Consider the following 461,373-nt stretch of genomic DNA (forward strand, 5'->3'; position numbering starts at 1 on the left):
TCTACTAACAATTTTAAATTATAATATGGATGTAATAATATTGAAATTTTTTGTTGAAAACAGAGAAATCGGATTATACAGCTTGGCGGTTACTCTTGCTTCGATGTTATGGGTTATTCCTGATGCTTTTAAAGATGTACTATTCAATAAGACTGCCCAAAATGACTCAATTGATGCTCTTAAATTTAGTATAAAGATAAATTTATATTTTAGCTTTATCGTGATAATAATTTTTTCTGTTTTTGGTAATGGTTTTATAAGTTTTATATATGGTGAAGAATTCTCGGAAAGTTTTTTAGTGTCTTTAATTTTAATATCAGGAACTATTCCTATGATTTTCTTTAAATTAATAAGCACTTTATATCAAGCTGTAGGAAAGCAACATTATAGTTTCTACACTTTAGCTTTATCTGTGCTCATAAATTTCGTATTTAATGTAATAACAATACCTTTTATGGGGATAATAGGCGCAGCGATATCCTCTGTATTTTCATATTTAATATGTGGTCTGATTATGTTGAGTACATTTAAAAAACTGTATAATATTCGATTAAAAGATTTTTTCATAGTGAATTCAAATGAACTAAACATATTAAAGAAAAAGTTTAATAAATAATACCTAAATGGAACGGAGTGATTTTTTAATGAAAGGTATCATCTTAGCTGGTGGAAGTGGAACAAGGTTGTATCCCCTTACTAAATCGATTTCTAAGCAATTACTACCGGTTTATGATAAACCGATGATTTACTATCCGATGTCAACTTTAATGTTAGCTGGAATTAAAGAAATACTAATCATTTCGACACCAGAGGATACACCACGCTTTGAACAACTGCTTGGTAATGGAGAAGAACTTGGACTCTCATTGTCATATAAAGTTCAGGAATCCCCTGACGGTCTAGCTCAAGCATTTCTAATAGGAGAAGAGTTTATCGGAGAGGATTCTGTTGCTCTTGTGCTCGGCGATAACATCTATTATGGTCACGGGTTTACAGAGTTACTTCAAAGAGCAGCTTCTTTAAAAGAAGGCTCAACTGTTTTCGGTTATCAGGTTCACGATCCAGAACGTTTTGGCGTTGTTGAATTTGATGATCATCAAAATGTGATTTCAATCGAAGAAAAACCTGAAATCGCTAAAAGTAATTACGCTATTACTGGACTTTATTTTTATGATAATCGAGTCGTTGATTTTGCTAAATCGTTAAAACCTTCTCGAAGAGGAGAACTTGAAATTACAGATCTAAACAAATGCTACCTTGAAGACAATTCCTTGCGTGTCGAGTTACTCGGTCGTGGATTTGCATGGCTCGATACAGGAACACATGAATCGTTGCTTGAAGCATCGACGTTTATCGAAACGATTGAAAGACGTCAGAAACTAAAAATCGCTTGTCTTGAAGAAATCTCATATCGCATGGGGTACATTTCTAAAGGACAGTTGATTGAATTAGCGCAGCCACTACAAAAAAATGCTTATGGGCAGTACTTGCTTCATGTTGCGAAAACAGTGAAAGATACTTCTGAAAAGAAAGCAGGTCTTACTTTATGAAAGCAATAAAAAGTAAATTAGAAGGCGTTCTTTTACTAGAACCTAACGTTTTTGGAGATCATCGTGGTTTTTTCATGGAGAGCTACAATCGCCAAGTTTTTCATGATTTAGGCATTACACATGAGTTCATTCAAGATAATCATTCACTTTCTAAAGAAGCCGGTGTGCTACGCGGTATGCATTATCAGTTGGAACCAAAAGCGCAAACAAAGCTCGTTCGAGTGGGATCAGGAGCAATCTATGACGTAGTGGTTGATATGCGGATTGGTTCACCGACCTATGGAGAATGGGAGGGATTTATTTTAAGCGAACATAATAAACGTCAGTTGCTTGTTCCAAAAGGCTTTGCACATGGTTTTTGTACGCTGACTGAGGATGTTAATGTTCTTTATAAAGTGGATGAATTGTATTCGGCTGAACATGATCGTGGCATTCAGTGGAATGACCCTGAATTAGATATTAAGTGGCCAGTGACAAACCCGATTCTATCAGAAAAAGATACAAAACATCCAACGTTGAAAGATACAGAAAATAATTTTAAATGGAGTGAATGATTATGAATTTAATCGTTACTGGTGGTGCTGGTTTTATTGGAAGTAACTTTGTCCGTCATATGCTCAATACATATCCTGACTATACAATCATCAATCTTGACTTGCTAACCTACGCAGGAAACAAAGAGAGTTTGGCTGATTTAATCGATAATCCTAAACATGTTTTTGTGGAAGGAAACATCACAGATCGTGATTTGTTAGATCAACTGATTACAGATTATAAAATAGACGGCATCATTAACTTTGCTGCTGAGTCGCACGTGGATCGCAGTATCTTGAATCCTGAAGTCTTCGTCGAAACAAATATTCAAGGAACATTGGCATTGTTAGACGCTGCTCGTAAGCACAAGTTGAAGAAGTATGTTCAAGTCTCAACAGATGAAGTGTACGGTTCGCTTGGAGCTGAAGGATACTTCACGGAAGATACACCGCTTGCACCAAATAGTCCATATTCAGCCTCTAAAGCTGGTGCAGATATGTTAGTCCGTTCATATTTTGAAACATACGGTATGGATGTCAATATTACGCGCTGTTCAAATAACTATGGACCGTATCACTTCCCAGAAAAATTAATTCCTTTAATGATTACGAATGCAATGGATCAAAAGAATCTCCCGATTTATGGAGATGGTGAAAATATTCGTGACTGGCTTCATGTAACCGATCATTGTGCGGCAATTGATTTAGTTTTCCACAAAGGTAAATCCGGTGAAGTTTATAATGTTGGCGGACATAACGAAAGAACAAACAATCAAATCGTTGATTTAATTGTTGACCGCTTAGATGTTTCGAAAGACTTGGTAACATACGTTGAAGATCGTTTAGGGCACGACCGTCGATATGCGATTGATCCAATCAAGTTAGAGACAGAACTAGGATGGAAACCAAAATATACGTTTGATACAGGTATTATTGAAACAATTGACTGGTACTTAGCAAACGAAGCTTGGTGGCGTCCACTTAAAGAAAAAGCAGAACTCGTGAAATGAAAAAAACTATCTTGATTACAGGTGCCAACGGACAATTAGGTACGGATTTAGTTCATTTAGTCGACTCCTCATTGTATGAAGTCGTTGCTTTTACGAAGCAGGGTTTAGATATTACAGATTATCCAGTTGTTGAAGAAACAATTCAACGAATCAAACCGGACTGGATTCTGCATGCAGCTGCTTATACAAACGTCGAAGCAGCTGAAGATGAAGGGAAGGAAATGAATTGGCTCGTCAATGCGACAGGTACAGAAAATGTTGCAAATGCAGCCAAGCAAGTTGGAGCAAAAATGGTTTATGTCAGCACGGACTATGTATTCGATGGCACAGAATCAACAGAGTATGAAGTGACAGATCAAGTTAACCCGTTGAATGAGTACGGCAAAGCTAAGTTGGCTGGAGAACAGGCTGTACAAAGTATTTTAGGAAGCGACGGATATATTGTAAGAACTTCATGGGTATTCGGTGTTCATGGTAATAATTTTGTTTATACGATGATGAAATTAGCTCAGACACGTTCTGAACTCAATGTAGTTGCTGATCAATTTGGTCGGCCGACGTTTTCAGAAGACTTGGCACGATTTATGTTATATCTTGTGGGAGATTCTAAAATTCCAGGTGGAATCTATCATTTTTCTAATGACGAATCCTGTTCGTGGTATGAATTTGCAACAGAAATTTTGGCAGATACCACTACAACAGTAAATCCATGTAATTCAGATGCCTTTCCACAAAAAGCAAAACGTCCGCAAAATTCAATCCTCAGCTTACTTTCTATAAGCAAGTTGAATTATACAGTGCCAACATGGAAAAATTCTTTAACAAGATTTAAAGAAAAAACTCTAGAAAATAAGGTGTGAAAATAGTGAATGTCACTTCGAAAATTTTAGTTACAGGTGCCGCTGGTTTTATTGGTGTGCATTTATCAAATCAGTTAACGAATCATGGCTATAGTGTAATAGGTTTGGATAATATGAACACCTACTACGACTTAAATTTAAAAAAAGACCGACTAGTTCAGCTAAACGATAATAAAAATTTTACGTTTGTTGAATGTGATTTAACAGATCGAGAACGTATTAATAAAATTTTTGAAGAACATCGACCGGTAATTGTCATCAATTTAGCAGCCCAAGCAGGAGTGCGGTATTCCATTGAGAATCCTTATGCCTATTTAGATTCAAATCTAACGGGATTCCTTAATATCTTAGAGGCTTGTCGGAACTATCCAGTCGAGCATTTACTGTATGCCTCGTCTAGTTCTGTATACGGTGGGAACAAGATTGCACCGTTCTCTACCAATCATAATGTTGATCATCCAGTCAGCCTTTATGCTGCGACTAAAAAATCGAATGAATTGATGGCACATACATACAGTCATCTCTACAATATCCCAACGACAGGACTTCGATTCTTTACAGTATATGGTCCATGGGGACGTCCAGATATGGCCTACTTCTCCTTTACAAAAGATATCCTTGAGGGGAATCCAATTAAAGTGTTTAATCATGGAAAAATGGAGCGTGACTTCACCTACATCGATGACATTGTAGAAGGAATCGTCAAACTCATTCCACTTGCACCAGAAAAGAATCCGGATTGGGATGAAAGCATTGACGAACTGGGTGCGAGTTTTGCTCCTTACCGTGTTTATAACATTGGAAATAACAGCCCTGTCCCATTAATGAAGTTCATTAATGTGTTGGAAGAAAAAATCGGTAAAGAAGCGAACAAACAGTATATGGAGATGCAGCCAGGTGATGTTCTTCGCACTTACGCAGATGTCTCTGAACTCGAGCGTGATATCGACTTTAAACCAAGCACAAGTATTGAAGACGGTCTTGGAAAATTCGTTGAATGGTACAAAGAGTACTACAACGTCAAATTATAAGAAAGGAGAGACTTACCATGAAAATCACAGTAGCAGGAACAGGTTATGTCGGTCTATCTATGGCCGTCTTACTCGCACAGCATAATGAAGTCACATCGATTGATATCATTAAAGAACGTGTCGAGCTCGTCAATGATCGGAAATCACCAATCGTTGATGCGGAAATCGAAAACTTCTTACAAAACAAAGAATTGAATCTGCATGCGACAACTGATAATTTTGAAGCTTACAAAGATGCGGAATTTGTCATTATTGCGACTCCGACGGATTATGATCCAACACGGAACTACTTTAATACTCGTACCGTTGAGAGCGTCATCGCGACAGTCCTTGCCATCAATCCGGATGCGACGATGGTCATCAAATCGACGGTACCGGTTGGCTACACACAAGAGCTAAAGGAGAAGTTCGATACACCAAACATTATCTTCTCACCGGAGTTCTTGCGTGAAGGACAGGCACTGCATGACAATCTTTATCCATCACGTATCGTTGTTGGTGAACAATCAGAACGGGCACAACAGTTTGCTGATCTCTTACTTCAAGGAGCCATTAAAAAGGATGTGCCGATTCTTTTGACAGATTCAACAGAAGCTGAAGCCATCAAGTTGTTCTCCAATACGTATTTAGCGATGCGTGTCGCGTTTTTTAACGAACTCGATACGTATGCAGAAGTCCGTAATCTTGATACAAAACAAATCATTGAAGGTGTCGGGCTTGATAGCCGGATCGGCAATCATTACAACAATCCTTCTTTCGGATATGGTGGGTACTGCTTACCGAAAGATACAAAGCAACTCCTTGCGAACTATGATGAAGTGCCGAATAACATCATCGGGGCAATCGTTGAAGCAAACCGGACACGGAAAGATTATATTGCGGATACGATCATCAAGCAAAATCCGAAAGTCGTTGGAGTTTATCGTTTGACGATGAAAACAGACTCAGACAACTTCCGTGCCTCGTCGATTCAAGGCATCATGAAACGGATTAAGGCAAAAGGAATCGAAGTGACAGTCTTCGAACCGGTATTGACGGAAGATACATTTTACAATTCACGTGTCATTCGTGATCTTGAAGCATTCAAGCAAGAATCAGATGTCATTCTTTCGAATCGGATGCATCCTGAGTTGAGCGATGTTGAAGATAAAGTGTATACGCGTGATTTGTATAGCCGGGATTAAAAGAGATATCTTGTAGATTGTTCTAAACCATAAACAAACCCTTAATTCGGAGACGAATAAGGGTTTGTTTTACATCACCAGATTAAATAATACCAGCGTGAAGTATAAATTTTTTAAGTTGAGTTTTTTGCGTTCGATTGGATATGTTTTTTTATGGATTCAATGAATGAAGAACAGAATTTTTTTTGAAAATGCTTCGAGTCTAACGGGAAAAGTAGTTGTTTTTCTCAACTATGAGAAAAACAACTACTTTATTTTTAGTCTGAAGTCGAATTTCGGTTAAACTTTTTTATTTTATTCTGCTTCTGTTTTTGAATCATTTTAACGAGTGATAAAAATATCATCTGTCCGTCTGTCGTGATAGGGAAAAAGTTAAATACGTTTGCTAAACAAAGTATTTTCACCACTACCCACGCTCCGCCGTCCCCTTCGACCCATATACCAAAAGAGAAAAGAAGTAATGGTGCTGAAACTGAAATGATCAGATTTTGCCAGTCTACATGAGTATTATGATAACGGACCGTCGGAGTCAGAAAACGGTCGAATGTCACGCGTGGCTGACGTCGGAAGAGAAGCGCAAAACACCAATGGATACTTTCATGAATAGTCACGACTAAACCAATTAACAGTACATAACTGATCAGGAGCAGTAGTGTCTCAGCTGTCATGTCGAGCAGAAATCCGTCGTGTCTGCATGAATAATCCAAATAAAGTGAACAGTACGATAAAGGCGAGATACATGAGGAGCGCCTGTAATGTGAGTGAGAAATGCGTATTCAGTTCTTCTTTCGTCATCACAGTAGAAATTTTCAGACCGGTCATCGTTGTCACAACACTGGTTTCATTGATTTGGAAAAGCTCATAAATGTAATCAATCAAAAAGATGACCGCCCAGATTACAGTTCCTACACCGATCAATTTTGTGAGTTTCATTTTGCCACCTCGTATTCTTTCTTTAGTATGAGATACAATACACCGAGCAAGAACAATAATGCAGGGTATAGCGCACCGTCTATGCTGACAAGTACTGATAGGAGAATAATTAAGATAATCGTCAAGACGGAAGCAATCGTCTCATTGATATTGCTTTGTGATTTCGGAAACAAGAATCCTGCAATTGTTGCCGCAAAAAAGATATTGATACCGTACAGATAAGGGTTCAAACTATTTGTCTCGACAATCCCGACATATAAGGCAGGGGCCATTAGAATGATCGACACTCCGAGTAGGGAGCCAAGCTCCATCAGCGGATGGATGCGGTATAATCCATACAGTTTGCGTACCGCCAACGTCGCATCTGCGTATGTGATCGTCACGATTCCTAAAATCGGCAAAAGGAATAACCACAGTTGCATCGTCCCCCCCAGACCCACTTGATAGAGCGCCCCGGCTGACATGACAGCTAATAATGCCCAGAAATAAAGGAAGTTCTTACTTCGAATAATGGCCGGCATCGTTGTTGCCAGTCCAATATTAAAAGCGGGCAAGCCCAACTTAAAGTAACTCTGACGCACATAAAGATGGTTGCGGGAGAAGAATAGGGTTTGCAGGAGATACGCAGCTCCTCCAATCAAGATGCTTCCTGCTAGTACGAATAGGGTTAGTGTAAGAATAGAGTACGGCAGCGTGCTGACCCAAACATCGATTTGAAATCGTGTCTTGATTAAATGGAAGGTCACCAGGCCGATTAGACATAAATCGAGCACGAATCCCAGGATGATGCGCTTAAGTCCGGACATTTTTTGTAACAGAGCTGCGTACAAAAAATCAAGAATCCAAAAGCTTGCGATAAAAACAGTATGTAGCGTCAAGAGCACAAGCAACGCAACTCCCCATTGCATCGGAATCAGCTTTAGTGCAGGTGCCACGATGATCATCAACAACTCAAAAAAGACAAGTGCGACACTCAACTTAAACAAGCGTTGACTGACATTAACTTCCCGTTCAGAAAAAGGAAGTGTTTGGGCGAAGAATAAAGAGTTCCGATTTAATGAGACTGTTGCGTTCAACAGAATGAACATGAACGTTCCTAAAATGAAAACGACATTGAAGTAACTGCTCAACGTCATTTTTCCTGCTAACAAGAGTGTCGCCTGATCAGCTTCTTTCGCATTGGTCGTCAACGTCGAAAGTTGGACCATATTTAAATAAAAGTATCCGAGGTAGGCTGCCGTCAGCAGTAGTAATAATCCGTAACGGTTCAATCGGCTACGAAAGAACGGACGATTGAACAAACCATGAAATGTATCGTTATAGAAGAACTTCAGAAGACATAAAATGTTTTTGGACGATGGCGAACTTCTCACGCAAGACCTCCTCTTGTTTTATGACTTGTGTCAATTCTTCGGGAGACCCCTCAAAGTGTATAAGGGAACCATGACGCATGAGTCTGACGTCATTAGGAAAACGATCAATCGTGTTCCGTTCATGCGATACGATGATGATTTTCTTCGTCTCGCCAACCGCTGCGAACAGCTCCTGTACAAGAAGGGATGTATCGAAATCCAGTCCGCCGAAAATTTCATCCGCGATTATATACTCAGTATTGGCAGCAAGTGCTGCAACAATTTGAATTTTCTTCTTCATTCCAAAGGAGTACGATTCGATGGTTTTATGTTGTCCATCCGCTAAATCGAGTAGTTCGATTAAGATGGGTGCTTTCTCATACTCACTTGTCTCGTATCGACTTAAAACGAACTGGACATATTCTTTACCTGTCATGTATCCAGGTAAATAAAAATCTGAAGGCAGATAGAAGAACTTTGACTTATATGCTTTGCTACCTGGAGATAATGCATCAATCAAAATCTCACCACGATCTGCTTCGAGTAAGTTTGTCATCATGTTTAGTAATGTCGTTTTCCCACTACCATTTGTCCCGACGATCACAGAAACACCGGTTTTTGAGAACGTTGTTGATAATTGATCAATAATACAATTTTTTTTGAACGACTTCGTTAACTGTTTGATTTCAATCATTTTCTCGCCTCCTAAGAAAAACGGGAGCCCGAAGAGCCCCCGCTTATTAAGTACGTTACGAGGCTTTACAGCCAATACCCATTTGCCAAATCTTTGGCCAATTCAGCTTTACGTTTCCGTTAAAGCTGTAGCCGCGGCTTGTGCAATAAAAGGCATATGCAAAAATTCCAACTAAAAGGACTAACGCAAAAACCATCCAGAACCATTTGTTTTCGATCATGTTAAAGAACTTTTCTTCCAATGATAACTGATACGACACGAACATTGCAGACATCCGAATTCCTCCTTTCTCTTTTAAGATAGAAAGTTATTCATCCTCATGAAACATGGCATTAGTTTTTTGAAGAGAAAATTAAAACTTCCTTCCACTTGATTGTAACAAAAATTCCAATATTAGGAACGAGTCCTTTTGGAGCATCTTACTCAACGAATAATCATGACTTTTCTACCGAGGATTTCTTTAATACTAGTACTCTACTAACTAGTTTTATAAAAATCTGATTGAAAAGTCCTGAAAAAATTAAAGATTATTCTCATAGTCAAATTAGATATATTATGGGGAAAATGTTTGATATTACATAATAATTGAGAAAATGATCACATGATGGTCCTATTTCAAAAACAGATATTTTATATGAAAACGTAAAAATCTCAGAAACACTTCGTCAATTGCATGATAAAGGGATAAGTATCTCTTTGGATGATTTTGGAAAAGGATATTCCTCTATTTCTTATCTACAGGACTATCCGATTGATACGATTAAAATAGATCGTAAGTTTATAAAGGATATTGATTCAGAAATTCGTGCCCGTTCCATCGTAAGGTCCGCAATTTTTATTGGTCAAGAGTTTAGATTGAATATTGTAGCGGAAGGCGTAGAAACTGCTGCGCAATTACAAGTTCTTCGCGGATTAGATTGTCCTACTATTCAAGGCTATTTATTCAGTCAACCTTTACTAGAAGCGGATTTTGCTGAAGTATTATCACGTCAACTGTTACTACCGAAAGAAAAGATTACTAATAAAGAGATTGCTACGTTATCGTTGCAGGCAAAATTGACAATTGATCGTATTGACGACGTGCCTGTGAAAATTGGCTCCTCTGTCATCATGGTTTGCAGAACTAATTTGAAAAACTTAACTTTTTATTCTAACATTTGTTTTCCTGTTAAAGAAGAAGTGGAGTATAGATTAACTGTAGAATTAACAGATAGATTTCAGTAAGAAGTTAGTCTAAGTAACAATATTAAGAAAGAAACAATCAAATAGTACAAACTTTCCGATTTTTCTACATTTTAAAAAGTTCATGGGTAGAGTTATTATATGAATGGGATTGAATAAAAAGTGAATGGGGAATTGAGGGGGAAATACTTTCTAAAAGGAGGTTCTTCTCATGACACATTTTGAATATCTAGACCACTATTTGAAAACGCATCTTTTTTATAGTAAATCGACAATCAAAGCATATCGCAGTGATTTACGACAAATGAAAAATAATCAAATTGAATGGTCGACGAAATCCTTGCAACGTTACTTTAATGAGTTGATTAAACGATACAAACCAACGACCGCTATGCGGCGATATCATGCCTTGATGGCACTCGGAAATGAACTCATCCGAGCGAAACGTCTCAAAGTTAATCCGATGAAACAAGTCCGTCCGATTGTTCACCAGCATATCCAACAACGTGAGCATCATCCACTCGAAGAAACGATTCAAATGATTCGTCACATTACGGATCCGACCTATCGTCTCTTCTTTGAACTCATCAGTCAAACGGGCCTCCGCTTCATGGAGGCCCGTTTGTTGTCGATTGAAGATATTCAGTTCGAGAAGTTAGCGTTATTCGTGAGACACGGGAAAGGCCGACGCTTACGAACGGTTCCGCTTGGAGAAGGACTTGTGAGTAAGCTTCGAACGTTTTTAGAAGGACGGAAGACAGGACTCGTCTTTCAGTCTGTCCGAGGCAAAGCCATCAATGAGCAGTCGGCTCGTGATGCATTACGTAAGCAGTCGCTTGCTAAGCGTGGACGACCGTTACATCCGCACGACTTACGTGTGTCGTTTGCGACGTATCTCTATCAGACAGGCAACCGTAAATTGCTTGAGATTCAGCAGTTACTTGGTCACGGCAGCTCCCGAACGACAGAAGGCTACATCATCAGTCAGGAAACGAAGCTCCAGCAAGTCATCGATGCATTGTCGGCGTAAGGCGGTTGATCGAGGACCGGGCGGCTTCTGACGACGGTAAGATATACTGTTGCGTCGTCTTCGCGTCACTATGGCCGAGCAGGCGCATGACAGTCAGTAAATCAGCTCGATGTTCCCGGTAAATTGTCGTCGCGAACGTGACCCGTAAATCGTGTGGTCGGAGTGTCCGTTTTAAGACTTGCTCGCTGGCAAGCCGGAGTTGTTTTCGCGTCTGATTCGGATCCAGCAAACCACCAGCAGTGTTTTGAAATAAGGGACCGTCATTGGGTTGAACATCGAGATAGCGTATCAGGACAGTGACCAATTCGTCATGGAGCGGAACGTAACGTGTTTTCTGTCCCTTGCCATGACGGACAAACAGTTGCCGTTCGCTCAGGTCAAGATCGGTACGGTTGAGTTGTCGGGCTTCGTTGAAGCGAAGGCCCGTATGTAAGAGCAGGAAGTAGAACGTATACATCGTATCGTCTTGCAGGGTCTCAATGATACGTCGCGCTTCGGTGTAACTAAAGGCAGTCCGGTGTTTCGGTAACGGACGCGTCGGTTTCTTAATTCGGGATAAGGGGTTCGAGGGAATGGATTTTTCAGCGACTAAGGCGTCAAATAGTGTCGCGAGTGCGTTGATTCGCCGAGAGACAGTGGTCGGAGCGTAGGTTTGTTTTAACAACGTGATGTAGCGATGCAAGGAAGGAATGTCGATGGATGCAGCGTGGGTACAGAAATGACGGACGTCGGCACGATAGGCTTTCTTCGTCAGCAGGCTGTAGCTCGGTGACTGTTCAATGATCGTCAGTAACCGGTCCAAGTAAAACGTCATCATAGGAGGATGTCCTGGACTTTCTGTTTGAGTTCCGACTTGAGCGACCGGAGGCGGGCCGGAGAGTAGCCGAGGCTGTCCTCATTACCGTGAAGAAGAGCTTGCAGGATAGCGAATTCCTTCCGAGATAGTTCCTGTTTCAGTTGATCGAGTAGATAAGTGAACGAGACTTGCTGCTGACGGGGGAGTTCCGGTAACGTCTCGACGGCGACTTCGCCGGCAAGCGTCCGGTTGCGGGTTGCTAAGTAATCGAGCATTGCGCCTTTCGCGCGAATCCGGGCGAAGGTGACGGTCATGACTTTACCTTCTTCGATTGATTTCCAAAGTCGGAGCAGGGCAGCCTGGCGGCATTCATCCTGTTCATTCGGGTGAATCGAAAGGCGGGAGAGAAGAGAGTTGACGAGGGGAATCCATTGTTTTAAAGCTTCATTCATGACGAGAGCATCCAATCTGAGATATGCATATCTATGTATTCCGCGGTAGTTTCAGTATAAGTAGAGTTATCCGCTCTTTTCAAATCGTCTTTTTTGAATTATGCCAACGGTTTTCTCAGCTTTTCTAACACCTATCTTCTTCATTTTCTCCATTTAACCGCTGATTCTTCTTGAAAAACCGCCTTTTTCCGCCACTCGCTTCAGGATAACTCTACTTATCCAAGCGGATGTTCGGGAAAAAATAAAAAACCTGAATCCGAAAGGGAGACAGGTTGAAAAACTAAGAAATAAAGTGGGACTCAAATTAAAATCGGTTATCTTCAGCGGATACATCGTTGGATACTTTTCCGGTGAAGATGAAGTGATAGACTTCGATAATGAGGCAACAAACAACAATAATATACAGAAAGAATGAAATCCAACTATAGTTAAATGTTGCTGGGATTAAGTAACTTAAAAACGAAAACTGTTCATTAATTATGGTATAAGCGAACGCTAAAATCAGTGTAAAAATCATCAATCTTCGATTAAAGTTCAATGGTAAACGATTAATAAATTTCGTTACTCCAACAATAAGACAAATAAATGCTAAGAGGAAAAAGGCAGAATTGATTTGATTAACAATCAACAGCTCATTGAATCCAGTCATATTACTCGAAATGTGAATGATCCATCCAACGACTAAAGAAAATACACCTATCTTTAAGTTTAACGATCCCGCGCGGAGTTGAGGAATTAGTTCATGATGATGCTTGATTATCACAATAATGATAGCGATTAAAGAAACTCCCAGTAAAAATGACATAATTAATCTCCTTTGTTTTATCAATATAAGGATAGTATAAATTAAATTCCCTTAATTTTACTAATTTATTTGATGGATAAGGAAATGATTAAAATATAAAGGGTGATAGATTCAAATAAGATGAAAAAGTATAAATAAAGAATGTTTTAAGCGAAACAAGGGTAACTGTAACTGTTAGCTAAGGAAAGAAAAACTGACACTTACGGAGGTAGGGAAATGAAGCGACTGGATGGATTTCCAACATCGTACTGGCGGACTTCGATTGAACCTTCAACTTATCCACAGCTAGACGATAACCTGACGAGTGATGTCGTCGTCATTGGAGCCGGAATTGCAGGGCTCGTCACAGCCGTTCAACTGATTGAACAGGGCTATGACGTGACCTTAATTGAAGCAGACCGGATTGCGAGCGGGACGACCGGTTATACGACAGCGAAGGTCTCATCACAGCATGGCTTGATTTATGACGAACTGATTCAGACATTCGGCGAAGAGAAAGCGAAACTCTATCACGAAGCGAATGAAGAAGCGATTCGGTTCCTGCGGGATCAGACGACACGTCTTGCGATTGAGTGTGAGCTCGAGGAACAGGATGCCTATCTTTATGTCGCGTCAAGCGGACCAAAACACAAGCAACTGGCCAAGGAAGCGGATGCCTACAGCCGGCTTGGTATTAATGGAGGAGATGCGACGGATGAGGTCAAAAGCAAGTTACCGTATCCGGTCGAACAAGCACTCGTGATCCGTCAGCAAGCCCAGTTCCATCCGGTCAAATACTTACTTGGTCTTGCCCGTCATTTCACGGGACAAGGCGGAAAGTTGTATGAACAGACGCGGGCGACGTCTGTCGAGTCGAAACGGACGCCGACCGTGTTGCTTGAATCGGGTCATCAGATTGAAGCGAAAAAGGTCATCGTCGCGACACACTTTCCGTTCAACGACTTTAAGGGACTCTACTTCTCGAAACTCGAAGTGCACCGGTCGTATATCGTATCCGGACTGGTCCAGGAGGATTTTCCGGACGGTATGTTCATGAGCGCCGATAAACCAAGCCGGTCGCTCCGTCATTTGCACACGGCAGACGGGAAACGGCTTGGACTGTTCGGCGGGGAAAACCATCTGTCGGGCCATCAGATGGATACAAAAACAAACTATCAAGCGTTGGCCCATTTCGCAGCGAGTGAGTTTGGTGTAGCTGAAATTGACCAATTTTGGTCGGCGCAGGATTTGATTTCACTCGATAAAGTGCCGTATATCGGACAGATGACGAGTGACGATCCGAACATCCTGATTGCGACCGGATTTGCCAAGTGGGGGATGACGAACGGGATTGCGGCGGGACTGCTCTTGTCCGATTTATTAACGGGAACGCCGAACCGTTTCCGGGGATTGTTTGACCCGAACCGGTCGAAGTTGCATAAGCAGGATGCGAAACAATTCGCGAAGAACAATGCCGATGTTGCGATTGAATTACTGAAGGGAAAAGTAAGTCGCGCCAGTCAATCGGCGGACAACCTCGGAATCGATGAAGGCGGGCTCGTCCGGCATGCCGGAAAGACGGTCGGAGGATACCGTGATGAATCCGGTGAGTTGCACCTCGTCAAAACGACCTGTACGCATATGGGGTGTGACGTCAAATGGAACAACGGGGAACGGTCGTGGGATTGTCCGTGTCACGGCTCACGGTTTGATTACGAGGGGAATGTCTTAGAAGGACCGGCAGTGAAGCCGTTGAAAAAATTGAACTGATCCTAAATCGTCTCTATTGCTAGAGGCGGTTTTTTAATTGAGGTGGAAGAAATATCTTGAAACTTTCTTTTGCTGGAGAGTTAATAGTTTTGTGGCCGTCTGACCTTAAATATTTCGAATGATATCAGAATTTAATATTCATTCTGTTTTTCGATGTGCTATAATTACCAGGTATTAAAAATATTCAAGCGTTTAACTATATCGGTCGGGTCGATCTTCATGTGGATGTTACGAATTCACCGTCACGAACGCCGTTTACAGGTTTCATATCAAGTTCATTTCATTGTAGCGTCGTGAACGCTGTACGAATTCGAGGAGGAAGCAACACATGAGTAAAGAAAAAATCGCCCAGCTTCGCAAACACGTTTCACCTTTTGAGAAGGCAGACGTCAAATCCAGCGTCCGGCAGATGATTAACACGATTTTGCCGTTTCTCGTCGCCTGGTTCCTGGCTTATCAGGCCTTGCAGATTTCCGTTTGGCTCGCTGTCCCGCTTGCGATCGTCGCAGCCGGTTTCGTCGTGCGGATGTTCATCATCTTCCATGACTGTACACACGGGTCATTCTTCAAAAACAAAAAGGCCAACGCAATCGTCGGAACGATTACAGGCATTCTGACTTTATTCCCGTACGAGAAATGGAAACGGGAGCATTCGATCCACCACGCATCCAGCGGGAACTTGGACAAACGCGGTGTCGGTGACATTTGGGTCATGACGATCGAAGAATATGTCGAAGCTTCAAAATGGACGCGTCTGAAATACCGTCTGTACCGGAATCCGCTCGTCATGTTTGGTCTTGGACCACTCCTGTTGATTCTTGTCGTCAGCCGGTTCAACCGGAAAGATGCCCGCAAAAAAGAACGGATCAATACGCATGTCATCAATGCGTCACTGATCGTCTTATACGGGATCATGATTTACTTCATCGGATGGCAGGCGTTCCTGATCATTCAAGGAACAACGATGTTCACGGCAGGCGTCCTCGGAATCTGGTTATTCTACGTCCAACATACGTTCGAAGACTCGTATTTCGAGGATGAGAGCGAATGGGATTACGTCAAGGCCGCCATCGAAGGCAGCTCGTACTATGAATTGCCGAAAGTCTTGCAGTGGGTGACAGGGAACATCGGTTTCCACCACGTTCACCACCTAAGTCCGCGTGTCCCGAACTACAACTTAGAAAAAGCGCATACGGCAACACCACCGCTTCAAAAAGCAACGACAATCGGCTTGTTCTCAAGTCTGAAGTCGCTGCGTTACAAGCTGTATGACGCAAAAAATAAAACGTTCGTGACGTTCGGGGAAATCAAGCATCTCTTGCGTGAACCGAAAACGTCCATCTCATAAACGATAGGGTCTTACTTCTTTTTCAAAGGAGTAAGACCTTTTTGTGTTACGGCCTCCGACTTTTGCCGTATGTCTCGCCCTGGAATCCATGGTACGATGGCAAGTATTGAAAGGAGGGATGTTCGGATGCGTCGTCCATCGATCGGCTACATCATGGCAGGAGCTATTTTACTTTTATTATTCGGATTCAGTTCGATGAGTTATCAGCAGCAATCCTTGATTCCGTTTCTGACGAATCATATCCCACTCGGATGGGTCTACGCCTTTTCGTTCGTCTCGTTTCATTATGAGGTGCCGATCAGTGTCGCGGCACTTGGGCCCGCAGCATTCCTTGAGTTTTTCATCCGTAAAGGGATGCATGCCGGTTTGTTCTTCATCCTCGGGACAAGCCTCGTCCATGTCTTGCGTCTGCGCGGCTATCGTCCGGTTCCGGCTGCCTTCTTTGCCGCGACGACAGCGATGACCGTCGGAGTGGTTGATGAGTTTCATCAGCAATTGACCGGCGGACGGACTCCGCTCGTCGGAGATGTCATCATTGACGGAAGTGGTGCGGTCTTCGGGATTGTCCTCTATACGGCTCTGCGTCTGTTCCTAAAAGCCGACCGGCTCGTCAAGTCAGAATACCGGCAATCGAGTTGAACACAAAAATACCCGGTCGTCTCAATCTTGCTGAGGCGACCGGGTATTTGAACGATTAAAAACGTTGGACCCATTCAATTTTATATTGCGTCCGACCGAATTGTTTACGAAGCATCGTATCTGCTTTTTTCCGCGCTGCCGTGTGGTCACCGGCTTTAATGATCAGCCGATCTGTGTCCACGATTTCATCCTGTTCGATAACTTGATATTGAATCGTATATTCTTTATTAAACAATCCGAATACTCCCAAGAAATTCACTCCCATATTCTTCATTCTATTAGTTATTATATGGTATTAAATTGTGGAATGCAATTTAAATAAATGACTTTTGACTTACCTGGTAAGAAAACGTTTATGGTTCTAAAGAATCATGGTAATGATATTTCAAATGTTACAAAGAATGCTCGTATGACTGGGTAAATATCAGGAAAATTTAATTTTTCTAGAATCTAGATATATTCAATTTAGGTATTTAGTAATGCTTTAAAAAGATTTATTTTTATTTTTAAAATATATTTAAGGATAATGTTTTTTTTATTAACAAGAATTGCCTTGGAACTCTTATGGAATTATCGGTATGATAAGAGGAGTGAGAAAAAGAGGTGAACCAATGCATGAGGAAGTGAAACAAATCAGACAGAGACAACAGTCCGCGACCGTACGAGAGCGACTTTATTTTTGGTTACTCTTGCTGAGTACACTCGTAACGGGTTGTGGCTTAATCATCGGGATTCTGACACTTGAAACAATCGGGATCATAATCGTTGGAACGGTCCTTCTTTTACTCGGTATGTTCTGGGTTCGTCAGTGGATTCGTGTCATGACCATCCGGACGGACGGGATGGTGCTGAGTGAACAGCAGCAACCACTTGTTTATGAACAACTTCGGCAGGATGCGGAACGACTGGGATTCTGGAAGGTGCCGGAAATCATCGTAACAAACCATAAGACAATCAAACGTCCACGGACGATCGGCTTGTTTCAAAAGTATCTGCTTGTCTTACCAACCGGTTATCCGGTAAATGCGACGACGCGTTTCGAACTGTTGCGCGAGCTCGTCCATTTAAAACAGAACCACGAAGAGAAACGGATGCTGCTGTTGCTCGGGAGTTGGGTGCCGTTCCTGAGAAGTGCTTATCTCCGGGCATGCGAAGAGACGGCTGACCGGCAGGCACTGGCTTGTCTCGCAGAAGAGGAGCGTGTGCCGGCGCTTGTCCGGTCCGTTGTCGGTCCTGTCTCCTGGCAGACGTTGCACCTTGATGCCTATATCGGTCAAAAACGCCAACCGATGCCGTTTGCCGCAGCGCTCAGTGAATTGTTCCGAAATCAGTCGTCCATTTCCCGGCGGTTGACGTTTGCCGGACTCGACGCTCCGCGAAAACAGTCGGCCCGTATTGCGAGTGCCGCCGTCGTCAGTCTGAGCTGTCTGGCCCTGGCAGGACTGGTCTTCGCCGTGACAAAGCTTGAGTTGCCCACTTGGTTGCCGAACGGTGCCTCTTCCGTTGCCGAGCAGACGGCGAAAGAAGATCTCGGAGAATCGAAACTGATGGCGGCGATTCAAAAGGGGACGCTTGCAGAAATCGAAACGTTGATTCCGAAGAGTGATATGCAGGCAGTCGATGCCGACGGCGATACGGCCCTGCATTACCTCGGGTACCGGAAGTCGAGTGAGGGGCTGGAGACGGTCTTTAAAGCCTTGCTTGCTGCCGGCAGTGATGTTGACGCCGTCAATGAGTTCGGCGAACGGCCGTTCATCACAGCGGTCTACAGCAACAACAAGGAATTGGTGGAGCTGTACTTGGAACGGGGCGAGAAAATCAATCAACAGGACGACGAGAAATATACACCGCTCCATCACGCGGTTGAAGGTGAAGGAAAAGAGACCGTCCAACTGTTGCTTGAGCGGGGCGCCGACCCGGCAATCAAAAATGCCGATGGGTATACGCCGCTGATGATGGCACAGGAGTATGAACTGGATGACATCATCACCTTGCTGAAACAAAATCAGACCCAGACGTTATGAAGACAACAACAGGAGAGGATATGATCCGCCTCCTGAAAACACAAAAAAGACCGGCAGTTAAGCCCGGTCTTTTTTTGCGGAATTATTTTGTTTCTGCTTTTGTATCGACGATCCGGCCTTCGATTTTGTAATCGACTTGACCAAGTGATTTCGTGAAGTCGCGGAGGTTTTCCCAGTCCGAGAGACCAAGATCCGTCACACGACCGTCTTTATAAGCCACTTCGAACGGTGTAAGTCCGTCGCCGCCTTTAGCTGTGAAGGCATTCGTTGCGATGACGTACGTTTTCGTTAAATCAAGGGCTTCAAACGTGTCGCCGTTTTTGACTTCCATTTTCGTGACACGGTCGCCTTTTGCGAGTTTGCTGCTGTATTCGAATTTCATACCTGAAACGTGGAGGAAACCGCCGTTTTCGATTGGAGCGACGCCAACGCTGATTTCAAGCAAGTCTTTGATTTCCTGACCTGTCAATTGTGCTGTCGCGAGTGTGTTACCGAACGGAAGTGTCGTCAAGACTTCACCGACCGTGAGTGGACCGGCATTGATGGCAGCACGGATTCCACCACCGTTTTGCATCGCGATGACTGTATCTTTGTTGTATTCTTTCGCTTTTTGGAGCATCCCGTCTGTGATCAGGTTTCCGAGTGCCGTTTCGCTGTTCCGGACACTGACTTCTCCACGTGGATTCACGAGTTCGTTGACGATGTTCGCGCCGACTTCTTCGTTTTTCAGTTCTGTGATTTGATCAGCGTACGGTTTAAGGATAGACGCGGCAGTAGCATCTTCCGCTGCTTTTGAAACGTCGATCAATGATCCTTTATACTCTGTCAATTTCCCTTTGTAGTCGAACGTCAGGTTAAGATTTCCGAGGAAATCACCGTACTGGTAAGCTTGAGCGATGATGGTCGGCTCTGCTTTACCCGGTACGACCGTATCATCCACGACGACCGGTGTTTCAAGTTTCGTATGCGAGTGACCACCAACGATGACATCGATGCCGTCCACGTTACGTGCGAGCAACTGATCATTGTCGACGGCCGGATTGTCATCAAAACCGATGTGTGTCAAAGCAACGATTTTATTGACGCCACGGTCTTCGAGTTTTTTGACGGCTGCTTTCGCACTGTCGATGTAGTTCGCGAAGGCGACAGTTCCCGGACTCGAGATATCGGCCGTCTCTTCTGTCGTCAGACCGAAGAAACCGATTTTTTGTCCTTTGTATTCTTTAATGATGCCTTGATAGATTTTGCCTTTTTCAGGACCGGCTGTGATTGTTTTCGATTGCAGACCGCCGAGTAATTCGTTTTTGCTGAAATCGACGTTCGCTGTGATGAACGGGAATTTCGCTTTCTTGACGAATTCCTGTAACGCTAAGTGGTTGTCCGCATCCCCGAGATCGAACTCGTGGTTACCGAACGTCATCATGTCGTATTTCATATAGTTCATCAGCTCGAGATCGGCTTGTCCTTTGAACTTGTTGAAGTAAAGGGAACCGGAGAAGACATCGCCTGCATCGAGTAACAGTGACGGTGTACCGTCTGCTTTATAGGCAGCGCGGAGTTCTTTAATGACAGTCGCGCGTTTTGGTGCTTTATCGAGGTTGGCGTGCGTATCGTTCGTGTGCAGCAAACCGATTGAGAAATCATCTTTATTGATATCAAGGACGTTGATTTTTGCTTTGAGGGTGATTGTTTTGCCGAGACGTGTGTAACTCGCAACGGCATATTTCACGCCGGCTTCGCTCGTATCGACTTTCGACCAGCGGACCGGTTTGTCATAGACACGGCCTGTCGCATAGAGGACAGCCAACGTTTTCGGAAGTTCCGGTTTTTCACCGACATAGATTGTCTGTTCTTTGACACTTTCGACGAACTTCACGGCATAGTTTTGAATGAGGATTTTGACTTCGATCGGCGATTTCTTCTTGCCATACGTTCCTTTGACCGTCTGATAGCGGTTGAATATGTGACGGTCATAACTTTTCCACGTGATTTTCTCGCCCTTGTATGTAGCTGGTAACTTGACCGGGGCACCTTTTGTGAAGACGAGTGACTTGAGTTTGACCGTTTTGACTTTGACATGCGTTGCTGCCGATACAGTAGTCTGGGCAACCGGCACGATTGCCGATGTCGTCAGGGCGACAGCAACGGCTGCCGCGTAAAGCGGTTTTGATTTATACATACGTAGAAATCCTCCTTCAAAGTGGGTGTATGAATACAAGGTCGAAATGCGATCGTTGACCTCTTCTTCTACTATAAGTCGTTCTTGGTGGATGGTGCGATAAAACTTTTGTAAAATTCGTAAATTCTTAGGTCGGACGACATGACAACCAGGGATAGACGTCCGTTTTAGTCTGTTTTTCTGGTTAATTTGACCTAAACATGTAAAATGATAACGCTTTCATTATAATCTGTCCGAGTGAAAAAAGAAACGGAAATATACATCAATTCGTCAAACATTCCCATTAATTGATAATCTACTGGTGGAGTTCGGCGTATGAGTTCGGTATGATGAAGAAATGAGGAAACCGCGGGAGGAGAGCAATAAGACGATGAAAGAGACGATTCAAGGCACCATGGTTCTGGTCATCTTATGTGTGATGAGCATTTTATTGATCTGGGGATTGTCATCCCCGCCGACGACGATTGAATTTCCACTTCTATCCCATTCGAAACCAGTCAGCAACGATGTCTTGTCCATCGTTGCCGACTGGTTTTTTTGTCGGGGAGAAAGCTACAGTTTGGTGTCGGTTTGCCCAATACATTGACATGAATTTTAACGATGGCTAGAATTGATTAAGTGTATGGCACCCGGTGCCTGCTTTTTTAATAGGAAAAGAGTGCTTGAAAAGGAAGGGAGGAATGAATCAACGTGCAGGCGTCTGCCTGTCCGCGGTCGGTCGTTCGTTTGAAGAATCGCGAACGGAGCCCGTCTTTTTATTTTGAAGTGGATGCAACCGAACTAAAATACATGTACCTTTACAGATCGGAAGGAAATTAATTATGTGGAAAGAAATGAAAAGCATCATCCGCGAACAAGTGGAGAATTTTCCGCTGATTCGCCGTCTCGCCCGTTATGAGATTAAATCGGCGCACGCGGAGCAACGACTTGGACTTTTGTGGGAGCTGCTCAATCCCGGCTTACAGATCTTTATTTACTGGTTCGTCTTTGGTGTTGGTCTGAAAGGGAACAAAAACGTCGACGGTGATACACCGTTCATCGTCTGGCTCCTCTGCGGGATCGTCGTCTGGTTCTTCATCAATGATGCCTTGCTGCGCGGGTCGAACTCGATCAACAGCCGCCTGGCGATGGTGACGAAAATGCGTTTCCCGATGAGTGCGATTCCGTCGTATGTCATCTTATCCCGGATGTACCAGCATTTCGCGATGCTCCTGATCGTCTTCATCGTCATCATCCTGAACGGTATTCCGATCACCTGGAAGTTACTCCAACTCCCGTATTATATGGCGGCTACTTATATCTTCGTCTACGCGTTCTCCCTGTGTTTCTCGACATTGATTACGCTCGTCAAAGACATTCAATTGTTCCTGCAATCGATGATGCGGATGCTGTTTTATCTGACACCGATTCTGTGGAACATCGAACGGTTCCCGGATGTCTTACACGGTGTGCTTCGTCTGAATCCGGTCTTTTACCTCGTGGAAGGATACCGCGCGAGCCTGCTCGGCGGAGCCTGGGTTTGGCAGGAGTGGCCGACGGGACTTTATTTCTGGAGCGTGACACTGCTCTTGTTCACAGCCGGAACGTTTTTACACATCAAGTTCCGTAAATCATTCACCGAGCTCGTTTAAGGAAGGAAATCGCCATGTCTATGATAAAACTCGACCATGTCACGAAACGGTTCGATATGGTCACGACGACAAAAGAAAAATTCAAGTTACTGTTTAAGAATCAAAGTAAAAACGTCAAGACGTTTACGGCACTCCGCGATGTCTCCCTTGATATCGGGTCCGGTGAAGTCGTCGGTCTCGTCGGAATCAACGGTTCCGGGAAATCGACGCTGTCGAACCTGATTTCCGGTATCATCTATGCCAACGAAGGCGACGTCGAAATCAACGGGGAAGTGGCAATCATCGCCGTTTCCCAAGGGTTGAAAAACGTCTTGACCGGCCGTGAGAACATCCACCTGAAATGTTTGATGCTCGGGATGGACGATGCAGAAATCGAACGCCGGATGCCGGGGATCATTGATTTCGCGGACATCGGGGATTTCATCGATCAACCGATTAAAAAATATTCAAGCGGGATGAAATCACGGCTCGGATTTGCGATCGCCGTCAATGTCGATGCCGACATCCTGATCGTCGATGAAGCGTTGTCGGTCGGTGACCAGACGTTTTACAACCGGTGTATCGACAAGATGAACGAGTTCAAGAACGAAGGCAAGACGATCATCTTCGTCAGTCACTCGTTGAACCAGATCCGGAGTTTCTGTGAGCGGGTCATCTGGCTCGAATACGGACAGGTCAAGCTCGACGGGACGACGAAGGAAGTCGTACCGGAATACAAGAAGTTCCTGACCGAATACAAGAAGCTGACGAAAGAAGAACAGCACCAGTACCGGCGGGATCGTCTGAAGGAACAGAGTGCCCAGGCGAAACCGGGCAAGAAAAACATGGATGCCGAAGATACGGTCAAACATCCGGGATGGATCTTGTCAGGGATCAGCTTACTCGTACTTGCAGCCGGCAGTCTGATGGTCATCGATGAGACACCGTCATTCGCGACATTTACAGAAGCTTTCACTAAACTATTTTAAGAACGGATCAGAGACGTGTGTCTCTGGTCTTTTTTTGAGTAAAACAGGGAAAAAGGGACTGGAAAGCGAATGCTTACGAGTAACGGATCAAGTGCTGAGGAGGAATGTACGTGTCGAAAGTCAGAAAAGCCATCATCCCGGCAGCCGGTCTCGGGACCCGGTTTTTACCGGCGACGAAAGCGATGCCAAAAGAAATGTTACCGATTTTAACGAAACCGACCATTCAGTATATCGTCGAAGAGGCGGTGGCATCGGGGATCGAACAGATCATCATCGTCTCCGGACGGAACAAGCGGGCAATCGAAGATCATTTCGACCACGCACCGGAACTTGAGAACATCCTGCGTCAAAAAGGGAAACTCGACTTGCTGAAAGAGGTCGATGCCTCGACGACGATGGCGGAGATTCATTATATCCGTCAAAAGGAACCGAAAGGACTGGGACATGCAATCTGGAGTGCCCGGCATTTCATCGGCGATGAGCCGTTTGCCGTCTTGCTCGGGGATGATATCATCGTCTCGGAAGAACCGGGTCTAAAACAACTGATTGATCAATACGAAGAACTGGACGCCTCGGTCGTCGGTGTCCGGCACGTCCCGACGGAAGACACACATCGGTACGGCATCATTGATCCGTTGAATCAGACAGGACGCCGTTATCAGGTACGTCAGTTCGTCGAAAAACCGGTCCAGGGAACGGCACCGTCGAATATGGCGATCATCGGACGTTACATCCTGACGCCGGCGATTTTTGAATACCTGGCGACCCAAGGAGCGGGATCGGGTGGAGAGATTCAGCTGACGGATGCAATCGAACGGCTGAATGGACAGGAAGAGGTCTACGGATATGAGGTGGAAGGGAAACGGTTTGATGTCGGGGAGAAGATGGGGTACGTCGAGACGACGTTAGCCTTTGCGCTCGAAGACGCAGAGATTCAGGCAGACGTCCGGCAGTTACTCAAACGGTATGTCGAGAGCTGGCAAGATTAAAAAAACAGGGGTGACGGATGAGAGTTCCGTTACCCCTGTCGAAAGAGAGTGGTTGTCAGCTTGATGTGTCACGTTTGCTTCGTGTTCATGTACGTTTTCACTTGCGGTGCCCGGTAAGAGCGGAAGCGTTCGAGCAACCGTTCCGGATCCGATTCGACGAGCAGCATCGACGCGTGCTCGGCAATCAGGAAACCTTGTGTCTCCATTTGCTGAAATAACGCGACGAGCGGATCGTAATAGCCGTCAATGTTTAAGAGGCCGCACGGCTTTTCGTGAAGACCAAGCTGTGCCCAGGTAAAGACTTCGAAAAACTCTTCCATCGTTCCCGGACCACCGGGTAAGATGATGAAGCCGTCGGCCAGTTCTGCCATCTTCGCCTTGCGGTCATGCATCGATTCGACGAGGTGAAGTTCCGTCAGGTTCGGATGGGCAATCTCCTTTTCCTGCAAGAAATGAGGCAGGACACCGATTGCCTGTCCGTTGGCTGCGAGGACAGCATCCGCAACGGCGCCCATCGTCCCGACACGTGAACCGCCGTAGACAAGTCCGATTTGATGCGCTGCGAGCGTCGTCCCGAGTGTTGTTGCGGCTTGGCGGAAAACGGGTGTTGCTCCATCTTTAGAACCACAAAATACTGCTAACTTATTCATCCATAGGTCCCCCTTGTTAAAAATCGTCTTCTGTCAACATATCATAACAGGATGTTTCGAATAAGAGGGATTTTGTAAGTTTTTGACGAAGAAAAACAAATCAAGAAACGTCGAAGTGGAGGAGGAAGTAATGAGACCTAAAATCATCGTCTGGCTTGTCTTATTGATTGCGGCAATCAATCTTGCAATTGGTCTGTGGATTCCGGAATCACCTGCCCGAACGACGGTTAGCAGCATTTTGCTCGGACTGATCGTCTTACTTGGGGTAGGCTATTTCATTGCATTGCGCCGTTCGTCAAAATAAATTAAACCCGTTTCGTTTGCGTGCAGCAGACGAAGCGGGTTTTTGTATACGAAAGAATCATAAAGACGAGAGTGAGTGAATATTCTAAAAAATCTATTTTCATACACTTTATCGACACAAAGGTGGATAAAATGTAAATAATATGCACATTTCAGGACCTATGACCTAAGACGAAAGGTGTGGTAAGTGTAAATAATGTGCAAAATGTATCGAATATTCGTATTCGAATATCCGAGGGGGGTCTAAGGTTATATGATGTTGTTACAGAGCTAGACAAAAAAATTAGGAGGTTATTCATTATGAACTTAAAAAAGAAATTAGGCTTAGTTGTTGGAGCGCTTGCATTAACTGCATCATTAGGACTTGGAGCTATCGATTCTGCTAAAAGTATCGATATAGCAGGAAACGGCTTACCGCTCGAGTACTCGGTAAAACGTGATGTAGCAGGAAACGGCTTACCACTCGAGTACTCGGTAAAACGTGATGTAGCAGGAAACGGCTTACCGCTCGAGTATTCGGTAAAACGTGATGTAGCAGGAAACGGCTTACCACTTGAATATTCAGTAAAACGAGTATAATTTTATTTGTTTATATAATTTTTCTTGACCGTTTCGATAATCTTTTTATATTCGTCCATTCGTAACAAGTCAAATAGAAAATAAGCTTTTTCATATATATCAGAAATTTCTTGGCTATCGTAATTTAATTGTTCTAAACAAGCTCCTTTTTGAGAAAAGAGTTGTCCTAATAGTGACATATCTTTGAAATTTAAGCTTTGATCAATTGCATCATTTATGAGCTTTAATGCTTGTTCAGGTCTTTTAAAGTCGAGCAGTATTTTTGAAAAATTGTATGAAATTCTTATTTTGTTGATTAATAACTCATCGCTATCAAAATTCAATTGTAATATTTCTTCATAAACTTTAATACTGTGTTGGTAAATTTTATTTTCAGAATATAGGTTAGCGATGGCTGATTTAATTCGTATTAACATATTAGGAGAATAATGTATTGTTGAATACTTTTCCGATAATTGCTGTAACTCTACAATACAGGTTCTATAATCTATCTTGTTAAGCCGATAAGCACATAAGTAAAAATAATATTTATAAAGTAAAGTTGATTCTAGTTCTACTCCTTTACTTCTAGAAAGCAGGATAAATTTCGTTTCTTGATAAATACTAGAAAATTCTTGATTTCGAAATTTTGATACTAGAGACTCATCTATTAACTTTATTGAATTTTGTTGCTCAGTATGATCTAAAAAAACAGTAATCGGTACTTGTAATCGTCGTGATAATGCAAAAAGCAAATCAACCGTCGGAGAATGTGTCCCACTTTCAATTTTACTGATTTCCGCCTGGCTGCAAATTCCGTTCGCCAAATCCTTCTGCGTCAGATTATGTTTCTTGCGAAGGCGGCGAAGGGCCAGACCAATCTGCGGTGACGTGAATTGATCCATCGGGTTCTGTCCTTTCTGTCCAGTGGATTTGAGAAAACGATACCCTTTTCCATTATAAGAGGGAACGGGATCTGATACCAAACTTTTAGTTCAAAAAGTCGTCAACGTGTTGTCTGCCATTTTAAACGAAAGAAAGGGGTAACTCCTATGAATCTCACCTTTAAAGAATCGCGCCGGACGATGACATCTTACGGCTGGTGCTTAAATGCTGCTGCTGTCTCGGTCGCACCCTTGGCAAGTCGGGAAATGGACCGGATCAAACCGCCGGCGAAACGAGAACTCAAAACTTCATGATAACGTCTCTTGTTGACGTGGCTTCATTCCGTCACAGGTTTGAAGCCTTTTTTAATAGTCATTACTGAAAGGAGCATGGATATGATCGGACTAACGGTTCTTTCTGAAAGCGAAGGCTGGTTACACCAACTCGACCCGACCGATGCCCTCACGACTTTTTGTGAGCAGCACCGGTTCTCAATGGATCGTTATGATTACGATCAACATACGTTTTTGGATTTACTCGACTATATGGACTTTCAAGAATTCGAACATTATTTGTTTGTCCTGCGAGGACCGGGGGAGCGGACCTTGCGACTGGTCGCGTATTTACAACAGCGGATGTTACATGTTCAGTTTCATCTGATTAATGAGCGGGGCGACGTCTTGTTCGGAGACCCGTATTTCTTGGATAAGACGATTCCGTTAGAAGGGACGACAGGATATACACAACCGATTGAATTACAAGATGCCTTGATGTCGTTGTTCACCGGTGTCTATCCGGACACCGCGTTGCGTCAGCCGCAACCGTTGCGTCACGTCTACGTGGAAACGACGGATTTGCTCGACTCGATTACACCGACTTTGTTTGATCAAATGACAATCAACAGCTTGTTATACATCGATCAGTCGACCCGGCATGACTTGCCGGTCATCGAACTGATGAGCCGGACACCGGTCCTGCTGGCGTTTTCCGATACGTTATCCTTTAGTGTCAGAGACCGGTTGGCGACGTTTGAGCGCAGTGACCTGGATGCTGCCATCAAACAGTGGCATGAGACAAGTGTCGTCTCCAATCCGGAACAGCGGATCGGGATTCTTGATTATGCGACGCTTACCGGCATGCCGTCCTCCCATCGTCTGTTCATTCACAGAGACGGAATCTATGCAGATTATGGAAAGCAGCTATTGCTCAGCGAGGCGTTCGACTTAAATATCTGTCAGTTACGTCAAAATCAGTTAGCGACATGGGAAGCGCTCGCTCCGATTACTCAACTCGCCTTATATCCGATTCTGTTTCAACTGGCTTCAGCGTTTCAAGGAACAAGTCAGTTCGTGACGCCTTACAGCGTGTTCGAACTGCCGCGGACGGAAGGAAAGCTTGGTCCGTTGACGATGATCGGGATTCAAAATAACGAGGGATGTTTCGCCTTCGAACTGGGGACGAATCAGTTGTTTGAAACGGATGAGACGTTCCTCGCCATTCTCGAAGCTGATCAAAAGGAACGGTTCGATATCTTACCGGAGCGGCTTGGTACAGACTATGAATCGGCAATCCAGACGTATAAGGAGTTGATCTATCATGGATGACAGACCATTATTCGGTCCATTTGCACGAAAAGGGAGTTATTCACGTGTTCAGGTTTTTGATCATCTGTTTGCTGACGACCGGTTCACGGCACTGTATCAGGAAGTAGCCATCTTGCCGGAAGTCGATGAACTGATGTTGTATCGCCGTTATCTTCAAAAAGAAGACCGGGTCCTGGTGCACGGAAACTTTTCAGCAACGTTATTTAACACACTATGTGCAGAAGGATATGATCTGTACCTCGTCGAATCGGAATTAACCCGAATTGCCGGGATTGCCGATCTATACCTGCATCGTGTCTACGGGCTCAGCAATGAGGTGGTCGATGTGATGGGAAGCCATGCGTTCAATAAAATCATTTTACCCGGTACGACGATTGCACGGTATTCACGGGGGGAACTGTTGTTGTTCTTCCGGAATATCCGTCACTTACTGGCAACGGACGGTCAATTACTGATCAGTATCCATAACGCGGATTATCTAAGACAAAACGTCCAACCGATTGCCTCGCGACGTATGGAGGACTGTACCTTATTTTACGGTCAAAAGGTCGACCGCGACCGGTTGATTTTTAATACGTATCTGAAATCGGCTTCTGATGAGAAGGTTGGTTATGTAGTGGAACATCTGTATGAAACAGACACGTTGTTTGAGTTTGCTAAACTGTCCCGGTATCGGGGACGGACATTGTACGCCGGGAAAAGCATCAGTATTTTGGAGTTCGATAAAATCGGATGATTTCAGAATCCTTCTTATACCATCAAAAGGGACAGATTTTTTTATGATCTGTCCCTTTTTGCTATCATAAAAAAATTAAAGAAGGCAGCTTGTTTGAAGATAATTAATTCCTTAAATTGGATATAAATATTTTTAATACTAGTTTAACTAGGTCTAAAGGTGGGGTAATAAACAAAAGCAGTACTTATCAATCAGTTTGATGATGCCATGCTAAAATCGGAGGATAGGTAAACGTTATGGATGAGAAGGTAGTTAAACTGAAAGCCAGTTGTTTATCCTTTATTGAGACGTTATTTCCGGAAGAGCATTTTGAGTTTGTGGAGCATACCATTCTTCCAGATGCCTTTGGCAAGAGCGGTACACATCTGACGTTTAAATCAGATGAACGCGAGCTCAAACTCAGTTTTGTCGATCAAGCACATAGTCGCTTCGAACGTGTTTTCCTAGCCGAAAAGACGCCGGAGTCCCCGTTCTTCAGTCGGATGATGGAAGCGACATATGAAGACGGTCAATTGTACATTCACCATGTCTTAAAATCTGATTGAAACGGCAAGTAAAAACACGATGAGATGTGCACAGGAAACATCCTGTCCGCTTCTCATCGTGTTTTTAGGTCAAATCTCAATCGATTGTAAGCCTTGTTGAAGTGCTTGATTGATGGTTGTCGCCATGCGATCACGGACTTCTTGCGTCAGGAGACGGCCATTGAAGTAGACTTCCGGCGAAAGTGTCAAGTGGACGAGAATATCTTCCAGGACAAGTTTAAAGTCGAGCGGTTGTGTCGGTTCGAGGGATTGAGCCATAAACTCCTGCAGCGAAGGATGTTGGACATATTGGGGATCAATCAGATCGATCACAGTCGTATTCAAAGCAAGAGCAAGCCGTTCTAATGTTTGGGTATTCGGCATCCGTTGACCACGCTCATAAGCTGAAATCGAAGTGACCGTTTCGCCGCAGCGTTCAGCCAGGTGTTTTTGGGTGTACTGGTGTTGTTTACGCAGTTGCATGATTTTTTTTCCGAGCGCACGTTTCACAGGGCTCAACTCCTATTCTTGCATCCTTGCCTAATAGTACTAAATAACCACTTTCATTATATCGCAAACCTTTGAAATGTAAAAAAAAGTGTCTTTAAAAAAATAATTGCATGATTATGTATGTAATGGGTTGAAAATTCAGAATATCGTAGGTTATTTGAAAATCTTAGGAAGGATCAGAAAAGAGAACATGCTATTCTATTAGTTAGTGAGAAGAGGAGGTCCTATATGTTGAGAAAAATACCATGGTCGGGTTATGTGACCTTGTTGATTTTGGTCGTCTTGTTTATAGCGAGTTCGATGCCGTACGAAGAACAGTCCTTAAAACCGGGTTTGTCGCGGTACTTTGATTTAGGTTTCGTCGAGCAGCTCCGGTTCATTTCGTTCGATTATCACGGGGAAGTCAGCGTTGCAGCGCTTGGTGCTTCAGGCTTCGTCGAGTTTTTCATTCGAAAGGCAGCCCATCTGTCAATCTTCATCGTTCTCGGAATCGCTTTAGTGGATTTAACATATCGCTTAATCCGTCCGTATGCCTTGGCAGGTTTGTTTGCGTATACGGTCGCGATTACGGTTGCCGTCTTTGATGAGTTTCATCAAATAGTAACGGGAGGACGGACCGGGCTGATTCAGGATGTCTTGTTGGACGGGACGGGTGCTTTGATCGGGATTCTAGTGTATCGCTTGTTTTGGAAAAAAAGACCAAGTGAACAGTGGATGCGACAGTGAGTCTTCGGTCCTAGTTTTTTTAGAGAAAAAGCAGGGTTTTGAGGATGGAAGTCGAAAAAAAGATTAATCTCATTAACTAAGAGGAGTGAATCGGATGCAGAAACCTCATCTATTGATTACGAGCGCCGGTCGACGGGCGAAGCTCGTCGAGTATTTTGTCAAAGAGTTTAAATCGGGACGTGTCAGCACAGCGGATTGTAGTCCATTGGCATCTGCATTATACATGGCAGACCAGCATTACATCGTACCAAAGATAGATGAGGTCGATTACATCAATCATTTACTCAAGCTTTGTCAGGACGAGGGAGTGACGGCTCTGATGACGCTAATCGATCCGGAACTTAGTTTGCTGGCACAAGCGACGGAACGATTTCAAGCCGTCGGCGTGACGGTCATCGTCTCACCGTATGCCGCCTGTGAGCTGTGTTTCGATAAATACACGATGTATGAGTATTGTCTGAGTCAAGGGATTGCACATGCAAGAACGTATGCGTCGATGACGTCATTTGAAGAAGCACTCTCTCTAGGGGAAGTAAAGTTACCGGTTTTCGTCAAACCACGCAGCGGCAGTGCCAGCATCGAAGTACGACGGGTCGAGACGATCGAAGAGGTGGAACAATTATTTCTAAAGAACGCTGATTTGATTGTCCAGGAATTACTGGTTGGTCAGGAACTTGGGGTCGATGCGTATGTCGATTTAATTTCCGGAAAAGTGACTTCCATCTTTATCAAGGAGAAATTGACGATGCGGGCGGGCGAGACCGATAAAAGCCGTTCGGTCATCCGGGAAGATGTCTTCGAATTGATCGAACATGTGTTAGAGGGGTCTGGATTGGTGGGGCCTCTTGATTTTGATTTGTTTGATGTCGCGGGTACGTTGTATCTGTCGGAAATCAATCCGCGTTTTGGCGGAGGATATCCCCATGCCTATGAATGTGGTGTCAATTTTCCGGCGCAGCTGTTCCGGAATCTGATGCATGAGAGCAACGTTCCGCAAATCGGACAATACCGGGATGATATCTATATGTTGAAGCATGATACCGTCACCTTGATTTCGGCAGCTGAACTGCAAAAAATCAAGCGATGAGACAGATGAAGGAAACGAATAAGCCGAACTCCCTGTCGACAGACAGAGAGAGCGGCTTATTTGTCTTTTGGCAGAAAAATCCGTAGTAATTAAAAGCAAAGAGGCGAACTTTTGCAGTCCGCCCCGGTACCTGATCGATGAAGGGTACAAATCAAGAAATCGAAACCCGTGATCGTTTGAGGCACTGCACGGCAGACGTCCAGCTCCCGAATAAAGCGTTGATGGTCGACGTACTCGGAACGGAGCGTCCTTCCGCCCATTTCCGGTAATGGATGATGCTGAGCGATGGAAGCTCACGTTGCGCCTGGCTCAAGGCATCGAGAACATCTTCTTCGACCCATTTCCGGCGGGGCGGAGCGATATCAAGACAGGTGAGTGCATCGACCCACGAACCATACTTTCGGGCAATCGTCGCGACCGTCGGATGTCCGTTTTCCTGCGCCCAAATCGAGTAGGTCTGGGTCGTCAGGCGCGGAAGAACGTCCGATGCTTCGAGGAGCGCGTTGATGATGCGTTCTTCTGTCATACAGATGGAACGTGTCATCTCGATGTGTGCTTCCTCAAGGGCCCGTGACCATGACCCGAAACGAAGATTAATCAACGTCAAGGAAGGACCGTGTTTCGCTTTGGCCCATTCGCGGTAACTGTTGCTGTGAAACGGATGCAAACGTTCTGAAGCTTCTTTGATGAAAGCGAGGATTTCCTGATCGGAATAGTAGGGCCGAATCGATGATAACCCGGCTGCATGCAACGCTTCACGCCATGATCCGAACACGTTGATAATCGTTGTGATTGACGGGATTTCTTTTCCGGTCGACCAACGGGCATACGTTTTAGCATCTAAAGCAGGATAGGCAATGCTCGCCTCGATTAAGCTGTCGATGACTTGTTGTTCTGTCCATTTCTTCATGATGTCATACCCCTTTCGTGTAGGTGTTCGTCTAGGTGTGGGTACTTTCTTGTGAGGTCGTCTGACGCCGGGTCGCATAAATCAAAAGACTGAGCCAGATGAAATAAAATCCGCTCGGTCGAATCAAAACACTTTCCGTGAACTGAAGCAACAGTAACCAAAGACTAAGCAACAACAAGCTGATCGATAACGGATCGTCGTGGCGGTAATCCTGAATGAACCGGATGAGGATCAACAGAAAAGAGCCGGCATACAGCAACAGTCCGAAAAATCCGAGTTCATACAGATAGACAACAGGCGTACTGTGAAACGTATACAGTGTACTCGGTCCGAGTTGTTGTTCAAGGCCGATCACAGCGGAGCCGATTCCGTGTCCGAACCAAAACCGGTCGAGAGAAGCGGTCAGGCCGGCTTGCCATAACTCACTCCGTCCGTTGAGGCTGATCAACTTTACGAATAACGGCTGGTTGAGGGACAGTGAGCCGATGAGAATCGCGGCACCAATCAGATAAAGCCCAGTCACCTGATAACGCAACCGATGGGCCGGGATCAATAAGATCGTCGTCAACAGCGCAAGCAGACAAAATGAATAGAGACCGGTCTGTGAAGCACTGAGGACCAGACCGATGAAAATCACAAGCAGGATCATCCCGAACAGAACGAATGACCGGAGACTCCGGCGAGCAATCGACTGCAGGACAGACATCCAGGCGATGAGACCGCCGGGAACGAGCCATGCCGCCAATGTATTCGGATTGTTGGTCAGACTGGCTGACCGGAGAAAACTGCCTTGCTCACCGACATAAAGTTGGGATAAGGACACGGGACCAAGTTGCAACGTCTGAATGTTCTCGATCGGAACGTATTGTTTTCCGAATGAGACGATGAGTGCATAAACAGCGAGACAGAAGGCTTGATAGAGTAGGATGAGGTTCAACAGCTGAAACCAACGGATGAAAGGTTGAAGCGTCAGTGATAGAACGATGATGACGAAAAGCCATGTCGTAAACAGATGGAGTAGGGCAAGCGAAGAATCGACAGCTGGACGAAAAAAGAAAATGATAGCGTGAAACGTGAGATAAAGTAAAAACGAAGTGACAAGTCGTTGGGTCAAGGCGCGTGGCGGAAAATACAAGGGACGGGTAACAAGATAAAGACCAGCAAACAGGATCAGATAGATCAGAGCGATCCAGATGTTCCAGTGACTCGGCAGGACTTCGTCCGTGAAGGTGAGAGGACGTGTCCATAAATCGATCAGGACCCAGAGAGTCAGGAGGAATAAGCCAATCGATTCAGGTATATTGTCTGATTTTAACATCATTACTAGTATCTATCCACCCTTCATATAGGACTTATTACCGAATTTTCAGTATTTTAATCATCAAATTGGTATTTACCCTTCATTTACTAAAATTCATGCAGTTTTCACGGATGATTTTGAAACAACGGCGATCATTTTTTTGTGAATCGTCTTTTTTTTGTGAATCAATCTTTTTCGATGAACTAACGACACGCAAACATGATGACTCCTCAAAAAAATATAATCATTTCCACCAAGCTCTAATTGTTTTGGCAGTCGTTTGGAAATAAGGTGTAAGCATAACCAGTGTCCATCCAACATGTCAGGTAGCGAGAAAGAGGTGAACCATGTGAATTCCATCCATCAAAAAAAGACATTCGGTGACCATGTGATGACATTAAAGAAAGGGTGGTGGGTACTCTGCTTACTGACTCTTCTCTTAGCGGGTGCCGGATATGCCGTCAGCACCTATGTCATTCCACCGACGTATGAAGCGACTGCCTATATCCTGGTCGTCCCGCAACAGGATGCGGAAGCGACCTCGACGACGACGCTCGTCAGTACCTACCAGGATATTTTAAGAAGCCCCGAAGTCATTGATCAGGTTGCCCAAAAAATGGACGTCACGGATAAACGGATTTTTGATTTGACGGATCGCCTGACCGTTGCCAGTAACCTGGACTCCCAAGTCATCGCCTTATCGGTCACGGATCGATCGGCGGAACAGGCCGCGATCCAGGCGAATACGATGACGGAAGTCTTCCAGGATTATGTGCCGCAACTGATTAAAACAAGCAGCACGGAAGTCTTCTCGACAGCCCGGATTCCAACGAAACCGGTCTCACCGAACATTCTGATGAATACCGCAATCGGCGGAATCCTCGGACTCCTCTTCGGATTATTGATCGTCTATTCCCGGGCGCTCGGAAAAAAGTCAGTCGTTGAAGAAACAAAAGACACGTCTTACCCGCAAGCTGTCAGTCATCCCAGCCGTTCTTGATTGAAGAAAGGAGGAGCCGATCATGCAAGCCCCGCCATTTCAGCAATACCGTCGGCATATGAAGATCGGTCTACTGCGACTGATCGATGCCTCGATCATCATTGCTGCGACGGTCGTGACCTTTTACTTCTTTAACCCGTTGAATCTCACGGCCAACTTTGAACTGATGGATGCTGTTGAAATCGCCCTGATTCAATGGGTCGCCTTGATGCTGGTCGCCCACTGGATGCGTTTTTATCAAATTATCTGGCGGTATGCCAGTCTCCGAGATTTAGGTGTGTTGCTCGTCGTCGTCGTTGCGAGCAGCTTCGTCCTTCTCGGACTTGAGTACGCGCTGTTCGATTTTGCCGTCGAACGCGCCGTTTTCCTCCAAACCGGACTGGTTCTGAATGGAATCTTGTTCGTCCGTCTGCTGATCCGTGGACGGAGTCTCGAACTGAAGCGTGAAAATCGGACGCTCGGGAAACGGACGTTGATCATCGGTGCCGGTGCATCGGGGCAGATGATCACGAAAGAGCTGAAACAGAAAAAAGCCCACATCCTTAATGTCGTTGGATTACTCGACGATTTTACGGAGCTGAAAGGGATGATGATTCACGGTGTTCCGGTCATCGGAACGATTGACCAGCTCGAATGCATCATTGAAGAACATAAAATTGAAGCCGTCGTCCTGGCGATTCCGTCACTTGCCTATCCGGACCGGGTTGCCTTACTGAACCGGATCAAACAGACGAAAGTCGAAGCCCATACATTACCGATGCTTGTCGAACTGGCTTCCGGCAAGGTCTCTGTCAATCAGATGCGTGAAGTATCAATCGCTGACCTGCTCGGTCGGGAACCGGTGGAACTCGACATCACGGAGATTGAAAAAAGTGTCAGTCAAGCAACGGTCCTTGTAACCGGTGCCGGCGGATCGATCGGTTCAGAGATTTGCCGGCAACTGATTAAATTCAAACCGGCCCATCTGATTTTACTCGGTCATGGAGAAAACAGCATTTATCTGATTCGTCGTGAACTGGAAGCCGTAACGGAAGGAATCAAGCTCCACTCCGTCATCGCCGATGTCCAGGATGCGGACCGGATGATGGATGTCATGGCACGTTTTAAACCGGATCTCGTCTACCATGCGGCAGCGCATAAACATGTCCCGTTAATGGAAGATAATCCGAGTGAAGCGGTCAAAAATAACATTTACGGGACACGGAACGTCGCGCTCGCCGCGGAAGCGGCCGGAGTCAACCGCTTCGTCATGATTTCGACCGATAAGGCGGTCAATCCGACCAGTGTGATGGGAGCGACGAAACGGATCGCCGAGATGGCCATCCAGCAGATTGCCCGCAACAGTGAGACGACGTTCGCTGTCGTCCGGTTCGGCAACGTGTTAGGGAGCAGGGGTTCCGTCATCCCGCTCTTTAAGGACCAGATTGCGAAAGGCGGTCCGATTACGGTGACGGACCCGGCCATGACGCGGTATTTCATGACGATTCCGGAAGCGAGCCGGCTCGTCATTCAAGCGAGTGTCCTCGCGGAAGGTGGAGAAGTCTTCGTCCTCGACATGGGCGAACCCGTCAACATCACGACGCTCGCCCGGAACCTGATTCATTTAAGCGGCTTTACCGAACAACAGATTCCTATCGTCTACAGCGGCATCCGAAAAGGTGAGAAGTTATACGAAGAGTTGCTCGCGACGGAAGAAGTACATGAAGAACGGGTCTTTGACAAAATTCTTGTCGGGAAAACACGACCGTTCGGATCCATTGATCCTTATTTACGGAACATCGCCTTGACGCTGGATGATGAACAGGCGTTACGGACGTATTTACTTGAAGCGACGAACCGGACCGACATGATGCCGGAGACGATTCCACCGGCGATTCGGATCGCCCGGGAATGAGGGGGAGACGAGATGAAATCTGTTCGGCAACTGTCACGATTTAATCTGATTTTCATTGCAGATACGGCCTATTCTCTCCATCAGTGGATGATTTTGACGCTGCTGATCAAGTGGAGCACACCGCTCAACATCGGTTACTTCAATTACGCGCTCGCCTTAACGGCACCGATCGTCATGTTTTGCTGGTTAAACGCCAGCACGATCCTGACGGCAGAACGGTCAGGCTTAAAAAATTTCAATTTGTTCATTAAGACCCGCTTTTCCTTATTATCGGTCGGAGTCTTCGTCCTGCTCGGCGTCTATTATTTCTTTGGGGAAGCCGATATCCTCTGGCTGACGTTACTCGTTTACCTGAACAAGTATATGGAATCCTTCGCTGATCTTGCCTACGGATTTCTTCAAGGGCATATGGCGTTCAAGGAAGTCGCCTTATCCAAGATTTTCCGCAGTCTCGTCAACGTCTCCGGGGCAACCTTGATTCTTTTTACGACCCATTCGATTCACGGCTTCGTCTTAGCACTCGTCGCCGGAAACCTGATTATGTTGATCCTTTACGATTTACCGACCGTCCGCCGTGTCGGTCACGGATTTGATAACCAGCAGATGAGTGAACGGTATCAAACGGGACGGCAATTGTTCTTTAAAGCAGTCCCGCTCGGATTCGTCGCCTTATTGATCGCTCTCAATGCCAACATTCCCCGCCTGTTCGTCGGACAGGCGATCGGAACGGAAGAACTCGGTTATTATGCGAGCATCGCGTATCTCCTGGTTCTTGGCAGCCTGTTCATTCATTCCCTCGTCGCCGTGTTACTGCCGAACTTCTCTTCCGACAGCGGAGAGCGGCAAAGCTTACCGGAATTGCGGAAGCTGACCCGGTCGATGCTGCTCATGACGAATGCCGTCGGTATCCTGTTGATCATCGGGTCGATTTTCTTCGGCAAGTGGGGCTTGACGATTTTCTACAACGCCTCGTTTGTCCAGTACCATACGATTTTCGTCCTGATGATGGTCGCCTCGCTCTTCTTTTATAATTCGACCGTCATCCAAGCGTTGTTGACCGGATTTCAACAATTCCGGATTCAGACGATTGCCATCTTCGGCAGTGTCATCGTCAATATCGTCGCCTGCAGCATCCTGATTCCGATGTACGGTTTATACGGAGCGACGACAGCTTACGGATTATGTGCCGTCACCCAGATCGGGCTATTGATTCCGGCCCTTTATCGTTCGCTTTATCCACGAAAACTGACACTGGCAATTGAACAAAGCAGCTAAAGGAGGGAAAAGCATGCGGCCGATTCTGATTGTCGTCGTTCTCGAAGCATTGCTCAGCCAATTGGTCCGACCGCTCTTTTTGACTTCTGAAGGTTACGTCGCAACCGTTCTTGCCATCAACTCGGTCTTGCTGATGTTTTATCTTCTCCGGCAAGCCGAGACGACACCGTTGTTCCTGATTTTCGTGACGGCGTTCCTGATCCGGCTGACATTGATGCTGGTTGATTTGGAACTGTTTCGGCTCCCGCCGCACAGCGGTGACGATACGGAAGCGTTTCATCTCGAAGGACTGCTGATTTATACCGACCCGACGATGTTCAACGAAGTCGTCCGGGGGAGTTACTCCAAATTTTTAGGAATCTTTTATCTTGCGTTTGGTCCGGAGCGGATGCTCGCCCAGTACTTCAATGTCATTCTCGGCGTCGTCTCGATCGTCATCCTGTCGAAAACGTTGCTGCTTTTGAAACTGCCGATGCATTACGTCCTGATCGCAACCGGTGTGTTTGCCTTCTTTGCCCAGGGCCTGTTGTTATCACCGATTCTCTTACGCGACCAGCTCGTCGCACTCGGAATCGTCTATACGCTCTACTACATGGTGCGCTGGACGCTTGATAAATCGGTGGCGAGTCTGACTTTCGCCTATCTCGGTTATTTGATCAGTACGATGTTTCATTCGGGTCTCGCAATCGGGATTCTGGTCCTCCTCGTCTACTTCTCCTTTTATAATCACGAGACGCAACGGATGGATTTTGAAGCTTCGAAAGTACAGCGGTTGCTGGTCCAAGTTGTCATCGTCGGGTTCATCGTCTATAGCTTCCAGGACGTGCTGTTCGCGAAATTCACTCACGTCTCTGAAAACGGACAGCTGTTCAGCGGGATGAGTTATGACCGCGGCGGATCGGCCTATCTGAACGGATTGATGGTGACCGGACCGTCCGACATGGTCCTGTACGCACCACTGCGGATGATTTACTTCCTGTTCTCGCCGTTTCCATGGCAATGGTCGAGTGTGATGAACATCGCGATTTTCTTCGCCGATGCGGCTTTTTATCTCCTGTTATGCGGTCTGACACTGATGCATCTGAAATATTTGAAACAACACCCGCTCGGCAGTGTGCTGCTGTTCATGCTGATTCTGTTCATGGTTAACGCCGTCATTTTCGGTCTCGGGACAGGGAACGTCGGAACAGCGATTCGCCACCGGTATAAACTGTTTCCGATGCTGCTGATTGCTTATACATCGATTCATTACATCCGCTATCAAGTGCTCCACCACTTCGAGGAGGTTGAGAAACGTGCAGAATAAGACGATTTTAATTACCGGGATTGCAGGATTCATTGGATTTCATGCGGCACGTCGCTTTATGGCGGAAGGGTACCGGGTGATCGGACTGGATGAAGTCAATGATTATTATGATCCGTCACTGAAAGAAGCCCGCCTGATGGAACTGGATCCGAATCGGTATACGTTTTACCGGGTGTCACTCGAAGATGCGGCGACAATCAGTCGGATTTTCGAGACGGAACAGATTGACCTGGTGCTCCATTTAGCGGCTCAAGCCGGCGTCCGGTACAGCATCGATCGTCCCGACGTCTACATCACATCGAACATCGTCGGTTTCCTGTCCATCCTCGAAGCCTGCCGGCACTATCCGGTTGAACAATTGATTTATGCCTCTTCAAGTTCCGTCTACGGATCGAATACGAAGATGCCGTTCGCAACGACGGATGCCGTCGATCATCCGCTCAGCCTCTATGCGGCTTCGAAAAAAGCGAATGAGCTGATGGCGCATACGTACAGCAGTCTTTACGGCATCAAGACGACCGGGCTTCGGTTCTTCAGCGTCTACGGACCATGGGGACGGCCGGATATGGCCTTGTTCAAGTTCACGGAAGCGATTGCGAAAGGACAGCCGATTGATCTTTATAACTACGGGGAGATGGGACGGGATTTCACCTACGTCGATGACATCATCGAAAGCATCTACCGGTTGATGCAGACGGAACCAGTTGCCGATCCGGCATTTGATCAGGAAAATCCGTTGCCTGACCGCAGCAATGTTCCGTACCGTGTCTTTAATATCGGCAGTCACAGCCCGATCCGGCTGAACGAATTCGTCGCCTTGATTGAAGAGCGGCTTGGTAAAAAAGCCATCAAACACGAAATGCCGCTCCAGGCAGGAGATGTTCCTGAAAGTTTTGCTGATGTTGAATCGTTATTCGAGACGATAGGTTACCGGCCGCAAACGACGATTGAAGCAGGTGTCCATGCATTCATCGACTGGTACGAACAGCATTACCGGCTGAAGGAGGAAGTCCAGGATGGCGCTTAAAGAAGAGATTTACTATAACTCTCCGATATTTATTCAGAATATTTTGACATCCATGTACGGAAAAAAGCTGATGCAGGAACGTTACGGTCCGGGATATGAGAAAAAAATTCAAGAACTCCGGGTCAAAGACCGGACAGTCGATTACCGGATCGAACAGCTGGAACGGCTGAATACGTTTCTCCTGTTCATCCGGGAACATACGCCTTATTACCGGAAACTGTTTCGGGAGCACGATATCCGTCTTCCGTTCACGTCAATCGACCAGTTGCAGACGATTCCGATTCTTGAAAAAGAAACGTTACGGCAACAAAACGAATCCTTCATGTCGGAAGTGGACGCGCCGGTTCGCGGCCGGACCGGCGGGACGAGCGGGAAATCCCTCCAAGTCGCCTTCATGCGGGAAGACGTTCAGGAACGGATGGCGCATCTCGATTACTTCAAGGAATTGCACGGTTTTCATTCCGGGATGCGACGCGCGAGCTTCACCGGGCGGACGTTAACCGCGATCGATCAGAAAAAGCCGATCTTTTGGCGGAAGAACCGACCGCTTAATCAGTTGTTATTATCGATCTTTCATATGAAGGAAGAAAATTTTCCGGCTTATATCGAAGAGTTGAACCGGTTTCGGCCGGCGGCACTCGACGGCACACCAACCGCGATGCTTGAGATTGCCTTATATCTGCTGAAACATGAGTTACGGCTCGACTTTCCGCTGATCGCGATTTTCCCAACATCGGAAACAGTCACACCGGAGATGCGCCGGTTAATTGAAGAGGCGTTTCAAGCGCCGGTTTTTGACCAATATGGTTCATCGGAAGGGGCACCGATCATCTCGGAATGCCGGGAACGAAAACTCCATCTCCATCACGAAACCGGCATCATCGAACCGTATGGAGACAGGGGAGAAGTCGTCGTCACATGTTTTACGACCCGCGGGACACCGCTCGTCCGGTACCGGATCGGCGACCGGATGACACTCGGACAAGAGGCTTGCACCTGCGGACTGAACGGTCCGGTCATCGAGTCGATTGACGGTCGTGGAACGAGTTTCATCGTCAGTGAAAAGCGCGGCAAGGTTTTTGAAGGCGACATCACGACGATCGCCCGGGAACTGCCGAACTCGGTCTTACGCCTCCAGGTCGAACAACATGCGCTGAATCATGTGACGCTCCGTTACATTCCCGACGAGCAACGGTTCGTGCCGAAACATGAAAAAATCCTGTTGCGGGAGATGCAGAAACTCCTCGGATCGTCGATGCAAGTCACCCTCGAGCCGGTCCGGCAGATGAAGCAGGAACCGAATGGAAAAACACTGATCGTCAAACAGTCGATGAAATAGGAGGAATCCATCATGAACAAGGCAGTCAAACACATCGTAGATACGACAGCAGCCGAAACACGATCACTCCCCATCGCGAACCGTTCGATTGCCGTCGTCGGTCTCGGATATGTCGGTCTTCCCGTCGCCGTCGCCTTTGGCGAAAAAACGGAAGTCGTCGGTTTTGACATCAAAGAACAGCGGGTCGCTGAACTGAAAGAGGGCATCGACGCAACGCTCGAACTCAGTCCGTTCGTCCTCAAAAATGCCGACGTCGCATATGTGACGGACGCAACAGCCCTTGGTGCGAGCGATTTCATCATCATCGCCGTCCCAACACCGATCAACGCCCAAAATCAACCGGATTTAACGCCGCTTCTGCGCGCTTCACACCTCGTCGGACGCCAACTCAACAAAGGTGATATCGTCGTCTACGAGTCGACGGTCTATCCGGGGGCGACGGAGGAAGATTGTATTCCGGTCCTTGAAGAAGCATCCGGTCTGCGAGCCGGGATCGACTTCTTCGTCGGTTACTCGCCGGAGCGGATCAATCCCGGTGATCATGAGCATACATTTAAAACGATCAAAAAAATCGTCTCGGCCCAAAATCAAGAAACACTCGATATCGTCGCTGAAGTCTACGAAGCGGTCGTCGAAGCCGGCGTCCACCGGGCGTCCTCGATCAAAGTCGCCGAGGCGGCAAAAATCATCGAAAATACGCAACGTGACTTGAACATCGCTTTGATGAACGAACTGGCCATCATCTTTGACCGGATGAACATCGATACGCTTGAGGTCCTCGAGGCTGCCGGAACGAAGTGGAACTTCCTGCCTTTCCGTCCGGGACTCGTCGGAGGTCATTGCATCGGGGTTGATCCGTTCTACTTGACGATGAAGGCCGAGTCGCTCGGTTACCATCCGGAAGTCATCCTGGCCGGACGCCGGATCAACGATACGATGGGACGGTTCATCGCCACATCGCTCGTCAAAAATCTGATCAAACAAAACATGCCGGTTCTCGGTGCGCGGGTGACGGTCCTCGGTCTATCGTTCAAGGAAAACGTCAGCGATATCCGGAACTCGAAAGTCGCGAACCTCGTCAAGGAAATCGAAGAATTCGGGATCGAAGTTCAGGTGACGGACCGCCTTGTCGAAAAAGGGGATGCCAAACGCGAATACGGAATCGATTTAGTTGATATGGCAGACTTGAAACCCGCCGACGTCGTCATCTTCGCCGTCTCGCACGAAGAGTATGTCGAAGGCAACTGGCTGCTGGCGCAACATCTGCTCAAAGTCGGTCGCGGCATCGTCATCGATATCAAAGGGATGCTGGCACCGGCGGAAAAACCGGAAGGGGTGCATTTATGGCGACTTTAAAAATTCTTCAGGTCTGCGCCCTCGATACGACGGCCGAGACAATGTTACAACCGTTGCTGTTAGCCCTGCAAAATGCCGGACACGAAGTCGGCATTGCCTGTGCCGACACGGGGGCGGCATCGAAACTCGCGGCGCAAGGATTTACGATGCACGACATTCCGATTGAACGGAAAATCGACTGGACGAGTAACTGGAAGACGATTCGTTCGATCGTCCAGATTTTAAAGACTGAACAATATGATGCCGTGCATGTGCACACGCCGGTCGCGGCGGCCCTTGGCCGGGTCGCAGCGAAGCGGGCCGGTACGAAACATATCGTTTATACAGCGCACGGTTTTTACTTTCACGAAAAGATGGGACGTGTCACCTACCAGCTGACGTATTCCGTCGAGAAATGGCTGGCACGGTTTGCGACCGATTATCTGTTGCTCCAAAGTCAGGAAGACTACGAACTGGCGAACCGCAAACGGTTCAAAAATACGACCCGTCTGATGCACCTCGGGAACGGGATCGATTTAACCCGGTTTTATCCACGCACCCGCCAAACGACTGGACCGTTTACGTTTTTATTCATCGGCCGGATCGTCGAAGAAAAAGGAATTCTCGAACTGTTGAACGCTTTCGAACAGGTTGTTGCGGTCCAACCGGATGTCCGGCTGATGATTGCCGGTGAGATGATGGAAAGCGAACGCGATCAGACGACGAAACATACGTTCAGGAAACGGATCCGGGAAATCCCGAACATCGATTATCTCGGTTTCGTCGAAGATGTACCCGAACTGTTGCATCAAGTCGATGCGTTCGTGTTGCCGTCGCACCGCGAAGGTGTTCCCCGCTCGATCATCGAAGCGATGGCGACGGCGAAACCGGTCATTGCGACAAACATCCGCGGCTGTCGGGAAGAAGTAGTCGACGGCAAAACCGGTTATCTGGTCGAGGTACAGGATGAAACACAACTGGCCCGGCGGATGCTGAATCTGGTCGAACAGCCGGACGTCGCGTCTGAAATGGGACGTGCCGGATTCGAACGGGCGATGAAACACTTTAACGAAGCAGATGTCATCAAGCGGCAACTCAATCTCTTTTCGAATTTATGAGAAGGAGGACGTTATCATGAAACGGACATTCGATTTCACTGTCAGTCTACTCGCTATCCTCGTCCTGTTGCCGGTCTATGCCTTTGTCGCCGTATTCATCTATACGAAGCTCGGACGACCGATCTTCTTTAATCAAGTCCGTCCGGGGTACAAAGGCGAACTGTTCAAGATTTATAAGTTCCGGACGATGTCGAACGAAACCGATGCGGACGGCAAGCTGTTACCGGATGCCGACCGGATTCCAAAATCGGTCGAATGGATCCGGCGCCTGAGTCTCGACGAGATCCCACAGTTCTTTAACATTCTGCGGGGACAGATGAGTTTTGTCGGACCCCGTCCGCTGCTCGTCAGCTATTTGAATCATTACTCAAAAGAACAGATGACACGGCATGATGTCCTGCCGGGCTTGACCGGATGGGCACAAATCCACGGTCGAAACGCGACGACTTGGCAGGAACGGTTGGAACAGGATCAATGGTATGCAGCAAACCATACGTTCCGACTCGATTTATATATTCTTTGGAAGACCGTCAAGATTGTCATTTCTTCAGAAGGGAATTCGACCGACCACCAAACGGGGATGGGTGAGTTCAAGGGACTCGATGGGGGTGTCCATCATGATGTCGCTAAGCAATGAACGTCTGATTCATGATCCTTTGGAATGGGATGCTCTCGTCGCCCGGTACGGACTCGATTGTTATTATGAATACGCTTACTTTGAACTGGCGCAAGAACCGGAAGCGGTACCCGAGATGTACATTCATCCTTCCGAGTCGGGTGTCCTGATTTACCCGTACTTGAAACGCAAAATAACCGGCACACCGTTTCAAGACTTAACGACGCCGTACGGATACGGCGGACCGGTCTTCGTCGGACGCTGGTCGAATGATCAAGTCGAGGATATCCGCCGCCACTTTCTCGATTATTGTCATGCGGAACGGATTGTCAGCGAAACGATTCGTTTTCATCCGCTCCTTGAAAATCGGGAGCTCGGACAGGTTTGGTGTGAAACGACGACAGTTCTGCAACAGACGGTGACGGTCGATCTGACCGATTCGGTTGAGACGATTGAAAGTCGCTTCTCTTCGATGACACGGCGCAACATCAAAAAAGCCGTTCGGGAAGACGTGACGGTCCGGGTCGCGGGACCGGATGAATATGACTGTTTCATCCGGCTCTACCGGCTGACGATGGATAAACACCAGGCCGATGCCCGTTATTACTTCACTGACCAGTACTTTCACCAGTTTCAGGACGGGCGGTTGCCGGCCGAGTTATTGGTCGCTGAGCGGGAAGGAAAGATCATTGCCGGTTGTATCGTTCTCTACGGTCAACAGTTTGCGCATTATCATCTCGGTGCATCTGATCCGGCGGAACTAAGTGCCCGTCCGAACCATCTGCTGTTCGCTGAAATGATCCGTCGGGCCAAGGTGCTCGGAAAAACAGCCCTTCATCTCGGGGGCGGGACGACGCGGAACGCGGATGACAGCCTGCTCGCCTATAAACGTTCCTTCAGCCATCGTCAGACGCCGTTTACGCTTGGAACATCTGTGCTCCATCCTTTACTGTACCGTCAGTTATCCGAACAGCATCTCACACACCACGTCCCGTCGTCGCAGGACTGGTTTCCGGCCTACCGGACACCTGTCCGTCAACTGTCACCAAGGGGGGAGCAGTCATTATGAAACACATCCCGTTATCGATCCCACATCTCAGTGGTCAGGAAATACGTTATGTTACGGAAGCTTTGGAAACGAACTGGGTCGCGCCGCTCGGACCAAATGTCGAAGCCTTCGAGGCGGCAATGAAAACATACAGCGGTGCAGCGGCGACACTAGCAACAAGCAGCGGGACCGCAGCCATCCATTTAGCCCTGGCGACGCTCGGCGTCACGGCAGGGGATGATGTCTTTTGCCAGTCCCTGACCTTCATCGCCTCGACGAACCCGATCTGCTATGTCGGCGCCCGGCCGGTCCTGATCGATTCCGAAACGGAGACGTGGAACATGTCACCGGTGGCGTTGCGCCGGGCGATGATTCAAGCGGCAACACGGGGACGTCTGCCGAAAGCCGTCATTGTCGTTCATCTTTACGGGGTCGTCGCGAAAATTGAAGAGATTGCCGCCATCTGCGAGGAGTATGATGTGCCGTTGATCGAGGACGCGGCAGAATCTCTCGGATCAACGGTCAACGGCCGGATGACGGGCACGTTCGGAACGTTCGGCATCTATTCGTTTAACGGCAATAAAATCATCACGACGTCGGGTGGCGGCATGCTGGTCTCGAATGATACGAGCTTGATTGAACGGGCCTTTTATCTCGCGACGCAAGCCCGTCAGCCCGTCTTACATTATGAACATACGGAAGTCGGCTTTAACTACCGGATGAGTAACGTCTCTGCCGGCATCGGACGCGGACAGCTGGAAGTGATCGAAGAGCGGGTCGAGGCACGGCGGACGATTTTTAATCGATACGTCCGTGCGTTCGATACGGTCGACGCCTCACATTATCAACAGGAGATTGAGGGAAGCCGGGCAAACCGCTGGCTGACGGCACTGACGTTACCGGGCGGCATGGAACAACGCGATCTGTTGATTCAGCAGCTGCAGCAAAAAAACATCGAGGCCCGTCCGGCCTGGAAACCGATGCATCTGCAACCCGTCTACCGGGATGTGCCGTACATCACGGCGAATGAGGAGGATGTCAGCCGCCGTCTGTTCGAGGAAGGAATCTGTTTACCGTCCGCTTCGCAAATGAGCTTTACGGATCAGGCACTCGTCATTCGTTTTGTTCGCCAGGGACTCGTTGAAGATGTTCGACGAAATGTTCAGTTATGAATGTGTGGGAGGGAGACATCGTGATGAGCGATTTGGAGGAAGCGATTGAAGCACTCCGTCTCGCTGCGAACGGGAAAAATGAACTGACGGCAAATACCTACTTTCGCTGGCAACTGAATACCCAGTATCCAAGCGTCGCGGAAATCCTGATTTTATTCGGATCATGGCAAATCGCTCTCGAACGGGCCGGCATCGGCCATGTCCGGGTAGCTTTTACCAAGTCGGATATCATCGAGGCCTTACGAGCCGCGAAGCAAGAACTGGAACCCTTCACGAGTGCGACGTATCGTGAATGGGCTCAGCAACATCAGGCGCCGAGCTTGACCGATATCGTCCATCAATTCAACTCGTGGCAGCAGGCATTATCGGAAGCAGAAATTTTAAAAGAACGGGTGCAGGAGATGGAGCGCCGGATCATCGAATCGTTACTCGAAGCACAAGAGACGTTATCCGTCCTGACGAGCCAGACGTATACGAAATGGGCAGCCGGAAAAAACCGGCCGACGGTGGCGACGATTGCGAGACGGTACGGATCGTGGAGTAATGCTCTGGAAATCATCGGGATTGAACAGCCACGCAAACGCTGGACGGAAGAGGAAGTGTTACGCATCTTACGGGAGGCATCGGTTGAAATGGATGGTTTGACGATTGCACATTATCAACGATTCAGTGAGGGACGGGAGGCACCGAGCATTGGTGTCATCACGGCCTTGTTCGGCAGTTGGAGCAATGCGGTGATGATCGTCTCCGACCAGCAATCGTAAATCGACTTGATCCGAAGGAGAAGGGGATATCATGATGAAAAAATGGGCATGGCTGATCGTAACAATGGTTGGTATCGGGTTACTCGTTTTTTTCGGATCAGGTGGGTACATCCATCGGACGGATCAACAGACAATCAAGCAGGCGGAGATGCCGGATCAAACACATGTCGAGGCGACGACTCCGTCTCAACCGGGTAAAACCTCCAAAGTCAAATCAGTCAATCCACAACAGACATTGTCATTTTTATTGCTGGGTGTCGATCAACGGGGAAATGAAGCCGGACGGAGTGACACGATGATCGTCGTGACGGTCAATCCGACGACCGGCGAAAGTAAGATGCTGAGCATCCCCCGGGATTTAAAGACGGAAATCATCGGTGTCGGTTCGAACGACAAAATCAATCATGCCTATGCCTTCGGAGGTCCGGAAATGGCACGAGAAACGGTCGAGCATCTACTCGATCTGCGAATCGACTACTTCGCGGAAATCAATCTCGAAGGGTTCACCGATCTGGTCGATGCCGTTGATGGAGTGACCGTTGAAAATGATATTAATTTTTCCTACTATGAGATGCAGTTCCCGAAAGGTCCAGTGTCACTGAACGGGAAGGAAGCTCTTGCCTATGCCCGGATGCGTCACGATGATCCGCGGGGGGACTTTGGACGGCAAATCCGGCAACGGCAGGTCGTCCAGGCCGTCGCTGATAAACTGACGGCTGATTTTTCTTTGACACGCTTTAACGATGTGTTGACGGCACTCGGTAAAAATGTCAAAACGGATATCCCATTCCCGGTCGTCCGGAAGCTTGCGACCGATTACCGGGACAGTCTGAAACAGGTCGAGACGCTATCACTTGAAGGAAGCGGCGGCATCGAATCGGATCAGATCTATTACTGGCATCCGACAGCCGCTTCTTTGAAACAGGTCCGGGCCGCGTTGCAAAAGGAACTGAAGTGATATTTTAGCTACTGAAAAGAAGCTGACTCAAAAAGGAATCACTCTTTCTTTCACGCACTTTCCTCAGGCGAGACACAAGCCAGTTTTCCTGCCTCATTCAGGCAGGAAAGCGGGTCTTGTTTGTCTCTGACAGCGCAAAAATGCGCTTTTTCCTGTAGGAGTTGCGTGTAGCGAGTGATTCTTTTTTTACGAGATAAGGGCGGCAGATTAAAATCCGCCGCCCTTTTTCATATTCATGCCCGACGTTGAAGCCGGGAGGGATGGTTGTCTTTAGTTTTTTGAACGGACAATCGTCCGGACAGGCAGGAACTTCACCGCTGCATAGATGAAGTAGACAACCGTCATGATGGCGGCTGCACTCCAGATGAGCTGGTAGTTGGCACCATTCGTCCCGAACCGCAGTCCGACGAGAGCCGGAATGATCAGCGTCAGCCAGCTGAGGACGATCGCAACCCGTGCTGTCAGCGCATCGATGCTGATGTTTAATCCCATCCCGAGGAAGAATAAGCCCCACAAGATGACCCAGAATAACCACGTCGCACCTCCGATGAAGTCACCGGTACTGAAGCTGACCCCTGCATAAAACAGGGCAGAGATGGCGACAAACAACGAAAACCAGCCGACGCCGCTGCCATCGAGACCAAATAAAAAGGTGATGCCGACATACAGGTACGTAAACGCAAATAAATAGATGCTCGCATAGCCGAACGTCAACGCCGGATCTCCGGCTGCCCCGATGACGAGCCAGGTCGCGATGAACGTCTGCAGTAATCCAGTCAACAGACTGAAGAGACCGGCGCTCTTCAAATCGACTTTATCAAACAGCGACAGACTATTTAAAAAGAGAGCGACGCCTCCGAATAACAAACTTACATTTCCCACATGAATTCCTCCATTAAGACGTCAGACGTCTGATTGTTATCTCCACCATATGATGAATTCGCTTCCATTGCAAGGGAAATTTTCAAGGGGAAATCAACAAAAAAAGACCCGCGATTCCACTTTCCGAAGAAAGGGAATCCGAGAGTCTGTTCTTAGCGATTGAGGACCGAACGTAACGTCGTTTCCGTTTGCGGGAGTGTTCCTTTTAACGTGACGAGACCGTAACGTGTCGAGCCTTTTTTGATGAAGAAGACCCGTGTGTAGGCGGATTCCGGAGTGTAACCGGTCTTGCTCGCATAGACACGCGTATCACCTGGAAGTGACGTGTTCGTGTGATACCACGTCAATGTCCGGGCATAAGGTCCTTTCACGGTCGTCCGGAACGATTTACGTCCGCTGACCGTCATCAGATAACTGTACTTGGCATAGGTATTGGCAAGCTTCTGCATATCCGCCGCCGTCGTATAGTGGCTTGGATGATAGAAGCCGTGCGGATTCATGAAATGACTGGCCGACATGCCGATGCGACTCGCACGGCTGTTCATGAGAGAGACGAACTTTGCTTCCGAGCCGGCAGTCCGGACGGCAATTGCTTTCGCGGCATCGTTGCCCGAGCGGATCAGCATCCCGTTTAGCAGTTGACGCATCGTGACTTTATCGCCTGAACGGAAACCGGCCGTACTGCTGCCGGAAGGAACGGCTAACATCGAGTAGGTCAATGTGAACGTCTGATCCAGTGTTCCTTTTTGTGCAGCTGCGTCATAAGCGACGACTGCCGTCAGTAACTTCGTCGTACTGGCCGGATAACGACGGGCAAAACTTTCTTTCGTCAGTTCGTATCCGGATGAACCAAGTTTGAAGTAGCGCATCGAGGCGACCGGATAACTGCCGCTCGCTGGAGCAGGAGAACTCGTCGTCAGTTTTTTGGCGACTTGGTTCGAGACATAATAATAGTTCGTTTTCCCTTTGACCTTATACCAGCCATTCGAATAGGAAACGGCATTGAACTTTGATTTGTATGTAGCATGCCGTTTGATATTTTTAGAGGAAGCTGTACTTGGTGACGTCCGGACGTTTGCGCCTGCCGTCGAGTAAACGATGATTTTATATGTCTTGACGGAACTGGTTGTCACCTTTTTAGCGACTTGATTCGACAGATACCGATAGGCACTTCCATCTTTGATTTTGTACCAACCGTTCGAATAGGAGACCGCTGTGAATTTAGCTTTATACGGAGCACGACGGGTAATGGTTGCAGATGAGCTTGTACTCGGCTTCGACCGGATGTTCGCTCCGATCGTCGACGTGACGATGACCTGGTAGCTCGCTGCTTGAGCAGGAACGGCCGGGAGACATAACGTAATAAGTAGGACGAGCGTCAAACCAATCCTGAATAATGATTTCATAAAAAAACTCATTCCCTCCTTTTGCAAAATATGTTCTTATCATAAAACAAAAAAAGGAAATTATCTTCTTTTTTAAAAAAATACTTTAGTTACACGAAGTGTATGAAAACCGCTAACATAGGGTATGAGAGCAAAAGACGTGTCCAAGGAGGAATTTAGATGAAGATTGCAATAATTGGTTTAGGCGATATCGCTCAAAAGGCATATTTACCGGTCTATGCGGAGCGGACGGACTTAGAGGTCTATCTCGTTTCATCGAATCAGGAAAAAGCAGAACGGTTACGGAACGCTTATCGGTTTGCCGGAACATTGTCGTCACTCGAAGACGTCATCAATGAGGGAATTCAAGTCGCGATGATCCATTCCGCGACGAAAGTCCATGCTGAACAAGCGAAACAGCTGCTTGCGGCAGGTGTCCATCTCTACATTGATAAACCGGTCTCACTCGAAGTCGAGGAAGTCCGGGCCTTAACAGAACAGGCGGAAGAACAAGGACTGCATTTCATCACCGGCTTCAATCGCCGCTTTGCATCAGCACACCGGACGTTACTTGAAGTCGAAGAACCGAATCTGGTCGTCATGCAAAAAAACCGGACATCTTTCATCGAAGATGCGAAAACCTTTATTTTTGATGACTTCGTCCATGTCGCGGATACACTTCGATTCCTGACGGGACGAGGTGAAATCGAACAGTTGCAAGTCCGCGGTAAAACAGTCGATGGGTTGTTGCATCACGTGACGATTCAATTCGAATCGAACGGCATCACGGCAATCGGCATCATGAACCGGAACAACGGCGTGACGGAAGAACGCGTCGAAGTAATGGGACCAAATGAAAAACGGATTGCGACAGATGTGACGTCGGTGGAACGGCTGACAAAAGCCGGCACGTTGCGTCTTCCGCTCGATAACTGGGAGCCGACGCTTCAGCGTCGCGGATTCGTCGAGATGGTGGATGCGTTCATCGAAACCGTCCACGGAAATCCGTCGGCGTCTGTCACGGGGAAAGACAGCCTGGCAACGCACGAGCTGTGTGCGGAAATCGTCAGACGATTGGATGCCCTGTAATTCTTTTATGTCAGTAAAAACGAACGCTGCCTCTCGAATCATCAAGAGACAGCGTTCGTTTTTTTCGTTTACTGATCAGCTTTTTTTAATTGATAGATTCGTTTTCCGCCCGGACCTTCGAAGGTGACGGTAAGACCTGCCCGGCTGAAGACATAACTGACGAGCCCTTCGGATTGGGCGAGGCGGGCCGATAAATCCGGTTCGAAGCGGACTGTCTCTGTATCACTCCGGGTTGCATCAGTTGTTCCGAACTGTTCATACTGGATCGTTGCCAGCAACGTGTGCGGTTTACCGAATGATACTTTCACTTGACCTGTGGCAGGGAAGGATTGTTCTTGCAGCCCGTCATCGAGAATACTGCGCTCGATTTGATAAGTACCCGCTGCTTGTTTTAAGCGCTCGATCATCGCTTCGGCACTGAGTTGAATCGACTTTGCCCGCAAGCGAACCGAGTTATCTTGTGTTAACGGCAACTGTTCAATCTTTCGGGCAGTAGTGACGGCGTCATGAAAATGGTAACTCGCAAATTGCGTTTCCAGGCGAACCATCAACTGAGCTGCATCATCCATCGGGTCCTGACGGGTCGCTTGATCGACGGCTTTCGTATATTGTCCCATGTCCAGTTCGTCCTGGATACGTGACGGCTCCTCGGAACACCCCATCAGCAGACTGCATAAAAGAACTATAGCGAACATTCTCATGCGGGCACCTCCGTCCGGACGATGTGCGTGATCTGCAGGTGATCCGTATGTAACCGAACATTGTAACGGACATCGTACGTGACGAGCTGATGACCGGCAGGCAGTTGATACGTTTCAATCGTCCTTACCTGATAGGAATCTCCTTTTGAGACGAACCGCTTAAAGTCAACTGTCTGGAGGCGCGGTGGAATCGGACTGTCGGAAGCGACATGGATCGTCCGTAACGCCCCGACTTCTGACTGAAAGGCATCTAAGGTTGCGAACTGGATGGCGGAGAACGTTTCCAGTGTATCCGTCGCTTTTGAATAATTGGCCGTTTCCGGAACCGTTTGTGTATATTGACGGACGAACTTCAAAATATCGTAAGAGGCCGGAGGATTTTCCGACGAATAGGTTTGGTTATAGGCGGATGTTTCATCGGACCAATCCGACACAGGTAAGGCTTGAACGGGTGCTGCCAGCGTCGTGCGGGCTGAGTCGATTTGCGTCAAGGCATACCATGTCCCGATCGATCCAACCGCTAACGCGAAAATGATAATGAAAGATAAGACGTGACGGCGGGGGTTGACCGGCGGCGTGACCGGTAAATCCTCGTCGAAGCGTTGTTTTTTGAGGACAGGATGTTTGCAGTAGGAACATGCTGTCGCTTCTGTTTCTAATGGTGTTCCGCAAAGTGAACAACGTTCCATGAACCATCCCTCCTAAGTAAAATGACATACTATTTTTTGTGGCAGATAATATTTTTGAAATTCTAATTTAGAATAACATTAATTGGAAATCAAATCAAAAAGCGATTGGCTGGAGTCAGTGGTTGTTCGGCTGAACAGAAAAAAAGATTCTCTCCACGGGTGTGGAAAGAATCCTTGTTCATGTGAAACAAACACGTTTTTAGACGGAATAACTGCCGTCTGATTGCTCGGTTAACTCGAGTGTGTCTTTCGCAAAATAGCTGTCGACGACACGTGAAGCCGCCAAGCCATCTTCCATCGCACAATAGGCTTCCCGGAAGGCGTCGAGTCGTGACTGGTAGTCTTTCGTCAATTGCGGGATGTTCGCCAAGGCCGCGATAAAGGCATCTTCGGTCTCGAGAATCGGTCCCGGTAAGTCTTTGTAGTAATCAAGATAGAAACCGCGTAATGTATCACGGTATAAATCAAGATCATACGCATAAAAGAACATCGGACGGTTCATATTTGCGAAATCAAAGAAGACGGACGAATAGTCGGTAATCAATAAATCCGTGATCAAGTAGAGTTCCTGAATATCGGGATAACTCGTGACATCGATGAAACGTTCCCGGTGTTCGGCCGGAATTCGCGGTTTCTTCGTCACAAGGACATGTGTCCGGATCAAGAAGACATATTCATCACCGAGCGCTTCCGCGACACGGTCGAAATCAAACGGATAGTCAAAGAAGAACTTTCCGTTGCCGAGCGACTGATGATCGCGGAAAGTCGGCGCATACAAAATGACTTTCTTATCATCCGACAATTGGAGCTTCGTCCGGATCGACTCGATGGTTTTCGGTTGATTGTTCGAGAAGAACAAGTCATTCCGCGGATAACCGGATTCAAAAATCGGTCCATCATACCGGAAAGCACTCTTGAAGATCGTCGAGGCATAAGCACTCGGAGACAATAAGACGCTCCACTGATAGATCGAGTTCGTCACCCGGTTGACATACCCTTCATCCCGTCCGTGAATCTCGTCCAAATCGAACAACATCTTCTTGAGCGGTGTGCCGTGCCACGTCTGAATATAGGTCGTCTCTTTCCGGCGTGTGAAGTAATGCGGGAAGTTCTGGTTGTTGACCCAGAACTTCGCCGTCGCCAGGTAATAGAAGTACGCCGGTGACAGACGTTTAATGACTTTGGCATTCGGATCCCCGAGATACAGACGCTTATTGTAGACCCAGACGACTTTATAATCGAGATTACGTCGTTTTAATTCTTCATAGATATAACGCGGGCTATCGGAATACTGTTTACCGAGTCCACTTTCAAATACGACAAGTTTCGGGTCGACCGGCAATTTTTGCATGAACCGATAGGCTAGCTTCATTGACGGGAAGTAGAACCGGCTACGGCGATACAGACGGAAGAGAATATTGGCGGCTTCCGCCGTTTGGATTTGTTCGATCCAATTCCGTTGCTTCTTAAAATTGACGATTGTTTGAAGAATTTTCTCCGAATACGAAGACTCGACCGGTTGCAAGAAGGCTGCAGCACGTGCCTGATATTCCGGCGCCATCGCGAACGACCGGGCAGCCGTCGCGTCGAGCTCATTAAACAACTCATCGAGTGTCGATGAAATCGGTCCCGGTAATTCCTGTTCCAGATCCAGATAAGAACCCTTTGGTCCAATGAAGCGGACCGGGTCAAATTGGAAATAGTGAACCGGACGATTCAAGAAACTAAAGTCGAACGCGACACTCGAATAATCGGTCACAAGGAGCAGACTTTCCTTCATTAATCCTTGTACGTCCCGTTCACCTTGATGGATGACCGTAATCGGCAAGTCTTCGAAGTGACTCGTATATTGTTGCATGTTCGGATGCAGGCAAAAGACGATTTCGAGCTGATGTTCGTCCGCGAATCGGTGTAATCGTTCACTTGTCAGCAACGTCTGATATTGTTGATAATACTCAGATTCAAAGAATTGAAGCGGTGTCTGTAACCAAGAACGCCATGTCGGGATGATCAACATTTGTCGTTTGACTTCGACATCTTTTGCAAGCAAAGCATCGAAGCGGGACAGACCGGTAATCCGGACTTCCCGTTCCGGATACCCCATGTCCTGAGTCACAAGACGTTTTTCCCGTTCGGAACTGACAAGGAATAAATCCGTGTCGAACGCCGGTGCGAATTTGCCGTACTGGTCGTCCATGTTTTTCGTCCCAAGGACACCGTGCTGGATAAAGACACGATCCGCTTTCATCTTACGTTTGAAGGCTTCCGACCGGAGTGGATAAAGATATTCAGCATGATGCGTCCCGATGACTTTTTTCGCCATCAGTGAATGATAAATATGTTCCTTTGATTTAAACGGTAACGCATGTCCTAGCTGTTCGACTTGCGAATATTCATTGGACTCAGGATCAATCACGTAATAGACAGGACGATCGGGATACGTCTCGCGCATGTATTTAAAGAAATGATAACCGTTGTCTTGTGCTTTGTAAGGACGTTCGCCGACGAGCCATGTATTCTTTTCGGCAAACAGGCGATAGAGCGGAGCAAACTTCATCATATGATTCAAATAAGCATAGTTGTCATTCGTAAATTCCGTCATTTCAAATGACAGATTCCGATGTCCGACCGTAAAGTACGGGATGATATGCATTGTCGTCGCGTCTCCTTGACCCCGTGTTTCGGGTGTCAATTGACGGGTGATGTAACGTGCCCGACCAAGACGAAGCAACGTAGGAGCGGAACGATGGTAATAGTCCAGAGCGACGAAAGCATCATAAATGCCTTCTTGTAACAGTGCATGTTCCTGATGCAGACGTGTCCAATCGATGACTGTGCGGTACGTATACCGGTAGAGACCAAATTTTTCGGCACTCCGGGCATTATCGTATACCCAATCAATCGGGACCGGAATTTGCTCACCCGTCTCGCGGTGTACGAGTTGTAACGTTCCTTTTCGGATAAAAGCATGCCGGGTAAAGATTTTCCCTTTGATTTCCGTTTGATCGGTGACGGGAGAATCAATCGCATCAATTTGCATCTTCGGTTTAACCTTGGGTTCCTTATTTAACAAGAGGCGAAGATTGCCTTTTAAATCCGTGTACAGATGGGCAATATGTTGGAAATCAGGATCAAGCAGTGGTTTTAAAGGCACGGCAATCCGGGTTTCCGAGAACCGTCCGAGAATGATTTCCCGTGTAAAGCGATCCTCAGTCAGTGTGGCGCGACTAGGTAAGCCGTTTGCTTCCCATTTTTCGAGCGTCGCAGGTTGGAAATCAGTGACGCTTTTCGAGAACTTGAGCCAAAGTGAAAAACGTCCGGAAGGCAACGCTGTTTCCGCTTCCGTCGTGTCGTCTGAAGCATCGGTCTCTAAGCTTTCTAACGTGTCTTCAGCATCTTCCGAAAGCAACGGCTGTTCCTGCTCGGTCAGTTCCTGATTTTCGAGGACACGATTGACGAGGGCAGGAAGTATGTCATGCGTCAACGAAAAGGAAAACTGATGTCCTCCTGAGCTGTGCGTGTTAGGTAAGGTAATGACTTCGTTTAAAAGACGATCGCGAACGAGTAAGGCTTCGACCGTTACTGTAGTATCAGAAAGCTTTCCTGAAAGGGTCTGTTCTTGGAATGTGGAATCCAGTTGCAGGAATTGTTTGAACTTCGATCGTTTTGGATTGTTTTTTTTCGGTGCTGGCAAAATCGTTTTTCCGAATCGTGCCATCCGTAATAATGTCTTGGAAAGACTCACGGGGTAGAACCTCCTCATAAAAAATCGTCTGTTTTCGACGAGAAAACAAACAGAACGCGTCGTGTGCATGACAATTATCATATCATATTTTCTTTTTTTTGGATGATCAAAATAGAGACAAGTTAGGGGAGGCAATCAAGATGCATCATTTCATCTGTATCGACAGCTTCAAAGGCTGCATCAGCTCGTCGGATGCAGCACGTGCCATCGAACGGGGTATTTTACAGGCCGATCCTGACGCGACGATTGATTGGAGTCCTGTCGCGGACGGCGGAGAAGGGACGATTGACGTGTTATCCGCCAATGGATTTGAGAAAATCGTTGCTCCGACAATCGATTTAGCCGGTCGTCCGATTGAAGTATCCTATGCTCAAAAAGACCGGATTGCCGTGATTGAGGTGTCGACAATCTGTGGCTTGCACTTGAAACGTCTGGAGGATGATGCGTTTTCGTTACACACACGAGGAGTCGGGCGTCTCGTCCGGCAGATTTTGGCGACTGGTGTATCGGATGTCTTTCTTGCCTTGGGCGGTACGGCGACGACCGATGGCGGACTTGGTTTTTTGGCGGAACTGGGGACTGACTTGATGACACAAACCGGTGCGCCGATTCCGTGGCAAACGAATCCGTTGATGGAAACAAAACAAATCCGTTTGCCGGCAAGGTCCGGTTTCTTACACGTCTTGGCCGACGTTACGGCTTCGTATGCCGGCGAACAAGGAGCCGCTTACGTCTTCGGACCTCAAAAAGGACTGACCGCTTCCGACATCAATTTACTCGATGACCGGTTAAAAGAGATTGGAAACCAACTTCACATCGAACATATCAAAGGAGCAGGGGCTGCCGGAGGACTTGGTGGAGCGGCATATGCGCTCGGCGCTTCAATCGAATCCGGAGCATCGTTTGTCCTCCGGATGATCCATGCGCAGGGACGAATCGAACGAGCCAATTATGTCTGGACAGGGGAAGGACGGGTCGATCGCCAAACCGCGATGGGAAAGCTTCCTTCACAAGTCAGCGCATTAGCTGATCGTGCAGGTGTTCCTTGTATCATCCTGGCAGGAGAAGTCACGGAACGGCTGGAACAGGCGTGGATCTGCGAAGCGATTCATGATCCGGGTGAAGGAAAGACACTCGACCCGTTCGTCACGAAACAACGGTTGGCGCGCCGGGCAGAACAAATCGTCCAGCGTTTGAATCTGAAATGACTTTTCTAATTTAGGGAAATGGTTGACTGGAAAAGGAATGAAGCGCTAGCGCTTAGGGTAAAAGAAACTATACTACTCTATCAATTGGAAGGCAGGTCACCACCATGATCAATCAGTCGATTCAACTGTCATTTCGACAAGTCCGGGCACTCGTCGAACATACATTATTGTTATTCAAGGAGCTCGATCAACAGCTCGCCAATCGGGGGTACGAACCGATTTTGCCGGATGTCGTCCAAACGGAACATGGCATCAGCATTCATCAGACGAAAGACAGCGCCGAATCGCTTGTCCCGCATTTTTTGACCCGGTCTTACACACGTCAAAATGAAAAAGTCTCGAATCATGCGCTGATTGTGTCCGTTCAATACACGCATCCGCTCCATGAACGATTTGATCCGGTCGTCCTGGTCGGAGACGTCATGTTCAAAAATCCGAAACAGACGATAAAACTGTTGCTCGATAAACCATGGTTGCTAAAGTATGCCGCCTTCGAATCGACGGCTGCCGGATCGTTTGAAGCGACCGGAAAACGTTTCCGGACCCAGCCGATTGAAGAAATCGAATGGCTGGATGTGTGGGGACATCCGTTTACGGAAATGCGGGATGTCGAGGACGTGAAAGTATTGGCGGAAGAAATGATCAAAGGGCACTTGGAGCCGGGAACACCGTAAATTGTTTTGTATCAGCAAAAAGAAAACAGGGGGACGGATGTTAAATCTGCTTCTCAGGAAACGATTCGAAGCAAACAAAAAGTGGTTCTTCTCAATTAAGAGAAAAACCACTACTTTGTCTTCAGTCTGAGGAGTCGGGTTAAAATAAGGTGCCTTTCTGACGATAGGCAAGAGGCTGACTTGAAAAGGATTCACTCATTCTTTCACGCCCTTTCCTCAGGCGAGACACAAGCCAGTTTCCCTGCCTCCTTCAGGCAGGAAACCGGGTCTTGTTTGTCTCTGACAGCGCAAGCCAGCTTGCGCTTTTTCCTGTAGGAGTCGCGTGAAGGCGAGTGATTCTTTTATTAGACTGACTTTTGATTCGGAGAACCTCTTGTCTGATGGAAAGATGTGCTTCCTACGAAGCAATCTTAAACGGGAACGACGATCCGTTCGATGGCTGCGACAAGATCTGTCGGATTGGTTTTTGGTGCAAACCGTGTCACTTCCCCGTCGCGCGTCACTAAAAATTTCGTGAAGTTCCATTCGACATCCTGCTCGCCTGTCGTGTTTGGCGCAAGTGCCTTCAGTTCTGCGAACAACGGATGTGTACCTTCCCCGTTGACTTCGATTTTTGAGAAGACAGGGAACGTCACGCCGTAGTTCATTTGGCAAAAACTTTGGATTTCTTCGTCCGTTCCCGGATCCTGTCCGGCGAACTGATTACAGGGGAATCCGAGGACGACGAGTCCTTGTTTCCGATAGTCCTGATGAAGTTGTTCCAGTCCTTCGAATTGTGGCGTCAAACCGCATTTACTCGCTGTGTTGACAATCAGCCAAGCCTGTCCCGGATAATCTTTTAATGTTGCGTCCGTACCATCGATCCGTTGAAATGTCTGTTCCTGTAACATAAAAATTCCCCCTTATGGTCTTAAACCCAGTGTAGCAAATGCCTCCGGCTTTCGCCTGAAAAACGTTCATCAGATGACAATCCCTTCACAATCCGGTGTCAGTTGCCCTGAATCGTGTCGATTTTTGATAAAATACAAAAGACTTTGGAAAGAAAGGAGAGATGCCACATGAGAAAGATGTTGAAACAATCGCGTTTTGTCATGATCGCGACGCTTTGTCTCGTCTTGGTTGCAAGTATGATTACACTGCTGACACTCGGATTCGAGCGCGATATTGTGATTCTTGTTTCTGGAGTGGTTGCCCTGTGGGTGACGATGCTAGCTCCTTTGACGGTCCAGGCCAAACTGAATGAGCAATCATAACCGGTGTTGATTCAAAAAAACCGCAGTCCGATTTCCTGCTGAAGGAGTGTTTCCATTCAGATGAAGGAACCGGTTCCTGCGTTTTTTTTCCTTCTATAGCATAGGTCATAAAAACACTATTTTTATAAAATAAGTCATCAAAAAGTCTGACTATATTTTTTTTAGAAATTCTATTTACAAGCTTGAATAATCGGAGTAACATCCATCTCATCAACGAACACTAACATGTTAATGCTTCGATCTCAAAGTACGCCGAATTCATGATTGAAGCGGGGGACCCAACCGTCACGACACGTGACACGGGGTGAATCTTCTCAGGTAAGAGAAGTAGGGCGAAATCCTAGGTATGCCCGAATCCGACAGCTAACCTCGCAGGCGTTTTAGGAGGGAACGACTCTTATTCAGTGATGCCAATTTTTTTAGGCGATGCTGGGGCCGTTACTGCCTCACATCGTCTTTTTGTCGTGTTTAATTGTAAAAATATTGAATAATATGGAGGTATTTTCAACATGGGAGATCTTTGGAGTGTTTTGTTATTCGCATTGTTTTTCGGAAGCTCGTTTTTGATGATTGGTTTGATTGAACGGATTCAATGGCGGGCGGGTGACCGGAAATGACCTGGTTTTTGCTGGCTACCGGTTGTGTTGTCTTTTTGTATCTGAGTTATTGTTTGATCTATCCAGAAAAATTCTAATCGCATAGGAGAAACAAATCATGTGGACTCAATTTTTAATCCAATTTTGGATTTTACTCGTCATCGCACTCGGGGCAGCCGTTTTGCTCGGTCGTTACATCGGAACCTACTTTGCACCTGTCGGAGACCGGAAAATAGATTCATTCGGCAAAGTCGAACGACGATTTTTACTTGTTCTTGGTGTCGATGAACGAAAACAAGACCAGTCGTGGGTCGGGTATTCGAAAAGTCTGTTGCTCGTCAACTTGTTATTTTTTGTCGGAGGATACCTGCTACTGCGTTTCCAAGGAAGCTTGCCCTTGAATCCAAACGAAGCTGTCAATCTGGACTGGTCGACCGCCTTGCATACGACGATCAGCTTCATGACGAATACGGACCAGCAACATTATTCGGGTGAAGCATTATCGTATCTGTCACAGACGTTTGTGCTCGGGACGATGCTGTTCGTCGCACCAACGATGGCGTTCACCGTTTGTATGGCAGTCATTCGTGGACTCGCAAACAAACCACTCGGTAATTTCTATGCTGACTTCGTCCGTTTCATCGTCCGGATCCTGTTGCCGATTTCGTTCGTGTTTGGATTGGCAATGATTCTGTTTGGTGTGCCGCAGACGTTCGGTGGTGCTGTAAGCGTCACGACGCTCGAAGGGGCGAAGCAGTTGATTTACCGCGGACCGGTCGCTGCGTTTGAAGTCATCAAACAGCTCGGGAATAACGGGGGCGGATTCTTCGGAGCCAACGGAGCGCATCCGTTTGAGAATCCGAACCAATACGTTAACTTCATCCAAATGTTCTTAATGTTGCTGATTCCGATGTCGCTTCCAATCGCTTACGGAAAAATCATCGGCTCGGCCAAGCAAGGCCGCCTGTTCCTCGGCGTGATGACAATCTTGTTTGTCATGATGACGTTCGGGATGGCTGGCAGTCTCTTCGCAAATCCGACCGCACACGGTCAAGAGCTCCGGTTCGGACAGATTGGGACAGCATTGTACAGTTCGATTACGACGGCCGCCGAAACCGGTGCGGTCAATGCGATGCATGATTCGCTTCATCCGCTTGCCGGATTGATCCAGCTGGGGAACATGATGCTGAACGTCGTTTACGGCGGAACGGGTGCCGGTTTCTTGAATGTCCTGTTGTATGCTTTCGTTGCCGTTTTCTTGACGGGGCTGTTGATTGGTCGGACACCGACTTTCCTCGGCAAGAAACTGGAGACGTTTGAAGTCAAACTGATGGCCATCACCTTGCTCGTCCCACCGTTCCTCATTCTCGTCGGGACAGCGGTCTCGATGTACGTCGCACCGGGTGTCGGAGCGATTTCCAATCCCGGCTACCATGGTCTGTCCCAAGTCTTATATGAGTTCACTTCGGCGACGGCCAACAACGGTTCCGGCTTTGAAGGACTTGGTGATGCAAGCGTGTACTGGAATATCTCGACGTCGTTTGCTTTATTCTTCGGTCGCTACATTCCGCTGATCCTGATGCTGGCGATTGCCGGATCACTCAAGGCAAAACCGGCCGTTCCGCAAGATGAGTTTTCGTTTAAAACAGATACCCCACTTTTCGGCACAGTTTTCCTCGGTACGGTCGTACTCGTCGGTGCGCTGACATTCTTGCCAGTGCTCGTACTTGGACCGGTCGCGGATTGGCTGACGATGTGAACAGGAGCTAATGAGAAATGATGGAACAAGTAAAACACCAACCAACTGAACAGGAACCGAACATTCCTGAAAGAGAATCCAAATCTGCTGTCAATCCATCGATTGCGAAACAAGCGATACGCGATGCCTTTAAAAAGTTAAATCCGGTGCATATGGTGAAGCAACCGATCATGTTCGTCGTTTGGATCGGTTGCCTGATGGCAATCGGGTATACGATTTTCATCGATGAGATGCGTGGTTTCAATCTAGCGGTCAGCATCATCCTGTTCTTGACGGTGCTGTTCGCGAATTTCGCAGAGTCGATTGCGGAAGGACGCGGGAAAGCACAGGCGGATTCGTTGAAGGCATCAAAAGCCGATGTCATGGCGCGCAAACGGGTTGGTCAGATGATTGAGAAAGTCTCGTCTGCAACATTGCGTAAAGGGGACATCGTCTTCGTCCGGACCGGTGAATACGTGCCGGGGGACGGGGAAATCATCAAAGGGCTGGCATCGATTGATGAATCTGCCATTACCGGCGAGTCCGCACCGGTCATTAAAGAAGCGGGCGGTGATTTCTCGTCCGTCATCGGTGGAACACTCGTCGTCAGTGACGAAATCGAGGTCCGGATCACAAGCAATCCCGGGGAATCGTTCCTCGATCAGATGATTGCCTTGGTCGAAGGGGCGAGCCGTCAAAAAACGCCGAATGAGTTGGCGTTGTCGACGTTACTGACAAGCTTGACGCTGATTTTTTTACTGGTCGTCATGACGTTACCCGTCTTCACGAATTATCTGGGCTTTGAATTGTCCGGTCCGATTTTGATTGCCTTGCTCGTCTGTTTGATTCCGACGACGATCGGCGGATTATTATCCGCGATCGGGATTGCCGGGATGGACCGGGTGACCCGCTTCAACGTCATCGCGATGAGCGGGAAAGCCGTTGAAGCAGCGGGGGACATTCAAACGATCATTCTTGATAAGACCGGGACGATCACGTTCGGGAACCGGATGGCATCCGATATCACGCCGGTCGGTGATGTGACGCAGGAAGCGGCGTTTGAAGGCGCAATCCTCTCCTCGCTCGCAGACGAGACGCCGGAAGGACGTTCGGTCCTCGAACTGGCCGGACTGCGAAACATGCCGATTGATCAGGATAAGTTACAAGGAGCGGAAATCATTCCGTTCCGGGCTGAAACCCGGATGTCGGGACTCGATTTAACAGATGGACGACGCGTCCGCAAAGGAGCGGGGCAAGCGATTCAACAATGGGTCACGGAACAAGGTGGTGTGATTCCGGATAACCTTCAAACGACGGTCGATCAGATTGCCCGTCTCGGCGGCACACCGCTCGTCGTCGCCATCGATCAGACAATCTTAGGTGTCATTTATCTGAAGGATACGGTGAAACCGGGAATGCGGGAACGGTTCGACCGACTGCGTGAGATGGGCATCAAAACAGTCATGTGTACCGGTGATAATCCGTTGACGGCAGCGACGATTGCCCGGGAAGCCGGTGTTGATGACTTCGTCGCCGAATGTACACCGGAAGACAAAATCCGTGTCATCAAACAGGAGCAGTCGGCAGGACATCTGGTCGCAATGACCGGAGACGGTACGAATGACGCACCGGCATTGGCGCAAGCGGACGTGGGTCTTGCGATGAACAGCGGGACTCAAGCGGCAAAAGAAGCGGCGAACATGATTGATCTCGATTCCAATCCGACGAAGATCATCGAAGTCGTCGAAATCGGCAAGCAGTTACTGATGACGCGTGGTGCCTTGACGACATTCTCGATTGCCAATGATGTCGCGAAGTATTTTGCGATCATTCCGGCGATGTTCATGGTGGCGATTCCGGAGATGGAGTTACTCAATATCATGCGACTCGATTCACCGACGACCGCCATCCTGTCGGCCCTGATCTTTAACGCGATCATCATCCCGATGCTGATTCCGCTTGCGATGAAGGGTGTCTCGTATAAACCAATGACGGCAGATCAGCTGCTCGGACGGAACTTATTGATCTACGGTCTTGGCGGCGTCATCGTCCCGTTCATCGGCATTAAAATCATCGATGTCTTGCTCGCAAGCATCCTATAAGGAGAAAAAGGACAATGAAACAAGCCATACGTGTGACGGTCTTCATCACAGCGTTATGCGGGATCGTCTTTCCCGCGTTACTGACCCTGTTTGGTCAGTTGCTCGTACCCGATAAAGCAGCAGGTTCACTCTTGCAACAAAACGGAAAATTCATTGGATCGGAATTGATCGCCCAACCGTTCACGTCAGAGCAGTATTTCCACGGACGTCCATCGGCAGTCGATCAATTAGCGGGAGCATCTGCTGGGGATAACCTAGCAGCATCCAACCCGGAGTTCATTACGAAGATCAACGAGCAACAGGAACAGTTCAAAGAGGACGGACGTTCGCTTCCGGACGATGCCCGCGTGACATCCGGCTCTGGCTTCGATCCGCACATCTCGCTCGACTATGCACGGGCACAAGTGAATCGTATTGCAACCGAACGGGATCTCTCGCCTGACGCCGTTCGACGATTAATTGACAAGGAAGCAGGGAATAATCAATATGTGAACGTTCTGATGTTGAATCTGGCGCTTGATCGGAGTCAGTCATGACACGAGGGAAGCTGAAGTTGTACATCGGCTCAGCTCCTGGTGTCGGAAAGACGTATAAGATGCTCGCCGACGCCCGAATGCTCATCGAGGAAGGACGGGACGTCGTTCTTGGATTGATTGAAACACACGGTCGACGTGAAACGGCCGCGATGATCGGCTCCTTGGAGCAGGTCCCGTTACTGGAAGTGATGTACAAGGACAAGGTGTTTCTCGAAGTGAACGTCGACGCCATCATCGCCCGGCAACCGGATATCGTCCTGATTGATGAATTGGCGCATACGAATGCGCCAGGATCCATCCGCAAAAAACGGTATCAAGATGTTTCGGCGCTGCTTGACGCCGGTATCAATGTCTATTCGGCCGTCAACATCCAACATTTCGAAAGTCTGCTGTTTAAAGTCAAGGAAGTGACGGGGGTCGAAGTGCGGGAACGGATTCCGGATCCGTTCCTTGGTGAAGCGGACGAGATTCTACTCGTGGACGTGACGCCGCAAACCTTGCGCGAGCGGTTGGAGCACGGAAAAATTTATAAAAAAGAGAAGATTGAACAAAGCTTGAATTCTTTTTTCTCCTTACAAAACTTAGCGAGCTTACGGGAGTTATCGCTCCGGCAAGTCGCAGATGAAGTCGACGATCAAGTGTATCAAGCCCGTCTGCTGATTGAAAAAGATCCGACATTATTACAGGAACGAATTTTGGTTTGCGTCCAGTTGAACGAAAATGCACGAAAGTTGATCTATCGTGGATTTCGGATGGCGAGCCGGATGAAAGCGGATCTCTATATCTTGACGATTCTACCCAAACCGGAAAACCAGTTGCCGGCATTTCAAAAAGAAGTATTGGCGATGTTACGGGAAAGTGGTGCCCTGTTTGACGCAGAAGTCTTAATTCGGATTCAAGGAGAACGTTCGATTGCGGAGACCATCACGGCGGCCGCAAAACATCACCGCATCACACAAATCGTGCTCGGTCAATCCGCACGGACCCGGTGGCAGGAAATCCGGCGCGGTTCGATCGTCAATCAAATCATGCGCCAAAACCGGGGCATTGATTTGCAAATCGTCGCTGATGATCAAGTCTGACAGGGTGTCTCTTCCGCGTAAATGCAGGAGACGTCTTCCGTCAGATGGTGGCGGTCAAAGCACACAAAAAAATCCAGACCACGAATCGATAGATTCAGTGTCTGGATTTTTTTGTATTTCTTAACGCGTAAAGACTGGAATGTCAAAGACGGCCGTATAGCTGTCCATCTGTTCATACAGCTTGTAGATTTGGGTTGTTTGTTTGACCGCCCAGCCCATATCCGTCGCGTACTGGTGAACACCCGGACGCATCGGACTCCAACGCATTTTGTAGAGTGTGTTTTGATCGTAAGCATTGTGGATGTATGTCGTACTGATGAATTCAGCACCACCGACGATGGCGGCTTCCGGTGTGAACCATCCTTTGCTGTACGCATATGCAGCACCTGTATTGATGGCATCGTAGTCATACGCGCCGATTCCGTACATGTTGTAGACCGTGCGTCCGTTCCAAATGACGCCTGTCGCAAGTTTCGACGTCCCGTTCCCTGTCTCAAGTAATGCATGTGAGATCAGGTACGCTTCGTTGACCGAATATTTCGCACCGGCATCGATGAAAGCTTGGCCGCAGCTGCCTGTCGTACATTTCCCGAAGATTCCTTTTGTCGCGAGGATATTGTTCAGCGTCGCGGCTGAAGCACCTGTTGATTTGGATAGATCAAGGAATTGATAGTAAGCCGATGACTGGCGATCCACTTTCAGCGGATCCGCCGCATTACGGACATCTGCTTCCAGCGCATTTAACCAATAAATCGTCGAATAGCGTGTAGTCGATGTATAGACACGCGGATAGGTCGTGTAGAAGCCGCTGACGTTTTGATAGACCTTAATCATCACGTTCGGTTTGAACTGACCATAGACGTGACTGGCAGTCGTCGCGCCGGAGCGGATGTTCAGCGGTGTCGTTGCCGTGACAGTGGCAATCGTTCCGTTGACAGGATCAAGTGCACCGCCGAGGCGAACATAATCCGAACTGACATACATCAGTTTCGAAGCATATAAATCAGTTTGCGGTGGCGGATTCAGTTTCATTTGGGCACTGATGAAGCTGTCAAACGTATACGGAGTGGCGACCGAATTATAGACGTTCAGTTTGGCTGATGTCATGACCATCGTTCCGTTGTACGCATAAAGCGTCTTCCCTTCATAAGAAACTTCATACCAGCTACCGATTTTCCCGGTGACCGGTAAGACCGTGTTCACCGGAATGGAAACGACGAGCTGATAGGCATCCCCGACGTAAGACCGGAGCGAAGTCGTACCGGTTGCCCGGACGAATGATTTTTCAATCGGCTCATAAGCGATGGGTGAAGTCGGTTGACCGAGTTTGATGTAACCGGTTTTTCCGTTGACAGTGACTTGATGCCACTGTCCATTGGCAGATGTCGTGACAAGGGTTTTCGTCGAGTAGACATTGCCTTTGTTTAAGTTGGCGATTGTTGTTGCCGTATCTTTTGCATCACTTTTGACAGCGACCGGAGCGTCGAGTAAGAAGCGGACTTCTGCAATCGTCGTTGTGTCCGAGAACTCCGTCAAAGTGGAAGCAGCTGCATAACCGCTTTTACCGGCATAGGTGATTTTCATCCAGTTGCCGATTTTTCCTGTCACCGTGACGACTGTTCCGTTCGGAATGGTCGTGACCGGAGCGTAAGATGGTCCGGCATACGACCGGAGTGGTGTTGAAGCTGATGTTTTATACTTTGTAGCCGGTAATGCCTCGTAGTCAATCGATGTTCCCTGGTTGACGCGAACGTAACCGGTTTTTCCGTCGATTGTCATCCGGTGCCACTGTTCCGACCGGCCGTTCGTGACGAGTTGTGTCGTGTAGTAGACGTCATTTGCCGCCAGCGTCGTAAACGTATCGGCTGTCGAGTGATGCGATTTCTTCACATCGACCGACTTCGATAAAACGAACCGTGAAGCAGGCAGGGTCTTTTTCGTAATCAATTCGGTCATCGTATCCGCAGCGACATAACCGGTTTTCCCGTTCGCTGACACCTTGTACCACTCCTGGATTTTTCCGATGACTTGAACGTTCGTACCCGTTGAAATCGTTGCGACAGTTGCATATGAATTGCCTGCATATGTACGCAGTGAAGTTGTTTCTGTTGCTTTCATCGCCAGATTCTCGGAAGTATAGGCGACGGGTGTTCCCTGGTCGACCGGGACGTATCCTGTCTGACCGTCTTTGGTCACACGGTGCCATTTAGCTGAACCGTTCGTGACAAGTTGATTCGTTTGATAGATATCATTCGTCTTAAGCGTCGTGACTGTTGCAGCAGTTGCTTTCGGTGCGGCTTTCATCGCGACATCTGTTTGAAGCTTGATAGCTGTTTCTGGAATCGGTTGCGTCGTCACGTAGTCCGTAAACGTTGTACCTGATGCGTAACCTGATTTTCCATCGTACGAGACTTTATACCAGTTGCCGATTTGTCCCTGGATTTTGATGATCGTCCCGCCTGGAATCGTTTTGATGACACCGTAAGAAGGTCCGGCGTACGAGTGTAAAGCCGTTGCTGTCGTTGTCTTTAAAGAAAGATCATGGACCGTATAGTACTTGATCGTTTTTCCCTGATTGACTTTGACATAACCGGTTTTGCCGTCTTTTGAGACCTTATGCCATTGCTCGCCAAGCGGGTTCGTCACGAGTTGTGTCGTATAGTAGACGTTGCCCGTCTGTAAGCTGGCAAGTGTCGCAGCGGATGAAACTGGTGTGGCTTTGATCTCAACCGAGTTCGACAACAGGAAGCGTGACGATGCTAACTTGACCTTCGCTGTGTATTCATTTAAAGCAGCAGTCAAGACATAACCTGTTTTGCCGTCATACGTGATGCGATGATAGAGACCAGACCGGGCCGTCGATTTGACGATGGCTCCTTTTGGAATCGTGACAAGCGGACGTTTTGTTCCGTCCGTTGCGTCGTACAGGACAAGAGCCGATTTTGTTTGGAATGCGGTTTCCGGAATCGTCGTTACCTCTTGTTTAGAAGAGCCGGCAAACGCACCTTTGTGCATGTAACCTGATTTGCCTGCATACGTGACATTGTACCAGTCACCGATTCGTCCGGTTGTTTGCAGGGAAGTCCCTGTTGGAACGACAACCTGCCGCGGATAGGCTGTACCGGCATATTGACGGAGAATGTAGCCGTCTGTCGTCTTTAACGCGGTTTTTGACATTTTCGTATAGGCAATCGGGCTCGCGTTCAAGGCACGGGCATATCCCGTCTTGCCGTCATACTTGACGCGATAAAAGATTTCGCCAACCGAATTCGTGATTTTTTGTGAGCTGTAGTACGCATCCTGTTCATTTAATGTAGCGATGACAGGAGCTGTCGCCGACGCCGATTTGTAAAGAGGCGTATTTTTCGAAACGAGGAACCGTTGTCCTTTAATCGTTTCTTTTTGATCAAATGCTGCTAGATATTTTGACGCGACATATCCCGTTTTTCCACCGTATGAAACTCTTCTGAAATAGCCAGAAGCCGACTCGTACGTGGATGAAACGATAGTTCCGGTCTTGATCGTCAACAAGCGTTTCCGTGAAGATGTCGTCTTGTCATACAGATAAGTATCGGCAGACAGACGGTAGGTCGTTGCTTTGGTCGTTGCGGCCTCGAGCGAGGGACTGTAAGAAACAAATATGCCGAGGACCAGGATGAAGCTGACCAGCATCTTCAAGGTTTTCGTGAATAGTGTCGTGTTCAAAGATCGTATCCTCCTAGTTAGAATTTGTCCGAAGACGTATCGGGCTCTAGGATGTCAATTCTAAGATGTGAAATTAATTTGCCTATACTTACTATCGACAATAAAACATTTATCTACAGTATATTTAGAATTTTTTTGAAAAAAGGGGTTTAGTTTTTTAAAAAACCCTTCTGCTTTAGGAAACAGAAGGGAATTAAGTCATATTATGATTTTTTGAAGGAGTTCGGACAGGTTGGTCGTCGGTCGGTCGCACTGGAAATCATGGCACAGGTAGGCGGTCGGCTGTTGAGTGGGAGAATCATATGCAGCAATGAAAGGAGCGATTTCGAGAAGCTCCGTTTTTTCACCGACGAGAAGTGCAAGTTCAGGTAAGCGCCGTTGGTGGAGCTGAGTCAAAAAGGAGGCGACATCCCCGTAGGATTTCGTCAACACGATTAATTCTTTTGGTTCCATCAGGGTCCGGGTATAGACGCTTAGCAGACTGGCGAAACCGGTCGGTTGTGATTTGATTTCGGAAGCAAGTGTCGAGAAGTTGCGCTGTGCCTGCTCACGATAATCTGTCCGGCCTGTCAGCTGGGATAAACGAAGCAGATTCGAGACGACCGTACTGTTTCCGGCAGGTTTGACTCCGTCGTAGACATCTTTCGGTCGCACCAGTAACGTTTCGCCCTCGTTTGATGTAAAGAAAAAGCTGCCGTCCTTGTCAGAAAAGTCTTTCATCATCCGCTCCGTCAATCGGATGGCATGCTTGAGGTAGCTGATTTGCTGAGTCGTTTGGTGCAACTCCAGATAAGCTTCCGTCAAAAAACTGTAGTCATCGAGAAAACCATTTCCTTGGACATCCCCGTGACGGTAACGGACGTGTAGACGGTCGTCTTCCATCAGATGTGTTTCAAGGAACGTCAATGCCTGTTGTGCGCGTTGCGTATAGCGGACATCATCAAAAACACGTCCAGCTTTCGCATAGGCAGAAATCATCAGGGCATTCCAGGAGGTCAATACTTTATCATCACGGAACGGTCGCGTCCGTTGATTGCGGAACTGCAATAAGGTTTGCCGCTCCTGTTCGAGTTGAATCAGGATGCCTTCAATAGAAGAATTCCGATCAATTGCCAGCTGTTGAATCGATTGACCGGTCCGCCGGAAAACGATCCGTCCTTCGAAGTTGCCTCGAGGCGTCGCTTGATACAGCAACGGGAACACGGCCTCTGTGCCGAGTAAATCCGTGAGTTCATCAAAAGTGAACGTATAGAAAAGCCCTTCGTGCCCTTCACTGTCAGCATCTTCTGCCGAATAAAAGGCACCGTCCGCAGAGGACAAATCGCGTTCGATATAGGTGAAAACCTCTTCTGCGTATTGTTTGAACCGTTCTCTGCCGGATACTTGATATGTCTCGATGCATAAGGTGGCGAATAAGGCATTGTCATACAACATTTTCTCAAAATGCGGAATTTCCCAACGTTCGTCGACCGTATACCGGTAAAGACCGAAACCGACATGATCCGTAATGCCTCCGTCACGCATGGCGGTTACTGTCCGCATGACCATCTGTAAAGCCGTCTCATCTTCTGCGAACCGGTAATAATCGAGGAGGAAAGTCAGTAAAGAGGGCGACGGGAACTTCGGCGCTGTACCAAACCCGCCATTCTCGACATCAAACTGGCGCATCGCCTGATCAAACGTCTCGTGGACCAATGCTTCGTCCAATTGATCCTGTGAGTTGAAGTCCGTAATCGTCGTTAACGCCTGAATGATTTCCTGACCGACACGTTTAATTTTGTCCGGATCCGTCCGATAATGTTCGCTGAGCTGCAAAAGAACCTGTCGGAAGCTCGGCCTGTTGAACTGAGGCGTCTTCGGAAAATACGTTCCAATATAAAACGGTGTCTGATCCGGTGATAAAAAGACACTGAGCGGCCAACCGCCTTGTCCGTTCATCAGTTGTGCTGCCGTCATATAAATCTGATCGATATCCGGACGTTCTTCCCGGTCAACTTTGATCGAGATGAAACGATCATTGAGCAGACGGGCGGTTTCTTCATCTTCGAAGCTCTCGTGAGCCAGGACATGGCACCAATGACAGGTCGAATAGCCGATCGACAGAAAAATCGGTTTGTTCGCTTCACGGGCAGCAGAAAAGGCTTCTTCCCCCCACGGATACCAGTCGACAGGATTCTCGGCATGTTGCAATAAATAAGGACTCTTTTCATGGATCAATCGATTCGTAGCCATCTCTTTTGACCTCGTTTCTTCTATAGTAATGTCATCTCCCTAACGATACCGATTTTGAAAGGGGGAATCAACGGTTCGTTCAGTCCTTTAAAAATAGGAAGATGAAAAAAAGATTGACTTTATAAAATAAAACATGGTATATTAAATTTTGTCATGAATCGGGGATGATCACTCATGTGAGAATCCATCACTTAATACACAATTTAATAATCAGGTCAGGATTTTTAGACCTTACTGACAAATGAGTCAGACATAAGTCATCGCTTTTATTTTGTCCTTCTTCTGTTTAGCTAGAAGAAGTTGACCCAGCAAGATAAACCTTCCATTCGATACTTTTCAGCTCATTCCGAGCGAAATTCTAAAAATCCCAGTAAATACGCAACCCAACGCGTAACTTGATTCTTGCTAAAACGCTTGATTCAGCTGGCGCGGCCAAGGAGCCGTAACAACGAAAGAGAGGTAGGGCTTTCGTCGTTTCAGGTGTTTTGATCACCTGTATCCTCGATTCTCATGACACCTAAAAACAGACACGCTGAAAAGGCGTTTTTTTTATGCCATTTTTTCAGAACATGAATGAAGGAAGCTTAACATTTGATTCCTAAAGACGAATGATTATTTTTTGTAAGCGTTAACAATTAATTCTTTTACGAATATTAACATCTTTTTTTACATAAAACATACACTATTCATGAATTAATCTGATAATATAAAGAAGTGTCAGAAAATTCATAGGGGGTCAACATCATGAAGAACGTCAGTACGTTTGGGAAGTGGGCATTGGTCGGAGCATTAACAGCGGGAATTCTTCCACAAGCAGGCATTACGGTCGGGGCAGAAGGCGAAGGCGTCATCTTGTCCGAGTACATAGAGGGTTCAAGTAACAATAAAGCGATTGAAATTTATAATGGTTCGGGTCAAATCATCAATCTTTCAGATTACACGCTTGTTCAATACACGAATGGTGGACCGACGGAGTCGAAAATCACATTGTCGGGCACGATTGAACCGGGGAAAACATTTGTCATTGCCAATTCAAGTGCAAACGCAGACATCAAGGGGAAAGCTCAACAAACAACAGGTTCACTCAACTTCAACGGAAATGATCCCGTTGCGTTGAAAAAAGGTGATGTCGTTCTCGATATCATTGGACCGGTCGGCTCAAGTGCTGATTTTGCAAAAGATACGACACTCGTTCGAAACTCAAACGTAACGGCCGGTTCGAAAACATACGAACCGTCGCAATGGACAAGTTTCCCGGTTGATACGTTAACCAATCTCGGCACGCACGCTGCTGAAGCAGGAGACATTTTAGTCGCACCGACGGCTTCACCGGTCGGCGAGGTCGACCGCGGCGATCAAGTGACGTTGACAGCAGAAGGTACGATCCACTATACAGTTGACGGATCAACTCCGACTGCCGAAAGTCCGGTCTACTCTGGTCCGATTACAATTAATGAAGAAATGACGATTCAAGCGGTTGCCGTTAAAGACGGAAAAACATCGGCTGTTTCAACATTCAAATACTATATCGCACCTCCAATCACGAAAATCAGCAGCATTCAGGGAGTCGCCCACACGTCACCATATGCGGATCAACTCGTCCGGACGACGGGGGTCGTCACCTATGTCGTCGATGCGAATAACTTCTACATGCAGGATCCAAATCCGGATAACAACAGCAAGACCTCTGAAGGGGTGCTGGTCTATGCGAAAAATCACGGCGCAGCAGTCGGCCAGACCGTCGCAACGACAGGGTATGTCAAAGAATGGTTGCTTGGCGGATACAGTGACAAGTTCGACACGGATCTCGCGGTTACGGAAATCAGTACAGTCAATCTCGTTAAAGGGGCATTGAACACAGGATTGCCGGCAAGTATCGTCCTTGGCGAAAACGGTGTTTTGATTCCGACGCAAGTCATCGATAACGATTCATTTGCTGAATTTGATCCGGCTGAAGATGCAATCGATTTATACGAAAGTGTCGAAGGAATGCGTGTCGCGCTTCCAAATGCCATCGTCACGGGACCACAGGCCAACCGGACGATTCCGGTACGGACGCAAACAGCGGATAAAGTCTACACGAAACGCGGCACACCGATTCTGACAGCGGATAATGCCAATCCGGAGCGTCTGTTCGTCGAGATGGGCAGCAGCTCGTACCGCGCGAAATCAGGGGACCGTTTCGAAGGAACAATCGAAGGAGTCATGAGCTATAACTACTCGGCATATAAAGTGTTAGCGAAAGCAGCGGACTTACCGAAGCTGATTACAAGTGAAGTCGATCGTCAACCGACGAACATTGAAACAGGCGATTCACGTTTGACGGTTGCTTCGTATAACGTGGAAAACTTTGCTTCAACGGCGGATGCCGGAAAAGTCGACCGTGTCTCGGAAGGAATCGCGACATTCCTGAAAACACCGGATATCGTTGGTTTGACAGAGATGCAGGATAACGATGGGGCGACGGACAGCGGCACAGTCGATGCATCGAAATCATTTGAGACATTGATTACAGCAATCGAAGCGAAAACAGGTGTCCGTTATGCGTATACGGATATCGCACCAGAAGATAAAAAAGACGGCGGACAACCGGGCGGAAATATCCGTGTCGGTTTCTTATACAACCCGGCTCGTGTTTCACTTGCACCAGGTGAAAAAGGAACAGCGACAGAAGCTGTTGCCGTTGAAAACGGTAAGCTGACGAACAACCCGGGTCGCATTCAGCCGAACGATCCAAACTTTGACAGCTCACGGAAACCGCTCGTCGGCGAATTCATCTTCAAAGGCGAATCGTATCATGTCATCGTCAACCACTTTAACTCTAAAGGCGGCGATGGAGCAGACTTTGGTAAAAACCAGCCGGTCGTTCGTAAGAGTGAGGTTCAGCGTCACGCAATCGCTGGCATCGTCCAAAACTTCGTCAATGAACTGGAAACAGAAGTCAAAGATTCAAACGTCGTCGTACTCGGTGACTTGAATGACTTCCAGTTCTCGAAAACACTTGATATCTTAAAAGGGGACAACCTTTGGAATACGGTCGATGATCTCCCGAAATCGGAGCGTTACTCTTATGTCTATAACGGAAACGCTCAGGTGCTCGACCATGTCCTGATTTCGAAAAACCTGAAGCCGTATACATCGTCTGATATCGTCAACATCAACTCGGATTATATGGAAGCGGACGGCAGCGCGAGTGACCACGATCCAGCCATCATCTCGATTCAAGGGATGGAAAGTGCCGTTGCGGTCAACGGAAAAGCGGAAATCGGAAAATGGCGTGCTGTTCAAAAAGGAAAGCATATCTTCATCGAGCGTCAACTCGCTGGTAAATGGGACAAGGCAAGCGAAACACATGCCGATCAACAAGGAGATTTACTTGAACTGCGTGTTTCTCAAGGTCGTCCGTATATCCAAGTGAAAACGAAAAAAGGGAAAACGATTTGGCTTGAACTGTCGAATGGTTACAAATTAAAAGAAACAACGAAATACTAAGCGTTTGTATTAAAAAAAGCGGACTTAATTGTCCGCTTTTTTGTGTATTCGGATAAAGAGAGAGAAAAAGGACAGCAGACTAATCGTGAGGGTAAGCAGTAACGCGAGGTTTAACGGGATGACACGGAACATGTACGTAAAATGAATGATGATCAATAACAGGATAATGGCAAGACCGGGAAGAAATTGTTTGCGTAACAGATGACCGACACCCGGAACAAGGAGTTCGAAACCGAATCGTTGACTGATATGGACTTCTTCATGGGCATTAGCGAGACTGAATGAGACAGTCAACAAAACTAAAATGAGCCATCCGGAAAACAGATACTGTTGAATCGGTAAAAACGTAATCGATTCATAGATAAAATAAAGTAGAATCATGGCATACTCCTTTGGAAGTGAATATTATATAAAATTTCCTTATTTTTTCCTTACGAATTCTAATGATAGCGAGGGTTTTCAGGAACGGCAACAACATTTGAAGGGAATAAAAATAAAAGAATGTTCACACATTTTAACAACAGGGAAAGAATAGTTTATTTTATGTATGATAATGGTATGAGAATGCGATGAATAAAGACGTCAGACCTCTTTTACACAAAAAGTCTGAGATGTGTCAAAACTGTGAAGCGGAACGGGGAATCGTGTGATTTCACTTGAAACGACAGCTTAGACTGTTCGAACGGACGCATTTCTTTTAAAATTAGGGTAATGGAACACATGAGGAGGCGAAAGGTACATGAAAAAGTGGTTAGTACTCGGAGTAGCAGCGGTCGCTTTCTTCAGTTATGAAAATACCCCGATGGAACAAGCAGAAGCGGATTACCCGAAAAGCGGTGGAACGCTGATTGATCGATATACAAGTGAATACCCGGGTTATGACTGGGAAGTCAGGCGGACAGCAACAGAGGAGTTCGTGGCGTTGACGAAAGACGGAAAGGATTACGGAAAGTATCGTTCGAAAAACGGTGTGACGACGCAAGGGGCCGTCTTAAATAAAGACACGGAATCGACCCTTGCGAAAAAAGGCTGGAAAGCCGTCAAGTCGTACCGGAAAGGCAATACGAATTATTTGTTGAACCTCGATCATGCCGCCGTCTATGAAAAAAAGGACCGGTATGTGACCTACTTCTTTGACCAGCACGACGGCAACAAAGTGAAAGCGACACTCGCGATACCAAAAGAGGTCGAAGCGAAGAAAAGTGGATTTTATGGCAAGGCGTCCAGTGCATTGCGGACAACGGACGAGAAGTTGATGTTGCGTCTGATGAACTGGGACCGGGCCGATTATAAGCTCGGAGCGCTGACGCCGTACAGTACTTTAAAACCGGTCACGCGTGCACACAGTGAGAACATGGCAAAAAATAATTTCTTTTCCCATACTGATCCGGAAGGACGCGATCCGTTTGACCGGATGAAAGAGAACGGGATCCGCTTCTCGGTAGCCGGAGAAAACTTATCGATGGGCTATCCGAATGTCTTTGCGGCACACTGGGGTTTGATGAACTCGAAAGGGCACCGGGACAACATCATGAACAAGACCTTCAAACAGGCGGATACCGGTGTTGCTTTCCGTGACAATTCACCGTACTTTACGATTAATTTCCGGACACCTTGAAGCAACATTTAAAACGAAAGTATTCGTATCACCCCGATTTTGCGAAAGCAGGATTGGGGTTCTTTTGTGTGGATCAATCTGTAGATGGATGACGCACCATCTAGATTTGAATCCTATCTTTAAAAATGAGAGCGGGCTTTTGATTGACGAAGCCTTGTCTTCTCCAAGCGTCATCATTCAATGGAAAACCCCTGAAACCGTTCCACCTCCTTTTTGTAAGGGGAGGCAGCTGTTTCAGGGGTTTTATATCATCTTTAGATGAACTAATAGACAAAAAGAGTTATGTCAGTTTGCCCACTCGGGTTTACTGAAGCCTTTAAAGGACTTTTCGATGACAGCGTTAAAGTCATCCGATTTGACGACAGCCGTTAAGTCTTTCGCCAGTTGTTTATCTGCATTAGAAGTTTTGATGGCGACCAGGTTGCGATACTGCTCATCCATTTTTTCGAGTGCCAGTGCATCGAGTAAATCAAATTTCGCAGCTAACGCAAAGTTTCCCGGAACGGCAGAGATATCGACACTGTCAATGGCACGCGGCAGTTGAGCGGCCTCGAGGGGCTTGATGACAAGTTTCTTCGGATTCTTGGCGATATCTTTTTCAGAGACCGTCAACGGGTCCGCGTCGGCTTTGAGTTCAATCCAACCTTGTTCAGCCAACAGATTCAGTGCCCGGGCCTGGTTCGTCGGATCGTTTGGTGTCGCGACTTCCGCTCCCGTCTTGACGTCATCAAGCGACTTGTAGGATTTGCTGTATAACCCCATCGGTGCCGTCGGGACGGTAATCAGTCCTTTAAGATCGAGGTTCTTTTCCTTCGCAAACGTCTTCAGATAAATCGAATGCTGGAACAGGTTGGCATCGATATCACCACTGCCAAGCGCAATGTTCGGTTGAATATAATCCCCGAACTCGACGATTTCAACGTCGTATCCTTTCTTTTCAAGACCGGGCTGGATCGCTTCTTTGACCATATCGCTGTAAGGACCGCTTGTCGCTCCGATCTTGATCGACTTGTTCTCTTCTTTGGCGCTGCTGTCACCGCAACCGGCAAGAATTCCGGCTCCGAGTAGTCCTGTTGCTAAAAAGGCATAACGTTTTTTCATATTCATTCTCTCCCTTACGATTCTCTATGTGTGGTTAACGTTTATCAGCACGACGGGCCAGAACATTGCCGAGCCCCTGAATACTTTGAACAATGATGACGAGGACGACGATCGTCACGATCATGACGACATTATCGTACCGGTAATAGCCGAAGCGGATGGCAAGGTCACCAACGCCACCGCCACCGACGATACCAGCCATTGCGGAAAAACCGATTAGGCTGATCGTCGTCAAGGTCACGGCTTGAATGATCCCGGGAAGAGCTTCCGGTAACAGGGCACTGATGATGATCCGGACCGGCGTAGCCCCGCACGCTTCCGCTGCTTCAATCAATCCCGGGGGAATCTCCCGGAGTGATGTCTCGACCAGCCGGGCGAGAAACGGAATCGCAGCAACACTCAGGCTGACGGAAGCGGCTGTTGGTCCGATTGTATTATCCAGTAACAGTTGGGTCAGCGGAATTAAGGCGACGAGCAGGATGATGAACGGTAACGAACGGACGATATTGACGAAAAAGTCCAAGATGCTGCGCACGATGACGTTTTGGAAAAACAGTCCCCGGTCCGTGATGAAAAGTAAAATCCCGAGTGGAATCCCGACGACGAGCGCAAAACCGAGGGAAATCCCGACCATCAACGCCGTCTCCGCTAAAGCTTTCGCAAGATCCGGTAACATGGTTTCAACTCGTTCAAGCCACATCCTGGATCACCTCAAGCGTGTGGAGTTGCTCCTCAAGCCAAGTGAGGGCTCGGTTGACGTGAAGTGTTGGACCGGTCAAGCTGACGATCAGGACTCCGAAGGCGACATTTTGAATATAATCGACCTTTCCGTGCAGGATGCTGACGGAGATATCAAATTGTTTGATCGCTTCTGACAGCGTGCTCTCACCAGTCTTTTCTCCCGTGAATTGCAGGCGGATGATTTTACCGGGTGTCGTCCGTAAAATGCGTTCCGGCAACTCGATTTGCAATGCCGTATCGACGTAATGTTTTGTGACATCATGGGTCGGCTGACTAAATATGTCGTAGGTGTTCGCAACTTCGACGACTTCACCGTGAGCCATGACGGCAACGCGGTGGCAGATTTGTTTGACGACATCGATTTCATGGGTGATCAGGATGATCGTCAAGCCAAGCCGTTCATTCAAGTCCTTCAGCAAATCCAGGATTTGCAGTGTCGTGACCGGATCGAGAGCGGACGTGGCTTCGTCACATAACAGGACGCTCGGATTATTCGCAAGGGCGCGGGCAATCCCGACCCGTTGTTTTTGTCCGCCACTGAGTTGACTTGGGAAGTTCGTCTCAAATCCTTCAAGTCCGACCAGCGTGACAAGTTCTTTAATTCGGCTTGGGAAATCACTGCGTTTGACGCCGGCAGCCTTTAAGGCAAATCCGATGTTGTCGGAAACGTTCCGCGATTGAATCAATTGGAAATGTTGAAAGATCATTCCGATCTTCAGGCGCAACTCTCTTAGGCTGCCTTTGGATAAATCGGACAGTTTGATACCCGATACTTTGACCGTTCCTTGGGTCGGTGTTTCGAGTCCGTTGATCAAGCGCAGCAACGTACTTTTTCCGGCACCGGATTCACCGATGATGCCAAAAATTTCTCCTTGCTGAATCGTTAAGTTGACGTCACGCAGGGCGAAAATCGGTGTCCGGTCACGTACGAACCGTTTGGTGATGCCTTTGAATTCAATCATCTGCTGTTTCCTCCCTATACAAAAAAATCGCCTTTTTCCAGTTAAGAGCAACCAGAAAAAAGCGACGAAGTGTAAGATTTCGTAACTTATCTCTCAGAATGAAACATTCTGTAGGATGTGGCACCGTTCCTTAAAGGTGGTTGCCGGACGTCGTTGGGCCTAATCCCTCGGTCGCTCTCGATAAGTAGATATGCTGTTGGGACTTACTGTAACGGAAATCATTCCCATTTGTCAAACATTTTTTCAGAATTATTCCGCAACTGTTTGTTGAAACAGATTTAACTGACCGATCCGTTCGGCAGCTTCGACCAATCGTTCGGCGTCGGCAATCAGGCTGATCCGGACGTAGCCTTCACCGTATTCACCGAAGAAATGTCCCGGTGTGACAGCGACGTGTGCTTCGTCGAGCAGATGGTCGGTAAAGCTTTGCGACGTAAAGCCGGACGGGACCGGCAACCAGACGAAGAACGAACCACCCGGGACCGGTCCTTCCCATCCAATTTCCTGTAATTTACCGAATAAGGCATCACGACGCGCTTCATACAGGGCACTGAGTTCGTGGACACACGTCTGATCGCTTGAGAGGGCAACCGTCGCCGCATGCTGGATCGGTGTGAAGGCACTGACGTATAAGTGTTCCTGGTACGTCTCGATACTTGAGATGACGGACGGGTTACCAATCGCGAAGGCAATCCGGAAACCGGACATATTAAAGCGTTTCGATAACGAAAACAGTTCGATTCCGACGTCTTTCGCTCCTGCCGTCTGGAGGAAGCTTCGGGTCGGACCGTCAAAGCTGATGCCGCCGTACGCCAGGTCATGGACGACACAAATCTCGTTTGCGTCAGCGAAGGCGACCGTCTGTTCAAAGGCTTCCGCCGTCGCGGTCGCACCAGTCGGATTACTCGGATAGTTGAGGAACAGCATCCGGGCCCGTTCGACGTCCGTCGTATCGAGCAGCGTGTAGTCGGGTAAAAAGGCATTTTCCGCAAGGAGCGGCAAGGTGATCGGGTAAGCACCTGCTAATGCGGCACCGGACAGGTAGTCGGGGTAACCGGGATCCGGAACGATGACGCCTTCGCCCGGATTGACGATCGTTTGCGGTAACGCGACGATACCCGCTTTGCTGCCGAGCAGAATGGCGACTTCGGAAGCCGGATCAATCGTTACACCAAACTCCGTCTGATAAAAGTCAGCAACGGCCTGCTTGAGGAAATCATGGCCGCGAAACGGCGGATACTGGAGATTCGCCGCGTCATTGATCGCTTCTTTCAAGGCATCTAGAATATGTACAGGTGTCGTCTGATCCGGTGTTCCTTGACCAAGCGTGATGACATCGTGGCCGGCGGCTTTGACGGAACCAATTCGCTGGGCAAGCTCAGCGAAGACCGGAGCGGGTAACCGATCAATCGCAATCGATGGGGCAAAATGTTTCATTTGTCTTCCTCCTTGTTGGGTATTGTCGTCAAGGATAACGAATTTTCAGAAAAAAGAAAAGAGTTTTTTAATAACTGCTGATAATTGTTGAACTACCTCCACCTTCGCTTCGCTTAGAGGTGGAGGATTCCTGAGTTATCCGACCTGACGGTCGAAAATTGATCAGGCTAACCCCGTCGTCCCGACGGTTGAAGAAGCTAAGATACGTTCCGCTTCTCGTTTGAGATTCAGTCCTGCGTTCACATCCCGGTCGTGATGGATGCCGCAACTCGGGCATGTCCATTCACGCAATCCAAGATGTTTCACGTCCTTGTGTTGATGACCGCAACTCGAGCAGAGTTGACTCGATGCGAAGGTCTTTCCGACCTTCACGACGGTTTTCCCGTACCAGTCCGCCTTGTATTCGAGCATGCGGAAGAACTCTGACCAGCTGACGTCAGAGATGGCCTTACTTAACTTACGATTCTTTTGCATGTTCTTCACCTGCAAGGTCTCGATGCCGATGACGTCGTGGTTTTGGACGATCTCGGTCGATACCTTGTGCAGGAAGTCAGTGCGCTTGTTGGCAATCTTCTCGTGGATACGTGCAACCTTTCGCTTCTGCTTCTGATAGTTCCTCGCCTCGGAAAGCTTGACTTTTTTATTCAGAGCGATGCGTTGACGACTGGAGAGCTTACGCTGTTCGCGTACCAGTTTCTTCTCAAGTGTTTGGAAGTAACGATCGTTCTTGTACATCGTTCCGTCCGACAGGGTGGCGAAGTTTTTGAGTCCGACATCGACGCCGATGGACGAACTGGTTTTCGGCATTTCGTGGATTTTCTGCTCGACGAGCAGGGAAACGAAATACTTACCTGAAGCGTGGCGTCTAATCGTGGCATTTAAGATACGGCCTGTGATCTGTTTCGAATAGGCGAAACGTACCCATTTCAGCTTAGGAAGTTTAAGCTTTTTGCACACAATCGAGACTTCAGGAAGTTGAGACTTGCCCTGTATGTTGGTCTTGTACGACTGGACGGGGTTTCGCTTCGACTTGAATCGAGGGCGTTCATTCTGCTTCTTGAAGAAGCGATCAAACGCATCGGCAAGGTGTTTGACGCTCGTTTGAACAGATGTACTATCGACTTCTTTCAACCAGTCGAATTCCTGCTTCAATAAGGGGATTTCTTTGGAACAAGAGCCGTAGGACAGTCCTTTTCCAGTGGTCTTGTACATTTCATTCCACTTCGCCAGGAAGTGGTTGAAGACGAAACGCGAACAGCCAATCGTCTTCGCGATCAGGATTTCCTGCTCTATTGTCGGATAGATTCTGAATTTGTAGGCCTTGTGTTTCAACACCATTTTTCACCTCCTTTGAAGGGAATATACCCGAAAGACAGGCTGGCGATTCATCTCCCACTTTCACTTCGTTTAGAAGTGGGAGTATTCTCACCTAATTTTGGTAAAAAGAACCGATGGCTTTCGTGTTTTTGATACACTGAACTAGAAGACGATTGAATCACAAAGGAGCTGATGGGATGAATCGAGCCTGGTGGAAAGAAGCCGTTGTCTATCAAGTGTATTGGCGCAGTTTTAAGGATTCGGATGGAGATGGAATGGGCGATTTACGCGGGGTGATGGAAAAGTTGGATTACATCGCGTCGCTTGGTGTCGATGTCATCTGGTTAAATCCCTGTTATACATCACCGGATGTCGACAATGGCTACGATATTTCCGACTACTATACCATCATGAAAAAGGCGGGAACGATGTCCGACCTGGAAGCATTGATTACAGCAGCGCATGAACGGGGGCTGAAATTGATTCTTGATTTAGTCGTCAATCATACGAGTGATCAACATGCGTGGTTTAAGGAATCCCGCAGCAGTCGGACGAACGAGAAGGCCGATTGGTACATTTGGCAGGACGGAGTCAAAGGAACACCGCCGAACAATTGGCGCTCCTATTTCGCACCGAGTCCCTGGGCGTGGGATGAGACGCGCGAACAGTATTATTTCCATTCGTTTGCGTCCGAACAGCCGGACTTGAACTGGGAACATCCGGCTGTGCGGGAAGCTGTTTATTCGATGATGCGCTGGTGGGCCAACAAGGGAATCGACGGCTTCCGGATGGATGTCATCAACCTGATCAAGAAACGGGCGACGTACGATGATGTCGCGGATCCTTTGGATTTATCGTACTTAGGGAATCAGCCGGGCATTCACGAGTTGTTGCAGGAGATGCACCGGGAAGTATTGGCGGGGACGGACCTCTTTACAGTCGGTGAAATCCCGTTTGTCGGACCGGAAGACGGATTGTTGTACGTCGGGGAAGAACGGAACGAATTGCGAACCTTGTTTCATTTTGAGGTCGCGGATGATATGGAAACGATGGACCTGCCGCGTTTCAAACAAATCCAGAAACGTTGGTACGAAGCGCTTTATCCAAGCGGAATCGCATCCCAGTTCTTGAACAACCATGATCATACACGCCAGGTGACCCGGTTCGGAAGCGAACGGTATCGCGTCGAAAGTGCCAAGCTACTGGGCTTGATGCTTCATACGTTACCGGGCATCCCGTATATTTATCAAGGGGAAGAAATCGGCATGACCGGCATTCGTTTTTCGGACCCGGAGTCCTATCGGGACGTGGCCTTTCGGAATCAATACGCCGAGCGGATTGCGGCCGGCGAATCGCCCGGAACGGTCCTGTCGTCGATGCAGTTACGGGCACGTGACAACTCACGGACACCGATGCAGTGGAATACGGGCAAAGCAGCCGGATTTACCATAGGGACACCATGGATGGCGGTCAATCCGAACTACCGTGAAATCAATGTCGAAGCGGCGGAACAGGATCCGAATTCCGTGCTGGCATTTTACCGGAAATTAATCGATTTACGAAAGACCCATCCGGTCATGGTTTACGGCATCTATCGTGATTTAGCCATTCAAGATCCGTACCTGTATGTTTATGAGCGAGTCCTTGACGGGGTAACATGGCGGGTGGTGTTAAACGTCCATGATGAACCGGTTACGACGACGTTCGGCTTACCGGAAGAGCAGCTGATTCTGACGAATTATGATACGGCTGACATCAATCGATTAGCACCGTACGAAGCCCGGTTGTACCAATACGAAATGCCGTAAACGGCGGGAACAGTCAACAGAAAAAATCCGGACAGCTTCTACTCTTCATCAAGGAATGAGGAGCAGGAAGGTGTCCGGATTTTTTGTCCGGCTGATGTTTACGCATAACCATTTCGTTTTTTCGAGGATAAGACCTGTTCGAACCGATCGACTGCCTGGCGCATGTCAAAGCTCGGAGCGACGACAAGCGGTCCGTGACCAACCGCGAGGACGTCCGGTGTCAATTCCGTCAATTGATGCGCCGATTGGAGCGCTACTTCCTTATCCCAGGTCGCAAGGGACGGGAAGGGGAATTGCCAGCGGGTGTCGCCCGACACGGCTAAACCGCCTTGGGTTTGGAAAGCGTCACCGGCAATCAACGTCCGACTGCCTTCATGCCACAGGGAAATTGAACCCGGTGTGTGACCGGGTGACGCAATGACACTTAAACTGCCGACCTGCTGACCACTTTCGAGTAACCGGTCCGGACGGGTTTTGATATTTTTCGGAATGCCGCCTTTCAGCGGTGTCGTCTCACCTTCGCGTAACGACTCATCGCCGCTGAGGAGAGCCGCGTCCCGGTAACTGATCGAGACTTCGGCAAGCGGGAAAGCACTTGCTAAAAAATCAAGGGATCCGACGTGATCAGCATGCGCATGAGTTAGGATGATGGACTGTAACGGTTTGTCAAACGACTTGATGACGGAATAAATCGCTTTGGCATTCAGTGAAATCCCCGTATCAATCAGGGTGAGGCTGTCCGCTTCTTCAAATAAGTAACAGTTGACCGGAAAGAAGGACGGCGTTGTTTGCAGTTGATGAAGTCGTTCAATCGTCGAAATATGCATCCGGTTACACTCCCTCGTCATAATATACACTTCTGTTTTAGTATCGCCTGTTTTAGTACAGACGTCCACAAAAAAACTCCCTTACGAGAGGGAGTAAATGTGTTAATATGTTACTTCGAAAACGGCTCCGGCATGTTCGGAATCGTCCCCGTCTGCTGCTGTCGTGACCAGTAGACGATCTTCATATAAAATCGGGCAAGTCGGGTTGGAAACCGGGAAATCGATATGGGCGAGTTTTTCACCGGTTTCAAGATTCCAGCGTGTCAGGCACGATCCGGCGTAATGGGCGATGAAGACATGACCTTCCGTGTCTTTGGTCATACCGTCCGGGAAACCGTCTTCGTCCTCTAAGTCGATCGCCACCCGGCGGTTCGTCAACGGTTGATCCGCAGCATAGTCAAAGGCATAAACCTTTTTCGTCGGCGTATCGATGTGATAGAGCGTCTTGCCATCCTCGGACCAGACAAGTCCGTTCGAGTTCGTTAAGTTCTCAAGGAGAACATCGACGGAACCGTCATGACGCAAGCGATAAAGCGACGCTGTTTCGCCGTCTTCTTCATTGATACTTCCGGCCACATATTGACCTGATGGATCAAGTTTTCCGTCATTCATCCGGTCGGATTCAGGTAGCGTCAATTGGGTTTCCAGTGAGAGGTGTCCTTCTTTTAAATCAAACGTGCCGAAACCGTGTGCCGACGTGACACGAAGGAAATCCGGCGCATCCGTCAAAGCGATCGATGTGATGGCACTCGGTACTTGGTACGGTTTTAAAGCCTCTGTCGTTAAATCATATGAAAAAAGAAGCTTGCCCGGAATATCGACGAAATAAAATCGTTTTGTTTTAGCGTCATAGACGGGCGACTCCCCGGTCTTACATGCAACATCAATAAAAAGTGAAACTGTCATCTGATTTCCCCCTACACATACTGTGATCTCTATTTTGATTATCCGTGAATGAACTCGAGGTGCAATTGGAACTTGACGTCACTACCAACTAAAACACCGCCAGCTTCCAGTGCGACGTTCCAGGTTAGGTTGTAGTCTTCCCGTTTGATTTTTCCGTCGACTTCAAAGCCGGAACGGGTATTGCCCCAAGGATCGACACCGCTGCCTTCATACTCGACCTTAAACGTTTCTGTCCGCGTGACATCCTTAATCGTCAAGTCACCGGTCACTTCATATTCGTCACCGGCGTGTTTTTTGAACGAAGTCACACGGTAAGTAATGTTCGGGTACTGCTCGACATCAAAGAAATCGGCTGATTTCAAATGCGTATCCCGGTCATTGCTGCGTGTATCGATTGTAGCGACCGGAATCGTTACGACAGCAGAAGCATTTTCCAAATCGTGTGCTTCCCCGCTGACATCAAAGCTAAAGTCACGAAACTCTCCTTTAACTTTTGAAATCATCATGTGTTTGACTGAGAATGTAATGGAGCTGTGGTCCTGATCGAGTTGATACGTAGCCATGTTCGATTCCTCCTATTTAATTCACGTTTAGTCATGCCTTTTATTGTTCCTTTTTATCTCGATTCCAAAACATACAGCGGGAAACAAAAATAAGTCTTGCACCGCATCCAAGCAGAGCAAGACCATCAACGATTCCGAAGAATCGATTAGCGGCTTTTTACCAGTAAATTAACGGCTTCTTTGACCAATTCCTCGGTCTGTCCTTCGCCGGTCTGTTCCGCCTCTTTCACGCACTCAATCAGGTTTGAGCTGACGACGACACCAATCGTCCGGTCGATGGCGGAGCGGGCAGCGGACAGTTGGGTAATGACATCACGGCAATCTTGTCCTTCTTCCATCATCCGCAAGATACCGCGAAGTTGCCCTTCGATCCGGCTGACCCGGTTCTTCATTTTACGATCGTAATCCATTCATTTTCCTCCATTCTAAGATGCAATCCGCCTGTTCGATATCTTTATGCTATGCCCATCGTGGTATTGCTGTCAATCTAACCGCTTTTTAAGCTATATTTTTCAGTGGAATAGGGAATATGGATGTGGTGGACAAAAAAATGAAATAAAGTGAAAAAACTAAAACGATTTTGCGTCAGCTTGCGTATACTATATGATAAGGCTGACTGATCACCAAGGAGGAGAAGGATGCATACTCAATCCGATGAATCGCTTTATCATCAGATGCGCAGTGGAGATGAACAAGCTCTCGAAGTACTGTATGACAAGTATGAAAGGCTATTGTTCTCATTCGCTCATCGCTTTACGAACAATGATCGTTTATCAGAAGAAGTCATCCAGGAAGTCTGGATGAAGATTTGGAACGGACGGGTCGATTTTAATACCGATAAAGGAAAGTTCTCCTCTTGGATATTAACGATTACCCGCAATGCAGCGCTCGACTGTCTGAGACGCGAGAAACGCCAACCGACGATTGAAGTCGAGGAGCGGGACGGCGGATATGATGAACCGGTCGAACGGACGGTCATTCAGCGGGAAACGGCGACGGAAGTCCGCGATGCCGTCAATGAACTGAAACCTGATCAACAAGAGTTAATTGAACTCGTTTATTTTAAAGGACTGACACAACAACAAATTTCAGAGCAGCTAAATTTACCGCTTGGAACGGTAAAAACAAGAATAAGGAGCGCCATCCAGGCACTCCGGAAACTACTAGACGGGAGGGAACGTTGATGGAAGAACGTTGTCATGATTTAATCGATTACTTCAACGGAACATTATCAGCTACCGATCGCGACGCGTTCGAGGCACACTTGGCGACTTGTGATGACTGTAAACAGGCGCTTCAAGAGATGCAAGACTTGATGCTACCCATCGCGGAATCACTTCCGGAACGACCGATACCAACAGGCATGAAATCAAGAATTCTCGGTGAAGTTCTGGGATCGACGGAACAAGGGCATGAACCGGCAGCAGCACCGATTTCAAAACCGGCTGTTCAGGAAACGAATCATGTGTCTGAACTCGAGGCAGCCCGGTCGAAGAAAAGTAAAAAACGGGTACCGCTCGGGTGGCTCATGAGTATCGCAGCTGCCTTGATCCTGTCACTTGGTGCCAACGCCTACTTTCTTTCGCAAGATAAGTCTGATCCGGCGGAAGAGTTTGCGATGGACGAAGTCAAAGGAATGGGCAACTTTGAAAGTACGGCCTCGATTAAGGGCTCGAGCATGATTTTTACGAAAGATGATCAAGAATTCATGCTTGTCCAACTGAAAGATTTACCGCCCCTGAAAGAGGGCGAGTTGTATCAACTTTGGACGATTCAAGGTGATACGCCCCGTGCGAACGGTGTCATCGAACAGGACGGAGAGGCAGCCGCCGTCTTCCCGATCAAAGGAGACGGAACGATTGATGCAGTCGCCATCACGGTTGAACCTGAACCGGACTTGGAAAAACCGACCGGTGAAGTCGTGGCTTCCGTTGCGTTATGATGGTCCGTTCCACTTGAAATGACGCGAAGTGAAGTTTATGGAAAGGGATGCGATTTTGATTGCATCCCTTTTTTGTGCGCTTTTTTTCGAGTTTGACCATTCCTTTTAGAAAAAGTCTGGCCATTTTGATGAAATTTCGTAAGAAGACTGAAGAAATATCGACAAGAAGACGATACTAATAGGAATGTCAGTCAAAAAAGAGAGGCACTTATCATGAATGAATGGATCACCTTAACGAAACATTATGAAGAGACACTGGTCATCCTATCGGTCATCGTCGCTATCGTCGGATCCTATGCCTCACTTGAATTAAATCGCCGGTTGGCAAAAGCCGTATCTTTGAAAAAAAGAGCATTGTTCGTTTCCTCCTTGACGATGGGGTTATCCATCTGGGGCATGCATTTCGTGGGCATGGGTGCATTTGAATTAGCGGTACCGGTCAAATACGACTGGGTGTTGATGTTCTTATCGATCGTACCCGCCGTGACGGCTGCCTGGATTGCCTTTTATCTCTTATATTATTCAGAGCTGACACGGAAAAAAGTCATCATTGCCGGAACGTTAATGGGGACGGGAATCGCCATGATGCATTATCTTGGCATGGTTGCGATGCAGTTTGATGGAGATGTCCGCTATGATACGGCGTTATTCACGTTATCGATTGTGATTGCCATCACGGTCGCTTATGTCGCCCTCCTGTTGCTGTATATGACAAGGCATGTCGATAAAAAACGAATTTTGATTCCCGTTGCAATCTTAATGGGGTTTGGTATTTCAACGATGCACTATGTCGGAATGCTCGGGACGACGTTTTGTGTTCCCGGTGCTTCGGGAGTAGATGTCTCAGCCAGCCCCGTCACATCAAATATCTTAAGCGACGTAGCGGTCCCGGTTTTTTTAATCGTTCTGTTGATCGTCGGACTGTATATTCATCTTGAACGGCGGGCGTTACAGATGATGGCGTACACGGATCATTTGACAGGATTGCACAACCGTCGTTGGCTGGATCATCATATGGCAAAAGTCGATGGACAATACAGCCGGACGAAAAAGCAGATGACGATGGCGTTGCTTGATCTGGACGGTTACAAATGGATCAATGATACGTTTGGTTTCGATCAGGGAGACACCGTCATTCGGCAATTCTCGGACCGGGTCAAAGCTTTACTTCGCGAAGATGAAGCGTGTATCCGCTACAACGGGACTCAATTTTTCCTGATTCAAAATGTCGATTCCGAAATGCTGGAAGAGGCCTTTACGGATGTCCTGGAAGCGATTCGGCAACCGATTTTTCTGGACGGACAAGAGATTCATTTGACCGCCACAATCGGGATCATCGTTCCGAACATAGAGGATACTCTGGAGATGCGGATCGGTCAGATGGAAAGTGCCTTGCGTGCAGGAAAAAATGAAGGGCGGGACCGTTTCGTCATCTACGATGAACTGCTCCATTCGGATCGCCGGGAACAACAAATCGTCGGCTCCTTACGCCGGGCGATGACGGACTTTAAAGAGTTTAATCTCGTCTATCAGCCGAAAATTGCGCTGGCAACAGGCAAGGTCGAGCAGGCGGAAGTGCTGATTCGCTGGAATCATCCGAAGTTTGGTTTCATTTCACCGGCAGAGTTTATCCCGCTCGCTGAAAAGTACAGTCTGATCCATCGGCTGACCCAGTGGGTGCTGCAGGAAACCGTCAAGCAAATGGAAGAGTGGCGGGAAGAAGACCACTTCATCCGACAAGTCTCCGTCAACTTGTCGGCGATGCATTTCCGGTCGGAATCGCACAATCTGATGATTAAGGAAATCGTTCATCATTCGTTGAAGAATGGCGGAGAACTGCAGCTTCAACTGGAAATTACGGAAACGTCCGTGATGGAGAATCTCGAACGGGCCTTGTTGATGCTCGGAGAGCTGAAGCAATTGAGTTTGACGATTGCACTCGATGACTTCGGAACGGGTCTGTCTTCTTTGACTCACTTAAAGCATCTGCCAATCGATATCTTAAAGATTGATAAATCGTTCATTGACGAAGTACCGCATGACGAGCGGGGGACGGCGATTACCGAAATGATCATCCAGCTTGCGAAGAGTCTTGGGATTGAAGTGGTGGCGGAAGGCGTGGAGACGCTGGAACAACATGAATTTCTGAAACGACTCGGTTGTGACTATGGACAAGGCTATTATTACAGCCGTCCGGTTAAGGTCAAGGATCTGGACCAACAGACAATCGAACGAACGGTTTTGGATGTAGTCTGATAGCGCATCCGGCCAATCCAATCCGTCCTTTTTTACGTATACTAGATAAGCACACGAGGACTATGTGTGTGATCATGGGGGACGCAATGGCTTCTTGAACAGATTCCGGGCAGGAATTTGTTCGACTTGTGCAAGATGCAGACAGAATCGCCGTACATTTCGATGGTTGCTCAGCTCTCTACTCAATCCAGTACCTGTCTGTCCATCACACTACAAAGGCAGCTTTCCACGAGGGAAGCTGCCTTTTTTTGTCGTCTTACCGGTTGGCTGTCAGCTGGCAGCCGGTCTGATCGGTAACGAGGACGTTCGTATTGAAGTATTGACCATCACTTTTTAGGATCAATGATTTTTTCTCAGGATTATAATCAAGTGTCATGTCCTGGTCGAGGAAATGACTTGACCACCGTTTGACGAGGACAGGTCCGACATTCGAATCAATCGTCATGTCTTCATCCGTTGCGGCGGAGACAAGACGAATACTGAAGATGCCTGAGTTCCCGCAACCGCATCCTTCGGTATCATAATAAAGATGCAATTGACCTTCCGTATCACCGCGTAATTGATCGATCCGATCAAGTGCAGCTTCTGTAAATGTAATCTGCATGACATTCACTCCTTTGATACCAGTATACGACGAACAGCAAAGAAAATAACGTTACTTGCTCAGTTGAACCTGACGACGCATCCGGACGAGCAGGAAGACATATCCGGCAAGCAGAACGACGACACTTCCGAGCACGACCGTATCGACAAGTCCGTTATCCGACTGGAAGTTGATCGCGATATATGCCCAGACGAAAACGAGTGGATAAATCGGATCGCGATTGGCGAACATGAACAACAAGGCGAGAACGACACCAACACCAAGCATGATCATCGTCCAACCGGCATCTCCGATTCCGAGCCATGAGTTGATGTTTTCAGTGTCGATCGTCAAGAAGATATTCGCAATCGTCGCGACCGAGACCCAGCCGAGATAAAGTGAAAACGGTAATTTAAAACGTAACGCTTTTGTCTCGCGGTCGATTTTTGAGTAGATGACGATCAGTGAAATCAAAAGACCGGCAATGACGACGACAGACAACGGGAACAGTTTGTATGAGAACGTAACGATCCAACCAGCATTGAACAGACAGCTGATCAAGAACCACGGTCCGATTTTTTTGGCGATGTCATGTTCTTTGAACTTCGGAATCGTTTGCATAATGAGCCAAACGAGTAACACAAGATAGATGAGTCCCCAAATCGAGAAAGCATAACCTGCGGGTTTAAAATAAGTGCTGATCGTATCCGAAATCCGACCTGTTTTTCCGCCATCGAGTGCATTAACGGCGATCGTAAAGACAAAACCAAGCCAATTGAGCCAAATCCATTTGTTTTTCAATCCAAAAACCTCCTTTAATCTCTAAAGGAGGTTTACCCGGATTGTCGACTCTTTAGACATCAGCGTCGGCTCGTCGGGTTTAAGAAGGACATGCCGATGGCCGGATTACCGGTATGCGAGCCGAGAACAGGCGTTAAGTTATCGATGCGAACCGTGACATCGAACCGCTTTTCGAGATTCGTTTTCCATTCAAGTGCCAAATCATAGGCAGTCGCGTGAAATAACGAGACATCGGTGACCGTTCCACTCTCAAGCATTTCGACCAGGTGATCATAAATCTTGGCGTGGGCTTTCTTAAAAGTTCGAACCGTCTGATACGGAACGATTTTGCCCTCCTCAAAATGAAACAGCGGGCGTAACTGAAGTAAATTACCGACAAAAGCTTTCGTCGAGGAAATCCGTCCGCCTGCCTGCAACTGATCGAGGTTCGCAACCGTGAACTCGATGTGGTGGTCGAAGCGGCGCTCTAAAATATACTGCTCGATTTCTTCGACTGACATCCCGTCTGCTGCCAGTTGCATCGCTTCCGCCAGCAATTGACCTGCCGGATAGATGCCGCAACGGGAATCAATCGCAATCAGCCGGAACCCGGCAATTTCAGCACCTTGAACAGAAGCGTTATACGTCCCGCTCAATTCGCTTGAAAGATGGATGGCAAAGCCGACATCATACTGCTCTTTTAACCGTTCATAGCGTTCCGTGAACGTGCCAATGGATGGTTGGCTGGTCGTAACCTTATGTTTCGCATCAATCCATTCATAGACGGTCTCGGCCTGGACGTCGACACCGTCCGTGAAACTTTCGCCGTCTTTCATGACGAGAAGAGGGACGACGGTCAAGTCTTCATGCTGAGAAATCGAATCGGGCAAAATCGTCGTGCTATCTGTAATCCATGCAATCTTCATGCTGTTTCCTCCTTATTTTAGTACCTGATATTAATTGTAGGTGTAAGCGTTATCGCTGTCAAATGAACCTTTAAAAAGTTCAAACATTATAGTTGATTAACTGGCCCAATGCGCTATAATCGGTACGTGATTACTAAACTTGAAGTCGTCTTATACTAAACTGTTGTAAAGAGAGGAGGGCGTGGATTGCGGACGATCGGAAACAAAATCAAAAATCTACGTCTTCAAAAAGGCTTGACGCAAGAAGAGCTTGGCGAGCGGACGGACTTGAGCAAAGGATACATCTCGCAAATCGAACGCGAAATCAGTTCGCCGTCGATTGAGACGTTGTTTAGTCTGCTCGAAGTACTCGGCATCTCGGCAAAGGATTTTTTTGACGAGGACACGTTGAATCAAAAGGTCGTTTATTCGCAAAAAGATGTCACGCGTTATGAAGACTTGGAACAAGGGTACGATGTGACATGGCTGATTCCGGAATCGAACGAAAAGGAAATGGAGCCGGTCTTGTTACACCTGGCACCGGGCGGACACTTTAAAACATACGAACCGTCCGGATCGGAAACGTTCGTGTATGTGCTCGAAGGATCGGTCACATTACAGCTTGGCCGGGAATCATTCGTCGCAACGAAAGGCGAGACACTTTATTATAAAGCTTCAGAAATTCATCAATTACGCAATGATTCAGAGGCGGAAACGAAAGTACTCGTGACGGCCACGGATTCGTACTTATAAGGAGGAATAAGATTTGGCAGACAACAATACGATCATTCAATTTACAGACGTGACAAAACGTTTTGACGATCAGACAGTTCTCGAACGCGTCAGTTTTGAAATCGAACGCGGGAAATTTTATACGTTGCTCGGACCATCCGGTTGCGGGAAGACGACGGTCTTACGGCTGATTGCCGGGTTCACCGAAGCGACGGAAGGCGATATCCTGTTCAACGGAAAACGGATCAACGATGTTCCCGCCAACAAACGGCAAGTCAACACGGTTTTTCAAGATTATGCCTTGTTCCCGCACCTCAACGTTTTTGAAAACATCGCCTTCGGGTTGCGGATCAAAAAGATGAAGGACGCGGAAATCAAGACGCGTGTGCTTGATGCGTTGAAGTTCGTCAACTTATCCGGGTACGAGAATCGGGAAATCACGGAGATGTCAGGCGGACAACGCCAACGGGTCGCGATTGCGCGTGCCATCGTTAACGAACCGGAAGTTATCTTACTGGATGAACCGTTATCGGCACTGGATTTAAAGCTGCGGACAGAAATGCAGTATGAGCTCCGTGATTTACAACGGCGTCTCGGCATTACATTCATTTTCGTCACACACGATCAAGAGGAAGCGCTCGCGATGTCAGATGAAATCTTCGTCCTCAATCATGGTCTGATCCAACAATCCGGGACGCCGACGGATATTTATGACGAACCGATCAACCGCTTCGTCGCTGATTTCATCGGCGAGTCAAATATCATTCCGGGACGAATGGTGATGGATTACCGCGTCTCATTCGCCGAACAGGAATTTGATTGTGTCGACCGTGGTCTCGAATTAAATGAACCGGTCGAAATCGTCATCCGTCCGGAAGACTTGGAAATCACGGGTGTCGCGCAAGGTAAGTTGCGTGTGACCGTCGATTCTCAATTGTTCCGCGGCGTCCATTATGAGATTGCCTGCATGGATGAAGTCGGAAACGAATGGCTCGTCCACAGTACGAAAAAAGCAACGGTCGGGGAACAGATCGGCTTGACGTTCGATCCAGAAGCGATTCATGTCATGCGTCTGAATGAGACGGAAGAGGAATTCGATAAACGACTTGAATCATATGACGGGGTGTTGTGATGCAGAAGACACGCAACTGGTATCTGATTCCGTATAGTTTTTGGATTGCGTTGTTCGTCATCGCACCGATTGTCCTCGTCGTCTATTATTCATTCCTTGACCTGGAAGGACATTTTTCGTTCGTCAACTATCAGAAGTTTTTCACCTCAACCTATCTGACGATGACGCTCAGCTCATTTTGGTATGCCTTTTTGATCACGTTGTTTTCACTGGCAATCGGTTATCCGACCGCCTATCTGTTGACGAAAACGAAGCATAAACAATTGTGGTTACTGCTGATCATCTTACCGACCTGGATCAACTTGCTCTTAAAAGCGTATGCGTTCATCGGGCTGTTCAGCACATACGGGTGGGCAAACCAGACGCTTGAAGCGATCGGGATCGGCCGGAAACAGATTTTGTTCACGGACTTCAGTTTCGTGTTCGTTTCCGTCTACATCTTTATTCCGTTCATGATCTTACCGATCTTTAATGCGATTGAAAAACTGAACCCGTCGCTCGTCTTTGCGGCCCGTGATCTCGGGGCCTCGAGTTTCATGACGTTCCGCCGTGTCGTTTTTCCGTTGACGATTGATGGGGTGAAATCAGGCTGTCAGCTCGTTTTCATTCCAGCGCTGTCGTTATTCATGATTACGCGTCTGATTGCCGGTAACCGGGTCATCACGCTCGGAACAGCGATTGAACAGCAATTTCTGGTCACGCAGAACTGGGGCATGGGTGCGACGATTGCCGTCTTCCTGATTATTGCGATGGCAATCATTTTAGCGTTGACGAGTACGAAACGGAAGAAAGGGGCGACGACATGATGAAACGATTAAAACTAGCAAATCTGTACTTGATCGGTGTCTTCATCATCTTGTACGCACCGATTCTTTATCTGGCTTTCTACTCGTTCAACAGTGCCGATAACATGACGAATTTTGATTCCTTCACGTGGGATTGGTATAAGGAAGTCTTTCAGGATTCCCGTCTCTTGATCATCGTCTTAAATACGCTGGTCATCGCGCTCCTGTCTGCTGCAATCTCGACGATCATCGGTGTCCTCGGTGCCATCGGGATTCAAGCGGTCCGGAAAAAACGGATCGAGACCTCTCTGTTGACGCTCAACAGTATCCTGATCGTCAGTCCCGATGTCATCATCGGTGCGTCGTTCCTGATCTTCTTTACGATGCTCGGCATTCAACTCGGCTTCACGTCGGTTCTGTTGTCACATATCGCGTTTTCCGTCCCGATTGTCGTCATTCTGGTCCTGCCGAAACTGCAGGAAATGAGTCCGACGCTCGTCGATGCAGCACGTGACCTGGGAGCGAGCCGACTTGATGTCCTGACGAAAGTCATCTTGCCGTATATCACACCCGGCATCTTCGCCGGTTTCTTCACAGCATTGACGTATTCACTGGATGATTTCGCGGTGACGTTTTTCGTCACCGGGAATGGATTTACGACGTTGTCCGTTGAAATTTATTCACTTGCCCGCCAAGGGATTTCGATGAAAATCAACGCCCTGTCGACCGTGATCTTCCTGTTTACGTTCTTACTCGTCATCGGCTACTACTTCCTGAACCAGCGTTCTGCCATGAAGTTGTCCCGACCGGAGGTGAAATAAGCGATGAAAAAACTCATTCAATTATTTGTCGCGATATTTTTGATATCCGGTATCATCTTGTTTGCGTTGAACCGGTTGAATGCGACACAAGGGTATTCCGGAAAAAATGTATTGAACATCTATAACTGGGGTGATTACATCGACCCGGAATTGATTGATCAGTTTGAAAAGGAATCCGGCATCAAAGTTGTCTATCAAACGTTTGATTCGAACGAAGCGATGCTGACGAAAATCGAACAGGGCGGCACGACGTATGATATCGCCGTTCCTTCCGATTATGCGATTGCGAAGATGATCGAAGAAGATTTGGTCGTCCCGATCGATCAGAAAAAAATTCCGAATCTGAAGAATATCGACCCGCGCTTCCTCGATTTATCGTTTGATCCGGGCAACAAGTACTCGATCCCTTATTTTTGGGGTACCGTCGGAATCGTCTACAACCAAAAGTTGATTGACGGAAAAAAACCGACCAGTTGGAAGGACCTGTGGGATCCGGCACTGAAAAATCAAATTCTTCTCGCAGACGGTGCACGTGAAGTAATGGGGATGAGTCTGAACAGTCTCGGTTACTCACTTAACGAGACTGACGAAATCAAACTGCAGAAAGCAAAAGCGAACCTGATGGATCTGACACCGAACGTCAAGGCGATTGTCGGTGATGAAATCAAGTTGTTGCTCGCAAACGAAGAAGCAGGGATTGGTGTCGTCTGGTCCGGTGATGCCAATGAGATCATGAGTGAAAATGAAAATTTGAACTACGTGATTCCAAAGGAAGGATCGAACGTCTGGTTCGATAACATCGTCATTCCGAAAACGGCTAAAAATGTAAAAGGTGCCCATGAATTCATCAACTTCATGTTGGATCCGAAAAATGCCGCCAAAAATGCGGACTATGTCGGATACTCGACACCGAACGAAGCGGCGTTGAAATTGCTCGATCGTGACGTGCGGGAAGACAAACGTTTTTATCCGGATAAACAGGTCACGGATACACTCGAAGTATATGAAAACTTAGGTAAGGAAATGCTCGCTCATTATAATGAACTATTTTTAGAGTTCAAAATGCATAAGAAATAACAAGAAAAGTTGTTGCCCAAACTGGTAACAACTTTTTTTTGAAATATTTTTTAAAGAAATGTATTGAAAGTGAATATTATTTCGAAAATGGGGGAATGAGATATTTATCAAAGCATTTCAAGGGGGAGCACATCATGAAACAAATTTTTGGACTTATTTTAACAGCCGCACTTACCATGAGCCTTGTCTCAGGCCCTTCATATAACCAATCTGCCGAGGCAGCGAAGCCGACGGACATCGATTGGTTGAAACAAGTTAAAACGACTGCCGCAAAAGCCAAATCCGTCGATGGAAAAGTGACATTGGAAAAAACGACGTTAGCCCAGGTACATAGCGCGTACAAAGGGGAAAAAAATTCGACATGGTGCCAAAGCGGTAAAGGATTGGTCGCACCAAATAAAGCCGTTCATTATTGCTCGACATTCGGTGTTCCTGACCGTAAAGCAAAAGTTTCTGCCATCGTCTACAATCCGAAAATGATCGGCCGGACGATTACCGTCAAAGAAGTTAAAAAAGCGTACTCGACTGCGAAACTCGATAAAACCTTTAACTTGATGACCGTTTCAACAAAAGAGGTCAACATTTATCTAAATTTAAATTCTGACCGTACACAAGTCATGTCAATTCTAGTAAAATATAACTAACGAACAAAGGATGACCTTTTAGGCCATCCTTTTTATTGAATCTTTTTATAGATCGGCACGAGTTGTTCGTAGGTATTTCGTATCAATTTTACTAAATCCTCGTGTGACATCGTACTGACTTCTTCCGCAGAGATATGACGGCCGACTAAGAATTCTGCTTTCTTGACATCGCGGAACCGAACGAGTCCTTGTTCTAGACCTGTCTCGTCAATCCGTTGTGCCTCTTTCTTCATATGATCGTAAGAAACGACGAAATCGGACGGCAGTGCATGCAACAGCTCCTGGTGATCCAGTAGTTTGGCAGCGTACTGTGATTTATTCGGAAGTTCATAAATGTAAGCGAGCCAGATGAACAGATGGTCATCAAATAAGCCGACTTGGAAATGCGGATGTTTTTTGTATCCGCGTTTATTCGGGGAAAATGCCATCCATGTGTCCTTCGGCGGATTTACTTTCCGGCGGGCATGCTGTGCAATATGCACATACATATCTTCTGCCAGATGGACCGTTAAATCCGGTGATACTTCTTGCCCGATTTGTTTGAAGACGGGTTGAATCCGTTTCCGGATTGCGTCCATCCGTTGTTCCAGTCCTTCAATCTCGAATGTATCAAATGCTTCTTTCGTAAAATGTGTAGTCACTGATTTATCACCTCTATTGCTAGTGTAACAAATCAAAGCATTAAAAATAGACCTCAATGCTCAAATGAGTGATAATCAGATTATGTTTTCCATATATATACAAAATGTGTTAGGAAGGGGAAGTCAACATGCGTCGCTTTCAACAATATCTCCTTCGGAGCTGGATTGTATTTTTTCTTGTCGTCATCGGAATCGATTTACTGGCGAAATCAAGAGACTACAGCCTCAGCATCGACTTTTTTACGTTCACGCTTGTTGTTGCACTCTCCACGATCTTTGTCATCGATCCGGTCCGCAGAAGACATATGAGCTTTACGTTCCATTTCGGATTCGTGTTATTTACGTTTTTGACGTATGGATTGTTGTCTGCCATCTGCGTCGGACAATTGACGATGTTGATCTATCAATTGCGGACGTTCCACACAGCGATCGGCCGCCGGCGTATGTTACATAATTATCCGTTTAATGTCACGCTCGAGCTATTATTGATTTTACCTGCGGGACTGGCTTACAACGCGTTAGGTGGAACACACGGGATCGACTTCTCGTTAATCGGAAATATCGGACCGTTAGTCGTCATGGTCTTGATTTTATGGGTTGTCTTACTGTTTCAATATAAATTATCAAACTTTTTACTTGGTGAAAACATTCCGAGTAATGTCATGTTGCCTTTGCTCCGGTTCGAGGCGGTCGTCATTGCCGCCGAATTGTTATTCGGGGTTTTCAGTACACTGATGGTTCAAAACAACGGGAACAGCGGTCTCGTCATGACGGCCTTTGCCCTGTTCATCATCAAACGGTCGCTTGGCAGTTCCGTCCATGCCAGTGACCGGATCGAGCACTGGGAACAGATTGAACGATTAAAAGAAGCGGCCTGGAAAGACGGCGATGCCCAGTTCATCATCGAGCGGTATTTACGTCAGTTGAACCATTTTGTTCGCCCGGACATTGCCTGGATTAAGTTTGATTTCGGGGAAGGAAATTCAATTTATTATTCCTTGAAGGATGGCCGCAAGTTAAAGGCGGACCATGTCCGCGGCATCATCATTGAAGAAATCATTGAAGAAAAAGATGAGGTTTTGCTGTACGGCATGCAACAGGAGTGGGACATCCGCTTGTATGATTGTGTTCCGGAAGAAACCCAGTCGATTCTGTTCATTCAGCCGGAAGCGACGGAAAAAATCAATTGCTCCTTATTCTTGGCTTCTGAAGCAAGCGGAGAGTTCACAAAAGATTTTGGGTATGAGCTCTACCGGGCTTTACGGGTCCTCTCATGGGCAGTCGAACGGGCACAGGAACGGGAACGTCTGTTGACGGACAGCCGGACGGATGCGATGACGAAATTGCCAAACTACCGGGCGTTACAGGAATGGGGCGATCGCCGGATTCGGCAACGTGATTTATATCCATTCTCTGCCTTGATGATCGACTTGGATCATTTCAAACAAATCAATGATACGTATGGACATGAGGTCGGGGATGTCGTCCTGTTTGAAGTCGCTAAACTGTTGATGCAGGCGACACGGATCACCGATCTCGTCGCCCGATACGGCGGTGAGGAATTCGTCGTCTTGCTACCGAACACGGATCTGGAATCAGCCCAAATCGTAGCAGAACGGATTCGCGAAACGTTACATGCGAATCCAATTCAAGTGGAAGCGGATTCGTTAACGATTACGGCAAGTATCGGTGTCGATACGTTAAACGAGCTGGGCGATTTAGCAAGTCTGATCCGCAACGCCGACCGCGCGATGTATATCGGTGCGAAATTCCAAGGACGTGACCGTGTGGCATCCTACCAGGAATGGAAAGAACGTGTTGTCTAACTTTCACTGCAAGAACCGTTGACGTTGTCAGCGGTTTTTTGACGTCTTAGCGTCTGATAGAGCGTGTTGAGAGTATTTTGAATACAATGAGGAGGGGGCTGGCGAAAAGCTGTCTGAGGCGCCAAATCGTGCGAAAAAAAGCCTCGTTCTGCAAGAGAAGGAGGCTCGGCTATAACGTATAAGGAATGTAAGAAAAAAAGATAAAGGCTGGATTACTGGGCCTGTTGGTTGCTGATGCGGATTTCACTTTCGATGGCATGAATGGCAGCAGACCAGGAACCGTAACGGTGTAACAAGGCTTTCGTCGATGGTTTATTATTTCGTTTCGCCCATTCGCGGTACGCTTCAAATGAAAGCGAGAAACCAACTTCTTCGATCGCTTGACGGAGTGAGGCGGCAAGTTCTGCTTTGGAATAGGTGACACTGGCTTCTAATCCGGCAGCTGTACAGGCATCATGCCAGGATCCGAACATCTTCACGATATGATAATGACTCGGAGCATGATGAACCGATTTACGCCAGATTTGATATTTCTTTAAAGTGATGGTTGATCCGACATCCTGGGCATACCGGTGAAACGACTTCAGGATTTCATCTTTGGTATATTTCGGAGCGCGCTCGAGTTCTTCCGGCTGCTGATCGATATGCCATTCGTAACCGGCTGCTGATAAAGCTTCCGGCCAGGAACCGAACTGACGAATGATGGTCTCCGGTTGCGGCCAGCCATGTTCGATGGCATAACGACGATAAATCGTCCGACGGGGACGATCCTGAATGAGTTCGCCTAAGGCTTGGATGGCTTGAATCATTTCAAGCTGTTCTTCCGTCCACGTTTGCTGACTCGTAAGTACACGTTGTTTCAAGGGTGAGTCCTCCTTCCTAATGAATCATAATTTTTGAGGCAAAAGTCCTCTGTATAGAATATATCGGCACATTTCCATTAATTATGAATAATTACCGTGAAATATTGTAAATAAAGTGAAAATCGTTCTTCTGCTAAGTATAAATGGAAGTAATTCAAATGAAAACAGAATGTTACCAATTTTTAATGAACCGGATAAAAACAGTACATTTGTCTCATATGGAAAAAAAGACCAGACCCGCATGGAGCGAGACTGGTCTTAAGTCATACTTATTTTCCTTCGATATACGTCCATTTGAACGAAGTATCCGCACCGACTTTGTGGTTGACGATTCCTTTAACGTAAGGCTTACGTAAGAGGGAAGCGCCGCGTTGGTACATGACTGAGATGGCTTGGTCGTCTTCAAGTAAGACTTTCTCCGCATCTTTCAGTGACTGCCAACGTTTTGCAGCATCTGTTTCTTTCATCGCCGACTTGATGAGTGAATCGTACTTGTCGCTTGAGTAACCACCACGGTTGTACGGTCCGCCAGTCATCCACATGTCGAGGAATGTCATTGGATCCTGGTAGTCAGGGCCCCATCCTGCGAATGAAAGTTCGAACTGACCTTTAGACTCGAGGTCCAATTTGTTTTTGAACGGCTGTTGTTTGATTGTAACTTCAAGACCTGGAAGGTTTTTCTCCCACTCGCCTTTGAGGTACTCGGAGATTTTCTTCGAGTTGTCGTCATCGTATGAAAGAAGCTCAAGCTTGACGGATTTTTTGCCGATATCTTTGAGGCCTTTTTCGAACGAAGATTTAGCTGACGAAGCATCGAACGATCCGAATCCTTCGTTGCCGTCACGGAAGTCTTTTCCGTCCGGACCTTTAGCAAATTCTTTTGGTACATAGTAGTAAGCAGGGATCGATCCGTTGTTTAAGAGGACTTTCGCCATCTGCTCTTTATCATACCCGGAATCGATTGCTTTACGGATGTCTTTGTTTTTGAGCAATTCGTTTTTGAAGTTCATTTGGATGTAGTACATCGAAGCGTCAAGACGTGTATCGAAGTCTTCGCTGTCTTTGTACTGATCAACGAACTCACTTGTCAGACCGACTGTATCGATGTCACCTTTTTCGTACAGGTTGACGGCTGTTGATACTTCTTTAACGACTTTATAGTTTACTTCTTCGAGTTTGACCGTATCCGCATCCCAATACTGATCGTTTTTCTTGTAGCTCCAGCCGACTTCTGTTTTCCAGTCCGTCAGTTGGAACGGTCCGTTGTAAAGGAAGTTCTCCGGGTTCGTCGCGAAGTCTTTACCTTTTTCTTCAACAAATTCCTGTTTGAGCGGCATGAATGAGCCGAAGCCAGTCAATGCTTTGAAGTACTCAGCCGGTTGTGTCAGTTTGACTTCAAGTGTCTTGTCGTCAACTGCTTTAACGCCGACGTCAGCCGGTTTTCCTTTTCCTGTGTTGTACGCTTCAGCGCCATCGATGATATACATGATGTATGCATATTGCGATCCGCTTTTTGGATCAAGAACACGTTTCCACGCATATTCGAAGTCTTTTGCCGTGACGTCACTGCCGTCCGACCATTTAGAATCACGTAATTTAAATGTGTATGTAAGACCATCTTCAGAGACGTCTACACTTTCCGCAACACCAGGTGTCGGCTCTTGTTTTTCGTCGAGACGGAAGAGACCTTCCTGAACGTTGTTTAAGACTGTGAATGAAACCGAGTCTGTCGCAACGGTCGGGCTGAGTGCCGGGATGTCTGAACCGCTTGTCAGGTTAAGAACCTGTTTGTCCGACGCCTTTTTCGTATCAGTCGAACCTGAAGTATCTTTTGAATCATCTGTCGATGTACAAGCAGCGAGGCTTGATCCGGCGATAGCTAGGGCACCAACGAGTGCAAGTGTTTTTTTCGTCTTCATAATAATAAGTTCCCTCCCAAGAATGAATATATATGATTGAAAAATGAGTACCGATTAGAATAGCGATCCGGTGTCCTATTAAAAAAATAAGAGGGGTCATCGCCTTTTATTTTGTTGAAGGAAAGCACCGGATCAACTTGTTACCAATAATAAATACAATATTCAGAAAAATCAATAGCTTATTTTCAGATTATTTCAAATTGATTAAAATTTCGTGTAATATCAACGTTTTTTTTGTAAAAATAATTTTTAGTAAGGATAATATTGGGAGGTAAAAATGATTCCAAAATTAAAACACGCGCATAAAATGGCGTGTTTTAATTCGATCAGTTCAGTTGTTCGAGGAAGGAAAGTGCTTCTGTGACGTGGTCTTTGACTTTAACGGAACGCCATTCCTGAATCAATTCGCCGGATTCATTGATTAAAAAAGTGGAACGTACGATTCCATAATATTCCTTCCCGTAATTTTTCTTCAGTTGCCAGACCCCGTACTGCTCACAGACGGTATGGTCGACGTCAGACAATAATTCGAATGGAAGTTCGTATTTTGAGATAAAATTCTGGTGGCGTTTCTGGCTGTCAGCGGAAATACCGAGAATGACCGTGTTCTTCGCAGCGAAGGCTGCGGAAGCATCCCGGAAGTCACAGGCTTCCGTCGTACAACCCGGGGTCGAGTCTTTCGGATAAAAGTAGACGATGACTTTTTTTCCGCGGTAATCACTTAATGAAATCGGCTCTCCCTGTGCATTCGGCAATGTAAAATCAAGTGTGCTCATGAATGGTCCTCCTCAACCCAGTTCCATGTTCAACTGGTCAGCATATTTTTCAAGTTTTTTCTGCAGACTTTCCTTTAACGGATCTAGCGCAATCAGGTATTTTTCGTAATCGGTCCCGGCCTTGGCTGTCTTCAGCAGCAAGGTCTGTTCCTCGCGGTACCAGTCGGCATAATCTTCATAATACTTGACGAGCGTCTCCGGATTACCTTTGTTACCAAGGGCAGGACCGTAAATCATCAGGATGTTACTGTTCATCTCGAGCGCCATGTAGTCCGTTTGGGCATTGACCCGGGTGAAGACTTCATCCTGCTCGTCTTCCTTCGTGTTGCCGACCGCTTCCGCCGCTTTGGCGTTGACGCCGTACTCGTCGGCATTAAAGGATTCGAACAGGGAGGCGAGGGTCGTAAAGACTTCAGGGTCAAATTTCGTCGGGACGATGACGATTTTCCATTCACCGTCCTGTTTCAAGAACAGTTTTGAAGCACGGTTCGGTAAGGGAGACCCGTCCTCATCGTTAAATTCATGGATGATATAGGCGACATCACCTTCCTGAAAGCTTTTGATGACCTTACCCGGCCGGATATTTAAATTGTTAGCACCGAGCATGGCAGGACGGAGTAATTTTCCATCACCGGTATATTCAATCCGGGCAAGTGCCTTGGCGTCAGCTGTACCGGATTGTCCAACGGTTTGTTGGTACGTCTTGTAGACGTCAAGAACGTCCTGATCTGCCTGCTTCGTTTGTTTCGTTTCCGTTGACTTCGGGGATTCAGTATCAGTAGACGGTGCAGCATCATTTCCGCACCCTGCAAGGATGATACCCGTTGACACGAGTACCGTCAGTAATCGTTTCATATTTTCAGTTCCTCCTATATGAACAACATCAATCATCTATGTCTTCACCATACATGAAATTCGCTTTTTTGAGTAGGGAATAGGTACACTATCATAAAGGAGAGTGGGTTCAACATGAAAATTCACGTAACAGACGAAGCATTACAGTATTTCAAAGAAGAGATGGAAGCAAAAGAAGGCGATACAATCCGCTTTTTCGCTAAATACGGCGGATCAACCGATTTGACGCAAGGGTTTTCGGTCGGCGTCCACATGGAGACTGTCGACCGGGCAGCGGTTGAAGAAACCGTCGACGGGATTCATTTCGTCGTCTCGGATCAGGATGACTGGCTGTTCCAGGGGCAGGATGTCGAAGTATCTGTTCAAAATGAAGAGATCGTCTTCTCGCAAGCCAAGCAATGAATCGTAAATGAAGAGGACCTCCACGGTCTTCTTCATTTTTTTGTCCAGAATAATTGTAAGCGGCGACATGCTTCTGTACAATGGAGAATGTAAGCGATTAAAAGCAAGTATAAAAGGGGGAATAGAGATGATTCCGTACAAACACGAACCATTCACGGACTTCTCACAGGAAGCAAACAAGAAAGCGTTCGAAGAGGCGCTTGAACTTGTATCGAAAGAGCTTGGGAAAGATTATCCGCTCGTCATCGGGGGAGAACGTGTGACGACAGAGGACAAAATCGTTTCTGTCAATCCGGCAAACAAAGAAGAAATCGTCGGACGCGTTTCGAAAGCGACACAAGCACACGCTGAAGATGCAATGCAAGCGGCAGTCAAAGCATTTGAGACGTGGAAATTCGTCAATCCGAGTGTTCGTGCGGACGTCTTATTCAAAGCGGCAAACATCATCCGCAAACGTAAACATGAATTTTCGGCTTATCTCGTCAAAGAAGCAGGTAAACCATGGAACGAAGCAGATGCGGATACAGCAGAAGCAATTGATTTCCTCGAATACTATGCGCGTCAGATGCTCGTCTTAAAAGAAGGTAAAAAAGTCGAGAGCCGTCCGGGCGAATACAACCGGTACGACTACATCCCGCTTGGTGTCGGTGTCATCATCTCACCATGGAACTTCCCGCTTGCCATCATGGCAGGAACAGCGGTTGCTGCGATCGTGGCAGGTAACCCGATCCTCTTGAAACCAGCATCGACGACACCGGTCGTCGCTGCCAAATTCGTTGAAGTCATGGAACAGGCGGGTCTTCCGGCCGGTGTCTTGAACTTCATCCCGGGACCAGGCGCAGAAGTTGGCGATTACCTCGTCGATCACCCGAAAACACGTTTCATCAGCTTCACGGGTTCACGTGATGTCGGACTCCGCATCAACGAACGGGCTTCGAAATTGAACGACGGTCAAATCTGGCTCAAACGCGTCATTGCGGAAATGGGCGGAAAAGACACGATGGTCATCGATGAGTCGGCTGACCTTGACTACGCAGCAGACATGATCACAAAAGCGGCATTCGGTTTCTCAGGACAAAAATGCTCGGCTTGTTCACGTGTCGTCGCACTTGATTCGGTTTATGACGAATTGCTCGCAAAAGTCGTCGAAAACACAAACAAACTCAGTATCGGTAACCCGGTCGACGTGACGAACAACGTTGGACCTGTCATCGATGCAGCAGCTTTCAAAAAGATCACATCGTACTTCGATGTCGCAAAACAAGAAGGCCGGATTGCAGCGGGTGGTACGGCGGATGATTCGACAGGATACTTCGTCTCGCCGACAATCGTCGCTGACGTTCAACCGACTGACCGCTTGATGCAGGAAGAAATCTTCGGACCGGTCGTTGCCTTCACGAAAGCAAAAGACTTCAAAGAAGCAATCGATATCGCCAACAACACGGAATACGGTTTGACAGGTGCTGTCATCACTCAGGATCGTACGAACCAGGAATACGCACGTGCGAACTTCCATGTCGGTAACTTGTACTTCAACCGCGGTTGCACAGGTGCAATCGTTGGGTACCAACCGTTTGGCGGATTTAACATGTCAGGAACGGATTCAAAAGCAGGCGGACCGGATTACTTGACGTTACACCTTCAAGCAAAAACTACTTCTGAAATGTTCTAAAATGATGTTTAATAGATGAAACGGGTATGCGACCTGCATACCCGTTTTTTCTTTAGAAAAGGGGGAGCACGAGATGAACGGAATGTGGTTCGCGATTTTGTTGTATCTGGGTTTGATGGTCACACTAGGCGTCGTCGCGTATTACCGGACAAAGAACATGAACGATTATATGCTTGGAGGACGAACGATCGGACCGGTCGTCACAGCGCTCTCAGCCGGAGCCAGTGATATGAGTGGATGGTTATTGATGGGATTACCAGGCGCCATGTTTGCAACTGGTCTGTCCAGTGGATGGATTGTCATCGGATTACTGCTCGGTGCGTATGCCAACTGGTTGCTCGTTGCACCACGTTTACGTGCCTATACGGCGCATGCCGGGGATGCGATTACGATTCCCGACTACTTTGAAAAGCGGTTCCACGATAAAAGTGGTGTCCTGCGTACAGTTTCAGCTGGAGTTATCTTAATATTCTTTATAATGTACGCTTCAAGTGGTTTTGTCGCCGGCGGTCGTTTGTTTGAATCGGTCTTTGGACTCGAATATACAACCGGCTTATGGATTTTGGCAGCTGTCGTCATCGCGTATGTCTTCCTCGGCGGATTCCTCGCGGTCAGTTGGACGGACGTCGTCCAAGGAATGATCATGGTCATCGCCTTGCTGATTGTCCCGGCCGTTACGCTTGCGCTCAGCGGCGGTATCAATGAGACGCTTGAGACGATCCGTTCGACGGACGGTTCGAAACTTGAACTGTTCAAAGGGACGACTGTGATCGGCATCGTTTCCCTGCTTGCCTGGGGACTTGGTTACTTTGGTCAACCGCACATCATCGTCCGTTTTATGGCGATTCGAAACTTGCATGAAATGAAAGCAGCTCGTCGGGTCGGGATGATCTGGATGACGTTTTCGATTGTCGGGGCAATGATAACGGGGTTATTCGGATACGCCTATTTCACGCAACAGGGCGGAACACTCGAAAATCCAGAGAACGTCTTCATTCAACTGTCACGTGATCTGTTCCCAGGGTTCATCACGGGATTGTTACTGGCGGCATTGCTCGCTGCCATCATGTCAACGATTTCGACGCAACTGCTTGTGTCATCGAGTGCCGCAACTAATGATTTCTATCAGCGTTTCCTGAAACGGAATGCGTCAGATAAAGAGTTGATGGTCATGGGACGGATCATGGTTCTCGTCGTCGCACTCCTTGCCATTGCCTTATCATTTGGTGCTCAAAAATCAATTTTAACACTCGTCGGTTATGCCTGGGCCGGCTTCGGTGCTGCGTTTGGACCAGTCGTGCTGTTCAGCTTATTATGGCGCCGGATGAACAAAACAGGAGCACTTGCTTCGATGATTACGGGATCGGTCGTCGTCATCGCCTGGATTTTGGTGAAGATGTATGTCAAAGATCTTCCGTTTTATATCTCGGAGATGTATGAAATGATTCCTGCATTCATCGCGTCTACTGTCGCACTTGTTGTTGGCAGTCTCTTGACGAAAGCACCGAGTCAAGCGATGTATGATGAATTCGATGAAGTACAAGCTCAACTCAAAGGAGCGGAACAACAACGGAAAGTCGTATGATGATAACGAAAAGAATGTCCGGTGCCTCGTGCGCCGGACATTCTTTTTATATAGAAGAAACTAACTAGGTGAACATATCTTTACGTAAAACATATATGTTGCCTATACGCAAAAAAAGCGTATACTAACAACTAAAGAGAGGTGAGGCAAAGTGGTAAGTCAACCGATCGTTCCAGTGGAGCGTTTGAAAAAAAGACACTATATCGGACCGGCGTTCGTGGCTGCCGTCGCTTACCTCGATCCGGGGAATTTTGCGACGAACATGACGGCAGGAGCGCAGTACGGATTTTTACTCCTGTGGGTGATCATCGCAGCAAACTTGATGGCCGTCATGATTCAGACACTGTCGGCGAAACTGGGGCTGGTCAGCAATACGAGCCTTGCAGAAGTCATCCGGGATGAACTGTCGCCGGTCATGCGGATCATTTACTGGGCGCAGGCTGAACTCGTCGCCATGGCAACGGATTTAGCCGAGTTCGTCGGGGCGGCACTCGGTTTTAACCTGCTGTTCGGCATCGATTTGAAAATCGCCGCCTTGCTGACGGCGGTTGCTTCGTTCATCATCCTGGGATTCGAACGAAAAGGATTACGGCATTTTGAAGCCGTCATCGGAGCCCTGGTCCTTGTCATCGCACTCGCATTTGCGATCCAAGTCATCGAAGTCAGACCGGTTCTGCAGGATGTTGCCGGTGGATTGATTCCCGGATTTTCGGGGACGTCGAGTATTGTTCTCGCAGCGGGGATGCTCGGGGCAACGGTCATGCCGCACGCGATTTATCTCCATTCCGACTTAACGAAACGACGGATGGGGAACATCGCTGATAAAAAAGGATTGTTACGGATTCAGAAAGTGGACATTTGGGCGGCCATGTTGATTGCGGGAGCAGTCAATGCCGCGATGCTTGTCATTGCCGCGACCGTTTTCTTCGGGACGAGCCAAAAGGCCGAGACGCTGGAAAGTATTTTTCACGGGCTCGGGACGTCACTCGGCGGTGCAGCACCTTATCTGTTTGGCGGAGCGCTGTTGATTTCCGGACTCGCTTCATCGAGTGTCGGCACGATGTCAGGTGACGCCATCATGCGCGGTTTCCTGAAGATGGAGATTCCGATTTTCCTCAGACGCAGTATCACGATGTTACCGGCCATCCTCTTGCTGTTATCCGGATTTGATCCGACACGCGCGTTGATTTGGAGCCAGGTCGCCTTATCGTTCGGGATTCCGTTTGCGTTGATTCCATTAATTCGTGCCACATCAAGTGAACGGATCATGGGCAAATATAAAAATCGGCCGCTGACAAAAGGTGCCGCTTGGACGATTGTCAGTATCGTTATCATCTTCAACGTCTATCTGTTAGCTGATCTTTTATTTTGAATAATCAGATTTTTTGTTTTGCTTACCGGCAGCTCGGGTAATTCATTACTAGAAGCTTTCTGCCCGGAAGCTTTGCTACCCCTATAAGGACGATGGTGCGGACCTCCCCCCGATGCACCATCGTCTTTTTTGTCTGGACAAAAAGTGCTATGATTAGAAATAGTGTAAAATATATTGAAAAAGTTCCGGAGGTGGAATCAGATGGCAAAGATTAACGAAGAACAAGTCCGCCATGTGGCGCATTTAGCACGTCTCGCCGTAACGGATGAAGAAGTCCAACAATTTACCGTTCAACTTGAGAAGATTCTCGGGTTTGCTGAACAATTAAATGAGCTCGATACGACAGGCGTCGAACCGACGACACACGTCCTCGATCTCAAAAACGTCTTGCGTAAAGATGAAGTACGTCCGTCGCTTCCGCGCACGGAAGTAGAACGACTCTCACCTGATTGGGAAGACGGTCAAGTCCGTGTCCCGGCAGTATTCGAATAAGGAGGAGACCACCGATATGTCACTTTTTGAACATGGTGTAAAGAACTTACACACACTCGTCAAAGACGGAGAAGTCAAAGTATCCGAGCTTGTCCAGGAATCGTTTGACCGGATTGACCGCGTGGACGGAAACATCGGCGCATTTTTATCGTTGAACGAAGATGCTTTCGAGCAGGCAAAACGGATGGACGAGATTGCAAAACATGAAGCAAACCCGTTATTCGGGTTACCGATTGGTGTCAAAGACAACATCGTCACGAAAGGGATGACGACGACATGTGGTTCGAAGTTCCTTGAAAACTTCGTTCCGGCGCATGATGCGACGGTCGTCGAGCGTCTGCATGAAGCAGGAGCCATCACAATCGGGAAATTGAACATGGATGAGTTCGCGATGGGCTCATCAAACGAAAACTCGGCCTACAAGCCGGTCCGCAACCCGTGGAACACAAAACACGTACCGGGCGGTTCGTCAGGCGGATCAGCAGCTGCTGTCGCGGCAGGCGAAGTCTTATTCAGCCTCGGTTCTGATACGGGTGGTTCGATCCGTCAGCCGGCTGCGTACTGTGGGGTCGTCGGTTTAAAACCGACATACGGTCTCGTCTCGCGTTACGGTCTCGTTGCCTTCGCCTCGTCACTTGACCAAATCGGTCCATTGACACGGACAGTCGAAGACAATGCGTACTTATTGAGTGCGATTGCCGGACATTGTGACATGGATTCGACGTCAGCGAACGTCAACCCGACGGATTACACACAAGCACTGACAGGGGATATTAAAGGACTGAAGATTGCCGTGCCGAAAGAATATTTCGGAGAAGGAATCAGTGAAGGCGTCAAAGAAAACATCCGGGCAGCCATCAAGAAACTCGAGTCGCTTGGTGCGACGGTGGATGAAGTGTCACTTCCGAACTCGAAATATGCGCTTGCGACATATTACTTACTCGCTTCTTCGGAAGCCTCATCGAACCTGGCACGTTTCGACGGCATCCGTTATGGTGTCCGCGCTGAAGCCGATGCACTCGAAGATGTCTTCAAGTATTCGCGCGCTCAAGGTTTCGGTGACGAAGTCAAACGCCGGATCATGCTCGGAACGTATGCCCTCAGCTCAGGCTACTACGATGCGTACTATAAAAAAGCACAACAAGCACGGACATTGATCAAACAAGATTTTGACCAGGTCCTTGCCAACTACGATGTCATCATCGGACCAACTGCACCGACTCCAGCCTTTGAACTCGGGGCGCAAAACGATGATCCGGTCACGATGTATGCCAACGATATTTTGACGATTCCAATCAACCTGGCAGGTGTGCCTGCGATTTCGGTTCCAGCCGGTCTCGTTGACGGACTGCCGGTCGGTCTGCAAATCATCGGAAAACACTTTGACGAGGCGACGATTTATCGTGCTGCGCATGCATTTGAGCTTGCGACCGGTGGATTTACGCTTCCGAAGTTATAAAGGAGAATGCCTTATGAACTTTGAAACGGTCATCGGTATTGAGGTCCATGCCGAATTAAATACAAATACAAAGATGTTTTGCGGCTGTGCCCGGGAATACGGGGCGGAAACGAACACGAAGACGTGCCCGATCTGTCTCGGACATCCCGGTGTCCTGCCGAAAATCAATGAAAAAGCGGTCGAACTCGCCGTTCGTGCGGCCATGGCATTGAACTGTCAGGTTGCCGATCAAACGAAATTCGACCGGAAAAACTATTTTTATCCGGATACACCAAAAGCGTATCAAATTTCGCAGTTTGATCAGCCGATCGGTTTTGACGGCTACATCGATGCGGAAGTCGACGGCGAAACAAAACGTTTCCGGATTGAACGCGTCCACCTCGAAGAAGATGCCGGAAAGATGAACCATACCGGCGCCAACCATTCGGTCGTCGACTTCAACCGGACAGGTGCACCGTTGATTGAGATTGTCAGTGAAGCCGATATGCGTTCAGCAAAAGAAGCGGTCGCTTACCTCGAGCGTCTCAAAGAAGTCCTGCAGTATGCGGGCGTCTCGGACGTTAAGATGGAAGAAGGCTCGTTACGGTGCGACTGTAACATCTCCGTCCGTCCATACGGGCAAGAGAAATTCGGAACAAAAACCGAACTGAAGAACTTGAACTCGTTCGGAAATGTCTTAAAAGGTCTTGAGTTCGAAGAAGACCGCCACCGCAAGCTGTTGTTATCCGGCGGCGTCATGCGTCAGGAAACACTCCGTTTTGACGAAACGAAAAAACAAACGGTCCTGATGCGGGTCAAAGAAGGCGCATCCGATTACCGCTACTTCCCGGAACCGGATCTCGTTAAGCTGGTCCTCGATCATGACTGGAAAGAAGCAATCCGCGCCGGTATTCCGGAATTACCGGATGCCCGTCGTGTCCGTTACCAGGAAGCACTTGGTCTGTCTGCCTATGACGCGAAACAATTGACGGTCACACGTGAGATGGCGGAATACTTCGAAGCAACGATTGCAGCGGGTGCTGAACCAAAAGCCGCTGCCAACTGGACGGTCGGTGAAGTCCAAGGTCACTTGAACAAATCGACGGAAACGTTTGATACGATCAAGCTGACACCAGCCCGTCTTGCGGAAATGATCGAATTGATTGCCGGTGGAACGATTTCATCGAAAATCGCGAAACAAGTCTTCACGGCAGTCATCGAACAAGGCGTCGAACCACGCGCTTACGTCGAAGAACAAGGACTCGCACAAATTTCGGACGAAGGACTGCTACGCGGACTTATCGTCGAGATGTTTGAAGCAAATCCGGCGGTTGTCGAAGAGCTTGTCAACGGCCGTGACCGGAAAAAAGGTTTCGTCATCGGTCAAATCATGAAAAAAACAAAAGGAATGGCGAATCCGGCATTGCTCGATCAACTGTTCTACGAAGAACTCGAAAAATTAAAATAAGCTTTCTTGAAGCACCAGTGTCCTTCCTTAAATCAGGGGAAGGACACCGGTGTTTCTTTTTTTGCCTTTGTAATGTGCCGGGACTTCATGTAAAATAAAACAGTTATGTATCAAATGGATCGGTTGAGTAAAAAAGGAGAAAATCTTATGAGACCTAGAGCGCGAGTGATTTATAACCCGACTTCCGGGAAAGAGATGGTAAAGCGTAATCTGCCGTATATCTTAGACCGGCTGGAAGCAGCGGGTTATGAGACTTCCGTCTATTCGACGAAAGCGGTCGGTGACGCGACATATGAAGCAGCACGGGCCTGTGAAGCCGAATTTGACCTTGTCGTTGCTGCAGGTGGAGATGGTACGTTAAACGAAGTAATCAGTGGCATGGCCTCGTATCCGGTGCGTCCGAAACTCGGTGTCTTACCGGTCGGAACGACGAATGACTTTGGCCGGGCGATGCGGATTCCTTTGACGATTGAAGGTGCGATGGATGTCATCTGTACCGGGTACACGATGCCCGTCGACATCGGAAAAATCGAAGGGACGACAGGGACGCACTACTTCATCAACATCGCAGGTGGTGGCATCATGACGGAACTCTCGTATGAAGTTCCATCAAAACTCAAGACGGCACTCGGACAGTTGGCGTATTACGTCAAAGGGATGGAAAAACTCCCGCAAATCCGTCCGACCTATGTCGAGCTCGAACACGAACGCGGGATTTTTAAAGGCGAAGTCATGTTATTTTTGACTTCGAACACCAATTCTGTAGGCGGTTTTGAAAAACTTTCACCGAATGCTTCCCTCAATGATGGACGCTTTGATTTATTCATTTTGAAAAAATGTAATCTCGTTGAGTTAATTCGCGTCATGCGGTTGGCGTTAAAGGGAGACCACTTCTCTGATCCATGTATTGAACATGTGACGACGTCATTCGTCCGGATGCGAAACACATCCGAGATGAGCTTGAACATCGATGGCGAGTTTGGCGGAATTTGTGAAGGGGAGATGACAAATCTTCAATCGCATTTCGATGTCATGACACCGAAGTTCCGGATTGACGAGATGGAAACGATCAATTTACAGCTACAGGCACAAGAACAGGAAACGAATCTCGCGTAAGACGCGGGATTTTCTAGGAGGAAAATAATATGATTCCAGTACAAAAAAACGATGAGCACGTCGTCGATATCGTCGACTTGACGCACGACGGTTCAGGAGTTGCCCGGATTGACGGCTACACGGTCTTCATTCCCGGTGCCCTGCCGACGGAACAAGTCAAAATCAGAATTACGAAAACGACGAAATCATACGGTTTCGGACGGATCATCCGTCAAAAAACGAAGAGTGTCGATCGTGTCGAGCCGCCTTGCCCGGTCTACAACCAGTGCGGCGGTTGTCAGCTGCAGCATCTCTCGTATGAGGCGGAACTGAAATTCAAACACAACCGTGTCCGTGATGCGTTCGCGCGTCTTGCCGGTCTTGAGATTCCGGTCCACGAAACGATGGGCATGGAAGATCCATGGGGTTACCGCAACAAGGCACAAGTGCCGGTCGCGTTCCAATCCAACAAATTAATGGCTGGTTTTTATCAAAAACGCAGTCACCGGATCATCGACATGGATTACTGTCTGATCCAAAATAAAGAGAATGATGACGCCATTCAAGCGGTCCGCAAAGTACTGGCTGACTTGAAGGTGCCGGCTTACGACGAAAAGAAAAACAGCGGCGTCATCCGTCATATCATGGCACGCCACGGTTACCACACAAACGAATTGATGATCGTCCTCGTGACGAAGGTCAAACAATTGCGTGGTGCTGATAAAATCGTCGAAGGCATCTTAAAAGCTGTCCCGAACGTCACGTCAATCCAGCAAAACATTAACCCGGATGAGACGAACGTCATCTTAGGAAAACGGAACATCGTCTTACACGGACCGTCTGTCATCCGCGATCAAATCGCCGGCTTGACGTATGAAATTTCACCGCACTCGTTCTTCCAGGTCAATCCGTTGCAAACGGAAAAACTGTACGGAAAAGCGCTCGAATACGCACAATTGACAGGCGATGAAATCGTCGTTGATGCCTATTGCGGTATCGGTTCGATCTCATTATCGCTCGCACAACAGGCAAAACACGTCTACGGTATCGAAATGGTACCACAAGCGATTGACGACGCACGCCGGAATGCAAAAGCGAACGGGATCGACAACGTATCGTTCGAATACGGAACTGCAGAAACGGTCATGCCGGCACTTGTGAAAGGCGGCATCAAGCCGGACGTCATCGTCGTTGACCCGCCGCGTAAAGGCTGTGACGAAGAATTCCTCCGTGCTGCTGCGGAAGTCGCACCAAAACGGATCGTCTATGTGTCTTGTAATGCATCGACACAAGCACGTGACGCGAAGCTTTTGGCTGAACTCGGCTACAAGCTGATGGAAGTCACACCTGTCGATATGTTCCCGCATACGACACACGTCGAGAGCGTTGCCTTGTTCGTACGTGAAGAAAACTAAGCTATTTTGAATTAATAAAAAACGAGAAGCACTTACCGGAAGAACGGTGAAGTGATTCTCGTTTTTTTGCGTAATTTTAATGATCTTTAGAAGCGAATAGTGTATCAATCACCCGTTGACTGGCTTTCCCGTCGTCCAAACTGCAAAAGCGTTCCTGGAATGCCGTGTACTTATCTGCGTATTGTTTGGAGTGTGCCTCGATGTCTGCGATATAGTCGATCACCTGGTCACTTTCTTTTAACAAGGGACCGGGAACGACGGCTTCAAAATCAAAATAGAATCCTCGGAGCACGGAAGCATATTTCTCTAAATCATACGTAAAGAACAACATCGGACGGTTCAAGTGGGCATAGTCAAAGAAAACGGACGAATAATCGGTAATCAGCAGATCACTGATCAGATACAGTTCCGCGATGTCGCCGTAAGAGGAAACGTCGTAGGCGAAGTCCGTCTGTGCGCTGAGATCGAGATGTTCCGCAATCAAGTAGTGCATCCGTAACAGAACGATATAGTCATCACCTAACCGGGCTTGCATCTGTTCCAAATCCAGCTTGAGATTGAACCGGTATTGTCCCTTCGTCACGAACTCGTCGTCACGCCAAGTCGGTGCATATAAGATGACTTTTTTGTCAGGCGGCAATTGTAATGACTGTTTGATCTGTTCGGCTTGTTGCTGACGGTTCGGCGCATACAACAGATCATTTCGTGGATAACCGGTTTCAAGAAGCTGTCCTCGAAAATCAAATGCCCGTTTGAAAATCTCACTCGAATAGACATTTGGTGAAAGCAGATAATTCCATTCCTGTGCCTGTGACGAAAAGTTTTTTTTATACTGTTCGGTATTCGTGCCCGGCATATGAACCTCGTCCATATCGAGTCCCAATCGCTTTAAGGGTGTTCCGTGCCAGGTCTGTAAATACAGCGTCTCCCGTCGTTTCTTTAAGCTGAGCGGCTGACGTGTGTTGAAAATCCAGTACTTGGCCCGAGCCATCTGATAATAGTATTTCGGGCTATTCCGCAATACCCAGTTCGGACAAGCTGCCTTGACTGCAGCGGTCGGTTCTTTGGCAAAAATCCAGACGAGTTGCAGTTCCGGATGCTGTTTTTGAAGCGTCAGGTAGAGCGCCTTCGGATTGTCCGAATAACCGCGTCCTAAAAAGCTTTCAAACAGGACAAGATTCTGTTGAACCGGAAGCTTTTGAAACAGCCGATAGAGAAGTAATCCTTTATGGATTTTCTTGCGCCGGATTTTCGTAAGTAGCTGTGTCATGTCATACTCCTTTAAAAATGATGTTGTCTGTAATGAGTCGGTGTCTCGCCTGTCGTCTGTTTAAACGCTTGACTGAAATGACTTTGACTTGAAAAATGTAACTTGTTCGAGATCGTCAGTAAAGAATCATCCGTCGAACGCAATAACCTTTTCGCTTCACGAATCCGTTCCCGAATGACGTAACGGGCGAGTGGAAGACCTGTCTCTTCCTTGAACAGGACGGATAAATAATTTGCTGAGACATGAATCGCCTGGCTGATCGATGAGACCGACAACGGATCGTACAGATGCTGCTGAATGTAACGGATTGCAGCCAAAACATGCGGCGAATGGCGTAATTCCTGAATCTGTTTGACGGCCTCTGCAAAGCTGACCGTGATCCGGACATGGCGGTTTCGCAGTTCGGAAATGCTGGTTGCCGCTTCAATCGATTCAATCATCCGGTCACTGAGCATGAAGGCCTCATCTGGCTCCAGGCCGCCATTAATCGCAGCCCGGGCGCTCAATAAGACCGTACCGAGCAACAGATTTTTTTCAGCCCGCAACGGCTGGTGCCGCGCGAGTGATCCGAATTCACCGTAAGCGGGGAGAGAGTAGGTCGTCGCCAAGCGTTCGCTTTGTCCGGAAGAAATCCATTCGATGATCTGCTGCTCCCGCTCCCAGGCCTTGATGTAGGCAGTCGTTGCGGTATGCGGGGAAACGTCGGCAATCAACGGAATTTCCTGATCCTCGCTTTCCGATACAGTCCGGATGTCCCGTTTGGCGAGTTGCTGGCCGGTCAGTAAACGGTGGACCAGATGAGCGCAGTCGATCAACCGGTTTTCCGTCGTCCGGGTCAAGGCTTTATAAAATTGATGAAACGCTTCATCCTGAATGTGCGCGCGGAACAGGGCCGACTGCAGTAAGACCGGACCGATCCGGTACTGCCCTTGTTCATGGACAGGAATAAACAGGTAAGCTGTGCCATCTTTTAAGGTATACAGGAGCGGTGTCTGATCCGGTGCCGGCCATTCCTGTTCAATCGATAACCGGCTCGGATGCGAAGGAGCAACAGGGCTGATATCGAGTTCCTCACCGGTCAGGGACTGGTACGAAACAAAAAAACCAGTTGTCCCGTAAAGACTTTCTGCGATTTGAATCAAATCTTCTGTTGATAAGGGCGACACGGGAATTCCTCCGTTCTTTAAAAACGTGTTGTTTTCAGTTTACGTCGTGTCCAGGCGATTGTATAGCAAGAATCAACTGGACACGGGGACATTCAAAATAACAAAAGACATCAACGGCCAAGTGCTCAGGCGGTTGATGTCTTTTGGTCTTAAAGGAAATCGATTAACGGGTGACGTCGTCAGGCGAGCCTGAGTCGACCGGATCAACCAATTCGATATCTGGTATGACGGACTCGGTTTCAGGCCACTCATCGAGCGTGGCCGCAGCCACTTCATCGTATGGTCTGTCAGAAACAAATGGTTCAGGTCCTTCGACAGGCGAGGAAAGCTCGTCTTCGACGGTCGGTTCATCGACTTGGAAATCGACCGTTAAGGCATGAAGTTCCGTTGCAATTTGAGCGAGATGAGCAGCGGCTGTCGTGACCGCTTCGATGGTCGCATTCGTTTCCTGGATGCTTGCGGCACTCGTCTCGATGCCGGCAGCATTCTCTTCCGTCAAGGCAAGGATCGTTCCCATCGCGTCAGAGACTTCTTCGGTGGCTGTCGTCAGCGCACTGATGTCACCCGTCAAGGACTCTGTCCGTTTCGAGACATGCTGGACGGATCCGGCGATCTGTTCGAAATCGATACCGGTCGTCTTGACCGATTCGAGCGATTGTTTTAAGTCATCCATGACGCCGTTCATCGCGCCCATCGCCGTCTGTGTTTCATGTTGGATGTTATCGAGCAGCTGTTTGATTTGTTTCGCGGACTGATCACTCTCTTCGGCCAGTTTCCGCACTTCGCTTGCGACGACGGCGAACCCGCGTCCCTGTTCCCCGACACGTGCCGCCTCGATGGCCGCGTTTAACGCCAACAGATTGGTTTGGCTCGAGATGGCCTGTAACGTTCCGAGGATCTTGCCGATCTCTTCCGAACGTTTGCCGAGGAAGTCGGATGTATTCTGGATTTCCTGCTCCAGCGAGTCGGAATGCTGTAATAAATCAGTGATGGTTTGTTTCGTTAAGCTGCTGCCGCGTGCCGCTGCAGTTGCAACGGAAGCGACTTCATTCAGTGTTTGGGTAGCCGATGCCTGCATTGCGACAGACCGTTCCTTGACGCCGTATACCGCATGGGAAGACCGTTCCGCTTGCTTGGTTTGGGTCTCGCCGGCGGAAGCGATTTCTTCCATCGTCTGTCCGATTTGAACCGATGCATTTTGAACGTGGGACGCATTTGATGACAAGTCTTGCGAAGCATCCCGGACGGTTCCGGCTGACTGAGTCATCGCGGTAATCGTTTGTCGAAGTTTTTGACGCATCGCGTCAAAGTTTTCGCCAAGATCAGACAGTTCATCGCGGATCCACCGTTTCGGACGGGTCGTTGCTCGCAAATCACCGCTCGCAATCGCCAACGCTTCATTACGCAGTCCAGCTAACGGACGATTGATGGACCGGCCGATGAGCCAGGCGATCAATGTTGCTAAGGCAATCGCAATGACGAAATTGATCAAGGATTGTTTCAGCATCGCATCCTTCGGCGCATACAACGAGGCGTAATCGAGAACGACGGCTAATTTAAAACCGGTTTTCGAGGACAACTGCCAGATGACGACCGATTTTTTTCCGCCGACCTCCATGATCGTCGAACCGGATTCCTGGCTGATCATTTGTTTCGGTGCTTCGAAATACGGTTTCCCGTCTTCACGCAACTGATCGACTTTTTTGAAGAAATAATTTTTATTCGGGTGCGTGACGACTTTCCCGTCTTTCGTATAACTGAAGACAAATCCTTGCTGACCGATTTCAATCCGTTTCATGTCTTCCGATAACCGGTCGACACTCTTGTAGACGGATAAGACCCCTTTGATGTTCGCTTGATCATCGAGCGCTGCTTTTGAAAAACCGATGACGGAAAGCTTGGTCGCCTGATCATAGTAGGGTTCGCTCATTGCGACCGTACTTGAATTTTCTAACGCCTGTTTGTACCAAACGTCTTGACGCGGATCGTACCCCGACGTTGCTTCCTGTTTCGGCCAGTTTAAATAACCGCCTTTGACATCGGCATACTGGACAAAGGAATTTTCGATTTTGGATGAACCATATTTCTCAAGGACGCTGTAGATATCTTTTGCTTTTTGAGAGGGCAGTTCCGCACCGATATCCGGAGTGTTGCGTATGTAATTCGGCAGTTGTCCGTTCGTCCGGTTGAACGGAAGACCGGCTAACAGGGTGGTATCTTTTTTAGTGTCATCGATGATGCGGGAAAAGGATTGTTCGAGTTGTTTTAAGGCCGTTTGAGAAGTCGAATCGACCAATCGCTCGACGGTCTGACTCGTCTGATCGTAGGAAAACCAGGTCGAGACCCCTAACGTCAGGGCGGGTAATAAAATCAACCCGATGAAAAGACGGCGTGTTATCGGAAGACGCATATGTAATTCTCCTATCTTTTGAAATAGTCTTTAAAATCTGTCTATTCTGATTATCGGAAGGGTAGTACTAAATATGAAGGAATTGTGGGGAGATTTTCATGATTTGGGAACTGAACGTAACCGGAGTTCATGATAAAATAGAAGGGGTGTCACAGAGTGGCTAGGGAGGAACAGAAATGAATATTGCTTTTTTCTTATTACCAAAAGACGAAGTTAAATACTTAGATCCGGAATCAACTGTCAGACAAGCACTTGAAAAGATGAAACATCATCGGTTCACGTCGGTCCCACTCGTTGATGACAAGGGAAAATATGCAGGAACCCTGACGGAAGGGGATGTCTTGTGGGCACTGGAAAAAAATCTTGAACACGCGGATTATGATCATGTCCTGCAAACCCGTTTAACGGATATCAAGCAACGTGTCCGGTACAAACCGGTGTCGATCACAGCGCAGATGGAAGAGATGATTGAAGTCATCACCGATCAAAATTTCGTACCGGTCATCGATGACGGAAAACACTTCATTGGCATCATTCGCCGGCGCGATATCATTGACTATTTTGCTAAAAAAGTAGCGCGGGAAAATGTTCAATACTGAAATCCAGTAAAAAAAGCACTGATTTTCACGAAAAGTGGAAAGAAGTGCTTTTTATTGACCCGTTTTCACTTCACGAACCGGTTGGATTGGACGATATAGAAACATAATGACAAGTTAGGGAGGACGATGTGTTGCGACGTTTATCACCAGTCTCCATCGTAGAAGCATTCCGAAAACGCTCCTACTACAAAACGTTCTCATGGATGATTTCAGTTATTGGTCTGTTAGCGTTACTAATCGCGATGCAACAACTGGCAAAAAATCTTGAAGACGGGTATCAGTTCAAACGATCAAGTGATAGGATGGATATTTTTGAACAACTCAATCGGGTCGAACGGGATTTGACGAATGAGTATTACCTCACCTTAAGTGAAACAACGAGAGATGCCGTTCCGGCACGGACCGATACGTGGCAACAAACGAAAACCGAACTGACAGTATTGAGTCAACAGATTAAAAACATACAGATGGAAGGACCGGCTCAAAAGGATCTCCTGGCTGAAATCAATCGTCTGCAGACCGGAGGATATCAGTCGGATCATCAATTCTTTCGGGTAGCGACTGCGTATAAAAGTGAAGTCCTCTTCAACCAACTGTACTTAAGCGGAGAGACCGGCACCTATTACTCGTTCTTCTCAAATCTTTTTTTAATGCAGGAAGAGTTCGGACGGGCCGGACAGTTCTTAGTCAGTGTCACTAAAGAGGACCAATTGAATTCGATTGATCTGTTGCGCCTTCGTCAGATACGCCAGGAGCTGAACTCGCGGAACAATGCATTAATCCAGTCCCTCTATGCGACGATGCGACCGGAAGATGAAGATCGCCGCCGTGATATTTCCGTCATGAGCAACCAGATGTACGCCTACTTACGAATGATTGATGCGACAATCAATCAACCGGAACTCCGGCAATATGGAACGATGGATGACGTAGCAGGGCGGTATCAGGCAAGTATGTACCGTTCGTTCGATCAAGGGATTGCTAATGTTCAGACTGAAATGACTGAACACGGGACAACACTTATCCAAAATGCCTGGTTGATGTTCGTCGCGACGTGTTGTGTCATTCTATCGCTGCTTTGGTTGACGATATCCTTATTACGGGCATTCCGAAAAGACTTACATATTCTGCAGGCAGAGGCGGACTTCTTTGCGGAAGGTCCGAAGCAGTCACATCATCAGGTGCCGGAATCAAATGACTTCCATCCGGTCGTCGAAGCCTTCCGGACGATGACGACAATCATTTCCGGATTGTTGGATTATAACGATAAAAAAACAAAGGAAATCAAACAGAAGAAGGCGGAAATCGAGTCCTTATTTTCTCAAAATACAAATCCGATCGTCGCGCTGTCATCTGATTTTCAATTGCTTAGCAGTAACGACCGTTTCAAGCATTTGGCCCAATCCTCTGAATTGATGACGATTGAAGAACTGATTCACCCGGCGGATTTAAACCGGTTTCGCCGGGCACTCAATCGGGCAATCGAAGGATACAGCCAGACAATCCGTTGCCAAATGATTTTCAAACAAGACATCCGGAACATGTTTGTCAATATCATTCATGTCCCGTCGAAAAATGACAGTGGGACAGCACTTTATTTAACCTGTCATGATGAGACGGATCAATTCAAACGGGAAGAACGAATCACGCAATTGGCATTGTATGATGTGCTGACCTCCTTGTTGAACCGGAACGGGTTCGAACAAAAAATGGCAGAAGCCATCGCCGCGCCGCAACCGGGAGAACTGGTCACGATCGGTGTACGTCAGTTCAGACGGATCAACGATATCTACGGACACAGTGCCGGTGACCAAATCTTAAAGGAACTGGCGAATCGCTTAAGGCATCATTTCATCGGGACGGGTTCCGCAGCCCGGATCGGCGGCGATGAGTTTGCCGTCCTGATCTTCCAACAGGACATCGTCGATTACCGCGATCTGAAAACGATTTTGGAACGTCCTTACCGAATCGACGGTGAAAAAATTGATGTCAACATCAGCATGAGTATGGTCCGTTATCCGGATGACGCGGTCGCGGTGACCTCGTTGCTGTCGTCAGTCGACATCGCGATGCAACATGCGAAACGGGAACAGACGGGAGGGCCCATCTGGTTTGAGTCCTGGATGAGTGAAGAATACCGCGAATCGGTCGTCCTGGAAGCAGAGTTGCGGGAAGCGATTGCCCGAAACGAACTGCAACTGTTTTATCAGCCTCAAATCAATCTGAAGACAAAAACGGTCGACGGATGTGAAGCCCTGCTCCGCTGGTTCCATCCAGAGCGCGGCATGATCAGTCCGGCCGTCTTCATTCCGATTGCCGAGCGATCGATGTTGATCGAAGAAATCGGGATGTGGGTTGTCCAGGAATCCGTCAATCAGGTCAGACGATGGGAAGGGACGCCGCTTGCGTCACTTCGTGTGTCTGCCAATTTATCCGTCAAAGAGTTGGTCTCGGGACGGATCGTCGAGTTGTTGACGGATGTCAGGGACCGTTATCCCGGGATTGAACAACGGATGGAGCTCGAAATTACGGAATCATTTGGTGTCTTTTCCGATACACGCGTATTCGATGCATTACAGACGTTGCATCAGCTCGGTTACCGACTGGCGATCGACGACTTTGGGACCGGCTATTCCTCGCTGTCGTATTTAAGCCGTCTTCCGATTCAACGTCTGAAGATTGACCGGTCGTTTATCAGCGGGACCGATGCCTGTTCAAACGCACCGTTGATCGAGACGATCATCCGACTTGCCCACACGTTAAAATATGATGTCGTGGCGGAAGGGATCGAACAAGCTGAACAGGGAGAGAATTTACGAAAACTGGACTGTGAGTATGGTCAAGGTTTCTATTACTCCCGTCCGATTCCGTCCGATGAATTTGAAATCTGGTATAACCGCTATCAAGAGGACATCAAGCTGTCGAGATGACGACCGGCTCGATAATACAAAAGGACCGCTTCCCGTCTGATGTTGGGAAGAGGTCCTTTTTCGTTTGAACGGAACGGCCTTTCAATTTTTCTCGTGAAACAACCAAGCAAAAAACGAACCGAGGATTACCCTGATCAGGAATCCGGCGGTTCGTTTTTGATGTTCTTTCTTGCGAATCAATCAGACACGGTCGAGTGCAAGATCATCCGTTTCTGATAAATAAGCTTTGATCGGTTCGACGGCTGCACCGACTGTACCCGGAGCGAATGGTGATTTCAGTCCGGCGCGTTCGACGAGTGTCAGGAAGCTTTCCGATCCACCGGCTTTACAGAGCTCGAGATACGATTTCCAAGCGGCTTCCCGGTCTTGTTCCATCCAGGCATAGAACTGGAAGGCACAGACTTGTGCGAGCGTATAATCGATATAATAGAACGGGCTGCCGAAGACGTGGCCCTGCTGATGCCACCAGGCACCTGAATCGAGATAATCATTTTCTTCATAGTTTCGGTGTGGCAGATATTTCTTCTCAATATCACGCCATGCCGTCCGGCGTTCTGCCGGTGTCAGTTCCGGTTGATTGTAGATGACATGCTGGAACTCATCGATTGCGACGCCGTATGGTAAGAACGTGACGCCACCGGCAAGGTGACTGAACTTATACTTCGCCGTCTGATCGCCGAAGAATTCTTCCATCCACGGGTAAGCGAAGTATTCCATCGACATGGAGTGGATTTCACACGCTTCGTACGTCGGGAATCCATATTCCGGTACCGTGAAGTGACGGCTCTCATAGACTTGGAAGGCGTGTCCGACTTCGTGTGTCAGAACATCGATGTCGCCGGCCGTTCCGTTAAAGTTCGAAAAGATGAACGGCAGTTTTTCGTCAGCGATATACGTACAATAACCGCCGCCGGCTTTCCCCGGTTTTGCCGTCAAATCGAGTGCGCCGCGTTCGAGCATATACTCGAAGAACTCATTTGTCTCCGGTGACATGTCGCGGTACATTTTCTTTCCGCCTTCGATGATGAACGCTTCTTCGCCTTGCGGTGTCGCATTTCCGGATTTGAAAGCAAATCCTTCATCGTAATAATAAAGAGAATCGACACCGATCCGGCGTTGCTGGCGTTCTTTAAGGGATGTCGCGATCGGGACGATCGTCTCGAGAATCTGTTCCCGGTAGTTTTCGACCATCGATTGATCATAATCAACACGCAGCATCCGGGCATAACCGAGTTCAACGAATGACGGGAAACCAAGTGTTTTTGCGATATCGGTCCGGACATGAACAAGTTTGTCATAAATTGTGTCGATCGCGTCACCGTGCTCTTTTAAGTAGCCGTAACGCGCTTCGGAAGCGGCTTTTCGGACAGCCCGGTCGGCTGACTGAAGATATGGACCAAACTGGGACAGGTTCAATGTCTTGCCGTCGAATTCGATTTGTGCCGCCGACATCAGCTTCGTATATTCACTTGCCAGACGATTTTCTTCCTGGAGTTTTGGAATGATGGCGTCAGAAAACGTCTTTAAGCTGGCTTCCGCTAGTAAGAAAAGTTGTTTTCCCCATGCGGATTCAAGTGAAGAGCGGAGGGGATGCGTCGTCAATGTTTGATAATAATTCGAGACATATCCTTGATAAACCGGACCGGCTTCGTCAAAGAAACCCTGCTCCGTTTCATAGAAACCATCGCGTGTATCGATCGTGTGACGGATTTCCACGAGTTGACTGGCTGTTTCAAATTGATTTCTAAGGGTATTAATCTCAGAGATGGCATTGTTTGCTGTTTCTACCTCAGTTGCTTCATGCAAGCGAGTGATTGCAGCATGCATAGAAGTTTCAAGGACGTTCAGGTCAGGACGGACATATGTAAGTTCTGAAAATGTTAACATGTAAGCGCCTCCTTGTGATTTCTAACTATTATCACACAAAAATACTTGCAAAACCAGAGTTACAAACGTATGCTTTTTGTGAGAACGTGAGCGAGTTCGTATTTAACTGGCTCCTATAAAAAAATCGAATCTTCGTCAAGAAGAAAACGATCGAGAAAGTAGAGGGATAGTATCATGGGATTCTTTAAAAAATTGTTTGGTGGTAATGATGAAGGAAACACGAAAATTGCTTCTGCCCTTACAGGTAAAATCGTCAGCATCGAGAACGTACCCGATCAAGTCTTCTCACAAAAAATGATGGGCGACGGTATCGCTATCGAACCAACGGAAGGTAAAGTCGTTTCACCGATCAACGCAACGGTCGAAACCATCTTCCCGACAAAACACGCGATTGGTCTTAAAGGCGAAGACGGTCTTGAGTTATTGATCCACGTTGGATTAGACACAGTTAATCTTAAAGGTGAAGGCTTCACAGCACACGTCCAATCTGGTGATAAAGTGAAAGCCGGTGACGTTCTGGTTGAGTTCGACCTCGACTTCATCCGTGCGAACGCACCATCAACAATCACACCAATCATCGTGACGAACCACGATCAATTTACACTTTCTGCAGTGCCGGCTGAAGGCACATCTGTTGTCGCAGGCGAAACAGAACTCTTCAAAGCAACACATAAATAAGCTCGCAGCGAATCAGCCCCCTTGTCCTAGATGAGGGGGCTTTTTTTGTCGTCTCATACCCGAGCTTACTGTTTTGTAAGATGAATGAAAGTCTAGCCGATTTTTTGAAAGGGATGGTGTTCCTTATACTAAAAGCAACATGAAGAATACGGGAGGAAACACACCATGAAAGCCATCTTACACGCAGAACAGATTACGAAAGTCTATCAGACGAAAAATGCCCGACACGAGGCTCTCCGGCCGACGACACTGACGATTCATGACGCAGAATTCGTCAGCATCATGGGGCCGTCCGGAGCCGGGAAATCAACCTTGTTAAATTTATTGTCAACGATCGACCAACCGACGGACGGTACGATTCGGATTAACGGGGAAGATGTGACCGCAATGAAGGAAAAACAGCTGGCCCGTTTTCGGCGGGAACAGCTTGGTTTTATCTTTCAGGATTTTAACCTGCTTGATACGATGACCATCGAAGAAAACATTGCCTTACCGCTTGCGTTACAGCAGGTCCCGAAAGCGGATATCTTGGTTCGGGTCGCCTCTGTCGCCCGAGAGCTTGGAATCGAGGAGTTACTCGCGAAACGCCCGTCCGAACTGTCCGGTGGTCAAAAACAACGGACAGCCGCCGCGCGTGCGATCGTTCATCAGCCGTCACTGATTTTAGCGGATGAGCCGACCGGTGCACTCGATTCAAAATCAGCGACTGGTCTGCTTGAAGCAATGGCCGGTCTGAACGAACAGGGGGCGACGATTTTGATGGTGACGCATGATCCGGTAACCGCGTCGTATGCGGAACGGGTTCTGTTCGTCAAAGACGGCGAATTGTTCCGTGAAATTCATCAGTTCGGGACACGGCAAGAGTTTTTCGAGCAGATCATGGAAGTTCAACGTGAACTCGGAGGTGCGGTTCGTGAACTTGTTTAAGTTAGCTTTCCGGAATTTAAAGAACATCCGTCAGAATGTGATGTATCTTGGTGCTGTCACGTTTGCGATTTTAATTTACTATACGTTTTTAGCAATCCGCTCCAATGAAGCGATGTTACAAGCCAATGAATTGTACGGAAAACTCGGGACGGTCTTTACAGGTTCGAGTGTGATTCTGGCACTCTTTTCCGCGATCTTCATCTGGTACTCGAGTGATTTTTTCTTACGGCGTCGAAAACAGGAAATCGGTCTGTATGCCTTACTTGGTCTCGAACGCCAACAGATTGCGAAGTTGCTGTTTCTTGAGACGATGGGGTATGGACTGATTGGGCTGTTGATTGGAGTTGTGCTTGGTACGGTCGCCTCGAAGTATTTTGTCCAACTGCTGGCGTACGTGATGGGGATGACGATTGAAGCAGATTTTTCGATCAACACCGGTGCAATCGGTCAGACGGTTGTTGTCTTCTTGACGATCTTCCTTGTGATTGCGCTCCGTTCAGCCCGGACGATTTACCGGTTTACCTTGATCGAATTGTTTAAGGCGAAACAGCAGGTTGAAACCATCCCGAACGTGCATCCGGTTCTTGCCGTAGTGTCCGTCTTATTGATTGGTACCGGTTATTACTTGACGGGGAAACCGTTGCTCACTCACTTTACAATCGTCGCACCGATTTTGATGCTCTGTATCATTGTCGGTACGTTCGGCACGATGAGCTACTTCACGATTTTTTTACTCCGTGTCCTCAGTAAACGTCTTCGTCATTACCATGGCACGAACCTGATTTTACACGGGCAATTGATATCGCGGATTAAATCGAATGCTGTCATGTTGTCGACGATCACTGTCATCACTGCCGTCACGCTGACGACGGTCGGAACAGCGACATCGATTTACTATTATATCGATCGGACGGTCGAGGAACAAATGCCCTACAGCTTGTCAGTTGCGAGCAAACAAGCGGAGGCGGAAAAATTAATCCGGTCATCGAATCAGACGATTGAGTCGCGGACGATGGTCAACGTCAAGAACGTCAATCATACGCTCGAGGAGCTGCCGAATCCGCTGTCGTTTACGACGTCGTACCAGACATACGCGTTTGACGGGGAACCCGGACAGTTCAGTTATATCAGTTATTCCGATTATCAGAAGCTCGCGAAGAGTAACGGAAAACGTGTGCTGCCGGAACCGGCTACGGGCGAAGCGATTGTCCTCGAGACATTCAAAGGCAACGAGTTGTTGAAGGAATCCGTTCAGTCCCCGATTGGAGTGACGTTTAAAGACACACATTCGTCCTTTCGGATTACCGGTGCAACGAATCTACCACTCACTCAACTGTATGCGAAAAAACGTCTGGCCTTTGCTGTTTCGGATGATACCTTTGCCATGATGCCGGAAAAAGCAGCGATGCTGACGAACTATCAGTTCTCGGACGAGCGCTCGGATGACGGGTTGATCAACCGACTGGAACAGTTGTATGGTAAAAAAGCAGAGACGGAGATGGCGGCCTATTATCCGGTTTATGCCATGACGACGGCAACGACCGGACTGCTTGCCTTTGCCGCGGGATTCCTCGGTCTCGTCTTTTTACTGGCGACCGGATCAATCATTTACTTTAAAATGCTCGCGGAAGCAGAAGAATCGAAACAACGGTTTGAAATCATTCAAAAGATTGGCGTCGATCCGCAGGAACAGACGGGGATCATCCGACGCTCGGTCGGATTCATGTTCGTCTTGCCGTACTTGCTTGGTTTAGTCCACAGTCTGTTTGCGATGCAAGTCCTCCAAAAATTATTGAACTATGATTTGCGGTTACCGATGTCGCTTGCCATCGGTTGTTATACCGTCGTTTATCTCTTGTATTATCTCGTCACGGTGCGTGCGTATCGCCGGATCGTCATCTAATTCAAATGGGCGGGAAACGAATAATCGTTTCCAGTCCATTTTTTGTTCGGTATCATGAAAGAAGAAGGAGTTGAATCTGCAGATGGAAACCATTTTATTAGTAGAAGACGATCAACAGATTGCGCTGTTATTAAAGGAACTGTTGGAACGGTACGATTTTCACGTCATTCACGAAGATGGATTAGGGGATGTCGTCGCTCGATTCGAAGAAACGCAACCGGACGTCATTTTATTGGATGTCAACTTGCCGAAGTTTGACGGATTTTATTGGTGCCGTCAGCTCCGGATGAAAACGCGGGCCCCGATCCTGTTTATCTCGGCCCGTGTCGGGGAGATGGATCAAGTCATGGCACTCGAATATGGAGCGGATGACTACATCGTCAAACCCTTCCAGGGAGCCGTCGTCATTGCGAAAATCAAAAGTCAGATTCGGCGTGCGTACGGGACATTGTCCCAGGAAAGTGACGAGCGGACGGTCAGCCGTGCCGGTCTGACGTTGTATTTGGATCGTTATATCGTCGAACATGAGGAACGGTCTATTGAACTATCGAAAAAAGAAGGCTTGATTTTAGAGATGTTACTGACGGTGAGTCCACGGATTGTCAGTCGGGGAGACTTATTGGAACGGATTTGGGATGATGAAGCGTTCGTCGATGAAAATACGCTGAACGTCAACATCACCCGTGTACGGAAACGATTGGCGGAAATCGGAATCGGTGGCCTTGAGACGGTCCGGGGAGTCGGCTACAAACTGGTCCTCGACAAATGAGACTTTTTTTCAGACATACGATTCCGGGCATTCTGTTCTTCAGCGGACAGATGATAGCCTTGTTCCTCATCTTATGGTTATATGACCTCTATCGTCCGGCTGCCTTTTTTTATATTGCTCTTTTAAATGTAATCGCCTTGCTGATTTATTTAAGTTACCGCTTCTTTAGTATGTTACCGTTGCTCAAACGATTGCAGACACCGATTCAATCGGTCGCAGAACCGATCCGGGCGGACAGCGACGAACCGCTTGCGGCAGCCGTCGAACACTTTCTAGAACGGCAACAGACCGTCTTTCGAAACAGTCTGTTTGCGGAGCGGCGGAAGGAAAAGGAACGGCACCGGTACGTCGATCAATGGATTCATCAAATGAAGACGCCGCTTTCGGTCATCGAATTGATTCTCGAACATCCGGGGGAACAGTTTCAGGCGGATTTACGCCATGAAGTCGACCGGCTGCGGATCGGACTGGATCAGATGCTGTATTCGTCGCGTCTCGAAGCGATTGAAACGGACTTGAAGGCGGAACGGTTAAATCTTCGGACGCTGGTGACGAGCATCATCAATCAGGAAAAACGGCTGTTCGTCAAAAACAAAGTGTATCCAAAGCTGGAACTTTCACCGGATTTTTATATCTATACCGACTCGAAGTGGTTCCGCTTTTTAGTCTTGCAATTGTTGACGAATGCCGTCAAATATACGGCCGGTCATGGTCACGAAGTCTACATCCGGGCGGTCGAACAATCCGGGAAGATCGTGCTGACGATTGAAGATGACGGCGTCGGGATTCCGAAACGTGACGTCCCGCGTGTCTTCAATGCATTTTTCACGGGTGAAAACGGACGCCGCTACGGAGAATCGACCGGAATGGGACTGTACTTCGTCAGTCAGATTTGTCTGAAGCTCGGGCATACGATTGAACTCGACAGCACGGAAGGTGTCGGAACGGCTTGTCGTCTTACACTGGTAGGAGGGAAACAACATGATTGAAGTCAAACAGTTAGGAAAAGTCTATCCCGGAAAAGTGACGGAACAACCGTTAACGGATATTAACTTCCGGGTGGAGGAAGGGGAGATGGTCGCCGTCATGGGACCGTCCGGCAGCGGAAAGTCGACCTTGATCAACCTGCTCGCGACACTCGATCAACCCAGTTGGGGATCGATTTTGATTGAAAATATCGATACGGCAACGTTCAAACGGAAAGAAACAACCCGCTTCCGGCGTGAGACGCTCGGAATCATCTTTCAGGAGTTCAATCTGCTGGATTCGTTGACGGTGGCTGAAAATATGCTCGTTCCTCTGATGCTCAGCGGAAAAAAGACGAAGGAAGCACGGGAAGAGATGCAACACCTCGCAAAACGGTTGCAGATTGACGAGTTGCTCGACAAACAGGTCGATGAAGTGTCCGGCGGGCAACGGCAACGGACGGCGATCGGGCGTGCCCTGATTCACGCACCGCGGCTGATGCTCGCAGACGAACCGACGGGCGCTCTTGATTTTCAGGCGACGAAACACGTCATGGAATTGCTGGCAGAATTGAATGCGGCAGGCATGACCATGGTCATCGTCACCCATGATCCGACAGTCGCCTCGTATTGCAATCACGTCCTGTTCCTGAAAGACGGCAGCATTCAAACAGAATTGTTCCGGGATGAACCACGGCGGGTCTTCTTTCAGCGTGTCATTGAGTCGCTCTCTTTATTAGGAGGGGATGAACATCACTTATCTGCAATACGCCCTACGTAACATCAAGCGGTACCAGCGTCTCTACTATGGATACGCGTTGACGATCATCGTCGCGATGACGATTGCGACGAGTTACTGGAACCTCGTCGTCAGCGAATCGTTTCAGAACATCGCCAAAGTTTTAAGTCAACTCAACCAGGTCATCGAACTGACGATGCTGTTTGTATTCATTGCCGAAGTCATCATCTTATTTTTTAGTATCTTGTTTATTTATTCGACGACGTATACGATGCTCGAGCACCGGAAAAACGATTTACGGATCATGCGGACACTCGGAAGCGGATTTTCGCATTTCCTGAAATATTTTATGATTGAAATCCTGATTGTCGGCGGGCTGGCGATCATCGGCGGTATCACGCTCGGTGTCGTCCTGACGAAACTGATGTTACTCTCGATTGAAAAAGTCATGTTCTTACCGCGACTGACGATCGAACTGTCCATTACCTCGTTTTTAGTATTGATTGCAGGGGCGCTCCTGACCCTCTTGATTGCGACTGTCCTCGCGATCTATAAATTCCGACCGGATCGTCCTGTACGGTCCCGTTCGCGCTTCCGGATCCGGTTTGGTCTTACGATGCAGGGAGTGGCCGTGCTCATTCTGTTTTACGGATATTTCATGGCATTGACACAACAAGATATCTTTCTGTTCGTCTTTCCTTTCATCATCTTTGTCGGTTCGTTCTTTTTCTGCCGTCACGTCATCCCGATGGTACTCAAACTGTACCGTCCGCGACGGTTGTCGTTACGAAAGTTAATCGTCTCGGAAATCGCGATTCAGTTAAAGACGAACAGTACGCTGGTCGCACTCGGGACAATCTTGACCTCCTGTGCTTTGACGGCCGTCGGTCTCGTCTTTATCTTTCAACTGATCGGATTTGATCTGTCGTCGAACAATCAATTCGGACTGGTCTATTACGAAGAAGCTGCCGTCCCGTCCGAACGTCTGGAAAAATTGGAACGGACGATGACAAAAACGTTTCCGGACAAATACCGGCAGGATGTCCGGCTCAAAGGAGTCAAGACCCGGTACATGATTCCGTTATCGGATTATAACGAACTGATGAAGCATCTGGGTCATGAGCAACGGACGCTGTTGACGGACAAACAGACGTTTATGATTCCGGCCCGTCCGGTTCAAGTCAAGGAAGTGACACCGACGATGCAAAAAGCAAAAGCCGGGATGAAGCAAGCCGGCTACCAGCTTGAACCGATGGCGGAACATCGTCTGCTATTCGGGTACAATGACCGGATTGAAACATTATTCGTCGTCAGTGACCGTGCTTTTACTACGATGGATCGTCCGGTATTCCATATCCGTGTCTTTGATACACCATCGTATGCCGATTACGGGACGGACCGCTGGACGCGTTGGATGTCGATTGTCCGGGAAATTCAATCCAAAGCAGAGCTCGGCAAAAACACTCCGGTTCCGTACCAGCTGATCAATGAGACGGAAGATAAACTGGACGGGATTCGCATCATCCGGCTGGTCTCGTTTGTTGTCATTCTGTTGACGGTCTGGCTGTTTGTCATCAATGCGAGCTTCCTGCACGTCTGGATGCAGATGACGGCAGAACGTGAACAAAAGCGGCTAAAGACATTGTCTGCGCTCGGTTTCAGTAAACGAAGCATCCGTCGTTTTCTGTTCATCAAATACGGTACGGTCTTGATGGTTCCGTACTTCATTTCGATTTTTCATGCCTGGTTGCTCTTTCAGGTCATCTTATCGAAAGAGGGACTGGAAATCGGACCGTTTCTTCCCTTATCCTTCACCTGGATCGGAATCGTCACCGGCTGTTATTTCATCAGTATCTTGCCATTATGGGTCCGCTATCCGCGGCATCTGATGAAAAAATCGTGCGAAAGTTCGATGTATCCGATACCCGATTCAAGGGTATGATAATAGCATAGCGAGGAGGGGTAATATGCTCGACCATTCACCTTACCGGGGATACGGTGACCGCATCCGAATCTTACGGGAACGCGCCGGAATCTCAATTGATCAGTTAGCGGATAATCTCGGGGTCGCCCCCTATTTCATCCGCCGGACGGAACTCAGCGAAGTCTATCCAACGAAAGCGTATATCGAATCTTTGGCGGAGGCCCTGCATATCGACTCCAGTTACTTGGCACGACACATCTGGACCGGGGAGTCCTTGAAGTTCGTCATGCAGGAAAAAACGCCGCTCGAAGAAATGCGATTGGCGTATGAACAGACGATGGGACAAGATGAAACGATGATTGAACAACAACTGGAAGAACGGATGCGCCTGTTCGATTTAATGTATGACGAAGACGTCAAGCGGATTGAACAGACGATGAGTGCGACGGAACAGCGGATTTTTCACGAATTGGTGGAAGCAGTCATGGAGGCGGGGGAACTGCAACGGGAAGAGGCGACCGAGACGTTTGAACTGTTTGCGGACAAACTCCCGACGATGCTTCAACTCGATGAATACCTCAACCGTCTGACGGAAGAAACCGAGACGACAGTAACCGATTGTTATACGGAGTTCAGCCGAAAGAGCGACCGAACACGTTATCACCGCAAATGAACGACCGGAATTGATGTTCAGCCAAACAAAAGAGGAAGACGGATCAAATGTCCGTCTTCCTCTTTTGTGTACACCAACGTTGAAGCCGGTGATATTTTTTAGCGGTTAACGCTGTGGCGCGGGACGTGGTGCCCGGCGTCCTTTTTGTCGTGTCCGTCCAATCAAGAAACCGATGATGGCATTTGCGATGACAAGCACCCAGCCGACATATCCGAAGTTTAAAGTCAGACTGCCAAGCATGGCCTGCCATTTTAAAATCATCATGAAGTCTCCCCGAATCAGGAAACGAGCGACACAAACGAGTAAGACTGTTGTTCCGCCGATAAAGACACCGATCCAGCTTCCATATAAACGGGAGGACTGGACGCGTACAGCGACGAAAGACCAATAAAATAAACTGACGATGAATGTCACTCCGCCGTAAGCGAGGACCAGCTTCCATGTCTCACTTGCTTGTGGAAATTTCGTGAACATGACAAGGGACGAGACGATGGCGGCAGCTGTGAATAAAATCGCTGCCCAAAAACGAGACCGCATAACGTAATTCCTCCTCAAGGCTTTTTCTCACCTAACGATAGCGGAAACGGTTCGTCTTGTAAACTACTACTGGCGGCCACCTAAAATACGACGCAGTTGCTTCAACGGATTTGATCCGTAAAAGAGGACACCCCCGCGATAGAATCGTGTTCCGACAAACAGGGCGAGGGCAATGCTGATTCCCATCAGGATGAGGGATAACGCGACTTGCCAGACCGGGACTTCCGTCAGCATGACACGTAAGAACATCAACATCGGGGTAAAGAACGGCACGAATGACAGGATGACGACTGCCTGGTTCGTCGGGGCGTTCAGGCTGAAAATCGATACCGTGAAAGCAGCGACGATCAACATGATGACCGGCAAGGTGACCTGTTGGGCATCTTCAACCCGACTGACGAGCGAACCGAGGGCGGCGAGCAGCGTCGCATACAACAGATAACCGAGCAGGAAAAAGACGAACAGATACACAATCGTCTTGACGCTCAGTGAATCAAGCGACAGCTGATCAAACAGACTGCTGCTTTGGGCACTGTAATAGCCGACTCCGACGAGTAACGACAATTGAATCAGACTGACGGTGGCGATCGAGGTGATTTTCGCCAACATATGCTGAATCGGACTGGCGGCAGAAATCAGCAATTCCATGACACGTGATGATTTTTCATTGGCGATTTCCGTCACGATCATGCCGCCGTATATGGCAATCGTAAAGTACATCAGGAACAGCAATACATAGACGAGAGCGGAAGCAGCGAACAATTCGTCCTCGCTTTTGCCGCCGGTCGATGTCAATTCCTGTTTGACGTCGATGGGGGCGGCAAGCGAAGCAAGCAATGCCGGATCGACGTCGGCATCAGTAATGATCGTCTGGTCACGGACCTGTTTTAAAGCGGTCGACAGTTGTGTCTGCAGCTCCTGTTCCGGACTGGCACTGATTAACGTCACCCGGTACGGATCATCGGATAATAAGGCGACAGCATCATACGTCCCTTTGTCGACGACTTGTCGTGCCTGTTTCAGGGAATAGTCTTTTTCGGTGATGTCCGTTTTGATACCGACGTCTTTTAAGACGGGAATGATCGGAGCTTCCAGGGAGCTGACGACTGCGATTTTCGGATCATCGCCCGAAAACCAGTCGATGATCCGTTCGATGTTGCTGAATCCGACGAGGAACACAATCATCAGAACGGTCGAGATAAGAAAACTTTTCGCGCGTAATTTTTGAAACAGGCTAAACCGATACAGTGTCAGGAATTTACGGTTCATAACGTTTTCCAACCTCCTCGATGAAGATGTCCTGCAGGGATAGTTGATCCCAAACGAATCGTTCGACATGGAATCCTTCCGTAATCAAATGACGGAGCAGGGAATCGGCAGCTTCTTTCGATTCCACTTGTAAACTATGACCGGTTCCGTCTGATTCGACCTGGAGAATTCCCGGCAATGCATCCCAAAGCAGGGCAGGGGCATCTGTTGTCAACAAGACCCGTGTCTTGCCGTATCCGGCCTTGATTTCCGGCAGGTAACCGGCGACGACCGGTTTCCCGTGATCGAGAATGGCGACGTGTTCGCACAGTTCTTCAACATGATCCATCCGGTGGCTCGAGAAGACGATGGTCGTTCCTTCTGCCGTCAGTTTCCGGACCGCTTTTTTCAGTTGTTCGACGTTAACGGGATCGAGTCCGCTGAATGGTTCATCTAAAATCAGCAGGTCCGGTTTATGTAGGACGGCAGAAATCAATTGGATCTTTTGTTGATTGCCTTTTGACAATTGTTCGACACGCATTTTTTCATACTGTGGAATTTGAAAGTAGTTGAGCCATTCGAGTAAAGACTGTTTCGCATCTTTTCGTTTCATGTCACGTAGTTCGGCTAAAAAAATCAATTGTTCGTCGACCCGGATTTTCGGATACAAGCCGCGTTCCTCAGGAAGATAACCGATTTTAGATAAAGGAATCGGTTGTCCTTTCCACGTGATCGACCCTTCCGTCGGTTGTAATAAACCGAGCAACATTCGGAACGTCGTCGTTTTTCCGGCCCCGTTTGCTCCGAGTAATCCGAAAATCTGTCCTTCCGGTACTTCGAATGATAAATCATCGACTGCTGTGAACGTACCAAATCGTTTGGTGATGGCTTTGATTTCAAGCATGGAATCAGTCCTCCTTCATTCAGATGTACTACATCATCGAGTTCGAGTGTCTATTATCCTTACGGGAAAATGGAAAAAAGGTTCCAAAACAATCCGTTTAAGCAAAATAATTTACTTTTAGTAAATAAGTTACTATTATTGTGTTAAAGGAAATGAAGCTGAAGGGGGAGTGCAGGCAGATGAAAACAAAAGGCATTCATCATATTACGGCAATGGTCGGTAATCCACAGGAAAATCTTGATTTTTACGGTACGACGCTTGGTCTGCGTTTCGTCAAGAAAACGGTCAACTTTGATGATCCGGGGACCTATCATTTTTACTTTGGCAATGAATCGGGTGCACCCGGGACGATCATCACCTTTTTCCCGTTTGAAGGTATTCAGCAGGGGAAAGTCGGGGCAGGGCAGGTTGGAACGACGGCATATTCGATTCCGACAGGGAGCTATGAATTTTGGAAAAACCGTTTGACGGAAAAAAGAGTTGTTTTTGAAGAAGCCGAACGTTTCGGCGAAAAACAACTGGTCTTTCAGGATCCGCACGGATTACAGATTGAACTCGTCGAACGCGACAAAGGTGCAAACAGCCGTTTTGAAATTGACGGCATATCGACCGATGTCGCCATCAAAGGGTTTGCCGGAGCGGTTTTGTTGTCGCATGATCCGGCAGATACAGGACGCCTCTTGACGGAAGCATTCGGATTAACGGTTGCGAAACGCTCCGAGACGATGGACCGTTATGAAGCGGAAGGCGAATTCGGCAATATCGTTGATATCCTGCATACGAACGTACCGGTTGGTCGTCCGGGCATCGGGACCGTCCACCATATCGCGTGGCGGGCCGGCGATCAGGCCGAGCAAATGGACTGGATGAAACAAATCAATACGTTTGGCTTGATGACGACGGAAGTCAAAGACCGGAATTATTTTACATCGGTCTACTTCCACGACCGTGGACGGATTCTGCATGAAATCGCCACCGATAATCCGGGATTTGCGGTCGATGAAGCATTTGAAGTATTAGGAGAAGCGTTAAAATTACCGGAACAGTTCGAGGCACACCGGGCGACGATCGAAGAACATGTCGCACCGATCACATTACCAAAGGGGAGACTTGTATGATCCATTTATTTGAACCGGCTAAAAAACCAGGCGCACCGATTTTTCTTTTATTGCACGGAACAGGCGGGACCGAACAGGATTTAGTCGGACTCGTCCGGCTCCTCGATCCGGAGGCCGGCTATCTGTCGGTCCGGGGTGAGGTGACGGAAAACGGGATGCCCCGATTCTTCAAACGATTGGCGGAAGGGATTTTTGATGAAGCGGACCTTGCCCTTCGGACAGCCCGCTTGATGGAGTTCGTGAAAGATATGAGCCGCACGTCGGATTTTTCGCTTCAAGATGTCATCCCGGTCGGTTATTCGAACGGTGCCAACATCGCAGCGAATATGATGTTTGAAGAACGGTTGTTTGAACAGGCGATCTTATTGCATCCGATGGTACCGCGTCGCGGTGTGACGTTACCGGATTCGTCGCGGGTGCGGATCTTTATCGGAGCCGGAACGAACGATCCGATCTGTCCGGCTTCAGAGACGGAAGACTTGAAAGCGATTTTTGAACAGGCAGGAGCTACGGTGGATGTGACCTGGTCAAACCACGGGCATCAGCTCGTCATGCCGACGATCGAAGCTGCAGCCGGCTGGCTGGCTCAAAAATAACGACAGCAAAAAAGCATGGGATGCAGGGAGCAGATGTCCTGACGTTCCATGCTTATTTTTGTTCAAGCAGGATGGTCACTCTTAGGACTGGAATAGACGATGAGGATACCACGTTCGACCAGTTCGTTTGCAAGCGTCTCGATGGCTTCTGGTGACGCTTTCGTTTGGGTGATGTGTCGGTAGAGGTGACGGAGTTCACGGCGCATCGGTTTACGGATCAACCACATGCTGTCGATGATGAGGCACCAGGTCACGACGGTTTCATGACCGATGTAAAACTGGGTTTGACGATTGAGGTACCGGATCCACCATTCATCCCGGGCCATTTTTAACAGGACACCTGTGGTTAAGAGGACAGCTAATACAAGCGGAATGCTTTCGTAGATCGGGAGACCCGCCAATTGATCGCGGAGTCCGGTTACGAAACTGAGCATCATCCATCCAATGAGACCGATGACGAACCAATAACTAAAGTTGACCATACTTCGTTGTTGTTGCTTCATCTGAAGTCGGGGTTTCAGGATTGGGGTTGACATCAGAATCACCTCCTTGTTAAATAATCGAATTTTCTGACAATTTATAGTTGTCCTTTTACTATAGTTACTTTTTCCCGAAACGTCCAGTCGTTAGACATAGAAAATGTGTTTCTTTCTTGACGAATTTCGTGTACGCTAAAAAAAGAAAGTGAACGGTTACATACAAGGGGGAGAAATGATGGATCAAGTCGTATGGATTGCAGTCGGTATCGTCGCCATTGCTGTATTTTCAGCATCAAGCGTTGCCGCATACATGGGAGTCAAAAATCAGGAAGACTAATGACATGGTGCCTGTCACCGTGTAGATGAGTGCTAAAAAAGGAGATTCCGTAAAAATCGGAATCTCCTTTTTTAATGACTGTTATTTGTTTTCCGTAATCTGAATTTTTTCGGCGAACGGTTTGAGTGCGTCGCTCCATCGAAGATAGCCGCCACCGACCAAATGAAGCCCGTCGTACGTCATCCGGTTTTGAAGATACCCTTGCTGATTGGTTAGATTCGGGCGTAAATCAACAAAGGAAACCCCGGTAGATTTTGCAAGCTGTTCAAGGTTCCGGTTCAGGGCTTCGACGTCACGATTGACACGGACTGAATCGGAATACTTGGGTGCGACGGGTAGTGTTGACTGAATGACGACATCAATGTTATTTTTCCGTAGCGTCGTTACGATCGTCGTCATGTTTTCCGTAATCGTCGGAATCGGCGTGAAGTGACGGATGTCATTGATGCCGCCCATCAGGAAGACACGTTTCGGTTTCATCTCGACAATCAGATCAAGCCGGGTCAAAAATCCTTCCGTCGTATCGCCGGGAATCCCGAAGTTCACGATTGTCGGATCATTGAGCAAAATCCGCCAATCACCAAAATTCGTCATGGAGTCACCGAGCATGACAGAATTCGGTGATTTTGGGTATTGATAAGTATGAAAGAGACTATTCAACCGGACGTAGTTCGGATTTTTCGTATATTGGAATGTCGTGATGGGTTGTGTAGTGGTGGCAGGAAAGGCCTGCTCGAATAACTCGATCGGTTTGCGTCCGAGCAATAGGGCGAGGAGGACGACGTTTGCGACGACCGAGAGAATGACTAGTGCTTTTTTCATAAAACAATCGTTCCTTTCGAGGGAGTATAAGGGGTAGTGTAACATGAATCGAAATCCGTGGTTTGATAATATCAAAGGATTCCTTGTCATTTTCGTAGTAATTGGTCATATGCTGACGGATTTACGGTTTAATTACGATGGAAAGTTACTCGAAACGGTGTACTTGATCATTTATTCGTTTCACATGCCATTATTTATTATTTTAAGCGGCTACTTCTTCCGTGAAAACAAGTACTTGCGTGTCATTCAACTGTTTGCCGTCTATTGTGTCTGGCAAATCCTGATTGGTTCATGGGCGACGTTTGGAGAAGGATTGCCGTTGTTGTCCGGACAAAATCTCGGGACGCATCTGTTACGTCCCTACTGGGCACTCTGGTATTTGTTCGTCATGGTCGTCTGGTATATCGTCACACCGTATGTCGTCCATCTGCGTGGTTACGTCTGGTTCGGACTTGCCTTTGCTTTATTGTACGGCTTTGAGCTCGAAAACACAGGCTTTTTGGCCTTACGGAAATTGATCATGTTCTATCCGTACTTCCTGCTCGGGAACTACTTGTCGGAACATGAGTTCATCCGGATTTTCGAGATGCCGAAAAGCTTTAAACGGAGAATGAATGTCCGGTTAATTGGCGGACTGGCGTTCGCGAGTGTCATCGGTTTCCTCCTATATGAAGCATGGCGCGATACACCGCAGGAAATCGTCGCGCTGGCGAATGCCTTCAAGCACCGTTTCCCGTATGTCGAACAATATGACAGTGATGCCTGGATCGGCGTGTTAAAACACAGCGTCATCTACTTCCTGTCGATTACAGCATCGCTTGGATTCATGATGCTCGTTCCGATGCGTCGTCTGCCGCTTGTGACACGGGCGGGGGAGCTCAGCTTATATGTCTACTTGCTTCATGTCTTCTTCGTCATGGCATGGCGTCAGTACGCGACGACAGCCTTCGTGCCGCAAACTTGGCTCGCCTTGCTGGTCGTCATCGGTGTTGCCTTGTTGATCGTCGGCGTAATCATTCATCCGTTCGTTGTCCGCCTGATGCGTCCATTGATTGAAATCGACATTCGTCCAATCGTCGAAGAACGACAAGACCTTTCAAAAAAAGGCTAAATGCTATACACTTTAAAGTAGAGCGATTAATAGATGAAGGGCGTGGAAAGTATGTCATATAACTTAAACAATGCGGATGGTGTCGTAAACGTTTCTCAACAAGTCATTGAAGTGATTGCCGGGGTAGCAGTTCAGGAAACAGAAGGAATTGCCTTTACACAGGACGATTCGAAGTTACAGGAAAAACAGATGGTCAAACTCGTGAAGGTCGAGGATGTGGACGGTGCGATTACGGTCAGTCTCTCGGTCCATATCAAATACGGGATGTCGATCATCAAGACAGCAGGAAAAGTACAGGAACGGATTGCACAAGACATGGAAAACATGTTGGCATTCCAACCGCAAGCGATTAATGTACGTGTGATCGGTTTATTAAAAGGATAATCAAAAATGGACTTCTCGTCATTGACGAGAAGTCCATTTTTTTGAGGGGATTATTCCGGCAGATACCGTAAATCCAGTGAATCGGCCGGATGTGCTACGTAATCAAAGCTTAAACGGATTGCGTGTTCACTCTGCGAGGACACGGTCAGCGAAGCATGTCGGGTTGCAGCGACCGTCTGATCACCAAGCAGTAACTCAAACGACAGCGAATCCAGCTCGAGCGACTGTCCGCTCGGATTACGGACCAGCACGATGGCCTCGACCGTTTGTTCCTGTTTAAAAATCGAGACCGGCAACAGGGACCAGCCATCTGTCGGCGGGGCAGGGTGCGAGAAAGCGATTTGGCGAATAAAACGCTGTTCCGGAGCAGAGAACGACTCATCGATTACGAGATCCGTCAGCTGTTCATTCGAGAAGACGAGTTCGAGCGGTGCATCAAGCGTCGATAAATCAACGAACTGTTCTTCATCGGAAAACTCGAGCCAAAGCGGTAAGGTTGCTGTCGGAAGCAGGACCGGTACTTCTTCGATCGTGAATATTTTCCGGGCGACGAGCTGGTCACCTGACAGGACGAGAACGACCAAGTCATTCAGCTGGAAAGAACGCGGAAGCGTATTTTGGAACAACGCAATCACGTGTAACGGTTCGGTCTGTAACACTTGAAAGAGATGGATCGCCAACTGGTTGGGTCCGAGTTTCGGTAACTGATTGAGTGCATACCGAAAAACATACTCGTCTTCTTTGACGATCGGCATATCCTCGGTAAAGTAAAGCGCGGGTTGAATATCAGAATCAATCGACGGTTGCATGAAGCAGTCCTCCTTGCAAAGTAGTCTCTTCCAGACGACATAGTCCAGACACGACTTGTTTTTCAAAACTGAAGATGGCATAACGGAAATAATCCATGCCTTCCCGTTCGAAGATCCGAACCGGCTGTTCTTGACCGTAACTGCGTAAATGAATCCCTTCCTTGAGCGAGTTCATCGCCGTCAAGTGACTCGTCCACTGTTCGTCCAGGGCAAGTAACATGAAACGTCGTGCCGTTTCTTCATCTTCGGCAATCTGCAAGGCCATTTTTTGATCGACCGAAGTAATCAGCGGTTCCATTTGTTGTTGGATGGTCTCGATCGAGTCACTCAGGACCAATTCAACCGGTTGATGCAGCAGCTGCTCCAGTTCCGCCGTCAATAATTCGATCGGCCATTCTTCCGGAACGAGATCATCCGTCAAATATTGCTCGAGATAAGAATGGATGGTCCGAGCCGCAAACGGCTGAACAAATTGGTCCAGCGTCGCCGAATCCACGATTTGGTTGCGAAGACGATAAATGGCAAGGCGCTGTTCACTGATGACTTCCTCGAGTTGGACCAGGTCGTCACGGATACTGCGGTTGACCGATTCACAGGTTTCCTGGGCATAGGCCATCAGTTGCTGAGCTTCTTTTGCATGAACCGGACCGCTGACGGCACCCAGTTTCTTTTTGACACGCTCTAACCGTTCGCGCGCAAACCGGCGGGGCAGATCATCCTCAAGCGACAGGTAGAACCGGGTCAGGCCGGGATCGCCTTGGCGTCCTGCCCGACCACGCAACTGGTTATCAATCCGGACGGACTCATGCCGTTCCGTGCCGATGACGAACAAGCCGCCCTGTGCCTTCGCCGCATCATCAAGCAGGATATCCGTTCCGCGTCCTGCCATGTTTGTCGCAATCGTTACCCGACCGTGGCGACCGGCAGACTCGATGATCCGAATCTCTTGATCGACGGTCTTGGCATTCAGTATTTCGTAAGGAATCTGACGCTGATCAAGCACGTCTGCGACCTTTAAGGATTGTTCGATGGAAGTCGTCCCGATCAAGACGGGTTGTCCCGTCAAATGAGCCGTTTCGGTCGCTGCCGCAATCGCTGAATATTTCTCGGAACTGGTCAAGAACAGGACATCGGCGTCGTCAATCCGAATTTTAGGACGATTCGGTGGAATCGATACAACATCCATCCGGTACGTTTTCAGAAATTCATCGCGCGACGTGGCAGCAGTACCTGTCATTCCGGACACATGATGATACATGCGGAAGTAATGCTGAATCGTAATTTGCGCCGTCGTCCGGTTTTCTTCGGTCACGCTGACATGTTCCTTCGCCTCGAGCGCTTGATGGAGGCCGTCCGATAAACTTCGTCCTTCCATCAACCGTCCGGTGAATAAGTCGACGAGCGCAATTTTATCATCCTTGACGATATAATCGACATCCCGTTTCAGAACGACGTGGGCCCGAAGTGCTTGGATGACATAGTGGAACAGTACGGCGTGCTCGGCCGCGAACAGCTGATCGATACCGAAAATCCGTTCGATCGTCTCGATGCCTTGATCGGTCAAGGCGACTGCTTTGATTTCTTCATCGTATGAATAGTCAGCGTCTTCTTTAAAGTCTTTGACGACATGGCGAACCAATTGCTGTAATCCTTCATGGACGGTGTCGCGTTCCGCCATGATGAGCGGTGTTTTTGCTTCGTCAATCAAGACGCTGTCGACTTCATCAATCAAGGCGAAGCGGAGGGGGCGTTGCAGACGATCCTCTTGTCGCATGACCAAATGGTCGCGCAGATAATCGAAACCGAATTCCGTTCCGACTCCGTATGTAATATCAGACGCATAGGCCTGTTGTTTTTCTTCGAATGACAGTTCTGCTGAGTTGATGCCGACCGTCAAACCTAAAAACCGGTGAATCTGACCGATCTGTTCCGCATCACGCCGGGCGAGATATTCGTTGACCGTGATGACATGGACCCCTTGACCGTATAAAGCCTGGGTGAAACTTGCAAGTGATGCGACCAGTGTCTTTCCTTCACCGGTCGCCATTTCGGCGATGTGTCCGGACAGAAGGGCCAATCCGCCAAGTAACTGGACATCGTAGTGACGAAGACCGAGTGTCCGCTTGCTCGCTTCACGGACAAGGGCGAACGCTGTCCCGGTGATGGCTTCGATTTTCTCACCAGCTTGAAGGCGGGTTTTTAAGGATTGTGTCAAGATCCGTAATTCTTCATCCGTTTTTTGTTCCATTTCTGCTTCCAGGCTGTTAATTAATAAAACGGTTTTTTCATAACGGCGCATTCTGCGGCTCTGTTCATCTATTAATTGTTTAACACGCTGAAACATAGTTGGTCACTCCTTCGGTTCGACTGTCAAACTCGCTTTTATTATAACAGTTAAAAATTGTAAAACGAATAGTAAAGAACGAAATAAGTAAAACATTCCCTTGAAATTGAAAACGGTTTCTTTTAGGAAAGACCAATGATTTGGATTTGTTTTTTGATAACGCTTGCAAACAATCAGGGGAACAGGTAAAATAATTCTTGAGGCAAGTGCAATCGTTTGCGCAAATCATTCGATTTCTTGTCTTTCATGTACGATGGATGAAAGGATGGATGTCGAATGGCACCAACGATTGAAGCGGTCATTTTTGACTTGGACGGCGTAATTACCGATACAGCCGAGTATCATTATCTGGCTTGGAAACAACTGGGTGAGGAGTTGGATATCCCGTTCGACCGGGAGTTCAATGAAACACTGAAAGGCGTCAGTCGGACTGATTCGCTGGAGCGGATTTTAACACTTGGCGGAAAGCAGGATGCTTTCACGGAACAAGAGAAAGTTGCGCTCGCAACGAAGAAGAACGACCATTACGTCACGTTGATCCAGCACATCTCAGAACAGGATCTTCTGCCGGGAATCATTGCATTCCTTGACGAAATCCGTGCGACTGGGCTGAAGATCGGAATGGCGTCAGCTTCTAAAAATGCGTTGACTGTCGTTGAGGCACTTGGAGTTCGGCATTATTTTGACGACATCGTCGATGCGGCAACCGTCGCCCGGTCAAAACCACACCCTGAAGTGTTTTTACGGGCAGCAGAGGCGCTTGACGTCGCACCTGAACGTTGTATCGGTGTAGAAGATGCAGCAGCAGGAATCACGGCCATTCACGCAGCGGGTATGTATGCTGTCGGAGTCGGTCCGGAAACGACGTTACATGAGGCAGACTATCGTGTCGATTCGACGGATTTGCTTTCCCTTGAGCAGATCCTAGCTAGTCGCTAATGAACATTCGCCATTCCCTGATGGCAGATGGTTTTATCTGATCAATCTCTTTTCATGTGAGTACGAAAGGACCGCTTCCCTGAGCGGTCCTTTTGTCATATAAAAAACGCTCGTTCCGACAAACGGAATGAGCGTTTTTGCAGTACTTAAAGTGTCGCGAGAATCCCGTCGGCAATCGCCTGGGCGTAACGTGCTTGATAAGCGGGATCCGCCAGTTTCGCACGATCGGACGTATTGGATAGGAAACCGAGTTCCGCGAGGACGGCTGGTGCCTGCGTCCCCCGAATGACGGCGTAGTTAGCGAAATGGACGCCCCGGTCACGCATACCGGCATAACCTGTCATCCGTTGTTGGATGGCCCGGGCGAGTTGAACCGAAGTTGTTCCCTTATAGTAGTAACTTTCAGCACCGGACGCACTGCTAGCACTTGAAGCATTGATGTGGATACTGACGAACCGTGACGTCGACAAGTTATTCGCCATCGCACTCCGTTCGCCGAGTGACGGATAATAATCATTTGTGTAACGCGTCAGTGTCAAATCCACTTTTCCTGCCAACAGACTAGCGACTTGACGTGCGACAGACAGGACGATGTCCCGTTCTGCGAATCCTGCCCGGACAGCACCGGGATCATAAGCACCGTGTCCGGGATCGAGGACGATTAAGGGACGATTCGTCGGGCTTGGCTGGAAAAGCGTCAAGTAAGTGGCTTCGACATATCCCCGTCGTCCGTCCGCTGTCTGGACAGCAACAAAACCACGTGTCTTATGAAGATTGTTTGTCACGACAACCGGCGTACCGCGGCCGAGGCGCGTGAGTTGTCCGCTGAGGACGGAAGCGGATGACCGTAAGGCAACGGTGCTGCCGGCATCAATCAGGACATACATCTTGCTGCCGCTGTAATCCGCATTTCCGGCAGACGGTGCAGCAGGGGAAGCTGTTCCCTTTTTCAAATACGTACCGATGACGTATCCGGTCTTGCCCCCGTAATTGATTTTATGCCAGTTCGAACTGACGGATAAGGACTGGACGACCTGATTGCTCGGTATCGTCATCAATAAGGCACCGGATGTCGTCGGGGCACTCCGGAAGTTCAGCCGTTCGGTCGTCGTGTAAGCTGTCGACGATGCTGTTACTTTCTTTAGATAGGCACCCGATACAAAACCGGTCTGTTTGTTATACGTTACTTTGTACCAATCGCCGTCCCGGAAGCTTGATGCGAGCTTCGTATTCGCGGGAATCGTCAACAGACGTGCGGAAGACGTCGAGGCTGCCTGTCGTAACGACAAAGCATCTGTCGTCTGGTAATTCGTTTTTGTAAAACTCGTTCCGGTGACGACTTTCGTTAAGTATTGACCGAGTACATAACCCGTCTTGCCGCTGTACGTGACACGATACCACTCCCCGATCCGGTAGTTGGATGTGAGAGACATTTTTTTCGGAATCGTCGTTAATTTTTTCGAAGAGATCGAGTCAGTCGAGCGTAAATTCAATAAATCCGTTGTTTGATAGGTTGTTTTCGTAAACGTTACGCCGGATGCAGCCGATACTAATGAGGACGGAAAAGCGATGGCAGTCAGAAGCAAAAGTACTAGTGCCTTTGTTAGGATTTTAGTTAATTTGTCCATTAAATTTCCAGTCTCCTTTTAAGTAGAATAAATACGTATAAAACCTTATATAGTCAATTAAGTATTTTTAAAATAGTTTAATTTATAATTTATCTATTCCGTTTTAGCTCCTTTCTGTTAATATGAAGTGTAGTCAAGTGACAACCAATGAGAGAAAAATATTACAGAATAATTAAATATATAATAAAATTATATATTAAAGAGGCAAAATGTAGTTTGTTTTATTTCAAAAAACATACAATTGAAACATAATTGAAATATTTATGTTTAATTTAGGAAAGTGGGTTAACAAATGGGATCGAATGAACATATCTACCGAGAACTGATGGAAATCGAAGAGGAATACCGTCGTTTGCAACGACGCGCTGAATATTTAATTGCAGAATTAAGCCGGGGAACAAGCGATTCAGCAAAAGAAATCGCGGTGACACAAGAACGTCCCCTTAAACAACGCCGAGTGAATCAACGTTACCCGCTGGAAGTCTATGTCCACCAAATCAGTGACTTGATGCGTGAGCGCGAGTCGATGTCGGCACGCGATATCCAGATGGAACTCGAACTCCGGTACCGTCACCAAATCAGCAACATCTATCAATTGATGGCTAAAGTGGAACAAGCGAATCCTGCGATTAAAAAAGTCGGACGCGGCATCTATACATATGATCCATCTGCAGAAGTCCCAATCTTCATGTGAGCCGCTCGTCGGCTCTTTTTTTTTATGATATAATTCGCGCAGGAGCGTGATGTTATTATGTTATGGACGGCGTCCATTGTCTGTTTTATCGCGGCCTTACTGATCACACCCGTTGTAAAACGCTTTGCGATTGCAGTCGGTGCCGTTGACAGTCCGGACGCGCGAAAGGTACACGTACGAATTATGCCGCGTTTAGGCGGTCTTGCGATTTATATTGCATTTATGATCGGTTATTTCATTCTGCAACCTTCAAGCCCGTATGCGACACATATTCTGGTCGGAGGCTTTGTCGTGATTTTGACAGGAGCACTCGATGACCGTTTTCAATTAAATGCCCGGCTTAAATTAATGGGGCAGATCGTCGCGGCCGTGGTCGTCTTAAACGGCGGCATCCGGATCGAGTTCATCAACTTACCGTTTGACCAACAATTGTTTCTCGGCTGGTGGAGTGTTCCGCTGACGTTTTTATGGGTCATCGGTATCACGAATGCCGTCAACCTGATTGACGGGCTGGATGGACTGGCAGCCGGTGTCTCGAGCATCGTCCTGCTGACACTGATCAGTCTCGCCGTCATCCAGGGCAATGTCTACGTGACGATTGTCGCGATTCTCTTATTAATGAGTACATTTGGTTTTCTGTTCCACAACTTTTATCCGGCGAAGATTTTTATGGGCGATACCGGCGCCTTGTTCCTCGGTTATATGTTAGGTGTCTTGTCCTTGTTAGGGTTTAAGAACGTCACCCTGTTTTCGCTTGCAGTTCCGGTCATCCTGCTCGGCATTCCGATTTCCGATACCTTGTTTGCGATCGTTCGGCGGGTGTTACAGGGAAAACCACCGTTTGCGCCGGATAAAGCCCATCTTCATCACCGGCTACTCGACCTCGGGTTTACGATGCGGCAGGCGGTACTTGTCATTTACGGACTGTGTGCCGTTTTCGGGATGACAGCGATCCTCTTTTCACAAACGACTTCGCTTGGAGCACTGGTGTCCTTGCTGATGTTATTACTGGTACTCGATATTTTAGTCGAATCGCTGGGCTTACTCGGTGAGCGGTATCGACCGTTACTGAATTTGCTGGAACGCATGACATCAAAATGACCAATCAGCCGCTCAAAGGGATTTGAGCGGCTGATTTGGCGATGGGAGAGTCGAGATGAATCCGATTGAACGAGCAGACCGAATTGTCTATCTGGATGTGTTGCGGGGATTTGCTTTATGCGGAATCCTCTTTGTCAATATGCCGAGTTTCCTTGGGGAACGTTTCACGAATGAGATGGGAACTGCCGATCAGGTGTTGCGCCTGTTTTTTGACCTGTTCATCCAAACGAAATTTTACACGTTGTTCAGCATTTTATTTGGAGCCGGCTTTATCTTATTCATCAATCGCTTGCGGGTAAAGAAACAATCACTGTGGATTTTCGTCCGCCGCTTGCTGGCTTTATTTCTATTCGGTCTTATCCATCTGCTGGTCTGGAGAGGGGATATTCTGCAGACCTATGCCCTTTGCGGTTTGATGTTGCTTGCCTTCGTCCACACACGACCATCAACGAAACTGTGGATTGGTCTTGCCTTACAGCTGTATGTCTTCTTTCGTTATCTCTCGATTTATCAATATGCCCAGTCTGTCGGGGACCGGTCGATTCCGGACCCGGATATGACCCTGCAATCCATCGTGGCGGCACGTGACATCATAGAATTCGTCACCTATCATGCGACCGTTCAATTACCGCACGGCTTAAACAATTCACTGGCGATTTGGCCGGAAATTCTTTCCCTGTTTTTAATCGGGGCTTACTTGATGGAACGGTTCACGGTCCGCCCGCCGGCGACCCGGACAATCGGTCTCGTGTTTGGTGCCAGTCTGTTGCTATCGTTACCGTTACTCTATCCGATCGTTCAGATTCATCAGGGGCGTTTCCCGGATGGGCTGGCCAATTATTTTTTCGTCTGGCTGTCGGGGCGTACGCTTGCTGTCGCATATGCGGCGGGAATTGCCTTACTCGTCCGGTCAGGACGTCCGTTAATGGGGTTTCAAGTGTTGGGACGGATGGCCTTGACGAATTACCTCATGCAGACGGTCATCTTTACACTGGTGTTGTTCGTGACCGGACGGTACGGGACGATTCCGCTCTGGCAGGGAACGTTACTTGTGATCGTCGTACTAGTCATGCAAATCCTGTTCTCGAGCTGGTACCTGAAACGGTATCGTCAAGGTCCTGTCGAGACTGTTTGGAGAACTGTCACATATGGCGGGAAAAAATCATCAAACGTCTGAATGGTCACAGAAAATTTACACAGTTTTCGTATAATTCAGCGTGGAGGTGGTCATATGAACAGATGGATTGAAATTTTTATCGTGTCCTTGAAGCTCGGATTAACGTCATTTGGCGGACCCGTCGCCCATTTAGGATACTTTTACGAGGAATACGTCAAGCGAAGGAAGTGGCTGGATGAGAAAGCCTATGCCGACCTCGTCGCCCTTTGCCAATTCTTGCCGGGACCGGCTTCGAGTCAGGTCGGGATGGGGATTGGTCTTGTCCGGGGTGGAGTCGTCGGAGCAATCGTCTCATTCATCGGCTTTACGTTACCATCAAGTATTCTGTTGATCCTTTTTGCGTTGCTCGCAACCGAATTTGATTTAACGGAAGCCGGTTTCATCCATGGTCTGAAACTGGTTGCGGTCGCCATCGTTGCGGATGCGGTTCTCGGTATGGGAACAAAACTTGCAGTTGGTCCGAAACGGTTATTTTTAATGCTGCTGGCGTTGGCCGGTGTCTTGTTGCTCGCCCATCCACTCGCGCAAGTCGGTGTCTTGCTTGTTGCGGCATTGATTGGTCTGTTTTGGTTTGAAGATGAACCTGCAGGTGGCGGGAAACTGGATATTCGTGTGCCGCGTCTTCTCAGCATCGGTGCCTTGATCTTGTTCGTCGTCCTGCTCGTCGTGACACCGGTTTTAGCGAATGGCGCAACCGGAAATCTCCAACTGACGAGTATCATGTACAGTGCAGGTGCACTCGTGTTTGGTGGTGGACATGTCGTCCTGCCATTCTTGCAGCAGTCGCTCGTGCCGGACTTTTTGACGGGTGACAGTTTCTTAGCCGGATATGCGGCAGCTCAAGCCGTCCCGGGTCCACTTTTTACCTTCGCGACGTATCTTGGAACGGTCGTGAACGGGCTGCTGGGCGGAATCCTTGCGACCCTCGCCATCTTCCTGCCTGGATTTTTACTTGTCCTTGGTGTCCTGCCGTTTTGGGACCGGGTCCGTGGCAACAAACAGGTCGGACGGATGTTGATTGGTGTCAATGCAGCCGTTGTCGGAATTCTGCTTGCTGCGTTATATGATCCGATCTTCACGTCGAGCGTCAAAACAGGAGTCGATTTTTTCGTTGCATTCGGTTTGTTTTGTCTGCTCCGATTTTATAAACAATCACCGCTCCGGATTGTTATCCTCGGTGCGGTGATTGGATCGATCATGGGCTGGTTCTGATTTTAAACGAGACAAAGGGTGGCAGAATTACTCTGCCACCCTTTGTCTTTGGAAAGACTGACGTTTAAGTCAGCCTCTCTCTATCACCAATCACTTACCGGGAACGTCACCACATTCAAGTGTCACGAGTACGATTGAATCTTGTTTCACTTGACGGATGGATTGAAATCCGATTTTTTGATACAACGCCATCGCCGGCTTGTTTAACGCAGCCGTCGAAACGAAGCGGAGCAGTTGTTGTTCACAGGCATACCGGAGCAGTTGCGTGGCGATGCCTTGACGAAAATAATCCGGGGAGACGAGCAACCGGGTGATGGTCTCACCGTCGACTGTTACCGCTCCGACGAGTCGTCCGTCGAGACGTATGATATAACCGGACGGGTGTTCCTCGCGTAACGCGGCTTCCGTCTGAAGAAGCGGTGGAAAGAGAGCGGCACCGATCAGTTCTGCCTCGACGCGGTAAGCCTGTTGTTGAAGCCGGTAAAGTTCGGGATAATCAGTTGATTTCAGTCGTTGAATCATCGGTAACCTCCGGCGTTGAAGTCGATTCATCCGCTGTATCAGGCAAGTTCAACTGTTCCTTTAACATCGTTTTCGCATCGGCGAGAGAACCTGGATCGAGCTGATAATAGTAGGCACCGTTAATCTTGGCATCCGTTCCTTTTAAATCAATCCGGTTAACGGTATCCAAGGATTTGACGAACGGCTGTAATTGGAACGCTTCCGTCAGGGACATGTTTGTCGTGAAATTATCACCGGTCGCATCCATCAACTTGTTCAGCTTTGTGATGGATCCAAAGGATGTCGATTGATCGATGATCGCTTGAACAACCTGTTGTTGGCGTTTCGTCCGTCCGATATCTCCTTCTGGATCTTCGTAACGCATCCGGGCATAGGCAAGAGCTTCCTCACCGTTTAAGCGTTGAAGACCGGGCTCGAGCTTGACGCCTCCTTTTTTATCGGAAGAGTTTAACGTATCGATTGGTAATTTGACATCGACTTCAATGCCGCCGACAGCATCGACAATCGCAACGACACCATTGAAATTGATTGAACCGTAATAATCAATCGGGATATCAAACAGCTTTTCGACGGTCTCAATCGTTGAATCAATGCCGCCGAACGCATAGGAATGATTGATTTTATCTTCGTACCCGACAGATGGGATCATGACGAGGGAATCACGAGGAATACTCAGTAAACTGACTTGTTTATCCGTTTTGTTGAATGTTGCGACAATCATCGTATCGGCACGTGAGGACGTATCACCCGGACGTTCATCCGTTCCGACGAGCAGGACGGAAAAATGATCTTTCGTTAAGTCGACGGCAGCAGCCCGTTTGTCTGATTTATCTCCACGTGACAGTTCGACCTCAGATTGTTTGGCGGTTTTAAACGTTTTGTTAGCGACATAGGCAAATGCAGCACCTCCAGCGATAAATACGACTAGAAAAATGGTGACGAACACTTTAAACCACGACCGCTTCGGTTTTGGTTTGGCAGAACGGGATCGTTTGGAATCATCCACGATTCATTACTCCTTACTTTACTGAATTATTAGAAAACTTTTAAATTCTTTACAATCAGTATAGCAGGTCAAGGTTGAATGTCACGTTCGACGTAGCGCGAATGCGTTTTCTCGAGCAGGGCTTGGCCGTTCGTCAAATTCGTCATCCAATCCAGAAAGGCGGGGACGGCTGTTTCCTCGACCCAGACATCTATTTTGACATGATCAAGATAATGAATCTGATCAATGATGTGTTCGGTTGCCCGTAATTCATTTTCCAGCTTTCCGAGCCAGGTGTAATCGACCGTGATTTCCACTAAATCGTGGGCAATCCGTTCGACGATACCGACAGCGTTGAGGCCTTCCGAGACACTCGAGCCGTAAGCCCGGATCAATCCGCCGCCGCCGAGCTTGATGCCGCCGAAGTACCGGGTCACGACGACGACCGTATTGCGGAGATTCCGTTTTTTTAAGACTTCGAGCATCGGGACGCCTGCCGTTCCGCTCGGTTCGCCGTCATCGTTGGCTTTTTGAATCTCATTGCGTTCGCCGATGACGTAGGCGGAGCAATTATGATTGGCATCCGAATGTTTTTTTTTGAGGTCCGCAATGAAGCGCTGAGCCTCTTCTTCCGAGGTGGCACGCGCCAAATATGTAATAAATCGTGACTTTTGGATAATGATTTCATGGAAACCGTTTTCTTTTACTGTATAATAATTAAATAATGTCATAATCAAAAATGTCCTCCTCGTTAACTAGTTCTTTCTAGCATAACGACGATTTGAGAGAGAGACAACCGTGGGGACTGGCAAGGAACGGAGGGAGTAGTATGACGAATGAGATGGGGGAGCGACTGTCCTTGAATGATATCGTACAGAACATCATTGGTGTCGTAGAAGAAAGCCGGGAAGAAATTGTCCGGATTACCGAAAGTTCACGTGAGCAGTATGCTGAAATTCAGCAGGAGCTACGGGAGTTGAAGACACGTGTTCACGACTACATTAAAGAAGCTGAACGGCTGGAACGACACATTAAGGATTCGAAAGCGCGACTCGTCATCGTAAGCAAAAACTTCGACAACTACTCGGAACAAGATATTCGTTCTGCTTATGAGACGGCGAATTCGCTTCAGCTCGAGTCATTCATCAATCAACGCGATGAGATGAACTGCCGCAAACGGCGGGACGAGCTCGAACGGCGTTTGATTCAACTGGACGAAACGATCGAACGTGCCGACATGCTGATCAGCCGTGTGTCGGTCGTATTGAATTTCCTGACGGACGACATGCAGGTCATGAACGAAAAGTACGAAAAAGCGATGCAAAAACAAGAGATGGGTTTAAAAGTATTCCAGTCGGCAGAGAATGAGCGCCGCCGCCTGTCGCGGGATATGCATGACGGACCTGCGCAGACGCTTGCTCACGTGTTGATCCGGGCTGATTTGATTGAAAAGATTCACCAGCATAACGGCGCGGAAGCGGCCTTTGAAGAAATACATCGTCTGCGGAAATTGATTCGTGATGGATTAGCTGACATTCGACGTATCATCTATGATTTACGGCCGATGACACTCGATGATCTCGGATTCGTCCCGACACTTGAACGCTATTTACGACATATGCAGGAAATTTCCAACATCCCGATTCACTTTAATTATCTCGGGGGCGGCGAACGGATTGAATCCACGTATGAAGTCGCTGTCTTCCGAATTGTCCAGGAAGCGGTCCAAAATGCAGTTAAGCATTCCAAAGCAGGGGACATTCGTATTATCATAGAACAGTATCAACATTCTGTTCGGATCCATGTCAAGGATAACGGGATTGGATTTGATTTTGATTCGATCGTCGAATCGTGTGATGAGTCATTTGGACTGATCGGGATGCGGGAACGGATTGAATTGATAGATGGTGAGTTTGAGATTGAGACACAGCCAGGTAAAGGGACAGTCATCAAGGTAAGGATTCCGGTTGAGGAATCCGAAGTGAGAGGAGAAACACTGTGAATAACGAGCAAGTAAAAGTAGTCATCATCGACGATCATCAGTTATTCCGGGAAGGCGTCAAACGGATTCTTGATTTCGAAGAAGAGTTCGTCGTCGTCGCGGAGGGCGAGAGTGGAGCAGACGTGATTCCACTCGTTGAAGCCCATCAGCCGGATATCGTCTTAATGGATATAAATATGCCGAAAGTCAACGGGGTCGAAGCGACGAAACGTTTGATGGAAGTCCATCCGGAAGTCCGGGTCATCATCCTTTCAATCCATGACGATGAAACGTATGTCATGCATGCGCTTGGAGCAGGGGCGGTCGGTTATCTCTTAAAAGAGATGGCCACGGATGAACTCGTCAATGCAATCCGTTCTGTGTACCGGGAAGGCGGATATGTCCACCCGAAAGTCACACCGAACCTGTTACAGGAATACCGTCGTCTGATGAAGATGAAGCAGACGATGTCTTCACAACCGATTGAAAAACGTGTCGCCGAAGCACCGTTACATGTGTTGACACGCCGGGAATGTGAAGTCCTGCAGCTGCTCGCGGACGGTTTCTCGAACCGGGCGATCAGCGATACGTTGTTCATCAGTGAGAAAACCGTTAAAAACCACGTATCCTCTATTTTACGTAAGATGAATGTACCCGATCGGACCGGTGCTGTCGTCGAAGCGATTCGCCGCGGCTGGGTCGTCGTCGTTTAAGGTCAGGACGGAAGCCGATTCGGCTCCGTCTTTCTTTTTTTTAGACTTCAACCTGTGATATGATAAAAACCGATTGTGACCTGTCAGAATACCTTATGTCACGACGGAACTCTTAAAAGCGAGGAAATTCACGAATGAGCCAGATTGTGATTTTAACGGATAGTACTGCCTATCTGCCAACTACCTATTGTGAAGAAAACAATGTCCATGTTGCACCGCTTAGTGTCATCTTTGACGGAGATGCGTATCGTGAAGGACTCGATATTTCCGTACCTGATTTTTATCAACGGATTCAGACAGGAAGTTTACCGACGACCTCACAGCCGAACATCGGTGATCTTGTTGATTCGTTTGAACAACTTCCGCAAGGGACGGATATCATCGGTATCACGTTATCAAGCGGAATCAGTGGGACGTACCAGGCCTTACATACGATTAACATGATGGTCGAACACGTTCAGGTCCATCCGATTGATTCGCGGATTTCCTGTATGCCGCAAGCCTTTTTAGTCAAAGAAGCCGTTCGGATGCGTGATGCCGGTGCGACAGCGCTTGACATCGTCGCCCGTCTTGAAGCATTAAAAGAAGTCATCCGTGCCTATTTCGTGGTCGATGACTTGGAACACCTCCAACGCGGCGGACGTCTCAGCATGACGCAAGCCGTCGTCGGTTCTTTCCTGAAAATCAAACCGGTTCTCCATTTCGTCGACGGGAAAATCGTGCCGTTCGAAAAAATCCGGACGTTCAAACGGGCCGTCAAACGGATTGAGGAAATGATGGACGAGACGATTCAAGGAACAGGTGCCGGTCATGTCATCGGTGTCATCCATGCGGAAGATTCGTCCAAAGCGGAAGCAGAAATTGCCGTCTTACAGGAACGGTTCCCGGATGCCCGGATTGAGATGAGTGTGTTTGGTCCCGTCATCGGAACCCACTTAGGACCCGGTGCAATCGGTATTACCTGGTATCAAGAAGCGTAACCCTGTATTATCCATAGGACATACAACGAACAACGGCGTATCTGCGAAAGCAGGTACGTTTTTTTCGTCCCGTTATTCCAAATAGGGGCTTTCAAGCGGCGGCAGGAAGTCCGTCCGTCTTGCCGAAAGGGAGAGTCAGTCAACGAAAGGAAGTGACTTATGGATTTACGTGGACGATTGATTCCCGACTACCGGATTGACACGCCGGTCGATGCTCCTCTTGAATACCGGCCGGCTGTCACATGGCGTTGTGAGCGATGCGGAAAGTTACCGACCCGGGGACCGTGTATGTGCGGGAAACGCTGTTATTACTGCAGACATTGTTTGATTTTCGGCAAACTGCGGACGTGTGACCGTCTTGTCACGGATCCGCGTCCGCTCGACCCCGTCCGTCCCGATTATCATACGGAACTGAACTTGACGAGTGATCAGCAATGGATTGCCGATGCTATTATCCGGACGATTGATCAACAAGCGAAGCTGCTTGTCCATGCCGTCTGCGGCGCCGGAAAAACGCCGATGTTGTTTCCGGGCATCGAACGGGCACTGTGTACGAATCGCCGTGTCCTGATCACGACGCCGCGCGCGGACGTCGTCCGGGAATTGACAGGGCATCTGACACAGGCGTTTCAACAGGCAACCATCGTTTCGTTGTTTGGAGGGTCCGCGGAGCGACTGGGACTCGGCGACATCACCATCAGTACGACCCATCAATTGATTCATTACCGCGCGTGTTTTGACGTCGTCTTCATTGATGAGGTCGATGCCTTTCCGTACCGGACCGATCGGACATTACACCGCTATGTCCGTCAGGCGACGGCTCCCGGTGCTTCCTTGATTTTACTCAGTGCGACCCCATCACTTCGCGATCAACGCCTGCCGACGGTCCGTTTGATGCGCCGCTATCATGGTTTTCCGTTGCCGATCCCCCGCCTGCAGATTCCCTATACGAAACAGGATATCGTGGACTGGCTTCGGACGCATGCGACCCAACCGCGTTTATTGTTCGTGCCGCAAGTCGCGGCGCTTGAGACATGGCAGACCTTTTTACATCAGCAGGGAATCGGGTGTGAAACCGTCCATGCTGCCGATCCGGACCGGGTCACGAAGGTCGCCCGTTTCCGTCAGACGACCGGTATTCTGTTGACGACGACGATCCTCGAACGGGGCGTGACGTTAGCCGGCGTTCAAGTGGCGGTTCTCGATGCCGATCAATCCTTCAGCAGTGCGGCCCTGATTCAGATCAGCGGACGGGTCGGACGAAGTGCTGATTTTCCGGAAGGGGACGTCGTATTCTTTGCTAATGACCGGTCCGACGCGATGTACGAAGCAATTGATCACATTAAACGAGCGAACCGGGAGGGATTTCGATGAATTGTCACCTGTGCGGGCAGGACTTTTTACCCGTTTGGACGTTATCAAATGTCTGGACTAGGCAAACCCTGTGTCCGACCTGTAAAATAGAGTTTGTAAAAAGAGGGGAATGCGAAGGATGTGAGGATTGCGGCAAACCGGGACCGCCGCTTTGTCCGGATTGTCAAAACTGGCGCAACCAGGGACGGCGATTGGTCACGCACCCGCTATTTCTTTATCAGACACAAGCAAAGGCGTTCATGAAACGGTATAAGTTTCTCGGGGACACGGCTTTGCTCGATGTGTTTAAAACAGAGCTCAAGAAGGTAAAAGTCAAACAGGACTGGATTGTCCCGATTCCGCTCAGTCCGGAGCGGTTGGGCGAACGCCGCTTCAATCAGGCGGAACTGATCGCCCGGATGATGCGGGGACGGGTCCGGCTTGTGCTGGAACGGACGGACGGAGTCGCATTCAGTCATCAGACGAGGCACGAACGACTGGAACGGGACAATCCGTATCACGTCATTCAGCCGGTGACCGGAAAAACGATTTTGCTAGTCGATGACGTCTATACGACCGGAATCACCTTGCACCAAGCGGCTTCACGGCTTTATGAAGCCGGCGCCAAAGAAATTTCTGCGGTAACTTTATTTCGAAGTGTTTAAAAAATCTTCATTCCTGCCGATATTCAATATGAGGTGAAGGAAATGGATGTATTAAACTGCAAAACTTGCGGGAAGTTATTTGTTCGTCAATCTTCTGATCTGTGTGTCGATTGTATCAGAAAAGATCATACTGATTTTGAGAAGGTGCGTGAGTTCCTGCGAGAACGGCGAAAAGTCCGAACCTCACCTAAAGATGTTGAGATGGCTATCGGAGTAAAGAGAGAAACGGTCTTCCGTTACATTAAAGAAGGGCGATTGTTGATCTCTGAAATTTCTCAGATGGAGATCATGTGTGAGAGTTGCGGGAAGCCCTCCCGTGATGGCACGATTTGTGCCGAATGTCGCGAAAAATTGCGACGTGAACTCGCTCAAGCGATGCTTGATTCTTCTGCCCCTTCGAAACCGCGAACGTATCGAACTTGAATTAAGAATCTTGTAGTCTAGAAAGCAGGTGTTCACATGCGAATTGATTCTACGAAGTGGGTTAACATGCCTAAGACGTACGAAAAAAATCAAAAAGTAGAAGGAACAGAACCAACACGCACGAATCGGCCGGATGAAGTGACGATTTCAAGCGAAGCGCGGTTGCGCTTTAACGAAACGACGCCTTCACGGACCGAAAAAATCGAATCCCTTCGACAAGCCATTCAGGATGGAACCTATAAACCGGATGCGAAGAAAATCGCGGAACGTTTCTTGAACTTGTAAGAAGACTAACTTAAACAATAGAGGCGACTCGGGGCACGGATGCGCGGGTCGCTTTTTATATGAACGAACATAGACGGAGGAGGACAGGACGGATGGAACTCATCGATCAGCTGACGGCGGAACATGCCGCACTACTGGAACTGGCGGAAGAAAAAAAACAGGTCTTGATTCAAAATGATATGCCGCGTCTTTCGCAGCTCGTCAAGGAAGAACCGATTCATTTAAAACGAATCGAACAGTTGGAGCAGCAGCGTCTCGCTCAGATGGGGACGATGACGATGACGGAGTGGCTGCAAGCGCACCCGGAGGATGTCGATTCCATGCGTCGGTTGCTTCAAACGATTGGTCAGTTGAAGGTACTGAACGAGTTGAACGCTGACTTACTCACTCAATCGTTACACTATTTAAACTGGCATCTGGAATTGCTGATACCAGAAGCAGATGATTTTACATATGGTCAGTCCGCGCTTGATCGCGCACATTTCAATCGAAATGCTTAAGGAGGCAAATACATGGGTTCAACATTCATGGGGCTTGAAACCGGTCGTCGTGCACTGACGACGAATCAGTGGGCGCTCCAGTCGACCGGAAACAATATCGCCAATGCAGGAACGGCCGGCTTTTCACGGCAACGTCTTGTCATGGCGACGACAGAGCAATTGTCGATGGCAATCGGTACAGGTAAAATGGGACAAATCGGTACGGGTGTAAAAGGTGAACTCCTCGAACGTGTCCGCGATGTCATGCTCGATAAACAATATCGAGACGAGGCGACGAAGACATCTTACTATGGTACAAAAGAAGCCGCATTCGGTCGTATGGAAGATGTCATCAATGAACCGTCGGATACAGGCTTGTCTAAAGCATTTGACGGGTTTTGGGAATCCCTTCAGACCTTATCAACGAATCCCCAGGATTCAGGTGCCCGGAGTGTCGTCCGTCAAAAAGCGGAGACATTGACACAAACGTTTAATTACATGGCGAAGGCACTTAATCAAGTACAAGGTGACCTGAAAAGTGAAATTGAGGTCTCGACTAAAAAAGTAAATGATCTGTTCAAAAAGATTCATAATATCAATGCTGAAATCCATACAGTCGAACCGCTTGGTGTGTTACCAAATGCACTTTATGATGAACGAGACCGTTATTTCGATGAACTCGCAGAGTACGTCGATTTTGAAAAAGTATCAGTCGACGGTGATGCGATTCAGCAAGGAACACTTGGGAATACGGTTAAAACGGCAGAAGGTCGGATTGATGTTCGAATCAAATTACCGAATGGTGACAAGTTGCTTGCAGTGGATTCAGATTTACCAAAAGCAGGAACGTTGACCTTTACAACAGATGACAATGGTCTCTATACAGGATTCAAAACAGATTCACAAACGATCTCATTTGACGCAGCCGGCGGTTTTTCATCAGGTCGATTAATTGGTCTGATTGAGATGTACGGACACGTTGAGGATGGTCAAGCAACGGGTGAGTATGTCAATATGCAGGGACACCTGGATGAGATGGCAGCAACGTTTGCGACAGCATTCAACGAAGCGCATGCGACGAATGTAAAAAAAGACAAAACAGCGGGTACAAGTGAATTTTTTGTTTCTTCCAACGGAGGAGTAATCACAGCAAAGTCGATTACGCTTGGAGCAGACATTAAAAAGAGCCTGGATAACATTGCTACCTCGACAGACGGAAACATCGGTGATAGTGCCGGTGCCTTGAAACTGGCCAACATGAAAACGGCAAACATTCGTTTTGAACGATCCGATACGACGACGACAATCGGTTCGTTTTATCAAAATGTCATTGGAGATATGGCAGTCGCGACGGATCAGGTCGCTCGGCTCGGTCAGAGTTCTGCCGTTTTGATGGAAAGTGCGGAACAGCGCCGTATGTCGGTTTCGGCTGTTTCAATCGATGAAGAGATGACGATGATGATTCAGTACCAACATGCATACAACGCGGCAGCGCGTAATATTACTACGGTTGATGAGATGCTTGATAAAATCATCAATGGTATGGGAATCGTAGGACGGTGATGACTAAATGCGCGTAACACAAACGATGCTGACGAAAACAAATATCGGACATCTTTCCGCCAGTTATCAAAAACTGAGTGCGATGCAGGAACAATTAATCAGTGGAAAAAAGATTCAGCGACCATCTGAAGATCCGGTCGTCGCAATGCAAGGGATTCGTTACCGGACAGAAGTGCGTGAAGTCGAACAGTTCAAAAAAAATGTCAATGAAGCGACAGGTTGGATGGACTTGACGGACTCGGCACTCAACGAAGTGACATCCGCCATGAGTCGGGTCCGCGAATTGACGACACAAGCTGCGACGGATACGTATGATGCTACGCAACGGAAAGCAATTCAGAGCGAAGTGGGTCAGCTGATTGAACATATCGGGACACTGGCGAACACGAAATATAATGAAAAAGCCATTTTTAATGGAACAAAGACGGATCAACCCTTCATTTCGATGGAAGGTTTGAAAGAATATTTAACGACACCGGGTAAGGCGGTTAATACCGTATTTACAGACGGTGATCCAACTCTAAAAGAAGAAGTCATCCGTTATGAAATCTCTTCCGGAATTGAAGTTCAAGTCAACGTTTCACCGACAAATGTATTTAGTCCGGAGACGTTCACGACGCTCAAAAAATTATACGATGCTCTTGGTGGGGTTTCAGACGCAGGTGCCGTTGATAGTTCAAATAATGGAGCCGAATTATCAGGGATGTTAAAAGATCTTGATAGTATGCTCAATCAGACGGTCGAAACGCGTGCTGACCTTGGGGCGCGGGTCAACCGACTTGAACTGAACGCATCTCGTCTGGAAGATCAAGAAATTATCGCAAAATCGGTCATGTCGGATAACGAAGACATCGAAGCCGAAAAAGTCATCATGGAACTGAAGTCGTATGAAACGTTACATCGTGCGGCACTCAGCGCGGGGGCGCGGATCATTCAGCCAACCTTGCTTGATTTCTTACGTTAAGAAGGAGATGACGGACGGTGAATCTGCCACATCTTGAGATGCGTCAAACGTCAGCGAAGATTGGAATCAACACCACCCGTGCGACACTTGAGCAACATCAGGCACCGGCGACATTATCGATTGAACAACCAAAAGGGAATCTGTCGATTGAAACCGTCGCAGCACGACTCGAAATTGATTCGACCCAAGCGATGATTGAAACGGGACGACTTCCAGCTTTTGAGTCAGTCCAGCGTTATGCAGAATATGGTCGTCAGATGGGGCAACAGGCAGTTGGCCGGGCAGCGTCTGAAGGCGATCAATTGATGCGAATCGAGCAAGGGGGAAATGCGGTATCCCGCGTCGCAAAATCGCGGGACACACCGCCTGCTGAAGTGACGACACTCGGCTTTTCGCCACGCAGTCTCGAACGCGTCAAAATCAATTATACACCGGCGGAAGTGCAACTCAATTACACAGCAGAACGACCGCGAATCGAGGTTCAGGTCAATCGACCGGAGTTGAATGTGACGGAAGGTACGGTCGAAATTTATCTGCGGGAACAAAATCAACTGGATATGTGGCCGGTCGGCGGCATGTTCGATGGGGAAGGATAATCATATGCAAATCATGACTGATTTTTTTGGTCCGGTTCAAGTCGACGAAAGTGAAATCATCACCTTCGCCTCGGAAGTACCGGGTTTTCCGGAAGCACGACGCTTTATCCTCTTACCGTTCGGAGAAGGGATTCCTTTTTGGTCATTCCAATCGATTGACCAGCCGGAGTGTGCGTTTGTCGTGACGAATCCATTTTGGATTGATCCGGATTACGTGTTTGAATTACCGGAATCGGCGAAGGAACAACTTGGGATTCAGGAAACGGCACAAGTCGCTGTCTATACGACGGTCACGTTACGTGAACCGTTCCAGGAATCGACGACGAACTTACGAGCACCATTCGTCATGGAGACGAAACGCCGTCAAGCGAAACAGATCATTCTCGATGAAACGTATGCGAATCGTCGGATGATCGGCAGTTTGACCGAAGTAGGTGGCCGCTGATGCTCGTCTTAAAACGAAAAACGGGAGAAGCGATTCAAATCGGGGATGATATTGAGTTGACGATTCTCGCAATCGAAGGGGATCAGGTCAAACTCGGCATCAACGCGCCCCGGCAAATCGATATCCACCGCAAAGAAATCTATCTCGCGATTCAGGATGAAAACGCGGAAGCTTCGCAAAGTACCGGTCTGATGAGCCAATTATTAAAACAACGGACAGATACATGACCAGGACGGGACGGACTTCAATGTCGGTCCTGTTTTTTCGTTCAACAAAAAAATGCTCATTTCTTTTGAATCGTGTATAGTAATGTAGAGAAAAGAAACCTTTTTGACTAAAGAGGGAGTGTAATGGATGAATGAGACGAAGCAGCTGAAGAAAGATGCGAATCGTGTATTAAAAGCGACGAGCCGGACCTTTTATATACCGATCAGCCGTCTGTCACAGGAACTACAGGAAGCCGTTGGTGCGGCTTACTTATGTATGCGGGCGATCGATGAAATCGAGGACCACGAGGAATTGCCGACCGGGGTCAAGACGACATTATTGCGCGAAACGGCGTTAATGATGCGGGGAACATTCGACGAGCAGACATACCGGACGATGATCGCCCCTTACGCGAATCAGTTGCCGGAAGTGACGCTGCGCCTGTCAGAATGGATTGCGTATTGTCCGGTCGGTATTCGGGCGAAAGTCCTGGAATCGACAGCCGAGATGGCAGAAGGCATGGCCACTTGGGCCGAGCGGGACTGGACGGTCAAAACGGCAGCAGATCTTGACGAGTACACGTATTACGTTGCGGGACTGGTCGGTGTCATGTTATCCGACATCTGGTACTGGAAAGCCGGTATCGTGACGGACAAGCAACAGGCGATCGGATTCGGACGGGGACTGCAGGCCGTCAACATCCTGCGCAATCAACAGGAGGACGCCGAACGCGGTGTCGGCTATTTCCCACCGGGTTGGACGACGGAGACGATGTTCGAGTATGCCCGGGAGAATCTGGCGGAAGCCGATGCATATCTCGCCTCGATTCCAAGAGAGACGACAATCTATGAGTTCTGCAAGATTCCGCTTGCACTCGCCCACGGAACACTGGATGCGCTCGCACGGGGAAAAGAAAAACTCAGCCGGCCGGAAGTCCTGAAAATTGTCGGGAGTGCTGTTCTAAAACGATAATGGATAGACAAAAGGAGACATTGTTCCTCGGAACAGTGCCTCCTTTTTTTAGCGGATATCTTCGAGATACGACAGGATTTTTTCTTCATAGGCTTTCCGGTCATGTTTGTACGACTGGACGTGCCCGCCGTTTTCCGTCACATACAATTCAGACCGCGGTGCCGCTTTTTGCAGCCGCATACTTTCCGTGACCGGAATCGCATCATCGTCCTTGCCGTGAATCATCAAGATCGGATAATCAATTCGGCGGATGGCTTCGAGCGGTTGGACGCGTTCCGGGTTCAGTCCCGTCAAAGGCGGTGTCACCTGGAGGATGACCGGCGTGAACGGGAAGTTCGGCAGACCGCTCCAGACCGGCAGATTCGTCGCAAGATAGTTCTTGAGATCACTGAACGGACTGTCCGCGATGACACCTGCGACTTCGGCTTTCGGTGCCGTGACGAGAGACGTTGCCGCGCCCATCGAGATGCCGTAGAGGACGACCGGTTCCGAGGCCCGGGACTTCGCGTAGCGGACAGCGGTCAATAAATCATCCTGTTCCTTCGCTCCGACCGTGACGCGTTTGCCTTCCGACTGACCGGAGCCGCGGAAATCAAACGTCAGGACGTTATAGCCGGCTTGATGGAACTTTTTGAACAGCGGCAACACCGGGACATCGTTTTGTTCCCGGTTTTTTCCGTACCCGTGGGCAAAGACGATTGTCAACTTGGCATCTTCACTCGGAATCCACCAGCCGGATAAACGGGTCCGGTCTTTATAAGAGCGGAACGAGACATTTTCGTACGCCAGATCCTCCGCCTTTTTCGGATTGGTCGTCAACGGTTCCCGGGGCGGCTCCGTTAAGGAAGAACCGACATAAGCAGAAATGCCGACGATGGCAATCAACACTAAGACGACGAGGACAATCAGTCCGGCAATCAGTTTCTTGCGATGTTTTTTCAAAAACGACACGGCGATTCTTCCTCTCTGCAGTAGGATACGTTAATGAATATCTTTTTTCTTGAAACGACCGCCATGGACATCATGGATGTTGCCGATCGCGATAAAGGCTTCTTCGTCAAAATCGCGGACGATTTCCTTCAGCTTTGTTTCCTCCAACCGACTGATGACACAAAAGATGATTTTTTTGTCATCGCCGGAAAAAGCGCCTTCCCCGTTCAGGTACGTCATCGTCCGGCCGAGCCGGTCCATGATGGCAAGACCGATCTCTTCATGGTTTTCCGAAATGATCCAGACACTCTTCGACTGATCGAGCCCGTCGATGACGACATCAATCGTCTTGAAGGCGATGAAGTAGGTAATCAAGGAATACATGGCCCGGTCCCAACCGAAGACGAAACCGGCAGCCCCTAAAATAAAGACGTTGAAGAACATGACGATTTCGCCGACGGAAAACGGGGTCGAGCGGCTGAACGAGACTGCTAAAATTTCGGTCCCGTCGAGTGAACCACTCGCCCGGATGACGATCCCGACCCCGATTCCGAGAATCAACCCGCCGAAGACGGTTGCGAGGAGATCGACCCGTGTCATCGGACCGATGTCTTCCAGTAACTTCGTCGCAATCGCCATGACGGAAATGGCATAAAGCGTTGATAAGGCAAACGTCTTCCCGATTTGTTTATAACCGAAGAAGATGAACGGGATGTTGAGAAAGAATAACCACAATGCGAGTGTCGAATCGGTCAGTTTCGATCCGATGATGGAAATGCCGACAATCCCTCCATCGATGATACTGTTCGGAACAAGGAATCCTTTGAGTCCGATGGCGAAAATCACGGCACCGATCGTAAGCAACAACAAACGACGGACCAGTTGCCATTTCGTTGAACGGCGGTGTCGTTTGGCCTGTTCAGCTGCGGGCATCGAACCCCTCCTTTTACATACACTTTTCATTACTATAACAAAAAAGCACTAAGGCACGCGAGAACGACCTTAGTGCTTATTTCACCCGTTGTAGCGTAATGTCTGGAAAAACCGTAAGACCAGTTCCGCTTCCTGCGTCGTCGTATAGCGTCCGGCATATTGTCCGTCCTCAAAAGCAGTGACAGTCAGGGTGCAGGAGACCAGCTGCAGACCTTCCGACAACCGGACTTCAAACGTCGCGGTTTGCAGCGGTAAGGGAGTATCGGTCGTAAAGTAGAGGTGACGTGTACTCGTCCGGTGGGCTTGAATCTCGGAAAAACTAAAGTCAAATGTCTGATTTTGATGTTGCAGCATCTTGATTTTGCCTTGGACCGTAAAGCTCGGGACATTATCCGAGGCAAGCGAACAGGCTTCGATCGGATACAAGACTTCCCGAATCAGAAAACTTTCCATGACGGCCGCGGACACCGGTCGGCTGAATAAATACCCTTGGATGTTCGGACATTCAAGCGACCGGAACGTCTCGAGCTGTTGAATCGTTTCAATCCCTTCCGCGATGACGGCAAGATTAAACTCCTTCGCCATGTAGAGAATACTTTTAACGATGGCTTGGGCTTTCTTATCCTCGGCGATATGGACCGCAAACTGGCGATCGATCTTGACGACATCAATCGGGTACCGTTGCAGGTAGACCATTGATGAATAGCCTTTTCCGAAATCATCGAGCGCAATCCGGACGCCGAGCCGGCTGACATGTTCCAGCGTCCGGCTGATGTTCGGATCATCCATGATCAATGCCGCTTCGGTGATTTCCAGTTCCAGCAGCCCGGCCGGCAATTGATACGCAGCCAGTATCTGTTCAATCTGGTGTTCGAACCCGGGAATCAAAAACCGTTTCGGCGAGACGTTGACGGATACCGGGACAAGATCGGCACCGGCACTGGACCAGTCAAGCATCGCCTGGCACGCTGTCTCGACGACCCAGTCGCCGATTGCGATATGCAGGGCACTTTCCTCGGCGAGCGGGATGAAATCATTGGGCGGAATCCGTCCCCATTCCGGGTGTTGCCAGCGGATTAACGCTTCGAGACCGATGATTTTCCCCGTCCAGCTGTCGACTTTCGGTTGGTACTCAAGAAACAGTTGTTTCCGTTCAATCGCATAGTGTAAATCCTGTTCGAGCCGGTAACGGCGGTAATAATCGATATCGAGATTGGACGCATAATGATGGACGGTACTCTGATTTTCACGTCGTGACCGCCGGAGCGCCGTATACGAATGTTTCATCAATTCGACCGGATCGTTGCTGTCGTCCGGAAAACGGCTGATGCCGATCGAAACGCGGGTGAATAAGGCGTACGGATCAATTAAAATCGGTTCGACGGATAAAGACAACAACGTTTCCGCATACGACGTGACATCGTCCTTGAGGCTCGACGGAACGAGGATTGCATATTCGTCGCCTCCGAGGTGTCCGAAAAAGACACCCTCCGGTTTTGAGGTGTTGAGGAGTGCACTTGTCGCCTGAATCCACTGGTCACCGGAAGCATGACCAAACGCATTGTTAATATCCGAAATCCGGTTAAACGAAATCGATAAAATCGAAAATGCCGTGTTCGCCTGCATCCAGTCACGGATTGTCTCCGTCAACGAAAGACGGTTCGGCAGACCGGTGATCGAGTCATACATCGCCAGCTGTTGCAAACGTTCCTCATACTCTTTTTGAAGTGTAATGTCGTGCATGATGCTGTTCGTGTAGGCAATCGAACCGTCCAGCTGGAAGACCGGAATCTGCTGGTCCTCAATCCATTTCATACGCCCATCCGGGAACAGCAGACGATACTGGATCGTACTTGCTTTACCAGACTGCAACTGTAAGATGAAGCGTTTCATTGCCGGTACGTCACGCGGATCGAGTCGCTCGAACAGCCAGTCCTGACTGAGGATCAGATCGTGCGGCAACTCTTCGAAAATCTGGAAAAATCCTTTGGAATGAAACAACAGACGTCCGGTTGATAAATCGATTTGCGAGATGGCGGCTTCGAGCGCTTCATAGATTTCACGCGTCTGTTCTCGTTCGAGTGCCAGTTCACGGCGCGCTTCGCTGACTTCTGACAAATCATAGAGAATCAGAGAAATCAGTCCGGTCGGACCATCGCGGCGTAATGCCTTCAGGCGTAACAGTTGATATTCGTAGTCGGCATTCAGGACGGACACTTCCTGTTCGAATGTATCGATTTCTCCATCAAGCAGGCGAATCATCTGAAAACGGAGCGGATCAAAATCACGCGGATGGATTCGTTGATGTAACTGTTCATTCGAGAAGGGATTCACCGGACTGGACTCGATTCCCAAGTACTTGATCAAAGAGGGCGAATACTCAATCGTCCGGTTCGCTGGATCGTAATGAAAGACGACCAGTTCCGGAATCTGTTCCGTCAGTTCCAGTTGCGACCGGATGTGGACGACATCATCCTCCAACTGTTTTTCGCGGGTGATGTCACGTGCGATCCCGTACACCCCGACGACATGACCATCCTGTTCAATCGGCATGTTCGTGATTTTGAGCGTCAGCCGGTGTTGATCGGCATGCAGACCTTGTGCCGTATAGTGGACCGTCTCACCGGCCAGGGCCCGCTCGAAAAATGCCGTAACGGACGCATGCTGTTCCGGTGGATTAAAGACGGCGAAATGATTATATAAAGTTTCCTTCGAATAACCGAGCATCCGTGGAAGTTGTTCGTTGAAATAGATGATTTCACCAAGATGATTAAAGAAAAAGACAGCATCTGTACTTTGCTGAAAAAAAGGTTCCACACGTTCTGGTCGTGACAGCTCTAACCCGCCAATCAGCAGAGGGGATGTAGATGAACGGCTCAGCCGTTGCATCGCGTCGAAAAAAGTCATAGACAAATCTCCTCACTCGAATTTTTTCTCTCACTCTTAGTATCGGAGTAAACGAAGATCAATTGCAATCAAAGTTCGAAGAATAGACTTTTTTTTCAAAAAAAGCGAATCATTTTTTGGAGAATGGGAGGAAGTGGAATGGAAAAGAAGAGGGTGGGACGGGAAGTCTGCTTTCTTTCGCTCGCTTTTCTCGGGCGGAACGGAAGCCGCGGTCGTCGTGACCGTCGACCGGGTCTTCCTTGTTCCTGTCGTCGGAAGCAAAGCTTCCTTTTCCCGTAGAAGTCGAGCTTCGAAAGCAGACGTACCCGAATCATTCGATCGGGCAAAAAATATAAAAAATCATCAACGAAGGAAACGTACAAAAAGACAAAAAGACAAAAAGACAAAAAGACAAAAAGACAAAAAGACAAAAAGACAAAAAGACAAAAAGACAAAAAGACAAAAAGACAAAAAGACAAAAAGACAAACCCCGCCGATGCCTGTTGAATGGCACATGCTGGAGTTTGTCCATGCTTTACATATTAAATGGCAAGATCAACCGAAGTCTCGCTGGCGTTTGGATCAGCCTGATCCGGACGGTCGGCATCGTTCATGCCGTGATGGCGTCCCGGTCCATGTCCGCTTGGTCCCTGCTGTAAATCGTCGTAACTTGAGACTTCATCGGCCCGTTCCTGCATCCGTTCCTTGATGGTTGTCGCTTGTTTTTTCGTGATGGCACCGCTTTTGACTTTCGTGTCGATTGCTTTCGTTTGTTCGGCAAGGACAGCCTTCTCGAAAGCAGCGAAGGAGATATTGTTCGCTTCCGCAAATTCCGGTAACGGCTGGTTCGCTGCCTTGAACTTCGTCGCATCGAGATTCAACCGTTTCAAGATAGCGGACGTTGTATCACCGAAGACGTCATGACCAGGACCACCGTGTCCGCCTGGTCCATGTTGACCGCGGTCCGGTAAGTCATCGTAACTGTTAGCATCCGAGAACTCTTCTGTCAGGCGGGCTTTGATCTCAGTCGCCTGCTTTTTCGTCATCTTCCCGTCTTTGACGAATTGATCGAGCTGTGTCGTCTGCGCCGCAAGCAATGCTTTTTTGTAATCTGCGAACTTGATGGACTGGGCTTTCGCATAAGCAGCGAGCGATTGGTTGGCTGCATCGAATGTATCTTGGCTCAGACCGAGTGCCTTCAAGACGTCGGCAATCAACGATTCGTTGAAGAAGCCGCCTTTGTCACCGCGATGTCCTTTTGGCATCTGTTCTTTTAAATCAGCATAACTCGAAACCCCGCTAAAACGTTCTGTATGATGTTTTAACATATCCGCTGCCTGCGACTTCGTTAAGTTACCTGATTTGACGAGTGAAGCGAGCTGTTCTTTTGCGGCGGCGAGTTCCGCCTTTTTATAGTCACTGAACGAAATTCCTTTTTGTTTGGCCAGATCTGCGATCGATAAACCTTTTTCACGGGCCGCATCGACCTGCTTTTCCGTCAGATTCAATTTTTTGAGCAGTAATGTAAAATCGAGTCGTTTCATCCCTTCGAAATGCGGACGTTCTGATTTCGTTTCTGTTGAGCTGTCGTCATTGGTTGCAGCATAAGCAGAAGCTCCTCCTAGTGTTAAGGCGCTGATTGTCAGTGCGGTGATCCATTGTTTTTTGAATTGCATGGGTGATCACTCCTTTCACTCTTTATGTTAGCGGGACACGCCTGCGAAGTTGTGAGGAAGTTGCAAGGAAATCGCAAAGAAACGTCAACCGTTCAAAAAAGACGGTACACTACAAGTGGAGGGATGAAGATGCACATATTAGTGATAGAAGATGAACTAAAGCTGGCACAGGTGACGGAACGGTTCCTTCGTCATCACGGCTATACAGTCACACTCGCGGCATCGCTTGCGGAGGCTAAAACAAAACTTGCGGGTACGTCGTTTGACGCTGCCCTCGTTGATGTCCGCCTGCCGGACGGGGACGGCTGGTCGCTTGTCCCGGGTATCAAAGCGACCGTCCCGGCTCCTGTCGTCTTTATGCTGACGTCACGCGGGGAAGCGGACGATCGGGTGTTCGGACTGGAACTGGGAGCAGATGACTATCTCGTCAAACCGGTTGTCCTCAAGGAATTGATCATCCGACTCGAGCGGGCGTTGAAGCAACGGTTGCCGGTCGGTCGGCAGTTAGGTGACGTGACGATTGATGAGAAGGCGCGCCGTGTCCAAAGTGGACCGGACACCGTCAGTCTCGCGAAGATGGAATTCGAACTGTTGGTCTATTTCTTTGAGCACATGGGCGAAGCACTGACGCGCGATCAAATTCTCGATGAAGTCTGGGGCTATACGTTCGGAGGCGATACGCGGACGGTCGATACACACGTCAAACAGTTGCGGGATAAGATGCCGACGATAAAACAACAGTTGAAGACGGTCCACCGGGTCGGCTACCGGTTGGAGGCAATCGAATGAGTAAGTTGATGCGAAAATTTTTGCTGGCTGTCATTGCGCCGTTATTGATTATGGGTATACTCAGTTTCAGTCTGACGGCGTTCCTCGTCAACCGGTTTGCGGAAGATGAACGTTACAGTCAGTTGATGCGGGAAGCAAATATCATCGAGGAAGCACTGGCGGAAAATCGTCCGGTCCCGCGGGAAATCCAAGGGTTTATCACGCGTGACGGGGTGACGGAACGAATCGGGGGACGGGGACGGCAAGTCATCGAACTGCCGATTCTTGACGATCTCAAACAAAAAGACATCATCGAAGTCCAGGGGAACCGGCTGTTGACGTATCAGTTGAAGAGCGGCGATACGGTCATCACGACGATTCGCGAAGCACCGCTCGCAAGCAGTGCCCTCGATGGCGTCTATCTGGCGATTGGTGTTGCGTTACTTGCCGCCTTACTGCTGGCAACCGGGCTGGCCTATTACATGGGACGGCAATTCATCCGGCCGATCATGGAACTGCGGACGGTCGCCAAACAGATTGGCGACGGACAAAAAGACGTGCTTTTACCTGACCGCCCGAATGATGAAGTCGGTGATCTGATTCATGCGGTCGATGAGATGCAGGAACAGCTTGTCCAAAAAGAAGCATTACAAAAATCGTTTATTGCCGGAATCACGCACGATTTACGGACACCGCTCGCCATCATCCGCAACGAGACGGAAGCTCTGGCGGCCGGAGTGATTCCAGTCGACGAACTGCCGGACGTCACAACCAGTATCATCGAAGAAACGGATCGGCTTGGGCTGTTGATTGACGAGACGCTGGTCTATTCGAAACTCGCCGGCGGAATGATGCCGCTTGACCGGACGGAGGTGGCCGTGGATCAATTAGTCGAAGAAACGGCGGAACGGTTACGATTGACGTTCAAAAAAGACGGTCTTCGTTTAACGGTCGCGACAGCACCGGTCCTGTTCTCGCTTGATCGGCGGATGTTCGAACGGGTTCTCGTCAATTTTCTGATGAACGCCTATGTCGCTGCCCCGAGCGGAAGTGAAGTGTTCGTCCGGCTGACAGCAACCGAATTGACGGTGGAGGACGCCGGAAGCGGTGTCGCAGAAAACGACCGGTCAACGATCTGGGATTTGTATGTCAAACAGACCGGCGGCTCCGGGCATGGTCTCGGTCTTGCGATCAGCCGGTTGATTCTCGACAGCCACGGGCTGAAGTACGGTGTCCGGGACAGCGCGCTTGGCGGTGCCTGCTTTTATATCCGGTTCAAATAGGGCGAAAAAAAGGTCCCGTCCTTCACCTGAGTGAAGAGCGGGACCTGTTGGTTATTCAGAATCGTTGGCTTGAACGAGACTCGGTTTGACGAGCGTATAGAACTCATCGCTCATCCCGACGCGGCTGCCCATCTGACAGGCGAGCTCAAGTGTCTCCTGGTAGAATTTCGCGACCAGACTATGGTTTTTGATATGCATGTCCTTCATTGCCTTTTCGACACCAAGGACGACTTTCGCAATCTGGTCATCGGCGTCATTGCGAACCGGGACAACGTTTTCCGGCAGATCCACTTCTTTGTCGTGTCCGTTAAAGCGGAACGACGCCCCGAAACCGAGATGCTCGAGGAAGAAGTGCGGTAACAATTTACCGGCGAAGAACTGGTGCCACTCTGATTCTTTCATCGTATCCATGTCGCGTTTGAACGATGTCGTTGCAAGTGCATAGCGGTCATGTGTATCTTTCATGAACTTCTCGAGGATTGGTACCTGCATCGCAAACGAATTCTTCAGCAGATTATCGAGCTGTTCTTGCGTTAATAGTTCTTGTTCAGCCATCAGTTTAACCCCATTTCGTTTCGTTAGTTCTATCGTAAGAAATTTAGACAATTCCGTCAAATCTTTTTCAAGAATAGAGTTTACCTATTTCGCAAAAGGGAATTCCTCTACTATCGAAGAGTTAAGGGGGAGTTAGCATGAAACGAGTAGCAATGACAGGGGTATTAATCGGAGCATGTCTAATTCCGGTGACAGCTTTCGGCGCAAGTAACGTAACGTACAAAACAGGTACGATTCAAAACAAGGACTTCGGCTATTCCGTCAAGGCGACGACCGCCTTGCAGACAGCAATCAAGCAGGATAAGGTCGATGTCGTCAAAAACAAAACCGTCAAGACGAAATACGGCACCGTGACACGCAGCGGGACGTTTTCGCTCTACTATAAAGTAAAGGGCAAAGATCAAATGCTCGTCAACTTGAACTTTGAACCGAAAAAATTAACGAAAAAACAATTTGAGAAGCAGGTCGGGTTTGGAACGTATCTCGGCACAAAAGGCAATAAAACATACTATTATGTGCAACCGACGGAAGCTGTCAAAGGTGCAGCCGGAAAGCAAAAGATTGCCGACCTGATCACACGCGACGTTCCGGCGATGATGAAGACATTCAAATTAAAATGAGGAAACTGCAAGGAGCACTAGCTTTTGCTAGTGCTTCTTTTGATGGTCCGATATAGTAAAGGTTGAGGTGAAGTGAAATGGAATGGACAGTAACAGAAGTTAAACAAACAACAGAAGTCTTGCAACTTGAGAAATGTGTCAACGATCACGACGGCATTGAATTGAAAGTCGCCGCGGATTGGGTCGGGCAAAATGATTTCGCGATTTATGACGATATGAAATTAATCGGTTATCTTCAGGCATTTGCCTACTTACCGACGGAGTGGGAAATCAATGTCTTCGTCGATCCGGATTACCGGAAACAGGGTGTCTTTAAGACACTTGTCGAAGCAGCGAAAGAGGCAGCCCGTCCGCAAGGCGTCGAAGCGTTTACGTTTGTCATTGATGATGAAAGTAAATCTGGCCAAGCCGTCCTGGGTCAGCTCGGTGCCGAGTATCGGATGACGGAATACAACATGGTCTTGAAAAAAGCGCAATTGTTCCTAAAAGCGGACCCGGATTTTGAACTGCGGGAAGCGACAGCGGACGATCGTCCGTTCATCGTCGAGACACTAGGTTCGTCATTCGGCAATACAGCCGATGAAGCGGAATCAATCTATCAGGCGATTGAGTCGGATGATCGTGTCACCTATATCGGTGTCGCAAACGGCAAAACGGTTGGTGTCATTCGGGCTTACTTAGCGTCTGAGACACAAGCGAGCATCCATGCGTTTGCCGTTCGTCCGGAAGCACAAGGCAACGGATACGGCAAAAAGATGCTGAAGCTGATGGTCCAGGCGATGTTCCGCACGGGTCGGACGCAGCTTGAACTCGATGTTGAGACAGATAATGCGCGGGCACTTGATTTGTATAAAGAGGCCGGGTTCGTTGTCGGACGCGGTTATCAGTTCCACGTACTCGGATTATAATCGTTTTGCAGAAAGTCCACGCGAGTGGGCTTTTTTTGTAGAATTCAAAGACCACAGGTCTGTCCGCTATTTAAAGAAATACGATATCGTTTCCTGTCGTCCGTTGGCGCGCTTTCCTCGGGCGGAACGCAAGCCGCGATCGTCCCTTCGGACGACCGGGTCTTGCCTGTTCCTGACGGAAGGGACAAGCCCTTCCTTTTCCCGCAGGAGTCGCGCCTGGACGACGGACACTTTTGGGAGATTCCATAACATAAAAACAAGTTCACATTCTAAAAGAAATCTGAAACCTTCTCTCGGTTTTGTCGTATACTACACATATGGAAAAAAAGAGGAGGCGACGTTATGGAATGTCGTAAAGATTCATTACGGACGTTGAAGTGGGTATCAGGTGGTTTAGAGGCAATGCTCGGGATACCGGTGCTTGGTGGATTATTTATTGTCTTTGGAACAGGTTACAATGCGCTTTGGGTCATGTTAGCGTTCCATATCGTGGTCGTCGTGTTGACGGCACGTGCCGGTCGGGTCTCAAAAGGGAATATCGTCGGGATCGTCGCATCAACCGTCGGTGTCATTCCGGTCGTCGGCATGTTCTTGCATCTTGCGGCGGCGATTACGATCTTGCTGGATGCGGCATTCGGGAACCGGATCATTACGCGGACACATGTTGAACGTGTCGAACCGATCCGTCCCCGTCCGGTCCGGAAAGAGCAGGAACGCAAAGAGGATCATCCGTTCTAAGCTTTTTTCGTTGACAGTTGAAAACAAGCCGTGTAAAGTAAACAACAAGTTAAGCCATATCAAACAAATCAACGACGCGGAGTAAGTACCGTCAACACTGCCGACAAAGCGAGTCAGGAAAGGTGAGAGCCTGACGCGGTAAGCTGATCAGGGAATGGACCGCTGAGAGCCTGTTGAACGATTCAGTAGACAGGACGGTTGCCCCCGTTACCGGGCTAGCTGGTTGTTGGACCAGCGACAAGAGGAGATTTTTAATCTCAACTAGAGGTGGCACCGCGCGGATACAGGCGTCCTCTATGCATCAGCTTTTGCTGTGGCATAGAGGGCGTCTTTTTTGTTTACGTCAAGGAACGCCGAATCATCCAACGCACATTATCTTTAGGAGGAATTATTTATGAAAAAGACATTGATCGCGGCGGCAAGTACGGCGTTCCTGCTCGCAGGATGCTCCACAACGGATACAGAACAAGCAACACCAAATAAGAATGACAAGAAAGTCCTGCACACGATGGAAAGTTATGACCTCCTGTCGGTCGACCCGGCAGACGCCATCACGTCAAATATCTTTAACCAGATTTATGAAGGACTCTACCGCTTTGACGCAAACAATGAACTGGTACCGGCAGCAGCGAAGTCGCACAGCGTGTCGGAAGATGGCAAAGTCTATACGTTTAAGTTGGACAAAAACGCTAAATGGTCTGACGGCAAACCGGTCACAGCGGAAAACTTCCGTTATGCCTACGAGCGCGTCATCGAAACGAATTCACCGTTCGCGTACCTGCTTGAGCCGGTTAAAGAAACAAAGGTCATCGACGATCAGACGTTACAGATTGAACTGAAACGACCGACACCATACTTCCTCAGCATGACGACGTTTGGCACATACATGCCGGTCCGGGAAGACATCGTTAAAGCGCAAGGCGACAAGTTCGGAACGGACCCGGAAACAAACGTCTACAACGGACCGTTTACGTTCAAGAAATATCAGGCGGAGCAAGGCTACACGCTGGCGAAAAACGCCGATTACGCCGATCGGAAAAACGTCAAGATTGACGAAGTCGATGTCAAAATCATCAAGGACCCGATGCTCGCAATCAACCTGTTTGAAACAGGCGAACTCGATGTTGCCCCGTTGAACTCGGAAAATGTCGTCACGTACAAAAATAAAAAAGAGTACAACACGTTCAGCGACTCACGGATGTTCTTCATCCGGATGAATCAAAAAACGGACGCGCTGAAAGATCAGAAAACACGCCAGGCGATTGACGCGGCGTACGATAAAAAAGCACTGACAGAAACGTTACTCGGAAACGGTTCATTGCCGGCCGATTACATCGTCCCGCAGGACCTTGATCCGAAGTACGATAAAACCCGTCAGATTGAATCGTCGTTTGACGCAACTCAAGCAAAACAAGTGCTCGCTGATCAAAACCTCGAGCTGACGATGATCATTGAAGACGACGATGTCTCGAAAAAAATCGGTGAGTACATCCAAGGCTCATTGAAACAACAAAACGTCGACGTTAAACTGCTGTCACTGCCGAAAAAAGAACGATTGGCGCGTGAAGGTCGAGGGGATTACGACCTGTCACTCGCGAGCTGGGCTCCAGATTATCAAGATGCAACAACGTACTTGAACTTGTTCATGACAGGAAATCCGTTTAACATGATGGACTACTCGAACAAGAAGTATGATACTCTCTTGAAACAGGCGGAAAATGAACTCGATCAGGACAAACGCCTTGCGCTGTTAAGCAAAGCGGAAACGATGTTGCTCGATGATCAAGCCATCTCACCGGTTTACCAACGGAAAAATGCCTTCCTTCAAAATACGGAAGTGAAAAATCTGGCCCGTCATAATGTCGGAACAGATATATCGTATAAATACGTTGAGATTGACCGCAAGTAACGTTCTAAACTTACAGATACCCAATCGACTTTCTTTCTATAGGAAGTGTTGATTGGGTATTTTTGTGCATGGCGTTTCATTTGTGGTGAAAATGAGATGAGAAAGAACTGGAAAATCAGGTCAATTCACTTAAAGCGTCCTCAGAAGTTGCCGATAAGTAGGGTGATGAGATTTGAAACAGGAAAGGGAGTTTCGAAGATGAGTAGATTACGCAAAAATTTAAAGATGCGGTTGTTTGTCTGGGTCTTGGCGATTTCAGTCATTACTGGTGGGATTTCAGCACAGTTGACGTTGTTCTTAAACCGAGGACTTAATGTCGCTGACGGGCCGTCGATTTGGTTAGGTGCCGGGATTGGCTTAGTTTTATCCATCATTGGTTCAGCATTGATCCAATTGATTCTCCGTCAACCGATTAAAGCGATTGAAAAGGCGACGGAAACAGCGCGTGAAGTCGCAAACGGTAATTTCAACGTCGATTTCGAAGAAGCGAAACGCGGCGACGAAGTTGATCAGTTGATGCATGAACTCGAAGTCATGGTCTTACATATCCGCAAACAGGCAACACAGATGGGCAATTCAAGTGATAAATTGACAGCGTCAGCGCAGGAAATTGCGGCTGCTGTCCAAGAAGGTAATGCATCAGGCGAAAGCATCCGCTCTGCGATGGCAGAGCTCTCGACGAAGATGAATGAAAACGTCGATCAAGCTTATCTGTCGATGGATGCGCTCGGCGCCGTCAAACGGACGATGGATGAAGTCGCCAAAGAAATGAATGAAGCGTTGAAATCAGCGACGGTCATGCAGACGGAAGCTGAGAACGGGAAGACGCTGGCGACAGATTCTGTCGAAGCGATGCACATGATTTCAAGTAAGATGGAACAATCAGCGACATTGAACAGTCGACTGACCGGTATGACAGGTGAAATCTCACGGATTACCGATGTCATCAGTGACATCTCGGCCCAAACGAACTTACTCAGTCTGAATGCCTCGATTGAAGCGGCTCGTGCCGGCGATGCGGGACGCGGATTTGCTGTCGTCGCAGCGGAAGTTAAGAAGCTCGCCGAACAGACCGCAACGTCAGCAAAAGAAATCACGGATTTAATTTCCGGTGTCAAACGTCTCGTCAACGATACAGCGAACGCGATGACGGACGTCCAAAAAGAAGTTGCAACCGGTGTCGGTCTCGTCGAACAAGCCGGTTCTTCATTCGAAGAGATTCACCAGTCGACAGAAAGTGTTTATTCGCGTGTTCAGTCGGTCGATCAACTCGTCATCAAGTCAGATAAAGAAATCGATCAGGTTGGTTTAACGACTGCGAATATCCTCGCGATGGTCGAAGAAGCGTCGAAACATGCGGAACAGGTCTTGCAGGCATCAAGCCATCAAGCGGCTTCACTTGGTGAAGTAAACGGCGCGATGGAAGAGCTCGTCGCAGTTGCGGAACAATTACAGGAAGAAACAGGCGCGACGCGTCTGTAAATCAGAAATCGTAGACGGAAGTAGCGTCTGCGATTTTTGTTTGAATTTTTTTATTTTTTTTGAGAGAAACTGTTAAACATTTCGGTACGGCGACGATATATAGAGTGGAAGCAGTCATCGACTACAACCGCCGCGCTACTCTTGGGCCGGCCAGGGGGCGCATCTCGGAGAAGAAGGATCTTCAAAGAGACAAAAAATTTATTCCTATGGAGGGAAACTAAAAATGATTATCAATCACAACATTACAGCACTTAACACACACAACAAACTTTCTGCAGCTTCTGGTGCACAAAGCAAATCAATGGAAAAATTGGCTTCAGGCCTTCGCATCAACAAAGCTGGCGACGACGCAGCTGGTCTTGCGATCTCTGAAAAAATGCGTGCGCAGGTTCGTGGACTTGACCAAGCTTCACGTAACGCACAAGACGGAATCTCAATGATTCAAACAGCTGAAGGCGCATTGAACGAAACACACGATATTCTTCAACGTATGCGTGAGTTATCAGTTCAAGGAGCAAACGATACAAACGTTGTCGCAGACCGTGATGCAATTCAAGAAGAAATTACTGCACTATCAACTGAGATTACAAGAATTGGAAATAACACAGAGTTTAACAAACAAAAACTTTTAAATGGTGACTTAGCTTCGAGTATCACTGCTGTTGGTACTGGTATTGGACCGGGCGCAGGGATTTCAAAAATTAATTCTTCAGGTGCTGAAGCGGCTACTGATTATACAGTAGCATTTGATTCAGCAACAGGTGATCTTACTGTTTCAAGTGCAACTCTTGGTAAATCTTCGACTATTAATGTAGCAGGAGATGTTCCGGCTGCAGGTTCAATGGAGTCTAAAGAAATTAATTTCACTGAGCTAGGTATTTCACTTGAAGTTAATGAAGGATTAACAGCTGACATTACTGCAACGAATACTTTCGAAGTCGCTGGTGGCGGATCAATCAATCTAATGATTGGTGCTAATGCTGGTCAAAACATGACTATTGGCGTGGATGATATGCGTGCTACTGCACTTGGAGTAGATGCGTTGGATGTAAGCAATACAACTAATGCGCAGACAGCTGTTACTTCTATTGAGAACGCTATTAAGACAGTTTCAGAACAACGTTCGAAACTCGGTGCAAGTCAAAACCGTCTCGAGCACACAATTAACAACCTCAAAACATCTTCTGAAAACCTAACAGCGGCTGAATCACGCGTTCGTGACGTTGATATGGCGAAAGAAATGATGAACCAAACAAAGAACTCGATTCTTGCGCAAGCTGCACAAGCAATGTTGGCTCAATCGAATCAAACACCCCAAGGCGTACTTCAACTCCTTCGGTAATTTGATTCTACCGGGCGTCTGATTGGGTAACTGATCAGAGCATGACTGGGTGAATTGCTGGAACTCCTGAGAGCCTTGATGTACGACAACGTGGCTGGAAACGGCGAGCGTGACCGTTCTGAAAAACGTCAAGGATTGGACAATCAGCAGCCAAGCACCTGTAGGGAAACCTTGGTGAAGGTTCAACGACTAGGATAAACGACCTAATGGACACGTCCGATGGTTATGAAATCCGTACTCCGTTAACGGCGGGGGAAGTGCCCAGCTCCTAGTCACAACTAGGATGAAGATATAGTCTTATCATTAGCGAAAGCTAGTGCGCGTAGCAAGCGAACCAACAGCCGCAAGGCGTTCTCCAATTACTCCGTTAATCGTAATTGGTCGTATAGCTTACTTAAAGGTCATGGACTTGTTCCATGGCCTTTTTTAGTTGTCCAAACTTATAAGTGACGGACCAGTATGTCCGGTTGAGTTTTTCAGCAATGGCTTGTGTCGTCCATCCACTTGTTTTGAGTTCTAAAATAGTAGTGCACTCTTCTGATGTATATCGTCTTGAAGGATTTGATGGAAGTACTTGATACTCTGGATGTTCATGCTGAAGTTTGTTGAGACGAGCTTCCCAATCTAACTTATAAGAAAACTTTGGTAAGTCCACTGTATATGGTGCAACTTGCTCCAAAAATGTGATCGTATCTGTGACACGAGTCGTTTTCAAGAAATAACCGCAACCGTTGGATGTTTGTGATAGACGAAAGTTGAGATGGAATGTCTCATTCAACCAATTACAAAAAGGAATCAGCTCTTCTTTTGAAAACGACTGTAGATAAAGTGCGATGGAAGGTGTGACATACAACTGATTGGCGTGGTTCGTGCGTTTAGAAATCATAAGTGAACCGTCATCTAAATAGAGTATTAATAGAAATACCGGATGTGCACAACGCGAGAGCAGTTCAAATGGAATTATCTTTTTATGATCTGGATAAAAATAGGGATACAGTTCGGTCATTAGAGGGAGTGATTTGGAGACGAGATTATTTTGCCGAATGTATAACATATCGGGAAGTTGCTTTTGCTTCCATTCCCGATAAAACCGTTGTGTCTCACCAAAGTGCTCCCGGTAACTATTGTTTTTCCGACGGGATTTTGGATAACATTTCGTAATTTCACCATCTGCTAAAATACTGGCCAGTAAAACAGATTGTTGAACTTTTGATAATGTATCAATCAACATATTAAGGAAACTCCTTTCAATAAAAGAACGTATGTTCTTTTATTCCCGATTTTCTAAACTTTAAAATAAAACTAATAAAAAGAATGGTCCAAACCGATATACTACATAGAGAAGAAAAAGGAGTGTTTGTCCATGAATTCCATCAATACGGAAATCCGGCTTCATCTGCCTGAAAATGTGTTACCTTACGAAGCGACACGAAACGTCTTCGTCGAAGCGAACCAAGAGGATTTGGCACAGGACGGTATCGTCATCTTACCGACGCCTCAACATATTACGAAGCTTGAAACGGCCATTGAAAAAGCGAACGTCCAGCTCGAAGCACAACGAACCGGCTTGAAATTCGTCAAACATGAAAAACTCAACGAATTTTATATTCAAGTCGTTGATACAAATAATAATGTCGTTCAAGAGATTCCGAGTAAAAAGGAACTTGATTTTTTCGCGGCCTTTATGGAATTTAATCAATTAATCGATAAACGGATTTAACGGAAAGGACTGATTGGATGGCAGGAATACGTCTTAGTGGTCTCGCAAGTGGGATTGATACAGAAACGATGATCAAACAATTGATGCAGGCAGAACGCGCACCAGTAGATCGTCTATCGCAAAAGAAACAAACCTTAACGTGGCAACGTGATGCTTATCGCGAAATGAACCGTGGTTTGCTCGATTTACGAACAGCAGCGAGTGACATGTTGTTATCAAAAAACTATACAGCGAAGACCGCAACCAGTTCGGATGCGTCAAAAGTTGTAGTGACGGCGAGTCCTGCAGCGACAGCAGGGAGTGTGACGATTGATAGCGTTACGCAACTCGCATCGGCTTCGTCACTTGTCATTTCAAGGAATGCATCAGCAACGGGAGCAATTTCGAGTCAAACGAAACTCGATGCCAGTGGTTTGGTGGCAAAGGATGGTTCCGGTAACATGGAACTGGAATTAGCGACCTATCAAGCAGACGGAACAGCTGGGACACCGGTAACGATGAAATTTGACGGGACGGCCACGATTGGTGATCTTGTGTCGAAAATCAACAACGATAAATCATTAGGTCTCAGTGCCGTCTTTAATGATATTACGGGAAAGCTTGTTCTGACACGTCAGAGCACGGGGAAACTCGCTTCATCTAACGAAATTTCGTGGATGGATAAAAATACGCCGGTTGTTGGTGCGGAACCTGTTAAAACAGCGACAGCAGGAAAAAATGCGATTTATAGCATCGGGGGAACGGAACTGGAACAGAAAACCAACACCTTCACGCAAAACGGTCTGACGATTACGTTAAACGGGACGTCAACTACATCTACCACTCTCAACACGAAACTCGACACACAAGCGAACTTTGATTCAATCAAGAAGTTTGTCGATAAGTACAATGACTTGATCGACAAGATGAATAAAAAAGTCCGCGAGGAAAAATACCGCGACTTCCAACCTTTGACGGATGCGCAGCGGAAAGAACTGAGTGAAGATGAGGTTAAGAAATGGGAAGAAAAAGCGATGAGCGGTGTTCTGAAAAACGATAGTTTCCTACGTGACGGCATGACGTCATTCCGGAGTGCGATTTCTGCAAAAATCGATACTGGATATTCGTATACGTCGGGAACTGATACGATTCAATTGAACTACATGTCGCAAATTGGAATCACTTCAACAAGTGATTTCCGCGATGGAGGAAAGTTAAAGCTTGATGAAACAAAACTTAAGAAGATGCTTGAGGAGCAGCCGGAAGGTGTTTATAAACTATTTACAGCGAATGCACCGCAACCTGCTAAGGATGCTCAAGGGAATCCGATTCCCAGCACAGCTGGAATTGACGGATTTGTCCGCCAAATTCAAGGTTTTGCGACGACGATGCGTGATAAAATTTCGAACGTCGCTGGAATGGATGGTGCGGTTTCGACGACGTATCGACTCGGAAAATCCCTCGCTGATCTCGATAAGAGTATGCTGACATGGGAAGACAAGTTAAAATCAAAAGAAAATGCCTACTACCGGCGTTTTGCCGCAATGGAACAGGCGATGAGTCAAGCGAATAGCCAGTCGGCTACGCTGGCTTCGTACTTAGGACAATAAGGAGGACTTCAGATGGCGAACCCCTACGCAACGTACCAAACGAACTCTGTTACCACAGCATTACCCCAAGACCTGACGTTGATGCTGTATGAAGGACTGATCAAGTTTTCCATGCTTGCCAAGCGTGCAATTGAGCAAGGATTGATTGAACAAAAAAATACGAACATCCAAAAAGCGCGGGCAATCATCCTCGAGTTACAACTGACGCTCAACCAGTCGATTGCTTTATCAAAAGATTTAAATAATCTCTATGACTACATGCAGGGACGTCTGATTGACGCCAATGTCAAAAATGATGTTGTCGCAATCGACGAAGTGATCGGCTTTGCGGAAGAGTTCCGCGAGACATGGAAAGAAGCGATGAAGCTCGCGCGTCAACGATGAGTCCGCTCGATCCGCTCCGTCTGAAGACAAAACATCTGATGGAACTGCTGGAGCAAACGCCGGACGAAGACGTTTATGACGAGTGGTTGCTGAAGATCCAGAACTTGTTGAACGAACGCGAAGCGTTCATCGCCGCTCATTCGAACTTACTGGCTGGTGCGAATCAGGCCGTCATTCAAGAGCTGGTTGCAGAAAGTCAAAAAATCGACTTGAAATTATCGTCAGAAACCGCTAAATTAGGGGTACAAATCAATCAATTGCGTCAGACGAAAACAAGTCGGAAATCGTATATCGATCCGTACGAAGAAGTCGAAGGTAGTTTTTCACCGTATTTTGATTCTCGTCAGTAACTTTCTAGACGTAGGGAGGGATCTCGCGTGCCAAAACGTGAAGACAAGAAACGAAAGGTCGTCAAACCATTTTACCGTTCCGATGGATCGTACGATCAGTTCATCGAACCGGATGTCGAGTCGGAATCCTGGGAAGAAGCCGAACGTCCGATTTCCGATTTACCGGATGCGTATGAAGAAGAAAAATATCGACGCGAGTCGTTGTAACGAAAGAGGACCTTCCACCGTGGGAGGTCCTCTTTCATGTAAAACGGTATGCATTTTTTTCATGTTGTTTGACGCTGTACATCGCTTCGTCCGCTTGAATCAGTAACAAACTTGTCGTTACGCCGTCTTCCGGGTAACGGGCAATCCCGATCGACGGCGTGACCGATATTGCCGTCCCGTGGAACAAAAACGGCTGATTGAGCTGATTGATCAAGTCTTCGGTATAGCGGACAGTCTCAGATTTCGAACGGGGTAAGAAGACGATGAACTCGTCTCCGCCGAGCCGGGCCGCAACTTCATGTTCCCGGAGATGAAGCCGGAGCCGGTTCGCCGTCTCCTGCAGGACATAATCGCCGGCGTCATGTCCGTACCGATCGTTGACTTGTTTGAACCCGTCGAGATCAATGAACAGCAACGAACCGGCTTCAATCTGCGTCAACCGGTCCTGCAGGAAGTCTTCGAAATAACGGCGGTTCGGTAACCGCGTTAAGGCGTCATGATAGCCAAGTTCTTCGAGCCACTGTTGCTGTTCGAGCGTTTCAGTGATATCCGACAGCAGGACGTAGACATATTCGTGATCGGGGACGGGAATCAGCGTCGTATCGTATGTTTTGGTTCCTTCATGCAACAACAGCTTCCGGCTTATCTCCAGGCGCCCGACTTCTCGACGGAGTTGTGACGACAGGTATTCCGGGAGTTGCTGACCGAAATGCTGCAAGGCCGGCGGATTCATCGTTTGGAGGGTCCCCGTCCGGTTGACTTGAAGAATCGGTTCTGGATGATCGAGAAACAATCGCCGGTACTCTTCTTTCCGCAGTTCGAGGAGGGATGTCTGTTCCTTGACCTGCTGCGCGAGATCAAGCTGGATGACTTCGTATTCTTCTAATAAACGCCGGTTTAGCCGTTCTGAAAAGTACTGACGAATTAAAAACAACGAAAACAATAAGGCGATTGACAAGACGTAAACGAGAAGCGGAACTTGGAAAAAGGAAATCCAGACGAGCAACAGCATCAGGCTGACGTACGGTAAATACGGACGGGACAACGTATACTTTCGTGTCGTCGATACCGGGACGCAGCGGAAGTAACGGATGAGTCCGAACAAGCTGAGTGGATAAAGCGGTAAGAAAAAAGCGGCAAGATCAAGCTGGTCACGAATCAAAAACGTGTAGTAACCGAAGTTCGCCACACAAAACAGGGCAATGGCCTGGATGAGCGTCCGGTGACGTACTGTATCGCTTAGCCCCGTCGTGTAGAGGATCAGAGAAAACAAAATCAGTGCCATGAAACAGAGCGAATAGATGGTCATCGCGATCAGTTCGACGGTATTTCGGGCAAAATCAGGCACGTCCTGTAAAATCATCACGTAACCGAAGACGAACGACATGCCGAATAAAATAAAACCGTCAAGATAAAGTAACCGATGTTGGCGGAACGAGGACCAATCGATTAGTTGGGCCAAGGTCATCGCGGTCAAGAATAAGAAAAGTGTCAGTGTCACATTTGCGAAGGCGTCAGACCAAATAGGGTGGAACCGGTCGGGTAACGATGCTAAGACAGAGTTGATGACAATTCCGAGCCAAAATAACACAATCGCCTGACCGATTCTACGGTACGGATGATTCGGTCGTCTTAAAAAATGAACAAACGCTGACCAGGAACAGAAACTTAATCCGATTAAGGTAATGCTGCCGGCGATGGCACAGGTCCACGTCTGGTCAAACGTTAATGCTAGAATCAGATAGGTCAAAAGTAAATAAAGACTGGTTGCGTAAGGTCTCGTCATGTGTTCGCCTCCTTCCTCGATGTCTTATATGTATGGATTTCGTCAACCAAAAAGAAAACCCCTGTTTCGTCCAACACATCGCAGACAAACAGGGGAGAAAATTAAATGGGATGTTGTTCGCGGTACAGTTCCCAGTGCTCGCGGGCTTCTTTTTTAATTCGATCGGAAACCGTTTTACTTTGGAAAATGAGACCGTACCATTGTTTGGCGTTATCTGTATCGCCTAACGTCGCATACAAATCACTGATCCGTAAAAGTAAGACATCGTGAGGAATGCCCGTTCGGACTGCATCCGAATACTCTAAGTAGATGGTTTCGTATTTTTGGACAGATCGCATCGTCCAAGAAAGTTCCTGTTCCAAATCTTCCAGCAACCGATACATCCAGGAAATTCGAATACCAAGCATCGCTTGGATGCTGTCTTTTTGTAACGTGACTTGTGCCATATACAAACATAGTTTGTATAGATACAGTACCTGTTTCACAGAACGTTCTGTTGCAGAGAAAGGTAAGACCGGAAGCATTGATAAGATGTCCGTTTCTAGTAGCGTTCGGACATCAGGCCGTAGTTTTTCAAACGCTTCATGGAAAATGAAACGACAGTGGCTACATTGGATGGGTTCGTAAAAATAGACGTTAGGTCCCTGATAATGAACGAAGCCATCCATATCGGTGTGTTCGACACGAATATGGCGGCTCAGAACACGTTTCGTATCCGTTTCTTTGAGACAGTAGGGGCAACGGCATTTTTTAAGATAAAGATCAGGCATGATACGTGCTCCTCAAGATGAATTTAGACAAAAACGTTGACGAGCATTCCTTTGATTTCACCGACCTGGTCGAGAATCTCGAGTCGACGGGATTCGCCTGAAATGACGTTGTCGGTCAGTTGCAGCAACTTCGCATCGACCTGTTCGACAACCTTGTAGATTTTCGTTCGGCCACGGCGATTGAAGCCACGCTTTTCTTCGAGTTGTTGTGACTGATCGAGGGCATCTTTTAAGAAGTCCTTAATTTTTTCTTTATAAGCTTCGAGATGTTCGATTGTCTGGCTTTCCGCCAGCAACTGACCGTGCTCTTCGACGAGCATCAACTTTTGTTGTAGACGTTCGTAGCCTTTATGTTCACGCTTATCCTGCATCAAGGCAGAAAACGTCGTCGATGCTTCGACCTCACGTGGTCCGGTCTTCGGTGTCTGCAGGCGGCTTGTTTCTTGGATGCGCCGGATGTCCATCGGGGATTCCTCCTTTGATTAGTTGAGTAGTTGTAAGACGCCTTGCGGTAAGGCGTTTGCCTGGGCGATCATCGCCATACCCGACTGATTGAGGATATTATACTTCGCGTACTCCATCATCTCACGCGCCATATCGGTATCACGAATGCGTGACTCAGACGCCGTCAGGTTTTCTTTACTGACACTCAGGACGGACGATGTTGCTTCGAACCGGTTTTGGATCGCTCCGAGTTTTGCCCGTTGCTGGGAAATCGTATCGATGGCCTGTGTATAACGGCTGATAGCTTCATCGGCGTCGCTGCTCGTCATGACGCTGAGCGCGTATTCCGGTGTTGTGTTGACGCTTGGATAATCAAGTGTCCGAGCGTCGGCATTCGGTTTGACGGTCGTACTGATTCCGATGTTGAGTGCGCGCATATCATCAATCGTCAAAGCAATGCCTTCGTTCGCGCCGGCATTCGTCTGAATGAAGACAGCATTGTCTTCTGTGCTGAAGCCGCCTGTCAATAGTTTTTTACCGTTGAACTGGGTTGTCTCGGCAATCCGTGAGACTTCATTCGTCAACTGATTGATTTCTTCCTGAATCGCCGTCCGGTCCCCTGTCGCGAGTGTATCATTCCCGGCTTGAACGGCGAGTTCACGCATCCGTTGCAACAGGTTGTGTGTTTCACTGAGTCCGCCTTCGACCGTCTGGACCATCGAAATGCCGTCGAGGACGTTTTGTTCCGCTTTATCAAGCGCTTTAAGACGGTTGCGCATCTTTTCAGAAATTGCGAGACCGGCTGCGTCATCAGCACCGCGGTTGATCTTTTGACCGCTCGACAGTTTATCCATCGTCGTCTTGACGTTCATCTGATTGGCACTTAAGTTTCGGTAGGCTTTCAAAGCCTGTACATTGTTTGAAATCCGCATTAATAGTCCATCCCTTCGTAACGCTCATGGTGTGCCGCCCGGACGAGGGGACGGTCTTTCTTCAGACTGGCGGCTTGCCAGGTGACCAACAGTTCTTCCGTCAGTTGTAACACTTCGTCTAAGCGTCCCGGCTCGAGGTAAGCCTGTAACGTCTGTTCCGCTAAGTAATAATACAGTTGATCGAGCTGGGCGGTGATGATACCACCTTCGTCGCTCAGACCGGCCTGCAGTTTTTCAAGCAGTTGATAGGCTTTTTGCAGACGGACGTTGACGGTATCGAACCGGCGCTCTTCGCGACCGGTAATTGCCTGCTCATATTGAAAGACGAGACCTTTTAACATCGTCTCCGTCAATTGTTGGGGAGTCATTTGATACAGTTCCTGTTCGGTCATGAGTTCCGTCCTTTCGCGTGATCAAGTTCTTCAATCAATAATAACAATTCGGCCATTACATCATACAGTTGCGGCGGGATCGCCGTTCCGAGATCCAGGTCGAGCAGATGACCGAGCAGCGACGTATCCTGTTCGATCGCGACGCCGCTGGCACGCGCTTCCTGTAAAATCCGGTCGGCTGCGGCACCCGTTGCCCGGGCGACGACGATCGGGGCATTGCCGGACGCTTCATCGTACCGGAGGACGGCCGCTGATTTACGGTGTTTTAAATCAATTTTCTGATACATAGGGCCTCCTTAAATCCGGTAGTCGTAACCGGTTGGTGTCTCGTCCGGTTTGACGGTTTCCGGTGTTGTCTGATCTTTCGTAAAGGCGTCGAAGCGGATCCGGACATCCTGGTAACCGGTCGCCTGCAGGGCTTCCGTCGTCCGTTCGAGGAACGGTGTTGCCAGGCGCTCGAGGAGCGGGAAATCATTTTCAATCGTAATCTGCATCTTTCGGTTGATCGTTTCGACGCGGACACCGATGTCGCCGAGGCGTGGTGTCTCAAGTTGGACGTACAACGTGTTGTTTTCCCAGTCGATCACTTCATCCGGTCGTTTATTTTGTAAGTGGACGTGCAGTCCGGCGGTGCCTTCGACGAGTTGGACGGGCAGGGCGAGCAACAGTTGCTGCAATTGCTGGTTGTTATCCGGTTTATTGACCTGTTGCTGCGTGTTCAGGAACGTTTGCAGTTTCGCCGCTTCCGGATTCGCTGCCGGCGTCGCGAGTTTCAATTCTGCCGTCTGCAACTGGAGCGTTTTTTGGACTGTCTCCTGCAGGACACGCGGACTGTTTTGTCCCGGCTCATAGGGAATCGGTCGTTGTCCGGTCGAAGCCGGCTGGCTTTGTTGTGGTACCGGCGTTTGCTGCGTGTTGGCAACAGCCGGCCGTAAGCTTGGATTCAGTTCTGGTAAGTAAGCGGTCCGGACGTTTGCCGGGGAGTAGCGGAACGCTTCCAGCGCCAGGCGGACTTCCTGGACGACGGCTTTTGCTTCCGTCCCGCGTCCGAGCAGGGCGAGTTCTGTTCCCCGTTCGAGTTTCGACAACAGTTGAATCAGTTGTTTTTCATCACGCATGCTCGTATGTAACATCGCGTCCGTCTGTTGGAATGTTTGCCGCATGCGATTTGCCGTACTTTCGATGACCTGGGCCATCTGGAGTGGGCGTTCTTCGACAAGCGGTTCGATTTGCCGCAGTTGCGAGACGATCGTTCGTTGTTCACGCCGGAAATCATTGGTCACTTCGGCAAGCCGGGGTGTCACTTCAGCGATGACCGTCAAATTCGACCGGATCGGTGCAGCGGACGGAACGTTTTTTTCCGCCGGTGCTGCTTGTGCTTGCGCAATGACAGCGGTCAGTTGTTCCAGTTTGCTTGGCGCTGGTCGCTCCGAGAGCACCGGACGTTCACTCGGGAAATAAGACCGCAACTGTTCACGGACTTCTGGTAGTTCACCGCGGTCGATTTGGGCGAGGAGATCCGGTCGGGCGTCTGCTGGGACATGCGCCGCAATCTGCCGGAGGGCGACTGGTGTTGCTTGATCGATATCGTGATGCGTCGGAAGCGTCGCACGGGCAACATCGAGTGCAATGACGTTGCTGAGCGTCGGTTTCTCGAGGACCGCCTGGCGCTCCGGTAAGACGTCGACCAACGAATCGGTTGAGCCGAGCAACTGGGCAATCAGGACGTCGGCGTCAGCCGGCAACGCACTGTCGGACGGACGGGTGACGAGTTGTAAGACTAAATCTTTATACGTCCCTTGCAGGGCAGCGACGAGCTTCGCAACCGTTTCCGGCGTCTGAGGCAGTTGACCGGTCGCAAGCAACCGGGCGACGGCTTGTTTTAATTCCGGCGGGAGATCGTCGAGTAAGGTCGCATCGACACCAGACGAATCCGGTTTCGTTGGTCCGGTTACCGGGACATCGGGCTCGGTCTGTTCCGTTACCTGTTCAATCAGATAACCTTCTGCCGTCTGGCCTTTGACCTGGAATTGAAACGTGCCTTCCGGAACATCACCGGTGAAGGTCATCTCGACCTTCTCGCGGCCGACTTGGACGAGTGCCGTGTTCGGACCGGTCTTTTCAAGGACGGTCCCGCTATATGTTTTCGTCTCCGATAAGGTGGTCGTGGGGGCGGATCGGGTCGGACTGGTTGGATTCATCTGGATATTCATCGATGAACCTCCTTTCTTGAAAAATTCTTCATCTTATTATATATCGGCACAAACAAAAAAGGATTGAGCGAAATCATCGCCCAACCCATTTTTTTTTAAGACTTAATTGCATTAAAGCGGTCCTCTAATGTCATCGCGTTCAATTGCTGGTAACGAGCCATCAGCTCGCCGGTTGCTTTCATTTGGTTGCGGACGATGTAAGGAGAGGCGTTTACGGGAAGGATCATGCCATTACGAGTTTTGAGTTTAGTCTGTCCGTCTTCCTCGATGACTTCGGACATGTGGCTCCAGGCGTACCACTCGCAATCATCACGTTTCGGTGATTTGGTAGGGAAAAAGACGAGACCAAGTGTCGGTTCGATGACGACAGGGACTTTTCCTTTCACGGAAGCGACACGTTTAGCGGTGACGATCCGTTCCTCGATGGAACTGTTGTACTGTCTGCAGGATAGCTGCAGGAGTTGATACGGACGAAGCGGCGTCATGATCGTTGAGCCGTCTTCCAGGACGATGATGGATTGTTTCATCATGTCATAGCACGGTAAAATCGCAACGGTCCGTTTCGTGATTCGATACTTTTCGTCATTATGGAATGGTCGCATTCGACTGCATCCTCCTTAGATAGGACAATGGATAAAATAGGTAATTACTAACGATATAATACAATACTACACCTGTAATGACAATGTAATTTTTTGAAAAATAGAGCAATAAGTGCCTTTGATAGGTTTGATTTGATATTGAATTCAAATTAATCAGAATTTTTAATTGTCAATAATTGTTTCTTTTGCTAGTATAGATGGTAGAGAGCTTGCTCTCGCTATCCAGTTTGCGAAGGGAACGTGAATTCGAATGGAACAAGGTAAAGTAAAATGGTTTAATGCTGAAAAAGGTTACGGCTTCATCGAGACATCGGATGCAAAAGACGTCTTCGTCCACTTCTCGGCAATTCAAGCAGAGGGCTACAAATCACTTGAAGAAGGCGAAGAAGTAGAGTTCGAAATCGTCGATGGTGATCGTGGTCCGCAAGCAGCAAACGTCTCGAAACTGTAATCCCGTTAGCAGCCGCCACCGTTTTTAGGAATCTCCTAAAAGCGGTTTTTTTGTTTCATCTCAATTTGTTAAGGGTATATACGCTAATATCAACATGCAACAACTATTATAGTACGCTAAGGTTCAAGGTGGATGTTCAACAGAATGTCATCGTTTTCATTTCCTTGCATGGCTTATCGTGGTATAATAATTACGAACCAAAAGAATTTTGAATCTTCAGAAGGAAACGACTGAAACGATGACGAATTCATAGGTTCAACCGGTTACTTAAGGAGGAGTTTACATGATCTACAACATTCGCGGTGAAAACTTGGACGTCACAGATGCTCTCAAGGATTACGTCGAGAAAAAGCTTGAAAAGTTAACTCGTTATTTCACAACTCCTACGGAAGCGCAGACGGCTTATGTTAATCTCAAAGTTAACAATGAGAAACAAAAAGTCGAAGTGACGATTCCAATGCCAAACCTCTTGTTACGGGCAGAGGATGTCAATGGCGACATGTACGCAGCCATCGACCTTGTCGTCGATAAGCTCGAACGTCAGATCCGGAAACATAAAACGAAAATCAACCGGAGAGGCCGTGCCAAAGAAGGCGGTATTGGGGAGTACTTCAAAACGCTCGAAGGACCGGAGGCAGAAGCACCTGTCTACGAAGAGGATGAAGCGGAACTCGAACTTGTTCGGACAAAACGTTTCACACTCAAACCGATGGATACGGAAGAAGCAATTCTTCAAATGGACATGCTCGGTCACACGTTCTTCGTCTTCTCAGACGCTGAAACGGGTAACACGAACGTCGTCTACCGTCGAAAAGATGGCCGTTACGGCTTGATTGAACCAGAATAATGAATCTACAGAGGACTTACTCCATGGAGTAAGTCCTCTTTTGGTATGATAAAAAACTATTTGTGAATAGAACATGTCTCAGACTAAAGTTGTATTTCATAAGACGCAGTCGCTCCGCTTGTTGAAATTTGACGGCGTATTCGGTACACTGAATAAAGGAAAAATCTCGGAATTCTGTTCGTTTAAAGAATCGTTCGAAGTAAGGGGACTGTAAGGCATGGCTAATTTTCTAAAAGAGTTATTCGCACCGACGAAACGTGTTCTGAAAAAAGCAGAAAAAGCGGCGGATGCCGTGGAATCATTTGAGGCACAAGTCGCTGCCTTATCGGATCAGGAATTAGAAGGAAAAGCGGTCGAATTCCGGACTCGTCTTGAGAACGGGGAAGACCTCGATGATATTTTACCGGAAGCTTTTGCGGTTTGTCGCGAAGTTTCAACGCGTGTCCTCGGGATGCGCCATTACCGTGTCCAGCTGATCGGCGGATACGTCCTGCACAACGGCGATATCGCTGAAATGAAGACCGGGGAAGGGAAAACGCTTGTTGCGACACTTCCTGTCTATTTGAATGCCCTCGCCGGAAACGGCGTCCACGTCATCACCGTCAATGAATATTTGGCGAAACGTGACCGGGACATCATGGAACCACTTTACGCAGCACTCGGTTTATCAGTTGGTCTGAACTTGTCGAGCATGTCGCGCCAGGAGAAACAAGCGGCTTACAACTGTGACATCACATACGGAACGAACAATGAGTTCGGATTCGATTACTTGCGTGACAACATGGTCCTCTATAAAGAAGACCGCGTGCAACGTCCGCTGTCCTTCGCTGTCGTCGATGAAGTCGACTCGATCCTTGTCGATGAAGCGCGGACACCGCTGATCATTTCCGGTTCTGCCGAAAAATCGACAGCGCTCTATTCGCAGGCGGATACGTTCGCGAAGATGATGAAAGCAGACGAAGACTATACCGTCGACATCAAAACGAAAAGTGTTTTACTGACGGAACAGGGAATCGACCGTGCTGAAAAATATTTCGGTATCGATAACCTGTTTGCGCTCGACCACATCGCATTGAACCATCACTTGAGTCTTGCGCTCCGTGCGAACTCCGTCATGCACCGGGACGTTGATTACATGGTTCGGGAAGACGAAGTCATGATCATTGACCAGTTCACGGGACGTGTCATGGAAGGTCGCCGTTATTCGGAAGGTCTGCACCAGGCGATCGAAGCGAAGGAAGGCGTCGAGATTCAACGTGAATCGATGACACTTGCGACGATTACGTACCAAAACTTCTTCCGAATGTACACGAAGCTTGCCGGAATGACCGGGACAGCGAAAACCGAGGAAGAAGAGTTCCGTAACATCTATAACATGCATGTCGTACCGGTTCCGACGAACAAACCAATCGTCCGGGACGATCAGCCGGACTTGATCTTCAAGACGATGAACGGGAAATTTGCGGCAGTCGCGGACGAAATCGAACGTGCCCACCGCGAAGGACAACCGGTCCTTGTCGGTACGGTAGCGGTCGAGACGTCTGAACTCCTCAGCAGTATCCTCAAGAAACGCGGCATCCGCCACGAAGTCTTGAATGCGAAAAACCATGCACGGGAAGCGGAAATCGTTGAAAATGCGGGACAACCGAACTCGGTTACGATCGCAACGAACATGGCCGGTCGTGGTACCGATATCAAGCTTGGACAAGGGGTCATCGAAAAAGGTGGTCTTTATATCCTCGGGACAGAACGTCACGAATCACGCCGGATTGATAACCAGCTCCGTGGTCGTGCCGGACGTCAAGGGGATCCGGGGGCATCCCAGTTCTATCTGTCACTCGAAGATGAATTGATGCGTCGTTTCGGATCCGATTCGCTGCAATCGATGATGGATCGTCTCGGAATGGATGATTCCCAACCCATCGAAAGCCGGATGGTCTCACGGGCCGTGGAATCGGCACAAAAACGGGTCGAAGGAAATAACTTCGATGCCCGGAAACAGGTTCTCGGATATGATAACGTCATGGCGGACCAACGGAAAGTCATGTACGCGGACCGGGCAGCGATTCTCGACGCCCAGTCGGTTTCAAATATCGTCCGTCCAATGATCGAACAGACGATTGAAGCGGGTGTCCATCAGTACACGCCAATCGAGTTCGTACCGGAAGAGTGGAGCATCGGTGCGTTAGCAGAGTGGGCGAACCAGACACTGGCGCTCGAAGAAAAAGTATCGGAGCAGGACTTGTTCGGCAAGGAACGCGAAGAAATCATCGAACTGTTAAAAGAACGGACTTTCGCCCATTACGAGCACAAACGCTCGGAAGTACCGGCAGAAGCGTTTGACGAGTTCGAGAAAGTCATCGTTCTCCGCGCCGTTGACCAGCACTGGATGAACCATATCGATCAGATGGATCAACTCCGTGAAGGGATTCACCTCCGTGCCTACGGTCAAAACGATCCGCTTCGTGAGTATCAATCGGAAGGTTCGATGATGTTTGATACGATGAACGCAGCGATTGCGGAAGAAGTGACACAGTTCGTTCTCCGTGCGGATCTTGATCCGAACTTGAAACGCGAAAAAGTCGTCAAAGACGAAGTCGCCGTTTCCGGTAAAGAGGACAAGGTCGTCAAAAAAGCACCGGTCCGTAAAAATCCAAATGAACAAATCGGACGTAACGACCCATGTTGGTGCGGATCCGGTAAAAAATATAAGAACTGTCACGGCCGTCAGGCATAAGTGACGAAGCGGCTGAGAGAGGCGGGAGATTCCTGCCTCTTTTGACGGAAAGAGAAGGTGGAACACAATGGAATTAGCAGAAATACGCAATACCGCCGAGTGGATGGAAAAGAAACTCGATGAATACAAGGCATCACTCGATCTCGAGAACAAAATCTCACGCATCGAGGAGCTTGAAAATGAGATGACATACCCGGACTTTTGGAACAATCAGGAGTCGGCGCAAAAAGTCATCGATGAATCAAACGGTCTGAAGGCAATGGTCGATAAATACCAGCACCTCGCAGACGGTCACGAAAACATCGTCCTGACGTACGAATTGATTAAAGAAGAGCCGGACGTCGAATTGCAGGAAGAACTGGAGTCGGAACTCGGCGACATCAAAAAGAAATTTGACGAGTTCGAACTGCAAATCCTGTTGAACGGCGAATACGATGCGAACAACGCGATTCTCGAATTGCACCCGGGAGCGGGCGGAACCGAGTCACAGGACTGGGCATCGATGTTACTCCGGATGTACCAGCGTTTCTGTGACAAGCAGGGCTGGAAAGTCGAAACGATGGACTATCAGCCGGGTGACGAAGCCGGTGTCAAATCGGTCACGCTCCGTATTCAAGGGCACAATGCCTATGGGTATTTGAAAGCGGAAAAAGGGATTCACCGTCTTGTCCGGATCTCGCCGTTTGATTCGTCAGGCCGTCGCCATACGTCGTTCGTGTCGTGTGACGTCATGCCGGAATTCAACGATGATATCGATATCGATATCCGCACGGAAGATTTGCGTGTCGATACGTACCGGGCATCCGGTGCCGGTGGACAGCACATCAATACGACGGACTCTGCCGTTCGGATCACACACATCCCGACAGGCGTCGTCGTGTCATGTCAGCAGGAACGGTCGCAAATCAAGAACCGTGAAGCGGCAATGAAGATGTTGAAAGCCAAACTCTACCAACGTGAAATCGAAGAGAAGCAAAAGAAACTCGACGAAATCCGCGGTGAAAAATCAGACATCGCGTGGGGCAGTCAGATTCGTTCGTACGTCTTCCACCCGTACAGCATGGTCAAGGATCACCGGACGAACTACGAAGTTGGGAATACGCAAGGGGCAATGGATGGCGACATCATGGGCTTCATCGATGCGTACCTGCGCTTAATGAATATGTAAGTCCATATTCCGCCGGCCTTTGTGTCGGCGGTTTTTTTCTACCAATCGATTCAGGAGGCGGAACAGATGCAGATTCGTACAGAAATATTCAAAGATGCGGCCGGAATCCGGCTTGTCCATCAAGCCGCGTTTGGTCAGCGGACGGAAGCCGATCTTGTCGAAGCGTTACGGGAAGACGAGGCGTCACTCCCGCACTACAGCCGCGTCGCCGTCACGGACAAGGGAGAGATTGTCGGACATGTCCTGCTGAGCCGGATTTACATCGAGGACATTCCGTCGCTCGCACTCGCGCCGGTCGGTGTCAAACCGCACTGGCAACGCAAAGGCATCGGGTCGGAACTGATCCGTCAAGTGATTGAAGATGCCCGGGAAGCCGGTGAATCGCATATCGTTGTCCTCGGTCATGACAGTTATTATCCGCAGTTCGGCTTCGAACGGGCTGTCGATTATGGCATCGAAGCGCCATTCCCGGTACCGACGGACGTCTTTCTCGTCATGCCGCTTGAACGACAGGCGTTAAAAGGGATTCGTGGTGTCGTCCGGTACTCGAAACCCTTTAGTGCGGTATAAGAGAACCACTGCGAGTTGCTCAGCCCTTCTAGTCGCTCCACTGTTTTTCCGCTAAAATGAAAAACGGGTTGTAGAACTTATATAAGGGGACATGTAACGTTATGACATCAACACGTCAGGAAGTCGTTCGCGACTATATTTATTTATTGCTCGGTTCTGTGTTTGTCGCCAGTGCGTTCAGTTTATTTTTGGCACCGAACCAGTTGGCCTCCGGAGGCGTCAGCGGTCTGTCGATCGTCTTAAACGATCTGTTCGGAATTTCACCGGGCTTGTTTCAGCTGATTGCCAATATCGTTTTGCTGGCCATCGGCTGGATGATTCTCGGGATGGGCTTCGGCGTCAAATCGCTCGTCGGCTCAATCTTTTTACCGGTCGTCATCCTGGTTTATGAACGGTTCGAGGTGCCGGCAGCGACGATGAATCCGATGCTTGCTGCGATCTTCGGCGGAGCCGGTGTCGGCATCGGTCTCGGTCTGATTTTTAAAGCCCGGGCCTCGACCGGCGGGATGGATTTGATTGCCCAGATTCTGCACCGCTTCACGAAAATTCCGCTCCATTTCTGTATCGCGTTGCTCGACGGGACGATCGTCATCAGTGCCGCAATCATCTTCTCGCTTGAAATCGGTTTGTATGCCCTCGTTGCCTTGTTCATTACGATCAAGATGATTGATGTCGTCCAACTCGGCATCACGAACGATAAGCTGGCGTATATCATCTCCGATCAACGGGAAGCGCTCGTCAAAGAGATTTTCCAGACGCTTGACCGGGGAGCGACGGAAATCGAAGCGGCCGGTGCCTTTACCCGGACACGCAAGCCGATGCTGATGGTCGTCGTCCGGCAGGGGGAAATCACGACGTTAAAGGAAATCGTCAAGCACATCGATCCGACAGCCTTTTTGGTCGTCAGTGAAGCCCATGAAGTGCTGGGACTTGGTTTTTCAGATGATAAACGGTACCGGAATGTGCCGTAATCGTTTGTTATTCGTGAAGTTTTTGTGAAATCACGCTTAAAAAGTAGCGATAACGGTTATACTCTAATAACAAACAACGTTATTTGGTACTTACTAAGGGGGATATACGGATGAAACTGAAAAAACTTTTACTCGCAGCCGGACTCGGTGCGACGCTTGTACTCGGTGCATGCGGCAGTGACGATTCAAGTTCGTCTGATACATCAAAAGACGAGTCGACGATGAGCGATGATTCGTCAAAAACAGAAACAGCGGTTGACGCTGAAAAAATCTTCGCCAACAACTGTGCTTCGTGTCACGGGAATAATCTCGAGGGAAATGTCGGACCGAACTTGACGAAAGTCGGAGCGAAATATTCTTCGGAAGAAATTCAAAAAATCATCAAAAACGGTAAAGGGCAAATGCCAGCCGGTATCCTGAAAGACGACAAAGAAATCGTCGCCGTTGCGGATTGGTTAGCTGACAAAAAATAATTATGTGATAGTATGGGGCTAGAGATGACGAACATGACAAATGTTCGCTGTCCGGCTCCCTTTTTTTATGTAAATCAGCCGGAAATGACATTTGATTGTAATGTGCTTAAAAATTGTTGCCTGTTATAATGGGGGTCGGTAGGCGTTAAGACCTATCTGATCAGCATCAGTAATCAAGTAAGGATGTGAAGTAAGTGATCAAGATGCAACAAGTCAGCAAAATTTATCCGAACGGTGTCACGGCACTTCGTGAAGTCAATTTGACGATCAACCAAGGCGAATTCGTCTATATCGTTGGTCCATCCGGAGCCGGGAAATCGACATTCATGAAAATGATGTATCGCGAAGAACGTCCGACAAGCGGTTCGTTTTTATTTAAAGGAATTGAAGTAGGTAAGTTGAAAAACCGCCAAATCCCCGAACTTCGTCGCCAAATCGGCGTCATCTTCCAAGACTTTAAACTACTCCCGTCCTTGACGGTTTATGAAAACGTCGCGTTCGCCCTTGAAGTTGTCGGGGAAGACCGCTCGCAAATCCGTAAGAAAGTGCTTGAAGTACTCGATCTCGTGAAGTTGAAGCACAAGGAACGGAACTATCCTGATGAATTATCCGGTGGAGAACAGCAACGGATCTCGATCGCGAGAGCCATTGTCAATCGTCCGTCACTTGTCATCGCCGATGAGCCGACAGGAAACCTTGACCCGGATACAGCATGGGAGATCATGGAAGTATTTGAAGAGATTTATCGCCGTGGGACAACGGTCGTAATGGCGACCCACAACCGAGATATCGTCAATAAGATGCGTCATCGCGTCCTCGCAATTGACGGTGGAAAAATCGTCCGAGACGAAGAGAAAGGAATGTACGGCTATGAAGTTTAATGGATTCCGTCATTTACGGGAAGGGGCAAAAGGTCTCGTCCGAAACGGCTGGATGACATTCGCTTCCGTCAGTGCCGTTACCGTGACCTTATTACTCGTCGGGATTTTTGCGATGGTCATGTTCAACGTCAACAAGATTTCCGATAACGTCGAAAAAGACGTCGAAATTCAAGTGTTCGTCGAACGAGAGTCCGATCAGGCAAAAATCGATGCAGTTGGAAAAAAACTAGAACAGATGCCGGGTGTTGAATCTGTTCGTTACAGCTCAAAAGAAGAAGAACTGGACCGCTTCAAGGAACAGCTTGGCGAAGGATCACAGGCCTACCAGTCGGTTGAGAAGGATAATCCGCTCCACGACCGGTATATCGTCAAGGCAACTTCACCAAATGAGACAGAAACTATTGCAAATACCGTCAAAAAAATGGAAAATATAGATAGTGTCGAATATGGCGAAGATTATGTTGAGAAGATGTTCAACTTCCTTGAAGGGGTTCGGATCGGCGGAATCATCCTGATTGTCGGTTTGACATTCATGGCGATGTTCCTCATTTCGAATACGATCAAGGTCACGATTTTCTCACGTCGCCGTGAGATTGAAATCATGCGACTCGTTGGTGCAAAAAACGGCTTCATCCGTGCACCGTTCTTCATCGAAGGACTGCTGATGGGGGTACTCGGGGCACTGATTCCGATTGCCGTCGTCTACTTCGGATACGAAGTGACGTACAATGCATTGCAACCACAACTCGTATCATTGAATGCCTCGATTTTCACCTTGATTCCACCGGGTGAACTGTCGATTCAAGTGTCTGTCATTCTGCTCGCACTCGGTGCCTTCATCGGTGTCTGGGGATCAACGACGTCACTTGGCCGTTTCTTGAAGATTTAAATTCTGAAAATCAAATAAAAGATAGAGGAGAGATGCTTCTCATGAAGGTCCGATTCTGTTCTACCGTCCTAAGCTTGGCATTAATTGGTTCAAGTGTATCCGTTCAGGCAACGTCCAAGGAAGATTTGTTGAAGGAACAACAGGAGGTCGAGTCCCGTCTGCAAGAGACGGAACAATCGCAGAATCAGACATCGGAGAAGTTGATCTTGACGAAACAGGAGCGCAAGGAAGCAAAAGCGCGCCTGGATGAAGTCAACAGCCGTCTGGAAGATTTAGCGAGTAAGATTGCGGATCAACAGGCGGCTGTTTCTGTTGCCAAAGAAGAACTGGCGATCGTCACCCGGGCCGTCAGTCAAACGGAATCGAAACTCCGGACACAGGAAAAATTGATCGGGGACCGGTTGCGGTCCGTCCAACGGGATGGGGATGTCAAATACATCGAAGTATTGCTCGATGCAAAGGACTTTGGAGATCTGATTTCGCGTTTCAGCACTGTCAGTGAAATCATCAAGCAGGATGACGGTGTCCTGCAGACCTATCAGGCAAACGTCAAACAATTAACCGAACAACGGTCCGAGCAGGAACTCGTACTCGGACAATTAAAAAAAGAGCAGCGGAAGCTGTTGATTTTGCAGACCCGGATCATCGCGGAATCCGAAGTCAAACGGACGTTGGTCGTCCGGTTGAACAGTCAGGTCGAACAGTTGCAACAGGAACAGTTCACGAAAGCGGAAGAAGCGGCGATCCTTGAAGACCAGCAACGTCTGATCAGCCGTCAGTTGGAAGAGTTGCGTGCGGCCGAACTACGGGCGCAACAGGAAGCAAAAGAACGTGCCGAAGCGGCGCAAAGAGCAGCCGCTGCCCGGGAAGCGGAGGCGGCAGCAGAAGCCGAGCGGCAGGCAGAGCAGAAAGCAAAAGCAGAAAAAGAACAGCAAGAACAAAATCAACCAGCGTCCCGTCCACCGACGGCTTCGGAACCGGTGACGGAAACACCTTCTGCCCAACCGGAGACATCGGAACCGGGCGCAATCGTAAAGCCTTTCCTGTTGCCTGTCACAGGTTATGTCTCGTCCCCGTTCGGTCCCCGCAACAACCCGTTGACCGGGAAGTCGGAACGGCACACCGGACTCGATCTCGTTAATGCCAAAGGGACGCCAATCAAAGCAGCGGCCGGCGGGATTGTCCTCCGGGCCGGCAGTGCAACCGGCTACGGAAATGTCGTCATGATTACGCATTTGATTGACGGCAAAGTCTGGACGACCGTTTACGGACACCTCGATTCGGTTTCTGTCAAAGCCGGACAAACGGTCATGCCGGGGGATATCGTCGGCAAACTCGGTTCAACCGGCTGGTCGACAGGGCCGCATCTCCACTTTGAGATCCATCGCGGTGAGTGGGCCGTCGGACAACCAAATGCGGTTGATCCGGCACCGTACATCTTATAACTTCAACGAGCGACTGACGAAAAGATAGGGTAACCTATCTTTTTTTGCTATACTGAAAAAAATAGCAGGTTTACACCAGAAACGAGGAATTACGCGTGAAAAAATCGACAACGGCCGTCATAGCGGTCAGTACGTTTGGTTTGGGTCTTGGAGCAGGGGCTGTCGGGATGTTAGCGGCAGGTGGAACGGATTCAGTGGCGACGAGTTCTTCGTCTAACGCAACGGGAGATTGGAAAAAAATTGATCAGGTCAGACAGATGATTTCCCAAAATTATCTCGAGGACGTGACGGATCAGGAGTTGCTCGAAGGGGCACTGACGGGAATGACGGAAGTCCTCGACGATCCGTATTCCGTCTACATGGACGAATCGGAAACGGCATCGTTCAACACGAATTTGTCGTCTTCATTCGAAGGAATCGGTGCGACCCTCGAACAAAAAGGCGAATCGATTGTCATCGTCTCACCAATCAAGGGATCGCCCGCTGAAAAAGCCGGTATCAAACCGGGGGATATTATTTTAGAAATCGACGGTAAATCAACAAAAGGACAGAAAACGGATCAAGCGGTCAAGAAAATCCGCGGCGAAAAAGGGACGAAAGTCGTCTTGACGATTCAACGCGGCGGTCAGGATCCGATGAAGATTTCGATCGTCCGCGATACGATTCCGATTGAAACCGTCTATTCGAAGACGGAAAAAGTCAACGGCAAGACGATTGGTGTCCTGCAGGTGACACAATTCTCGGATCCGACGGCAAAAGAGTTCGAGGAACAACTCGCAGCGCTCGAGGAGAAAAACATTGATGGACTCGTCATCGATGTCCGGGGAAATCCGGGCGGCCTGCTGACGGCCGTCTCGCAAATGATTGCGCCGTTCATTCCGAAAGAGACACCGATTTTCCAGGTGGAGGACAACAAAGGGGAACGGACGCAGGAATTCGGGAAAGCGGACGAGAAGAAACCTTATAAGCTCGTTGTCCTTGAAGACAGCGGATCGGCCTCGGCTTCGGAAATTCTGGCAGCCGGTCTCAAAGAAGGCGCCGGTGCGGAAGTGGTCGGGACGAAGTCGTTCGGGAAAGGAATCGTCCAAAGTGCCTATGATTTGAAAGACGGCAGTGATTTGAAGCTGACGACGAATAAATGGCTGACTCCGGACGGAAACTGGATTCACAAAAAAGGGGTCAAGCCGACAGTCGAAGTCAAGCAGCCGGATTACTTTAATGTGACGAAGATTCTAACCGATGACAAGACACTTGCGACTGGGGATTACGGCAAAGCCGTCGAGAACGCGCACCTGGTCCTCGAAGCAATCGGCTTCGATCCAAAAGGACAGGATGGTTACTATGGCGATACGATGAAGCAGGCCGTCGAGCGTCTTCAAAAAGAAGCGAAACTCGAAGTGACCGGTAAAATCGATCAAGTCACGGCGTCCGAAATGGAAACCCGTCTCCTGAAGAAACTGGAAGATGAAAAAAATGATGTCCAGCGCATCAAAGCACTGGAAGTCGCGGCACAATAACTCACAGAAAGAGGTCTGAATGAGCGTGGAATTACTCGATGGATTCGGTTGGACAGTGATTAGTCTCTTCGCTAGTCCAATCTTGTGGTTAGCAATTCTAGTCAGTTTTTTACTCAGTATGCGACGTGTCAAACGCGAACGGAATCTGTTCCGCTCACGCACGCGTAGCAAACGGACCGATGTCTTCGAAACGCTTGTTGCAGGCTTCGTCGTTGGTCTTGTCTTATCCGTCATCAGTATAAGTCTGACATTGACGGTCTCGTCAGAGTTTCTAATCGCCTTCATGGTGTTGACGTTCCTGGTTTTGTTGACGGGTATCATCCGCTTCAATTTACCGCTCGGACCGCTTGTCATCCTGGCAGGACTCACCTGGTTCATGACGAGTGACCGGATTGACGGTCTCCGCGATGTCAGCGTCAGCGATTGGATGCTGCTTGCGACCCTGTCGTTAGGTGCCGAATTGCTGTTGCTGATCTGGCGGGGGAAAAAGAATTTATCGCCGTCGCTCGTCTTATCGAAACGGGGACGTTACATCGGCGGGCTGTCGTCCAACAAACTGTGGCTGATTCCGCTCGTCGTCTTCGTGCCGGGAAGCAGTCTCGAAGCCTTGATTCCGCAGTGGTCGTTTCCGGAATTCGTTCCGATTGTCTTGTTCCTGCCGATCGGCTTCAGTTTCCTCTTTACCGGCCAGTTGCCGGACCAGTTGATCCGTCCCCTGATCAAAGGGCGGCTGATCACGTTCCTGTTGTCCGTCGTGCTCGCGGCAGGCGCCTTCCTGACCGGACAGGACATCTGGTTGTACGGGTTGCCGGTCCTGCTCATGATTCACCTGATTCTGCATCAGCGGACGAAACGACTTAACCGGTCCCAGACCCCGTTGTTCCTGAACGGTAAACGTGGGGTCGTCATTCTGGGAACGTTACCGGAGAAACCGGCTTCCGAGATGGGGCTTGTTCCGGGTGAAGCAATCTATAAAGTCAACGGAGAGTTCGTCGAGTCGGAGAAATCGTTTTATGAAGCGATTCAAAAACATAAACCGTACCTGCGTCTCGAAGTCATGAACCATAACGGAGACGTCCGGTTCGCACAGAGGGCCTTTTATGAACAGGATCACCACGATCTCGGGATTTTGTTCGTCAGTGAGCCCGGTAACAAACGGACGAAAATCCGGACGCTTCAGTGAGTCAAAATCAAAATCCAGCTCAAAAAAACAGTTCAGCCTACGGGCTGGACTTTTTCTTTTGGCGAAAAACGGGTAACTTCTAAGAGGAGCACTTCAAAGTCGAATGTTTGTTCGTAAAGTGGTACAATAAAAATAGATTTTGTGAACTGGATGAGGGGGAAGAATACGATGGATTTTGAGTTAGTATCACCATTTGAACCGGGTGGCGATCAGCCGGAAGCGATTAAAAAATTGATTGCAGGCGTCAAGAACGGTGAACGCCATCAGACGTTGCTCGGCGCGACAGGGACAGGGAAAACCTTTACCGTCTCGAACGTCATCAAAGAGATTAAGAAGCCGACGCTGGTCTTGGCACACAATAAGACGCTTGCCGGTCAGCTGTATTCGGAGTTCAAAGAGTTCTTCCCAAATAATGCGGTCGAATATTTCGTCAGCTTTTATGATTATTACCAACCGGAAGCCTATGTACCGTCGACGGATACGTTCATCGAAAAAGACTCATCAATCAACGATGAGATTGACAAGCTGCGTCACTCGGCGACATCTTCCCTGTTCGAACGGGAAGACGTCCTGATTGTCGCGTCGGTGTCGTGTATCTATGGTCTCGGTAATCCGGAAGAGTACAACAACCACGTGCTGTCGTTGCGTGTCGGAAACGAGATGGGACGAAACGAGATGTTGCGTCGTCTGATCGACATTCAATATGAACGAAATGATATCGACTTCCAGCGCGGGCGGTTCCGTGTTCGGGGTGATGTCGTTGAAATCTTCCCGGCGTCCCGCGATGAACAGTGTGTCCGGATCGAATTTTTTGGAGATGAGATTGAACGGATCCGTGATATGGACCCATTGACAGGGGAAATCATTGCCGACCGGGAACACATTTCGATTTTCCCGGCATCCCACTTCGTGACGGGGGATACCCGTCTGCAAAAAGCGATTACGAACATTGAGGCTGAGCTCGAAACGCAACTCGCGAAGATGCGCGAAGACGGCATGTTGCTCGAAGCCCAGCGTCTCGAACAACGGACGAACTACGATCTCGAGATGATGCGCGAGATGGGCTACTGTTCCGGAATTGAAAACTATTCCCGTCACTTGAACTTAATGCCACCGGGCTCGACACCGTATACGCTGATCGACTATTTCCCGAAAGACTTCTTACTCGTTGCCGATGAGTCGCACGTCACATTGCCGCAAATCCGCGGTATGTATAACGGAGACCAGGCACGGAAACAAGTTCTCGTCGATCACGGTTTCCGTCTGCCGTCGGCGAAGGATAACCGGCCGCTCCGGTTCGAGGAGTTCGAAGAGAAGGTCAGCCAAGCGATTTATATCTCGGCGACACCGGGTCCTTACGAAATCGAACATACAAAAGAGATGGTCGAACAGATCATCCGGCCGACCGGACTCGTTGATCCGACAATCGAGATTCATCCGATCACGGGACAAATCGACTACTTGATGGATAACATCCGGGAGCGTGTCGCGAAAAATGAGCGGGTGCTCGTGACGACGCTGACGAAAAAAATGTCGGAAGACTTGACGGACTATCTGAAGGAACATGGCGTCAAGGTCAACTATATGCACTCGGAAATCAAGACCCTCGAACGGATTGAAATCATCCGCGACCTGCGGCTCGGCAAATACGATGTCCTCGTCGGGATTAACCTGTTGCGGGAAGGACTGGATATTCCGGAAGTCTCGCTCGTGACGATTCTCGATGCCGATAAAGAAGGATTCCTGCGTTCGGAACGGTCGCTGATTCAGACGATCGGCCGGGCCGCCCGGAACTCGGAAGGACACGTCATTCTCTTTGCCGATAAGATGACCGACTCGATGCAGCGGGCCATTGATGAAACTGAACGGCGGCGCAACATTCAGCTCGCCTTTAATAAAGAGCACGGCATTACGCCGAAAACGATTCAAAAAGATGTCCGGGGTGTCATCAGTACGACGATTGAAAGTGATGATACCGTCGAGAAACTCGAGAAGTTCAATAAACTGAAAAAACCGGAACGCGAAACATTGCTCGAACAGCTCGACCAAGAGATGCGTCAAGCGGCAAAAGACATGCAGTTTGAACGGGCAGCAGAATTGCGTGACCTTATCTTAGAATTGAAAGCAGGTGCCTAAGTTGGCAGAAAAAAAGAACAAGATCATCATCAAGGGCGCTCGCGTCAATAACTTACAAAACATCGATGTCGAAATCCCACGCGATCAGCTCGTCGTCTTGACGGGCTTATCGGGATCGGGGAAATCATCGCTCGCGTTTGACACGATTTATGCGGAAGGGCAACGACGGTATGTCGAAAGTCTGTCCGCTTACGCCCGTCAGTTTTTAGGTCAGATGGACAAACCGGATGTCGATGCGATTGAAGGACTCAGTCCGGCCATTTCAATCGACCAAAAGACAACGAGTAAAAACCCGCGGTCGACGGTCGGGACGGTCACGGAAATCTATGACTACCTCCGTCTGCTGTATGCACGGATCGGGAAACCGATCTGTCCGAATCATGGCATCGAAATTTCGAGCCAGACAATCAGTCAGATGGTCGACCAAGTGATGGAACTGCCGGAACGCAGCCGTCTGCAAATTCTCGCGCCGATCATTTCCGGACGAAAAGGCGCTCATGTCAAAGTCTTCGAAGATTTGAAAAAAGAAGGTTTCGTCCGCGTCCGTGTTGATGGAGAAACGATTGATTTGACGGATGACATCGAACTCGAGAAAAATAAAAAACATTCGATTGAAGTCGTCGTCGACCGGGTCGTCGTTCGTCCGGACGTCGAAGCCCGCCTGGCGGATTCGCTTGAGACGGCACTTCGTCTCGCTGACGGTCGCGTCATCGTCGATACGATGGACGGGAACGAACTGTTGTTCAGCGAACACCATGCCTGCCCGATCTGCGGTTTCTCGATCGGTGAACTTGAACCACGCATGTTCTCGTTCAACTCACCGTTTGGTGCCTGTACATCATGCGACGGTCTCGGAACGAAACTGGAAGTCGACGTCGATCTCGTCGTGCCGCATCCGGATAAGTCGCTTAACGAAGGGGCGATTATCGCCTGGGAACCAACCAGTTCCCAATACTATCCGCAACTATTGGCAGCGGTCTGCAGCCACTTCAACATCGATATGGATACGCCGTTCGAACAGTTGTCGGAAGAACACCGCGATATTCTATTGAACGGTAGCAGTAAGGAAGAAATTCAGTTCCGCTATGAAAATGACTTCGGGATGGTCCGGAATACATCATTGTTCTTTGAAGGCGTCTTGAATAACCTGCAGCGTCGCTTCAAAGAGACGTCATCGGACTACATCCGCGAACAGATGGAAGGGTACATGGCGAAAAAGGCTTGTCCGACGTGTAAAGGACACCGTTTGAAACGTGAATCCCTCGCCGTCAAAGTGTCAGGAATCCACATCGGTGACGTGACGAAGATGTCCGTCAAACAAGCCGTCGTTTGGTTTGAAGAGTTACCAAGTAAATTATCGGAAAAAGATCAGACGATTTCCCGGATGATCGTCCGCGAAATTCATGAACGGTCGTCGTTCCTCGAAAACGTCGGGTTGGATTATCTGACGATCTCGCGTGCTGCCGGCACATTATCCGGTGGGGAAGCGCAACGGATTCGTCTTGCGACACAAATCGGTTCGCGTTTGACAGGCGTTCTCTATGTCCTTGATGAACCGTCCATCGGACTCCACCAACGCGATAACGACCGCCTGATCAATACGTTGAAGACGATGCGCGATCTCGGAAATACGTTGATCGTCGTCGAACACGATGAAGATACGATGATGGCGGCGGATTACCTGATTGATATCGGACCGGGAGCCGGCGATCACGGCGGATTCGTCACGGCAGCGGGGCGTCCGGAAGAATTGATGCAGGATCCGAACTCATTGACGGGACAATACCTCTCCGGCAAGAAGTTCATTCCGGTCCCGTCTGAACGGAAACAACCGGACGGTCGGGCCTTACGAATCCATAAAGCATCGGAAAACAATTTAAAAAACGTCGATGTCGACATTCCGCTTGGATTGTTCGTTGCCGTGACCGGGGTATCCGGTTCCGGGAAATCGACATTGATCAATGAGATTCTCTACAAGACGATTGCCCATGAGATGAACCGGGCAAAAGAAAAACCCGGAGCGCACAAAGGGATTTCCGGACTCGATCAAATCGATAAGGTCATCGATATCGATCAGTCGCCGATCGGTCGGACACCTCGTTCGAACCCGGCAACCTACACCGGTGTCTTCGACGATATCCGTGACGTCTTTGCGTCGACGAACGAAGCAAAACTCCGCGGCTACAAAAAAGGTCGCTTCAGTTTCAACATCAAAGGCGGACGCTGTGAAGCCTGCCGCGGCGACGGAATCATCAAGATCGAGATGCACTTCCTGCCGGATGTTTACGTGCCGTGTGAAATCTGTCACGGTAAACGCTATAACCGGGAAACGCTGGAAGTGAAATATAAAGGCAAGACGATTGCCGATGTGCTTGAGATGACAGTCGAAGATGCGTTGGAATTCTTTGAAAAGATTCCGAAAATCAGCCGGAAACTGCAGACGATTGCCGACGTTGGTCTGACATACATGCGCCTCGGACAACCGGCGACGGAACTGTCCGGCGGAGAAGCACAGCGGGTCAAGCTGGCATCCGAATTGCATAAACGTTCGACCGGGAAAACGATTTATATTCTCGATGAACCGACGACAGGACTGCACGTCCACGATATCGCCCGGTTGCTGAAAGTCTTGCAACGACTTGTCGACAACGGGGACACGGTGCTCGTCATCGAACACAACCTGGATGTCATCAAAACAGCCGACTATTTGATCGATCTCGGACCAGAGGGCGGAGACGGTGGCGGGAAGATTGTCGCGACCGGGACACCGGAAGAAATCGCAGCGGTCAAGGAATCCTATACAGGTCATTACCTGGCACCTGTTCTCGAACGAGACACGGCCCGAATCAAATCGTGAAACTTTTTTGATTCAGGAATCGTAAAAAGGGAAGTAAGGAAAGTAGAACGAAGTAAATAAGCAAGTCACATCGATTAACGTGTACCAGATCAGAGGAGGGAACTATTGATGAAGCAAGATATGCGCCAACTGATACTTGAACAAGTGAAAGAAGGAAAGCTGACGATTGACGAAGCGCTCGACAAACTCGAACGGCTTGAGGCAATCGATCAGCACCCGTCGTCGGCAAGTGAGCATAAATATGTGGACGAACCGGAACAATACGACCGGGTTGATCATTATACGGTCGATTCTTTGACAACAAAGGTCATGTCAGCTTTTGACGGCCTCGTCAACCGGATTAAAGAGAGTGACTTGTCACTCAATCAAACGTCCGGACCGAACGTCACGTACGTCAAACAATTCCCGTTCAGTGGTGAGACGATTCATTTGGACTTATTTAATGCCAATGCCATCGTTGAACCCGGTGACCTGGAAGAGTGTGAGTTGACCGTTACGGGTCGCCCGCTCCGTCAAGTGAACGAAGAACAGGCACTGGAACAGCTGCAGGCAGCACTTCAGCACTCTGTCTCTGCGAATACGTTATCGATTCGTTTAAAAGACAAACGTGTTCGGGCGACGGTTCATTTGAAGATTCCACGCCGTCACTATGAATCATTGATCTTGCAGACGTTAAACGGGGAAGTGACGTTGTCGTCACTCGATGCGACGTCGGTGCAACTGATGACAGCAAACGGACGGATCCATGTCCGCGACCTGTTCAGTGAAGACGTGAAGACATCAACAGCCAACGGTTCGATTGAAATCGAAGAATCGGAAATCAAGTCGTTAAAAGCGAAGACCGCCAATGGTCAAGTCATCGCGACCGGTGTATTTGAACGCTCTGAACTGAAGACGGCGAACGGAAACGTCCGTTGTGAACTGAAGACGGTGCAGGACGCGAAGATTCAAGCCTCATCACTTGCGGGAAGTATCGCCTTGATGTTACCGCACGGTGCGGAAGTCTATGGTGAACTGGAAACGAACTTTGGCGGGTTGAACTGTAACCTCGATGAGATGGAATTGATCCGTGATCAAAAAGAAGTCGTCAACCGGAAACTCCACTTCCTGTCAGGTCGTGGACGGACGCCGAAGATTGAAGTCGCTGCCGATACGAAGACGGGTACCATTTCCGTCACACACGGTGTGCACTTGAGTCCGCAAGCCTTATAATCCGAGTCCTGTCCCTTGATTCATAAGGGGCAGGATTTTTTTGCCGAAAAAAAAGACGACCCGCTATCATAAGATAGGGAGTCGCCGGATGGAAAAGTGGTCCTGCTTAATAATCGTAATCTTGATCCATCATCGGATCGTCAAGATTCATGTTTTCGAAGTTATTCATGTCATACCCAAACGATAAGAGCGTGATGACGCCGATGATTCCGAGAACGATCGAGAGAATGATCAAGGCAATCCCCATCCAACTCTTCCGGCGTGAACGGTTCCAGTAGAAAATAATGGCTAAAATATACGAGATGAACGAACCACTGATGAAGATTCCGATAATCGAGATGATGAAGAATAATAATGCCGTTTGATCCTGATTCCGCGAATACGCTTTCCACATATCGATCAAGGCGATGATCAGATAAACAAAGCCGACGATGGCGAGAATTGCGAATAAAATCATGATGATAATAATGCCGATTCCGCTGCCTGTTGATTCCATCATAATAAAACCTCCTTTTTTTCCTATCTGTACTCCATTCCCAAGATTGCCCACTTCTAATCGAAATCCTTGATTTTGAGAAAAATATGGTACAATACTTCAAGTGAAAGGGGCTGATTGAGCGTGCAACCAAAAGTGCGAACAGCTGAAATCGTAAAGCAATTCAATTTAAAAATTGTCACCGGAGAAGAAGGACTGCACCGTCCGATTCTGACGGCTGATCTTTGTCGACCGGGTCTTGTCCTCGCCGGATATTACGCCTATTATCCAGCAGAACGTCTGCAGATTCTTGGGAAAACGGAATTGACGTTTTTCAACAACCTGACGTATGAGGAACAGCTCGAACGGGCAAACGTTCTCTGTACGGATGAGACACCGGGAATTTTGATTACACGTGGTTTTGATGTACCGGAAGCAATCGTCAAGGCAGCGGACGAAACGAATGTCCCTCTTTTGACGACGAAGGGACATACGACATCGGTCGAATCACAAATTACGAACTTCCTTGAAGCGGAACTGGCACCGACGACGGCGATGCACGGCGTGCTCGTCGATATTTACGGGGTCGGTGTCTTCATCAAAGGGGCAAGCGGCGTCGGGAAATCCGAGACAGCCCTTGAACTCGTCAAACGGGGACACCGTTTGGTCGCCGATGATTCGGTCGAGATTCGTCAGACCGGCGACGGGATTCTCGTCGGGACAGCTCCGAAATTGATTCAGCATCTGCTTGAAATCCGCGGAATCGGTATCATCGATGTCATGACCTTATTCGGTGCCGGTGCCGTTCGTTCGCACAAAAAAATCAGCCTTGTCTGTAATTTAGAAATTTGGGATCAGGCGAAAGTCTATGACCGGGTAGGACTGGACCAGGAAACCCTGCAAATCATTGATACGGAAATCCCGTTCTTAACGATTCCGGTTCGTCCCGGACGAAACTTGGCTGTCATCATCGAGGTGGCGGCGATGAACTACCGTCTGAAGAACATGGGCATCAACACGGCAGAAGAGTTTGCCGGTCGTCTTGCAAAAGCGATTGAAGACGGGAACGGTGGTCTATGATGGGAACATTAGCGAGTGTCCAACCGACGTTTGATCGCGTCGCCATCGAGTTAGGCCCGATTCCGATTTACTGGTACGGGATTGTCATTGCACTTGGCGCGGTCGTCGGTCTGATGATTGCCATCTTTGAATCCAAACGGATCGGCTTTAACGAAGAATATGCCGTCGATGTCGTCATCTGGTCGATTCCGATCAGTATTATCTGCGCCCGGATTTATTATGTCGCGTTTGAATGGGATTATTATGGTCAAAATCTCGATCAAATCATCAACATCCGCCAAGGCGGGATTGCGATTCATGGTGCCATCATCGGTGCGATTTTGACCGTTCTGATTTATACGCGCAAGAAAAACATCTCGTTTTGGCAAATTGCCGATATTTTGGCACCGTCGCTCTTATTCGGACAAGCGGTCGGTCGCTGGGGCAACTTCTTTAACCAGGAAGCCCACGGCGGAGAAACGACATGGACATTCCTGCAGGATACGTTGCACTTACCGGACTGGATCGTCAATCAGATGTATATTGACGGGGTCTACTACATTCCGACGTTCTTATATGAAAGTATCTGGAACATCATCGGTGTCATCCTGTTGATTGTCTGGCGGATGAAGTTCAATCCGCGCCGCGGTTATGTGTTCCTCGGTTACCTGATCTGGTATTCGATTGGCCGTTTTTACATCGAAGGTTTACGGACGGACAGTTTGATGATGGGAGGCGGACTGCGGACCGCGCAAATCGTCTCGATCTGTTTGATTGTCTTTGGTCTGATCATGCTGTTTATCCGAAAAAATGCCGTCCGTTATTTGGACGGAACAAAACGGGAGGCGAAATGAACCGATGATTCAAACGATTCTCTTTGATCTCGACGGGACGTTGATTGATACGAATCCCCTCATTTTAAAAAGTTTTGCCCATACGCTCGATTATTATTATCCGGACCGGACGTTTACGGAAGCAGAACTGCTTCCGTTCATCGGACCGACGCTTGAAAAGTCATTTTCAGAAATGAACGCGGACCAGTGGAAAGAGATGGTCGCGTTTTACCGGAGTTACAACATCGCGATGCATGACGCACTTGTTCTTGAGTATCCGGGTGTTCTCGACGGATTACGCCGATTGAAGGAACAAGGCTACAAGATGGCGATTGTCACGTCGAAGAGTCGCCGCGTCGCGTTAAAAGGAATCGAACTGTTTGGACTTTCCCATCTGTTTGACGCGGTCATCGCGGCAGATGATGTGACGGAAGAGAAACCGGCTGTCGAACCGTTTGAAAAGGCGATGGCATTACTCGGTTCGACACGCGAAGAAACGATCATGGTCGGTGACAATGATACGGACATCCACGGCGGAAAGAATGCCGGTCTGAAAACCGTTGCCGTCGGCTGGGCGATTAAAGGACGTCCGTATCTCGAAGCATTGGAACCGGATGTCATCATCGATTCGATGGAACAGTTGAGTGACTGGATCGAGGCCGAAAATGCCAAGGCGGACTGACCGGTATCACGTCGGGTCAACGAACCCGCTTTGGCATATGTACCGGACGGTGTCGTTCTTCAAAGTGATGTGGTGTTTTACGATCATCACGATCGGCCGGTTCTCACCGTCGCTTCGTTTCAAGAACAGTCTCTACCGGACGTGTTTACGGATGAAAATCGGTGACCGGACGGCACTCGCTCTGATGGTCATGCCGGATACGATGTTCCCGGAACGGATTACGATCGGCTCCAATACGATCATCGGCTTTAATACGACGATTCTTTGTCACGAATATTTGACGACGGAATACCGGATCGGCAACGTGACAATCGGAAATGATGTGTTGATTGGCGCGAACGTGACGATTTTACCCGGTGTGACAATCGGGGACGGTGCGATGGTCGGAGCCGGTTCCGTCGTCCATCGGGATATTCTGCCCGGAGAACGGGTGTCGAGTCAGCCGCTCCGCCGGCACGAAATGTGACGAAAATGTGAGAGGAAGGAGAGGACGAGATGAATCAAATCCGCTTTACGTACAAAACAGGAAAGTATTTCGGAAGATTATTTGCCGAACGTCCGCAAGGATTGGTCGTCGAGGTACTGGCCGTCGAGAAACACCCGATTCAAGGTGACTTGCACAATCCGAATCAGGTCGACGTGCCGCTCTTCCATGTCCGTACTGCCTTACACCCGCACGAAAAAGTAACGGTTGCTCCCGGTGTCGTTTATGCCTATGAAGGCGAGATTCCGAGCTACGCCGAAAGCTTACGCCAAGCGTTCGATAAAGAAGTTGAACGATTGAATGGACAAAACCCGCAAGCGGATGCTTTCGTACAAAAATGCTTGGAGAATTACAAGGAACTGGAATCGATTTATGCGAAACGTTGGGGATAAACCCCGGCGTTTTTTTCTGTTGCAACGGTTTCCGAGATAGGTTATTCTTGTCTCTGCAACTACGAAACCAGATTTAGATCTATGGGGGCTTGAATCATGATGGAATTAACTGAATACAAAGCAGACCCCTTTGCGATTACAACGCGCCAAGCGGAGCTTTTTTATTTCCGCGGACGGAAGGCGCACCGGGAAGGGCGACTGGAAGAGGCGGTTTATCACCTTGATGAAGCAACGACGCTTCAGCCGAGTGATGTCCGTTATCTTTTACGTTACGCTCGTGTTTTGTTCGAGACAGGCGAAATCAATCATGCCAATGATGTCTTGAAACAAGTGCGGACGCTCGACCAGTCAAATACCGAATCATTATTTTATTTAGCGAATAACTACGCGCATGTCTCCTTATATGAAGAGGCGAAAAATTATGCGCTTGAATATTTATCCAGTGCACCAAACGGGAAACACGCAGAGGCATCGGCCGCGCTCGTGGAATTAATCGATCTCGAACAAGAGATGGAAGATGACGATGAGGATGAATTGATTCGTTTACATGCTCAGGCACAACGTCAAATCGACAAAGGGATGCTCTTTGCGGCGCAGGAAACGCTCGAATCCCTGATCGTCCAGTACCCGACCTTCTGGCCGGCCTACAACAATCTTGCCATCGTCGAGTTTTACCTCGGAGAAAATGACCGGGCGTTTGCTTCACTGGAACAGGTCCTCGATGGAAATCCGGGAAACTTGCATGCTCTCTGTAACACGCTCGTGCTGTTGCATGAGATGGGACAGGATGAAGAAGCACACCGGTTGTCGAACAAACTCGAGCACGTCCGCTCCTTCAACCTTGAGACGCGCTACAAGGTCGCGTCAACGCTTGCGATCATCGGTCGTCACGATTTGGCCTACGAAGAACTGAAGTTACTGGAACGCCGCGGTTACCGTGGAGACCCGTTGTTCGGACACTGGCTGTCGATCTCAGCTTTCAAGACGGGACACGTCGAAGAAGCAGCTGCGTTCCTTCAATCAGAAGAAGCGCAAAGTATGCGGGAAGAACAGGAAGCTTACGACATCCGTCATAACCTTCAGTTCCGCTCGGCCTTGATCCAAGCCTTGAAGACGGAAGACGACGTCTCACGGATTTTTACGGCGTTGTTACTCGGCAAGCTGAACGATGAAGAAGCCAAGCTCGCATTATCGATGATGCCGGAAGTAACGGATCATCCGGACGTCCTCCTGCTGACGGAACAAATCATTCATGAGATGAAAGGGGAGCACGACGTCGTCGATGCCCGGATTCACCGTGCCTTGATGACGATTCGTCTGGCGGAACGATTCGTCTCGGATGAAGAACGGATGAGCCTCGAAGGTGATTTTTACGAACGGTTTGCGCGACTCGTTTTAAGCGGTGAGACGTTTGATTCGGTCGAACAGTCGGCTGCGGCTCTGATTTATTTATTCCACGATGTCCGTGACGGCATGTTGATTGAAGACTGTGCGGCACTCGTTCACGTTTCCTTTGATGATGCGGCAGCAGCGATCCGTTCCTATCAACGCGTTTTGAACCCGGCTCGTGCAAAGTGTTAGACGTTTGTACGATTCTCACCTATACTCAAGTTACAACGAAAATACAGATGGGGTGGAATCATGACAGAAACTGAACAGAAAATTTATGACGTCATCATTATTGGTGCCGGTCCGGCCGGCATGACAGCAGCACTTTACGCATCACGTGCAAACCTTTCGACTTTGATGATCGAACGCGGTATTCCGGGCGGACAGATGGCCAACACGGAAGATATCGAAAACTATCCCGGTTATGACAGCATCTTAGGACCGGATCTTTCACAAAAAATGTTCGACCACTCAAAAGCGTTCGGCGCAGAGTATGCGTACGGCGACGTACGCAGCATTGAAGACGGTCCGGCATTCAAGACCGTCCATGCTCACAACAAGGATTACCATGCCCGCGCGATCATTATCGCTTCGGGAGCGCAGTACAAGAAAATCGGTGTTCCGGGTGAGGAAGAACTCGGCGGACGCGGAGTATCATACTGTGCCGTCTGTGACGGTGCGTTCTTTAAAGAAAAAGAATTGTTCGTCATCGGTGGCGGCGACTCGGCTGTTGAAGAAGGTGTCTACCTGACACGCTTCGCGAAAAAAGTCACGATCGTTCACCGTCGCGAAGAATTACGCGCGCAAAAAATTCTTCAAAAACGGGCATTCGACAATCCGAAAATCGACTTCATCTGGAACCATACGGTCAAACAGATCAACGAAGATAACGGAAAAGTCGGCGGCGTTGAATTGATCAATACGAAAACAGCGGAAACGACGACGTATCCGATTGATGGTGTCTTCATCTACATCGGGATGAACCCGATCACAGGATATGTTCAGGATCTCGGCATTCTGAACGATCAAGGCTATGTCGTGACGAACGAAGGCATGGAAACGAACATCAAAGGTATTTTTGCAGCCGGCGATGTCCGTGAAAAAACACTTCGTCAAGTCGTGACAGCAACAAACGATGGTTCGATTGCGGCGCAAAACGCGCAACACTATATCGAAGCGTTGCTTGAACAATTACAGGAATCATCACAAGTCTAATTCAAGATCCAGCTTGGTTGGGAAGCTCTTCCATCAAGCTGGCTCTTTTTTTATGTTATACTGAAACGAGAGTAAAAAATACACACGGAACTGTTGTCTGGAGGGCGAAGAGATGGAACAGAATCAACCGCAACTGGTCATCATTACAGGAATGAGTGGCGCCGGAAAAACGGTCGCAATGAACAGCTTTGAAGACTTGGGCTATTTTTGTGTCGACAATTTACCGCCGACGTTATTGCCACAATTGATTGAAGTGATTGGGCAGGTGCGTCCGAAAATCGCCGTTGCCATCGATACACGGGCTCGTGATTTCATTGACAGCTTCTTTGTCGTCTATGAAGATTTGAAGAAAACGAATCTGCAAATCCGGATGTTGTATCTGGATGCCCGCAATGATGTACTCGTCCGCCGGTATAAAGAATCCCGCCGGTCGCATCCGCTCGCACCGACGGCTTCGCCGTTGATCGGCATCGAACGGGAACGGACATTGCTCGAAGGGTTCCGCGATAAAGCCCAGTTGCTGATGGATACGAGTGACATCAAACCGCTCGCCTTAAAGGAACGGATTTTAAAAGAGTTTACCGAAGGGGAACGGATTCCGTTCACCGTCAACGTCATGTCGTTCGGATTTAAGCACGGCCTGCCGCTCGACGCTGATCTCGTCTTCGATTTACGTTTCTTACCGAACCCGTTTTACATTCCGGAACTCCGACCGAAGACCGGTCTCGATCTTGAAGTCTCGTCGTACGTCATGCAGTGGCCGGAAGCGAAGCTGTTTTATAAAAAGCTCGTCGACATGCTCGAATTCCTGATTCCCCAGTATGAGCGGGAAGGAAAATCACAGCTCGTCGTCGCGCTCGGCTGTACCGGCGGCAAACACCGGTCGATTACGTTTGCCGAAGCGATCAGTAAAGAGTTTAAGAACCAATACCATATCGTGACGAATCACCGGGATTATGTCCACGCGAAGGAGGAGAAATAATGAAATGGGAACGAAAAGTCGTCGCCATCGGCGGAGGAACGGGCCTATCGACTCTCTTGCGCGGGTTAAAACACTATCCGCTTGATATCACGGCCATCGTCACCGTCGCCGACGACGGGGGCAGTTCCGGCCGTCTGCGGACAGAGTTTAACATGCTACCACCGGGCGATATCCGGAACGTCATCGTTTCGCTCTCGAAATCGGAGACACTGATGGACCGGATCATGCAGTACCGCTTTGAGACGGGAGAAGGGCTGCACGGTCACTCACTCGGTAATTTGATGCTGACGGCAGCGACGCAACTCTGTAACGGCTCCTTCGTCGAAGCGATCGGTGTCATGGGACAACTCTTGAATGCCGAAGGGAAAGTCTATCCGGCGACGGAACGGACGATTACGTTATGTGCCGAGTTTGAAGACGGAACGATTGTCAAAGGAGAATCGCTGATTCCGAAAGTCGGCAAAGTCATCGAGCGGATTTTTCTCGAGGAAGAGGATGTCCGTCCGGTTCCGGAAGCGATTCAGGCGATTCTCGATGCCGACGTCATCGTCCTCGGTCCCGGCAGTCTCTATACGAGTGTCATTCCGAACGTCCTGATTGAGGAAATCCGGGACGCCATCAGTCAATCGCTTGCGCCGGTCGTCTATATTTGTAACGTCATGACGCAACCGGGTGAGACGACGGCCTTTACGGCAAATGATCACTTGAATGTGTTGGAACGATTCCTCGGTAAAGGGGTGATTGATACAATCATCGTCAACAACGAATCGATTGATGTCAGTTATCTGCGGAAGTATCAAAAGGATCATGCCGACATCGTGACCTATGATGAATCAAGTTTTGAAGAAGCAGGAATTGAAGTACTCGCGGACGATATCGTGGATTATAACCACCACTTCATCCGTCATGACTCAGATGCTGTCGCAAGCCTCGTCATGCGGAAAGTTCTATCCATCCGACGTGTGCGTCAATTCGAAGGGAAGGAGGAACTGACGTGAGTTTTGCATCAGAAGTCAAAAAAGAGTTAACGCAAATCGCGATCACCGATCATGAAATGAAGGCGGAACTTGCTGCCTTGGCCCGGATGAATGGAGCGATCTCATTTGGACTCGGACGTGGACTGACACTGGATATCTCGACGGAAAACGCATCGATTGCCCGCCGTATTTATTCCTTGCTCAAACGGGCCTATGCCGTCCATCTGGATTTACTTGTCCGGAAAAAAATGCGTCTGAAGAAAAATAATGTCTATATCGTCCGCGTCAAACAACAGGCGGATAAGATTTTACAAGACCTTGGTATTTTAGGGGAAGGGTTTACGATGATCCGTTCGATCAGTAATTCGATCGTCAACGACGAACGGCGTGCACGGGCCTATCTGCGCGGTGCCTTTTTAGCCGGAGGCTCGTTGAACAATCCGGCGACGTCTTCGTACCATTTGGAAATCTTCAGTCTGTACGAAGAACATAATGCTGCCTTACGCAGCCTGACGAATCAATTTGATTTGAATGCAAAAGCGATTGAACGGAAAAAAGGACATATTCTCTACATCAAGGAAAGTGAGAAGATTTCTGATTTTCTGAAGCTCGTCGGGGCGACGTATTCGATGTTACGGTTTGAGGATGTCCGGATTTTAAAAGATATGCGGAATTCGGTCAACCGGCTCGTCAACTGTGAGACGGCGAACCTCAACAAAACCGTCGGGGCGGCGTTACGCCAGGTCGAGAACATTAAGTTTCTCGAACGGACGGTCGGACTTGATGTCTTGCCGGACAAATTAAGAGAAATCGCCATCTTGCGGGTGACACATCAAGACGTAACCTTACAGGAACTCGGTGAGATGGTCGAGAGTGGTTCCATCTCGAAATCCGGGATCAATCATCGATTGCGCAAGATTGATCAAATTGCGGATAAAATCCGAAACGGCGAGTCGATGACCGGGGCTCTTTAGGGAGTAACTTGCGAGATGAACCATAGTCTACTATAATATATAGTCGATGCAACTAAATGTTCGAATTAAGGAGTTTTTGAAATGGCTAATGAGAAAAAACGTATTTCGCTGACAGTTGATGCGAAGTTTGATGAAGTGCTTACGAAAAAAGCGAAAACGATCGGTGTACCAAAAAGTACGCTCGTCGCCTTTGCGACATCGTTGTTCCTAAAACAATTGCAGGCGGAAGAAGAACTTTCACCTCATGCGAACGGAATCTACACATTGATTCGCGAAAACCACGATATCGTATCTGATATCACAGATTTGATCGACTAAACAACAGGGATCTCTGTTCTGTGTCTGTTCCGAGAGGGGCGGGCAACGGACGGAGGTCTTTTTTTGTACACACAAAAAAAACCGTCCTCGCAATCTGCGAAGACGGTCAGGTGAAGATTAAGCACGTTCCATGACGCGGTCGATTAAACCGTAGTCAGCTGCTGCTTGAGCAGACATGAAGTTATCGCGCTCTGTATCACGCTCGATGACTTCAAGTGGTTGTCCTGTGTTTTCAGCCATGATTTTGTTGAGGTGCTCACGCATTTTGATGATGCGTTCTGCATGGATTTTGATGTCCGATGCTTGACCTTGTGTACCACCGAGTGGTTGGTGGATCATGATTTCAGCGTTAGGAAGAGCGAAACGTTTTCCTTTAGCGCCGGCTTGGAGCAAGAACGCACCCATTGAAGCAGCCATTCCGATACAAATTGTTGAAACTTGTGGTTTGATGAAGTTCATCGTATCGTAAATCGCCATACCTGCTGTGATTGAGCCGCCCGGGCTGTTGATGTAAAGTGAGATTTCTTTATCTGGATCTTCTGCTGCTAGGAAAAGTAACTGGGCAACGACTGAGTTGGCGACGTTGTCGTCAATCGCGCTCCCGAGAAGGATGATGCGGTCTTTCAGCAAACGGGAATAGATATCGTAAGCACGTTCCCCGCGGTTGGTTTGTTCGATGACTGTTGGAATTAACATAGTCTTTGCCTCCTTATGGTTGGTATGTAGCACATATTCGACTTGTCCTTATCATAATCCTTTGGTCAATATTGGTCAAAAGATACGCTGTTGGTTTTATATATTTTTCCTGAAACAGTGGCTGCTAAACATATCAGTATAGAAAAAAGGCAATACCGTAAACGGCATTGCCTGAAGATTCAAGTATGGTACACCCGGAGAGATTTGAACTCCCGACACCTGGTACCGGAAACCAGTGCTCTATCCCCTGAGCTACGGGTGCATGTAATTACTGAACAATTAATAGTATACCGACATTTTTTCAGAAAAGCAATACTAGATTTTCAAGTTTACTGATTTTTTGTCAAAACGTAAGAGACGATTGAATGAAGGTCCATCCTATATAATAGAAGCAGAATCTATTTTAACGGGAAAGGGAGGGGAACGGATGGAACAGAGACAGGAACAAGCACAACGTCTCGTGATGTCAGCCGCCCAGTTGTTTCAATTGGCAGTGCTGGAAGAGACGCGGGCAGAACTCGAGGAACGATTGTATCGAATCATCCGTCGTGCTACTCGTACTGAACATAATGGAAGAAAAATGATTCCGCCGGATTTAGAGCAGGTCGCAGTCCGGATTGACTCGTTTGAAGCGGAACTTCTTCAGCAAATACGTTTAGAATCGGTCAGACAGGAAATAGGATATATGGCGGAACAACTCATCATGTACTTAGACGCGGATGGATTACTCAGAACGACCGACGCACGATTAGCAGTTTTGCTTGACTGTGAGGAGTCGACAATCAAGCAAGCACGACAACTGCTTCAGCAATGTGAACCGACCGGAATTGCGGCACGCTCGGAAGCGGAGTGTCGCCTGTTGCATGCCATGGAGCTTGAGGAAGACCGTTTGATTGATTTGGTCGCTGATCTGTCAGACGGGCAATCTCTTACAAACGTCTTGGAAAAGATTAATGACGGGACAGAGCGGAAACAAATGAAGCTACGGATTGAACGGTTACCGAAAACCCCACTCTTACCGACATCGACCACGATGACGATCCCGGAAGCCGATGTCGAGTGGGTCGACGGTCAGGTGCAAGTCAACTGGTATGGCTTAACACTTGATACGTCCTGGACGGATCTTGAGGAAGCAACACCTTTTTTGAGTGCCTATGAACGACGACGCAAAACCTTGCATTCGATTCTGGACGTTATCATTGCGCGGCAAATCCGTTGGTTCAAAGGGGAACTTCATTTAGAACCGTTGACGAAAAAAGAAGTCGCCGAACAAACGGGATACCATCCGTCGACGATTGGTCGGGCGATTGCCAACAAAACGATCCGGACGGTTCAGGGAACCCTTGAGCTTGAGAATTTTTTTGTATCGAAGACGAAAAGCGGCACATCGAGCTTTTTAATCAAGGCCCGAATCGCACAATTGATTCAGGAAGCGACCTCGCCGCTGTCGGATCAACAGATCGTCAACCGTCTCGACCTGGAAGGCATCCGGGTCGCAAGACGGACAGTCGCGAAGTATCGGGCGGGTCTGTACTTGACCCGGTCCGACATGACGAAACGACGAGAGGCGAATGAATGATGCCATCAAAAGAACACACGACCTTAACACTGTATTCACGTCCCGGATGTACGCTATGTGAGGAAGCCGCCTTCTTACTTGATTTCGTGCTCGATGAATTTCCGGATTGGACATTCGAAGAAGTGAACATTGAAGAAGATGCTGCGCTCAGTCTCCGGTTTTTATATGAAATTCCTGTCGTCATGCATCAGTCCGAAATTTGGAGTTATGGCAAATTCGAGACAGAGGCGATAAGAAACCGCTTACTTGAAAAAAGTTAAAGGGCGAGGCTTGAATCCTTGTACGAGGGCTGTTATGATGAGGATGTACCAAGTGGGACAAGATATGACACGCGGGACGTAAAGTGTCCAGCAACTTGAGAGGAGCGGGAATACATGATTCGGCAGTTAGTACAGATCCAAAAACGAATCGTGCCTGATCTGATCGAAGAAATGCAGACACGTTACGACATACTTCATTATGTCCGGCTCATGCAGCCGATTGGCCGGCGGACACTGGCGACAAGCCTCGGCTTGACGGAACGGGTGTTACGTCGGGAAGTGGACTTCCTGAAAGAGCAGGGATTGCTCGAAGTGGCGACACAAGGAATGTCTTTGACAGATGAAGGGCGAATCGTCTTACGAAGTATGCACAGCGTGATGGCAGAACTGGCCGGGATTTCTGACATGGCGAAAGCCTTAAAGGAAAAACTGGGCGTCCGGGATGTCGTCATCGTACCAGGAGATTCGGATCAAACCTTCTGGGTGCAACGCGATATGGGACGTGCGACGGTCGCACGTTTGAAACGAGAACTTTCTTCATCTGTACACAACACGATTGCAGTCACAGGAGGTACGACGATGGCTTCCGTCGCGGCGATGATGTCGCCCGATAAGGAAAACCGTCCGATGACATTCGTGCCGGCACGTGGCGGCTTAGGTGAAACCCTTGAATTACAAGCGAATACGGTCTGTTCACGGATGGCATCCCGTGCACAAAGTGATTATCACTTATTGCACATTCCAGACATGGTCAGCAAGGAAACGTTTGTGAAGATGGTGGAAGAGCCAAGCATTAAAAATGTGTTACAAATGATTAAAGATGCCTCAATCGTGGTACATGGAATTGGTGAGGCAAAAACGATGGCAAAACGTCGTCGCGCTTCGACCGAGTTACTGGAACAGCTTGAACAGGAACATGCGGTAGCGGAAGCATTTGGTTATTACTTCGATCGGGACGGAAAGATCGTGCACCGGGTGAAGACGGTTGGTCTTCAACTCGACGACTTAAAACAAGTCGAACACGTCATCGTCGTCGCCGGAGGACATTCTAAAGCAGAAGCAATCAATGCGTATGTCAAACAGTCCCCGGACATCATCCTGATTACGGATGAAGGGGCAGCAACAACGATTTTGAAAGGGTAGCCCCCTTTTGAATAATAGATAACTCGCTTTACATTAAAAGGAGGAAAATTATCATGGCAGTAAAAGTTGGTATTAATGGATTTGGACGTATCGGACGTTTGGCACTTCGTCAAATTCTTCAGTTTGACGGAATCGAAGTAGTCGCAATCAATGACCTTACAGACACTAAAATGCTTGCACACCTCTTGAAATATGATACGACTCAAGGTCGTTTCGACGGAGAAGTTGAAGTACACGACGGTTACTTCCTCGTCAACGGTAAAGAAATCAAAACACTTGCTAACCGCAACCCAGAAGAACTCCCATGGGGCGAGCTCGGTGTTGACATCGTTCTCGAATGTACTGGTTTCTTCACAGACAAAGAAAAAGCTGAGCTTCACTTGAAAGCCGGCGCTAAAAAAGTCGTTATCTCAGCACCTGCTACTGGCGACATGAAAACAGTTGTCTTCAACACGAACCACGAAATTCTTGACGGAACTGAAACAGTTATCTCTGGTGCTTCATGTACTACGAACTGTCTCGCGCCTATGGCTAAAGTTCTTCAAGATCAGTACGGAATCGTTCAAGGTCTCATGACAACGATCCACGCTTACACTGGCGACCAAAACACACTCGACGCTCCACACCCTAAAGGTGACTTCCGTCGTGCACGTGCAGCGGCAGCTAACATCGTTCCTAACTCAACTGGTGCTGCTAAAGCAATCGGTCTTGTTCTTCCAGAACTTCAAGGTAAACTTGACGGTGCAGCACAACGTGTACCAGTTGCTACAGGTTCACTCACTGAGCTCACAACAGTTCTCGAGAAGAAAGTAACAGTTGAAGAAGTTAACGCAGCAATGAAAGCAGCTGCTAACGAATCTTACGGTTACACTGAAGACGAAATCGTTTCTTCTGACATCGTTGGTATCTCTTACGGATCACTCTTCGATGCAACACAAACGAAAGTCGTTACAGTAGGCGACAAACAACTCGTTAAAACAGTTGCTTGGTATGACAACGAAATGTCTTACACTAGCCAACTCGTTCGTACACTCAAACACTTCGCACAAATCGCTAAGTAATTCGAGCAATTAAATAGCAATTGAATAAGAGCGGAAACGATACCAGTCTCCGCTCTTATTGCGGAAAAAAGTCTGGAGGGGCGCATGAGCCCCTCACTATACGTATGAGACGGAGGACGAATGTATGAATAAGAAATCAATTCGCGATATCGATGTAAAAGGAAAACGCGTGTTTACACGTGTGGACTTCAACGTACCGCTAGAAGACGGCAAGATCACAGATGACACACGGATCCGTGCTGCCCTTCCGACAATCAAACACTTGGTTGACGGTGGAGCGAAAGTCATCCTCGCAAGCCATATGGGACGTCCAAAAGGCGAGAAAAACCCTGAGTTCTCACTTGCACCAGTCGTAGCACGCCTTAGCGAATTGCTTGGTAAAGACATCAAGCTCGTTGAAGAAGCATACGGCCCGGTCGCTGAAGAAGCGGTCAGCAAGCTTGAAGAAGGAGACGTCATCGTTCTTGAAAATGTTCGTTTCTACCCAGGCGAAACGAAAAACGATCCTGAACTCGCAGAAGGTTTTGCGAAACTTGCAGACGTTTTCGTCAACGACGCATTTGGTGCAGCGCACCGTGCGCACGCTTCTACAGAAGGAATCGCACATCATGTCGAGACAGCTGTAGCAGGATTGTTGATCGAAAAAGAACTTCAGGTTCTCGGTAAAGCTCTCTCAAACCCGGATCGTCCGTTTACAGCGATCATCGGTGGTTCGAAAGTCGCGGACAAAATCGGCGTCATCGATCACTTGCTTGATATCGTCGACACGTTGATCATCGGCGGAGGATTATCTTATACATTCCTCAAAGCTCAAGGTTATGAAGTCGGTACGTCACTTCTTGAAGTTGACAAAATCGAACAGGCGAAGGAATTCATGAAAAAAGCAGAAGACAAAGGCGTGAAATTCTTGATGCCGGTTGACTGTGTCATCACGAAGGAATTCGGCGAAGAAACATATGTCGGACCACGCGACATCGACAGTATCCCAGCGGATCACATGTCACTCGATATCGGTCCGAAAACAATCGAGCTGTATGCAGAAGCAATCAAGGCTTCGAAACTCGTTGTCTGGAACGGACCAATGGGTGTGTTCGAACTTGATAAATATGCAAACGGAACAAAAGGTGTCGCTCAAGCATTAGCGGACAGCGATGCATACTCGATCATCGGTGGTGGAGATTCTGCTGCAGCGGCTGAGAAATTTGGTCTTGCAGATAAAATGAGTCACATTTCTACAGGTGGCGGCGCAAGCCTCGAGTTCATGGAAGGTAAAGCTCTTCCAGGTGTCGAAGCGCTTAACGACAAGTAATCTAAAGTTCACAAGGGAGTGTTTTCAATGCGTAAACCAATTATCGCAGGTAACTGGAAAATGAATCTTACCCTCAAGGATGCTGTGGCATTCGCTGAGGAAGTCAAAGGAACTGTACCCGCTTCTTCGAAAGTCGACGCGGCTGTCTGTGCACCGTCTGTATTCCTTGCACACTTGACAGAAGCGACAGCTGGAACGGACCTGAAAATCGGCGCTCAAAACATGTATGACCAGGAGAGCGGCGCATTCACAGGTGAAATCAGCCCAGTGATGCTCAAAGAACTTGGCGTAACATACGTCGTCCTCGGTCACTCAGAACGTCGTGAGTACTTCGGAGAAACAGATGCGTTCATCAACAGCAAAACGAAAAAAGCATTTGAGCATGGTATCGTGCCAATCGTTTGTGTCGGTGAAACACTCGAAGAACGCGAAGGCGGGAAATTCGAATCAGTCATCCGTGAACAAACAACGAACAGCTTGAAAGGCTTAACAGTCGATCAAGTTAAAAACCTTGTTGTCGCATATGAGCCTGTCTGGGCAATCGGAACAGGAAAATCAGCAACAGAACAAGATGCACAAGATTCTTGTAAATTCGTTCGCGATGTCATCGCAGCTGAATTCGGTACGGAAGCTGCAGAAGCAGTCCGCATCCAGTACGGCGGCAGTGTCAAACCGGACAACATCAAAGAATATATGGCTCAGCCTGACATCGACGGTGCTTTAGTTGGTGGCGCAAGTCTTGAGACAGGATCGTTCCTCAAACTGTTGGAGGCGATTTAAATGAAAAAACGTCCAGTCGCACTGATCATCCTTGATGGTTTCGGTATGCGTGACGAGGAGTTCGGAAATGCTGTCACGGCAGCAAACAAACCGAACTTCGACCGGTACTGGGAACAGTACCCGCATACGTTGTTGAATGCGCAAGGAGAATACGTCGGTTTGCCTGAAGGTCAAATGGGGAACTCAGAAGTGGGTCATTTGAACATCGGTGCAGGTCGCGTCGTCTACCAATCGCTATCCCGAATCAACAATGCCATTAAGGATCGCTCGTTCTTCTCGCGTCAAGCGATGAACGATGCGGCAGGTCACGTGAAAAAATACGGTTCAGCCCTTCATATCTTCGGTCTGGTCTCTGACGGTGGAATCCACAGTCACATCAACCACTTGTATGCCGTGCTTGAATTCGCAAAACTTCACGAAATCGAAAAAGTCTATCTCCATGCCTTCACGGATGGCCGCGATTGTGATCCGCAATCAGGAGCCGGTTTCCTCCGTGATGCCCAAGCGAAGATGGACGAGTTAAACGTCGGTCAATTCGCAAGTGTCTCTGGTCGTTATTATGCGATGGACCGCGACAACCGCTGGGAACGCGTCAAGAAAGTCTATGACGTCATCACGTTCGCAGACGGTCCGACAACAAAAGACCCAATCGCGATGGTCGAAGCTTCGTACAAAACAGACGTTACAGATGAGTTCATTGAACCAACGGTAGTCGTGCAGGAAGACGGTACTCCAGTAGCACCGATCCACGATAACGATGCGATCATGTTCTTCAACTATCGTCCGGACCGTGCGATTCAGCTCGCCAAGACGTATAAAGAAAAAACAGGCTTCAATGGTTTTGAATTGCCGGACAATGCGCCGAAGAACCTGCTGCTCGTCTCGATGACGAAGTACTCGGATGCGATTGATACGGACATCGTCTTCCCACCGGAAGACATCAAAAATACGCTCGGTGAAACGTTATCGAAACAAGGCCTTAAACAATTGCGGATTGCGGAAACTGAAAAGTACCCGCACGTCACGTTCTTCTTTAACGGTCAACGTGAAGAGCCGTACGAAGGAGAAGATCGGATTCTGATCCCGTCTCCAAAAGTCGCGACATACGACTTGAAACCGGAAATGAGTGTCTATGAAGTCACAGAAGCGCTCGTTGACGCAATCAACTCGGACGAACATGACGCAATTATCCTCAACTTCGCCAATCCCGATATGGTCGGTCACTCGGGTATGCTCGAGCCGACGAAGAAGGCGATCGAAGCGGTAGATAAATGTCTTGGACAAGTCGTTGATTTGATTCTCAGCAAGGGTGGCGCAGCCATCATCACAGCCGACCACGGGAATGCGGACAAAGTCCTCAATGCCGATGGTAGCAAGATGACGGCGCACACGACAGAACCTGTTCCATGTATCGTCACGGTCGAGGACGTCGAACTCCTTGAGCCATTGACTGGCGTATTGGCAGATCTGGCACCAACTGTTCTCGATTTACTCGGAGCAGATCAACCGGCAGAAATGACGGGGAAATCGATCGTATTGAAGAAATAATCCCGTCGATTGACAGACCTGTTACTGCCTTACTACAAACTAATCTTTCTCAAACAAAAAGGAGCGAATTTAAATGTCAATGATTACAGAGATTTATGCACGCGAGATTCTTGACTCACGCGGTAACCCAACAGTAGAAGTAGAAGTATATACAGAAGACGGCGGCTTTGGTCGCGCACTCGTCCCATCAGGCGCATCAACTGGTGAGCACGAAGCAGTTGAGCTTCGCGATGGCGACAAATCACGTTACCTCGGTAAAGGTGTCTTAAAAGCAGTTGACAACGTCAACGAAAAAATCGCACCTGAAATCATCGGTTACGATGTTTTCGACCAAGCAGGAATCGACAAAAAGATGATCGACCTCGACGGTACGAAAAACAAAGGGAACTTCGGCGCTAACGCAATCCTTGGTGTTTCTATGGCTGCTGCACGTGCTGCTGCAGATGAGCTTGGTCTTCCACTCTACACGTACCTCGGTGGATTCAACGCGAAAACATTGCCAACTCCAATGATGAACATCATCAACGGTGGATCACACGCTGACAACAACGTTGATTTCCAAGAGTTCATGATCATGCCTGTTGGAGCTCCAACATTCAAAGAAGCTCTTCGTATGGGTGCTGAAATCTTCCACGCGTTGAAATCAGTTCTTAGCGGAATGGGTCTTAACACAGCAGTCGGTGACGAGGGTGGATTCGCTCCAAACTTGAAATCAAACGAAGAAGCAATCACAGTTATTCTTGAAGCAATCGAAAAAGCTGGCTACAAAGCAGGCGAAGATGTTTACCTCGCTATGGACGTCGCTTCTTCTGAGTTCTACGATAAAGCAGCTGGAAAATACAACCTCGCTGGCGAAGGCAAAGTCCTTACAACAGAAGAGCTTGTTGAATTCTATGCACAACTCGTTGACAAATACCCAATCATCTCAATCGAAGATGGCTGTGACGAAAACGACTGGGATGGCCACAAACTTCTTACAGATCGTATCGGACACAAAGTCCAACTCGTTGGTGATGACTTGTTCGTAACAAACACAGAGAAACTCGCTGAAGGTATCGAAAAAGGCATCGCGAACTCGATCCTCATCAAAGTTAACCAAATCGGTACGTTGACTGAAACATTCGACGCAATCGAAATGGCGAAAAAAGCTGGTTACACAGCAGTCGTGTCTCACCGTTCTGGTGAAACAGAAGATTCAACAATCGCTGACATCGCTGTTGCGACAAACGCTGGTCAAATCAAAACTGGTTCACTTTCACGTACAGACCGTATCGCGAAATACAACCAACTTCTCCGCATCGAAGACATGCTTTCAGATGTTGCTGTCTACGACGGAATCAAATCATTCTACAACCTCAAGAAGTAATTCCAGGTTGATGATTTAAATTGTGTTGTACACTCGCTGTACAGCCAACACCTCCTATTCATGTGCGATCTCCGCACACGAATAGGAGGTTTTTTTGTTCCTGATTCATTGAGTAAAAGAAGTTGAATTCGACCTGACATCAGAAATGATTCAACACAAATGGTTTTGCCATTGAGTACATACCAACGCCATTCAATTTCAAGGGGTAAAAAATCAAATTTACGAGACCTTTCTTTTACTACCTGGTCATTAAAATGTTATAGTTATAAATAAGTTTAAGCACAATCATTATAAGGCTTAAATACATTTGAACGGGTGAAGGTTCAAAAAACATCTAAAGGAGAAATGATCATGTTAAATTCAGATTTAGATATACGCTTAGAACCACGCATCAAAGAATTGTATCGCTTACATAAGGAGCGTTCAGCCAATATTGATTGGAGTTATCACGAATTCATTCCATGGGACAAGGCGATGTCGTTTAAACGCGTTCCTTGGGAGGAGAGTCAAGTCACGCTTCCGGAAGGTGTCATCGTTGCCGTAGAAACGGCCTTGCTGACAGAAGTGAACTTACCTTGGTATACGTCGCACTTGGATTACACGTTTAAAAACTCGATGGAAGTCATCAATGATTTCGTCCGTACGTGGACGGCGGAAGAAGACCAGCACTCGAGCTTACTGGAAACGTACTTACTCGTAACCCGTAACGTCAATCCGACACGATTGCATCAATTAAGAAGACGCGTTGTTGAAAGCGGCTGGTTCCCGGACTTTACGAATCCATTGGCGACGATGGCGTATACGTCGTTACAAGAACTTGCGACACTCGTTTTCTATAACAACGTAGCGCGAGTGGCCGGCGCGCACGACAAAGACTTGGCGACACTGCTCCGCCGTTTGGCAAAAGATGAAGCCCTCCACTATGCGTTCTACCGTGACACGGTGAAAGCGCACCTTGAACTCGATCCGAACTTCATCGTGTTCTTCGAAGATGTCATCATCAATTTCTCGATGCCGGGAGCGATCATGCCGGACTTTACCGAGCGTATGAAGACCATTGCGATTGATACGAATTACGGACCCCTCCAATACTTTGACCAGGTATTAGATGTCGTCGTGAAATACTGGGATATTGAGAACTTGCAACCTACGAGCGAAGAGGCCAAACAATCGCAAGCGAACATCATGAAATATCACGGGCGTTTGAAACGTATCAAGGATCGCCAATCAGCAAAAAATAAGATCGATGCATGACGAGGGGAGAATAATGAAAATGACGTGTGAAATATGCGGAAAAGAAACGAATAACCAAGTCAGTTATTTGGAACTGAACACGTGGGAATTCAATTCGTTGAAGACAGAGGAAAAAGACTTTTATCCGATTTGCTACAGCTGTTTTGACAAGCATACGAACGAGTTCATTGATCAGGAAATGGATCTTGAATTAAGAAAAAAACGTTCGCAGATGGTGAATAAAGAAGTCGAAGCAGAAATCGAAGCGATTCTTGAAGTTGAAAATTAAGTAATCTATCTACGGATTGTGTCGACAGTCTTCCGCTTGGCGGAGGGCTGTTTTTTGCGTTGAGTATAGCTTGACAAAACTAGCCGTTCGTTTGCTTTTCTAAGGTTCGGTGCAAAGGGAGCACGCTTTTTTTCACGCGCTTTCCTCAGGCGAGAGACAAGCCAGTTTGCCTGCCTCATGGAGGCAGACAACCGGGTCTTGTTTGTCTCTGACAGCGCAAGCAGGCTTTGCGCTTTTTCCTGTAGGAGTCGCGTGAAACGCGTGACAACAAGTGCATAGAAAAGAAAAAACATTCATGCACGACTTCTAAGGGAGAAGGAAGCAACGCTTCCGTTAGGCTCGCGTTCCGCCCTAGAAAAACGAGCAAATGAATGTTTTTTTATAGACACAAAAAACGAGACCCGACTAAACGTCGAATCCCGTATTATCAAAATGGAATTATGCGCCTTAAAATCAGTCCTCGATAAACGTAACGAGGTAATGATGGGCTGAATAGAGCGGCGCACGGGTCACAAAAAACTCGGGTAAATCGGCATCGATATCGAGTTCGCGTAATGTCTGTGGATCCAGACATTCCTGGACCAATCGTTTAATGTCACTGAGCAGTTCGTCATGAAGATTTTCTTCCGCTGTAAAAGACCGTTTGGCCTCATCTTTTAATAATAAGACGACGGGTGGAAGACCACGCAATAGATCGACCTGAAGTGGCTGTTCGTTCCGTTGAAAAAAGTCGTTTAAACAACTGACGACTTTCATCGAATGATCTTCTTTCATGCAAACCCCCAACTTTCTATAAGTACTGTTACTATCAAGTTATTCCCTAAAGTCAGATAGGATATGCAGGCAAACTGGAATCGAGGCATTAACGAAGCGGATAACCGGGTACAGAAAGAGGTAAGGGGGGAGAGAGATGCTGTTTCGTTATTTGTTTTTGGGTCTGGACCCCACAATCGATGATATTCAATTACGAATCATTTATTTTACAGAACTGATTTTCTTTATCGGGCTGTATCAGATTACGAGTCGCTTTTCACGTCAAAGCATGATTCTCGGAACGGTCCTGGGCATCACGGGGCTGATTGCGCTTCTACCGGGAGCCATCTATATTTTGCGCTATAACCCGGAAGATGCCATCATCGACATTACGTTTCTGTTGATTTACTTACTGGAGCCGCTCGCGATTCTCGCGTTTCTCATCGCTTTGTTTCGCCGGTTATATGAAAAACGTCATCCGAATCATTCGAAAAAGTCCTGACAAACGTTGCAGCAGAACGTTTGATAGGACTCTTTTTGATGGACTGCGAAAAAAATAAAATATATTTTCGTAAAAAGGATTGATGTGTAACCGGTTACACAATATGATACATATTGTAAGCGTTATCAAAAGAAAGAGGTGGCGAACATGTCGACCATCCGGGAAGTAGCGAAAGTGGCTAATGTATCAGTCGCGACGGTATCGCGTGTCATGAATGAAAAAGGATACGTCAGCGAAAAAGCAAGAACAGCCGTCCTGCAGGCGATTAAGCAGCTCGATTATCGACCGAACCGGGTCGCCCGGTCGTTGTTCCAAAAACGATCTGGTCTGATTGGTTTGATCGTCCCAGACATCACAAACCCGTTTTTTCCGCAACTGGCTCGTGCTGTGGAAGATATGGCACATCAACACGGTTTTCAGGTGATTTTGTGTAACACAGACGAACAGTTTCAGAAAGAACAAGAATATATTCAATCGCTTGAAGCGATGCATGTCGACGGATTGATTATCACGACCAACTATTCGAACAATCCGAATTATGAAGAACTCGAAGTGCCGATTGTCGCCCTCGACCGTGTTCTGCAGGGAGCGATTCCGACGGTGACCTCGAACGGACATGACGGTGGAAAAAAAGCGGCCCAGTTCTTACTCGATCACGGGGCGACTGAACTGGTCGTCATCAGCGGTCCGTCAAAATTACCGACGATCCGCAAGCGGCGTGACGGATTTGAAGAAATCGCCGGTAAACATTTGGTCGCAAGCATCGAGTCGCCGTTCCATTTCCAAGGGGCGCTCGGAGCCGCCAATTACTTATTTGACCATTACGACTGCAACGGGATTTTCGCAGCGAATGATGTCATCGCCGCAGCGACGATTCAGGTCGCGGCCGAGCGGGGAATCGCGATTCCGGACCAGTTACAGATCATCGGTTACGACGGAATTGAACTCGGACAGATGATTTCTCCACCGCTGACCACGATTGCCCAGCCGATTTACCAGATGGGCGAACTGGCAGCAAAGTTACTGATCCAGCGGATTGAAGGAAAAGAGATTGCAGCCGTCCATCATGAACTGATGGTCGAAGTCATTGAACGGGAAACAACGAAGCGGAAGGGTGAAGAGTCATGAAACAAATCAGTGTAGTCGGAAGTATCTCGATGGATTTGGTCGTTGAAAGCGACCGTCGTCCGTCAGCAGGAGAAACGGTCATTGGATCCGCCTTCCATACGGTACCGGGAGGCAAAGGAGCAAACCAGGCAGTCGCGATTGCCCGGCTCGGCGGCAACGTCGAAATGGTCGGCTGTATCGGCGACGATGCGAACGGTGTGGCGATTCAACAGAACTTCAATACGGAGCAGGTCGGGACGACGCATCTGCAGACGATCGAGAACGACCGGACCGGGACAGCGCACATTACGCTGGCGGAAGGCGATAATTCGATTGTCGTCGTCCAGTCGGCGAACTTGGCGGTCGTCTATGATGAGAGCCAACTCGACAGCCTGCTCGGTCAGACGGACATGATTTTGTTACAGCTCGAGATTCCGCTTCAAACCGTCAAACAGGTGGCGCGTTACGGTAAGACACACGGCATTCCCGTCGTCTTGAATCCGGCGCCAGCCATCGTCCTTGACGACGAGTTACTCGCAGACGTGACCTACCTGACACCAAACGAACATGAATGCGGCTTGATTTTCGGACAACAGCAGTCACTTGAACATTGGTTAAGCCAGTATCCGAATAAATTGATTGTCACGGAAGGCAGCCGCGGCGCCCGTTTTTATGACGGAGAGGCGATCGTGACGGTGCCGGCGATCAAGACGGAGGTCGTCGATACGACAGGTGCCGGCGATACATTCAACGGGGCACTCGCTGTCAGCTTGACCGAAGGAAAGTCCCTGACGGAAGCGATTCGCTTTGCGAACAAGGCAGCCGGTATATCCGTCCGTGCACTCGGAGCACAAGGCGGAATGCCGACACGCGAACAGATGGAGGTCGAAGCATGAAACGACACGGCATTTTAAACAGTCACATCAGTAAAGTCTTAACGGATCTTGGTCATACAGACATGATCGTCATCGCCGACTGCGGTCTACCGATTCCGGCAGGGGTAGAGCGGATCGATTTGGCACTTGAACTCGGGACACCAGCGTTCGTTGATGTCGTCCGGATCGTCGCAGACGACATGGCGGTGGAGCAGGTGACGCTGGCATCGGAAATCAAAGAGGCCAATCCGGTTGCGCTCGAGGCTGTGACGAAGCTCGACGTACCGCAAGATTATGTGTCGCACGAAGCATTCAAGGAATTGACGAAGCAGGCGAAAGTCATCATCCGGACGGGTGAAGCGACACCGTATGCGAACGTCATCTTACACGCCGGCGTCATTTTTTAAGGGGAGGAAGTACGATGCAAATTGAGATGACAGGTATCACAAAAGCGTTTGGTCCCGTTCCCGTCTTGAAGGGAGTCGACTTCACTCTCGCGACCGGTGAGATTCATGCCTTGATGGGAGAGAACGGTGCCGGAAAATCGACACTGATGAAAATTCTGACCGGTGTTCATAAAGCCGATCAAGGAACGATTTTGGTCGACGGTGTCGAACAACAGTATAAAAATCCGAAACTGGCGGAAGAAGCCGGGATTGCCTTTATCCACCAGGAGCTGAATATCTTACCGGACTTAACGGTCACGGAAAATCTGTTTCTCGGACGGGAACTGAAATCCCGCTTCGGCATTCTTAAGCAAGCAGAGATGAAACGGCTTGCCGAACGCGAACTGGCAGAATTGAACGTCTTCATGGACGTCAATCAGCTCGCCCGGACGTTATCAGTCGGACAACAGCAGATGATTGAGATCGCAAAAGCGTTGATGACAGACGCGAAGGTCATCATCATGGATGAACCGACGGCTGCTTTGACGGAACGCGAAATCCGCGCATTGTTCAGTGTCGCGACGGCATTGCGGGGTCAAGGAGTCTCGATCGTCTATATTTCACACCGGATGGAAGAAATCTTCGAACTGTGTGACCGGATCACGGTCTTACGGGACGGTGTCTCGGTCTCGACCCACCGGATTGCCGACACCTCATTTGAACAGATCGTCCGCGAAATGGTCGGACGCGAGATGGGTGAACGCTATCCGGAGCGGCAAGTCACACTCGGTCAGACGGTCCTCGAAGTCACAGGCGCAACCGGCAAACGGTTTGAAGACGTGTCGTTTTCAGTCCGGGCCGGTGAAATCGTCGGTTTTTCCGGCTTGATGGGCGCAGGACGGACAGAAGTCATGCGGGGCTTGTTCGGGGTCGACCGGATGAAAGCAGGGACGATCAGCTTAAACGGCAACGTCGTCAAAATCAAATCACCGCACGATGCGATCAAACAGGGACTCGGCTTCTTGACGGAAGACCGAAAAGGCGAAGGATTGTTCCTCGATTTTTCACTCCGGGAAAACATCTCCCTGCCGACAATCCGGTCGTTATCGAAGTCCGGTGTCATCTCCGATCAATCGGAGCGGCAGTTCGCGGAAGGTTATCTGAAGTCGTTATCTGTCAGGCACAGCTCGATGGATCAACCGGCAAAATCCTTATCCGGCGGGAACCAGCAAAAGGTCGTCCTCGCGAAATGGCTCGGAACCAAACCGGATGTCCTGATTCTTGACGAACCGACACGCGGCGTCGACGTCGGGGCGAAAAAAGAGATTTATATGATTATGAACGAATTGGCCGCATCGGGCGTCGCAATCATCATGATCAGTTCTGATCTGCCGGAAATCCTCGGCATGAGCGATCGCGTCTATGTAATGCGTGAAGGACAAATGAGCGGCATGCTCAATCAACAAGAGGCAACGCAAGAGAGTATCATGACGCTTGCGACAGGAGGACAATGACATGGAACTGATGCAAGGGAAACTGACAGAAAAGAAACCGAGACGACTCGGGATTGGTCAAAAGCTCGGTCCGCTCGCCGGACTGTTCGCGATCATTCTCGTCGTTTCGATCATGGAACCGGACTTTTTAACACTTAATAACTTATTCAACATCTTACGCCAAGTTTCGATCAATGCCTTGATTGCTTTCGGGATGACGTTCGTCATCTTAACGGGCGGGATCGACTTATCGGTCGGTTCGATTCTTGCGTTGTCATCCGCGTTCGTCGCCGGTCTGATGACCGACGGAACGTCCGCGATTCTCGCCGTGCTTGCCGGCTTGATCGTCGGGGCAATCATGGGTGCGTTAAACGGAATGGTCATCTCACTCGGGAAAGTCGCACCATTCATCGCGACACTCGCGACGATGACAATCTTCCGTGGTCTGACACTCGTCTATACGGACGGGAAGCCGATTACGGGACTCAGCCAGGGTGGCTGGTTCGAATTATTCGGCCGCGGATACATCTGGATCTTCCCGGTTCCGGTCGTCACAATGTTGATTGCCTTTGGCGTTCTGTACTTCATCCTGAAGAAAACGACGTTCGGGCGTTACACGTATGCGATCGGCGGAAACGAAGAAGCAGCAAAACTGATGGGGATTCAAGTCAACAAAGTGAAGATTTTGATCTACTCGCTGTCTGGTTTAATGGCAGCACTCGCTGGAATCATCCTGACGTCGCGTCTCAACTCGGCGCAACCGACAGCCGGAACATCGTACGAACTCGATGCGATCGCAGCGGTCGTCCTTGGTGGAACAAGCTTATCTGGTGGACGCGGTTGGATCGTCGGGACGTTGATCGGTGCCTTGATCATCGGGACACTCAACAACGGACTTAACCTGCTTGGTGTCTCCTCGTTTTTCCAGCTTGTCGTCAAAGGGCTCGTCATCCTGTTCGCGGTACTCGCGGACCGGAAACAAACTACGTGATTTACCATCCAAAAGGAGGATATTGATATGAAAAAACTACTCGCACTTGTCATGATGGCGTTAATGGTCTTCGCAGCGGCTTGTTCGACGGAACAACCGGGCAGTGACACGGAAAAAGAGAAGAAAACAAAAGATTTCAAGATTGGTCTGTCGATTTCGACGCTCAACAACCCGTTCTTTGTGTCACTTAAAGAAGGGGCAGAAAAAGAAGCAAAAGCACAAGGCGCAACATTACAAGTCGCGGATGCACAAGATGATGCGGCAAAACAAGCAAGCGACATCGAAGATATGATTCAAAAGAAAGTCGATCTTATCCTGATTAACCCGACGGATTCAGCAGCAGTCGGTGCGGCAGTTCAAACAGCAAACGATGCGGACATCCCAGTCATCACAGTTGACCGGAATGCAGAAGCCGGTGACGTCATCGCGCACATCGCGTCGGATAACGTCGCAGGTGGGAAACAAGCGGGTGAGTACATGATCGAACTCGTTGGCGACAAAGCGAAAGTCGTTGAACTTGAAGGAATCCCGGGCGCATCTGCAACACGCGACCGTGGCGAAGGTTTCCACGCGGCAGTCGACAGCAAGCTTGACGTCGTTGCTAAACAATCAGCAAACTTCGACCGGGCAAAAGGTCTGTCGGTCATGGAAAACATTCTTCAAAACAACAAAGACATCAAAGCGGTTTTCGCACACAACGATGAAATGGCCCTTGGTGCCGTCGAAGCGTTGAAAGCAGCAGGCATGGAAGATGTCAAAGTCATCGGGTTTGACGCAACAGACGATGCGGTTAAAGCAGTCGAAGATGGTAAAATGGCAGGAACCGTTGCTCAAAAACCGGCAGAAATCGGTAAAACCGGGATCGACACAGCAATCAAACACCTTAAGGGGGAGACAGTCGAGAAGAACATTCCAGTCGAACTCGATCTCATCAAACAATAATTTTTCCTCACCAGCCGGGCTGATTTTGTCAGCCGGCTGGTGTTTTTTGGAGGTAAGATGAACTTCGCGAATCTATACCTTGTTCCCGTAGTTGTTTTTCTCTATAATGAAAGAAGCGTATATTACTGAAGGAGGATCATCGATGATCATTCATAACGTGGCTCTTGTCGGCCTCATCGTCGTTTCCGTTCTTCTCATCATCGTCGTTCTCTTAATGTCAGGCCGTACGGCTGGACTCGGAGCATTGACAGGTGGAGCAGAACAATTATTTGGTCGCCAAAAAGCCCGTGGCTTGGATGCGGTCCTAAATCGTGTAGCGTCTATTTTAGGGGCATTATTCTTTATCTTGGCGTTACTCGTCGCTTTTTATAAGTGAGTACTGAAACGACAGCCGTCCGATTGCGCTGTCGTTTTTTCGTATTTCTCGATTTCTAAATTTTCATTTTGGGGTATAGAGTTAGAGGGGGAATCATTTTATGAAAATCACATTACCAAAACCATTCTTTTTTGAAGGCGGCAACCGGGCCGTTCTGTTGTTGCACGGCTTCACCGGCTCAAGCGCCGATGTCCGGATGCTCGGACGTTACCTGCAAAAACATGGTTATACATCACTGGCACCACAATATAAAGGGCACGCTGCCCCACCCGAAGAGCTGACGAAGACCGGGCCAGCCGACTGGTGGCAGGATGTCCTCGACGGTTACGAAGAGTTAAAAGCGAAAGGATACGACGAGATTGCGGTCTGCGGACTGTCGCTCGGCGGTGTCATGTCGCTTCGACTTTCGATGCACCGTCCGGTCAAGGCGGTCATTCCGATGTGTGCGCCGGCTTACATCAAAAGTGAAGACGTTATGTATGCAGGAGTCACGGAGTATGCCAGAGAATTTAAGAAGCGAGAAGGAAAATCGGTCGAGGAAATCGAACAGGAGATGGCTGTGTTCGAACCGATGCCGACCTTAAAGGATCTGCAAGCCTTGCTGAAAGAGACACGCGATTCACTCGAAGATGTCTATGCACCGACACTTGTGATCCAAGCCCGCAATGATCATATGATCAACACGGATTCAGCCAACATCATCCACGATGGTGTCAGTGCCTTACAAAAAGATCTGATCTGGTATGAGAACTCAGGTCATGTCATTACGCTCGACAAAGAAAAAGAAACGCTCCACCAAGACATCCATGAATTTTTGGACGGCTTGAACTGGAGCCATTAACTGGAGGTGTCACGTTGGAATTACGTGAACGCATATTAGAGGTCATCGCGGCGGACGAACGTCCGTTGTCGATTGATCAATTAACGAAAAAACTGGAACTAACGGATACGGCACAGTTCAAGGAACTGATCCGGACGTTAAATGAACTCGAAGAAGAAGCGCTTGTCGCGCGGACCCGTTCGAACAAATACGGAACCCTCGCTCAAATCGGACAAGTTGCCGGAAAAATCTCGGTCCACCAACGTGGATTCGGATTCGTTTCACCGGAAGACGGTTCTGCAGGCGATATCTTCCTGCCGGCACCGGAACTCGGCAATGTTTACAACGGGGACCGTGTCCTCGTCAAAGTTTTTGCTGAATCAAACGGCGGAGACCGCCGTGAAGGGAAACTACTCAAGATTCTCTCACGCGGACCGGCTGATTTCGTCGGGACGTTTGTCAGTCCAAAAGGACGGATTGAGTCGATCGCTTATATCGAGCCGGATGATTCGAAGCTGACGTTCTTACCAGTCGTCGCAAACGAAGATACGCTCGGTGCCGTCGACGGCCATAAAGTCCTCGCGCGGATTACGAAATATCCGGACGGCCGTTACGCCGGAACCGCAAAAGTCTTACAAATCATCGGCCATAAAAACGACCCGGGTGTCGATATCCTGTCGATCGTCCACAAGCACGGCATCAATGTCGACTTCTCGGACGCAGCGATTGCGGAAGCAAATGACATTCCGGATCAAATCGATGAGAAAGATCTTGTCGGTCGCGTCGACTTACGCAACGAAGTCACGGTCACGATTGACGGCGCTGACGCAAAAGACTTGGATGACGCCGTCCACGTCAAGAAACTTGCGAACGGCAACTATGAGCTCGGTGTCCACATCGCCGACGTCTCGCATTACGTCAAGGAAGATTCACCGCTCGACGAAGAAGCACGCGAGCGCGGAACGAGTGTTTATCTCGTGGACCGGGTGATTCCGATGATTCCGCACCGTCTGTCAAACGGAATCTGTTCACTCAATCCGCACGTTGACCGTCTGACGCTGAGCTGTATTATGGAAATCGATCAAAACGGGGTTGTCGTCAACCATGAGATTTTACAGAGTGTCATTAAGACCGTGGAGCGGATGACGTATACCGATGTCCGGAAAATCATCGAACGCGAAGACGAAGAAGTGATCGCAAAATACCACGATCTCGTCGCGAACTTCGATCAGATGGCGGAACTGGCTGCGATTCTTCGCGAACGCCGCTCGCGCCGTGGCGCGATTAACTTCGACTTCCCGGAAGCGAAAGTCCTCGTCAACGAAGAAGGCAAGACAAGCGAAATCATCCTCCGCGAACGGTCCGTTGCCGAGAAACTGATTGAAGAGTTTATGCTTGCCGCGAACGAAACGGTGGCGGAACACGTTCAACACCAAAAATTGCCGTTCATGTACCGGATCCACGATGAGCCGAAAGCAGAACGTCTCGATACGTTCTTCAAGTTCATCGCCAACTTCGGCATCAACGTCGAACGCAAAGGCGAGTCGGTCGCACCGAAGACGTTGCAATCGATCCTGAACGCCGTGGAAGGTGAGCCGGAAGAAGCCGTCGTCAGTACGGTCATGTTACGGTCGCTCCAACAAGCAAAATACGACGTCGAACCGATTGGTCACTTTGGTCTGTCGACTGATTTCTACACGCACTTCACGTCACCAATCCGCCGGTATCCGGACTTGATGGTCCACCGTCTCTTGCGCGAGTACATCATTTTTAATGATAAATCGCAAAAGACTCAGGACCGCTACTCTGCGATCTTGCCGGAAATCGCCGATCACGCTTCAAAACGTGAACGTCGTGCCGTCGATGCCGAACGGGAAACGAATGCTCTGAAAAAAGCCGAGTATATGGAACAACACATCGGTGAGACGTTTGAAGGGGTTGTCAGCGGAGTGACCAACTTCGGGATGTTCGTCGAGTTGCCTAACACGATTGAAGGACTCGTTCACATCCAGGCAATGACGGATGACTTCTACCGCTATGACGAAGCGAACTATCAATTGATGGGCGAACGGACGAAACAACAGTTCCGGATCGGCGACGTCGTCGAGATTAAAGTCACCGGTGTCAACATCGATGAGAAGACGATCGACTTTGCAGTCGTCGGAATGCCGGAACGCCAACCGAAAAAACGCTTTGAGTCGAAGACGATCCGTTCAAGCGGCGGCCGTCCGGGACAAAAACGCGACGACAAGAAAGACGACCGTCGCGGGAAGTCGAAGCGTCCAAGTAAGCCGAAGGACCAGTCGAAAGGCAAAGGGTTCGCGCTGAAGGACAAGAAGGATAAACCGCCGTTCCATAAAGCGGTCTCGAATAAAAAACGGAAGCGCAAATAAGCGCTTCTGTTTAGAAATGTGGTGGAAGAGAGATGCCAAAAGGTACAAGTTCAAAAGTATTAGCCAACAACAAACGGGCGTCGTTTGATTATGCGATTGAAGATACGATCGAAGCGGGTCTCGTCTTGACGGGAACCGAAATTAAATCGGTCCGTAAAGGAAAAATCAGTATCGGCGACGCGTTCGTCCGGTTCGACGGCGGGGAAGCGATTCTCTGGAACTCGAATATCGCGCACTTCGAACAAGGGAACCGGTACAACCACGAACAGCTTCGTCCGCGGAAACTGTTACTGCACAAAAAACAGATCGCCAACTTGATGGGACTCGTCTCGCGCGACGGTTACACGATCGTGCCGCTGAAGGTCTACATCAAGAACGGTTACGCGAAATGTCTGATCGGACTCGGCCGCGGGAAGAAGAAATTCGACAAACGCGATGATTTGAAGAAGAAGGATGCGAAGCGTGATATCGACCGTGCGTTACGCGACAAGCAAAAGTATTGAACCCGTAACACTTTTCTGCTATTATAATAGTATTCGGAAAGCCCCAATTTATATCTTGGGGACGTTACGGATTCGACGGGGGTAGTTCGGTCTTCTGTGGCGTGTCGAGGGGTCGGCCTCGTTAAAACGCATCAGCCATAACTGGCAAAACTAACACACAACTCGCAGCAGCTTAATAGCTACTACGGATCCTAGCAGCCGTCGCCTGGTCGGCTGATTTCTAGGGTCTCACTTTAAACAGGCTACGCTTGGACCCTTCCGTCTGTAGGGAAAGAGAAGAGATGGAATCAGACTGGTCGGACGGACGCCTGTCAATTGGCAGCCTGACGACGAGATCCCAATAAATTGACTACACACGTAGAAGCTTAAGTATACGATGCCTTCGGACGTGGGTTCGACTCCCACCGTCTCCATACCCTGAAATCGTTAAGATTTCAAAGATTGTCAAAACCCTTGTAAACCAAGGGTTTTTTTTATAGGTTTTTATTGAACCTTAAAATAAAAAGTTGTATTAATACTAAAAAGATATACTTGGAATAATGGAGTTAAGTTCAATACATTGATTATGAGAAGGTGAAAACTATACCACTTACCCACGAATTTGGGATTATTGATAACCACAAAAATCTTTCGAGATATATTGATTATGAACCAAAGAAATTTAATTGCATTAGTGTTGGTGACAATGTTGTTAGCGATTTAATGGAGCAACTGTTAATCATGAAAACATATTTCCAGACATTTAATCGACCAGCTTGTGGTTTGGCGTACCATGGCACTACAATTATTCCGCATGAGTCACTATCGTTATTTTGTGATATCGTCATTTCTTCAAGTTGTTTAAAAAAATCTGCTGATTTTCAAGAACTGGTTTTGCTTATCAGAAGAGCGATAGAAGAGGAAAAGCATATGATTCATTTCGGAATTTAATTTTGAAAGGTCTGATTAAAATCGAAACGAAATTGATTATTTTACGTGGTAATTCTGGAAGCGGGAAAACAACAATTGCAAAATTACTTCAAAAAAGTTTAGGTGAAGAAATATTGCTGGTTTCACAGGATATTGTGCGTCGCGAGATGTTGATGGTACCGGATTTGCAGGGGAATATGTCAATCGAGTTGATCAAAAGAATTACGGAGTTCGGTAAAGGTACATGCAAAGTGGTTATTTTAGAGGGGATATTGAAAAAACAAGTTTATGAAGAATTACTACTTAATCTCGTTGACTACTTTGATTATAAAGTCTATGCCTATTACTTTGATTTACCCTTTACAGAAACGGTCGAGCGACATAAATTACGTTCCTCTGCAAAAGAGTTCGGGGAAGTACGTTTAAATACCTGGTGGATTCCGCATGATCAGTTAGGAATAAACGGAGAAGTGATGCTCACCATCGATATGAGTCAACAAGACATCGTGGACTTAATTCTTCATCAAATCAAAGAATCGTCCTGTTCATAAAAAGGGGAATGTACCGGATTACGCGTATACTATTTAAACGACATCTTTGTTTATTAGAAATGTAGTGCAGAGCAATCCAAGATTTCAAAAAGGGTTACGTGTTACGTTTTAATCAAGTACACTAAAAGAACTAATTTTTTCATATTATGTTTTATGGAAATGGAGCTGACACCTATGATACGACGTGCCACCTTGATGGACGGAAAGGCCTTATCGGATTTGATGCGACGGATTGATCGGGAAACAAAATATATGTTGTATGAACCGGAAGAACGCAGCATGTCGACGGAACAGGCGGAAGCGTTTATCGAACGATTTGGTCAGGCGGCGAACTCGGACATCTTTGTCGTCGATGTCGATGAACAACTTGTCGGCTATGTGTTGGTCGTCGGTGGCAAACCAAGCCGAATCCGTCACCGGGCGAACCTCGTGATCGGCTTGCTGGATGCCTATACGGGGCGCGGGCTTGGTGCCGGATTACTCGAAGCCGTCGATGCCTTTGCCGTTGAAGCGGGACTTGTCCGGCTGGAACTGACAGTCCGGAAAGATAACCTGCGGGCAATCGAGTTGTATCATAAGTTCGGCTTCAATATTGAAGGCACGCGGATTGCTTCTTTGTTAATTGACGGCGAGTACGTCGACGAACTGGCAATGTCGAAGATTTTTACGACAGAAGAAACCTAAAAAAGATGCTCGGATGCCTCCTCTCAAATTGAGACGGGACAGACGAGCATCTTTTTTATTGGGACAATTTCTGTTGTTCAAACTCGACTTCGAGGACATTTTTGGCATAATCCTTACCCCAGTCGTACATCGCGTCCAGAATCGGCATCAGACTGTAGCCGTGTGGCGTCAACGAATATTCGACCTTCGGCGGAACGACCGGATACACTTCCCGGTGGATGATATGGTGATCTTCCAGCTCCCGTAACTGATTGACGAGCATCCGTTGCGTAATGCCGGGCATTAGATTTTTCAGCTCTCCGAAGCGTTTAGTGCCTTCTTTCCCGAGATGCCAAAGAATCAGCATCTTCCATTTCCCCCCGATGATCGATAGGGTCAATTCCTTTTCACAATTAAACTGCCGGTCTTCAAAATGTGGCATCGTCCCACCTCCTTTTTCAGTATAGCCCTCTTGTCATCGACAGTATACTTTTCCGCACTATGTATGAAAAATCGCACTATGTAAATTAAAAGTGCGTACTTCCCAAGTTCGTCTATGAGGATTATATTTAGTCATGTTCCTTCACGAACGTCAGAAGGAAGTGCCAGGATCCATAAATAGAGAGAAGAATGGGAGAGATCAATTATGAAATTACAACTCGCAATCGATTTAGTCGATACAGCAGGTGCCATCGCTTTAGTCAAAGAAATTGGTGAAGAAAACTTAGATATCGTTGAGATCGGGACACCGGTCGTCATCAACGAAGGGCTTCGTGCCGTTAAAGAAATGAAAGCGGCATTCCCGAACTTAACGGTTCTCGCCGACTTAAAAATCATGGATGCTGCCGGCTATGAAGTCAGCCAAGCTGTCGCACACGGTGCCGATATCGTGACGATTCTTGGAGCTGCCGAAGATATGTCGATCCAAGGTGCCGTTGAAGAAGCGAAAAAATCAGGCAAGAAGATTTTGGTGGATATGATTGCTGTCAAAGATATCGCGACACGTGCGAAAGAGCTTGATGAACTCGGTGTTGACTACATCTGTGTCCACACAGGTTACGATCTTCAAGCCGTCGGTCAAAACTCGTTCGAGGATCTCGCGACAATCAAATCCGTTGTCAAAAACGCTAAAACAGCAGTTGCTGGCGGAATCAAGATGGAGACATTACCTGAAGTCATCGCAGCACGCCCAGACCTCATCATCGTCGGTGGCGGAATTACCGGACAAGACGACAAACAAGGAACAGCGTCAACGATGCGTCGGATGCTGCAAGAGGCGTAAATGACACATATTCAAACGATTTTACAAGAGCTGACGTCGACGGTCGAAGCGATTGATCAAGCCGAGACGACGCAACTCGCGGAAGCCGTTCTGAAGGCAGACCGGATCTTTCTCGCTGGAGCCGGTCGCTCCGGCTTGATGGGCAAAGCGTTTGTCATGCGCCTGATGCACATGAACTTTGATGCATACGTCGTCGGTGAGACGGTTACCGCGAACTTGCGCGAAGGGGACTTGTTGATCATCGGATCAGGATCCGGTGAGACGAAAACACTCGTCCCGATCGTCGAGAAAGCGAAACAACTCGGTGGAACCGTCGCGGTCGTTACGATTGAGCCGACGTCGACACTGGCGAAATTAGCGGACTTAACCGTGAAACTGCCGGGAGTGCCGAAAGAGCGGACAGCCACGGCGGACGAAACGGTTCAGCCGATGGGATCATTGTTTGAACAAACGATGTTGCTGTTCTATGATGCGTTGATTCTCCATATCATGGCGGCGAAACAACTTGATTCAAAAACGATGTACGGCAAACATGCTAATTTGGAATAGAAGAAATCAAAAGACCGATCGACGTGGTGACACGCCGATCGGTCTTTTCAGTTATTATTGAATAGTTAGTTATTTATAAGACGAATTGTAATATTAAGTGCAACACCTAACTGAAAACACATTTCCAGACATTTAATCGACCAGCTTGTGGTTTGGCATACCATGGCACTACAATTATTCTGCTTGAGTCACTATCGATATTTTGTGATATCGTCATCTCTTCAAGTTATTTTAAAAAATCTGCTGGTCTTCAAGAACTGGCTTTGATTATTATAAGAGCAGTAGAAAAAAGTACATGATTCATTTCGGAATTTAATTTTTGAAAGGTCTGATTAAAATCGAAACGAAATTGATTATTTTACGTGGGAATTCTGGAAGCGGGAAAACAACAATTGCAAAATTGCTTCAAAAAAATTTAGGGGAAGAAACGTTGCTTGTTTCGCAAGACGTTGTACGACGCGAGATGTTGATGTTATCGGATTTACAGGGCAATATGTCAATCGAGTTGATTAAAAGAATTACAGAGTTTGCTAAAGGTACGTGCAAAGTGGTTATTTTAGAGGGGATATTGAAAAAACAAGCTTATGAAGAATTACTACTTAATCTCATTGACTACTTTGATCATCACGTCTATGCCTATTACTTTGATTTACCTTTTACAGAAACGGTCGAGCGACATAAATTACGTTCTTCTGCAAAGGAGTTTGGAGAAGAACGTTTAAATACTTGGTGGATTCCGAATGATCACTTGGGAATAAACGGAGAAATTATGCTCACCAGCGATATGAGCCAACAAGATATCGTGGACTTAATTCTTCATCAAATCAATGAATCGCCCTGTTCATAAAAAGGGGAATGTACCGGATTACGAGTATACTACCTAAACGACATCTTTGTTGATTAGAAATGTAGTGCATTGCAATCCAAGATTTCAAAAAGGGTTACGTGTTACGTTTGAATCAAGTACACTAAAATAACAAATTTTTTCATATTATGTTTTGTGGAAATGAATCTGACATCTTATGATACGACGTGCCACGTTGATGGACGGGAAGGCCTTATCGGATTTGATTCGACGGATTGATCGGGAAACGAAATATATGTTGTATGAACTGGAAGAACGCAGCATGTAGACTGAGCAGTCGGAAGCGTTTATCGAACGATTTGCTCAGGCGGCGAACTCGGACATCTTTGTCGTTGATGTTGATGAACAGCTCGTCGGCTATGTATTGGTCGTCGGTGGCAAACCAAGTAGAATCCGTCACAGGGCGAACCTTGTGATCGGTTTGATGGATGCCTATACGGGTCGTAGGTTTGGTGTCGTGTTACTTGAAGCAAAGGTTTTTACAGAAGCTGAATATCTTGCAATTGACCAGTCGGATTTGTCCGACTGGTCTTTTTTGATATAAATTCTAATGTTTTTAGTCTAAAAAGGAAAACATATACTTATTTTTAGATAAAATACAAGTGTAAGAAGTTGATAATTAATATAATTAAAAAATGAGTCATTAAATTTGTTGTAAAAGGTGGACGATTAAAATGAACGAAATAAATGAAGAAATTAAGATAGCTGAAAAAGTGAAGTTTTGGGAAGAACAAGAACAAATTAATAACCTGATTGTTGAAAGACTTGTTGATTTAAGAAAAGAGACTGCAATTCAGGCAGTAGAAGCGGAAGTAATTAAAAACGAATATATTAAATACAAATCTGAAAATGAAAAAAATCTTCATAGAATTACGGATATCGAGAATTTAAATCAAGTATTAAGTAATCAAATAGAAGATCAAAATAAAAAAATAAACGATTTAATTGAGCGACCAAGATTGAAGTCGAAAAAAGAAGAAAGATTAGCCATTAGTGCTATAACTCTATCTTTAGTCTCAATTTTAATAAGTATTCTATCCATAGCTATTTTTTAAGGAGATTTTATAAATGCTACTTTCACACATAATCGAAGAACTTACTGTTAATGGAACAGGTGTAATTTCTAAAAGTGTATTAAAAAGTGTATTAAAAGATAATAGTGTTTGGCAACGAGAAAAATACAAGGAAGCCATATCTGAACATATCTTCAATGAAGAAAAATTTGGACCCAATGATATATTGGCAAATGTAGCAGAACAAGTAGAGGGATTTACACTTTCTCTCATTGACCAGATGCCTGATTTTCCTGAAATTTTAGATATGAATTTAGATTTTAGCTTTGTCACAGATTCTATGGAAGAAATCGAGAACGTGATGTCAAATATGATGGGCCTAGATTTACCCGAGGGGTTAGATTTACTTCCGGGCGCTTCTGAACTTATTTTAGGGATAAGATTATTATTAGATATAAAAGCAGTAAATAAAGAATTCACAGGAATGCCAAATGATAAAAAGAAAAATATAATGGCTGCGAAAGCACTTGTTACAATTTCTAAATTCGGTGTGACCACTACACTCACTTCTGTTGGAGCTATAGCAGGAGGTGCAGTAGGTGCTCATTTTGCAGGAATTGGTGCTACTGTTACAGGACCAGCGGGTGCGATTGCCGGAGGTTTTGCTGCGAGAAAAATTAATAAAACGATAGCGCCACATGCCCAAGATATTGCTTATCAATTGCTTGACCTTAATAAAGTCGATATTTTTTACTTTAAAAACAAAGTTCGAATCGATGATATTGGTATTGGACTATTAAATATGAAAAAACGATTAATTGCAGAATTCAATTAAAAAAAGATTGATGGATGTAAAAGACTTAAAGCCGACATTCTAAGGTGAAATGTCGGCTTTAAGTCTTTTACCATTTAAAACCAAAATCAGCACCGACGTCTTTCGCTAAATGTGCATCTGATCCGTAAACGAGCGGAATGCCTAAAGACTGCGTGAGTTGCAGGAGTTCCGGGTAAGGATAGGAAAGACCGCACAACGGTTTCCGCAATCCTGCCGTATTGAGATCGAGCGTAAAGTCTGCCTGCCGGATTTTCCGGACCGTCTCATCCAAGTTCGCCGGCGTCTGCTCAAGCGGATAGGCTTGGATGAACTTCGTCGGCAACGTCAAGTGACCGAGGCGTTTTGGTTGATGTGTCCCGAGGTTCGTCATGACGAGTGCCTGAATGCCTTCGTAATAGCGTTCGTGGGCCGCTGTGACACTGCCTGTCGCCGTGACGATCTCACCAAAACTTTCTTTGCTGAAGTCGACCATGTAATACCGGTCCTCGATCCAGAGGTAATGGAGCGACAGGATGCCGTCCGTCAGCTCGGGACCGTAACGGGCGATGATGTCGCGCGTGCCGTCGACGTCATGCTCCCAGTAATCAAACTCCATCCCGATCCGGATGTCGATATCGTTTTTGTATGTGTCGCGTAACGTCTTCAGTTCTTCGATGTAGCGTTCGGCTGTCGCAAACGACATCCCGGAATCGTTATCGGGTGCCGGATCAACGAGTCCTTCCGGCAGCGGGGCGTGCTCGGTGAAGCTGATTCGTTCGAGACCTTGTAACAGGGCGCGTTCGATATACGCTTCGAGTGGATCCTGTGTTCCGTGCGGACAATACGGGCTGTGGACGTGACCGTCCCATTTAATTAATTGCATGATAAAACCTCCAATATGTTTTTTCAGTACGAAAACAGGCAAAAGGATTGACAATCGAACCACAAAAAAGGTATCTTATCGTTAAATAATTTAGCGTGGTACAGTGATAACAAGATAAAGGAGTGGCGACATGCAATCATTTTCTACGATTCGACTCAAAGACGGGGCGACGGACTACGTCGGGCAATCAGCTGAACGCCTGCAACGTGTCATCCGCCAACTCGAGGATGGGCTCGAACAATCTAACTATACCCGATTAATCACCCCTTTAATTGAAGAAGTCGGTGGCCGGGAACAAATTCGGATGGATTTTACGACAAGTGTCGCGCGGGCGCTCAGTGAGCGGGGCCGCGAACAATATAAGCGCGTCTTTTACAGTGGTTCGGTCTTCCAGCCGGAAGAAAAGTTCCAAGTCGGTTTTGAAGAACGGGGCGTCATTGCCGAGGTCGAAGCAATCCAACTCGGTGTCCGGTTGATCGAAGAATTGACCGGTAAAGAAGTGACGTTGTCGATTGGCGACGCCGGACTGATTGAACACTTGATTGAAACCCGGGTCGGTGATCACCACCTGCGGGATCAAGTGACGCAGATGCTGCGGTTACGGAACGTCATCGAACTGAAACGGATTGCCCGGGAACTCGATGATGCCTTGCTCGCCAAACTCCCGCTCTTGTTTGGTCGGGAAGGGGCGGAACAGATCTTGCCGTATGTCGACGAAACCCGCTTAAATGCCGTCATCGATTTAGCAGACGCCGTCAATGCCGATCTCGACTTCGGACAGATGGGGCTGCAGACATACTATGATGGCGTGACGATTCACGGTTTCATCGAAGGTGTGACCGAGCCGGTGTTGGTCGGAGGACGATACGACCGGCTGTACGAACAATTTGGTCAGGAACAACAAGCGTTCGGGATCGGATTTTCCGTCGAACGACTCGCGGAGGTGCTCTAAATGCGGATTGGGATTACGAAAGGCCGGCTGTCAAAAACGACGGAACGGTATTTAAAAGAAGCAGGCGTCGAAACGTGGGGGGCGATCGAACGTGAATTGATCGTCAAGCGCGGCGAACATGAATTCGTCTTCATGAAAGGGTCGGATTTGATCCCGTACGTCGCCCAAGGCGTCCTCGACGTCGCCATCACCGGCAGCGACATCCTGCTCGAATCGGATCAGGAATTGTCGGAACTGGCAGAACTGCCATTCGGGATTTGCCGGATGTCGGTTTGTGCGAAAGAACCGTTGCAGTTCGAAGGCGGACGTCGGGTCCGGATTGCGACCAAATATCCGGTCATCGCGAAACGTTACTTCAGTGAACTTGGTGTCGATGTCGATATCGTGCCGTTGAACGGTTCGGTTGAACTGGCACCATTGCTCGGACTGGCCGATGCAATCGTCGATATCGTCGAAACGGGTGAGACACTCCGGGCGAACGGTCTCAACGAATATGAAAAAATTATCGATATCAACGCCCGATTCTTTACAAGCGAGTGGACGTTGAAACGCAAACGCGTCGAAGTGATTCAATTACTCGAACAGCTGACAGAAGGAGTGACTCGGTAATGGCAACGACAAAAAACTTCAGTGTCGACCGTGAGACGGAGCAAGCCGTCCGGTCGATTCTGGAACAAGTGGCAAACGACGGCGATGCAGCCGTCCGTCGCTATACAAGTGAATTTGACCGCGTTGATCTGACAGACTTCCGTTTGGATGAAACGAAGATTCAAGAAGCGTTTGATCAAGCCGATCCGAATCTGGTCGACTCGTTAAAACTGATGGCGACTCGACTCGTCGAGTGGCACGAACAAGAATTGCCGTCCGACATCGAGCTCGTCGAAGCGGACGTCACCCGTCGCCAACGGTTTGTTCCGGTTGACTCGGTCGGGATTTATGTCCCGGGCGGAGCGGCAAGTTATCCGTCGACCGTCCTGATGAACGCGATTCCGGCTAAAGTCGCCGGCGTCGAGCGGGTCGTCATGGTGACACCGGTCACCGGACTCAGCACAGAAGTGTTGGTCGCGGCGAAAATCGCCGGTGTGACAGAAATCTATACGATCGGTGGCGCCCAAGCCGTCGCTGCCTTGACGTTCGGTACGGAATCGATTCAAGCGGTTGATTTGATCGTCGGACCGGGTAACCGGTTTGTTGCCGAAGCGAAACGCCAAGTCTACGGCATTGTCGGTATCGACTCAGTCGCCGGACCGTCAGAAGTCGTCGTCATCGCTGATGAGACGGCGCATCCGGACCGGATTGCTGCCGATCTCCTGGCGCAAGCGGAACACGATCGTGACGCAGTCGCGATTGCCTTTGTCCCAACGGAAGCAATGAAAGCGGACGTCGATGCGAACATCGAACGCCGTCTGCAACAGTTACCGCGCCAGGAGATTGCACGCCGGGCGATGGAAAACGGTGGTGTCTTCGTCGCTTCACTTGATGATGCGATTGCAGAAGCGAACCGTTTGGCTGCCGAACACTTGGAACTCGCTGTCGCGAACCCGCAAGAGGTCGTCAAGTTGATCCGTCACGCCGGGATGATTTTCCTCGGACACGAAACACCGGAAACACTGGGTGATTATGTCGCCGGGACGAACCACGTCTTACCGACGTCCGGGACAGCCCGCTTTGCGTCCGGCTTATCGGCACGAACGTTCTTACGTCACCAGACGATGCTCGAAGCGACACGGGAAGGTGTCGCTCGACTAGCAAATGCCGCGAAAACCGTTGCCCGGGTCGAAGGACTCGAAGCACACGCACAAGCGATAGAAGTGAGGGAGAACTGATGCGACTACACCAAAACGAACGATTTACGGCACACAGCCCGGTTGGCATCGAGACGATCAAACAACTCGTCGAGACGTTTCCGATCAATGAATACCCGGTCGAAGTCATCGACCAAGCGAAAGCATCGTACAGCGCCTATGCCGGTGTCCGTCCGACGCAACTCGTAGCCGGGAACGGCTCCGACGAACTGATTGGTTACCTCTGTGCCCGCTACGCCGGTCCAGAGTCACCGGTCATCGCCTCGCAACCGGATTTCGTCATGTATCAGTTTTATGCCGACCGCGCACGGGCCGACTTCAGTAAAGTCCCGTTGCTCGACGGGATGGCACTTGATGTCGACGGACTGCTCGCTGCACCGGGCAACATCATCTTCCTCAGTCACCCGCATAATCCGTCGGGGATTTTACGCAAGGAAGCGGATGTCCGCCGATTGCTCGACAGCGGAAAATATGTCGTGATTGATGAAGCCTACATCGACTTTGCCCTTGAACAATCGATGGTCGGTCTACTCGACGAATATCCGAACGCGATCATTCTCCGGACGTTGTCGAAAGCGTTTGGCCTCGCGTCCTTGCGACTCGGCTTCCTGATTGCGAGTGAACAGATCGTCGCGGAAGTCGAATCAATCAAGTCACCGTATAATGTCTCCGGACTCTCAGCTGCCGTCGGGATTGCCATCATGGCCGAGCCGGAACTGGATCTCGTCTTGGAAGAGACGTTCGCGAGCCGGGACACGATTGCCCGTCTGGTCGAACCGCTTGGTAGAACGTATCCGAGTGCTGCGAATTTTGTTTACGTTGAATACGAGAAAGCTGAACGCTTCACCGAACGTTGTGCCAACGCCGGACTGCGGATCCGTTTGTTTGACGGAGCCTTCCGCGTCAGTTGCGGCTCGACGGAAGCGATGGAAATCTTAGAGAAATGTGTAGAGGAGGAACTGCAATGCGTCGTGGGACAAGTGAACGAGTAAGTTCAGAATCAGAAATCAAGGTGGCGGTCGACCTCAGTGGCGGACCGGTTGAGATTAAGACAGGTGTCGGCTTCTTTGACCACATGTTGACGTTGTTTGCCTTCCAGGCCCGGATTGGTCTTGTGATTGAAGCGAAGGGCGATCTCTGGATCGATGCCCACCATACGGTTGAAGATACGGCCATCGTTCTCGGAGCTGCCTTGACGGAAGCGTTAGGCGACAAAGCCGGCATCGAACGGTACGGCGAATCACGTGTGCCGATGGACGAGACGCTTGCCTCGGTCGTCCTCGACTTCAGCGGTCGTCCGTATACGGTCTTCCTCGCCGAATTCAAAAATCCGAAGCTCGGTGATTTTGATACGGAACTGGCGGAAGAGTTTTTCCAAGGCTTGTCCCGCAGTGCCCGGATGACGATTCATGCCCAAGTCCTCTACGGTTCGAATACGCACCACATGATCGAAGGACTGTTCAAGGCACTGGGTCGGGCTGTCCGTCAAGCGATTGCCGTAACCGGTGACGGCGTCCCGTCGACGAAAGGACTGATTGACCAATGATCGCGATTGTAGATTATGGTGTCGGCAATATCGCCAACATCGAACGGGCGTTAAAAGAGCTTGGAGAAGCCGTCATCGTCACGAGTGATTTGGAACTGCTCGGACAGGCGGAAGCGCTCGTCTTACCGGGTGTCGGTGCCTATGCCCCGGCAATGGCCCGGTTAGAAGAGACGGGATTAATCGAGTTCTTACAGGAACAAGCGACGAAAAAACCATTCCTCGGGATTTGTCTCGGGATGCAACTGTTGTTTGAATCAAGCGATGAAGACGGACAGACACAAGGGCTCGGTATTTTACCGGGAACAGTCGAAAAGTTACCGAGTGACGTCCGCTTGCCGCACATGGGCTGGCACCAGTTGACGAACCATGGCGAAGCGGTTTACTTCGTCCACTCGTACGGTGCCGTCTGTGAACCGGACTGGATCGTCGACTCGGTCGAATACGGACGACTCGTCCCGGCCATCGTCCAAAAGGACTTGGTGACAGGGATGCAGTTCCACCCGGAGAAGAGTGGCGAAGTCGGATTGAAATTACTTAAGGAATGGAGAGAGACGACATGCAACTCTACCCAGCAATCGATTTAATGAGCGGACAGGCCGTCCGGCTCAAACAAGGTGATTTTCAACAGCAAACCTTTTTCGGAGATGCGTTGACGATCGCAAGACGGTTTAAAGAAGACGGTGCGACAGCGATTCACCTGATTGATCTCGATGGCGCCAAAGCCGGTGAACCGCTTCACTTGAGCCTGATCGCGGACATCAAAAAAGAAACCGGTTTGTTTGTCGAAGCCGGAGGCGGTGTCCGCAACATCGAAACGGTCGAAGCGTACGTCGGCGCCGGAATCGACCGGATTCTAATCGGGACGGTTGCACTGGAAGACGAAGCGTTGCTTGAACAGATGATTGAGCGGGCCGGTGATAAGCTGGCTGTGGCGCTTGACGCCAAAAACGGAATCGTTCAGACGCGCGGTTGGCTCGAAGCCAGTGACTGGACACTCGAACGGGCGATTGAACATTTGATTCAAAAAGGCATCAAGACGTTTTTATACACGGACATCTCCCGTGACGGAATGATGCAGGGACCAGATGTTGACGGACTCGACCGTTTAAAACGGGACGGCGTTGAACTGATTGCGTCCGGTGGTGTGACGACGGTTGAAGACGTCGCCCGCTTAAAAGAGATCGGGATGGACGGTGCCGTCATCGGCCGTGCCTTGCTCGACGGTTCGTTGTCATTGAAAGAGGTGCTTCGCGTATGTTGATGAAACGGATCATTCCTTGCCTTGATGTCAAGGAGGGGCGCGTCGTCAAAGGCGTGAAGTTTCAAAATCTGCGCGACCTCGGAGATCCCGTCGCCGTTGCGAAATACTATTACGAACAAGGTGCCGACGAACTCGTCTTGCTCGATATCTCGGCAACGCAGGAAGGACGCGACACGATGCTCGATATCGTCGAGCGGGTGGCAGAAGTCATCTACATGCCGTTTACGGTCGGCGGCGGCATCAAGACGCTGGAAGACGCGAAACGCTTGATTCGCGCCGGTGCCGATAAAGTCTCCCTCAATTCGTCGGCGTTACAGAACCCGCAACTGATTCAAGACATCAGCCGTCTGTTTGGTGTTCAGGCGACGGTCGTCGCGATCGATGCTAAGCGGACCGGTGACTCATGGGGCGTCTTCTCGCACGGCGGCACACAAGCTGTTGGACGGGATGCGATTGAATGGGCGAAGGAAGCCGTCTCGCTTGGAGCCGGTGAACTGCTTGTCACGTCGATGGATGCCGACGGAACAAAGGATGGCTACGATTTGGAATTGATCCAACGCTTACGCGAAGTCGTCAATGTGCCGTTGATCGCCTCCGGTGGTGTCGGGACACTCGAACACTTGGCGGAAGGTCTCGAAGCGGGAGCCGATGCGGCACTGGCGGCATCGATTTTCCACGAAGCGACCTATACGATGCCGGAGACAAAAGACTACTTGAAGGCGAGAGGAGTCGACGTCCGATGATCGAATTGAATTTTTCGAAGGGACTCGTCGCGGCTGTCATCTTGGATGAAACGACAAACGATGTCCTGATGGTCGGTTTTATGGATCAGGCGGCTTACGACAAGACGCTTGCGACCGGACTCGTCACGTTTTTCTCGCGGACGAAGAACCGTCTTTGGACGAAGGGCGAGACGAGCGGACATACGCTTGAATTACGCCGTATGTGGATTGATTGTGACCAGGACAGCTTATTGATTACCGTCAAAGCGACCGGACCGACGTGCCATACCGGCAATCGGACATGTTTCTATACAGAAGTGGAGGTGCCGCATGCTACATGAACTCGAACGTACAGTAAAAGAAAAAATCGCGTCGCAAGATGAGGCGTCTTATACGAACTACCTGGTTAAAGCCGGGCGTGAAAAAATCGCCAAGAAGTTTGGCGAAGAAGCCTTTGAAGTCGTCCTCGCGGGGGATGACACCCTCGCGGAAGAGACAGCGGACTTGCTGTATCATCTGACGGTGTTGCTTGCTGATCGCGGAGTATCGTTTACGGACGTTGAAGCTGTTTTGAACGAACGTCATGGGACGAAGTCGACGTTCAAGGATCGACCGGATATTGAACAGTGGTAATCCACGGCTCTGCATTCCTCAAACGGGATGCAGAGTTTTTTTGCTGAAAAAAGTGGGAAAACAACAAAAGAAGTGTCATCAAATCGTCAGAACATTTTGATAGGCATTTAGTAGAAAGCGGGCGTATAATCAAGAGCATAGTCTGTTTGTCCAGAAAGTAGGTGTCATCTTGATCACAAAAAAAGAAATCACGAAAACGATCAAAGAGCAATCAAAAGAAACAATTGAAGAGTTGCTTGCGAAAGGCGACTCGCTTAAAGAAGAGGTGGCCAGTGCCATCACGCACGGACTCGGTGTCATTTTCAGCATCGTCGCTTTAGTATTGCTAGTCCTGCAAGCCTCGAAGTCGGGCAGTGCCTGGAACATCACCGCCGTCAGTATCTTTGGCGCGACGATGATTTTACTCTATCTGTTCTCGACATTGATGCACTCACTCATGCATACGCGTGCCAATAAAGTGTTGCAGATCCTTGATCACGCGGGAATCTACTTATTGATTGCCGGGAGCTATACACCGTTCGCCTTGATCACGTTGCGTGGACCACTCGGCTGGACGTTGCTTGGCATCGTTTGGGGTGTTGGTATTCTCGGTATCATCTGGAAACTGTATTCGACCGGAAAACACGTCTGGATTTCGAACGCCTCGTATCTCATTCTCGGTTGGTGCTGTCTGTTTGCGATCAAACCGATGTATGAAGCGCTTGGCTTACAAGGATTTTTACTTCTGCTCGGTGGCGGTCTCGCCTATTCCCTTGGTGTCATCTTTTACGTCTGGGCCCGTTTGCCTTATAATCATGCGATTTGGCATCTGTTCGTCCTTGCCGGCAGTATCTTGATTTTCTTATCGATTTTCTATTACGTCGCGCCGGCACCGGCACCGATGTCTTGAAAAACTTAAAGTTACGGGACTGGCTCCCGTTTACACTCTACATGCTTGTTGGACTTGGACTGCTCCTGTATTTCCGTTTTTCGGGAATGATGGAGCAGTTTGATATTCAAGCTTTGTCTGACTGGATTCGTCAGCAGGGCGCCTTCGGCATGTTGCTGTACATATTGGCTTATACGATCCGTCCACTCGTCTTTTTCCCGGCGAGTCTGTTGACGGTCTTTGGCGGTTATACCTACGGTCCGTGGATCGGGACGATTCTCGATGTCGTCGGTGCAGGGACCGGCAGTTTATTAAGTTTTTGGATTGCCCGTCTGCTCGGTCGACGCGGCATCGAAAAGATCATCGGAACCGGTAAATTGACGGTTCTCGATGAACGGATCGCAACGAATGGATTCGTCGTCGTCTTGATTGTCCGGTTGATTCCACTGTTTCCGTTTGACGCGATTAGTTATGCATCCGGTCTGTCGAAAATTAAATTCCGGCAGTTTGCGCTCGCCAGTTACCTCGGTATCATTCCTGGAGCTTTTGTCTACAACAATATCGGCGCCAGTCTACGAGACCCGTTTTCCTGGCAATTTTTCTTTGCGATTTTTTTGTATCTGCTCTTTTTCATCATTGGTTTTTTTGCACAACGAAAACTTCGAAAAAAACAAAACATCGAGCACATGTAAGCGCTTTATGTCATAATATGAATGCAGAGATGTGAACCGACATGGTAAAACAGCCTAGCATTTATTTAGGGGGAGTAATGAGTGATGGAACGAGTATTACGGGATGGTTTTATCTTCTTATCGCAAAATAAGACTTTGAATGGTCTGGCGAAACGGTATGGTCTGAAGTTCGGTGCAGGGCGCTTTGTGGCAGGGGATTCACTGGAAGCTTCAAAACGGGCGATTCAAGATTTGAATTCAAAGGGATTGTGCGTCACGATGGATCACCTCGGTGAGTTCATCTCGACAGTCGCTGAAGCGGAAATGATGACACAGGAATGTATTCGGGCAGTGGAAATGATTGCGGAAGAGAAATTAGACTCGCAACTTTCACTGAAATTGACATCACTTGGTCTCGATATCTCGGATGAATTGATCCGCTCGAACATGGAACGGATTTTGACACGGGCGAAGGAAGTCGGCGTGTTCGTCACCATCGATATGGAAGACGAGCCGCGTTGTGAAAAAACGATTCAATTGTTTGAAGAATTACGTCAGTCGTTTGATAACATCGGAACGGTCATCCAGTCGTACTTGTACCGGTCGGAAGACGACATCAAACGTGTCGGCCGGTTCGAGACAAACTTACGGATCGTCAAAGGGGCTTACAAAGAGCCGGCAACGGTCGCTTTCCCGGAAAAAGAAGACGTCGATCATAACTACATCAAGCTCGTAAAACTTCAACTGTCACTCGGTAACTATGCTGCGGTCGCGACGCATGACGATGCGATGATCGAACAGATTATCCGCTATGCGAAAGACAAGGGTATCGGCAACGACAAGTTCGAATTCCAGATGCTGTACGGTATCCGCGTTGAACGTCAGCTTGAGCTCGTGAAGCTCGGCTATAAAGTCCGCGTCTACGTCCCGTACGGTCGCGATTGGTACGGCTACTTCATGCGCCGTTTGGCAGAACGTCCGGCGAACGTGGCGTTTGTCCTTAAAGGAATGGTTAAAGGATAATAACGATTAATAGAGAAATGAAAGATGGAGCTGTCATGGCTTCATTTTTTTTATGCTTTTTGGATAACAGCTTGAAAGATTTCGTTCTTCACTTATTACATAGGAGGTCTGGTCATGTACGTAACGGAACAGCAGTTGAAAGAGCAATTGCAACAAGAGAACACGGTGATTTCGGAGGAATTGCTGGAACAGATGTTGTACCATATCGGCAGTTTGGACCCGGTCCTTCGGGATGAACTGATCTTTTCACGACTTGCGGAATGGATCATGTCAGAAACGTTTACCGTAGCATCTGCCAAACGAATTGTGTCGTTTGTCCTCAGTCCGGAGGGATTGTTTTATCAATTGAAAACTTCGAACGAGACGGCCGTGTTCACCCGGTCCTTCTCAGCACTGCTCCTTGCAGTTGTGCTGGAAAAAGACGCTGCAGATCCGCAACTGGATGAGACAATCTACGACCAGCTTTCTGATCAGTTGTTGATGTATCTGAATAAAGAAACTGATTTTCGGGGACAGGTGCCATCTTACGGCTGGGCTCACAGCATTGCCCATATTGCGGATGCGTACCAGGTCTGGTTGGCTCATCCCCGCTGTCGAGTGGCGCAACAACAGCCGGCAATCGTCCGCTTTATCGAAATTTTGACAACGCCTGTATATCATTTCATAGATGAAGAGCACGAGCGTGTGATTTCCGCTTGGATGGTGGCAAGGGAGCAGGGTATTGCAGACGAGACATTTTTTGCAGGATTGGAGTCAGCGGTTAAACCCTGGCTCGATGTACCGGTGACATGGAGTGAGGAACGATTTAATCTGCTCCGGAATACCAAACAGTTGTTACAAGCCTTTTACTTCCGCGTTAAATGGCAGGACAAGACGTCGACTCTTCCGGAAAGGATCGAACACTTGCTGTTTCAAATCCATCAACGGTATCAGTAAACGAAAAACAGACGTGTCCACTCGACTTCTACGGGAAAAGGAAGCTAGCTTCCGTCAGAGACAGGCAAGACCCGGTCATCGCTGAGATGACAGCTCGCTTGCGTCCCGCCCGAGAAAAGCGGGTGGACATACGTCTGCTTTAGAACTTATGATTTTTTAGTTCTTCAGCACTCAATCCGTTTCCCGCGTCCGAAACGCAAATAAACAGGAAAACGCATGGGCCTGATCAAGCAACCGGTGACCGGTCATGACGGCACCTTCTTTTTGAATGACGGCTTCCTCAAGCAACGTCCAGCCGAGTTCTTCTGCCAGTTGGACCAGTTCCCACGGCATCATCGTATTGCCCATCGGTGCCTCTTCCCCGTGCAGACGACGGTAGGATAATGCCCGTGGTGCTGCTGTTGGTCCGAGCAGGCTGATGACGACGAGCGGCGAAACGCGGCTGACCTCTTTAAGTACCGTAACGGGTTGCGTCGACCATTCGAGTGAATTGACGGCGAGAACGACGTCAAACGTATCATCCGCAAACGGTAACGCTTCGCCGGTTCCGACGACGAAGTCGAGTGCCGGTGATTTGTCACGGGCAATCCGGATCATTTCTTCGGACAGATCAAGTCCTGATACCTGAAACGCGTCTGCGAGCAACCGGCAGGCCGCACCGTCACCGCATCCCAAGTCGAGTAAGTTGCCGGACGTAATGACGGACTTCAGAAACGGAATGATCGTTTTCCGGCTGCCTGTCGTCCACATCATCTCCGATCGTTCCGCCCAGTCGGTCGCTTTTTGATCCCATAATTGTTCTGTCGATTTCATGAGAACTCCCCCTTTTGATTTCAGTCTAACAGGAAAATTTGACCAATAGCTGATTTTTTATTGCTACTGAATGATAATTCATTTATGATGGAGATGTAGAAGGAAGCAGTGGAAAAACGGACGGCTTCTTTTTTTGTCAGAATAATGAATGGTTGTTCATTCAATTACGAATCAGGGGGTCTATCATGGCGAGTCAAATCGGTCAGCCGACCACAGTACACACGACGAAACATATTCAATTCGCCGTCATTATCGGTTCAGGGGTCATGGGTGCAGGGATTGCCGCACACCTCGCGAACGCGGGAATCCGGACATTGATGCTTGATATCGTACCAAAAGAATTAACGGCGCAGGAGACGAAACAAGGATTGACGCTGGAAGATGCGGCAGTCCGTTCACGGATTGCCCGTGACAACCGGCAAAAGTTGCTCAAACAAAATCCGGCACCACTGGCTTCCAAACAATTAATTGAGTTAATCGAAGTCGGAAACCTCGAAGACGATCTCGGACGTCTCAAAGAAGCCGACTGGGTGATTGAAGTCATCGTCGAACGGCTGGATGTCAAACAACAGTTATTCGCAACGATCGAACCATTCTTACGCGAAGATGCAATCGTCAGTTCCAACACGTCAGGGATTTCAATCGAAGCGATGCGCGAAGGGCGCTCGGAATCGTTTAATGCTCGGTTCCTCGGGACTCACTTCTTTAACCCGCCACGTTACTTGAAGCTGCTCGAACTGATTCCGACACGTGATACGAATCCGGAAGTCGTCCAGTTCATGAAACAGTTTGCCGAAGAACGTCTCGGTAAAGGCGTCGTCATCGCAAAAGACACACCAAACTTCATCGGCAACCGGATCGGCACATACGGGTTGCTTGTCACGATGGATGAAATGAAAAAAGGCGGCTATTCGATCGGGGAGGTCGATTCCGTCACCGGACCATTGCTCGGTCGTCCAAGCTCCGCGACATTCCGGACGCTTGATGTCGTCGGGATTGATACGTTCGTTCACGTTGCCAATAACGTGTATGACCTGTTACCGGACGGAGCGGAAAAAAACACGTTTGCCGTACCAGCAGAAATGAAACGATTGGTTGACGAAGGGTCACTTGGTTCGAAATCGGGTCAAGGCTTCTACAAAAAAGCCGGCAAGCAGATCTTCGAACTCGATCTAACGACTTTTGAATACGTTGAAAAGAAAGCGCTTACCGAACCGTCGATCGGTCAAGCAAAAGCTCTTCCGGGCGCTAAAAATAAACTGAAAGCCGTTGTCTTTGCGAAGGACCGTGTCGGTGCGTTACTTTGGCCAATCCATGCGAAGACGTTACTGTACTCGGCTCAACTGACACACGAAATCGCGGATGACATCAAAGCGATTGACGAAGCGATGAAATGGGGCTTCGGCTGGAAGATGGGACCGTTCGAGACGTGGGATGCCCTCGGCGTCGAGAAGACGGTCGCGAAGATGAAACAGGACGGCTACGATGTCCCGGCCTGGGTCGATGAGATGCTCGCAGCAGGCGTCACCAGCTTCTATAACGAAGACGGTCAGTTTTACGATGCGCAGTCACAAAAATATTTCGGCAGTGCGGTCAATCCGAAAGAAATCCGTTTACGCGACGTCCGCAAATCAAACGGCGTCCTGCTTGAAAACAACGGTGCCCGTCTGCTTGATCTTGGAGACGATGTCGCCGTCCTTGAATTCACGTCGAAGAGTAACGCGATCGGCGTCGATATCATGCAGATGATCGAACAGTCGATTGATCTCGTTGAAAAAAATCACCGGGGTCTTGTCATCGCCAACGACGGCAAAAACTTCTGTGTCGGGGCGAACCTGGCGATGATGTTGATGGAAGCAGAGGATGAAAACTGGTTCGAACTCGACTGGATCATCAACAAGTTCCAGCAGTCGATTCAGAAAATCCGTTATGCATCGCGTCCGATCGTCGTTGCACCGCAAGGGATGACGCTTGGCGGCGGAACGGAGATTTCGCTTCCGGCAGCCCGGTTGCAGGTCGGTCTTGAAACGTATATGGGACTCGTCGAAGTCGGTGTCGGTCTGATTCCGGGGGGCGGCGGAAACGTCAACACGTATCGCCGTCTGCTTGAGAATACACCGGACGGACTCGTCAACATCGAAAAAGCCGCACAGAAGACGTTTGAGAACGTCGCGATGGCGAAGGTTTCGAAATCGGCCTTTGAAGCACGGGAACTCGGGTATGTCCGGACCGTCGATCAAATTTCGATGAACCGGGACCACTTGACGTTTGATGCGAAACAACTGGTCCTTGAACTCGACCGGACAGGCTATACGGCGCCAGCACATGCCAAGATTCCAGTCGTCGGTCGTGCCGGGAAAGCGACGCTTGAACTTGCAACCCGCGAGATGTTCTACGGCGGCTATATCTCGGAACATGATTTAAAAATTGCAAGTAAACTCGCACACGTCATTGCCGGTGGGAACGTCTCGTTCGGCACACAAGTCGATGAGCAGTACATGCTCGATATCGAACGGGAAGCCTTCTTGAGCTTGATCGGTGAGATGAAAACACAACAACGGATGCAGCATATGCTTGTCAAAGGCAAGCCGCTCCGTAACTGATGACTGGGGGGATTCGAATGAAGGAAGCAGTAATCGTCGCTGGTGCACGAACACCGGTCGGCAAAGCCAAAAAAGGATCGTTTAAGTCGATGCGTTCTGATGAACTCGCAGGAATCGCCATCAAGGAAACATTGAAACGCGCGAACTACACCGGAGCAATCGATGACGTCATTCTCGGTTGTGCCTTACCGGAAGCTGAACAAGGGATGAACATCGCCCGGTATGCATCGGTCCTAGGAGGACTGTCGCATGAAGTGCCGGCAATCACGATCAACCGGTATTGCTCGTCCGGTCTCCAATCGATTGCCGATGCGTCGATGAAGATCATGACAGGACAAGCGACAGCTGTCATCGCCGGTGGACTCGAATCGATGAGCCAAATTCCGATGCCAGGACACGTCGTACGACCGAATCCATCAATCGTCGAGACGGCACCGGAATATTATATGAGCATGGGGCATACGGCAGAGCAAGTTGCTTCGACCTATCAAGTCTCACGCGAAGATCAAGATGCCTTTGCCCTGAAAAGCCATCAAAAAGCAGCCGCTGCGATTGCGTCCGGCAAGTTCGTCGACGAAATCGTCCCGGTGACGGTCACGGAACAATACGTCAACGATGAGTTGAAGATTGAAGAAAAGACGTGGGTCGTCGAACATGACGAAGGTGTCCGCGCCGATTCATCACCGGAAGGTCTCGCCAAGCTCCGTCCGGCATTCCGCCTTGGCGGCAGTGTCACAGCGGGCAACTCGTCTCAGACATCAGACGGTGCTGCTGCCGTCTTGATCATGGAACGCGAAGAAGCGGAACGCCAAGGACTGCCGATTCTCGGAAAGTTCAAATCGTTTGCAGTCGGTGGTGTCCGTCCGGAAGTCATGGGAATCGGACCGGTCGTCGCGATTCCAAAGGCACTTGAACTCGCTGGCATCACGCTCGAAGATGTCGGATTGATTGAATTAAACGAAGCCTTTGCATCCCAGTCACTCGGTGTCATCCGGGAACTCGGTCTGAACGAAGACATCGTCAACGTTAACGGCGGCGCGATTGCGCTTGGTCATCCGCTCGGTTGTACAGGAACGAAACTGACGTTAACACTTTTGCATGAAATGAAACGACGGAACGTCCAATATGGCGTCGTCTCGATGTGTATCGGCGGCGGCATGGGTGCTGCCGGCGTATTCGAACTAGTTGAAGGAGGAACAGGACAATGAGCCAAACAACAAACGAATTGATTAAAGGTGGAAGTTTTGTACTGGATGAGTTACAAGCAGATCGTCTCTTTACACCGGAAGATTTTTCGGAAGAACACAAAATGATTGGTGACATGACGGCGAAGTTCGTCGAAGACCGTGTCGTACCGGTCCTCGACCGGATCGAAAAACATGAATTCGAATTGTCGGTCGGTCTCCTGCGCGAAGCAGGCGAGCTCGGCTTGCTCGGTGCTGATGTCCCGGAAGCATACGGCGGCTATCAGATGGACAAGATTTCATCGTCGATCATCACGGAGAAGTTTGCCCGCGGTCGCTCGTTTGCCCTCAGTTATGGTGCTCACGTCGGGATTGGTTCATTGCCGATCGTCTTCTTCGGGAACGAAGAACAAAAACAAAAATATCTCCCGAAACTGTCATCTGGTGAATGGATCGCGTCTTACGCGTTGACAGAACCGGGCTCAGGCTCGGATGCCCTTGGTGCGAAGACAACGGCAGTCTTGAATGAAGCCGGAACGCACTATATCTTGAACGGGGAAAAACAATGGATCACGAACGCCGGCTTCGCCAGTCTGTTCGTCGTCTACGCAAAAATCGACGGTGATAAATTCACGGCGTTCCTCGTCGAAGGTGAGTACCCGGGTGTCTCAACCGGACTCGAAGAACAAAAGATGGGGATCAAAGGATCGTCAACACGGACGCTGATTTTACAAGATGCGGAAGTGCCGGTCGAAAACGTACTCGGTGAAATCGGGCGCGGACATGTCATCGCCTTCAACATCTTGAATGTCGGTCGTTATAAATTAGCAGTCGGTGCGGTCGGTTCATCAAAACGTGCCATTGATCTTGCGGTCCAGTATGCGAACGAACGCAAACAATTCAAAACACCAATCAGCTCGTTCCCGTTGATTCAGGAAAAGCTGGCGACGATGTCGGCGCAGACTTATGCGATGGAAAGTTCAGTCTACCGGACAGGCGGATTGTTCCAGGACAGTCTCGATCAGTTGTCGGAAGAAGAGAGCAAAGACGGCAAGAAAATCGCGGATGCGATTGCCGAATATGCGATTGAATGCTCGATGAACAAAGTCTTCGCTTCGGAAACGTTTGATTATGTCATCGACGAAGCGGTCCAGATTCACGGTGGCTACGGCTTCATGGCCGAATACGAAGTCGAGAACATGTACCGTGATTCACGGATCAACCGGATCTTCGAAGGAACAAACGAAATCAACCGTCTGCTCGTACCGGGGACACTGTTGAAGAAAGCAATGAAAGGCGAATTGCCACTCCTCGCAGAAGCACAACGTCTGCAACAGGAAGTCATGAGCTTCATGCCGACAGAAGTCGGATCAGAGCCGCTTGACCGCGAACGTCATCTGCTCGCAATGATGAAAAAAATCTTCCTGTTGACGGCCGGAACAGCGGTCCAGAAATATCAGGACAAGCTCCAAGGCGAGCAGGAAATCCTCGCGAACACAGCCGACATCATGAGTGCGATTTATGCGCTCGAGTCAGCAATCGTCCGGACGGAAAAAGCGATTGCCGCGAAAGGCGTCGAGAAAAACGAATTGAAAATCCGTTATACGGAAGTCTTCGCACAACAAGCGTTCGAAGGCGTCGAGCGTGACGCGAAAGAAACGCTTTATGCTGCTGCAAGCGGAGATGAACTCCGGATGCTGCTGTCGGCATTGAAGAAGTTCAGCCGTTACCAACCGATTAATTCAATCGGAACGAAACGTCAGATTGCGAAACGTTTGATCGAATCAAATAAATATACGGTCTAAGTCAGGTTTACTGATTCGCCTTTGCAGGGAAAATCTCTGTAAGGGCGAATTTTTTCTTTGAAGGAGGGAGCAAACATGCGACACGAATTGACAGAACTCCAGTTTGCAATCGACTACTATAAATCACTCGAACGGCTTTCCGAGGAAGAATGGGAATTACCGCTTGCCGTCGATAAATGGACCGTTCAGGAATGTGTCAGTCATCTGTTTCTGTGGGACCGGTATTATCTCGATCATGCTGTCTCGAAGTTACCGGATGAACGATTGACGCTTGTTCAAACCGACTATGATGAGTTCAACCGCCTGGCGGTCGAATATGCCCATCATATCGATGCTCTCGCCTTATTGAAAAAAGCCATCGGTGTCCGCCGGGAACTGGTCACACTCCTCGACCGGCTGACGGACGAACAATATGAGCGGACGTATGAAGGGACCTTTCAGCCGAAAGCGTTCGTCGAATCCTTCATCGCTCATGACCACCACCATCAAGATCAAATCGATGCGGCATTGGCGCGCTTGAAACGCAACTGATGCATCTGCTAATCTGAAGTCAGAGGTGATGAAAAAATGGTAACAATGTACGGTTATCCAAAATGCAGTACGTGTGTCAAAGCAAAAAAAGCACTGGAAACGAACGGGGTCGAAGTCGACTACAAGCATATCGTCGACGAGACACCGAGTGCCGAAACAATTCGGGAACTTCATCAAAAGAGCGGCGAACCGCTGAAGAAGTTTTTTAACACGAGTGGCCAGTCGTACCGGTCGCAAGGAATCAAGGACCGTTTGCCGGAACTTTCCGAACAGGAGCAATACGAATTACTCGCAAGTGACGGGATGTTGCTGAAGCGTCCGATCGTCACGGACGGGCAAGACGTGACCATCGGCTTCAAAGAAGAACTCTATCAAGGAAAATGGTATTAAGAAGGCTAGTTCATTTGGTATACTGAATGCGTTAGTCCACTATAGATCACAGGGGGAATCGCAAATGAGTCAAGTCAAAGACAATCTACGTTATTCGGAAGAGCATGAATGGGTCGAAGTAACAGGAAACAAGGCACGAATCGGGATTACGGATTTCGCGCAACACGAACTTGGCGATATCGTCTTCGTGGAATTACCGGAAGTCGGCGATACGATTTCTGCCAACGAGCCGTTCGGTTCAGTTGAATCGGTCAAAACGGTATCTGAATTGTACGCACCGATTTCAGGGAAAGTCGTTGCTATCAATGAGTCACTGTCTGATTCCCCGGAACTCGTCAACGAATCACCATTCGAAGGTGCATGGATGGTCGATATCGAGATCGAAGATGATGCCCAAGTAGAAGCGTTGATGGATGCAGCTGCTTACAAATCAATGATCAACGAGTAATACTTATCGAAAAGACGGCAAGGAAACGCAATCGTTTCCTCGTCGTCTTTTTTTCTGTATACTGGCACAAGATAAGACAAAACAGAGGGGGAATGGAACGGATGAAAGAAGTCACAGAAGTCCCGGAAAACGGTTTTTTGTATGTCTATGCACCGATGTGTGGGACGTGCGCCATCGCTAGTCGGATGCTTGCGGTCGTCGAAGCGACAAAAGACGAAGAATGGATCATGCAGGCAAACGGAAACTTCATTCCGGAATTTTTAGAGCAGGCGCAGGTCATGAGTGTGCCGGCATTGTTAAAGATTGAAGAAAATCAAGTCGTATCAAGGCTTTATGCGTTTCAATCGGTTCAAAATGTCTTTGCATTTTGTGCTGAGTAAGAAGAGGAATCGATCCGAGATTTCTCTTTACGCTAAATTGTCGGAATATTTACAATAATTCATTGACAATGCTAAATTATGAATGGTATATTCATATCAACTTCTAGAAATGCTTTTATAGGAAGTCTGGCAGAGATATGAGTTGGCTGTTGCTTTTCATTCCAGAACCGTTCAAAAAAATCCTCCATTGTTTGGTTGTCTCCCCTTAAGTCGTCCCCCAAAGACGAAGCGGCGCAAGGAAACAATTCGGGATTCGAGCAGGAGATCTGTCATGGGAGTCCAGTTCAACTGATATGTCGAAAAGGCGCCGTCCTCTGATACGACGAACGAAGAAGTTCGTGTCAGAGCTGGGTTTTCCTTCGTGGCATTTCTAACCACATTATTCGTGTTGCCGGTTCTCCGGCAACGCCTTTTTTTTGTTTTCCTAAAAATTTAAAGCAGTCGTCTTGCCATTCGGAAATCTCCCTGCTACAATGCGATTAAGGTAAATTACTTTAATTCATATCCGATTAGTCGGAATTAAAAGAGAGATACGGAGGACGAACAGGCATGACAGTACGTTTTATGGATGTTTTTACAGAGTGGGCGTCAACATACGACGACACGGTAACGGGGCATGATCCGGAGTACAAAGAAGTCTTTCGTCGTTATGAAGAAATATTGGATACAGTCGCAACGAAAGCTGTCTCACCGGTCGTTGAGTTCGGGGCCGGGACCGGCAACCTGACACAGCGGTTGCTTGAGCGACATGATCATGTCCTTGCCGTTGAACCGAGTCCGGAGATGCGGGATATTCTCATCAACAAGATTCCGGAACTTCCGGTGCAGGACGGACACTTCCTGTCGTTTACGGCAGACCATGCGAAAAGTTTTGTTTCGACCTATGCGTTTCATCATCTGACGGATGAGGAAAAGGGAGAAGCCGTTGATTTGATGGCGAAGATTTTGCCGCACGACGGAAAAATCGTCTATGCCGATACGATGTTCGTGTCGGAAGAGGCGCGTTTACAGACAATCGCTGAAGCGAAAGCCCAAGGGTTTAACGGACTCGCCGAAGATTTGGAACGCGAGTTTTATCCACTGATTCCGGTGATGGAACAGATTTTTGCATCACGCGGATTCGATGTTTCATTTACGCAATACAATCACTTCGTCTGGCTCGTAGAAGCCGAGAAAATGGAGGAATAAATCATGACACTCAAAAAAATGAACGTAGAAAGCTTTAACCTGGACCATACGAAAGTCAAAGCACCTTATATCCGCGTTGCCGGTTACAAAGACGGTAAAGTCGACCAAGTCGTCAAATACGACATCCGCTTCACACAACCGAACGTGGAACAAATGCCGATGCGTGCGATGCACACACTCGAGCACTTGCTCGCTGAAAATATCCGTAACTACTCGGATGACGTGATCGATGTGTCGCCGATGGGATGCCAAACAGGTTTCTACATGGCGATGATGAACTTCGATTCGGTCGAAAAAATGAGCGAACTCGTTGAGAAAACATTAAAAGACGTCTTAGCAGCAGAAGAAATTCCAGCGCAAAACGAAGTCCAATGCGGATTCGCAAGCGCCCACGACCTTAAAGGAGCGAAGCACTATGCCGAGAAAATGCTTGCCGGTCGTGATGAATGGGACATCGTCTTCGGATGATCGCGAAATCAGTCCGCGACCTCGTCGGAAATACGCCGCTCTACGAGATTACTTCATTCGATTTGCCTGCTGGTACGCGGATTTTGGCGAAGCTCGAATGGATGAACCCTGGGGGCAGCGTCAAAGACCGCCTGGGCATTCAACTCGTTGATGCCGCGATCGAACAGGGATATGTGACACGAGGCGGAACGATCATCGAACCGACTGCCGGCAACACCGGCATCGGTTTGGCGCTCGCCGCTAAAAAATATGACCTTCAAGTCATCTGTGTCGTTCCGGAAAAGTTCAGCCAGGAGAAACAGACGTTGATGCGCGCACTCGGCGCGACTGTCGTCAATACACCGACTGAGCTCGATATGCAGGGTGCGATCGATAAAGCCAAAGAACTCGGACAAACGATTCCAAACAGCTATGTTCCGCTTCAATTCGAAAACGAAGAAAATCCGGTTACGTATCAGCGGACACTCGGTCCTGAGCTGATGGCGGAGCTGGATCAGATTGATTGGTTTGTTGCCGGATGCGGATCAGGCGGAACGTTTGCCGGAACAGCGGCGTATTTAAAAGAACGTCTCGGGACAAAAGGTGCAATCGTTGAACCGGAAGGCTCAGTCCTCAACGGGGGACCAGCCGGACCGCATAAGACGGAAGGCATCGGGACGGCTAAATGGCCAAGTCTCGTTTCCCGTGACTTAGTTGATGAAATTCATACGATTTCCGATCATGATGCCTTCACGAAAGTCCATGAACTGGCGGCCCGTGAAGGGTTGCTCGTCGGCAGTTCGGCCGGCGCAGCACTCGTTGCAGCACTTGATCTGGCACATCGTTTTCCAGGCAGTACCATCGTCACCGTCTTCGCGGACAGTGCCGAACGGTATTTAAGCCAACAAATCTTTGAAAAGGTGGACGAGACACATGCGTAAAAAGACAGCATTGATTCATGGAGGAACAGGCGTCGATCGAGCAACAGGTGCCGTTACACCCCCGATTTATCAAACAAGCACATACAAACAGGAAAAAATCGGTCAGTTAAAAGAAGGATATGAGTATTCCCGGACAGCGAACCCGACACGGACGAGCATCGAACGTCTGATTGCCGATCTTGAAGGCGGTGCACGCGGTTTTGCCTTCGGATCAGGGATGGCAGCGATTCACGCTGTCTTTAACCTGCTCGAATCAGGTGACCACATCGTCATGACCGATGACGTCTACGGCGGGACATTCCGTTTGATGCAGCGTGTCTTACCGAAGTTCAACATCCAAGTGACGTTCGTCGATACGACGGATCTCGCGGCGACAGAAGCTGCGGTGCAAGACAACACGAAGATGCTGTATGTCGAAACACCGACGAACCCGTTGTTGAAAGTGACAGATATCGCAGCAGTTGCTGAAATCGCGAAACGCAACAACTTGAAACTCGTCGTCGATAACACATTTGCAACACCTTACTTGCAACAACCACTCGCACTCGGCGCAGATATCGTGCTGCACAGCGCGACAAAATACATCGGCGGTCATTCGGACGTCGTCGCCGGACTTGTCGTCGTCAACAGCGACGAGCTCGGAGAAGATCTTCACTTCATCCAGAACTCGACCGGCGGTATTCTTGGACCGCAGGACAGCTTCCTGCTCGTCCGTGGATTACGGACGCTTGGTATCCGGATGGATGCAATCGAAGAAACATCACACGATCTCGTTCAGTTCTTACAGGAACAGGACATCGTTTCAAACATCTTCTATCCGGGACTGGCATCACATCCGGGTCACGCGACACAACAGAAACAGGCGACCGGTTTCGGCGGAATGATCAGTTTTGATGTCGGTTCAGCAGAAAATGCGGAGAAACTCGTCGAAGCGACACATTTCTTCACATTGGCTGAAAGTCTTGGAGCGGTCGAGAGTTTGATTTCCGTTCCGGCACGGATGACGCATGCGTCGATTCCAGCAGAGCGTCGCGCAGAACTCGGAATTACGGATGGTCTCGTTCGGATCTCGGTAGGTCTTGAGGACGCGGAAGACTTGAAAGAAGATTTGACACGTGCTTTCAGTCTGCTTCAACCGGTTTCAGAAAAAACTGTTTGACAAGCAAAATAACCCCTGCTAATATTCAGATTATATTAAAAATAACTTAATACCGATAACTCTTATCGAGAGTGGTGGAGGGACTGGCCCGATGAAACCCGGCAACCGCGGAATTTATTCCGAAGTGGTGCTAATTCCAGCAGACATTTGTCTGCAAGATGAGAGCAAATGGTTTTGTGTACTGAGAAAGTGCGCGCGTTTGCTCTAAAACGTGCGCACTTTTTTTATTTTAGGAGGGACCGTATTGATTCGCTTACAGGATGTAGGAAAGATTTATCGCTCGAAGCGCGGATCGGTTGAAGCCGTCGTCAATGTCGACTTGTCAATCGAGCGCGGTGAAATTTTTGGAATAATCGGTTATTCAGGGGCAGGGAAATCAACACTGATTCGTTTGCTGAACATGCTTGAGGCACCGACGAGCGGCTCGATTCAAATCGATGGTGTCGAAATGACGACGCTCAAACCAAAAGAATTACGGGGCGTCCGTAAAAACGTCTCAATGGTGTTCCAACACTTTAATCTGCTTTGGTCACGGACAGTCGAAGAAAACATCATGTTCCCGCTTGAGCTCGGCGGTTATCCGAAAGCCCGTCGTAAAGAACGGGTTGCCGAACTGATTCAGCTCGTCGGACTCGACGGACGTGAAGGCGCTTATCCGTCGCAACTGTCAGGTGGACAAAAACAACGGGTCGGGATTGCCCGGGCACTGGCATCCAATCCGGACGTCTTACTCTGTGACGAAGCGACAAGTGCGCTGGATCCGAAAACGACCGACTCGATCCTCGAGTTGTTGGTCGACATCAACAAAAAATTAAAACTGACCATCGTCTTGATCACACACGAGATGCATGTCATTCAAAAAATCTGTCACCGGGTCGCCGTCATGGAAGCCGGGAAAATCGTCGAACAGGGACCGGTTGCTGAAGTATTCCGTCACCCGAAACAGGCGATGACAAAAGAGTTCGTCAAACAATTGACGTCACCGTCTGAAAACGAATTAACGTTTGCGAAATTACGCGAGCGCTATCCGACCGGGAAAATCGTCCAGCTGACGTTTGTCGGTTCGACGGCGGAAAGTCCGATCCTTGCCGAAGTCATGAAAGATTCGAACTTATTATTCAATATCATCGGCGGAAACGTCGGACAGACGCAGGACGGAGCACTCGGAACGCTGTTCATTCAGTTGCTCGGTTCGGAAGAGGAAGCACAAGCGGTCATCGCCAAACTTCAAGCGAGTGACGTTGAAGTGGAGGTGGATCACCGATGAGTACATTTTTTGCAGATGTGGATTGGGATATGGTCTGGGAAGCAACCGGCAGCACCGTTTATATGACGGCCGTTGCAGGGCTCGCAACGTTTGTCCTTGGATTGGCAATTGGTCTGTTGTTATATGCGACGAACGAAGAATTGTTGTTTAAAAACCGGACACTGTATTCCGTGCTCAGCTTTTTAGTCAATATCTTCCGCTCGATCCCGTTTATCATTCTATTGATTCTGTTGATCCCGATCACGAAAATCATCGTCGGATCATTCTTAGGACCAACGGCTGCATTACCTGCGTTAATTCTCGGTGCAGCACCGTTTTACGGTCGGATGGTCGAACTGGCACTTCGTGAAGTCGATAAGGGTGTCATTGAGGCGGCTGAATCGATGGGAGCAACGAAGTTTCAAATCATCTATAAAGTCCTGATTCCGGAAGCCTTGCCGGCAATCGTCTCAGGAATCACCGTTACGCTTGTCGCACTCGTCGGTTACACGGCAATGGCCGGGTTAGCCGGTGGTGGTGGACTGGGGGACATGGCCTTCATCGAAGGATTCCAGCGTTCACAAAATAACATCACGGTCATCGCGACACTGTTGATTCTTGTCATCGTCTTCATCATTCAAATTATCGGTGACCTGCTTGTCAAAGCCATCGATAAACGGTAACACCTATCTTATTTAATCTTGGGAGGAATCATTCATGAAACTTTGGAAAAAATTCGTCGGCACAGCAGCCGTATCGGTCTTAGCAGTCAGTCTTGCAGCATGTGGAGAAGAATCTTCATCAGGCAGCAGCGATTCAAAAACACTCGTCATCGGGGCGTCAAACGTTCCCCATGCTGAAATTCTCGAGCACGTCCAAAAAGAATATGAAGCAAAAGGCTATAAACTCGAAATCAAAAAGTTCCAGGATTACGTCCTGCCGAACAAAGCACTTGCTGAAAAAGAAATCGATGCGAACTATTTCCAACACGTCCCGTACCTCGAGCAACAGGAAAAAGAAAACAAAGACTATAAATTCGCGAGTGCCGGCGGCGTTCACGTCGAACCGCTCGGTGTCTACTCTAAAAAATACAAGTCTTTGGATGAACTGCCAAAAGGTGCAACGATCTTAACGAGCTCAAACGTCGCTGAACGCGGACGTGTCTTGACGTTCCTTCAAAACGAAGGGCTGATCAAGTTGAAAGACGGTAAAACAACCGATGCACAGCTCAAAGACATCGCGGAAAACCCGAAAAACATCAAGTTCAAAACAAACATCGAAGCGTCACTCTTACCGCAAGCTTACAAAAACAACGAAGGCGACGCGGTCCTCATCAACACGAACTATGCGATTGACAACGGGTTGAACCCGTTGAAAGATACGATTGCCCTGGAAGACGAGTCTTCACCGTACGTCAACATCATCGTCACACGTGATGGCGATGAAAAAGACAAACGCGTCACGACATTGCTCGATATTCTCCACGAGAAAAAGAACCAGGACTGGATCACAAAAGAATACAAAGGGGCCGTCGTCCCGGTTAGTAAATAATCTGCTCAATCGATGCACTCTTCCTATATAATGGAAGAATGCATTATTTTTTTGTGCGAAAGGGGGATTTTCATGCAACGTTTGAAACAGCTTCACCCATTGACGGTCGGCGTGTTGCTCGGGACGTTTTTCGCCCGGCTCGGAACCTTTATCACGATGCCGTTTTTTGCGATTTACTTATCGGTCGTCCTGAAATTCAGTCCGGTCGACGTCGGCTGGATTCTCAGTATTTCAGCCATCGCGAGTCTCGTCATGAGTTTCGTCGGCGGGACATTATCCGACCGCTACGGCCGCCGGACGATGATGCTCAGCGGAACGTTCGGTTTTGTGCTTGTCTTCATCGGACTGGCTCAAGTCGAGACCTTTTGGACGTTCTTCATCCTGAGTGCCTTAAACGGAATTTTCCGGTCCATCTTCGAACCATCTGCCCGGGCATTGATCAGTGATACGACGGAGGAAGAAAACCGGTTGTTCGTCTTTAATATCCGTTATACGTGCATCAATATCGCAGCGGCGATCGGACCGGGGATTGCCTTACTACTCAGTGCGGGGAATACGTCGATTACCTTCTATATTACGGCGTTCGTTTACTTCGGCTACGGCGTCGCGATTTTCATCCTGTTCCGACGTCATCCGATTACGGAAAGCCACGGCGGGAAAAAGGTGTCGTTCGGAGCGACGGTCCGGTTGCTGAAAACCGATGTCGCCTTTACGTTTGCGCTCGCCGGTATCATCTTTGGTGTCTTCGGATACAGTCAGTTCAACTCGACGTTGCCCCAGTTTTTGACCACGACGACCTTATTGTCCGGGGGAACAAGTCTGTTTGCCTTATTGATTACGATTAATGCCATCACCGTGCTCGTCGTTCAGTATCCGATCATGAAGTTCGGTGTCAAGACGTCACCGCTCGTCTCGATCACGGTCGGGATTGCGACCGTTGCCGTCGGATTATTCGTCATGGGAACGGCCGGCACTGTCTGGCTGATGATCGGTGCGATGTTCATCTTCACATGCGGGGAAGTGATGATGTTTACGATGACGGACATTTTGACGGACAGCTTTGCGACACCGGAATTACGGGGAAGTTATTTCGGGGCGATGGGCTTGACGTCGATTGGTCAATCGGTCGGACCGGTCATCGGCGGACAATTGTTACTTTATTTTGGACCGGAACGTCCGTTGCCGATTTTCGGTATTTTAGCCCTCTTGACAGTTCTCGGAATACCACTGCTCTTACTGTCACAGCGGGTTCATCGACAAACGAAACCGGAAGAAGAGAAGGAAGTCGTCTCACTTTAAAGTCATTCTCACTAAAAGGCTCGGTTTTGAGAAAAAACCATGAGCGATGACGCTTGAATAATGTGGTATGATTCATTAAGATTAGAATGATACTAAATTAGTAACTCTCGTGAACTGAATCGTCAGACACGAAATGAATAGATGGAGGGATTCTACATGAAGGCTTCACACTTAAAGATTGAAGATTTACACGTTGCAATCGACGGCAAAGAAATCTTGAAAGGCGTCAACTTAGAAATCAAAGGCGGCGAAATCCACGCGGTCATGGGACCAAACGGGACTGGTAAATCAACACTCGCATCTGCATTGATGGGTCACCCGACGTATGAAGTGACATCAGGATCAGTCACACTCGACGGCGAAGACGTCCTCGAAATGGAAGTCAACGAACGTGCGCAAGCAGGTATGTTCCTTGCAATGCAATACCCAAGCGAAATCAGTGGTGTGACGAACTCAGACTTCCTGCGTTCAGCAATCAACTCACGCCGTGAAGAAGGCGATGAAATCTCACTCATGAAATTCATCCGTCAACTCGACGCGCAAATGGGTCTTCTCGAAATGCCAGGCGAAATGGCACACCGTTACCTCAACGAAGGTTTCTCGGGCGGAGAGAAGAAACGGAATGAAATTCTCCAAATGACGATGCTGAAACCAGCGATCGCCATCCTTGACGAAATCGATTCAGGTCTTGATATCGATGCGCTTAAAGTTGTCGCAAAAGGTGTGAACGAAATGCGTTCACCTGAATTCGGCTGCTTGATCATCACGCACTATCAACGTCTCTTGAACTATATCGAGCCTGATTTCATCCATATCATGATGGGCGGAAAAATCGTCATGTCTGGTGGTAAAGAACTTGCTCACCGTCTCGAAGCAGAAGGTTATGACTGGGTTAAAAAAGAACTCGGCATCGAAGAAGTCGAAATCGAAACAAAAGCGTAAGACGAGGGAGGAAGCATGATGACTGTAGAACTGAATCTTGCTGTAAATCGCGAGGCAGTGGCAGAACGTGCGACTCGCTTAGGGGAACCGGCTTGGATGATTACCAAGCGTCAAGATGCACTTGATCTTGCCCCGACGCTCGCATTGCCAAAAGTAGAAAAAATTAAAATCGGTGGCTGGAACTTCACAGAAGGTACAGCAGATCTCGAAACGGTAACTGGTTTGACACCGGATATCGAATCGTTGATCGGTGAAAACCGTGACCATATGCTGATCACGCGTAACGGACAACTCGTCCACGCGCAAAACAGCGAAGCGACGAACGGCGTCATCTTTACGACGCTTGAAGACGCAATGAAGCATCATCCGGAGCTCGTCGAGAAATACTTCATGACAGAAGGCGTCAACGTCAACGAAGATCGTCTCGCAGCACTCAACGCAGCACTCATGAACGGCGGTACATTCCTATACGTACCAAAAGGCTTGAAGTTGACGGTTCCAATGCAGGCGATTTATACGCTGGAACAAACAGGCGGTGCGTTGTACCACCATGCAATCATCATCGCAGATGCTGACAGTGAACTGACGTATATCGAAAACTTCGTCTCTTACGGCGAAGAAGCACATAACGTCAACGTCGTGACAGAAGTCTTCGTCGAAGACAATGCGAAAGTTCTTTTCGGAGGCGTCGATACGCTTGCGAAAGGTGCTGTGACGTATATGAACCGTCGCGGTGTCGTCAAACAAGGCGCGAAGCTCGAATGGGCACTCGGTCACATGAATGACGGACACACGATCACGGAAACGAAAACACACCTTGTCGGTAACGATTCGTTCTCGGACACGAAAGCCGTAACGGTTGGTCGTGGCGAGCAAAAACAAAACTTCAACGTCCGGACAGACCATTTCGGTAAAGGTTCGGAAGGTTTCATCTTGATTCACGGTGTTCAGAAAGATTCAGCGACATCGATCTTTAACGGAACATCAATGATTCATCATGGCGCTTCAAAATCAAACGGTGTTCAAACGGAACGTGTTCTCATGTTGTCTGAAAAGGCACGGGGAGACGCAAACCCGATCCTCTTGATTGACGAAGATGATGTCATGGCAGGACACGCGGCATCTGTCGGTCGTGTCGATGAACTTCAACTCTACTACTTGATGAGCCGTGGTCTTTCACGCAAAGAAGCAGAACGCCTTGTCGTTCACGGTTTCTTACAACCGGTTGTTTCGGAACTCGCGATTGACTCTGTTAAAGAACGCCTCGTGCAAGTGATCGAAGGGAAAGTAAACTAATATGGGAATCGATGCATCCATCCGCAATCAGTTTCCGATTCTTGACCAACAGGTTAATGACCGGAAACTCGTCTATTTAGATAGTGCGGCTTCGTCACAAAAGCCGCTCGTCGTCATTGAGGCGATTGAGAACTACTACAAGACGGTTCATTCGAATGTGCACCGTGGCGTCCATACGCTCGGAACACGAGCGACGGATGCGTACGAAGGTGCGCGTGAGAACGTACGTCGTTTCATCAAGGCGCAACACCATGAAGAGATTATCTTTACCCGCGGGACGACGACAGCGATCAATATCGTCGCCTCAAGTTACGGAATGGAGCATGTGGAAGAAGGGGACGAGATTGTCGTCACGTACCTCGAACACCATGCGAATCTCATTCCGTGGCAACAGGTTGCAAAAAAGAAAAAAGCGAAACTGAAATATGTCGACTTGACGGCAGACGGTCGTGTAACGATCGAAGCGGTCAAAGAACAAATTTCGGATCGGACGAAGATTGTGGCAATGGCCCACGTTTCGAACGTCCTTGGAACGATCAACCCGATTAAAGAAGTCACGCAACTTGCCCATGCTGCCGGCGCCGTCATGGTCGTCGATGCAGCGCAAAGCGCGCCGCATCAACAGATTGATGTTACAGATCTCGATTGTGATTTCCTGGCGTTTTCGGCACATAAGATGTGCGGACCAACCGGGATCGGTGTCCTGTATGGCAAAAAAGCATTACTCAATGCGATGGAGCCGGTCGAATTCGGTGGTGAGATGATTGATTACGTCGGGCTGGAAGAGTCGACGTTCAAACCTTCTCCGTACCGGTTCGAAGCAGGGACACCAATCATTGCCGGCGCAGTCGGCTTATCGGCAGCGATTGATTTCTTGGAACAAGTCGGACTCAGTAACATCGAAGCCCACGAACGTGAGCTCGCTCAGTATGCGATGGCACAAATGCGTGACATCGAAGGACTGACGATTTACGGTCCGGAAGAACGTGTTGGTCTCGTTACCTTTAATCTCGGTGATGTCCACGCGCATGATGTGGCGACGGTTCTCGATATGCAAGGAATCGCAGTCCGTGCCGGTCACCATTGCGCGCAACCGCTGATGCGCTGGCTTGGAGCCAGTTCTACGGCACGAGCCAGCTTCTACCTGTATAATACAAAGGAAGAAGTAGACGCATTAGTGACAGGACTTCGCCAAACGAAGGAGTATTTCAGTCATGGATTTTAACAATCTCGATCACTTGTACCGTCAAGTGATCATGGACCACTATAAAACGCCCCGCAATCGTGGTGCGATTGACGGTGGTGTGACAATCGATATGAACAATCCGACATGTGGCGACACAATCCGTCTGCAACTCGCAATCGAGGACGATATCGTCAAAGATGCGAAGTTCGACGGTGAAGGATGTTCGATCAGTATGGCGTCTGCGTCGATGATGACACAGGCTGTCAAAGGAAAAACAGTCGAAGAAGCATTACAACTCGCCAACGTCTTTTCCGAGATGGTTCAAGGAAAAGACTACGACGATGAAAAATTTGATCTCGGGGATGCCGAAGCACTGTCTGGTGTGACAAAATTCCCGGCGCGAATCAAGTGTGCGACACTTGCCTGGAAGGCGCTCGAACGCGGCGTCGAAGAAGGGAAGTAACTTCGGTCAGTAAGTAAGAGGAGGAAACGAACATGGCTAAGAACATGCCTGAAATTGGCGATTATAAATATGGTTTCCACGATCGCGATATCTCGATCTTCCGTTCAGGACGCGGTTTGACGACAGAAGTCGTCGAGACGATTTCTAAAATGAAGGAAGAACCGCAATGGATGCTTGATTTCCGTCTGAAATCGCTTAAGATTTTCAACGAACAATCGATGCCAGCATGGGGCGGCGATTTATCAGATCTCCGTTTTGATGACATCACGTACTACGTTAAGCCGTCAGAACGTGCTGAAAAATCTTGGGATGAAGTACCGGAAGAAATCAAACGTACGTTTGATAAACTCGGAATCCCGGAAGCTGAGCAAAAATACCTTGCAGGTGTTTCGGCACAGTACGAATCAGAAGTCGTTTATCACAACATGAAGAGTGAACTGGAAGATCAAGGGATCGTCTTCAAAGATACAGATACAGCACTGAAAGAAAACGAAGATTTATTCCGTGAGTACTTCGGTAAATTGATCCCGCCGACAGACAACAAATTCGCTGCCCTCAATACAGCGGTTTGGTCAGGTGGATCGTTCATCTATGTACCAAAAGGCGTCAAGATGGATACGCCGCTTCAAGCCTACTTCCGGATCAACTCGGAAAACATGGGTCAATTCGAGCGGACGTTGATCATCGTTGACGAAGAAGCATCGGTTCACTACGTCGAAGGATGTACAGCACCGGTCTACACAACGAACTCGCTTCACTCGGCGGTCGTTGAGATCTTCATCAACAAAAACGCGTATTGCCGTTACACGACAATCCAAAACTGGGCAAACAACGTCTACAACCTCGTTACGAAACGTGCGATCTGTGAAGCCGGCGCAACGATGGAATGGGTCGATGGTAACATCGGTTCGAAATTGACGATGAAATACCCTGCCGTCATCCTTAAAGGGGAAGGTTCACGCGGTATGACATTATCAATCGCCATCGCTGGTAAAGGACAACACCAGGACGCAGGCGCGAAAATGATTCACCTCGCACCAAACACGTCGTCCACGATCGTCTCAAAATCGATTTCGAAACACGGTGGTAAAGTCACGTACCGTGGGATTGTCCACTTTGGCCGTAAAGCAACCGGCGCACGTTCGAACATCGAATGTGACACGTTGATCATGGACAACCAGTCGACATCAGATACGATTCCGTACAACGAAATTCTCAACGACAACATTTCGCTTGAACACGAAGCGAAAGTATCGAAGGTCTCGGAAGAGCAATTGTTCTACCTGATGAGCCGCGGGATTTCACAAGAGGAAGCAACTGAAATGATCGTCATGGGCTTCATCGAGCCGTTCACAAAAGAATTACCGATGGAATATGCGGTCGAAATGAACCGTCTCATCAAGTTCGAGATGGAAGGTTCAATCGGATAATGTTTCTGCTCTCTCATCTCTGGATGAGAGAGTTTTTTGTACACAGGCAAAAGCGGGTAAAGGATTGAAAAAGGAGGGATTCATCATGCGTGATATCGTCTATTCTTTTCAAGTCTCGCTCGACGGCTACATCGAGGATGCATCGGGCAGCATCACCTTTGCGTCACCGGATGCGGAACTGCATCAGTACTTCAATGATTATGAAAAAGCATTTGATACCCATGTGTACGGCCGTCGTCTGTATGAGATGATGCACTACTGGGAAACAGCCGATCAGGAAGATGAACCGATCATCATCGAGTATGCGAAAACATGGCAGGCCCTTGAAAAAGTCGTCTTCTCGCAAACGTTGACGGCCGTCGAGGGCAATGCCCGTCTTGCGACCCGGCCGCTTGCCGAGGAACTCGCGGCATTAAAGCAGGCACCCGGCAAACAGATTGCGATCGGCGGGGCGACCCTTGCCGCGGAAGCCATCCGTTTGGATTTGGTGGACTGTTATCATGTCGTCATCTATCCCGTCTTACTCGGTGGAGGGAAACGAATGTTTCCGCTGTTTGAGCAATCGTTGTCCTTACAGCTTGTAGATCAACAGACCTTTGCTTCCGGTTGCATCGCCTTGACGTATGAACGGATTCGAACCAACTCTTTATGATCATTAATGAATCCATGAAACAAGCAGTCTTTTTCTCCTTATTTTTCAAGGAGTAGGAAGGAATTGCTTGTTTTTTATATGGAGACACACGTGTTTTCCAAGAAGAGTCTTGAAGAAGAAATTCACGATTCCGCTATGCTATGATGAACAATAAGCAGAGAAAACGGAACGGAGGGAGCAGGATGATTTATGTCGGCGTGACCGGTTGGGGCGATCATGACAGCCTCTACCCGACACCACAGGACCGGAAAGAGAAGCTCGCCGCTTATGCGGGACACTTTCCGGCAGTCGAAGTTGATTCCACGTATTATGCGATTCAACCGGAACGCAACTACCAAAAGTGGGTTTCGGAAACACCGGATGATTTCCGGTTCATCGTCAAGGTCCACCGGGCGATGAGCGGTCATGACCGGGAAAACAAGGATCCACTCGGTCCCATCTTTGAACAGTATCTCGCTTCGATCGAACCGATGCGGCAAAGTGGCAAGATTGCCGCGATTCTCGTCCAACTGCCACCGTGGTTTGACGTCAGCAAAGTACACCTTGAATATCTTCAGACGATTCGGAAGTCGCTTGCCGGCCTCCCTGTCGCAATCGAATTTCGGAATCCGTCCTGGTATTCGGACGCCTACCAGGAACGAACGCTCCGGTTCTTAGCCGAGCATCAGTTTATTCATACGATTTGTGATGAGCCGCAGACGGAAGACGGATCGGTGCCCTTCGTCCCGGTCGTCACACAGGAGACAGCATTTGTGCGTTTGCACGGCCGAAACGTCGCCGGATGGCTGAAGAAGCCTGGACAAAGCAGTGAGGACTGGCGGAAAGTCCGGTGTCTATACCGTTATTCCGAAGAAGAATTACAAGAGTTAGCCTTACATATCCGTTCACTTGCCGAACAGGCAAAAGACGTGTATGTTTTCTTTAATAACAACTCGGCAGGGGATGCCGTACCGAATGCGAAACGTCTCATCGAGATTTTAGGTCTCGATTATGAATCGCTCGCGCCCCGGCAAATTTCACTGTTTTAATACCTGGAGGAGGCTTAAGCGTGAAGTTACACGTCATTCATTATAACGATCTGCATTCACACTTTGATATGTGGCCTCGCTATATGTCGTTTATGAAAGAACACCGGACATATGACTCCCTTGTCTTTGACTTGGGAGACCATGCCGACCGGGTTGCACCAGCAACGGAAGCGACGCAAGGAAAAATTAATACCCATCTCTTAAACGAATTATCACCGACGGCTGTCACGATCGGAAACAATGAGGGCATTACGTTTCCACATGACTGGTTGGCGGAATTATACAGAGATGCGACGTTCCCGGTGCTTGTCTCGAACTTGTCGGCCCCATTCGCGAAAGCCGGTATGATTCAGGAATTACCGACTGGGAAAGTCGGTATTTTTGGACTGACAGCACCGTATTATGAATTATATGATTTACTCGGCTGGTCGATTGAAAATCCGTTCGAAGCAGCGGCTCGCGAGATCGAAGCGTTGCGGGATCAGGTCGATGTGCTGATCTGTCTGAGTCATCTAGGTTTTTATCAGGATGAAGACTTGGCGGAACGGTTCCCGGAACTGGACTTGATCATCGGATCGCATACGCATCACGTTCTCGATGACGGCGTCGTCCGGAACGGTGTACTGATTGCCCAGGCGGGGAAACACGGACAGTATGCGGGTGAGATTTATCTGAATACAGATACGGGCGAAAAAGAAGCGGTTCTCCATCCGCTCGAGTCCTATTCGGCGGACGAAGCAACAGCCGTTCTGCTCGATAAGGAGCAGTACTTGGCGGAACGTCAGATGAAACAACCGATTGGCCGGACATCAGGTCTAGCGAATGACTGGTTTAATCCATCGCCGTTCACGCAGCTGCTCGCTGACACGATGCGCGATTGGTGTCAGGCGGACCTCGCCTGTGTGCCGGCCGGCATGCTGCTTGGTTCCTTGTCCCCTGGACCGGTTTCGTCTTACGATTTACACCGGCTTTGTCCTCATCCGATTAATCCGTGTAAGGTGACGATGACCGGAAGTGAATTAAAACAATTCATTGCCGAAGTCGATACAGACCGCTTTGAACAGCTAAAAGTCCGCGGACTCGGTTTCCGGGGGAAACTGATGGGCAAGATGCATTATGCCGGAAACCGTCAACATCTGGATGAGGCAAAACATTACACCGTGGTCCTTCCGGATATGTTTACATTTGGTCCTTTATTTCCGGAAATCAAAGAAATGCCGAAAGAATATTTCATGCCGGAATTGTTACGGGATCTGCTCTTTGATCGCCTATCGGAGAAGTCAGAATTTGGTGAATTACCCATCCGCAAACACTGAATATTTGTTATACTGTAACAGAAATCAGGTCAGTTTTTTACGGATAAAGGGGGAAACCGATTCATGGGACGCGGAGAGATACAACGTAAACCAGAATGGCTGAAAATCAAGCTGAACACGAATGAGACTTACACAGAACTCAAAAGTATGATGCGTGAAAAAAAGCTTCACACGGTATGTGAGGAAGCAAAATGTCCGAACATTCACGAGTGTTGGGCGGTTCGTCGGACGGCGACATTCATGATTCTTGGAAGCATTTGTACACGGGCCTGCCGTTTTTGTGCCGTGACGACAGGACGTCCAAATGAACTTGACTTAGAAGAACCGAAACGCGTAGCGGAATCCGTTCGTCTGATGAATCTGAAGCATGCCGTCATTACAGCGGTTGCACGTGATGATTTAAATGATTTCGGGGCAGGGGTATATGCGGAGACGGTACGGGAAGTCCGTCGCATGAACCCGGAAACATCGATTGAAGTTTTACCATCCGACATGGGTGGGAACTTCGAGGCGTTGCAGACGCTGATTGAAGCCAAGCCGGACATCATGAACCATAACATCGAGACGGTTCGCCGTCTGACACCAACCGTCCGGGCGAAAGCGACATACGACCGAACACTCGAATTCCTGCGCCGTTCAAAAGAACTGGCTCCTGAAATTCCGACGAAATCAAGTCTGATGTTGGGTCTTGGGGAGACATGGGAAGAAATCCTGCAGACGATGGACGATCTTCGTGCCAATGACGTTGATATCATGACGATTGGTCAATACCTGCAACCAACGAAAAAACATTTGGATGTCATCAAGTACTACACACCACAAGAGTTTGCCGAACTCAAGCAGATTGCGCTCGGAAAAGGCTTTTCACATTGTGAAGCCGGTCCGCTTGTCCGTTCGTCGTATCATGCCGACGAACAGGTCAACGCTGCGAAAAAAAATAAAGCCGCTTTACCGATTGATTGATACCGACAGACCGTCCACGCCACGTGCGAGGACGGTTTTCTGCTGTCTGACGATTCGTTTTCAAGTATGATTATGGTAAGATAAAGGAAGCAGGGGGTGGAAAAATGATACAAGTCAATCGTGAAAGATATGAAATCGTGGAAGAAAAAAGAGAAGGATTCAACGAAGAAGCATTCATCGGACGTTTCAGTGATGTTCTCGAGAAATATGATTATATCGTCGGAGACTGGGGGCACGGACAGTTGCGGCTCCGCGGTTTTTATGAGGACAATCACGAAAAAGCAACCTTTGATACGAAAATCTCCCACGTGGCGGATTATTTGTACGAGTATTGCAATTTCGGCTGTGCTTATTTTATCGTCAAACGGATGGAATTCGTAGAAGGAGAAGAAGCACCACCTCGCTTCGACGGATCTTCGGCGAATACGTTAAAACTGAAACGGAAGTTTTCGGCAGCGAAAGAAGAGACAAAAGAAGAACAGTAATCAAAATGACATCTGAAAAGACGTTTCTGATTGGGTGATTTCGGCTAATAATATAGTATCACGCACCTATAGGGGGAACTATCCATGAGAATCGTCGGGATTTACAAGTCTGTACCAGAAGTTGTCAGTGCTGTTCATGATTTACGTGTCGCAGGTGTTGTATCAACAGATTTGAAAGTCGTTGCCCATGATCGCTATGATCTGGAACAGATCGAGGAATTGGCCGATTTGAACAATCATCAAACATCAACACGTCTGTCGCAGGAAGAACATATGAATCTGTGGCAGGAGATCAAAGGGATCTTTAAAAAAGACAGCGCCGGTCCTTCTTCACACAGCGACGTTCTCGAAGCAAGTGGATTAACGAAAGATGATGTCAACCGTGCCAATAAAGCAGCGGAAGAGGGACAATTCGTCTTACTCGTCGGCGATGAAGCGGATCAACACTCGGAACGCAAAGCCCATGATGAATCCGACAATACGAATGTCTTCAGCGGTCCAAACACACTCAACGAGCGTAACGACCGGTTACTGTAATCAGAAAACAGCCAACTCCCTTCGGGAATTGGCTGTTTTTTTGCTTATAATCCGATGTAGTCGCGTAAGTATCCTTCAAGTTCATCCGCCGCTTCATCCTCGAGATCAAAGGCATGAGCGATATAGCCGGGTTCATCAAAGTCATCCGGACCGATGATGGCAAACCGGTTGGATAAGAGATTCAACACTAAAATCTTTCCGAAAAAATGTTCGGAATGGGTGATCGCTAAATCAAACCGGCTCGTCTCACCAATCCAGCAAACGAATCGGGTTTTGGTCTGTTCGACGTCATCATATAAAAAATCGCGTTCTTGCATCATCTGTCAGTTCCCTCATTTCCTTCATCTCTGCTTAGATTAAAGGGTTTGGGGAACCTTTTGCAAGTACGGTTTACGTGACAGGCTGTGTTCAGCGATGACTTTCCGGATCGTCCGTGTTTTAGACCGCATGACGAGTGATGTCGTCTCGACGATATCATCTGTCAGGAAGCGGACGCCGTCGAGCATTTCACCTGTCGTCACGCCTGTTGCTGCGAAGATGCAGTCGTCACTTTTGATCAGATCATCAAGCGTCAACAATTGCAACGGATCCGCAAGCCCCATCCGGATGACGCGTGCTGTTTCTTCCTCGTTCATCGGGTGCAGACGTGCCTGCATATCGCCGCCCATTGCTTTGACGGCAGCTGCTGTGATGACGCCTTCCGGTGCCCCACCGGTTCCAATGAAGATATCGATGCCCGTTGATGGTGAGAGCGGAGCGATTCCGGCTGATACATCGCCGTCTTCAAACAGACGGACACGTGCGCCGACACGCATTGCCGCTTCCCGGAAGTGGTCATGGCGCGGACGATCCTGCATGATGACCGTGACATCTTCAATCCTTTTCTGATTTAGTTCTGCTGCTTTTTGAATGATGACTTCAAGCGGATCGTCAAGTGAGACATGTCCTTTTAAGTTTGGTCCGACTGTCAGTTTATCCATATACATATCCGGTGCGTGTAACAATGCTCCCTGGTCAGCGACCGCGATGACGACCATGGCGTTACCGAGACCTTTTGCCACGATGTTCGTTCCTTCGAGCGGATCGACGGCGATATCGACGATAGGACCGCTTGTCGTACCAACTTTTTCGCCGATGAATAACATCGGTGCTTCGTCGAGTTCCCCTTCACCGATGACGACTGTTCCTGCCATGTTGACCGTGTTCAAGACTTCGCGCATGGCTGTTGTTGCCGCATCATCGGCTTCGTTTTTCTTCCCCCGGCCAATCCATTTGGCGGATGCCAGTGCAGCTGCTTCTGTTGCTCGGACGATTTCTAGTGCTAATTCGCGTTCCATCTATGAATAACCTCCAAGTCACCTAATGTGACATACTATTTTCGTAAAAATCTAAATTGAGGATAACACATTGCGCAATGTGATGCAAACAGCCTTTCTGCTTTTCATGTTTCGCCGATAGAGCTAAAATGAAGGGTGTGAGGGGGAATGGAAGATGTATTTTGTGAATCGTGAAAAGATTGAACAAACCGTGGTTTGTTTGGAAACGGCATTGCGTCAAAGTAAAGAGTTAACGGGGGATGCTTTGACGGTTTCACTGGCGTGGGAACGGATTGGATTTTTAGTGATTGAAAGCATCATCGACATCGGAAACAGTATGATTGATGGTTTCATCATGCGTGATCCGGGAAGTTATGAAGATATCGTCATGATTTTAGAAGATGAGCGGGTCATCGACGCTTCACTTGCGACGAGTTTGAAGCGCATCGTGGCACTCCGGACACAAATCGTCCGTGAATTTACGACATCAAGTACAGCGGAAATCCGCAACGTTTTGTTTGAGGAAGAAACACAATTACGTCGTTTCCCGGACGCGGTCCGACATTATCTAGAGACAGAACTCGGACCCGTCTCGGCATTTTTACCAAATGAGGAGTGAGTCAGCATGAAGGCAAAAGGCTATTTATTTGATTTAGACGGTACGATGTATAACGGGACAGAACCCGTCAAAGAAGCGGTTGATTTCGTCAACCGGTTGCAGGAAGAAGATGTACCGTATCTGTTCGTTACGAATAATGCTTCGATGACGGCAGAAGCCGTCGCTGAGAAATTACGCGGCATGGGTGTTCACTCGAACGCGGAACATGTCTTAACCAGTGCGATGGCGACAGGTCGCTACATCGCAGAACTCGATCCGGGTGCGAAAGTCTATGCCATCGGAGAAGGCGGATTGATTGATGCTCTTGAGCGTCAAGGCTTACAAGTCGTTGCGGATGAGCATGCCGATTATGTCGTGATTGGTCTTGACCGTCAGATCACGTATGAGAAGTTAGCGATCGGAGCCCTCGCGATTCGGGCCGGCGCCCGTTTTATCTCGACGAACGGAGATATCGCGATTCCGACAGAGCGCGGCTTCTTACCGGGGAACGGGGCGTTGACATCGGTGTTACGCGTGACGACGGAAAAAGAACCGTTTTATATCGGGAAACCGGAACCGGTCATGGTCAATATTGCGGCTGAGATGATCGGTCTTGCGAAAGAAGATCTCATCATGGTCGGCGATAATTACCATACCGACATTTTATTCGGGATCAACGGCGGTATCCGGACGATGCATGTCAACTCCGGCGTTCATACACCGGTCTTCATTCAAGGACAGGATGCCCAACCGACGTACATGGTCGATACGTTGGCAGAATGGATTCTTTAAACAAAAAAATCCCCATTGACGGATGTCAGTGGGGATTTTACTTCATTAGAAAACTTGTTCGACTTCAACGACGCCGGCTACTTCTTCAAGCAGGGCACGTTCGATACCAGCTTTCAGTGTGATTGTTGAACTTGGGCAGCTGCCGCAAGCTCCCATCAAACGGAGTTTGACGATACCATCTTCTACATCTACGAGTTCAACGTCTCCTCCGTCACGAAGAAGGAACGGACGCAATTTTTCGAGTACTTCGTTTACTTGATCAAACATTTCCATGCGTAAACACATCCTTTCTTATAGAATCATTGTAACAGGGTTGAAAAATGTTCTCAATCTGGAAAACTTGTATACTAAAAAAGAAGTGTAACAAATAGGGGGGACCACAGATGGAAATCAAGGTATATGGGGCGGCACAGACGTGTCCGAGTTGCGTCGGGGCACCAAGTTCAGAGGAGACATACAGTTGGCTGCAGGCCGTTCTTGGACGGAAGTACGAGACGGCATTGACTTTTGAATATGTGGATTTCGAAGCGGCACCGGTCGAGGATGAATGGATTACGGCTCTTCAGGACGATGTTTATTTTTATCCGCTTGTTCTGCTTGACGGTGAGATGGTCGATGAAGGATACGTCCAGTTGAAAAAAATCACGCAGGCAATTGACAGAAGACTTGAAAAAACGGCCCCGGAATGACCGGCGCCGTTTTTCTTATTTAATTTTTTTATGTTTCCAGAGCACACCGGACTTCAGAAGACGTGGAACTTTCCCTGTCAACGCCTGTTTCCCCATGACGATGCCGAAGCCGTCTGACTTTCCAAGTGATCCGAGCATACCGCGCAATTTGATTTCCGGCAGTTTCGGTAATGTCTTGCCGGCCCATTTTGCCTGCAGGACATCGACGACCTGATCCGCTTGATGCTCCGCAAGCTGACCGCTTGGCGCATACGGGAGACTGGCACAATCCCCGATGACGAACACATTTTCATGTTCCGGCACGTGGTGGTGTTCCGTCAGCTTGATCCGTCCGCCGCTGTCAGCTTCAAAACCAAGATCACGGACGACTTTAACCGGTTGCGTACCCGCTGTCCAAATCGTTAAGTTCGATGGATAGGCGTCATCCCCGTTTTGAACATCATCCGCCGTGACGAAGGTGACGTTCGAGTTATTGATGACTTCGACGTCATGCTCCTCGAACCATTCCTGGACGTAGGTCGACACTTTATCCGAGAGGAAGGACAGAACGGACGGTCCCCGGTCGAATAGGCGAATTTTCAAATCTTTCCGGCTTTCGTGCAGTTCACTCGCGAGCTCGACTCCGGATAATCCGGCTCCGACGATGGAAACGATCGCACCGGGTGAAAGTCCACAAATCGCCTGTTGTGTTTTCCGTGACTCTTCGAGTGTCTGGATGCTGTAAGTAAACTCTTGTGCCCCCGGTATGTTATGGTATTTATCTTCACAACCTAAGGCGATGATCAAATCATCATAAAACAATTCCGTTCCGTCTTGCAGGTGAACGGAGTTCGTCTCTGGTGAAATCTTTACGACATGTCCATACTTATATGAGAGATGTTCCCCTTCCGGAAACGCGATCCGGACATCCCGGTCCGACAATGTTCCGGCAGCAAGTGCATAGTACTCTGTTTTTAACGCGTGGTACGGTAAACGATCGACGAGCGTCACAGCGACATCTTCATCCTTGAATCGTTCACAAATCCGCATGCCACCATATCCGCCACCTAAAACAACCAGTTGCTTCATAACTTAAAATCCCCCTTAGTTCCCCTAAATCAGTCTGACCTTGTATAATACGACATGAGGAAAGATAATTCCTGCCTGAAGGAGGAAAAAAAGTGAATCCGATTATTGAATTTTGTATCAGTAACTTAGCGACAGGGACTCAGGTCGTCATGCAACAACTCGAACGGGACCCGAATGTCGATGTCGTTGAATATGGTTGTCTCGGTTATTGCGGCATCTGCTCCCTCGATCATTTCTGTCTGGTTGACGGAGAAACGGTTGTCGGCGAGACGCCGGAAGAGCTGTTAGAAAAAATTTATTTAAAAATTGAAGAAAACGAACTTTAAAAAAATCCCCGTGTCTCAGATGAGACCGGGGATTCGTGTCTGTCAGCGGGCGCGGCTTCGGACTTAGATTGTTTGTTGACGACGCGTCATCCATGGCTTCAGTTTCAGGAACAGCGGAATGAAGAGTGCTGAGATGAACATCGCCTTGATGATGTTAAACGGTAAGATACCGGCTGTAATCGTCGTCCACTTGACGGCAGGGTCAAGCATGTAGTCCATACCGAAGAACCAAGCGTACGCTGGAAGAATCAAGATATAGTTGAGGATGGCAAGACCGAGTGCCATCGTGATCGTACCTGCGACAAGACCGGTTGCGAGACCTTTTGTCGATTTCTTTTTATGATAGAACCAACTGACCGGAAGAATGAAGGCAACGCCAGCTGCGAAGTTGGCAAGCTCACCGACCGGAACACCACTTCCGCGGAAGATGTAGTACAGGACGTTTTTGAGTGCTTCGACGATGACGCCGGCAACAGGTGAGAACATGATTGCGGCGATCAAAGCAGGAACATCACTGAAGTCGATCTTCAAATAGTTCGGTAAAAACGGAAGCGGGAAATTCAGTAGCATAAGAACAAACGAAATTGAACCTAACATGGATAATGTGACCATTTTTTGTGTGCGTTTCATACGAGTATAATCTCCTTTTGCTCGTTCCTCTCGATGAAGTATTGGCATGGCTGCGTCCAAAATAAACCCCCATCGAAGTGTTCGATAGGGGAGAAGTCCGCAGTAAACTAAACCTGACCGATTTTTGCAAAAATCGGTTCAAGAAATAGAAACATGCCGCCATCTTCTCCCATCCAGACTATACTGTCGGCTCCTGAGTCACACAGAATCAGCAAATAGCGCCCTATTCGCTCGCGGGCTTCAGACGAATCGCCTGTTTACCGCCGGTCGGGAATTTCACCCTGCCCTGAAGATGGAACGATTTAATTTTTTTGATACAACTCCTTTATACAACGAATTCAAGATTGTTTCAAGCAACTAGGTTTCGATTCCCCTTAAAATTGCGTATACTAATAAAAAAGGGAAGGTGATGACATGATTCATTTAACAGAAGCGGCCGCACTCCAAGTCAAAGAGATGATGTTGCAGGCGCCGGACGATGAACAAAATCTGCGGATGCTTGTTCAAGGTGGCGGATGCAGTGGTCTCTCCTACGGCATGGGCTTTGACAGTGAAAAAGAGACGGACTTAACTTTTGAGCAACACGGGGTCAAAGTCATCGTCGATCAAAAAGATTATCCGGTCGTCAAAGGACTGGAAGTAGACTATAAACAATCCATGCTCGGCGGCGGATTCACGATTACGAATCCAAATGCAATTGCGACATGCGGTTGCGGGACGTCGTTCCGGACGGCTACCAATGCCGGCACACCGGGCGGCTGTTAATTAAAAAACTTGTATCGCAGACGATTACCGTCTGCGATTTTTTTGTTTTCACGAGCGATTGACAGGATTTTTCAATGGAGATGGAGAAGGACTAACAGGAACGTTAGCACGCTATGATGAGGGAGGACTATCGATGCGAAAGGTACTGATTTTCGGTGGAACACGCTACTTTGGTCGACGGTTGGCATTACGGCTCGCGGAATCGGGGGATGATGTGACGATTGTCACGCGTGGGGAACATACGCCGCCTGTCGCGAAGGGCTTGACATTTTTTAAAGGGGACCGGACGTCAAGCAGTACTATGAAGGATCTTGGAAGTCAAAACTGGGATATCATCTATGACAATATCTGTTTTAATCCGTATCAGGCGAAGCTTGCAGTTGATGCATTCGAGGGGAAAGTCGGTCGTTACATTCTGACGTCAACCATGTCGGTCTATGAGGAGGGAGGGACAAACATCTCCGAACGGTCCTATAATCCGTTTCCCGGGAAATATGATCTCGAAAAAGAGCACGATTACGGCGAAGGGAAACGTCAGGCGGAAAGTTATTTCTTCCAACGCGCGACCTTCCCGGTCATTGCCGTTCGTTTCCCGGTCGTCCTCGGACCGGATGATTACACGGAACGACTGGTCTTTCATGTCAAACGCGCTTTGGCCGATCAGCCGATCGTTGCTGAAAACTTGTATGCGAAGGTGGGTTACATCTCAAGTTATGAAGCGGCAGCCTTCCTCGAATGGTGCGGCCGTTCGACGATGACGGGACCGATTAATGCGGCAAGTGACGGTGTGTTGTCGATTCAAGATTTGATGGATAAGATTGATCACGTGGCAGGAACGACATCGCGTTTTGAGACGACAGGCGAAGATCCGTCACCGCTTGCACCGGATCACGATTTCTATATGGATACGACGGCAGCCAAACAAGCGGGATATATCTTCCAACATGTTGATGACTGGCTCGATCGACTGATTGAAGAGGAGGTCCGGAACCACAAATGATTACCTTAATTAAACCATCGCTGCACTTGGAACCGGAATACCTTGATTATGTATCAGAGTGGCAAGAATCCGGTGAAAGCATCGTTCCGAGTGTCGTCAGTAAAACGTTTCTGCCGTTGGAGGATTTTTTGGAAGAACAGGAACAAGAGGAACGGGTGGCCCCGACGAACTGGGTGACCCACTCGACGTATTGGTTGTATGACGGGGAAACGATTGTCGGTGCAGTCAATTTCCGGCATGATCTAAACGATCAATTGCAACAAGTCGGAGGGCATATCGGTTATGGCATTCGACCGAGTGCGCGCAATAAGGGGTATGCGACGGAAGGATTACGGCAAGCGCTTGAAGTTGCGCGAAAGCGGGGACTTGCCTCCGTCTTGATCACCTGTAGTGCGGATAACACCGCATCCGGTCGTGTCATTTTGACAAACGGTGGTCAAGAAATCGAATCTTACATCAAAGAAGATGGAACACGGGTCCGGCGATTTATCATTCCACTATGAATACCGGATTTTTAACGATTCGACGAGCCGACATGGAAGACGCTGCTGCGATTGCCCGGATTCATGTCGCATCTTGGCGGGAAACATATCGGACGATTATTCCGGATGCATATCTCGATCAGTTATCTGCGGAGAAGCGGGAACCGGGTTGGCGGAACAGTCTTGCCGAAGGTCCGGTTTTCGTGGCACTTGATCAGACAAACGAAATCGTCGGTTTTGCGAACGGTGGACCAAATAGGGAAAATGATACGACGGAGGGAGAGCTGTACGCGCTCTATCTGTTGAAAAGCCATCAGGGGCAACGAACCGGTAAACGGTTGTTTGATCACGTGTTGGAAGATCTCAGGCGGAAAGGCTTCTCGTCTTGCATGGTAAGTGTGCTGGCAGATAACCCGTCCCGTCATTTTTACGAACGTTTCGGCGGACGAATCGTTTCCGAAAAAACCATCGAGCGGGGCGGGAAACAGCTGAGTGAGTGGACGTACCGAATTACACTCGATCCCGTATCCAACGCATAAGCCAAAAAAACAGCGTCCCTTCGATTTCCGAAATCGAGGGGACGCTGTTGTTCGTGATCACTTAATGATTTTTCACTTTTTCGAACAGACTTGTTGAGTGTTGCGGATGGCGGGCCGATGGATCAACAAGCAACTTCGCCTGGTTAACGGCAATCGGTGCTTCTCCGAAGCCGGTCGCGATCAATTTGACACGACCGTCATACGTCGCGATGTCGCCGCAGGCAAATACGCCGGGAATCGCAGTTTCCATCTTCGAGTTGACACGGATGGAATTCCGTTCGAATTCGACTTCCCACTCCTTGAGCGGACCGAGTGATGAGACGAAACCGAAGTTGCAGACGACATCATCGGCACCGACGACGATGACTTCATCCGTCTCGGCGTGTTTAAATGTCAACGTTTCGATGCTGTCTTCGCCGGTAACCGATTCGAGTGTATACGGCGTCATGACATTGACGGACGAGTTATGCAACAATTCGACCGTATGTTCATGGGCACGGAACTTATCACGTCGGTGAACGAGCGTAACGGATTTCGCAATCGGCTCGAGCATCAATGACCAGTCGACGGCAGAATCGCCGCCGCCGAGCAGGACGACTTGACGGTCTTTGAAGCGGTCCATCTCGTTGACGAAATAGTGTAAGTTGCTTTCTTCGAACCGTTCGGCATCGGCGACACCGAGCGGACGGGCGGCAAACGAACCATTTCCGGCTGTCAGAATGACAGTTTTCGTATAGTGTTCACCTTTGTTCGTCACGAGTCGGATCAGTCCGTCATCAAGTCGTTCATAAGCAAGGACGGTTTCGCCAAGCACATACGTCGGATCAAATTCATTTGCTTGTTCAAGCAGGCGGTCGACTAAGTCCTGGGCTTTGACTTTCGGGAAGCCGGCAATATCGTATATATATTTTTCAGGATAGAGCGTCGCAAGTTGTCCGCCGAGTTGCGGCAGACTTTCGATGACTTTCGTCTTCATTTGACGCATGCCTGAGTAAAACGCGGTGAACAGTCCGACCGGACCGCCACCGATAATCGTTACATCATATGGTTGGTGCATCTGAGTCCCTCCTAAAGTTGGATACCTCTATTATATAGGAAGAGGGGTTCTATGTTGCAAGTACGGGACATCTCACATTTTTTTGAGTTTGCATAATTTCCCTTTGCAATCTATGATAGAAAATGGTTCAATAAACGTATAGACGTGTGAACATTATTTGAACAAAGTTTTTGAGCATTTATCTGCAATTGAATGTGAAGAAGATCACAACAAAACTATTATGCGTAAGGGGTATTAGAACATGAACACACCAAACATTGTTATTCTCGGAGCCGGCTACGGTGGATTGATCACAGCAGTCAACCTTCAGAAAAAACTTGGCGTCGACCAAGCGAACATCACATTAATCAACAAACACGATTATCATTACCAAACAACGTGGTTACACGAACCAGCAGCAGGTACGATGTCTGCTGAACAAGCACGTATCTATATCAACGATGTCATCAACCCTTCACGCGTCAAGCTTGTTAAAGGAATCGTCGAAAAAGTCGATACAGCAAACAATACAGTGAAGCTTGTTGATGGTGGAACAGTCCCTTACGATTATGTCGTCGTGGCACTCGGTGGAGTTCCTGAAACATTCGGCATCAAAGGGTTGAAAGAGAATGCTCTAACAATCAGTTCATTGAACAGTGTCCGGAAAATCAAGGAACACATCGACTATTCATTCGCAGAGTACAAAACGACGGGTTCAACAAACCGTTCACTCTTGACGATTGTCGTCGGTGGTGCCGGGTTTACAGGAATCGAGTTCATGGGTGAGCTCGTCAACCGGATCCCTGAACTGTGCAAACAATATGACATCCCGCGCGAACTCGTTCGTGTCGTCAATATCGAAGCGGCTCCAACAGTCCTTCCTGGATTTGATGCCGATCTCGTTAACTACGCACACAAATGGCTTGAGCGCCAAGGCATCGAGTTCAAACTCGGTAACGGCATCAAGGAATGTGGACCGGGCAGTGTAACATTCGGACCACTTCAAGGTGATACGACAGAAACAATCGAAGCGAACACAATCATTTGGACAGGTGGCGTCAGCGGAAACCCTGTTGTTGCAGCATCTGGTTTCGAAGCAATGCGTAACCGTGTTGTCGTTGCAGAAGATCTCCGTGTTCCCGGACACGAAAATGTCTTCATGATTGGTGACTGTTCAGCGGTTATGGACCCGAACTCGAACCGTCCGTACCCACCAACTGCGCAAATCGCAACACAGCAGGCACACAAAGTGGCTGAAAACATTGCAGCACTCATCGGTGGACGTCAAACGTCGACATTCACATATGAAAATAAAGGAACTGTCGCTTCACTTGGTCATAAAGATGGAATCGGAATGGTCTTCGGTAAGAAGATTTACGGCCGTAATGCATCGTTCATGAAAAAAGTCATCGACAACAAACATTTCCTTGAGCTTAAAAAGATTGGTCTTGCCATCAAAAAAGGTAAATTCTAAGTTCACGTTTTAGGCAAATGTACACTCGTGCATTTGCCTTTTTTGTCGGTTATACTAAAAGAGATTTGAAGGGGGAACATTATGCATATCATTCAAGCCGTGATCGGGAGCGTTCTTTATCTCGTCATGTTCTTTAGTATCGGTTTTATCTTAAACATGTTATTACGCAGTACGTGGATCATGCTTGTCCTGTATCCGATCATCATCATCATGATGATTGATAACCAGTCGACACTGGATTATTTCACGAATGCGCGTGAAGCGATTCCGAAACTCGGGGAACGCATCATGGGTCTGCAGACGGCAGACATCACTATGTTCGTAGCCGGTCTTGCCGGAATTATCATCGCCGGGATGTCGATTCGCTTCCTGCGTAAGAGCGGTTACCAAATGTTTTAAAGTCTACTTGAGTGAGTAGGCTTTTTTAGTATGTGAAAACACGTTATAATGAAAACAGTGTCTTTTAAAAAATGTGTAAGAGCAGATAGGGTTGAGAGCGAATGGATAAACAAATGTACCACGTTATCAAAGTCTTGAATAATAATGTCGTCATTTGTTCGACTGGTGCCAACCAGGAAGTCATTATCCTCGCAAAAGGGATTGGCTTCGGTCGGAAGCCAGGCGATCAACTAACGGATCTTGATAAATTAGAAAAAGTATATACGTTAAAGGATAAAGACGAACAGGCGCAGTACAAAGCACTTGTCGGACATTTGGATGAAAACTTCATCGCCTTGATGAATGAAATCGTTTCAATGATTGAAACGCGATTCGGAAAACGGGTGGATGAACACATTCACATCGGTTTGACGGATCACTTGACGTTTACATTTAAACGACTTGAACAAGGGATGGAAGTGACGAATCCGTTTCTCGCGGAAACCGAAGCCTTGTATCCGGAAGAGTATGCTTTAGCTGAAGAAATCGTTGAATTCATCAGCGCCGAGATGAATTTTTATTTACCGCCGGCTGAAACCGGATTTATTGCCCTTCATATTCATTCGGCGACGAACTTCAAAGATGTCCTCGAAGTTAACCGGCACCATCAATTGGTTGGATTAATTGCGAGTCATATCGAACAACGGTTACAGATTAAAATCGACCGGAAATCACTGGATTACAAGCGTTTAATCCGGCACTTACGATCGGCGATTGAAAGGGTTTCCAATGGGGAGTACCTAGAGGCGCCAGAAAAAGTAGAAAAGCTATTGCGCGAAGAATATCCGCTGTGCTATGATACTGCTTGGGAGCTGATGTCCATCATGGAACGTCAGTTGAAGAAAGCGGTACCGCGCGGCGAAGCGACGTATCTTACGATGCATCTGCAACGCTTAGTGCAGTACGATTTAGGTAAATGACCGCACGGACTACGTGTTACTGATACGATCAGGCATGAGTGGGATGTCGGGCAAGATGATTTATTTCCGTTTCTATTTTTACGGGATAAGTGTATTTTGTCTACAATCCGCTTGTGCCTGATTTTTTTCTGTAAAAATCGGTCAGATGTCTGACTTTTTTCGACCTGTCATTGGTATTATTCCTTATTCTTAGCTCGTACATCAAAAGGAGGAAACACACATGTTCAAACAGATTTTTGCTGTTCTTCAACGTGTCGGTAAAGCGTTGATGCTTCCTGTTGCGATTTTGCCTGCTGCCGGGATCTTACTTGGATTCGGTAATGCGATGCAAAATCCGAACTTGACGTCAAAACTCGAGTTCTTAAAAAATGATGCAATCATCAAGGTTGCAAAATTGATGGAAGCAGCCGGGGATATCATCTTCGGTAACTTAGCACTCTTATTCGCGGTCGGTGTCGCGATCGGATTAGCAGGAGACGGCGCTGCCGGACTTGCTGCCATCGTCGGATTCCTGATCATGAACAAAACAATGAGCGTTTGGCTCGGCGTTACACCAGAAATGGTTGCTAACGGACAAGGGTACGCAAACGTACTCGGTATCCCGACACTTCAAACAGGTGTTTTCGGTGGTATCATCATCGGTTTAATCGCAGCCTGGGCATACGGGAAGTATCATAATCTCGAATTGCCGCAGTTCCTCGGATTCTTCGCAGGAAAACGTTTTGTTCCAATCGTTACAGCAGTCGTTTCATTGTTCGCAGGTCTTGTACTTGTTTTCGTTTGGCCGTTCGCTCAAGACGGGTTGAACACATTCTCCCACTTCATGATGGAGAAAAACCCTACACTTGCAGCATTCGTCTTTGGTCTCATTGAACGTTCACTGATTCCATTTGGTCTTCACCATATCTTCTATGCACCATTCTGGTTCGAGTTCGGTTCATACACGAACAAAGCCGGTACAGTTGTTCACGGTGACCAAGCGATCTTCTTCGCTCAGTTAAAAGATAACGTTGCCTTGACAGCTGGTACGTTCATGACTGGTAAATTCCCATTCATGATGTTCGGTCTTCCGGCAGCAGCACTTGCTATGTACCATGAAGCACGCCCAGAGCGTCGCGCAGTCGTTGGTGGTCTTCTTGGATCAGCAGCACTTACAGCATTCTTGACAGGTATCACAGAGCCAATCGAATTCGCATTCCTATTCGTTGCTCCAATCTTGTTCGCAGTTCACGCAGTCTTCGCAGGTCTTTCGTTCATGACAATGCAACTCTTGAACGTTAAAATCGGGATGACATTCTCAGGTGGATTGATTGACTTCCTTCTCTTCGGTGTCCTTCCAGGACGCACGCAGTGGTGGCTCGTCATCGTCGTCGGTCTTGTTCTCGCAGTTGTTTACTACGTCGGATTCCGTTTCGCAATCCGCAAGTTCAACTTGAAAACACCGGGTCGTGAAGACGAAGTTCAAGAGACATCAATGGCACAAGGTTCTGAACTCGCAGCAGGTATTCTTGATGCACTTGGTTCTGAATCAAACATCAAACACCTTGACGCATGTATCACACGTCTTCGTGTTGAAGTCCTTGATAAATCAAAAGTTGACAAAAATGAATTGAAAAAATTAGGTGCTGCAGGAGTTCTTGAAGTTGGTAACAACGTTCAAGCCATCTACGGACCGAAATCAGATAACATTAAATCTGAAATTCAAGCTGTCATCGCATCACGTAAACAAGAAAAATCAGTCTAATGAGTAAAAGAGCTTTCCCGATTTGGGAAGGCTCTTTTTTTGTGGAAAGAAACATGAAGGAAATAGTTTTGCGGAAGAAACATTAAGGGTATGAAGTAAGTAGTTTGGTCAAAAAAAGGAGGGAAATCACTGATGTGGAAAAACGTGTTCGGTGTATTGCAACGGATCGGTAAAGCGTTGATGTTACCGGTCGCAATCCTACCGGCAGCGGGGCTGCTCCTGGCGTTTGGTACGGCGTTTCAAAACCCGAATCTGACGCAGTATCTTCCGTTTCTCGAAAATGATGCACTAGTTGTCATTTGGCGGGTCATGCAAGATGCAGGGGACATCATCTTTGCCAATTTAGGATTACTGTTTGCCGTCGGGGTTGCGATTGGCCTTGCGAATGGTGAAGGGGTCGCCGGGTTAGCCGCGATTGTCGGATTTTTGATCATGAACAAAGTTATCAGCTCATTTTTACAGATTACACCTGAAAAGATTGCAGAAGCACAAAAATCGAGTGACTTATCGTATGCAACCGTTTTAGGAATCCCGACCCTGCAAATGGGGGTATTCGGAGGGATCATCGCCGGGTTGATTGCGGCGTACAGCTATAATAAATTCTTTAAGATTAAGCTTCCGGATTTCCTTGGATTCTTTGCCGGTAAACGATTTGTACCAATTGCTACAGCGCTATTCAGTTTAGTCGCTGGTTTTGCACTGTCTTATATTTGGCCACCAATCGGGACGGGAATCAACACGTTCTCGAAAACCATCATCGAATCAAACGAAACGTTATCTGCCTTCATTTTTGGATTAGTCGAACGTTCCCTCATTCCGTTTGGTCTCCACCATATTTGGTATTCAAGTTTCTGGTTCCAGTTCGGTGAATATACCGATAAAGCCGGTAATCTCGTCAACGGGGATCAGCGTATCTTCTTCGCCCAGTTAAAAGATGGTGTTCCATTTACAGCCGGAACGTATATGACCGGGAAATACCCGTTCATGATGTTTGGACTTCCTGCTGCCTGTCTTGCGATGTATCATACAGTTGCGAAGGATCGCCGGAAAGCGGTTGAAGGGTTATACTTCTCGGCTGCCCTGACTTCTTTCCTGACAGGGATTACTGAACCTGTCGAGTTTTCGTTTGTATTCGTTGCCCCGTTACTGTTTGCAGTCCATGCTTTGTTTGCCGGATTGTCGTTCATGATCATGGACATCTTAAACGTCAAGATCGGGATGACCTTCTCCGGAGGTTTGATTGACTATACGTTGTTCGGTATTTTACCAAACCGGACTTCCTGGTGGCTCGTCATTCCGGTAGGGCTTGTCTTCGCTGTCATTTATTACTTTGGTTTCCGTTTCGTCATCAAGAAATTTGATTTGAAGATTCCTGGACGCGAAGCGATTCAGGAAGGTGCAGCAACGGCCGGTGCGACAGCCGGTGAATTGCCGTATGAAATTCTCCAAGCCTTTGGTGGACCTTCAAATATCAAACACTTGGACGCTTGTATCACACGACTCCGGATTACCGTCAATGATAAATCAGGTGTCAACAAAGAGCGCCTGAAACAACTCGGTGCTGCCGGTGTCCTCGAAGTCGGGGATAACGTTCAGGCAATCTTTGGTCCGAAGTCGGATGGTATTAAGACTGAGATGGCAGAAATTATGAACGACCCGAACTATCAACCGCCGGCTAAGCCGGAAGCCGATCCGATTCCACAAGTGCCGACAGGAGCGGAAGCGCGGACGGATGACCGCTCTGACTTAGCCGGTAAAGATGGAGCATATGTACCGGTTGAAGGATATGTTTCGCCACTGAGCGGGGTGATTCGTTCACTTGATGACGTACCGGATCAGGTCTTCTCCGGACGGATGATGGGTGACGGTTATGCGATTGAGCCGACAGAAGGATATGTCGTTTCTCCTGTTTCCGGTGAAATCACGACGTTCTTCCCAACGAAACACGCGATTGGTATTCTTGCTGATAATGGAGACGAAATTTTAATTCATATCGGTATTGATACCGTCTCGCTGGAAGGAAAAGGATTCGAAGCACTTGCGAAAGCCGGGGATCGGGTCGAACCAGGTTCGCCGTTACTGAACGTCGACCTGGAACAAATCCGACCACTTGTTCCATCGTTACTCACGCCAATCATCGTCACGAACAGCGGCGACCGGAAAGTCTCGGTCGATGTTGGAAAAACAGTCGAAGCCGGTGAAAAGATTTCATACGACATTAAATAATGCTTTATAGGATGAACACGATTCCGTTTGTGGAATCGTGTTTTTTTATTGCAGCGAACATTTAACAGTGAGATTTTGCACATACGATGATACAATGAATAAGCTATTATGAAGATTAGCTATTTTTTGAAAAGAAAGAGGTGAGTCGATGGCTACGACTTCGACAAAAACACGCTACGTCGTGTTAGGGTTATTGATCGGGATTTTGGTAGCGGCAATGGACAATACCATCGTTGCAACAGCAATGCCGACAATCGTCAGTGAATTAAACGGCTTTGATCAATATGCATGGGTCACATCGGCCTACATGATTGCGACTGTGGCCGGGATGCCGATCTTTGGTAAATTGAGTGACATGTATGGTCGGAAACGATTCTTCTTATTTGGGATGTTACTGTTCATCACCGGAAGTATTCTTTGCGGAATGGCTGACTCAATCGTGGAACTATCCGTATATCGTGCCGTTCAAGGTCTTGGCGGCGGTGCTTTAATGCCAATCGCCTTTACGATTATTTTTGATATTTTCCCACCGGAAAAGCGGGGGAAAGTCAGTGGATTGTTTGGAGCCGTCTTCGGAATTTCAAGTATCTTTGGTCCGTTGCTTGGTGCCGTCTTAACAGATGCCATCAACTGGCGTTGGGTCTTCTATATCAATATTCCGTTAGGGATTTTGGCGTTAACACTCGTTTCACTGTTTTACAAGGAGTCACCGGTTCACCGGACACAAAAAATTGATTATGCCGGAGCTGTGACGTTGGTTGCCGGACTTGTCCTATTCCTGCTGGCGCTTGAAATGGGCGGAAAAGATTATGCGTGGAACTCACCGCAAATCCTCGGTTTGTTTGGCGGGGCACTCGTCGCCTTCATCATCTTTGGTTTCATCGAACGCCGGGCAGCTGATCCGGTCATCACGTTCAGCTTATTTAGACGGCAATTGTTTGCAGCGACACAAGGCGTCGCCTTCTTTTACGGTTTTGTCTTTATCTCTGCCAGTGTCTTCATTCCAATTTTTGTCCAAGGTGTGTTCGGAGGCAGTGCGACCAACTCGGGTCTGATTTTGATGCCGATGCTGATTGCATCCGTCGTTTCGGCTCAACTCGGCGGACGATTACCGAATAAATATGGGTTCCGGAATGTCATGCTCGTTTCAGCTGTTTTCTTCTTATTAGGCGTTTATCTCTTGAGTACGATGTCGCTTGAAACATCACGCACAGCCATTACGATTTATATGATCATTTTAGGGTTTGGTGTCGGCTTCAGCTTTTCGTTACTCAACCTGGCGAGTATCAACGGGATTGAGATGCAACGACGCGGTGCTGCCACATCGATGGGATCGACGTTCCGGACGATCGGTATGACGCTCGGTGTGACGGTCCTTGGAATCGTCCAATCGCGGACCTTCTCATCGACGATCAGTGAACAGTTACCGGGTGGAAACGCACCGGACGGCGGACAATTTCCGACGGCTTCGGCCCTTGTGAAAATGCCGCCCGAAGTAGCGAATGCCATCAAGTCCTCACTTGCAGAATCGATTTCGTCCGTCTATCTGTGGGCGTTGATTCCAGCCGTACTCGGTGTCGTCTTTGTGTTCCTGATGGGGAATGAACGACCGACCTTAAAAGAAGGACAAGGCGAACGACCGAAAACAAAGCAAGCATAAAAAGAAGATCAACGAACAAAATTTGACTCAAAAGAAATCATTTGGATATGCACTCGCTTTCCTCAGGCGAGACACAAGCCAGTTTTCCTGCCCCGTGTGTGCAGGAAAGCGGGTCTTGTTTGTCTCTGACAGCGCAGTTTACATCTGCACTTTTTCCTGTAGGAGTCTCGTGCATCAAATGATTTCTTTGAAGCGAAAACAGTGGGACGGATTTTAAAATCCGTCCCTTATTTGTGTTGCACAATACTAGAGAGAAGCAGTAATTCCTTTTGACGCGACAAAAAAACACGCCCCGAGATGGGACGTGTCCGAAACACCTTATTTTTTGATATCGAACGTTGTGCTGAGGAAGTTAACGACATCTTCCGCTGTATCCATATCGAGTACTTCTTCGACGATGGCTTCACACTCTGCTTTGTTCAAGCGCGTCATCAAGCTGCGTGCGCGAAGGACAGAAGAAGCTGACATCGAGAATTCGTCGAGTCCGAGTCCGAGAAGGATTGGAAGCGCGAGTTCTTCTCCAGCCATCTCCCCACACATGCCGACCCATTTGCCTGCTTTGTGTGCTTCTGTGATGACATTGTTTAAGAGGTTCAAGATAGCCGGGTTGAACGGTTGATAGAGATATGAAACTTTCTCATTCATCCGGTCAGCTGCCATCGTGTATTGAATCAAGTCGTTTGTTCCGACTGAGAAGAAGTCGACTTCTTTCGCGAATTGTTTCGCCATGACAGCGGTTGATGGAATCTCGACCATCATACCAACTTCGATCTCTTCTGAAACCGTCACTCCTTCTGCTTGAAGGTTTGCTTTTTCTTCCAAGAGAAGCGCTTTTGCTGCACGGAATTCTTCAAGTGTCGCGATCATCGGGAACATGACAGCAAGTTTTCCGTACGCACTTGCACGGAGAAGGGCACGGAGCTGTGTCCGGAAGAGATCTGTTTGGTCCAGGCAAAGACGGATTGCACGGTAGCCGAGGAACGGGTTCATCTCATGCGGGAGATCGAGGTAAGACAATTCCTTGTCGCCACCGATATCAAGTGTCCGGATGACAACTTTTTTATCGCCCATCGATTCGAGAACCGTTTTGTAAGCCGTGAACTGCTCGTCTTCCGTCGGGAACGTTTCAGCGTCCATGTAAAGGAACTCTGTCCGGTATAATCCGACTGCTTCCGCACCGTTCTCAAGCACGCCTTTGACATCGTTTGGTGTTCCGATGTTCGCTGCGAGCTCGACGTGATGACCGTCTGCTGTAACTGTTTTTTCGTTTTTGAGTTTTTTCCACTCTTCTTTTTGAGCGATGTACGCTGAACGTTTTTCTTCATATTCTGCGATCTGGTCGCTTGAAGGGTTGACGATGACGTCACCTTCCGTACCGTCAAGAATCAAGAAATCACCGTGTTTGACTTCCGTCAAGACGACTTTTGTTCCGACGACAGCCGGAATTTCAAGAGAACGGGACATGATCGCCGAGTGCGAAGTCCGTCCACCGATGTTTGTAGCAAATCCTTTTGCATACTTCCGGTTGAGTTGTGCTGTATCTGAAGGTGTTAAATCTTCGGCAATGATGATGACTTCTTCATTGATTTGAGCCGGTGTGACGAATGTGATACCGAGCAAGTGGGCCATCGTCCGTTTTGTAACGTCACGGACATCGGCTGCACGCTCACGCATGTATTCGTTATCCATGGATTCAAAAATCATGACCATCATCTGTGAGACTTCATCGAGTGCTTGCGCTGCATTGGTCTTCTCATCGTCAATTTTTGCGTTGACTTGGCTGACGATTTCCGGGTCTTCCAAAATCAAGAGGTGAGCCGAGAAGATTTCCGCTTTGTCTGCACCGAGTTCTTTTAATGTGTTTTCACGGATGATTTCAAGTTCACCCTTCGACTTAACGATAGCGGCTTGGAAACGTTCCTTTTCAGCTGCCGAGTCCTCGATTTTATTCGTTGGAATGTCAAAGACAGGTGTTTCCATTACGAATGCCTTTGCAATCGCAATCCCTGCAGAAGCGCCAATTCCTTTGATGTGCTGTGCCATGTGCATTACCCTCTTTTCAGTAAGTTTTTTCGCCGCAGCGACGTCATTTCTTTGCTATCTATAGATACCCATAAACGCATCTCTCTTAACGGGTCGCTTGCGGACTCTCCCTTTGAATGAAAACGTAGACATTTCTGTCGTTGCCAAATGACCGTTAAATAGAAGTGCCTGTCCTTTTCACCTGTTTAATCCTATCATATTGTGAAACGGGCAACAATTGTTTGAAACGCTCCAAATCGACAAATTAAAGAACGTCTTTTTTGAGAGCGGTTTCATTTGTCTTGGAGGCTATCAGTTGGAAAATCGGATTAAACACTTCATACTAATACGTAACACTAAAGGGGGATTTAAATATGCGATGGAATCAAGTAGATCCACAAGCTCATGTCGAAGTACTCGTTGTCGGTATTTCAGGAAACCAGCCGGTCGAGGAACGGATCCGGTCACTTTATCCGGATCGTTTGGATGAATGGGTACGCCGAGGGGATGTCTCAACGAAACAAGGAGAGCTCCGCTTGTTGCCGACACTGACGGGAACCGTGGAACGTGTGTTGTTCGTCGGTCTGGGGAAAGCCGAAGGACTTACGACGGACAGTCTTCGCCGATTATTCGGAAAAGCAGCTCAGTTCTTGAAAACACGCCAGTTATCCAAAGTGACGATTGATGCAACGACTTTCCCGGGTCAACCGGTCGAACTGATTGCTGAGACGTTTGGCTTAGCTACATACGAAGTCAAACATTATAAAACTAACACGCGGGTCACATATGATCTGGATTTAACAATCTGGTCAGACGCGGGAGATCAGGATGTTGTACGCGGGGAAGCACTTGCGCAAGCGACGAATCTCGCGCGCCGTCTCGTCACGATGCCGGGTAACCTGTTGACGGCACCTGCTTTGGCGGATGAAGCCCGCTTTATTGCCGAGCGTCACGGGCATGATTTGAACATTCTTGAAAAAACAGATATGGAAGCGCTCGGAATGGGTGCTTTGCTTGCCGTCAATCAAGGATCGACAATTCCACCGAAACTGATTGTCCTTGAATACAAAGGAGCAGGCGATGAGGCTCCGATTGCCGTCGTCGGAAAAGGGGTGACCTTCGATACAGGCGGTTACTCGATTAAACCAAAAGACGGAATCGTCGGGATGAAAGGGGATATGGGAGGAGCGGCAGCCGTCCTCGGACTGTTTGAAGCCCTCGGTCAACTTAAACCGAATGTCAACGTCTTGGGAGTCATTCCGGCGACGGATAACATGATTTCCGGTGATGCTTTTAAACCGGATGATGTCATCACGTCAATGGCAGGAAAAACGATTGAAATCCTGAACACCGATGCGGAAGGACGCCTTGTCCTGGCAGATGCCGTCACCTATGCCAAAGAATACAAGCCGAAGATGATCATTGACCTTGCGACGCTGACAGGCGGAGTCTTAGTGGCACTTGGAACAGAAATCACAGGGGCATTGACGAATGATGCCAATCTGTACGAACGATTTGAAGTCGTGACACAAGAGACAAACGAAATGGTCTGGCAGATGCCGTACGTTGATCAGTTCATCAAGCAGGTCCGACGTTCGGACGTCGCCGACTTAAACAACTCACCGGGACGGATGGGACATATGATTTTCGGTGGTGCCTTTGTCGGTGAATTTGTCGGTGAGACTCCGTGGCTCCACCTCGATATCGCCGGAACGTCCGAACAAAAAGCCGCGACGGAACTTGGTCCAAAAGGGGCGACCGGTGTCATGGTCCGCAGTCTGTATCATTTCGTCGAACGCGAAAAATGATGCGCGTCAACAGCATCCTCATTTTAGTGACGATTGTTAGTATCGTCTGGTACCTGGATTCACGGGAACAGATTCCTTTAGCGGCAGCGACTTTTTTTGGTGTCTTTACGATTTTATCGCTGCTGAAGAGTCTGCGGGAGAAGTCCAATGGACGTCACCGGAATTGATGCGGCGAAAGCCGGGTGGGTGGCTGTGTCGATTCAAGACGGTCAGTTTTCCTGGACGGTTGCTCCGTCACTCGACGAAATCGAATGCGGAACCCGGACTTATATCGATATGCCGATTGGACTTGAAGAAGACAAACGCCGGGCAGTCGATCAGTTGTTACGGGAAGAATTGAAGCCTGGCCGAACGAGCAGTGTCTTTAATGCCCCGTTGCGTGCAGCACTGGAGCAAGCCGGTTATCCGGAAGCAAACGAGTATTCGAAGCAGCAGGCAGGTTTCGGTCTCTCCAAACAAGCGTGGTATCTGTTACCAAAAATCCAACAGGTACGGAACGGGTATCGACCGGGCATGATGGAATCCCATCCGGAAGTCTGTTTTGCCCGCTTGACCGGTCATCCGGCACGTCACAGTAAACGGACGGTCGAGGGAATGGCGGAACGGATTGCGCTATTGCAGCGATACGGTTGTCCGGCTTACTGGGAACTAAATGTGCGCGGTGTTGCGACAGACGACTGGATTGATGCTTGTCTCCTGGCAGTTGCCGCCACGTTACCGGCAGTTTATGTGCCGGACGATTGTCCGGTTGATTCGATGGGATTTCCGTTATATGCCGCATTACCGAAAAAAATCACCTTCACCGAAATGGTGTAGGTGATCCTTTGATAAAGTCCCAAAGATAATGAAAAATCCTCGCGTTGTGTAACGCTTTGATGATGACCGCAATCAAGGGACCTAAAATCAATCCGAAGACGCCGAACACCTGAATACCGACAAATAAGGCGATCAAGGCGGTGATCGGTTGAATACCGATGTTATCGCCGACGATTTTAGGTTCCATGATATTGCGTTGTAAGATGACGATTCCGTAAAGGATCGCAAGACCGATGGCAAGACCCGTATCTCCCGTAATGATGGAATAGGCAATCCAAGGCAAAAAGACGGAGCCGGTTCCAAGATAGGGCAAGATATCAAAAAATGCCGCGATAAAGGCGATCGCAAACGGATGCTCGACGCCGATGATCAACAGCCCGATCAGGACGATGAAAAAGGTAATCGTAATCAATGTCAGTTGCGCTTTGATGTAACCGAACAAAGCGGACCGGAGACTCGTGACGACCGATTCGGCACGGGCGAACCATGGTAACATTTCGTATTGCTTCAATCTGATTTCATACTTGTGCCAGTCTTTGGAGATGAAGAACCAGGCGAGCAAGACGATGACCAAAATCAACGCGATTGAGGGTAACGTCGCTAAAATCGTCTGCAACATCCCGGCGATACTTTTGGAGCCTTCGCCGATCGCACTGGCAAGGGAACTGCCGAGGGACTGGATACTGTTTTGGACCGTGTTTTGTTGTGACGGTTCAAGCGAGCGAAGGGCTTCCGACGCATCGTTCCAAATCGGTGCCAGCTTTTCGTTGTAGAGCTTTTGGAAATAAAGACTCAGCTCCTGGATTTGTGCCGGCAGCTGATTGGCGACAAACACAAGTCCACGAATCAACTGCATGATGATCAAGACGAGCGAGCCGATCAATAGACCGCTCATTAAAATGATAGACAGCAGAGCACCCCAACCGCGGTTGATCCGAAGTCGTTTTTGGAAAAAGTCGACGAGCGGCCGACTGAATAAAGCCAGTAGAAAAGCAAAGACGAACGGGTACATGAAAGAAGACAAGCGAACGATCAGCCAACCGGTGAAAAAGATGGCAAGGATGACGCCAATGAAACGGGCTAATTGCCACAAACGCTCAGTCGACATAAGCAACACCTCTTACTATGTATGGAATGTCATCATCATATCATGTTTGTCAGACGAACGTATCATTCAAAAGGGGAGGAATTCAGATGAAACGAAAAGAAATGGGATTACTCGTCTCGCTCGCCGTTGCAAGCGGACTCGCTGTTCGGGAATGGCGGAAGAACCAGCAGTTTACGAAACGATTTAAGGAACAATCGGAAGACCGGCTTGTGAAGGGAATGGCGGAGGTGCGGGACGATGCAGGAGATGATTCGTCTTCAACAAAAGGTTGATGAAACGATTCGGGCGCTCGGAGGATATTTTCGCCCGTTATCGGGATTAGCCCGCTTGATTGAGGAAGTCGGTGAAGTGGGAGAAGCGTTCGAAGCCGGAGATGAGTTGTCACTTAAAGCGGAACTGGTCGATGTGCTGATGATTTCGACCTGTCTTGCGAATCAATACGTGACGGATTTAGCACAGCAACATCAACAGCTCGAGACGATCGAAGACGAGGCGCGAGGTTCGTTTTACCGTCTTGTTCATGAAGCGGGGCAAGTCGCGCGTGTCATGAACGGATATGAGGGGGACAAGCCGCCGAAACAAACAGAAGACATCATTCCGATCGGAACATCGCTCGCCCGTCTCCAGCGTGAACTGTTCCGGTTGGCCCGTCCCCTCGGAATAAACCTTCTGCAAGAAATCGACCGGACAAACGAGAAGAATCTGAATCGTGACCGGAAACGGTTTGCTTTGACACGTGATCCGGTGACGGAAGCGACGATTGATCATTTCCGAAGCGCAACGGGCAATACGGAAAGGCTTTGGGGTGCACCCGTCCATGAAAGCGGCCTCTCACTCGAGACGCATATTCAAGCGTCATTACCATCGTTACGCCGATTCCTGCGTTGCGCCCGGATTGAAGGCATTGATGGATTTGTCATCGAGGCTCCGATCGAGCGGACTGACAGTTTACGAAGCGTCAAAGATCAGGCTGATGAAATCGGACGAATCATTAAGGAACAGACACCGCTGTCATTTAAAGAAGCACCGTACCGGATTGATGTCTATGCCCCGCAACTCGGTCCGGTGTCGCCGTATCATGCGGAAGATGACCACCGGATGTTTATCGTCCTGCATGTTGATGAGTAACTAAAAAAGAGGGGACTGACTCAAAAAAGAATCACTCGTCTTTCACACCCTTTCCTCAGGCGAGACACAAGCCAGTTTTCCTGCCTCATTCAGGCAGGAAAGCGGGTCTTGTTTGTCTCTGACAGCGCAAAAATGCGCTTTTTCCTGTAGGAGTTGCGTGTAGCGAGTGATTCTTTTTTTACGAGATAAGGGTAGCGGATTATGATTCTGCCACCCTTATCTTTGTAGAGACTGACTGTTGAGTCAGCCCCTTCTTTTGGTGTAAATCATCTTGAGGGATTCGATAGTTCGACCTGTTTCTGATTCAAGTGTTGCATGAAACGGTTGATCCGGTGAATTGCCTGTTGGAGCTGTTCGATTGAACTGGCATAACTGGCCCGGACATAACCTTCTCCACTTGCACCGAATACAGAACCGGGGACGACCGCGACGCGTTCCGCAAGCAACAGTTGCTCTGCGAATTCCTCGCTCGTCAATCCGGTCCCGCCGATGTACGGGAAGGCATAAAACGCTCCACCCGGTGAATGCGTCGGCAGTCCGGCGTCATTTAACGCTTTGACGAAATAGTTCCGCCGTTGCCGGTAACTGCGGACCATATCCGGAACGGTCTTATGACGTGAGCGCAAGGCTTCGATTCCGGCGAACTGAACGAGCGTCGGGGCACACATCATGCCATACTGGTGAACTTTCAGCATCGCCTGGCTGATGGCGGGCGGGGCGCAGGTAAAACCGAGCCGCCAACCGGTCATCGCAAAAGCTTTAGAGAACCCGTTGATGACAATCGTCCGCTCCCGCATGTCGGGAAGAGTCGCAAAACAAGTCGGTTCGTCTTCATACGAAAGTTCCGCGTAGATTTCATCACTGATGACATAAAGATCATGTTTCTTCGCGAGCAATGCAAGATCGGCTAATTGATCGCGTGTCATGACGGAACCGGTCGGATTGGATGGGAAACAAAAGATGATGGCTTTGGTCCGCTCCGTAATGACCGCTTCGATGGTTTCCGGCTGAATCGTAAATCCATCTTCTGCACGACAGGCTGCTGCAATCGGGATACCGCCTGCCAGTTCGATCAATGGAGCATACGAGACGAAGGCCGGTTCGACGACGATGACTTCGTCTCCGGGATTGATCAAGGTCCGAAACGCTAAATCAAGCCCTTCCGAAGCACCGGTCGTGACGATGATTTCGTCCGCGACCTGATAGTCGATTGAAAATTTTTCTTGCATGTATAAACGGATCTCCTGGCGTAATTCGACCAATCCGGCATTGGCACTGTATGCCGTGTAACCTTGTTCGAGCGCAGCGAAACTGGCTTCCCGGACATTCCAGGGGGTGACAAAATCGGGTTCACCGACACCGAGCGAGATGACATCTTCCATCGAACCGGCTAAATCGAAAAACCGCCGGATACCGGAAGGGGCCAATCGTTCGACACGTTCAGATAAATGTTTCATGGAGACACCTTCAATCGTTTGTCCCCGTCATTCTGGCTGAATAAAACGCCGTCATGTTTATACGTTTTGAGACGGAAATGGGTTGTCGTCGAAATAACGGAATCGAGTGTCGATAATTTTTCTGAGACGAACTGTGATACTTCCTGCAGGGATTTTCCGTCAAGGACGACCTGCAAATCGTATGCTCCTGACATCAAATAGAGTGACGTCACTTCCGGGAACCGGTGGATGCGTTCTGCGACTTCATCAAAGCCGCGTCCCCGTTTCGGTGTCACTTTGACATCGATGAAAGCGGTCACGCCGTGGTGGGCATGGATTTTTTGCCAGTCGATGACGGCTGTATAACCGAGCAGGACGCCGTCTTGTTTAAACGTTTCGAGTGAAGATAACACCTCGTCCTCTGTCAAATTAAGCATTTGAGCAGCCAGGGCAGAATCAACCGGTCCGTTCTGCGTCAATAATTCCAGTAGTTCTAGTTGTTTGTCTGTGTACACAATCATCACTCGCTTTCTGTCAGGGTGCCGTGAAACGTCCGGCGTGTCTCGCGTAGCCGGGAGCGACGTTCCTCTTGAACGATGTGGAAATTTTTCATATCAGTTGTCGGAAGATGATGCTTCTCGACGAGGCGGTCAAAATAGACGCGACGCGACGCATCCTGCTTAGCCGATTGGTGGTTGCCCGAAGGATTAAACGCATATAGGACGGTTGCACGGGCCGGGTGCAGAACGAGATGATCCTGTCCGACACGCAAAATCCAGTCCCAATCCCAATAGTTGAAGACGTCTTCGTCAAATAAACCAAGTTCTTCATGAAGTGACTTGCGATAGAGGGAACCGGACGGGATATAGGTTGAATCCTCTTTCATCGCTTCCCGGTCATACGGATAAGCAAACGGTTCCGTCGTTTTTACGACACGCCGGCCCTGTTGCCACTCGTAAGTGAACAGTTCGGCATCGACGTACGTCAAGTCCGCACCGGCCTCAAGATCGCCGACAACTTCCTCGATATGCGAAGGCAACAATAAATCGTCGTCGTCGTGGAGAAGGATATACTTTCCGGTTGCTAACGAGACACCGTGATTTCGTGCCCGGACATGGTGATTTTCCGGCAAATCGATTGACGTGATCGTCAGTTTGTCCTGAAAGTCGGTCAGGACAGGAGTCAGCGGCTCGCCGTTATTGTTTAAGATGATGACTTCAAAATCCTGATAGATTTGTTTTGTCAGTGCGGTCAGTGCTTCGCGCAACTCACGCAATCTGTTATATGTGGGGATGATGACTGAGACCATCGGCATTTAAGTCGTCTCCTTAGAACAAAGACACCCTTGAAATTCAGGTGTCCTTGTGAGATATTTACATTTTTTCTTCGATTGTCGGAAGTAAGTCATTCCATTCAGCGTCAGCTTCTTTTGTGACGGTGACGAAATCACCGTATGCAAATAGATTATCGATGCCGTCAATCGTAATGAGTGATGCGAGCAAAGCGTCTTCCGGTGTATCCCCTTTTTTGACGCTGGTGCTCTTGGCACCGAAACGGTCTCCATCGAGGGTGATTTTTACTGAGTTCGGGTTAGGCGTGTAGTCAACTTGCATAATCAGTCTCCTTTCAAAGTTCACACGAAGCTTCACATAAAAGTAAGTTCGTTGCGAGTAAAATCAATTCCTGCTGATCCGGTCGTTCATCAAATGATTCTTCAAAAACGCTCCCGATTGCTTCCGCAAGCGGGCTTATTTGATCATGAACCGTCAGTAAGCTTAGTATAGCAGACATTTCCGTCGGATAATTTCCTTCTCCTAGGTGAAATGGATCATATTTTTTTAAAAGTTCTTCTGAACTCATAATCACTAAAACTCCTTATCTCAATATATCTCAAAAGGCGGTAGTCCGCCTTTTCAAATTTGTTTGACCTGAATTTCAATGCAAGGGCTTATTTTTCCGGCATTTAGTGATAACCTATATCTTGTAGATAAATAGGTTTAAAAATGCCTGAAACGTCTATATATAGAGTGAAGATTGAATAACACTTTCTATATGTAGGGCGTCTTTTTTTAGTTTAGCGCATTTTTTACGGCAACGGAACCTATTTTAAAGTTAGAGAATGGGAGTGGTTCATAGTGGCATCTCCACTGAATACAGCACGCATCTATCAAGGTGCAATGACAATAGAAGATGTATACACGGTCATCCGTCAGATTACAGCATCATACTCGGAGCTCGACGTTGAGCGTTACACAGAACGCGCAATTCGGGCACTTGAAGGGAAGACGTTACAGGCGGATCAAGTCTATGAACTCTTAACCATGCATGCACTGGACATGTTGAAGGCAGAAGAACCGAACTGGACGTTTGTTGCGACAGCCACTTACCTCAACCGGTTATATCTTGAAGCGAGCGAAAACCGCGGATATCCAGCGGACGAACGTTACGGCTCACTTTACGCGTTGATTGAAAAATTGACGGAGATCGGCATCTTTACACCGCATCTCTTAGACACGTATACAAAAGAAGAAGTCGAGGAACTTGCGGCATCAATCGATCCGTCACGTGATCATCTGTTCACGTATATCGGACTCCGGACATTATCCGACCGTTACTTAGCGCGCGACCACGTCAAAAAATTATACGAATTGCCGCAGGAACGTTTTATGATCATCGCGATGACACTCATGCAGACAGAACCGAAAGACCGCCGGATCGAGCTCGTCAAAGAGTCGTACTGGGCACTTTCTAATCTCTACATGACTGTTGCGACACCGACTTTATCGAATGCCGGTAAATCATACGGACAACTGTCATCATGCTTCATCGATACAGTCGATGATTCGCTCCGGGGCATCTATGACTCGAATACCGATGTTGCGACACTGTCAAAAGGCGGCGGCGGAATCGGTGTCTACATGGGAAAAATCCGTTCACGCGGGTCAGATATTAAAGGATTTAAAGGCGTTTCAAGCGGTGTCATTCCGTGGATGAAACAGTTGAACAACACAGCAGTCAGCGTCGATCAGCTTGGTATGCGCCAAGGTTCAATCGCCGTTTATCTCGATATTTGGCATAAAGATATTCTCGAGTTCCTCGATGCGAAATTGAACAACGGGGACGAACGATTGCGGACACATGACTTGTTCACAGGCGTCAGCTTACCGGACCATTTCATGCGGACGGTCGAAGCGCGCGGAGACTGGTACTTGTTCGACCCGCACGAAATTCGGACGGTGATGGGCTTCAGCCTGGAAGATTCGTTCGATGAAACGGAACAAGGCGGCAGCTTCACGGAGAAATATACAGCGTGTGTCAATGAACCGCGTCTGAGCCGGACGAAAGTACCGGCGATTGATCTCGTCAAACGCTACATGCGTTCGCAGCTCGAAACAGGCACACCGTACATGTTCTTCCGTGATGCAGTAAACCGTGCCAACCCGAACAAACATGCCGGAATGATTTATTCGTCTAACCTCTGTTCGGAAATCATGCAAAACATGAGCCCGACGACTGTCACAGAAGAGTACACGGAAGACGGAAAAATCATCATCACGAAAACACCGGGTGATTTCGTTGTCTGTAACTTATCTTCAATCGCGCTTGCGCGTGCTGTCCGTGAAAATGTATTGGAACGGTTGATTCCGATTCAAATGCGGATGCTTGATAACGTCATCGATTTAAATACGATCGACGTGCCGCAAGCACAGATTACGAATCAAAAATACCGCGCTGTCGGTCTCGGAACATTCGGCTGGCATCATCTGCTCGCTCTCGAAGGCATCCGCTGGGAGTCGGTCGAGGCTGTTCAGTATGCCGACCGTCTCTACGAAAAAATTGCCTACTTGACGATTGATGCGTCGATGCAACTGGCGAAAGAAAAAGGCGCGTACCGTCTCTTTGAAGGATCGGAATGGCAGACAGGGGAATACATCGCCCGCCGTCACTACAAAACAACGGCTGAACTGAACTGGGATCGTCTGCAAGCCGACATCACAGAACACGGTATGCGAAATGCCTATCTGATGGCAGTCGCACCGAACTCGTCGACGGCAATCATCGCCGGAAGTACGGCTTCGATCGATCCGATTTACAAGAAGGTCTACGCGGAAGAGAAGAAAAACTACAAGATTCCGGTCACAGTACCCGATTTGACACCGGAAACGAACTGGTTCTATAAATCAGCGTTTGAGATTGATCAGCTTTGGAGCATCCGTCAAAATGCCTCACGCCAACGTCATATTGACCAAGCAATCAGCTTTAATCTCTATGTCAAAAACAGTGTCAAAGCAAAAGAGTTACTCGAGATGCACATGGAAGCATGGCAGCTGGGGATGAAGACGATTTATTACACACGTTCGACGACCGTCGAAATCGATGAATGTGAGTCGTGTTCATCATAAGAGAAGGAGGACGATATCATGAAGGCAGCAATCGTATATGCGTCAATGAGCGGAAATACAGAGGAGGTTGCGGAACTGATTGCAAAAGCATGTTCCGAAATGCAGGTCGAACCGACGATGATCTTTGCCGATGATGTGACGACGTATCAGCTGGTCCCTTATGATATCGTCTATTTTGGTTCGTACACCTGGGGAGACGGACAATTGCCGGATGAGATGCGAGATTGTCTGAAGCTGGTCTTAAAGGAAAGTCCGCACGCGATTCCGCAGGCAGCCGTCTTTGGGACGGGTGATAAAATGTTCGTCAAATATTGCCGCGCCGTTGATGAGATGGCCTACCATCTCGCGAAATTCGGGGTACCGCTCGCGGGTGAATTACTCAAAATCGAACAATCGCCGCGAAACCGGCCGCACGCGGTCAAAGAGTGGACACGTCGAACATTACTGCAATTACAGCAAGAGGGAGCCGAACAACATGGAACAACTACAAAAAATCAAACTGCTTGATGCCCGTCATCCAAATCGTGCGACAGCGATCATCGGTGGCGAGACAAGCTCGATCGTCAACTGGAACGATATCGCATATCCGCAGTTTTATTCGATCTATAAACAACTGTTATCGAACTTCTGGATTCCGGACGAAATTTCGATGTCAAAAGACATGCAACAGTGGAATCAATTGAGCGAGCGGGAACAGGATGCGTTTAAGCGGATCATCGGTCTGTTATCGATTCTTGACTCTGTCCAGACCCGCTATATCCTGGAGTCGGCAATGTTTACGTCAGATGCCTCGATTCATGCGATTCTCGCGATTGTGGCCCAACAGGAAGTCGTGCATAACCAGTCATACAGCTACGTGCTGTCGAGTCTCGTCCCGTTGTCAGAACAAAACCGGATCTTCGACATCGCGAAAGATGACGACATGGTCATGAAGCGGAATGCTTTTATTCTGGATCTGTATGAAGATTTCCAAAACGACCGGACACCGGAAAACTTTGCGAAATCACTCGTCGCCTCAATCGTTCTTGAAGGAATCAACTTCTATTCCGGATTTGCGTTCTTCTATAACCTGGCGCGTCACCAAAAAATGGTCGGAACTTCGACGATGATCAGTTATATCCAACGCGACGAGTTGCAACACTCGTACTTCATCAGCCAGCTGTTGCGTGCCGTCTTGACAGAGCATCCGCAAATCGATGCAGACGGTTCATTCACGAAGTTCGTCTATGCCACATTCGAACGTGCTGTTGATCTTGAAATCGAGTGGAGTGAATACGTGCTACGGGATTTGGACGGACTTGATGTCAGCGAGATGCGTGACTATGTCAAATACCTCGCCAACAAACGTCTCCGTGTCATCGGGCTCGACGATCTGTATGAAGGACATGATGAAGACGTCATGCCATGGATCCGGGCGTATTCCGACGACTCGATGAATGCGACGAAATCCGATTTCTTCGAGCAAAAATCGCGCTCGTATGCGAAAGTAACGGATGCAAACGGATTCGACGATTTGTAAGTCTGTAAACGAATAGAAATTTTGATTGCTTCACCATGCAATTTCCTTTACGCTAGGACAGGTGAGGTCATGCTCGACTCCTGCGGAAAAACAAGTTAATCATGACCCTGGAAGATGCCTCTGCATCTGAAGCGTCATGATGACTTGTCCGCGGAAAGCGGGCAGACCGAATCGGTCCTTTTTGCGTGAAAAAGTAAGTAGAAACAAAAAAAGGGCCGGACTCGAAAAGTCCGGCAGAATCAGGGGGAATACTTGAAGTCTTGCTACTAATTTGTTCCCTGGTAAAATAAAAAATAAACAATTTGAAAAATATTTTTTACCATCCGTAAAAAGTATGTTATTATAAGTTGATGAATTTAGTTAGGGAGTGTATAAACTATGGCAAACTTTGAAAAAGACCAAGTCGTTACTGGTAAAGTAACTGGTATTCAAAACTTTGGTGCTTTCGTAGCACTTGACGAGCAAACACAAGGCCTCGTCCACATCTCAGAAATCTCACACGATTACGTAAAAGACATCAACGATTACGTAAAAGTTGGCGATGAAGTAACTGTTAAAGTTCTCGACATCGACGAAGCTAACAAAAAAATGAAGCTTTCGATCAAAGCAACACAGGAAGCTCCAAAACGCGAAGCACGCGCTAAAGGCCCACGCAAAAACACTGGCCGTCGCGATGCAGGTCCTGCTTTCAAACAAGAAGAAGCTCCTGGCTTCAACGTGTTAAAAGGCAAATTGGAAGAATGGATTGAAAAATCAAACTTCCAAAAATAAGATTTTGAAAGGGAATCGACATCGGTCGGTTCTCTTTTTTTGCGTTATAAGCATTAAAATAGATGCAAAAGGGGAATGTGTGGATAATGTAAGGTGTTCATTACTTATCAAGGGGGCAACACACAATGGAAAACTTCGAATATCGTAATCCAACGAAACTTATTTTTGGTGACGGTCAAGTCAACAAAATCAAAGACGAACTCAAAGCACTAGATGCTAAAAAAGTCATGCTCGTATTTGGCGGCGGCAGTATCAAACGTAATGGTGTCTATGATGACGTCACACGCGAACTGAGTGCGGCAGGAATCGAATACGTCGAATGCGACGGCGTCGAACCAAATCCACGCATCGAGACAGCAGAACGCGGTATTAAAATCGCACGTGAAGCTGGCGTTGACGCATTGCTCGCTCTTGGCGGCGGTTCTGTCATCGACTGCACGAAATTGATCGCTGCAGGTATCCCTTACGAGGGTGAAGCATGGGATCTTGTCATCGGTAAAGCGACACCTGAAACAGTGATCCCGTTTGGAACAGTCTTGACGCTCGCTGCGACCGGTTCAGAAATGAACTCAGGTTCTGTCATCACGAACTGGAAGACACAAGAGAAATACGGTTGGGGCAGCCCGTTGACGTTCCCGACATTCTCAATCCTTGATCCAAAGTACACTGTCAGCGTTCCGAAAGATCAAACGATTTACGGAATCGTCGACATGATGAGCCATTGCCTCGAGCAATATTTCCATACGGCGCATGCACCGGTTCAAGAGCGGATGACGGAAGGTGTCATGAAAGCAGTCGTTGAAGTTGCACCGAAACTTGTCAACGATCTTGAAAACGTTGAACTCCGCGGTACAATCCTGTTTGCCGGTACGATGGCACTCAACGGTGTTCTTCAAATGGGTGCACGCGGCGACTGGGCGTCACACAACATTGAGCACGCGGTCTCAGCGGTTCACGACATCCCGCATGCAGGCGGTCTGGCGATTCTCTTCCCGAACTGGATGCGTCACGTTCTCGATGAGTCAAACGCACACCGTTTCGTTACGCTTGGTGAAAACGTCTTTGACGTCGATACGGCAGGGAAATCAGAAATGGAAGCAGCACACGCTACAATCGATGCAATCAGTGCGTTCTGGACATCACTTGGTGCACCGAACCGCCTTGCGGATTATGACATCAAAGAAGAAACGGTCGATTCAATCGTGAAGTCAGCGATGACACGTGGAGACTTTGGTAACTTCAAATCACTTGGCAACGAAGATGTTCGCCAAATCGTAACAGCTGCTTTGTAAGCGTCATAACATTTGCTAATCTTTTCACAAAAGACTTGAACGACCTTCCTTCTTGCGTTTTAATGAAAAGGAAGGTCGCATTTGTTTGCGAATGAATAAGGAGGACGAGTGAATGACAACAGTACGTTTTGATTATTCGAAGGCCCTACAATTCGTAGGACAACATGAAGTAGACTATATGGCGGATACGGTAAAAACATTACACGGAGCAATCCACAACGGTACAGGTGCCGGCAGTGATTTCTTAGGATGGGTCGATTTACCGACAAACTATGACAAAGCGGAATTTGAAAAAATTCAGGCGGCAGCTGAAAAAATCAAGTCGGATTCAGATGTCTTGTTAGTCGTCGGGATCGGCGGATCGTATCTCGGAGCACGTGCTGCAATTGAGATGCTCGGTCATTCGTTCCACAACTTACTGTCAAAAGACGAACGGAAAGCACCGCAAATCATTTATGCCGGACATAACATTTCTTCGACGTACTTACACGATTTGTTCCAAGTACTTGAAGGAAAAGATGTTTCGGTCAATATCATCTCAAAATCAGGGACAACGACAGAACCGGCGATTTCATTCCGTCTCCTGAAAACATTTATGGAAGACAAGTACGGTAAAGCCGGAGCGAAGGACCGGATTTATGCGACGACGGATAAAGCACGTGGTGCCCTGAAGACACTTGCTGACTCAGAAGGATACCAAACGTTTGTAATTCCGGATGACGTCGGTGGTCGTTTCTCTGTCTTGACACCGGTTGGTTTATTACCGATTGCAGCCGCCGGCATTTCAATTGAAGAATTGATGGCAGGCGCGCGTGATGCACAAGTCCAGTTCTCAAATGAGAACTTGGCGGAAAACGAAGCATACCAGTACGCGGTTGTTCGAAACGCATTATATGCGAAAGGAAAAACAATCGAGTTGCTCGTCAACTATGAACCAGCCTTACACTATGTGTCGGAGTGGTGGAAACAGTTGTACGGAGAGTCAGAAGGAAAAGACTTTAAAGGGATCTTCCCGGCAGCAGTCGACTTCTCAACGGACCTTCACTCAATGGGACAATACGTCCAAGAAGGACGTCGTGATTTATTTGAAACGGTCATCAAAGTCGGACAAGCGCGTCATGCCTTGACGATTGAAAAAGATGCACAGGATTTGGACGGCTTAAACTTCCTTGAAGGCAAGTCGATTCAATTCGTCAATGACAAGGCAGCAGAAGGAACGTTGCTTGCCCACACAGATGGACAAGTCCCGAACCTGACAGTTGAATTGCCGGAGATGACACCGTATCATCTCGGATTCTTGTTCTACTTCTTCGAAAAGGCATGCGCGATGAGCGGTTACCTGCTTGGTGTGAACCCATTCGATCAGCCGGGTGTCGAAGCGTACAAGAAAAACATGTTTGCCTTACTGGGTAAACCTGGATTTGAAGCAGAAAAAGCAGAGCTTGAAGCTCGCTTGAAATAAGAAGCCGGACATCTCTCGATTCAGAGGGATGTCTTTTTTTGTCATTCTGGCAAATTCCTGCGCACTTTCACTTTTAGAATGCTTTCGAAACAGGTAAAGTGAAGAGAGAAGAAGAAATGAGGTGCACGCACGTGATTACGTTTTTAGATTATTATCAAAATCGGGTTGAACTGAGTTTTGAGGACCATCCGTTTTCAGTCCATCCGCTTCATGTCTGGGTCATTGCCGTGTACGAAGGGAAATGGTTACTGACACATCATAAGCAACGGGGCTACGAATTTCCGGGTGGAAAGGTCGAACCGGGGGAAACGGCCGAGGAGGCAGCACACCGGGAAGTCATGGAAGAGACAGGGGGACATATCGAACGTCTCCAGTACATCGGACAATACCGGGTCGAAGGTCGGGGGGATACGATCATCAAGAACATCTACTTCGCCGAAATCGCATCCTTGGTGCCGCATCTTGCTGTCGATGAGACGGACGGTGCCTATTTACTAGACGATATCCCGAAACGTTTAGATACGAACCGCCAATACAGCTTCATGATGAAGGACCGTGTCCTTCCGGAGACTCTTCGTGTACTCGCCGAACGCCGATTGGTTTGAGCTCCCGCGGCAGGGACCGTTCCGCACCTTTCGGGTCTTTTATGAAACATCCGACGGAGAACGGGTCGGGGCGTACATCATCTTACCGGTTCGTGCGAACGGACAAGGTCTCTTGTATTTACGTGGTGGGACACGTAATATCGGCATGGTTCGGCCGACCCGCTTAATGCAGTTCGCGCAAGCCGGTTATTTGGTCATGGCTCCTTTTTACCGCGGTAACTTAGGGGGGACCGGAAAAGAAGATTTTGGACACCGGGATATCCTTGACGCCATCAGTGCTTTTGATTGGCTCGATCAATATGTCGAGCGGACATCGGTCTTTGGCTTTTCCCGTGGCGGTCAGATGGCGCTTTTACTGGCGCATCATCGTGAAGTCGCTCGGACCGTTTCCTGGGCCGGCGTGACGAATTTGATTTGGACGTATGAAGAACAGCGGACGATGCAAAAAATGCTCAGACGATTTACCGGTGGCGTTCCGGAGCAACGGCTGGAGGCATACCGGGTCCGGTCACCACTCTACTTCCCGCCGCAAGGAGACGTCTTGCTGATTCACGGCTTGCACGATCAAAACGTCCGGTTGCGGCATGCGACGAACTATGCGGCCCGCTATTCGGAAAAGACCCGTTTATTGGTATATCAGTATGCGCATCAATTTCCAATCCATCAAAAAATGCTTGTGACGAAACAAGTCATCGATTGGATGTTATCCAAGTAAAAGGATTCGTGAAAACATCTCAGTGCCTCGCATTGAGATGTTTTTTTCTCCAAATGATGGGAACATTGATATGTTTTAAAAAAGAGATTTTTTAAGGGAAAACGATATTTGATATACTAGAACATATAAAATAAGCCAGATTAACGGATTTAGAAGGGATATATGAGATGGAAATCTTACTTGCGCGACAACCGATTGTAGACCGGTTTGGTTCGATTGACGCTTTTGAACTGCTCTATCGTTCCGTTGAAACACCTGAAGTCTTTGATGGTGACTTAGCAACGATGGATGTATTGACGAATACACTGATTCATTTGGGAGTAGATCGTGTAGCAGAAGGAAAACGATTATTCATTAATTTCACAGGCGACCTGTTACAGTCTGAGCTGATCGATCATTTGGATCCGGCACAATTCGTGATTGAAGTGTTAGAGACAGTCCACATTGATGCTGCCATGCTCCTGACGCTTCAGAAGTGGAAAGAAGCGGGCTTCGTATTGGCACTGGATGATTTCGTGACGGATTTGTTGCGTCATCATGGCGCTGAACTGTTTGATTTAATTGATTTAATTAAAATTGATATCGAAGCCATCAACCCACGCGAACAAAGTGCAATCTTACATATCTTGAAGCGGAATTATCCGCACATGCGCTTTTTGGCAGAACGGGTCGAAACACATGAAGATCATACGCGAAGTCTTGAGATGGGTTATGACTGGTTTCAGGGATACTTTTATGCTAAACCGATGCTGATGAAAGGGAAGGCAGTTCCTCCGCAAGTACCTGTCCTGTTGAAGATGCTGAAATGGTTGGATACAGATGACCACTATGAGGACGTCGTCGATGAAATCGAAGGAAATCCCTACATCAGTGTACAAGTACTGCAACTAATCAATTCTCCGGGAATCGGTCTTCGGAACACAGTCAGTTCCGTCCGACAAGCGATTTCCTTGCTGGGATTTTCACAACTAAAGAGCTGGATTTCGTTAATCGTCCTGCGCGAGATGAAACTCGCGAGTCCTTATCAGTGGTCGGACGAATTATTACGTTCATCGTTACATTGTGCGAAGCTGTGTGAACTGTTTGCGACGGAGACGAAGACCTTGAAAGCAGAGAGCGCTTATATGATCGGATTACTGTCTCATATTGATGCATTACTCTCGGTCGATATTGATGAAATCATTGATCAGCTTCCGATTGAACCGGCTTTGAAAAACGTCTTACAGGGGGATGATCATCCGTTTCGGGATTGCCTGCTCCTTGCGATCAGCGCAGACCGGGGAGAGTTCGAACGGTTCGAAATGCTGAGCCATCGATTCGGGATTGAGAAGCGCCGTGCCTATGAATTATTAAAAGAAAGCCAAGTTTGGCTTTCTCAAAAAGAACTTCATTTACAAGATAAGACAGATTCCATCGTCTAACACAAAAGGTTGAGCATCCGTTAAGGAGCTCAACCTTTTTAGTACCATCAATCGTTTTTACACGCGGGGACCGGCTGCTTTGATCGCATCGGTCGCACTTTCGAAACGTGCGAAGTTCTGTGTGAATTTTTGTGCGAGCGCGGTCGCTTGTTGTTCGTAAACAGATGCATCCGCCCAGACCTTGACCGGATTGAGCAAGTCAGTCGGAACACCAGGGACTTCGATCGGCATATGCAGACCGAAAATCGGATGTTCTTCTGTCGGGATATCTGCAAGCAGACCGTTAACGGCCGCATTGACCATCGTCCGTGTATACGAAAGTTTCATCCGGCTGCCGGTACCGTAAGCCCCGCCGGTCCAACCGGTGTTGACGAGATAAACGGTAACGCCGTGGCGATCGATCAGTTCTCCGAGCATCGTCGCATATTTTTCTGGAATCAACGGCAGGAACGGGGAACCGAAGCAGGTCGAAAACGTTGCTTCCGGTTCTGTGACGCCACGCTCCGTACCGGCAAGTTTAGATGTGTAACCTGATAAGAAATGATACATCGCTTGTTCTTTTGTCAGTTTACTGATTGGAGGCAAGACACCGTACGCATCGGCTGTCAGGAAGACAATCGTTTTCGGGTGACCGGCGCGTGACGGAATAATGATGTTGTCGATTGCTGTGATCGGATAAGCAGCACGCGTATTTTCCGTCAGTGAGGTATCGTCGTAATCCGGAATCCGGGCGTCGTCGAGGACGACGTTTTCAAGAACGGTTCCGAAGCGGATGGCGTCAAAAATTTGTGGTTCTTTTTCACGTGACAAGTTGACCGTTTTCGCATAGCAGCCACCTTCGATGTTAAAGACACCATCATGGGACCAGCCGTGTTCATCGTCACCGATCAATTGACGGCTCTCATCTGCAGACAGGGTGGTCTTACCAGTCCCCGATAGTCCGAAGAATAAGGCAACATCCCCTTCATGTCCAACGTTGGCGGAACAGTGCATCGACAAGACTTCTTCCTGCGGTAACAGATAGTTCATGACCGAGAAAATTGATTTTTTGATTTCTCCGGCATACTCGGTTCCACCGATCAAGACGATACGGTGTTCAAATGACATCGCGATGAAAGTCTCGGAGTTTGTCCCGTCAACCGCCGGATCCGCTTTAAAGTGCGGTGCGTAGACGACCGTAAATGGTTCAAAGGCCGCAACTGTAGGATATTCCCGTAAGAATAGCTGTTTCGCAAACAAATTATGCCAAGCATATTCGGTTACGACGCGCACTGGAAGGGTGAAATGTGTATCGGCACCAGCAGCAGCTTCTGTGTAGTAGAGTTGATCGGCTTCGTTCATGTAACGAAGGACTTTTTGTAACAGTTGCTCGAATTTGTCCGACTCCATCGGTTGATTCACATGACCCCAATCGATATGCATTTCACATGAGTCATCACGAACGATGAACTTGTCTTTCGGTGAACGACCTGTAAATTTCCCCGTTTCTACAGACAAAGCACCATTTTCTGCAAGAACTCCTTCTTTGTTACGAATCGCATGTTCGACTAGTTCAGCAACGGACAGTTGTTTGAACACATGCTCCTTCTTGAGTAGTTCTTCGATATTCAGGACCGTCATCGGCATCCTGACCCCACCTTTCCCCTGCGTTGGTTTTGGCTCCATTATTAGTATGGCACATTTATTATATATGACATACTAATGATAGGGCAATCATTTTCATGCGCTGATTTCTATTTATCTGGAAACGCTTTCAGCATTAACAGTTTAACATCTCTTTCAATTTTTTTCGACTAGAAATTAAAACGTTGCTTGACAGAGTGCACACAAGTTTATATCATGTAATTCGTAACGGATACTCTTATTCTGAGCAGGTGGAGGGAACAAGGCCCGAAGAAACCCGGCAACCGTCTTATATTAATTTCATCATTAATGTAGGAAAAGGTGCTCTCCTGAAGCGAAGTAAACACTTCGAACGATAAGAGGGTAAAGGAAGAACGCACAACCTTTCCCTGACCATTTTTGGACATGGAAAGGTTTTTTTCATTTTACCGTCCCACTCAACTAGGGGAAATGAGTACACCGTCAAATTCTTTTTTGGGAGGGTCAAACATGACAAACCTTAATCGCCGACTATTTACGTCGGAATCAGTCACTGAAGGTCACCCGGATAAAATCTGTGACCAGATTTCGGATTCAATTTTGGATGCAATTCTTGCAGCCGATCCAAACGCACGTGTTGCGGCAGAAACTTCTGTCACGACAGGACTCGTATTAGTAGCAGGAGAAATCACGACATCAACTTACGTGGATATCCCGAAAGTCGTTCGTGAAACCATTCGCGAAATCGGCTACACACGCGCTAAATACGGTTTCGATGCAGACACTTGTGCTGTATTGACATCAATCGATGAGCAGTCAGCAGACATCGCTCTCGGTGTTGACCAGGCGCTTGAAGCACGCGAAGGAAACATGTCAGATGAAGAAATCGATGCCATCGGAGCAGGAGACCAAGGTCTGATGTTCGGTTACGCAACGAAAGAAACACCTGAACTCATGCCACTTCCAATCTCGCTTTCACACAAACTGGCACGTCGTTTGGCAGAAGTCCGCAAAACGGGACAACTCGATTACCTCCGTCCGGATGGTAAAACGCAAGTCACGGTTGAATACAACGAGAACAATGAACCTGTTCGCGTCGATACAATCGTCATCTCAACACAACATGCAGAAGAAGTGACGCTTGAGCAAATCCAGGCAGATCTGAAAGAACATGTCATCGCACCGGTCATCCCGGCAGAGTACATCGATGCAGACACAAAATTCTTCATCAACCCGACTGGTCGTTTCGTCATCGGCGGACCACAAGGAGATGCAGGGTTGACAGGTCGTAAAATCATCGTTGATACGTATGGCGGCTATGCACGTCACGGCGGTGGAGCGTTCTCTGGTAAAGATCCAACGAAAGTCGACCGTTCAGCTGCTTACGCAGCACGTTATGTCGCGAAAAACCTGGTTGCATCTGGTCTTGCGGACAAAGCAGAAGTTCAACTTGCTTACGCAATCGGTGTTGCGCACCCGGTTTCAATCGCAGTCGATACGTTCGGTACAGGAAAACTTCCTGAAGCGCAACTCGTCGAATTAATCGCAGAAAACTTTGATCTCCGCCCTGCAGGAATCATCAAGATGCTTGATCTCCGCCGTCCGATTTATCGTCAGACAGCAGCTTATGGTCACTTCGGTCGTACAGACATCGAATTACCATGGGAGCAAACAGATAAAGCTGCTACTCTTGAAGAGCAGGCAAAACGTTTCGCATAATCCCGAGTTCAGAAACTCCCTTTTAAGGGTGTTTCTGAACTTTTTTTGTTTCTCCGGAACTTTGCAGGGATACGACTGAAATTTCTAGAAAAGGGTAAAAGAACATGAGTCTGTAAAAGGAAAAGGGGGATTTCGGTATGGAGATACGCGAAGCAGTTCCGGCTGATGCAGCACGCATTCATGATATTGCGCTCACGTCCTGGATGGACACATATGAGGAAATCTATTCAGAGCGTTCGAAAGCCCATTTCGTACAAGAAGCGTACCCGCAGGAAGAAGTGGTCCGGGCAATCCGGACAGCAGAGGAAGCACGTGGAGAATACTTCAATGTCGGACTCATCGACGGGGAGATCGTCGGTTTTATCCACGCCATCGATGTGGATGGAACGTGGGAAATCGTCCGGCTGTATGTCTTGCCGAAATACCAGCAAAACGGAATTGGACGCCGGCTGATCCGTGAACTGGAATTGCAAGGAGCGTCTCCGATTGAAGTGTATGTCGAATCCCGAAACTATAAGGCCCGTCACTTTTTGACTTCATACGGATTTAAGGAAATCAGCGAGACGACAGAGGAAGTCTTCGGACAGGTGGAACCTGTGACGCGACTGCAACGTATATATTAACGAAACGGAATCCGACTTAAGGCGGTTTGGCTGAAGTCGGATTTGTTGCATACTAAACAGATATCGAATGAAGAGGTGAGTTTGTGGTAGAACAACCAACCGGAGTGATCGTTCTTGTATATCCACTCCAATTACGTGCCCGGCCAAGTGAAGCACTGATTCGTGTCTTAGAACGCGAATATGAGGTCCTCTTGGTCGACGCCCCCCGTCGTGTATCGTTTGAAGAACATCAACAGTTACTAAAAGAAGCATTACGCGAAGCCGGTAAGCGGAAATTACCGATTCATATCATTGCCTGCAGTATGGGCGCTCTTGTCGTCAACCGGCTGCTTCAAGAATATGAGTTACCGATGGCGAGCCTGACGTTTATCTCGCCGTTATTTGATTGGCACAATTCCAAGCAATTGGGAGGCGTCAAACAAGTCTTTGCGAGTGCTTTCGACCGGTTCCGTCCCGATGCGCCACTCGGAACATTACCGTTCGGTCAAAACAATGAGGATGCAGCACGTCTTGGTGAGTTGACGTACGCTGAATATCGTGAGATTGAAGAAGAAATTGTCATCCATGATGAAGAGCGGAAAAAATTGCCGCGTGTCCAACTCGCTTGTTTTTATGCGCCGGACGATCAGTTTGCTGACGTCAAGTTGACGCTTGAAGTGTGCCGGAAAATGGGCGGAGACCAAATTTATCTGCAACGCCTGCACGGGTTCCCGCACTTCAGTTTCGAACGGTTGAATACACGATTTGCTGAAAAGTTATTGTTGTTCCTGAAATTAGTGGAAGATTAATATGCTTTAAAAGAGGAGTGCTGTCGCATATGACGGCACTCCTCTGTTGTTTAATCGAGTATTTGTTTTTTTAATTTTTTTTCAATCGCCACGATGAACGGCGGATTGTTTTGCTGATTCAAGAAACGATACTGCAAGACGGCATAATCCTGCTGGGGGAGCGATGAAACATGTTCCAACACTGCATCACGCTCCTTGCGTCCCTCCAAGTGACCGTGGTAAATCACGAGGACAACCAGACCGCCGGGGACAAGGACCGGAAGGAGGGCCCGGAGTGCCTCTAGCGTTTCTTCTCCGGTCGTCGTGACGGATTTATCGCTTCCCGGTAAGTATCCAAGATTAAACACTCCGGCACGAATCGGACGTTGTTCAGCAAACAACCGAGCTCCGACATGGATATGACTTTCGTGATATAAATCGACCCAATCGAAGACGTGAGCCGCCTGCAACCGACGGGTTGTTTCTTCGATTGCCTGCTCCTGGACATCAAAAGCGATGACCCGTCCGCTCGGTCCGACCTGTTCAGCAAGGAAATGCGTATCATGACCGTTCCCCGCAGTCATATCGACGACGCAATCTCCTTCATGAATAACGGATTCCAACAATTCTTTGGCATAAGGTAACACACGTGCAAGTGACATGGCAAAAACTCCTCTTTCTGATTGATATGCTCTATTTTTTTCTAAGTACCCGCAAAATCGACCCTTTAGTCAATTGTATCATTTTTCCGATTGTTCGTTTAAATCGAAGTTCCTTGACAGACGACAGAATAATTTCGTAAAGTGGCAAGGTTGGAAACTACATTGGAGGATACTTACCATGCCGAAATTACCTCGCGCGGTCTGGATTCTGGTATTGGCGATGGCGATCAATACGACAGGGTCCTCTTTTTTATGGCCGTTTAATACATTATACATTCATGACTATTTAGGGGAGTCGATGACGAAGGCCGGAATGGCCTTATTCGTCAACTCGGCTCTCGCCATCATCGGGAACTACATTGGTGGAAAAGCATTTGACCGGTTAGGCGGCAAACGGACACTTGTCATCAGTGTCATCGGACTCGTCCTTGCCTCAATCGGTCTCTGGATGTTCCATCAGACTTTCACCGGTTATGTTCTGATGCTTGGATTAATCGGGTTCGTCGGCGGAATGGTTTTTCCGACCATCTATGCCCTGACCGGTGTGATCTGGCCGGAAGGTGGGAGACGGGCGTTTAACGCAATCTATGTTGCTCAAAACGTCGGTGTGGCACTCGGAACCGCTATCAGCGGACAAATTGCGGCGATTGATATCCAGTTCATCTTCATCGCAAACCTCATACTGTACTTGTTGTTTGCTGTCGTTCTGTTAGTAGGATTGAACTGGATTCAGGTCCATCCAACCAGACGTCAATCGCTGTCTGTAGGCGAGGAAGTGCGGGAACCGCTCTCGCGAAGTTCAGTCCGGACGATGCTGTATGTCTCAATTGGTTATGCACTGTTGTGGTTTGTGTATGTTCAATGGCAGGGAACGTTTGCCGTGCATACAAAGTCACTTGGGGTAACAATTTCCGAGTATTCGATTTTATGGACGATCAACGGGGCACTGATTGTGTTTGCACAACCGTTATTGACACCCGTCTTACGATGGTTTGGTGACGATTTGAAACGTCAATTACTGACGGGGACAGGGATTTTTCTTTTGTCCTATGCCATCGTTCCCTTTGCGGGCGGATTCAAAATGTTTTTAGTGGCGATGATCATCTTGACGATTGGTGAGATGTTCATTTGGCCGGCAGTTCCTGCGATGGCAGCGCGCTTGGCTCCGATTGGTAAAGAAGGTGAGTTTCAGGGATACGTCAATATCGCCGCTTCGGCCGGACGGATGATCAGTCCGACCGTCGGGGGACTGATCTATGATTTATCCGGTATGAATGCCGTGTTCATGACGTTGATCGGATTGATTCTGGTGGCAGGATTCACATTCATTCGTGCTATACCAAATAAGGCGATAAAATAAGTTCGAAAGACAGATGTGGTTGTTGGATGCCGTCATCTGTCTTTTTTTGAGGACGCATAATAAACAGGTAAAATGGGTATTCAATTAAAAGGAAAATATTAATTGATTAACCAAATTAAAGAAAAAATATGTTTGATGTGTCGTGTGCCGGAGGTGGAAAAGATGAGGCAATGTATTTTTGTTGAAGATCATCTGACTTGGACATCACTTATCGAAAATAAATCACTTGATATTTTTTATAGCTATGAATACGTCCGTTTAAATGCACGGACCGATGAAACGGCGGGACTGGTTTATTTTCAAGGTGCGTCAGGTGAACTGTTTTATCCTTTTTTGAAAAGGCGTATTTTCGACACCGAGTATTTTGATATGATTACACCTTATGGTTATGGAGGTCCGGAAGTTGTTGGTGAACTGACGTTGGAGGAACTGGCAGATGCCAAGCGTTCTTTTCGGCAATGGGCCATGCGTCACAAGATTGTCTCGGAGCTGATTCGTTTTAATCCATTGACGGAAAATCAAAAACGGATAGCGGATTGGACGAAAACGGAATTCATCCGCCACACGACGAGCATCGATCTTCGGCCAACCGTGGAAGAAATCATGCAAACGTTTCATAAGAAAAACCGGAGTATGATCCGGAAGTCATTGGCGTCAGAGCTGACAGTCCGTCGGGGATCAAAAGAAGATTTGCCAACTTTTATCCGTCTTTATTACCAAACGATGGACCGGAAAGATGCCTCTTCCCATTACTATTTTACACCTGAATACTTTGAACGACTCTTTCAGCCGACACAGCTGTGTGAACCATTACTGTTGATTGCCGAGTGGAGAGGGGAAGCCGTCGGTGGTTATTTCGTATTGCTTGGACAAGAGTATGCACACGGACATTTGATTGGATGTCAACGGGATGAACATAAACTGTTTCCGAATCAGCGTCTGGAGTACGAGGCGATTTTACATTCCAAGACGGCAGGGATGGTCGAACAACATTTAGGCGGCGGATATAAGGAACGGGACAGTCTGTTTGAAAGCAAGTGCCGCTACACAGGATACCGGATGTTTGAATACCACCAAGGAAAAACGATTCTTCTGCCCCATATCTATGAACAATTGTGCCAACGCTATGGAAATGATCAAGACGTAGACTATTTCCCGGAATACCGCTACCAAGAGACGGTTTTAGCGACATGAATCCACCTGATCGTCTGCGGATGATCAGGTTTTTTGGTAGGCTGATAGCAGGAGGGGAAAAAATGAAAAAAACAGGTCTGATTTTTGATATGGATGGGGTCATTCTCGACAGTGAAATTCAATATTTTAAAGTCCACCAACACATGTTTAAGACGTTATCTATCCCGCTCGATCATACGCAGTATGCGACATTCATGGGGAAAACAGGAGACGAGATGTGGGAAGAACTGATTACACAACATAAGTTACCTCATTCTACGGAAGCATTACTGGCACTCGAACATGAATTATTCCAGCAACATGCAAAGCCGGAAGCCTGTGGCTTAAAAGACGGAGTCAAAGAATTGATGGAACTGGCCCGGACGGAAGGATACCGGATTGCGATTGCTTCTTCCAGTTCACTTGAAAAAATCACACGGGTCATCACGCATTACGGATTGACGGTTGATGCGTACACAAGTGGATTTGAAGTTCCGCGTTCAAAACCCGATCCGGCAATTTTTCAGCTCGCCGCAAAACGGATCGGGCAAACACCGGACGCTTGTATTGTCATTGAAGATGCAGCAAACGGGATGATCGGTGCAAAGAAAGCGGGAATGGAAGTCATTGCCCTGCTTGACGACCGGATGCCGGCACAAGTCCTGCAACATGCGGATCATATTGTTTCATCGCACGCTGCAATTGGAGAAATTTTACGCAACCGTTGACGGTAAGGGAAGGTTCGGCTTACACTTACACATAGATAGTCCATTGCGACGAACTGAAGTAGTAAGGGAGTCATTCCGTTTAGAGAGCTGGTGGTCGGTGCAAACCAGTCGGAATCGTCCGTGAACTCGTCAGGGAGCATGATTCGTGAAACCAAGTAGCGAACTCCGGTCCTTCACACCGTTATCTGTGAATCAAGTGGTCTGCTTCAGCAGACAACGTGGGTGGTACCGCGGGAGACGAACCGGTCTTTCGTCCCTATTCCTAGGGGCGGAGACCGGTTTTTTGTATATTCAGAGGAGGAATAAAGATGCCGTACAATCATCGTGAAATCGAACCAAAATGGCAAGCGCGCTGGGAGCAGGACAAGGCGTTCGTCACAACAGAAGATCCGGAAAAAGAAGGCTTTTATGCATTAGACATGTTTCCTTATCCATCGGGAGCAGGACTCCATGTCGGACACCCGGAAGGATACACGGCAACGGATATCCTCGCACGGATGAAACGGATGCAGGGGTACAATGTCCTTCATCCGATGGGATGGGATGCGTTTGGACTTCCGGCGGAACAGTATGCCCTTGATACAGGAAATGATCCGCGGGAATTCACAGCCCAAAACATCGAAACGTTTAAACGTCAGTTAAAAGATTTAGGATTTTCTTACGACTGGGATCGTGAAATCAATACGACGGATCCGAAGTATTACAAATGGACACAGTGGATCTTTACGAAATTGTATGAACAAGGACTTGCTTTCGTTGACGAAGTCGCGGTTAACTGGTGCCCGGCGCTTGGAACAGTGCTTGCGAACGAAGAAGTCATCGACGGACTGTCGGAGCGTGGCAATCATCCCGTCGTCCGTGTTCCGATGCGGCAGTGGGTCTTAAAAATCACAGAGTATGCAGACCGTTTGCTCGAAGATTTAGATGAACTCGACTGGCCGGAGTCAGTAAAAGAAATGCAACGGAACTGGATCGGAAAATCGGAAGGGGCGGAAATCGACTTTACGATTGACGGTCATAAAAAACAAGTGACGGTCTTTACGACACGTCCGGATACAGTTTTCGGGGCAACTTACCTTGTCCTTGCACCGGAGCATCCGTTTGTCGCGGACATCACGACAGCCGATCATGAAGAAGCTGTTAAAACGTATATCGCGTCTGTTCAGACGAAATCGGACTTGGAGCGGACGGATCTTGCGAAAGAAAAAACAGGCGTCTTCACAGGAGCTTTTGCCGTCAACCCGATTTCCGGCGAACGCCTCCCGATCTGGATTGCCGATTATGTGTTATCGACATACGGGACAGGCGCCATCATGGCCGTACCGGCCCATGACGAGCGGGATCATGAATTTGCAAAACAGTTTGACCTGCCGATCATCGAAGTCGTAGCGGGCGGCAACGTCGACGAAGCGGCTTATACGGGTGAAGGCGAGCACGTCAACTCACAGATGCTCGACGGCCTGTCAAAACAAGAAGCGATTGAGACCATCATCGCTGAACTTGAGACGAACCAAGTCGGACGCAAAAAAATCACGTTCCGGTTGCGCGATTGGTTGTTCAGCCGCCAACGGTACTGGGGTGAACCGATTCCGGTCGTCCACATGGAAGACGGAACGATGAAGACACTCGATAAATCGGAACTTCCGCTTGAATTGCCGATGATTCCGGAAATTAAGCCGTCCGGAACAGGTGAATCTCCACTCGCACTTGCTGAAGACTGGCTCGATTACACGGATCCGGTCTCAGGACTAAAAGGACGTCGCGAGACGAACACGATGCCGCAATGGGGCGGAAGCTGCTGGTATTATCTTCGCTTCATCGATCCGCACAATGAAGAAGCGATTGCCGATCCGGAAAAATTAAAATACTGGCTTCCGGTTGATATTTATATCGGAGGGGCTGAGCATGCCGTCCTTCATTTACTCTATGCCCGCTTCTGGCATAAAGTCTTATATGATATCGGTGTCGTACCGACAAAAGAACCATTCCAAAAGTTGTATAACCAAGGGATGATTCTTGGAGAAAACAACGAAAAAATGTCGAAATCGCGCGGAAACGTCATCAACCCGGATGAAATCGTCAAGTCGCATGGTGCGGATACACTCCGTTTATACGAGATGTTCATGGGACCGCTTGATGCTTCAGTCTCCTGGTCGGAAAACGGTCTTGACGGAGCACGTCGTTTCCTTGACCGTGTCTGGCGTCTGTTTGAACGGACAGCGGACATTCAAGACGTGACGACAGTCGACGCCGACTTTGAACGCGTCTACCACCAGACGGTGAAAAAAGTAACGGAAGACTTCACGAACATTCAGTTCAACACCGGCATTTCGCAGTTGATGGTCTTCGTCAACGAAGCAAATAAACAACCGGTCTTACCGCGTCATTTCCTTCGCGGATTCATTCAGTTGTTGACTCCGGTTGCGCCGCACTTAGGAGAAGAGTTATGGGAGCAGCTTGGCTTTGACGACACCTTGACATATGCGGAATGGCCGACATTTGACGAAACGAAACTCGTCAGCGATACAATGGAATTCGTCATTCAAGTCAACGGTAAAGTCCGTTCGAAGCTCGTCATCAGCATCGACGCAACGAAAGAAGAAATTGAAGCCCTTGCGTTTGCAGATGAAAAAACACAAGAGTGGATTGGTGATAAAACGGTTCGAAAAGTCATCGTCGTTCCGAAAAAACTGATCAATATCGTAGCCAACTAAGCCGAAACCCCTCATCTGATTTGATCAGATCGAGGGGTTTTCGATTATCTCCGTCGCAAGTCCGCTTTTTTTTTAGGGCGCCTTCTGCTAAACTGAATCAGAAACCGAGACAGAAAGGCGATTTGTGTAAATGAAACGAACTTATATAGTCTATACAACGATTTTTGCCGTCGTCTCCGGTCTGATCCTTTGTGTGGCCCTCGTCTTTTCACGACCTGAGACCGTCGCACAAATCAAAGAGACGTTTGCAAAAATTGAGACACAATCGAAACACCAGGCAGCAGTCAAACAAGTACCACCGAAAACACCGTCCTCGATTCCAAATCCGGAAGAACCGTTGATCAAGAATGTCCAACAGATGCTGTACGATGATTCAATTGGTTCTTACCTTGTCGTAACGGAAGATTATCACTTTTTTGAAATCAGCGGGACCGGAGAGCGGATCAATGCTTCGTTCCAAATCGAAGATGAAGGCAAGTTGATGCTGTCGGGTGTTGACGGGATGACGCTCGTTGACGGCGAGACCGTCGCCTTATTGACATCTAATCAAATTCTCGTGACCGTCAAACGGGAAGAGGGCGTCTGGAAAGAAGACAAGCGAGAGCGGGTAGCCGGTACGACAATCCGTGACAGCTTTCACGGACTCGGTTATGACGTCAAGAAAAAACAATTTTATACGATTAATCACATTCGCTCGTTAGCGCGAAGTGAATTGACGTATTTCACGACGAAACAAGATGAAATCAAGATTGAGAAAGATGCCACTGCAAAAGAAATACGCGCCTTGAAGAAAAAACAAAAACCACCGTATTTGACGATCGTGGCACGAAAACGGATCGATACGGCCGACGGCATGCGCAGTGATGCGAAAAAAGCGTTCACGGAAAACTTCCGTCCGATCGGTTTGGCCGAGCGGCAAGGGCGGATTTATACGTTGGATTCGGAAGCCTTATTCCTGTATTCGATTGACACGAAAGATGTGACAATCACAGGGGAATCAGCGAGTCCGAAAGTGTACGGGGCAGAAGGAATATTTGTTCAGGACAATGAGTTGTTTGCACTCATCCAAACGGATAAATTCTCGAGCCGTTCGTTTACACCAATCGACTAAAAGGCTAGCTCCGTGTAGGAACTAGCCTTTTTGTCATAATGCAGTCAGAGCAGCGTTCGTTCCGGCACAATGTCCGGTTACAAAAGCGGCTGTGATATTATAACCACCTGTATAGCCGTGAATGTCAAGGATTTCACCGGCGAAAAAGAGACCGTCCGCTTTTTTCGACATCATCGTTTTCGGCTGGATTTCCTTAATCGAAACGCCACCCCCGGTGACAAACGCTTTATCAAAGTCGAGTGTTCCTACTGCTTGTAGCGGGAAGCGTTTGAGCGTCGCTAACAGTTGGGTGAAGTCCTGTTTTTTAATTTGCGTACACACTTCGTCACCAAAACCGATCCGGGTAAATAACAGATCGAGTAGCCGTTCCGGAACAAATCCCTTTAACGCATTCCGGACGGTCTTCTTCGGATTAGCGGCAAGCGCGGCTTGGAATCGTTCCGTCAACGCACCGATTGATTCATCCGGGAACAAATCGATCGAGAGATGGACGACTCGTTCACCTGATCGCTTTCTTTCTTTAATCGTGTACTGGCTGCAACGTAACGCAATCGGACCGCTCAGACCGAAATGCGTGAACAGGAGGTCACCGGTATGCGTTTTAATGGGTTTGTCTTTTTTACCGTGAACCGTCAAAGCGACGTCACGTAATGAAAGACCTTGCAATGTCTTTTCCTGAATGAACGTATCGTTCAGTAAAATCGGAACTTCGGTCGGAAAGAGATCCGTGATTGTATGACCGGCTTTGCGTGCCCAGGGATAACCGTCACCCGTTGAACCGGTATGGGGAACCGATTGTCCGCCGACAGCGACGACACAACTCTTGGCTTCAAGGCGGGTTCCGTCAGCAAGTAAGACGGCTGCGAATGAACCGTCCGGATGAAAGTCGAGGGTTGCGACTTCGGCATTGATTTGAATTTCGGCACCGTGTTGACGAATTTGATCAATCAACACACGAACGACATCGGCCGCTTTATCGGAAACGGGGAACATCCGTCCATTGTCCTCTTCTTTTAGGGCGACACCAAATCCTTCGAACAGTTCAATGATCGATTCGTTATTGAACTGTGAAAAGGCACTATAGAGAAAACGGCCGTTTCCCGGAATCGATTGAACCAATTCTTCCAGTGGTTTACGATTTGTGACGTTACACCGACCGCCCCCTGAAATCGCCAGTTTTCGTCCAAGTTTACTTCCTTTATCGAGCAAAAGCGTCTTCGCGCCTGCTTGTAACGAGGCGAGCGTTGCCATTAAGCCGCTTGGGCCGCCTCCGATTACGATTACATCATACATGTGGTCACCTCATTTGTTGGATTCTGCTTGTTTCACTTTAGCAGAAGTTTGTACTGTAAACAAACCGTCTCTTTCTTTTATGGAAGCTGAGCGGTATAATGATTTGCAATTGTGCAAGAGAGAACTTGTATATTGAGACGTTTATTGAGTCAAGAAAAAATAGAAAGTGCGAGGAAGGTTATCCATGTCGACTGTGAGCAAAAAGCAAGAAACTTCATCCAGTAATACCGGATTCGTTCGTGGAACGATGCTGTTGTCCGGTGCATCACTCATTTCCCGTGCCCTTGGTCTGATTTATCTGTTTCCGTTTCAGTTCATGGTCGGAGCGACGGGAATCATGTTTTACACGTATGCCTATAATTATTATGCCATCATGATTGGTCTCGCAACAGCCGGTATTCCGGTCGCCGTTTCGAAGTTCGTCGCAAAGTATAATGCGATGGGGGAATATGACACAAGCGAACGATTATACCGATCCGGATTAAAAATCATGTCCATCACCGGTGTAATATCCTTTCTGGCCTTATTTTTACTGGCTCCGTATTTGGCGCACCGGGCGATACCGGGAGGAGATGTCGATTCGGCTTCGTATGTCGATGCTGTCACGATGACGATCCGCGGTGTCAGCTTTGCCTTGATTCTGATTCCGGCGATGAGTATGACTCGGGGTTATTTCCAAGGTTATCAATCGATGGGACCCACAGCGATTTCGCAAATCCTGGAGCAAATCGTGCGAATCATCTTTTTACTGGCCGGCGTCAGCATCGCGATTTATTTGTTTGACACGGATGCCGCGTGGGCAGCGACGATTGCGACGTTCAGTGCCTTTATCGGCGCAATCGGCAGTGTTGTCGTGCTCGTTTATTATTTCCGAAAACGTGCCCCCGGTTTAAAAGCGTTACGCGATGGTCAGACGACAATCTCGCCGGATCGTCCGTTAGCAGGACTGTATAAAGAATTGCTGACGTATGCGATTCCGATCGTCATGGTCGGGTTATCGACACCTCTTTATCAGGTCATTGATCAAAACACGATGAATGCGGCTTTACAAAGTATCGGTTACACGTTGGAAGCAGCCGGAAATGCAACCGCCTATCTGATTGCAGATAGTCATAAGATTGTCCTGATTCCGGTTTCGGTCGCGACAGGGTTATCCTTATCCGCGACACCACTGTTGACGGCCTCGTTTACACAAGGGGATATGCGGAAAGTCCGGAAACAAATCTCGCAAATCTATCAACTGGCCTTTTTCGTAACGATTCCAGCGGTCGTCGGTATGATTTTGCTGAGTGAAGAGACATTCCATGTCTTATTCCCGAAAGATCAGGCTGCATGGGTCTACTTGTTGAGTTATGCACCAAGTGCGTTGTTCCTTGCGCTGTATTCCGTCACCGCCGCCGTATTGCAAGGTATCAACCGGCAGTACTTCACGATTGTGGCGACATTGGCAGGATTGCTGACGAAATATCTGTTGAATGCTCCCCTGATTCACTGGACAGGAGACGGAACGGGTGCCGGATATGCAACGATTCTCGGATACGTCGTCGCGACGGGATTGATGTTCTTCAGGATTACGCAAACGGTCCAGTTCCCGTTCAGTACGGTCTTACGCCGGACGTCACTGATCATGATCATTAGTGCCATCATGGGTGCGGGCGTCGCGCTTGTGAAATGGGGATTATCGGTCGTGCTTCCTGCTACGACGGTTGGTTCGCTCGTCATTTTAATCGTCGGAGCAGGAACCGGAATCATTGTCTTTGCAGGTCTTGCCATTTGGAGCGGATTAGCGGAAGCTGTATTAGGACGAAAATTTTCAATGAAACGAGGACGAGGAAATGCGTCTAGATAAATTACTTTCGAATATGGGGGCAGGATCCCGAAAAGAAGTAAAACAATTACTCAAGTCGGGTGCGATTCAGGTTGATGGCGAAATCGTCTACGATCCGAAACAACATGTCGATACAGAAAGCCAACAGGTATTACTGTACGGCGAACCGGTCACGTATCAAAAATTCATTTATTTAATGATGAACAAACCGCCGGGCGTTATCAGTGCGACTGAAGATAAGCGGGATCAAACCGTCATTGATTTATTGTTTGAAGATGTGACGTACTTTAAACCCTTCCCGGTCGGACGACTCGACAAGGATACGGAAGGATTGTTGCTGTTGACGAATGACGGATCCTTCAATCATGCGTTGATGTCACCAAAGAAACACGTTGAAAAGGTGTATTATGCGGAAGTCATCGGTACGCTGACAGAAGAGGACGTGGAAGAAGTCGCAGAAGGGGTCACGCTTGAAGACGGCTATAAAACAAAACCCGGCAAGCTGGTCATCCTGGAAGCGACGGACGAAACGTCTACACTCGAGCTGACGATTACCGAAGGGAAGTTCCATCAAGTCAAACGGATGATGCTGGCTCTCGGAAAAGAAGTGACGTATTTGAAACGCTTGTCGATTGGACAACTGCCGCTCGATCCGACACTCGAAGCAGGCGAATACCGGGAACTTACACGTGGTGAGTTAGCCCTGTTCGACTGGAAACCGGAATAAAACAAAGGACGCGCTTCGAAAAGAAGCGCGTCCTTTGTTGATTATTGATTCCGAAGCGCTTCTGCGATCGGGAACGGACCACTGAGTACTTCAAACTGACGAGTTTGAGTCGGATGGTCAATCAATGTGACGAACAGAGCCGCAATATCATCCCGTGAGACTTCGCGTCCTTCATAGGAATCAAAGTGTTCTTGTGTCTCGATCGTGCCGCTCGGCTCATCATAGCTGAGTGGACCCGGACGGACGATTGTATAATCAAGACCGCTGTCTTTTAAATGGCGGTCCGCTGCACCTTTTGATTCGAGGTAAACTTTCAAATCACCTTGTGGATGATCAGCACCAACTGAACTGAGCATCAAGAAGCGTTCGATTCCGTTTGCTTTTGCCGCATCGATCACTTTAATGGCACCGTCTTTGTCGACAGCACGTGTCAATTCTTCCGAAGCACCACCGGCACCGGCTGCGAAAATGACAACGTCGGCATCCTTGACGACCTCTGTAACATTCTTCGTCAAATCACCGAGGCGGACTTCAGAAGCACCAAGTGCAATCAAATCATTGATTTGATTTTCTTCCCGTACGACGGCAATGGCTTGATGCTGGCCCTGTTTGCCAATCAATTCCACCATTTTCCGACCGGTTGTTCCGTTTGCTCCAATAATTAAAATATTCATATGCTCATCTCCTTCTCAAACTAGATATACCCTGCCTGAAAAAAAAATAACAAAAAAAGACGCGAAGGATTCGCGTCGTAACAGAAAATAGTGTGAGGAAACATCTTAATCAGCCGGCTTGTCGTTGTTTTTTACTTGATGTCCAAGTACCGCGTCTTGGGCTTACAATGAGGTTGTTGTATTCGAGCACATTCAAGTCGCGCTGGACGGTCCTTGACGTAATGCCGAACTCTTCAACCAAGTCTGCTGTCGTAGTAGCTCCGTTCTCATTGATATAGAGATAAATCGATTTAATCCGGGTCAACATACGGTCTGTAGAATCTTTCATTGGTATAACCACTCCCCCAATGGATAGAATAGTGTTCTAAAGCTTCGGGTGACAAAAGACGATGATTAATTAAGTTGTTTCGCCTTTAGTATAACTCTTTTAATATAGAATGCAAGTAATTTAACCGAACGTTTGCAAAAATAACACAAACTTTTAATAGCCAATGGCGAATGAAAAGTTTTTTTTATCTTTTAATGTTCGTTAAAAACGCAATAAAAAAAGTTTTAGTATTTTGGATGTTCGTAATTGTCAAATTTTCGCTATACTTAAAGATGAACGAATCAGCGGATAAGGGAGAGAAGTCATATGGTCAATTGGAAAGAAGAAGTCATGGCACGACGCGAAGATCTTTTAGTTGATTTAAAGGAATTGTTACGCATACCGAGTATTCTCGATGAAACAACGATTCAGGAAGGAGCTCCATTCGGAACGGAAGTCAAACGTGCGCTCGATTGGATGCTGGCGCTCGGGGACCGGGATGGATTCATCACGAAAAACGTTGGTGGATATGCGGGTCACCTTGAATATGGTCAAGGTGATGAATTACTCGGTATTCTTTGTCACTTGGACGTCGTCCCGGCGGGCGGGGACAACTGGACGTACGGCCCGTTTAATCCGACATTGGCTGACGGGAAATTGATCGCGCGGGGTGCGATTGATGACAAAGGACCGACGATGGCAGCATATTATGCCTTAAAAATCGTTAAAGAGTTGGGACTTCCGCTTTCAAAACGGATCCGTCTGATTGCCGGTGGGGATGAAGAAAGTGAATGGCGCTGTGTGAATCATTATTTCAAGCATGAGGAAATGCCGACGCTTGGATTTGCACCAGATGCTGATTTTCCAATCATCAATGCGGAAAAAGGATTATATGACGGATTACTGATTCAAGGTAAACCGGTTAAAGCCGCGGATACAGGTTACCAACTGATTCGCTTTGAAGGCGGGGAACGTCCGAATATGGTACCGGGTCACGCGACAGCTGTGGTTCATGTCGCTGAGCGGGGGACGATCGAAGAAGATTTCCATCAGTACCTGGAGAAGCAAGGTGTGACAGGGACAATCAAGGAGACAGCAGAAGGACTTGTCTTTGACGTTAAAGGTGTTGCCGCCCATGCGATGGAGCCGGACAACGGGAAAAATGCCGCCCTTCATTTGGCGCGTTTCTTGCATACCCTTCATTTGGATTACAACGGACGTCGTTATCTCGAAATGATCGTGCACATGTTCCGCGATTCACGCGGTGTTGCACTTGGAGTGGCGGCATCTGATGAGACAGGCGACCTGACGATCAACGGTGGAGTGTTCCGTTACGAAAACGGGCAAGGGACAGCGTCAATCAATATTCGTTATCCTTACAGTGCCGATTTCACAGAACGGTTGCAATTGATTAAAGAAGCCGCAATTGCATACGGATTCGAACTCCAGACACGGACGCATATGCCGCCCCATCACGTCGATCCGAACCATGAACTGATCCGGACGCTCAGTGCGGTTTACGAACGGCAAACGAATCAAAAGGCCGACTTGATTGCGATCGGCGGCGGAACCTATGCCCGTTCATTGACAGCAGGTGTCGCATTTGGACCGGTTTTCCCGGGTGGACCGGAAGTCGCGCACCAGGTGGATGAGTATGTTGATTTTGAAGAACTCTTATTAGCCGTTGCCATCTATGCAGAGGCGATTTACGAATTGGCGAAATAAGCATCAGTGCATCTTAAAAAAATAGTATAACGAAATGAATCCCCCGAATCCGTTGTGATAGGGGGATTGATTCTTGAAGGAGACTCAGTTGTGATCCATCGTCAAAAATATCATTTTCAAGCCCTTTATTTTTTCATCTTCTTTGGGCAAGGTGCACTTATTCCATATTTGGCACTCTATTTTTCCAATGATGCCTTTCAATTATCGGCATCCGAAATCGGAACGATTGTTGCAGTAGGTCCAGTGTTATCAATTGTTTTACAACCGGTATGGGGCATGGCGGCAGATCGCTTCGGACGACCGAAACGTCTGTTGTTAGTGGCTTTACTCGCTGCGGGGCTCTTAACACTGAGTTATTTATTGACGTCTGTCTACTTATTCCTGTTATTAATTTCTTCACTTTGGGCATTGTTCCAGTGTGCACATATTCCGCTTGTCGATACGTTGGCCATCGAATTTTCAAAAAGAAAATCAGTCGACTACGGAGCGTTACGCTTATTTGGTTCCGCCGGTTTTGCACTGGCTGTCTTTATCCTTGGACAGGTAACGGAACGAGGATCACTCGGTGCGATTTTTTATGCCAGCGGAGCTGCGCTTGTTCTTGGATTCCTTGTGTTGATCGGAATTGAAGAAACGCCTGTTTCGACCGTCGAGCGTGAACATATTCCATTAAAATCATTATTTTCAAACAAACGTTTTTTACTGTTTTTAGCAGGTGGAAGTTTAGTATTCGGACCGATTTTTGCGAATAACTATTACTTTGGAAGTTATGTGACGATTCGCGGGGAATCAACAGCGCTCGTCGGTACACTGTTTTTTGTCGCCGTCTTATGCGAAATTCCGTTCATGCGTGTTGCGACGCGTGTCATGATGCGGTTTGGACCGATTCCTGTCCTGGTGTTCATCTCTGTTTTATCCGCGGTACGGACAGGGATACTGGCGCTTGAGCCGCCGATTTTTACTCTCTGGATATTGGCGGCATTACAAGGGTTCATCATCGGCCTGTTGATTCCGGTCGCACTTGAGTATGTTCGCTCGCTCGTTCCGCCTTCGACAGTGGCGACGGCAGTCAGTACATATATGGCGACGACGACCGGTCTTGCGACGGCATTGTTTAATTTAATGAGTGGGATTGTTTTTGATCAATGGACCATCTATGCCGTATTTTGGGTATATACAGGTAGTAGCTTGTTAGGTGCTTGTTTGTATCTGGTCAGCTCAAAAATCAAGGAGTGATCCGTATGCAAAAACACTACTTCATCGCTATCCCGGTTGCTGATGAGACGTTGGCGCGATTCGCGTCTTCCCTGAAACTTGGACGTTATTACAAAACGGTGTACGAACCAGACGAGTATCATCTGACGCTACGTTTTTTAGGAACGCTGACAGAGGACGAGTTGAGAAATTGGCGGCGTCAACTGACGGAAATTGCTCAGCTAACTTCTGCTTTTACCTTGAAATTAGATCACCTTGAACGGTTTGGACTAGCCGAGCGGCCCCGTGTTTTTGCCGTCGGACCGGCACATGAGGAAAAACTGTTTCAGCTCGCCCGACGGATTGATCCGGATCCGGCTAAACCGTTTGTTCCGCACATTACTCTTGCGAAGAAGTGGAATCAAGAAGTATCGCTCCATCCACCCGAACAAACACCTGGCGGCAGCTTGAATGTCAAAGAAATCGTTCTGTATCAGATTTGCCCCGACGATCAGCCGCGGTATCAGGCAGACACACGATTTCCATTTGGGAAGAAATAACGAGGTGATATGATTGGCATTACTGATGAAACTTTATGATTTAGAAAGCCGATATGAACGAAATCCCCTGGAAGCTTCGAAGCGTTTCAAAGAACAACAGCGGGTGGATTATGCGAATGTCCTAAAAAAATGGGAGTCGGGTGAACTGTTTCCAGGTGAGACGATCATCCGGCCGAAAAAATGGTGGCAGCCTTTTAAAAAACCAGAGATGTTTCAAGTGCCGGGAAAACAAATCTCAAAGACGGCGTTTGATAAATGGTATAAAAAGCGAGTAGAAGTCCAAAAATTAATTTACGTGGCGGGCGGAGCGACGGAAGAAGACATCTGGCGCTTGCCTTTAAGACGCCACCTTGACTTTTATCAAATGTTGCATCTCTTAAACGATCAATTCGGCATGTTTTATCGTGCCGTCATTCAATACCAGCAAGGAGAGGTTGAACTCAGTCCGTTTGTCGTAGGACCTTCTGCCATCTATATACTGGACTGGTTAGACGGGGAAGAAAGTATCTATCATATCAAGCGAAACAAACTGTGGCGGGAACAACCCTTTAAAGCCCCGCCGAAAAATATCGTCAATCCATTAATCAGCTTAAAACGGACGGAGGATATTCTGCGATTGATTCTAGGTTCCGAATTCATGTTACCAATCGAACGTGTTGTCATTGCATCGCAAGGTTACTTCGATCAAATTCCGAAAGAGACAACGACGACGTATGTCAGTAAGGTGGACTTCACGGATTGGCTACGGAAAATGAATTTGTCGGCTGTGCATACAAAAGCTTTTCAAATGCGGGTATGCGAACAGATTTTAAAAGAAACGGTTTCGGTGACCTTTCAAATGGCGCTGAACAGTCAAGAAAACGGGCGGATTCAAAAATAGGGAGGGAAGCGGCAAGATGTTCGCTTGTCGCGTAAACAGATGGTAAATAATGAATCGGAAACGCAGCAAGTCGGATTGTGTTCAGTTGAGTTCGTGACATTTCAAACCATTCTAATGGAGACGACGACACAAGTTGAGCAAGGTGAATTTTTGCTCGTCTGTGATGGTCAGCCGATGAACTATTTCATTGAACGTCGAGAAGATACGGACGGAACAATCAAATTGACACTGCTGCTCGACCGGGCGGTTGAAGTAGAACGGTGTTATGAAATCATCTTACCCGATCAGAAACGATTCCGTGTATTGCCGAACCGGATTGTCCGAACGGCGGGATTCGACCGCAAATACAGTTATGAAGGACCTTTAGGTGTCGTCTATGACACGGAAATGATTTCATTGTACGTCTGGTCACCGCTGGCGGAACGGTTGGAGTGTATTCGCTACGATCAAGCCGGTGTCGAAATCGACAGCAGGGACTTCGAACGGCAAGAACGTGGGGCGTATCGTTTAGTAGTTCCCCGAACATGGGAAAACAGCCGGTACCGTTACCGGGTCACGACATATCAAGGAACACATGAAGTCGTCGATCCTTACGCAAAGGCAGTCAGCGTAAATGGACAGTTTGCTGTTTTGCTTGATGTCGAGCAAGAAATCAACCGGCAGTTTCCGCATCGACAGAAACGACCGCTGTTGATCAAACCGACAGATGCCATCATTTATGAAGCGCATATCCGAGATTTTACGATTGATTCGTCTTCCGGCTCGCATCATCCCGGACAATACACGGGGATGACGGAAACAGGAACCGTTTCACCGGAAGGACGTTCGACAGGCATTGATTATTTACTTGAGTTGGGGGTGACCCATCTTCAATTGTTACCGGTTCACCTGTTTACGACGACAGAGGAAGTCAGTCGTCTTCCTTATAACTGGGGATATGATCCTGTTCAATGGTTTTCACTGACCGGATGTTATGCCAGTAACCCGACCGATCCGAAAGTCCGGATTCTTGAATATGTCGAGATGATCGAACAGTTGCACGCGGCAGGAATTCGGGTGACGTTTGATGTTGTCATGAATCATGTCTATATTCGGGAACAATCCGCACTCGAACATCTGGTACCGGGTTACTATTTCCGTTATGAAGTGGACGGGACACTTGCCAACGGGACAGGTGTCGGGAATGATACGGCATCGGAACGGTTTATGATGAGACGGATGATTGTTGATTGCCTGACGTATTTTGCGGACATTTTTCAGGTGGATGCTTTTCGTTTTGACTTGATGGGGATTCATGATGTTGAGACGATGAACCATGTCCGGGCAGCATTAGATCATATCGACCCGACCATTCTTGTTTATGGAGAAGGCTGGGATTTGGCGACCCCTTTACCGCAACGTCAAAAGGCCATCAGTTCAGTGGCTTCGCAAATGCCTCGGATCGGTCATTTTAACGATGTTTTCCGGGATGCGTTAAAAGGTTCGACGTTCAATGAAACGGATTGTGGTTTTGTATCGGGTAATGGTTGGTGGGAAGGGGAAGTGCGAAACGGGATGGCCGGGAGTATCACATTGGACGGTCAAACGACCGGGCGGTTTCCTGAACCGACGTATTCGATCAATTATGTCGAGGCGCATGACAACCATACCTTGTATGATAAGTTAGCGCTCGCCCGACCGGATTTGGATGAAGTGACCAGGTTACAAATGAGTCGACTGGCTCAAACGATTATTTTTTTAGCAGCTGGTATTCCGTTTATTCACGCCGGACAAGAGTTCGGACGGACAAAACAAGGGGTCGAGAACAGTTACAATGCACCTGATGCGATCAATCGGATGGATTGGACGTTACGCGATCGCCATGCGAATATGGTCGAGTATTTAAAAAATATCTTACAAATCCGTCGGATGCACGGAGGATTCCGGTTACACCGAGCCAATCAAGTGCAAGAATTGATGCATTTTTTGCCGATGCATCCGGGTGTCATCGCCTACGAAGTAGAGGCCGTTCATTCATATGATGCCTGGCAACGGACGCTTGTCGTTCATAATGTGACGTTTGAAAAGATTGAAATTGCGCTCGATCATCCGAGATGGAATGTACATGTCCGCGGAAATGAAGCATCCGTTACGCCACTTGAAAAGGGTGTTTCGCAGATCACGGTCCTTCCGTTGTCAACAACGATCGCCACATGTTAAGATAATCATTGTGCCTTAAGGCAAATCTACTAAAAAGTTGAGCGGATTATAATGGAATTAGATATTTTAGATGCGCTTGGCGAAGGCTGGACCCTTACGCCAGCAGGCGGAATCACGGGAGAAGCATATATTGCCTCGACAGGGCAGTCAAAACTCTTTTTAAAACGAAACTCCTCGCCATTTTTGGCGATTTTATCAGCGGATGGAATCGTACCGAAGCTGCTTTGGACGAAGCGGATTTATAGCGGAGATGTCATCAGTGCCCAGCAATTCATTGAGGGGCAAGAACTGGAACCGGAAATGATGGAACGGCCGGAAGTCGCAAGGTTGCTCGGAAAAATTCATGACTCCAAGGAATTGCTGTTCATGTTACAACAACTGGATCAGCGTCCGATCGAACCGGATGAACTTTTACGGCAATGTCGGCTGTATTTTCAACCTGCTGAACTGGAACAACCGGAATTGATTGAGCAGGCAATCGGCTATCTGTCAGAACAATTACCTTTTGTTAGAACGGACGAGCAAGTCGTTTGTCACTCGGATTTGAATCATAATAACTGGTTGGTCGGAACAGATGGACATCTGTATCTCAATGATTGGGATGATGCCATCATCGCGGATCGTGCTTATGATCTTGGAATGATGTTATACAGTTATGTCGACGAAGAGTGTTGGCCGGAATGGTTTGCGAATTACGGACATCCGTTGACGGCAGATCTGAAACAGCGGATGTATTGGTATGTCGTGGCTCAGGCGGTACTCTCGATTTATTGGTATGAAGATACCGTGCATCCTGATGCAGCAGAGAGTTATCTTTTCTTGGCCCAACTGCTCGAGATGGAGCAGGAAGATTAAATCAACGCCGGGTACTTTCAACATAACGGGGCTTTAAACGATCAAAAATGTGCGGACACAGAATCATTCTGTGTCCGCACATTTTTTTAGCCTTCAGCAATTTTTATTTCTTTTTCGATATCGTGACTTTCGAGATCCGCTTGACGATAGGCATCTGTTGTCGGCAAACGTAAATCCAACCGTGGTTTTTCTTCGAACGTGACCGTTACGTCCTGTACCGTATAGTCGAAGACATGTCCTCCACCGCTTCGTTCCTGGTCGATGAAATGAAGGTGGTAACCTGCGACTGCGATTCCATGACCAAACCGGGGTGTGAAGTAACCGGCTAATGTCCCGTCGATCTGTTCGAATGTCCGGGCACTTTGCGTCGCAACGGCTTCAGTAATCGGACGGAAGGGTTTTTCCTGTCGAGCGACTGTGCGTGTCTTGACCTCGGAAAAGCGTCCTTCAATCCGTACTGCGTAAAAGCTGTTAACTGTACTCAGCTGCTCACTTAACCAGTGTTCGAAATCAGCTTTCGTCATTGCTTGCTTCACGGACAACGACTGTTCCGGAACAAATCGAGTCAGAGAACAGAACGGCGTCGTCGTCTTCGGATCGAGTGGACGGGCACTGCCGTCCGACCGTAATTGATAAAAGGAACCATCAAAACCGATCATTTCCCCGTCGAGATGATCAAATGTTCCGATTCCGAAATCATGTCCGGGAAGAATCGACTCGTAGCGTGTCTCACTTTCGAACACGCCGTCGAGTAAAGCCATCATTGTCGAAATCTGAAGTAACGTATCCTCGTGTTGCATCGCTTCCATCTCCTTATCAGTTCAGTTGGTCCAAGTGTACTTCTTTGCCGAGTGTAATGTTATCGCTGTAATCAATCGGGACATCAACGATGACAGGACCATCTGTTTGCCATGCTTCTTCCATGACCGAGATGAGCTCTGACGGATGATTGACACGAAGTCCTTTTGCGCCAAAACTTTCAGCATATTTCACTAAATCGACTTCACCAAACGATGTACCGGATTTTCGGTTGTATTTCATTTCCTGTTGGAATGCGACCATATCAAAACCGCTGTCACGCCAGACGAAATGGACGAGCGGGGCATTCAGACGGACTGCCGTCTCCAGTTCCATTGCAGAAAAGAGGAAGCCGCCATCTCCGGAAATCGAGACGGCTTTTTTACCGGGACGAACGAGTGTCGCCGCAATCGCCCACGGTAATGCGACACCAAGCGTCTGCATCCCGTTACTGAATAGAAGGTGACGTGGCTCGTACGAACGGAAGTGACGTGCCATCCAAATATAATGTGAACCGACATCGACTGTAACCGTTACATCGTCAGCAATTTGTTCGCGTAACGTCTTCATAAAGTAAAGCGGATGAGTGAGTGGCGAATCTTTGGCGATGGGCGGGATGTCCCGTTCTTCCAACCGTTGCTGAAGACCACGTAAAAACTCAGTTGAACTTTCTGAAAGTGTCAATGCGTTTAATCGTTCTGATAAAGCATTGATGGTTGCTGCGACATCACCGACAAGCTCGCGGTCCGGACGATAGAAATGATCAATTTCAGCCCGCATTTGATCGAGGTGGATTAATGTCCGCTCCTGAGACGGTTGATTCCAGAATTTCGGATCGTAACCGATCGGATCGTATCCGATCGACAAGACAAGATCGGCTTCAGCAAGCAAAGCATCTCCCGGTTGGTTACGGAAAAGACCAACCCGGCCGTAAAAATTGGATTCAAGCTCGCGTGACAGTGTGCCGGCCGCTTGAAATGTCTGAACGACTGGAATCGAAACACGTGTTAACAAAGCACGGATTGCTGCGACGACACGGGGTTGACTCGAACGCATACCAAGTAATAAGACCGGTAATTTCGCTTGTTCGATTAAGGTAGCTGTCTCATCGATCCATTCTTCCGGTGCGATTCCGAGTTTAGGTGTTTGGACGGCTTTAAACGAAGTAACGTTTGCTTCATTTAATCCGACATCTTGCGGAATGCTGACGAACGCAGCACCTGATGTCGTTTCGGCCGTCCGGAAAGCATTGGATAAGACTTCAGGGATGTTGTCGGCATCTTGAACTTCAGCACTGAAGTTCGTGATCGGTTTGAACAGTGCCTGGTTATCCATCGATTGATGTGTTCGTTTCAATCGATCAGCTCGTGTGACGGCGCCGGCAATCGCGACGACAGGATCGCCTTCAGAGTTTGCTGTGACGAGACCGGTCGCAAGATTCGAAGCCCCTGGTCCTGACGTGACAAGAACCACGCCGGGTTTATCCGTCAAGCGACCGATCGCCTGCGCCATGAAAGCGGCATTCTGCTCATGACGTGCGACGATCAGTTCTGGTCCGCGGTCTTGCAAAACGTTAAAGACAGAATCAATTTTCGCTCCAGGAATTCCGAAAATGTAATCGACACCCTGTTCGATGAGAGTATCCACGACCAAATCGGCTCCTGTTTTCTTCTGTACTAATTTTTCTGATTCTCTGTTTTGTTTTTTATTCATTACAATTCTCCTTTTCTACCAGTAGTTTTGGTTGTTCGATAGCTGTAATATGAAAACTGTTTCGTAAAAAGTATACATCTGTTTTAATGAGAAACCAAGGTGAATCGTTCAGAAACTAAAAAAGACACCTTGTGATGTACACAAGATGTCTGACACGTCAGCATTATTCCGCATTCACTTTCCCGAATGTCGCCCAAACAAAGAGGGCTGCTACACCCATGACAAGGACGATCGGAGAACCCCAGGCAATTAAAAAGTCATCCATCATTAAAACCTCCTTCAAGAAACTTTGTACTGTAAGTGTAGTAGATTGCTCAGTTATTCTCAAGTGACGATCTGCTGAACTTTCTTTTTGGCGTCAATCAAGAACATCTTATATATTTACCCGAATCATGATAAACTTATCTGCGGATAATTTAAGAATCGAAAGGATGAACAATATGCGTTTACGCCACAAACCATGGGCGCTGGATTATATGAAAGAGCAATCCTCCATCTATATAGCAGACCCGTCGACTTTAAAAGGAAACTGGTCGAATGAATTTAAAAATGAAAATCCGATTTATATCGAAGTCGGGTCAGGCAAAGGGGCCTTCATCACAGGAATGGCAAAACAGTATCCGGAGGTCAACTTCATCGCAATCGAGTTGTTTGAGAGCGTTGCGGTCGCCATCGTTCAAAAGATGGTGGAAGAACCACTTGAAAACGTTCGTGTCTTGACGGTTGATGCAAAAGATTTGCGTGACTTCTTTGAAAAAGGAGAGGTTGCCCGTGTTTATTTGAACTTCTCCGATCCTTGGCCGAAATCACGCCATGCCAAACGCCGCTTGACGTACAAAACGTTTTTAGCGACATATGAAGATATTTTACCGGAAAAAGGACAGATTCATTTCAAGACGGATAACCGGAAATTATTTGAATCAAGTCTGATGACGATGTCTGCTTACGGGATGACGTTCGACTGGATGTCGCTTGATTTGCATGCCAATGAGCCGGAAAATAACGTCAGAACGGAATACGAAGAACGATTTTCAGCACTGGGTCAACCGATTTATCGGATGGAAGCAACGTATACGAAATAATTTAGACAAAAAGTTTTCTTATTTTCCTAGCATTTCTTTCACACTTTTTTCTTATTAATTGGTACAATGTTGTTGACTGAAGAACTGTATTTACAGGTAAAGGGGGAAATTGGGGATGTGGCAAAAAAGCTTAGCCTTCGTAACGGCACTCTTTCTCGCATTGAGTATCGGACAATCGGTATTCGCTGCGATTGATACGTCATCTATGCAAAAAGCACTTGATGAGGATTTGAAGAGTACACATTACGACTATAAAAAAGGTTCTGTAGAAATTGAAGATCCAAAAACATTCACTGGTGAAAAAGGTGAACAGATTATCGGTGGAATCGCGGTAATCGAGACAGTTCGTGATGGAATCTTCATCACGATGAAACGTGAAATTCATTTTTATAACGCAGACAGCGGTAAATTACTTACAAGCGCAGATGCGGCTAAAGTAAAAGGCGTCAAAGAATACATCGACAGCAACTCGGATAACCTGCACCAAAAGGTGGTTTACTGGTTACCGATGTTACTGATGTTATTACTCATTGCAGTACCGGCTATCATGCTATACGTTGTTGTACCGCGTCTGTATTCAACAAGTGAATACATGAACCCGATCTACGAGCGTAATGATAACCCGCGTTAATCTTTTTTTAACACATGAAAATCCCTTGTCTGAACCGATTCGTCGGGACGGACAGGGGATTTTTTTAGACAAATAAAACGAGTAAAAAAGCGATGATGGCCGGAAGTCCTTGTTTGAAAAGAATCGAGACATTTGCAGTAGCTGCACCGTAAAGGGCGGCAACGATGACGCATCCGAGAAAATACAACTGAACAGCGGGGGAATCAAGAATCAGTCCGAAAATCAGACCGGCAGCAAGAAACCCGTTGTAAAGGCCCTGGTTGGCGAATAATGTCCGGATTTGCGGATTCGAGACCGCTTCTTCCGTTAGTCCGAATGTACGTTTGGCAGACTTAGATGATAGAAGGAACATTTCAAGTACCATGATATAAAAATGTTCCACAGCAACTAGCAGCACGAAGAAGATAGCGAGTAAAGACATATCGAGGCTCCTTTCTTTAAAAAAGACCATACTTCGTCGATCGAAGTATGGTCCGTCTATTATGCGTATTCGAGTAAAGCACCTGTTTCCGCATCAACTGTGAATTGATACGTTTTTTCATCGTCACCTTCAAGGACCGAGATGCCACCTTTGTAGCTTTGGTAGTCACGTGACTCGTATGCGTACGCCTCTGGTGTTGCAGAGATCCATGCACCTTGGACACGTCCTTTTGCTGAAAATGTGCGTTTCGTGATTTCGAGCGCTTCCTCGGCAGAGAGTTGTTTGTTGTCGACAGCCTTCTTGACTGCGAAAGCGGCAACGACCGCTGCTGCGAGACCGATAATCCAATAGCGTTTTTTCATTAAAATTCCCCTCCTTACAGGTTCTATTCCTACTGTACCAAATAATTCGTCCAGTGAGAAACAAAAGGTTAAGTGATTGAAGCAAAATTTTGTATAATGAATGAACAGGGGGCGATACATATGAATGAAAAAACAAGAAACTTGTTTCGAACGTTGACGGAATTAAATGGTGCACCTGGATTTGAACATGATGTCAGACGCTTTGTCAAAGAACGCATTACACCGGTGACCGATGAAATCGTCATGGACGGTCTCGGTTCGATTTTCGGCAAACGGACGGGGCAGGAAAATGGTCCGAAGGTTATGGTTGCCGGTCATATGGACGAAGTGGCCTTCATGGTAACGCAGATTACGAAAAACGGCATGCTCCGGATTCAACCGCTCGGCGGTTGGTGGAGTCAGGTACTGCTCGCACAACGATTCTCGATTTGTGGGGATAACGGCATCATTCCCGGTGTCATTGCCTCGATACCACCACATTTATTGACGGATGAAGTCCGGAATAAGCCGATGGCAATCAAAGATATGTTCATCGATGTCGGGGCAGACTCAAAAGAAGAAGCAGAATCTTTCGGTATTCGTCCGGGTATTCCGGCTGTTCCGTTCTTCCCGTTCACGCCAATGGCAAATCCGAAGAAAATCATGGCGAAAGCATGGGATAACCGTTATGGCGTCGGCATGGCGATCGAATTGTTGGAAGAGACGACAGCGTCGGATCATCCAAACGTCTTATTCTCAGGGGCGACGGTTCAGGAAGAGGTCGGCTTACGCGGTGCACAAACAGCAACGAACCTGATTGATCCCGATGTTGCCTTTGTCGTCGATGCCTCACCAGCCAACGATGCTTCAGGTGATAAAACAGAATTTGGTCAGCTCGGTCAAGGACCGTTGTTACGCATTAAGGACAGCGTCATGATTTTATCGAAAGAAATGACGGATTATGTTCTCGATACAGCGGAATCAAACAAGATTCCGTATCAATACTATGTCGGTGCAGGCGGAACGGACGGGGGAGTCGTTCATCGTTCGAATAACGGCATTCCGACGACGGTCGTCGGTCTTCCGGCACGTTACATTCATACGCATGCCTCGATCATGCATACGGATGACTATGATGCGGCAAAAGAATTACTCAAGAAACTTGTCACACAACTCGATGCGACGACGCTTGCAACATTACAAATCAAATGAAGATAATGGAGGATGCTTTTGTGCATCCTCTTTTTCATGCCCCAACTGTCTTGTCACATGAAAAACAAATGTATGCCATTTTTTTAGGGTTTGTTATAATGAATCTGATTTCAAACAGAAGGAAGTGGCATCTTGTTAAAAAGAAAAGGGATTTTACTTAGTCCGAAAGTATATTTTATTACAGTGCTCAGTTATATGGCGTTAGGATTATTCAGTTCTTTAATCATGGGCTTAATTTTAAAGACGATTGGTGAAGGGTTAATCACAAAAGGAATCGAAGCGGGGATGCTCGTTACGGTCGGTGAACAGGCCATCGCGCTGACCGGACCGGCAATCGGAGTGGCGGTCGCCTTTGCGCTCGAAGCTCCGCCGCTCGTCTTATTTTCTGCCGTTGCTGTCGGTGCTTTTGGTTATGAAGCAGGGGGGCCAGCCGGAAGTTATGTTGCAGCTGTCATTGCTACCGAGATTGGAAAATTGATTTCAAAAACGACACGTCTTGATATCATCCTGACGCCGTTCATCACGTTGCTCGTCGGTTTTATAAGTGGTAAGTATGTCGGTGCCTGGATCGGAACATTGATGACCGATTTAGGCGAAGTCATCCGGTGGGGAACAGAAAGAGAACCCTTGATCATGGGGATTTTTGTCGCGACCGTCATGGGTCTCGCCTTGACAGCCCCGATTTCAAGTGCCGCCCTCGGTATCATGTTAGGTCTTGACGGACTGGCAGCCGGTGCTGCGACCATCGGCTGCGCGGCGCAAATGATTGGTTTCGGTGTCATTAGTTACCGGGATAACGGGATTGGTGGACTCATTGCCCAAGGAATCGGTACGTCGATGTTACAAGTCGGGAACATCATTCGAAATCCATGGACGATTGTCCCGCCGACACTGGCGGGAGCGCTGCTTGCTCCGTTTGCGACCGTCTTATTGACACTCGAAAGTAATCCTGAAGGATCGGGTATGGGGACGAGCGGACTTGTCGGTCCCCTGATGCTACTGAAAACGATGGGGTTTGAAGCGGAGTATTATTTAGCGGTCTTCGTTTTATGCTTCCTCGCACCGGCTCTGCTCAGTTATTTGATTTATCGGGCTTTGCACCGCATGGGGCGGATTAAAGACGGGGATTTGAAAATCGATTACTAATGAAGAGATGTGTGTTCAACACGTGTTTCAAAGAGGTAAAAAATAAAAACGGGCGATGGATACGTATCCATCGCCCGTTTTTAAATTCTTACAGCGAAAAACCAAAAGAACTGGAATAAAAACTTGTGAAAAAGACATACAAATATAAAAGATAGAGTGGAATCAAGTAACGCATCCGAACGATTGGTAATTTTCTGGCGAGCCGTTTCCCGATGGCTTCGAGTAACATGATGAGGGCGAATCCGACCACGAGAAAAATCAAAATTTGAGGCAGGCTACGCTCGGAATCGATGAACGAATAGCCATATCGGAGACAACTTGTCATGCCGACAAAACCTACAAATCGTTCGAAAGGATGTTTAACAGGTTGATCAGTCATAATAATTTCCTTTCAGGACATTTTCTAGTTGCAGTATAGCAAACAGAGCGCCAAAACGCACAGAAACATTCGAATATGCTATGATGGACCCAATGAAAAAGCAAGTATTGAGGGAGTGTAACAGATGAAAAAGTTAGAATCAAAAGAACAATTTGACCAAGCGAAAAAAGAAAAATCGATTTTCCTTTTCTCGGCGGATTGGTGTCCGGATTGCCGGTTTTTAGATCCGTTCATGCCGGAGATGGAACAGACGTTTAATGAATTCAATTTTTATTACGTCGATCGCGATCAGCACATTGAAATTGCCCAGGAAATGGACATCTTCGGGATCCCGAGTTTCGTCGCGTATCGTGAAAATGAAGAGACAGGCCGTTATGTCGGGAAAGAACGAAAAACACCTGAACAGGTTACAGCCTTTTTAGAAACAGTCTGAGACAAAAGCGAGTGCTGACTCGCTTTTTTTAATAGGAAAGGATGAAATGGATTCATGGAACTACAACAAATTCGCCGCCTTGTTACTGAGGCATTTGATACAACCTACTATACAACGTATTTCGATCGTGAAAAATCGGTGCTGCGCATCGAACGGAAAAAAGATCGTACAGGAGTCGATCTGGGATTAAATCCACTTGTAGCGAAAGCGAAGCGTCGCGGTGTCATCGCAGTCGAAGAAACGATTGAATACATCAAAGCCGTTCTGGAACAGACGGAACCGGTCTCTTTAATTGGTCATGAGCAACAAGTCTTCCCGGTCATTCGCGCAAAATCCTTTGCGGATGAAACGAAAGATGGTAAGAAAATCATCAGCACACCTCATACCGGTGAAACGAAAATCATGTACGCGCTTGATTTAGGTGCCACGTACCGGTTGATTGACGAAGAATTGTTAAATCAGGCAGGGTGGTCGACGGAACATTTGTCAGAAGCGGCCCGCTTTAATTTAAAAACATTGGAAGCCCCTTTTAAAATGGACGAAGTAGCCGGGAACATCTTTTATTTCCTGAGTACGGGTGACGGATATGAAGCAAGTCGTGTCTTAAATAAACAGTTATTGAGCGACTACGCCGAAAAAATGACAGGTGAGTTTGCTGTCGGGATTCCGCATCAGGATGTCCTGATTTTTGCCGATATCCGAAATGATGCAGGATATGATGTTTTGCAACAATTGATGTTCGATTTCTTCACGAATGGACGGGTTCCGGTAACGGCGCTTCCGTTCATGTATGAAGAAGGTAAACTGGAGCCTGTCTTCGTTCTTGCAAAAAACAAGCATCCGAAAAGTTGAATAATCTGCTACAATAGGCATTGTGAGAAAGTTTGAAGGGAGTCATGGATTGCATGAATGTTTTTTATAATAAAGAAGGTGTCGGAGACGTCCTGATGGTCATCTTGGCAGATGCACCACGCGCTGAAATCACTGCCGAAAGAAAAGGCGATGTAGCAACGATTTTCCATGGCGAAGACGTCATTGGCTATAACATCTTCGAAGCATCAAAGCAGTTTGAATTAAATGCTGTAGGACCGGTCGAATTGACACCGGAGCTTGTTGAAACGGTTCAACGCGTATTAGGAGAAAACGGCGTCGATTTCGAACCACGTGAAATTGATTATTCACCTAAATTCGTAGTCGGATTCGTATCATCTGCTGAAAAACATCCAGATGCGGAAAAGTTGTCGGTCTGTCAAGTAGAGGTGGATGATCAGACATTGCAAATCGTCTGTGGAGCACCAAACGTTGCTGCCGGACAAAAAGTAGTGGTCGCTAAACCCGGCGCAGTCATGCCGTCCGGATTAATCATTCGTCCGTCCGCTTTACGTGGAGTGGCTTCTAGTGGAATGCTTTGTTCTGCACGGGAACTCGCATTGCCGGATGCACCGCAGGAAAAAGGAATTCTTGTTCTCGAGGATACGGCAAAAACGGGAGAAGCATTTTTAATCGGTCGATAATTCGGCCGATTTTTTAACAAGATGGAGGGGTGAGGGAATGAGCAATCGTTATGAACAGTCGTTAAAGGAACAGGCAGCACGAATTCGACGTGAATTAGCAGGCGAAAAAGAAACAAAACCCGTTGAACGGCCTAAAAAAGAAGAGCGTGAAGATCGTTTCGTGTTGACGGATGTTCCATCGCCTATTTACGGATTCCAACGGCCTAGAAAGCAACGGTCGATCCAAGAGGAAATCCATTCGGAAGAATCTGAAGTCGATGTTTCAAGTGTACAGGAAGAGGAAAAATCAGAAGAGTCGCTTGAACATGAGACAGAAGAATTGAACGAAGAGTCGCGGATCGAGACGATGGAACAGACGGATCTAACCGAAGCGGATGCTGGCTTAGTACCGACGACAGATGCAGACATCCTCGTTCCAGAACCGACAATCGAAGAAAATTCTTCGTCAGACGTTTCGGAAGAACAAGTCGAAGCAGATGTGACGACGGAAAGTTCTCTTCCTGCAGCAGACGATATTATTGAAGTAAACGATACCGTTCAAGTGTCAGAAAATCCTGCTACAGAAGAAATGAGTAAAGAAGAGACGATGGAAGAAGCAATCGAAGAGACTCCTGAAGAGACTTCTGTGGAAGAAAAGTCTGAAATGACTTTGGAAGAGCACGCTGTTCACGGAGAAGATGCGGAACCTGTCCAGTTATCAACGGGTACTTTACACGTCGATTCCCAAACGGAGGAGCCGGTCAAACGGGTAGAAGAAGTGCCCTCTGCTGAAAACGATTTAGTCGCTGAAATCAAAGTAGAAAATAGTGGGTCAGAAAAGGTACCTACAGACCAGCCGGTTCAAATTAAAAAACCGGTCGGACCGCCGGTAAACGTCGTGATGACGACAAAAGACTTGATGGCCATGTATCGTGCGCGTCGGGAACAAAATAATTTAAATGGTAAATAATAAGTCGGTTTGCTATAATGGTACAGGTTTTGTACCCAAGCCCGATGGTACGGACCGGAACGTGAATTGGAGGGCTCATATATGACAAATTATCATTTTGTAGGGATTAAAGGAACAGGGATGAGTGCACTCGCCCAAGTACTGCATGAAATGAATCATCAAGTACAAGGTTCTGATATTGACAAGCATATTTTTACGGAGGATGCCTTACGGGCAAAAGGAATTCCATTTTTCCCGTTTAGTGCGGACAACATTAAAGAAGATCAAGTCATCATCCAAGGAAATGCTTTTGGGGATGAACATCCAGAAATTGCTCGGGCAAAGGAACTGGATTTAACGATTTATCATTATTATGATTTCTTAGGCTATTTAGCAGATGAATACCGGTCTGTCGCCATTACCGGTTCGCATGGTAAAACATCGACGACCGGGTTACTGTCACATGTCTTGAGTGGCATTACACCAACGGCATTTTTGATTGGTGATGGAACAGGTGCCGGTGTAGAAGATGCGAAAGCATTTGTGTTTGAAGCGTGTGAATACAAACGCCACTTCCTGTATTACAAGCCGGACTATGCCATCATGACGAATATTGACTTTGATCATTCCGATTACTTTACAGGCATTGATGACGTCGTATCCGCATTTCAGGAGATGGCGATGCAGGTCAAACAAGCAATCGTGGCTTGTGGAGATGACGAACATCTCCAAAACCTTCAGGCGAATGTTCCGATTCTGTATTACGGTTTTGGCGAAAACAATGATTTCCGTGCAGAAAATGCAACGTCGACTCCAGATGGAACATCGTTTGACGTTTATCTCCGGGATGACTTCTACGGGACATTCCTGATTCCTGGATTTGGTCGTCACCATGTCTTGAATGCACTGTCTGTCATCGCGATCTGCCAGTACGAAGGATTGAACAAGGAAGAGGTAGCAGCACGTCTGTCTACATTCGGCGGAGTGAAACGTCGTTTTAGTGAATCTAACTTCGGTTCGCAGATTCTTGTTGACGATTATGCGCACCATCCGAAAGAAATCAGTGCGACGATTGAGTCTGCACGCAAGAAATATCCGGATCGTGAAGTCGTAGCGATCTTCCAACCGCATACGTATACTCGCTTGAAATCATTCATGGATGATTTTGCGACATCATTACGCGAGGCGGATGCCACATATCTGTGTGAAATCTTTGGATCGGCACGTGAGCAGGAAGGCCAGGTCCGCGTAGAAGACTTACAAGAAAAAGTGCCGGGCTCGGATATTTTGACACGGGACAATGTATCACTCTTAAGTAAACACGAAAATGCCGTATTGCTCTTTATGGGAGCAGGAGACATTCAAACGTATCAACACCAGTACGAAAACACGAAATAACATCCTGAGTAGGGCACTGACATTCATTTGTCAGTGTCCTTTTTGTCGGTTTCGTGAAACAAAAAACCTGAAGCGATTTTGAGGTAGGTTGTCGTAAAGTTTTGATTGCATCTTGAATTGATTTTTGGAATAGTGGGGGTATGTTATTTAGAAAGGAAAGACGTCATGGGACAAATCTTACTCATCTTACTGTTACAGCTGATTTACGTACCTGTTTTGACATTACGTACCATCATGCTCGTCAAAGGAAGAACAATCATTGCAGGTGTGTTAGGAACGGTTGAAACGTTGATTTATATCTTTGCGCTCGGTATCGTATTCCGTGACTTGACGACAGTCGGAATGATTGTCTACGCCCTGGGATTCGGTCTTGGTATTCTGATCGGAGGATTCGTCGAACGGAAGCTCGCGATTGGATACAATATGATTCAAGTTCACACACAAGAGTTTCCGGCAGAGTTGATTCAGGTTATCCGGGATAACGGATTCGGAGTCACACATTATCAAGGTCAAGGTCGTGATGGAATTCGTTATCGATTGGACGTACTGGCAGCCCGGACAAGAATGAAAATATTGCGTAACCTGGTCGAGGAATATGAACCGAAAGCATTTCTTGTCGCTTTTGATTCGGTTGATTTCAAAGGCGGTTATATGCTCAAAGGATTGAAACGGTCTCAGTAAGAAATTTGATTACTGCATGCTCGAAGAATCTCTCGTGAAATCATGTTTAAGTTTTGTTATTTAAGGATAAAGATGAAATAGAACAAAACACAGTTTTATGAGAGGAGAAATCGATAATGATTAGTAATCATGCTAAGACGGCTTTAAATCAACAGGTGGCAAACTATGGTGTCCTGTTTGTAAAACTCCATAACTACCATTGGTACATTAAAGGTCCTGATTTCTTGACGTTACATGTAAAGCTTGAAGAATTATACACATGGGTTTCAGAACAATACGATGTCGTGGCAGAACGTCTGTTGATGAACAATGGAATGCCTTCTGCAACGCTGAAGGAATATTTGGAGCAAACGACGCTTGAAGAAGCGAAACCGGGTCTATCGGCAGATGAAATGGTCGAGTCGGTCATCAGTGACTTCCAACAGATTCGTAAGGAAATGCTGGATGCAATCGTCCATCTTGAATCGCAAGACGTGACGGTTGAAGATGATTTATTGGCACAAGCAAAAGAAATCGAAAAACAGATTTGGATGTTGCGTGCAACATTAAAAAAATAAGTCAAAAAAAAACGGATGGCTGCATCCTCTATGGAATGAGCCGTCCGTTTTTCCTTATTTTAAGTTTTCAGGATTCAAGACATCGAGTTCAGGTAAGACGAATCGACCGTCTTTACGAATTAAGACATCATCAAACCAGATTTCTCCACCGCCGTAATCAGGACGTTGGATGTTCACGAGATCCCAATGGATGGATGAGTCGTTTCCGTTGTATGCCTCGGCGTATGCTTGACCGGGTGTAAAGTGGAAGCTGCCATCGATTTTTTCATCAAACAAGATATCCTTCATCGGATGATGGATAAAGGGATTGACACCGATTGCGAATTCTCCGACAAAACGGGCTCCGGCATCTGTATCAAATACTTGATTGATCCGTTCTGTATCGTTTGCTGTCGCTTCTACGATTTTACCGTCTTTAAACGTCAGTTTGACGTTCTCGAAGGTAAAGCCCTGGTAAGGGGAAGGTGTATTGTATGAAATCGTTCCGTTGATCGAATCTTTGACCGGTGCCGTAAAGACTTCTCCGTCCGGAATATTGGCATTGCCGGCACACTTGATGGCTGGAATGTCTTTGATTGAGAAAGTCAGGTCTGTTCCGGGACCGACGAGACGAACGCGGTCGGTTTTATTCATCAAATCGACGAGGGGCGTCATCGCTTCACCCATCTTCGCGTAATCGAGCGTACAGACATCGAAGTAGAAATCTTCGAAAGCTTCTGTCGACTGGTTCGCCAGTTGGGCCATTGAAGTCGTCGGGAAGCGCAATACGACCCATTTCGTACCTTTGACACGATCTTCGGTATGCATTTTACCGAGCGTTTTACCGTACAGCTTCATTTTGTCAGACGGGACATCGGAAAGTTCATTGATATTGTCTCCGGCACGCAGACCGATATAAGCATCCATCGCCTGCATTTGTTTTTGTTCGATGTCTGCCATCAACTGAAGTTGTTCTTCCGACGCATTGCGGTACAATTTCCGTAACACACGGTTATCCTTTAAGAGGACGAATGGAAGACCGCCGGCTTCATAAGCGGCATCAACGAGTGCTTCGACAAGTTCACGTTCGATTCCGAAATTCTCGATCAAGACTTTTTCACCAGGAGCAAGTGCTACTGAATAATTGATAAGATTCGTTGCGAGTTGTGTTAGGCGCGGGTCACGCATGAAAAGTTCCTCCTCAAAATGATGTATGTAGGTTTCATTTATCATTGTAACGGAAATAAACCATTTGGAGTAGCAGGAACAACTTCTCCGACGTCGAACTACCAACTAGACACTAGCAAAAGAAATTGGAGGCACGAACCATGGAAATTACATTAGGCGGAATTGCCGGACTGGTTGCTGCGATTGCATTCGTAGTACTCGTCATCTTCCTCGCACGCGTATTGAGCGCAGCAGGCAAGACACTTAACAACGTAGCAGATACGACAGCAGGGCTTGAGCGTCAATTAGACGGCATCATGATGGAGACGACAGCGTTGTTACACAAAACGAACCGTCTTGTCGATACGATTGAAGAAAAAACAGAATTACTTGCACCGGTTGCGAACTCGATCGAAGAACTCGGAACATCGCTCAATAAAGTAACAGATTCAGTTCGTACTGTGTCTGACACGGTCGCAGGTGCTGCCGATACAAACAAAGAACAAATCGCACAAGCTGTCCGTTGGGGATCAGTCGCGGTTGAACTGTTTAAAAAAAATAAGCCTGAACCAGGCCAAGACGTGACCTCTTCGACAACAGCTACAACAACAGTCGAAAAGAAACCGCGTCGTCGCTTCCGTAAAAAAGCAGAAACACCGGTTACACCGGAAATCGTTTCTGTCCCGGATGTCGAGAGTATTCCAGATGAGTTGAAGGGAGATCGTTCATAATGACAAAACAACATCCATACCAAGCACAAGATACTTCTAAAGGTGGCGGATTCCTTGCCGGCATCATCGTCGGTGGACTAATCGGCGCAGCAGCGGCTTTATTATCAAGTCCGAAATCGGGTCGTGAAATGCGCGGAATGCTTGATGAGCGGACAGCACCGGCACGCCAACGTTTAAACGAACAGACACAGGTCGTTCGCGAAAAAGCAGAACCACTCGTAGGCGAATGGATTCAATTAGCAAAAGATAAAGCAGCACCTGTCATTGAAAAAGCGAAAAAGAATCCGACAGTCCAGGAAGCGGCGCAATATGCCGGTTTTGAAAAAGACCAATCGAGCATTGATGCTGCGCTTGCAGAAGCGGAACAATTGGTCCGTGATATCGAACGTGAAATCGGGGATGAAGTGGACGGCGCACCTGTCGCAGAACAACTCGATACAGAAACCGTTGCAGAACTGTCGGATTTCCGTGAGCATCTCGAAGAAGAGCAGGATGATTCAGAAGATGAGGATAACGATCCTCAGTCAAAATTAAGCCATGAAAAGAAACCTAAAAAATAAAGAATCGGAGCGTACTGCCTGACTTTTAAAGGGTAGTACGCTTTCTTTATATACAATTGCAAAAGAGTTCGCTATAATTAGTTGCTATTACGAGCTATATGCTGATTAGGGAGTGGTAGAAGAATGGATCAACATGCAGAATTGAAACGTTTACGGGATGAACTTGATTTAGTGAACGCTGAGTTGCTGGCGTTAATTAATAAACGAGGGGAAATAGCGGTTGAAATTGGTGAAGTTAAACGTGCCCAGGGAATCGACCGGTATGATCCGGTCCGTGAACGCCAGATGCTTGAATCGATTGCAGCGAGCAATCATGGTCCATTTGAAACAGGACGCCTACAGCACGTATTTAAAGAAATTTTTAAAGCCTCACTTGAACTTCAAGGGGAGGATCGGACACGGAAGTTGTTAGTCTCGAGAAAACAAAAACCGACGAATACAATCATTCGCATCGGGGATGATGTGATTGGTGATGGTTCCCAACAATTGATTGCCGGTCCATGTGCAGTCGAAAGTGAAAAACAGGTGTTTGAGGTGGCAGAGCAACTGGCGAAACATGGTGTTCGATTCATGCGTGGCGGTGCTTACAAACCACGGACATCACCATACGATTTCCAAGGTCTTGGATTAGAGGGATTAAAGATGTTGAAAAAAGCAGCTGATGCGCATGGTCTTCATGTCATCTCTGAAATCATGACGCCAAGCGCGGTCGAATCAGCACTTCCTTACGTAGACATCATTCAAGTCGGTGCCCGCAACATGCAGAACTTTGACTTATTGAAAGAAGTAGGGCGGACGAACAAGCCGGTGCTGTTGAAGCGGGGCTTATCGGCTACACTTGAAGAATTCATGTACGCTGCGGAATACATCATGGCAAGCGGAAATGAACAGGTGATCCTATGCGAACGCGGAATTCGGACGTATGAACGGGCGACCCGCAATACACTCGATATCTCCGCCGTTCCGATTCTCAAACAAGAAACGCATCTTCCGGTCATGGTCGATGTAACCCATTCGACGGGCCGTAAAGATTTACTTCTTCCGACTGCAAAAGCAGCGTATGCGATCGGAGCTGATGCCGTTATGGTAGAAGTCCATCCGTTTCCGGCGCTTGCGTTATCGGATGCAAACCAACAATTAGATTTTAATGAGTTCGATTCGTTCATCGAGAATCTGACTTCTACTTTTCCGGCACTAAACGTTCAATGATTTTCTAAAAAGACTGTTCTTTAGCGAATGAAAACGTTTTACAATGAGGGAAGAATGGGAAAAGAAAGTTATCTTTTCCTGTCTTCCTTTCGTGTTGCCTAAAAATGAAAACAAGAATGAAAACAAAAAGGTTGTCTAAAATAAGGAGGAATTTGTTTTGAACAGTAATATAACGATTTATGATGTCGCACGGGAAGCCGCCGTCTCCATGGCGACCGTCTCGCGTGTAGTGAATGGAAATCCGAACGTCAAACCGTCGACACGGAAAAAAGTACAGGATGCCATCGACCAGCTCGGCTACCGTCCGAATGCCGTCGCGCGAGGTCTTGCCAGTAAGAAAACGACGACTGTCGGGGTTATCGTACCGGATATTTCAAATATCTTTTTTGCAGATTTAGCGCGGGGAATTGAAGACGTTGCAACGATGTATAAGTACAATATCATCCTATGTAACTCAGATCAAAATCCTGAAAAAGAAATTCATTTGTTGAATACGTTACTTGGTAAACAAGTCGATGGAATCATCTTCATGGGCGGGCGTCTTCATGAAGATCTTGTCCGTGAATTTAAAACATCACCTGTTCCGATTGTATTGGCGGCTACTTTAAACCAAGATTATGATTTGCCGGCCGTTAATATTGATTACGAAAGTGCTGCACATGATGCTGTAAAATCTCTGATTGACAATGGTCATAAACGGATCGGATTCATTACTGGGCCACTGGAACAACAAATTAATGGCGAAAAGAAATTTGCCGGCTACCGGAGCGCCTTGGAAGAAGCCAATTTACCGTTTGATGAGCAAAACGTTGTCCTTGGAAACTACACATATGATTCAGGTATGAAGGCGATGAACCAATTACTTGAACTCGGGGATGCTTGTCCGCGTGCGATTTTTGCAGGGACAGACGAAATGGCGCTTGGTGTCATTCATGCTCTTCAAGATGCCGGTCATCAAGTTCCAGAAGACTTTGAAGTCATCGGTCATGATAACACGCGTCTTGCGACGATGATTCGTCCAAAACTGACGACGGTCGTTCAACCGATGTATGATATCGGAGCCGTTTCCATGCGTTTGTTGACGAAAATCCTCAATAAAGAAGAAATCGAGACAAACGATGTGACCTTACCACACCGAATCGAACAACGGGATTCTACACGTTCTTGATCTAAAAAAGTCTGTTCCTTTCCGATTGGAAAAGAAACAGACTTTTTTTATCGTTTAACGACGATCGTTTGGTCTTGGTGATGGTGTAATTGATCGTTCTCGACATGAAGTCGGACGATGCTCTCTCCTGGATGTGTCAATGAGACTTCACCTACGTATTGATCCGATTTTTTAGTGAGCGGCAGATACGTATGTTTTTCGATACCGGGTTCGATGACTTCAATTTGAACATCTGCCTTGAGCGGTTTGCCGTTTAGGAAAACATGAAAGGAGACGGGAAGTTTTGACCCGGCTTTCATTGTTTTAGCGCCCATGTAATGAACGGATAATCCTTCAACGGTAGCGTCATGTGCATGTTCAGTCTTCTTCTTTTTTGTGTCTTCGTGCGAGTGATCCATGACGACGAATGAGATCTTATCCATATGGTGGAGTCCGTTTTTATCATTGATATGATAAAGACCTTCGTATTCGCCTTCGGCAAGCTTGGCTTCGGCTTGATAAGTACCTGTCTTTTTTAATGCCGCTTTAAACTTTTGATGAACCGCTTCTTTTTCATCCGCTTTCCAGACTTCGAAAGCTACGTTTTCCAGATTAACAGCCTTTTTGTTTTCAAGTGCTGTCGCTTGGAAAACTACTTTTTGGTTTTCCATCGTCTTCGCCGGTACATCAACTGTAACGTCGACCGGTTTTTTTCCCGAGCCTTGCATTGTATCGTGATCCATTGCTTGTTTGTCATTCGCGCATCCGGCAAGCAAAAGTCCTGTCGCGAAAAACATCCCCATGAAGCCTATTGTTTTTTTCTTCAACACGGATTCCCCCAATTTTCGTTTACTAAATAAAGTAATGAAAGCTTATTCAGTATAACAAGAACTTGTGAAATGCCCACGAAGTAATTGTGAAAAGAACAAGACATTTTTAATCATTTGAATAAGGGGAGGAGAACGATAAGTGTTCTTTTTTAGAATCATCGATGAACGGCCACAGTAATCGTTTAACGGTCTCCCAGTTTTTTTCTTCGATTTCCGGACGACGAGGAATCATCGGATACAGCGGAACGGGATCGGCCCATGTCACCGGAACATTCGGACTCTCTTTTTGCCATCGCTGAATCCATTCTTCCGGAAGATTCCCGTGGAAAGGAGATTGATTCGTTAAAGCAGCAAATACTTGACTCCAGGCGCGAGGGACGACGCGGTACCAATCGTAACCGCCGCCACCTAAAGCTACAATCCGGCCGTCTGTGTACCGGTCAGCAGCCTCAACAGCGATTTGAGGAATCTGTTCGTAGCTTTCCATCGTTAACGACAGATGGGTCAACGGGTCAAGGGCATGCGCATCCGCACCATTTTGAGTAATGATCAGATCCGGTTTAAAGAGTTCGCACGCTTCAAACAGGACGGTTCGATAAGCATGTAAAAAAGAAGCATCTTCCGTAAAGGCGTCAAAGGGAACGTTCCAGCTCCAACCATAACCTTCCTCTGCACCACGCTCCGTCACCATTCCGGTTCCTGGAAACAAATAACGCCCGGTTTCGTGAAGCGACAATGTCATGACATCCGCCCGGTTATAAAACGCCCACTGAACACCATCACCGTGATGGGCATCGGTATCGACATATAAAATCCGGCAATCGTATTTTTGAATCATGGCTGCCATCGCAACGGCAGTATCGTTGTAGATACAAAAGCCGGAAGCCCGTCCACGAAAGCCGTGATGCAGTCCGCCTCCGATATGGAATGTCCGCCGGTATTGACCGGACAGGACGAGTTCGCATGCTTCAATCGTTCCGCCGACGAGCAAGGCTGCACTTTCATGCATCCGGTCAAAAAGCGGGGTGTCTTCGGTTCCTAATCCGTACATTTGCGCCTTCATCGGAGAAAGTTCGCCGTGTCCTGCGAGTTTCACCGCCTGTATGTAATCCGGATCATGAATCAACGATAATTCCTCGTCTGTTGCCGGACGGGGGACGACGCAGTCGACGTTCTCGAGGGCACCGCTTGCTTCCAATAAGGACAGGGTTAATTCAAGTCGGATCGGATTAAACGGATGGGAGTCGGAGAACCGGTAAGCGGCCTCTTCTTTGCTGTATACATAAGCAAACTCTTTCATCGGCTCATATCAGGACCAACCACGTCAAATCCTTCCTTTCGTAATTTTTCGATGACACGAATCGGATTCATCGTTTGGACACGAAAAGCAACGATCCGAACGTATGGATCATCTGTCGGATAGACTAAGACGTTTAAGATATTGACGTTTGTTTTCGCCAGGAGTCCAGCGATTTTAGCAAGTGTTCCTGCCGTGTTTTCGACACGGACTTCAATTTGTGAACTCGGTTCAAGTGCACCGGTTAATTGGACGAAGGTCCGGAGCAGGTCCGTTTCTGTTATTAAACCGACCAAGCGACGTCCCCGAACAATCGGAAGACAGGACAGGCGGTGTTCATAAAATAAGACCGCCGCATCTTCGATGAAATCAAGAGGGTGAGCCGTGATCGGTGTTCGTTGCATGATGCTTGACACCGCATTTTGTTGATCCTTTAAAAAAGTTTCCGGGTGAAACACACTGCTGGCACTTTGCATCTCCTGTAGACCAATCAAGCCTAACAGTTCCTTTCGGGCATTCGTCACAGGCAAATGCCGAATTTGGTGACGGCGCATCAACTCAGCAGCGTGAGCAATCGAGTTTGTAGGTTGGATAGTGATACAATGTGTCTTCATGATTTGTTCGATTAACATACGAACCCTCCTTAATCGTACATGAAGCGACGACGGAGCCGTAACGCATCAAAATGTGCGACGACTTCAGGTGCGACATGTTTACCGATTCGTGCCATCAAACAGTTGGCGGGATGCGAGGCAATTTCTGGATCATCCGTCGGGAAAAAGACCAGCCCACCGTAGTTCATCATTTTTTCCATGATTTTACGGTAATCCCAGACGGACAAACCGCTTCCCTTTAAATCCCAATGCCAATAATATTCTGTCGTTAAAATTAAATACTGTTCCATTGCTGGATCAAGCATCGAAACTTCTAAGAGTTTTTTTCCGATTTGCTGTCCCCGGAAGCGGGCCGCTACTTCGATGGCACCGAGTTCCAATATATACGGATTATTCCCCTCGCTCCATGTCTCATAAGGGTCGGGATATAGAAATGTTACATAGCCAATAATGTCATTTCCTTGCCGGGCGATGATGATACGTCCTTCTTCCAAAGCGGCAATTTCAACGAGTGCTTCATGCTGTTCCGCAGGTTGCCGGAAAGCTGTTAGACCTGGATCAAGTGTATAAGTAGCAAGTACCTGGCTTGTGACCGGTCCTTCGATTTCTACTGGACCAAGCGATGTTTCATGAGTACGATGATTGAATTGTTTTTCAAACATGTAAGCGTCACCACCTTCCTGTTCATTATAATCGAAAGCAGAGAAAGAAAGAGAGGGATTTTTTAACAAATTGACGGCAAATTGATTGAACTACAGGCTAACTAGCTTATAATGTAGGAGAGAACAGCGAAGGGGAGGAACGAGACATGAAAGTTTTGAAAGCGCTTCCGGGGAAGCATTGGTTATCCGAATATGATGGTTCAGATTCATACGATTGGCAAGAAGCGGAACAATATTTTTCGTGGTCGACGACGGGGAAAGTCAACATGGCCTACGAAGCAATCGATCGTCATGCAGAAGGTGAACGTGCCAATAAGACGGCGCTGATTTATTTTGACGGGACAACGGAGCAAACGTTTACGTATGCTGATATGAAACGAATGACAAATAAAGCGGCCAACGTCCTAAAAGATGCGGGTATCGAAGCGGGAGATCGGATTTTCATTTTCATGCCACGTTCGCCCGAATTGTATTTTGCATTACTGGGGGCATTGAAAGTCGGCGCGATCGTCGGCCCGTTATTTGAAGCTTTCATGGAACAAGCAGTCCGCGATCGCTTGTTGGATTCGGAAGCGAAAATGTTGATTACGACAAAAGCACTATTACCACGTGTTCCTGTTGATGAGCTGACATCACTCGAACAGATTCTCTTAGTTGATGAAGACGTAGAGGAAGATGATAAAATCAAGGATTTCCGACAGTCGTTCCATCAAGCGTCTGAATCGTTTGAACCGGTCTGGCTGGACCGGGAAGATGGTTTGATTCTTCATTATACATCAGGCTCGACCGGTAAACCGAAAGGCGTCTTGCATGTTCAGAACGCAATGATTCAACATATGATGACAGGACGTTGGGTCCTCGACTTACAAGAAGAAGATGTTTATTGGTGTACAGCTGATCCAGGTTGGGTCACAGGAACAAGCTACGGTATCTTTGCACCTTTTTTGAACGGTGCGACGAATGTTGTCGTTGGCGGTCGATTTAATCCTGACTTCTGGTACAGTGTCATCGAGAAATATAAAGTGACCGTATGGTATAGTGCACCAACTGCTTTCCGGATGTTGATGGGTGCCGGGGCGGAAGTTGCGAATACGCATGATCTGTCCAGTTTACGGCATGTCCTTTCGGTCGGAGAACCACTTAACCCAGAAGTCATCCGGTGGGGAAAAGAAGCTTTCGATCAACGTATTCACGATACATGGTGGATGACGGAGACGGGTGCTATGATGATCTGTAACTACAAATCAATGGACATCAAACCAGGATCGATGGGGAAACCGATTCCGGGAACGCAGGCGGCGATTGTAGATGATCAAGGAAATGAGTTACCTCCTTTCCGGATGGGGAATTTAGCGTTAAAAACACCATGGCCGTCGATGATGCGTCAAATTTGGAACAATCCGCAAAAGTACGAGTCGTATTTCTTTAAAGGATGGTATGTATCAGGTGATTCGGCCTATATGGACGATGAAGGCTACTTCTGGTTCCAAGGTCGTGTCGATGATGTAATCATGACTGCCGGAGAACGTGTTGGACCATTCGAAGTCGAAAGTCGCCTGGTCGAACATCCGGCTGTTGCAGAAGCGGGTGTCATCGGGAAACCGGATCCGGTTCGTGGTGAAATCATCAAAGCGTTCATTTCGCTAAGAGATGGATATGAGCCGACAGAAGAACTTAAACAGGAAATCCAAAAATTCGTCAAGGAGGGGCTGGCAGCTCACGCGGCTCCTCGCGAAATCGACTTCCGTGATAAACTGCCGAAAACACGCAGCGGTAAAATCATGCGTCGTGTCTTAAAGGCTTGGGAATTGAATCTTGAAACGGGAGATCTTTCGACGATGGAAGACTAAGTTTATCTTACAAAAAACAGACCACTTATTTCCGGAAAAATCGGAAGCAGGTGGTCCTGTTTTTGGTTTTGAGCGGGAACTAAAAAAACACCGACTCTTTTTAGAGTCGATGCTTTAGTGAAGGAACTTGGATTACTCAGCGTTTTTCTGCTTTTCATCCGCTTTCTTTTTGGCATCCGCATCGGCTTTCGCTTTTGCTTCGTCTGCTTTACGTTTAGCATCCGCATCGGCTTTCGCTTTTGCTTCGTCTGCTTTACGTTTGGCATCTGCATCGGCTTTCGCTTTTGCTTCGTCTGCTTTACGTTTGGCATCTGCATCGGCTTTCGCTTTTGCTTCATCTGCTTTCTGTTTGGCATCCGCATCGGCTTTCGCTTTTGCTTCATCTGCTTTCTGTTTGGCATCCGCGTCGGCCTTGGCTTTTGTATCGTCCGCTTTCTGTTTGGCATCTGCGTCCGCTTTGGCTTTCGCTTCATCCGCTTTCTGTTTATCCTGTTCGGCTTGTTTTTTCTTTTCTGCTTCTGCTTTTTTCTTCGCTTCCGCTTCTTTTTTCTTTTGGTCTTCCTCTTTGAAACGACCGGTGTTTTTGAAGTCATCTGGACTGACAGAGGCCGGCTGATTGAATCGGGCACCTGACTTAAAGTAACTGCTGTTTGCGTTATACGTCAGATTCGCCATTTGAGCCCAAAGATTTTGTGTCCGTTGATAGTACGTGGTTGCACCCATCAATGAGTTGTTTTGGTCATGTCCCGTCCAGACGGCAAGCGTGACACCAGGTGTTGAACCAACAAGGTACGAGTCTTTGATTTCATTCGTCGTCCCGGTTTTACCTGCCCAATCACCAGGTACCTTGAGTAATGAATTGGCATACTGCGCCGTTCCTTTATCAAAGACACCCCGCATCATATCAAGCGTCAAATAAGCGGTACGATCTTGGTAGATACGCTTTTTCTTTGATTTTGCTTTATAGATGTTTTTACCGTCTTTTGTAATCTTCGAAATGACATACGGTTTGACGTATTCACCGTAGTTGGCAAGTGTTGCATAAGCACCGGCAAGTTCGACCGGTGTAATTTCCATCGTTCCTAAAGCAGCAGACGGGGCATAGCGGATATTATCCGGAATTTCAATTCCCATATCGACTAACTTTTGAATCGAATTCGACATGTTCATTTTCTCGTACGTCTTAACGGCAGGAACGTTTAGAGACAATTCCAATGCTTCGCGTACGGTGACGTTTCCGCGGTAACGTCCGCCTTCGTTATTAATCGGATTATCACCTGGTTGACGCGGAACGGTCTGGTAATAATATTCTTCATCATTGATGGTCGATGCCGGCGTGATTAATCCATTTTCAATTCCGTTCGAATACACAAGAATTGGTTTAGCAGTCGAACCGATTTGACGTTTCGCCTGGAAAGCACGGTTGAAGTCATCCGCTGTTCCATCTGTATAACGTCCACCAACAAATCCTAAAATCCGACCGGTTTCATTTTGAACCATGACAGCAGCGGTTTCTTCCGGATCTTTTTTCGTGACTGTCTTTTTCGTTTTTGGATTAACGACTTGTTTGTATTGCGGCGCACTTGGGAAATTAGCCCCATTTTTAGCCGGTGTCTGCATCGCTTCGTGAATCTTTTTATCCAATGTCAAATAGATTTTATATCCACCTTGTTTCATGGCAATCATCGCCTGATCCCGGTAGTTGGCTTTGACTTCGGCAAGTTCAGAAGGTTTAACCTCATCTTCTTTGATCCCGTCCTGTTTCATGAAATAGCTCGTCATGATTTTAAGTGCTTCTTTTTCAGCTAAATCATAGACATACGGATACGTATCACGGGAACGTTTCGATGTTTTGGAAAAATCTTTTGTAATATCGTATTTTACAGCTTTCTCATATTGTGCTTTTGTAATGTTTTTCGCGACATACATTCGCTTTAAGACTGTTTTCATTCGGTTGGTACTCGGCGTCAAATCTTTTTTGACTACTCCACCTTGAAGATAAGGTGTGTAGTAGTAAGGATTTTTTGGAATACCTGCGAGGAAAGCAGCTTGTGGTAACGTCAATTTTTTGGCCGGTTTGTTAAACACACCACGCGACGCTGCTTCGATTCCGGCGATGTTTCGCCCAAGTGAATTTCGACCAAACGAAACGACATTCAGATAAGCTTGCAGGATCTCATCTTTTGTCATCGCATTTTCGAGACGAAGAGCCAAAATGATTTCTTTGGCTTTCCGTTCAAACGAGACTTCATTCGTCAGGATTTGGTTTTTGATCAGCTGTTGTGTCAACGTACTTCCGCCTGTCCGGGAAGACGAGTTCGTCACCTCTTGTAAGACGGCACGTAATGTGGCTTTTGGGACGACTCCATCATGCTCGTAAAAATCAACATCTTCCGTTGAGAGGACCGCATCAAGCAGATAAGGAGAAATCTCCTTAATATTGACAGGTTGACGTTCTTCGTCCGTGGCAATGTTCGTCAGCTTTTCGCCACTTCCCCAATAAATCTCACTCGTAATGGCATAACTGTTTACTTGTTGTTTCATTTCTGTCAGTTTCGGTGCTTTCGTATCTTTGACAAGCGAAGCGAAATAGCCGCCAGCTGCTCCGACAGAAAAACTTCCGACCAACAGGACCCCTATAATGAGGAATAAAATGATATTCCAAGAAACGTCGTATGTGATATTTGACCAGTGCCGAACGGCTTTCGTCCGGGGATGATTCCAAAACTTGAACCAGTTCTCGCGCATAAATGATCTCCTTTACATCTTAAACTTGGGTGTAAATTAACATTAAATCACAGATAGACGTATTATACCATAACTGAAGTATTAGAAAATGGCTTGACAGTGGATTCTGCTTCAACGTATCATGGAAACATCTTAATCAAATGTATAGTAGAATCAGCTGTGATTGGAAAAAAGTAATGAACCGCTCCCTGTATCAGAGACCTAGTGGTGCTGCGAACTAGGACATAGCGCTTCATGAATTACGCTTCCAGGAGCTTCTTGAGAAATCAGGCGGTCTGCCCCGTTATCGGCAATCTAAGTGGCATGAGGTTCATGCAATTAGGGTGGTACCACGGAATATTCCGTCCCTTCGTTCAGACGAGGGGACGGTTTTTTTTAGACTATTTTAGGGGGAAGACAGATGACGTTACTGGAAGATTTAGAGTTTCGCGGATTGATCAGTCAAATGACAGACGAAGAAGGAATTAAAGAATTACTTGAAAGTCCGACGACACTATACACTGGATTTGATCCAACGGCAGATTCGCTCCACATCGGACACTTGCTGCCGATTCTTGTGTTAAAACGATTCCAACAGGCGGGACATCATGCGATTGGACTAGTCGGAGGGGCGACGGGAATGATTGGTGACCCGAGTGGCCGCTCGACAGAACGTTCATTGAATACATCGGATATCGTCGAAGAATTCGCCAACCGGATTAAAGGACAATTGTCACGCTTTTTACCGCTTGATGGCGAAAATCCCGTAACGATTGCAAATAATCTTGACTGGACAAAGGATTTGACAATCATTGATTTCTTGCGCGACATCGGGAAACATTTCCCGATCAGCTACATGTTGGCGAAGGACTCCGTTGACTCACGTCTGCAAAACGGAATCTCGTTCACAGAGTTCTCCTACATGTTGCTGCAATCATTTGATTTCTTAAAGCTGTACGAAAATGAAGGGTGCCGCCTGCAGGTCGGTGGAAGTGACCAATGGGGGAACATCACGGCAGGAATGGAATTGATTCGCCGTGTCGGTCACGATCAAAAGGCTTTTGGAATCACAGTGCCTCTCGTTACGAAATCGGATGGTCAAAAATTCGGAAAAACAGCTGGCGGCGCAGTCTGGCTCGATGCCGATAAAACGACACCGTACGAGTTTTACCAGTTTTGGTTTAACGTCGACGATCTGGATGTCATCAAGTTCTTAAAATACTTTACGTTCCTGACACATGACGAAATCAATGCCCTGCAACAGGAAGTCGACACGGCACCTGAAAAACGAGTTGCACAACGCCGGTTGGCAGAAGAAATGACAGTTCTCGTTCATGGCGCAGACGCACTTGAACAGGCGGAACGGATTACAAAAGCATTGTTCAGCGGTGAAATTAAATCGTTGAAAGCGGAAGATATCGCCGATGCCTTTAAAGGAATGCCTCGTTTTGCATTGGGAGAGGCAACAAACCTGGTCGATATCCTTGTCGAAGCCAAAATCAGTCCGTCGAAGCGTCAAGCCCGTGAAGATGTGACGAACGGTGCGATTTACATCAACGGGGATCGGGAACAGGAATTAACGAAAGAAATTACACGTCAGGATGCGATAGGTGATTTTACAATCATCCGCCGCGGGAAAAAGAAATACTTCGTGCTCGAGCACGCGTAAAAAAATAACGCTGACGACATTCGTCAGCGTTATTTTTGTTTAAGCGACACGGAATAAACGGAGAGGCAGTAACCGGACGGCAATCGTTGTTGCGAGCAATGCTTTCAGGACATCTCCGAGAATAAACGGAGTGTTGATTGTCAGGGCATCAAAGAACGATAGATGCAAGACCGCCATTAAACCGAACGTACCGAGCAGGTAAACAAGCCCGAGTCCGAATATGAGCATCCCGATGAACAGCGGAAGGAACCGACGGGTCTTTTCGGCCACGAGACCGATGAAGAAACCAGCAATCGGAAAAGCAATTAAATAACCGACCGTCGGACCGACGAACGGAGCGAGACCGCCTTTTCCACCGAGCAACGGAAGACCGGCAGCAGCAAGCAGTAAGAAAATCAGAACAGCCAGTCCGCCGCGTTTCGCACCGAGAATCGCACTGACCGTCATGATGGCGAGCATCTGGAGTGTAATCGGCACCGGACCGACGAGTTGAAGTTGCGGCAATAAGCTGACCGCGGAGATGATGGCAGCACCTAAAGCAATAAATGTAAGATCTTTTGTTTTCATAAGATGACACGTCCTCTATGTTTTTGTGTTAACCAATATAAAATAAAGGTTAACACAAAAAAAGAAAAAGGGAAACACAAAAAAAGCACCCACCGGAGTGGATGCTTGAAACAACTGATTAACGTGAGTAGTACTCAACGACGAGTTGTTCTTGGATTTGATCGTTCAATTCAGAACGCTCTGGAAGACGGACGAACGTTCCTTCGAGCTTCTCAGCATCAAAAGTAACGAAGTCTTTAGTTGCTGGTGCAACTTCGAGTGCTTCTTTGATAACGACAAAGTTCTTTGATTTTTCGCGAACTGAGATCGTTTGACCTGGTTTCACGCGGAACGACGGGATGTCGACGCGAGCGCCATCAACTTGGATGTGACCGTGGTTGACGAGCTGACGAGCAGCACGACGTGTACGAGCCATACCCATACGGTAAACGACGTTGTCAAGACGTGCTTCAAGTAAGAACATGAAGTTCTCACCGTGGATACCAGGCATTTTGCCAGCATCGTTGAAGATACGGTTGAATTGGCGTTCGTTTACTCCGTACATGTGACGAAGCGTTTGCTTCGCTTGAAGTTGAAGACCGTACTCAGACATTTTACGACGGCTGTTACCGTGTTGTCCTGGAGCGTACGGACGTTTTGCGATTTCTTTTCCTGTTTCAGTAAGTGAGATACCGAGACGACGTGAAAGTTTCCAAGCTGGACCTGTATAGCGAGCCATAATAAGACTCCTCCTTAGTGTTCGTTATTATTTGCATAAAAATAATAACGCCATCAAACCCACGTTACGCCCATTTCATGATGTGGCACCCTCGCTTGATAGCAAAGTTACACGATGCCCCTCCGGCAAAGCCGAGTCATGAAATGTGATACGTAAGCGATTTGACCGCTATCGTTATCATTTCTGCACTTTTACAAGTATACGTCTGCTGATTCCTGCTGTCAATCAAATATGGCGAAGAAGAATTTCACTGAATGCTTCAAGACCGGCTTGATCCGTTTCGTCGAAGCGATTGAGTTCCGGACTATCGATGTCGAGGACGCCGATCGTTTTTCCGTCTTTGATCAACGGTACGACGATTTCCGAATTAGTGGCCGCATCACAGGCGATATGTCCCGGGAACGCATGGACATCCATGACGAGTTGTGTTGTCTGATCCTGAGCAGCAGTTCCGCAAACTCCCCGTCCGAGCGGAATCCGGACACACGCCGGCAGTCCCTGGAATGGACCGAGGACCAACTCGTTTTGTTCCGGATCCATTAAATAGAACCCGACCCAGTTCGTCCGGTCAAGAAATTGCCCGAGTAAGGCACTTGCATTCGAAAGGTTGGCAATCTGATTGGTTTCCCCAGTCAATAACGCATCAAGCTGTTTATTCAGCATTTCGTATTGTTTTGTCCGATCACCATCATAAGTCGTTGTCTCAAACATGTAGCATTCCTCCTGAAAAATCATATTTTATTCATCTTATCGGGTTTTCACACGACTGACAAACAATTGATTTCAAGAAACATGTCTTAAAATTCGGAAGAAATTACTAAAAGCCCGAGTAAATCTATGCAAATCGGTTGCGCTATACTATTATAAGGATAAGATTAAAGCGAATTTCTCAAAATATAAAGTCGCTTGATAGGGTGGAGGTCGTAGCAAATGTGGGCATGGGTGATTGGCGTCATCGTCATCGTATTACTCGTCATGCTGTTTAGCATGATCAGTCGGAAAAAATATTATACGAAAATCGATGAACTTGATCTTCGGAAACAAGGAATCATCAGCGCGTCGATTCCGAAGGAGTTGCAAGAACTGAAGGAACTCCCGATGGCGGGTGAGACGGAGACGAAATTCACTTCCTGGCATCAGGCATGGGAGGAATTAGTGACAGTCCACGTCGCGCAAATCGATGAGACATTATATCGAGCGGAAGAAGGCCTGGATCGTTACCGGTTTGTTGCGGTTAAAAATGATCTGGAAGTAACTGAACAATTAATTGCAGAACTCGAAGGATTGATCGATGAGATGTTGGTAGACATGTCGACGTTCAAGACGAATCAATCAGTCTTGGCGGAGCTGAAGGCGCAAGGTGAAACCAACTCCAGTCAAGTTCGTAAATCGTTATTGTTGCAGGCGACGTCATTCGGACCTGCATTACCTAAATTAGAGGAACAGGCAGAGCAGATTGACCAGTTACGGATCGAGATGGTTGCCTTTGAAGAAGCCGGTGAAGTGACGAAAGCTTATGAGACAAGTTTATTACTGGAAACAAAAGTAGAAGAAACACGTCAACTCGTCGAAGTGATTCCACAACAATGGAAGACACTCGCTCACGAATTGAGACAGCGGATTGATCAGCTCGGAGCCGGTTATAAAGAGATGACGTTAGATGGCTATCCGCTTGAACCACTCGGTATGCAATCTGATATCAAACGATTTGAAGAACAACGTTTGAGTCTCGTCAAGAAGCTCGAATTCCTTGAAATTAATGGACTTGAAGAGAAGGTGCAACAACTTGCTTCAGATATCGACCAAATGTACGATACGTTCCGTCGTGAGGTCGATGCCCGGCACCATGTGAAAAAAGAAAATCAATCATTGAAGCAAAAAGCATTACGGATGCGTGAAAAGGTCCATCAATTGGCGCAAGAATTCAGCATGCTGCGGGAAAACTACGAGATTTCAGCAGACTTAGGAGAACATTACGAATCAATTCAACGGGATGAAGAAATGTTATTTGGAGCAGCGAAAGATTTAGATGAATCGATTGCAAGCCGAATCATTCCCTTCAGTATGCTGGAAGATCAAATGCGGGATGCTGTCCGATTGGAAGAACAATTGATGCTTCAATACGAACGATTCGCGGTTGAACTGCAGGCGTTACGGAAAGAAGAAACAGAAGTCCGTCAACGTGTTGCCGAATGGCGGCAATTGTTATCGACTATCCGCTTACGCTTAAAACGACTCGGTCTTCCGAAAATCCCGGCAGACGTCGAAGAAGCTTTACAAGCATCAAGTCGTTCGCTGCAGACACTGGAAACACGTCTGGAAGAGTTACCGTTTAACGTCCATTACATCGTTTCCCAAAGCGAAGATGTCAACGGAACGTTTAAAACATTGCAAGAACGGATAGATAAAGTAGTATTCGAAGTCACGTATGCAGAACGACTCGTTCAATATGCCAATCGATTCCGCCGACAAGATAACGAGATACATATGTCGTTGACGATTGCCGAGACGAAGTTCCTTGCAGGAGACTATGAACGGACGATTGTATTAGGGGAGCAAGTGCTGCAACAATTTGATCCTGATTCGATTGAACGTATTCGAAAAGCATGTGGTCAACCGGAAACGATGCATGCATAATCATCACTGACAATTCAGGGTGGCCGTCCAGGTCACCCTGTTTTTGTAAAAAAAGGGGAGCGATTAAGATGGGGAAACTGTACGTAAATGGAATCATTCGAACGATGACGCACGAAACTGATATTCACTCGGCGATGTTCATTGAAGGAGAACGGATCATTGCCATGGGTGAAGAAAGCAAATTACGGCGGCGGTTTGGAAGACGGATTCTGTCGATCGTTGATTTGAACGGGAAAGCTGTTTATCCGGCTTTCACCGACGCCCATATTCATTTGATCGGATACGGTGAAGCCATCGGACGTGTGGATGCGTCGCGTTATGCCACGTTAGCGGAATTGGGAAAAGCATTCGTCGAGGCAGAAGCCATTAACGGATTGCATGTCGCAGAAGGGTACGATGAAACGAAGCTTGACCGGGCACCGACAAAAGCGTGGTTGAACCAGCTTTTCCCGACAGAACCGGCTTTATTAAAACGAACGGATCGGCATACCGTACTCGTCAATGATGTTTTGTTCAAACAGTTGGGGTACAAAGCATCAACCGTCGTCGAAGGTGGGAAAATCGGATTACTCGAATCGGGAGAAGCGGACGGATTCCTTTATGATGCGGCGATCGAACCGTTGTATGCCCTGCAATCGGGCTCAGTCGAGCGGAATAAATCCTCGTTGCGGTCAGCCATTAAAGATTTGTACCGCCATGGGATTGTTGCCGCGCATACGGAAGATTTGGCGTATCATGGTGATTTAGAAGACGTCTTGCAAGCATACCGGGAAGTAACGGAAGAAACGGGATTCCATGCTCATCTGCTCGTTCATCATTTAGTCATCGATCAACTTATTCAACTGAATCCTGTCCTGCCGCCGACGTTGTCGACCGGTGCGATGAAACTGTTCGTCGACGGGGCGCTTGGAGGACGGACGGCATTGCTCGGCAGAGGATATTCGGATGACGCGACGACACGCGGCATCGAAGTTCATTCTCCGGAACAGTTGGAACAACTCGTCAAACGGGCACGGAGTTACGGCTTTACGGTGGCGGCACACGTCATCGGGGACTTGGCGATTGAACGTTTTGTAGCCGTCCTTGAAAAATATCCGGCTCCGAAAGGGACGCGGGACCGAATCATTCATGCAACCGTCGTACGTCCGGAGTTGTTGGCACGAATTCGCAAATTGCCGGTCTTGATCGATGTACAACCGGTCTTCCTGCTTGATGATGCTGATTTTGCGCAGGACCGACTCGGGTTGAACCGGTTGGATTGGGCGTATCGACTGAAATCACTTGCGGAGACGGGAGCGCTTCTCTGTGGCGGATCGGATGCTCCGATTTCGAGTCCGGATGTCCGGCAGTCCTTATATGCTGCGACGACGGGGACAGCAGGTAACATCAATAAGACGAACGAAGTGTTATCAATGTATGAAGCTCTGCTGTTGTTCACGAAAAATCCGCATATCGCAACAGATACACATGGGCGAAAAGGAATGTTGCTTCCGGGATACGATGCAGACTTCGTGATCTTTGAACAGGATTTCTACATGTTAAGCGGGGAAGCTGTCTTAACCAACCGGCTGCTTGAGACGGTTCAGGCAGGAAAAACTGTTTTCGAGGCGACACCCGTCATGAAGTAAAATAAAAAAACTGCCAATCGGCAGTTTTTTTGTTTTACAGGAAAGAACGTTGGATTTTATGCCAAAACGTATTATTCGTTAATTTAACGGTTTTGAGTTCTTTTTCCGATAATTGAATATCGACGGAATCTGTCCGCTTTAAACTGAGCGCTTCATTGTCCATTCCGATGATCGGATAGTCGTTGCCATCTTCGATGATGCGTAATGACAACTTACGACCGCGATTCAAAAGGAATGCCGATCCAAGTGTCCGGTACCGGTTGTTGTTGACGGAAGCAATCTCACTGACTTGAAGACAATGAATTAATGGATCAACGATTGCCCCAGATAATGATTTGTTATAAGCCGTTGAACCGGTTGGTGTCGAGATGACCATACCGTCCCCGCGGAATGTCTCAAACAGGAACCCATCGATATAAACCTCAATTGCCAGTGACTTGATGATGCTCGACTTAACGGAACATTCGTTCAGACACAACATACCCGGTCCACCGTTAATTGAAGCTTCGAGGAGCGGATAGCGACGGACTTCGATTTCGCCTTCAGAAGCACGGCTTCCGGTTTCCTTGAATATCGCTTCAACCGAAGAGAGATCATTGATATCGAAGTCACAATAAAATGAGTTCGGTCCTTCGGCAAACCCGACGTAAATCGCATCTTCCCGGAATCCTGTAAAGCGTGCCGCTTGAAGAAAGGCACCGTCTCCGCCGATCGAGACAATGATGTTGGCCTGTTTATGATCCTGAACGACATTCAGTCCATACCGATTTCCTACTTCAATCAGTTTACGTACCTGTGTCTCGTGTCTTTGTTTGTTACGGTAATACAGGTAGACATTGTTTCGAGCCATGGTCAATTCCCCCTTGAAAGCGTTTCATGAACTCTTTTATTATACCCGTCTTTGACAAAAATCGGTACTGCAAGCTCGAAGTGCGGGCAGAAATCTTGTGTTACCGTGGTAGCATTTCTATAGTAGAATGGAAAACGACATATGAATCTATCGGGAAATGGGGAATTTACATGGCAACATTTAAAGGGAACGCAATCACATTAATCGGAACACCTGTTGAAATCGGACAAGAGGCACCGGATTTCGAAGTACTGGCAACTGATCTTTCACCGGTGACACGTGATACGTATGAAGGAGTTCGGATCATCAGCGTCGTACCGTCAATCGATACAGGAGTCTGTGATGCCCAAACACGTAAATTCAACGAAGAAGCAGCGGCGATTGAAGGTGTGACAGTCTTGACGATTTCAAACGATTTACCGTTTGCACAACGTCGCTGGTGTGCGGCGAGTGGACTCGACAACGTCGTGACGCTGTCAGATCATCGTGATCTTTCATTCGGTACACAGTACGGAGTCGCAATCGAAGAACTTCGTTTACTGGCTCGTTCAGTATTTGTCATCGACGCAGCTAATGAAGTCGTTTATGCGGAATATCTAGAAGAGTCAACGAATGAAGTTGATTTTGAATCAGCACTTGCGGCTGCCAAAGGAGCCAAAACAACGAAGTAAGAATGGTTTACAAACGGCGTAAAACCGCTACAATGAAAGTAATGAGAAAGAACGGCTCCCAAGAAGTGCGGGGGCCGTTTCGTTTTGAAAGGATGGAAGACAGATGGAATCATTAGAAAAATTATATAAAGAATTGACACAGCAAACACGTAAATTAGAACGTGATTTAGACATGCCGTACCTTGAAGGTCTGACGGAAGTCATCGATCGTTTGAATGAACGGCATACGGAAAACGTAGAACCGGAAACCGTCCGCAAAGCCGTATCACTCGCCATTCTCGAAGGAATGAAACAGGCACAACCGAATCACTTGCCGACACCGGACAGCGTCGCATTGTTTGCGGGTTATTTAATCGGGAAACTAATCAAGAAGGAGGATGTCCGTCTGCTGGATCTTGGCAGCGGGACAGGCGGGATGTTGCATGCTGTCCTCAGTCAACTTCCGAAAGATACGGTTGCCGAAGCCGTTGAGGTGGATGAAACATTAATTCGACTGTCGGCATCTGTTTCTGAACTCATGGATTATCCGGTCAACTATACGCATCAGGATGCTTTGCGTCCGCTTTTGCTTGATCCGGTCGATTTAGCGATGGCAGATTTGCCGATTGGCTATTATCCGGATGAAGAAGTCTCGAAAACATATGTTTTAAAACGGGATGAAGGTATGAGTTACAGCCATTTCCTGTTGATCGAACAAGCGATGAATTATGTGAAACCGGGCGGGTTTGGAGTGTTTGTCATTCCGAACGGACTGTTTCAACATGATACAGAAGGTAAACTGAAGCAATATTTCGAAACAAAAGCTCATGTCGTCGGAATCCTCCAGTTACCGTTGACGATGTTCAAGCAGGAACAAGCAGCTAAAAGTTATTTGATTGTCCGGAACCACTTGGCGGGTATGACGATGCCAAAACAGGCATTGCTGGCCGAGTTGCCATCGTTTACCGACGCCCGTGCCTTCGGTGGGATGGTGAAACAGATTGATGAATGGATTAACACAGAATTAAAATGAAATGCGCAAAGTGATTGAAATCTGTCGTTAATTTGACTATTCTAGTGTAGAACAGAAAAAGAGCAAGACTCATACAGATGTGAATGTCGATCGATTTGAATGGAAAAGGGGAAATAAATCATGGCAAAGATTATGGCAGTAAACGCCGGTAGTTCGTCACTGAAGTTCCAATTACTTGAGATGCCGAATGAAACGATGATTGCAGTTGGTTTAGTAGAGCGCGTCGGAAAAGACGATGCCATCTTTACGATTAAATATGGCGAAGGACAGAAATACACGGATGTTCTTCCGCTTGCGACACATAAAGAAGCAGTTGAATTATCACTTGAGAAACTCATGGAATTCGGCATCATCTCATCGTATGACGAGATCAAAGGTGTCGGACACCGTGTGTTACACGGTAAAGAAAAATATGCAGACTCTGTTGTCATTACAGAAGAAGTCATGCAAGACATCGAATCTTACACGGAGCTCGGTCCATTACACATTCCGCCAAACTTGATCGGAATTCGTGCGTTCCAAGCGATTTTACCGGAAGTACCGCAAGTCGCTGTTTTTGATACAGCTTTCCACCAAACAATGCCGGAAGAAAACTTCCTGTACAGTCTTCCGTACGAATACTACACAGAGTACGGCATCCGGAAGTACGGTTTCCACGGAACAAGCCATAAATATGTCACGGAACGTGCTTCTGAATTGTTGGGCCGTCCATTACAAGACTTGCGTCTGATTTCTTGTCACCTCGGTAGCGGAGCATCGATCGCAGCTGTCGCAGGCGGAGAATCACTTGATACAACAATGGGCTTCACACCACTCGAAGGAATCACGATGGGAACGCGGTCTGGTTCGCTTGACCCAGCCTTGATTCCATTCTTGATGGAGAAAACCGGCAAGACAGCAGAAGACGTTCTGAATGTCATGAACAAAGAGTCAGGCATCTACGGTCTTTCTGGTCTTTCAAGTGACCTGCGTGATGTTGAATCTGCAGCAACAGAAGGAAATCACCGTTCGGAAATGGCGTTACGAATCTTCGCCAACCGGATTCATGGCTATATCGGTCAGTATGCAGCAGAGATGAATGGTGTCGATGCCATCATCTTTACAGCAGGTGTCGGTGAAAACTCGGATTCAATCCGTGAGCGTGTCTTACGTGGCCTTGAATTCATGGGCGTTTACTGGGATCCTTCACTCAACAACGGTGCACGCGGAGAAGAATTGTTCATCAACTATCCGCATTCACCGGTCAAAGTCATCATCATTCCGACGAATGAAGAATTGATGATTGCGCGTGACACGGTTCGTATCGGTGGATTGGTCGAGCAAAACGCATAATTCAATCTTTTTGAGCAAACGTCTGGATTACAACGAAAGTTGTATTCAGGCGTTTTTTGTTTGAAGAAAATCATCTCAACGGAGTGAAAACAGGTGAGGTGATTTCTCGTAATAAAAACGTTTGTTACAAGGTTTGTCATATAAAAAACGTGAAAACGAAAGTTAAACTGATTATTGTCGTAAAAACGGTTTGAAACCGATAAAAATGAGTCTTTTGTAATATAAAAGTAACAATGACGTCATCTTTTTGTGGTCTATATGTAACGGCACAGCTTCATTTTGTCATGTATATTAATGTAAGTTACAAAACAGGGACAATTATGGAGGAGAGATTACATGATGATGAAACGAATAATCGCTAGTGTTTTAGCAGTCTTGTTAGCACTCAGTTCGTTTGCAGGTCTTCAAGCGGAAGCTGCAACTAAAAAAAATGTCAAGTCGTCGGTCGATAGTCTGATTGTTCGCCAGAAAGCTACAACAGCGTCCAAGAAACTCGGTCTTCTATATAAGAATCAAACATTACCGTACAAAGCTAAAACAGGAAACTGGTATAAAGTAAGTTATAAAGGAAAAACGGCGTACCTCAGTGCCCGTTATTCGAAAGTCGTCACATCAAGCGGATCGAAAAAACAATCAACAGGTGGTTGGAAAACAATCACAAACGTTAGTGCAACAGCTTATACACCATACGATCCAGGTAGCGGTAACTTAACGGCAATCGGCTGGAACATCAAGAGTTCGAAAAAGAAAGTCGTAGCAGTGGATCCACGTGTGATTCCGCTTCGTTCAACAGTCAAAGTATATTACAAAGGGAAATTAAAAGGGACATATACTGCAGCAGATACAGGTGGTGCCATCAAAGGCAAGAAGATGGACATTTTGTACTACTCACGTGCCGAAGCGTTTAACTGGGGTCGTCGTAACGTCACTGTTAAATACAAATAAGTCATTTCAATCAATCGTACATTGGTGCGATTGATTTTTTTTGTGCAAAAAAGCACTTCCTCTTGAAAGAGAAAGTGCCCAAAATGAGTTCAATTAAAGACGGACAATCAAGACGTCACACTTCGCGTAACGTGTGATACTTTCTGAAACGCTACCGATAAAGAAACGTTCAACAGCGTTTAAGCCGGTTGCTCCACAGATAATCAAATCGACATTATGGTTGGGTGCAAGTTTTTTGGCGATGGTTACTTTCGGGGAACCGTATTCAATAGCGACTTCAACATCCTTGACACCACGCTCCTGAGCTGTCTTGACGTAATCATCGAGCAGTTCTTTTGCATAGGATTCGGCACGTTCGGTAATCGTCCGATCGTAGGCCTCAACAGTTGCGAAAGTCCGTGTATCGATGACGTGAGCAATGACGAGTTTGGCATTGTTTCGAAGTGAGACGTCAATCGCCGTTTCAAAAGCGCGTTCTGCCTCTTTTGATCCGTCGACTGCTACTAAAATGTTATGATATACGATTGCCATCTTGTATCCATCCCTTCGTATTCGTCTGATTTTACACCCTTATTATACCATTCCCTCAATTAGAAGGTGAGGAACATTTAAGGAGATTTTAAAATTGTTCTTCGACAGCGGAACCCGTAAGATGGAAATAGATGAAAGGAGGCGATGCCAAGATGAGGCACGCATTAATTACAGCAGGAACAAAAGGACTCGGTGAGATGGTGACCCGTCGCTTGCTCGAGGAGGGTTGGCATGTAACAGCGCTTCACCGTTCAGAACCGACGTTTTTTCACGAACGGCTTCATTTGATTAAAGCGGACGTCACGCAGCAAGATCAATTAATGGATGCGGTTGAACAAACGATGACTGCCCACGGTCGGATTGACGCGTTAATTTTAAATGCGGGACCGTATATCTTTGAACGGAAATCGCTCGTCGACTATTCGGATGAAGAGTGGAATGAAGTAGTGACCGGCAACTTGACAGCCAGTTTTTGGTTATTGAGAAAAATCCTTCCGATTATGCGTAAACAACAATACGGACGTATCATTACATACGGTTTTCCGGAGAGTGCATCGGCACCCGGGTGGGTGGAGCGGGCTGCATTCGCTGCTGCGAAAAGCGGTATGGTCAGTTTGACGAAAAGTGTGGCGCTTGAAGAGGCGGAACATGGCATTACGGTAAACATGGTCAATCCCGGTAATATCGTAGGTGACAATAAGTCGAAACGGATTGAACAGGCGACAGCGGATGAGCAGACGCCGGTCGGACGGACGGGTGTCGGAGAAGATATCGCGCGGACGATTTCGTTTTTAGTAGCGGAAGAATCCAGTCTGATTACGGGGGCGGTTCTTGATGTGACCGGCGGGGTCAATGTTGTGCATCAATCCCGTCCGTAATGATTCAAAAGAAGAAGGAACCATTGGATTTGATTGTATAGATAACAGGGGACGGAATTTGAATTCCGTCCCCTGTTGTCTATTTGTGTTAGATTCTGATTTCGTTTACTGTACGGCTGTTACCGGTAAGGATTGGAGGTGCTTCGGATAGCGGGTCAGTGCTTCCGGTCCGCTCTCGGTTAAATGAATGTCATCTTCAATACGGACACCGCCGACGTTCGGGACATAGATCCCTGGCTCCAGTGTATATACGATTCCAGGCTCCGCTGTCAGCAAGTTGTTCGATGCGAGTGACGGGAATTCATGGACATCGATGCCGAGACCGTGTCCGACACGATGGGTGAAATAGTCCCCGTAACCGGCTTGTTCAATCACATTCCGGGCAGCTTGATCTAATGTACCAAGAGTCACGCCGACCCGGCTGGCTTCCGTTGCTGCTTCAAGTGCTTGGAGAACTGTTTGGTAAATAGTTTGTTGTTCTTCACTGGCTTCCCCGTAAACGAATGTCCGAGTAATGTCTGAGCAATATCCTTTCCAAACGACACCAAGGTCAAACAAAACGAAATCGCCTTCTTGAATGACTCGGTCACCGGGCACGCCATGCGGATCGGCACTGTTTGCTCCGAATAAAACCAATGTATCGAACGACATCTCGCGGACGCCTTTCTTTTTCATTTCGAACTCGATTGTTGAAATGACTTCCATTTCCGTGACGCCGGGACGAATCGCCTGTTTGCCGATTTCGATTGCTTCGTCAGCTAATGCGGCTGCTTCACGGAGAATTCCAATTTCTTGAGCGTCTTTTTTAAGGCGTAATGCCTGCAAGGGTTGACCGATATCAAGAATTGCTGCATTTTCCTGACGGTCTTCCAACTCTTTAAAACGGCTGAAAGTCATGTGTTCGCCTTCAATTCCAATACGGTTATTGGAAACCGAAAATGTCTTCAGGGCTTCGCTGATTTTGTCAAATGGATGCTCGTGGTCCGCATACGTAATGACTTCGCCATCCCATGGACTTGCAGCGACGATGTTGGCTTCGAGCGCTGGGCAGAAGAGGGCACGTTTTCCGTTAGCGTCTACGATGACAGCCATCACACGTTCATGAGGTTCCGCATAAACACCTGAAAAATAAAATACACTCGCTTTTGACGTAATCAATGCAACGTCGATTCCTGATTCCTGTAATACACGACTAATCTGATTTGTCCGTTCTAACATATCGTTTCCACCTCTCTGTTCGTTTCATGATTCAGTATACCATCGTTAGAAATGGAAAACATTTCTCGCAAATCGGGACTAGTACACTTTTCATTCGTTGGAGTAGTACAGTATAATGACAGAAGAGTAGAATATAGGAAAAAGAAGGGATACAGCATGCCTACAAAACATGAACAGATCATCCGGCACATTGAGGATCTCGATGTGGGCGCCAAAATATCCGTCCGGCAAATCGCAAAGGACTTAACGGTATCCGAAGGTACGGCATATCGTGCCATTAAAGAAGCGGAAAATTTAGGATTCGTCTCAACGATTGAGCGTGTCGGGACGATCCGCATTAAAAAGAAACAAAAAGAAAATATTGAAAAGCTGACGTTTGCGGAAGTCGTCAATATCGTCGATGGACAGGTTCTCGGAGGACGTGACGGACTTCATAAGACATTGACGAAGTTCGTCATCGGCGCGATGAAGTTAGAAGCGATGATGCGTTATATCGATGTCGACAGTCTCGTCATCATCGGGAACCGGGAAAAAGCACATGAGCTGGTCTTGGATGCAGGAGCAGCAGTTTTGATTACCGGTGGTTTTGACACGACGGAAGACGCAAAACGATTGGCAGACGAAATGGAGTTGCCGATCATTTCCACGTCTTACGATACGTTCACTGTCGCGACGATGATCAACCGGGCCATCTATGACCGACTGATCAAAAAAGAAATTTTACTGGTCTCCGATATCTTAATTCCTTTACACGATACGTTTTATTTGCAAACGAACGACCCGATTGCCAGATGGCATGAACTCAATGAGCAGACAAAACATAACCGTTATCCGGTCATTGATGAACAGATGAAGGTTGTCGGTGTCGTGACGGCGAAGGATATCATTGACCGTCCGCATGATTGGCCGGTCGAAAAAGTCATGACCCGTCACCCGATCACTGTCGGAATCCGGACAAGCGTGACGAACTCCGCCCATCAGATGGTGTGGGAAGGAATCGAAATGTTACCGGTCATCGATCAGTACGGACGTCTGCTTGGCATCATCAGCCGGCAAGATGTCTTGAAAGCCCTGCAACTGGCGAACCGTCAACCGCAAGTCGGCGAAACGTTTGATGACTTGATCACGGGACAGATCAAAGCGGCAGAAGATACGAGAGGACCTTACCTTTCACTCGAAGTCTCACCGCAGATGACGAACTTCATGGGGACGGCTTCGAGTGGTGTCTTGACGACGTTGCTCGTCGAAGGAGCGACACGGATGTTGCGTCATATGAAAAAGGGTGACCTCGTCATCGAAAATGTCAGCATTTATTTCATCAAACCTGTTCAAATCGAGAGTACGATTACGATTCGAGCCAATGTGTTTGATGTCGGACGGAAGTTCGGAAAAGTGGATGTCGAGATGTATCAAGGTACACAAATCGTGGCGAAAGCACTCGTGACGTCACAACTGATTGATCGATAACAGGGACAGGACACAAAAAAAAGACGGTAGCTACCGTCTTTTTTACGATTGTTCCGTCTGTTCCATTTCACGGACGACATACGGATAGATTTTTTTATAGCGGATGAAACCTGCGATAAATGAAGCGACACCGATGACAATCAGAATCGAACAGACGACTTTTCCGATTGTCGTCGTCAATCCGTCACCAGACACAAATTGGTTAACGGCAAAAAGAATGACGAACAAGCTGAGCCAGATGCTCGCTTGCGTATTGAATAAAAATTTCCGGTTCGTGCTTTTCGTATGAAACGCACGTCGTTTTGCAAGTAAATATCCACCAAGCGACAAGACGATTAACAGAATGAGAACAAACTGCATATGGATGACCTCCTTTTCTTTCTATATCTGTTTGTATCATATCAATATTTAGAGGAGCTGTGCACTGTGAAAGAACAAATCAGACAATTGATTGAACAAGCATCGACAATCATCATCCATCGGCACGAACGTCCGGACCCTGATGCGCTGGGCAGTCAGTTTGGATTGCAGCTGGTTTTACAAAACCGATTTCCCGGTAAAACAATAAAGGCAGTGGGCGAGATGGCGACCTCCCTTTCATTTATGGGAGAGCTCGATGCTGTAGAAGCAGCAGTGTACCCGCATGCACTCGTCATCGTCCTGGATACCGCCAATCAAGGACGGATTGATGGAGCGGAAGCCTTAAACGGGCAACAGACGATTAAAATCGACCACCATCCGGACGAAGATCCATACGCCGACGTTCAACTTGTGGATACAACCGTCAGTTCGACGTCAGAATTATTGGTTCACCTCTTAAATGAATGGGAGTACGAGATTCCGGCAACGGCGGCGATTCAATTTTATGCAGGGATCGTTGGTGATACAGGCCGCTTCCAATTCAGAGGCACGACTAGCCGGACATTTTCCGTCGCAGCGCAACTGCTGGATACAGGAATCGATACGGATTGGCTCTACCGCAACATGTATCAGACGGAACTGGTTGCTTTGCAGTTACAAGGCTATGTCTTGCAACATATCCAGTTGACGAAAGCCGGCGTCGGGTATGTCGTGTTGACACAGGATACATTGGCGGCATTCGATGCGACCGTTGAACAAGCATCCCTTCTCGTCAATAGCTTCGCAGGTCTGAAAGGCTTAAAAGCATGGGCATTATTCCTTGAAACTGATAAGGAAGTTCGTGTCCGCCTGCGCTCGAAAGGGCCAGTCATCAATGAGGTAGCCAAAGAATTTAATGGTGGCGGACATCCGATGGCATCAGGTGCGACAATCAAAGATTTGACGGAAGTGGATACGGTCGTCTCCCGTTTGAATGAAGTGGCAGAAGCCTTTACGTTCTAACAAAAAAAGGCTGCTCGCCATCATCCTGTTTCGGATACATGGCGAACAGCTTTTTTTAGCATCAATTTTTAGCATCAAATCAATGAGTGGAAGCCTCTTCTTGAGGGATGAACCAAGTTCCCCGTTCTGTGTGATCTTCAATGACGTTTAATTCAAGTTCTTTAACGGACTTACGGATTTTTTCAGCGATTTCTTCAGTCTCGGTAAATGCGGTTACCCCTAATTTCAGTTGTTCTACTTTTTCGCGGGCAATTTGGCTACGGTTTAAAATCATGGCAAACTCTCCTTCCGTGCAAGTCATGATGTTCTCTTTTTATTGTAGCGAAAAATGATGGGGATGGCGAGACTCAGAAACGCATAGATATGAAACTTCTGAAAACGTTTCATTTATGGAAGAAATAAAAGCAGATGAGAATGGAGGAAAAAAGAATGATCCAACTAAATGTCCGTACAGCATACAGTCCTTTGCAAAGTACGATTCGGATGGATCGTTATCTGGATGAGGTCAAACGACGCGGCTTTTCAGCTGCAGCCATCTGTGAAACGTCCTTGACCGGCGTGCCGGCGTTCATGGCAGGTTGTGCGCAACGGGAACTGACTCCGATCATCGGACTAGAACAAGTCATAGAACCGGATGAACTTACGATTTTGTGGTATGCGAAGACGAGTCATGGACTAAAAGCACTCTACCGGATTGCCAGTGAGATGCCTGTTGAAGACTATTCACAATTGATCGCTGTCCTGGAACCGAAACGCCAAGCACCGGAAGATGACTCGCGCTTACGACGTCTCGTCGCTCAGTGGATGGGATCAGCGCACAAAGCGAAGATTTTTCTCGGCGTCAAGGCGGTCCGGTCGACCGTTGAACGCGACAGCAGGGAACAGTACCGTCAAGCGGCAAATGCGCTCGGAATCGAAACGATTCCCATTGACCCTGTTCGTTATCTGTTTCGGGAAGAGGCGGAAGCGTTTCAAGCTTTGCGTGCGATTGACGAAGGGTCGACGTTCGCTGATCAAAAAGTCAGTCGCTCGGCTCACTTTAAACTAATGGAGGAGTTGCACGAGCAGTATACGGATCGGGAACTGCGGTTGCTGAAACAATGGGGAGAGTCGCAGGAGACATTGACGTTGCCGTTTCAATCACGTCCTCTCCCGCAAGTATCGGATGATTCGAACCATGCATTGAACCGTTTGGCGCATGACGGCTTGCTCGCACATGGACATGTCGAGGAGGAAGTGACAAAACGGTTGCAGTATGAACTGGAAGTCATTGAAAAAACGGGATTTGCTGATTACTTTCTGATCGTCGAAGATTTAGTGCGCCATGCGAAGGTAAAAGGCATCCGTGTAGGACCGGGGCGGGGCTCGGCCGCAGGTTCGCTCGTCAGTTATGCTCTCGGGATTACGACGGTAGACCCACTGAAATACGGGTTATTATTTGAACGGTTCTTGAATCCGGAGCGGATTTCGATGCCCGATATCGATATTGATATAGAAGATGAGCGGCGGGAAGAAGTACTTGAGTACCTGGTTGAACGGTACGGGAAGCAACATGTCGGTCAGATCGGAACGTTGTCGACTCTTGGAGCAAAAGCGGCATTACGGGATGTGGCACGGGTGTTGGAGTTTTCTAAAGATGAAACAGACGCGGCAGCGAAACAATTGGGAAAAGTGACGACATTACAAGGCCTTGAACAACAGGCTTCCATTTACCGCTGGTTCTCGGGCAGTGAAAAACGACGCCAATTACTGCAACTTGCTCAAGCGATTGAAGGGTTACCACGGCAACGTTCCATTCATGCTGCCGGTGTCATTATCGGATCAGATGAGTTGATCGAGACGACACCGGTTGATTTGAATGCCAGCGGACGGTTCGTTACACAATATTTAATGAAGGCCATCGAACAACAAGGATTGCTGAAGATTGACTTATTGGGGTTACGGAATTTAACACGACTGCGGCAGATGGAACAATTGATTCAACATACGTACCCCGATTTCTTGGTGGAACGGATACCGGACGAGGACAAAGCGACGTTACGGTTGTTCGCCAAAGGGGAGACGGATCACATCTTCCAATTTGAGTCGGCCGGGATGAAACAAACGTTACGGGAGGTCAAGCCGAATCAGTTCGAGGATCTGGTCGCGACGATGTCACTGTTCCGTCCGGGACCGATGAAATTCATCGATCTCTATGCGAAACGAAAAGCCGGTCAACCCTATCAAATGGTGCATCCGATTTTAGAAGAGATTTTAACCGCGACGTACGGCGTCATCGTCTACCAAGAACAAATCATGGAGATTACACGCCGGGTCGCCGGATTCACCTTGGCACAAGCTGACTTGTTGCGACGGGCAATCTCGAAAAAAAGCAGTCAGTCTGTGGAGGCGGAAAAACAACGGTTTATTGAAGGAGCGCTGCAAAACGGTTTTGATTTAACGGTCGCCGAAACGTTGTACGATCAAATTGAACGGTTTGCCGGATACGGATTTAACCGTAGTCATGCCGTAGCATATACGAAAATCAGTTATGCTCTCGGATACATGAAAGCCCATTATCCACAAATCTTTTCATTGGTATCGATCGATCAACCGGAACGTCTCGTGCGTGTCATGCGGGAAAAACGTCTTCCGGTACTGCCGCCTGATATTTGGATGTCGGATTACCGTTCGACATTAGAAGGTAAAGGAATCCGGCTCGGCGTTCAAACACTTCGGGGAATCACGGAAAAAGATTTTCAGACGTTACGGGAAGCGGCCAAAACCTCGCAAACGATTACACAATTATTGTCAGCAGTCGGTTGGGGGAAAAAAGAACGGGCGAAAATTGAACTTTTGTTATACAGCGGAGCGCTCGATCGGGCGACTCATGGAGACCGTGGGCTAGCGGAACAGGAAGTCCTTGACTACTTTACGATGGCTTCGAACACACTTCTTCCGGATGAACTCGCAAGTCTCGGGCGAAGAAAGACAACGGCTCAAACGAATCGGACAGCGACGGATTGGGCACGCCTTGAGCGTGAATCGCTCGGATTTTGGTTGACTTATTCCCCATTGATGACCGCGATGAAGCCGCCGGTTGAAACGACGCATTTTCAAACGGTTTCCCTTGAAGGCAATCAAACCAATTATCTGGTCTGTTATATTGAGCAAATCCGTGAATTTAAGACAAAACGCGCCCAAACGATGGCGGTCATGCATGCCGTCGATGGCTATTCGACGGAAGAAGTTGTCGTCTTTCCGCAACAGTATGCAGCGTTTAAACGTTCGTTGTATATCGGAAACGTCTTGTTGATTGAAGTGAAGGTGCAGGAACGCGAAGGGAACCGGCAATTCGTCCTGGAGCGGCTACGTTCTTTAGGACAAGATGTGTTATTCGTCAAACTACCGTCCAAAAATGATCTCGCGGTTCTTGAGCGGATGCTCGAGACCGTCCCCGGGGATATTCCGGTCGTCGTTCGTTATGCCGATACGAATGAGACAAAATCACTGCCGGGAATGTATGCCATCCAACAGGAAGAAGAATTGATGGCGCAACTCCGGATTCGATTCGGGGAAACGAATATCATCTTGAAAAATGTCCCTCGTTCGAACTAGTAGTAGGTAATAAGATTTGTTATAATAAGGGGTAATTGGTCTGACCAATGACCGCCGGAATAAGGAAATGACGCATGCGTCAGGAAGGTGGTGCTGTACAAATGGAGAAAAAGCGGAATGCTTTTGAAATGAATATTTCAGCAATCAAAACGATGATCGAACAGGATGGTTTTGTGCCGGGAGATCGAATTCCATCAGAACGTGAATTGGCAGAACGACTGTCGATTAGCCGTCCGTCCGTCCGGGAAGCACTTCGGACGTTAGCTTATCTCGGAATCATCGAGACGAGGCATGGCGGAGGTAGTTTTCTTTTAAACCGTGATGACCATACCTATATTCAAATCATCGCACAATTTTTAGTGACCGGCGATTCAAAGTTTGAAGATCTGGCAGGAACACTTCGTTTGCTTGAACAGGCAGCATTTGTTCAACTCGCAGACGCGTCCATTCTAGAAGTGCACGTCGATTCCGATGCGGCTTTTCGGGAAACGCTGATCGCTACAATCGATAACGATTTGTTTGAGCGGATTTGGCGGCAAGTGAATGCCTTCTATCAAAGTTTTGGTCAAGGGGAGCTCTATACGCGAGCGGAACGGGAAGCTTTTCTAAAACGCTCGTAGGAACCACAAGGGGGAACTAACGTGCAAGCATTTTTTCGAAAACCTAAAAAATTTGTCACTTTGACATCAAAAGAACAACGGGTCGATGTACCGGTTGGTTTAATGACGAAATGTCCGAAGTGCAAACTGATTCAATATACGAAACAACTCGAAGCCAATTTAAAAGTCTGTGTCTGTGGCTACCATCATCCATTAACTGCTACCGAACGATTTGAACAAGTGTTTGATGCGGGAACGATTACGTATTTCGATTTACCGGCAGTGAAGGCCGATCCACTCGATTTTCAGGATTATCCGGAAAAGCTGAAAGGAGATCAAGTACGGACAGGACTTAAAGAAGCGATTGTCTGCGGAGTTGGTCAAGTGAATGGATATCCGCTTGTAGCCTGTGTCATGGATGCACGTTTTCGGATGGGCTCAATGGGAGCGGCAGTCGGAGCTGCGATTGCAGAAGCCATCCGTTATGCAACCAAAGAACGGTTGCCTGTAACGATCTTTTCGGCTTCCGGTGGAGCACGGATGCAAGAAGGAATGGTCAGCCTGATGCAGATGGCGAAATCGAGCTTATTCCTGAAACAACATTCGGATGCCGGATTATTGTACGTTTCATGTATGACACACCCGACGACAGGTGGCGTGTCAGCCAGTTTTGCCATGTTAGGTGATTTTAATATTGCAGAACCCGGTGCCTTGATCGGCTTTGCCGGTCGCCGGATCATTGAACAGACGATTCGTGAAAAATTACCGGAAGACTTCCAAACGTCAGAGTTCTTATTGCAGGCGGGACAACTCGACGATGTCGTATCGCGACACGACTTGAAAACCTACTACACACGAATTCTGATGATGCACTCGGAGGGAACCAATCATGCAACCATTTGATCAACCAGTAATCGCATTGCGCGAAAAAATATTAGAACTGCACGATATGGCAGAGACGCAAGGCCTTGATTTCAAAGAAGAACTGAATTTATTGGAAGAGCGGCTGCGTCGGTTAGAACTCGATATTTACGGGAATATGAAAGCGTGGAACCGTGTGCAACTGGCACGGCATCCGGAGCGTCCGACGACACTTGATTATGTTCGATTGATCTGTGACGATTTCATTGAATTACATGGTGACCGGCACGGTTACGATGATGCAGCGATTGTCGGAGGAATTGCGATGCTGAATGGTCAAGCCGTGACAATCATTGGTCATCAGCGAGGAAAAGATACGAAGGAAAATATCCGCCGGAATTTTGGTATGCCGCATCCTGAAGGCTATCGAAAAGCTTTACGATTGATGCAACAAGCGGTGAAGTTTAATCGTCCGATCATCACGTTCATTGATACGAAAGGCGCGTATCCCGGCCGGGCGGCTGAAGAACGGGGACAAAGCGAAGCGATTGCGAAGAATCTCTTTGAAATGGCGGGAATGCCTGTTCCGATTATTTCGATCGTCATCGGTGAAGGCGGATCAGGTGGAGCACTCGGAATCGGTGTCTGTGATCAGTTGTTGATGTTGGAGAACTCCACGTATTCCGTCATTTCACCTGAAGGTGCAGCTGCTCTTCTTTGGAAAGATGCGAGCCTTGCTGAAAAAGCGGCAGAATCGATGCAAATTACGGCGCCAGATTTACTTCGGCTCGGAATCGCGGATGGAATCATCCCGGAAGTCATCGGTGGAGCGCATTTGGATGTTTCATTACAGGCTGATAAAGTAAAATCTGTTCTAGAACAAAAACTTGCCCAACTGACCCGTTTGACACCAGAACAGTTAATCGAGAAGCGCACAGAAAAATATCACCAAATTGGCACATAACCTGCATGTAATCGCTATCATGATTGGCATTCCTTATTTCGTGATGGGATGAACAAACTGCTGTAGAAAGTTTATGCAGTCTGCCCTGTTGTAAAACAACAAAACTACGTGCTATTTTAGACTAAGATTAATGGAGAGGTGATTAACGTGAGTTTGAAACGGATTGCTGTTTTAACAAGTGGAGGCGACGCACCCGGCATGAATGCTGCAGTGCGTGCTGTAACACGTAAGGCGATTTTTCATGGACTGGAAGTATTTGGCGTCTATAACGGATACCAAGGTCTGATTAACGGAGATCTCGTCCAATTGAACCTTGGTTCAGTAGGTGATATCATTCAACGAGGCGGAACATTCCTTCGTTCTGCACGTTGCCCGGAGTTCCGGACAGAAGAAGGACGTGCGAAAGCTGTCGTCAATCTGAAGAAATTCGAAATTGATGCACTCGTTGTCGTTGGTGGTGACGGGTCTTATCGTGGTGCCCAAAAATTGACGGGACTTGGTTTCCCGACAATCGGTCTCCCGGGAACGATCGATAACGATATTCCAGGTACGGATTACACGATTGGTTTCGATACAGCACTCAACACGGCACTGGAAGCAATCGATAAGATTCGTGATACAGCGTCTTCGCATGAGCGGACGTATGTCATCGAAGTCATGGGACGCGACGCAGGGGATATCGCTCTTTACGCTGGATTAGCCGGCGGAGCGGAATCGATCCTGGTCCCTGAGCGACCAGAAGATTTAAAAGAAGTCTTAAACCGGATTCAAAGCGGTGTCAATCGTGGTAAAAAACACTCGATCGTCATCGTGGCAGAAGGTGCCGGACGCGCGCAGGATGTGGGAGACGAGATCGCCAAAGAAACCGGACTTGATACACGTGTCACCGTATTAGGTCATGTTCAACGCGGTGGTGCGCCGACAGCTGCTGACCGTGTATTGGCAAGCCGAATGGGTGCTTATGCAATCGACATCTTGCTTGAAGGTAAGCAAGGACGTGTCGTTGGGGTACGCGGTGGCAAGATGATTGATCTTGATATCGATGAGGCATTGGACGAAAATAAACACGAACTGGATCTTGGAATCTTAGAGTTGTCAAAACAACTATCAATCTAAGATCGACCGATATCAGTCGGAGTAGAATAGGTTTTATTGGCATTGTGATTGAACAGCCAAACATTGTAGGAGGTTTATGGAATATGCGCAGAACTAAAATTGTATGTACGATTGGACCGGCGTCAGAAAAACGTCTTCCAGAAATGATTGAAGCGGGTATGAACGTCGCTCGTTTAAACTTCTCACACGGTGACTATGAAGAACATGGTGCCCGTATCACGGACATCCGCCGTGCAGCAGAAGAAGCAAACAAACTAGTCACGATTCTTTTAGATACAAAAGGTCCTGAAATCCGTACGCATACATTTGAAGAAGGCAAAGCTCTTCTCGTACGCGGTAAACAAGTCATCGTCGTCAGCGGTGACGCGAATGAAGTCGTCGGAACGGCAGACAAGTTCTCTGTCACGTACGATGGTTTATATGATGATGTCGAAGTCGGTTCAATGGTCATGTTAGATGACGGATTAATCGGACTTCGTGTTGCAGAAAAACTCGAAAACCGTGAACTCCTTTGTGACATCGAAAATGAAGGAATCATCAAAACGAAAAAAGGTGTTAACTTACCAAATGTAAAAGTTAATTTACCTGCTTTGACAGACAAAGACATCGCAGACATCGAGTTCGGAATCAAAAGCGACATCGATTTGATCGCCGCTTCATTCGTTCGTCGTGCATCTGATGTCGTTGCCATTCGTCAATTGCTCGAAAAACACAATGCAAGTCATATCAAAATCTTCCCGAAAATCGAAAACCAAGAAGGTGTCGACAACATCGAAGAAATCATCGCGATTTCAGACGGTTTGATGGTTGCACGTGGTGATCTCGGAATCGAGATTCCGACGGAAGAAGTCACGCCAACACAAAAAGATCTCATCAAAATTTGTAATGACTACGGTAAACCGGTCATCACAGCAACACAAATGCTTGATTCGATGCAACGTTTCCCACGTCCGACACGTGCCGAAGCATCAGACGTCGCGAACGCGATTCTTGATGGAACAGATGCGATCATGCTTTCAGGTGAAACAGCAGCCGGGGATTACCCGATTGAATCTGTTCAAATGATGCATACGATTGCGAAGCGGACAGAAAAAATGCTCGACTACAAAATGCTCTTGAAAGATCGTCAAACACGCAGTGAGCATACGGTGACGGACGCAATCGCTCAAGCCGTTACGCATACAGCGATCAACCTGGACGCGAAAGCAATCTTGACACCGACTCAGTCTGGTTACACAGCTGCCCGGATTTCAAAATACCGTCCAGAGCCAAACATCGTTGCCGTCACACCAAGCGCGCGTGTTGCACGTCAACTCAATATCGTCTGGGGTGTTTACCCGATCGTTGTCGACCATTTGTCAGACAACACGGATGATATGTTGACACTTGCTGCTGATACAGCAAAAGAAGCAGGATTCGTTACAGACGGTGACCTCGTCGTCATCTCTGCAGGTATCCCGGCTCTTACAGCAGGTACGACAAACATGTTGAAAATCCACATCGTCGGTAAAGAGATCACAAACGGTCGCGGAATCGGTGAACGTGGTGTCGTTGGCGAAGTCGTTATCGCTCATACGGCTGAAGAAGCAAACGCAAAAGCAAAACCGGGTATGATTCTTATCACGAACTCAACAGATCGCGACATGATGCCTGCAATCGAGATGGCTGCAGCAATGGTCACAGTAGACGGCGGATTGACAAGCCATGCTGGAATCGTTGGTCCTTCACTCGGTAAACCGGTTATCGTCGGTGTTGAAAATGCCATGACAATCTTCACAGATGGTCAACGTATTTCAATCGATCCTTTAACAGGTAAATTGTACAACGCATAATCAATGAAACGGATGTGGCGAAAGCCATGTCCGTTTTTTCAAATCGGGGGTTTGAACATGGAAGCCTATCTTTTTTTGATTGGTCTCGTGTTGATTGGTGTCATCGCTCAAAATAAATCGTTGATCATTGCGGCCGCTTTTTTACTCATCATCAAAGCGGTCGGGCTCGACGGTCGTCTGTTCCCGTCGTTACAGGCGAAAGGCATCACATGGGGAGTCACGTTGATCACGGCGGCGATTTTAGTACCGATTGCAACGGGAGACATCGGATTTAGAGAATTGCTTAACAGTATCCGGGGACATATCGGGATCATTTCATTTTTAGCAGGGATTTTTGTAGCCATCATTGCAGCCCACGGCGTTGGTCTGATGAAGGAAGATCCACTCGTCACGACAGCACTGCTTGCCGGAACGATTCTTGCAGTCGGACTGTTCCGCGGTGTACCGGTCGGTCCTTTGATCGGAGCAGGAATTGCAGCTCTTGTCATCGGAATGTGGGATATCATCGTTAAAACAATCAGTGGTTAAATTATGTAACAATAGTGAACTGAATTAATTTTTTGATAATAGTATGCAAGTTCGTTCACTTTTTGGTTAATTTTGTTTATACTAAGAACAGAAACAAGATGGTCTATTCAAGAGCAAACGGTTCAGAGTGGGGAACGACTCTTGCGTAGACGTCTTTTTTTCAATACGGAAATGAAAGCGTTTTAAATTTCTGGGGGAAAAAAAGGGGGATTTTTGTATGACACAAACAAAAGGTTTAGAAGGAATCGTCGCGACAGCATCGAAGATCAGTTCGATCATTGATGGTCAGTTGACGTATGGTGGGTATACAATTGATGATTTGGCGGAGCACGCCTCATTTGAAGAAGTGGTCTTTTTACTTTGGAATGACCGCTTACCAAAAGAAGACGAACTGAAGCAACTGTCAGAAGCTTTGATTGCTGAAGCAACGGTCGCACCAGCAGTTCTTGAGACATTAAAAGTGGCGCCGAAAACCGCCAACGCAATGTCAGCCATTCGTACTGCTTTATCACAACTCGCATTATATGATGAATCGGCTGAAGATATGTCGACAGAGGCGAATTACGCTAAAGCCATCAAACTCCAGGCGCAGATTGCGACACTCGTTACAGCGTATGCACGAATCAAAAAAGACCAAGAGCCGATTGCACCGAAAGCAGGTCTTTCTTATGCAGCGAACTTCCTCTACATGCTGACAGGCGAAGAGCCGACAGAAGTAGCAGAAAAAGCCTTTAACCAAGCACTCGTCTTGCATGCCGATCACGAGCTGAACGCTTCAACATTTACAGCGCGTGTCTGTGTTGCAACCCTGTCGGATGTCTATTCAGGCGTCACAGCTGCCATGGGTGCTTTGAAAGGTCCGCTTCACGGTGGAGCGAACGAAGCCGTCATGAAAATGTTGGTTGAAATTGATTCAGTTGAAAAGGTTGACGAGTATGTTCATAATAAGTTTAAGAACAAGGAAAAAATCATGGGCTTTGGTCACCGTGTCTACAAGGACGGCGACCCGCGCGCGAAGCATCTCCAGGAGATGAGCCGTCAATTGACAGCTCAAATCGGAGAACCGAAATGGTACGAGATGTCAGTGAAGATTGATCAAATCGTCCAATCGGAAAAAGGATTGAAACCGAATGTCGATTTCTATTCGGCTTCAACGTACCATGCACTTGGACTTGATACGGAATTGTTTACACCAATCTTTGCCGTCAGTCGTATGTCAGGTTGGTTAGCGCACATTTTAGAGCAGTATAGCGACAACCGCCTCATTCGTCCACGCGCCGATTATATTGGTGAAACACACCGGACATACGTGTCCATGAACGAACGTTAAAAAAGACGGAGAGGAGAAATCCTCTCCTGCTTTTTGATGACATCAATCATATTCAAGGGGGATTTTACAAATGGCTACAATTCAAGGCGAAAACATCACAGTAACAAACGGGACACTTAACGTACCAAATGCACCAATCATTCCTTTCATCATCGGTGATGGCACTGGACCTGATATCTGGAATGCTGCAGTTCGTGTCTTTGACGCTGCTGTCGAAAAAGCATACAACGGTGAAAAGAAGATCGAATGGAAAGAAGTCTACGCTGGAGAAAAAGCCTTCAACAAAACAGGCAACTGGCTTCCAGAAGAAACACTTGACCTGATCCGCGAACACATCATCGCAATCAAAGGACCACTCACGACACCAGTCGGCGGCGGAATCCGTTCGTTAAACGTGGCGCTTCGTCAAGAACTTGATTTATATACATGTCTTCGCCCGGTCCGTTACTTCACAGGTGTTCCTTCGCCGGTTAAACGCCCAGAAGATACAGATATGGTCATCTTCCGTGAAAACACAGAAGATATCTACGCTGGGATCGAATATGCATCAGGCAGCGAAGAAGCACAAAAATTACTTAACTTCCTGCAAACAGAGATGGGTGTCAACAAAATCCGTTTCCCTGAAACGTCGGGTCTCGGAATCAAGCCGATTTCTAAAGAAGGAACAGAACGTCTTGTCCGTGCAGCGATTGAATATGCACTCGAAAACAAACGTGCTTCATTGACGCTCGTTCACAAAGGGAACATCATGAAGTTCACAGAAGGCGCATTCAAAAACTGGGGGTATGAACTCGCAGAACGTGAATATGCAGAACACGTCTTCACATGGAACCAGTATGACCGCATCAAGGATGAAGAAGGCGCTGATGCAGCAAACAAAGCACAATCTGAAGCAGAAGCAGCCGGCAAGTTGATCGTCAAAGACTCGATTGCTGATATCTTCTTACAACAAATCTTGACGCGTCCAAAAGAATTCGATGTCGTTGCAACGATGAACTTGAACGGTGATTACATTTCTGATGCGCTTGCAGCACAAGTCGGCGGAATCGGAATTGCACCTGGTGCTAACATCAACTACATGACAGGTCACGCAATCTTCGAGGCGACTCACGGTACAGCACCGAAATATGCGGGACTTGATAAGGTAAATCCATCTTCTGTCATTCTTTCAGGAGAAATGATGTTCCGTCACCTTGGATGGAATGAAGTTGCAGACTTGATCATTCAATCAATGGAAAAATCAATTGAAAATAAAGTTGTCACATATGACTTCGCACGTCTCATGGATGGTGCGACAGAAGTAAAATGTTCTGAATTCGCAGATGAACTCATCAAGAATATGTAATCTTGAATAGGGGGACGGGGCAATGAATCGACGAAAAAAGATTTCGGTCATCGGAAGTGGATTCACTGGAGCGACGACGGCACTATACCTCGCTCAAAAAGAGTTAGGGGATATCGTGCTCGTCGATATGCCGCAACAGGAAAACGCAACCAAAGGAAAAGCACTTGATATGCAGGAAACAGCACCGATTCAAGGTTTTGACGCCTGGATCAACGGGACATCTGATTATCAAGACATTCAAGGTTCTGACATCGTCGTCATTACGGCGGGGATTGCCAGAAAACCGGGGATGAGTCGTGAAGATCTTGTCAGCACGAATGCAAACGTCATGAAAGCCGTCACGAAAGAAATCGTGACCCATGCACCGGAATCGATCATCATCGTGTTGACGAACCCTGTCGATGCGATGACGTATACCGTCTTTCAAGCATCCGGTTTTCCGAAAGAACGCGTCATCGGTCAGTCCGGTGTGCTCGATACGGCACGTTTCCGGACGTTCGTCGCAATGGAACTGAATGTCTCCGTTAAGGATATCTCCGGATTCGTGCTCGGTGGGCATGGCGACGATATGGTACCGTTGTTACGTTATTCCTACGCGGGCGGAATTCCGCTGGAGAAACTGCTGACACCGGAACGATTAGCTGCCATCGTCGAACGGACACGCAAAGGCGGCGGTGAAATCGTTCAGTTACTCGGGAATGGTTCGGCCTATTACGCACCGGCAGCGGCCATCGTCGAGATGGTGGAAGCGATTCTAAAAGATCAGCGGCGCATTTTGCCGGCGATTGCCTATCTCGAAGGAGAATACGGGTATGAGGACTTGTATCTCGGTGTTCCGACCATTCTTGGTGGGAACGGCGTAGAACAGGTACTTGAGTTGGACTTGACGTCAGAAGAAAAGCAAGGGCTGGATCGATCCGTTTCAACGGTCCGTTCTGTGTTGGAAATGCTCTGACTTCAATTTTAGTAAACAAGGCATCCAATCAAAAGATTGGGTGTCTTTTTGTATTGGATTAAAAAATCCTCTTTTTGTAAGAAACATGTAACATGAATGCCTGTTTTTTAGGGTAAACCTTTACAGTATACCTGTTTTTAAAACTTTAAAGGGGGAAATTTCATGCGCGCCGTTACGTATCAAGGTACAAAAAATGTCGAAGTGAAAGATGTCCAGGATCCGTCGATTGAGAAGAACGATGATATCATCGTCAAGATTACGTCTACTGCCATCTGTGGGTCAGATTTGCATATCTATCAAGGAAACATGCCGGCGAAAAAAGATTATGTCATTGGACATGAACCGATGGGGATCGTTGAAGAAGTTGGTCCGGATGTGACGAAGGTCAAGCGGGGAGACCGAGTTGTCCTGCCGTTCAACGTCGCGTGTGGACATTGTTTCTTTTGTGAACACGATATGGAGAGTCAGTGCGATAACTCTAATGGAAACCCTCATGTTGATACAGGCGGGTATTTCGGATTTACGGAAGAATTCGGCGGGCATCCGGGCGGTCAGGCAGAGTACTTAAAAGTCCCGTTTGGAAACTTCATGCCGCTCGTTGTTCCTGAATCATGTGAACTGGAAGACGAAGCGTTGTTGTTTTTATCAGACGTCATTCCGACAGCATACTGGAGCGTCATCAATTCGGGAGTCAAAAAAGGGGATACGGTCGTCATTCTCGGATCGGGGCCGGTCGGATTGATGACACAGAAATTTGCCTGGATGCAAGGAGCAAAACGGGTCATTGCCGTGGATCAGCAGGTATACCGGTTAAATCATGCCAAGATGACGAACCGCGTCGAAACAGTCAATTTGCAGGATCACAAAGAGACCGGTCAATATCTGAAGGAACTGACTCAGGGCGGCGCAGATGTCGTCATTGATTGTGTCGGACTAGACGGTAAGATGTCGGCTGTTGAAAAAGTGGAACAAAAAGTCGGTTTGCAAGGCGGAACGTTGAGTGCCATCAATATCGCGAAAGATGCTGTTCGGAAATTTGGAACCGTCCAATTGACGGGTGTCTATGCCAAAAAATACAATCAGTTCCCGCTCGGAGATTTCTTTACGCGGAACATCACGCTCAAGATGGGACAGGCTCCGGTCGTTCATCTGATGCCCGAATTGTTCCAAAAAATCATCAATCAGGAGTTTGATCCAACCGATATCATTACGCACAAAATCGATTTGGAACAGGCAGCCCATGCCTATCAAACGTTTAACGATCATGAGGACGGGTGCATTAAAGTCATTTTAAAACCATAACGCAATTAGCAAAAAGACCGCTTCGATATTCGAAGCGGCCTTTTATGTGAAAAAATTATACCCGATGTACCGGGAGGGCGTTACGATCAGAAGAACAAGACGGGCCATAGGAAACCTACGGCAAGACCAAGCAGAAGACCTACGAAGACCTGGAACTCGGTGTGTCCGACCAGTTCATTGAGCAAAGGTGTCTTGTGCCGGATTCCTTTGAAATAATCATTTAACAGCTTGGCCTGTAACCCGACGGCTTGGCGAACGCCGGTCGCATCATACATGATGATGACAGCGAAAATGGCGGCAAGTGCAAACAGGGAAGAACTAAAGCCTTCTTGAAAACCAATCACGACGGCCAGTGCGACGACAGTCGAACTATGTGAACTCGGCATGCCGCCTGAAGCAAACATGATTTCAAGGTCAAATTTTTTTGTTTTGATTAAACCGGTGACGAGTTTAGCGGCTTGTGCGATAAACCAGGCCGTAATTGCTGCAAACAGCGGGTGATTCCATTCCATATTCATTCCTCCACATGATCACGATATGTAACTGTTTCCCCAATTCCGTCATTTCAACACGGGAAACTACTGGAAGAAAGTGTCCGACCTTAAAGATTATGTAAAGAAAGACCAGAAAGATTTGTGGTTTAGTAGCGAAAGTCGTTAAGATGAAGACAGAAGAAGCGGATTCCACGGAATTCCTCATTCAAAGATGAAATGTGCTGAGGAGGCTAACTGTCTTGAAAGATAAAATAATCGTTGTTGATGATGAACTCTCGATTGCCACACTTTTAAAATTTAATTTAGAGCAAGCCGGTTTTATTGTTGAAACGGCCCATGATGGCATGACAGGGTTGAAGTTAGCGGAGAAACAGGATGCAGCGTTAATTGTCCTGGATCTCATGTTACCGGAACTGGATGGACTGGAAGTCTGCAAGCGACTACGCCAACAAAAAATCAATACCCCGATCTTAATGCTGACGGCAAAAGATGATGAGTTCGATAAAGTGCTCGGACTGGAACTCGGAGCAGATGATTATTTGACGAAGCCGTTCAGTCCGCGTGAAGTCGTCGCCCGTGTCAAAGCGATCCTGCGCCGGATGAACCAGCAAACTGTCGCGGAGGAAGTGACGGATGGAACGATTCTGATTGGAGACGTCAAAATCGTACCGGACAACTACGAAGCGTTCAAGGCGGAAGAGCGACTTGAATTAACACCAAAGGAATTTGAGCTGTTAGTGTATCTCGCAAAAAACAAGGGACGTGTCTTGACACGGGACCAATTATTGTCCGCCATCTGGAATTATGACTTCGTTGGGGATACACGAATCGTCGACGTCCATATCAGTCATGTCCGGGAAAAAATTGAACCGAATACGAAAAAGCCGATCTATATTAAAACGATTCGCGGATTAGGTTACAAGATGGAGGAGCCGAAAGCGGAATGAGTAAATACCGCAAACGATTCATTCTGAAAATGTTGTCTTTCATCAGCCTGGTCTTAATCGCACTGGGCTTTTTGCTTGGACAATCATTTAAAGATTTTTATATCAATAATGAAAAAGAAAAATTAGTGGATGAGACTTCACTGGTGGAATCCATTTTACGGGAGCGGACAGTGCCGGATATGGCAGCTTACGTTGATAAGATGTATGCTGAATCGAATTTCGACATGATTTTATTTAACGGTCGCGGGGAAATCATTGCCGGAACCCCGGTCGATGTCACGAAGTTGAACGTTCGGGCCATCAATTTTTCTGCCATTCCGAATGATGGGACCTTCGAATCGAAAGTCGATGAGACGAGTCTGCAATATACGAAACCCGTCCTGACTGCTGACGGGGGGGAAGTCTATATCAGTTTCATCCGCTATACAAAAGATTTAAATATGATTTATTCACGGATTTGGACCGTCATCATTTTATCGCTGTTGACATCGTTTTGTATCATTTTCTTTGCTGTTTACAGTTCGACAAAGCGTTTCCTGCGTCCGATTGCGGAAGCAACAGAAGTCTTACACGAATTGTCACATGGGAACTACAAATCCCGGGTTTATGAATTGACGGCACCGGATGAATCAAGAGATCTCGGGAAATCCATTAATCTGTTAGCCCGGAATTTAGAGAATGCGTCTTCCGGCGAAGCGATGCAGCGGGCGCGACTCGAGTCACTGATTGAATACATGGGAGCCGGCTTGATGCTAATTGATGAAAAAGGCTATGTCTTGCTTGTCAATCGAACCTACCGGGAAATGTTCAACATCTACGGTCAATCGAACGGACAGTTATATTACCGGGTCTTACCAAATGAAAAGATGAGTCAAGTGATCGAAGATGTCTACTTGACGGAAAAACCAAACCGGAAACAATCGAGTGTCCGGTTTGGTTTGAACAGTCGGACCTTTATGGTCAGTGCAGCGCCGATTTTCGGAAAAAACGGACGGGTCCAAGGGACGACGGTCGTCTTTAACGATATTACGGAAATCAAAAAGCTTGAACAGATGCGGAAAGACTTCGTTGCCAATGTCAGTCATGAGTTGAAGACCCCGCTGACGTCAATCAAAGGATTTGCGGAAACACTGCTTGATGGAGCACAGGACGTACCGGAAATCAGGGAGCAGTTCCTGAACATCATCCACGATGAATCCGAGCGGATGCAGACCCTGGTCGAGGACTTGCTGGAACTGTCGCGTCTCGAACAGGACAACTATCAGCTCGAGACGACGATTGTCGACGTCACAAGCTTACTTCGTGAAACTGCAACGCTGTTACAACGGAAAGCAACGGAAAAGCAGATGACGATTCATCTCGAGACAGAAGAAGAAGTGTTTATCCGGGCAGATTTAAATCGTTTAAAGCAAGTCGTCGTCAATCTTGTAGCAAACGCCTTGAACTATACGCCGAACGGCGGGAATGTCTGGATTAGTCTAGAAGACGGGGAAGAAGCCGTCATGCTTCGAATTAAGGATGATGGAATCGGGATTCATCCGAAAGAGATGCAACGGATTTTTGAACGGTTTTACCGGGTGGATAAAGCACGAAGCCGGAACTCGGGCGGGACAGGTCTTGGTCTGGCGATTGTGAAGCATATCATTGATCTTCATCATGGAACGATCGAAGTCGAATCCGAAGAAAATGTCGGGACAACCTTTACGATACGTTTACCTAAAAAGGGATGAGGATTCATATTCTCTTTACAGAACAATCGTATGCTTAAAGTACCTTCTTCATCATCTGTGCCCCGACTGGTTCAGCTCCCATGTCGGGACACGCAATGGCGACTGGCTTTTTAGCCGGTCGTCTTTTTTTGTCTGCTTTTTTAGCGAACAAATGTGTGTAGAGTGATACAATAAGAACAGAAAATCTTCCAAAGGGGCGTAGATGATGGAAAACAAACTTTTATTGATCGATGGTAACTCGCTGACGTATCGTGCTTTTTTTGCGTTACCACCGATGACAGATGCACAAGGACGCAACACGAATGCTGCTTACGGATTCACGATGATGTTGTTGAAATTACTTGAAGAGGAACAGCCGACCCACATGCTTGTCGCATTTGATGCATCGAGCGAAACGTTCCGGCATGATGTATATCAAGAATATAAAGGAAGTCGTGAAAAGACGCCTTCCGAGCTCCGGGAACAGTTTCCGATTGTCCGGGACATCTGTGAAGCCCTGGGAATTCAAATGATGGAACTGCATCGCTATGAGGCGGATGACTTGATTGGGACATTGGCACAAACTATGCCAGCTGATCGTATCCGAATCGTGACGGGAGATAAGGATTTACTTCAGCTCGTGACGGATCAGGTCGAAGTGCTGATTACGAAGCGCGGCATTACAGACGTTCTCTGCATGACAGAAGAATTGTTTGCTGAAACTTACGGCGGATTAAAGCCGATTCAGATGATTGACCTGAAAGGCTTGATGGGCGATAAATCCGATAATATTCCAGGAGTTCCGGGAATCGGTGAAAAAACAGCCGTCAAATTGATTTCTGCATATGGGTCTGTCGAAGGTTTGTACGAGCATGTCGAAGACTTAAAAGGGAAACAGAAAGAAAAAGTCATCGCAAACGAAGAACTGGCACGGTTGTCGAAAGAACTAGCGACAATCAAACTGGATGTTCCGCTTGATGTAACACTCGACGATTTGCAAATCAGCGATGTCGATACACAAGTACCGTATTCATTATTCCAATCACTTGGCTTTAAATCCTTGACGAACCGGTTTGCGCCCGTCGTCGAAGAAGCGGATAAAGAGCAGTTAAACGTCCAAACGATTACTTCGCTCCCGTCAGATGTGACAGATGCTGTGTTGGTCGTTGAACAACTGCGTGAAGATTACATGGAAGAAGAGATCATCGGGTTCGGTATCGCGACACCGAATCAAATTTATGTTGCGTCCTTGGAACTCGTCCATGATCCGGCCTTCCGGGACTGGATTGAATCAGAACATCAAAAAATTTGTCTCGATGCGAAGCAGGTCGCATTCGCTTTACGTAAGCACGGGCTGAAATTAACAGCATTCGATGACTTGTTGCTCGCCGGTTATTTATTGAACTTGAGCGGAGGAACGACCCTCGCGTCGATTGCCGGACATTACATGCTGATGGCACCAAACGAAGAATCTGTCTTAGGAAAAGGTGCAAAACGTCTTGCTCCGGCAGACGAGGTGTTACATCCTTACTTGGCGGAAAAAGCCCGCATGATTGAACTGTTGTTCCCGAAAGTCAAAGAAGAACTGAAGGTAAATCAACAGTTTGAGTTGTATGAGACATTGGAACGCCCATTATCCGGCGTGTTGGCTGAAATGGAATGGACCGGCATTCGTGTTGACGTCGGAACCCTCCAGGAGATGCAAACCGATTTAGCAGGACGTCTACATGATTTAGAACAATTGATTTACGGGGAAGTCGGGGAAGAGTTTAACATCAACTCACCGAAACAACTCGGTGTCATCCTGTTCGAAAAACTTGAACTGCCTGCCTTCAAGAAAACGAAGACCGGTTATTCGACGGCGGCTGACGTACTAGAAAAACTTCGTCCGTTGCATCCGGTCATCGACCACATCATGTTGTACCGTGAATTGCAAAAACTGCAATCGACGTATGTCGAAGGGTTACAGAAGGTCATCAAGGAAGACGGAAAAATTCATACCCGATTCGCTCAAACGATTGCGCAGACAGGACGTCTCAGCTCCGTTAACCCGAACTTACAAAATATTCCGGTCCGGATCGAAGAAGGACGAAAAATCCGAAAAGCGTTTGTGCCGAGTGAACCGGGCTGGTCTCTGTACGCCGCCGACTATTCCCAAATTGAATTGCGGGTCATGGCACATATGTCGGAAGACAAAACACTTGTCCAAGCATTCTTGGACGATGCCGATATTCACACGCAGACAGCGAGTAGTGTCTTTGGTGTCGCACCGAATGACGTCACAGGCAATATGCGTCGTCAGGCGAAAGCCGTCAACTTCGGAATCATTTACGGCATCAGTGATTACGGGTTGTCGCAGAACTTGAATATCTCACGTAAAGAGGCGCAAGACTTCATCGACCGTTATTTCGAATTGTTCCCGCAAATCAAGTTGTTCATGGATGCAGCGATTGAGAAAGCACGGATGAACGGTTTTGTCGAAACGCTGATGAATCGCCGCCGGAATATTCCTGACATCAATTCGAAAAACTTTAATTTGCGCGGTTTTGCGGAACGGACGGCGATTAACACGCCGATTCAAGGTTCGGCAGCCGATATCATCAAAAAAGCCATGCTCGATGTCCATGCCGCCCTGGAAGCATCTCCGTTGCAGGCTCGTCTGTTACTGCAAGTGCACGATGAATTGATTTTTGAAGCGCCGGATGAAGAACTGGATGCACTGAAGACGCTAGTCAAACAAGCGATGGAACAGACGGTCCACTTGTCTGTACCATTACGTGTTGATGGGGATGCCGGTCATTCATGGTACGAAACTAAATAAGAAGTGGTCAGAGGAGGAAGTAAGTTGCCTGAATTACCTGAAGTCGAGACCGTCAGACGAAGCTTGGAAAGGACGGTCTCCGGAAAAACGATTTCTTCTGTCAAAGTATTTCATCCGAAGATGATTCGGGGAATGGAAGTCACACCGTTCGTTGACGCATTGAAGCAAGAGCGAATCGAACGCGTCGAACGTCGGGGGAAATTTTTACTATTTACGTTTGAACGGTTTTATCTCGTCAGTCATTTGCGGATGGAAGGGAAGTACTTCCCTTATCCGCAGGCGATTGAGAAAGATAAGCATACCCATGTCATCTTCCGCTTTACAGACGGTTCAGAACTGCATTACAACGATGTTCGGAAATTCGGCACGATGGAGTTGCGCGAGAAAGAGACGGCGATGTCGGTCCCGCCATTGGCCCAACTCGAACGGGAACCGTTTGATCCGACGTTTACGGCTGAAGTTTTGGCTGAAAACCTGATTCGGAAAAAGCGGAGTCCGATTAAAACCGCACTACTCGATCAATCGATTTTTTTAGGACTGGGGAACATTTATGTCGATGAGACGTTGTTTGCCGCCCGGGTCCATCCGTTAACGAAATCAGGGGCTTTGACGTTAGACGACATCTCACGGATTCATGTCGCCGGTGTGGACGTGTTAGGGAAAGCTGTTGAAAGCGGCGGGAGCACGATTCGGAGTTATGTGTCTCCGACCGGAAAAGGGGAATTCCAATTACAGCTGGCTGTGTACGGACAAACCGGTTCACCTTGTCCGAGGTGCGGGACAGCAATCGAGAAAATCAAAGTAGGCGGACGAGGGACGCACTTCTGCCCGACATGTCAACAGGTGGCTTTATGAGAATCGGACTGACCGGAGGAATTGCAACCGGAAAAAGTACGGTCTCTGCTTATCTACAACAACAGGGTCTCGTCGTCATCGATGCCGATCTTGTCGCCCGTCAAGTCATCGAACCGGGCGGATTAGCGTATGCCGATGTCAAAGCCGCTTTTCCGACAGCTTTTTCAGAAGGTGAACTCGTCCGGTCAAAACTCGGGGATATCATTTTTCACGATAATGAAAAGCGGATCATACTGAATGAATTGATGCATCCGAAAATTCGGCAACAGATGTTAGAAATGGCGTCTCAACACGAACAGGCCGGACAATCCATCATCGTTTTTGATATTCCATTACTGCTAGAAGGAGACTGGAAACAACTTGTCGATCAAGTCGTAGTGGTCTATTGCCCTGCTAAATTACAAAAGCAACGTTTGATGGAGCGGAACCATCTAACTGTTGAAGAGGCACAAGCCAGAATGGATACGCAACTTGATATCGAGGAGAAAAAACGTCTGGCAGACTATGTTCTGACTAATGAAGATACACGAGAAGCATTATACCGGCAAATCGATGACTGGTTAAAAACGATTCGTTCCGCATAAAGGCAAACCGTTCAGATCGGTTTTCTGCCGGGAAAAGTGTTTTCATAATCAAAGTGGGAGAAAGTTACCAACTTCTCTCATTTTTTTTAGATTACGTAATGAAATCGCTTACATTTCATGATATAGTTCTATCTGTAAACGGAGCATCATCCGTCACATTGAAGGGGGATCCGCAAATGGGAGTCAAGGTGGCAGTTAACGGTTTTGGTCGAATTGGTCGAATGGTATTCCGGCGTCTAATCGCTGAGGGGAAAAGTGAGGTTGTCGCCATTAACGCAAGTTATCCAGTGGAAACATTGGCACATCTCATCAAATATGACACGGTTCACGGGAAATTTGCTTATCCAGTCGACATCATTGACGGGGCACTGATGGTGAATGGACGACAAATTCAAATCGTCAGCGAACGCGATCCGGAACAGTTGCCGTGGGGGCAACTGGGCATCGATATCGTCGTTGAGGCAACAGGGAAGTTTAATTCAAAAACGGGTGCTGAAAAACATTTGACGGCCGGAGCAAAGAAAGTCGTCATCACAGCACCAGCCAAAGGAGATTTACGTACGATCGTCATGGGGGTCAATGACGAGATGTATGATCACGAGACGGATGCAATCGTCTCAAATGCCTCATGCACGACGAACTGTCTTGCACCTGTCGTTCAAGTCATCGACCGGGCATTCGGGATTGAATCGGGTCTTGTGACGACGATTCATGCCTTTACGAATGATCAAAATAATATCGATAATCCGCATAAGGACTTACGACGGGCACGGGCTTGCGGATCATCAATCATTCCGACTTCGACCGGAGCAGCCAAAGCGATTTCACTCGTCTTACCGCATCTCGAAGGGAAACTCAACGGACTGGCACTCCGTGTTCCGACACCAAACGTCTCACTGGTCGATCTGGTTGTGGAAGTCAGCCGCGATACGACAGTCGCTGAAGTCAATGAAGCATTCGTCAAGGCAGCGGACGGAGCACTCGACGGCATACTCGGTCTGACGATGGAACCACTCGTTTCGATCGACTTCAACGGAGAAGAGAAATCAACAGTCGTCGATGGTCTGTCGACGATGGTCATGGGGGGACGACAGGTCAAAGTCCTCGCTTGGTATGACAATGAGTGGGGATACTCATGTCGTGTCGTCGATCTCGTTCATCTGGTTGGTGCACATATCGAGGCAAGCGGAAACGAACAAAAACAACTGGAGTTAAAATAAAATAATAAGTAAGAATCGCTCTACAGCAACCTGTAGAGCGTTTTCTTCGAGAAAATATATTAAAATTCGAAATTTATCCTTGTGTATCTTTTTGATACTCGCTATAATTCAAATCGTGAACTTCAATCGGTCTGGCAATCGCAGCTTAAAGGGTTAGGACCTCTCTGGACTAACTTTCCCCCGTGGGTGCGAACGACTCAGGCGCAAAGTAAGTGATCAACTACTTTGAAGACCATTGAATGTAGGGGGGATCCACAAATGGATACTATGGGAAGACACATTATTGCAGAACTTTGGGATTGTAATCCTGAAAAATTGAACGACATGGAATTTGTAGAACGACTTTTTGTTGATGCAGCACTTCAAGCAGGTGCGGAAGTACGCGAAGTCGCATTCCATAAGTTTGCTCCACACGGCGTCAGCGGCGTCGTCATTATTTCTGAATCGCATTTAACGATTCACAGTTTCCCAGAGCATGGTTATGCATCGGTTGATGTATTTACATGTGGCGATCGAATCGATCCGGCCATCGCAGCACATTATATCGCTGACGGACTCGATGCGAAAATCCGTGAAAATGTCGAAATTCCACGTGGCATGGGACCTGTTGAAGTTCCGGCTGCTAAGGTTCAGCACGTTAACTGACAAAAACACGAATCAACAAGCCCTCGTCTTATGGCGAGGGCTTTTTAATATGTCTGACGTCTGTTATTCTTAATAGTAGAAGAAAACAGAAAAAGGGTGATCAGGGAATGGGACTGAAAGAACGGTTACAAAAACAAATGGAAACGTCAGATACACATAAAAACGAAAAGTTACGGACCCATTACTATGCAGCGACCGTAGAGATGCTATTTACGGGGTTGGAGGCGACAGTAACGAAACAACAGGGAACAGTTAAGCGGATCGATCAGGGGCGCGGAGAACTTGCGTTTAGTGCACCGGGTTTAGATGGTCTGGCAACTGTCATCATGGTGGGGTCCGGCCGTACGGCTGTTGATTTGTTCCTGCACCGCGACGGGATGCTTGGTCCCGATCTTGAAAAATGGATTGAGTCCATTTATCAGGGGCTTGATTCGACGTATCGTTTAAAAATGATCGGTACGAAAGAAATTACGTGAATGGAGGTACGACATGCGTTGTCCAGCCTGCAACTATAACGGGACAAAAGTATTAGATTCGAGACCCGTGCAAGATTTTGGTTCGATTCGCAGACGTCGGGAATGTGAATCATGTGGCTATCGTTTTACGACATTTGAGATGGTGGAACAAACTCCTCTCATCATCGTCAAAAAAGATGGAACACGTGACGAATTCAATCGGGACAAAATCTTGCGTGGATTAGTCCGAGCATGTGAAAAACGCCCGATTTCCATTGAACAACTGGAAACAGTCGTCAGCCGGGTTGAAAAAACACTACGAGCAACGGCACAACATGAAATTCCGAGCGAACAGGTCGGACGACTCGTGCTGAATGAACTCGCTTCTGTCGATGAAGTGGCGTATGTCCGGTTTGCCAGTGTCTATAAGCAATTTAAAGACATCAATGTCTTTTTTCAGGAATTATCCGAATTGATGGAACGTCATCAAGACACTGAACGGGAAAATCAAACCTAATGAAGGAGAGGTCGTCTGACTGTTCAGAACGCCCTCTCTTTTTCTCACGAAAGAAGGGATGAAGCACAATGATGGAACGTGAATTGTCAGGGACCGATCTCTGCTTGATCATGAGTAATGGCGTCGTCGACCGGGAGGCGTATCAGTCCCTCTACTATCTGTATCAGCCAATCATCGGTGTAAAGGCGCTTGGTCTGTACCAAACGTTTTGGAGTGAGATGATTCCCGGTAAGACGAAATCGCAATACATCTCGCATGCCGAACTCGGGACGCTGCTCGGATTTTCAGTCGATGAATTCAAAGAAGAACTGTTTAAGCTTGAGGGGATTGGTTTGATCCGGACCTTTGAAGCGAAACAGGCCGCTTACCGGTATGTTTATCAAATCCGTGTCCCGTTAGCACCGAATACATTCTTAAACGATGGGGTGCTGTCAAGCTTACTGTTCTACCGCGTCGGCGAAATTCGTTTCCGTGCCTTACAGAATCGGTTCCGGACCGATCCGCTACCGAAAAACGTCGTCGACCGGACCGTCCGGTTTGATCAAGTATTTGACGTCAAGGCAGGACTCGCCTCCGCGCATCAGCCGAAATCCTATGCGAAACAGGAACGGGCAGCCTATGAATTTGATTATTCGTTTGACCTTGAAGAAATGAAACGCCAAACCGATCGCTTCTTGCCACGCAGTTTTTATACGAAATCGATTGACCATCTATTGTTGAAACTGGCGTACGTCACACAATCGAATGAAGCCCTCATGGCAGAACTCCTGAACGCCCGTTTCCGTCACGAAGCGTACTTGCCGATGACGGACAGTGAAAAGCAAGAACGGTGTAAACAGATGATGCTGTCTGCAAAACAGAAACTCAGCCGGGAAAAGAAAGCCAAGGTTGCCGTTCTCGAAGAAGTAGAGGTCGGGGAGCTGAGCGAAACCGAGACGATGGAAGGAACGCATCCGAAGCATTACGTTGCGAAGCTAAGAAAAGTCAAAGCACTGTCGGAGCGTGATGAAGAGTTGATTCAGCAATTGATCATCGACTATGAGATGTCGTCCGGAATCGTCAACGCAGCTTATTATTATGCGTTGGTCATTAAAAAGGATAACCGGTTCAGTAAAAATTTCCTTCTCTCGATCGTCGATGACTGGAAACAAAAAGGATATGTCACGGCAGCCGAAGCATTGGCGAAAACAAAAGAACAAGACGAACTAATTTCGAAAAAGCAGGATCAGAAACAAGAGCGTTCACGGCAGACCGTCGGAGGACGAAGAGGTCGTTCCAATGCGACCGGACCGAATCCGAAATGGTTGCAGGAAGAAAAAGAAAAACAACAGCAGTATGAAGCGACGAAAAAAGCCAGTTTTGAAGCTGAGGTGCCGGATGATGAAGAAATGGAACGGATTCTGCGGGAACTCAAAGGCAAATAAAGGAGTAGTGAGATGGAACATATCCAATCATCGATTGAAAAGATTTTAAACCGTCCGGACGTGGCAGAATCGGTTCGAGCCATTCATCAGCGTGTCTTGTCACATCCGGGAGTCATCATGTTTTTGCGGACGCATCCTGAAATCGATCAACGGATGATTGAACGGGGCATGCTGAAACTAAACGAGTATGCGGAACAGATGAACGGAAATCAAATCATTGAAAAGAAAGCCGTCATTGAAGGCTATCAACCTGTCCTGCACTTAGAAAAAGGCCAGATCATGGTTGCTTATGAAAAAACCCAAGCGTTACGCGACCGTGAGAACGAGCGAGCCCTCGAAAAGAAATTTAAAAGTCTGTTCTTACCGGATGAAGTCCGGGATGCGAACTTCAGTGACTTTGATTTGACGACGACGGACCGAAAGCTCGCTTTACGTGCAGCTTCACAGTTTTTAAATACAGTCCGTTCAAAACAACAAGTCAAAGGATTGTACCTGCACGGCAGTTTTGGCGTCGGGAAAACGTATTTGCTCGCAGCGATTGGTAATGCATTAAAAAAGGAACGGGTTGCGACAATCTTGGTTCATGCACCGGGTTTCGTCTCGGAAGCGAAGCGGCGGATCCGGTCGGACAGTTTCGATACGTTTTTGGAAAGTTTTCAAACCGTGCCGGTTTTGTTGATTGACGATATCGGAGCGGAGTCAATCAGTCCGTGGGTCCGCGATGAATTATTCGGCATCATCCTGCAATACCGGATGATGCACCGTCTGCCGACCCTGTTCAGTTCCAACCTGTCGTATGACGAACTGGAGTTGCATTTCGGGATTACGAATGACCAGGGAGATAAACTAAAAGCGATGCGTCTGATGGAACGGATCCGGACGACGACGAATCCCGTTGAGTTTTTAGGTGAAAACCGACGCCGGTATTAATTTCTCTTGTCAAAGAAGTTCGACTTTCGCTATACTAAGGACACAATCTGTATAGATGTCAGCTACGATTGAGGACATGAAAAATGAACAGGACCAGACAAGCGAGAGAAGGATGGTGAAAGCTTCTCATGGAATCCGTCATTTCTTTACTCCCTCATAGCTCGAGCGGGGCTAATCCGCTTGCGTGTCACGCCCGTTATCGCGTGTTCGAGCCGGTGCATGGAAACATGTTCGGGAACGAGGGTGGTACCACGAGATTGAGACTCGTCCCTTTTAGAGGGATGGGTCTTTTTTATTTTAATTTATAGGGGGAAGCAGTCATGTCAAACATTGCTCTTACATTTCCAGATGGTGCAGTAAAGGAATTTACAGCCGGAACGACAGCTGAAGAAGTTGCCGCTTCAATCAGCCCGGGATTACGGAAAAAAGCGTTTGCCGCGAAATTAAACGGACAAGTCATCGATTACCGTCGTCCGATTGAGGAAGATGGTTCGATCGAACTCGTCATGCCGGATTCGGAAGAAGGACTGGATTTAATCCGTCACTCATCTGCCCACTTAATGGCACAGGCGATTAAACGCCTGTACCCGGACGAAACAATCCATCTCGGAATTGGACCGACGATCGAAAACGGGTTTTATTACGATATCGATATGGAGCGCCGTCTGACAGAGGAAGACCTGCCGGAAATCGAAAAGATGATGAATAAGATTGCCGGTGAAAACTTACCGATCGAACGGGAAGTCGTTTCACGCGATGAAGCATTAGCTGTTTATCAGGAATTAAATGATCCGCTCAAAATCGAATTGATTGAATCGATTCCTGCCGATCAGGATTTAACGTTCTACCGTCAAGGCGAGTTCTTCGACTTATGCCGCGGACCGCATGTACCGGCAACAGCGAAACTCCAAGTCTTCAAACTGATGAGCATCGCCGGTGCTTACTGGCGCGGTGATTCAAAAAACAAGATGCTGCAACGGATTTACGGAACAGCATGGGCAAACAAAGATCAGTTAAAACAACACCTGCACTTCTTGGCGGAAGCCAAAGAACGCGATCACCGGAAACTCGGGAAAGAACTCGACTTGTTCTTCACATCCCAAGATGTCGGACAAGGTCTGCCGATGTGGTTACCAAAAGGGGCGGCCATCCGCCGGACGGTCGAGCGTTATATCGTCGATAAAGAACTGGAACTCGGCTACGAGCACGTCTATACACCGGTTCTTGGTTCGGTTGAATTGTACAAAACATCAGGACACTGGGATCACTATCAAGATGATATGTTCCCGAAAATGGAGATGGACAATGAAGAGTTGGTTCTCCGTCCGATGAACTGTCCGCACCATATGATGATTTATAAAAATGAACCGCGGTCGTACCGTGACTTACCGCTCCGCGTTGCAGAACTCGGCGGTATGCACCGGTATGAGATGTCTGGTGCGTTAACAGGTCTTCAGCGTGTCCGTTACATGGTCCTCAATGATGGACATACGTTTGTTCGTCCGGACCAAATGAAGGAAGAGTTCAAAGCAATCGTCCACTTGATTCAGGAAGTATATGCCGACTTCGGCATCACAGACTACAAGTTCCGTCTGTCGTACCGGGATCCGGCCGATAAAGAAAAATACTTCGACAACGATGCGATTTGGGAAATGGCGCAACGTGAGTTAAAAGAAACGATGGATGAGCTCGAACTGCCGTACTTCGAAGCAGAGGGCGAAGCCGCATTCTACGGACCGAAGCTTGACGTGCAGGTCCGCACAGCGCTCGGTAAAGATGAAACGCTGTCGACCGTCCAACTCGACTTCCTCTTGCCTGAACGCTTTGAGCTGACGTATAAAGGAAACGACGGACAAGATCATCGTCCTGTCGTCTTACACCGTGGTGTCGTCTCGACAATGGAACGATTCGTCGCGTACTTGATCGAAGAGTACAAAGGAGCGTTCCCGACGTGGCTCGCGCCAGTTCAAGTGAAGTTGATTCCAGTCTCAAGCGTACATGAAGACTACGCACGTGAAATCAAAACGATGCTCTTGAAAAAAGGGATTCGTGTCGAGACAGATTTCCGGGATGAAAAACTCGGTTACCGGATTCGGGAAGCGCAAGTCAACAAAGTACCGGTCATGCTCGTTCTGGGTGATAAAGAAATCGAAGCGCGTGAAGTCAATATCCGCCGCTACGGTTCAAAAGATTCAAGCAACGCATCACTGGAACAGTTCGTCAGTGACTTGGAACAAGAAATCGCAAACCGTTCAAAATAAGGATTTAGTAATAGCGATAAGAGGGTGGCTCACAGCTGCCCTCTTTTTTTGTCCTACAGATTCTATGCTCGAATACCGATAATAGGAACAGAGAAGGGGATGAGGGAATGAAAACAAGAACGATGCTTGGAGTATGCCTTGCCTTAGTATTTCTGCTTTTACCTGACACAGAACACGCAATCAGTATGAAAAGTTATCGGATTACACCACAGACAGAACCGGTTGATCCTGTACTTCGCGCGTATTCGACATACAATGCCCAAACTAGAAATCATTACACACTTCGGTCGTATCTCGAAAAAATCGAGGCGGAAGGCGGAGGAACGCTAGTCTTGTCAAAAGGCGTGTATCTTTCCCCGTTACGTGTCGGGGTTCCTTCCAATACGACCATCATTTTAGAGGATGGTGTCATCATCAAGAAGACGAAGGAGACCGGGACGCCAAAGCTTCAAGCAACAACAAGTATCTTTGATTTAGTACCGCCCTCTGTTTTACGGTTACATACAACGGTCGGAACATACAGTGGATCCAAAAATATCAAAATCATCGGACGGGGAAGTGCTCAAATCGATTTAAATTATTTTCCGCGCGGCTCGGCTTTTGCCATCGCACATAATGAAAATCTGTATCTCGGGGGAATCACGATCCGTCATCAACAAGGATCGCATGCGATTGAACTGGATGCGACAAAAACGGCACTCATTGAAAACATGCATTTTGTCGATGCGAAGATGATTGCCGGGACAGGTCCGAATGAATCCATTAATCTGGATACACCGGATCCGGTCACGAAAGGATTTCAATGGAAATGGTCGGCGCAAGACCGGACACCGAATCATGACATCACGATTCGAAATAACGACTTTACCAATGTTAATGTCGCAATCGGCACACACCAATACTCTCAAGACCGTCCGCATACGGCGGTCCGTATTTTAAATAACGTAATTGACGGGACGAAAGATCATGCGATTTCAATGATGAACTGGAACCAACCGGTCATTCAATACAATACGATTCGAAACGTTCACCGGCCAGATGGGAAAGCGATTGCTATTTTGGGACGAGGAGTAGTCGGTGGCAGCATCAAACAGAATCGACTGGAAAAGATTGATCGGGCCATTCAATTTCAGCCACACGTCAATTATGGATTCAAGCCGCTGTACAATCGGTTTACGGATAAAGAAAAACTGAGCTTTCGTCAAAACGAAGTAAAGCAAGCAACAGTAAATCAAGTCGTTTTGTTTTCCAAGTTAGGTGTCTTTTCCGCTGAAACATCGGAACGCTTTAATTTTATTCCATAAAAAAAGCCTATTCCTTTACGGAATAGACTTTTTTTATGGATATATTATTTTTGCATTTGTTGTAAGAACGGTTGGATATCGACTTGTAACGCTTTTGATAATTTTTGACCAAGCGACTCATCCGCGCGGTAGAAGTTACAGATGGCAAGCAAGACGGTATTCTCATGGCGGACTTGTTTTAAGTCATCCACTAAATTGTTCAGGAGGGCCATTTGTTCTTCTTCTGTCATGCGACGGTATACTTCACCGGCTTGACCGAAGTTGTTTGTTTTTTCGATTTCGAGACGACCGTGGATATCATCATACAACGGTTGATTTTCTTCCGTGTATTCCGGTGTCTGTTTCGGTTCATCCTGATAACGGTTTGGTTCATAGTTGACCGGACTTGTTTGTTGTCCGACCGGCATCGCACCATCACGTTGATAGTTGTTAACTTGGGCGAACGGACAGTTGATCGGCAACTGTTGGTAGTTCGTTCCGATACGGTAACGTTGCGTATCTGAATACGAGAAGAGGCGTCCTTGAAGCAACTTATCTTCAGAAGGCAACATGCCTGGAATCAACACACCCGGGTTAAAGCCAACTGACTCTGTTTCAGCAAAATAGTTATCGACGTTTTTGTTTAAGACCATTGTACCGACATGTTGGAACGGGATGACATCTTCGAACCAATCTTTTGTTGCATCGAGCGGATCAAAGTCAAAATTGTCGACATCTGACGGGTCAAGAACTTGGACGAACAGATCCCACTCTGGGAATTCTCCGTCTTCGATTGCTTGGAACGTATCGTTTGAAGCATGATTGAAATCTTTTCCTTGAATTTCTGTCGCTTCGTCCGCCGTCAGGTTATGGACACCGACTTTCGGCACCCAACGCAATTTGACATAAACCGTATTTCCGTGTGCATTCACCCACTTAAAAGCATGGACGGATGAACCGCGCATTTTACGGTAGCTTGCCGGAATACCCTCATCTGTAAAGAGGTGCATCAACATGTTTGTCGATTCCGGACGTAATGTCATGAAGTCCCAGTAGCGGTCCGGATCTTGAATATTCGTACGTGGATCCGGTTTTAGCGAGTGGACCATATCCGGGAACTTCATCGCATCGCGAATGAAGAAGACCGGTAAGTTATTACCGACGAAATCCCAGTTTCCTTCTTCTGTATAGAACTTAACCGAGAAGCCGCGTGGATCGCGTAATGTTTCAGGAGAATGTGTGCCGTGAATAACGGTTGAGAAACGAGCGAATACAGGAACCTCCGTACCTTCGTTTTGAAGGAACGCAGCTTTTGTATACTTCTTCATCGAGTTTTTCACTGTGAAGACGCCATGTGCACCAAAACCGCGGGCGTGAACGACACGTTCCGGAACACGTTCCCGGTCGAAGTGGGCCATTTTCTCAATCAGTTGATAGTCTTCGAGTAATGTTGGACCTCTGCGACCTGCCGTGCGCGAATTCTGATTGTCACCGATTGGGACACCCTGATTTGTGGTTAATCGTTTTTCACTCATTAAATAACTCCCCCTTATGTATAAGATTACATTGATTATAAAACAATAATTATTCTAAATAAAGAATAATGCTCTGCATATTCTGAAAACTTTTTCTGACTTTCTGTATTTACCCATGCGAACAAACTTAGAAACTTCTTGCTAAAACGAGACAGGATTGCTATTATAATCAAGTATCTGAGCAACGTTCTAACTGAACAGATATAGCGGCTTGACATCGAGGGAAAACAAGTGCTATGATAGCAAAGTGAAATGACAACAAAGCAGAAGCATCCCGCTTCTCACCACGTATAGCAATCTATGCTGGTCCATCATGATGATATGTGATAGTAGAGTGTTCTCTGACTATTGTATACTTTATGAGTGTGGGCGGGAAAAACTGCCGACGCTTTTTTTATAGCGTTTTATATCATTCATTTTTCGTGCTCTGCACGATGGAGGTGCTAACCATTAGCAAAGATCTGTTAATCAATGAAGGCATTCGCGCTCGAGAAGTTCGTCTTATCGGAGCGGATGGTGCTCAACTTGGAGTCCAGTCGCGTACAGAAGCGTTACGTTTAGCTGAGGAAGCTGACCTTGACCTCGTCATGGTCGCACCACAAGCGACGCCGCCAGTATGTAAAATCATGGACTACGGTAAATACCGTTTTGAGTTACAAAAAAAGGACAAAGAAACTCGGAAGAATCAGAAAGTGATTCAGATGAAAGAAGTCCGTCTCAGCCCGACAATCGAGGAGAATGACTTCCAAACGAAGTTCCGTAATGCGAAGAAATTCTTGGAGAATGGTAACAAAGTGAAAGCGAGCATTCGTTTCCGCGGACGTGCCATCACTCACTCAGAAATCGGTAGACGTGTCCTCGAACGTCTCGCTACAGAATTAAGCGAGTTCGGTGTCATTGAACAGAGACCGAAGATGGAAGGACGCAGCATGTTCCTAGTGCTTGCTCCAAAGAAAGAAGACTAATCGAATCGAAGTAGGAGGGAATCTCTCATGCCTAAAATGAAATCGCACCGCGGTGCTTCTAAGCGTTTCAAACGTACTGCTTCTGGTAAATTGAAACGTGGTCGTGCTTACACAAGCCACTTATTCGGTAACAAATCAACTAAAGCGAAACGTAAATTACGTAAAGCTAGCATGGTATCATCGGGTGACTTTAAACGTATCCGTCACATGATCGCTAAGTAATTTACCCAATCGTACACAGATTTAGGAGGGAATTTATATGCCACGCGTAAAAGGCGGATATACGACTCGTCAACGTCGTAAAAAACAACTCAAATTAGCTAAGGGCTATTACGGCTCGAAACATACACTCTTCAAGGTTGCAAAACAGCAGGTCATGAAATCTCTCATGTATGCTTACCGTGACCGTCGTCAAAAGAAACGTGACTTCCGTCGCCTCTGGATCACTCGGATCAATGCGGCTGCACGTATCAACGGTCTTTCTTACAGCCGCATGATGCATGGTCTTAAATTAGCAGGTATCGACGTTAACCGTAAGATGCTCGCTGACCTCGCAGTTACAGATGCAACTGCATTTGCTTCACTTGCTGACACAGCAAAAGCAAAATTGAACGCTTAAGTTCTACAATTCGTCGGGGAATTTAATTCTCCGGCGTTTTTTTTGGATTCATGGTAAAATAAAAAAGCGCATTTTATGGGCTGAGGCAATTTTTTTAGATTAAAAGGAGAATTAAGATGGACTGGTTGACACTTTTTGAAATGCAGGAACAATTGGATAAACGGATTCAGTCAGAACATAATTTGACGGGAAATCAATTTGATGAACGTTTGCTGGCGCTATTAGTGGAGCTTGGTGAGCTTGCGAATGAAACGCGTTGTTTTAAATTCTGGTCGACAAAAGGACCATCGGCTCAAGTCACGATTCTCGAAGAGTATGTGGATGGTGTCCATTTTCTACTTTCTTTAGGACTCTCTTTAGATTATCGTAAAAACGAATTTGTCGAAGGTGATTATTACCTGACGGCGACAGACGCGTTTTTAGATGTCTATAATAAGACAAACGTGTTTGCGATTTCACGGACAGAACAAAGTTATGATGTTCTGATTGGTGCTTATCTCGCATTAGGTGCTACACTTGGATTTACACAAGAAATGATTTTCAAAGCTTATGTCGCAAAAAACGAGGCGAATCACGTTCGCCAAGACAACGGTTACTGAGGAGGAAATCAGATGAATGAACAATTACATATGCTGAAACGTCTTACGGATGCAACGGGTGTTCCCGGAAATGAGAAAGAAGTACGTCAATTAATGCGCGAATATCTCGAACCGCATGCAGAAAACTTCCATCAAGATGGATTGGGCAGTTTGTTTGCCGAACGTCAAGGAGCGGGAGAAGATGCACCGCGGATTTTGATTGCCGGGCATATGGACGAGGTCGGATTCATGGTCACGAAGATTGATGAAAAAGGATTCCTACGCTTCCAACCACTCGGTGGATGGTGGGGTCAGGTTCTTCTTGCACAGCGTATGAATATTGTCACGTCATCTGGCGAAGTCATTCCAGGTGTGATTGGTGCGAAACCACCTCATGTTTTACCACCGGAAGCGCGCAATAAACCAGTCGATATCAAAGATATGTTCATCGATATCGGGGCTACTTCGAAAGAAGAAGTCGAGGGTTGGGGAATCCGACCGGGAGATACGGTTGTTCCGCATTGCGAATTTACTGTGATGAAAAATGAAAATTTCTTAATGGCAAAAGCGTGGGATAACCGTGTGGGTTGCGCCATTGCAATCGAAGCGATCAAACGCTTAAAAGAAGAGGGACATCCAAATACGATTTTTGCCGGTGCTACCGTGCAGGAAGAAGTCGGCTTACGTGGTGCCCAAACGATTGCAAATCTGCTTCGGCCGACGATTGCGTTTGCAGTCGATACAGGAATTCCTGGCGACACACCGGGTATGACGGACCGTGAAGCGTTGTCGAAACTCGGAGAAGGCGTTCAAGTCATCCTGTTTGATGCCACAATGATTGCACACCGTGGATTGATTGATTTTGTCACAACTGTTGCTAAAGAAGAAAACATTAAATATCAATTGGATCTGACACCGGGTGGTGGAACAGATGCAGCGAAATTCCATCTGTCGCATACAGGTGTTCCTTCACTTGCACTGACTGTTCCGATCCGCTACCTGCATACAAATGTTTCAATCATGCATAAAGCAGATTTTGAAGCAGCCGTCGACTTGATCGTCGCGGTCACAAAACGTTTAGATGCAGAGACGGTCCAAGCGATTTACGAGGGGTAAACTATGAAACACATTTCATCCGCAAAAAACGAAATCGTTAAACAATGGAAAAAATTACTGACTAAAAAAGGACGTCTGCAAACAAAACGTTTTCTGATTGAAGGGGAACATTTAGTCGAAGAAGCCGTTCGTGCCGGAATCATTAAAGAGTTAATCGTGCGCGAAGATGTCCAAGTACCGGGTTCGTGGAAAAAGAATGCCGCTGATTTGATCACGATTGATGAATCTGTCGCAAAAGTACTTTCTGAAACAGAAACGACACAAGGGATTTTTGCTGTCTGTGAGATGAAACAGCAGACTGAACGCTTGGAACGCGGCCGTTATCTTTTACTCGACCGTCTTCAGGATCCGGGTAATGTCGGTACAATGATTCGGACAGCAGATGCTGCCGGATTCGATGGAGTGATCATCGGACACGGAACGGTTGATGTCTACAACAGTAAAGTCCTCCGGGCGACACAAGGATCCATCTTCCACTTACCGGTCATCATGATGTCACTTGAAGAAGCCGTTCAAGACTTACACGAACTGGGTGTCTTCATTTTAGGGACTGACTTACGTGGAGCTCAACCATACACGGATGTCGAGAACCTGGGTGCCATCGGATTGATTATCGGAAACGAAGCGCAAGGTGTGGCTCCAGAACTGCTTAATCAGTGTGATGGTCGGGCATACATCCCGATTCGCGGAAAAGCAGAGTCCTTAAATGCAGCAGTTGCCGCGGGTATTTTACTGTATCATTTTGCTCCGGCCGATTGAATCCGGGGAACGTTCATGCTAAAGTGAATTACAGCATCATATTTACCTAGACAACGATGGAACAGAGTAGGTTAGAAAACGATTCGATCAGGGAGAGGAAGCCTTAGACTGGGAGCTTCTTTACGAGTCTGCTAGCTGAATTCACTCCGGAGTCGCACGAGAGATCGTGACGGGAGGCGCCCGTTACCGCGCCACTTGAGGACTTGAGAAATTCAGGTCGAACAAGGGTGGTACCACGATTAAATTGAGTCGTCCCTTCGGCATTTTGCCGGAGGGACGACTTTTTTATTTGGAAAAGGAGTGAGGAATATGCGTGAACAATTAGAAGCATTACGTGATGAAGCGCTGCAACTGGTCAAACAGGCAAGTACACAAAAAGAATTAAACGATGTCCGGGTGAAATATCTTGGTAAAAAGGGACCGATTACAGAAGTTCTCCGGGGAATGGGAAAACTTTCGGCAGAAGAACGACCGGTCGTTGGAGAAATCGCGAATGCCGTCCGCGGTGTGATTCAAACAGAACTCGAACAACGCCTTGTCGATGTTAAACAACAGGAAATGGATGCGAAATTAGCACTCGAAGCGATTGATGTAACACTTCCGGGTCGTCCGAAACAGGTCGGACAAGCACATTTACTGCAACAAGTGACGGATGAAATCGAAGATATCTTCGTCGGACTTGGTTATACGATTGCTGAAGGTCCGGAAGTCGAGCAGGACTTGTTCAACTTCGAGATGTTGAATTTGCCGAAAGATCATCCGGCCCGTGATATGCAGGATTCGTTTTACATTACGGACGAAATCTTGATGCGGACGCATACGTCACCGGTTCAAGCACGGACGATGCTCGCTTCAAAAGGAGAACCGATCCGGATTCTTTGTCCCGGAAAAGTCTATCGCCGGGATGAAGATGATGCGACGCACTCGCACCAATTCATGCAAGTCGAAGGTTTGGTCGTCGGCGAAGAGATTTCAATGGCAGACTTAAAAGGAACACTTGAAGCATTCGTTAAACAAATGTTCGGTGAAGCACGTGAAATTCGTTTACGTCCAAGCTTCTTCCCGTTCACTGAACCATCGGTCGAAGTCGATGTGTCCTGTTTTAAATGTGGCGGTAAAGGCTGCAACATCTGTAAACAGACAGGCTGGATTGAAATTTTAGGAGCAGGTATGGTTCATCCGCACGTGCTTGAAATGGCGGAATATGACAGTACGAAAATGTCTGGCTTCGCCTTCGGAATGGGGATTGAACGAATCGCCATGTTGAAATATGGTGTTGATGATATTCGCCACTTCTATACGAATGACGTTCGCTTCAGCGAACAGTTTTAAGGGGGAAAACAGATGTTAGTCTCAAAACAATGGTTACAGGAATTTGTTGATGTTCGTCAGAAGACAGGTCAGGAATTAGCTGACTTGATTACGAAAAGCGGGATTGAAGTCGAATCTGTCGAGGTGCGGGATGCTGACTTAAGTAATATCGTTGTTGGCCGTGTTCTGACGAAAGAAAAACACCCGGAAGCCGATAAATTAAACGTCACGACGGTCGATATCGGGCAAGAAGAGCCGGTTCAAATCGTTTGTGGTGCACCGAACGTCGATGCCGGACAAGATGTCATCGTCGCCCGTGTCGGAGCCCGTCTGCCTGGCATTAAAATCAAACGTGCTAAACTGCGTGGTGTTGTTTCAGAAGGAATGATTTGTTCGCTTGAAGAACTTGGATTTGAGAAAAAGTATATCCGTGAAGATGAACAGGATGGTATTCATACATTCCGTGAACACGTGACACCAGGGCAGGATGTCCTTGAATTACTTGGTCTGCATGATGAGGTATTGGAACTCGGATTGACGCCGAACCGTTCGGATTGTTTGAGTATGTACGGCGTGGCACACGAAGTCGCCGGAATCTTGAATTCGACACCTGTCTTCCCGAACGTGGAAGTACCAGAAGGAACGGCATCGACTGAAGTAACCGTTCAACTGGATTCGGAAGCCTGTACGTTTTATGCGGCCCGGGAAATTCGTGATATTACAATCGGTGAATCGCCATTATGGCTAAAAAACCGTCTGATCGCGAATGGAATCCGTCCCATTAACAATGTCGTTGATATCACGAACTTCGTCTTACTGGAGACGGGACAACCGTTGCATGCTTTTGATGCAAAAAAATTAGGACAACAAATCATCGTGCGCCAAGCAAAAGCCGATGAAACATTCCAGACATTAGATGAAGTTGAACGGACACTTGATCCGTCAATGCTCGTCATTACAGACGGCGAACGTCCGGTAGCACTTGCCGGTGTCATGGGGGGAGCGAACACGGAAGTTGATACAACGACGACTTCGATTATCCTCGAATCTGCTTACTTTGCACCGGCATCCGTACGGAAAACAAGCCGCGTGTTAGGTCTTCGTTCTGATTCGAGCTCGCGTTTTGAGAAAGGTGTCGACCCGCGTCGTGTCATGTTGGCACTTGATCGGGCTGCAATGCTGATTGCGGAACTTGCAGGAGGCACGGTATTATCCGGAACAGCCCAAGCCGGTACACTTCAACTGGAGGATCATCTGATTGAAGGCAGTGTCTCGTATATTAACCACCGTCTTGGTATGGAGATCGAAGGAACTGTCATGAAAGATTTGCTCGAACGTCTTGGTCTTGAAGTCGAGTTGTCAGCAGATGCATTGACAGTCAGTGTACCGACACGTCGGCAAGATTTAATGATTCCGGCTGATTTAGCGGAAGAGGTCGCCCGTCTTTACGGATATGATGCGTTGACGTCAAGCCTACCACGGGAAGCGAGTCGCGGTTTCTTACCTAAACGTAACCAGCACCGCCGTAAAATCCGTCACCTTCTTCAAGGCGCAGGTCTTTCACAAGCCATCACGTACTCCTTGACGAGTGAGCAACGCGCGATGCAATTCAATGAACAACAGGATTTGCATCCGGTTAAATTAGCGATGCCGATCAGCGAAGCCCGTTCGACACTCCGGACCTCGTTGATTCCGGGGTTGCTTGAAGTCGCACAACACAATGCGGCGCGACAACATGCAGACCTTGCCTACTATGAACTCGGAAGTGTTTATCTGCAACGTGATGCTTCGCTTGAAACCTTGCCGCTCGAACACGAAATGGTGGCAGGTATCATGGTGGGGCTGGCAGAGCAACACCGTGTGCACGGGACGCATGTCAAAGCAGATTTCTTCGTCATGAAAGGAATCGTCGAGACGCTCGCCGAGGCACTCGATGTCTCCTTAACGTATGAAGCTGCAGCCATGCAATCGATGCACCCGGGCCGGACGGCACGGATCTTCCTTGACGGTGAAGCAATTGGATTTGTCGGACAAGTTCATCCTGGATTATCGAAAGAAGAATACGGTCTGAAGGAAGTATATGTCTTCGAACTCGATGTGATGGCATTGCACTCAAAAGAAGCTCGTGTCTACCAAGAAATTTCACGTTTCCCATCGATGACACGTGACGTCGCGGTTGTGCTGAAGCGTGAAGTATCTGCGAGTGAAGTCGAAGCCGTCATCGTGCAAGCGGCAGGTCCTCTGTTGAAACAAGTGGAACTGTTTGATGTGTATACCGGTGATAACGTCGGAGCCGATCAAAAGTCGTTTGCGTTCTCGTTACGGTATCAGAATAAAGAACGGACACTCGTCGATGAAGAAGTCGCGACAGCGCACCAACAAGTAATCGAAGCTCTTCAATCATCGTTCGAAGCCGAGTTACGTTCTTAATCCCATAACACAACGTTCAACATGTACTCAAAAGTAAATGATTACCCGAAAAAGGGAGCTGGATGAATCTACATCCAGCTCCCTTTTGATACATACAGAAAATCATGAAGCAAGTTCTTGCTCATGCGGCGGTTCATTTCGTCGGTTGAAAATAAAGTAGATGAAACCACTTGTGAGGACGATGGCACTGCAAAATAAAAACATATTCGAGTAGCCGATTTTGGCTGCAAGACCCGACAGTAGTAATGCGCCGAGACCAAACCCGCTGTCGTAAGCCAAGAAAAAGGTGGAAATGGCTTTCCCTTTTTGGTGTGGTGCGGCATAGGTCAGCATCACCGTCTGGAGTCCTGGGAAAATCGAAGCCGATCCGATTCCGATGATGAGTGCAGCCAAAAGTAACCCGGGTAACGAAGGGAAAACTCCTAAAAGAATAAAACCGACACCATAAAGCAGGTAAGAAGGAAATAAAACGAAACCTGGTCCTTTTTGGTCAAACCATCTGCCGGCAAGCGGACGGATTGCCACCATGCCAAGGGCGACGAGGGCATAAAAGTAAGAGGCGTAGGAAATATGACCAATCGAATCTGTATACAGCGAAATAAAAGCCGCTGTACTGGAGATTGCGACACCGGCCAAAACAGTTGCAAGTAATAATAACGGACGAGATAGGAAAAGTGATTGATGAAGCCGGAATACCCGCGTATTCGGTACATGTTGACTCGTCAACGGCAAACGGATCATCAGAACGAGTGAAACGAATGCAAGCAATGCGACCGTGATGAAATAAAGGAAAAAGGCATCGTGTTGAATCAAACTGAGTCCAATGACCGGTCCGAGAACGGATGCGAGATTCATGGATAAAACAAAGTACCCCATGCCTTCACCTTGGCGGGTTTTCGGAATGAGTGTCGTTACGGCCAAGCTGATGGATGAAGACAACATCCCGAAACTAAAACCATGAAAAATACGGACGATGATGAGATATAAAAAAGAATTCAGAGGAAGAACCAACAGATACAAAACACTCATCGTTGTGAACAATACTGCTGAAATCAGCAACATCCGTTTGACATCGTGGCGATCAAGCCAATGACCAATTAATGGTCGGGAACAGACAGTTGCTAAAATGAAGCTGGTGACGACCCAGCCCAGTGCAGCTTGTGAAACATCAAATTGTTTAGCGGCAAGTAACGGAAGGGAAGCATTGAGTAGATAAAATGTAATGAACAACAACAGGTTAATCAATAAAGTCAGTACGTAATGACGATGAAATAAACGGTTTTTCAAAGGGAATCCTCCTGTTCATCCGGACGGTGTGTTGCCAGTAATTGTGTCATGACTGCTGCAATGATGGTTTGGTCGTCGACTGAAACAGCTTGCAGAAATGCACGATGAGCCGCCTGGACGGCTTGATCGATTTCACGATAAGTGTGACGGGCGGAAGGGGTTAAAGTAATCAGGCGTTTACGACCAGAACCCGTTCGCGTGATATAGCCCAACTCTTCGAGACGCGCAACGGTCTTTGTGACAGCTGGTTTTTCAATGACTAAGTATTTAGATAAGGCAACTTGCGAAACAGGTTCGAGAATGGCGACCGCTTTGATTAACCCCCATTGTCCGGTGTGTAACGAAAAAGGGAGAAGGGCCGCATCGATATCACGTTTGGCAAGGCGTGCTACTTTGGATAATTGTCCTAACAAATCTTCTTGAAATGTGTTCATATAAAAAACTCCTTTAAGTTAACTAGTTAACTTAAAGGAGTATACCGAATCGATGACACGATGACAAGTGATTTTTCTGAAGGAAACGGAAAGGACGGCTAACATGGAGATAATTGATGCAACTGGCAGTTGATTCGAGTGGTCGTCTTCCATCAATCAGAGGGTGGGGGGGAAAAGATTAGTTAAGCGTATTAAATGAAGGGTTTGGAATTTTTAAAAGCCAAAATGATCGGCTGTTAAAAAATAAAACGTTACAGCTTGCCGGAAATAGGGTAATTTTACGAAAAGAGAGCTGTTCTTCGATATTGGGCTGAATTCGTCGAATGATAGCATTAATTCTGATTAACAATACATGTTAAAAATTCGGAGATATACTCTTTCATTACTTAACTTATTTTTACCATCATCACCTGAAGTTTAACTGGAGATGAGATGACCTGTATTTTTTAGCGGCAAAACCGGTCTGAACAATGTCACCGTTCGCTTAAACTTAGGAGGAGAGAACATACATCATGAATCATCCATATAAACATCTGTCAGAATTGATTGCTCCATTCCAACTTACATGTGAAGAAAATCCCTCTATCACGAGTATCGCGACAGACTCGCGAGAAGTGACAAATGGGAGTCTGTTTATTTGTGTACGAGGCTATACCGTTGATGGTCACCAGTATGCCGAAGCGGCCGTTGCAAACGGAGCCGTTGCGATTTTAGCGGAAGAACCATTACATGGATTAGCCGTTCCGGTCGTCATATTACAGGATACAAAACATGCTGCAGGACAAGTGGCGGATTTGTTTTACGACCATCCGAGTCAAAAAATGCGGGTTTATGGAATAACAGGTACGAACGGAAAAACGACGACAACAAAATTGACCTATGATTTATTCCGTGCTGCCGGGCATAAGGCAGGGATGATCAGTACGATTGGTGCGATGATTGACGGAGAGATGATTGATACACCGAATACGACACCGGAAGCCATCATTTTGCATCGTCTGTTACATCAAATGGTCGAGCAGGGGGTCACGGATTGTATACTCGAAGTTTCTTCCCATGCTTTAATGGAAGGTCGCGTCGAAGGAGTACAGTTTTATGCAGCGGCGTTTACGAACCTGACCCATGATCATCTCGACTATCATGCCTCGATGGAAGAATATGCGGAGGCAAAAGCCTTGTTGTTTAAACAAGTCGCAACGGGCGGTGGTAAAGCAGTCATTCTTAATGAAGTCGATCCAGCGAGTCAGGTCATGGCGAGAGCAGCGGAAGGGGTACCTGTCACCTGGTATGCGACAAATGCCTTGTCGGCAGCACCCATCACGGTGGAATGGAAAGAAGAAACAGTCAGTGTCCGGATTGAGGGGACGGTGACTGAGGTTCCGGTCTTTCTTCTTGGGGACTTCAATGCGGCGAATCTTGCGGCGGCGATCGGACTGATGCAGGCAGGTGAAGTCAATATGTATCAATTGATTCGACACATACCGGAACTTCGTTTGCCCAAAGGACGTTTGGAACGGATTCCGTTCGAGGGGTGTGAAGTGTATATTGATTATGCACATACACCGGACGGGCTGGAAAAATGTCTGAAAGCATTATCTCTTCCGGATGAACCGTTATATCTGGTATTGAGTGCAGCCGGTGAACGGGATCGTTCCAAACGAGCAGTGATGGGACGTATTGCCAGTCAGTATTGTGATGGAATCATCGTGACGGTTCATGACCCGAGGCGGGAAAATCCGCAGCAAATCATTAAAGAGCTTCTGAGTGACATCGCTCCCCGGAAAATCATTACGTGTCATGAGTCACGAAAAGAAGCACTTCAGATTGCGGCAAAGATTGCATTGGCCGGAAAGCGGATGGTCATCGTCGGTAAAGGACATGAACGGTTTGAACAGATTGGGACGGAACATGTTCCGTTCGATGAAATCAAGATTTTAACGGATGAACTGATTCGATTATCTGGTCAAGAGTCTGCCATGTGAAAAACCGACCATTTTTGATTATGGTCGGTTTCTTTTCTCAGCTAAAGCTTCTGCTTTTTTCGTATTGGCAAAATGATATTTTGTCCATTCGTGTAAGCGTTCTGGTCCGTATTTTAACAAGAGGGAAGCAGCGACCTGGTCGACTTTAGCACCGGCTCCTTTCGGAATCTCTATGCCGGTCTGTCGGCTCAATTTGTCCATCTCTTTTAAGAAGATGGCCCGTGCTAGGATAGAAGCTGCAGCGACAGCGACATGTAACCCTTCTGCTTTCGTTGAAAAATAGACATTGTCTTTGACTTGTTTTGTTTCTCCGGAAAGATGTTTGTAATAGGTGGCCTTTTCAGCGAATTGATCAATTAAAATGGCTTGCGGCGGTTCTTCCAGTTGAGCGAGTAATCCATTAAGCGCCGCATTATGAAGCAGGGCGGTCATTTTGCCTTGTGTCATCGTCCGTTGCATTTGATTGTAATCCGGATTATGAAGGATACGATATTCATAAGGAATGACAGCATGCAGATCACGCGCAATCGTTCGGATTTCCGGATCAGAGACATTTTTAGAGTCACGGACCCCGAGCTCGCGGACCAGTTTGATTTTCGTGCTGTCGACATAAGCAGCAACGACGACTAATGGACCAAAAAAGTCACCTTTTCCGACTTCATCACTGCCGACAACCGACCAATTGGCAAATCCTTCAGGTAAAGAGCCGCTTGCCGTCGAAGCTGCTTTTTTTGTAACAGGAGAGCCATACCGGGCAGCGACTGTTTCTGCTTCTTGTCCTTGAAACATGACTTTACCTGAATTATAGACGGTCAAAATACATCCGGTTGTTCGGGCAGCGAAACGTGCATACGGCGGAGGAGAGACTTGATGACGTCCGAAATCTGAAATGACGGTGTCTTGTTTTTCTTTTGTTAACTTTAAAACGACTGTTCCCATGGCTTAATCACCCTTTCGGAAATAAGCATACCATCCTTAAGTCGGATGGTGGACTTCTTTTCCTATTTCAAAAATGATGGTACTATATGTATGAAGCAAAGTATGAGGAGGACAGGAAAATGGCTGATTCAGAAGGGTTGAACCGGACGACGATTCATATTGCAGGAAACGATTATACGATTGTCGGAACGGAGTCACCTGAACATGTACGCGAAGTGGGTCTCCTCGTGGATACAAAAATTCGTGAAATCAGAGACCAGGCACCACAACTCGACGTTCGACAAATTGCTGTCTTGGCAGCTCTCAATATCGGTAGTGATTATGTCAAAATCAAAAAGAATTTGGGTGAACTTTAAACATGATTTCTCTTGTTATCTTATTGTTTTTAGCTTTAGGTACGATGACGGGCGTCCGTCGGGGTGCAGTGTTACAGATAGGTCATTTATTAAGCTTGATTATCTCGTTTATCGTCGCTTTATCGTTTTACGATGAACTGGCCGAGAAGTTCAAGTTATGGATTCCCTATCCATCGACGCTAGATGATGCCGGAATTGATTTGACGATGTTTTCCATCCCGAGTTCAGTCGGTTTGGATGAAGTGTTTTACAAAGCCTTTTGGTTCATCGTCTTGTTTTTTGTGACGAAAATCGTGTTATCGATCATCATTGCGATGTTTGATTCGCTGACGAATATTCCGGTTCTCAAGCAGGTAAAAGGTCTCTTGGGTGGAGTCTTCGGATTCATCGAGATGTATATTTTCATCTTCCTGATTTTATTCTTGGCCGCCTTCGCGCCGGTTCAGTCGATTCAGGATGCCATTGCAAATTCGAGTTTAGCCTCGTTCATGATTCAACATACACCAGTGCTTGCAGATTGGTTGATGCAAAAAGTCGGTTTGATAAAATAACGTGCTCCCGTTGAATGGGAGCTTTTTTTGAGGGGAGAATTGAACATGCGGACGACACAAGATGCGATTCGACATTTGGAACGAATTTCAGTTTATCTCGAAGTGAAGGGGGAAAATCCGTTTAAAATCAATGCGTTTCGAAAGGCAGCGAGTCTGCTTGAAGCGGCAGAACTGGATTTCATGGCAATTGAAGACTTTACAGCGATGAAAGGAATCGGTAAAGGTACGGCGACGGTCCTTGAAGAATTTCGTGAAACCGGAACGAGTACAGCGTTGACAGAACTGGAGCAACAGGTGCCGGAAGGATTGATCGCCTTATTGAAGATTCCGGGACTTGGCGGGAAGAAACTCGCGAAACTGCATGAAGTCGGTGTCATTGATGCAGATTCCTTCGCTGAGAAACTGGCGGATGGTACAGTGGAAGCAATGCCGGGCTTCGGGAAAAAGACCGTCGAAAAATACAGTAAGGCACTGGAAACGTTCGAGACACGGCCGGAACGATTACCGTACGGTGTCATGCGTAAAAGTGTCAGTGAGCTGGAGCGGACGTTAGCCGGGATCGATCAAATTATCCGTTTTGAAGTCGGGGGTAGTTTCCGGCGTGCGGAAGAGACCTGTAAGGATCTTGATTTCATCATCTCGACAGATCAACCAAAAGAAGTGAAGGCACAATTGCTTGAAATTGAACAAATCGATGAAATCATTGCTGCCGGTGAAACGAAGGTCTCGATTGTTTTGAAGCGCGATGATGCGTACATTGCAGTTGATTTCCGATTAGTAGACGACTTGGCATTTGCTTCGACGTTACATCACTTTACGGGCTCAAAAGATCATAACGTCCGGATGCGACAACTGGCGAAAGAACGCGGTGAAAGCATCTCGGAGTATGGTGTCGAAACCAAGGACGGTCTGTTCCAGCCAAAAACGGAACAGGAGCTGTTCGCCCGTTATGATTTGCCGTTCATCCCACCGGAGTTGCGAGCAGGTCGTCTGGAGTTCGAAGCAGATTTAGACAAGTTGATTCAAGAGGCGGATATCAAAGCGGATGTCCATATGCACACGACATGGTCGGACGGTACGTTGTCTGTCGATGAACTCGTCGATGCCTGTGCGGCGCGGGGATATTCCTGGATGGCGATTACCGATCACAGTAAATATATGAAATTCGTCAATGGATTGACGGAAGAACGATTGCGGAAACAGCGTGTGGAAATTGAAGCGGTACGCAAAAAACATCCGGAAATGACGATTTTATGCGGCGTTGAGATGGATATTTTACCGGACGGATCACTGGATTATGAGGATGACTTCTTAAAAGAAATGGATTACGTCATCGCTTCGATCCATTCGAAGTTTGATCAGACGGAAGAGGAAATCATGCAACGGCTTGAAAATGCCTGCCGCAATCCGTATGTCTCTTTGATTGCCCATCCGACCGGACGCATTATCGGACGCCGGGATGGATATGCAGTCAACATCGATCGACTCGTCGAGTTGGCGGCTGAAACCGGGACGGCACTGGAGATGAACGCTAATCCCGGACGATTTGATTTAACCGCCTCGTCCCTTGCAAAAGCGAAGGCGGCAGGGGTTAAAATCATGATCAATACCGATACCCATCGTCCGGAAATGTTAGAAGATATGAAACTTGGTGTCCTGCATGCACGTAAAGCATATTTGGAGCCATCCGATGTCATTAATACGTGGACTGCAAAAGAAGCGCGTGCTTTTTTTGATCGAAAACGTTTAGGAGTGAAGTAAATGAATGCCAATGCACTACGTGTATTAGAATATGATAAATTAAAAGAACTACTCGCAAAACAAACAGCCAGTTCACTGGGGGCTCAATTTGTGCGGAAGATGGAGCCGGCGGAAGATTTCGAACATGTGAAATCGTTGCTTGCTTTGACGACAGAAGCGACGACAGTCTACCGGTTGCGCGACCGTTACCCGTTTGGTGGACTGACGGATGTCCGCAGTGAGGTAAAACGGGCGGAAATCGGCTCGGTCCTCTCGACCAGTGAATTGTTGGCAGTTGCCGACGTCGTCTATTCCGGACGTCAAGTGAAAGCCTTCCAGGAACGGTTGCATGAAGATCATCCGGATCTCCGATTACCGGCACTTGATAGCCGGATCGAGCAGATTACGAAACTGGTGGAAATCGAACAAGGGATTCGTCACGCCATTGATGATCAAGGAACTGTTCAAGACTCGGCAAGCGATAAACTTCGGTCTTTACGGAGTCAATTACGCTCCCTCGAAGGGCAGGTCCGCTCGAAAATCGACGGCGTATTACGCAGTAAGTCGAAGATGTTATCCGACGCCATCGTCACGATGCGGAATGATCGTTATTGTGTACCGGTCAAACAAGAGTACCGTCAAGCTTTCGGCGGAATCGTCCACGACCAATCGGCATCCGGTGCGACGTTGTTCATTGAGCCGCAAGCAGTCGTTGCCGCCAACAATGAAATTCAGGAAGCCCGCCTTAAAGAACGAGCGGAAATCGAACGGATTTTAGCTCAACTTTCAGCGCTGGTCGGCTCGGTTGGTGATTCACTTCGAATTAACGTCGACGTCTTGGCAGAACTTGATTTCATCATGGCAAAAGCCTTATATGGACACACGATTCGTGCCGTCGAACCAAAATTAAATGAAAATCGGCATATCGTCCTGAAAGAAGCACGGCACCCGTTCATTCCGGATGATGAAGTCGTACCGATCACGGTCTCGCTCGGCGGTGAGTTTACGTCACTTGTCATCACGGGACCGAATACCGGCGGGAAAACCGTCACGCTGAAAACAATCGGCTTACTGCAATTGATGGTCCAATCCGGTTTATACGTGCCGGCAGCGGATGAGACAGAGTTGAGTGTTTTTGACGCGATTTATGCGGATATCGGGGACGAACAGTCCATCGAACAAAATCTCTCGACATTCAGTTCCCACATGACGAACATTGTTTCGATGATGGGGAAAATTGATTTTATGAGTCTTGTCCTGTTTGATGAGCTCGGAGCCGGAACCGATCCGACCGAAGGGGCGGCACTTGCGATTGCCATCTTAGATGAAGTGAAACGACGCGGGGCACGTGTCGCTGCGACGACTCACTATTCGGAGCTGAAAGCGTACGGTTACAACCGGGAAGGCGTTGTTAATGCCTCGATGGAGTTTGATGTCGAGTCGCTCAGTCCGACGTATCGCTTGCTGATTGGTGTACCGGGACGTTCGAATGCCTTTGAAATTTCGAAGCGACTTGGGTTAGAGGACCGTGTCATTGATGCGGCCCGCGATCAAGTCGGAACGGACGCCCAGTCTGTTGAAACGATGATCGGACGACTCGAGGAAGCAAAACAACGTGCTGAATCCTTAGAGCGGGAATTGTTGCAGGAGCAACAACGATTAGTCGAAGAACGGGAAGAATTCGAGCGGGAACAAGCAGAGATTCATCAAGAAAAAAATGAAATCCTGGCCAAAGCAGAAGAAAAGGCGACGCGTGCAGTCGAACGGGCGCAAAAAGAAGCGGAAGCTGTCATCAAACGTCTGAAAGAATTACGTGACGCGGGAGCTGTCAAAGAACACGAACTGATTGAAGCCCGTAAACAACTGGAACAAGCGAAACCTTCCTTACAAGATCAACGGATTGCCAAGGTCAAAGCAAAAACGAATCAGGCTCCGGTATTTGCAAAAGGTGAAGAAGTAAAAGTGACGACGTTCAACCAGAAAGGATATATCATCAATCAAAATTCGAATGGTGAGTATACGGTTCAAGTCGGGATCATGAAAGTAAACGTGAAGCCGGGGGATCTCGCCAAAGTCGGGGAAGCGAAAACGGCTTCGAAAACTAAAAAACGCTCCGGTGGAACAAGCATTACGAAACAATCCGCTGCTTCAGCCGAACTGGACTTACGTGGTGTCCGCGTTGAGGAAGGGCTGGCGAAACTCGACCGGTTCATGGATCAGGCATTGTTATCCAACTACGAACAGATTCGTGTCATTCATGGTCTTGGGACAGGAGCAATGCGTCAAGGAGTACAAGAATATCTACGTGGCAACCGTCATGTCAAAACGCATCGCTTAGGCGGTCAAGGTGAAGGTGGACATGGCGTGACGATCATCGAATTGAAATGAGGCGCGGTTAGGTGAATATTTTTGAAAACGTCTATGTCTACACGACAGCTTTATATTCGGTTGCGGGACTATTGATCATCATGGGTCTGGCACTTTTTGAGTTGACAACCCGGTACCGAAACTGGGAACATATCAAGAGTGGAAACATCGCTGTGGCGCTGGCGACCGGTGGCAAGATCATTGGTCTGGCAAATATCGTTCATTTTGCTGTTCAAAGTGAGCAGCGTGTCGGGGCAATCTTTTTAGAGAGTGCCTTCGGATTTTTACTATTGATTTCGACCTATTGGATTTTTGAATTCTTAACTCCGAATCTTCCGGTCGACCGGGAGATCGAAAAAGGAAATATCGCTGTCGGCATCATCTCCTGTTCGTTATCGATCGGGATGTCTTATGTGATTGGTTCAGCGTTAGTGGGGTGAACAGGTGTTAGAACGATTAGCAAAAATCATGTTCGGTGTATCGATTGTCTTTTTGGTCGTCGGTCTGTTATGGATTTTTATGAATTAAAAGAACTGGCTCTGCCGAGTGATTATTCCGTACTGAGATTGATTCAGTACGGAATTTTTATTGGCAGGACACAAAAAAATGAAGGAGGAAACGACTATGAATGTCAAAAAAACCAATACGAATGAAATACGGCGGCGCGCCTTTGAAGCGATGCAACTGATTTCCTGGAAAGATATCTTTTGGGTCATCATCGGTTCAGCTATCCTGGCGTTCGGCATCAACTACTTCACGATTCCGAATGACTTGTCTGAAGGAGGATTGATCGGGATTACCGTCATCTTCTACTACCTGTATGGGTGGGATACCGGTTTAGTCTCGTTAATTGCGAATGCATTACTGTTTGTCGTCGGCTATCGCTTCTTAAGTCGGAAAACGATGATCTATTCTGTCATTTCCGTTGCAACGACCTCATTTGTCCTGTCGTCAACGGCGTCACTCGCAACGAGTTCCGACAGCCGGCTGATCGGGACGGTCTATGCCGGAATCTTGATCGGTCTCGGAATCGGTCTTGTCATCCGGGCAGGTGGAACGACCGGCGGTGGTGTCATCATCGCCCGGTTGATGAACAAATATCTGAATTTAGGAATTGCCGTATCCATGTTCATCATCGATGTGACGGTTGTCGGGGCGTCCGGATTTTTGTTCGGCGAAGAAACGATGCTGTATACGTTAATTGCCATCATCATCGGTTCGTATTTAATTGATTTGGTCAGTGAAGGATTGAATGTCCGGGAAGCCGTCACGATCATCAGTCACCGTCAGGAAGAAATCGCGACGATTTTGACTGAAACACTGGGACGCAGTGCGACCGTCATCCACAGTCACGGTCATTTTACGAAACAGAAAAACGACATGTTATACATGATTGTCGACAAACGTCAGCTCGCGCCATTGAAACAAATCGTCGAAGCGGCCGATCCGCGTGCTTTTGTCGTCATTCATAAAGTACGGGAAGTCATCGGAGAAGGATTTACGTATCCATCCCGTTAAATGTCTTAAAGCGTCAACCACGCGTGAAATCTCACGGGTGGTTTTTTTGGTATGTTTTGAAATACCTGTTATTTGGAAAAAATGAAATTTATTTTAACAGAAGACTAGCCGCTATGGCTGAATTACACGTATAATAAAAATGAATAGTAATTCAGTTACAGGGAGGGAATGGAATGGATTCAGCATGGTTAAAGGATTATCCGGCACAAGTACCTGCATCAATCGACTATCGGGAAGTACCGCTTTATCAAGCACTTGAAGAGGCGGCAGATGAGTTTCCGGAGCGGAGAGCCCTTAGTTTTATCGGGAAACGTATGACGTTTCAGGAAGTACGACAGGAGGCCCGGAGTTTTGCTCAAGTCCTGCAAGATGCCGGTCTTGAGAAGGGGGATCGTGTCGGTTTGATGTTGCCGAACTGTCCGCAGTATATAATCAGTTACTACGCAGTGCTGTACGCCGGTGGAATCGTTGTTCAAGTCAATCCGTTATATACGGACCGTGAACTGGAACAAATTCTCGTCGACTCAGGCGCGAAGATGCTCGTCACACTCGATTTGCTGTATCCGAAAGCGTCACGTGTCAAAGCGAAAACACGTTTAAAAACCGTTGTCACGACAAGTATTGCTGATTATCTGCCATTTCCTAAAAATAAACTGTATCCGATCAAGTCCCGGAAAGACAATAACATCATCATTGATACGACAGGATCGATTCCTTTTCTATCCCATCGCGGGAGTGGGATGATTGAACCGGTAAATATCGATCCAAAAGAAGATATCGCAGTGTTACAATATACAGGTGGAACGACCGGCGCGCCTAAAGGAGTCATGTTGACGCACTTTAATCTAAGTGCCAATGTCGAACAGATCAGTCATTGGTTCTATAAATATTCACGGGGAGACGGGAGAAAGCTATTGGCAGTCGTCCCTTATTTCCATGTCTACGGTATGACATGTAACTTGAACTTCGGTATGTTCAATGCATATGAACAGATCATTTTACCGAAATTCGACTTAGAACAAGTCTTGAAGACGATTGATAAAGAAAAACCAAGCCTGTTTCCAGGTGCACCGACGATGTATGTCGGATTGTTGAATCATCCAAAATTGAAAAAATATGATTTATCCTCAATCGAAGCGTGTATTTCAGGATCGGCACCGTTACCGGTTGAAGTACAAGAAAAATTTGAACAGGTAACGGGCGGACGGATCGTCGAAGGATATGGGTTGTCGGAAACAAGTCCGGTGACGCATACGAACTGTATTTGGGATAAGCGGGTTCCCGGAACAGTCGGAATTCCTGTTTCGGATACGATGGCGAAAATCGTTCAACCGGACGGAGAAACGCCGGCTGCACCAGGAGAAATCGGGGAGATTCTTGTCCGCGGTCCGCAAGTCATGAAAGGATACTGGAAACGTCCGGAAGATACGCAGGCTGTTCTCCGTGACGGATGGTTGCACACAGGTGATCTTGGATATATCGGTGAGGACCATTATTTCCGGATTGTTGATCGGAAAAAAGATTTGATCATTGCATCGGGATTCAACATTTATCCACGGGAAGTCGAAGAGATTCTATACGAACATCCGGCGGTCAAAGAGGCCGTCGTCATCGGTGTGCCGGACGCCTACCGTGGAGAAACGGTCAAAGCCTTTATCGTTTTGAAAGATGACGTGAAGGCGACAGAAGAGGAACTGGATCAGTTCTGCCGGAAAAGTTTGGCGTCATTCAAAGTGCCGAAGCAATATGAATTCCGACAAGAGTTACCGAAAACCTTCGTCGGGAAAATCCTGCGTCGTGTCTTAGTCGAGGAAGAACGGGCAAAACAACTGGAAGAAAGCAGTTGACAGCTCGAAATGGCATGATAGAATAAATATGAATGAACCATCATTCATTTTATGTGTTAGGAGATAGCCTTATGAAAAGAACGATGTCTAAGAGTGATCGCATCATTGATGCGGCAGTGAAGGTGATTGCGAAAAATGGTTACCACGGTGCCAAAGTAACAGCTATCGCGAAAGAAGCAGGCGTAGCGGATGGAACGATTTATCTTTACTTCAAGAACAAGGAACATTTGTTGATTTCCTTGTTTCAAGCCAAGATGGGCAGTTTCATCGAATATTCGGAAGCGCAAATCGCACATCATCAATCAGCGACACAACAACTGGCAGCGCTCATTGAAGCGCATCTTGAACAGTTGTCGGTTGATTACGATTTGGCCGTCGTCACGCAAATCGAGTTACGCCAATCGAATCAAGAGATGCGCCATAATATCGCAGCGGTTTTAAAACCGTATCTCCATCTGATTGATCGTGTGATTCGAAACGGGATGGAATCGGGAGAGTTCTCAAACGAGCTGGATTATCGTTTGGCACGGCAAATGGTGTTCGGCACGATTGACGAGGTCGTGACGAGCTGGATGGCGAGCGGGTTTAAATACGAGTTGCTCGAAACGCGTCATGGTATTCATCGCATGTTAATTAAAGGGCTGAGTTAAGCCCTTTTCATGAAAAACTTTTTGTAAGCGGATACAAAAATGATGGTGGTCAATAGAAGTTGATACGAGGGGGAACGAAGAATGGAAATCTACGTCTTGTTAAAGCGAACATTTGATACGGAAGAAGCAATTCAGCTCGAAAATGGTCAAATCGAAGAGGATGGTGCAGAATTCATCATCAATCCTTATGACGAATATGCAGTCGAAGAAGCGATCCGTGTACGGGATGCCCAATCTGGAACCGTGACGGTTGTCACCGTCGGACCGGAAGATGCAGACAAAGAACTGCGGACGGCGCTTGCGATGGGAGCAGATCAGGCAGTCCGGATTTCGATCGAAGACGATATTGAAGAAGCGGATCACTATTCGATTTCAGAAGTGTTGGCCGGATATCTCAAGGAACAGACGGTCGATCTGATCATCGCCGGGAATGTAGCGGTTGACGGAGGAAGCGGGCAAGTCGCTCCGCGCGTCGCAGAACTACTGGACATCCCGTATGTCACGACGATTACGAAACTGGAGTTAAACGGAACCGATGCTGTCGTAACACGTGACTCGGAAGGGGATACGGAAGTCATTAAAACATCGTTACCATTGCTCGTCACGGCACAACAAGGATTAAACGAGCCCCGTTATCCAAGTCTTCCGGGCATCATGAAAGCGAAAAAGAAACCACTCGAAGAACTCGAATTATCTGATCTTGAATTAGATGAGGATGAACTGGCACCCCGTCTTGAAACGGTCGAACGCTTTTTGCCGCCAAATAAAGCAGCCGGTAAAATTCTAGAAGGGGATTTGTCGACACAGGTCCAGGAACTCGCTTCATTATTACGCAACGAAGCAAAAGTTGTTTAAGGGGGAAGAAACGATATGTCAAAAGCACTTGTACTTGCGGAATCACGGGACGGGAATTTACGAAATGTATCATTTGAAGCAATTGCAGCAGCAAATCTAGTGGCAGATGAAGTCGTAGTTGCCTTAATCGGACAAAACGTAGCGGCAGATGCAGCACAACTTGCGACACGAGGCGCCCATCAAGTCCTTGTCGTTGAAGACGAGCGACTGCAGCATTACACACCGGATGGGTACGGACAAGTCTTCATGCAACTGCTGGATCGTGTTGCGCCAGACGTCATCGTATTTGGTCATACATCACTCGGTAAAGATCTATCACCGAAAATTGCAGCGAAACTGCAAGCGGGATTGATCAGTGATGTCACGTCGATCGAAGGAAGCGGAGCAGACGCTTCTTTCATCCGACCGATTTATTCGGGGAAAGCTTTTGAAAAAGTAAAGGTATCAGAAGGAAAAACGCTCTTTACAGTCCGGCCGAACAACATCGAACCACTCGCTGAAGGTTCTTCCGAAGGGACTGTCGAATCGGTAACCGTTGAGTTAAAAGATTTACGGACAATCGTTTCGGAAGTCGTTCGAAAAGCAACGGGCGGAGTCGATCTATCGGAAGCGAAAGTCATCGTTGCCGGTGGACGGGGGGTCAAAAGTTCGGATGGGTTTGCACCACTTCAAGAACTGGCCGATTTACTTGGCGGCGCAGTCGGTGCATCACGTGGTGCCTGTGATGCAGACTATTGTGACTATGCCCTTCAAATCGGTCAGACGGGTAAAGTCGTCACACCCGACTTGTATATCGCTTGCGGGATTTCCGGTGCGATTCAACATTTAGCTGGCATGTCGAACGCGAAAGTCATCGTTGCCATCAACAAAGACCCGGAAGCGAATATCTTCTCGGTGGCAGATTACGGAATCGTCGGCGACTTATTTGATGTCGTCCCGTTGTTAACAGCAGAATTCAAAAAAATGCTTGTCCATTAAGGCAGAGGAAGGGAAGCGAAGAGTAACTTCTTTGCTTCTTTTTTCGTGCTATGACTTGTCTGAGCAGTTTCGTTTGTTGTAAGGTAGGGCTGTGCTATACTCAAGTCAGTAAAAAGATGGGTTCGATAAATAAATCAAACCGATCTAAAAATAGGAGGTTTTTCTCAATGGCAATCGTACATGCAACTAGCCAATCGTTTAAAGAAGATACACAAGAAGGTCTCGTTCTCGTTGATTTCTGGGCAACATGGTGCGGACCTTGTCGCATGCTTGCTCCTGTTCTTGAAGAACTCGATGCAGACATGGAAAACGTGAAAATCGTTAAGGTCGATGTTGACGCTAACCCGGAAGTCGCTGGAGCTTTCCAAGTCCAAAGTATTCCGACACTCGTCTTGTTCAAAGACGGTCAACCGGTTAACAAAACAATGGGCTTCATGCCTAAAGATGCATTAAAAGAATTCGTCGAAACATCAAACTGATTCTAAGCACACATTCAAAAGGCATTCCGTCAATCGACGGAATGCCTTTTTTGAGTGAAATCAATTTAGCGGCGAACAAAGTTCAATCAGATGACCGTCCGGATCGAGCACGTAGGCAACAGTTTGCCCCCACGGTTTTTCAGTCGGAGGCAAGATGGTTTTGTGACCGGCCTTTTTAATCTGTTCATACAAATGAGCCACATCCTCCGTCACAAAACCGAGTTCCATCGATTGTTGAACGGTTTCGTCCGGAATTTCATAGGGAATGATGGAACGAACATCTTCTTTTGTATTGAAGGCAAGAATCGTTGATCCGGTGTCAAATTCCGTATAACTTCCATGCTCGGCTTTAATCGGAAGCCCAAGCAGACCGTGATAGAACAGGCGGGTCTTTACGGGATCAGTAATGTATAGAATCGTATATCCGTAACGAACCATGTTAACCCCTCACTTTCATCAATCAGTCTTCCAGTAATGAGGCAATGTCAGATGCCGGTGTCGGATAAGCAAAACTTGTTTTTTGCAAGGCGGAGCTTGGAATCCGGTGTTGCATCGCGAACGAAAAATAATTGGCCAGTTCTGCAGCATGGACGCCGATGAAATGTGCCCCGAGAATCTGATCGTCTTCCCCGATCAATACTTTGGCCCGGGCAAAGGGATCTTTGATTCGGACATTTGTTTGCCAACTCGAGGTATCAATTAATTTCCCGCGGTATCTTGTATTGTTTTGTTTTAGACTGGCCTCCGTCTGCCCGACTTTTGCAAGATTCGGCGTGGTGAAGACGATACTCGGTACAGGAAGTAACTCCAGTCGGCGCGTATTACCTTCAAGCATATTACAGGCCGCAAGACGTCCTTCCGTCCCTGCGAAAGGAGTCAAGGCAGGGTTTCCGCTGACTGCGACATCACCCGCTGCATAAATGTTCAGAGCGGAAGACTGTAAATAGTCGTTCACATGGATTCCTTTTTCTTCGTAAACAACACCCGCTTTTTCCAATTGTAAATGTTCGATGCTTGCGACACGACCTGTCGCATTCAAGACAACATCAGCTTCTATGCGTGTTCCGTCGGAAAGCGTCAACGTCGTGTCCGAGTATGATACGGCTTCCGTTTCATGAAGAATCTGAATACCGAGTGCTTGTGTCGCTTCGAGTAAGACGGAAACCAATTCTTGTTCAAATTGTTTAAGTGCACTTGAACGAAGAAGAATCGTCACTTCGGCACCGGCGATTCGTGCCAGGTGAGCAAATTCAAACGAAATGTATCCTCCACCGATGCAGACCAGGCGACGGGGGACATCCCGTAATTCCAGAAATTCATTACTGTTGAGGAAACGTTCGCTTCCGGGAACGGACAGCTCGCGTGGTCGAAGGCCGGTCGCAATCAAAAATTGTTCGGCCTCCAACTCGATATCATCAACCAGAAGCTTTTTATTGGATAGAAAACGCGGTTCACCGTGATAGTAGTCAATACCCAAGTCATCATACCGATTTCGGGTTTGTTCCGGGATGGCGCGTGTGTATTCATTTTTCCGTTCCATCAGTTGGCGCCAGTCAATGGATACAAGACCTTTTAATCCATATCCCAGCAGACGTTCGACGGCATCCTTTGCTTCACTGCCGGTGAGTAGAATCTTTTTAGCATCACAACCGCGTTGGGCACAAGTCCCGCCCGGTGTGAAATTTTCGATGATGGCGACGTTAAGTCCTTTTTCAGCAAATTTATAAGCCGCTTGGTTCCCGGCTGAGCCTGTACCTATTACAATGCAATCGTATGTACGCATTTTTTATCCCCCATGTGTCATAATCAATGTATGATATTTACCCTATAACGTAAAACTAGAAACGGTGGAAGGAGACATTTTTGTGAGTCATCAAGAACATATTAAGGCGAAATTATCCCTTTTACCTGACGAACCAGGCTGCTATCTGCATAAAAACCAATTCGATGAGGTCATTTATGTCGGAAAAGCCAAAAATTTAAAGAACCGTGTCCGGTCTTATTTCACCGGAGCGCATGATTTAAAGACAGAACGGCTTGTTGCAGACATTCGTGATTTTGAATACATCATCACCGGAAGCGAACTCGAAGCCTTGCTTCTTGAGATGACGCTGATCAAAAAACACGATCCGAAATACAACATCATGCTGAAGGATGATAAATCCTATCCGTATCTTAAAATTACGAATGAGACGTATCCGCGTCTGATTACGACCCGTAAATTAAAAAAAGACGGCGGACATTACTTTGGTCCTTATCCGAACGCCTATGCTGCGAACGAAACGAAACGTCTGCTCGACCGATTGTATCCATTGCGAAAATGTCAGCCGATGCCGAAGAAATTGTGTTTGTATTATCATATTGGTCAATGTCTCGGCCCTTGCGAAATTCCGAACCTGGAAGGCGTTCAAAAAGACATCGTTTCGGAAATCCGCCGTTTCTTGTCGGGAGAAACAAAAGACCTGGTCCAGTCATTGCAACAAAAGATGAGTGTTGCAGCGGAGGAGATGGAATTCGAGCGGGCAGGGGAGTTACGTGACCAAATTCGGGCGATTGAATCGATCATGAATAAGCAAAATATGATTACAGCAGATTTGACTGCCCGGGATGTCTTCGGGATTTATGTCGATAAAGGATGGATGTGTGTCCAGGTCTTCTTCCTGCGCGGTGGAAAAATGATCGAGCGCGATGTATCGCTGTTTCCGATTTACGGAACACCGGCAGAAGAGCTCGAGAGTTTTATCGTTCAGTTCTACGAAAAAAATATCAAGCCCAGCGAAATTTATGTACCGCCCCTCGTCAATCAGATGTTGCTCAAAGAAGCGCTGAACCTGCGTGTCCATGTCCCGGTGCGAGGGTCCAAACGTAAATTATTGGATCTTGCGACAAAAAATGCGGAAAATGCAATCGGCGAACGGTTCGAACTGATTGCCCGTGATGAAAAGAAAACCGTTCAGGCCGTCCAGGAACTGGCCGATGCGATTGGTATCCATCCGTTATCGCGGATTGAAATCATTGATAATGCCAATATCCAAGGTGCTGATGCCGTCTCGGCACTCGTCGTTTTCGAAGACGGGAAGCCGCTCAAAAAAGAATATCGCAAATTTAAGATTAAGACCGTCAAAGGACCGGATGATTATGAATCGATGCGGGAAATCGTCCGACGGCGTTACCGACGCCTTCTGCTCGAAGGAGCTCGATTACCGGATCTCGTTTTGATTGATGGTGGACTCGGCCAATTAAATGCGGCACTTGAAGTCATTCAAGATGAACTGGGGTTATCCCTGCCGGTCGGCTCACTGAAAAAAGATGATAAGCACCGGACGAGTCAATTATTGTTCGGGGAGGGCGGACAGTTGATTGAACTGCATCCGCGTTCGAGCGCGTTTTATCTGTTGCAACGCATGCAAGACGAGGTCCACCGATTTGCCATCACGTTCCACCGGTCATTGCGCTCAAAAGGAATGACCCGGTCGTTGCTTGACGATATTCCCGGAGTGGGGCCAAAACGCCGTCAACAGTTGATCCGCCATTTTGGATCGATGCGGAGTTTGAAAAAAGCGAACATCGAACAGCTGACGGAAGCGGGCTTACCCGTTAAGTTAGCAGAGACGGTTGCGGAATATCTCAGTCAGACGAATGAAGAATAAAATAAAAAAAGAAACGCGCCATTCCCTCGGATTTCTGATAGAAAGCGAGAGGCTGGCGCGTTTTTTATAGTGGTCCTTCAGATTAAGTTAAAGCATTGGTTTTAATTGTTGATATATTTTTCGTAGAACGAACCGAAGTCTTTTTGATTCCATTTGTAATAATGACCCTGTAACCAGTCGAACGACTCTTGCGATAAGTCTTTGAACGTTTGCGGGACATTCATGTCGCCTTGGCGAAGGCCGCCGAGAATCGTCACGGAATGATTCAGTGAACTGTTGGCGAACTCCAGCATTTTTTGTCCTTCGTATTGCTTCTCGGCAATCGCAAGAAGTGCTTTGTAGAGATCCTTCACGTGTTCGAGCTGTTTTTTATCGACATCAATCGAGTAATGTTTTCCACCGATTTCAAACTTGATTTCGACATCAAGATCGACCGTACCGGCCGTTTCAAACATGACATGACGAATCGGATAATGCGCATATGGATAACGGTAGAGAACACGTTTTGAACTGACGGCACTTTCGCCATCAAGGTGAACAAGCGCTAGGTTCGTAAAACAATATTCATCTGTTTTCGATTTGATTAAAAAATAAATTTTTTCGCCGTCTTCGTGTAACACATAATCATCTGCGGCGGCCTTATCAAAATCGTCCGGGTGAATCACTTGCCCAATATCACTGAATCCTGTTAAATCGGCTGCTAGTTTCTTGAACATAAAAAATTCCTCCTTTGGTAGATGCGACTGAGTATTGATACGGCAATCAAACTAAAAAGGTTTCATGTTTCAAGAATTCGGGGTTTGCCTTCAAACTCCTGTCCGGATTTCAAAGTGAACGTTCAATCGGATCTTTTGGATCCATCTCAATCAAAATCTGCACGTGGGTTTTATTTAATTCAGCGTATCCTTCCGCCACACAACCATGCAGTCGGGAAAATTGTTCTGCTAAAAAGCCGGCTTCCAGTTGAAAATAGCCTGCAGGACGGTCGAGGCGTGTCGATTCGGGCGGTGTTAGTACAAAACTCAAGGAGTTTCCTTTTTGTTTTTTTAGTTCGAGATGTCCCCAACCCGCTTCGTAAAAAAAGGGAGCCGCTTCTTCGGCACTTAAGACCGGGAATTCGCGTGCCAGTCGCTTGCCTGCCCAATAGATGACATGGCGATAATCTGTTCCTAATAAATCCATCAGCACATAGTCGCGAATCAGTTCGATTCCGAATGCGGAAGAGGGCGTTGGTACTGAATCCATCAACAATCACTCCTATCTCTGAAACTATTATAGCGGGGTAATTCTCCTCGGTCATTGTTTTCCTGAAAAAATTTGCAGTTATTTGCAGTTAAATGCAACGGCTCGGGTTGTCTTATAAAAAGGACAGGAGTAGAATAAGTGATGAAAAGACGAATTTCCTTATGAAAGCGCTTTTCTACCAAAATGCGCCAACGTTTGATTGGCAAACAAAAGGGGGGATTTGGATGGCGAATCATCGTGATTTCGTGGGGCGTAAAATACACTCACTGCTCGGCGTCATTCCAATCGGGTTATTTTTACTTTCTCATTTTACGACGAACTATTTCATCGTTCGTGGGGAGGAAGACTTTAATAAGGCTGCGGAAGTCGTGGGGAGCGTTCCGTATCGGTTGTTCTTGGAAGTGTTTGTCATCTTCATTCCAATCATCCTGCACGGTATCTACGGTGTTTACATCGCATTTACAGGTTCCGCGAATACAGGTCGTTATACATACTTCCGGAACTGGATGTATGTGCTACAACGCTTTTCAGGTATTTTCCTCGTCGTGTTCATCACATGGCACGTTTGGGAAACACGGATTGCAGCAGCAATGGGTACGGCAGTTGATGCGAGTATGATGCAAAACATCGTCGATAACGGATTCATGCTTGCCTTCTACATCGTCGGAATTTTAGCGACGACGTTCCACTTGGCGAATGGTCTCTGGACGTTCTGCATCACATGGGGAATCACACAATCACCCGCTTCTCAAAAAGCGATGTCTTATGTGGCAGCCCTCGTATTCATCGGATTATCGTTTGTAGGCGTACGCTCGATCTTGACGTTTGCAGGCGTGTTGTAAGGAAAGGGGAACTAACAACATGGCGAATAAGAATCTTGTCATCATCGGTGGAGGACTCGCCGGTTTGATGGCTACGATAAAAGCAGCAGAACAAGGTGTACCCGTAAAGTTATTCTCACTTGTGCCGGTCAAACGTTCACACTCCGTTTGTGCGCAGGGCGGAATCAACGGGGCCGTCAACACGAAAGGGGAAGGTGACTCACCTTACCAACATTTGGACGATACGGTATATGGCGGCGATTTCTTAGCCAACCAGCCACCGGTTCAAAAAATGACGGAAGCAGCGCCGAAAATCATCCACATGTTCGACCGGATGGGCGTCATGTTTAACCGGACACCGGAAGGATTACTTGATTTCCGTCGTTTCGGAGGAACATTACATCACCGGACGGCTTATGCCGGTGCGACGACAGGTCAACAATTGTTGTATGCACTCGACGAACAGGTCCGTAAGTTCGAAGCGCAAGGTTTGGTAGAAAAATATGAAGGATGGGAATTCCTTCGTGCAATCATCGATGAAGAAGGTATTTGTCGCGGTGCGGTATGTCAAAACTTACGTTCGATGGAAATCGAAGCGTTCGCAGCTGACTCGGTCATTTTAGCAACAGGCGGTCCGGGGGTTATCTTCGGAAAATCAACAAACTCGGTGATCAACACAGGGCAGGCGGCGGCAGCTGTCTACCGTCAAGGTGCCATTTATGCGAACGGCGAGTTTATTCAGATTCACCCGACAGCGATTCCGGGGGATGACAAACTGCGTCTCATGAGCGAATCAGCACGTGGTGAAGGCGGACGCGTCTGGACGTATAAAGACGGTAAGCCATGGTACTTCCTGGAAGAAAAATATCCGGCTTACGGAAATCTTGTGCCGCGTGATATCGCGACGCGCGAAATCTTTGATGTTTGTGTCAATCAGAAGCTTGGTGTCAACGGGGAAAACATGGTCTATCTTGACCTTTCCCACAAAGATGCAAAAGAACTAGACGTCAAACTGGGTGGGATTCTTGAAATCTACGAAAAATTCGTCGGAGATGATCCACGAAAAGTACCGATGAAAATCTTCCCGGCAGTCCATTACTCAATGGGTGGATTATGGGTCGATTATGATCAGATGACGAACATCCCGGGCTTATTTGCATCCGGTGAGTGTGATTACTCGATGCATGGCGGTAACCGTCTCGGAGCGAACTCGTTACTGTCTGCCGTATACGGCGGAATGGTCGCTGGACCGGCAGCCATCGCTTACATGAATGATCTCGATCAATCTGTCCACGAGATGCCGGAAGAAGTCGTCGAAGCGCATAAGATTGCAGAAATCAACCGCTTCAACGACATCCTCGCGATGGAAGGTACGGAAAATGCGTATCAAATCCACCGTGAACTCGGTGAAGTCATGACCGATAACGTCACGGTTGTCCGTTACAATGATAAACTCGAGCAAACGCTTGAGAAAATCAAGGAACTCCGTGACCGCTTCACACGTATTTCGGCAACGGATACAGCACGTTGGAGCAACCAGGGCGCATCATTCATCCGTCAACTCGATCATATGCTTGATCTTGCGGAAGCGATTACGCTTGGAGCCCTCAAACGGGACGAGAGCCGTGGTGCGCATTACAAACCGGACTTCCCGGAGCGTGATGACGAACGGTTCTTGAAAACAACGATGGCCCGTTATACGAACGGTCATCCGGAAATCTATTACGAAGAAGTCGATACATCATTGATTCCACCACGTAAGCGCGACTACAGCAAGAAGTCGAAGAAAGAGGTGAAGGCATAATGGCGACACCACTCGAACAGAAAACGAATCAAAAGCCGGTTCAATTCATCGTCCAACGTCAGGATGGACCGGATGGTAAAGCGTATGATGAAGCATTTGAAGTCCCTTACCGCCCGAACATGAACGTCATTTCGGCCTTGATGGAGATTCGTCGTAATCCGGTCAATGCAGCCGGAGAAAAAACGACACCGATCAACTGGGATATGGGCTGTCTCGAAGAAGTATGTGGCGCGTGTTCAATGGTCATCAACGGAACGCCCCGTCAATCATGTACGGCGCTCGTCGATAAACTCGAGCAACCGATCCGTCTTCAACCGATGCAGACGTTCCCGATTGTCCGTGACCTTCAGGTCGACCGTCAACGGATGTTTGATGCCTTGAAGAAAGTCAAAGCCTGGGTACCGATCGACGGTACGTATGATTTAGGTCCGGGACCCCGTATGCCGGAAAACAAACGCCAGTGGGCATACGAACTTTCGAAATGTATGACATGCGGCGTCTGTCTGGAAGCGTGTCCGAACGTCAACGACCGGTCGAACTTCATCGGACCGGCAGCACTTTCGCAAGTCCGTCTCTTCAACTCGCATCCAACCGGTGCGTTCCACAAAGAAGAACGTCTTGAAGCTTTGATGGAAGATGGCGGAATCATGCAGTGCGGAAACGCACAAAACTGTGTTGAAGTGTGTCCGAAAGGGATTCCATTGACAACATCAATCGCAGCAATGAACCGTCAGACGACATTGCACTCATTCAAGAAATTCTTCGGCAGTGACGAAGGACGTACGGGTGAAGCAGTTAGTCATTAATACAAAAACGTAAAATTAAAGAAGGGGCGATGCTCCTTCTTTTTATAGTTTAAGGAGGAACTGATTGTGCGTGTACCTAGCTATATCAATGATTTAGATTCATGGTTGGAACAGATGAAACACGGGACGCGGCTTGATGTCGCGGTCCGGTTCGCTGAAACCGACGCTTACGGTCATATGAATAATCGAGTTCCCTTCGTTTATTTCGAAGATGTCCGGACTCTGATGCTTGAGGAAACGGGCTACTCGCTTGCTGACGACGGCATCGTCGTCGTCGCGGATGCCCAATGTAACTACATCCGACAAGTCTATCCGCGGGCCCGTCTTGCCGTCTACGCCTATCCTGTCCAGGTCGGAACGGCTTCGTGTGATGTGCATTACGCAGCGTTCAACGAACAAGAGGAATTGATGTTTACCGGTCGGACCTCGATGGTTCAGATTGATCGTTCCGGGAATGCCTTTCCATGGAATGAAGCCTATAAAAATTCCTTGCAGAATCGATTCGAATCCGTTATCATTTGATAATGAGTTCACATATTCGAAAACGACTCACTAGTACGTTATTAGTGGAGGGAGATTTCTTAATCATGGAAAAAACATTCAAAGTCATCGCGGATTCAGGCATTCATGCTCGTCCGGCAACACAACTCGTCAACACAGCTTCTAAATTCCAATCAGACATCAACTTGGAATACAACGGAAAGACTGTAAACCTCAAGTCGATCATGGGTGTTCTTTCACTC

The 461,373-nt window shown here is 47.8% G+C and carries 447 protein-coding genes, 1 tRNA gene, 1 other RNA gene, 2 pseudogenes, 5 riboswitches and 3 other annotated features (1 of these 459 only partly in view); of the genes and pseudogenes, 329 read left to right on the forward strand and 122 right to left on the reverse strand.

Features of this window, described 5'->3' with window-relative positions:
• The 7 genes from DVG79_RS00005 to DVG79_RS00035 form a co-directional block, all read left to right on the forward strand.
• Positions 1-616 (forward strand): MATE family efflux transporter (locus DVG79_RS00005; protein WP_233494494.1); only part of this gene is annotated, 616 nt, incomplete at its 5' end.
• A gap of 28 nt (positions 617-644) precedes the next feature.
• Complete coding sequence (rfbA, locus tag DVG79_RS00010; RefSeq protein ID WP_114594937.1) at positions 645-1,550, forward strand: glucose-1-phosphate thymidylyltransferase RfbA; 906 nt, start codon at positions 645-647, stop codon at positions 1,548-1,550.
• Positions 1,547-2,104, forward strand: coding sequence for a dTDP-4-dehydrorhamnose 3,5-epimerase (gene rfbC / locus DVG79_RS00015; RefSeq protein ID WP_114594938.1), 558 nt, complete (start codon positions 1,547-1,549; stop codon positions 2,102-2,104). The genes rfbA and rfbC overlap by 4 nt, the downstream gene beginning before the upstream one ends.
• Before the next feature lie 2 nt (positions 2,105-2,106).
• On the forward strand, positions 2,107-3,093 hold the full coding sequence (rfbB, locus tag DVG79_RS00020) for a dTDP-glucose 4,6-dehydratase (RefSeq protein ID WP_114594939.1): 987 nt from the start codon (positions 2,107-2,109) through the stop codon (positions 3,091-3,093).
• The gene (gene rfbD / locus DVG79_RS00025) at positions 3,090-3,953 is read left to right on the forward strand and encodes a dTDP-4-dehydrorhamnose reductase (RefSeq protein WP_114594940.1); all 864 of its coding nucleotides are present in this window, start codon (positions 3,090-3,092) and stop codon (positions 3,951-3,953) included. Before rfbB ends, rfbD begins: the two co-directional genes overlap by 4 nt.
• A gap of 5 nt (positions 3,954-3,958) precedes the next feature.
• Complete coding sequence (locus DVG79_RS00030) at positions 3,959-4,984, forward strand: NAD-dependent epimerase (protein ID WP_114594941.1); 1,026 nt, start codon at positions 3,959-3,961, stop codon at positions 4,982-4,984.
• A 17-nt stretch (positions 4,985-5,001) separates the two neighbouring features.
• Positions 5,002-6,168: a nucleotide sugar dehydrogenase gene (locus DVG79_RS00035; protein ID WP_114594942.1), complete on the forward strand. Its 1,167-nt coding sequence runs from the start codon at positions 5,002-5,004 to the stop codon at positions 6,166-6,168.
• A gap of 657 nt (positions 6,169-6,825) precedes the next feature.
• Here DVG79_RS00035 and DVG79_RS00045 read toward each other — a convergent pair.
• The 4 genes from DVG79_RS00045 to DVG79_RS00060 are packed head-to-tail and all read right to left on the reverse strand — an operon-like array spanning position 6,826 to position 9,421.
• Positions 6,826-7,101: a hypothetical protein gene (locus tag DVG79_RS00045; protein ID WP_114594944.1), complete on the reverse strand. Its 276-nt coding sequence runs from the start codon at positions 7,099-7,101 to the stop codon at positions 6,826-6,828.
• Positions 7,098-8,474: a hypothetical protein gene (locus DVG79_RS00050; RefSeq protein WP_114594945.1), complete on the reverse strand. Its 1,377-nt coding sequence runs from the start codon at positions 8,472-8,474 to the stop codon at positions 7,098-7,100. Before DVG79_RS00050 ends, DVG79_RS00045 begins: the two co-directional genes overlap by 4 nt.
• A complete protein-coding gene (locus tag DVG79_RS00055; protein WP_114594946.1) occupies positions 8,419-9,147 on the reverse strand; it encodes an ATP-binding cassette domain-containing protein in 729 nt (242 codons plus the stop codon). Before DVG79_RS00055 ends, DVG79_RS00050 begins: the two co-directional genes overlap by 56 nt.
• Before the next feature lie 55 nt (positions 9,148-9,202).
• Complete coding sequence (locus DVG79_RS00060; RefSeq protein WP_026830228.1) at positions 9,203-9,421, reverse strand: hypothetical protein; 219 nt, start codon at positions 9,419-9,421, stop codon at positions 9,203-9,205.
• Positions 9,422-9,759: 338 nt separating this feature from the next.
• Here DVG79_RS00060 and DVG79_RS00065 point away from each other — a divergent pair, with 338 nt between their 5' ends.
• A complete protein-coding gene (locus DVG79_RS00065; protein WP_114594947.1) occupies positions 9,760-10,371 on the forward strand; it encodes an EAL domain-containing protein in 612 nt (203 codons plus the stop codon).
• 169 nt (positions 10,372-10,540) lie between these two features.
• Entirely contained in the window at positions 10,541-11,359 is an 819-nt protein-coding gene (locus DVG79_RS00070) for a tyrosine-type recombinase/integrase (protein WP_114594948.1), read from the forward strand.
• Here DVG79_RS00070 and DVG79_RS00075 read toward each other — a convergent pair.
• On the reverse strand, positions 11,337-12,176 hold the full coding sequence (locus DVG79_RS00075) for a tyrosine-type recombinase/integrase (RefSeq protein WP_114594949.1): 840 nt from the start codon (positions 12,174-12,176) through the stop codon (positions 11,337-11,339). The two genes, DVG79_RS00070 and DVG79_RS00075, sit on opposite strands and share 23 nt — an antisense overlap.
• Entirely contained in the window at positions 12,173-12,607 is a 435-nt protein-coding gene (locus DVG79_RS00080; protein WP_114594950.1) for a sigma factor, read from the reverse strand. The genes DVG79_RS00075 and DVG79_RS00080 overlap by 4 nt, the downstream gene beginning before the upstream one ends.
• Before the next feature lie 1,021 nt (positions 12,608-13,628).
• Between DVG79_RS00080 and DVG79_RS00090 the strand changes: the two genes are divergently transcribed.
• The 3 genes from DVG79_RS00090 (at position 13,629) to DVG79_RS00100 (ending at position 17,148) form a co-directional block, all read left to right on the forward strand.
• Positions 13,629-15,161 (forward strand): FAD-dependent oxidoreductase, encoded by a 1,533-nt coding sequence (locus DVG79_RS00090; protein WP_114594952.1) that lies wholly within the window; start codon positions 13,629-13,631, stop codon positions 15,159-15,161.
• A 328-nt stretch (positions 15,162-15,489) separates the two neighbouring features.
• Complete coding sequence (desA, locus tag DVG79_RS00095; RefSeq protein ID WP_114594953.1) at positions 15,490-16,509, forward strand: Delta(5) desaturase DesA; 1,020 nt, start codon at positions 15,490-15,492, stop codon at positions 16,507-16,509.
• 126 nt (positions 16,510-16,635) lie between these two features.
• Positions 16,636-17,148: a VanZ family protein gene (locus DVG79_RS00100; RefSeq protein ID WP_114594954.1), complete on the forward strand. Its 513-nt coding sequence runs from the start codon at positions 16,636-16,638 to the stop codon at positions 17,146-17,148.
• Between the two features lie 55 nt (positions 17,149-17,203).
• Here DVG79_RS00100 and DVG79_RS00105 read toward each other — a convergent pair whose 3' ends face one another.
• On the reverse strand, positions 17,204-17,398 hold the full coding sequence (locus DVG79_RS00105; protein WP_114594955.1) for a hypothetical protein: 195 nt from the start codon (positions 17,396-17,398) through the stop codon (positions 17,204-17,206).
• Positions 17,399-17,759: 361 nt separating this feature from the next.
• Here DVG79_RS00105 and DVG79_RS00110 point away from each other — a divergent pair, with 361 nt between their 5' ends.
• Positions 17,760-19,172: an ankyrin repeat domain-containing protein gene (locus tag DVG79_RS00110; protein ID WP_114594956.1), complete on the forward strand. Its 1,413-nt coding sequence runs from the start codon at positions 17,760-17,762 to the stop codon at positions 19,170-19,172.
• 82 nt (positions 19,173-19,254) lie between these two features.
• On the opposite strand, the gene DVG79_RS00115 is transcribed toward DVG79_RS00110, so the two are convergent.
• Positions 19,255-21,351 carry a 5'-nucleotidase C-terminal domain-containing protein gene (locus tag DVG79_RS00115; RefSeq protein WP_114594957.1) on the reverse strand — a complete coding sequence of 699 codons (2,097 nt, stop codon included), beginning with the start codon at positions 21,349-21,351 and terminating at the stop codon, positions 19,255-19,257.
• 370 nt (positions 21,352-21,721) lie between these two features.
• On the opposite strand from DVG79_RS00115, the gene DVG79_RS00120 reads away from it, so the two are divergent.
• The 4 genes from DVG79_RS00120 to galU all read left to right on the forward strand — a co-directional run bounded on the left by DVG79_RS00120 (position 21,722) and on the right by galU (position 24,939).
• Complete coding sequence (locus tag DVG79_RS00120; RefSeq protein WP_114594958.1) at positions 21,722-21,937, forward strand: hypothetical protein; 216 nt, start codon at positions 21,722-21,724, stop codon at positions 21,935-21,937.
• Between the two features lie 235 nt (positions 21,938-22,172).
• Entirely contained in the window at positions 22,173-22,982 is an 810-nt protein-coding gene (locus tag DVG79_RS00125; RefSeq protein WP_026827415.1) for an ABC transporter permease, read from the forward strand.
• Between the two features lie 14 nt (positions 22,983-22,996).
• On the forward strand, positions 22,997-23,950 hold the full coding sequence (locus tag DVG79_RS00130) for an ABC transporter ATP-binding protein (protein WP_114594959.1): 954 nt from the start codon (positions 22,997-22,999) through the stop codon (positions 23,948-23,950).
• 110 nt (positions 23,951-24,060) lie between these two features.
• Positions 24,061-24,939: a UTP--glucose-1-phosphate uridylyltransferase GalU gene (gene galU, locus DVG79_RS00135; protein WP_114594960.1), complete on the forward strand. Its 879-nt coding sequence runs from the start codon at positions 24,061-24,063 to the stop codon at positions 24,937-24,939.
• 68 nt (positions 24,940-25,007) lie between these two features.
• Here galU and DVG79_RS00140 read toward each other — a convergent pair whose 3' ends face one another.
• Positions 25,008-25,589 carry an LOG family protein gene (locus DVG79_RS00140; protein WP_114594961.1) on the reverse strand — a complete coding sequence of 194 codons (582 nt, stop codon included), beginning with the start codon at positions 25,587-25,589 and terminating at the stop codon, positions 25,008-25,010.
• Positions 25,590-25,719: 130 nt separating this feature from the next.
• Between DVG79_RS00140 and DVG79_RS16145 the strand changes: the two genes are divergently transcribed.
• Both DVG79_RS16145 and DVG79_RS00145 read left to right on the forward strand, forming a co-directional pair.
• Positions 25,720-25,893: a hypothetical protein gene (locus DVG79_RS16145; protein WP_012371451.1), complete on the forward strand. Its 174-nt coding sequence runs from the start codon at positions 25,720-25,722 to the stop codon at positions 25,891-25,893.
• A gap of 299 nt (positions 25,894-26,192) precedes the next feature.
• On the forward strand, positions 26,193-26,471 hold the full coding sequence (locus DVG79_RS00145) for a hypothetical protein (RefSeq protein WP_114594962.1): 279 nt from the start codon (positions 26,193-26,195) through the stop codon (positions 26,469-26,471).
• A gap of 2 nt (positions 26,472-26,473) precedes the next feature.
• Here DVG79_RS00145 and DVG79_RS00150 read toward each other — a convergent pair whose 3' ends face one another.
• Positions 26,474-27,355, reverse strand: coding sequence for a helix-turn-helix domain-containing protein (locus tag DVG79_RS00150; RefSeq protein ID WP_114594963.1), 882 nt, complete (start codon positions 27,353-27,355; stop codon positions 26,474-26,476).
• A 147-nt stretch (positions 27,356-27,502) separates the two neighbouring features.
• Here DVG79_RS00150 and DVG79_RS16065 point away from each other — a divergent pair, with 147 nt between their 5' ends.
• The 4 genes from DVG79_RS16065 to DVG79_RS00165 all read left to right on the forward strand — a co-directional run bounded on the left by DVG79_RS16065 (position 27,503) and on the right by DVG79_RS00165 (position 30,220).
• Positions 27,503-27,649 (forward strand): hypothetical protein, encoded by a 147-nt coding sequence (locus tag DVG79_RS16065; RefSeq protein WP_158537512.1) that lies wholly within the window; start codon positions 27,503-27,505, stop codon positions 27,647-27,649.
• An 81-nt stretch (positions 27,650-27,730) separates the two neighbouring features.
• Entirely contained in the window at positions 27,731-28,939 is a 1,209-nt protein-coding gene (locus tag DVG79_RS00155; protein ID WP_114594964.1) for a hypothetical protein, read from the forward strand.
• The gene (locus tag DVG79_RS00160) at positions 28,932-29,675 is read left to right on the forward strand and encodes a hypothetical protein (protein WP_114594965.1); all 744 of its coding nucleotides are present in this window, start codon (positions 28,932-28,934) and stop codon (positions 29,673-29,675) included. The genes DVG79_RS00155 and DVG79_RS00160 overlap by 8 nt, the downstream gene beginning before the upstream one ends.
• Positions 29,676-29,911: 236 nt before the next feature.
• Positions 29,912-30,220, forward strand: a complete 309-nt coding sequence (locus DVG79_RS00165; RefSeq protein WP_012371446.1) for a hypothetical protein — start codon at positions 29,912-29,914, stop codon at positions 30,218-30,220.
• A 69-nt stretch (positions 30,221-30,289) separates the two neighbouring features.
• Here DVG79_RS00165 and DVG79_RS00170 read toward each other — a convergent pair whose 3' ends face one another.
• Positions 30,290-30,709: a helix-turn-helix domain-containing protein gene (locus DVG79_RS00170; RefSeq protein ID WP_012371445.1), complete on the reverse strand. Its 420-nt coding sequence runs from the start codon at positions 30,707-30,709 to the stop codon at positions 30,290-30,292.
• Positions 30,710-30,937: 228 nt separating this feature from the next.
• Between DVG79_RS00170 and DVG79_RS00175 the strand changes: the two genes are divergently transcribed.
• Entirely contained in the window at positions 30,938-31,435 is a 498-nt protein-coding gene (locus tag DVG79_RS00175; RefSeq protein WP_114594966.1) for a VanZ family protein, read from the forward strand.
• A gap of 94 nt (positions 31,436-31,529) precedes the next feature.
• Positions 31,530-32,522, forward strand: coding sequence for an ATP-grasp domain-containing protein (locus DVG79_RS00180; protein ID WP_114594967.1), 993 nt, complete (start codon positions 31,530-31,532; stop codon positions 32,520-32,522).
• Between the two features lie 151 nt (positions 32,523-32,673).
• Here DVG79_RS00180 and DVG79_RS00185 read toward each other — a convergent pair whose 3' ends face one another.
• Positions 32,674-33,432, reverse strand: a complete 759-nt coding sequence (locus DVG79_RS00185; protein ID WP_114594968.1) for a hypothetical protein — start codon at positions 33,430-33,432, stop codon at positions 32,674-32,676.
• Between the two features lie 31 nt (positions 33,433-33,463).
• Positions 33,464-34,753 carry an O-antigen ligase family protein gene (locus tag DVG79_RS00190; protein ID WP_114594969.1) on the reverse strand — a complete coding sequence of 430 codons (1,290 nt, stop codon included), beginning with the start codon at positions 34,751-34,753 and terminating at the stop codon, positions 33,464-33,466.
• A 328-nt stretch (positions 34,754-35,081) separates the two neighbouring features.
• On the opposite strand from DVG79_RS00190, the gene DVG79_RS00195 reads away from it, so the two are divergent.
• From DVG79_RS00195 to DVG79_RS00255, 13 genes are read left to right on the forward strand one after another with little or no spacing between them, the layout of a single operon-like run.
• Positions 35,082-35,732 (forward strand): YveK family protein, encoded by a 651-nt coding sequence (locus tag DVG79_RS00195; protein ID WP_114594970.1) that lies wholly within the window; start codon positions 35,082-35,084, stop codon positions 35,730-35,732.
• Positions 35,733-35,754: 22 nt separating this feature from the next.
• Complete coding sequence (locus DVG79_RS00200; RefSeq protein WP_114594971.1) at positions 35,755-37,626, forward strand: polysaccharide biosynthesis protein; 1,872 nt, start codon at positions 35,755-35,757, stop codon at positions 37,624-37,626.
• Positions 37,627-37,638: 12 nt separating this feature from the next.
• Entirely contained in the window at positions 37,639-38,901 is a 1,263-nt protein-coding gene (locus DVG79_RS00205) for an oligosaccharide flippase family protein (RefSeq protein ID WP_114594972.1), read from the forward strand.
• A 13-nt stretch (positions 38,902-38,914) separates the two neighbouring features.
• Positions 38,915-40,207 carry a hypothetical protein gene (locus DVG79_RS00210; RefSeq protein WP_114594973.1) on the forward strand — a complete coding sequence of 431 codons (1,293 nt, stop codon included), beginning with the start codon at positions 38,915-38,917 and terminating at the stop codon, positions 40,205-40,207.
• Positions 40,197-41,234 (forward strand): NAD-dependent epimerase, encoded by a 1,038-nt coding sequence (locus DVG79_RS00215; protein WP_114594974.1) that lies wholly within the window; start codon positions 40,197-40,199, stop codon positions 41,232-41,234. The genes DVG79_RS00210 and DVG79_RS00215 overlap by 11 nt, the downstream gene beginning before the upstream one ends.
• A complete protein-coding gene (locus tag DVG79_RS00220) occupies positions 41,224-42,573 on the forward strand; it encodes a phenylacetate--CoA ligase family protein (RefSeq protein WP_114594975.1) in 1,350 nt (449 codons plus the stop codon). Before DVG79_RS00215 ends, DVG79_RS00220 begins: the two co-directional genes overlap by 11 nt.
• A 12-nt stretch (positions 42,574-42,585) precedes the next feature.
• Positions 42,586-43,929 (forward strand): nucleotide sugar dehydrogenase, encoded by a 1,344-nt coding sequence (locus DVG79_RS00225; RefSeq protein WP_114594976.1) that lies wholly within the window; start codon positions 42,586-42,588, stop codon positions 43,927-43,929.
• Entirely contained in the window at positions 43,917-45,026 is a 1,110-nt protein-coding gene (locus DVG79_RS00230; RefSeq protein ID WP_114594977.1) for a glycosyltransferase family 4 protein, read from the forward strand. The genes DVG79_RS00225 and DVG79_RS00230 overlap by 13 nt, the downstream gene beginning before the upstream one ends.
• A gap of 16 nt (positions 45,027-45,042) precedes the next feature.
• On the forward strand, positions 45,043-45,663 hold the full coding sequence (locus DVG79_RS00235; RefSeq protein WP_114594978.1) for a sugar transferase: 621 nt from the start codon (positions 45,043-45,045) through the stop codon (positions 45,661-45,663).
• A complete protein-coding gene (locus DVG79_RS00240) occupies positions 45,644-46,711 on the forward strand; it encodes a lipid II:glycine glycyltransferase FemX (protein WP_114594979.1) in 1,068 nt (355 codons plus the stop codon). Before DVG79_RS00235 ends, DVG79_RS00240 begins: the two co-directional genes overlap by 20 nt.
• Entirely contained in the window at positions 46,708-47,862 is a 1,155-nt protein-coding gene (locus tag DVG79_RS00245; RefSeq protein WP_304529412.1) for an aminotransferase class I/II-fold pyridoxal phosphate-dependent enzyme, read from the forward strand. The genes DVG79_RS00240 and DVG79_RS00245 overlap by 4 nt, the downstream gene beginning before the upstream one ends.
• A gap of 23 nt (positions 47,863-47,885) precedes the next feature.
• The gene (locus tag DVG79_RS00250) at positions 47,886-48,626 is read left to right on the forward strand and encodes a hypothetical protein (protein WP_114594981.1); all 741 of its coding nucleotides are present in this window, start codon (positions 47,886-47,888) and stop codon (positions 48,624-48,626) included.
• Positions 48,627-48,657: 31 nt separating this feature from the next.
• Positions 48,658-49,584 (forward strand): LCP family glycopolymer transferase, encoded by a 927-nt coding sequence (locus DVG79_RS00255; protein WP_233494495.1) that lies wholly within the window; start codon positions 48,658-48,660, stop codon positions 49,582-49,584.
• A gap of 270 nt (positions 49,585-49,854) precedes the next feature.
• Here the strand turns inward: DVG79_RS00255 and DVG79_RS00260 are convergent, their stop codons facing one another.
• Positions 49,855-50,466, reverse strand: a complete 612-nt coding sequence (locus DVG79_RS00260; protein WP_114594982.1) for an AmiS/UreI family transporter — start codon at positions 50,464-50,466, stop codon at positions 49,855-49,857.
• Positions 50,467-50,618: 152 nt separating this feature from the next.
• Positions 50,619-51,872 carry an SH3 domain-containing protein gene (locus DVG79_RS00265; protein ID WP_233494496.1) on the reverse strand — a complete coding sequence of 418 codons (1,254 nt, stop codon included), beginning with the start codon at positions 51,870-51,872 and terminating at the stop codon, positions 50,619-50,621.
• Between the two features lie 159 nt (positions 51,873-52,031).
• On the opposite strand from DVG79_RS00265, the gene DVG79_RS00270 reads away from it, so the two are divergent.
• Entirely contained in the window at positions 52,032-52,940 is a 909-nt protein-coding gene (locus tag DVG79_RS00270; RefSeq protein ID WP_114594984.1) for a Gfo/Idh/MocA family protein, read from the forward strand.
• Between the two features lie 68 nt (positions 52,941-53,008).
• Here the strand turns inward: DVG79_RS00270 and DVG79_RS00275 are convergent, their stop codons facing one another.
• The 3 genes from DVG79_RS00275 to DVG79_RS00285 form a co-directional block, all read right to left on the reverse strand.
• Positions 53,009-53,557, reverse strand: a complete 549-nt coding sequence (locus DVG79_RS00275) for a hypothetical protein (RefSeq protein ID WP_114594985.1) — start codon at positions 53,555-53,557, stop codon at positions 53,009-53,011.
• An 80-nt stretch (positions 53,558-53,637) separates the two neighbouring features.
• Positions 53,638-54,330 (reverse strand): zinc ribbon domain-containing protein, encoded by a 693-nt coding sequence (locus tag DVG79_RS00280; protein WP_114594986.1) that lies wholly within the window; start codon positions 54,328-54,330, stop codon positions 53,638-53,640.
• Between the two features lie 199 nt (positions 54,331-54,529).
• Complete coding sequence (locus DVG79_RS00285; RefSeq protein ID WP_114594987.1) at positions 54,530-58,075, reverse strand: CDP-glycerol glycerophosphotransferase family protein; 3,546 nt, start codon at positions 58,073-58,075, stop codon at positions 54,530-54,532.
• 140 nt (positions 58,076-58,215) lie between these two features.
• Between DVG79_RS00285 and DVG79_RS00290 the strand changes: the two genes are divergently transcribed.
• Both DVG79_RS00290 and DVG79_RS00295 read left to right on the forward strand, forming a co-directional pair.
• Positions 58,216-59,283, forward strand: a complete 1,068-nt coding sequence (locus DVG79_RS00290; RefSeq protein WP_114594988.1) for a glycerate kinase family protein — start codon at positions 58,216-58,218, stop codon at positions 59,281-59,283.
• A 104-nt stretch (positions 59,284-59,387) separates the two neighbouring features.
• Positions 59,388-59,957, forward strand: coding sequence for a hypothetical protein (locus DVG79_RS00295; protein ID WP_114594989.1), 570 nt, complete (start codon positions 59,388-59,390; stop codon positions 59,955-59,957).
• 410 nt (positions 59,958-60,367) lie between these two features.
• On the opposite strand, the gene DVG79_RS00300 is transcribed toward DVG79_RS00295, so the two are convergent.
• Positions 60,368-60,847, reverse strand: coding sequence for a glutathione peroxidase (locus DVG79_RS00300; protein ID WP_114594990.1), 480 nt, complete (start codon positions 60,845-60,847; stop codon positions 60,368-60,370).
• Between the two features lie 168 nt (positions 60,848-61,015).
• On the opposite strand from DVG79_RS00300, the gene DVG79_RS00305 reads away from it, so the two are divergent.
• From DVG79_RS00305 to DVG79_RS00330, 5 genes are all read left to right on the forward strand, one after another.
• Positions 61,016-61,210: a hypothetical protein gene (locus tag DVG79_RS00305; RefSeq protein WP_114594991.1), complete on the forward strand. Its 195-nt coding sequence runs from the start codon at positions 61,016-61,018 to the stop codon at positions 61,208-61,210.
• Positions 61,211-61,450: 240 nt separating this feature from the next.
• Positions 61,451-61,603: riboswitch (cyclic di-AMP (ydaO/yuaA leader) on the forward strand.
• Positions 61,604-61,924: 321 nt separating this feature from the next.
• Entirely contained in the window at positions 61,925-63,565 is a 1,641-nt protein-coding gene (gene kdpA, locus DVG79_RS00315; protein ID WP_114594993.1) for a potassium-transporting ATPase subunit KdpA, read from the forward strand.
• Between the two features lie 17 nt (positions 63,566-63,582).
• Complete coding sequence (gene kdpB, locus DVG79_RS00320) at positions 63,583-65,646, forward strand: potassium-transporting ATPase subunit KdpB (RefSeq protein ID WP_114594994.1); 2,064 nt, start codon at positions 63,583-63,585, stop codon at positions 65,644-65,646.
• 14 nt (positions 65,647-65,660) lie between these two features.
• A complete protein-coding gene (locus DVG79_RS00325) occupies positions 65,661-66,182 on the forward strand; it encodes a potassium-transporting ATPase subunit C (protein WP_114594995.1) in 522 nt (173 codons plus the stop codon).
• Positions 66,179-67,264, forward strand: a complete 1,086-nt coding sequence (locus tag DVG79_RS00330) for a universal stress protein (RefSeq protein ID WP_114594996.1) — start codon at positions 66,179-66,181, stop codon at positions 67,262-67,264. Before DVG79_RS00325 ends, DVG79_RS00330 begins: the two co-directional genes overlap by 4 nt.
• Before the next feature lie 120 nt (positions 67,265-67,384).
• On the opposite strand, the gene DVG79_RS00335 is transcribed toward DVG79_RS00330, so the two are convergent.
• Positions 67,385-70,969: an SH3 domain-containing protein gene (locus DVG79_RS00335; RefSeq protein WP_114594997.1), complete on the reverse strand. Its 3,585-nt coding sequence runs from the start codon at positions 70,967-70,969 to the stop codon at positions 67,385-67,387.
• Positions 70,970-71,167: 198 nt separating this feature from the next.
• Complete coding sequence (locus DVG79_RS00340) at positions 71,168-73,201, reverse strand: thioredoxin domain-containing protein (protein WP_114594998.1); 2,034 nt, start codon at positions 73,199-73,201, stop codon at positions 71,168-71,170.
• Positions 73,202-73,945: 744 nt separating this feature from the next.
• Here DVG79_RS00340 and DVG79_RS00345 point away from each other — a divergent pair.
• Entirely contained in the window at positions 73,946-76,693 is a 2,748-nt protein-coding gene (locus tag DVG79_RS00345; protein ID WP_114594999.1) for a chitobiase/beta-hexosaminidase C-terminal domain-containing protein, read from the forward strand.
• Positions 76,694-76,717: 24 nt separating this feature from the next.
• Here the strand turns inward: DVG79_RS00345 and DVG79_RS00350 are convergent, their stop codons facing one another.
• Positions 76,718-77,074 (reverse strand): hypothetical protein, encoded by a 357-nt coding sequence (locus DVG79_RS00350; protein ID WP_012371409.1) that lies wholly within the window; start codon positions 77,072-77,074, stop codon positions 76,718-76,720.
• A gap of 358 nt (positions 77,075-77,432) precedes the next feature.
• Between DVG79_RS00350 and DVG79_RS00355 the strand changes: the two genes are divergently transcribed.
• Positions 77,433-78,311, forward strand: a complete 879-nt coding sequence (locus tag DVG79_RS00355; RefSeq protein ID WP_114595000.1) for a CAP domain-containing protein — start codon at positions 77,433-77,435, stop codon at positions 78,309-78,311.
• Between the two features lie 285 nt (positions 78,312-78,596).
• Here DVG79_RS00355 and DVG79_RS00360 read toward each other — a convergent pair whose 3' ends face one another.
• The 5 genes from DVG79_RS00360 to tnpB form a co-directional block, all read right to left on the reverse strand.
• Positions 78,597-79,412: a MetQ/NlpA family ABC transporter substrate-binding protein gene (locus tag DVG79_RS00360; RefSeq protein WP_114595001.1), complete on the reverse strand. Its 816-nt coding sequence runs from the start codon at positions 79,410-79,412 to the stop codon at positions 78,597-78,599.
• 34 nt (positions 79,413-79,446) lie between these two features.
• Positions 79,447-80,112, reverse strand: coding sequence for a methionine ABC transporter permease (locus DVG79_RS00365; protein ID WP_114595002.1), 666 nt, complete (start codon positions 80,110-80,112; stop codon positions 79,447-79,449).
• On the reverse strand, positions 80,102-81,115 hold the full coding sequence (locus tag DVG79_RS00370) for a methionine ABC transporter ATP-binding protein (RefSeq protein WP_114595003.1): 1,014 nt from the start codon (positions 81,113-81,115) through the stop codon (positions 80,102-80,104). Before DVG79_RS00370 ends, DVG79_RS00365 begins: the two co-directional genes overlap by 11 nt.
• Positions 81,116-81,198: 83 nt before the next feature.
• Positions 81,199-81,302, reverse strand: a riboswitch (SAM riboswitch).
• Positions 81,303-81,364: 62 nt separating this feature from the next.
• Positions 81,365-82,552: an aminotransferase class I/II-fold pyridoxal phosphate-dependent enzyme gene (locus DVG79_RS00375; RefSeq protein ID WP_114595004.1), complete on the reverse strand. Its 1,188-nt coding sequence runs from the start codon at positions 82,550-82,552 to the stop codon at positions 81,365-81,367.
• A 162-nt stretch (positions 82,553-82,714) separates the two neighbouring features.
• A complete protein-coding gene (gene tnpB / locus DVG79_RS00380; protein WP_114596529.1) occupies positions 82,715-83,887 on the reverse strand; it encodes an IS200/IS605 family element RNA-guided endonuclease TnpB in 1,173 nt (390 codons plus the stop codon).
• Positions 83,888-84,066: 179 nt separating this feature from the next.
• Between tnpB and DVG79_RS00385 the strand changes: the two genes are divergently transcribed.
• Positions 84,067-85,677, forward strand: a complete 1,611-nt coding sequence (locus DVG79_RS00385) for an alpha-glucosidase (RefSeq protein ID WP_114595005.1) — start codon at positions 84,067-84,069, stop codon at positions 85,675-85,677.
• A gap of 98 nt (positions 85,678-85,775) precedes the next feature.
• Here DVG79_RS00385 and DVG79_RS00390 read toward each other — a convergent pair whose 3' ends face one another.
• The 4 genes from DVG79_RS00390 to DVG79_RS00405 form a co-directional block, all read right to left on the reverse strand.
• Entirely contained in the window at positions 85,776-86,504 is a 729-nt protein-coding gene (locus DVG79_RS00390; RefSeq protein WP_114595006.1) for an MBL fold metallo-hydrolase, read from the reverse strand.
• 102 nt (positions 86,505-86,606) lie between these two features.
• A complete protein-coding gene (locus DVG79_RS00395; protein ID WP_114595007.1) occupies positions 86,607-87,410 on the reverse strand; it encodes an SMP-30/gluconolactonase/LRE family protein in 804 nt (267 codons plus the stop codon).
• A 38-nt stretch (positions 87,411-87,448) separates the two neighbouring features.
• Positions 87,449-87,973: a YceI family protein gene (locus DVG79_RS00400; RefSeq protein ID WP_114595008.1), complete on the reverse strand. Its 525-nt coding sequence runs from the start codon at positions 87,971-87,973 to the stop codon at positions 87,449-87,451.
• A 146-nt stretch (positions 87,974-88,119) separates the two neighbouring features.
• A complete protein-coding gene (locus tag DVG79_RS00405; protein WP_114595009.1) occupies positions 88,120-88,383 on the reverse strand; it encodes a metal-sensitive transcriptional regulator in 264 nt (87 codons plus the stop codon).
• 228 nt (positions 88,384-88,611) lie between these two features.
• On the opposite strand from DVG79_RS00405, the gene DVG79_RS00410 reads away from it, so the two are divergent.
• The 3 genes from DVG79_RS00410 (at position 88,612) to DVG79_RS00420 (ending at position 92,171) form a co-directional block, all read left to right on the forward strand.
• The gene (locus DVG79_RS00410) at positions 88,612-89,157 is read left to right on the forward strand and encodes an RNA polymerase sigma factor (RefSeq protein ID WP_114595010.1); all 546 of its coding nucleotides are present in this window, start codon (positions 88,612-88,614) and stop codon (positions 89,155-89,157) included.
• Entirely contained in the window at positions 89,157-89,915 is a 759-nt protein-coding gene (locus tag DVG79_RS00415) for an anti-sigma factor (RefSeq protein ID WP_114595011.1), read from the forward strand. Before DVG79_RS00410 ends, DVG79_RS00415 begins: the two co-directional genes overlap by 1 nt.
• A 213-nt stretch (positions 89,916-90,128) precedes the next feature.
• Positions 90,129-92,171 carry a putative bifunctional diguanylate cyclase/phosphodiesterase gene (locus DVG79_RS00420; protein WP_114595012.1) on the forward strand — a complete coding sequence of 681 codons (2,043 nt, stop codon included), beginning with the start codon at positions 90,129-90,131 and terminating at the stop codon, positions 92,169-92,171.
• 256 nt (positions 92,172-92,427) lie between these two features.
• On the opposite strand, the gene DVG79_RS00425 is transcribed toward DVG79_RS00420, so the two are convergent.
• From DVG79_RS00425 to DVG79_RS00435, 3 genes are read right to left on the reverse strand one after another with little or no spacing between them, the layout of a single operon-like run.
• On the reverse strand, positions 92,428-92,775 hold the full coding sequence (locus tag DVG79_RS00425; protein ID WP_114595013.1) for an iron-sulfur cluster biosynthesis family protein: 348 nt from the start codon (positions 92,773-92,775) through the stop codon (positions 92,428-92,430).
• Positions 92,776-92,826: 51 nt separating this feature from the next.
• A complete protein-coding gene (locus DVG79_RS00430; protein WP_114595014.1) occupies positions 92,827-93,555 on the reverse strand; it encodes a TspO/MBR family protein in 729 nt (242 codons plus the stop codon).
• A gap of 59 nt (positions 93,556-93,614) precedes the next feature.
• Positions 93,615-94,460: a DegV family protein gene (locus DVG79_RS00435; RefSeq protein WP_114595015.1), complete on the reverse strand. Its 846-nt coding sequence runs from the start codon at positions 94,458-94,460 to the stop codon at positions 93,615-93,617.
• 186 nt (positions 94,461-94,646) lie between these two features.
• Between DVG79_RS00435 and DVG79_RS00440 the strand changes: the two genes are divergently transcribed.
• From DVG79_RS00440 to DVG79_RS00465, 6 genes are all read left to right on the forward strand, one after another.
• Positions 94,647-95,192: a helix-turn-helix domain-containing protein gene (locus tag DVG79_RS00440; RefSeq protein WP_114595016.1), complete on the forward strand. Its 546-nt coding sequence runs from the start codon at positions 94,647-94,649 to the stop codon at positions 95,190-95,192.
• Positions 95,193-95,205: 13 nt separating this feature from the next.
• The gene (locus DVG79_RS00445; RefSeq protein WP_114595017.1) at positions 95,206-96,303 is read left to right on the forward strand and encodes an ABC transporter ATP-binding protein; all 1,098 of its coding nucleotides are present in this window, start codon (positions 95,206-95,208) and stop codon (positions 96,301-96,303) included.
• Positions 96,303-97,109 (forward strand): ABC transporter permease, encoded by an 807-nt coding sequence (locus DVG79_RS00450; protein ID WP_114595018.1) that lies wholly within the window; start codon positions 96,303-96,305, stop codon positions 97,107-97,109. The genes DVG79_RS00445 and DVG79_RS00450 overlap by 1 nt, the downstream gene beginning before the upstream one ends.
• Complete coding sequence (locus DVG79_RS00455; protein WP_012371389.1) at positions 97,106-97,909, forward strand: ABC transporter permease; 804 nt, start codon at positions 97,106-97,108, stop codon at positions 97,907-97,909. The genes DVG79_RS00450 and DVG79_RS00455 overlap by 4 nt, the downstream gene beginning before the upstream one ends.
• 3 nt (positions 97,910-97,912) lie before the next feature.
• Positions 97,913-98,986 (forward strand): ABC transporter substrate-binding protein, encoded by a 1,074-nt coding sequence (locus DVG79_RS00460; RefSeq protein WP_114595019.1) that lies wholly within the window; start codon positions 97,913-97,915, stop codon positions 98,984-98,986.
• A 134-nt stretch (positions 98,987-99,120) separates the two neighbouring features.
• Positions 99,121-99,630 carry a hypothetical protein gene (locus DVG79_RS00465; RefSeq protein WP_114595020.1) on the forward strand — a complete coding sequence of 170 codons (510 nt, stop codon included), beginning with the start codon at positions 99,121-99,123 and terminating at the stop codon, positions 99,628-99,630.
• A 32-nt stretch (positions 99,631-99,662) separates the two neighbouring features.
• Here the strand turns inward: DVG79_RS00465 and DVG79_RS00470 are convergent, their stop codons facing one another.
• Entirely contained in the window at positions 99,663-100,271 is a 609-nt protein-coding gene (locus DVG79_RS00470; RefSeq protein ID WP_114595021.1) for a YktB family protein, read from the reverse strand.
• Between the two features lie 128 nt (positions 100,272-100,399).
• Between DVG79_RS00470 and DVG79_RS00475 the strand changes: the two genes are divergently transcribed.
• Positions 100,400-102,097, forward strand: coding sequence for a GGDEF domain-containing protein (locus DVG79_RS00475; RefSeq protein ID WP_114595022.1), 1,698 nt, complete (start codon positions 100,400-100,402; stop codon positions 102,095-102,097).
• A 212-nt stretch (positions 102,098-102,309) separates the two neighbouring features.
• Here the strand turns inward: DVG79_RS00475 and DVG79_RS00480 are convergent, their stop codons facing one another.
• The 4 genes from DVG79_RS00480 to DVG79_RS00495 all read right to left on the reverse strand — a co-directional run bounded on the left by DVG79_RS00480 (position 102,310) and on the right by DVG79_RS00495 (position 106,510).
• A complete protein-coding gene (locus DVG79_RS00480) occupies positions 102,310-102,960 on the reverse strand; it encodes a homing endonuclease associated repeat-containing protein (RefSeq protein ID WP_114595023.1) in 651 nt (216 codons plus the stop codon).
• Positions 102,961-103,229: 269 nt separating this feature from the next.
• Positions 103,230-104,879 carry a peptide ABC transporter substrate-binding protein gene (locus DVG79_RS00485; protein WP_114595024.1) on the reverse strand — a complete coding sequence of 550 codons (1,650 nt, stop codon included), beginning with the start codon at positions 104,877-104,879 and terminating at the stop codon, positions 103,230-103,232.
• Positions 104,880-105,205: 326 nt separating this feature from the next.
• On the reverse strand, positions 105,206-105,655 hold the full coding sequence (gene bcp / locus DVG79_RS00490; protein ID WP_114595025.1) for a thioredoxin-dependent thiol peroxidase: 450 nt from the start codon (positions 105,653-105,655) through the stop codon (positions 105,206-105,208).
• Between the two features lie 12 nt (positions 105,656-105,667).
• Positions 105,668-106,510, reverse strand: a complete 843-nt coding sequence (locus DVG79_RS00495; RefSeq protein ID WP_114595026.1) for a nuclear transport factor 2 family protein — start codon at positions 106,508-106,510, stop codon at positions 105,668-105,670.
• Between the two features lie 114 nt (positions 106,511-106,624).
• On the opposite strand from DVG79_RS00495, the gene DVG79_RS00500 reads away from it, so the two are divergent.
• The 9 genes from DVG79_RS00500 (at position 106,625) to rlmD (ending at position 117,449) form a co-directional block, all read left to right on the forward strand.
• The gene (locus DVG79_RS00500) at positions 106,625-106,912 is read left to right on the forward strand and encodes a HesB/YadR/YfhF family protein (protein WP_012371380.1); all 288 of its coding nucleotides are present in this window, start codon (positions 106,625-106,627) and stop codon (positions 106,910-106,912) included.
• 127 nt (positions 106,913-107,039) lie between these two features.
• The gene (gene pruA / locus DVG79_RS00505; protein ID WP_114595027.1) at positions 107,040-108,584 is read left to right on the forward strand and encodes an L-glutamate gamma-semialdehyde dehydrogenase; all 1,545 of its coding nucleotides are present in this window, start codon (positions 107,040-107,042) and stop codon (positions 108,582-108,584) included.
• 73 nt (positions 108,585-108,657) lie between these two features.
• Entirely contained in the window at positions 108,658-110,169 is a 1,512-nt protein-coding gene (gene putP, locus DVG79_RS00510; protein ID WP_114595028.1) for a sodium/proline symporter PutP, read from the forward strand.
• Positions 110,170-110,320: 151 nt separating this feature from the next.
• Positions 110,321-111,541, forward strand: a complete 1,221-nt coding sequence (locus DVG79_RS00515; RefSeq protein WP_114595029.1) for an Nramp family divalent metal transporter — start codon at positions 110,321-110,323, stop codon at positions 111,539-111,541.
• 201 nt (positions 111,542-111,742) lie between these two features.
• Positions 111,743-112,033 (forward strand): Asp-tRNA(Asn)/Glu-tRNA(Gln) amidotransferase subunit GatC, encoded by a 291-nt coding sequence (gene gatC / locus DVG79_RS00520; protein WP_026827487.1) that lies wholly within the window; start codon positions 111,743-111,745, stop codon positions 112,031-112,033.
• Positions 112,034-112,049: 16 nt separating this feature from the next.
• A complete protein-coding gene (gatA, locus tag DVG79_RS00525; protein ID WP_114595030.1) occupies positions 112,050-113,492 on the forward strand; it encodes an Asp-tRNA(Asn)/Glu-tRNA(Gln) amidotransferase subunit GatA in 1,443 nt (480 codons plus the stop codon).
• A gap of 13 nt (positions 113,493-113,505) precedes the next feature.
• Positions 113,506-114,939 (forward strand): Asp-tRNA(Asn)/Glu-tRNA(Gln) amidotransferase subunit GatB, encoded by a 1,434-nt coding sequence (gene gatB, locus DVG79_RS00530; protein ID WP_114595031.1) that lies wholly within the window; start codon positions 113,506-113,508, stop codon positions 114,937-114,939.
• 147 nt (positions 114,940-115,086) lie between these two features.
• The gene (locus DVG79_RS00535) at positions 115,087-116,055 is read left to right on the forward strand and encodes a diacylglycerol kinase (protein ID WP_012371373.1); all 969 of its coding nucleotides are present in this window, start codon (positions 115,087-115,089) and stop codon (positions 116,053-116,055) included.
• 29 nt (positions 116,056-116,084) lie between these two features.
• Positions 116,085-117,449, forward strand: a complete 1,365-nt coding sequence (gene rlmD / locus DVG79_RS00540) for a 23S rRNA (uracil(1939)-C(5))-methyltransferase RlmD (protein ID WP_114595032.1) — start codon at positions 116,085-116,087, stop codon at positions 117,447-117,449.
• Between the two features lie 76 nt (positions 117,450-117,525).
• On the opposite strand, the gene DVG79_RS00545 is transcribed toward rlmD, so the two are convergent.
• From DVG79_RS00545 to DVG79_RS00555, 3 genes are all read right to left on the reverse strand, one after another.
• A complete protein-coding gene (locus tag DVG79_RS00545) occupies positions 117,526-118,719 on the reverse strand; it encodes a CDP-glycerol glycerophosphotransferase family protein (protein ID WP_114595033.1) in 1,194 nt (397 codons plus the stop codon).
• A gap of 11 nt (positions 118,720-118,730) precedes the next feature.
• Positions 118,731-119,885: a helix-turn-helix domain-containing protein gene (locus DVG79_RS00550; RefSeq protein WP_114595034.1), complete on the reverse strand. Its 1,155-nt coding sequence runs from the start codon at positions 119,883-119,885 to the stop codon at positions 118,731-118,733.
• A 163-nt stretch (positions 119,886-120,048) separates the two neighbouring features.
• Complete coding sequence (locus tag DVG79_RS00555) at positions 120,049-122,295, reverse strand: methyl-accepting chemotaxis protein (protein ID WP_233494497.1); 2,247 nt, start codon at positions 122,293-122,295, stop codon at positions 120,049-120,051.
• A gap of 176 nt (positions 122,296-122,471) precedes the next feature.
• Here DVG79_RS00555 and DVG79_RS00560 point away from each other — a divergent pair, with 176 nt between their 5' ends.
• Together DVG79_RS00560 and DVG79_RS00565 are read left to right on the forward strand one after the other, a co-directional pair.
• Complete coding sequence (locus tag DVG79_RS00560; RefSeq protein ID WP_012371366.1) at positions 122,472-122,894, forward strand: CBS domain-containing protein; 423 nt, start codon at positions 122,472-122,474, stop codon at positions 122,892-122,894.
• 128 nt (positions 122,895-123,022) lie between these two features.
• Positions 123,023-125,824, forward strand: coding sequence for a putative bifunctional diguanylate cyclase/phosphodiesterase (locus DVG79_RS00565; protein ID WP_114595035.1), 2,802 nt, complete (start codon positions 123,023-123,025; stop codon positions 125,822-125,824).
• Positions 125,825-126,004: 180 nt separating this feature from the next.
• Here the strand turns inward: DVG79_RS00565 and DVG79_RS00570 are convergent, their stop codons facing one another.
• A complete protein-coding gene (locus DVG79_RS00570; protein WP_114595036.1) occupies positions 126,005-127,711 on the reverse strand; it encodes a M3 family oligoendopeptidase in 1,707 nt (568 codons plus the stop codon).
• A gap of 174 nt (positions 127,712-127,885) precedes the next feature.
• On the opposite strand from DVG79_RS00570, the gene DVG79_RS00575 reads away from it, so the two are divergent.
• From DVG79_RS00575 to DVG79_RS00610, 8 genes are all read left to right on the forward strand, one after another.
• Positions 127,886-128,389, forward strand: a complete 504-nt coding sequence (locus DVG79_RS00575; RefSeq protein WP_026827496.1) for a PTS sugar transporter subunit IIA — start codon at positions 127,886-127,888, stop codon at positions 128,387-128,389.
• Between the two features lie 165 nt (positions 128,390-128,554).
• On the forward strand, positions 128,555-129,316 hold the full coding sequence (locus DVG79_RS00580) for an ABC transporter ATP-binding protein (RefSeq protein ID WP_114595037.1): 762 nt from the start codon (positions 128,555-128,557) through the stop codon (positions 129,314-129,316).
• On the forward strand, positions 129,303-131,219 hold the full coding sequence (locus DVG79_RS00585) for an ABC transporter permease (protein ID WP_114595038.1): 1,917 nt from the start codon (positions 129,303-129,305) through the stop codon (positions 131,217-131,219). The genes DVG79_RS00580 and DVG79_RS00585 overlap by 14 nt, the downstream gene beginning before the upstream one ends.
• Positions 131,220-131,301: 82 nt before the next feature.
• Entirely contained in the window at positions 131,302-131,988 is a 687-nt protein-coding gene (locus DVG79_RS00590; protein WP_114595039.1) for a response regulator transcription factor, read from the forward strand.
• Positions 131,985-132,977 (forward strand): sensor histidine kinase, encoded by a 993-nt coding sequence (locus tag DVG79_RS00595; protein ID WP_114595040.1) that lies wholly within the window; start codon positions 131,985-131,987, stop codon positions 132,975-132,977. The genes DVG79_RS00590 and DVG79_RS00595 overlap by 4 nt, the downstream gene beginning before the upstream one ends.
• A complete protein-coding gene (locus DVG79_RS00600; protein ID WP_114595041.1) occupies positions 132,970-133,734 on the forward strand; it encodes an ABC transporter ATP-binding protein in 765 nt (254 codons plus the stop codon). The genes DVG79_RS00595 and DVG79_RS00600 overlap by 8 nt, the downstream gene beginning before the upstream one ends.
• On the forward strand, positions 133,700-135,634 hold the full coding sequence (locus tag DVG79_RS00605) for an ABC transporter permease (protein ID WP_114595042.1): 1,935 nt from the start codon (positions 133,700-133,702) through the stop codon (positions 135,632-135,634). The genes DVG79_RS00600 and DVG79_RS00605 overlap by 35 nt, the downstream gene beginning before the upstream one ends.
• A 25-nt stretch (positions 135,635-135,659) precedes the next feature.
• Positions 135,660-136,289, forward strand: a complete 630-nt coding sequence (locus DVG79_RS00610) for a helix-turn-helix domain-containing protein (protein WP_114595043.1) — start codon at positions 135,660-135,662, stop codon at positions 136,287-136,289.
• 105 nt (positions 136,290-136,394) lie between these two features.
• On the opposite strand, the gene DVG79_RS00615 is transcribed toward DVG79_RS00610, so the two are convergent.
• From DVG79_RS00615 to DVG79_RS00625, 3 genes are all read right to left on the reverse strand, one after another.
• The gene (locus tag DVG79_RS00615; protein WP_114595044.1) at positions 136,395-136,826 is read right to left on the reverse strand and encodes a hypothetical protein; all 432 of its coding nucleotides are present in this window, start codon (positions 136,824-136,826) and stop codon (positions 136,395-136,397) included.
• A 66-nt stretch (positions 136,827-136,892) separates the two neighbouring features.
• Positions 136,893-138,095 carry an ABC transporter permease gene (locus DVG79_RS00620; RefSeq protein ID WP_114595045.1) on the reverse strand — a complete coding sequence of 401 codons (1,203 nt, stop codon included), beginning with the start codon at positions 138,093-138,095 and terminating at the stop codon, positions 136,893-136,895.
• Entirely contained in the window at positions 138,085-138,978 is an 894-nt protein-coding gene (locus tag DVG79_RS00625; RefSeq protein ID WP_114595046.1) for an ABC transporter ATP-binding protein, read from the reverse strand. The genes DVG79_RS00620 and DVG79_RS00625 overlap by 11 nt, the downstream gene beginning before the upstream one ends.
• A 179-nt stretch (positions 138,979-139,157) precedes the next feature.
• On the opposite strand from DVG79_RS00625, the gene DVG79_RS00630 reads away from it, so the two are divergent.
• Entirely contained in the window at positions 139,158-140,096 is a 939-nt protein-coding gene (locus tag DVG79_RS00630; protein WP_114595047.1) for a VOC family protein, read from the forward strand.
• Positions 140,093-140,692 (forward strand): alpha/beta hydrolase, encoded by a 600-nt coding sequence (locus DVG79_RS00635; protein WP_114595048.1) that lies wholly within the window; start codon positions 140,093-140,095, stop codon positions 140,690-140,692. Before DVG79_RS00630 ends, DVG79_RS00635 begins: the two co-directional genes overlap by 4 nt.
• Positions 140,693-140,754: 62 nt before the next feature.
• Here the strand turns inward: DVG79_RS00635 and DVG79_RS00640 are convergent, their stop codons facing one another.
• Together DVG79_RS00640 and DVG79_RS00645 are read right to left on the reverse strand one after the other, a co-directional pair.
• Positions 140,755-141,228 carry a hypothetical protein gene (locus tag DVG79_RS00640; protein ID WP_114595049.1) on the reverse strand — a complete coding sequence of 158 codons (474 nt, stop codon included), beginning with the start codon at positions 141,226-141,228 and terminating at the stop codon, positions 140,755-140,757.
• Between the two features lie 361 nt (positions 141,229-141,589).
• Positions 141,590-142,330 carry an SGNH/GDSL hydrolase family protein gene (locus DVG79_RS00645; RefSeq protein WP_114595050.1) on the reverse strand — a complete coding sequence of 247 codons (741 nt, stop codon included), beginning with the start codon at positions 142,328-142,330 and terminating at the stop codon, positions 141,590-141,592.
• A 43-nt stretch (positions 142,331-142,373) separates the two neighbouring features.
• On the opposite strand from DVG79_RS00645, the gene DVG79_RS00650 reads away from it, so the two are divergent.
• Together DVG79_RS00650 and DVG79_RS00655 are read left to right on the forward strand one after the other, a co-directional pair.
• Positions 142,374-143,441 (forward strand): acyltransferase family protein, encoded by a 1,068-nt coding sequence (locus DVG79_RS00650; RefSeq protein ID WP_114595051.1) that lies wholly within the window; start codon positions 142,374-142,376, stop codon positions 143,439-143,441.
• A 51-nt stretch (positions 143,442-143,492) separates the two neighbouring features.
• On the forward strand, positions 143,493-143,825 hold the full coding sequence (locus tag DVG79_RS00655) for an Asp23/Gls24 family envelope stress response protein (RefSeq protein WP_233494498.1): 333 nt from the start codon (positions 143,493-143,495) through the stop codon (positions 143,823-143,825).
• A gap of 50 nt (positions 143,826-143,875) precedes the next feature.
• Here DVG79_RS00655 and DVG79_RS00660 read toward each other — a convergent pair whose 3' ends face one another.
• Positions 143,876-144,634, reverse strand: coding sequence for an SLAP domain-containing protein (locus tag DVG79_RS00660; RefSeq protein ID WP_114595053.1), 759 nt, complete (start codon positions 144,632-144,634; stop codon positions 143,876-143,878).
• Positions 144,618-146,978 carry a preprotein translocase subunit SecA gene (secA, locus tag DVG79_RS00665; protein WP_114595054.1) on the reverse strand — a complete coding sequence of 787 codons (2,361 nt, stop codon included), beginning with the start codon at positions 146,976-146,978 and terminating at the stop codon, positions 144,618-144,620. The genes DVG79_RS00660 and secA (DVG79_RS00665) overlap by 17 nt, the downstream gene beginning before the upstream one ends.
• A 276-nt stretch (positions 146,979-147,254) precedes the next feature.
• On the opposite strand from secA (DVG79_RS00665), the gene pgmB reads away from it, so the two are divergent.
• Positions 147,255-147,917 carry a beta-phosphoglucomutase gene (gene pgmB, locus DVG79_RS00670; RefSeq protein WP_114595055.1) on the forward strand — a complete coding sequence of 221 codons (663 nt, stop codon included), beginning with the start codon at positions 147,255-147,257 and terminating at the stop codon, positions 147,915-147,917.
• Positions 147,918-148,063: 146 nt separating this feature from the next.
• Here pgmB and DVG79_RS00675 read toward each other — a convergent pair whose 3' ends face one another.
• The gene (locus DVG79_RS00675; RefSeq protein WP_114595056.1) at positions 148,064-149,545 is read right to left on the reverse strand and encodes an N-acetylmuramoyl-L-alanine amidase family protein; all 1,482 of its coding nucleotides are present in this window, start codon (positions 149,543-149,545) and stop codon (positions 148,064-148,066) included.
• Positions 149,546-149,837: 292 nt separating this feature from the next.
• Here DVG79_RS00675 and DVG79_RS00680 point away from each other — a divergent pair, with 292 nt between their 5' ends.
• The 4 genes from DVG79_RS00680 to chrA are packed head-to-tail and all read left to right on the forward strand — an operon-like array spanning position 149,838 to position 153,729.
• On the forward strand, positions 149,838-150,239 hold the full coding sequence (locus DVG79_RS00680; RefSeq protein ID WP_114595057.1) for a Rok-like winged helix domain-containing protein: 402 nt from the start codon (positions 149,838-149,840) through the stop codon (positions 150,237-150,239).
• A 57-nt stretch (positions 150,240-150,296) separates the two neighbouring features.
• Positions 150,297-151,340: a glycosyltransferase family 4 protein gene (locus tag DVG79_RS00685; RefSeq protein ID WP_114595058.1), complete on the forward strand. Its 1,044-nt coding sequence runs from the start codon at positions 150,297-150,299 to the stop codon at positions 151,338-151,340.
• A 55-nt stretch (positions 151,341-151,395) separates the two neighbouring features.
• On the forward strand, positions 151,396-152,517 hold the full coding sequence (locus tag DVG79_RS00690; protein ID WP_114595059.1) for a DUF418 domain-containing protein: 1,122 nt from the start codon (positions 151,396-151,398) through the stop codon (positions 152,515-152,517).
• A gap of 54 nt (positions 152,518-152,571) precedes the next feature.
• Complete coding sequence (gene chrA, locus DVG79_RS00695; protein ID WP_114595060.1) at positions 152,572-153,729, forward strand: chromate efflux transporter; 1,158 nt, start codon at positions 152,572-152,574, stop codon at positions 153,727-153,729.
• 90 nt (positions 153,730-153,819) lie between these two features.
• Here chrA and DVG79_RS00700 read toward each other — a convergent pair whose 3' ends face one another.
• From DVG79_RS00700 to DVG79_RS00710, 3 genes are all read right to left on the reverse strand, one after another.
• Positions 153,820-154,251, reverse strand: a complete 432-nt coding sequence (locus tag DVG79_RS00700; protein WP_114595061.1) for a GNAT family N-acetyltransferase — start codon at positions 154,249-154,251, stop codon at positions 153,820-153,822.
• The gene (locus DVG79_RS00705) at positions 154,226-155,257 is read right to left on the reverse strand and encodes an LCP family protein (RefSeq protein WP_114595062.1); all 1,032 of its coding nucleotides are present in this window, start codon (positions 155,255-155,257) and stop codon (positions 154,226-154,228) included. Before DVG79_RS00705 ends, DVG79_RS00700 begins: the two co-directional genes overlap by 26 nt.
• Before the next feature lie 68 nt (positions 155,258-155,325).
• Positions 155,326-155,967 (reverse strand): YigZ family protein, encoded by a 642-nt coding sequence (locus tag DVG79_RS00710; RefSeq protein WP_114595063.1) that lies wholly within the window; start codon positions 155,965-155,967, stop codon positions 155,326-155,328.
• Between the two features lie 98 nt (positions 155,968-156,065).
• Here DVG79_RS00710 and DVG79_RS00715 point away from each other — a divergent pair, with 98 nt between their 5' ends.
• The 15 genes from DVG79_RS00715 (at position 156,066) to DVG79_RS00780 (ending at position 166,862) form a co-directional block, all read left to right on the forward strand.
• Complete coding sequence (locus tag DVG79_RS00715; protein WP_114595064.1) at positions 156,066-157,238, forward strand: sensor histidine kinase; 1,173 nt, start codon at positions 156,066-156,068, stop codon at positions 157,236-157,238.
• Positions 157,235-157,930, forward strand: coding sequence for a response regulator (locus DVG79_RS00720; protein ID WP_012371334.1), 696 nt, complete (start codon positions 157,235-157,237; stop codon positions 157,928-157,930). The genes DVG79_RS00715 and DVG79_RS00720 overlap by 4 nt, the downstream gene beginning before the upstream one ends.
• Positions 157,931-158,064: 134 nt before the next feature.
• The gene (locus tag DVG79_RS00725; RefSeq protein WP_114595065.1) at positions 158,065-158,910 is read left to right on the forward strand and encodes a DegV family protein; all 846 of its coding nucleotides are present in this window, start codon (positions 158,065-158,067) and stop codon (positions 158,908-158,910) included.
• A gap of 159 nt (positions 158,911-159,069) precedes the next feature.
• A complete protein-coding gene (locus DVG79_RS00730) occupies positions 159,070-160,284 on the forward strand; it encodes a helicase-related protein (RefSeq protein ID WP_114595066.1) in 1,215 nt (404 codons plus the stop codon).
• A gap of 127 nt (positions 160,285-160,411) precedes the next feature.
• Complete coding sequence (locus DVG79_RS16280) at positions 160,412-160,537, forward strand: hypothetical protein (RefSeq protein WP_255412929.1); 126 nt, start codon at positions 160,412-160,414, stop codon at positions 160,535-160,537.
• Positions 160,524-160,928: a ComF family protein gene (locus tag DVG79_RS16220; RefSeq protein ID WP_233494499.1), complete on the forward strand. Its 405-nt coding sequence runs from the start codon at positions 160,524-160,526 to the stop codon at positions 160,926-160,928. Before DVG79_RS16280 ends, DVG79_RS16220 begins: the two co-directional genes overlap by 14 nt.
• A 42-nt stretch (positions 160,929-160,970) precedes the next feature.
• The gene (locus DVG79_RS00740; RefSeq protein ID WP_114595068.1) at positions 160,971-161,351 is read left to right on the forward strand and encodes a hypothetical protein; all 381 of its coding nucleotides are present in this window, start codon (positions 160,971-160,973) and stop codon (positions 161,349-161,351) included.
• Positions 161,352-161,387: 36 nt separating this feature from the next.
• Positions 161,388-161,636, forward strand: a complete 249-nt coding sequence (gene flgM / locus DVG79_RS00745) for a flagellar biosynthesis anti-sigma factor FlgM (RefSeq protein ID WP_114595069.1) — start codon at positions 161,388-161,390, stop codon at positions 161,634-161,636.
• Positions 161,637-161,728: 92 nt separating this feature from the next.
• Positions 161,729-162,136 (forward strand): flagellar protein FlgN, encoded by a 408-nt coding sequence (locus tag DVG79_RS00750; protein WP_114595070.1) that lies wholly within the window; start codon positions 161,729-161,731, stop codon positions 162,134-162,136.
• Positions 162,137-162,148: 12 nt separating this feature from the next.
• On the forward strand, positions 162,149-163,678 hold the full coding sequence (gene flgK / locus DVG79_RS00755; protein ID WP_114595071.1) for a flagellar hook-associated protein FlgK: 1,530 nt from the start codon (positions 162,149-162,151) through the stop codon (positions 163,676-163,678).
• 7 nt (positions 163,679-163,685) lie between these two features.
• Positions 163,686-164,642 (forward strand): flagellar hook-associated protein FlgL, encoded by a 957-nt coding sequence (gene flgL / locus DVG79_RS00760; RefSeq protein WP_114595072.1) that lies wholly within the window; start codon positions 163,686-163,688, stop codon positions 164,640-164,642.
• A gap of 17 nt (positions 164,643-164,659) precedes the next feature.
• On the forward strand, positions 164,660-165,238 hold the full coding sequence (locus DVG79_RS00765; RefSeq protein ID WP_114595073.1) for a DUF6470 family protein: 579 nt from the start codon (positions 164,660-164,662) through the stop codon (positions 165,236-165,238).
• A gap of 4 nt (positions 165,239-165,242) precedes the next feature.
• On the forward strand, positions 165,243-165,683 hold the full coding sequence (fliW, locus tag DVG79_RS00770) for a flagellar assembly protein FliW (protein ID WP_233494500.1): 441 nt from the start codon (positions 165,243-165,245) through the stop codon (positions 165,681-165,683).
• Positions 165,683-165,910 carry a carbon storage regulator CsrA gene (gene csrA / locus DVG79_RS00775; RefSeq protein ID WP_026827533.1) on the forward strand — a complete coding sequence of 76 codons (228 nt, stop codon included), beginning with the start codon at positions 165,683-165,685 and terminating at the stop codon, positions 165,908-165,910. The genes fliW and csrA overlap by 1 nt, the downstream gene beginning before the upstream one ends.
• A gap of 127 nt (positions 165,911-166,037) precedes the next feature.
• Entirely contained in the window at positions 166,038-166,862 is an 825-nt protein-coding gene (locus tag DVG79_RS00780) for a squalene/phytoene synthase family protein (RefSeq protein ID WP_114595075.1), read from the forward strand.
• 48 nt (positions 166,863-166,910) lie between these two features.
• Here the strand turns inward: DVG79_RS00780 and DVG79_RS00785 are convergent, their stop codons facing one another.
• The 4 genes from DVG79_RS00785 to DVG79_RS00805 all read right to left on the reverse strand — a co-directional run bounded on the left by DVG79_RS00785 (position 166,911) and on the right by DVG79_RS00805 (position 173,287).
• Entirely contained in the window at positions 166,911-167,813 is a 903-nt protein-coding gene (locus DVG79_RS00785) for an alpha/beta hydrolase (RefSeq protein WP_114595076.1), read from the reverse strand.
• Positions 167,814-167,843: 30 nt separating this feature from the next.
• Positions 167,844-168,725, reverse strand: a complete 882-nt coding sequence (locus DVG79_RS00790; protein ID WP_114595077.1) for a YitT family protein — start codon at positions 168,723-168,725, stop codon at positions 167,844-167,846.
• Positions 168,726-168,806: 81 nt separating this feature from the next.
• Positions 168,807-171,632 (reverse strand): sensor domain-containing protein, encoded by a 2,826-nt coding sequence (locus DVG79_RS00795; protein WP_114595078.1) that lies wholly within the window; start codon positions 171,630-171,632, stop codon positions 168,807-168,809.
• 521 nt (positions 171,633-172,153) lie between these two features.
• The gene (locus DVG79_RS00805) at positions 172,154-173,287 is read right to left on the reverse strand and encodes a hypothetical protein (RefSeq protein ID WP_114595080.1); all 1,134 of its coding nucleotides are present in this window, start codon (positions 173,285-173,287) and stop codon (positions 172,154-172,156) included.
• A 129-nt stretch (positions 173,288-173,416) separates the two neighbouring features.
• On the opposite strand from DVG79_RS00805, the gene DVG79_RS00810 reads away from it, so the two are divergent.
• Together DVG79_RS00810 and DVG79_RS00815 are read left to right on the forward strand one after the other, a co-directional pair.
• Complete coding sequence (locus DVG79_RS00810) at positions 173,417-174,076, forward strand: response regulator transcription factor (RefSeq protein WP_114595081.1); 660 nt, start codon at positions 173,417-173,419, stop codon at positions 174,074-174,076.
• The gene (locus tag DVG79_RS00815) at positions 174,073-175,338 is read left to right on the forward strand and encodes a HAMP domain-containing sensor histidine kinase (protein ID WP_114595082.1); all 1,266 of its coding nucleotides are present in this window, start codon (positions 174,073-174,075) and stop codon (positions 175,336-175,338) included. Before DVG79_RS00810 ends, DVG79_RS00815 begins: the two co-directional genes overlap by 4 nt.
• 51 nt (positions 175,339-175,389) lie before the next feature.
• Here the strand turns inward: DVG79_RS00815 and DVG79_RS00820 are convergent, their stop codons facing one another.
• A complete protein-coding gene (locus tag DVG79_RS00820; protein WP_114595083.1) occupies positions 175,390-175,893 on the reverse strand; it encodes a hypothetical protein in 504 nt (167 codons plus the stop codon).
• Positions 175,894-176,030: 137 nt separating this feature from the next.
• On the opposite strand from DVG79_RS00820, the gene DVG79_RS00825 reads away from it, so the two are divergent.
• The 6 genes from DVG79_RS00825 (at position 176,031) to DVG79_RS00850 (ending at position 182,892) form a co-directional block, all read left to right on the forward strand.
• Positions 176,031-176,513, forward strand: a complete 483-nt coding sequence (locus DVG79_RS00825; RefSeq protein ID WP_114595084.1) for a hypothetical protein — start codon at positions 176,031-176,033, stop codon at positions 176,511-176,513.
• A 77-nt stretch (positions 176,514-176,590) separates the two neighbouring features.
• The gene (locus DVG79_RS00830; RefSeq protein WP_114595085.1) at positions 176,591-177,421 is read left to right on the forward strand and encodes a GNAT family N-acetyltransferase; all 831 of its coding nucleotides are present in this window, start codon (positions 176,591-176,593) and stop codon (positions 177,419-177,421) included.
• Positions 177,422-177,763: 342 nt separating this feature from the next.
• A complete protein-coding gene (locus DVG79_RS00835; protein ID WP_114595086.1) occupies positions 177,764-178,159 on the forward strand; it encodes a hypothetical protein in 396 nt (131 codons plus the stop codon).
• A 62-nt stretch (positions 178,160-178,221) separates the two neighbouring features.
• Positions 178,222-178,457, forward strand: a binding site (T-box leader).
• A gap of 96 nt (positions 178,458-178,553) precedes the next feature.
• On the forward strand, positions 178,554-180,068 hold the full coding sequence (locus tag DVG79_RS00840; RefSeq protein WP_114595087.1) for a peptide ABC transporter substrate-binding protein: 1,515 nt from the start codon (positions 178,554-178,556) through the stop codon (positions 180,066-180,068).
• Between the two features lie 198 nt (positions 180,069-180,266).
• The gene (locus DVG79_RS00845; protein ID WP_026827543.1) at positions 180,267-181,550 is read left to right on the forward strand and encodes a methyl-accepting chemotaxis protein; all 1,284 of its coding nucleotides are present in this window, start codon (positions 180,267-180,269) and stop codon (positions 181,548-181,550) included.
• A 223-nt stretch (positions 181,551-181,773) separates the two neighbouring features.
• Positions 181,774-182,892 carry a flagellin N-terminal helical domain-containing protein gene (locus tag DVG79_RS00850; protein WP_114595088.1) on the forward strand — a complete coding sequence of 373 codons (1,119 nt, stop codon included), beginning with the start codon at positions 181,774-181,776 and terminating at the stop codon, positions 182,890-182,892.
• 394 nt (positions 182,893-183,286) lie between these two features.
• Here DVG79_RS00850 and DVG79_RS00855 read toward each other — a convergent pair whose 3' ends face one another.
• Positions 183,287-184,123: an endonuclease gene (locus tag DVG79_RS00855; protein ID WP_114595089.1), complete on the reverse strand. Its 837-nt coding sequence runs from the start codon at positions 184,121-184,123 to the stop codon at positions 183,287-183,289.
• A 132-nt stretch (positions 184,124-184,255) separates the two neighbouring features.
• Between DVG79_RS00855 and DVG79_RS00860 the strand changes: the two genes are divergently transcribed.
• From DVG79_RS00860 to DVG79_RS00880, 5 genes are read left to right on the forward strand one after another with little or no spacing between them, the layout of a single operon-like run.
• Entirely contained in the window at positions 184,256-184,612 is a 357-nt protein-coding gene (locus DVG79_RS00860) for a flagellar protein FlaG (protein ID WP_114595090.1), read from the forward strand.
• A 17-nt stretch (positions 184,613-184,629) separates the two neighbouring features.
• On the forward strand, positions 184,630-186,201 hold the full coding sequence (gene fliD, locus DVG79_RS00865; protein WP_114595091.1) for a flagellar filament capping protein FliD: 1,572 nt from the start codon (positions 184,630-184,632) through the stop codon (positions 186,199-186,201).
• Between the two features lie 12 nt (positions 186,202-186,213).
• A complete protein-coding gene (gene fliS, locus DVG79_RS00870) occupies positions 186,214-186,585 on the forward strand; it encodes a flagellar export chaperone FliS (protein WP_114595092.1) in 372 nt (123 codons plus the stop codon).
• The gene (locus DVG79_RS00875) at positions 186,549-186,935 is read left to right on the forward strand and encodes a hypothetical protein (RefSeq protein ID WP_233494501.1); all 387 of its coding nucleotides are present in this window, start codon (positions 186,549-186,551) and stop codon (positions 186,933-186,935) included. Before fliS ends, DVG79_RS00875 begins: the two co-directional genes overlap by 37 nt.
• A 27-nt stretch (positions 186,936-186,962) precedes the next feature.
• On the forward strand, positions 186,963-187,142 hold the full coding sequence (locus tag DVG79_RS00880; protein WP_026827549.1) for a hypothetical protein: 180 nt from the start codon (positions 186,963-186,965) through the stop codon (positions 187,140-187,142).
• A 34-nt stretch (positions 187,143-187,176) separates the two neighbouring features.
• On the opposite strand, the gene DVG79_RS00885 is transcribed toward DVG79_RS00880, so the two are convergent.
• From DVG79_RS00885 to DVG79_RS00920, 8 genes are all read right to left on the reverse strand, one after another.
• Positions 187,177-188,928, reverse strand: a complete 1,752-nt coding sequence (locus DVG79_RS00885) for a diguanylate cyclase domain-containing protein (protein ID WP_114595093.1) — start codon at positions 188,926-188,928, stop codon at positions 187,177-187,179.
• A 101-nt stretch (positions 188,929-189,029) separates the two neighbouring features.
• On the reverse strand, positions 189,030-189,698 hold the full coding sequence (locus DVG79_RS00890) for a DUF2225 domain-containing protein (RefSeq protein ID WP_114595094.1): 669 nt from the start codon (positions 189,696-189,698) through the stop codon (positions 189,030-189,032).
• A 23-nt stretch (positions 189,699-189,721) separates the two neighbouring features.
• Entirely contained in the window at positions 189,722-190,162 is a 441-nt protein-coding gene (locus DVG79_RS00895) for a YaaR family protein (protein WP_114595095.1), read from the reverse strand.
• Between the two features lie 18 nt (positions 190,163-190,180).
• Entirely contained in the window at positions 190,181-191,074 is an 894-nt protein-coding gene (locus tag DVG79_RS00900) for a flagellin N-terminal helical domain-containing protein (protein ID WP_114595096.1), read from the reverse strand.
• The gene (locus DVG79_RS00905; protein WP_114595097.1) at positions 191,074-191,466 is read right to left on the reverse strand and encodes a flagellar export chaperone FliS; all 393 of its coding nucleotides are present in this window, start codon (positions 191,464-191,466) and stop codon (positions 191,074-191,076) included. The genes DVG79_RS00900 and DVG79_RS00905 overlap by 1 nt, the downstream gene beginning before the upstream one ends.
• Positions 191,463-191,753: an EscU/YscU/HrcU family type III secretion system export apparatus switch protein gene (locus tag DVG79_RS00910; protein ID WP_012371297.1), complete on the reverse strand. Its 291-nt coding sequence runs from the start codon at positions 191,751-191,753 to the stop codon at positions 191,463-191,465. The genes DVG79_RS00905 and DVG79_RS00910 overlap by 4 nt, the downstream gene beginning before the upstream one ends.
• A gap of 9 nt (positions 191,754-191,762) precedes the next feature.
• The gene (locus DVG79_RS00915) at positions 191,763-193,679 is read right to left on the reverse strand and encodes a serine/threonine-protein kinase (RefSeq protein ID WP_114595098.1); all 1,917 of its coding nucleotides are present in this window, start codon (positions 193,677-193,679) and stop codon (positions 191,763-191,765) included.
• Between the two features lie 95 nt (positions 193,680-193,774).
• Positions 193,775-194,281: a competence protein ComK gene (locus DVG79_RS00920; protein ID WP_026827557.1), complete on the reverse strand. Its 507-nt coding sequence runs from the start codon at positions 194,279-194,281 to the stop codon at positions 193,775-193,777.
• Between the two features lie 250 nt (positions 194,282-194,531).
• On the opposite strand from DVG79_RS00920, the gene DVG79_RS00925 reads away from it, so the two are divergent.
• From DVG79_RS00925 to DVG79_RS00995, 15 genes are all read left to right on the forward strand, one after another.
• On the forward strand, positions 194,532-194,732 hold the full coding sequence (locus DVG79_RS00925; RefSeq protein ID WP_026827558.1) for a cold shock domain-containing protein: 201 nt from the start codon (positions 194,532-194,534) through the stop codon (positions 194,730-194,732).
• A gap of 283 nt (positions 194,733-195,015) precedes the next feature.
• The gene (hpf, locus tag DVG79_RS00930; RefSeq protein WP_026827559.1) at positions 195,016-195,579 is read left to right on the forward strand and encodes a ribosome hibernation-promoting factor, HPF/YfiA family; all 564 of its coding nucleotides are present in this window, start codon (positions 195,016-195,018) and stop codon (positions 195,577-195,579) included.
• 217 nt (positions 195,580-195,796) lie between these two features.
• The gene (gene secA, locus DVG79_RS00935; RefSeq protein WP_114595099.1) at positions 195,797-198,316 is read left to right on the forward strand and encodes a preprotein translocase subunit SecA; all 2,520 of its coding nucleotides are present in this window, start codon (positions 195,797-195,799) and stop codon (positions 198,314-198,316) included.
• Between the two features lie 67 nt (positions 198,317-198,383).
• Complete coding sequence (gene prfB / locus DVG79_RS00940; protein ID WP_114595100.1) at positions 198,384-199,484, forward strand: peptide chain release factor 2; 1,101 nt, start codon at positions 198,384-198,386, stop codon at positions 199,482-199,484.
• A 66-nt stretch (positions 199,485-199,550) separates the two neighbouring features.
• A complete protein-coding gene (locus DVG79_RS00945; RefSeq protein WP_114595101.1) occupies positions 199,551-200,054 on the forward strand; it encodes a GNAT family N-acetyltransferase in 504 nt (167 codons plus the stop codon).
• Positions 200,055-200,155: 101 nt separating this feature from the next.
• Positions 200,156-201,025 (forward strand): YitT family protein, encoded by an 870-nt coding sequence (locus tag DVG79_RS00950; protein ID WP_114595102.1) that lies wholly within the window; start codon positions 200,156-200,158, stop codon positions 201,023-201,025.
• 110 nt (positions 201,026-201,135) lie between these two features.
• Positions 201,136-201,498, forward strand: a complete 363-nt coding sequence (gene cccB, locus DVG79_RS00955) for a cytochrome c551 (protein ID WP_199505838.1) — start codon at positions 201,136-201,138, stop codon at positions 201,496-201,498.
• A 194-nt stretch (positions 201,499-201,692) separates the two neighbouring features.
• Positions 201,693-202,379, forward strand: a complete 687-nt coding sequence (gene ftsE, locus DVG79_RS00960) for a cell division ATP-binding protein FtsE (RefSeq protein ID WP_014971187.1) — start codon at positions 201,693-201,695, stop codon at positions 202,377-202,379.
• Positions 202,369-203,268 (forward strand): permease-like cell division protein FtsX, encoded by a 900-nt coding sequence (gene ftsX, locus DVG79_RS00965; RefSeq protein ID WP_012371286.1) that lies wholly within the window; start codon positions 202,369-202,371, stop codon positions 203,266-203,268. The genes ftsE and ftsX overlap by 11 nt, the downstream gene beginning before the upstream one ends.
• Positions 203,269-203,309: 41 nt before the next feature.
• Entirely contained in the window at positions 203,310-204,713 is a 1,404-nt protein-coding gene (locus tag DVG79_RS00970) for a M23 family metallopeptidase (RefSeq protein ID WP_114595103.1), read from the forward strand.
• A gap of 95 nt (positions 204,714-204,808) precedes the next feature.
• Positions 204,809-206,230 carry a S41 family peptidase gene (locus tag DVG79_RS00975; RefSeq protein WP_114595104.1) on the forward strand — a complete coding sequence of 474 codons (1,422 nt, stop codon included), beginning with the start codon at positions 204,809-204,811 and terminating at the stop codon, positions 206,228-206,230.
• A 19-nt stretch (positions 206,231-206,249) separates the two neighbouring features.
• Positions 206,250-207,413, forward strand: coding sequence for a PDZ domain-containing protein (locus DVG79_RS00980; RefSeq protein WP_114595105.1), 1,164 nt, complete (start codon positions 206,250-206,252; stop codon positions 207,411-207,413).
• A 168-nt stretch (positions 207,414-207,581) separates the two neighbouring features.
• The gene (gene uvrB / locus DVG79_RS00985; protein WP_369835014.1) at positions 207,582-209,549 is read left to right on the forward strand and encodes an excinuclease ABC subunit UvrB; all 1,968 of its coding nucleotides are present in this window, start codon (positions 207,582-207,584) and stop codon (positions 209,547-209,549) included.
• A 1-nt stretch (position 209,550) separates the two neighbouring features.
• On the forward strand, positions 209,551-212,406 hold the full coding sequence (gene uvrA, locus DVG79_RS00990) for an excinuclease ABC subunit UvrA (RefSeq protein WP_114595107.1): 2,856 nt from the start codon (positions 209,551-209,553) through the stop codon (positions 212,404-212,406).
• A gap of 108 nt (positions 212,407-212,514) precedes the next feature.
• Positions 212,515-213,618: a DUF4097 family beta strand repeat-containing protein gene (locus DVG79_RS00995; protein WP_114595108.1), complete on the forward strand. Its 1,104-nt coding sequence runs from the start codon at positions 212,515-212,517 to the stop codon at positions 213,616-213,618.
• 106 nt (positions 213,619-213,724) lie between these two features.
• On the opposite strand, the gene DVG79_RS01000 is transcribed toward DVG79_RS00995, so the two are convergent.
• A complete protein-coding gene (locus tag DVG79_RS01000) occupies positions 213,725-214,117 on the reverse strand; it encodes a hypothetical protein (RefSeq protein WP_114595109.1) in 393 nt (130 codons plus the stop codon).
• Positions 214,118-214,237: 120 nt separating this feature from the next.
• On the opposite strand from DVG79_RS01000, the gene hprK reads away from it, so the two are divergent.
• From hprK to DVG79_RS01055, 11 genes are all read left to right on the forward strand, one after another.
• Positions 214,238-215,173, forward strand: coding sequence for an HPr(Ser) kinase/phosphatase (hprK, locus tag DVG79_RS01005; protein WP_114595110.1), 936 nt, complete (start codon positions 214,238-214,240; stop codon positions 215,171-215,173).
• Positions 215,173-216,006 (forward strand): prolipoprotein diacylglyceryl transferase, encoded by an 834-nt coding sequence (gene lgt / locus DVG79_RS01010; RefSeq protein ID WP_114595111.1) that lies wholly within the window; start codon positions 215,173-215,175, stop codon positions 216,004-216,006. The genes hprK and lgt overlap by 1 nt, the downstream gene beginning before the upstream one ends.
• A 4-nt stretch (positions 216,007-216,010) precedes the next feature.
• The gene (gene ppaX, locus DVG79_RS01015; protein ID WP_114595112.1) at positions 216,011-216,667 is read left to right on the forward strand and encodes a pyrophosphatase PpaX; all 657 of its coding nucleotides are present in this window, start codon (positions 216,011-216,013) and stop codon (positions 216,665-216,667) included.
• On the forward strand, positions 216,651-217,133 hold the full coding sequence (locus DVG79_RS01020) for an acyltransferase (protein WP_114595113.1): 483 nt from the start codon (positions 216,651-216,653) through the stop codon (positions 217,131-217,133). The genes ppaX and DVG79_RS01020 overlap by 17 nt, the downstream gene beginning before the upstream one ends.
• Before the next feature lie 29 nt (positions 217,134-217,162).
• Positions 217,163-217,543, forward strand: a complete 381-nt coding sequence (kapB, locus tag DVG79_RS01025) for a sporulation phosphorelay system protein KapB (RefSeq protein WP_114595114.1) — start codon at positions 217,163-217,165, stop codon at positions 217,541-217,543.
• A 96-nt stretch (positions 217,544-217,639) separates the two neighbouring features.
• Entirely contained in the window at positions 217,640-219,124 is a 1,485-nt protein-coding gene (locus DVG79_RS01030) for a tetratricopeptide repeat protein (protein WP_114595115.1), read from the forward strand.
• Between the two features lie 60 nt (positions 219,125-219,184).
• Complete coding sequence (gene trxB, locus DVG79_RS01035) at positions 219,185-220,147, forward strand: thioredoxin-disulfide reductase (protein WP_114595116.1); 963 nt, start codon at positions 219,185-219,187, stop codon at positions 220,145-220,147.
• Between the two features lie 112 nt (positions 220,148-220,259).
• Positions 220,260-221,129, forward strand: a complete 870-nt coding sequence (rapZ, locus tag DVG79_RS01040) for an RNase adapter RapZ (RefSeq protein WP_012371271.1) — start codon at positions 220,260-220,262, stop codon at positions 221,127-221,129.
• On the forward strand, positions 221,129-222,127 hold the full coding sequence (locus DVG79_RS01045) for a gluconeogenesis factor YvcK family protein (RefSeq protein ID WP_114595117.1): 999 nt from the start codon (positions 221,129-221,131) through the stop codon (positions 222,125-222,127). The genes rapZ and DVG79_RS01045 overlap by 1 nt, the downstream gene beginning before the upstream one ends.
• Complete coding sequence (gene whiA, locus DVG79_RS01050) at positions 222,124-223,080, forward strand: DNA-binding protein WhiA (RefSeq protein WP_114595118.1); 957 nt, start codon at positions 222,124-222,126, stop codon at positions 223,078-223,080. The genes DVG79_RS01045 and whiA overlap by 4 nt, the downstream gene beginning before the upstream one ends.
• 81 nt (positions 223,081-223,161) lie before the next feature.
• Complete coding sequence (locus DVG79_RS01055; protein WP_012371268.1) at positions 223,162-223,398, forward strand: hypothetical protein; 237 nt, start codon at positions 223,162-223,164, stop codon at positions 223,396-223,398.
• 117 nt (positions 223,399-223,515) lie between these two features.
• Here DVG79_RS01055 and clpP read toward each other — a convergent pair whose 3' ends face one another.
• Both clpP and DVG79_RS01065 read right to left on the reverse strand, forming a co-directional pair.
• Entirely contained in the window at positions 223,516-224,127 is a 612-nt protein-coding gene (gene clpP, locus DVG79_RS01060) for an ATP-dependent Clp endopeptidase proteolytic subunit ClpP (protein ID WP_255412930.1), read from the reverse strand.
• Between the two features lie 153 nt (positions 224,128-224,280).
• Positions 224,281-224,356, reverse strand: a tRNA-Arg gene (locus DVG79_RS01065).
• A 165-nt stretch (positions 224,357-224,521) separates the two neighbouring features.
• Here DVG79_RS01065 and DVG79_RS01070 point away from each other — a divergent pair.
• The 10 genes from DVG79_RS01070 (at position 224,522) to DVG79_RS01115 (ending at position 234,662) form a co-directional block, all read left to right on the forward strand.
• A complete protein-coding gene (locus tag DVG79_RS01070; RefSeq protein ID WP_114595119.1) occupies positions 224,522-225,673 on the forward strand; it encodes an RNA polymerase factor sigma-54 in 1,152 nt (383 codons plus the stop codon).
• Entirely contained in the window at positions 225,670-225,933 is a 264-nt protein-coding gene (locus tag DVG79_RS01075; RefSeq protein ID WP_114595120.1) for a glutaredoxin family protein, read from the forward strand. Before DVG79_RS01070 ends, DVG79_RS01075 begins: the two co-directional genes overlap by 4 nt.
• A gap of 114 nt (positions 225,934-226,047) precedes the next feature.
• Positions 226,048-227,076, forward strand: coding sequence for a sugar-binding transcriptional regulator (locus tag DVG79_RS01080; protein WP_114595121.1), 1,029 nt, complete (start codon positions 226,048-226,050; stop codon positions 227,074-227,076).
• 53 nt (positions 227,077-227,129) lie between these two features.
• Entirely contained in the window at positions 227,130-228,137 is a 1,008-nt protein-coding gene (gap, locus tag DVG79_RS01085) for a type I glyceraldehyde-3-phosphate dehydrogenase (RefSeq protein WP_114595122.1), read from the forward strand.
• A gap of 124 nt (positions 228,138-228,261) precedes the next feature.
• Positions 228,262-229,446, forward strand: coding sequence for a phosphoglycerate kinase (locus DVG79_RS01090; RefSeq protein WP_114595123.1), 1,185 nt, complete (start codon positions 228,262-228,264; stop codon positions 229,444-229,446).
• A gap of 27 nt (positions 229,447-229,473) precedes the next feature.
• Entirely contained in the window at positions 229,474-230,226 is a 753-nt protein-coding gene (gene tpiA, locus DVG79_RS01095) for a triose-phosphate isomerase (protein ID WP_026827585.1), read from the forward strand.
• Positions 230,227-231,774, forward strand: coding sequence for a 2,3-bisphosphoglycerate-independent phosphoglycerate mutase (gene gpmI, locus DVG79_RS01100; RefSeq protein ID WP_114595124.1), 1,548 nt, complete (start codon positions 230,227-230,229; stop codon positions 231,772-231,774). It abuts the gene before it with no gap.
• A 73-nt stretch (positions 231,775-231,847) separates the two neighbouring features.
• The gene (gene eno / locus DVG79_RS01105; RefSeq protein ID WP_114595125.1) at positions 231,848-233,140 is read left to right on the forward strand and encodes a phosphopyruvate hydratase; all 1,293 of its coding nucleotides are present in this window, start codon (positions 231,848-231,850) and stop codon (positions 233,138-233,140) included.
• Positions 233,141-233,491: 351 nt separating this feature from the next.
• Complete coding sequence (locus tag DVG79_RS01110) at positions 233,492-234,394, forward strand: acyl-ACP desaturase (RefSeq protein WP_012371258.1); 903 nt, start codon at positions 233,492-233,494, stop codon at positions 234,392-234,394.
• 13 nt (positions 234,395-234,407) lie between these two features.
• A complete protein-coding gene (locus DVG79_RS01115; protein ID WP_012371257.1) occupies positions 234,408-234,662 on the forward strand; it encodes a hypothetical protein in 255 nt (84 codons plus the stop codon).
• 453 nt (positions 234,663-235,115) lie between these two features.
• Here DVG79_RS01115 and DVG79_RS01125 read toward each other — a convergent pair whose 3' ends face one another.
• Complete coding sequence (locus tag DVG79_RS01125) at positions 235,116-235,436, reverse strand: hypothetical protein (RefSeq protein WP_114595127.1); 321 nt, start codon at positions 235,434-235,436, stop codon at positions 235,116-235,118.
• A gap of 136 nt (positions 235,437-235,572) precedes the next feature.
• On the opposite strand from DVG79_RS01125, the gene DVG79_RS01130 reads away from it, so the two are divergent.
• The 14 genes from DVG79_RS01130 to DVG79_RS01200 all read left to right on the forward strand — a co-directional run bounded on the left by DVG79_RS01130 (position 235,573) and on the right by DVG79_RS01200 (position 247,947).
• Complete coding sequence (locus tag DVG79_RS01130; protein ID WP_114595128.1) at positions 235,573-235,917, forward strand: hypothetical protein; 345 nt, start codon at positions 235,573-235,575, stop codon at positions 235,915-235,917.
• Between the two features lie 147 nt (positions 235,918-236,064).
• Positions 236,065-237,045, forward strand: a complete 981-nt coding sequence (locus DVG79_RS01135; RefSeq protein ID WP_114595129.1) for a LacI family DNA-binding transcriptional regulator — start codon at positions 236,065-236,067, stop codon at positions 237,043-237,045.
• A complete protein-coding gene (gene rbsK, locus DVG79_RS01140) occupies positions 237,042-237,920 on the forward strand; it encodes a ribokinase (RefSeq protein ID WP_114595130.1) in 879 nt (292 codons plus the stop codon). The genes DVG79_RS01135 and rbsK overlap by 4 nt, the downstream gene beginning before the upstream one ends.
• Positions 237,917-238,306 (forward strand): D-ribose pyranase, encoded by a 390-nt coding sequence (gene rbsD / locus DVG79_RS01145; protein WP_114595131.1) that lies wholly within the window; start codon positions 237,917-237,919, stop codon positions 238,304-238,306. The genes rbsK and rbsD overlap by 4 nt, the downstream gene beginning before the upstream one ends.
• 14 nt (positions 238,307-238,320) lie before the next feature.
• A complete protein-coding gene (locus DVG79_RS01150) occupies positions 238,321-239,799 on the forward strand; it encodes a sugar ABC transporter ATP-binding protein (protein WP_114595132.1) in 1,479 nt (492 codons plus the stop codon).
• Position 239,800: 1 nt separating this feature from the next.
• Positions 239,801-240,769: an ABC transporter permease subunit gene (locus DVG79_RS01155; protein WP_114595133.1), complete on the forward strand. Its 969-nt coding sequence runs from the start codon at positions 239,801-239,803 to the stop codon at positions 240,767-240,769.
• Between the two features lie 27 nt (positions 240,770-240,796).
• Positions 240,797-241,711 carry a ribose ABC transporter substrate-binding protein RbsB gene (gene rbsB / locus DVG79_RS01160; protein ID WP_026827595.1) on the forward strand — a complete coding sequence of 305 codons (915 nt, stop codon included), beginning with the start codon at positions 240,797-240,799 and terminating at the stop codon, positions 241,709-241,711.
• A 142-nt stretch (positions 241,712-241,853) separates the two neighbouring features.
• Positions 241,854-242,087, forward strand: a complete 234-nt coding sequence (gene secG, locus DVG79_RS01165) for a preprotein translocase subunit SecG (protein ID WP_012371248.1) — start codon at positions 241,854-241,856, stop codon at positions 242,085-242,087.
• 100 nt (positions 242,088-242,187) lie between these two features.
• Positions 242,188-242,928: an alpha/beta hydrolase gene (locus tag DVG79_RS01170; protein ID WP_028105784.1), complete on the forward strand. Its 741-nt coding sequence runs from the start codon at positions 242,188-242,190 to the stop codon at positions 242,926-242,928.
• 14 nt (positions 242,929-242,942) lie between these two features.
• The gene (gene rnr, locus DVG79_RS01175) at positions 242,943-245,300 is read left to right on the forward strand and encodes a ribonuclease R (RefSeq protein WP_114595134.1); all 2,358 of its coding nucleotides are present in this window, start codon (positions 242,943-242,945) and stop codon (positions 245,298-245,300) included.
• Between the two features lie 32 nt (positions 245,301-245,332).
• A complete protein-coding gene (gene smpB, locus DVG79_RS01180; RefSeq protein WP_014971147.1) occupies positions 245,333-245,803 on the forward strand; it encodes an SsrA-binding protein SmpB in 471 nt (156 codons plus the stop codon).
• Positions 245,804-245,860: 57 nt separating this feature from the next.
• Positions 245,861-246,219: a transfer-messenger RNA gene (gene ssrA / locus DVG79_RS01185) on the forward strand.
• Positions 246,220-246,744: 525 nt separating this feature from the next.
• Entirely contained in the window at positions 246,745-247,263 is a 519-nt protein-coding gene (locus DVG79_RS01195) for an AAA family ATPase (RefSeq protein ID WP_233494571.1), read from the forward strand.
• 174 nt (positions 247,264-247,437) lie between these two features.
• Positions 247,438-247,947: a GNAT family N-acetyltransferase gene (locus tag DVG79_RS01200; protein ID WP_114595135.1), complete on the forward strand. Its 510-nt coding sequence runs from the start codon at positions 247,438-247,440 to the stop codon at positions 247,945-247,947.
• Positions 247,948-248,002: 55 nt separating this feature from the next.
• On the opposite strand, the gene DVG79_RS01205 is transcribed toward DVG79_RS01200, so the two are convergent.
• Positions 248,003-248,368 carry a winged helix-turn-helix transcriptional regulator gene (locus DVG79_RS01205; protein ID WP_114595136.1) on the reverse strand — a complete coding sequence of 122 codons (366 nt, stop codon included), beginning with the start codon at positions 248,366-248,368 and terminating at the stop codon, positions 248,003-248,005.
• Between the two features lie 204 nt (positions 248,369-248,572).
• Between DVG79_RS01205 and hxlA the strand changes: the two genes are divergently transcribed.
• The 5 genes from hxlA (at position 248,573) to DVG79_RS01240 (ending at position 252,470) form a co-directional block, all read left to right on the forward strand.
• Entirely contained in the window at positions 248,573-249,208 is a 636-nt protein-coding gene (gene hxlA / locus DVG79_RS01210) for a 3-hexulose-6-phosphate synthase (RefSeq protein WP_026827605.1), read from the forward strand.
• The gene (hxlB, locus tag DVG79_RS01215; RefSeq protein ID WP_114595137.1) at positions 249,209-249,757 is read left to right on the forward strand and encodes a 6-phospho-3-hexuloisomerase; all 549 of its coding nucleotides are present in this window, start codon (positions 249,209-249,211) and stop codon (positions 249,755-249,757) included.
• A 328-nt stretch (positions 249,758-250,085) separates the two neighbouring features.
• On the forward strand, positions 250,086-250,604 hold the full coding sequence (locus tag DVG79_RS01225) for an AAA family ATPase (protein ID WP_233494572.1): 519 nt from the start codon (positions 250,086-250,088) through the stop codon (positions 250,602-250,604).
• A gap of 692 nt (positions 250,605-251,296) precedes the next feature.
• The gene (locus tag DVG79_RS01235; RefSeq protein ID WP_114595138.1) at positions 251,297-251,677 is read left to right on the forward strand and encodes a hypothetical protein; all 381 of its coding nucleotides are present in this window, start codon (positions 251,297-251,299) and stop codon (positions 251,675-251,677) included.
• Between the two features lie 13 nt (positions 251,678-251,690).
• A complete protein-coding gene (locus tag DVG79_RS01240) occupies positions 251,691-252,470 on the forward strand; it encodes a hypothetical protein (RefSeq protein ID WP_114595139.1) in 780 nt (259 codons plus the stop codon).
• 67 nt (positions 252,471-252,537) lie between these two features.
• Here the strand turns inward: DVG79_RS01240 and hisJ are convergent, their stop codons facing one another.
• The gene (gene hisJ / locus DVG79_RS01245; protein WP_114595140.1) at positions 252,538-253,332 is read right to left on the reverse strand and encodes a histidinol-phosphatase HisJ; all 795 of its coding nucleotides are present in this window, start codon (positions 253,330-253,332) and stop codon (positions 252,538-252,540) included.
• A 130-nt stretch (positions 253,333-253,462) separates the two neighbouring features.
• Between hisJ and DVG79_RS01250 the strand changes: the two genes are divergently transcribed.
• From DVG79_RS01250 to DVG79_RS01315, 13 genes and pseudogenes are all read left to right on the forward strand, one after another.
• Entirely contained in the window at positions 253,463-254,284 is an 822-nt protein-coding gene (locus DVG79_RS01250) for an ATP phosphoribosyltransferase regulatory subunit (RefSeq protein WP_026827608.1), read from the forward strand.
• On the forward strand, positions 254,285-254,893 hold the full coding sequence (gene hisG, locus DVG79_RS01255; protein WP_012371233.1) for an ATP phosphoribosyltransferase: 609 nt from the start codon (positions 254,285-254,287) through the stop codon (positions 254,891-254,893).
• Positions 254,893-256,110 (forward strand): histidinol dehydrogenase, encoded by a 1,218-nt coding sequence (hisD, locus tag DVG79_RS01260; RefSeq protein WP_114595141.1) that lies wholly within the window; start codon positions 254,893-254,895, stop codon positions 256,108-256,110. Before hisG ends, hisD begins: the two co-directional genes overlap by 1 nt.
• Positions 256,110-257,081, forward strand: coding sequence for a pyridoxal phosphate-dependent aminotransferase (locus DVG79_RS01265; RefSeq protein WP_114595142.1), 972 nt, complete (start codon positions 256,110-256,112; stop codon positions 257,079-257,081). The genes hisD and DVG79_RS01265 overlap by 1 nt, the downstream gene beginning before the upstream one ends.
• The gene (hisB, locus tag DVG79_RS01270) at positions 257,054-257,635 is read left to right on the forward strand and encodes an imidazoleglycerol-phosphate dehydratase HisB (RefSeq protein ID WP_114595143.1); all 582 of its coding nucleotides are present in this window, start codon (positions 257,054-257,056) and stop codon (positions 257,633-257,635) included. Before DVG79_RS01265 ends, hisB begins: the two co-directional genes overlap by 28 nt.
• Positions 257,632-258,219, forward strand: coding sequence for an imidazole glycerol phosphate synthase subunit HisH (hisH, locus tag DVG79_RS01275; protein ID WP_028105794.1), 588 nt, complete (start codon positions 257,632-257,634; stop codon positions 258,217-258,219). The genes hisB and hisH overlap by 4 nt, the downstream gene beginning before the upstream one ends.
• The gene (gene hisA / locus DVG79_RS01280) at positions 258,192-258,896 is read left to right on the forward strand and encodes a 1-(5-phosphoribosyl)-5-[(5-phosphoribosylamino)methylideneamino]imidazole-4-carboxamide isomerase (protein WP_026832198.1); all 705 of its coding nucleotides are present in this window, start codon (positions 258,192-258,194) and stop codon (positions 258,894-258,896) included. The genes hisH and hisA overlap by 28 nt, the downstream gene beginning before the upstream one ends.
• Entirely contained in the window at positions 258,890-259,639 is a 750-nt protein-coding gene (gene hisF / locus DVG79_RS01285) for an imidazole glycerol phosphate synthase subunit HisF (RefSeq protein ID WP_026827613.1), read from the forward strand. Before hisA ends, hisF begins: the two co-directional genes overlap by 7 nt.
• Positions 259,636-260,251 (forward strand): annotated as a pseudogene (gene hisIE, locus DVG79_RS16315) (bifunctional phosphoribosyl-AMP cyclohydrolase/phosphoribosyl-ATP diphosphatase HisIE). The gene hisF and the pseudogene hisIE overlap by 4 nt, the downstream one beginning before the upstream one ends.
• Before the next feature lie 223 nt (positions 260,252-260,474).
• A complete protein-coding gene (trhA, locus tag DVG79_RS01300) occupies positions 260,475-261,140 on the forward strand; it encodes a PAQR family membrane homeostasis protein TrhA (protein WP_147269818.1) in 666 nt (221 codons plus the stop codon).
• Entirely contained in the window at positions 261,137-261,811 is a 675-nt protein-coding gene (locus DVG79_RS01305; protein WP_114595146.1) for a TVP38/TMEM64 family protein, read from the forward strand. Before trhA ends, DVG79_RS01305 begins: the two co-directional genes overlap by 4 nt.
• Before the next feature lie 84 nt (positions 261,812-261,895).
• The gene (locus DVG79_RS01310; RefSeq protein WP_114595147.1) at positions 261,896-262,813 is read left to right on the forward strand and encodes a proline dehydrogenase family protein; all 918 of its coding nucleotides are present in this window, start codon (positions 261,896-261,898) and stop codon (positions 262,811-262,813) included.
• Positions 262,814-262,927: 114 nt separating this feature from the next.
• Positions 262,928-263,749, forward strand: a complete 822-nt coding sequence (locus DVG79_RS01315) for a DUF2785 domain-containing protein (protein WP_114595148.1) — start codon at positions 262,928-262,930, stop codon at positions 263,747-263,749.
• Between the two features lie 171 nt (positions 263,750-263,920).
• Here the strand turns inward: DVG79_RS01315 and DVG79_RS01320 are convergent, their stop codons facing one another.
• Positions 263,921-264,562: a class I SAM-dependent methyltransferase gene (locus DVG79_RS01320; protein WP_114595149.1), complete on the reverse strand. Its 642-nt coding sequence runs from the start codon at positions 264,560-264,562 to the stop codon at positions 263,921-263,923.
• A 185-nt stretch (positions 264,563-264,747) separates the two neighbouring features.
• On the opposite strand from DVG79_RS01320, the gene DVG79_RS01325 reads away from it, so the two are divergent.
• From DVG79_RS01325 to DVG79_RS01450, 26 genes are all read left to right on the forward strand, one after another.
• Entirely contained in the window at positions 264,748-267,165 is a 2,418-nt protein-coding gene (locus DVG79_RS01325) for a 3-hydroxyacyl-CoA dehydrogenase/enoyl-CoA hydratase family protein (protein ID WP_114595150.1), read from the forward strand.
• 17 nt (positions 267,166-267,182) lie between these two features.
• Positions 267,183-268,373, forward strand: coding sequence for an acetyl-CoA C-acetyltransferase (locus DVG79_RS01330; RefSeq protein WP_114595151.1), 1,191 nt, complete (start codon positions 267,183-267,185; stop codon positions 268,371-268,373).
• On the forward strand, positions 268,370-270,154 hold the full coding sequence (locus DVG79_RS01335; protein ID WP_114595152.1) for an acyl-CoA dehydrogenase family protein: 1,785 nt from the start codon (positions 268,370-268,372) through the stop codon (positions 270,152-270,154). Before DVG79_RS01330 ends, DVG79_RS01335 begins: the two co-directional genes overlap by 4 nt.
• A 75-nt stretch (positions 270,155-270,229) precedes the next feature.
• Positions 270,230-270,685 (forward strand): DinB family protein, encoded by a 456-nt coding sequence (locus tag DVG79_RS01340; RefSeq protein WP_114595153.1) that lies wholly within the window; start codon positions 270,230-270,232, stop codon positions 270,683-270,685.
• A gap of 36 nt (positions 270,686-270,721) precedes the next feature.
• Positions 270,722-271,075 carry an arsenate reductase family protein gene (locus DVG79_RS01345; RefSeq protein ID WP_012371216.1) on the forward strand — a complete coding sequence of 118 codons (354 nt, stop codon included), beginning with the start codon at positions 270,722-270,724 and terminating at the stop codon, positions 271,073-271,075.
• 64 nt (positions 271,076-271,139) lie between these two features.
• On the forward strand, positions 271,140-271,523 hold the full coding sequence (gene gcvH / locus DVG79_RS01350; RefSeq protein WP_114595154.1) for a glycine cleavage system protein GcvH: 384 nt from the start codon (positions 271,140-271,142) through the stop codon (positions 271,521-271,523).
• 101 nt (positions 271,524-271,624) lie between these two features.
• A complete protein-coding gene (locus DVG79_RS01355; RefSeq protein ID WP_114595155.1) occupies positions 271,625-271,903 on the forward strand; it encodes a thioredoxin family protein in 279 nt (92 codons plus the stop codon).
• A gap of 549 nt (positions 271,904-272,452) precedes the next feature.
• Positions 272,453-273,091 (forward strand): class I SAM-dependent methyltransferase, encoded by a 639-nt coding sequence (locus DVG79_RS01360; RefSeq protein ID WP_114595156.1) that lies wholly within the window; start codon positions 272,453-272,455, stop codon positions 273,089-273,091.
• A gap of 3 nt (positions 273,092-273,094) precedes the next feature.
• A complete protein-coding gene (locus DVG79_RS01365; protein ID WP_114595157.1) occupies positions 273,095-273,559 on the forward strand; it encodes an S-ribosylhomocysteine lyase in 465 nt (154 codons plus the stop codon).
• Positions 273,556-274,479, forward strand: a complete 924-nt coding sequence (locus DVG79_RS01370; RefSeq protein ID WP_012371210.1) for a PLP-dependent cysteine synthase family protein — start codon at positions 273,556-273,558, stop codon at positions 274,477-274,479. The genes DVG79_RS01365 and DVG79_RS01370 overlap by 4 nt, the downstream gene beginning before the upstream one ends.
• Positions 274,472-275,638: a bifunctional cystathionine gamma-lyase/homocysteine desulfhydrase gene (locus DVG79_RS01375; RefSeq protein WP_114595158.1), complete on the forward strand. Its 1,167-nt coding sequence runs from the start codon at positions 274,472-274,474 to the stop codon at positions 275,636-275,638. Before DVG79_RS01370 ends, DVG79_RS01375 begins: the two co-directional genes overlap by 8 nt.
• Before the next feature lie 59 nt (positions 275,639-275,697).
• Positions 275,698-275,803, forward strand: a riboswitch (SAM riboswitch).
• 79 nt (positions 275,804-275,882) lie between these two features.
• Positions 275,883-276,905, forward strand: coding sequence for a methionine ABC transporter ATP-binding protein (locus tag DVG79_RS01380; protein ID WP_114595159.1), 1,023 nt, complete (start codon positions 275,883-275,885; stop codon positions 276,903-276,905).
• The gene (locus tag DVG79_RS01385) at positions 276,902-277,567 is read left to right on the forward strand and encodes a methionine ABC transporter permease (protein WP_114595160.1); all 666 of its coding nucleotides are present in this window, start codon (positions 276,902-276,904) and stop codon (positions 277,565-277,567) included. The genes DVG79_RS01380 and DVG79_RS01385 overlap by 4 nt, the downstream gene beginning before the upstream one ends.
• A 34-nt stretch (positions 277,568-277,601) precedes the next feature.
• Complete coding sequence (locus DVG79_RS01390; protein ID WP_012371206.1) at positions 277,602-278,435, forward strand: MetQ/NlpA family ABC transporter substrate-binding protein; 834 nt, start codon at positions 277,602-277,604, stop codon at positions 278,433-278,435.
• 72 nt (positions 278,436-278,507) lie between these two features.
• Positions 278,508-279,734, forward strand: coding sequence for an MDR family MFS transporter (locus tag DVG79_RS01395; protein WP_114595161.1), 1,227 nt, complete (start codon positions 278,508-278,510; stop codon positions 279,732-279,734).
• A 156-nt stretch (positions 279,735-279,890) separates the two neighbouring features.
• Positions 279,891-280,676, forward strand: a complete 786-nt coding sequence (gene sufC, locus DVG79_RS01400; protein WP_012371204.1) for a Fe-S cluster assembly ATPase SufC — start codon at positions 279,891-279,893, stop codon at positions 280,674-280,676.
• An 18-nt stretch (positions 280,677-280,694) separates the two neighbouring features.
• Positions 280,695-281,972 (forward strand): Fe-S cluster assembly protein SufD, encoded by a 1,278-nt coding sequence (gene sufD / locus DVG79_RS01405; RefSeq protein WP_114595162.1) that lies wholly within the window; start codon positions 280,695-280,697, stop codon positions 281,970-281,972.
• Position 281,973: 1 nt separating this feature from the next.
• Complete coding sequence (locus DVG79_RS01410; protein ID WP_012371202.1) at positions 281,974-283,197, forward strand: cysteine desulfurase; 1,224 nt, start codon at positions 281,974-281,976, stop codon at positions 283,195-283,197.
• Positions 283,187-283,621, forward strand: coding sequence for a Fe-S cluster assembly sulfur transfer protein SufU (gene sufU, locus DVG79_RS01415; RefSeq protein WP_012371201.1), 435 nt, complete (start codon positions 283,187-283,189; stop codon positions 283,619-283,621). Before DVG79_RS01410 ends, sufU begins: the two co-directional genes overlap by 11 nt.
• 32 nt (positions 283,622-283,653) lie before the next feature.
• Positions 283,654-285,051, forward strand: a complete 1,398-nt coding sequence (gene sufB, locus DVG79_RS01420; protein WP_012371200.1) for a Fe-S cluster assembly protein SufB — start codon at positions 283,654-283,656, stop codon at positions 285,049-285,051.
• An 85-nt stretch (positions 285,052-285,136) separates the two neighbouring features.
• Positions 285,137-285,703 (forward strand): dihydrofolate reductase family protein, encoded by a 567-nt coding sequence (locus DVG79_RS01425; RefSeq protein WP_114595163.1) that lies wholly within the window; start codon positions 285,137-285,139, stop codon positions 285,701-285,703.
• Positions 285,704-285,885: 182 nt separating this feature from the next.
• A complete protein-coding gene (locus tag DVG79_RS01430) occupies positions 285,886-286,731 on the forward strand; it encodes a DUF72 domain-containing protein (protein WP_012371199.1) in 846 nt (281 codons plus the stop codon).
• Positions 286,732-286,751: 20 nt separating this feature from the next.
• Positions 286,752-288,047, forward strand: a complete 1,296-nt coding sequence (locus tag DVG79_RS01435; RefSeq protein ID WP_114595164.1) for a bifunctional metallophosphatase/5'-nucleotidase — start codon at positions 286,752-286,754, stop codon at positions 288,045-288,047.
• Between the two features lie 63 nt (positions 288,048-288,110).
• Positions 288,111-289,010 (forward strand): lipoyl synthase, encoded by a 900-nt coding sequence (lipA, locus tag DVG79_RS01440; protein WP_114595165.1) that lies wholly within the window; start codon positions 288,111-288,113, stop codon positions 289,008-289,010.
• 104 nt (positions 289,011-289,114) lie between these two features.
• On the forward strand, positions 289,115-289,495 hold the full coding sequence (locus DVG79_RS01445; RefSeq protein WP_114595166.1) for a YutD family protein: 381 nt from the start codon (positions 289,115-289,117) through the stop codon (positions 289,493-289,495).
• 84 nt (positions 289,496-289,579) lie between these two features.
• Positions 289,580-290,032: a general stress protein gene (locus tag DVG79_RS01450; protein WP_114595167.1), complete on the forward strand. Its 453-nt coding sequence runs from the start codon at positions 289,580-289,582 to the stop codon at positions 290,030-290,032.
• Positions 290,033-290,076: 44 nt separating this feature from the next.
• On the opposite strand, the gene DVG79_RS01455 is transcribed toward DVG79_RS01450, so the two are convergent.
• Together DVG79_RS01455 and glpX are read right to left on the reverse strand one after the other, a co-directional pair.
• Positions 290,077-290,352: a DUF3055 domain-containing protein gene (locus DVG79_RS01455; RefSeq protein ID WP_114595168.1), complete on the reverse strand. Its 276-nt coding sequence runs from the start codon at positions 290,350-290,352 to the stop codon at positions 290,077-290,079.
• A 36-nt stretch (positions 290,353-290,388) separates the two neighbouring features.
• Positions 290,389-291,369 (reverse strand): class II fructose-bisphosphatase, encoded by a 981-nt coding sequence (glpX, locus tag DVG79_RS01460; RefSeq protein ID WP_012371193.1) that lies wholly within the window; start codon positions 291,367-291,369, stop codon positions 290,389-290,391.
• A 154-nt stretch (positions 291,370-291,523) separates the two neighbouring features.
• Here glpX and DVG79_RS01465 point away from each other — a divergent pair, with 154 nt between their 5' ends.
• Together DVG79_RS01465 and DVG79_RS01470 are read left to right on the forward strand one after the other, a co-directional pair.
• Positions 291,524-291,967 (forward strand): DUF86 domain-containing protein, encoded by a 444-nt coding sequence (locus DVG79_RS01465; RefSeq protein WP_012371192.1) that lies wholly within the window; start codon positions 291,524-291,526, stop codon positions 291,965-291,967.
• A gap of 6 nt (positions 291,968-291,973) precedes the next feature.
• Positions 291,974-292,738, forward strand: coding sequence for a TIGR01457 family HAD-type hydrolase (locus DVG79_RS01470; protein ID WP_012371191.1), 765 nt, complete (start codon positions 291,974-291,976; stop codon positions 292,736-292,738).
• Positions 292,739-292,783: 45 nt separating this feature from the next.
• On the opposite strand, the gene DVG79_RS01475 is transcribed toward DVG79_RS01470, so the two are convergent.
• On the reverse strand, positions 292,784-293,011 hold the full coding sequence (locus tag DVG79_RS01475) for a NifU family protein (protein ID WP_012371190.1): 228 nt from the start codon (positions 293,009-293,011) through the stop codon (positions 292,784-292,786).
• 110 nt (positions 293,012-293,121) lie between these two features.
• Here DVG79_RS01475 and DVG79_RS01480 point away from each other — a divergent pair, with 110 nt between their 5' ends.
• A complete protein-coding gene (locus DVG79_RS01480; RefSeq protein WP_012371189.1) occupies positions 293,122-293,427 on the forward strand; it encodes a DUF1462 family protein in 306 nt (101 codons plus the stop codon).
• 15 nt (positions 293,428-293,442) lie between these two features.
• Here the strand turns inward: DVG79_RS01480 and DVG79_RS01485 are convergent, their stop codons facing one another.
• Complete coding sequence (locus DVG79_RS01485; RefSeq protein ID WP_114595169.1) at positions 293,443-294,495, reverse strand: NAD(P)/FAD-dependent oxidoreductase; 1,053 nt, start codon at positions 294,493-294,495, stop codon at positions 293,443-293,445.
• 92 nt (positions 294,496-294,587) lie between these two features.
• On the opposite strand from DVG79_RS01485, the gene DVG79_RS01490 reads away from it, so the two are divergent.
• Positions 294,588-294,821 carry a YuzB family protein gene (locus tag DVG79_RS01490; RefSeq protein ID WP_114595170.1) on the forward strand — a complete coding sequence of 78 codons (234 nt, stop codon included), beginning with the start codon at positions 294,588-294,590 and terminating at the stop codon, positions 294,819-294,821.
• 63 nt (positions 294,822-294,884) lie between these two features.
• On the opposite strand, the gene DVG79_RS01495 is transcribed toward DVG79_RS01490, so the two are convergent.
• Positions 294,885-295,451, reverse strand: a complete 567-nt coding sequence (locus tag DVG79_RS01495) for an ECF transporter S component (protein ID WP_114595171.1) — start codon at positions 295,449-295,451, stop codon at positions 294,885-294,887.
• Between the two features lie 157 nt (positions 295,452-295,608).
• Positions 295,609-295,749, reverse strand: a riboswitch (FMN riboswitch).
• A 116-nt stretch (positions 295,750-295,865) separates the two neighbouring features.
• On the opposite strand from DVG79_RS01495, the gene DVG79_RS01500 reads away from it, so the two are divergent.
• From DVG79_RS01500 to DVG79_RS01515, 4 genes are all read left to right on the forward strand, one after another.
• Positions 295,866-296,216 (forward strand): HesB/IscA family protein, encoded by a 351-nt coding sequence (locus DVG79_RS01500; protein WP_012371185.1) that lies wholly within the window; start codon positions 295,866-295,868, stop codon positions 296,214-296,216.
• 133 nt (positions 296,217-296,349) lie between these two features.
• Positions 296,350-297,216, forward strand: a complete 867-nt coding sequence (locus DVG79_RS01505; RefSeq protein WP_233494502.1) for an NAD-dependent epimerase/dehydratase family protein — start codon at positions 296,350-296,352, stop codon at positions 297,214-297,216.
• Positions 297,213-297,719: a GNAT family N-acetyltransferase gene (locus tag DVG79_RS01510; RefSeq protein ID WP_114595173.1), complete on the forward strand. Its 507-nt coding sequence runs from the start codon at positions 297,213-297,215 to the stop codon at positions 297,717-297,719. Before DVG79_RS01505 ends, DVG79_RS01510 begins: the two co-directional genes overlap by 4 nt.
• A complete protein-coding gene (locus DVG79_RS01515) occupies positions 297,716-298,237 on the forward strand; it encodes a GNAT family N-acetyltransferase (protein ID WP_114595174.1) in 522 nt (173 codons plus the stop codon). The genes DVG79_RS01510 and DVG79_RS01515 overlap by 4 nt, the downstream gene beginning before the upstream one ends.
• Before the next feature lie 61 nt (positions 298,238-298,298).
• Here DVG79_RS01515 and DVG79_RS01520 read toward each other — a convergent pair whose 3' ends face one another.
• Positions 298,299-299,294 carry an NAD(P)/FAD-dependent oxidoreductase gene (locus DVG79_RS01520; protein ID WP_114595175.1) on the reverse strand — a complete coding sequence of 332 codons (996 nt, stop codon included), beginning with the start codon at positions 299,292-299,294 and terminating at the stop codon, positions 298,299-298,301.
• Positions 299,295-299,535: 241 nt separating this feature from the next.
• Here DVG79_RS01520 and DVG79_RS01525 point away from each other — a divergent pair, with 241 nt between their 5' ends.
• The 6 genes and pseudogenes from DVG79_RS01525 (at position 299,536) to DVG79_RS01550 (ending at position 307,735) form a co-directional block, all read left to right on the forward strand.
• A complete protein-coding gene (locus DVG79_RS01525) occupies positions 299,536-300,747 on the forward strand; it encodes an NAD(P)/FAD-dependent oxidoreductase (RefSeq protein ID WP_114595176.1) in 1,212 nt (403 codons plus the stop codon).
• Between the two features lie 81 nt (positions 300,748-300,828).
• Positions 300,829-301,146 carry a YuiB family protein gene (locus DVG79_RS01530; RefSeq protein WP_012371179.1) on the forward strand — a complete coding sequence of 106 codons (318 nt, stop codon included), beginning with the start codon at positions 300,829-300,831 and terminating at the stop codon, positions 301,144-301,146.
• Positions 301,147-301,247: 101 nt separating this feature from the next.
• On the forward strand, positions 301,248-302,105 hold the full coding sequence (gene glcT / locus DVG79_RS01535; protein WP_012371178.1) for a glucose PTS transporter transcription antiterminator GlcT: 858 nt from the start codon (positions 301,248-301,250) through the stop codon (positions 302,103-302,105).
• Positions 302,106-302,325: 220 nt separating this feature from the next.
• A pseudogene (ptsG, locus tag DVG79_RS01540) lies at positions 302,326-303,828 on the forward strand (glucose-specific PTS transporter subunit IIBC); the annotation flags it as partial.
• A gap of 153 nt (positions 303,829-303,981) precedes the next feature.
• Positions 303,982-306,075 carry a glucose-specific PTS transporter subunit IIBC gene (gene ptsG, locus DVG79_RS01545; RefSeq protein ID WP_114595177.1) on the forward strand — a complete coding sequence of 698 codons (2,094 nt, stop codon included), beginning with the start codon at positions 303,982-303,984 and terminating at the stop codon, positions 306,073-306,075.
• 148 nt (positions 306,076-306,223) lie between these two features.
• Complete coding sequence (locus tag DVG79_RS01550; protein WP_114595178.1) at positions 306,224-307,735, forward strand: MDR family MFS transporter; 1,512 nt, start codon at positions 306,224-306,226, stop codon at positions 307,733-307,735.
• Between the two features lie 318 nt (positions 307,736-308,053).
• Here the strand turns inward: DVG79_RS01550 and ptsP are convergent, their stop codons facing one another.
• Positions 308,054-309,778, reverse strand: coding sequence for a phosphoenolpyruvate--protein phosphotransferase (gene ptsP / locus DVG79_RS01555; RefSeq protein ID WP_114595179.1), 1,725 nt, complete (start codon positions 309,776-309,778; stop codon positions 308,054-308,056).
• A gap of 353 nt (positions 309,779-310,131) precedes the next feature.
• On the opposite strand from ptsP, the gene DVG79_RS01560 reads away from it, so the two are divergent.
• The 3 genes from DVG79_RS01560 to DVG79_RS01565 are packed head-to-tail and all read left to right on the forward strand — an operon-like array spanning position 310,132 to position 312,381.
• Positions 310,132-311,565: a leucyl aminopeptidase gene (locus DVG79_RS01560; RefSeq protein ID WP_114595180.1), complete on the forward strand. Its 1,434-nt coding sequence runs from the start codon at positions 310,132-310,134 to the stop codon at positions 311,563-311,565.
• Positions 311,562-311,732: a hypothetical protein gene (locus DVG79_RS16070; protein ID WP_158537513.1), complete on the forward strand. Its 171-nt coding sequence runs from the start codon at positions 311,562-311,564 to the stop codon at positions 311,730-311,732. The genes DVG79_RS01560 and DVG79_RS16070 overlap by 4 nt, the downstream gene beginning before the upstream one ends.
• Positions 311,713-312,381, forward strand: a complete 669-nt coding sequence (locus tag DVG79_RS01565) for a DUF429 domain-containing protein (protein ID WP_114595181.1) — start codon at positions 311,713-311,715, stop codon at positions 312,379-312,381. Before DVG79_RS16070 ends, DVG79_RS01565 begins: the two co-directional genes overlap by 20 nt.
• On the opposite strand, the gene ytvI is transcribed toward DVG79_RS01565, so the two are convergent.
• Complete coding sequence (ytvI, locus tag DVG79_RS01570) at positions 312,365-313,489, reverse strand: sporulation integral membrane protein YtvI (RefSeq protein ID WP_114595182.1); 1,125 nt, start codon at positions 313,487-313,489, stop codon at positions 312,365-312,367. The two genes, DVG79_RS01565 and ytvI, sit on opposite strands and share 17 nt — an antisense overlap.
• A gap of 86 nt (positions 313,490-313,575) precedes the next feature.
• Between ytvI and DVG79_RS01575 the strand changes: the two genes are divergently transcribed.
• Together DVG79_RS01575 and DVG79_RS01580 are read left to right on the forward strand one after the other, a co-directional pair.
• Positions 313,576-313,761, forward strand: coding sequence for a hypothetical protein (locus tag DVG79_RS01575; RefSeq protein ID WP_114595183.1), 186 nt, complete (start codon positions 313,576-313,578; stop codon positions 313,759-313,761).
• Complete coding sequence (locus DVG79_RS01580; RefSeq protein WP_233494503.1) at positions 313,727-314,617, forward strand: MazG nucleotide pyrophosphohydrolase domain-containing protein; 891 nt, start codon at positions 313,727-313,729, stop codon at positions 314,615-314,617. The genes DVG79_RS01575 and DVG79_RS01580 overlap by 35 nt, the downstream gene beginning before the upstream one ends.
• 266 nt (positions 314,618-314,883) lie before the next feature.
• Here DVG79_RS01580 and DVG79_RS01585 read toward each other — a convergent pair whose 3' ends face one another.
• The 5 genes from DVG79_RS01585 to DVG79_RS01605 are packed head-to-tail and all read right to left on the reverse strand — an operon-like array spanning position 314,884 to position 317,913.
• A complete protein-coding gene (locus tag DVG79_RS01585; RefSeq protein ID WP_114595184.1) occupies positions 314,884-316,074 on the reverse strand; it encodes an aminotransferase in 1,191 nt (396 codons plus the stop codon).
• Positions 316,071-316,574 (reverse strand): Lrp/AsnC family transcriptional regulator, encoded by a 504-nt coding sequence (locus DVG79_RS01590; protein WP_114595185.1) that lies wholly within the window; start codon positions 316,572-316,574, stop codon positions 316,071-316,073. The genes DVG79_RS01585 and DVG79_RS01590 overlap by 4 nt, the downstream gene beginning before the upstream one ends.
• Positions 316,574-317,368, reverse strand: coding sequence for a glycosyltransferase family 2 protein (locus DVG79_RS01595; RefSeq protein WP_114595186.1), 795 nt, complete (start codon positions 317,366-317,368; stop codon positions 316,574-316,576). The genes DVG79_RS01590 and DVG79_RS01595 overlap by 1 nt, the downstream gene beginning before the upstream one ends.
• Before the next feature lie 58 nt (positions 317,369-317,426).
• On the reverse strand, positions 317,427-317,666 hold the full coding sequence (locus DVG79_RS01600) for a NifU N-terminal domain-containing protein (protein WP_026827667.1): 240 nt from the start codon (positions 317,664-317,666) through the stop codon (positions 317,427-317,429).
• A 13-nt stretch (positions 317,667-317,679) separates the two neighbouring features.
• Complete coding sequence (locus DVG79_RS01605; RefSeq protein ID WP_114595187.1) at positions 317,680-317,913, reverse strand: DUF1871 family protein; 234 nt, start codon at positions 317,911-317,913, stop codon at positions 317,680-317,682.
• 317 nt (positions 317,914-318,230) lie between these two features.
• Between DVG79_RS01605 and DVG79_RS01610 the strand changes: the two genes are divergently transcribed.
• The 9 genes from DVG79_RS01610 (at position 318,231) to DVG79_RS01650 (ending at position 328,241) form a co-directional block, all read left to right on the forward strand.
• Positions 318,231-320,456, forward strand: a complete 2,226-nt coding sequence (locus DVG79_RS01610; RefSeq protein ID WP_233494573.1) for a ribonucleoside-diphosphate reductase subunit alpha — start codon at positions 318,231-318,233, stop codon at positions 320,454-320,456.
• An 18-nt stretch (positions 320,457-320,474) separates the two neighbouring features.
• Positions 320,475-320,963, forward strand: a complete 489-nt coding sequence (locus DVG79_RS01615) for a flavodoxin domain-containing protein (RefSeq protein WP_114595189.1) — start codon at positions 320,475-320,477, stop codon at positions 320,961-320,963.
• Positions 320,932-321,975, forward strand: coding sequence for a ribonucleotide-diphosphate reductase subunit beta (locus DVG79_RS01620; RefSeq protein WP_114595190.1), 1,044 nt, complete (start codon positions 320,932-320,934; stop codon positions 321,973-321,975). Before DVG79_RS01615 ends, DVG79_RS01620 begins: the two co-directional genes overlap by 32 nt.
• 378 nt (positions 321,976-322,353) lie before the next feature.
• On the forward strand, positions 322,354-322,746 hold the full coding sequence (gene yugI / locus DVG79_RS01625) for a S1 domain-containing post-transcriptional regulator GSP13 (RefSeq protein WP_014971071.1): 393 nt from the start codon (positions 322,354-322,356) through the stop codon (positions 322,744-322,746).
• Between the two features lie 125 nt (positions 322,747-322,871).
• Positions 322,872-324,038 carry an iron-containing alcohol dehydrogenase gene (locus DVG79_RS01630; protein WP_114595191.1) on the forward strand — a complete coding sequence of 389 codons (1,167 nt, stop codon included), beginning with the start codon at positions 322,872-322,874 and terminating at the stop codon, positions 324,036-324,038.
• Positions 324,039-324,150: 112 nt separating this feature from the next.
• Positions 324,151-325,500, forward strand: a complete 1,350-nt coding sequence (locus DVG79_RS01635; RefSeq protein WP_114595192.1) for a glucose-6-phosphate isomerase — start codon at positions 324,151-324,153, stop codon at positions 325,498-325,500.
• A gap of 131 nt (positions 325,501-325,631) precedes the next feature.
• The gene (gene ytkD / locus DVG79_RS01640) at positions 325,632-326,105 is read left to right on the forward strand and encodes an RNA deprotection pyrophosphohydrolase (RefSeq protein WP_114595193.1); all 474 of its coding nucleotides are present in this window, start codon (positions 325,632-325,634) and stop codon (positions 326,103-326,105) included.
• Positions 326,077-326,820 carry an alpha/beta hydrolase family protein gene (locus tag DVG79_RS01645; RefSeq protein ID WP_114595194.1) on the forward strand — a complete coding sequence of 248 codons (744 nt, stop codon included), beginning with the start codon at positions 326,077-326,079 and terminating at the stop codon, positions 326,818-326,820. Before ytkD ends, DVG79_RS01645 begins: the two co-directional genes overlap by 29 nt.
• Positions 326,821-326,987: 167 nt before the next feature.
• Positions 326,988-328,241 (forward strand): EAL and HDOD domain-containing protein, encoded by a 1,254-nt coding sequence (locus DVG79_RS01650; protein WP_114595195.1) that lies wholly within the window; start codon positions 326,988-326,990, stop codon positions 328,239-328,241.
• 57 nt (positions 328,242-328,298) lie between these two features.
• Here the strand turns inward: DVG79_RS01650 and pckA are convergent, their stop codons facing one another.
• Positions 328,299-329,867 carry a phosphoenolpyruvate carboxykinase (ATP) gene (gene pckA, locus DVG79_RS01655; protein ID WP_199505839.1) on the reverse strand — a complete coding sequence of 523 codons (1,569 nt, stop codon included), beginning with the start codon at positions 329,865-329,867 and terminating at the stop codon, positions 328,299-328,301.
• Between the two features lie 232 nt (positions 329,868-330,099).
• A riboswitch (SAM riboswitch) is annotated at positions 330,100-330,226 on the forward strand.
• Positions 330,227-330,353: 127 nt separating this feature from the next.
• On the opposite strand from pckA, the gene metK reads away from it, so the two are divergent.
• The 3 genes from metK (at position 330,354) to DVG79_RS01670 (ending at position 332,973) form a co-directional block, all read left to right on the forward strand.
• Entirely contained in the window at positions 330,354-331,562 is a 1,209-nt protein-coding gene (gene metK, locus DVG79_RS01660) for a methionine adenosyltransferase (RefSeq protein WP_114595196.1), read from the forward strand.
• 137 nt (positions 331,563-331,699) lie between these two features.
• Positions 331,700-332,185: a GNAT family N-acetyltransferase gene (locus DVG79_RS01665; protein ID WP_114595197.1), complete on the forward strand. Its 486-nt coding sequence runs from the start codon at positions 331,700-331,702 to the stop codon at positions 332,183-332,185.
• A gap of 83 nt (positions 332,186-332,268) precedes the next feature.
• Positions 332,269-332,973, forward strand: coding sequence for an alpha/beta fold hydrolase (locus DVG79_RS01670; RefSeq protein WP_114595198.1), 705 nt, complete (start codon positions 332,269-332,271; stop codon positions 332,971-332,973).
• Between the two features lie 50 nt (positions 332,974-333,023).
• Here the strand turns inward: DVG79_RS01670 and mnmM are convergent, their stop codons facing one another.
• Entirely contained in the window at positions 333,024-333,614 is a 591-nt protein-coding gene (gene mnmM / locus DVG79_RS01675) for a tRNA 5-(aminomethyl)-2-thiouridylate-methyltransferase MnmM (RefSeq protein WP_114595199.1), read from the reverse strand.
• A 178-nt stretch (positions 333,615-333,792) separates the two neighbouring features.
• Between mnmM and DVG79_RS01680 the strand changes: the two genes are divergently transcribed.
• The 5 genes from DVG79_RS01680 to DVG79_RS01700 all read left to right on the forward strand — a co-directional run bounded on the left by DVG79_RS01680 (position 333,793) and on the right by DVG79_RS01700 (position 340,700).
• Positions 333,793-334,974, forward strand: coding sequence for an MDR family MFS transporter (locus DVG79_RS01680; protein WP_114595200.1), 1,182 nt, complete (start codon positions 333,793-333,795; stop codon positions 334,972-334,974).
• A 162-nt stretch (positions 334,975-335,136) separates the two neighbouring features.
• Positions 335,137-336,168 carry a peptidoglycan bridge formation glycyltransferase FemA/FemB family protein gene (locus DVG79_RS01685; RefSeq protein WP_158537514.1) on the forward strand — a complete coding sequence of 344 codons (1,032 nt, stop codon included), beginning with the start codon at positions 335,137-335,139 and terminating at the stop codon, positions 336,166-336,168.
• Between the two features lie 62 nt (positions 336,169-336,230).
• Positions 336,231-336,875 carry an HAD family hydrolase gene (locus DVG79_RS01690; protein WP_114595202.1) on the forward strand — a complete coding sequence of 215 codons (645 nt, stop codon included), beginning with the start codon at positions 336,231-336,233 and terminating at the stop codon, positions 336,873-336,875.
• Between the two features lie 39 nt (positions 336,876-336,914).
• Positions 336,915-337,136, forward strand: a binding site (T-box leader).
• Positions 337,137-337,183: 47 nt separating this feature from the next.
• Complete coding sequence (leuS, locus tag DVG79_RS01695; RefSeq protein ID WP_114595203.1) at positions 337,184-339,589, forward strand: leucine--tRNA ligase; 2,406 nt, start codon at positions 337,184-337,186, stop codon at positions 339,587-339,589.
• A 130-nt stretch (positions 339,590-339,719) separates the two neighbouring features.
• A complete protein-coding gene (locus DVG79_RS01700) occupies positions 339,720-340,700 on the forward strand; it encodes a hypothetical protein (protein WP_114595204.1) in 981 nt (326 codons plus the stop codon).
• 33 nt (positions 340,701-340,733) lie between these two features.
• Here DVG79_RS01700 and DVG79_RS01705 read toward each other — a convergent pair whose 3' ends face one another.
• Entirely contained in the window at positions 340,734-341,993 is a 1,260-nt protein-coding gene (locus DVG79_RS01705; RefSeq protein WP_114595205.1) for a BaiN/RdsA family NAD(P)/FAD-dependent oxidoreductase, read from the reverse strand.
• Positions 341,994-342,177: 184 nt separating this feature from the next.
• Between DVG79_RS01705 and DVG79_RS01710 the strand changes: the two genes are divergently transcribed.
• Entirely contained in the window at positions 342,178-343,842 is a 1,665-nt protein-coding gene (locus DVG79_RS01710) for a putative polysaccharide biosynthesis protein (RefSeq protein WP_114595206.1), read from the forward strand.
• Positions 343,829-344,548: a pseudouridine synthase gene (locus DVG79_RS01715; RefSeq protein ID WP_114596536.1), complete on the forward strand. Its 720-nt coding sequence runs from the start codon at positions 343,829-343,831 to the stop codon at positions 344,546-344,548. The genes DVG79_RS01710 and DVG79_RS01715 overlap by 14 nt, the downstream gene beginning before the upstream one ends.
• Before the next feature lie 41 nt (positions 344,549-344,589).
• On the opposite strand, the gene DVG79_RS01720 is transcribed toward DVG79_RS01715, so the two are convergent.
• Positions 344,590-345,222, reverse strand: coding sequence for an SDR family oxidoreductase (locus DVG79_RS01720; RefSeq protein WP_114595207.1), 633 nt, complete (start codon positions 345,220-345,222; stop codon positions 344,590-344,592).
• A gap of 109 nt (positions 345,223-345,331) precedes the next feature.
• The gene (locus DVG79_RS01725; RefSeq protein WP_012371138.1) at positions 345,332-345,550 is read right to left on the reverse strand and encodes a DeoR family transcriptional regulator; all 219 of its coding nucleotides are present in this window, start codon (positions 345,548-345,550) and stop codon (positions 345,332-345,334) included.
• Positions 345,551-345,856: 306 nt separating this feature from the next.
• Between DVG79_RS01725 and pepV the strand changes: the two genes are divergently transcribed.
• The 6 genes from pepV to DVG79_RS01755 all read left to right on the forward strand — a co-directional run bounded on the left by pepV (position 345,857) and on the right by DVG79_RS01755 (position 352,942).
• Positions 345,857-347,254, forward strand: a complete 1,398-nt coding sequence (gene pepV, locus DVG79_RS01730) for a dipeptidase PepV (protein WP_114595208.1) — start codon at positions 345,857-345,859, stop codon at positions 347,252-347,254.
• A gap of 90 nt (positions 347,255-347,344) precedes the next feature.
• Positions 347,345-348,490 (forward strand): MFS transporter, encoded by a 1,146-nt coding sequence (locus DVG79_RS01735; RefSeq protein ID WP_114595209.1) that lies wholly within the window; start codon positions 347,345-347,347, stop codon positions 348,488-348,490.
• Positions 348,491-348,495: 5 nt separating this feature from the next.
• A complete protein-coding gene (gene thpR / locus DVG79_RS01740) occupies positions 348,496-349,008 on the forward strand; it encodes an RNA 2',3'-cyclic phosphodiesterase (protein WP_114595210.1) in 513 nt (170 codons plus the stop codon).
• A gap of 13 nt (positions 349,009-349,021) precedes the next feature.
• Positions 349,022-349,888, forward strand: coding sequence for a hypothetical protein (locus DVG79_RS01745; RefSeq protein WP_114595211.1), 867 nt, complete (start codon positions 349,022-349,024; stop codon positions 349,886-349,888).
• A gap of 24 nt (positions 349,889-349,912) precedes the next feature.
• Positions 349,913-352,087: a type I pullulanase gene (pulA, locus tag DVG79_RS01750; protein ID WP_233494504.1), complete on the forward strand. Its 2,175-nt coding sequence runs from the start codon at positions 349,913-349,915 to the stop codon at positions 352,085-352,087.
• Positions 352,088-352,138: 51 nt separating this feature from the next.
• Positions 352,139-352,942 carry a phosphotransferase family protein gene (locus DVG79_RS01755; RefSeq protein ID WP_114595213.1) on the forward strand — a complete coding sequence of 268 codons (804 nt, stop codon included), beginning with the start codon at positions 352,139-352,141 and terminating at the stop codon, positions 352,940-352,942.
• Positions 352,943-353,028: 86 nt separating this feature from the next.
• Here the strand turns inward: DVG79_RS01755 and budA are convergent, their stop codons facing one another.
• From budA to DVG79_RS16335, 3 genes are all read right to left on the reverse strand, one after another.
• Positions 353,029-353,742: an acetolactate decarboxylase gene (gene budA, locus DVG79_RS01760; RefSeq protein ID WP_114595214.1), complete on the reverse strand. Its 714-nt coding sequence runs from the start codon at positions 353,740-353,742 to the stop codon at positions 353,029-353,031.
• A gap of 16 nt (positions 353,743-353,758) precedes the next feature.
• Positions 353,759-355,453: an acetolactate synthase AlsS gene (gene alsS / locus DVG79_RS01765; protein WP_114595215.1), complete on the reverse strand. Its 1,695-nt coding sequence runs from the start codon at positions 355,451-355,453 to the stop codon at positions 353,759-353,761.
• 163 nt (positions 355,454-355,616) lie between these two features.
• Complete coding sequence (locus tag DVG79_RS16335) at positions 355,617-355,718, reverse strand: cytochrome bd oxidase small subunit CydS family protein (RefSeq protein WP_426353925.1); 102 nt, start codon at positions 355,716-355,718, stop codon at positions 355,617-355,619.
• A gap of 175 nt (positions 355,719-355,893) precedes the next feature.
• On the opposite strand from DVG79_RS16335, the gene trmB reads away from it, so the two are divergent.
• Together trmB and DVG79_RS01775 are read left to right on the forward strand one after the other, a co-directional pair.
• Entirely contained in the window at positions 355,894-356,535 is a 642-nt protein-coding gene (gene trmB, locus DVG79_RS01770; protein ID WP_114595216.1) for a tRNA (guanosine(46)-N7)-methyltransferase TrmB, read from the forward strand.
• Positions 356,536-356,650: 115 nt separating this feature from the next.
• Positions 356,651-357,166, forward strand: coding sequence for a hypothetical protein (locus DVG79_RS01775; RefSeq protein WP_114595217.1), 516 nt, complete (start codon positions 356,651-356,653; stop codon positions 357,164-357,166).
• 64 nt (positions 357,167-357,230) lie between these two features.
• Here DVG79_RS01775 and DVG79_RS01780 read toward each other — a convergent pair whose 3' ends face one another.
• A complete protein-coding gene (locus tag DVG79_RS01780; protein WP_114595218.1) occupies positions 357,231-357,587 on the reverse strand; it encodes a DUF1304 domain-containing protein in 357 nt (118 codons plus the stop codon).
• Positions 357,588-357,646: 59 nt separating this feature from the next.
• Positions 357,647-357,949: a PepSY domain-containing protein gene (locus DVG79_RS01785; protein WP_012371126.1), complete on the reverse strand. Its 303-nt coding sequence runs from the start codon at positions 357,947-357,949 to the stop codon at positions 357,647-357,649.
• 120 nt (positions 357,950-358,069) lie between these two features.
• Here DVG79_RS01785 and DVG79_RS01790 point away from each other — a divergent pair, with 120 nt between their 5' ends.
• Both DVG79_RS01790 and DVG79_RS01795 read left to right on the forward strand, forming a co-directional pair.
• Positions 358,070-359,140, forward strand: coding sequence for a M42 family metallopeptidase (locus DVG79_RS01790; RefSeq protein WP_114595219.1), 1,071 nt, complete (start codon positions 358,070-358,072; stop codon positions 359,138-359,140).
• Between the two features lie 132 nt (positions 359,141-359,272).
• Positions 359,273-360,286, forward strand: a complete 1,014-nt coding sequence (locus DVG79_RS01795; RefSeq protein ID WP_114595220.1) for a PTS sugar transporter subunit IIC — start codon at positions 359,273-359,275, stop codon at positions 360,284-360,286.
• A gap of 88 nt (positions 360,287-360,374) precedes the next feature.
• On the opposite strand, the gene DVG79_RS01800 is transcribed toward DVG79_RS01795, so the two are convergent.
• On the reverse strand, positions 360,375-360,665 hold the full coding sequence (locus tag DVG79_RS01800; protein WP_114595221.1) for a hypothetical protein: 291 nt from the start codon (positions 360,663-360,665) through the stop codon (positions 360,375-360,377).
• A 124-nt stretch (positions 360,666-360,789) separates the two neighbouring features.
• On the opposite strand from DVG79_RS01800, the gene DVG79_RS01805 reads away from it, so the two are divergent.
• The 7 genes from DVG79_RS01805 to DVG79_RS01835 all read left to right on the forward strand — a co-directional run bounded on the left by DVG79_RS01805 (position 360,790) and on the right by DVG79_RS01835 (position 366,176).
• Positions 360,790-361,098 (forward strand): thioredoxin family protein, encoded by a 309-nt coding sequence (locus DVG79_RS01805; RefSeq protein WP_114595222.1) that lies wholly within the window; start codon positions 360,790-360,792, stop codon positions 361,096-361,098.
• Between the two features lie 54 nt (positions 361,099-361,152).
• Positions 361,153-361,950 (forward strand): DUF1444 domain-containing protein, encoded by a 798-nt coding sequence (locus DVG79_RS01810; protein WP_114595223.1) that lies wholly within the window; start codon positions 361,153-361,155, stop codon positions 361,948-361,950.
• A gap of 53 nt (positions 361,951-362,003) precedes the next feature.
• Positions 362,004-362,612 (forward strand): YtpR family tRNA-binding protein, encoded by a 609-nt coding sequence (ytpR, locus tag DVG79_RS01815; protein ID WP_114595224.1) that lies wholly within the window; start codon positions 362,004-362,006, stop codon positions 362,610-362,612.
• A gap of 37 nt (positions 362,613-362,649) precedes the next feature.
• A complete protein-coding gene (locus tag DVG79_RS01820; RefSeq protein WP_114595225.1) occupies positions 362,650-363,561 on the forward strand; it encodes a hypothetical protein in 912 nt (303 codons plus the stop codon).
• Positions 363,562-363,642: 81 nt separating this feature from the next.
• Positions 363,643-364,938: a UDP-N-acetylmuramate--L-alanine ligase gene (gene murC, locus DVG79_RS01825; protein WP_114595226.1), complete on the forward strand. Its 1,296-nt coding sequence runs from the start codon at positions 363,643-363,645 to the stop codon at positions 364,936-364,938.
• 165 nt (positions 364,939-365,103) lie between these two features.
• Entirely contained in the window at positions 365,104-365,619 is a 516-nt protein-coding gene (locus DVG79_RS01830) for a DUF5698 domain-containing protein (protein ID WP_114595227.1), read from the forward strand.
• A 116-nt stretch (positions 365,620-365,735) separates the two neighbouring features.
• On the forward strand, positions 365,736-366,176 hold the full coding sequence (locus DVG79_RS01835) for a Dps family protein (protein ID WP_026827708.1): 441 nt from the start codon (positions 365,736-365,738) through the stop codon (positions 366,174-366,176).
• Positions 366,177-366,230: 54 nt separating this feature from the next.
• On the opposite strand, the gene DVG79_RS01840 is transcribed toward DVG79_RS01835, so the two are convergent.
• The gene (locus tag DVG79_RS01840; protein WP_114595228.1) at positions 366,231-367,343 is read right to left on the reverse strand and encodes an aminopeptidase; all 1,113 of its coding nucleotides are present in this window, start codon (positions 367,341-367,343) and stop codon (positions 366,231-366,233) included.
• A 140-nt stretch (positions 367,344-367,483) separates the two neighbouring features.
• On the opposite strand from DVG79_RS01840, the gene DVG79_RS01845 reads away from it, so the two are divergent.
• The 4 genes from DVG79_RS01845 (at position 367,484) to ccpA (ending at position 370,990) form a co-directional block, all read left to right on the forward strand.
• Positions 367,484-368,053 carry a DUF948 domain-containing protein gene (locus tag DVG79_RS01845; protein WP_114595229.1) on the forward strand — a complete coding sequence of 190 codons (570 nt, stop codon included), beginning with the start codon at positions 367,484-367,486 and terminating at the stop codon, positions 368,051-368,053.
• Positions 368,053-368,613, forward strand: coding sequence for a YtxH domain-containing protein (locus tag DVG79_RS01850; protein ID WP_114595230.1), 561 nt, complete (start codon positions 368,053-368,055; stop codon positions 368,611-368,613). Before DVG79_RS01845 ends, DVG79_RS01850 begins: the two co-directional genes overlap by 1 nt.
• A gap of 123 nt (positions 368,614-368,736) precedes the next feature.
• Positions 368,737-369,822, forward strand: coding sequence for a bifunctional 3-deoxy-7-phosphoheptulonate synthase/chorismate mutase (locus tag DVG79_RS01855; protein ID WP_114595231.1), 1,086 nt, complete (start codon positions 368,737-368,739; stop codon positions 369,820-369,822).
• Positions 369,823-369,979: 157 nt separating this feature from the next.
• On the forward strand, positions 369,980-370,990 hold the full coding sequence (ccpA, locus tag DVG79_RS01860) for a catabolite control protein A (protein ID WP_114595232.1): 1,011 nt from the start codon (positions 369,980-369,982) through the stop codon (positions 370,988-370,990).
• A 47-nt stretch (positions 370,991-371,037) separates the two neighbouring features.
• On the opposite strand, the gene DVG79_RS01865 is transcribed toward ccpA, so the two are convergent.
• From DVG79_RS01865 to DVG79_RS01880, 4 genes are all read right to left on the reverse strand, one after another.
• Positions 371,038-371,799, reverse strand: a complete 762-nt coding sequence (locus DVG79_RS01865; RefSeq protein WP_114595233.1) for a FixH family protein — start codon at positions 371,797-371,799, stop codon at positions 371,038-371,040.
• A gap of 106 nt (positions 371,800-371,905) precedes the next feature.
• Entirely contained in the window at positions 371,906-373,099 is a 1,194-nt protein-coding gene (locus DVG79_RS01870; RefSeq protein WP_114595234.1) for an acetoin utilization protein AcuC, read from the reverse strand.
• Complete coding sequence (locus tag DVG79_RS01875; protein WP_114595235.1) at positions 373,096-373,728, reverse strand: acetoin utilization AcuB family protein; 633 nt, start codon at positions 373,726-373,728, stop codon at positions 373,096-373,098. Before DVG79_RS01875 ends, DVG79_RS01870 begins: the two co-directional genes overlap by 4 nt.
• A gap of 11 nt (positions 373,729-373,739) precedes the next feature.
• On the reverse strand, positions 373,740-374,372 hold the full coding sequence (locus tag DVG79_RS01880; protein WP_114595236.1) for a GNAT family N-acetyltransferase: 633 nt from the start codon (positions 374,370-374,372) through the stop codon (positions 373,740-373,742).
• A gap of 146 nt (positions 374,373-374,518) precedes the next feature.
• On the opposite strand from DVG79_RS01880, the gene acsA reads away from it, so the two are divergent.
• Positions 374,519-376,222 carry an acetate--CoA ligase gene (gene acsA / locus DVG79_RS01885; protein WP_114595237.1) on the forward strand — a complete coding sequence of 568 codons (1,704 nt, stop codon included), beginning with the start codon at positions 374,519-374,521 and terminating at the stop codon, positions 376,220-376,222.
• A 132-nt stretch (positions 376,223-376,354) separates the two neighbouring features.
• On the opposite strand, the gene DVG79_RS01890 is transcribed toward acsA, so the two are convergent.
• On the reverse strand, positions 376,355-378,970 hold the full coding sequence (locus tag DVG79_RS01890) for a transglycosylase domain-containing protein (RefSeq protein WP_114595238.1): 2,616 nt from the start codon (positions 378,968-378,970) through the stop codon (positions 376,355-376,357).
• Positions 378,971-379,120: 150 nt separating this feature from the next.
• Positions 379,121-379,322, forward strand: a binding site (T-box leader).
• A 48-nt stretch (positions 379,323-379,370) separates the two neighbouring features.
• Here DVG79_RS01890 and tyrS point away from each other — a divergent pair.
• Positions 379,371-380,618 (forward strand): tyrosine--tRNA ligase, encoded by a 1,248-nt coding sequence (tyrS, locus tag DVG79_RS01895; RefSeq protein ID WP_114595239.1) that lies wholly within the window; start codon positions 379,371-379,373, stop codon positions 380,616-380,618.
• A gap of 39 nt (positions 380,619-380,657) precedes the next feature.
• On the opposite strand, the gene DVG79_RS01900 is transcribed toward tyrS, so the two are convergent.
• The 3 genes from DVG79_RS01900 to DVG79_RS01910 form a co-directional block, all read right to left on the reverse strand.
• Positions 380,658-381,185, reverse strand: coding sequence for a biotin transporter BioY (locus DVG79_RS01900; protein WP_114595240.1), 528 nt, complete (start codon positions 381,183-381,185; stop codon positions 380,658-380,660).
• A gap of 118 nt (positions 381,186-381,303) precedes the next feature.
• The gene (gene rpsD, locus DVG79_RS01905) at positions 381,304-381,903 is read right to left on the reverse strand and encodes a 30S ribosomal protein S4 (RefSeq protein ID WP_012371102.1); all 600 of its coding nucleotides are present in this window, start codon (positions 381,901-381,903) and stop codon (positions 381,304-381,306) included.
• A gap of 225 nt (positions 381,904-382,128) precedes the next feature.
• Positions 382,129-382,614 (reverse strand): GAF domain-containing protein, encoded by a 486-nt coding sequence (locus DVG79_RS01910; RefSeq protein ID WP_114595241.1) that lies wholly within the window; start codon positions 382,612-382,614, stop codon positions 382,129-382,131.
• Between the two features lie 219 nt (positions 382,615-382,833).
• Between DVG79_RS01910 and ezrA the strand changes: the two genes are divergently transcribed.
• A complete protein-coding gene (gene ezrA / locus DVG79_RS01915; RefSeq protein ID WP_114595242.1) occupies positions 382,834-384,540 on the forward strand; it encodes a septation ring formation regulator EzrA in 1,707 nt (568 codons plus the stop codon).
• Between the two features lie 68 nt (positions 384,541-384,608).
• Positions 384,609-386,168 (forward strand): amidohydrolase, encoded by a 1,560-nt coding sequence (locus tag DVG79_RS01920; RefSeq protein WP_114595243.1) that lies wholly within the window; start codon positions 384,609-384,611, stop codon positions 386,166-386,168.
• Between the two features lie 34 nt (positions 386,169-386,202).
• On the opposite strand, the gene DVG79_RS01925 is transcribed toward DVG79_RS01920, so the two are convergent.
• Entirely contained in the window at positions 386,203-387,018 is an 816-nt protein-coding gene (locus DVG79_RS01925) for an NAD kinase (protein WP_026827725.1), read from the reverse strand.
• Positions 387,019-387,182: 164 nt separating this feature from the next.
• Here DVG79_RS01925 and tpx point away from each other — a divergent pair, with 164 nt between their 5' ends.
• The 4 genes from tpx (at position 387,183) to DVG79_RS01945 (ending at position 390,978) form a co-directional block, all read left to right on the forward strand.
• Complete coding sequence (gene tpx, locus DVG79_RS01930; protein ID WP_114596537.1) at positions 387,183-387,689, forward strand: thiol peroxidase; 507 nt, start codon at positions 387,183-387,185, stop codon at positions 387,687-387,689.
• 103 nt (positions 387,690-387,792) lie between these two features.
• Entirely contained in the window at positions 387,793-388,701 is a 909-nt protein-coding gene (locus tag DVG79_RS01935; protein ID WP_114595244.1) for a class I SAM-dependent methyltransferase, read from the forward strand.
• Positions 388,702-388,821: 120 nt separating this feature from the next.
• A complete protein-coding gene (locus tag DVG79_RS01940) occupies positions 388,822-390,033 on the forward strand; it encodes an acetate kinase (protein WP_114595245.1) in 1,212 nt (403 codons plus the stop codon).
• A 339-nt stretch (positions 390,034-390,372) separates the two neighbouring features.
• Positions 390,373-390,978, forward strand: a complete 606-nt coding sequence (locus tag DVG79_RS01945) for a 3D domain-containing protein (RefSeq protein WP_233494505.1) — start codon at positions 390,373-390,375, stop codon at positions 390,976-390,978.
• Between the two features lie 93 nt (positions 390,979-391,071).
• Here the strand turns inward: DVG79_RS01945 and DVG79_RS01950 are convergent, their stop codons facing one another.
• Complete coding sequence (locus tag DVG79_RS01950) at positions 391,072-391,509, reverse strand: universal stress protein (protein WP_026827730.1); 438 nt, start codon at positions 391,507-391,509, stop codon at positions 391,072-391,074.
• A gap of 152 nt (positions 391,510-391,661) precedes the next feature.
• Between DVG79_RS01950 and DVG79_RS01955 the strand changes: the two genes are divergently transcribed.
• Complete coding sequence (locus DVG79_RS01955) at positions 391,662-392,387, forward strand: SDR family oxidoreductase (protein WP_114595246.1); 726 nt, start codon at positions 391,662-391,664, stop codon at positions 392,385-392,387.
• A 105-nt stretch (positions 392,388-392,492) separates the two neighbouring features.
• Here the strand turns inward: DVG79_RS01955 and DVG79_RS01960 are convergent, their stop codons facing one another.
• The gene (locus tag DVG79_RS01960; RefSeq protein ID WP_114595247.1) at positions 392,493-393,605 is read right to left on the reverse strand and encodes a M24 family metallopeptidase; all 1,113 of its coding nucleotides are present in this window, start codon (positions 393,603-393,605) and stop codon (positions 392,493-392,495) included.
• Between the two features lie 156 nt (positions 393,606-393,761).
• On the opposite strand from DVG79_RS01960, the gene DVG79_RS01965 reads away from it, so the two are divergent.
• Complete coding sequence (locus tag DVG79_RS01965) at positions 393,762-395,072, forward strand: DRTGG domain-containing protein (protein ID WP_114595248.1); 1,311 nt, start codon at positions 393,762-393,764, stop codon at positions 395,070-395,072.
• Positions 395,073-395,114: 42 nt separating this feature from the next.
• Here DVG79_RS01965 and DVG79_RS01970 read toward each other — a convergent pair whose 3' ends face one another.
• A complete protein-coding gene (locus DVG79_RS01970; protein WP_012371088.1) occupies positions 395,115-395,432 on the reverse strand; it encodes a YtpI family protein in 318 nt (105 codons plus the stop codon).
• 66 nt (positions 395,433-395,498) lie between these two features.
• Here DVG79_RS01970 and DVG79_RS01975 point away from each other — a divergent pair, with 66 nt between their 5' ends.
• Positions 395,499-396,434, forward strand: coding sequence for a DHH family phosphoesterase (locus tag DVG79_RS01975; RefSeq protein WP_114595249.1), 936 nt, complete (start codon positions 395,499-395,501; stop codon positions 396,432-396,434).
• Between the two features lie 79 nt (positions 396,435-396,513).
• On the opposite strand, the gene DVG79_RS01980 is transcribed toward DVG79_RS01975, so the two are convergent.
• On the reverse strand, positions 396,514-396,708 hold the full coding sequence (locus tag DVG79_RS01980) for a YtzJ family protein (RefSeq protein WP_114595250.1): 195 nt from the start codon (positions 396,706-396,708) through the stop codon (positions 396,514-396,516).
• A gap of 155 nt (positions 396,709-396,863) precedes the next feature.
• On the opposite strand from DVG79_RS01980, the gene dnaE reads away from it, so the two are divergent.
• From dnaE to DVG79_RS02035, 11 genes are all read left to right on the forward strand, one after another.
• Positions 396,864-400,031, forward strand: coding sequence for a DNA polymerase III subunit alpha (gene dnaE / locus DVG79_RS01985; protein WP_114595251.1), 3,168 nt, complete (start codon positions 396,864-396,866; stop codon positions 400,029-400,031).
• 74 nt (positions 400,032-400,105) lie between these two features.
• Positions 400,106-400,651: a FadR/GntR family transcriptional regulator gene (locus DVG79_RS01990; RefSeq protein ID WP_233494506.1), complete on the forward strand. Its 546-nt coding sequence runs from the start codon at positions 400,106-400,108 to the stop codon at positions 400,649-400,651.
• Positions 400,652-400,672: 21 nt separating this feature from the next.
• The gene (gene accD, locus DVG79_RS01995; RefSeq protein WP_114595252.1) at positions 400,673-401,533 is read left to right on the forward strand and encodes an acetyl-CoA carboxylase, carboxyltransferase subunit beta; all 861 of its coding nucleotides are present in this window, start codon (positions 400,673-400,675) and stop codon (positions 401,531-401,533) included.
• Positions 401,520-402,455, forward strand: a complete 936-nt coding sequence (locus DVG79_RS02000) for an acetyl-CoA carboxylase carboxyltransferase subunit alpha (protein WP_114595253.1) — start codon at positions 401,520-401,522, stop codon at positions 402,453-402,455. The genes accD and DVG79_RS02000 overlap by 14 nt, the downstream gene beginning before the upstream one ends.
• A gap of 153 nt (positions 402,456-402,608) precedes the next feature.
• Positions 402,609-403,571, forward strand: a complete 963-nt coding sequence (gene pfkA, locus DVG79_RS02005; protein WP_256442161.1) for a 6-phosphofructokinase — start codon at positions 402,609-402,611, stop codon at positions 403,569-403,571.
• An 83-nt stretch (positions 403,572-403,654) separates the two neighbouring features.
• A complete protein-coding gene (gene pyk, locus DVG79_RS02010; protein WP_114595255.1) occupies positions 403,655-405,403 on the forward strand; it encodes a pyruvate kinase in 1,749 nt (582 codons plus the stop codon).
• 51 nt (positions 405,404-405,454) lie between these two features.
• On the forward strand, positions 405,455-405,931 hold the full coding sequence (locus DVG79_RS02015) for a DUF441 domain-containing protein (RefSeq protein WP_199505851.1): 477 nt from the start codon (positions 405,455-405,457) through the stop codon (positions 405,929-405,931).
• A gap of 217 nt (positions 405,932-406,148) precedes the next feature.
• The gene (gene citZ / locus DVG79_RS02020) at positions 406,149-407,261 is read left to right on the forward strand and encodes a citrate synthase (protein WP_114595257.1); all 1,113 of its coding nucleotides are present in this window, start codon (positions 406,149-406,151) and stop codon (positions 407,259-407,261) included.
• A gap of 70 nt (positions 407,262-407,331) precedes the next feature.
• Entirely contained in the window at positions 407,332-408,606 is a 1,275-nt protein-coding gene (gene icd, locus DVG79_RS02025) for an NADP-dependent isocitrate dehydrogenase (protein WP_026827743.1), read from the forward strand.
• Positions 408,607-408,628: 22 nt separating this feature from the next.
• On the forward strand, positions 408,629-409,561 hold the full coding sequence (mdh, locus tag DVG79_RS02030) for a malate dehydrogenase (RefSeq protein WP_114595258.1): 933 nt from the start codon (positions 408,629-408,631) through the stop codon (positions 409,559-409,561).
• Positions 409,562-409,723: 162 nt separating this feature from the next.
• A complete protein-coding gene (locus DVG79_RS02035) occupies positions 409,724-410,863 on the forward strand; it encodes a zinc-dependent alcohol dehydrogenase (protein WP_012371075.1) in 1,140 nt (379 codons plus the stop codon).
• A gap of 86 nt (positions 410,864-410,949) precedes the next feature.
• Here DVG79_RS02035 and DVG79_RS02040 read toward each other — a convergent pair whose 3' ends face one another.
• Positions 410,950-411,381, reverse strand: coding sequence for a divergent PAP2 family protein (locus DVG79_RS02040; RefSeq protein ID WP_369835016.1), 432 nt, complete (start codon positions 411,379-411,381; stop codon positions 410,950-410,952).
• Between the two features lie 215 nt (positions 411,382-411,596).
• On the opposite strand from DVG79_RS02040, the gene DVG79_RS02045 reads away from it, so the two are divergent.
• The 13 genes from DVG79_RS02045 to DVG79_RS02105 all read left to right on the forward strand — a co-directional run bounded on the left by DVG79_RS02045 (position 411,597) and on the right by DVG79_RS02105 (position 427,029).
• The gene (locus DVG79_RS02045) at positions 411,597-412,304 is read left to right on the forward strand and encodes a response regulator transcription factor (RefSeq protein ID WP_026827747.1); all 708 of its coding nucleotides are present in this window, start codon (positions 411,597-411,599) and stop codon (positions 412,302-412,304) included.
• Positions 412,301-414,034, forward strand: a complete 1,734-nt coding sequence (gene pnpS, locus DVG79_RS02050; protein WP_114595259.1) for a two-component system histidine kinase PnpS — start codon at positions 412,301-412,303, stop codon at positions 414,032-414,034. The genes DVG79_RS02045 and pnpS overlap by 4 nt, the downstream gene beginning before the upstream one ends.
• A 202-nt stretch (positions 414,035-414,236) precedes the next feature.
• Entirely contained in the window at positions 414,237-416,834 is a 2,598-nt protein-coding gene (gene polA, locus DVG79_RS02055) for a DNA polymerase I (RefSeq protein WP_114595260.1), read from the forward strand.
• 24 nt (positions 416,835-416,858) lie between these two features.
• Positions 416,859-417,689: a DNA-formamidopyrimidine glycosylase gene (gene mutM / locus DVG79_RS02060; RefSeq protein ID WP_114595261.1), complete on the forward strand. Its 831-nt coding sequence runs from the start codon at positions 416,859-416,861 to the stop codon at positions 417,687-417,689.
• Entirely contained in the window at positions 417,686-418,273 is a 588-nt protein-coding gene (coaE, locus tag DVG79_RS02065; protein WP_114595262.1) for a dephospho-CoA kinase, read from the forward strand. The genes mutM and coaE overlap by 4 nt, the downstream gene beginning before the upstream one ends.
• 176 nt (positions 418,274-418,449) lie before the next feature.
• Positions 418,450-419,493: a glyceraldehyde-3-phosphate dehydrogenase gene (locus DVG79_RS02070; protein ID WP_114595263.1), complete on the forward strand. Its 1,044-nt coding sequence runs from the start codon at positions 418,450-418,452 to the stop codon at positions 419,491-419,493.
• A gap of 258 nt (positions 419,494-419,751) precedes the next feature.
• On the forward strand, positions 419,752-420,138 hold the full coding sequence (gene speD, locus DVG79_RS02075) for an adenosylmethionine decarboxylase (RefSeq protein ID WP_114595264.1): 387 nt from the start codon (positions 419,752-419,754) through the stop codon (positions 420,136-420,138).
• Between the two features lie 107 nt (positions 420,139-420,245).
• Positions 420,246-420,614: a hypothetical protein gene (locus DVG79_RS02080; RefSeq protein WP_114595265.1), complete on the forward strand. Its 369-nt coding sequence runs from the start codon at positions 420,246-420,248 to the stop codon at positions 420,612-420,614.
• A gap of 13 nt (positions 420,615-420,627) precedes the next feature.
• Complete coding sequence (gene nrdR / locus DVG79_RS02085; RefSeq protein WP_114595266.1) at positions 420,628-421,110, forward strand: transcriptional regulator NrdR; 483 nt, start codon at positions 420,628-420,630, stop codon at positions 421,108-421,110.
• Positions 421,111-421,178: 68 nt separating this feature from the next.
• Complete coding sequence (locus DVG79_RS02090) at positions 421,179-422,534, forward strand: replication initiation and membrane attachment family protein (RefSeq protein WP_026827756.1); 1,356 nt, start codon at positions 421,179-421,181, stop codon at positions 422,532-422,534.
• A 12-nt stretch (positions 422,535-422,546) separates the two neighbouring features.
• The gene (gene dnaI / locus DVG79_RS02095; protein WP_012371063.1) at positions 422,547-423,464 is read left to right on the forward strand and encodes a primosomal protein DnaI; all 918 of its coding nucleotides are present in this window, start codon (positions 422,547-422,549) and stop codon (positions 423,462-423,464) included.
• A 320-nt stretch (positions 423,465-423,784) separates the two neighbouring features.
• On the forward strand, positions 423,785-425,725 hold the full coding sequence (gene thrS, locus DVG79_RS02100; RefSeq protein WP_012371062.1) for a threonine--tRNA ligase: 1,941 nt from the start codon (positions 423,785-423,787) through the stop codon (positions 425,723-425,725).
• 107 nt (positions 425,726-425,832) lie between these two features.
• A complete protein-coding gene (locus DVG79_RS02105) occupies positions 425,833-427,029 on the forward strand; it encodes a glycoside hydrolase family protein (RefSeq protein WP_114595267.1) in 1,197 nt (398 codons plus the stop codon).
• A gap of 44 nt (positions 427,030-427,073) precedes the next feature.
• Here DVG79_RS02105 and DVG79_RS02110 read toward each other — a convergent pair whose 3' ends face one another.
• On the reverse strand, positions 427,074-428,543 hold the full coding sequence (locus DVG79_RS02110; RefSeq protein WP_114595268.1) for a catalase: 1,470 nt from the start codon (positions 428,541-428,543) through the stop codon (positions 427,074-427,076).
• 434 nt (positions 428,544-428,977) lie between these two features.
• Here DVG79_RS02110 and infC point away from each other — a divergent pair, with 434 nt between their 5' ends.
• The 8 genes from infC to pheT all read left to right on the forward strand — a co-directional run bounded on the left by infC (position 428,978) and on the right by pheT (position 436,321).
• Positions 428,978-429,508 carry a translation initiation factor IF-3 gene (infC, locus tag DVG79_RS02115; RefSeq protein ID WP_012371059.1) on the forward strand — a complete coding sequence of 177 codons (531 nt, stop codon included), beginning with the start codon at positions 428,978-428,980 and terminating at the stop codon, positions 429,506-429,508.
• A gap of 27 nt (positions 429,509-429,535) precedes the next feature.
• A complete protein-coding gene (rpmI, locus tag DVG79_RS02120) occupies positions 429,536-429,730 on the forward strand; it encodes a 50S ribosomal protein L35 (protein WP_012371058.1) in 195 nt (64 codons plus the stop codon).
• A gap of 37 nt (positions 429,731-429,767) precedes the next feature.
• Complete coding sequence (rplT, locus tag DVG79_RS02125; protein WP_012371057.1) at positions 429,768-430,127, forward strand: 50S ribosomal protein L20; 360 nt, start codon at positions 429,768-429,770, stop codon at positions 430,125-430,127.
• Positions 430,128-430,243: 116 nt separating this feature from the next.
• Positions 430,244-430,726 carry a dUTP diphosphatase gene (locus DVG79_RS02130; protein ID WP_014970974.1) on the forward strand — a complete coding sequence of 161 codons (483 nt, stop codon included), beginning with the start codon at positions 430,244-430,246 and terminating at the stop codon, positions 430,724-430,726.
• Positions 430,727-430,738: 12 nt separating this feature from the next.
• Positions 430,739-431,821: a M42 family metallopeptidase gene (locus tag DVG79_RS02135; protein ID WP_114595269.1), complete on the forward strand. Its 1,083-nt coding sequence runs from the start codon at positions 430,739-430,741 to the stop codon at positions 431,819-431,821.
• 3 nt (positions 431,822-431,824) lie between these two features.
• Positions 431,825-432,580 carry a TrmH family RNA methyltransferase gene (locus DVG79_RS02140; protein ID WP_114595270.1) on the forward strand — a complete coding sequence of 252 codons (756 nt, stop codon included), beginning with the start codon at positions 431,825-431,827 and terminating at the stop codon, positions 432,578-432,580.
• 309 nt (positions 432,581-432,889) lie between these two features.
• Positions 432,890-433,912, forward strand: a complete 1,023-nt coding sequence (gene pheS / locus DVG79_RS02145; protein ID WP_026827762.1) for a phenylalanine--tRNA ligase subunit alpha — start codon at positions 432,890-432,892, stop codon at positions 433,910-433,912.
• Between the two features lie 12 nt (positions 433,913-433,924).
• Positions 433,925-436,321: a phenylalanine--tRNA ligase subunit beta gene (pheT, locus tag DVG79_RS02150; protein WP_114595271.1), complete on the forward strand. Its 2,397-nt coding sequence runs from the start codon at positions 433,925-433,927 to the stop codon at positions 436,319-436,321.
• A gap of 102 nt (positions 436,322-436,423) precedes the next feature.
• Here pheT and DVG79_RS02155 read toward each other — a convergent pair whose 3' ends face one another.
• Both DVG79_RS02155 and DVG79_RS02160 read right to left on the reverse strand, forming a co-directional pair.
• Positions 436,424-437,608: an MFS transporter gene (locus DVG79_RS02155; protein WP_114595272.1), complete on the reverse strand. Its 1,185-nt coding sequence runs from the start codon at positions 437,606-437,608 to the stop codon at positions 436,424-436,426.
• A complete protein-coding gene (locus tag DVG79_RS02160; protein ID WP_114595273.1) occupies positions 437,605-438,042 on the reverse strand; it encodes a MarR family winged helix-turn-helix transcriptional regulator in 438 nt (145 codons plus the stop codon). Before DVG79_RS02160 ends, DVG79_RS02155 begins: the two co-directional genes overlap by 4 nt.
• Positions 438,043-438,554: 512 nt before the next feature.
• Here DVG79_RS02160 and DVG79_RS02170 point away from each other — a divergent pair.
• Entirely contained in the window at positions 438,555-440,024 is a 1,470-nt protein-coding gene (locus tag DVG79_RS02170) for a UDP-N-acetylmuramoyl-L-alanyl-D-glutamate--2,6-diaminopimelate ligase (protein WP_114595274.1), read from the forward strand.
• An 18-nt stretch (positions 440,025-440,042) separates the two neighbouring features.
• Here the strand turns inward: DVG79_RS02170 and rnhC are convergent, their stop codons facing one another.
• Positions 440,043-440,963 (reverse strand): ribonuclease HIII, encoded by a 921-nt coding sequence (gene rnhC / locus DVG79_RS02175; protein WP_114595275.1) that lies wholly within the window; start codon positions 440,961-440,963, stop codon positions 440,043-440,045.
• 119 nt (positions 440,964-441,082) lie between these two features.
• Between rnhC and zapA the strand changes: the two genes are divergently transcribed.
• The 11 genes from zapA (at position 441,083) to trxA (ending at position 452,304) form a co-directional block, all read left to right on the forward strand.
• A complete protein-coding gene (gene zapA / locus DVG79_RS02180; protein ID WP_012371043.1) occupies positions 441,083-441,319 on the forward strand; it encodes a cell division protein ZapA in 237 nt (78 codons plus the stop codon).
• A 2-nt stretch (positions 441,320-441,321) separates the two neighbouring features.
• Entirely contained in the window at positions 441,322-441,870 is a 549-nt protein-coding gene (locus tag DVG79_RS02185) for a CvpA family protein (RefSeq protein ID WP_114595277.1), read from the forward strand.
• A gap of 45 nt (positions 441,871-441,915) precedes the next feature.
• Entirely contained in the window at positions 441,916-443,631 is a 1,716-nt protein-coding gene (polX, locus tag DVG79_RS02190) for a DNA polymerase/3'-5' exonuclease PolX (RefSeq protein ID WP_114595278.1), read from the forward strand.
• Positions 443,632-445,998: an endonuclease MutS2 gene (locus DVG79_RS02195; protein WP_114595279.1), complete on the forward strand. Its 2,367-nt coding sequence runs from the start codon at positions 443,632-443,634 to the stop codon at positions 445,996-445,998.
• Between the two features lie 11 nt (positions 445,999-446,009).
• Positions 446,010-446,417 (forward strand): DUF350 domain-containing protein, encoded by a 408-nt coding sequence (locus DVG79_RS02200; RefSeq protein ID WP_012371039.1) that lies wholly within the window; start codon positions 446,010-446,012, stop codon positions 446,415-446,417.
• 184 nt (positions 446,418-446,601) lie between these two features.
• Positions 446,602-447,495, forward strand: coding sequence for a YitT family protein (locus DVG79_RS02205; RefSeq protein WP_114595280.1), 894 nt, complete (start codon positions 446,602-446,604; stop codon positions 447,493-447,495).
• A gap of 173 nt (positions 447,496-447,668) precedes the next feature.
• A complete protein-coding gene (locus tag DVG79_RS02210; protein ID WP_114595281.1) occupies positions 447,669-449,342 on the forward strand; it encodes an AMP-binding protein in 1,674 nt (557 codons plus the stop codon).
• Positions 449,343-449,413: 71 nt separating this feature from the next.
• On the forward strand, positions 449,414-449,992 hold the full coding sequence (locus tag DVG79_RS02215; protein ID WP_114595282.1) for a fatty acid metabolism transcriptional regulator FadR: 579 nt from the start codon (positions 449,414-449,416) through the stop codon (positions 449,990-449,992).
• Between the two features lie 81 nt (positions 449,993-450,073).
• Positions 450,074-450,847 carry an electron transfer flavoprotein subunit beta/FixA family protein gene (locus DVG79_RS02220; protein WP_114595283.1) on the forward strand — a complete coding sequence of 258 codons (774 nt, stop codon included), beginning with the start codon at positions 450,074-450,076 and terminating at the stop codon, positions 450,845-450,847.
• Between the two features lie 15 nt (positions 450,848-450,862).
• Complete coding sequence (locus DVG79_RS02225) at positions 450,863-451,825, forward strand: electron transfer flavoprotein subunit alpha/FixB family protein (protein ID WP_114595284.1); 963 nt, start codon at positions 450,863-450,865, stop codon at positions 451,823-451,825.
• A gap of 116 nt (positions 451,826-451,941) precedes the next feature.
• The gene (trxA, locus tag DVG79_RS02230; protein WP_081776614.1) at positions 451,942-452,304 is read left to right on the forward strand and encodes a thioredoxin; all 363 of its coding nucleotides are present in this window, start codon (positions 451,942-451,944) and stop codon (positions 452,302-452,304) included.
• A 60-nt stretch (positions 452,305-452,364) separates the two neighbouring features.
• Here the strand turns inward: trxA and DVG79_RS02235 are convergent, their stop codons facing one another.
• Positions 452,365-452,742, reverse strand: a complete 378-nt coding sequence (locus DVG79_RS02235) for a VOC family protein (RefSeq protein ID WP_114595285.1) — start codon at positions 452,740-452,742, stop codon at positions 452,365-452,367.
• Between the two features lie 22 nt (positions 452,743-452,764).
• Positions 452,765-454,087 carry a dihydrolipoyl dehydrogenase family protein gene (locus DVG79_RS02240; protein ID WP_114595286.1) on the reverse strand — a complete coding sequence of 441 codons (1,323 nt, stop codon included), beginning with the start codon at positions 454,085-454,087 and terminating at the stop codon, positions 452,765-452,767.
• 82 nt (positions 454,088-454,169) lie between these two features.
• On the opposite strand from DVG79_RS02240, the gene uvrC reads away from it, so the two are divergent.
• On the forward strand, positions 454,170-455,954 hold the full coding sequence (uvrC, locus tag DVG79_RS02245; RefSeq protein WP_114595287.1) for an excinuclease ABC subunit UvrC: 1,785 nt from the start codon (positions 454,170-454,172) through the stop codon (positions 455,952-455,954).
• 101 nt (positions 455,955-456,055) lie between these two features.
• On the opposite strand, the gene DVG79_RS02250 is transcribed toward uvrC, so the two are convergent.
• Complete coding sequence (locus tag DVG79_RS02250; protein ID WP_012371029.1) at positions 456,056-456,670, reverse strand: PH domain-containing protein; 615 nt, start codon at positions 456,668-456,670, stop codon at positions 456,056-456,058.
• A 109-nt stretch (positions 456,671-456,779) separates the two neighbouring features.
• Entirely contained in the window at positions 456,780-457,199 is a 420-nt protein-coding gene (locus DVG79_RS02255) for a DUF2507 domain-containing protein (protein ID WP_114595288.1), read from the reverse strand.
• A gap of 224 nt (positions 457,200-457,423) precedes the next feature.
• Here DVG79_RS02255 and DVG79_RS02260 point away from each other — a divergent pair, with 224 nt between their 5' ends.
• From DVG79_RS02260 to DVG79_RS02280, 5 genes are all read left to right on the forward strand, one after another.
• Complete coding sequence (locus DVG79_RS02260; RefSeq protein WP_114595289.1) at positions 457,424-458,041, forward strand: succinate dehydrogenase cytochrome b558 subunit; 618 nt, start codon at positions 457,424-457,426, stop codon at positions 458,039-458,041.
• Positions 458,042-458,060: 19 nt separating this feature from the next.
• Entirely contained in the window at positions 458,061-459,824 is a 1,764-nt protein-coding gene (gene sdhA / locus DVG79_RS02265) for a succinate dehydrogenase flavoprotein subunit (RefSeq protein WP_012371026.1), read from the forward strand.
• Entirely contained in the window at positions 459,824-460,630 is an 807-nt protein-coding gene (sdhB, locus tag DVG79_RS02270; RefSeq protein ID WP_114595290.1) for a succinate dehydrogenase iron-sulfur subunit, read from the forward strand. The genes sdhA and sdhB overlap by 1 nt, the downstream gene beginning before the upstream one ends.
• A gap of 66 nt (positions 460,631-460,696) precedes the next feature.
• Positions 460,697-461,152 carry an acyl-CoA thioesterase gene (locus DVG79_RS02275; protein WP_114595291.1) on the forward strand — a complete coding sequence of 152 codons (456 nt, stop codon included), beginning with the start codon at positions 460,697-460,699 and terminating at the stop codon, positions 461,150-461,152.
• Between the two features lie 65 nt (positions 461,153-461,217).
• A protein-coding gene (locus DVG79_RS02280) for a phosphocarrier protein HPr (RefSeq protein WP_012371023.1) crosses the window boundary here: on the forward strand, positions 461,218-461,373 show its 5' portion. The gene runs 108 nt beyond the window's last position; 156 of the gene's 264 nt are visible here — the first part of the coding sequence; the start codon lies at positions 461,218-461,220; the stop codon falls past the right edge of the window.

It is taken from the genome of Exiguobacterium sp. RIT594 (assembly GCF_003339585.1).
In the GTDB taxonomy this organism is placed as follows: Bacteria; Bacillota; Bacilli; order Exiguobacteriales; family Exiguobacteriaceae; genus Exiguobacterium_A.

Excerpts from the sequence above, each read along its gene's own strand:
- rfbA (WP_114594937.1), top strand. The coding sequence starts at position 645 with ATGAAAGGTATCATCTTAGCTGGTGGAAGTGGAACAAGGTTGTATCCC.
- rfbC (WP_114594938.1), top strand. The coding sequence starts at position 1,547 with ATGAAAGCAATAAAAAGTAAATTAGAAGGCGTTCTTTTACTAGAACCT.
- rfbB (WP_114594939.1), top strand. The coding sequence starts at position 2,107 with ATGAATTTAATCGTTACTGGTGGTGCTGGTTTTATTGGAAGTAACTTT.
- rfbD (WP_114594940.1), top strand. The coding sequence starts at position 3,090 with ATGAAAAAAACTATCTTGATTACAGGTGCCAACGGACAATTAGGTACG.
- DVG79_RS00035 (WP_114594942.1), top strand. The coding sequence starts at position 5,002 with ATGAAAATCACAGTAGCAGGAACAGGTTATGTCGGTCTATCTATGGCC.
- DVG79_RS00045 (WP_114594944.1), bottom strand. The coding sequence starts at position 7,101 with ATGAAACTCACAAAATTGATCGGTGTAGGAACTGTAATCTGGGCGGTC.
- DVG79_RS00055 (WP_114594946.1), bottom strand. The coding sequence starts at position 9,147 with ATGATTGAAATCAAACAGTTAACGAAGTCGTTCAAAAAAAATTGTATT.
- DVG79_RS00060 (WP_026830228.1), bottom strand. The coding sequence starts at position 9,421 with ATGTCTGCAATGTTCGTGTCGTATCAGTTATCATTGGAAGAAAAGTTC.
- DVG79_RS00070 (WP_114594948.1), top strand. The coding sequence starts at position 10,541 with ATGACACATTTTGAATATCTAGACCACTATTTGAAAACGCATCTTTTT.
- DVG79_RS00075 (WP_114594949.1), bottom strand. The coding sequence starts at position 12,176 with ATGATGACGTTTTACTTGGACCGGTTACTGACGATCATTGAACAGTCA.
- DVG79_RS00080 (WP_114594950.1), bottom strand. The coding sequence starts at position 12,607 with ATGAATGAAGCTTTAAAACAATGGATTCCCCTCGTCAACTCTCTTCTC.
- DVG79_RS00090 (WP_114594952.1), top strand. The coding sequence starts at position 13,629 with ATGAAGCGACTGGATGGATTTCCAACATCGTACTGGCGGACTTCGATT.
- desA (WP_114594953.1), top strand. The coding sequence starts at position 15,490 with ATGAGTAAAGAAAAAATCGCCCAGCTTCGCAAACACGTTTCACCTTTT.
- DVG79_RS00100 (WP_114594954.1), top strand. The coding sequence starts at position 16,636 with ATGCGTCGTCCATCGATCGGCTACATCATGGCAGGAGCTATTTTACTT.
- DVG79_RS00110 (WP_114594956.1), top strand. The coding sequence starts at position 17,760 with ATGCATGAGGAAGTGAAACAAATCAGACAGAGACAACAGTCCGCGACC.
- DVG79_RS00115 (WP_114594957.1), bottom strand. The coding sequence starts at position 21,351 with ATGTATAAATCAAAACCGCTTTACGCGGCAGCCGTTGCTGTCGCCCTG.
- DVG79_RS00120 (WP_114594958.1), top strand. The coding sequence starts at position 21,722 with ATGAAAGAGACGATTCAAGGCACCATGGTTCTGGTCATCTTATGTGTG.
- DVG79_RS00125 (WP_026827415.1), top strand. The coding sequence starts at position 22,173 with ATGTGGAAAGAAATGAAAAGCATCATCCGCGAACAAGTGGAGAATTTT.
- DVG79_RS00130 (WP_114594959.1), top strand. The coding sequence starts at position 22,997 with ATGTCTATGATAAAACTCGACCATGTCACGAAACGGTTCGATATGGTC.
- DVG79_RS00140 (WP_114594961.1), bottom strand. The coding sequence starts at position 25,589 with ATGAATAAGTTAGCAGTATTTTGTGGTTCTAAAGATGGAGCAACACCC.
- DVG79_RS16145 (WP_012371451.1), top strand. The coding sequence starts at position 25,720 with ATGAGACCTAAAATCATCGTCTGGCTTGTCTTATTGATTGCGGCAATC.
- DVG79_RS00145 (WP_114594962.1), top strand. The coding sequence starts at position 26,193 with ATGAACTTAAAAAAGAAATTAGGCTTAGTTGTTGGAGCGCTTGCATTA.
- DVG79_RS00150 (WP_114594963.1), bottom strand. The coding sequence starts at position 27,355 with ATGGATCAATTCACGTCACCGCAGATTGGTCTGGCCCTTCGCCGCCTT.
- DVG79_RS16065 (WP_158537512.1), top strand. The coding sequence starts at position 27,503 with ATGAATCTCACCTTTAAAGAATCGCGCCGGACGATGACATCTTACGGC.
- DVG79_RS00155 (WP_114594964.1), top strand. The coding sequence starts at position 27,731 with ATGATCGGACTAACGGTTCTTTCTGAAAGCGAAGGCTGGTTACACCAA.
- DVG79_RS00160 (WP_114594965.1), top strand. The coding sequence starts at position 28,932 with ATGGATGACAGACCATTATTCGGTCCATTTGCACGAAAAGGGAGTTAT.
- DVG79_RS00165 (WP_012371446.1), top strand. The coding sequence starts at position 29,912 with ATGGATGAGAAGGTAGTTAAACTGAAAGCCAGTTGTTTATCCTTTATT.
- DVG79_RS00175 (WP_114594966.1), top strand. The coding sequence starts at position 30,938 with ATGTTGAGAAAAATACCATGGTCGGGTTATGTGACCTTGTTGATTTTG.
- DVG79_RS00180 (WP_114594967.1), top strand. The coding sequence starts at position 31,530 with ATGCAGAAACCTCATCTATTGATTACGAGCGCCGGTCGACGGGCGAAG.
- DVG79_RS00185 (WP_114594968.1), bottom strand. The coding sequence starts at position 33,432 with ATGAAGAAATGGACAGAACAACAAGTCATCGACAGCTTAATCGAGGCG.
- DVG79_RS00190 (WP_114594969.1), bottom strand. The coding sequence starts at position 34,753 with ATGATGTTAAAATCAGACAATATACCTGAATCGATTGGCTTATTCCTC.
- DVG79_RS00200 (WP_114594971.1), top strand. The coding sequence starts at position 35,755 with ATGCAAGCCCCGCCATTTCAGCAATACCGTCGGCATATGAAGATCGGT.
- DVG79_RS00205 (WP_114594972.1), top strand. The coding sequence starts at position 37,639 with ATGAAATCTGTTCGGCAACTGTCACGATTTAATCTGATTTTCATTGCA.
- DVG79_RS00210 (WP_114594973.1), top strand. The coding sequence starts at position 38,915 with ATGCGGCCGATTCTGATTGTCGTCGTTCTCGAAGCATTGCTCAGCCAA.
- DVG79_RS00220 (WP_114594975.1), top strand. The coding sequence starts at position 41,224 with ATGGCGCTTAAAGAAGAGATTTACTATAACTCTCCGATATTTATTCAG.
- DVG79_RS00225 (WP_114594976.1), top strand. The coding sequence starts at position 42,586 with ATGAACAAGGCAGTCAAACACATCGTAGATACGACAGCAGCCGAAACA.
- DVG79_RS00230 (WP_114594977.1), top strand. The coding sequence starts at position 43,917 with ATGGCGACTTTAAAAATTCTTCAGGTCTGCGCCCTCGATACGACGGCC.
- DVG79_RS00235 (WP_114594978.1), top strand. The coding sequence starts at position 45,043 with ATGAAACGGACATTCGATTTCACTGTCAGTCTACTCGCTATCCTCGTC.
- DVG79_RS00240 (WP_114594979.1), top strand. The coding sequence starts at position 45,644 with ATGATGTCGCTAAGCAATGAACGTCTGATTCATGATCCTTTGGAATGG.
- DVG79_RS00245 (WP_304529412.1), top strand. The coding sequence starts at position 46,708 with ATGAAACACATCCCGTTATCGATCCCACATCTCAGTGGTCAGGAAATA.
- DVG79_RS00250 (WP_114594981.1), top strand. The coding sequence starts at position 47,886 with ATGAGCGATTTGGAGGAAGCGATTGAAGCACTCCGTCTCGCTGCGAAC.
- DVG79_RS00255 (WP_233494495.1), top strand. The coding sequence starts at position 48,658 with ATGATGAAAAAATGGGCATGGCTGATCGTAACAATGGTTGGTATCGGG.
- DVG79_RS00265 (WP_233494496.1), bottom strand. The coding sequence starts at position 51,872 with ATGAAATCATTATTCAGGATTGGTTTGACGCTCGTCCTACTTATTACG.
- DVG79_RS00270 (WP_114594984.1), top strand. The coding sequence starts at position 52,032 with ATGAAGATTGCAATAATTGGTTTAGGCGATATCGCTCAAAAGGCATAT.
- DVG79_RS00275 (WP_114594985.1), bottom strand. The coding sequence starts at position 53,557 with ATGGGACAATATACGAAAGCCGTCGATCAAGCGACCCGTCAGGACCCG.
- DVG79_RS00280 (WP_114594986.1), bottom strand. The coding sequence starts at position 54,330 with ATGGAACGTTGTTCACTTTGCGGAACACCATTAGAAACAGAAGCGACA.
- DVG79_RS00290 (WP_114594988.1), top strand. The coding sequence starts at position 58,216 with ATGCATCATTTCATCTGTATCGACAGCTTCAAAGGCTGCATCAGCTCG.
- DVG79_RS00295 (WP_114594989.1), top strand. The coding sequence starts at position 59,388 with ATGATCAATCAGTCGATTCAACTGTCATTTCGACAAGTCCGGGCACTC.
- DVG79_RS00300 (WP_114594990.1), bottom strand. The coding sequence starts at position 60,847 with ATGTTACAGGAACAGACATTTCAACGGATCGATGGTACGGACGCAACA.
- DVG79_RS00305 (WP_114594991.1), top strand. The coding sequence starts at position 61,016 with ATGAGAAAGATGTTGAAACAATCGCGTTTTGTCATGATCGCGACGCTT.
- kdpA (WP_114594993.1), top strand. The coding sequence starts at position 61,925 with ATGTGGACTCAATTTTTAATCCAATTTTGGATTTTACTCGTCATCGCA.
- kdpB (WP_114594994.1), top strand. The coding sequence starts at position 63,583 with ATGATGGAACAAGTAAAACACCAACCAACTGAACAGGAACCGAACATT.
- DVG79_RS00325 (WP_114594995.1), top strand. The coding sequence starts at position 65,661 with ATGAAACAAGCCATACGTGTGACGGTCTTCATCACAGCGTTATGCGGG.
- DVG79_RS00330 (WP_114594996.1), top strand. The coding sequence starts at position 66,179 with ATGACACGAGGGAAGCTGAAGTTGTACATCGGCTCAGCTCCTGGTGTC.
- DVG79_RS00340 (WP_114594998.1), bottom strand. The coding sequence starts at position 73,201 with ATGGCTACGAATCGATTGATCCATGAAAAGAGTCCTTATTTATTGCAA.
- DVG79_RS00345 (WP_114594999.1), top strand. The coding sequence starts at position 73,946 with ATGAAGAACGTCAGTACGTTTGGGAAGTGGGCATTGGTCGGAGCATTA.
- DVG79_RS00350 (WP_012371409.1), bottom strand. The coding sequence starts at position 77,074 with ATGATTCTACTTTATTTTATCTATGAATCGATTACGTTTTTACCGATT.
- DVG79_RS00355 (WP_114595000.1), top strand. The coding sequence starts at position 77,433 with ATGAAAAAGTGGTTAGTACTCGGAGTAGCAGCGGTCGCTTTCTTCAGT.
- DVG79_RS00360 (WP_114595001.1), bottom strand. The coding sequence starts at position 79,412 with ATGAAAAAACGTTATGCCTTTTTAGCAACAGGACTACTCGGAGCCGGA.
- DVG79_RS00365 (WP_114595002.1), bottom strand. The coding sequence starts at position 80,112 with ATGTGGCTTGAACGAGTTGAAACCATGTTACCGGATCTTGCGAAAGCT.
- DVG79_RS00370 (WP_114595003.1), bottom strand. The coding sequence starts at position 81,115 with ATGATTGAATTCAAAGGCATCACCAAACGGTTCGTACGTGACCGGACA.
- DVG79_RS00375 (WP_114595004.1), bottom strand. The coding sequence starts at position 82,552 with ATGAAACATTTTGCCCCATCGATTGCGATTGATCGGTTACCCGCTCCG.
- DVG79_RS00385 (WP_114595005.1), top strand. The coding sequence starts at position 84,067 with ATGAATCGAGCCTGGTGGAAAGAAGCCGTTGTCTATCAAGTGTATTGG.
- DVG79_RS00390 (WP_114595006.1), bottom strand. The coding sequence starts at position 86,504 with ATGCATATTTCGACGATTGAACGACTTCATCAACTGCAAACAACGCCG.
- DVG79_RS00395 (WP_114595007.1), bottom strand. The coding sequence starts at position 87,410 with ATGACAGTTTCACTTTTTATTGATGTTGCATGTAAGACCGGGGAGTCG.
- DVG79_RS00400 (WP_114595008.1), bottom strand. The coding sequence starts at position 87,973 with ATGGCTACGTATCAACTCGATCAGGACCACAGCTCCATTACATTCTCA.
- DVG79_RS00405 (WP_114595009.1), bottom strand. The coding sequence starts at position 88,383 with ATGGATTACGATCGTAAAATGAAGAACCGGGTCAGCCGGATCGAAGGG.
- DVG79_RS00410 (WP_114595010.1), top strand. The coding sequence starts at position 88,612 with ATGCATACTCAATCCGATGAATCGCTTTATCATCAGATGCGCAGTGGA.
- DVG79_RS00415 (WP_114595011.1), top strand. The coding sequence starts at position 89,157 with ATGGAAGAACGTTGTCATGATTTAATCGATTACTTCAACGGAACATTA.
- DVG79_RS00420 (WP_114595012.1), top strand. The coding sequence starts at position 90,129 with ATGAATGAATGGATCACCTTAACGAAACATTATGAAGAGACACTGGTC.
- DVG79_RS00425 (WP_114595013.1), bottom strand. The coding sequence starts at position 92,775 with ATGCAGATTACATTTACAGAAGCTGCACTTGATCGGATCGATCAATTA.
- DVG79_RS00435 (WP_114595015.1), bottom strand. The coding sequence starts at position 94,460 with ATGAAGATTGCATGGATTACAGATAGCACGACGATTTTGCCCGATTCG.
- DVG79_RS00450 (WP_114595018.1), top strand. The coding sequence starts at position 96,303 with ATGCAGAAGACACGCAACTGGTATCTGATTCCGTATAGTTTTTGGATT.
- DVG79_RS00455 (WP_012371389.1), top strand. The coding sequence starts at position 97,106 with ATGATGAAACGATTAAAACTAGCAAATCTGTACTTGATCGGTGTCTTC.
- DVG79_RS00460 (WP_114595019.1), top strand. The coding sequence starts at position 97,913 with ATGAAAAAACTCATTCAATTATTTGTCGCGATATTTTTGATATCCGGT.
- DVG79_RS00465 (WP_114595020.1), top strand. The coding sequence starts at position 99,121 with ATGAAACAAATTTTTGGACTTATTTTAACAGCCGCACTTACCATGAGC.
- DVG79_RS00475 (WP_114595022.1), top strand. The coding sequence starts at position 100,400 with ATGCGTCGCTTTCAACAATATCTCCTTCGGAGCTGGATTGTATTTTTT.
- DVG79_RS00485 (WP_114595024.1), bottom strand. The coding sequence starts at position 104,879 with ATGAAGACGAAAAAAACACTTGCACTCGTTGGTGCCCTAGCTATCGCC.
- bcp (WP_114595025.1), bottom strand. The coding sequence starts at position 105,655 with ATGAGCACACTTGATTTTACATTGCCGAATGCACAGGGAGAGCCGATT.
- DVG79_RS00495 (WP_114595026.1), bottom strand. The coding sequence starts at position 106,510 with ATGAAACGATTACTGACGGTACTCGTGTCAACGGGTATCATCCTTGCA.
- DVG79_RS00500 (WP_012371380.1), top strand. The coding sequence starts at position 106,625 with ATGAAAATTCACGTAACAGACGAAGCATTACAGTATTTCAAAGAAGAG.
- pruA (WP_114595027.1), top strand. The coding sequence starts at position 107,040 with ATGATTCCGTACAAACACGAACCATTCACGGACTTCTCACAGGAAGCA.
- putP (WP_114595028.1), top strand. The coding sequence starts at position 108,658 with ATGAACGGAATGTGGTTCGCGATTTTGTTGTATCTGGGTTTGATGGTC.
- gatC (WP_026827487.1), top strand. The coding sequence starts at position 111,743 with ATGGCAAAGATTAACGAAGAACAAGTCCGCCATGTGGCGCATTTAGCA.
- gatA (WP_114595030.1), top strand. The coding sequence starts at position 112,050 with ATGTCACTTTTTGAACATGGTGTAAAGAACTTACACACACTCGTCAAA.
- gatB (WP_114595031.1), top strand. The coding sequence starts at position 113,506 with ATGAACTTTGAAACGGTCATCGGTATTGAGGTCCATGCCGAATTAAAT.
- DVG79_RS00535 (WP_012371373.1), top strand. The coding sequence starts at position 115,087 with ATGAGACCTAGAGCGCGAGTGATTTATAACCCGACTTCCGGGAAAGAG.
- rlmD (WP_114595032.1), top strand. The coding sequence starts at position 116,085 with ATGATTCCAGTACAAAAAAACGATGAGCACGTCGTCGATATCGTCGAC.
- DVG79_RS00545 (WP_114595033.1), bottom strand. The coding sequence starts at position 118,719 with ATGACACAGCTACTTACGAAAATCCGGCGCAAGAAAATCCATAAAGGA.
- DVG79_RS00555 (WP_233494497.1), bottom strand. The coding sequence starts at position 122,295 with ATGCGTCTTCCGATAACACGCCGTCTTTTCATCGGGTTGATTTTATTA.
- DVG79_RS00560 (WP_012371366.1), top strand. The coding sequence starts at position 122,472 with ATGAATATTGCTTTTTTCTTATTACCAAAAGACGAAGTTAAATACTTA.
- DVG79_RS00570 (WP_114595036.1), bottom strand. The coding sequence starts at position 127,711 with ATGTTAACATTTTCAGAACTTACATATGTCCGTCCTGACCTGAACGTC.
- DVG79_RS00575 (WP_026827496.1), top strand. The coding sequence starts at position 127,886 with ATGGGATTCTTTAAAAAATTGTTTGGTGGTAATGATGAAGGAAACACG.
- DVG79_RS00580 (WP_114595037.1), top strand. The coding sequence starts at position 128,555 with ATGAAAGCCATCTTACACGCAGAACAGATTACGAAAGTCTATCAGACG.
- DVG79_RS00590 (WP_114595039.1), top strand. The coding sequence starts at position 131,302 with ATGGAAACCATTTTATTAGTAGAAGACGATCAACAGATTGCGCTGTTA.
- DVG79_RS00595 (WP_114595040.1), top strand. The coding sequence starts at position 131,985 with ATGAGACTTTTTTTCAGACATACGATTCCGGGCATTCTGTTCTTCAGC.
- DVG79_RS00600 (WP_114595041.1), top strand. The coding sequence starts at position 132,970 with ATGATTGAAGTCAAACAGTTAGGAAAAGTCTATCCCGGAAAAGTGACG.
- DVG79_RS00605 (WP_114595042.1), top strand. The coding sequence starts at position 133,700 with ATGAACATCACTTATCTGCAATACGCCCTACGTAACATCAAGCGGTAC.
- DVG79_RS00610 (WP_114595043.1), top strand. The coding sequence starts at position 135,660 with ATGCTCGACCATTCACCTTACCGGGGATACGGTGACCGCATCCGAATC.
- DVG79_RS00615 (WP_114595044.1), bottom strand. The coding sequence starts at position 136,826 with ATGCGGTCTCGTTTTTGGGCAGCGATTTTATTCACAGCTGCCGCCATC.
- DVG79_RS00620 (WP_114595045.1), bottom strand. The coding sequence starts at position 138,095 with ATGAACCGTAAATTCCTGACACTGTATCGGTTTAGCCTGTTTCAAAAA.
- DVG79_RS00625 (WP_114595046.1), bottom strand. The coding sequence starts at position 138,978 with ATGCTTGAAATCAAAGCCATCACCAAACGATTTGGTACGTTCACAGCA.
- DVG79_RS00630 (WP_114595047.1), top strand. The coding sequence starts at position 139,158 with ATGAAAACAAAAGGCATTCATCATATTACGGCAATGGTCGGTAATCCA.
- DVG79_RS00635 (WP_114595048.1), top strand. The coding sequence starts at position 140,093 with ATGATCCATTTATTTGAACCGGCTAAAAAACCAGGCGCACCGATTTTT.
- DVG79_RS00640 (WP_114595049.1), bottom strand. The coding sequence starts at position 141,228 with ATGTCAACCCCAATCCTGAAACCCCGACTTCAGATGAAGCAACAACAA.
- DVG79_RS00645 (WP_114595050.1), bottom strand. The coding sequence starts at position 142,330 with ATGAAAAAAGCACTAGTCATTCTCTCGGTCGTCGCAAACGTCGTCCTC.
- DVG79_RS00650 (WP_114595051.1), top strand. The coding sequence starts at position 142,374 with ATGAATCGAAATCCGTGGTTTGATAATATCAAAGGATTCCTTGTCATT.
- DVG79_RS00655 (WP_233494498.1), top strand. The coding sequence starts at position 143,493 with ATGTCATATAACTTAAACAATGCGGATGGTGTCGTAAACGTTTCTCAA.
- DVG79_RS00660 (WP_114595053.1), bottom strand. The coding sequence starts at position 144,634 with ATGCAACCGTCGATTGATTCTGATATTCAACCCGCGCTTTACTTTACC.
- secA (WP_114595054.1), bottom strand. The coding sequence starts at position 146,978 with ATGTTTCAGCGTGTTAAACAATTAATAGATGAACAGAGCCGCAGAATG.
- pgmB (WP_114595055.1), top strand. The coding sequence starts at position 147,255 with ATGGCACCAACGATTGAAGCGGTCATTTTTGACTTGGACGGCGTAATT.
- DVG79_RS00675 (WP_114595056.1), bottom strand. The coding sequence starts at position 149,545 with ATGGACAAATTAACTAAAATCCTAACAAAGGCACTAGTACTTTTGCTT.
- DVG79_RS00680 (WP_114595057.1), top strand. The coding sequence starts at position 149,838 with ATGGGATCGAATGAACATATCTACCGAGAACTGATGGAAATCGAAGAG.
- DVG79_RS00685 (WP_114595058.1), top strand. The coding sequence starts at position 150,297 with ATGTTATGGACGGCGTCCATTGTCTGTTTTATCGCGGCCTTACTGATC.
- DVG79_RS00690 (WP_114595059.1), top strand. The coding sequence starts at position 151,396 with ATGAATCCGATTGAACGAGCAGACCGAATTGTCTATCTGGATGTGTTG.
- chrA (WP_114595060.1), top strand. The coding sequence starts at position 152,572 with ATGAACAGATGGATTGAAATTTTTATCGTGTCCTTGAAGCTCGGATTA.
- DVG79_RS00700 (WP_114595061.1), bottom strand. The coding sequence starts at position 154,251 with ATGATTCAACGACTGAAATCAACTGATTATCCCGAACTTTACCGGCTT.
- DVG79_RS00710 (WP_114595063.1), bottom strand. The coding sequence starts at position 155,967 with ATGACATTATTTAATTATTATACAGTAAAAGAAAACGGTTTCCATGAA.
- DVG79_RS00715 (WP_114595064.1), top strand. The coding sequence starts at position 156,066 with ATGACGAATGAGATGGGGGAGCGACTGTCCTTGAATGATATCGTACAG.
- DVG79_RS00725 (WP_114595065.1), top strand. The coding sequence starts at position 158,065 with ATGAGCCAGATTGTGATTTTAACGGATAGTACTGCCTATCTGCCAACT.
- DVG79_RS00730 (WP_114595066.1), top strand. The coding sequence starts at position 159,070 with ATGGATTTACGTGGACGATTGATTCCCGACTACCGGATTGACACGCCG.
- DVG79_RS16220 (WP_233494499.1), top strand. The coding sequence starts at position 160,524 with ATGAAACGGTATAAGTTTCTCGGGGACACGGCTTTGCTCGATGTGTTT.
- DVG79_RS00740 (WP_114595068.1), top strand. The coding sequence starts at position 160,971 with ATGGATGTATTAAACTGCAAAACTTGCGGGAAGTTATTTGTTCGTCAA.
- flgM (WP_114595069.1), top strand. The coding sequence starts at position 161,388 with ATGCGAATTGATTCTACGAAGTGGGTTAACATGCCTAAGACGTACGAA.
- DVG79_RS00750 (WP_114595070.1), top strand. The coding sequence starts at position 161,729 with ATGGAACTCATCGATCAGCTGACGGCGGAACATGCCGCACTACTGGAA.
- flgK (WP_114595071.1), top strand. The coding sequence starts at position 162,149 with ATGGGTTCAACATTCATGGGGCTTGAAACCGGTCGTCGTGCACTGACG.
- flgL (WP_114595072.1), top strand. The coding sequence starts at position 163,686 with ATGCGCGTAACACAAACGATGCTGACGAAAACAAATATCGGACATCTT.
- fliW (WP_233494500.1), top strand. The coding sequence starts at position 165,243 with ATGCAAATCATGACTGATTTTTTTGGTCCGGTTCAAGTCGACGAAAGT.
- csrA (WP_026827533.1), top strand. The coding sequence starts at position 165,683 with ATGCTCGTCTTAAAACGAAAAACGGGAGAAGCGATTCAAATCGGGGAT.
- DVG79_RS00780 (WP_114595075.1), top strand. The coding sequence starts at position 166,038 with ATGAATGAGACGAAGCAGCTGAAGAAAGATGCGAATCGTGTATTAAAA.
- DVG79_RS00790 (WP_114595077.1), bottom strand. The coding sequence starts at position 168,725 with ATGCCCGCAGCTGAACAGGCCAAACGACACCGCCGTTCAACGAAATGG.
- DVG79_RS00795 (WP_114595078.1), bottom strand. The coding sequence starts at position 171,632 with ATGACTTTTTTCGACGCGATGCAACGGCTGAGCCGTTCATCTACATCC.
- DVG79_RS00805 (WP_114595080.1), bottom strand. The coding sequence starts at position 173,287 with ATGCAATTCAAAAAACAATGGATCACCGCACTGACAATCAGCGCCTTA.
- DVG79_RS00810 (WP_114595081.1), top strand. The coding sequence starts at position 173,417 with ATGCACATATTAGTGATAGAAGATGAACTAAAGCTGGCACAGGTGACG.
- DVG79_RS00815 (WP_114595082.1), top strand. The coding sequence starts at position 174,073 with ATGAGTAAGTTGATGCGAAAATTTTTGCTGGCTGTCATTGCGCCGTTA.
- DVG79_RS00820 (WP_114595083.1), bottom strand. The coding sequence starts at position 175,893 with ATGGCTGAACAAGAACTATTAACGCAAGAACAGCTCGATAATCTGCTG.
- DVG79_RS00825 (WP_114595084.1), top strand. The coding sequence starts at position 176,031 with ATGAAACGAGTAGCAATGACAGGGGTATTAATCGGAGCATGTCTAATT.
- DVG79_RS00830 (WP_114595085.1), top strand. The coding sequence starts at position 176,591 with ATGGAATGGACAGTAACAGAAGTTAAACAAACAACAGAAGTCTTGCAA.
- DVG79_RS00835 (WP_114595086.1), top strand. The coding sequence starts at position 177,764 with ATGGAATGTCGTAAAGATTCATTACGGACGTTGAAGTGGGTATCAGGT.
- DVG79_RS00840 (WP_114595087.1), top strand. The coding sequence starts at position 178,554 with ATGAAAAAGACATTGATCGCGGCGGCAAGTACGGCGTTCCTGCTCGCA.
- DVG79_RS00845 (WP_026827543.1), top strand. The coding sequence starts at position 180,267 with ATGAGTAGATTACGCAAAAATTTAAAGATGCGGTTGTTTGTCTGGGTC.
- DVG79_RS00850 (WP_114595088.1), top strand. The coding sequence starts at position 181,774 with ATGATTATCAATCACAACATTACAGCACTTAACACACACAACAAACTT.
- DVG79_RS00855 (WP_114595089.1), bottom strand. The coding sequence starts at position 184,123 with ATGTTGATTGATACATTATCAAAAGTTCAACAATCTGTTTTACTGGCC.
- DVG79_RS00860 (WP_114595090.1), top strand. The coding sequence starts at position 184,256 with ATGAATTCCATCAATACGGAAATCCGGCTTCATCTGCCTGAAAATGTG.
- fliD (WP_114595091.1), top strand. The coding sequence starts at position 184,630 with ATGGCAGGAATACGTCTTAGTGGTCTCGCAAGTGGGATTGATACAGAA.
- fliS (WP_114595092.1), top strand. The coding sequence starts at position 186,214 with ATGGCGAACCCCTACGCAACGTACCAAACGAACTCTGTTACCACAGCA.
- DVG79_RS00875 (WP_233494501.1), top strand. The coding sequence starts at position 186,549 with ATGGAAAGAAGCGATGAAGCTCGCGCGTCAACGATGAGTCCGCTCGAT.
- DVG79_RS00885 (WP_114595093.1), bottom strand. The coding sequence starts at position 188,928 with ATGACGAGACCTTACGCAACCAGTCTTTATTTACTTTTGACCTATCTG.
- DVG79_RS00890 (WP_114595094.1), bottom strand. The coding sequence starts at position 189,698 with ATGCCTGATCTTTATCTTAAAAAATGCCGTTGCCCCTACTGTCTCAAA.
- DVG79_RS00895 (WP_114595095.1), bottom strand. The coding sequence starts at position 190,162 with ATGGACATCCGGCGCATCCAAGAAACAAGCCGCCTGCAGACACCGAAG.
- DVG79_RS00900 (WP_114595096.1), bottom strand. The coding sequence starts at position 191,074 with ATGCGGATTTCAAACAATGTACAGGCTTTGAAAGCCTACCGAAACTTA.
- DVG79_RS00905 (WP_114595097.1), bottom strand. The coding sequence starts at position 191,466 with ATGACCGAACAGGAACTGTATCAAATGACTCCCCAACAATTGACGGAG.
- DVG79_RS00910 (WP_012371297.1), bottom strand. The coding sequence starts at position 191,753 with ATGTATCAGAAAATTGATTTAAAACACCGTAAATCAGCGGCCGTCCTC.
- DVG79_RS00915 (WP_114595098.1), bottom strand. The coding sequence starts at position 193,679 with ATGAATATCCAGATGAATCCAACCAGTCCGACCCGATCCGCCCCCACG.
- DVG79_RS00920 (WP_026827557.1), bottom strand. The coding sequence starts at position 194,281 with ATGCGACCATTCCATAATGACGAAAAGTATCGAATCACGAAACGGACC.
- DVG79_RS00925 (WP_026827558.1), top strand. The coding sequence starts at position 194,532 with ATGGAACAAGGTAAAGTAAAATGGTTTAATGCTGAAAAAGGTTACGGC.
- hpf (WP_026827559.1), top strand. The coding sequence starts at position 195,016 with ATGATCTACAACATTCGCGGTGAAAACTTGGACGTCACAGATGCTCTC.
- secA (WP_114595099.1), top strand. The coding sequence starts at position 195,797 with ATGGCTAATTTTCTAAAAGAGTTATTCGCACCGACGAAACGTGTTCTG.
- prfB (WP_114595100.1), top strand. The coding sequence starts at position 198,384 with ATGGAATTAGCAGAAATACGCAATACCGCCGAGTGGATGGAAAAGAAA.
- DVG79_RS00945 (WP_114595101.1), top strand. The coding sequence starts at position 199,551 with ATGCAGATTCGTACAGAAATATTCAAAGATGCGGCCGGAATCCGGCTT.
- DVG79_RS00950 (WP_114595102.1), top strand. The coding sequence starts at position 200,156 with ATGACATCAACACGTCAGGAAGTCGTTCGCGACTATATTTATTTATTG.
- cccB (WP_199505838.1), top strand. The coding sequence starts at position 201,136 with ATGAAACTGAAAAAACTTTTACTCGCAGCCGGACTCGGTGCGACGCTT.
- ftsX (WP_012371286.1), top strand. The coding sequence starts at position 202,369 with ATGAAGTTTAATGGATTCCGTCATTTACGGGAAGGGGCAAAAGGTCTC.
- DVG79_RS00970 (WP_114595103.1), top strand. The coding sequence starts at position 203,310 with ATGAAGGTCCGATTCTGTTCTACCGTCCTAAGCTTGGCATTAATTGGT.
- DVG79_RS00980 (WP_114595105.1), top strand. The coding sequence starts at position 206,250 with ATGAGCGTGGAATTACTCGATGGATTCGGTTGGACAGTGATTAGTCTC.
- uvrB (WP_369835014.1), top strand. The coding sequence starts at position 207,582 with ATGGATTTTGAGTTAGTATCACCATTTGAACCGGGTGGCGATCAGCCG.
- DVG79_RS00995 (WP_114595108.1), top strand. The coding sequence starts at position 212,515 with ATGAAGCAAGATATGCGCCAACTGATACTTGAACAAGTGAAAGAAGGA.
- DVG79_RS01000 (WP_114595109.1), bottom strand. The coding sequence starts at position 214,117 with ATGATGGAATCAACAGGCAGCGGAATCGGCATTATTATCATCATGATT.
- lgt (WP_114595111.1), top strand. The coding sequence starts at position 215,173 with ATGGGAACATTAGCGAGTGTCCAACCGACGTTTGATCGCGTCGCCATC.
- ppaX (WP_114595112.1), top strand. The coding sequence starts at position 216,011 with ATGATTCAAACGATTCTCTTTGATCTCGACGGGACGTTGATTGATACG.
- DVG79_RS01020 (WP_114595113.1), top strand. The coding sequence starts at position 216,651 with ATGCCAAGGCGGACTGACCGGTATCACGTCGGGTCAACGAACCCGCTT.
- kapB (WP_114595114.1), top strand. The coding sequence starts at position 217,163 with ATGAATCAAATCCGCTTTACGTACAAAACAGGAAAGTATTTCGGAAGA.
- DVG79_RS01030 (WP_114595115.1), top strand. The coding sequence starts at position 217,640 with ATGATGGAATTAACTGAATACAAAGCAGACCCCTTTGCGATTACAACG.
- trxB (WP_114595116.1), top strand. The coding sequence starts at position 219,185 with ATGACAGAAACTGAACAGAAAATTTATGACGTCATCATTATTGGTGCC.
- rapZ (WP_012371271.1), top strand. The coding sequence starts at position 220,260 with ATGGAACAGAATCAACCGCAACTGGTCATCATTACAGGAATGAGTGGC.
- DVG79_RS01045 (WP_114595117.1), top strand. The coding sequence starts at position 221,129 with ATGAAATGGGAACGAAAAGTCGTCGCCATCGGCGGAGGAACGGGCCTA.
- DVG79_RS01055 (WP_012371268.1), top strand. The coding sequence starts at position 223,162 with ATGGCTAATGAGAAAAAACGTATTTCGCTGACAGTTGATGCGAAGTTT.
- DVG79_RS01070 (WP_114595119.1), top strand. The coding sequence starts at position 224,522 with ATGGAACAGAGACAGGAACAAGCACAACGTCTCGTGATGTCAGCCGCC.
- DVG79_RS01075 (WP_114595120.1), top strand. The coding sequence starts at position 225,670 with ATGATGCCATCAAAAGAACACACGACCTTAACACTGTATTCACGTCCC.
- DVG79_RS01080 (WP_114595121.1), top strand. The coding sequence starts at position 226,048 with ATGATTCGGCAGTTAGTACAGATCCAAAAACGAATCGTGCCTGATCTG.
- gap (WP_114595122.1), top strand. The coding sequence starts at position 227,130 with ATGGCAGTAAAAGTTGGTATTAATGGATTTGGACGTATCGGACGTTTG.
- DVG79_RS01090 (WP_114595123.1), top strand. The coding sequence starts at position 228,262 with ATGAATAAGAAATCAATTCGCGATATCGATGTAAAAGGAAAACGCGTG.
- tpiA (WP_026827585.1), top strand. The coding sequence starts at position 229,474 with ATGCGTAAACCAATTATCGCAGGTAACTGGAAAATGAATCTTACCCTC.
- gpmI (WP_114595124.1), top strand. The coding sequence starts at position 230,227 with ATGAAAAAACGTCCAGTCGCACTGATCATCCTTGATGGTTTCGGTATG.
- eno (WP_114595125.1), top strand. The coding sequence starts at position 231,848 with ATGTCAATGATTACAGAGATTTATGCACGCGAGATTCTTGACTCACGC.
- DVG79_RS01110 (WP_012371258.1), top strand. The coding sequence starts at position 233,492 with ATGTTAAATTCAGATTTAGATATACGCTTAGAACCACGCATCAAAGAA.
- DVG79_RS01115 (WP_012371257.1), top strand. The coding sequence starts at position 234,408 with ATGAAAATGACGTGTGAAATATGCGGAAAAGAAACGAATAACCAAGTC.
- DVG79_RS01125 (WP_114595127.1), bottom strand. The coding sequence starts at position 235,436 with ATGAAAGAAGATCATTCGATGAAAGTCGTCAGTTGTTTAAACGACTTT.
- DVG79_RS01130 (WP_114595128.1), top strand. The coding sequence starts at position 235,573 with ATGCTGTTTCGTTATTTGTTTTTGGGTCTGGACCCCACAATCGATGAT.
- DVG79_RS01135 (WP_114595129.1), top strand. The coding sequence starts at position 236,065 with ATGTCGACCATCCGGGAAGTAGCGAAAGTGGCTAATGTATCAGTCGCG.
- rbsK (WP_114595130.1), top strand. The coding sequence starts at position 237,042 with ATGAAACAAATCAGTGTAGTCGGAAGTATCTCGATGGATTTGGTCGTT.
- rbsD (WP_114595131.1), top strand. The coding sequence starts at position 237,917 with ATGAAACGACACGGCATTTTAAACAGTCACATCAGTAAAGTCTTAACG.
- DVG79_RS01150 (WP_114595132.1), top strand. The coding sequence starts at position 238,321 with ATGCAAATTGAGATGACAGGTATCACAAAAGCGTTTGGTCCCGTTCCC.
- DVG79_RS01155 (WP_114595133.1), top strand. The coding sequence starts at position 239,801 with ATGGAACTGATGCAAGGGAAACTGACAGAAAAGAAACCGAGACGACTC.
- rbsB (WP_026827595.1), top strand. The coding sequence starts at position 240,797 with ATGAAAAAACTACTCGCACTTGTCATGATGGCGTTAATGGTCTTCGCA.
- secG (WP_012371248.1), top strand. The coding sequence starts at position 241,854 with ATGATCATTCATAACGTGGCTCTTGTCGGCCTCATCGTCGTTTCCGTT.
- DVG79_RS01170 (WP_028105784.1), top strand. The coding sequence starts at position 242,188 with ATGAAAATCACATTACCAAAACCATTCTTTTTTGAAGGCGGCAACCGG.
- smpB (WP_014971147.1), top strand. The coding sequence starts at position 245,333 with ATGCCAAAAGGTACAAGTTCAAAAGTATTAGCCAACAACAAACGGGCG.
- DVG79_RS01200 (WP_114595135.1), top strand. The coding sequence starts at position 247,438 with ATGATACGACGTGCCACCTTGATGGACGGAAAGGCCTTATCGGATTTG.
- DVG79_RS01205 (WP_114595136.1), bottom strand. The coding sequence starts at position 248,368 with ATGCCACATTTTGAAGACCGGCAGTTTAATTGTGAAAAGGAATTGACC.
- hxlA (WP_026827605.1), top strand. The coding sequence starts at position 248,573 with ATGAAATTACAACTCGCAATCGATTTAGTCGATACAGCAGGTGCCATC.
- hxlB (WP_114595137.1), top strand. The coding sequence starts at position 249,209 with ATGACACATATTCAAACGATTTTACAAGAGCTGACGTCGACGGTCGAA.
- DVG79_RS01235 (WP_114595138.1), top strand. The coding sequence starts at position 251,297 with ATGAACGAAATAAATGAAGAAATTAAGATAGCTGAAAAAGTGAAGTTT.
- DVG79_RS01240 (WP_114595139.1), top strand. The coding sequence starts at position 251,691 with ATGCTACTTTCACACATAATCGAAGAACTTACTGTTAATGGAACAGGT.
- hisJ (WP_114595140.1), bottom strand. The coding sequence starts at position 253,332 with ATGCAATTAATTAAATGGGACGGTCACGTCCACAGCCCGTATTGTCCG.
- DVG79_RS01250 (WP_026827608.1), top strand. The coding sequence starts at position 253,463 with ATGCAATCATTTTCTACGATTCGACTCAAAGACGGGGCGACGGACTAC.
- hisG (WP_012371233.1), top strand. The coding sequence starts at position 254,285 with ATGCGGATTGGGATTACGAAAGGCCGGCTGTCAAAAACGACGGAACGG.
- hisD (WP_114595141.1), top strand. The coding sequence starts at position 254,893 with ATGGCAACGACAAAAAACTTCAGTGTCGACCGTGAGACGGAGCAAGCC.
- DVG79_RS01265 (WP_114595142.1), top strand. The coding sequence starts at position 256,110 with ATGCGACTACACCAAAACGAACGATTTACGGCACACAGCCCGGTTGGC.
- hisB (WP_114595143.1), top strand. The coding sequence starts at position 257,054 with ATGCGTCGTGGGACAAGTGAACGAGTAAGTTCAGAATCAGAAATCAAG.
- hisH (WP_028105794.1), top strand. The coding sequence starts at position 257,632 with ATGATCGCGATTGTAGATTATGGTGTCGGCAATATCGCCAACATCGAA.
- hisA (WP_026832198.1), top strand. The coding sequence starts at position 258,192 with ATGCAACTCTACCCAGCAATCGATTTAATGAGCGGACAGGCCGTCCGG.
- hisF (WP_026827613.1), top strand. The coding sequence starts at position 258,890 with ATGTTGATGAAACGGATCATTCCTTGCCTTGATGTCAAGGAGGGGCGC.
- DVG79_RS01310 (WP_114595147.1), top strand. The coding sequence starts at position 261,896 with ATGGAACGAGTATTACGGGATGGTTTTATCTTCTTATCGCAAAATAAG.
- DVG79_RS01315 (WP_114595148.1), top strand. The coding sequence starts at position 262,928 with ATGTACGTAACGGAACAGCAGTTGAAAGAGCAATTGCAACAAGAGAAC.
- DVG79_RS01320 (WP_114595149.1), bottom strand. The coding sequence starts at position 264,562 with ATGAAATCGACAGAACAATTATGGGATCAAAAAGCGACCGACTGGGCG.
- DVG79_RS01325 (WP_114595150.1), top strand. The coding sequence starts at position 264,748 with ATGGCGAGTCAAATCGGTCAGCCGACCACAGTACACACGACGAAACAT.
- DVG79_RS01330 (WP_114595151.1), top strand. The coding sequence starts at position 267,183 with ATGAAGGAAGCAGTAATCGTCGCTGGTGCACGAACACCGGTCGGCAAA.
- DVG79_RS01335 (WP_114595152.1), top strand. The coding sequence starts at position 268,370 with ATGAGCCAAACAACAAACGAATTGATTAAAGGTGGAAGTTTTGTACTG.
- DVG79_RS01340 (WP_114595153.1), top strand. The coding sequence starts at position 270,230 with ATGCGACACGAATTGACAGAACTCCAGTTTGCAATCGACTACTATAAA.
- DVG79_RS01345 (WP_012371216.1), top strand. The coding sequence starts at position 270,722 with ATGGTAACAATGTACGGTTATCCAAAATGCAGTACGTGTGTCAAAGCA.
- gcvH (WP_114595154.1), top strand. The coding sequence starts at position 271,140 with ATGAGTCAAGTCAAAGACAATCTACGTTATTCGGAAGAGCATGAATGG.
- DVG79_RS01355 (WP_114595155.1), top strand. The coding sequence starts at position 271,625 with ATGAAAGAAGTCACAGAAGTCCCGGAAAACGGTTTTTTGTATGTCTAT.
- DVG79_RS01360 (WP_114595156.1), top strand. The coding sequence starts at position 272,453 with ATGACAGTACGTTTTATGGATGTTTTTACAGAGTGGGCGTCAACATAC.
- DVG79_RS01365 (WP_114595157.1), top strand. The coding sequence starts at position 273,095 with ATGACACTCAAAAAAATGAACGTAGAAAGCTTTAACCTGGACCATACG.
- DVG79_RS01370 (WP_012371210.1), top strand. The coding sequence starts at position 273,556 with ATGATCGCGAAATCAGTCCGCGACCTCGTCGGAAATACGCCGCTCTAC.
- DVG79_RS01375 (WP_114595158.1), top strand. The coding sequence starts at position 274,472 with ATGCGTAAAAAGACAGCATTGATTCATGGAGGAACAGGCGTCGATCGA.
- DVG79_RS01385 (WP_114595160.1), top strand. The coding sequence starts at position 276,902 with ATGAGTACATTTTTTGCAGATGTGGATTGGGATATGGTCTGGGAAGCA.
- DVG79_RS01390 (WP_012371206.1), top strand. The coding sequence starts at position 277,602 with ATGAAACTTTGGAAAAAATTCGTCGGCACAGCAGCCGTATCGGTCTTA.
- DVG79_RS01395 (WP_114595161.1), top strand. The coding sequence starts at position 278,508 with ATGCAACGTTTGAAACAGCTTCACCCATTGACGGTCGGCGTGTTGCTC.
- sufC (WP_012371204.1), top strand. The coding sequence starts at position 279,891 with ATGAAGGCTTCACACTTAAAGATTGAAGATTTACACGTTGCAATCGAC.
- sufD (WP_114595162.1), top strand. The coding sequence starts at position 280,695 with ATGACTGTAGAACTGAATCTTGCTGTAAATCGCGAGGCAGTGGCAGAA.
- DVG79_RS01410 (WP_012371202.1), top strand. The coding sequence starts at position 281,974 with ATGGGAATCGATGCATCCATCCGCAATCAGTTTCCGATTCTTGACCAA.
- sufU (WP_012371201.1), top strand. The coding sequence starts at position 283,187 with ATGGATTTTAACAATCTCGATCACTTGTACCGTCAAGTGATCATGGAC.
- sufB (WP_012371200.1), top strand. The coding sequence starts at position 283,654 with ATGGCTAAGAACATGCCTGAAATTGGCGATTATAAATATGGTTTCCAC.
- DVG79_RS01425 (WP_114595163.1), top strand. The coding sequence starts at position 285,137 with ATGCGTGATATCGTCTATTCTTTTCAAGTCTCGCTCGACGGCTACATC.
- DVG79_RS01430 (WP_012371199.1), top strand. The coding sequence starts at position 285,886 with ATGATTTATGTCGGCGTGACCGGTTGGGGCGATCATGACAGCCTCTAC.
- lipA (WP_114595165.1), top strand. The coding sequence starts at position 288,111 with ATGGGACGCGGAGAGATACAACGTAAACCAGAATGGCTGAAAATCAAG.
- DVG79_RS01445 (WP_114595166.1), top strand. The coding sequence starts at position 289,115 with ATGATACAAGTCAATCGTGAAAGATATGAAATCGTGGAAGAAAAAAGA.
- DVG79_RS01450 (WP_114595167.1), top strand. The coding sequence starts at position 289,580 with ATGAGAATCGTCGGGATTTACAAGTCTGTACCAGAAGTTGTCAGTGCT.
- DVG79_RS01455 (WP_114595168.1), bottom strand. The coding sequence starts at position 290,352 with ATGATGCAAGAACGCGATTTTTTATATGATGACGTCGAACAGACCAAA.
- glpX (WP_012371193.1), bottom strand. The coding sequence starts at position 291,369 with ATGGAACGCGAATTAGCACTAGAAATCGTCCGAGCAACAGAAGCAGCT.
- DVG79_RS01465 (WP_012371192.1), top strand. The coding sequence starts at position 291,524 with ATGTATTTTGTGAATCGTGAAAAGATTGAACAAACCGTGGTTTGTTTG.
- DVG79_RS01470 (WP_012371191.1), top strand. The coding sequence starts at position 291,974 with ATGAAGGCAAAAGGCTATTTATTTGATTTAGACGGTACGATGTATAAC.
- DVG79_RS01475 (WP_012371190.1), bottom strand. The coding sequence starts at position 293,011 with ATGGAAATGTTTGATCAAGTAAACGAAGTACTCGAAAAATTGCGTCCG.
- DVG79_RS01480 (WP_012371189.1), top strand. The coding sequence starts at position 293,122 with ATGGAAATCAAGGTATATGGGGCGGCACAGACGTGTCCGAGTTGCGTC.
- DVG79_RS01485 (WP_114595169.1), bottom strand. The coding sequence starts at position 294,495 with ATGAAGCAACTGGTTGTTTTAGGTGGCGGATATGGTGGCATGCGGATT.
- DVG79_RS01495 (WP_114595171.1), bottom strand. The coding sequence starts at position 295,451 with ATGAAACGCACACAAAAAATGGTCACATTATCCATGTTAGGTTCAATT.
- DVG79_RS01500 (WP_012371185.1), top strand. The coding sequence starts at position 295,866 with ATGATTCATTTAACAGAAGCGGCCGCACTCCAAGTCAAAGAGATGATG.
- DVG79_RS01505 (WP_233494502.1), top strand. The coding sequence starts at position 296,350 with ATGCGAAAGGTACTGATTTTCGGTGGAACACGCTACTTTGGTCGACGG.
- DVG79_RS01510 (WP_114595173.1), top strand. The coding sequence starts at position 297,213 with ATGATTACCTTAATTAAACCATCGCTGCACTTGGAACCGGAATACCTT.
- DVG79_RS01515 (WP_114595174.1), top strand. The coding sequence starts at position 297,716 with ATGAATACCGGATTTTTAACGATTCGACGAGCCGACATGGAAGACGCT.
- DVG79_RS01520 (WP_114595175.1), bottom strand. The coding sequence starts at position 299,294 with ATGCACCAACCATATGATGTAACGATTATCGGTGGCGGTCCGGTCGGA.
- DVG79_RS01525 (WP_114595176.1), top strand. The coding sequence starts at position 299,536 with ATGAACACACCAAACATTGTTATTCTCGGAGCCGGCTACGGTGGATTG.
- DVG79_RS01530 (WP_012371179.1), top strand. The coding sequence starts at position 300,829 with ATGCATATCATTCAAGCCGTGATCGGGAGCGTTCTTTATCTCGTCATG.
- glcT (WP_012371178.1), top strand. The coding sequence starts at position 301,248 with ATGGATAAACAAATGTACCACGTTATCAAAGTCTTGAATAATAATGTC.
- ptsG (WP_114595177.1), top strand. The coding sequence starts at position 303,982 with ATGTGGAAAAACGTGTTCGGTGTATTGCAACGGATCGGTAAAGCGTTG.
- DVG79_RS01550 (WP_114595178.1), top strand. The coding sequence starts at position 306,224 with ATGGCTACGACTTCGACAAAAACACGCTACGTCGTGTTAGGGTTATTG.
- ptsP (WP_114595179.1), bottom strand. The coding sequence starts at position 309,778 with ATGGCACAGCACATCAAAGGAATTGGCGCTTCTGCAGGGATTGCGATT.
- DVG79_RS01560 (WP_114595180.1), top strand. The coding sequence starts at position 310,132 with ATGCGATGGAATCAAGTAGATCCACAAGCTCATGTCGAAGTACTCGTT.
- DVG79_RS16070 (WP_158537513.1), top strand. The coding sequence starts at position 311,562 with ATGATGCGCGTCAACAGCATCCTCATTTTAGTGACGATTGTTAGTATC.
- DVG79_RS01565 (WP_114595181.1), top strand. The coding sequence starts at position 311,713 with ATGGACGTCACCGGAATTGATGCGGCGAAAGCCGGGTGGGTGGCTGTG.
- ytvI (WP_114595182.1), bottom strand. The coding sequence starts at position 313,489 with ATGTCGACTGAGCGTTTGTGGCAATTAGCCCGTTTCATTGGCGTCATC.
- DVG79_RS01575 (WP_114595183.1), top strand. The coding sequence starts at position 313,576 with ATGAAACGAAAAGAAATGGGATTACTCGTCTCGCTCGCCGTTGCAAGC.
- DVG79_RS01580 (WP_233494503.1), top strand. The coding sequence starts at position 313,727 with ATGCAGGAGATGATTCGTCTTCAACAAAAGGTTGATGAAACGATTCGG.
- DVG79_RS01585 (WP_114595184.1), bottom strand. The coding sequence starts at position 316,074 with ATGAAACATTTATCTGAACGTGTCGAACGATTGGCCCCTTCCGGTATC.
- DVG79_RS01590 (WP_114595185.1), bottom strand. The coding sequence starts at position 316,574 with ATGATTGTGTACACAGACAAACAACTAGAACTACTGGAATTATTGACG.
- DVG79_RS01595 (WP_114595186.1), bottom strand. The coding sequence starts at position 317,368 with ATGCCGATGGTCTCAGTCATCATCCCCACATATAACAGATTGCGTGAG.
- DVG79_RS01600 (WP_026827667.1), bottom strand. The coding sequence starts at position 317,666 with ATGCAAGTTGACTACACGCCTAACCCGAACTCAGTAAAAATCACCCTC.
- DVG79_RS01605 (WP_114595187.1), bottom strand. The coding sequence starts at position 317,913 with ATGAGTTCAGAAGAACTTTTAAAAAAATATGATCCATTTCACCTAGGA.
- DVG79_RS01610 (WP_233494573.1), top strand. The coding sequence starts at position 318,231 with ATGACAATAGAAGATGTATACACGGTCATCCGTCAGATTACAGCATCA.
- DVG79_RS01615 (WP_114595189.1), top strand. The coding sequence starts at position 320,475 with ATGAAGGCAGCAATCGTATATGCGTCAATGAGCGGAAATACAGAGGAG.
- DVG79_RS01620 (WP_114595190.1), top strand. The coding sequence starts at position 320,932 with ATGGAACAACTACAAAAAATCAAACTGCTTGATGCCCGTCATCCAAAT.
- yugI (WP_014971071.1), top strand. The coding sequence starts at position 322,354 with ATGGCAAACTTTGAAAAAGACCAAGTCGTTACTGGTAAAGTAACTGGT.
- DVG79_RS01630 (WP_114595191.1), top strand. The coding sequence starts at position 322,872 with ATGGAAAACTTCGAATATCGTAATCCAACGAAACTTATTTTTGGTGAC.
- DVG79_RS01635 (WP_114595192.1), top strand. The coding sequence starts at position 324,151 with ATGACAACAGTACGTTTTGATTATTCGAAGGCCCTACAATTCGTAGGA.
- DVG79_RS01650 (WP_114595195.1), top strand. The coding sequence starts at position 326,988 with ATGGAAATCTTACTTGCGCGACAACCGATTGTAGACCGGTTTGGTTCG.
- pckA (WP_199505839.1), bottom strand. The coding sequence starts at position 329,867 with ATGCCGATGACGGTCCTGAATATCGAAGAACTACTCAAGAAGGAGCAT.
- metK (WP_114595196.1), top strand. The coding sequence starts at position 330,354 with ATGACAAACCTTAATCGCCGACTATTTACGTCGGAATCAGTCACTGAA.
- DVG79_RS01665 (WP_114595197.1), top strand. The coding sequence starts at position 331,700 with ATGGAGATACGCGAAGCAGTTCCGGCTGATGCAGCACGCATTCATGAT.
- mnmM (WP_114595199.1), bottom strand. The coding sequence starts at position 333,614 with ATGTCACTTGCACGTGTGTTACCTTATGCCAAAGAATTGTTGGAATCC.
- DVG79_RS01680 (WP_114595200.1), top strand. The coding sequence starts at position 333,793 with ATGCCGAAATTACCTCGCGCGGTCTGGATTCTGGTATTGGCGATGGCG.
- DVG79_RS01685 (WP_158537514.1), top strand. The coding sequence starts at position 335,137 with ATGAGGCAATGTATTTTTGTTGAAGATCATCTGACTTGGACATCACTT.
- DVG79_RS01690 (WP_114595202.1), top strand. The coding sequence starts at position 336,231 with ATGAAAAAAACAGGTCTGATTTTTGATATGGATGGGGTCATTCTCGAC.
- leuS (WP_114595203.1), top strand. The coding sequence starts at position 337,184 with ATGCCGTACAATCATCGTGAAATCGAACCAAAATGGCAAGCGCGCTGG.
- DVG79_RS01700 (WP_114595204.1), top strand. The coding sequence starts at position 339,720 with ATGAAACGAACTTATATAGTCTATACAACGATTTTTGCCGTCGTCTCC.
- DVG79_RS01705 (WP_114595205.1), bottom strand. The coding sequence starts at position 341,993 with ATGTATGATGTAATCGTAATCGGAGGCGGCCCAAGCGGCTTAATGGCA.
- DVG79_RS01710 (WP_114595206.1), top strand. The coding sequence starts at position 342,178 with ATGTCGACTGTGAGCAAAAAGCAAGAAACTTCATCCAGTAATACCGGA.
- DVG79_RS01715 (WP_114596536.1), top strand. The coding sequence starts at position 343,829 with ATGCGTCTAGATAAATTACTTTCGAATATGGGGGCAGGATCCCGAAAA.
- DVG79_RS01720 (WP_114595207.1), bottom strand. The coding sequence starts at position 345,222 with ATGAATATTTTAATTATTGGAGCAAACGGAACAACCGGTCGGAAAATG.
- DVG79_RS01725 (WP_012371138.1), bottom strand. The coding sequence starts at position 345,550 with ATGAAAGATTCTACAGACCGTATGTTGACCCGGATTAAATCGATTTAT.
- pepV (WP_114595208.1), top strand. The coding sequence starts at position 345,857 with ATGGTCAATTGGAAAGAAGAAGTCATGGCACGACGCGAAGATCTTTTA.
- thpR (WP_114595210.1), top strand. The coding sequence starts at position 348,496 with ATGCAAAAACACTACTTCATCGCTATCCCGGTTGCTGATGAGACGTTG.
- DVG79_RS01755 (WP_114595213.1), top strand. The coding sequence starts at position 352,139 with ATGGAATTAGATATTTTAGATGCGCTTGGCGAAGGCTGGACCCTTACG.
- budA (WP_114595214.1), bottom strand. The coding sequence starts at position 353,742 with ATGCAACACGAGGATACGTTACTTCAGATTTCGACAATGATGGCTTTA.
- alsS (WP_114595215.1), bottom strand. The coding sequence starts at position 355,453 with ATGAATAAAAAACAAAACAGAGAATCAGAAAAATTAGTACAGAAGAAA.
- DVG79_RS16335 (WP_426353925.1), bottom strand. The coding sequence starts at position 355,718 with ATGGATGACTTTTTAATTGCCTGGGGTTCTCCGATCGTCCTTGTCATG.
- trmB (WP_114595216.1), top strand. The coding sequence starts at position 355,894 with ATGCGTTTACGCCACAAACCATGGGCGCTGGATTATATGAAAGAGCAA.
- DVG79_RS01775 (WP_114595217.1), top strand. The coding sequence starts at position 356,651 with ATGTGGCAAAAAAGCTTAGCCTTCGTAACGGCACTCTTTCTCGCATTG.
- DVG79_RS01780 (WP_114595218.1), bottom strand. The coding sequence starts at position 357,587 with ATGTCTTTACTCGCTATCTTCTTCGTGCTGCTAGTTGCTGTGGAACAT.
- DVG79_RS01785 (WP_012371126.1), bottom strand. The coding sequence starts at position 357,949 with ATGAAAAAACGCTATTGGATTATCGGTCTCGCAGCAGCGGTCGTTGCC.
- DVG79_RS01790 (WP_114595219.1), top strand. The coding sequence starts at position 358,070 with ATGAATGAAAAAACAAGAAACTTGTTTCGAACGTTGACGGAATTAAAT.
- DVG79_RS01800 (WP_114595221.1), bottom strand. The coding sequence starts at position 360,665 with ATGACTGATCAACCTGTTAAACATCCTTTCGAACGATTTGTAGGTTTT.
- DVG79_RS01805 (WP_114595222.1), top strand. The coding sequence starts at position 360,790 with ATGAAAAAGTTAGAATCAAAAGAACAATTTGACCAAGCGAAAAAAGAA.
- DVG79_RS01810 (WP_114595223.1), top strand. The coding sequence starts at position 361,153 with ATGGAACTACAACAAATTCGCCGCCTTGTTACTGAGGCATTTGATACA.
- ytpR (WP_114595224.1), top strand. The coding sequence starts at position 362,004 with ATGAATGTTTTTTATAATAAAGAAGGTGTCGGAGACGTCCTGATGGTC.
- DVG79_RS01820 (WP_114595225.1), top strand. The coding sequence starts at position 362,650 with ATGAGCAATCGTTATGAACAGTCGTTAAAGGAACAGGCAGCACGAATT.
- murC (WP_114595226.1), top strand. The coding sequence starts at position 363,643 with ATGACAAATTATCATTTTGTAGGGATTAAAGGAACAGGGATGAGTGCA.
- DVG79_RS01830 (WP_114595227.1), top strand. The coding sequence starts at position 365,104 with ATGGGACAAATCTTACTCATCTTACTGTTACAGCTGATTTACGTACCT.
- DVG79_RS01835 (WP_026827708.1), top strand. The coding sequence starts at position 365,736 with ATGATTAGTAATCATGCTAAGACGGCTTTAAATCAACAGGTGGCAAAC.
- DVG79_RS01840 (WP_114595228.1), bottom strand. The coding sequence starts at position 367,343 with ATGCGTGACCCGCGCCTAACACAACTCGCAACGAATCTTATCAATTAT.
- DVG79_RS01845 (WP_114595229.1), top strand. The coding sequence starts at position 367,484 with ATGGAAATTACATTAGGCGGAATTGCCGGACTGGTTGCTGCGATTGCA.
- DVG79_RS01850 (WP_114595230.1), top strand. The coding sequence starts at position 368,053 with ATGACAAAACAACATCCATACCAAGCACAAGATACTTCTAAAGGTGGC.
- DVG79_RS01855 (WP_114595231.1), top strand. The coding sequence starts at position 368,737 with ATGGATCAACATGCAGAATTGAAACGTTTACGGGATGAACTTGATTTA.
- DVG79_RS01870 (WP_114595234.1), bottom strand. The coding sequence starts at position 373,099 with ATGAAAGAGTTTGCTTATGTATACAGCAAAGAAGAGGCCGCTTACCGG.
- DVG79_RS01875 (WP_114595235.1), bottom strand. The coding sequence starts at position 373,728 with ATGTTAATCGAACAAATCATGAAGACACATTGTATCACTATCCAACCT.
- DVG79_RS01880 (WP_114595236.1), bottom strand. The coding sequence starts at position 374,372 with ATGTTTGAAAAACAATTCAATCATCGTACTCATGAAACATCGCTTGGT.
- acsA (WP_114595237.1), top strand. The coding sequence starts at position 374,519 with ATGAAAGTTTTGAAAGCGCTTCCGGGGAAGCATTGGTTATCCGAATAT.
- DVG79_RS01890 (WP_114595238.1), bottom strand. The coding sequence starts at position 378,970 with ATGCGCGAGAACTGGTTCAAGTTTTGGAATCATCCCCGGACGAAAGCC.
- tyrS (WP_114595239.1), top strand. The coding sequence starts at position 379,371 with ATGACGTTACTGGAAGATTTAGAGTTTCGCGGATTGATCAGTCAAATG.
- DVG79_RS01900 (WP_114595240.1), bottom strand. The coding sequence starts at position 381,185 with ATGAAAACAAAAGATCTTACATTTATTGCTTTAGGTGCTGCCATCATC.
- rpsD (WP_012371102.1), bottom strand. The coding sequence starts at position 381,903 with ATGGCTCGCTATACAGGTCCAGCTTGGAAACTTTCACGTCGTCTCGGT.
- DVG79_RS01910 (WP_114595241.1), bottom strand. The coding sequence starts at position 382,614 with ATGTTTGAGACAACGACTTATGATGGTGATCGGACAAAACAATACGAA.
- ezrA (WP_114595242.1), top strand. The coding sequence starts at position 382,834 with ATGTGGGCATGGGTGATTGGCGTCATCGTCATCGTATTACTCGTCATG.
- DVG79_RS01920 (WP_114595243.1), top strand. The coding sequence starts at position 384,609 with ATGGGGAAACTGTACGTAAATGGAATCATTCGAACGATGACGCACGAA.
- DVG79_RS01925 (WP_026827725.1), bottom strand. The coding sequence starts at position 387,018 with ATGGCTCGAAACAATGTCTACCTGTATTACCGTAACAAACAAAGACAC.
- DVG79_RS01935 (WP_114595244.1), top strand. The coding sequence starts at position 387,793 with ATGGAATCATTAGAAAAATTATATAAAGAATTGACACAGCAAACACGT.
- DVG79_RS01940 (WP_114595245.1), top strand. The coding sequence starts at position 388,822 with ATGGCAAAGATTATGGCAGTAAACGCCGGTAGTTCGTCACTGAAGTTC.
- DVG79_RS01945 (WP_233494505.1), top strand. The coding sequence starts at position 390,373 with ATGATGAAACGAATAATCGCTAGTGTTTTAGCAGTCTTGTTAGCACTC.
- DVG79_RS01950 (WP_026827730.1), bottom strand. The coding sequence starts at position 391,509 with ATGGCAATCGTATATCATAACATTTTAGTAGCAGTCGACGGATCAAAA.
- DVG79_RS01955 (WP_114595246.1), top strand. The coding sequence starts at position 391,662 with ATGAGGCACGCATTAATTACAGCAGGAACAAAAGGACTCGGTGAGATG.
- DVG79_RS01960 (WP_114595247.1), bottom strand. The coding sequence starts at position 393,605 with ATGTTAGAACGGACAAATCAGATTAGTCGTGTATTACAGGAATCAGGA.
- DVG79_RS01965 (WP_114595248.1), top strand. The coding sequence starts at position 393,762 with ATGCCTACAAAACATGAACAGATCATCCGGCACATTGAGGATCTCGAT.
- DVG79_RS01970 (WP_012371088.1), bottom strand. The coding sequence starts at position 395,432 with ATGCAGTTTGTTCTCATTCTGTTAATCGTCTTGTCGCTTGGTGGATAT.
- DVG79_RS01980 (WP_114595250.1), bottom strand. The coding sequence starts at position 396,708 with ATGATTTTAAACCGTAGCCAAATTGCCCGCGAAAAAGTAGAACAACTG.
- dnaE (WP_114595251.1), top strand. The coding sequence starts at position 396,864 with ATGATCCAACTAAATGTCCGTACAGCATACAGTCCTTTGCAAAGTACG.
- DVG79_RS01990 (WP_233494506.1), top strand. The coding sequence starts at position 400,106 with ATGCGTCAGGAAGGTGGTGCTGTACAAATGGAGAAAAAGCGGAATGCT.
- DVG79_RS02000 (WP_114595253.1), top strand. The coding sequence starts at position 401,520 with ATGCAACCATTTGATCAACCAGTAATCGCATTGCGCGAAAAAATATTA.
- pyk (WP_114595255.1), top strand. The coding sequence starts at position 403,655 with ATGCGCAGAACTAAAATTGTATGTACGATTGGACCGGCGTCAGAAAAA.
- citZ (WP_114595257.1), top strand. The coding sequence starts at position 406,149 with ATGACACAAACAAAAGGTTTAGAAGGAATCGTCGCGACAGCATCGAAG.
- icd (WP_026827743.1), top strand. The coding sequence starts at position 407,332 with ATGGCTACAATTCAAGGCGAAAACATCACAGTAACAAACGGGACACTT.
- mdh (WP_114595258.1), top strand. The coding sequence starts at position 408,629 with ATGAATCGACGAAAAAAGATTTCGGTCATCGGAAGTGGATTCACTGGA.
- DVG79_RS02035 (WP_012371075.1), top strand. The coding sequence starts at position 409,724 with ATGCGCGCCGTTACGTATCAAGGTACAAAAAATGTCGAAGTGAAAGAT.
- DVG79_RS02040 (WP_369835016.1), bottom strand. The coding sequence starts at position 411,381 with ATGAATATGGAATGGAATCACCCGCTGTTTGCAGCAATTACGGCCTGG.
- pnpS (WP_114595259.1), top strand. The coding sequence starts at position 412,301 with ATGAGTAAATACCGCAAACGATTCATTCTGAAAATGTTGTCTTTCATC.
- polA (WP_114595260.1), top strand. The coding sequence starts at position 414,237 with ATGATGGAAAACAAACTTTTATTGATCGATGGTAACTCGCTGACGTAT.
- coaE (WP_114595262.1), top strand. The coding sequence starts at position 417,686 with ATGAGAATCGGACTGACCGGAGGAATTGCAACCGGAAAAAGTACGGTC.
- DVG79_RS02070 (WP_114595263.1), top strand. The coding sequence starts at position 418,450 with ATGGGAGTCAAGGTGGCAGTTAACGGTTTTGGTCGAATTGGTCGAATG.
- speD (WP_114595264.1), top strand. The coding sequence starts at position 419,752 with ATGGATACTATGGGAAGACACATTATTGCAGAACTTTGGGATTGTAAT.
- DVG79_RS02080 (WP_114595265.1), top strand. The coding sequence starts at position 420,246 with ATGGGACTGAAAGAACGGTTACAAAAACAAATGGAAACGTCAGATACA.
- nrdR (WP_114595266.1), top strand. The coding sequence starts at position 420,628 with ATGCGTTGTCCAGCCTGCAACTATAACGGGACAAAAGTATTAGATTCG.
- DVG79_RS02090 (WP_026827756.1), top strand. The coding sequence starts at position 421,179 with ATGATGGAACGTGAATTGTCAGGGACCGATCTCTGCTTGATCATGAGT.
- dnaI (WP_012371063.1), top strand. The coding sequence starts at position 422,547 with ATGGAACATATCCAATCATCGATTGAAAAGATTTTAAACCGTCCGGAC.
- thrS (WP_012371062.1), top strand. The coding sequence starts at position 423,785 with ATGTCAAACATTGCTCTTACATTTCCAGATGGTGCAGTAAAGGAATTT.
- DVG79_RS02105 (WP_114595267.1), top strand. The coding sequence starts at position 425,833 with ATGAAAACAAGAACGATGCTTGGAGTATGCCTTGCCTTAGTATTTCTG.
- DVG79_RS02110 (WP_114595268.1), bottom strand. The coding sequence starts at position 428,543 with ATGAGTGAAAAACGATTAACCACAAATCAGGGTGTCCCAATCGGTGAC.
- infC (WP_012371059.1), top strand. The coding sequence starts at position 428,978 with ATGGAGGTGCTAACCATTAGCAAAGATCTGTTAATCAATGAAGGCATT.
- rpmI (WP_012371058.1), top strand. The coding sequence starts at position 429,536 with ATGCCTAAAATGAAATCGCACCGCGGTGCTTCTAAGCGTTTCAAACGT.
- rplT (WP_012371057.1), top strand. The coding sequence starts at position 429,768 with ATGCCACGCGTAAAAGGCGGATATACGACTCGTCAACGTCGTAAAAAA.
- DVG79_RS02130 (WP_014970974.1), top strand. The coding sequence starts at position 430,244 with ATGGACTGGTTGACACTTTTTGAAATGCAGGAACAATTGGATAAACGG.
- DVG79_RS02135 (WP_114595269.1), top strand. The coding sequence starts at position 430,739 with ATGAATGAACAATTACATATGCTGAAACGTCTTACGGATGCAACGGGT.
- DVG79_RS02140 (WP_114595270.1), top strand. The coding sequence starts at position 431,825 with ATGAAACACATTTCATCCGCAAAAAACGAAATCGTTAAACAATGGAAA.
- pheS (WP_026827762.1), top strand. The coding sequence starts at position 432,890 with ATGCGTGAACAATTAGAAGCATTACGTGATGAAGCGCTGCAACTGGTC.
- pheT (WP_114595271.1), top strand. The coding sequence starts at position 433,925 with ATGTTAGTCTCAAAACAATGGTTACAGGAATTTGTTGATGTTCGTCAG.
- DVG79_RS02160 (WP_114595273.1), bottom strand. The coding sequence starts at position 438,042 with ATGAACACATTTCAAGAAGATTTGTTAGGACAATTATCCAAAGTAGCA.
- DVG79_RS02170 (WP_114595274.1), top strand. The coding sequence starts at position 438,555 with ATGAATCATCCATATAAACATCTGTCAGAATTGATTGCTCCATTCCAA.
- rnhC (WP_114595275.1), bottom strand. The coding sequence starts at position 440,963 with ATGGGAACAGTCGTTTTAAAGTTAACAAAAGAAAAACAAGACACCGTC.
- zapA (WP_012371043.1), top strand. The coding sequence starts at position 441,083 with ATGGCTGATTCAGAAGGGTTGAACCGGACGACGATTCATATTGCAGGA.
- DVG79_RS02185 (WP_114595277.1), top strand. The coding sequence starts at position 441,322 with ATGATTTCTCTTGTTATCTTATTGTTTTTAGCTTTAGGTACGATGACG.
- polX (WP_114595278.1), top strand. The coding sequence starts at position 441,916 with ATGCGGACGACACAAGATGCGATTCGACATTTGGAACGAATTTCAGTT.
- DVG79_RS02195 (WP_114595279.1), top strand. The coding sequence starts at position 443,632 with ATGAATGCCAATGCACTACGTGTATTAGAATATGATAAATTAAAAGAA.
- DVG79_RS02205 (WP_114595280.1), top strand. The coding sequence starts at position 446,602 with ATGAATGTCAAAAAAACCAATACGAATGAAATACGGCGGCGCGCCTTT.
- DVG79_RS02210 (WP_114595281.1), top strand. The coding sequence starts at position 447,669 with ATGGATTCAGCATGGTTAAAGGATTATCCGGCACAAGTACCTGCATCA.
- DVG79_RS02215 (WP_114595282.1), top strand. The coding sequence starts at position 449,414 with ATGAAAAGAACGATGTCTAAGAGTGATCGCATCATTGATGCGGCAGTG.
- DVG79_RS02220 (WP_114595283.1), top strand. The coding sequence starts at position 450,074 with ATGGAAATCTACGTCTTGTTAAAGCGAACATTTGATACGGAAGAAGCA.
- DVG79_RS02225 (WP_114595284.1), top strand. The coding sequence starts at position 450,863 with ATGTCAAAAGCACTTGTACTTGCGGAATCACGGGACGGGAATTTACGA.
- trxA (WP_081776614.1), top strand. The coding sequence starts at position 451,942 with ATGGGTTCGATAAATAAATCAAACCGATCTAAAAATAGGAGGTTTTTC.
- DVG79_RS02235 (WP_114595285.1), bottom strand. The coding sequence starts at position 452,742 with ATGGTTCGTTACGGATATACGATTCTATACATTACTGATCCCGTAAAG.
- DVG79_RS02240 (WP_114595286.1), bottom strand. The coding sequence starts at position 454,087 with ATGCGTACATACGATTGCATTGTAATAGGTACAGGCTCAGCCGGGAAC.
- DVG79_RS02250 (WP_012371029.1), bottom strand. The coding sequence starts at position 456,670 with ATGTTCAAGAAACTAGCAGCCGATTTAACAGGATTCAGTGATATTGGG.
- DVG79_RS02255 (WP_114595288.1), bottom strand. The coding sequence starts at position 457,199 with ATGGATTCAGTACCAACGCCCTCTTCCGCATTCGGAATCGAACTGATT.
- DVG79_RS02260 (WP_114595289.1), top strand. The coding sequence starts at position 457,424 with ATGGCGAATCATCGTGATTTCGTGGGGCGTAAAATACACTCACTGCTC.
- sdhA (WP_012371026.1), top strand. The coding sequence starts at position 458,061 with ATGGCGAATAAGAATCTTGTCATCATCGGTGGAGGACTCGCCGGTTTG.
- sdhB (WP_114595290.1), top strand. The coding sequence starts at position 459,824 with ATGGCGACACCACTCGAACAGAAAACGAATCAAAAGCCGGTTCAATTC.